Source organism: Chryseobacterium echinoideorum (assembly GCF_007474535.1).
Taxonomy (GTDB): domain Bacteria; phylum Bacteroidota; class Bacteroidia; order Flavobacteriales; family Weeksellaceae; genus Chryseobacterium; species Chryseobacterium echinoideorum.
Genome location: NZ_VKNW01000001.1, coordinates 230685 through 563858, shown reverse-complemented (window position 1 = coordinate 563858; position 333174 = coordinate 230685). Strand labels below are relative to the sequence as shown.

Genomic DNA, 333174 nt, shown 5'->3' with positions numbered 1-333174 from the left:
CCCTGAATAACTGTGAGAAAAATTTAAAAAAAAAGCAAAAAGGAAAAGAAAAGGACATAAAAATACCTCCGGAATGATTCAGAGGTTATTTTTTTTATTATAAAACGGATTAGTATTCAAATAAAATACTTCCCCAGGTAAAGCCGCTTCCAAAAGCAGAAAGCAAAACCAAATCTCCTCTTTTGACCTTTCCCTTTTCGATGGCTTCGCTTAATGCAATAGGAATGGAGGCTGCTGTGGTGTTTCCGTATCTTTGGATATTATTGTAAATTTTGTCATCAGGAAGTCCAAACTTCTGTTGTACAAACTGTGCTATTCTGAGATTTGCCTGATGAGGAATAAACATATCCAAATCGTCAATTGTTTTTCCTGCTTTATCTAAGGCTTCTTTCATGGTTTCCGGAAATCTTGTTACGGCATGTTTGAATACAAAATTGCCATTCATAATAGGATAAACTTCTTTATTGGTCACATTTTCTGGTTCTTTTCGCATTCTATCACTCCATCCGAATTTCGAACCGGGAAATTGCGTGCAAAGCTCATCTGCATATTTTCCTTCCGAATGCATATTCATCGCTAAGATATCTCCTGCATTCTCATCTTCGCTCGCTGAAAGGATAACAGCTCCTGCTCCGTCACCGAAAATTACTGAAACACCTCTGCCTTCATCAGAAAAATCTAATCCAAAAGAGTGAACTTCAGCTCCTACAACCAAAATATTTTTGTAAGCTCCTGACTTGATAAACGCATTGGCTACGCTCATTGCGTATACAAAACCCGAACACTGGTTTCTCACATCTAAAGCTCCTATCGTATCACAACCCAGCATATCTTGGAGCAAAACCCCACATCCCGGAAAATAATAATCGGGAGAAAGTGTCGCAAAAACAATGTAATCTATATCTTTTGCCTTGAGACCAGCGTTTTTCAGAGCTTTTTCAGATGCTTTAAATGCTAAATATGCAGAGGTTTCCTGGGAATCATTTCTATTGAGACGATGTCTTCTTTCTTTAATTCCGGTACGTTCTGTAATCCATTCATCATTGGTATTCATCAATTTTACTAAATCATCATTGGTAACGACATGATCAGGGACATGAAATCCTATTCCTTTTATTGTACTTTTAATCATATAGTTTGTTTAATTTTGACAAATATAAAACTTATTCAATACATCCTATTTTAAAATATCAGTATTTTTACTTTATGCCGATTAACACATTTTACAGAGATTCGAACTGCGAATGGATAGACGTAGAAGCTCCAACTTCCGAAGACATACAGTTTCTTCACGAAAGATATCAGATTAACAATCTTCTTCTGGAAGATACGCTGGATCCCAATCACCTTCCAAAATATGAGGAAGATGGCAATGTAAAGTTTTTTCTTCTGCGGGAAAGTACTGAGCTGGAACGCAAAAATCTTAATACAATAAGTGACATCAGTACTAAAATAGGTATTTTCATTCTTGAAAAAACAATCATAACCGTTCACCGGATGAAAACCAAAAGTATTTCGGAAACCAAAAAGCGACTTTCTGCAGAACAAGAAGATTGCTCTTCTGACAAAATTGCCCTCATGATTGCTTTGCTTATCATGAAAAGTTTTGATGATGAATCTCTGAATTTATTTGAAACAATGGATAATATAGAAAATGAAATTTTTCTGAAAAACACCAATCACACCAACGAAATCAGAAGACTCTACAGACTGAAAAGGAAGTCCGGTCTTAATGCAAGAGTGATGACTATTTCTTCCGATGCTATAGATAAATTCAAATTTCTCGACATTCAGGATGCTGAGTTTGTAGACCTAAAAGACAAACATAAAGACGTTATTGCAGACTTTGATCACCTCAATGCTCAGATTACTAACTTAATTTCTATGTTTTTAGCTCTTTCTGATCAAAAGGCAAATCAGGTAATGAAAGTTCTGGCGATTTACTCTGTTTATTTTTTACCGATTACTTTTATTGCCGGATTATATGGGATGAATTTCGACAATATGCCTGAACTTCACACAAAATCAGGTTATTACATTACTTTAGGCATTATGATTACTATTGTTGTAATAACTTTCATTTATGCCAGGAGAAAACAATGGTAAAAGAAAACCGTCCCAATAAGAGACGGTTTTTGATTTTCAGTGATAATTTAATATACTTTGTTTCTTTCCTGATGGTAAATTCATTAAAACAATGGCTGTAAGAATCAAAACAATTCCGACCCACTGAATTAAAATAACTTTTTCATTTAAAAGAAAGAATGCCATTGTTACAGAAACAGGAAGTTCTAATGAGGAAATAATGCTTCCTAAACCTAAACCCGTATTGGGAAACCCCAGATTGAATAATATTGGCGGAATAATAGTTCCGAATAATGCTAAAATGAAACCATAAGTCCAGAAAATAGATATATTGAAAGGTCTGATATGCTGAGTATTATCTGTAAAATTCAGATAAAATAATTTCAGACTTTCAGAATATAACGGACCTATCTGTGCAAAAAATAAGAAAAGAAAAATAACTACCGAACCACCGCTCAGCATAATCATACTTTTGCGTAAAACAGGCAGATGAGTTGCAATAGTATTGGAAGTAAACATTGTCACAGTAAATGAAACTGCAGCCAGCAATCCCCAAAAAATTCCTTTCCAGTCAAGATTCACTTCTAAATTAATAAGATTGGTTGCTAATACTGTTCCACATAAAACAATTACTGTTGCAAAAATTTTTCTGAAACCGGGTATTTTTTTCATTAAAAAACTTTCTGCTACAACGCTAAACCACACTGACTGCATCAAAAGAACGATAGCCACTGAAACAGCAATATACTGTACCGAAATATAATAGAAAAGACTTGTGCATCCCAGTGAGGTTCCCGCAATAAGTAGACCTTTCATTTCTTTTGCTGATGGCGAAGAAAGTTTCTTTTTTGAAGTGATTGTCTGAACAAAATTGAGAACCAAAAGCCCAATTATTCCTAAAACAAATTGTGAGGTAGTAACTTCTGCTGTCGTATATCCTTCTTTGTAAGACATTTTAACGAAAGTTGCCAACATTCCGTAAACGCTTGCCCCTAATGCCACAAATAAAATTCCTTTAACAATATTCTTCTTCATAATTTTTTAAAAAGCCGGCAAATATACAATAATTTATATTGATAGCTCGCTTTTAAGAAATGAAGCCGAGAGCCTGTTTAAATTTCATATCTGTTTATTATTAAATCAATCTATGATTTATTATTATTTTAATCAACAAAATACATTGAAGTAAATAAATATTGAAAATTATTTTTTAATAATAATTTTTGTTCTGACATCTACTCCAATTCCCTGAACACTTACAATATACACTCCATTTTCTAAATCTTTTGTGGAAACAGGAATTCTTGCATCGGGTGAGAATCTGTCCTCAGAAAGCACCAATTTTCCTGACATATCATACATCTGAACAAATAATTTCCCAATAGTATTTTCTTTCAGATAAATAAAAAACTCGTCTTTAGCAGGATTTGGATAAATTTTGATTAAGCTTCTGTCTATTACAAGATTCGCATTTCCTTCTCTACAGTCTGCCGGAAGAGAAAAATCTTCTACCTGATCATTAATATTGGTTTTACTTCCCGCAGAAGCATTCAGACCTAACCCTCTTTTAGCAAAGGTTTTCCAAATCATACAGCGATCTTCGCCACCCGTTGTAAGCATTTCAGTATTCAGTACTGCATTCCTTCCGTCAATGAATGTAGGATTGCAGGTCTGTAATTTCAAAGCATCTGTTACCAATTGTAAAACTCTTGCACTTCCGCTGTTTTTATTGGCAGTAACATCAGAAGAATAACCATATTTTGAAGCATACTGCCAATGAAGATCCCACAGCATTGATCCCCATACAAATCCTATTCGGTGTACGTTCGGAACAATTTCGCCATCTTCCTCAAATTCCATTCCGTTGGTGTCTGCATACGTGTAATCATTCACAGAAAAATCGGGTGAATACTTTGCAGGTCTAAATCCTAAACCCGCTGCAGATTGCCCACTTGCATAAGATCCTATACTTCTTGGAATGGAAGCATCAGCATTTGGATTGCTGGTCAACATTAATGCAAAAAAATCTGACCATCCCTCTCCCATTTGTTCTTTGCTCTGCTCTTTGGAAAGGCAGGTAAATCCGTTTCCAGTCAACCTGTTGGTAATTCCGTGTCCGTATTCATGGGTGATAATTCCGTTATCAAAACTTCCGTCAGGAGTTACCGCAGTTGCTGGATCACTTTTGAGAGTGACATTTACCGTTAATGAATTATTCAGCTGGGTTTTAATATACTCTCCTTCAGCATTATTAATCAAAACCGAAGGTATGGTGATCGAAGGATCTGTTCCGCCCATTGATGCAGGAAAATTTGTCGCTCCAGGATTATTGTAAATAATAGCAGCCACTGCGCCTGCCTCCTGAGCATTTTTTACTTTCAGAGCAAAAGTACAATTGGTTCCTCCTCCTCTCTCTATCAAACCTATTTTTCCCACTAAAGAATTTGCGGTTAATGGTACACAGCCATCAATCACGTTTGCTAGCACAACATCTCCCGTCACCCCTGTACCATTCAACTGTGATCCAAATTGAGCTGCACTTGCCTGTGGAACACGCGGAATTGCAGAAAGGGGAGCATTATAATAAAAATATCTGTTGACTTTTGACCACAAATACATCTGCATCACAGGTTTATTTCCATCAGAAGGAGTAGTAAAATTAGCATTATTTAATCCTCCTCCGTCTTGAGATTCAGCTAAAAGGTAATCATTTCCGGTGCCGCCTTTTCCAAAATTATTCTGTTGAAAATTTCTTGCAGACTCTGTAAAACCAAACTGATAGAAAATATCATGTACTCTGTTTGTTGTATAAAATAAATTAGTAATTGCTGCATTTTGGTTAAAATCCGGAGTTCCGTTGATTGAAAAAGGAAAATTAAAGCTTAAGGAAGATCCGCCATCCGGAGAATATCCCGGTTGATCTTTATCATTTCTGTCTTCATAAGCATAAACATTATTACCTCTTGTGATCGTAAATTTTTCGGTTCCTGTTGAATGCCAACCTTCAGGAGAAGAAGATAAAAGCCATGGATTTGAAACCTGTACTCTACTGCCAAACGTAGGTGCTTCTATTGGAAGTGGGAAAATATTATAATTTGCATTATCAGCCAGAAATATTTTTGATCGTTTTTTATTTAATTTAGTATTGATAATATCTTGATATGTAAAATCATGAGCGTAAGCATCAATATGAAAATTACATTCTAAAGTAAGGTTTTCCTTTGAAATAATTTCACCCAAATAAGCATCAACTAAAACGTTCCAATATTTTGAATTTTGTGGGTCGTGAAATAAAAATTGATGGCATAATTTTAAGTCAGAACCTGAAAGTACGTATACAAATTTTTGTTTTGCAAAGTTTTTGTAATCAGGTTCTTTATCTGAATCATTTAATATTACATAATCTGCTATTTCTTTTTTGTTAAAAGAAACAGCAATCTTTTCTAATGCATTTTTTTTGGAAACCATTACGATATCAGAAGACATTGTAAAGTTTTTGACAAAATTATCACTAAAATAAGTAACTTTTCTGTCTTTAATAAAAGCAGTTGCTAAAGAATTGTGAATAGGAATGCCTTTGAATATCTGCTGTATTTTAATGACTTCCCCATTCAAAGAATTGGAAAAGTCTGTATTGTCAATTTTAAAATCTGCAAGATCAGTTTTTTTAAAATCATTGATTTTAGTTTTTACTATATAATCTTTTATCAATCTTTCATTTTCCTGCGCAAAAAGCATGATGGAAAAAACAGCAAAAAATGCTGCCAAAAGAGTTTTTAATTTAGATTTTATTAAAAAAGTAATATTATAATCCATGATTAATCGTTTTGATTGATAAATTTACTAACAATTTCTCAATTCCTTTCTTGAAATTTAATATACGATTACATTTTTTTTATGGATTGTTTTTAAAGTCATATAAACAAAAAAACCACTCTTTCGAGTGGTTATATATTAAAAAATGTTTTCAGGATTATTTCCCTCCTTCCATTTTCTTTTTCAATTCTGCTAAAGCATCAATATCTCCAAGAGTTGATCTTTCTTCATTGTTAGAAGAAGATGTATTTCTGTTAGAAGATTCTTTCACATTCTTTTTCTCTTCGTCTCTGAAGATTCCTGTGTGAGAAACTACTACTCTCTTAAATTCTTTGTTGAATTCAATTACTTTGAAATCAGCCTCTTCCCCTTTCTTGATTTTAGATCCGTCTTCTTTCTCTAACAATCTTGATGGGCAGAAAGCTTCAACTTCAGCATCTTCAAATTGTACAGAAGCACCTTTATCGTGTACTTCTACCGCTTTACCAGCGTGTACAGTTCCTTCAGCATATTTAGTTTCGAATTTATCCCAAGGATTTTCAGTCAATTGCTTGTGTCCCAGAGATAATCTTCTAGCCTGGATATCCAATTCAAGAACTACAACATCTAGTTTATCACCTACGTTGCAGAATTCTGAAGGATGTTTGATTTTCTTAGTCCAAGAAAGATCAGAGATATAGATTAATCCGTCAATACCTTCTTCCAATTCTACGAATACACCGAAGTTTGTAAAGTTTCTTACAGTTCCAACGTGTTGAGAACCTACCGGATATTTAGCTTCAATGTTTTCCCATGGATCTTTAGATAATTGTTTCATACCTAAAGAGATTTTTCTGTCTTCTCTGTCTAAAGTCAATACTTCAGCTTCTACTTCATCACCTACTTTTACAAAATCTCCTGCACTTCTCAAGTGAGTAGACCAAGACATTTCAGAAACGTGGATCAATCCTTCTACACCTGGAGCAATTTCTACAAATGCACCATAGTCAGCAAGAACGACTACTTTTCCTTTTACTTTATCTCCAACTTTCATATCAGCAGAAAGAGCATCCCAAGGATGAGCTTCCAATTGCTTCATACCTAATTGGATTCTTGTTTTCTCATCATCGAAGTCAAGGATAACCACTTTCACAGTTTGTCCGTCCTCAAGGATTTCAGATGGGTGGTTCACTCTAGACCAAGAAAGGTCTGTAATGTGGATCAATCCGTCAACACCTCCAAGGTCGATGAATACACCGTAAGAAGTAATATTCTTAACAGTACCTTCAAGAACTTGTCCTTTTTCTAACTGAGCGATGATTTCTTTTTTCTGACCTTCAATATCTGCTTCGATCAATGCTTTGTGAGATACTACTACGTTTTTGAACTCAGGGTTGATTTTCACCACCTTGAACTCCATCGTTTTACCTACGAACTGATCGTAATCTTTAATTGGCTTAACATCAATTTGAGAACCAGGTAAGAATGCTTCGATTCCGTGTACGTCTACGATCATACCACCTTTAGTTCTTGATTTTACAAAACCGTTCACGATTTCACCTGTTTCGTGAAGTTCGTTTACTTTATCCCAAGCTTTCAATGTTCTAGCTTTTCTGTGAGATAATTGTAACTGACCAGTTTTGTCTTCTCTTCTGTCAACCATTACTTCAACCTCATCACCTACGCTTAAACCTTGGTTGTAACGGAATTCGTTAAGAGAAATAACACCTTCAGATTTGAAGTTGATGTCTACGATAGCTTCTTTATCAGTTAATCTTACTACTTTTCCAACTAATACGTCGTTATCGCTTAGGTTGTTTAGAGATCCGTTGTAGATTTCTTCAAGATCGCTTTTTTCTTTTCTTGCGTCTGCATCAAGACCAGATTCGAAAGAATCCCAATCAAATTGTTCCGGTGCTACGTTTTGGTTTAATAAAACCTCTGCTGAATTTGTCTCTTTTGACATTTTCTAAAAATTTGTATTCCTTCTTTTTTAATGGTTTGAATAACTGTGGCGTTAAAAAATACGGAAGTCATTAATTATTAATAATTTACTTTTTACAAACCTTTCCACAAAAAGTGGTGCAAAATTACGATTTTATTTCAGATATACAACAAAGATTATTTTCTTTTTATTTGTAAATTATTCAAAATCATTTCTAATATACGTTCAGAAAATGTGAATGTGGTCCGGAGCTGATTTATTTGAATTGAACTAAAATTAATCCGCAGTTTTGCTTGATTCCTCCAAAAGAAAATTAAGACGTTGCATTTCCTCATCCGAAAGATCTCTCCATTTTCCAACAGGCAGGTCTAATTTAATATTCATAATTCTGATGCGCTTTAGTTTTTTGACTTCAAAACCGAGGTATTCGCACATTCTTCTGATCTGTCTGTTCAAACCCTGTGTCAATACAATACGGAATGTCATATCATCAATTTTTTCTACTTCACATTTTTTGGTAACCGTATTTAAAATAGGAACCCCGTTTCGCATTTTTTCCAGAAACTTAGGATTGATGGGTTTATCAACTCTTACAAGATATTCTTTTTCGTGATTGTTTCTTGCACGGAGAATTTTATTGACGATATCGCCATCTGAAGTAAGAAGAATAAGCCCTTCACTTGGCTTATCCAATCTTCCGATCGGAAAAATTCTTTTGGGGTGATTGATGTAATCTACAATATTATCTTTTTCTCTCTTGGCATCTGTAGTGCAAACTATTCCTACAGGTTTGTTGAATGCAATATAAACATGATTTTCCTTAGGCTCGGAAATGGGTTTGCCATCAACTTCCACAAGATCTTCGTCTGAAATTTTTGTTCCGAGTTCAGGAATTTTTCCGTTGATTTTTATTCTACCTTCTTCCAACAGCTTATCTGCAGCTCTTCTTGAGCAATATCCAACTTCCGAAAGATACTTGTTGATACGCGTTTTTTCCATTATTCTATTCCTTCTACTGTGTAATTTTTGTTACTGAAAACGGTGATTCCGTAGCTTATTCCGATAAATACAGCATTGGATGCTCCCAATTGAAACCTTTCTAAAACCAGACCTCCTTCCTGACTCAATCTTTTTGAATAAGAAACCTGAAGACCCGCTTTTAAACTCCAGAAATCAGAATTTGACACTGCCGATCTATTCAATTGCTTTCCATAAGTAACATCAATAAAGAAGGCTTCATCTCCCGGATTGAAAATAAATTTTGGCTGAATGAGCCAATACATCATGTGAAAATCAGGATCAATATAACTGTATTTCAGACCTGTACCAACTGCAAAATTAGGAAGAAAATGATAACCACCAACCATCGACATTCCGAATGTAATTTTATTGGGAAGATAAGGGGCTAAATATTGTTGGTAATATTGCGAATCTTTATTTTGATTATCCTTCATCCGATTTCCCAGATTGTACCCGACATTTAAGGCTGGGTTTACATAGAAATTCATTTTAGGTCTCTTTGAGCCGTCAACCTGTGAAAATACTGTTATCGAAAACAGTAAATAAGAGATCAATAATAAGTTTTTAATCATAAATTTTCAAATCTATATTCGCTTTCTAAGAAGTCACTTGTGGCATCTTCAATTTTATAATCTCCGATTTTTGTTCTTCTTAATTGGGTAAGATAAGCTCCAACACCCAGCTCCTGTCCGATATCGTGAGCCAAACTTCGGATATAGGTTCCTTTTGAACACCCAACGATAAAGCTGACTAAAGGAAAATTAATGTTAATATCTTTAATATAATAAATCGTCGTTTTTCTGGATTTCATCTCTACCTCCTCTCCTGCTCTAGCCAAATTATAAGCTCTTGCTCCGTCAATTTTAATGGCTGAAAAAACCGGCGGTTTTTGATCTATTTCACCTAAAAACTGATCCAAAACAATTTTTACATTTTCGTCTGTGACATTTGAAATATCCTGATGAAGAATTTCAGGTTTTTCTGTATCATAAGATTCGGTCTGTACACCGATTTTAATTTCTGTCCAGTATTCTTTAGGTGCGTCCTGAATTTCAGGAATTTTTTTGGTGAATTTTCCTGTGCATACAATGAGAAGTCCTGTTGCTCTCGGATCTAAAGTTCCTGCATGACCTATTTTGAATTTTTTAGGAAGATTAAACTCACGCTTCAGTTTGTATTTCATTTTATTGACTGCCTGAAAAGAGGTCCAATCTAAAGGCTTGTCTAATAAAAATATATATCCTGACTGTAATTCTTCGGCTGTCATTGGATGATTTAAGATTTAAAATTCGATACTAAAATTTGGGGTTAATTTAATACTATGAGAATTTTGCAGCCCGGCTTGAACGGAGCTCTTTTTGCCGAAACGAAGCGCAGGCAAAAAAGCGGGAGTGGAAGACGGAAATTGCTGCCCAAATCATTATCGCTAATTTGTTCCGCAATGTATTATTTAAACCAATAAAAATAAATCAGCAAGGCAATCCCTACAAAAATACGATACCATCCCCAAGGTTTGAAACCGTATTTGTTTAAAACTCCGATGAATGCTTTAATGGCGATCAATGCCACCACAAATGCAACAATATTACCTACGATAAAGATGGTAATGTGCTCCTGAGATTCTAAAATCATTTCGTAGCCTTTCATTGGGTTGCCTGTTTCTTTTCCCCAAGTTTTTACAAAAACCGAGTAAACAGTTACCGCCAACATGGTAGGAACTGCTAAAAAGAAAGAAAACTCTGCAGCTGCTTTTCTTGATAAGCCCTGCGTCATTCCGCCAATAATGGAAGCTGCACTTCTACTTGTTCCCGGCATCATTGCAAGACACTGCCAAAAGCCAATTGTGACTGCTTTTTTAATGGAAATTCCTTTTTCGTCATGAATAACGGGATTTTTGAACCATTGATCGGCAAATAAGAGTATCACTCCTCCTAAAACCAAGACCGCAGAAATGGCAATTTGGTTTCCGAGAACAGATTCTATCATATCATCAAAAATATATCCTAAAACCAAAGCGGGAATTACTGCAAAACCAAGTTTGTAATAAAACTGCAGATTTTTCAGATCGAAAAACTTTTTCCAATAGGCTACTACAACAGATAAAATGGCACCAAATTGTATAGAAACCTGAAACATTTTGAGAAACTCATCTTCCTTTAACCCTAATAAACTGGCTGTAAATCCCATGTGGGCAGTAGATGAAATTGGTAAATATTCTGTAAGTCCTTCTATAATGGCAATGATGATTGCTTTTACTAAATCCATTCTTGGTGATTAAATTAAAAGATTAAGAAATTTAGATATTAAGACCTATGCCTTAAATTCTGAACTTCTTAATCTCTGTATAAAATTGTATTTTTATTTTCTTTTTAAGATTGCGTAGACTTCTATCCCGAATCCTATCACAATAAGTAATGGTGCTATTCTTATTCTTCTGATGGAGAAAATATCATCATTCCAAGCATTAGGATCCAGCTTACCATCGACAGTGTTGGCGTCTGGTCCCATCATCAGCAGAAAACCAACTACAATACATGCAATACCGATCAACATCCACTTGAAATTATCTTTTCCGAAATAAAAGTTATTTTCCTTCGGTGCTTCCGTCTCGCTTCCAAAGTCTGTAGCAGAGAATTTATTTGTTTTTTTGCTCATTTTTATGAATAATATAAGTCATCAACATTAGATCTCAGAAACCTCCATGTTGCAACGATTGTACTTAATACCGTTATGAATATTCCGACTCCAAAAACCCCTGCAACGAGCCAGATATACTGATTGGTTTCCTGTACAAAAGGAGTCTTGATAGTTGTTGTAAAGTAGTACCAAATCCCGGACAATGCCATCAATCCGATTACCGCACCCAATAATCCTAAAATAATAGCTTCTTTTATAAATGGTGATAAAATAAATCTCCGCTTAGCTCCCACCAGCTGCATTGTTTTGATAATAAATCTTTTAGAGAAAACTTTAAGACGGATTGAATTATTAATTAAAACAATTGCCAATACCAAAAACAGTACGCAAAAGGCTAATATCCATTTTAAAATTTTATTGAGTTTGTCATAAATCTGCTGTGAATCCGAATCATTTTTTACATCGGTAATTCCAGGAACAGCTTTGATCTGCTGAAGAACACCTATGATTTTAATAGAATCGTTAAATTCCGGTTTTAAAGCAATTTCCACAGAAGCAGGATAAATATCCTCTTCAAATAATGCTTCCGTATCTATACCCAGACTTTTTTTGGCTTCGGCTGTTGCCATTGTTTTTGAGATGTACTTGGTACGCTTTACCGACTCCATTTTCTGGATCTGCAGCACTGCATCAGCTTCCAGCTTAGCTATTTTAGCAGAATCTTTAATATCATAGTTTTCGTCAAAATAAGCATTTACTACAAGCTGCTCCTTAAGATAATCAGAATATTTTTGTGCATTGATCAGAATAAGTCCCATTAATCCCAGTAAAAATAATACTAAAGCAATACTTACTACTACGGTAATATTGCTGGATCTAAGCCTTCTCTTATTAAAGTCATCCACCGATTTAGCCATTAATATTAAAATTTTTGGCTAAATTAGAAAAAAACTTCCGAAATTTGGGACGAATTAAGGAAAATCATTGTTAACGAAATCATAAAAAACTTTGAGTGTAAAAGCAAAAAAACATCTCGGTCAACACTTTTTGACTGACGAGAATATCGCAAGGAAAATTGTAGACGGACTGAGTTTTGAAAACTACAGCAGCATCCTTGAAGTGGGTCCGGGAATGGGAGTTCTCACCAAATATCTTATTGAAAAAGAACAATATCTCTATCTTGCAGAGATTGATACTGAATCTATTGAATATCTTAAAGACAATTATTCTAAAATTACCGAAAAAAGTTTTGTAGGTGATTTTCTGAAATATGATTTTTCTGATTCTGGTCAGGAACAGACTGCAATTATCGGAAACTTCCCCTATAATATTTCTTCTCAGATTTTATTTAAAATAATCGATCATTATGAGCTGATCCCTGAAATGGTTGGAATGTTTCAGAAAGAAGTGGCTGAAAGAACAGCAGCGGTTCCAAGAACTAAAGACTACGGTATCTTATCGGTTTTGATTCAGGCTTATTACGATGTAAAATATCTTTTTACGGTACACGAGAACGTATTCAATCCTCCTCCTAAGGTAAAATCCGGAGTGATTAAATTAACAAGAAACCCAAAAGAAGGACTTGCCGGAAATGAAGTTCTATTTAAACAAATAGTGAAAGCAGGTTTTAACCAAAGAAGAAAAAAACTTTCTAATGCATTGAAGATTCTGACTATTCCTGATGCTTTAAAAACTCATGAATTTTTAGATAAAAGAGCTGAAGAACTCAGTGTTTCAGACTTTATTTTGTTTACCAGACTCTGGAAAGACAATATTTAAAAAACAAAAAAATGCCTCTCAGATTGAAAGGCATTTTTATTTTTCTTAAATTATTTTTTTATTCTCTGTTTTTCAGCATAATCCATCCTGATCTGCTCATTTGAGTTTTAGATTTGCTATACTCAAAGTTGAATTTATACCAGTAAGTTGCAGTAGGCAATTTTTTTCCACCTACAGTTCCGTTCCAGATTGGTGTTTCTTTTGTAAATCTGAATACCTCAACTCCGTATCTGTCATAGATAGATCCATTGAAGTTTTTAAATCCGATTAAAGAGGTTAAATCCAAAACATCATTCACACCATCCTGATTAGGAGTAATGATATTGCTGATCTGCAATGTGAAGAACTCTATGCTTCCGGCACAGCTTGTACCTTTAGAACGAACTCTTACCGTATAATTTGTATTATCTAAAAGGCCTGTAAAGACATTAGAATCCTGCCACAAAACTCCATCCAAAGAATATTCCAGATCTACTGAGATATTATTTATCATAGGGTTTGCCGCAGTTACAGTAAGGGTATTATTTTCGTAGTTCAGATTAGTGATATAAGGAGAAGCTGCTCCGTGAACCTTAACAGTGAACTCATTTTCGCAAATTCCATTTTTTATAATAACTTTATAAATACCTAGTTCTGTAACCGTAATCGTCTGTGTAGTAGCTCCTGTACTCCATAAGTAAGAGTAATTATCTCCGGCTCCTGCATCTAACACTAAACTGTCGCCTATACACATCTCGACATCTTGCAAAGTAGTACTTACTGCAGGAATTACTTCTACTGTAAATCTGGCAGGTTGTAAGGATTTACATCCTTTTGTTCCGATTGCGTACACTTCAAATGTAGTTGTCTGATAAACAGGAACTGTTTGGGTATCACCACTTCCATTAAAATTTACCCATTCATAAGTCACTCCGCCTGATGCTGTAAGTGTAACTGATTCTCCAGCACACACTCTAATTCTGTCTGGAATTAATCCCGCAACAGGAGTAACTTCACGATGTAAAGTAAGCTCTACGAGAACACTACAGAACCCTCCATCTGAAATCACAACATATAAAATCTGTCCGTCGGCTCCATTATAATTGGCTACATTGGTAATGAAAGCATCATTTTTTGCCTGAGCATCAGCTAAGTTTTCATAAAAATGAAAAGTAGCATTAGGTGTCGGACTCATGAGCGGTTTTGCTCCGTTTAAATCAAATGTTGTAATATCGGGAGTGCTGCACAGAAGATATGTTGCATTCTGCCCGAGAGGAGTAGTGCCTCCATTAATTGTAATAGAAGCTTTTCCGGGACAAGGATTTCCAGGAACACTCACTTCAACAGTATAAACCCCTGGTTCTATTGCTGTAATTGTATTGGTAGTAGCTCCAGGAATAGGAGTGGTTCCGTAAAACCACTGAAAAGTCATGATCGGGTCATTTACAGAGGCCGTTAAAACAGTTGGAACTTTATCACAAACATTGATTTCACTTGGTAAGGTCGCCCCTGTATTATCTAATAATTCTACTCCTATGTTGAATGAGCCACCCTCTAGAAATACTGCTGTATCATACGAGGTATCTGCACCATAGGGTCCAAAATCAGCAACAACCATTTTAAAATGATAAGCCTGACCCGGTACTACTGTTGCAGTAGCTGTAAGCGGCACTGTTCTTCCGTAAAAATTGGTTTCAATATTAGCCGTATTATAGCCTCCAAAATAGGTTGGGTTCGCAGCTCCACAAGATCCTGAAATTTCAGGACGTATATTGGTAACACTTACAGGACCTGCTCCTCCAGGAAGAACAGCCATATTTACATAAGGCCCTCCACTTACCGGTCTTAGCAATAATGCAAAAGCATCCGCATAATTACATGGGAAAGAACCAGTATATTCTTCTGACGCTAATAAATAATTAAATTTAATCTGTGAAGTTGTAGGCACAAAATCAAACTCAAGCACAGCAGCATTAGTAAGGGTACCAGAAACACCGATTACTGCTGCAAGATCAGAATCCGTTCCACCAGTATTATTATCACTCAATGTTCCGGTTGCTCCTGTGTTTCCGGCATTTCTAGCAAAACCTGTAGACAGAATAATTCCATCCTTAAAAGGGAAATTGGTAGTTCCTCTGTGAAAATATCCCCAAGACCGGTTGTTGTTGGTAACAGGCAAATTAGGAGTTACAGTTACGTTGGAAACATTGGGAACTAAACACGTATTTGTTCCGGATGATATTAAAACATCTTTCACAAGTTGTAACGGTGAAAACACTGTTTCTGGATATCCCGGTGCATTGACATCAATAAACACCCCTGCTTTTTTTGACATAGCAGAAAGGGTTTTCTTCTGCGGTTTCCTGGACTCAGGAGTTTGAGAATAGTAGTGACTTGTTGTTATCAGTAATAATGAAAAAATTAGTAAAATTCTCCTCATAATAATATTGTTTCATCAAATTTAATTATTTTTTGATAAAACATCATCAATATCTATATTTTTTATAAGAAAAAAGAGTTATTCGATATGAATAACTCTTTCTTTTTATTAATTTCTATTTTTCAATAAAATCCATCCGGATTTTAGCTCAAGTTTTTTACTTGCAGGATTTTCCCATTGTACCCTATACCAGTACGTCGCCGTTGGAAGATTAATTCCTTTCAGAGAACCATTCCATCTTGTGTTTGATTTATCTGCTTTGAAAAGTTCTGCTCCATATCTATCAAAAATAGATGCTGCAAAGTTTTTGTAACCACTTATCCCGCTAAAGTCAATATAATCATTTATTCCATCACTATTCGGAGTAATCGCATTACTGATGACAAAAGTAAAAAACTCTATTGTAGTACTGCATTTAGCTCCCTGAACTCTTACCTGAATATTATAATTGATATTCTTCATCACATTATAAAAAACATTTGATGGCTGCCATGTAACTCCGCCGTCAATTGAGTATTCTAAAACTCCGCCGGCAGGATTGGTTGTAGTGAGAGTTAATACTCCTTCCTTATATACGATATTGCTAAATTGAGGCAGATCAGGATTAATAATTTGTGCCGTAAAAAGTCTTGAACAAGTTCCGTTGCTGATTGTTACAGAATAAGAACCGGGTACGTTCGTTGTAATAGTCTGAGTGGTCTGTCCTGTACTCCACACATAAGTATAGCCTGGTCCTGATCCCGCATCTAAAGTTCCTTCATCTCCTTCACAAACATATACATCTTCTAAAGTTGAGACAATTGCCGGAACCACTTCAATAGTTATCGTTGCAGGAGTATTAGAAACACATCCATTTCCACCCAAAGCAAAAACCTCATAAGTTGTGGTTGTTGTTGGCGAAACAATCTGTGTGTTACCAGTTCCTGTCAATCCTACCCAGTTATAAGTAAAACCGCCACTTGCCGTTAATGTAACAGATTCACCTGCACATATTTTTGATTTTGATGCTGCAACAATTGCAGTAGGAGGTCCTACAATTACTGTAACAGTGGCAGGATTAGCAGATACACATCCATTAGCACCAATTGCTGTAACAGTGTAAGTTGTAGTTGTCGCAGGTGAGACAACCTGGGTATTCCCTGTTCCCGTTAAATTTGACCATACGTAAGAAACTCCGCCAGTAGCCGTAAGTGTTACTGATTCTCCGGGACAAATTTGCGGAACAGATGCTCCTACATTTGCAACCGGAAGCGTTTTATTCTCAACCACAGTAACTGTTGCTGTAAACGTACAGTTTAAGCCAGATGGAGCTGAAATATTTGATACTGTTAAAGTATAAGTACCTCCTGCATTCACTACCGGATTCAAAGAATTTGCTCCTGAAACAATATTTCCACCTGTTGTTGTCCACTGAATTGTAGACCCTGTTGGTATCGTAGAGGAGGATGCATCCAGTGTGACCTGAGGAAGAGTACATGTTATTGTTTGTGGTGCTGCAATAGATAAATTGGTAGGTTGTGTTGTCAATAGCTGTAAAGTAACCACATAGCTGCAACCGCCATTTTTAACTAGCACGTAGATTGTCTGATTTCCTGCACTTTGAAAATTAGTAGTATTTCCGATTGTATTGGCATTACCAGCGTTCGCATCCGACTGATTTAAATAATACGCAAAAGTTGCCGTTGCGGAAGTGGTGATATTACTTTGTGCAGATGTTAAGTCATAAGTAATATTTCCTTGTTGGTAGCATTTTAAAATTGTTGCATTTTGTACTGTAATTGGCTGTGATACTTCGATTGTAATGGTTGCAGGTGCAGTAGAGACACAGCCATTTGCTCCTATAGCTGTTACACTGTAAGTAGTGGTTGTGGCTGGTGTTACCGTTTGTGTATTTCCTGTACCCGGAAGTGTTGTCCAATTATAGGTAACTCCTCCTGTTGCAGTAAGGGTTACAGATTCTCCTTCGCAGATCAATATTTTACTCGCTGTCAAACCAGTTTGTGGTGGTGTACTGTCTCCAACTACCGTTACTGTACCCGTACCTGTACAACCTACATTTCCTGGCTGATAAGTGTTTGAAATTGTTAATGTATACGTTCCCGCAGAATTTACTACAGGATTTAGTGTATCTGCTCCGGAAACAATATTTCCCCCTCCTGCTGCAGTCCATAAAAATGTTGAATTAGCAGGAAAAACAGATCCCGAAGCATCAAGAGTAACCTGAGCATTAGCACACGTTAAAGCTGCAGGTGTGGCAATATTTGCAATAATTTCAGGAGCTTTAATCAGCTGAAGCTGAGCAACACGCGAACAAAAGCCATTTTTAACCAAGACATAAATCGTCTGACCGCCTGCACTTGAAAAAGTAGTAGGCGAATTAATGGTATTCGTATTTCCTGCGTTTGCATCAGATTGATTCAGATAATATGAAAATGTTACTCCGGGGGTTGTGCTTATAGCTGTTTGAGCAGCAGTAAGATTAAAATTTACATTTCCCGATGCATAACAGCTCGTAAGTGTAGCATTCTGAACCGTAGGAGATGTACCTCCAACTACTGTTATAGTAGCTGTTCCGGGACATGAGTTTCCAGGAATCGTTACTTCAACTTTATAAACTCCGGGCTGGGTAGCTGTATAAGAAGCATTGGTTGCTCCTGTAATTGCATTCGGACCTAAAAACCACTGATAAGTTGCCCCCGCAATCTGCGTTGAAGCAGTAAATGTTGTTGGTGCATTGTCGCAGACATTGATAGATGCAGGAAGTTGTACGCCTGCAGGGTCCAAAATTTTCACCCCAATATCAAAAGATCCTGCCTCCAAGAAAACACCGGAATCATACGTAGAATCATCATAATCTGCCAAAACCATCTTAAAATGATAAGTCTCACCAGGTATTACTGTTGCTTTCGCAGTTAAGGGAACGGTACGACCATTAAAATTCGTTTCAATAGCGGCATTATTATATCCTCCAAAATAGGCAGCATTCAAAGCTCCACAGGTAAGAGGCGCTCCGCTAAATTGTGTCGCCGGACGAATATTCTGTACACTTACAGGACCTGCACCGCCCGGTAAAACTGCCAAATTGGTGTAACTGGGATCACCTACTTTTTTTAACAATAAAGCAAAACCATCAACAAACTGACATGGAAAATTACTGTCATATTCTTCTGAAGCAAATAAATATCTGAAACTTACTTCTGTGGAAGTAGGTACAAAATCAAATTCTATATAAGTTGCATCTTCCAGCATATTATTCGGAATATTTAATGCTGTAGCAAGATCTATATCTCCCTGCGTTCCTAATGCGTCACCCAGCTGTGCTGCCTGAAATGTATTACCTGCTTTTCTTGCATGTCCTGTGGTAAGAACAATTCCTTTAGCAAAAGGAAAATTGGTAGTTCCTTTGTTAAAAAAACCCCAACTTCTATTTTGACTGCTTGCCGACAGGTTGGGAGAAACAACTACATTAGAAACATTTGCAGTAGAACAGGTAGAACCACCAGCTATTAAAACATCTTTCACAAGTTGAGAAACACTATATGAAGACTCTACATAACCGGCAGCATTCACATCAATAAATGCTCCTGCTTTCATCGTTTGACTGGAAGCTTTACTCAACTGCTTACCTGAACGCTGCTGTGAAAGAAAAGCTTGATTACCAATTAGCAAAAAAACGAAAATATAGAGTATATTTTTAAATATGTTATTTAACATTTTAGCTATTTTGAACAAAAATACTATTTTTTTAATTAAAATTTAGTTGAAAATCAATTACATTATCGCAATTATAATGTCCGATTATAAATTATCTGAAATGATGATCACAAAAAAAGACCGAAAATATCGGTCTTTCAATTATTAATTATAAGGCTATTCTATATTTTTAAGTAAAATCCAACCTGTTTTTACTGTAAGCTGCTTACTGGCAGGATCTTCAAATGTAATCTGATACCAATATGATGCAGTAGGCAATTTTTTCCCCTGGAAATATCCGTCCCAAAAAGGTCTTGTTTTATCAGCTTTGTAAACTTCTCTGCCGTAACGGTCTGAAACAATTACCTGAAAGTTATTGTAATTACTGATTCCTCTGAAATCAATTTTATCATTTACATTATCTCCGTTAGGCGTAATCACATTTTGCATGATAAAGGTAAAATATTCAAGATAACCTACACAGCTCGTGTTTTTTACTCTAACCCTTATATAGATAATTGTATTATTTGGAATGTTATTAAATAAATTTGAACTTTGCCATGTAACTCCATTATCTGCAGAATATTCTAAAACTCCGCCACCGATATTGGAAGCTGTAATAATTAAAGAACCATTTTGATTGTAATCCACGTTTACAATTTCCGGAATTGTAGCCTGTTTTACTTCTGTGGTAAATCTTTTTGTACATACTCCATTGGTGATGTCTACAAAATATAATCCAGGGCTATCAGCAACAAGCGTCTGACCTGTTGCTCCGTTACTCCAGGTATAAGAATAACCCGGTCCTGCACCTGCATCTAAAGTGGTTCTATCGCCTTCACAAATATATCCGCCTGTTAAATTTGATTTAATTGCAGGCACAACTTCTACAGTAATTACGGCAGGCTGTAAAGACTTACAACCCTGAGCTCCGACTGCATACACAGTATATGTTGTAGTTTGTGTTGGAGAAACTGTTCTTACAGCTCCTGTTCCTGAAAAGCCATCCCATTGATAAGTAACTCCTCCAGATGCAGTGAGTGTTGCAGATTCTCCTGCACAGATGCTGAGTTTTGTACTTACAAGCTGCGCAACCGGAGTATCTTCTTTCCTTAATGTCAAGGTAACCAATCTACTGCAAAAACCTCCATCAGAAACAACTACGTGCAGAACCTGACCATCGCTTCCATTATACAAGGATAAAGCAGCATCCGAAATAAAATTATTGTTCTGAAGCTGCGCATCTGCCTGATTGGTATAAAAACGGAATAATGCACCACTTGCTGTACTGATTAGCGGCTTTGCGTCATTCAAATTAAAACTACTTACGGCAGGAGTTGCACAAAGTTTTAATGTTGCATTTTGTGCAGCCGGCGAAGTACCTCCAACAATGGTAATTTTTGCTTCTACAGGACATGTAGATCCCGGTAATGATACCTGAACTTTATAAACTCCAGGTAATGTTGCTGTATAAGATACACTTGTAGCTCCAGTAATCGGAACATCGTTTCTGAGCCATTGATATGTAGTTCCCGGAACCGCAGAGGTAAGCGCCGTTAAAACCTGGGGTGCATTATCGCAAACATTGATTGTTTCAGGCAAAGGATTTCCCGCACTATCTACAATACTTATTCCTATATCAAAAGATCCTGCCTCTAAAAAAACAGCAGAACCGTATATTGAATCTCTTGCATCTGCAACAACCATCTTTATATGATATGACTGTCCCGGTATCACCGTTGCTTGTGCTGTAAGAGGAGCAGTAATCCCATTGTAGTTGGTTGCATTAGGAGATAGAGAGCCGAAATAGTTTCCATTAATGGGGCCGCAAGAAAAACTTGCCGGTAAAATATTTGTTACCGAAACAGGTCCTGCTCCACCTGGTAAAACAGCCAGATTGGTGTAAGTGGAACCTGGTGTATTTGGCTTTAGCAATAAGGCAAAAGCATCATCATACTGCGTTGGAGGACATGGAAACGAACCTGTATATTCTTCAGAAGCAAAAATATAGTTAAACTTCATCTGTGTACTGGAAGGAATAAAGTCGAACTCTAAAATGGCAGCATTATTAATCGTAGTCGTAGCTCCGATAGCCGCAATAAGATCCGCATCACTTCCTCCTCCATTGCCGTCATTTAAAACACTTGCCTCAGGATTGTTTCCCGCTTTTCTGGCAAAACCTGTTGTCAGAACGATTCCTTGCTGAAAAGGAAAACCAGATGTAGTTTTATTAAAATATCCCCAAAACCTGTCATTCATAGTGACTGGATGATTAGGAGAAACGGTAACATTTGAAATATTGGGAGCACCACAACTGGAGCCAGATCCTACAAGTACATTGGTGACTAATTGAGTAGGGGTAAAAGCACTTTGAGGATAGGACGCAGTATTTACATCTATTAAATCACCTGCTTTTGCAGCAGAAGGATTTACCTTCTTATCATGAATTGATCTTTTCTGGGCATAAGATTTGAACCCAATAAGAAAAAGTAGAAAAAAACTTAATTTAAAGTAATTTTTTAATCTATAATTTAACATTTTGGAATTGTTTGTCCAAAAATACCAATTTTTAATGAATTAACATATTTTTCAATTATTGATAAATAAGTTTTAATTGAATCAAACTTTAATTGAATATCCTATATTTTGAAAATTTCTCAATAAAAATTCATTTAATTTAGATAAAAAAATATTTAATAATCTGAAAGTCAGAATTTAATATCTGTAACAACTGACTTGCTATAGATAGTGAAGAAAAAAAATAAAATTAATCTTTTTTCAGCTCGTCAATTTTATTCTGAAGTTCTGTAATTTTATCTTTCAGAAATTTAATTTCGTTTTTATTACTGCTAACATTGCTTTTCAGGATTACGTTTTTTGCTCGTTCGTTGTGGTCGTCCTCCTCTTCTTCTTCGTTAATCTCTTCAATATCTTCCTGAATATCTTCAATATCCTCGTTGATCCCCTCAATATCCTCACTGATTTCTTCGATATCTTCGCTTATCTCCTCAATATCCTCCTGAATGTCTTCAATGTCTTCCTGAATATCTTCAATCTTCTCATGGCTTTTATTTACTGACATCTGGATAAAAATGGCAAGATAAATAGCTTCCAAAGAAACCACTGTAGTAAGAATCAGAAGCATTTTATCAAACTCAACTATATTGAGTATGGGCAGTAAAAACGATATGATAAAAAACAGAGTATGGGCAATTAAAGAAGGTATAGAACCAATCCACCAGGTAATTCCGTTGGCTATTTTTTCCAGAAATTCTATTTTCTCGTATGACTTTTTCATCAGTTCAATTCATTTTTTGTTTTATAATAAATCTTTAGTCACTCCAAGTCCAAAAAGCGCAAAATCATATTTGGAAGGATCTTTATCATCCAGCTTTCTTACAATTACATCAAGTTCCTCTACTGTTTTCCAGTCATTTTGAGTTCTGGAAATCAGCCCCAACTTTCTGGAAATATTTCCTGTATGAACATCTAAAGGAATAGACAAAAACCGTTGATCTATTTTTTGCCAGATTCCGAAATCTACTCCCCGGTTATCTTTCCTTATCATCCATCTGAGAAACATCATGATTCGTTTGGAAGAAGAATTTTTATAGGGTGAACTTACATGTTTATGCGTTCTGTGTTTTTCTGTTCCCAAAAATTTCTGCCGAAACCGCTCTATGGAATGCTGAAAATTGGTTTCGTTATTATTAATTAAAAATAAATCTTCAAGGCTTTCATTTTCACTGTAAATTTTTTGAAACTGACGGATGAAGTAAATAAAATCCTCACCGTTGAAAGTTCTGTGAATATTTTTATCCTGTAAAAAGATCAAATCACTTTCTGTATGATTCCTCACAAAATCATAAGGAGAATTCCCCATAATATCCAGCATTTTTTCGGCAGATCTTATAATAGACTTTCTGTTTCCCCAAGCTATAGTTGCAGCCAGAAAACCTGCAATTTCTACATCCTGTTTCAAACTGAAACGATGCGGAATCTGTACAGGATCATCCTGAATAAACTCCAGATTGTTGTAAAAGTCTGCCTTTTCGTTCAGAAAATCTTTTAATTCTGAAAAATTCATTTCCATATCAAATTTTCACACACTCCAGTGCTTTAGGAAGATACGTATTAGGGAAAACATTTCTCGCTTCATCAGTAAAAACCGTTAAGTCACCGTAACGATTAGAGAAGTGACCTAAAATCAACTTTCCAACCTCAGCTTTTTTGGCAATCGTAGCCGCTTCCAACGCAGTAGCATGACCTGTGTAATCTGCCATCTCTTTCAAATCATGAAGAAATGTAGACTCATGGTAAAGAACACTGACATTTTTGATAATAGGAACAACAGATTCTAAATATCTGGTGTCGCTGCAAAATGCATAAGAAACCGGTAGTGCAGGATCTGTTGTCAGAATTTCATTTTTCAGAACATATCCGTCACTCAGCACAAAATCTTTTCCGGCTTTCAGATGATGATAATCGCAAGTCTCAATTTCACTGTATTTAGAGACTTCTTCCATATTAATGTGTCTTTCTTTAGGCTTTTCTCTGAACAAATATCCGTTGCAGTAAATTCTGTGGTTCAGCGGAATGGTGTAAACTTCTACCCTATTATCTTCGTAAATTTTTTCCGAATAATCTTTATCCAGCTCATGATAAATCACTTCGAAGCCACGATGGGTTTCAGTGATGGTAAATATTGTTTCCAGCATTTTTTTTATTCCTTTTGGTCCGTACACATGAAGCGGATTTTCTCTTCCCAAAAGTCTGAAAGATGCGATCAATCCTGGCAAACCAAAACAATGGTCGCCGTGAAGATGCGAAATAAAAATATGATTAATCTTCGAAAATCTTGCTTTGGCTTTTCTAAGCTGTACCTGTGTTCCTTCTCCACAATCAATCAGAAAACAGCGTTCTTCCATTTCCAGAAGCTGTGATGTTGGTGATGTATTAATCGTCGGAATAGCAGAATTAAAGCCTAATATCGTTAAATAAGTACTCAAATCAAAAAAATTATTGAAGGCAAATGTACGATAAATGGTTGAGGTTGAAAATTAGCCTGAAATTATGATTGTTTAAATCAATAAAAAAACAACAGCTTTCAAAACACTACAAAGTTTTTGCTAATCTATTCTATTTATTCAAAAATTCCAGAAATAAATCCAGCGCTTTTTTTCTGTGGCTGATTTTGTTTTTATCTTCAGGATTCATCTCGGCAAAAGTCTTTTCATATCCTTCCGGAACAAAAATCGGATCATATCCGAATCCCTTAAAACCTTTATTTTCATTTAAAAGATTTCCATAAACCCTTCCTTCAAAATATCTTGCTCCGTTTTCGTCATAATAGCAAAGAACGGTAATGAAAAAAGCTTTCCTGTTATCAACACCATCCATTTCTCTCAAAACTTTTCCAATATTTTTGGCAAAATCATGATCTCCTGCATAGCGGGCAGAAAAAATTCCCGGTCTTCCGTCTAAAGCTTCTACAGCCAAACCACTGTCATCTCCCAAACTTGGGATTCCTGTTTTATCGAAGCAGTACTTTGCTTTTATTAATGCGTTGGCATGAAAAGAATTACCATCTTCTACAATTTCTTCATGGATATTGTAATCTGTAAGGCTTTTAACCAAAAACCTATCTTCCAGAATCTGCTGAATTTCTTCCTTTTTGTGAATGTTATGTGTGGCTACTAATAATTCCATGCTTGATTGATCATAATATTGAGTGCGGCAAATTTATAACTTTATTAATGTTTTTCGGGTCTGAAAACAGCAATTCTTATCAAAACTTTATCCGATGAAAGTTATAGATGGCTAATCTACATTTTAGTGAATTCAAATAATAAACAATAATAGCAATACTATTATCAATAATTACAAAATATTAACAAATATTAGTTTTGCTACAATTACCAATAGTTATATATTTGTATCATAAAATTGGAAAATGGAATTTCAGGTTAAATTCAAAGTCAACGAAAATTTATATTTAAAAGATCCCGAAAAAAGTGAAATTGGGAAAGCCATTGTAAAATACTCTATCGAACTGATCTATGAAACAGGTTTCGAAAGTTTCACATTTAAAAAACTGGCTCAAAAAATTAGCTCGACAGAAGCTACTGTTTACAGGTATTTTTCTTCTAAGCATAAACTCCTGACTTATATTCTCAACTGGTATTGGTCTTATATAGAATTTATTTCTAACATCAAACTGCAAGAAATAAAAGAACCCTACCAAAGAATTGAAAAAATACTTGAAATTATTACTCATAACAATCAAACTGATGATAAAATTGAAGATTACGACCTCAACAAACTTCACAGTATTGTAATTTCAGAAAGCAGCAAATCTTACCTTGTAAAAGATGTAGACGAAATCAATCAGGAAATGGTTTTCAGTCCGCTGAAAAGTCTTTGCAGTTTTTTGGGTGAAGTGATCATTCAGGCAAAACCAGATTTCCAGTTTCCTAAATCTTTTGCAAGCACACTGCTGGAAACGGCTCATGACCAACAGTTTTTCAGTGAACACCTTCCTAAACTTACCGATAATCATATTGACAGAATAGATCATAAGCGATATGTTCTCAACTATCTAAGATTCATCACCTTTAATTTGATTAAATAATATTGAACAATGGAAACTTCTCCTAAACAACACGGTCACAATCTTTTCAAATATGTCACGAAAGAGAAGAAAGATGTTACAAATATTTATTTCTACGCTATTCTGAACGGTTTAGTGCATCTTAGCGTTCCGCTTGGGATTCAATCAATTGTGAGTTTTGTAATGGGCGCTACTATGGCAACTTCTATCTATATTCTGATAGGATTTGTAGTTTTGGGAACTTGGCTTGTAGGATATTTCAGGCTAAAAGTAATGCAGATTATAGAAAAAATTCAGCAAAAGATTTTTGTTGAATTTTCCATTGCCTTTGCAGAGAAGCTACCGAAAATAAATCTTTCTGCAACAAGAAAATATTATCTTCCTGAGCTGGTCAACCGTTTTTTTGATACCCAAAATCTTCAGAAAGGAATCTCTAAAATATTACTTGAAATCCCGACGGCACTGATTCAGATTTTCTTCGGAATTTTACTATTGTCTTTCTACCATCCGTGGTTTTTGGTTTTTGGCGCACTGGTTGTCATTTGTGTGATTGTAATATTCAGGTATACAATGGAAAGCGGGATTAAATCCAGCATCGAAGAAAGTGATAAAAAATACGAAGTTGCCTCTTGGATAGAAGATATTGCAGCGTCTATCAAGACTTTTAAACTAAATTCTAAAACAGAAATACACCTTGCAGGAACCGACGAAAGAGTGGTAAAATACCTGAATGACCGTACAACACATTTCAAAGTTTTAGTTTTCCAGTACAAAACAATTATTGCTTTTAAAGTTGTCATTACATTGGTAATGCTTGCTATAGGAACCTATCTTTTAGTTAACCAACAGCTGAATATTGGTGCTTTCATTGCAACAGAAATTGTAGTTTTGAGTATTATGATGGCTGTTGAAAAGCTTATTATCAGCCTAGAAAGTTATTATGACGTAATTGCCTCACTGGCAAAACTTCACAAAGTAACCGACTTGCCGGAAGAAACTATGGGAGCCATCAATTTTGAAGAAGAAAATACAGGTTTTGAGATTGAATTTCGAGAGGTGAATTTTGCATTCAATGATTACCAGAAAATTTTAGAAAATATTAATTTTAAAATCTCCGAAAACACTATTAATATTGTTACAGGAGAATTGGGTTCTGGAAAATCGCTCCTACTCAATATGATGACCGGGTTCTACGAACCAAGCTTCGGAACTATCTTGTTTGATAAAATTCCAATCAGGAATATTGATAGAATCTCCCTAAGAAACCAAATCGGAATGTATCTGGAGGATATGACGATTATTAAAGGGACTGTGTACGAAAATATCATTCTTGGCCACAACGAAACTTCTGCTGAAGAAATTTTAGACATTTCTGAAAAAATAGGAATTGAAAACTTCTCTAGCCAGTTCAGCAACGGCTTTTTTACCGACATCAGCGAAACCGATACTGAAATTTCGTTCAGTTCCAAAAAGAAAATTCTGCTTCTGAGAGCAATGGTGGGCGCAAGAAGATTATTAATTCTGGAAGATCCTTTAGACGGAATGAACGATGAATTTAAAACAAAAATGAGACAATATCTTTTAAAACTGAAGGAAACAACTACCGTCATTATTGTTTCGCAAGATGAAAGCCTCATTAATGATGCCGATCAGCATCTTCATATAGAAGAAGGAACGGTGAAAATTTTATTTAATAAACATTAAAATAATGAAACTGCAATCAGTCGACAAAATATACCTTATCAATAAAGAGTCACGGGTAAAAAGATGGTTTCTTTTTATCTTTCTTGGTGGTATTATCGTTTTATTTCTACCATGGACACAAAATATCAAAGTTAAAGGAAATGTAACAACGCTCTACCAAGAGCAGCGTCCGCAACAACTAAACTCACCGATTCCGGGAAGAATCATCAAATGGTATGTAAAAAGCGGAGATTATGTAAAAAAAGGAGACACAATCCTCCAGCTTTCTGAAGTAAAGGAAGATTATCTGGATCCTCTCTTGGTAAAACGAACAGAGCAACAAGTGGAAGCTAAAAAAGGTGTAAGAGATTATTACGAAGCCAAAGTAGGAACTACAAACAACCAGATTGAAGCACTGAACTCTGCAAGAGATCTGAAACTTAGCCAGCTGAAAGTAAAAATAAGCCAGCTGAATAATAAATTGGAAGGCGAAGAAGCAGAACTACAGGCAGCAAAAAATGAACTTCGCATGTCGGAAGATCAGTTTGAAAGACAGAAAAAAATGTATGATGAAGGTTTGGTATCACTTACACAATTTCAGCAAAGAAGTGTTTCTTATCAAAATTCATTGGCAAAAAAAACATCTATTGAAAACAAACTGGCTCAAACACGACAGGAAATTGTAAACGTGAGCATTGAGCAGAATGCTACTATACAGGACTATAATGAAAAACTAAGCAAAACAGAAGGCGACAGATTCCAGAGTATGGGACAAATTGAAGGAAGTGACGGTGATATTGCTAAACTTGAGAATCAGGTTGCCAATTACAGAGCCAGACAAGGTTTGTATTTCGTGATTGCTTCGCAGGACGGTCAGGTTGTACAGATCAATAAAGCAGGAATCGGAGAAATCCTGAAAGACGGTGAAAGTATAGGAGTCATTGTTCCCGAAAATGTAGATTATGCAGTGGAGATTTATATTAAACCCGTTGATTTGCCTTTGATCAAAGAAGGACAGCGTGTAATGTTTATTTTCGATGGTTTTCCGGCAATTGTTTTCTCCGGATGGCCCAACTCAAGCTATGGTACTTTTGCTGGAAAAGTGATTGCCGTTGAAAGTAATATCAGTGCCAATGGCTTATTTAAAGCATTAGTCATTCAGGATAAAAATGAAAAACAATGGCCGCCAAAAATTAAAATGGGAACCGGTGTTCAGGGAATTGCTATTTTGAATGATGTCCCGATCTGGTACGAATTATGGCGAAACATCAACGGATTCCCGCCTGATTATTACGAAGTGAACACAACTGATAAATCTACAGGAAATGAAAAAAGTAAATAATATATTTTCAGCTTTTCTAATTCTGTTTTCTATCCAGTTCTCTTTTGCGCAGGATTCTCTGAAACTCTCGCACCAGGAATTTATGAATATTGTTAAAAATTATCATCCGATGGCTTTCAAGTATCAGCTTCAGAACAGGATTGCCAACGAAGAAATTACCAAGGCAAGAGGAAATTTCGATCCTGTAATTGCCGGAAAGCTTGGGGAGAAAAATATTGACGGTAAAAAATATTATACCCAAAGAAATATTGAACTTGGGATTCCTACATGGTATGGAATTGATATTACTGGGAGCTACAATTATCTGGAAGGCGAAAAGCTCAACAGCAGCGAAACGCCGGGTGGATTATACCAATTCGGAATTACAGTTCCATTAGCTAAAAATCTTTTGTACGATCGAAGAAGAGCCATGCTGGATCAGGCAAAATTCGGATTGAGAATGACAGAAGCGGAACAGACTGTACTCACCAACGAACTTCTTTTAGATGCGGAAAATACCTTTTGGGAATGGGTGAAAAATTATGAAATATATAAGCTCCAAAAATCTGCCGTTCAGATCAACAAAAAACGTCTGGAATTAACAAAAAAAACATACGAATTTGGTGAAAGACCTGCAATTGATACTGTAGAAGCCGCCTCACAGCTGCAAAGTTTTGAACTTCAGGAAAGGGATGCTTTTTTAAACTTTGTAAAAAGTACGCAGGATTTGCAGATGTTTCTTTGGAAAGAAAATCAGGAATTCTATGAAATTTCGCAACTTATTTTTCCGTCATCCAGTCTGGATGAACATTCAGGGTACAGTGATTATGAACTTCTTGTGGAAAATGTAAAATCCAGACAGCTGGAAAATCATGCGTCATTGGAATATTATTTTCAGAAACAAAATATTTTAGAAAGTGAACGAAGACTGAAATGGCAAAGCTTTCTTCCTAAAATTGATTTTACTTACAATTTTTTTAATAAAGAAAATTATAGCCCGGATTATCTTCCTCTTTTTGATAACAACTTTCAATACGGATTGAAGTTGGAAATTCCGGTTTTCATGAGGCAGGCAAGAGCCGATTATCAGATTGCCAAACTAAAGATTTCACAAAACCAGCAGGATTCTCAGATGAAATTCCGTGAAATCAATACCAAAATTGAAACTTATAGAAACGAAGTCAGTAATTATTTTACTCAAATTGATATTTCAACACAGAATCTCAGCAACTATGAGCGGCTATTAAACGCTGAAGAAACTAGATTCAGCAACGGTGAAAGCTCATTATTCCTGATCAATTCAAGAGAAAACAAATTATTGGAAGCCCGTGAAAAAAACCTGGATCTGAAAGCCAAGTTTCTAAAAAGCTACAACAAGCTGAAATGGCTGAACGAGAACTTTTTAAGATAAATTTTCTGAAATAATATTAAACTAAAAAGGCTTTAGCATTTCAATTTTCGCTAAAGCCTTTTGTAATGTATTGTTCTAAGATTATTCATTCACAATTTTATTTTTAATAAATTCAATTGCTTTTTCTACAGCCTTATTAAGATCTGAAGGCAGCTCTGTACTTCCCCATGGTTCTGAAGCTCCAAAAGTGTGATTGGCATTCTCAATTAAAAAAAGTTCGGAATTAGGATTTAAAAAACGGAGATGTTCAGCATTTTTCACACTTACACTATCGTCTTTTGTTCCGTGAATGATCAGAAAATGTGCTTTTGCTGTTTCGGCAGCCCTTTCCACATCAAAGCGAAGCTCATTGGTTTGGTAATCTTCAAAAAACTGATAATAATGAGGCATTTGTTGTTTTGTTCTTCCGTTTTCCACGTAATACACACCATTTTTTTTCCAGTTTTCGAGTGCTTCATCTTTGGGGAAACGTGCAAGAGAATCAACGCTTGCCAATGTAATCAGACCATTTATTCTCGTGTCTTCAGAAGTTTTCACTAAAGAAATTCCACCACCCCTACTGTGACCTATAAGGATAATTTTCTCCGGATTTATCTGAGGTTTTTTGGTAAAATGATCTAAAACAAAACTTAAATCTAAAAGCTCTTTAGAATAATTATTGTTACCAAAGGCTTCAAGATCTTCAAAATTTTCGGGATTCTGAACGGTGGTTCCGTTGTGCGAAAAATTAAATTTTACAAAGTAAAAACCTGCTTCAGCAAATTTTTCAGCCATCAGATCCCATGCTCCCCAATCTTTGTAGCCTTTATATCCATGAACAAAAATGAGCAGCGGTAACTGATGGTCAGCTTTTGGATAAAATGCATCTGCTAGAAAATCTTTTGTTTCTGGATTTGAAAGTATACTATTTTTATCGGTAATAATTTCCATACTGGCTTTTTGAATGTATATAGATTGATTGAAAAGAAAATTTTATGCCATCAGTTGGTCGTCATATCTGTCTTCCATTTGTACCAGTCATCAAGGAAGTAATCCAAAACCACAGGATTATCTATGGTATTGATTTTTGTGGAAACAATACTGATGTCTTTAGGAAGTTCAAATGAATTGATAAAAGCATTTTCGGTAAGGAATTTCAGATTTTCAGGAATTTTCCGGTGTTTTTTTTCATTAAATTCAGTATTTTTTGCAATAGTATATCCCCAATATCCAAAAGACGGCACATACACCTGATACGTTTTGGTATAATCAAAAATAGAATTCACCGTATTTTTAATACAGCTGAAAGCCGTGTTAGAATAATACACTTCACCGGACTGCGTTACAAAAACTCCGTCTGCCTTCAAATTTCTTTTGGCAAGACCAAAAAACTGCTTACTGTAAAGTTTTGCAATGGCATCAACGGAAGGATCGGGCAAATCAGCAATGATAACATCATATTCTTTAATATTGTTTTTCAGAAAAGTAAAAGCATCATCAGCAATAAGATTTACTCTAGGATCCAGAGAAGCTTTATTATTTATCTTCAGAAGATATTTATTTTTTTTTGACAAATTAAACATCATCTGATCAATATCTACCACATCAATATTTTTCACACTCGGGTGTTTCAGAACCTCTCTGCTGGCTAAATTTTCCCCGCCTCCAAGAATTAAAATATTTTTCGGATTATCGTGAATCAGTAACGGAATGTGTACCAGCATTTCATGATAACGGTATTCATCTTTAGAGCTGAATTGTATTGAGCGATTCAAAAAAAGTTTCACATCATCATTGTTTTTTGTAATGACAATTTTCTGATATGGTGTCTGAATATTTTCCACAATCGGACTTTTGTATATTTTTTCTTCCCAAACTTTCAGCATTGATCCCGTTGTAACAACCATTACGATGAGAAAAGCCAACACGAAAACTCCGAAATAAAAAGTTTTGTTTCTTTTTTTTAATAACTTCTGACTCAGCCAAAGTCCCAATATAATATTCACAATCCCAAAAAGAAGCGACGAATAAAACAGTCCTACAAAAGGAAGCAGAAGAAAAGGAAAAATAAGGGTAGCAATCAGCCCTCCAATATAATCCAGCGACAAAAAATTGGAAAGATTATCCTTATACTCCTCACTTTCATTCATAAAAGTAAGAAGCGGAACTTCCATTCCCGTAATCAATCCGATAAAAAACATGATCACCAGACAAAAAGCCTGTAAAACTCCGGGACTTACATTCACAAAGAGAAAATACAGAAGAGGAACCGAAATTCCGCCTATTAAACCCAATACAACCTCAATGAAAACAAAAAAATCCAGTGGTTTTTCTTTAAAAAATTTTGATAAATAAGCCCCAATCCCCATCGAAAACATGTAAACACCAATGAGAATAGAAAACTGCATGACACCGTTACCAAGGAAGTAAGTTGCCGTAGCACTGATGAGTAACTCGTAAATAATTGAGCATAATCCTGCAACAAAAACTGAAAAAGCTAAAATTTTTATTTTTGGTTTCAAAATATTATTTATATTTGATTTTAAACTTATTTCCAAATATGAAGAAAAATTCTTTTACTATTTGTATTTTTTCAAAAAAAAATATTCTCTTCCCAGCAATGGCATTTAGCCTGCTCACTTTACAAAGTTGCGGCGGAGACGGGAGTCCCAGAATTAAAGATGGGGAATCGGTAACAATTAAAGAATCATCAAAAGGTACAGTTACCGAGGTTGAAGAAGTAAAACCAGGTGATGATTTTAAAATTATTGATGAAAAAATCATTGATGACAAAGCGAAATCTACCGCAATCGTACATTATCTCAACGGAAAAACAGACACTCTGTCTCTTCAAAAACTGAAAAGCGAGTCACAGTCCGGCAATCACGCACACTCTGCACTCAGAGGAGTTTTGATGTACTCATTGGCTTCAGCATTTTTCAGCAGAAATCTTGCCAACACCACTCCCAATTCCAGCTATTACAAAAGCGCAGATGCCTACAACAAATCTACCGGTCTGAAAAATGATATGGTAAAAACAGCAACCTCCCGCAGAATAACTACTCCGGGAAGAGCTTCAAGAGGATACGGCGCAGGAAAATCTTTCAGATCTTATGGAGGATAACAGATTTCAGGAAATAAAAAAGATCCGGAAAAAAGATATGCCAGTTCAGCTGCAGTGGTTTGCAGATGAAGATTATCTGTTTGAAGAAGTCTTGGGTCTTCATACTTCTGAAGTGAGCAAATTTACTTTTATCACACAGGAAGCTTACTCAGTTTTTGAAAAAGCAACTGATAAAATTATTCAGGACAGAAATCTGCATCTATTGGATATTCCGCAGTTTTTTCATGGAATTATTGAAAAAACATGGGAGGAAAGAAAAAAACATCCTCTTTTATACGGAAGATTTGACATCAATGGCGGGATTGATGAAAGAAATGCAAAAGTTATCGAATTCAATGCAGATACTTGTTCTACGCTCCCTGAAACCATCTTGTGGCAAAAGCTTCAGCTGGAACAGATCAAATCTCCGATGGGACAGTTTAATAAGCTGGAACGTGATCTTGAAACCACCCTTTCAAATCTCAAGAAAAACATTCCTTACGACAAGCCTTATCTTTTGGCATCTTCATTTGGTCATAAAGAAGACAGGCTCAACTGTGACATAGTTTTGAACGCTGCTTACAAAGCCGGATACGATGTTTTTTATACTGATCTGGAAAAAGTGACATTTTCTGATGAAGGTATTTTCTTTGAAATTGGCGGAGAGTTTCAGCCCGTAGATGTCTGGTTTAAAATGATTCCTTGGGACTGGATGTTTGACGAAGAACCCGAATTGGCAAAACTGTTGATAGAAATTATTGAAAAAGATCTGGCAATTATTCTTAATCCTCCATACACTGCTGTATGGCAGAATAAATTGTTTCTGAATTACATTACCCAGCATTTTCCCAATACTTTTATTGCAGAGACATACGACAACGCATCATTTCTTGCAGGAAAAGATTATGTGGAAAAACCTGTTTACGGAAGAATGGGAGAAAATGTAAGAATTGTCCACAAAAACATTCAGTCTGAGGGTGATTTTGCACAGCAGAAAAAGATTTATCAACGATATTATCCTTTAGATAAGGATCGGGAAAACTACTATTATCAGGCAGGCGTTTTCTATACTTTCCAGCCATCTGCCATTAATTTCAGAGCAGAAAACAAAGAAATTATCACCAATAATTGTGAATTTGTGTCACATTACATTATTTAAAAATTAATAACATGAAAAATATATTCTTAATACTTTTTGCAGCTTTTGCCCTATGTTCTTGCGGAAAAGGAAGTGTAGATCTTGCCATTGACAATCCCACAGATCATTCAATCATTGTAAAAGTAGATACCCTTACAGTGGAAGTTCCTGCAAAAGAAGTAGTATGGGTAGAAATGGGGAAAGGAGAACATCTTATAACTCTGGAAGATGACACCAAAACAAAATATAATTTTACCCAGAATGCCTATTTCCTTAATCCAACCAAAAATGAATATCTGAAAACAGAAGAGTTCTACGGAAGTCCTTCTTATCAGAATAGTTTTGCGCATAAGCTGCCTAATAAAAAAATTGAATTTTACGGAATGCCGCTCGAAGGAAATTTTGATGTAGTGAAAGAACTTATCAACCCTATTTCGTGGGATTACGGTCCGAGAGAAGAGCTGCCTGAAATGATTGAAATGGAAGAGCAATATGAGGTTATGATTAAATTATATGACCTGAATGAGTTTGCCAACTTAATTACCCGTGCATCTGAAGAAGCACAGATCAACGGCGAAGATTCAATATCTTCTGACAGCATCAGTGTAGAACCACCGGTAAGCAAATCCATCAATTAATATGACTTCGGATTATCATACCATCGGATATCACACGATTTGGGATATTTACGGATGTAATATTCAAAAGTCATCTTTTGTTCCAGAAATAAAAATCATTCTCAATAAGGTTGTTGCAGAGTTAAATTTGGGAAAAGTGCAGGAAGCATACAAACAGTTTCAGCCATTTGGTGCAACAGGATTTATCCTGCTGGAAGAAAGCCACATCAGCATTCATACGTGGCCCGAAAAAGAATTTGCTGCGATAGATGTATTTTCCTGTAAACCTTTTGATATGGAAAAGATTAATTCTATTTTAAAAGATTTTTTTGAAACTGACGAGATTAATACTAAAGTCATTACAAGAGGTGAACTCGCCAAAATGAAAATTGGAAACCACAACTAATTATCAATTGTTACAATCAAATATATGAATCACCTGAAAATTCGGGTGATTTTTTTATTACTTATGTCAAAATGGCAGTTTAGAAATCATGGTATTTTTTTTGAGAATCATAAGAAAATTTAAAATCAAATAATTATGACTAAAGGAAATATTAATGTTTCAGTGGAAAATATTTTTCCGTTGATTAAAAAATTTCTTTACAGCGATCACGAAATATTTTTAAGAGAATTAATTTCCAATGCAACAGATGCAACTCTTAAATTAAAACATTTAACCTCAATTGGTGAAGCAAAGGTAGAGTACGGAAATCCTAAAATTGAAGTGAAGATTGATAAAGAAAACAAAAAACTTCACATCATTGATCAGGGAATCGGGATGACCGGAGAAGAGGTGGAAAAATACATCAATCAGGTAGCTTTTTCAGGAGCTGAAGAGTTTTTGGAGAAATATAAAGATTCGGCTAAAGATTCAGGAATTATCGGTCATTTCGGACTTGGTTTCTATTCTGCGTTTATGGTGGCAGAAAAAGTAGAAATTATCTCTAAATCTTACAAAGATGAACTGGCTGTTCACTGGGTTTGTGACGGAAGTCCTGAGTTTACTTTAGAAGAAACAACTGCAAAAACTGACAGAGGAACAGAAATCATCCTTCATATTGCTGAAGATTCTACAGAATTTTTAGAAGAATTCAGAATCCGTGAATTGTTGACAAAATACAACAAATTCATGCCTGTTCCAATTAAATTCGGAACAAAAAAAGAAACCCTTCCTTTACCTGAAGGCGCAGCAGAAGATGCGGTTGCAGAAACTGTTGACGTTGATAATATAATCAACAATCCTACTCCGGCTTGGACAAAAGCTCCAAGTGAACTGAAAGACGAAGATTACAAAGCATTTTATCATGAGCTTTATCCTATGCAGTTTGAAGAGCCTTTGTTTAATATTCACCTCAATGTAGATTATCCTTTCAATCTTACAGGTATTTTATATTTCCCTAAGCTTAGCAATAACCTGAATATCGAAAAAGACAAAATTCAGCTGTACCAAAACCAGGTTTTTGTAACGGATGAAGTAAAGGGTATTGTTCCCGACTTTTTAATGCTGCTTCGCGGAGTGATCGACTCTCCTGATATTCCGTTGAATGTTTCCCGTTCTTATCTTCAGGCAGATGGTGCGGTAAAGAAAATTTCTTCTTACATCACCAAAAAAGTTGCCGATAAGATGGCTTCATTAATCAATGAAAACCGCGAAGATTACGAGAAAAAATGGAATGACATTAAGATCGTTATTGAATACGGAATGATTTCTGAAGAAAAATTCTTCGAAAAATCAGACAAGTTTGCATTATATCCTACTAGTGAAGGCAAATATTTCCTCTGGAACGAACTGGAAGAAAAAATCAAGCCTATCCAAACCGACAAAGACGGCAATCTGGTAATTTTATATGCAACCAACGCAGACGAGCAGCATTCTTACATTCAGTCGGCTAAAGATAAAGGCTACGAAGTATTGCTATTAGACTCACCGATTGTTCCTCACCTTATTCAAAAACTGGAAACGTCTAAAGAGAAAATTCAGTTTGCAAGAGTAGATGCAGATCACATCAATAATTTAATCAAAAAAGATGAACCTGCTATCTCAAAACTCAATGAAACAGAGAAAGAATCTTTAAAGAAAACGGTTGAAGAATCTATCAACGATAAAAAATTTACTGTACAGCTTGAAGATTTAGACAGCACAGATGCTCCTTTCACCATTACTCAGCCTGAGTTTATGCGAAGAATGAAAGATATGCAGGCTACAGGCGGCGGCGGAATGTTCGGAATGGGAGGTTTTCCCGAGATGTACAATCTGGTGGTAAACTCCAATAGTGAATTTGCTTCAAAAATTTTAGCGAATGAAAATGTGGAAGAAAAAAATAATCAGATAAAATACGCTTTGGATCTTGCAAAACTATCGCAGAATTTGCTGAAAGGTAAAGAGCTTACAGATTTTATCCAGAGAAGTTATAAACAGTTATAAAAATAACACCATTATCATCAGCTAGAGCCTCGGCAAATCGAGGCTCTTTTGTTGTTTGTATAAAATTACTGATAAATCCACATCAGAATAGGTTTGCCATGTTTTTGCAGAAGTGCATCAATTTCCTTCATGGCATTATTGGAAACTGTGGGACAACCCCATCCTTCCGGTGAGCCGTTTGGAAAAACTTCTTCATCGCTCATTAGTTCCCAGGAATGGAAAACGATAAATCTTTTCAGCGCATTAGTATTGGAATCCTCCATACCATGCATCAGGTATTTTACATGAATTCCCCAATCGCTGTAACCTCTTCCCGAAAGCTTATATTTACCTAAAGAAGAAAGATGACTGCCATCTTCATTGCTGAATTCAGGTTTGTCTTTTGATTCGTCTCTGCTCCAAGAGTTGATTCCGCAGCCGTGACCCACCAGATAAGTATTGAGTATTTTCTGATTTTTAAAATCCCATACTACAAATCTTTTTACTCCTGAATGAAGGCTCATATCAATCAGAATACAGATTTCAGTACTTAGTTTTTTAGATTTGGCAAATTCTAAAGCCTTGTTTGCTTTATTTTTTGTTTTAACCCAATCAATGGCAGGCTTTTTCAGCTCAATAATATCGCCATCTTTAAAATCTAATTTTTTCTGTGCCTCAATAAGCTGATCTTTCGTACATGATAAAAGAACGAAAGAAAATATGATAATACAATATGACTTTAAGACCATTTATTGGTAATGTAAAAATATTCCGTAATCAGAAGGTGTCCAGAATGCCGCTTTTTGTCCGGCTGCTTTCAGTGCATCATTTGCCCAGGTGTTGCAGGTATTAAGAAAGCTGTATCTGCCTTTAGCATCATAAAAGGCATCATTATCCCCGTAAACCGCATCAGTAGGAATAAGAATATAATTTCCAAGACCGTCTTTATCAAATTTCGCATCCACAAAGTCAACCAGTTTCATATATTGATCATGGCTGATCATTATTTTTTTACAATCATCAGCTTCTGTCATGATACGGTAAAAAGAGCAATGCATTGCAGATTCGCTCATCCAGAACGCTGCCTTGACAGCTGTTGAAAATTTCAGATCTGCCCAAGTCGGTGTATCGAGATAAAAACCTTTATCACCCCATCCTATTCCAACGAACTGATAATCTGTTTTTCCTGATTTGGTATCCGAAAAAGGAATTTTGGAACTCCAGTCATGAATATCATTTTTTACAGGCATCACAATATCAGTATGCACTCCGTTTGTATAAATATAAATCGGAATTTCTTTAGCCTCGCCATCCTCTTTTTCCGAAACTTCGATAAATGGCAGCAAATACCCCAACAGTGCATAAATTAAAATAATTCCAATAAGAAAACCTGCAACCTTCAGCAGGATTATAAGAACCGATTTTATGCTCAAATTTTTAATGTACATAAACAAAATTTAATTTTATTTTTTGTTAAAAGTATTTATTTTAATTGAAAAATTGATTAAATTTAGTTATCAAACGTTCACAAATATGCATAAAAAACCAAAATCTCAGAAAAGGTTTAAAATAAGAGTAAAAACAGCTCCCAAAAGATCACAGAAAAAGCGTTGATTTTTTAATTTTTATTTATTGAAAACCAGCAGATTTTAAATTTTCTCCGGATAATTTCGGAGATAATGAAACGGCATCAATTCTCATTACTTTTTTAGACAGAAAATTACTTTATCAAAAGAAATTATTTTCTATTTTTCTGTTATTAAAATTCTATTTTGAAACCCTAGCATGCTTTTTGTGAAACAACCTTGATTTTACTTTTCATTTATGGATCACTCATTAATTACAATATTCAGCATTATCCTTTTAATATTAGGAATTCTGGGAACTTTTTTACCGGTTTTACCGGGATTGGTACTAAGCCTTGCCGGTCTCTTAATCTATAAATATGGGACAGATTCGGATCTCTCCATCATTTATATCTGGGCATTTGTAATTTTAACCCTTGCTTCAGCAGTTCTGAATTATGTAATTCCGGCAAAGACGAACAGGAAATATGGCGGAACACGTTGGGGAAGTATCGGTTCTGTGATAGGAACCATTGTGGGAATGTTTTTGCCGATTCCGCTTGGTTTTCTGGTAGGAATGTTTGCCGGAGTTTTTGTTGGAGAACTTCTGCACGACAGTAAAGACCTCACCAAAGCCTGGAAATCTACTAAAGGAGCTTTTATCGGATTTCTTTACGGAACAGGATTTAATCTGGTTGTAGGAATTGCTATGTTTTTAGTAGTCTTGCTGGATATTTTTAATATTATATAACTTTAAAAAAAAAATAATAAATTTAGATATGAAAGAAAAAGCAATCTTGCTATTTGCCCTTATCTTATTGGTAAACTGCAGTTCTCAGAAAAATATTGCTCAGACATCCACAAAATCTGAAAAAACTTCGATAGAAAATAAAAACATTATTTATTTCAAAGAAGGGGAAAACAAATTTCTGAAAGAATATCAGATGAATGTAACTTTCAAAGGGATTTCTGAAGACAGCCGTTGTCCGCAGGGAACACAATGCATCTGGTCCGGAGTGGCTGTTGCAGATGTGGAACTAATGAGTACAACAAGTCGTCCGGTAATGATACGACTTTCAACACAGGAAACCTCAGGCAAAGACTACCATAAAGTTCATTATTTTAACGGATATAAAATCTCTCTGATAGAGGTCACTCCCTATCCAACGGAAAAAAGTAACGCAAAATCATTGCCCGGACAATACACAATAGGAATTTCTATTACTAAAGATCCGGAATTACGAGATTCAACTACCACAAGATAGGTTTCTTTCCTTTTGAAACCAAATATTCATTGATTTTTGAAAAAGGTTTGCTCCCATAAAATCCCCTGTGAACAGAAAACGGAGAAGGATGAGCAGACTTTAATATAAAATGTTTAGCCGGATCAATGAGTTCGGCTTTTTTTTGTGCAAAAGCGCCCCACAAAACAAAAACTACGTTTTCCTTTTTATCTGAAATTTCTTTGATGATAAAATCTGTAAATTTTTCCCAGCCTAAATCTTTATGCGAATTGGGAGAATGTGCACGAACCGTTAAAGTGGCATTCAGCAATAAAACCCCCTGTTTTGCCCAATCATCCAGCTCTTTTGAGTTTCTTTCAATTCCCAGATCATTTTTCATTTCAGTAAAAATATTTTTAAGCGAAGGCGGTGCAATCACCTGCTCAGAAACTGAAAAACACAACCCGTTTGCCTGATAATCATTATGATAAGGATCCTGCCCAATGATAACGACTTCAATATCTTCAAAAGGTGTGATTTCCAATGCTCTGAAAATCTGATTTTTTGGCGGAAAAACTTTTGTTGTGGAGTATTCCTGTTTTACTTTTTCCCAAAGGTTGGTAAAGTATTCTGTGTTTTTTATGGGGGCTAAAATTTCTGTCCAGGTCATAAGATTCAATTTGAGAATTTGAAAATGATTGAATTTAAAAATTTATTTAAACGTTGTAATTGATATTTAATTCAAAAGTATCTGGTTTTCTATTTCTAATTTTTTCGTAGAACACATCATTCTTAAAATTTAAGATTAACTTTTCATATAAATTCTCATCATTCTTTAAATCATCTGCCCTCAATTCAATACTTTTACTATAATATGATTCACAACTAACAGAATCAAAATTTAGATCAAATTCTATTTCTATTGTCTCATCTGTGTCATCAGAAAATTTGAAGGAGCGCATAAATGATAAAGTTAAACAATCATTATGATTCCGATGTAGACTAATATATAAAGAATCTGACGAAAGTATAAATATTTCTTGAGGATATAAAGCTAAGAAAAAATCAACTATTTTAACCTCTTTATAATGGCTTACCATCGCATTAAGAGCATTCTCGGCTGTAAAGTCAACTTTAGAAGCAAATAATTCCAGATAATCATTAACAGATTCTATCAAAAAATCAGAGGCTTTATAAAGGTTTGCATACATGATTAGTTTCTCTGCAAACTAAAAACCAAATTATCAGGAAAACCTTCATCAGTTCTTCCCTCTTGCAATATGAAGTTGTGCTTTAAAAGAAGACCTTTCGAGTTTTCGTTGAACTTGTTCGTAAAAGCTAAAATCTCCTGCAAATTTAATTGATTAAAGCCAAATTCTAAAACCGCAGACAAAGCTTCAGACATGATTCCTTTTCTGTGAAAATCAGGTAATAATTCGTAACCGATTTCTCCTGTTTTTCGGTCTTGAGAAAAATTCCAGAGACAGATTGTACCGATCAGATTCTGTTGAGCCTTATAAGATATTCCCCAATTTAAAGATTCATTATTCTGATTTCTTTTTTTGAGCGTTAAAATAAAATCCAGCGCATCGTAATTTGTCTTTGGCGGAATTCTTTGTACAAACCGATTGACAATTTCATTGCTTCTGATCTTTAAAATGTCTTCAACATGGCTTTCGTTGATAGGTTTTAAACTTAGTCTTTCTGTTTCTAATTTCATCAATCAAATATACAGATATTACGATTACTTCAAATGTATTTCGTCTTTCAGAGTTTAAAGAAGCCTATAATAATTTCACAAGAACTTCAGAATCTTTTTTTAATTTTAATACTCATATTAGCAAAATTTGAATTTTTAATTATCAAATTAACTCATTTTCAAATTTTCAAATTAGTTATCTTTGCATTGTGTATATAGATAAAGAAGATTTAGACGAATTGGAATTTCCGCAATTGCTCGCAGAAATTTCTCCCTTTGCATATTCTCCGAAAACAAGAGAAAAAATCCTTCAGCTTCGTCCGATGAAAATAGATGAGGCTGAGCTTTCCCTGAAAAAAACTTCAGAATACCTCTCAAGCTTTGAAAGCTCTAATGCCATTCCGTTTAGTGAATATGAAGATATTGAAAGTGAACTGAAATTGATGCTGATTGAAAATTACCGATTAGAAAACGTTGCTTTCATCAAAATTAAAACACTTACGGAGCAAATCGGTAAACTGCAGAAGTTTTTCCCAACCATGCCCGAAACTTTCCCTACGCTTATTAAGGATGTTTCAGTGCTTGAGTTCAGAAAAGAAATCATTGATAAAGTTGACAAGGTTTTCAACCGTTTTGGTGAAGTAAAAAGTGAAGCATCTCCGATTCTGAAAGGATTGAGAACGGAAATTCAGCATGCTAAAAAAGCCATTACCGAGAATTTCAACAGAGCTTTATTCAATTACGGTCAAAGTGAGTTTTTAGATGATATCCGGGAAACGATTATTGACGACCAAAGAGTTCTGGCTGTAAAATCGGGATTTAAGAAAAGAGTTCAGGGAAGAGTTTTAGGACTTTCAAAAACCGGTTCCATCACTTATATTCAGCCGGAAAGTGTAGTGAATCATTATTTTAAGCTTCGGGAAAGTCAGGAAGAAGAGAAAAAAGAAATTGATAAAATTTTAAGACAGCTTACTGCAGAATTAGCAGAATTCCAACCTCAGCTTTGGAGATATCAGCAATACATTTTTGATCTGGATTTAACGAGAGCCAAGGCAAAATTTGCCCATCTTATCAACGGAATTTTACCCAAAATCAACCGTCATAAAACATTAAGATTAAAAGATGCTTTCCACCCATTATTGTTTCTAAGAAATAAAGCGGAAAATAAAGTCATTTTCCCTCAATCGTTAACGTTCACCGAACACAACAGAATTATCTGTATCTCAGGACCGAATGCGGGCGGAAAATCAATCACCCTGAAAACGGTCGGATTGCTTCAATTAATGATTCAAAGCGGAATTCTGGTTCCTGTACATCCAAAATCGGAAATGTTTTTCTTCGACAAAATCATGACGGATATTGGCGACAATCAATCTATTGAAAACCATCTGTCTACTTACTCATCACGATTAAAAAAAATGGGAGGGATCATCCGCGAAGCAGATGCCGAAACTCTTTTATTGATTGATGAATTTGGTACAGGTTCGGATCCTGAATTGGGCGGTGCTTTGGCAGAAAGCTTTCTGGAGTTTTTTTATGATAAAAAAAGTTTTGCCATCATCACAACGCATTATACCAATATCAAACTGGTTGTAGAGCAGCTACCGAATGCGCAAAACGCAGCCATGCTTTTTAACGAGGAAACGCTGGAACCCATGTACAAACTGGAGGTAGGACAAGCCGGAAGTTCATTTACCTTTGAAGTGGCAGAGAAAAATAAAATCCCAAGATTTATCATTCATTCTGCTAAGAAAAAAGTGGAACATGATATTGTAAATTTAGATAAAACCATTGTAAAGCTTCAACAGGAAAAATATGAAGTTGAAAAACTGAAAACCGATCTTGCGGAAAGAAAAGAATCTGTAGAAGACAAGCGCGACAATCTTCAAAAACTAAACGACCAGCTTCAGCAAAAGTTATTCAACTTTCAGAAACTGTACGAAGAAGAGCACCGTAAATTACAGTTTGGCAACAAGATAGAATCTTTTATAGACAGCTATGTAAAAGGGAAATCCAGAAAGGATGTAGTGAAAGATTTTGTAAAAATTTTGGAACAAGAAAAATTCAGAAAAATTGGTGCTGATAAAGACGAATCTAAAAGACTTCAGATTGTCAAAAGAAAAATCACCCAACAACTGAAAAAAGAAGATGTGATTGAAAAAATTACTGAAACCAACGAAAAGCTTGAGGAAAAACGTAAAACCGATCGCTCTGTCTGGATGAAGATAGGTCAGCGGGTGAGAATAACCGGAAGTACCAGTGTGGGAACGATTGAAAAAATATCTAAAAATAAAGTAGTTGTAAATTACGGCACTTTTAAAACGACGATTGACGGAGACGAATTAGAAAGAATTTAATTACATAAAAAAATTTGCAAATCTAAATTGGAAAACATGAACTCTACATTAAAAGCATTCGACTTGTTAATAATGTAGTATTTCAAAAAATAAAGGCAAAGCTTAAAAGTTAATTTAGCTTTGCCTTTTTATATTAAAATTCAGAACTGCTACAAATCTCCGCCGTGGGTATCAAGCTGACCTTCCCATTTTGAAACAGCTGAAGTTGCCAAAGCATTCCCCAATACATTGGTCATACTTCTTCCCATATCGCAAAAGTGATCAATCGGTAAAATCAATGCAATCCCTTCCGGTGGAATTCCAAACATGGAACAAGTTGCTACAATAATTACCAGACTAGCTCTCGGAACTCCTGCAATTCCTTTTGAAGTAAGCATTAAAACTAAAAGCATGGTCACCTGCTGTCCGATAGACATATCAATCCCGTAAATCTGGGCAATAAAAATAGAAGCAAAAGTCATGTACATCATACTCCCGTCCAGATTGAAAGAATACCCTAATGGCAAAATAAACGAAACAACTCTGTTATTGCAGCCAAATCTTTCCAGCTCTTCTACCAGTTTTGGAAAAACAGCCTCTGAACTTGTCGTAGAAAAAGCAATAAGCAACGGTGATTTTATTCTTCTTAAAAGATCAAAAAGACGGCGTCCTAAAATCATATATCCTACCAAGAGTAAAACCAGCCACAAAATTCCTAAGGCAAAGAAAAAATCCCGCAGATAAATAGCGTAGACTTTAAATATTTCAAAACCATTGGTTGCAACCACCGCCGCAATAGCTCCTAAAACTCCCAAAGGGGCAAACCACATAATGTAACCTACCATTTTCAAAATTCCGTGTGCTATAACATCAAACAATCTAATTACCGGCTGTGCATATTCATCTCCTAAATTAGCTAAAGCTACCCCAAACATAATAGAAAACACAACGATCTGAAGCACTTCATTGGTTGCAAAAGCCTCAAACAAGCTTTTAGGAATAATATGTTTTACAAAATCTTCCAGAGAAAAACCTTTACTGGACCTCACCAATTCTTCTGCAGATGATGCATCCTGAATGGGAAGCTGGGTAACGTGTCCCGGTGCAAGCCAATTGACTAACACCAAACCGATAAAAAGTGATATCAATGAAGCGGAAATAAACCACAGCATCGCTTTTGTACCAACTCTTCCAATCATTTTGATGTCGCTCATTTTTGCGATACCTACAACAAGCGTGGTAAATACAAGCGGAGCAATAATCATTTGCACCAAACGAATAAAGATGGTTCCCAGAAGCTTGATATTTTTAGAAAACGGCTCTGCGCTTTCAGGATAATTAATATGCACCAAACCTCCAATGGCGACACCAATTACTAATGCTACAATAATAGCAACGAATAATTTATTTTGTCCTTTCATATATATAATTCAAGAAAGACAAATATAATGCTTTAATTATTTAAGCCTAAATTTTTATAAAAATTTGCGTGCTCAATAATTAATAAATTAAATCACAGAAAATGAAAAACTTATAGTAATCTTATCAGATATTTTTTAAAATTTTAATCTGTTGGTACAAAATTTATTATTACATTTGATTGTATTTAAAACATTAAATTAAACAATTATGAAAAAAACAATCGCAATATCTGCTTTAGCTTTAGCAGTATCGTTTGGATCTATTTCGTGTAAAAAGAAAGTATCTGATGCTGAATTACAGACTCAGGCAACTACAGTTGTAACAGCAAATCCTGGAGCAAGTGTAGAGGTAAAAGAAGGTGTAGCACACTTAAGCGGAACTTTTGCTTCGCAGGAAGAAAAAGATGCTACCATCAAGTCTTTGAAAGAAATAAAAGGAGTAAAAGATGTTCATGACATGGCTACAGTAGAGGCAGCTCCAATGCCAGTAGAAACAGCTTCTGCCGTAGATCCTATGGTTCAGCAAAAAGTACAGGATGCAGTAAAAGATTTCCCTTCGGTAAAAGTTGAAGTAATTAACGGAGAGTTGACTTTAACCGGAAATGTATCTTCAGTTCAGGCGAGAAAAATTAAAGAATCTGTAGATGCTTTAAAAATCGGAAAGTATAATAATAATTTAGTTGTAAAATAAGAAATCATGAGCACATTACAAGATAAATATTCAAGCGTGGTTTCAGCAGCTCAATCTGCAGGAGTAAGTAATCTTCAGGTTCAGGAGCAGGATGGAATTCTTTACATTTCCGGTGGCGCATCAAATACTGCTGCAAAAGATGCCGTATGGAATGCTTTAGGAGCAATAGATTCTACTTATTCTGCATCAGACATCAATATTGATGTGCAGGTTACAGGTCTTGCAGCAGGAACAAGCCTTACTGTTGCAACTGAAGAGTCTAATCTAAACATCAGACAGGAGCCTTCTACAGATGCAGCCGTTGTAGGAAAAGCGGCAAAGGGAGAAACCATTACTTTGGTTGAACAGACTTCTGATGACTGGTGGAAAGTGAGAACCGCAGACGGAGAAGAAGGCTATGCTTATTCGAGATATTTGAAAGCTTAGTAAGAATAATTCATTTTTAAGAATATAATACCCTGAAAAAACAATTTTTCAGGGTATTTTTTTATTTTAGATTAAAAAAAACTTATTTCCATTTAATATTGCAGCCCATGCTTGGTCTTTGAATTTCTTCCTGAGCTTCACCTAATAAAAGATTTTCAAAAGCAATGATCAAGTCTTCCCCAGTAACGTCTTTATTATTTCCCGGTCTGGAATCATCCATTTGCCCGCGATAAATAAGATCTAATTTTTCATCAAAGAAAAATAAATCTGGAGTGCAAGCTGCATCATAGGCCTTTGCAATAGCTTGGCTTTCATCATATAGATAAGGAAAATCAAATTTTCTTTCGATTTGGAATTCGATCATTTTCTCCGGAGAGTCTGCGGGATATTTTTCAACATCATTTGAGTTGATTGCAATAAACTCAATTCCTCTCTCATTATAATCTTCGTAAAGTTCGGTGAGTTTATCAATAACATGAAGAACAAACGGACAATGATTGCACATGAAAATTATCAATGTTCCTTTTTCTCCTTTTAGATCATCAAGAGATTGAACTTCGTTATTTTTTGAAGGGTTTGGAAGCTCGAAAAAGGGAGCTTTTGTTCCCAGATCTATCATTTTAGAGGGTGTGTTCATAATTTTATATTTTATGTCAAAATTAAAAATTCTGACGGAGAGTTCAAAGATTAGTTAAAAATGTAATAAACTTTATGTTTCTATCTGAAAAACTTCCATTTCGGAATAATTGCCAACATTCCGAATCCTGTAAAAAGAAACAGATTGGTAACATCAGAATATAAAAATGTGGAAAGATAATAGTTATGCATAAAAAAATGAGCAAGAAGCATCAGGGGAAATAATACAATTCCTGCTTTTCGATAAAAAAACATCAATACAATTCCTACAATCATCAAGATATCAACCGAGAAAATCAGATAAAAATACCCTTGAGGGATATTAAGACTTTCATGCTGAAGGTATTCGTCAAAATCTAGTCCGATTCCCATCAATGTAAACACGAGCAAAGAAGCCAGTGCCAGAATAAAACCCCATCCTTTTTTTGGATCTTCATCAAAATAGCTGTATTCTTTATATTCCTTTTCCATAATGCAAAAATAAAGAACTTATGAATGATTTCATAAGTTCTTTGGTATTTATATCGTTTAAAGTTTGACTAAATTGAGATTGCGTTAATCAATCTGTTTTTATCACTAAGGTATTCTTCCATAGAAATCATACTTTCAGTTCTCATTACGTCCTGAATGTCGTCTATCTGATAAATAATTCTCTTAGCATCATTTGTGTTTTTTGCTCTTACTTTACAGAATATATTATATTTTCCGGAAATAACGCTTGCTTCGATAACGTTGGGTATGCTTGATAATTCTTTCAAAACCTCCTGAGTGCGGTTTGATTTTGTTAAAAGAATACCTATAAAAGCCGTGAAGTGATAATCCAATTTACCATAATCAAGGTTGAGAGATGATCCTAAAATAATACCTGCATCTTCCATTTTCTTTACCCTTACGTGAATAGTACCAGCAGAAACGTCCATCTGCTTAGCAATTTCAGTAAAAGGCATTCTTGTATTTTCTACCAGAAAATCAAGAATTTTCTTGTCTATTTCGTCCAGTTGATAGTTCATATTAGTGAAATTATATTTTTCCTAAAAAATCTTTAAATTTTTTACAAAATTAAAAAAAATAATTAAACTAAAAAAATAATATTAAACATTAACAATAATTAACACGGATGATAAAAATCATTAAAAAATTCTAACTATTTAAGCGTTGATTTTAAAGAATCTGTTTTTATGAAGACTGAGTCAGACCGTTTCTTTTTATCTTTTTTCTTCTTTTTAAAGAAAGAATTAAAGCTTTTACTCCAAACGATACCCCCTCCATACGCCTGATTTGCAGAGCCGTTTGTTCCTACAGTCCCAACTCCCATTCCGATATTGGTGGGCTTAGAATAACCTCTTACAACAAGTGTTCCGTCGTTTTTCTTAGATATATCATATTCTATAGATCCTTCACCGGACAAATAATTATTGTTGGCAGTTTCGGTTCTTGTCAAAGGAATCCCCAAACCAGTTTTTACCGTAACTCTCGAAGACAAATCAAAACTAACGCCTGCATTGGCTCTGTCACCAAAATTTGATAACTGATCTCCTCTTACATAATTCAAATCAATCTGAAATTCATTACTCACTGTATTTAATACCGATCCTAATTGTTTCAGGAGCATATTGTATCCTGAAGATTCAGCAACACCAACGGCATCAATATTTACCCCTCCGGAATTGGTTACATTAAAAGAGTTGAGAAGGAGAATAGATCCAAACTGTAATACATTCTCTCCTTCAGTCTGATTGATTCTGGCTGCCAAAGTTTCTTTTACCTGACTGGAAACATCTAGAGCAGTAACATTCAGATCAATTTGAGGATCATTCAGGGTATTGGTAATTTTCGCTTGAAGCAATACACTGATCGGCTGTAGCTGTCCCATATTCAAATACTGACCCGCATTGGAAACCATCCTTACATAGTTTGCCGTAATATCTAAAGCCGGTCTCATTGCATCACCATCCCATCTTATACTGCTGTTTTTCTGAATCTGAAATGTTCTGTTAAGAATCGCTTTGGAAATAAAAGTTCCGCTTTCTACCATATAGGTTCCGTTCATGGCGATATTTCCCTGTCTGCTCATCTGGAATTTCAAATTTCTTGCGGCTCCCTTAACACTTATGTTTCCTGCATCGTCACCCACCAAAACATTTACCGTAGTGCCTTTATCTACATCTACATTAAAATCAATATTCATATTGGCTCCGGTCTTTTTCTTTTCTTCCAAAGTAATAAGACCATCTTTGCCTTCTTTTAAAAAGCGGAGCATTTTAAACTCATCTACATTAGAAGTTGAGCTGGAATTAAATGTGAATGTACTTCCGTTTAATGCTTTCATATTAGGTGTGGAAAGATTAAGTGCTGAAACCGGACCATCCACATACAGGTCGCCCTGTCCGTAAACTCTTCCCCAAAACAAATCATAATCTTTCTGCGTGGTATTAAGCATTAAAAGATTATCTGCCCTCATTACCAGGTTGACTCCCATGGAAGATAAGGTTTCAAACTGAATTGCACCGGAAATTGTTCCCTGCGAATTAGCTCTTCCGTCACGAACCCCAATATTGTTTAAGATTGCAAGACCTCGTGAAAGTGAAATAACTGTATCATCAAAAGAATAATCTACCCCCGTAAATAAAAGCTTTAAGCCAAAATCTTTCAAAGCAATATCACCGCTGTAATCAAGATTTTTTAATGTTCCGTTAATTTTAAGATCTCCTGTAGCCTTACCTCTCAGATTACCAAATATCGACTGTACAAATTGCTGAGTAAACGAAAGATCAAAATCTCTGAGCTCTGTATTAAGATCAATAGTTGGTGATGAAGTATTATTATTTACTGTACCCGTCAAGTGAAGATTATTTCCTCCCAATATTCCGGCAGAAGCTACTTTTACGTCTACATCATATACATTAAGTGAAAATCCGTTAACTGCCGAAATAGTAACATCTCCCATATCATTCCCGTTCATCATAATATTATCTACGGTAAGATCTACCAAAGGCTGCAACGTATTTTGATCCATCTTGATTTTCACATTTCCGTTCGCCAGACCTTTGATATCCATCGGATTTCCTCCTGCCTGCATTTCGAACAATTTTTCAATGGCAAAGTTTTGCACTTCAGCGTCTACATAAAAATCTTTTGCAGATTTGAATGTAGACTCATTGATCATCAGTGAGCTGTCGTCAGAATAAATTTTAAGATTTCTGATTTCAAAATCTGCGGTATTTTTTCTGTAACTAATATAATGATCAAGCTCCGGACTAGTGTCAACAGCCCATTTTGTATTATTAAGCGTTATTTCTGTGGGTTCAAACCTGAAAATATAATCTCCTTCCGAATTGGTAGACTGATTAAAATTAATTGTGTAAGATTTCAGATTTTCCTCTAATTCATCTTGAGGACTTCCATGATTAAAACTTGTAGATATTCTGAGCAAAGATCCATTGTCATTTTTACCTGTAAGAATGAGATCTTTAAAAATATTCTTATTGTATTCTAATCTGTTTATTTTAGCATAAAGCTGCTGATCTGCATTTGCCGTGTTGATTCTCACCATCACACTATCAACCATCGCACTGTCTCTCGTCATCCTGATGCGGTCATCAATTTTATACTCAGGATTTGTTTCCGCTAAAAGTCTGTCTGCTTCGGAAATTTCTTCCTTTTTGGTCATAATGTATTTGAGCGAAGATGCATCTAGGTTTAGAATCAGATTATTAGAATTACCATCATACTCTCCTACTACTTTTGCACCTTGCGGAAGCTTTAGATCGGGAAGAAAATAGGCGATTACACCTTGCTCTACATCAAAATCCATCGTAAAAAGCTGCCCACGGTATAGTTTTCTAGGTTCTGGACCTACCAGAATTTTGCCAAGACCATTTTCTATCATCCCGGCAAGATCAGCAAGATTATATTTTCCTGAAATCTTTCCATTAACTGCTCCCGGCGCATTGACCAAAATTGAGCGGTTGCCGTTTTCAATAAATGTTTTTAGCTGAGCATTGGGAATATAATATTTTTGATCTGCTGTTGCAAAATTCACGTCTGAAGCATCCACATCCAGTGTAAGGTCATTAATGTCTGACATTGCCATTTTACCATTAACCTTACCGCTTACAATCTGGTTACCTGCCTTACCTGAAAAATAATTAATATTCAAATGCCTAATATCAGCATCTACATTAGCTGAAATTCTTGATGTACTGAAATCAATCAAACCATTTATTGTGGCTTTTGCCTGCTCATCGCTTACGGTAATTAAGCCGTTATATTTTTTATGATCTAAAAGACCATTCAGTACCACATTATTGATCTCTTTGTCCATAATTTCAATACTGGAAATCTGAGATTTTGTACTCAGACGCATGGTATTGACATCAAAGCTTTGTCCGTCCAGATTAAATTTACCTGAAATCAATCCTACCGATTTATTTTTAGTAATAACTGAAGTATTCAGATCATTTACCTCTGCATATCCTTTATATTTAGGTAAAGACGAGCTGTAATCTGTTAAAGAAAAATTAGAAATTTTAGCCTGTCCTATTCCTGTCATTAGATTTCCGGAAGATACATACACCTGTTTCGGAGTAACTCTTGCAGCACCATTGTACTTCAGCTTGCCAAAATCATCAGCAAAATTTTTCATTTTTGATGAAACAAATGTAGGCATCATTGCCTTCAGATCTTTATAGGTAAAATCTGTTGAAAGATCATTGGTTTCTATTAAAAAATTGCCTTTCAGCAGATCTTTTGCTTTAAGCTTTTTTGTTGCAATATTGACACTTGGGTTTCGTATCAGGAAATTTTCTAAAGTGAAATTATTTAAAGGTCCCGTCATTTTTCCGCTCGCATTAAACGGTATAAAATTGTCCCAATTGGTAACAAAGTAACTGATATCGTATCCACTCAACTGACTTCCCAGTTTCATATTCATGTCCCAACTCACTTTATCTGTAAAATCTGCCCATGAACCATTATTCAAATTAAATTTAATATCACCCTGAAGAAGTGAATGATCGGTATTGAATGTCAAGTCCCCCAAAGACAGATAATCCTGAGTCATCGAAAAATCTGTAGAAAAAGTTTCAACAAAATGAGATTTTCCCCATCTTTTGGTAATAAACGTAAAATTATCAATGCGCGCATTGACATCAGTTCCGTTAACTCTAACTTTTGGAGAAATTAAATTTACATTATCTGCAGTCAACCATTTTCCAGCTTCACCATGAGAATTTTGATTAACAATGGAAACTTTTGAATTAAGAATCTCCAATCTTGCATTAAGCTGGAAAGGACTTTTTTTCGGATCTCTTTTTTTTCCGCTGTCAAAGAGCTGCGTAAATCTGATGAAATTTGAAATACTATCCCCTTTATATGTGATTACTTTAATATCAGCATTTTTAAGGGTCAGTCTACTGAAGCTTAAAGAATTGTTTTTACCTATATTTGTTGCTAATGAAAACCAGTCAGAATCTGCAATAAATTCTTTTGAGGTAATAAAATCTAAACCTTTATAGTCCTTGATCTTCAAACCTTTGATGGTGACATCTCCAAAAAAGTTAACCTCAACACTTTCGGTAGACATTTCAGCTTTAAAGTCCTTGTTAACAATCTGCAAAGCCTGATCTGCCGCCCATCTTTTTGTTACCGGCAAATTAATAGCTATAAAAATCAGAACAATGAGTGATAATGCAGTCCAGAAAAGTATCAGCAAAAGTTTTGCCCACCAAGAATAGCTGACTACATCTTTTGCAGCCTGCTTTCCGAATTCCTGAGCTGTATCTATTGGGTGGTTTATTGCATCAGAAGCAAACTCAGCAGCTCCTTTTACCGTTTCCTGAACATTATCAACCGTTTTCTGTACCTGATCGCCCAAGTTTTCAGCTACCGATTTTTTGTTCTCATTTTCGTTATTATTCTCTAACTTTGCCATTATTATGAGCGACTCTATAATTTTAGGTATCGAATCATCTTGTGACGACACTTCTGCTGCTATTATCAAAGGAAATTGTATTCTCTCTAATATTGCAGCCAACCAGGAAATCCACAAAGAATATGGCGGCGTGGTTCCCGAGCTTGCTTCCCGCGCGCATCAACAGAATATCATTCCTGTTGTTGAAAAATCGATACTCAAAGCAAATATACAACAAAATGCAATCTCTGCCATAGGCTTTACCAGAGGTCCCGGACTTTTGGGTTCCCTTCTTGTAGGAACGTCTTTTGCCAAATCACTTGCGATGAGTCTGGATGTGCCTTTGATAGAAGTAAATCATCTTCAGGCACATATTTTAGCGCACTTCATCGACGATGCAAATCCTGTGCCGCCCAAATTTCCTTTTTTATGCCTTACCGTAAGCGGCGGACACACAATGATTGTCCTTGTGAAAGATTATTTTGACATGGAAATTATCGGGAAAACGACCGATGATGCAGCCGGTGAAGCATTTGATAAAATTGGAAAAATTTTTAATTTGGATTATCCTGCAGGTCCTATCATTGACCGATTGGCGAAAGAAGGAAATCCTGACACTTTTAAATTCAATAAGCCTAAATTAGAAAATTACGATTATTCTTTTAGCGGAATTAAAACTTCTGTGCTTTATTTTATTCAGAAAGAAGTAAAGAAAAATCCTGATTTCATTAAAGAAAACATCAATGACTTGTGTGCTTCTGTTCAGAAATGTATCATTGAAATTTTGATGAATAAGCTGGAAAAAGCTGCAAAAGATTTAGATATAAAAGAAGTCGCCATCGCAGGCGGAGTTTCTGCCAATTCTGAATTAAGAAAAGTGATGCAGGATAATCATGAAAGATTGGGATGGAATATTTATATCCCAAAATTTGAATATACAACCGACAATGCCGCAATGATTGCGATGGTTGCCCAGCTGAAATTTGAACGTGGCGAATTTACCGATTTGAGAGCTACGGCAACGTCTAAATACGATCTGTAATGAAAATATTATTAGAAGAAAAAGTACTTGGTACACAATCTAAAAAGAATTCAAAATACTATTGGGTTTTAGAAACAGTCACAGGAAAAAATGAGGCTGCCCAAGAGTTTGGTGAGGATAATTTCCAGATGACAAGTTCAGAAACAGGTTTTATTCAGAATATAAAGGAAGAAATTATTGAGAAAATAAATTCTGAAAATGTTTTCAGCTTTGCTTATGAGCCAAAAGAAGGAGATTATTTGTCGATTAAAAACAATTTAAGAAAAAATGAATATCTGAATCTGATTTTTATGAATAATTCATGGATTGAAGAAATTTACATCTGTTCTTATCGCGACTGCGAAGGCGATATTTATACCACGATAAAAACCGGAGTGGCATTCATCAGTGAAAATGAGATATTCTTTTAAATAGGGTTTCAGCCAATCATACCTTATTAAAACTCTACAAGACTTTATATATTTAAACAATGAAACTTTTTTTTGGAGAAATAAATAACGGACAAGCAATCATCAACGAAGAAGAACAGCAGCATATTGTAAAGGTTCTTCGTATGAAAGACGGGGAAGAAATTCATGTAACCAACGGAAAAGGAGATCTTGCTTCAGGGACTTTGTTTATTGAAGGAAAAAAAGCAGGAATTAAAGTTACCGAAATTAAAACTGAAACTCCTGATTTCAGCCCGAAACTTCATATTGCGATTGCACCGACAAAAAATATCGACCGTATTGAATTTTTTGTGGAAAAAGCTGTAGAAATGGGCATTTCTGAAATTACCATTCTTCACACTGAAAAAACGGAAAGAAAGAATATCAATATTGATAAAATCAGGAAACAGGCGATTGCAGCTTCAAAACAAAGTCTGCGGTTTCATTTTCCGGTCATTAATGATTTAATTAAATTACCCGAATTTCTAAAAAACATCAATGCTGAAAATACTTTCGTGGCGCACTGCAACGAAAATTTAGAACGAATTAATTTGAACGAAATTCCAAAATCAGAAAATTATACTTTTCTTATTGGTCCTGAAGGTGATTTTTCGGATAAGGAAATTATGTTTTTAGCAGAGAAAGAAATAAAAGCTGTCTCTCTGGGAAATCAGCGTTTAAGAACCGAAACTGCGGGAGTTTTTGTCACTGCCTGGAATTATCATAAAATGATTTAATAAGCTACATCATTATCTCTCAAATACTTTTCAAAAATCTGCTCACCGCTTCTCATAGAATTTACCGCCCAGCGAATTTTCATTCTCAGGAGTTTTTCTTCATTTAATTTATAATCAATATTCGATTTTATCAGCTTTTGCTTCAGTTCGTACATACAGATTGATGCTGCAACAGAAACATTAAAACTTCTTGTAAAACCATACATCGGAATTGCCAGAGTTTCATCAGCAAAATTTAAAATTTCTTCAGAAACGCCTTCCATTTCGGTTCCGAAAACCAAAGCAATGGGTTCTGTAATTTCATATTCAGGTAAAAATTTTGCATTTTTCTCTAGTGAAACCGCAACCATTTTATAGCCTCTGTCTTTAATTTTCTGAAAAGATTCCATATTCCGGGGAAGTTTTTCGACCTCAACCCATGTATCGGCACCTTTGGTAACCCTTAAATTAGGTTCAAAACTATATTCTTCCTGTAAAGCCACCACTTTATGAAAACCGCATGCTTCAACCGAACGTACAATTGCCGCCGCATTTCTAAACTGATAAATATCTTCAATTACCGGCAGAATAAAATCTGAACTTTCAGGGGCGAAATGCTCAATTTTTCTCAATCTTTCTTCTGTTAAAAACTGCTGTAAATATTCGTAAGTTTTCTCTAAATCTTTCATCTTCTTTCAAATCTTTGCAAATTAACGTAATTTTGAAATTCTAAGAAAAGTTTACATGAAAAGAAAAGTCCTGTTGATATATACCGGCGGAACAATTGGTATGGAAAAAGATTACGAAACCGGAAGTCTCCGAGCGTTTGATTTTGGAAATATTTTTGAAAAAATGCCGGAAATGAAATTGATGGAATGTGAAGTGTTTGTACATCCTTTTGCTAAACCGTTGGATTCATCGGATATGGGACCAGAGGAATGGAAAATAATAGCCAATTATATCTTCAAAAATTATGATCATTACGATGGCTTTTTAGTTTTACATGGTACAGATACGATGTCTTACACTGCTTCTGCACTGAGCTTTATGCTGAAAGGATTAAATAAACCTGTCATTTTAACAGGCTCACAGCTTCCGATTGGAGATTTAAGAACAGATGCAAAAGAAAATCTTCTTACAAGTCTTTATTATGCAAGTTTATATGAAAATGATGAAGCTGTCATTCAGGAAGTGGCGATTTATTTCGAATATAAATTACTTCGCGGAAACCGTACTCTGAAATATTCTGCAGAGTATTTTGATGCATATGCAAGTCCGAACTATCCTATACTAGGACAATCGGGAGTACATCTTAACATTCATAAAGAAAATCTTTTCAGAAGCACAAGTAAAGAAAATTTCCATATTGATGAACATATTTCGGAAGATGTTCTTTTTTGGAGAATTTTTCCGGGAATGAAATTGAATCATTTTAAAGAAATACCTAAAATGAAAGTCCTTATTCTGCAGGTTTTCGGCTCAGGAACAATTTTTAGCAGTCAGAAAACACTGGAAACATTACAGCAGATCAGAAACAACGGAACAGAGATCATTGTTGTGAGCCAATGCATTTCAGGAGGAATATCTTTTGGTAAATATGAAAACAGCAATGTTTTTTCAAAAATCGGAGCCATCAGCGGAAAAGATATGACCGCAGAATCTGCCATTACAAAAGCTATGCACCTGATTGACAATCCTAAATACCAAGGAAGTTTTGCTGAAAATTTTTCCAGAAATCTTTGCGGAGAAATAACTGAATAATTGCAGAATTGAATTGTTTTATTCGATAAAATAGTCTACTTTTGCAGTCTTCAAAATAGAAAGGTGTCCGAGTGGTTGAAGGAGCTACCCTGGAAAGGTAGTATACGGGTAACTGTATCGAGGGTTCGAATCCCTTCCTTTCTGCAGTACAAAGCGTTGATTTTCAACGCTTTTTTTTATTTTATTTATATATTAAAACTGATTTAAACGTAGTTTAAATCAGTAAATACAGAAACAAATCAACAACATTACTTTAGACAAAAAAAGCCGCTTTGCAATACTACAAAACGACTTTAAGGATATTTGATGCGGAAAAACTATTTTTTAATAGCTTTTACAGTATTTATTGATCCGTCTTTGAAATACATGGTAACCAAGTATAATCCTGCATTTAAAGTATGAAGATTAATTCCTTTAGAAGGGTTATCAATTACTTTTAAAACTCTACCCGAAACATCAGTTATTTTAATTGTTTTGATGTTTTCTGTTTCAGAAACAAACAACACATCATTGAAAGGATTTGGATAAATTGATACTTTCTTTTTAGAAGTAACCTCAGAAGTACTTAAAGAATTCTTAGGTTCCCAATAAATATCATCCCAATAATATGCTTTTGCGTCATTGGTATTTCTTATAGCAAGTCTTGCCGTAGCAGGAACTGTAGCAGGAACATCAACAATATAATCCACACCATAAGAGGTGTTTGGAATGCTTAAGCTTTGTATACTTACAAATGTAGATGCATCGGTTGTACTTGTTACATATCCAACCTGCAGGTTCCCTGTTGCCGTTGCCACTCTAGCTTTGAATCGTAATCTGTGAGTGTCGGCATTTATATTGGAAAACTCCGGCAAAACAACTACTGACGGAGTATTGGCTGCAGATGCATACTGGTAAATATTTCTTATTCCTGAAGCAGGACTTGTGGAAGTGATTGTCTGAGAACCGTTTGGTACAATTCTCGCCCAACAGTCAGGTACAATAGACGTTGCAGAGTAAGATTCAAAATCCTCAAAAAGAGAAGTCCCCGGCGCACATGTTGTACGGAAAATTACAGGACCTGCCCATTCACTTTTTTCTGTAGCACTGCACACTGTACGAATCCACAAGTTGTATGTATGATTAGGAACTAAACCTGTTATAATTCCGTTAATTGAATTCGGAGAAAATGTACCGCTTGCCATTGTTGTTGCCGTAGGCGAAACTGTACTTACTGGAGAATAATAATATTCATAGCCGTTTGCAGCTCCCGTTGCCGCAGCTCCCCACGTAACATCTACAGAGTTTTGACTAGCATTTGACGTTGTCATATTAAATGGAGGAGTACATCCAGGCATAGCTTCCCACTTCACATCATCCCAATAATATCCTTTCCCGTCAGCTGTATTTCTTATGGCTAATCTCGCATTGGCAGGAACTGTACTCGGTACATTTACAAAATATTCCGGACCATACGATGTATTTGGAATATTTAAAGATTGAATTAATGTAAAAGTGGAAGCATCCGTAGGATTGGTGACATACCCTACGTTAAGAACTCCGCCAGCTGAGGTCACTCTTGCTTTTAATTTAAGCCAATGTGTACCTGCATTTATATTATTAAATTCTGGTAAAACAACTGTACTTGGAGTTTGAGACGATGAATTGGTCTGATAAACATTTCTTGTTCCCGAAGCCGGACTGGTTGACGATATTGACATGGTTCCGTTCACATAATTTCTAACCCAGCAATCGGGCAAATTTGTTCCGGTAGACATAGAGTCAAAATTTTCAAACATTGCAGCCATTGGACCACATAAAGTTTTAAAATTACCTCCGAAAGACCATGAACTTTGTGCCGAAGAGCCATTACAGTTAGACCTTACCCAGAAATAATAGGTCGTATTGGGTGTCAAGATGCCTGTAGGAACAGATAATCCTGTTACATTGCTCGAAACCGGAGCTGTAGCAGAAGTAGGAATCACAGGACTTGTACTGTAATATACATCATAAGATGCTGCTGTCGTACTTGGTGAAGCCGACCAATTTATTGTGGCACTATTATCAGTTATATTTGTTGAAGGCTGCACCGTTGGAGGAAGACAGTCTGAATAAACATCCGCAGAAAATGCAAAAACATTAGGATATCCCTGAGCAGTAGACGTTTTTGTGACTGTCACACTCTGAATGAGCTTAGCCTGGTTTGCTGCATCAATGGTTAGTAAAGATTGATACAGCCTTGGATTAGTTCCGCTTCCTGACTCTAATACATCATTTGTTCTGTTAATTCTTCCAAATCCCTGAATAGCAAAACCAGAACCATTATACCAATCTGAAATACTGATACCTGTAAAAGTCTGAGAAGTATTATCAGTAAAATTAACAACCACAGAGACAGTAGACGCCCCGCTTCCGCTGGTAGCAAGCATATACAATCTAAATGCAGGTTTTGGTACAGCAAAAGTTAAAGTCCCACTGTCATTTTGATTGGAAAGTTTCAGAGAATTGCTGCTGCTGTAACTTGCCATATTATACATAAGACCTGGTGTAGTTGCCACTTCACTATTGATGATACCATCGACAGGTAATCCATAGGTTAAATCCGGATCAGCAGCGGTGACTTTAAAATCTTTAGAAACAAAAGCAAATGAAACTCCATCTACATCTGAAGATGTAGAAAGCATAGAAGAACCTACTCCATTTGCAATAACATCTGTGTTAAAACCTGATTGTACAGGCATTGGCTGAAAGTTTTGAGCGTACATTAAAGAACCGGCGAATAAAGCCGTAATGCCCAGAACAGAAACTGGTTGAATTCTTTTCATAAAATATCTTATTAGTTTAACGCAAAACTATGAATAAATTTTTAGCAAGCATATAACAAATTAAATTATTTTTAAAAATTAAACAATATCAATAATGTATATATAATATAAAATTGATTACAATAAAAATAAACACACTAAAAGCAAACATTTAACAAACACACAATAATCATTAATGAAATAATAATTAGCCGTTAAAAGTCATCATAAGAGATAAAATAATTTCCTATTTTTGCCATACAAATTTTTAGACAATGCCAAACATTTCAAACAGAGCGCAAAATATGCCGCCCTCACCGGTAAGAAAACTGGTTCCTTTTGCCTTACAGGCAAAACAGAGAGGTACCAAAGTCTACCATCTCAATATTGGTCAGCCAGACATAGAAACACCGGAAACTGCTATTAATGCTCTTAAAAATATTGATTTAAAAGTTTTAGAATATGCTCTTTCCGAGGGTAATATCGAATACAGAAAAGCCCTTACAGAATATTATCATTCTTTAGATTTTACAGATCTTACACCGGACAATTTTATTGTGACCAACGGAGGATCAGAAGCGTTGAATTTTGCCATCTCCACTCTTTGTGATGACGGTGATGAGGTAATCATTCCGGAGCCTTATTATGCTAATTATAACGGCTTCACAAGTACTTTCAATGTCAATGTAGTGGCGATACCTTCTTCTATTGATACCGGCTTTGCACTGCCTCCAATTGAAGAGTTTGAAAAAAAAATCACTCCTAAAACAAGAGCAATTGTCATCTGCAACCCCGGAAATCCAACCGGATATCTTTACACTCGTGAAGAATTACAAAAATTAGCTGAAATTGCTTTGAAATACGACATCGTTGTCATATCTGACGAAGTTTACAGAGAATATGTTTATGATGGAAAACAGCAGATTTCCATGTTTGCATTTCCTGAGTTGAGCGAAAACTGCATTATTATAGATTCAGAATCAAAAAGATATTCTATGTGCGGTGTAAGAATCGGATGCCTGATTACCCGTTCCAAGAAAATACGTGATGCGGCGATGCTTTTCGCTCAGGCAAGATTGAGCCCCGTACTTTTAGGTCAGATTGCAGCAACAGCAGCTCACCAGAATGACGGCGCTTACATCAGATCGGTAAGAGAAGAATATACTCACAGAAGAAATATTCTGGTAGATCTTCTGAACTCAATTCCGGGAGTAATTTGTCCAAAACCAAAAGGCGCATTTTACTGTGTAGCAGAGCTTCCGGTAGATGATACCGAAAAGTTTGCCCAATGGCTGCTGGAAAAATATTCATTAAACAATGAAACCATTATGGTTGCTCCTGCAGGAGGATTTTACAGCAATCCTGAACTTGGAAAAAAACAGGTGAGAATCGCTTACGTTCTTAAAGAAGAAGATTTGATAAAAAGTGCTGAAATCCTTAGAAATGCACTGGAAAAATATAAATTGGATTTTAACATCTAATAGCAAGTCAATGTCAGCAGTAAAAATAAAAATTTGGAAAAGTTTTTTTTCATGGTTTTTACTGCTGATTTTTTTTTCTTGTGAAAATAAAAACACAGAAAAACAAAATACAGAACCGGAAAAAATAGAATCAATCAACATTTCTCATATTGGCGGAAGAAACGGTTTTTACGAAATCATAAAAATCCGCAAAGATTCTATATTTTTTGAAAGCGGAACTTCAAAGCCAGCCCAAAACACAAATTGGAAAAATGCGGTAAATATTTCGTCCTGGGATTCTCTTACCTCTTCATTTAAGCTGAAAAATCTTGACAGCATCCGTAGTTCTCCCAGTATTCAGCATCTTGACGGGATTGATGAAACTTTTATCATCAAAACCAACAAAAAATCTCACATCTACGTCAATGCATACAATGACGTTAATTATTACCAACTGGAAAACTTTAAACAAAAACTGGGAAAAATTCTTTCTCAAAAACAGCAGACAACTGCAAAAACACCTCAACTATAATGCAGGAAAATTTTTCTTTAAAACCCTATAATACTTTCGGAGTTGATGCTAAAGCAAAATATTTTGTTGAGATCAATTCTGTTGACGAATTAAGAGAAACCCTTAAACTTTCCAATACCCAATCTCTCCCGCTCCTGTTTATAGGAGGTGGAAGCAATATTTTGCTGACTAAAGATTTCGACGGAATTGCAGTGAAACTTAATTTAAAAGGAATTTCTGAAAAAATTCTGAATGAAAATGAAGTATTAATCACCGCAAAAGCAGGAGAAAACTGGCACGAATTGGTAGTTTTCTGCCTTGATAAAAATTATGGCGGACTGGAAAATTTATCCCTGATTCCAGGAAATGTCGGAACTTCACCCATGCAGAATATCGGAGCTTACGGAACAGAAATAAAAGATGTTTTTGTTGAATGTAAAGTTTTAAACCGTGAAACTGTTGAAAAAGAAAGATTTGATCTCGAAAAATGTCGTTTTGGTTATAGAGATTCCATTTTCAAACAGGAGGGAAAAGGTAAATATGTTATTTTAGAGGTCACTTTTAAATTAACAACACACAATCACACCGTAAAAACCGAGTACGGAGCTATACAAACAGAACTCAATCATTTAGGAATACAAAACCCAACCATTCAGGATGTTTCCAGAGCGGTCATCAATATCCGTCAAAGCAAATTACCGGATCCTAAACAGATTGGAAATGCCGGAAGTTTTTTCAAAAATCCGACTATTCCTTTAGCTCAGTTTAAAAAACTACAAGAGAAATTTAACAACATTCCGGGATATCCGAGCGGAGATCTTGTAAAAGTCCCGGCTGGCTGGCTCATCGAACAATGCGGCTGGAAAGGAAAACAAATCGGAAACGCAGCTTCCCACAAATTACAGGCTTTGGTGATTGTAAACACAACCGGAAACGCAACCGGACAGGAAATTTTTGATTTTTCCACAGAAATCATTAATTCTGTACATGAAAAATTCGGGATTGAACTGGAAAGGGAGGTGAATATTATTTAAAGATACAAACCTGTATTTTGAGATTTTTACAGGACAATAGCTGTACATTTCTCTGCTTCTGTAAATTCTAATATCAAAAAAGACTGCTTTCAAAAAAGCAGTCTTCCATTTTATTATTGCTTAGTCAAAATAATTTCTTCAGGCAATGATTGAGGAATTTCACTATAATAATATTGACAATCATCCGTAATCATATTACTGCCAAAATACAAATTCCAGTTCAATTTTGTTTTTGTAGAATCGGTGAAACTTATTCTTATGTTTCCCGAAGTTCCACACAGATCATTATCAATATATACCAAAGAATACTTATCATCCGCTTTTCTAAATTTTCCACCCCAGATTTCCGCATTATCATCAGAAAGAAATGTATTGTCAAAAAGCACTACACCATTCGAATCTAAAACTTTAAATTTTGCAATTAAATTATCTTTATAATATTTTAAATTCTCATTATACTTATTAGTAATTTTTTTAAATGTTATAAAAAGAATTTTATTATCCCAAATTCCTTTCCAAGTTCCTTCATAAGCAGGAAGTTCGTTATTGGTGTCTTTAAGATAGGTATTATTCGGAATCTCTGTATAAGTTCTCAAAGGATATATCTGTGCTGTAAGTGAAACTGCTGTGCTAAATAATATAATTAAAAGTATATTCTTCATTACTGCTTGGTCAGAACAATCTCTTCCGGCAAAGGTTGCGGAATCGCTGTGTAAGGACAATCAACAGTTACAATCTCATTACGATAATAGTAGTTCCAGTTTAATTTAGTCTTGGTAAAATCAGTAAAACCTATTTTTATACTCCCAGAAGTATTACAAAGATCAGTATCAACGTAAATTAACGCATACTTATCCCCGTATTTCCTAAAGTTTACTCCTGTAATTTTAGCATTATCATCAGAAAGATAAGTGTTATCAAAAAGGATTAAGCCATTAGAATCTAAAACCTTAAATTTTCCAATTAAGTAATCTTTGTAATATTTAAAATGTGTATCATATTTATTAGTGATTTTTTTGAAAGTAATATAAATAGTTTTATTATCCCATGTTCCTTTCCAAGTGCCTTCATAAGCTGGTAGTTCGTTATCAATATCCTTTTGATATGAATTTTCAGGAAGACTAATTTCTATAGGTCTTAACGAATAAACTTGTGCTGTACATAAAACTGCTGTGCTAAATAATATAATTAAAAGTAAATTTTTCATAATATAATAATGGTTAAATTTTAAGGGCAGGGTGTTGTTTTCATTGGATTATCTTTTCCATTATATTCAAGTTTAGTAGCACTCCCTGTTGTTTTATCAATGCTATAAACTTCCAATCCGTTGATATTAACTTTTTCTTTCATGAATTTATGTGCCCTTAATTAAAAACCTCCAGAAAGGAGGTTTATTTTATTGTTTTGTCAAAACAATATTTTTTGGTAATGGTTGTGGATAATCTTGTGGCGCATAATTATAATAAAAACAATCAGGTTCTATAAAATTCTCATCCTGAGAATAGCTCCATTGAAGTTTTGTTTTGGTAGTATCTGTGAAATTGATAAGTATTACCCCCGACCTCTGACACAAGTCCATATCTACATAAGAAAAGGGATATTTATCATCTGCTTTTCTAAATCTCCCTATTCCTTTAATCTTTGTATTAGTATCAGGCAAATTAGTATTATCAAATAAAATCATTCCAGATACATCTGTTACTTTAAATTTAGCTACTAATATATCTCTATATGCTTTAAAAGTGTCAATATAAAGATGTTCAAGTTTTTTAAAAGTTACATAAATAATTTTATTATTCCAAACTCCTTTCCATGTTCCCTCATAAGCTGGAAGTTCATTATTAGTATCTTTCAAATAGGAATTTTCAGGAATTTCTGTAAAAGTTCTTAACGGATATGTCTGAGCTTGGCAACTTACAGTAATAGTTATAAGTATTATTAAAGATATTTTTTTCATTTTCTTTATTTTTAGATTTAAGGACAAGGTGTTTGTTTTACAGAATTAGGTGAATTAGGATCATATTCTAACTTTACAGCAGATGTCGGAGTTACTCTATACACTTCCAATCCCGGCTTATTGATTTTTTCTTTCATAAATTTAGTGAAAAGTTTTTCTATATCTGATTGTGTTATATTATCCTTATATGAGTATAAATCTTGAAAGGCTTTTGTGTAATCTTCTTTCAATTTTGTTACAGTATCATAATTAAGCGAACCAGGATAATTTGTTCCTGTATACATTAGCATATAGCTTCCTTCGGAAGTTATCGTTATGGAATAGGCATTAGAATAACTGCCTGTATACTGGTTGGCTTGTGATAAAAGTGTATTCAGCAGATATTTAATATCTACAGGTGACGGTACTTTTATAGGATAATTTCCACTGCAGGTTGTATTTGTATGGGTATGCATAAGTCCGGCTAGTCCGGCGTTACTACTTGGCATCACTGTATCTTCATTATTTGTAGAACAAGGTGGCATATCTACCTGAAAATAGGAAGGGGGAATATTGGTTCCTATTGGTGGATACCTCATGATAAAAGCTTTCTCATGATCCAAATCAAAATTTTCAGGCTTGTTCAGCTCATTATATTTTTCTTTAAATTTTGTGTCTTCAAATTTAGCTTTTATTTTACTACAAGGTGTCTGTGGTCTTACAATCGGCTCAGACGGCATTCCTATATAGCATCCCGTTGGGCTTACTAAGCCTACCTGTGTAGGATCTGTAGCGGCAGAGGTGCATTCGTATGGTGGATTTTGCCCTCCTTCTTCCGGGCTTACACCACCTCCGCCTCCGCCTCCGTCAATAGGAATGGGTGTAGGCATGAATGTCTCAGGTTCTTCGCCAAAGCAGTCATAAAGAACGATTGATCCCCAGTAAGCAGCTCCCCATGTTCCTGCATAAGCACATGGTTCGCCAGGCTCGTGAAGACCTTCTTTACATGAAACAGGATAAGAATAATAATGTGGGACACAGATTTGTTTTTGAGTGAGCGAAGAAAGATTGATCCCTGCCAACTCGGTTACCTGCTGTTTATTTTTGTAATCTACATATTCTCTGTTAGCAATCTTGGCTTTGTCTCCTTCAGTAAGATTGAGAACAATATGAAACACCCTGTAGCTTCCGCCTGTATTAGGTGTCATGAGAATATTTTCTACCGGTGCATTGGCAGGTGCGTTGTCACGGATGACGCTGAAGGTATAAGTGTGATAATCGGGACCGTTTTCCATATAGATCACCTCATCGGTATCAATCGTAATTCCGTTTCCGATGTTTACCGATTTACCCTGTACATTAAGTTTTTTCTTCTCTATCGCTGTTTCTGCTTTTTCAAGATCGGGAAGAAGCTGGGTTCTGTGCTTGGCTTGGCTGAGGGAAATTCTTTGGGAAGTCAATCGCAAACCTGCGTTACCGTGGGTTTCTTCCTCATTGTGAAATTCTTCGGTGCGGCAGGAGAACGCCGAGAAACCGACTGCAAGAGTCAGGCAGAGCCTGAGAAATAATTTTTTCTTCATGCTATTTGATGTTTTTTTTAAAGGTTAAATATAAAAATTATTTGGCAATCAAAAACAATTTGATTATCAGTTTTCAAAAATAATCTGTGCAAAATAACTTCACAACAACTATTAGTTATAAAATCAACAACCTTTGGTTGTCATTTTAAAAAATAGTATTTTTAGCGTTTAAAATAAAAAAACATGAGTTTAGAAACTAAACTTCGCAAGCTGAGAGAGCAGAAAGGCTGGTCTCAGATGGATGTTGCCCATCAACTGGATATTTCTCAATCAGCCTATAACAAATGGGAAGCAGGACAGGCAAAACCCACTCTGCAAAATTTAAAAAAAATAGCTGAAATTTTTGAAGTTGACTTCTATGATTTGATTAAAGAGCAAATCCCTAACTTAGATTTATCTAATGCAAAATTTGAAAATTCACCATTTTTTGTTATTGAATCAACACATAATACAATTAGTTATGATTCTCCAGAATTAATTAGTAAAATCCTAGACAACCAACAACAAATGGCAAAATTGATGGAAAGCCAGAGCAAACTGATAGAAACTCTTTTGAAAACTAAAACTTCGAAATAAGCACAAAACCTAACAGATTTTAAAAACCTGTTAGGTTTCGGTTATAATCACTTTACAAAACTATACACAAATATGAAAATCGCCATCATCGGAGCCGGAAATATGGGCTTATCTTTTTCTAAATCATTTCTGAAATATGAACTGATAAAACCTGAAAATCTTCATCTGGTTACAAGAAACATTTCAAAAATCCCAAAAATAAAAGAAGAGTTCCCAAAATCTGAAATATCCGTATGTGAAGAAGTAAAAAATCTGGATGCAGATTTAATTATCATTGCCGTAAAACCTCAGGATTTCTCAAAAGTTTCTGAAAATCTTAATTTTAAACTGAAAGAAAACCAGATGGTTCTTTCCATCATGGCAGGAATTAAGATCGAAAAAATTCAGAAATCATTAAACCATCCTTTAGTAGTAAGAGCAATGCCCAACTCCCCCACTCTCCTCGGAATGGGAATTACCGGCTATACTGCGGCTGAGGGAATTTCTTTCAGTCAATTAATCAACATAGAAAGATTGCTCAACTCTACAGGAAGATCGGTTTATCTCGAAAACGAAGAACTTCTGGACGGTGTTACCGCACTTTCCGGAAGCGGCCCTGCCTATTTTTATTATATTGTTGATGCCATGATCAAAGCAGGGGTAAAAATGGGAATTGATGAAAATCTGTCGAAACTTTTTGTGAAACAAACCATGTTGGGAGCTTATCATCTCATCAATAATTCTGAGAAAAATCTTGAAGAACTGATAAAAGATGTTGCTTCAAAAGGCGGAACGACAGAAGCTGCCCTGAAAACTTTTAATGAAAATCATCTGAAGGATATTTTACTGAACGGAATTTTAAATGCAGAAAAACGCGCAAAAGAATTGAATGGATAATTCATTTTCAGTTTGAAATAAATGGTGCTGAAGCTTACATTATTCCGTTGTGTATTTTGAGAATCTGATTTCAAGTATTTTCCTGATTTGCCATCCTAAAAAAACTCCAAAAGTATTTAAGATAATATCGTCTATTTCAAAAATACCAAGTCTTGTAAAATATTGCAGAGCTTCTACAATCGTAATCGCAGAAATAAAAGAAAAAAGATTGTTTTTCAGATGATTGAGCTTAGGAAAAATCCATCCCAGAAAACCAAAGGGAATAAACATGACCACATTCCCCAAAACTATTTTAATAATATCTGACCAGCGAATTGTATTTTTTATAAAATTCAGCGTGGCAAATATAGGCTCTACTCTTATCAGGTTATCATCATACTGCGTTCTTCCCATTCCTAAAAACATCAGATACAGAAGAAACAGCGTGTAGGGAATAATGATTAATTTATAAATTTTCTTTACCATCAATTACAAAGATATTCATTTCAAAAATAGTAAATTTGTGTATTAAAATTTTTGAATGAAATACCTAATGCTTACGCTGATTTCAGCGATGCTGCTTTCAGTTTCCTGGCCTACTTACGGAATTCCGTTTTTTATATTTATTGCTTTGGTTCCGCTTATGATGATGGAACACGGAATTTCAAAATTTTCAGATTACAAAAGAAAGAGCTGGATAGTTTTTGGGCTTTCCTACTTGTGCTTTGTTATCTGGAATGTAGTGACAACAGGCTGGCTATACGGTTCCAAAAACCCCGACGGAAGCCATTCGATGATGGCCGTTTTATTTCCCGTTTTGGTCAATTCATTTTTATATTCTTTGGTTTTCCAATGCTATCACTGGTACAAAAATGCGCAGGGAACCTATTGGGGACTGGCTTTTTTTGTTGCGATATGGATGTGTTTTGAAAAATTCCACCTCGGTTGGCAATTGACTTGGCCATGGCTGAATTTAGGCAATGTTTTTTCAGATTACCCTAAAATTATTCAATGGTATGATACATTAGGGGCAACGGGAGGAAGTTTTTGGATTTTATTAATCAATGTTTTAATTTTTTACACCATAAGAATCTGGGAAGCAGGACGAAAGAGAAAAAGCTTACTCACCAATTCTTTCATCATTGTTCTTCTTGTGGGTTTTCCTATGATTATTTCTTTAATTAAATATAACCAGTTCAACGAAAAGCCAATCGGTGAAGTCAGCGTTCTTATGCTGCAACCGGATCTGAATCCTTACGGTGAAAAATATTCTAAAGACAGTACTACAATACTGAAAGAACTTTTGGCTCTAGCCGAAAATAATTCAAAAGGAAAAATTGACTATTATATCGCTCCCGAAACCGCCATTCCGGGACGCGGATCTATTTCTGAAACCGCTTTTGAAAAAAGTGAGTTGCTCAACACTATAAAAAGCTTTCTTTCAACACATCCGGAATCCGTTTTCGCTACAGGAATTTCTTCTCATCAGTACTTTTTCAATAAAGAAAACCTACCAAAAGACGCTTATCAAATCAATGACAGAGTTTGGGTAGAAAGCTACAATTCTGCGGTGCAGATCATTCCCAATCAAAAGGTAGAAGTTTATCACAAAGGAAAGCTTGTTCCCGGTGTTGAAATATTCCCTTACATGAATGTTTTAAAGCCACTTTTGGGTGATGCCATGATTAATCTGGGCGGAACTGTAGCATCACTGGGAACAGATAAAGAGCGTATTGCCTTTAATAATCCCTTCAATAAAGGAAAATTAGCTCCTATCATCTGTTACGAAAGTATTTACGGTGAATTTACCACAGAGTATGTAAAAAAAGGCGCTAACTTTCTGGCTATTATGACCAATGATTCTTGGTGGGGCGTTACTGAGGGACACAAACAGCTTCTTTCCTATGCAAAACTCAGAGCTATTGAAACCAGAAGAGAAATTGCACGGTCAGCCAATAGTGGTATTTCGGCTCATATCAATGCGAAAGGAGAAATACTGGAAGATACTTTTTACGGAGATCAAACCGCTTTATTTGCCAAAATAAATCTTTATGAGGGCAAAACATTTTATGTAAGATCAGGAGATTTACTTTCGAGAATTTCCATGTTTTCATTAGGATTTTTATTGTTTTATTTTCTGATTAAGTGGTTTCAGAATAAAACTCAGAAAAAGAAAAATTAAATTATTTTTGATTCTGTAACAAGTGTCTTTACTTGAAAGACCTCAAAGTAAGGGTTATTTTTAAAATATTTCAACAAATTGTGCCGTAATCAAAAATAATTATTACAAAAAATATTAAAGAAAACTTGTCTATCTAATTTTTTCTTTGTTATTTTGCAACCTCAAATATTATACAAATAAGAACATCGAGATATGTCAAGAATTTGCCAGATAACAGGAAAGCGTGCAATGGTTGGTAACAACGTTTCTCACGCTAATAACAAAACGAAGCGTCGTTTTGAAATTAACTTATTGGAGAAGAAATTTTACCTTCCAGAGCAAGATAAGCACGTAACACTAAAAGTTTCTGCTCACGGATTGAGAGTAATTAACAAGATTGGAATCGAGGAAGCTATTGAAAGAGCTACAAGAAACGGATTGATTAAAAAGAACTAAATCATGGCAAAAAAAGGAAACAGAGTTCAAGTAATTCTTGAATGCACAGAGCATAAAGAAAGCGGAATGCCGGGAATGTCCAGATACATTTCTACAAAAAATAAAAAGAACACTACAGAAAGATTGGAATTGAAAAAATACAATCCTGTTCTTAAAAAAGTTACCGTTCACAAAGAAATCAAGTAATTTATAAAACATAATTTACCATGGCAAAGAAAGTAGTAGCAACCCTACAAAGCGGACAGTCAAAAAAAATGACTAAAGTGGTGAAAATGGTGAAGTCATCAAAATCTGATGCTTACGTTTTCGAAGAAAAAGTAATGAATGCAGACGAAGTAGACGCTTATTTGAAAAAATAATCATTTACTTTATTTACAATACAAAACTACTCATATATTGGGTAGTTTTTTTGTTATCTTTGCTTTTAATATGCGGGGTACTGGATGTTTATAATATTATAGTTGTAATTATCCGGTTTCTAAACATCCTGCATCCAACAGTAATTAAATTCCATAATTGATAAGATGAGTTGGTTTAAAAATATTTTCAAAAAAGAAGAAAAAGAAACATTAGACAAAGGTTTGGAAAAATCTAATCAGGGTTTCTTTGAAAAAATGACTAAAGCCGTAGTCGGCAAAAGCAAAGTAGATGACGAAGTTCTTGATGATCTTGAAGAAATACTTATTGCCTCTGACGTAGGAGCATCTACCACCATCAAAATCATAGAAAGAATTGAGGAACGGGTTGCCAGAGATAAATATGTCGGCGTGAATGAGCTGGATAAAATTCTTCGTGAAGAAATCTCCGGTCTTTTGCTGGAAAATCCGCACAAAGGAACAGGCAATATTGACACTTCAAAAAAGCCATACGTTATCATGGTTGTCGGAGTAAACGGAGTAGGCAAAACCACCACTATCGGGAAACTGGCTCACCAGTTTAAGTCTGAAGGTAAAAAAGTGGTTTTAGGAGCAGCAGATACCTTCAGAGCTGCTGCTGTAGACCAGCTTGTGATTTGGAGCGAAAGGGTGGGTGTTACCATTGTAAAACAGGAAATGGGTTCAGATCCTGCCTCTGTTGCTTTTGATACGGTACAAAGCGCAGTTGCCCAAAATGCGGATGCAGTCATCATTGATACCGCAGGAAGACTTCATAATAAAATTAATCTGATGAATGAACTTTCGAAAATCAAAAGAGTAATGCAAAAGGTTATTCCTGATGCTCCCCATGAAATTTTATTGGTTTTAGATGGTTCTACCGGTCAGAATGCTTTTGAACAGGCAAAACAATTTACTGCAGCTACAGAAGTAAATGCTTTAGCTGTAACAAAACTTGACGGAACTGCAAAAGGCGGTGTTGTAATTGGTATTTCAGATCAGTTCCAGATTCCTGTAAAGTATATAGGCGTTGGCGAGAAGATGCAGGACCTTCAGCTTTTTAATGGTACAGAGTTTGTAGATTCGTTCTTCAAGAAGAGATAAATTCTTCTGAGAATAAATTTAAACCAACTTTTTAACATTAAAAATTTAAGCTATGGGAATTTTAACATGGATAATTTTCGGACTTATCGCAGGAGCAATCGCAAAAGCATTACACCCGGGTAAAGATCCGGGAGGATGGATTGTAACAATTATTATTGGTATTTTGGGCGCAATGCTTGGAGGATGGCTCGGCTCACTGATTTTCGGAGTTGATGTATCAGGATTTAACTTTTCAAGTTTTTTGGTTGCTATCGGAGGTTCAGTTTTACTACTGGCAATTTACAGAATGGTTACAAAAAAATAATGTAGGTATTGTATTAGAAAATAGCGCTTTTTATCGGAAAGCATATTAATTTATACAACTGTTTAAAAGTTGAGCAAAAATGCTCAACTTTTTTTATTATCAAAATCTCTCAAATCTGTTTACCACACCTGAAAATCGGAATATTATCAATGATCAAACTGCTTTATAACTTTGAGCTTATTCCATTCTCCCTGATCAAGGTTTATATCTGGATTTATTTATATTTTAAACTAAACAGACGGACTTTTCCTTTTTACTTTTTTTATCATAATTTTAGAAAAATATTTAACAAAAAAACCTCCGAAAAAATCGAAGGTTTATATTTAAAATCAGTAACATCAATTATTACCAACAATTCATTCCTTATATTTCTGTGTTCAGATCCCAGTTTTCAAGATAATCGTGAACATGCTTCAACATCATTCCGCCTAAAGAACCATCAACCACTCTGTGATCATAAGAGTGAGACATGAACATTAAGTTTCTGATTGCTATAACATCTCCATCAGGAGTTTCAAGAACTGCAGGTTTTTTTACAATAGCACCTATTGCTAAAATGGCAACCTGAGGCTGAGGAATAATTGGCGTTCCCATAAGATTTCCAAAACTTCCTACGTTTGAAATCGTGTAAGTAGCTCCTTGAGTATCTTCAGGTTTTAATTTTTTATTTCTTGCTCTGTAAGCCAGGTCATTGATCGCTTTTGCCAATCCTGATAATGAAAGCTGGTCTGCGTTTTTAATGACAGGAACAATAAGATTTCCGTCCGGTAAAGCGGTTGCCATACCGATATTGATGTTTTTCTTTTTGATGATATTTTCACCGTTAATAGAAACATTAATCATAGGAAAATCCTGGATTGCCTTTACAACTGCTCTTACGAAAATAGGCATGAAAGTCAGTTTTTCGCCTTCACGTTTTTCAAAAAGAGATTTGTTTTTGTTTCTCCATTTTACAACATTGGTAACATCAGTTTCTATGAAAGAGGTCACGTGCGGTGCAATCTGCTTGGCTTTCACCATATTTTCAGCAATGATTTTTCTCATTCTGTCCATCGGTATAATCTCATCACCTGCGGCAGCAGTAATAGTAGATGCCGGAGCAGATGGAGTTACAGGCTGAGAAACAGGAGCCGACTGCTGAACAGGCGCAACTTGAGTAGCTGGCTGATTTCCTCTGTTTTTAACGTATGCTAAAATATCTTCTTTGGTAATTCTTCCTTCTAAACCGCTTCCTTTGATGGATTTCAGTTCAGTTTCAGAAATATTTTCCTGCTGCGCAATAGATTTTACCAGTGGAGACAGATAAAGATCTCCCGAAAACTCAGTCGGAGCAGCCGATTTTAATGGTTCTTCAATAGTTTTTAAGGTTTCAGAGTCAGGAGCTAAAGCCGTTTCAGCTTTTACTTCTTCTGCAGATGCATTTCCACCTTCACCTTCAATCTCTAAAATAGCGATGGCTTCACCCACTTTTGCAACCTCATCCTTTTGCTTCAGAATTTTTACGATTTTCCCCGAAACCGGTGTCGGAACGTCTGAATCTACTTTATCTGTTGCAATTTCTACTACCGAATCATCTTCTTTTACCTGATCTCCTTCGTTGAACAACCAGGTGATCACTGTAGCTTCCATCACGCCTTCTCCCATCGAAGGAAGCAATAATTTGTATTCTGCCATTTTTAAATTTTAGATTTTGACAAATATATAAAAAAAATCGGTTTTTTTATGAAATAGATAATTTTAGAAAAATTCGATGTAGATATTTTCGCCAACATTGAGTCCAAAAAGTGTTTTAGCACCATTCTTCTTACTCCCTTTGTAAATAGTGAGTTCCAATTGTCCGCTGTCATTGAAGATAGCTGCAGATTGCCCGTGATATTCCGTTTCTCTTTCCCAGTCTGCGACTACTTCACAATGGCTTGAATAGATTTTTGAAAGACTTAGATTTCTGAATTTGATTGTAAAATTTTCGAAACCTTTTGCTAAAGCTTCAAAAAAATCTCTGCTGACATTTGATATTATATTTCCGAAATTATCAATATACATTACTTCACCGATAATCATTCTCTCATTTTCATTAAAAACAGGTTTAGGAAACAGGAGCTGCCTTGCAGCATCTATTTTTCGCCCAATCACTTCAGGAAGACCGCCGTTTGCCAGATGCACTGCAACAGGAATAAAAACATCTGTGGAAGTAAAGTTGATAATATCATCAAAACGGTTATTCAGGGTAATTTCATAAATAGCTTCCGGTTTAATATCAAAAAAAACAAGGCTTAACAGTCCGTTGTCTGCGGCAATAAAATAAGATCCGTCGGCTTTATACACGATATTTTTTCTTGACTTGTGAAAAAAACTGTCAACCGAAATCACATGAATAGTACCTTTAGGAAAATATTTGTATGCATTTCTTACGATATAAGAAGTCTGAATTAAATTGTGTGCCTGAACGTCATGCGTAATATCAACTGTTATGACTTCGTTGTTTAAGGACAGGATTTTGCCTTTCATTGCTGAAACTCTGTAGTCTATGCGTCCGAAATCTGAAGTGAGGGTAATAATTGACATGAGATATAAAGTGTAGAACTGCAAATTTATTTAAAATAAAAGGAAAGGAATAAAATTTGTGGATAAGAATTTTAACGAAAATCACAAAAAAACTATTAAATTTAAGAACTAAAAAAATATTTGCATGTTTGAATTAACGTACGATTTAGAAGGTATTGATGCAAAAAACTTTTACGGAGTTAATAACCAATATTTCAATTTAATCAAATCCAGCTTCCCTACACTCAAAATTACCGGAAGAGATCATTTTATCTTTGCCATGGGAAATCAGGAGGCTTTAGATATATTCAGAAAAAAACTTGATGATATTGTTTCTTATATTTCACAAAATAATTCTATTGAGCTGAAAGATGTAGAAAATATATTAAACATCAAAGATGAAAACGAGAAACAGCTTGTTTTTGATCAGGATATTATTGTAAAAGGGGTCAACGGAAAAATTATCAAAGCTAAAACTACCAATCTTAAAAAACTCGTTAAAGAAACCGAGAAAAAAGACATGGTTTTTGCCATTGGACCAGCCGGAACCGGTAAAACATATACCAGTGTTGCTTTGGCAGCAAAAGCATTGCGTGATAAGGAAGTCAAAAGAATTATTCTTACCAGACCTGCTGTAGAAGCCGGCGAAAGTCTCGGTTTTTTACCGGGAGACTTAAAAGAAAAACTAGATCCTTACTTGCAGCCTTTATATGATGCCTTGCGTGATATGATTCCGCATGAGAAGCTTGAAGGATTTATAGAAAAGAAAGTGATTGAAGTTGCACCCTTGGCTTTTATGAGAGGACGAACTCTGGATGATGCTTTTGTTATTTTAGATGAGGCACAAAACACCACCCACGCCCAAATGAAAATGTTTCTTACAAGAATGGGAATGAATGCCAAATTTATCATTACAGGAGATCCTACACAGATTGATTTGCCACCCAAACAGCATTCTGGGCTGAAAGAAGCCATGAGAATCCTGAAAGACGTAAAAGAAATAGGTTTTGTCTATCTAACTGAGGAAGATGTAGTGAGACACCCTGTAGTAAAGAAAATTATACTGGCGTACAACGAAGAAGAAAAGAGAAATCGGGAATAAGTTTTGTTAAATACACATAAGTTTTCAAATTTTTAAAAAAATGTTTTGCACTTCTATAAAAAGTGATATATTTGGTGCCTGAAAATTATTATAAAAATTTGAAACTATGAAAAAATTATTACTGGTTGCTGCAGTTGCAGTTGCAGGAGTTACATTAAAAGCTCAGGAATTTAAATTTGGTCCAAAAGCAGGTTATTCTTTATCAATGCTTAAGGCTGAAGGAGATGGAGAATCTTATAAATTTGATTCTAAATCAACATTCTATGTAGGAGCAATGGCTGAATATAAATTCAATGATAAATTTGCTGTACAAGGTGAAGTCTTATATTCTCCTCTTGGTGGAAAACAAGAAGAATCATTTTCTTATACTGATTCTGGAATCACTATTTCAGCAGTTGAAAAAACAAACTGGAAATTTGGTACAGTACAAATACCTGTAAGTGCTAAATATTATGCAACTGAAAATTTAGCATTTGGTTTAGGTCTTAATGTGGGTATCATTACTTCTGCAAAAGTAGAAGCTGAAATAACCGCAACAGGATCTGGATTAGGACAGTCGGCAACACAAACAGAAAGCACTACAGAAGATGTTAAAGACAACATGAACACCTTAAATTTAGCTCCTTTTGTTGGTGCTGAATACACTTTGGAAAATGGGTTATTTTTTGATGCAAGATATAATCTTGGCGTTTCTAATTTAATTAAAAATCCAGAAGGAAACGAGACATTGAAAAATAGTTTTTTCCAAATTGGTGTAGGCTTCAAATTTGGAGGAAACTAATATCTAACACAGAAAAAAGTTAATTTTTAAAATATTATCCCCGATTTAGAATTTCTAAATCGGGGATATTTTTATAATTCAATTGTGAGTCATGCTTTTTTACTGAACAATTCATTAATGATCAATTGTATATTTTTGAAAGTACTGGGAAAAACTTCTCGCTCTATCTCCAATTCATTCTTCCATGCTACTTCAGTAATCCCCTCCTCTATTTGCGGCTTCGATGTGTCTTCTCCATCAAAGTACATTTCAAACCAATGGGTATATTTTAAAACCTGCTCGCCGTTTCTTTCTGTGTAAATATGATAAGTTGTATTGATAAAATCTTTTAGCAGCACATTTCTGAGACCTGTTTCTTCCTCAATTTCTCTCACTGCAGATTCTTCACGCGATTCTCCTTTTTCCATTTTACCTTTTGGAAGATCCCATTTTCCGAGTCTTTTAATAAATAAAATTTCGCCCGAAGGATTATTTACAATTCCACCTGCAGCCTCTATAATTTTGAAAAGTTTTTTAAATGACTCCCAAATTTCATCAATATTTTCTCCGTAAACATTCAGTTCTGATGTAGAAGTATTCTGAAGAAGATCCAACGCAATCTCAAAAGTGGTAAAATTTTCAAATGGAAGGATTTTCTCTAAGTTTTCGGGGTTCTTAGATATTAATAATTTTTTTTCGTTCACAAAAACTTTATACATTTGTAATAATTTAAATACAAAAATAAAAAATGAATTTAGAAGGACGAAAGATTATTGTCAATAAATCATCTAAAGACTTATCTGAACTGCTTAAATCTCCGGAAAATTATAAAGAATTTATGCCGGATGGTCTTCAGAAGTTTGAAACCAGAGAAGACGGCTTTAAATTCGGACTTCAGGGAATGCCGGAAATTGCTTTAAAAATTGACGAAGTTACCGACGAAAAAGCAGTATTAAAATCAGCAAGTTCAAGTCTGGATTTTGCACTGACTGCGACATTGAAACCGCTGAACGAAAATCAGACAGAAGTTCAGATGCTTTTTGAAGGAAAATTCAACCCTTTTATCAAAATGATGGTAGAAAAACCTCTTCAGAATTTTATCAATACTTTAACGGATAAGATTGAAGCTTATAAATAATCTAGAAACCTTCAGCAATGAAGGTTTTTTTATGCCAAAATTCCTGAGCTGTGATCGCAGAAACTTCCTGTAGCAGAAGACAGGATGTTGATTTCGTTTCTATATCTCAAAACTCCCATAAACGCAAAAATTAGCGCTTCTTTGAAATCAATAATTTCTTTTTCAGGAATAACGATTTGAGATGATGTCTTAATTTTAATTCTTTCAATTAAAAAGCTGTTGTACGTTCCACCACCTGTAAAAAGCACTTTTTTAAGTTTATATTTATTAAGAATTTTCGAAATCTGATGTGCAGCATGCTCTGTATATGTTGCTAAAACATCTAAATAATCTTTCTCACAAAACAAAGGGAAAATTTCTGCATTACAGAATTCTATTCCTAAAGATTTAGGATAAGCCAGGGAATAGAAATCTATATTATTGAGTTTTTCCAAAAGAAGATGATCAACAGTACCTTTCTGCGCCAAATTTCCGTTTTCATCAAATTTTTTTCCAGCAATTTGTGCAAATTGATTCAAAACAATATTGACCGGACAAATATCAAAAGCTATTCTAGCGTTATTTATTTTAAATGAAATATTTGAAAATCCACCCAGATTGACACAGGCATCATATTCTGAAAAAAGAAATTCATCTCCAATCGGAACTAAAGGAGCTCCATTTCCGCCCATCAAAACATCCTGAGAACGAAAATCGCAGACAACAGGAAGCCCGGTTTCAAGCTTTATAGCCCGCCCGTCTCCAATCTGCAATGTAAATTTTCTATCGGGCTGATGAAATACGGTATGACCATGTGAAGCAATAAGATCAACTTTTTCTATATTGTTTTTTGAAAAGAATTTTTTCACTTCTTTACCAAGATAAAAACCATATTCCGAATGCAGAGCCAGCAAATTTTGTGACGATAAATGAATTGCATTTCTCAGCTGATTTTCTAAAACTTCGGGATAAGAAACAGTTTCAGCTTTTAAAATAGTGAATTTCCATCCGGAATCTTCTTTCAGGAATTGGGCGAAGCAAATATCAAGACCATCCAGACTTGTTCCGGACATTAAGCCGATTGCATTTATCATCAAATCATGGTTTTGGCTGTGCCATCTTAGCTTTGCTGATGTCAAGATCCCCCGAGTTTTTATAAAAAGTATACTCGGAAAAATCATCTTTGGCTGTCATTCCGTTAGCATGGACGAGTGTAGAACCATCTTCCATCGTTGCATAAACCGTATCTCTGGTATAAATTCTTTTCCTTTTCTGATCCCAGAAAACACTCTGTGTTGCAAATCTTTGTCCGTCACTGGTCAGAATTTTCACGTCGCCTCTTGCTTCGTAAAACTGCTTATATTCAAAAATTTTGGCATATTTAGCCGTAATATTTCCAGGATTCTTGGGTTTCTTTTTGTCGAAAAACTCAATACGCATACCTTTTTTTGCAATGACGTACGGACTGTCTATCAGCTCATATTTTTCAATAATCGGAGCACTTGCCCGAAGTTTTACCATACCGGAATCTCTCTGGATAATTTTAGCATTGTAAATAATCTGCGACGGAAAATTTTTATTATCATTACCGTTCAGCTTCGTCAGATCTTCTTCACAAGAAGTGAACATAAAAAATATAGCACAACTGAAAAGATATGCTATATTTTTAAATGTTTTATCTGAAATGAATTTCATTATTAATTATAAAGAGATTTTCTAAACCATTTATCTGCAAAGTTGAAACCAACTCTTACGTTTACAAAATTCTGATTGATCAGGTTGTCTTTCAGAGTTCCTCTCTTTCCTACTTCAACACCAATTTCCAAACCACTCATTCTGGTAATATTACTGTTTTTGAAAGGGAGTAAAACTCCTGCAGAAATACCAAACTTGTTAATGCTGTTTCCAGCCAATTCAATACTTCCTTTTTCATAGAAGGCTCCGTAACGGTAAACAACTCTTGAAAAATAATTTCTGAAGTTATTGTAATTCGGCAAATACCAACCTCCCGCAGAAATTCTGTAAGAATCTTTAAAGTCAAAAGTATTCCCGAAATAACTGATGGTTTCTCCTTTTTTATAATCAATCTGACCGGAAACAAACCACTGGTTTTCACTGCCATATCCAACTCCTAAAGAAGCCTGTAAAGGCAACAGGTTGTTGGAAGTCGTATTTTTTCTTTCAATAATTGTTTCACCTGCTTTTACATCTACATCAGAATAATAATAAGTACTGTTGATGTATTCATTCGTCATATCACTCGTATTTCCGAATGTAGCCGTAGCTCCCACAGTAAACTTTTTATCTGTTCTTGTATTTAACTTCTGATAACTTGTACCCAAAGTAAAGTTAAAGTTTTTAATACTGTTTTTTGTTTCGTATCCGTTGATTAATTCGGCATTAGAAGAAGTAAACTCATTCAGATCGTAAAGATTTCCGAAATAGTAATTGACACGTGCCCCTACTGCAAATTCAGAGTTAATTTTATATGAAACCGCTGCCTGAGCTGTATTTAATGTTCCGCTTCCTTTAAATCTGTTACCATAGACAGTACCATCTGATAATGTTTCAGCATGGATAATCTCATAGCTTTTTGAGCTGTAAGGCTGATAAAGCAATCCCATTTTTACTTTTGATGAAATAGGAAAAGCTAAAGCAATATTCGATAGATAAGTAGAATGTTTTGTAGATTTTGTATTGTTGTAATCAGTTTTAAAGTAATTATTTTCGTTTGTCGCTTCAAGTTTGATGCTTGTCAGATCAAAATTACTGTTATTTGCTGGGTTTCCGAAGTTAAAATTGCTTGTAAAGTCGCTGATATAAGCGGTAGATATGCCTCCCATGGAAGCAGTTTCAATCGTATTATCATATTTTACATCCCCAATTCCATAAGTTGCGTAAGGAGAGTTGCTTAAACTCTGCGCATTAAGGAAATATCCCACCGAAATGAATGATACTACAAAAATTTTTTTCATTCTAGATTTTTAAAATAATGCGCAAATATCTTAAATATTAATGAATTGTAAAAATTTACTGAGGTTAAAGTTTGTTAAGGGGAATTTTGTTACGAGTTTCTATAATGAATAGTGAATCAGCTTTGCTGTGAATAGTGAATTTCCAAGATTGATTAAATAGAAAATCATTGGATAAATTAACGATTGACTTGCAAAGCAAAATTGACTATTCACAAAATATGCGTTCTAAAAATTCTTATCTTTGAAGCATGAATTGGGAAAAAATTGCCGGACAGGAAAATCTAAAAAAATTACTGAAAGACAGCATTACTGAAAACAGAGTGAGCCATGCCCAGCTTTTCATAGGAAAAGAAGGCTATGGAACACTGCCATTGGTTTTAGCATACGCTAAAGAGATTCTGATGAATGAAAATGAGCATGCCGCATCCAAAGTAGAACATCTTAATCATCTTGATCTGCACTTTAGTTTCCCGGTTTTTACTGAAGGAAAAGCCGCTGTAAGCAAAAACAGATTCGACGACTTCCGCGAAATGATTCTTCAATTTCCGTATGCAAGTTATGACGATTGGTCTGCCCATCTGGAATCTGAAAACAAACAGCTCTTTATTTCTGCTGATGAAATTGACGAGCAAAATCAGAAATTTTCCCTTAAAAGTTTTGAAGGAGGCACTAAAATCCTGATTGTCTGGAGAGCTGACAAGATGAATGTTGCAGCATCCAACAAATTTCTCAAATTTTTAGAGGAGCCGCCTGCAAAAACTCTCATTTTTCTTACGGCAGATTCTACAGATGGCATTCTGCCTACCATTTTGTCCAGAACTCAGATTATTGAAGTTCCGAGAATTTCAGACGAAGATCTTGAGGATTATCTGAAAAAAAACATTGAAGCAACAGACGAAAAAATCAAAGAAATCGTGCATCAGGCACAGGGAAATCTCAATGATGCATTAAGATACTTAAAATCTGAAACTAAAAATCCTGAGTTTGAAAAATTATTTGTTCAGTGGGTTCGGGATGCTTTTATGGTCAAAAAGAAACCAGAATTTCTGAAAAATATTATTTTGTGGGCAAGAGAAATTGCAGGATGGAACAGAGAAAAACAGAAAAACTTTTTAGATTATGCTTCTGAAATTTTTAGGTTGGCGTTGTTGCAAAATTATCAATCTCAAAACCTCGTGTACAAAAAAATTGATGCGAACGGATTTAACTGGGAAGGGTTCTCAAAATTTATCAGCGGAGCTAATATCATCAGTATTTTAGATGAAATCAGCACTGCAGATCTTCACTTGACCCGAAACGGAAATCCCAAAATAGTATGGACGGATTTAGGAATTAAATTATCCAGATATATTCACAAAAACCCTTAAAGCTTTTATCTTTTATATTAATTGACGTTTTCTCTTCTCAGAAAGCGTTTTTTTATTTTTAACAATTCATTAAAAAACAAAATCAATCAATCGTTTGATTTTAACGAAATATAATGTATCTTTGCCCCCGCAAAAACATCAATCTTATGATTTCAAAAGAAGAAAATATTTTATTTGCCGCCGAAAAACTCTTTGCTGAAAAGGGTTTCCCCGGAACTTCAACAAGAGAAATATCAAAAGCTGCGAATGTTAATATCTCAATGATTTCTTATTATTTCGGATCTAAAGAAAAATTATATGAGAAACTTGTAGAATACAGAACCAACGAAGGACAGTTTTTTGCCAAAGACATTTTAGAACGAACAGATATTGACGAAGGGCAAAAAATGATGATTATCGTAGATAAATTTGCAAGCCGTATCCGGGAGCAAAAATGTTTTTACAGAATCATGCAGCGAGAACAGCTTTACACCGAGAATCCTCAAATTGTAAAGTCTTTAAAAGACACCAAAATCAGCTTTCTTAATACCTATTCTAAAATCTTAGAAAGCGGAATCAACAAAGGCATTTTTACTAAAAAACCTCCGATATATCTTCTCCACTCCACGATCAGCGGAACACTTTTCTATGCTTCCAACTCAAAGGAAATGTACAAAGAGTTTCTTCAAAACAACGAAGAAGAAGATTTGTTTGAAAAAAATTACTACGAAGAACTTACCCAACATATCAAACATATTTTAAAAGACCTTTTAGGTTATGAAGAAAATAAATAATTCAGCCATTGCTCTGTTTTTTTTGAGTGCAATGTCTTTTTTCCAGGCACAGGAAGTAAAGCAGCTAAGTCTTGATGAAGCAGTACAGCTTGGAATAATGAACAGCAAAAGTTTAAAAATTGATGCTGCAAAAATAGAAGAAGCTACGGCAGATCTCCTGGAAGCTAAAAACAGACAGCTTCCGGAGCTGAAAGTTTCGGGAAGCTATATGTATCTCCCTCTGAAACCAACAATTGATCTGAAAATCCCCGGAGTTTCTACAGAAGGTGGACCGGAGGTTCATCAGGTTGCATTTGGATCTGCCAATCTGAGTATACCGCTTTACAGTGGCGGAAGAATTAAATACGGCATTCAATCTGCAAAATATCTTGTAGAAGCTTCCAAACTGAATACTGAGAATGATAAAATAGCCATTGCTTATAATGTCGCACAGGCATACAACAATTTGTTCAAAGCCAATCAGGCGATTAAAGTACTAGAAGAAAATCTTAATGCATCACAAAAAAGAGACGAGACTTTTCTGAAGCTTGAAAATAACGGTGTCATTGCCAGAAATGACCGTCTGAAAGCCAATCTTCAGACTTCTAATATTGAGCTCCAGCTTTTAGAAGCTAAAAACAACTACAATATTGCCAATATCAATATGGACTTGCTTTTGGGTCTACCAGAAACTACAGAATTAAAGGTAGATGAAAATTACATTGATGAAATTTCAGATTTAAAACCAGTCAGTTACTACCTTGTTGAAGCACAGCAAAACCGTAAAGATCTGCAATCTCTTGACCAGCAAAAAAAAGCAGCAGAATTGGACACAAAAGCAGCAAAAGCTGAAAACTTGCCTTCAATTGCATTAACAGGAGGTTATGTTGCTGCAGATATACCGAAATTTTTCACAGTTTATAATGCAGTAAATTTTGGTGTGGGTATTTCGTACAACTTATCAAATATCTGGAAAAAGAACTCTTCTTTACAACAGTCGAAGGCGAGAGAAATGCAGCTTTCTGCAACCAATGATTTGCTGAATGACAATATTAAATTAGAAGTCAACAAAGAATATCAAAATTCAGATTATTCAAGAAAAAGAATTGCTGTCTTTGAAAAATCTGCCGAACAGGCCAATGAAAATTACAGAATCACAAAAAATAAATATGACAACGGTCTTGTAACAATGACCGAACTTCTGGATGCCGATGCAGCGCAGATTTCAGCCAATGTAGGGGTAATCAACGCCAAAGCCGATGCAGCTCTTGCTTACAGAAAACTTTTACAAACCACAGGAATATTAACTATCAAATAATAAAAAAAGAATATCATCCAAAATGGAAAATAACAATACAAGCAATACTGAACCTAAAAAGAAAAAAAGTTTAGTCTTCCCCATTATTTTAGCGGCAGTTCTCATTGGAGGCGGTATTTTCGGATACAGATCTTATACATACAGCCAGTATCACGAAGAAACTGATGACGCACAAATTGCCTCGAACATGAATCCTGTAATATCAAAAATTTCAGGATATGTGGCGGAAGTAAAAGTAAAAGACAACCAATTTGTAAAAAAAGGAGACACTCTGGTCATATTGGATAACAAAGATCAACAAATGGCTCTCGAACAGGCTCTTGCAGCTTTAGGAACAGCAAGAAGCAATATTTCATCTGCACAATCCGCAACCAACGCCACTTCACAAAACATCGGTAGTTCTCAAGCAGCTGTAAAAACCGCAAACGCACAAGTTGAAGCTGCCAAAGTTAATGTCTGGAAAACTTCCCAAGACCTGAAAAGATATGAGATTTTAGTCAAAGATCATTCTATCACCCAACAGCAGTACGAACAGGCTTTAGCTGCAAAACAGTCTGCCGATAAACAGCTGCAGGTATTGGTAGATCAAAAAAATCAAATTGCACAGCAGACCAATATTGCATCTTCACAAACTGCAGCAAGCACTCAGCAGATCTCTGTTGCCAATTCGGTAGCAAAACAAAGAGAGGTTGATGTAGAAAATGCAAGACTGAATCTTTCCTACACGATAATTTTAGCTCCAGAAGATGGTTTTGTAGGAAAAGTCCCTATTCAGGCGGGGCAATTTTTGCAGGCAGGTTCGCAGCTTTTTTCACTTGTGAAAAACGATCAGAAATGGGTAGTTGCCAATTTTAAAGAGACTCAGGTTGCAAAAATGGCAGAAGGTCAGAAAGTTCACATCGAAATTGACGCTTTTCCGGGTAAAGATTTTGAGGGCAGAGTAAGTTCTTTTTCTCCTGCAACAGGTTCTACATTTTCTATTCTTCCTCCAGATAATGCAAGCGGAAATTTCGTAAAAGTCGTACAGCGGCTTCCTGTAAAAATTGATTTTGTAAACCTAGACAAAACAATTGTTCAAAAACTGAGAACAGGAATGAATGTGAAAGCAGAAGTTTCTTTAAAATAAATTTTAAATAGCGAATTGCCAGTTTTGCTGAATATCAATTATAATCGAAATGAAAGATTGATATTATCATGAAAACGAAGTAAGAAAAATTGACCCCAAAAAGTTGATTGATCGTTGACAATTCACTTTTTACATTGTAAAAACTATGCAAGATTCATTAGTAGAATACGGAGCACGGCGTGTAATCATTACAATTACCGCCATTTTATGTGCTTTGCTGGAAATTGTAGACTCCACCATCGTGAATGTGGCACTGAATGAGATGAAAGGAAATCTCGGTGCAACACTCTCAGAAGTTGGTTGGGTTATCACAGCGTATGCAATTGGTAACGTCATCGTCGTTCCTATGACGAGCTGGCTTTCTCAGCAGTTTGGTAGACGAAATTACTTCGCAGCTTCCATCATTATATTTACTTTATTTTCGTTTTTGTGCGGCAATGCAACTAATATATGGGAACTGGTTTTCTTCAGACTAATGCAGGGAATTGGAGGTGGAGCTTTGCTTGTTACTTCACAGACCATCATTACCGAGTCTTATCCTGTTGAAAAAAGAAGCATGGCTCAGGCGATTTATGGCTTAGGAGTGATTATTGGTCCTACCTTAGGTCCGCCATTAGGAGGATATATTGTAGACAATTATAGCTGGCCATATATTTTTTATATAAATATTCCGATTGGGATTGCAGCAACCTTGATGACCCTTCAATTTGTAAAGAGTCCGAAATTTTCTGAAAAAAGAAAAGCTTCGGATGTTGACTGGCTCGGAATTATGTTGTTGGCATTAACGGTAGGATCTCTACAGTTTATTTTGGAAAGAGGACACGAAGAAGACTGGTTTGAAAGCGGGATGATCGTAACATTTACAACAACTGCAGTTTTAGGATTTATTTTATTTCTCTGGCGCGAACTTACCTTTAAATATCCGATAGTAGAATTAAGGGTCTTAAAAAACGGAAATCTTAGAATCGGAACCGTAATGTCTTTTGTTTTAGGTTTTGGTTTGTACGGCTCTACCTTTATAGTTCCTTTGTATACTCAGAGTATTTTAGGTTGGACGGCGCTGCAATCCGGAGCTTTAATGATTCCTGCCGCTCTCACAACAGCTTTTATGATGCCGATTATTGGAAGATTATTATCAAAAGGAGCAAAACAGCAGATTTTAGTTTCATTAGGATTACTTATATTTTTTATTTACAGCTTTTGGGGGTATAAAATACTCACTCCCGACACCAGTAAAGATGCATTTTTCTGGATGCTGATTGTGCGAGGAATGGGATTAGGATTACTGTTTATTCCTATAACATCCCTTTCTTTAAGTACATTGAAAGGACAGGAAATCGGACAAGGAGCCGCATTTACGGGAATGATGAGACAATTAGGCGGTTCTTTCGGAATTGCTGCTATTACAACCTTTATTGCTAATGCAAGCCAAAAATACAGGGTAAATCTCATCAGTCATTTAGACTCCAATGATTTTGATGTACAACAGAGGTTGCAAGGGCTAAAAGCCAGTTTTATAGCAAAAGGAATGACTCCTGATGCTGCTATGAACGCTGCTTATAAAATCCTTGACCTTAATGTTACCAAACAGGCAACCGTTCTATCTTATATGGACGTTTTCCTTTATCTCGGTGTAGCGTTTTTAATTTGTATTCCGTTTATTTTATTTATAAGAGAAAGGAAAAGCAAAGAAAAAATAGATTTGAGCGAAGCATTACATTAAACATTAACCTCTGAAAATTTTCGGAGGTTTTTTTGTTTATTTTTTTAATTTTAACTCTCTTAAAGGCATAAAAAAACAGCTTACTAAATAGCAAGCTGTTTGTGTAATCAGTAGACCCACAGGGATTTTCACCATACATTTCATAGAATACCTTAAAATATTAAATTGTCTGTTAATCCGTAATTTATGTTTTTAAAAAACTTTATAAAATTCAATAAACCTACTTGCGTATCATAAAAAGTGGCTGTAAATTTGGCTGTAACTTTTTTCAATATGATTACAATAAAACGTAAGATTACAGTTGATCTTGAGAAGCGAAAGAAGAATGGTGAATTGATTAATGAGAATGTTCCTATTTTCTTCCGGCTTACTTATAATTCCAATCGGCTCAACTTATTTACCGGTTATCGAATTGACAGAAAATTCTGGAATGAAAAATTGTTGGAAGTCAAAACTGGAACACAAAATGGAAACGGAATTCGTGCTGAAGAAATAAACAGCAAAATCGGAAACCTTTTCAGTGAACTGCAATCTTTTTTCATAAAATGCCAGATTGAAGATAGAATTCCCGAAACCGAGGAAGTAAAAACTTATTTTAACCTACTCAAAGATAAGGGCGAAAAAGGTAGAATCAAAAAAGAAAAGACACTTGCCAAAGCAGAAGCTGACCAGAAAACTTTTTTTGATGTCTTTGATGAATTTACTTCATATTCAGGAAAGGTGAACAACTGGACAGATGACACCTACAAAAAATTTGCGGCACTTAAGAATCACCTCATTACATATAATGGAGACCTGTCTTTCTCGGATTTAGATTCCGCTGGAATGACTAAACTGATGTCTTATTTTTTCAACACACTGAAATTAAATAATGTTACCACCAAAAAATATATTAAAAACATCAAATGGTTTTTGCGTTTTGCGGTAAAACACGAGTATTGCGACAACAATTATTTCAAAGATTTTAATCCTAAAATAAAAACCGCCGAAAAGCCGATTATATTTTTATCAGAGGACGAGATCAAGAAAATCAGAGAATATAAAATTCCTTCTTCCAAGCAGTATTTAGAGCGGGTTCGAGATGTACTTTTGTTTACCTGCTTCAGTGGATTACGACATTCCGATGTGCTGAAACTCCGAAAAAGCGATGTGCAAAATGGGAAATTACACATTGTAACCAAGAAAACTTCTGATTCGCTTACAATCGAGTTAAATAATGTCGCGCTGGATATTCTTTCAAAATATGAAAACTATGATCCGGAATCAAGTCTCGCTTTGCCTGTTATCTCCAATCAAAAATATAATGAATTTTTAAAAGAATTGGCGACTCTCGCGAAGATTGATCAGCCAATAAGTCATACCTATTTTATAGGAAATAAAAGGCACGACGATGTGAAGCCGAAATCTGAATTATTTTCTTCGCACATTGGTCGCCGAACTTTCATTTGCCTGTGTATTTCACGCGGCGTCCCAATTCAGGTGATTATGAAATGGACGGGACATTCCGATTATCAATCTATGAAGCCTTACATTGATGTGGTAGATTCTACAAGGGAGGCGCAAATGCAAAAACTAAACTTTGTATGAAAATTTCTGAACATTTAGACTATTTAATAAAGGCAGAATCTGTTTTAGATCATATTAAATCTGATCGTGAAATATCGAAAGATTCAGTTGATTGGCTGCTAAGTTTCTATAAAACTTTGGACGAAGTAAACCTAGGTGGTCTTTTCGATCACGCATCACCCGGACTATTGCATTCAAAATACAAGGAGCAACTGATAAAAGTAAAGCACTTGATGGTTGAGAATCAAATTTATTTTTCAAATGCAAAAATTTATCGGCTTATCGACAGAGAAGCCCGACGTACGGAAAGAATTTTTATCGAACATCAGAAAATATTAAAGGAAGCAAGTGATAATCGACGGGATTTAAACGGAAAACTCGAATCTGCTTGGACGAGATATGCAGATGATGCACCGGAAATGATTATTCTTAGGAAAGATTATGAAGATGCGCGAGCCCTTTATAAAGACGAACAGAAGGTAAGTCAAAATTTGATGAATGACTGGGATGCAGAAAGGAAAAGTTTGGAATACCTGCTGTATTTTGATGCACGGCAAATTGTTTCAAAACTTGAAGAAATCGAGAAAGCTTTGAATAACTTAAATGTCTTTCAAAACAGTTTAAAGAAAATATTGATCGATGAAAACAGTATTCACTTTGTCTATCAAATTTTCGTCAAATTGAAACTAATCGAATATGTAGAATATTCAGATTTCATAAATCAGATAGCAAATAATTTCTTTTCCTTTAAGAAGTTCGCCGGGAAGGATAAATATATCGCCTATGCAATCAACAAAATTTCTACAGAACTAGTTGCTCCGGAATTTGCTCTAAATTGGGAAAAGGAAATGGCGGAATATTTTGAAATAAATGATTTCGAAAAGAAAATAAATCCGAGCGAAGATAATAAGGCCGAACTGCACCTTGAAATTGACGGGATTATTCTTGAGGCTAAAATGAACCAAAATAATATCAAAAATTCTAAAAAGAAATTCTAAAAGTCTCAAAAATCGTCTAATGAAACTTTATGAATTTCAAATGTGAATAGATTACGCCTTTTATTTTGTATTTAATTGAAAATCAGTGCAATTATTTGCGCTGATTTTTTATTTGAATTTTTCAGAATCCGGTTTTGAAGGCAATTTTGCCCCAACAAAACCAATTAAAATGAATACGGACGATTTATTAAAAAAGCCAATATGGCAGATGACGGGCGAAGAGTTTCTATCTCTTTCGAATTTTCAAAATGATAAAAATGACGCGAAAAATCCCAAGGTTTCTCAATCAGACTCACACAAAAAATTCGTTTATGGAATTCGAGGAATAGCAAACCTATTAGACTGCTCAATTGCCACAGCGAACCGAATAAAGAAAAGCGGTGTGATTGATGAAGCAATTTTTCAGCATAACAGAAAAATTGTAGTAGATTCCGAAAAGGCGTTGCACTTGTTTCGAACTTCTGCAGAACATTCTAAAACGGAAATGTGATGAAAGAGAAACAAAACGACTCCAAATACCTCCGCGTCGGCACAACCTACTACAAACTAATTCAAAGACCGCAACTTTCCGGAGGGAAGACCAAGACTTTAACGAAGTGGAACAGGGAGACCATAATCCAGGACCACAGTCGGAAGTTTGCCGACGGTATTCCGAAATACGACGGGTTCTGCTGCATTCCGAACCACCTGGACTACCAGAAAACGGTTGAAAATTTCTATAATATTTACAACGAAATTCCCTTGCAACCTTCCGCAGAACAAATCGGTGTAGAGGAAATTCCGCATACCATTACTTTTTTGAGGCACATTTTCGGCGAACAGATCAAGTTGGGATTGGACTATCTGAAGATCCTGCTGGAAAGTCCAACGCAGATTCTGCCGATCCTCTGCCTCGTCAGCAAGGAAAGGAGCACCGGGAAATCCACATTTTTAAAGTGGCTCAAGGAAATTTTCGGACTCAATATGACCTATATAAAAGGAGATTCCTTCAACAGCCAGTTTAATTCCGACTGGGCGTCGATGCTGTTAATTGCCATTGACGAGGTGTTTTTCGACCGGAAGGAAATCACCGAGCGACTGAAATACCTTTCCACCACCAATAAAGACAAACTTGAAAACAAGGGTAAAGACCGTGAGGAAATCGACTTTTTCGGGAAATTTATCCTCTGTTCCAATAACGAGGACACCTTTATCCAGATTGATGAAAACGAGATCCGCTTCTGGGTTTTGAAGATTACGACTATTAAATCCGAGGACACCGACTTTTTGGAGCGGTTGAAAGAAGAAATACCCAAGTTTTTGAGTTTCTTGGTGAACAGGAAATACTATTCCGAACGGAAGAGCCGGATGTGGTTCTCGCCGGAGGAACTCAGAACCAACGCCCTGAAAAAGTTGGTCTTCAAAAACGCCAATAAACTGGAAAGCAAGATGCTGGAACTGCTTTACGAGTTTTTCGAATCCAACGATGCCGACTCGATAAACATTGTTCCGCAGGATGTCCTGAACCTGCTCGGAAGGATGTTCAAGCAGCATTATTATTCCCGGAACGATGTGCGCCAGATACTGAAGGATAAATGGAAGTTGGAGCCACAGAAAAACGGCCTTTCCTATATCCGCTACGACATTGACTACTCCGGAAACTTCTGCGAGAATGGTTCCGTGGGTCGCTATTTCACAATTTCAAGGGAATTTACCCTCTCCAAATATGTTGATTTGTTGAGTTAACGACCTAACATAATTAAAATCAATACTTTACCCCTTCAACAAAGCATTCAACAAACTTAAAAGCATAGAGAATTTGTTGAGCCTTTGTTGAACTCCAAAATCCAAGTTTGTTGAATTGTTGAGAGTTTGTTGAGCGTATAAAATACACTCGATGAGAAAGTTATACCGTTTCCTCAACAATTCAACAAAAATATAGCCAACGCAAACCTTGCAAAACCAACCTATGAACTGCAAACAATTTAATGACATTCCGCTGGAAGAAGTCCTCCTGAAACTCGGACACCTTCCGACGCGGAGAAATGAAAAGGAAGCCTGGTTTCTGAACCCGTTCGGAACAGAAACAGCGGCCTCCTTCAAAATCGATTTAAGGAAGAACTTATGGTACCTATTTTCAGAAGGGACGGGCGGAACGAATACCGACTTTATGCTGAAATACCTGAAAACCGATATTCCGGAAGTCCTGAAATGGGCGGAAGATCAGAATTTTTCTTCTTTTCACCAGCAAAGGAATTTACCAAGAGATTTAGTGAAATCTCAAAATTTAAAACAAAGACAGAATAAAACTGAAGAGAACCGGAACGGGCACCAAATTATCACAGTTAAAAATATTCAAAATGAAAACTTGAAAGCCTATATGAACCAGCGCGGATTGTCTGCAAAAGTTTATCCGTTTGTAAAGGAAGTGCATTTTAAAATGAACGATAAAAATCTTTACGCGGTCGCATTTGAAAATATTTCCAGAGGTTGGGAACTTCGGAACGCGTTCTATAAAGGCGCTCTTTTTAAAAAGGATATCTCGATAATTAAAAATGAAAATAACTTAAATCAAGTTTCCGTTTTCGAGGGATTTATGGACGCGCTTTCCTTTATCGAAATGAGTGAGAAAGCAACCGGAGATTTACTCGTAATGAACTCGATCGCGCTGTTGACCAAAACAAAACCCCATTTAGAATACTACTCCGAGATCGACTTGTTTTTAGACAACGACAGGGCTGGAAAATTCTGTACCGAATCAATCCTAAAATCATTTCCCGAAGCAAAAGACCGCTCGGAAATTTACAGCCCGCACAAAGATTTGAACGATTTTCTATTGTCAAGAATCGAAAATAATCAGGTCAAAAATTATGAAGAAATTCAATTTGAAGAACCTGAAAAACCAGACGAAATAGAGCCGGAAGAAATTAAACACGAATCCCGCTACCGGAGAAGGTGCTGAATATTCGTGTTAAAAATAACACGAAAAATGATTTCTAAGTAGCTCAAATGAGATACAACCAAACCGATTCAAAACTTTGGGCAAAATAGATACAACCTTTGTCGGCAGAGTCTTAGTGCAAAAAGTACCCAATGTTTACAACAAGCGTGGGCTTGCTGTAAAAATCGGGCTTTTTGGTTTCCTCCTATCGTCGGAAACACTTTTCTGAAAATCTGATCTCAAGACAAAAAATTAAAACCGATAAAAATTAAACACCCACGAAAATAAAATTTAACAATCAAGAAAATCACACCAAACACGATATGGAAAATAACTTTTTAGAGCAGTTCGTCCGGCAGGTTTCAGAGCAGCAAAAGGAGAAGGTTGCCGAAGAAAAAAGAAAGAACCACTTCCGGGAAATCGGCAGGAAGGGCGGCCTAAAAAAGAAGACCGTCAACCAATTTTCTAAGGTCGTCTCCGTCCGTTTTACCGAAAAGGAATTTGAGAAAATCCAGAAAGAGGCGTCACTCTACAACCTCAAAATCTCCAAATATCTGAGGCTGGTTTCTACCGAAAAGGAACTCAAGGTTAACGAGTTTAAAACCGACGCGGTATTGCTGAATTACGGTAACAACTTCATAAGGATCACCAACCTTCTCCGGAACCGGGAGTGGTCGGAATTTGAAAACAAGAAACAGATCCTTGAGGAGATTGAAACTGTCACACAGTTATTGAAAAACTACCTCTACCAAAAACTTCAAGATGAATAATTCTGCAACGACAAGGAGGATCAGTTCGATCGCGATCGAGTATAACGGCAACGACAAGGGAACGGCGGAAAATGTCTACACCAACAACTTACTCGGAAAAACTCCGGAAGAGCATTTCGCAGAAATGAAGTTTATCGCCGAGAGAAACCCGAATGTGAAGAAATGGGCGCTCACCGGATATATCTCGCCACCGAAGGAGGCCGGAGACAGGATGACCAACGAAGAATTGAAGGAACTGGCCTTGAAATCTTTGAAATCCGTCGGGCTTACGGAAAACAACCAAGTTGTTTTGGATGTTCATAATTCCACCAAGCAGAAGCATATCCACTTCATTGTGAATCGGATCGATGTCTATGGCAAATGTACCGTAAAGTCTGCGAATATCGGGAAGCGCTTCGGTGAATCGGTAAGAAGTGTCTGCAAGGAAATGAATTTGAACACCGATGTTGAAATCGGCAGAGTAAAGAAGCAGCGGATGCTTTACGCACTTGAGAACTCCTTGAAAGTCTCTAAAAACTTCGAAGACCTCGTGGACAATATGCGCAGGAGGGGTTATAGGGTGACGCTCTCGGAGAATGTAAAGGATGGTGTTTCGGGAATGCGTATTGTCCGACTGAAGGACATTAACGACCAGACACAACGGCAGTATTCTGCAGGATACAAACTTTCGGAGATTACCTCGAAACTGAAGATTAAGGATATAAAGGCGATTATGAACGAAAACCAGATGAAGAAAGTGCCTTCTTCTTTCACCGGCAAAAGTTTCGAAGGTCAGCCAAATTCCAACGAGAATATTAAAGAGGACACCTCAAAAAATTTAAGCAAAAATATGGGCGAACTGATGCAGGAACTTTTTAAACCGACCTATGCTCCGGCGGACGATGAACTTTTAAGGAGGAAGAAAAGAAAATCTAGATAAAATAAAAACCAACATTAAAAATTACAAAAATGGACAACGAAAACACGACACAGGACGACGCATTGCAACTATTTAACAGGGTGATCGAATCAAACCAGAAAAATATCGAGGAATCCATCGAACTAAGGCATAACCGTGACTATCTGCTACACGTGCACAAGAAGTCGGAACTCACGATGCAGAGGGTGATTACCACGCTTGATAAAGCCGAGGCATTTTGCAGAAAGGAAGATGAAAAGCGACAGGATTTTTTGGAATCGATTCCTTTTAGTATTCAAATTAACCTGTCCGACAAGGCAAATTCGCAGTTGGAGCATTTTGAGAAGAAATCGACATTGGTAAAAATTGTCTTTTTCGGAATGGTCGCGGTACTAATTCTGGCCACTTTCACCGCTGTTTTCAATTTTGTTTTTGCAAAGCAATGGTATTCTGAAAGCACCAAGGCAAAGTCAGAACTCCGACAAGAAATTTTGGACGAGATTAAGAACGACGGAAAAGAAATTTACAAAGTTGAAGAAGTGAAACAGTTACAGCACAATACCGATATGATGAACAAATGGATGCAGAAAAATCCGAAAGACGCCGAGAAGTTTTTGAGATTCAAGGATGGATATGAGAGTAGGTAAAAGACATTACCACTTTTATTTTTTACACCTTTTTAGAATTTTAGCCTAATTTGTAACATTTCTTATTTTATTTTATATTTGAAAAATTGAAAAACAAATAATATGGGCGTAATAAATTTACAGAAAGGACAAAAAATCGATATTGGTCTAACAAAAATGACTATTGGTCTTGGTTGGGATCCAAATGAAGGCACGGGGAATGATTTCGATCTGGATGCGTCGGCGTTTATGATTGACGGAAGAAGACAAATTCCTTCCGAACCTTTTTTTGTGTTTTACGGAAATACAGATTCGCCAGATGCGGCGCTAAAACATACAGGAGACGATCCAACCGGAGGAAATAGTGCAGACGGTGACGATGAAAGTATTTTGGTTGATCTATCTAAAGTAGACCCGAGAATTGAAGAAATTCTTTTTGTAGTTACAATTCACGAGGCGCAGGTCAGAAAACAGAATTTCGGGCAGGTGAGAAATTCTTATATCAGGATCGTGGATGATGCTACAGGTCAGGAAGTTGCAAAATATGAACTTGGCGAAGACTTTTCTATCGAAACAGGCGTAGAATTTGGCCGTCTTTATAAAAGAAATAATGCCTGGAAATTTGAAGCGTCAGGAATTGGCTACAGAGAGGATCTTGCATTTTTCCTTGCGAAATACTACAGCGGACAAATCATTAGTTAATCAAATATTATGGCAATCAACTTACAGAAAGTCACCATTCAGAACAGTGGCGATACGCATTCAATAGACCTTACCAAAGGCGGTTCTTCAAATAAGGAAATTATCATAAACCTAAATTGGTCGCAGGAAAAAAGCAAAGGTTTTATGAGCAAAATGTTCGGCGGAAACCAAGAGGTGGATCTTGATTTGGGCATTTTTTACGAACTGAACAACGGAGAAAAAAAATGTATAGACGGTCTGCAATTTTCCAAAGGAAGAGGCGGAAGCAAAGACCGCGTTACCAACCAAGGTTGCTACACCCAAAAACCGTGGATTTGGCACACCGGAGATGACCGTGGTGCGTCTGCTGGATCCGGAGAAAATATTTTGGTAAATCCTGCAGGTTTGGGAGATATAAAAAGGCTCATTGTATATTGCTTTATCTACAACGGTGCCGCAAAATGGTCTGAAACCAATGCCGTGGTAACCATAAAAGTTCCGGATAACCCGGAGGTAGAGGTAGAAATGGGCAAGCAAAACGATACCAGAAATTTCTGCGCCATTGCTGAAATCAATTTCCTTCCCGGAGCAATGCAGGTGAAAAAATTGGTAACCTTCCACAATCACCACCAAGATTGCGACAGAGCCTATAATTGGGGGTTTGAATGGTCTGCAGGCTCTAAATAAATCTGAAAATGAATTTTGATGTTTCAGAATACGATCATTTTTCATTTGATTTGTGGTTAACGCTCATAAAATCCCACCCCGAATATAAACCCGCGAGAAATCGACTGTTCAAAGAGTTTTTTGAAATAGAAAAATTAGAAAAGCAGGTTTCTGAAACTATCCGGTATTATGATGTGCTCTGCAACAAAATAAGCGAAACCACGGGAAGGCATATTTATTTTGCCGAAATTTATTTACTGATTTTGTCTGCGTTAGGGAAGGATTTAGACCAAATTTCACAACAGCGTTTGGATGAGTTTTATAGCGAAACCAAGTTTCTGTTTGAAAAATTTCCACCACTCTTAATTAGTGAAAAAATTTCAGATTTATTTGAAAAAATAACTTCTGAAAATAAGACAATTAGTATTTTGAGCAACACCGCATTCATACAGGGAACCGAATTGCGCAATTTGTTGGATTACTACAATTTATCGAAATATATTTCATTTGGATTATATTCTGATGAAACCGGACTGTCCAAACCAAATCCGAAACTCTTTGAACTTATGAAGGAATCTGCAAGAAAGGTAAACCCGCGTGAAAATTTGAGGATACTTCACATTGGCGACAACCCGAAGGCAGATTTTCAGGGAGCGGTAAATTCCGGAATAAATGCGTATCTTTTTCAGCCAAATAAAAATTAATGCAAAACCGATACAGTCTACATAAAATTACCGACAGCGAAAACTTTCCGTTTTCTGCCGAAGATTACAGTTACTTTAAATACGGTGATATTACCATTGCAGAAAAGTTTGGCGAGGCTCTTTTTCAGGGATTTATCGCAGAAAACCGCGAACTTATTTTGTCCCAGGAAGAAATTGTGCTTTTCCCAAGTCCCTATTTCGCCATTCCTACCGCGTCGGATTTTTTGTGTAAATATTTTAAAAATTATCTCAACCAATTTTTATTCGAACACGGAAAAAATGCCTGCGTAGAAGCCAAAATACACAGAAACCAGACTTATGTGGAAGATTACGGTCAGATGAATTTTGAGGAGAGAGTGGCGCTCATTTCAAACGACACTTATTATATAGACAAACATTTTATAGACGGCAAATTCTGTATTTTTTTGGACGATATAAAGATTACGGGAAGTCACGAAATTACGGTTCAGCGGATTTTGAAGGAATATAATGTAGATGGCACTTTTTTCTTCGTGTATTTTGCGGAATTAATTAACAAGGAAGTTCACCCAAATATTGAAAACTTTCTGAATTATTTTGCAGTAAAAAATAATGATGATTTACTGAAAATGGTTCTGAAACCACAGTTTCGCTTCAATACCCGTATCGTAAAGAAAATCTTGCTGATGCCGGAAGCGGATTTTGATAAATTTCAACATTCTATTCCGAAAAATATTAAGGAGCAATTGTTTAATTTAGCAATCAGTAATAATTACCACCTCATAACAGAATATTCAGTAAATTTAAAACAACTAAAAAATTAAATATTATGGCAATCAATCTTCAAAAAGGACAGAGAGAAAACATTAACGCACCAAAATTTACCGTTGGTCTTGGTTGGGATACCAATAATTCTTCCACAGGAACGGCATTTGATCTGGATGCGTCCCTTTTTTTACTAAATGACGGCGGAAAACTGGTAAGCGAGAAACATTTTATTTTTTACAACAATACAGAATCACCCGATGGATCCGTAAAGCATTCCGGAGATAATCTGACCGGAGACGGAGACGGTGATGATGAGCAAATCAAGATAGACCTTACGAAAATTGATTCTGCTGTTAAGGAAATTATCGTGGTGGTGACCATTCACGAGGCAGATTCCCGCAACCAAAATTTCGGGCAGGTGCGCAATTCCTTCATAAGGATTTTTAATACAGATACTAACGAGGAAATTCTGAAATACGAACTGGATGAAGATTTCTCAATCGAAACCGCAGTACAGTTCGGCAGAATCTACGAAAGAAACGGCGACTGGAAATTTGAAGCCGTAGGAGCAGGACAGCGCGAAGGATTGGCGAAATTTGTAAATATGTATCAATAACCACATATTATATGGACACCAATATCGAAAATAGCGCAATAGATAAAAGCGGAAATGTAGATATTTCTAAAATTTCCCCGACGGAAGTCAGCAGATATGACAGCCTTGCCAATTCTATTGACGAAGCCAACCCAAATTCCGTGATTAACTTCGGTACGGAACTACAAAATACCTTGGCAAACCAGAGTGACTCCTTTCTGAATAATGTAAGGAAATCTAATTCCGGCGAAGTAGGCGAACTGATTAACAAACTTTTAGTCGAGTTAAATTATGTAGATGTGGATGAACTAGAGGGAAATTCTATGAAGAAATTCCTGAAGAAAATCCCTTTCTTCGGCAAAATGGTGACTTCGGTAGAAACACTTTTTGCAAAATATGATAAAATCACGGCAAATATTTCTGATATTTCCAATAAGGTAAACGCCGGAATCATAAACTCTACCAAAGACAACGCGGTTCTACAGACGATTTTCACTTCAAACATTGAAGCGGTAAAGAAAATTGAGGACTATATTTTGGCGGGAACCCTTCGTTATGAAAAGGTAAAAGAAGAACTGGCAAATATGGAGGCCAATCCTAACAATTACCAAGATTACCAAATTTCTGACAAAAGGGATTTTGCTGCAAGATTAGACCGCAGATTGGCTGATCTAAAGGTGGTTCGCTTTATCATAATGCAGTCTTTACCACAGATCAGGCTCATTCAGAACAATAATGTTTCCATTGCTGAAAAAGCGCAGACAATCCTCACGACCACGCTTCCGGTTTGGAAAAACCAACTGACTTTGGCTGTGGCAATGCACAGACAACAGCAGAATATAGAGGTGCAACAAAAAGTATCTTCCACCACGGAAGAAATTTTGAGGAAAAATGCACAAAGACTGCAACAGAACACCGTAAATGTAGCGCGCGCAAACGAACAGACCATAGTTTCTGCGGAAACTTTGCGGGAAACTACTTCGTCGCTTATCAATACTTTGAACGAGGTGAAGCAAATCCAACAGCAAGGCGAACAAGGACGCAGACAACTGGATACAGAACTGCAAAATCTGGAAAGCACGCTCCGCAAGCAGATACAAAACGGATAATAAAGTTTGGATACCAATGCGGAAATATTACAGAAAGGACGGCGGAGAATTCAGAAACTGAAACTTCTCGGGAATTTTTTTGTAGTTCCGGATTTGGTAAATATCAATATAAAGACAGAAATTATCCAAAATCTTTTTGAAACAAATTCCAGTTTGGACGCCAACAAACTGGAACTGTTTCATATGCAATATTCGGATACACTGATTGCTTTGTTGGAAAAGATCAAAAAGCAGAAGGAACTCGTAATCCTGAATATCATTACCGAGATCAACGAGAACAAAAAGTATATCCAAAAATTTTCTCAAAATCAAAACACTGTTTCAAATTTTGATACCGACAGAAAGTATCATAACGGCTATGTTTCCCAGATTCTATCAGCGTTTTACAAAATAGTAACCGGAAGTTTTGCGACATACCAACTTACGGATGCCAAAAGTTTTTTTGAAACTTACGCCGAATCCTATTTCCGAAGGCAGGCAAAAATAGAATATCTACTCTCTGAAGACCGCGATAAGTTTTACACTTTTAACGAACTGAATGTAGAGAAGAAACTGCTTTCCGTTCTATATCAGTATAATTTCAAAGTGAGATTCAGGTGCGGATATTTAGTTGAAAATCAGATTTTTGAATTATTTTATCTGGCAGATTCTGATTATGAGTTTATCTGGAACCTTCAAACCAATCAGTTTTATTTTCTGCCGGAAATTGCTAAAAACGACCTGAACCGCGAGAAAAACGAGAACAATTCAGAGGATATTTCTGCCGTTTTGGAACGGAGAATCAATGCATTGGAACTTCAAAAGACAAATATTGGTAGAAATCTTCAGCCGGAGGTAACGGAACTTCTTTCAAAATACAAAAACACAATAGAGCAAATGGATTTCTTCACGGAAAACGGCGAAGTAGCAGAAGAAACCAACATTCTGGAATCTATGCTCAACCTGAATTTAAATACAAATATTAACCAAATACAATAATTATTATGGCAATTAACTTACAGAAAGGACAAAGAATCAACCTTCAAAAAGACAACGGCGCGAAACTTCAAAATGTTTGCGTGGGCGTAAACTGGGGCGCAATCGAGAAGAAAGGAATCTTCGGATCCAAAAAAGAAGCCGTGGATTTAGATGCAAGTTGCGCACTCTATGACGGGAATAAAAATCCGGTAGATGTAGTTTATTTCGGTCACCTGCGTTCCAATGACGGTGCGATTCAGCACAGTGGAGATGATTTGGTGGGTGATGTAGGCGGTGATGACGGCTTGGATAACGAGGTAATTACGCTGGATTTTTCAAGATTGGCACCAAGTGTAGAATATGTAGCATTTTTCCTGAACAGTTACCAGGGTCAAGATTTTGGAACCATTCCTTTCGCTTCAATCCGCATTTATGAAGGAACGCCGAACCGTGTAAACGAAGTTTTTGCAACTTATAATATCGCAAAAGGAGAAAACTTTGGTGGACACGTATCTATGGTGATGGGCGTTTTCTACAAGCGCAACGGAGAGTGGAAATTTAATGCGGTGGGGGAGCCTACAAAAGACAGAAAATTGGAAGAAACGGTACAAACTGTTAAAAATAATTATTTGTAAAATGGCTATAAACCTGCAAAAAGGTCAAAAAATTGACTTAAGAAAAGAATCTGGCGAGAAACTGACGAACTTCTGCGTTGGCGTAAACTGGGGTGCGATTGAAACAACAAAACCCGGTTTATTCGGTTTCGGATCAAAAAAAGTTGTAGAAGATGTTGATCTTGATTTGAGTTGCATTATGACCAATGATGCCGGAGCATTGATCGACTACATTTATTCACCGGATTACAATGCCTGGCTCCAAAAAAATAATATGCCTTTAGGGAAATTATCCTCACAAACGGGCGCACTAAAGCACAGCGGAGACGACAGACAGGGCGATGTTGGAGGTGATGATGGTCTGGACAATGAAATTATTGCGGTGAATCTGAATCTTTTACCGCCAAATATCACGAAAATCTTTTTCTTTATCAACATTTATCTGAATCCCGGCCAAAACATTGATTTTTCAAAAGTGCCATATGCAAAAATTAGAATGTATGAAGGCACGCCAACGAGAGTGCAGCAAGTTCATTCTCAATACGATATTGTGACAGACAATTCTTATATTGGAAAAGGTGCACTTATTTTAGGCAAATTATACAATAGAAACGGAGACTGGAAATTTGATGCTATCGGTGATCCAACAAACGACCAAATTTTTGTGCAAACCATTTCTACAATTTTAAAGAAACACGCTAAATAATTAATTATGAGAAGACTACCGGTATATTTATTACTTGACACTTCAGGCTCTATGACGGGCGAACCTATCGAAGCCGTGAAAAACGGTGTGCAGATGATGATGCACTCATTACGCCAAAATCCACAGGCCATAGAAACGGCTTATGTGAGCATTATTACTTTCGATGTCGATGCGAAACAGATTATTCCCCTTACAGATTTGGCTTCGTTTCAAATGGTGGATATCAAAGCGCAGGGAACAACTTCCCTTGGTGCGGCGCTTTCACTTTTGGCCGACAAGATGCAATCCGAAATTACAAAAACCACCACGGAGCAAAAAGGCGACTGGAAACCACTTACCTTCATAATGACGGACGGTGTTCCTACTGATGATTGGCATTCAGGATTAAACAAATTAAAAACTGTAAACAAAGGACTTATCGTGGGCTGCGCCGCCGGACAAGGTGCGGATGATACTGTTTTAAAACAAATTACAGAATCCGTTGTGCGTTTGGACAGTGCTGATTCTGCGAGTATTGAATCATTTTTCAAATGGGTTACTGCGTCTATTTCTACGACTTCCACAAAAGTTGAAGAGTCGGGGATCGATTTGACTAAAATTGAACAACTTCCGCCACCTCCTTCCGAACTGATAATCGTTTCCTAAAAATATGAGCAGACGACTTTTAGCGTATTTCCTTTTAGATACTTCCGGCTCTATGAACGGGGAGCCGATTCACGCACTGAATAACGGATTCGGCGGACTTATAAGTATGCTTCGGTCAGATCCGCAAGCAATGGATTCACTGTATATCAGTGTGATAACTTTTGACAGAGAGGTAAAAAATCTGGTTCCGCTTACGGATATTGCAAGTTATCAGGATATAGAAATTACCTGTCCGGAAAGTGGTCCTACACATACCGGTGAAGCGTTGGAAATGGTTCACAATCTCATTTCGTCCGAAATCGTAAAAGGCTCGTCGGAAAGAAAAGGAGACTGGAAGCCGTTGCTTTTTATTTTTACAGATGGAAAACCCTCTGATTTACAGAAATATAGAGAATGGATTCCGAAAATTAAAGCGTTGGATTTTGGTGTAATCGTAGGTTGCGCGGCGGGACCAAAAGCGGAAGTCTCTTTTTTGCAGGAACTCACCGACGATGTGGTAAAACTGGACACTACCGACAGCAATACACTCACGACATTCTTTAAATGGGTAAGTTCTTCCATTGAAATGGGAAGCAAATCCCAAGGTACCGGTGAAGGTGTGCAACTGCCACCACCGCCAAGCGAACTTAATTTGATAATTTAAAAAAACAAAAAATTATGAGAAGATTACCTATCTATTTTCTTATCGATATTTCAGAATCTATGGTTGGTGAGCCAATTGAGCAGGTTCAGGAAGGTATCGCCACAATTATCAAGGAACTGAAAACCGATCCTTATGCATTAGAAACAGTTTGGGTTTCCATTATCGGTTTTGCCGGTAAAAGTAAGATTATCACGCCTTTGCAGGATATTATTACTTTTTATCCGCCAAAAATTCCGGTCGGGAGCGGCACTTCCCTTTCAAAAGGCTTGTCCGAACTTATGGCGTCTTTCGACCGAGATATTGTGAAAACTACTTTTGAGAAAAAAGGCGACTGGAAGCCTGTCGTTTTTCTTTTCACGGACGGAATTCCTACCGACAATCCGGATTCTGAAATTCAGCGTTGGAATAATAACTACCGCAGCAAATGCAATATGGTTGCGATTTCTATTGGTGATAATACCAACTACAATCTTTTAGGCAAAATTACCGATCAGGTTTTGCTATTCAACAATACCAATGCACAGGCTTACAAAGATTTCTTTAAATGGGTGACCGCGTCTATAAAAGCGACAAGCGAACAGGTAACTAACGAAAATAAGGAAGGAATCAACCTTTCTAAAGCCAATTCCGGCGTGGTGAAAGAGATTGATTTATCCAAAAACCATTCTGTTCCGGATAATAATTTTGTGGTTCTTAATGGGAAATGCTCCAATACCGATAAATCTTATTTGATTAAATTTAAAAAAGACACGGAAGAATCGTCGGTTCCGGGATTTTCCACGCGCTATTACCAAATAGAAGGAGCGTATAAAATTGACGATAATGCCTACCGCGAACTTTCTGAAGGCGGTTCCACCAAACTCAAAATAAATTCTGACGAACTGCGCGGAAACCCGAGTTGCCCTTGCTGTGGCAATAATTACGGATTAGCAACCTGCCAATGCGGGGGAATCCACTGTATTTCCGGACAAGGCGCGAGCAAATGCCCTTGGTGTGGAAACGAAGGTTACTACGGAATTTCCGACGAAAGTTTTGACATAGGAAGAACTTTAGGCTAGTATGGAAGAATTTCTAAAAGTACTTATCGCCGAATTCGGGATTACACAGTCTAAAGCAACGGATAAAGCCATAGAAAAATTGGTGGACAGTAACAAAATCAAGGCTCTTTCCGACCAAATAACAGAAGTTAAACAACAAATAATCAACCTGTTTGTGATTTCAAAAGAAAAAGAAGAATTTAAGGAGAGGCATTTTATTATAGAAAATGCCAATGCCAAAAAAGATTATAACTTCCAACTGAACCTGGAAGACTTTCCCAATATTGCAATCACTGAAATCCGCAACCTGGATTCTCTGGGACTTGAATTTGACCCAAAAGAAGGGAGAATTTTTGGCAAACCAGTAATCGCAGGCTCTACAGATTTGCATATTGTTTTCTTCCATAAACAGGACGAGAATTTGGCAGAAGACATAAAGGTTGTGCCTTTTATTATCAATTCAGACCCTAAAGATCTGTGGAAAAATATCGCGAGCGACCCTGATTCTAAATGGGCAAAACCTGATGATGTTGCAGAAAAAGGGACTTTTCTCGACAAAAAATATGTTGTTGCTTCACGAAGAGGAAGATCGCACGCCCACGAAGGAAAATTCCGGGACGATCATTTTTGCGTAAAATCTTTACCGCAGGGTTGGGCAATTGCTGCCGTGGCAGACGGGGCTGGTTCTGCTTCTTATGCGAGAGAAGGCTCCAAGATTGCAACAGAATTTTTATGTGAACAGTTCAATAATGAGGAACTGATGGTTTCTTTGGACGGTTTGCTTCGAAATTATTTTTCCCCAACAGAAAATAGTCTTGAAATAACACAGGAAACTGAAGTCGAAAATTTAGATGGAGAAAATTCAGACGATGCAAATTCAATTTCCGAAACTGAAAATATCGAGCCTAGAGAACCGGAACCGAGCGAAAAACCTTCGTTAGAAAAATCTGCAAAATCCGGCATTGTCAATACTTTATACAAAGAGGTTTTGAATGTTCACAAAAAACTGAACGAAACCGCACAAGAAAACAGCCTTACTCTCAAAGACCTTAACACCACGCTGATTTTTACTTTGGTAAAGAAATTTGAATTTGGATATGCAGTTTTGTCTTTTGGTGTTGGAGATTGCCCTATAAATATCATTTCCGCAGATAATCAAAATGTTGAACTTCTGAATATGATGGATGTTGGAGATTTTGGCGGAGGAACAAGGTTTATCACAATGCCGGAAATTTTTTCAAATCCAAATATGGGCGCAAGGTTTTCCATTAATAAATATGACGACTTTTCCAAGTTAGTCCTGATGACAGATGGAATTTACGATCCAAAATTCGTAACAGAAAATAAACTGGAAGATTTAAACGCCTGGAATATTTTCCTGGAGGATTTGGACGGAAAAAATGAGGATTTGGCAAAAGTGGATTTCAAAAATGATGAAGATATTGAAAATCAGTTGCTGAAATGGATGGATTTCTGGAATAAAGGCAACCACGACGACCGCACTTTGGCGATAATTTATTAATATTATTGATTATGGCGACAATAAAGGTAAACTCAATAATAGACTCCTCCAAATCCTACGAATATGTGGATGACGGCAACCCGAAAGCAGGCGGTGTAAAAGATGTCTATTTCGCACCGGACAGAAAGTATGTAATTGGTTTTTACAGGCAAAACAAAAATAAACCGCAAACTCCTTTAGAATATCAGCAACAAAAGGAAAGGATTACAAAAATTGCCAAAGATTATCTTATTAATATTCAAAATGGAACGGTGCCAAATTTTTGGCTGGATGAAATTTTCCGCTGGCCAACAGATGTGGTGGAAAAAGACGGTAAATTGGGCGTGGTTGTGCCGATTTACCAAAGCAAATTTTTCTTCGCTAAAGGTTATACTTCCAACGATTCCGTAAAAGGCGGTGAGAAGGTTGGGAAATGGTTTACAACACCCTCTTTTAGAAACAAAAAGTATCCGCTTGCACTGGATAAATCTGAACTTGGCGACTGGTTAAGTTACTTTCAAATTTGTATCAACATTTGTCGCGGTGTAAAAAAAATGCACCAAATGGGATTGGCGCATTCGGATTTGTCCTACAATAATGTTTTGGTGGATCCGGTCACGAAATCCGCCTCCATTATTGATATTGATGGTTTAGTGGTCCCTGGTCTTTTTCCACCCGATGTTATTGGGACGGCAGATTTTATTGCGCCGGAAGTTTTGGCTACAAAACACCTCCCGATTACGGATCCGAGCAGAAAATTACCCAACCAAAAGACTGATCTGCACGCTTTAGCGGTGCTGATTTATATGTATTTACTGCGGCGTCACCCTTTGCGCGGAGGAAAAGTCTGGGATTTGGACTCTGAAAAGGACGAGGTTTTGGCGATGGGAGAAAAAGCAATTTTTGTAGAACACCCGACAGATAATACAAACCGAGTAAAGCCGGATCAATTAAAAAAATGGAACCTGTTTTGGGGCGAGCCTGAAAAACTGCCTTATACTGTCACGGGACCATATTTGAGCGCGTTATTTCGCAGGGCATTTATAGACGGTTTGCAAAATCCGATGCAGAGACCAATCGCTAATGAATGGGAAACCGCACTTCTAAAAACCGTTGATTTAATCCAGCCTTGCAGTAACCTTAATTGTGATGAGAAATGGTATGTTTTTGACAATTCGTCCAAGCCTAAATGTCCGTTTTGCGGAACGCCTCATAAAGGAACGCTTCCTGTTTTAGATCTTTACAGCAAGGTAAACGGCGATGTTTGGAAGCCGGAAAACCACAGGATTATGGTATACCATAACCAGTATCTGTTCAAATGGCATACTTCCAAAAAAATGATCCGCAATGAAAGCCTTACCGCCGAAGATAAAAAACCAGTAGGATATTTCACCTTTCACCAAAATAAATGGGTGTTGGTAAACCAAACTTTGCAGGGAATGAAGGATTTATCTGAAAATAAAGAAATACCTGTAAACTCAATGGTGGAACTCACCGAAGGGAAAAAAATTCTGCTTTCTCTGGAAGAAGGTGGCAGATTAATCTATGTAACTTTAACAAATAAAAATTAATTAAATGGATAACAGTATTATCAATTTGCACCCGGGGCTAATTGTCGGCTTTGCGGTTTTAGTAGTAATTATGCTTCTGCTGGATTTAGGAGTATTTAATAAAAAAGAGCACGAAGTTTCTTCCAAAGAAGCCACAATCTGGACGATTGTATGGATTTCGTTTGCTATGGCTTTTTCCGGGGTCGTGTATTGGGTTTATAACCAGGATGCAGGCGGACACGAAGTCGCAATTGAGAAATTCACACAATTCCAAAGTGCCTATTGGATCGAAAAAGCATTGTCAGTTGATAATCTATTTGTCTTTATTCTCGTTTTTTCGTTTTTCAATGTGCCAAAAATACTACACCACAAGGTATTATTTTGGGGGATTATCGGAGCGTTGGTTTTCAGGGCGATATTCATTTTTGCAGGTGTAGGACTAATAAACCTCACTTATCTCAATCCTTTATTGGAAATGGCAGGAATAGCACCTTTAAAATGGAATATAAATTTGATTCTTACTGGTTTTGGTATTTTTCTTATTTATGCCGGAATTAAATCTTGGATGGAAGCAAGCGGTGGCGATGACGAAGAGGAGCAGGATTTTAGTAATTCTGCCGGTGCTAAACTCGTAAGAAGATTTTACAAAGTGAGCGATAATTTTGACGGAGGAAAATTTTTCACTGTTCAAAACGGAATTAAAATGGCAACCCCACTTCTTACCGTTATTGCGGTAATTGAGTTTACAGATTTGCTGTTTGCGGTAGATTCCATACCGGCTATTTTTGCAATTTCAGATGATCCATTTATTCTTTATACTTCAAATATTTTTGCAATTCTGGGATTAAGGTCGCTCTATTTTCTATTGGCAAATTTTATCCATATGTTCAGCAAACTTCCGTATGGTTTGGCATTTGTGTTAGGCTTTATTGGTGTGAAAATGGTAATCGCACCTTTCTATCATATTTCTTCACCAGTTTCATTGGGAATTGTTGCAGGTATTTTGATAATATCGGTAGTTCTTTCCCTTGTCTTCCCCGAAACCAAAGAAGATATCACTTCTGCGTTGGATGATGACTTAACAGGAACAGACTTATAATAATTTTTAAAGCCTTATCTCTGTAAATCCTACCCACTAATTTTCGTAATTTAAAAAACAGATAATCGGAAATTATCCGATTATCTGTTTTATTTTTTACATTTGTAATGTGAATTTTGAAAGAGAAATATCAGCCTTCCAATCCCAACCGATTCCTCACTCGGTGATGTTGTCGCTGTTGAATGACTACAAAAGACCGAACGACAAAATTCACGAAATGATTCAGAAAAGAGAATTGTTATCTTTAAAAAAAGGCCTGTATATCCTTAATTCCGAACTGCTTCCGGAGCCTTTCGCTGTTGCAAACGCGATATATGGACCGAGTTATATCTCGGCGGAATCGGCACTGTCCTACCGTGAAATTATTCCCGAGAAAGTTTTCAGCATTGTCTCGATGACTATGAAGCCTTCCAAAAATTTCAAAAATCAACTCGGAAATTTTGAGTTTAAAAAAGTCCCGACACCTTATTACGCGTTTGGAATTGAACAGGTTGAATTACGAGAAAGCCAGTTTGCTTTATTGGCGACGGCAGAAAAAGCAATATTGGATAAAGTCGTTACAACGCGGGGAATGATTTTCCGGAGCGTGGAATCGGCCAAAACCTTTATGCTGGAAAATATGCGGATGGATGAAAGCCAACTAAAGGAATTAAACACCGCAGAAATGCAGAGTTGGATTCCTGGAGTGCCAAAAGAGGATTCGCTGAAGTTTTTAATAAAAGCCATTGAAAAATTATGATAAAGGACTGGATCGAGGAATATCAGCCAAAAACCGGAGAAGATTACAAACAGGCATTGCGAGAGATAATGCAGCAACTGGCTTTGGCAGGCTTGTCGAGAGGCGGCTTCTTCTCAAAGGCAGCGTTTTATGGCGGCACGGCTTTGAGGATATTTTACGGGCTGAACCGCTTTTCCGAGGATTTAGACTTTTCTTTGCTAAGCAGAGATGAAGATTTTCATTTGAATAATTACCTGAAGGCAATCGAAGACGAATTTCTGGCTCAGGGAATGAAGGTGAGCATGAAGACGAAAGAAAAATCTGTTCAGTCCGATATTGAATCTGCCTTTTTAAAATCTGAAACTTTGTGGAGCGAACTTATTTTAGAAACGGTTTTGCCACAAATGGGCTTGAAGGAAAGCATTGGTTTAAAAATAAAAATTGAAGTTGATACGAAGCCGCCTTTGGGTTTTGAAACCGAGGAGAAACTACTTTTGAAGCCGTTTTCGTTTTATGTAAAATGTTTTTCAATTGAGAATTTATTTGCCGGGAAAATGCACGCACTGCTTTTGAGGAAATGGGGAAACAATGTGAAAGGCCGCGACTGGTTCGATATGGAATGGTATATCCGAAAAGGCGTGAAACTGAATCTGGAACATTTCAAAATGCGTGCAGTCGACAGCAGAGACTGGGAAAAAGAAACGATGACCGAGGACGAATTTCGCGAACTGTTAAACCAGCGCATAGAAACCGTAAATTTTGAAATCGCAAAAAATGATGTAAGCCGTTTTATTCCCGATCCGAAAGTTTTGGATATTTGGTCGGAAAATTATTTTAAAGATTTAGCGGGATTGTTGAAAGTGAAGTAATTCTGCTGAAAAGGAAACTATAGTATCAAAATTATGAAATTTGAATCTCATACAATATCATTAAATAAAAACAGCCACTTTACTCCAATTATTGGCTGTAAAAGTGGCTGTAAAATTCACAATTCACTGATTATCAAATGAAATTGTAGACCCACAGGGATTCGAACCCCAGATGACTGAACCAAAATCAGTAGTGTTACCGCTACACCATGGGTCTCTGTTTGTTTTGTGGTGCAAATATACAGCGTTTTTGTTTATTTGCAAATACTTTTAAAACTTTTTTTTAAATTTACTCAGAATTTATAAGGCATACAAAGTGAAAATTGACTTCAATAATCTCAAAATTAATCAATTAAATCCCGAAAATAAATTTGAAAAAAAAATCATTTTTTTTTTAGAAGAATGGCTGTCTGACTCAGAAAAAGTCAAAATTCAGACATCCGGCTCTACCGGAATCCCCAAAATTTTCGAAATTGAAAAAAACAGAATGATAAGTTCCGCAAAAATGACCTGCGATTTTTTAAATTTAAAAAAAGAAAACTCAGCTTTGCTGTGCCTCCCCATTGAATATATCTCAGGAAAAATGATGATCGCAAGAAGCTTTGAAAGAAAACTTATGTTGACAATAAAGGAACCTTCCCTAAATCCGCTGCTGGATATAAACGATTTTATAGATTTTTGCGCAATGACTCCTTTGCAGGTAGAGAACTCTTTGAACAGAATTCAATGGATCAAAAATTTAATTATTGGCGGAGCTTCTGTTTCAGAATCACTGAAGAAAAAAATATTTCAAATCTTACTGAAATCTAACTCATCAAACCGAATTTTCGAAACTTACGGAATGTCTGAAACGCTTTCTCATATTGCATTAAAACAAATTTATCCTGTGCAGGAAGAGTTTTTTACAATTTTGGATGGCGTTAAAATCTCTACAGATGAAAGAAAATGCCTTACAATTGCTGCCCCAAAACTCAACCCAGAAGTTCTGCAAACAAATGATATTGTAGAATTAATCAGCGAAAAACAATTCATATTTTTAGGAAGATATGATAACGTCATCAATTCCGGAGGAGTGAAAATTTTTCCTGAAGAACTCGAAAATCTAGTTAAAAAAAATATTGACAGAGATTTGATATTTATCGGAAAGCCAGATGAAAAATTAGGTGAAAAACTGGTTTTGGTAATTGAAGGAAATACAGACAACGAAATTAATCACCATCTTTCTCAGATTAATTACGAAAGTAAATTTCATAGTCCAAAAGAAATTTTATTTTTAGAAAAATTTCCCAGATCAGAAAACGGAAAAGTTTTAAGACGAGAAGTTTTAAAATTAATTTAAAAAAGATATTTCCCATTTAAGCATGAAAAAATTCCAGCACGAGCTTTCTTACAAAACCTCACGAAGCAGCGGAAGCGGCGGGCAAAACGTCAACAAAGTAGAAACTTCTGTAACCGTCATGTGGAAGGTAGAAGATTCTGCCGTTTTTACCGAAATTGAAAAAGAAAGAATTTTTTTCAAGCTTAAAAACAGAATAAATTCCGAAGGCATTTTACAATTCACTGTTTCAGAAAGCAGAACCCAGCTGCAGAATAAAAAAATTGCAGCCGAAAAAATTCAGGAAATTGTACATCTTGCATTGATTATTCCTAAAAAAAGAATTGCTACCAAACCCAGCAAAGGAAAAATTGAAAAACGTCTGGAAAATAAAAAGAAAATTTCCGAGAAAAAAGAAAACAGAAAATTCAGATATTAAATCCCTCTATTTAGATAAAATTTATATTTTTGCAAAAAAAATTTAAGAATGTTTAAAAAACTAATAATTGCCGGAGTTATTTTCGCTCCATTTCTTTTTTCAGCACAGGATACAGAAGTAAAAGTTTCGGAATCTAAGGTTGCAATCATTCCTTCGGTAGGATATGCGTGGAGACTTGCTAAAATGCCTTCAGGAATCTCAAAAGACACAAGAGATTATCTGAAAGGATTGAAAAGCGGTGTGGATGTAGGAGTTTCTGCTTATTATATCATCAAAGGAAATAGTGGTGTCGGATTAAAATATTCAGGATATTTCGCCTCAAGCAACGGAAAAATTACCGTACAGGATATTAATGGGCAAAACATTTCAGGAAACGTAAGTACCAAAGATCAGATCCACTTCATAGGAGCTGCATATATGTTTTCAAATTTCAGTAGCGACACAAAGCACAAACTATTTTATGACGTTGCATTAGGAGTTATTACCTACAATACTACAACAAGCAACATCAAAGGAACAGGCTCAAGTTTAGGTGCTGAAATCAATTTTGCCTACCAATATGCCGTTACCAACAATATATTTATAGGACCAAAAATCGGGATGACCGGCGGAACTTTAAGCAAAATGAAAATGAACGGAACAACAGTAGATTTAGGAGAAGAAAAAGAAGGTTTAACAAGACTTTCTTTGAGCGCAGCCGCTACTTTCCGTTTTTAAATTTTATCTTTGCAAAAAATAAAATAATGAGCAAGCCGATTACCGAGTTTATAGAAAAATATTATCTGCACTTCAATGCAGCTGCTTTGGTAGACGCATCAAAAGGATACGTTGCCCACCTTAAAGACGGCGGAAAAATGATGATTACCCTTGCAGGAGCAATGTCTACAGCAGAATTAGGAAAAATCTTAGCTGAGATGATCCGCCAGGGAAAAGTTGATTTTATTTCCTGCACAGGAGCCAATCTTGAAGAAGATCTGATGAATCTTGTCGCTCATTCTCATTATGAAAGAGTTCCTCATTACAGAGATTTAACAGCTCAGGACGAATGGGATCTTTTAGAAAGAGGTCTAAACAGAGTAACTGACACGTGTATCCCTGAAGAAGAAGCTTTCCGAAGACTACAGAAACATATTGTAGAAATCTGGAAGGATGCCGAAGCTAAAGGTGAAAGATATTTCCCGCATGAATTTATGTATCAAATGATTCTTTCCGGAGTTTTGGAACAGTATTACGAAATTCCAAGAGAAAACTCATGGATGATTGCTGCAGCCGAGAAAAATCTTCCGATTGTAGTTCCGGGATGGGAAGATTCTACCATGGGAAATATTTTTGCTTCTTACTGCATCAAAGGTGAGCTGAAAGCGACCACTATGAAATCAGGAATTGAATATATGACTTACCTCGCAGACTGGTATACCAAAAATTCCGGAGGAAAAGGTGTTGGATTTTTCCAGATCGGTGGTGGAATTGCGGGAGATTTCCCAATCTGTGTAGTTCCTATGCTTTATCAGGATATGGAAATGCATGACATTCCTTTCTGGTCGTATTTCTGTCAGATTTCGGATTCTACAACGTCTTACGGTTCGTATTCTGGAGCTGTTCCTAATGAAAAAATTACATGGGGGAAACTAGATATCACCACACCAAAATTTATTGTTGAAAGTGATGCTACCATTTGTGCTCCATTAATGTTCTCATACATTTTAGAAAATGCATAGACCCAATTAAGTAAATTATTTTACTCAATATATTTAAGGAAGTTACCATTGATTTTTTCAGTGGTAACTTTTTTTTATCGTGATAATAAGCTTAAATTAGCTATAAATTATACACAAATGATTTTAGATTTATTTTTCCCTAACCGCTGTCTGGAATGCAACCGGATTATTGAAAGTGAAGAGCTGGTTTGCCCAGTATGTTTTAGCCAGATTCAATTTACTTATCATGATATTTTATCAGAAAACTCATTAAAAGAAAGGTGTACATTACTTTTTCCATTGGAAAAGGCTTTCGCACTGATGAAATTTGAAAAAGAAAGTCTAAGCCGTAAAATCATTCATGAATTAAAATATAAAAGCAGAGAAAAAGTTGGAAAGATTTTAGCTGAATGGACTTCTGAATATCTGGATTTTAAAGATGAAAAACCAGACTTATTGGTTACCGTTCCACTTCATCCTAAGAAAACGAAAGAAAGAGGATATAATCAGCTTCACCTGTTTACCGAACAGCTTTCTCAGTTATATCAAATTCCTTTTGACCATACTTTAATTAAACGAAATTATTATTCTTCTGCACAGGCGTTAAAAGACAAAAAGCGCCGGTTAGAAAACCAAAATACATTTTCGGTCACCAAAACAGTTGAAGACCAACACATTCTGCTTATTGATGATGTATTTACAACAGGAAACACACTGGCTTCCGTTGCATGGGAAATTTTAAAGAAAGGAAATAATAAAATAAGTGTCTTAGTTATGGCAATGGATATATAATGTCTATGGTTTGAAAGATTGTAGTTAAAGTTTATCGCTGCAACTTTTCACCATAACTCAAATCTCCTGCATCACCTAATCCCGGAGTAATATAACCTTTTGAAGTAAGATCTTCATCAATAGCTCCCACCCAGATGTTAGCATTCGGATACGCTTTTTCGATAGTTTCTACACCTTGTTTTGAGGCAATTGCCGCCACAATATGAAGTTGGGAAGGGTTTCCGTTTGTTAAAAGATCTTTGATTGCTTCAATTAAAGAAGCTCCTGTTGCCAACATCGGATCAGCAACGATTAAAGGTCTTCCTTCGATATTGGGACAGGTTAAATAATCCTGCTTGATGGAAAAATAATCGTTCGCATCGTGCTTTCTATACGCAGCAACGAATCCGCAATCTGCTTTGTCAAGATAATTTAAAATTCCTTCAAACAGAGGAACTCCTGCTCTCAAAATGGTGGTTATTACAGGCTGAACAGCAACTTCTTTCACCTTAATTGTATCTAAAGGAGTCTGAATTTCAATTTCTTTCTGTTCTAAAGTTTTGCTGATCTCAAAAGCAGCAATTTCACCAATTCTTTCCATATTTCGGCGAAATCTCATGCGATCATGCTGAATTTCTACGTTTCTAAGTTCGTTGATCCAAGAATTAACTAAAGAAAATTGTTCTGATAAAACGATAGTGTTCATTATTTTTGAAAAGCTTTTATCTAATATATATTAAATGAAGAATAAAATCCCTCTCAGAAAAATCTGAAAGGGATTAAAAATTTATTTTTGTCTGAAATACACTTCGATAGGAACTCCGGTAAAGCCGAATTCTTTTCTTAGTTGGTTTTCAGTAAATCTTTTATACGGTTCTTTTACATATTGCGGTAAATTACAGAAAAATACAAACTGAGGTGATGGCGTAGGAAGCTGTACACAATATTTTATTTTAATGTATTTTCCTTTATTTGCAGGTGGTGGTGTTGCTTCAAAGATAGGAAGCATCACTTCATTCAGTTTTGAAGTTTTGATTTTCTTTTTGCGATCTTCGTAAACAGTCATTGCTGTTTCTACTACTTTTAAAATTCTTTGCTTCGTTAAAGCTGAAACAAAAAGAATCGGAATATCGCTGAACTGACCGATTTTGTCTTTGATAGATTTTTCAAAGTCTCTTACCGTATTGGTAGTTTTATCTTCAACCAAATCCCATTTATTAACCACAATCACGATACCTTTTCTGTTTTTCTGAGCCAGCCCGAAAATGTTCATATCCTGAGATTCCCATCCCAGAGTAGCATCCACCATAATAATTACCACATCAGAAAATTCAATAGAACGGATGGAACGCATCACGGAATAAAATTCAAGATCTTCCGAAACTTTAGATTTCCTTCTCATTCCGGCAGTATCTACCAATACGAATTCGTGCCCGAATTTGTTATATAAAGTCTGAATACTGTCTCTCGTAGTCCCTGCAACATCGGTTACAATATTGCGGTCTTTATCAAGCAGGGCATTGGTAAGTGTTGATTTTCCTACGTTAGGACGACCTGCAATTGTAATTTTTGGAAGACCTTCAAAAGGGTCTTTGTATTCTGTAGTCGGGAAATCTTTCACCACATCATCTAGCAATTCTCCGGTTCCGCTTCCTGTTGCAGATGACAATGTATAATATTTATCTATTCCAAGCTGATAAAATTCTGTAGCATCCAGCTCTTCTTTAGAAGAATCTACTTTATTAACCACAATATACACCGGCTTGTTTGATCTTCTCAGCATCTCATGTATTTCGTAGTCTGTATCTGTAAGCCCCTCTTCCACATTCAGCATAAAAATAATTGAAGTCGCTTCATCAACGGCAAGCTGCACCTGTTTTGAAATTTCCCCCTGAAATGCATCATCATTATTCACATCATAACCACCAGTATCAATAACGGTAAATTCTACTCCGATCCAATCAGATTTTCCGTAATGACGGTCTCTGGTAACACCTGCTGTAGAATCTACAATAGCTTCTCTCCTTTCTAATAAACGATTAAATAACGTGGATTTTCCGACGTTGGGACGCCCAACAATGGCAACAATATTTGACATAAAATTTGTTTCTTTTAGACAAAAAAATGGATAAAAACCCTTATATAGATTTCCTTAAAATCTTTAAGTGGCTAGTTTCCAAATCTTTTGTCGTTGTAATTAAGAATGGGTTACTTCGTCTTTCGAAGCCCAAAATTTTTTGCAAAGATAAGCCTTTATTATGTACAATTTATAAAAATGCTTTTTGTAATTGAATACCTATGAAAAAACCACTATTTTTTTGTACTTTTAATTGCTTAAATTATTTTTAGGATAAGATTGAAATTCGCTATACGTTTTATTAGCTTCAATTACCATAAATGAAAAAAAAATTCCCTTATGAAAAAAATTCTTGTTGTAATATTGGTTGCTTTCATCATGATTCAGTTTTTCCCGATTGATAAAACTAACAAACCTTTGAATCCCGGAATGGATTTTTTAAAAATAAAAAACACTTCTCCCAAGATTTCAAATTTGATCAGCAATTCTTGTTACGATTGTCATTCGGATGAGACAAAATACCCATGGTACTCCAATATTGCGCCTGTATCATGGTGGCTTAAAAATCATGTGGATGAAGGTAGAAAACATCTTAATTTTTCCATTTTTGCAACTTATGAACCTAAAAGACAAATTCACAAAATGGAAGAATGCGTAGAAATGCTGGAAAAACACGAAATGCCATTAGAATCGTATTACCTCGGACATCAGGATGCTAAAATTACCGATGCCGAAAGACAGGAACTCATACAATATTTCAAAAAAGAAATAGAAGAAACCAAAATTAAAATGAAATAATCTATGCCGGAAAAATGGGAAGAAAAACATATCGTTTTCTACGATGGAGAGTGTGGGTTCTGCAATTTTTGGGTGCAGTGGATTTTGGAGCGCGATAAAAACGATAAGTTTATGTTTGCTTCATTACAATCAGATTTCGGACAGCGATTTTTAAAAGAAAGAGGCTTAAATACAAATGAACTAAGTACATTGTATCTTTGGAAACCTCATCAGTATTATCTCGTGAAATCTAAAGCAGTTCTCAAAATTGCCAATTTACTGGGCGGGGTTTTTAAAATTTCTTCTGTTGCCAATTTATTTCCCAAAATAATCACTGACAGCATTTACGATAAAATCTCAAAAAACAGAATGAAGCTTGCCAGTCAGAAATGTTTTTTACCAGATCAGCACCAGAAAAAGAAATTTATAGAAGTATAAATGAATTCTAGCTTATAAAATTATATTGCCCCACATTCGGGGCAATATTCTTACTTATATTTCATTTATTGATTAAGCGACCAAATCGAATAACTGTTTGGCGGACATTGTATTTTTACCCATTTATCTCCCTGAGTAGTCGGATACCAGTTTGAGTGTCCTGTAAAATCTTTAATCTGCTGATTACTCCAGTTGGTTTGAATCCATCTTTCCTGCCAGTTTGATGAACTGTTGATATAAACAACCAGCCCCGGATTACCATTGTAACCATTACGTCTTGCAATATATTCATCATTATCAGTGTAAAGGATAGAAGTAGTTCCTGTAGCTTTGTTATTGTGAATCCAGATCAGGTTATTCAGTCTTTCTTTATTCAGCCATTCCTCATAGTCTCTATAAAAAATAGTAGGATATCCCTCATGTGTTAAAATATAAGCATACGCCAATATTTTGTTCCAGATAATATCCGTATCGTGATTTGTGACAAATGTCACTGCTTTAAACGGATTTCTTTTCCACATCATATCATCATTCAATACATTCAGGTTTCCGTTATCAAAAGCTTCATCTATTTTATAATATGCTGCAAAATCAAAAACTGAGCTGTTAGCATTATTTGCCCACCACTCTAAAGTATTCACATTAGAATCCCAAAGCTCTCCCACAGAAAATCCTCCGATATTAGAATTCCAGTTGTTAACAACCCAAGGACCGAAACCTTTTACATAGTCGAATCTCCAGCCATCAAACTTCATCACATTTTTATAATACTTTCCTACAGAATCTTCTCTTTCCCATAACCAGTTTTGTACATAAGGATTAGCATGGCACAAATCCGGAAAACCGCCAAAGGCTCCTTCATCATTATTTCCGTAAGAATTTTTATAAAAATCATTGTAATTTCTTTTAAATTTTCCTGAAGCAACACCGGTAAAATCAGTCCATGTATTGGTTCCGGTAAAAGGATTGGCTTCAGACTGACCTCCACTATTGTGATTGAGTACGATATCAGCATACACCTGCATATTTTCCTCATGGGCTTTTGTAATTAGTGCTTCAAGTTCGGAACGTGACCCAAAGCGAGTTTCTACAGTTCCGTTTTGGTTATATTCTCCAAAATCATAGTAGTCTGTAGGATCATATCCCATCGAATAAGCTCCATTTTGTGCTTTCGAAGCGGGTGGAAGCCATACTGCATTAATTCCTGAATTTGACCAGTCGGTTAGTTTTCCTGTTACTGTATTCCACCAGTTTCCACCAGCGGGAACATCCCAATAAAATCCCTGCATTAAAACTCCGCCTCCTGGTCCTGAAGCAAATTTCCCATTAGGACTTCCCCCTGTACTGAAAGGTCTTCCATCGTGATTGGTCACATTTACTATCTTATCATGTACTTCTGTTTGCTGAAGACTTTTATCAACAAGTTCGTCATTTTCACATGAAGAGAGTGAAGCTAGTGCCAATACAGACACTAAAAAGTGTAATTTTCTCATTTTAGTATTTTTTTTGAATTAGTTTATAAAGTACAATTTTAATGAATTATTTTCAATAAATATAATTTTTAATTAAAACATTAATATTTAAAATCAAATAAATTGAATTATTTACATTATGTTAAATAGAAATAATATTTGATATGAATAATTAATATTTCCCCAATAAATTGGTTACAATAAAGTATCTAGTGATATCAATCTATCATAAATTATTTTTTAGTAAAAACTTAAATTAATTTTTTTCGGGTGTTTTTTTATTAATCCATATATTTGCAATACTATGGAATACAATACCCAAAAAACATATCTTAATATGCCGGAATACGGTAGAATTATACAACAGCTGGTTGAGCGTTGCAAAGAAGTTTCAGACAAAAAAGAAAGAAACGAAATGGCAATGGCAATCATTGATTTTATGGGTCAGCGAAACCCACAGCTCCGTGACGAAGAAAATTACAAACATAAACTTTGGGATCATCTTTATATTCTAGCCAATCATGATCTGGATGTAGATTCTCCCTACCCTTTTCCGACAAAAGAAGAACTCGAAGAGAAACCCAAAAGAATGGAATATCCTAAACTTCAGGGTGATTTTAAATTTTACGGAAAAAGTATTCTTCAGCTCATCGAAAAAGCAATTGAACTTGAAGCAGGTGACGAAAAAGAAGCCCTAATCGAAGTAATTGCCAATAATATGAAGAAGTCGTATAATGTTTATAATAAAGAGCACGTTACAGATGATGTGATTTTCCGACATCTAAAAGAGCTTTCACAAAACAGATTAGACCTCACCGGAATTGACAGCCTGGAGAAAAGTAAGATCTACTACGCCAACAATACCAACAGGAATAACAATAATAAAAACTCTAACAACAGAAATCAGCCTGCAAAAAGAAGATTTAATAACAACAATCATAAGAACAGAAGATAAATAATGAGTGGAACATTTCAAATAAGAGGAGGGAAAAGACTGCAAGGTGAAATCACTCCACAAGGAGCGAAAAATGAAGCGCTTCAAATTTTATGTGCAGTTTTACTGACGGATGAAGAGGTAAGAATAAAAAATATTCCGGATATTCATGATGTTAACAGGCTTATTGAAATTTTAGGTGATTTTGGCGTAAAAGTAATCAAAAATGCTCATGGAGATTACACTTTTAAAGCCGATAAGGTCAATTTTGATTATATAAAATCTAACGAATTCAAGAAAGACGGTGCAAAACTAAGAGGATCTATTATGCTGATGGGACCAATGCTTGCTCGTTATGGTGAAGCTTACATGCCAACTCCGGGTGGTGACAAAATCGGAAGAAGAAGATTGGATACGCATTTTCAGGGATTGGTAGAACTGGGTGCAGAATTTAATTATGATGATGAAGAATCTTTCTATTCGTTAAAAGCAAAGGAGCTCAATGGTAAATTTATCCTTCTGGAAGAAGCTTCCGTAACAGGGACTGCCAATATCGTGATGGCAGCAGTTTTAGCTAAAGGAAAAACAAGAATTTACAATGCAGCCTGTGAACCATATCTTCAGCAACTGTGTAAAATGCTGAACAGAATGGGAGCCAATATTTCAGGAATCGGGTCTAATCTGCTTACTGTGGAAGGCGTTACCCATTTGCGTGGCACAGAACATACGATGCTTCCTGATATGGTTGAAATTGGCTCTTGGATTGGTCTTGCTGCCATGACAAAATCTGAAATCACCATTAAAAACGTCAACTGGAATCAACTAGGTGTAATTCCGAATACATTCAGAAAACTGGGAATACAGCTTGAGCAGAGCGGTGATGACATTTATATTCCGGCTCAGGAACATTATAAAATACAGAAATTTATTGACGGATCTATCTTAACGGTATCTGATGCTCCTTGGCCGGGCTTTACACCAGATTTACTTTCTATTATATTAGTAGTGGCAACTCAGGCAAAAGGCAGCCTCTTGGTACATCAGAAAATGTTTGAATCCAGATTATTCTTCGTTGATAAACTTATTGATATGGGTGCACAGATTATTTTATGTGATCCTCACAGAGCTACAGTTATCGGTTTGAATCAGGAAGCACCTTTAAGAGGTACAACCATGGTTTCCCCTGACATCAGAGCCGGAAATGCGTTATTGATCGCTGCTCTTTCTGCCGAAGGAAAATCTATCATTCACAACATTGAGCAAATTGACCGCGGATACGAAAATATCGACGGAAGATTAAAAGCTATCGGTGCAGATATCGAAAGAATCTAGAACCTTTCAATTTTACAGATTTGCTATCATATAAAAAACGTTCAGAATTTATTTTCCGGACGTTTTATTTTATAAAAAAAGCGCCCAATATTATTGGAACGCTTATCAAACTATATGGACTTACATTGATGAATATTTTCGGCAGTTATACTCTACCGTTGTATTTAAAAGCTTGCTTTTATTAAGGAAAAACTCAACCTGTTGAGATTCTTCGTGGGTTGCATAAATACGTAATTGAAATGAACCGAAATTGTTTCCGTCAAGATATTCTACATTTGCATTGAGTAACCTGTAACAAATGCCCATTTTCTGATTTATAGTATACAAAATCTGATCAAATTTCATTTTTCCATTCAGTTCTACTTCCAGAATAAGATCTTTCCTGATACTTTTACTTACTTCAGATTGTGTCTGCACAATTGGGATAATCATCACTATAACATTTTTTAGGTTACACTTCAATTACATTTTTAATCATTAATTCTTTAGCAAAAATATAAAAAATAATTAGTCTACCAAATTAGTAGGATAAATATTTTCAGAAAAAAACAACCACTGAAAATTCAGTGGCTGCCAATTGTTCATAAAGGATTAAAATTATTTAGCAACTTCTGCTTTCATTTCTGCAGATTCATTTTTTGAAGCTTTTTCCCATCCGTCTTCAGGCATTAATGTAGCTATTACCTTTTCTTTAGTTAAATATTTTTTAGCTGCGTTCTGTAAATCTGCCGTTGTAAGATTAGCAAAAGCCGATTCCATATTCAGGAAGGCATATTTATCTCTTCCGTCCAATTGAGGCTGAGCAATCTGACCCAGCCAGAAATTATTTTCTTTCAGTCTTGACTTATAATCATTGAGCTCTCCTTCCTTGTATTTGTTGAGATCTTTTTGTTCAGGTCCTTTTTTAATGATTTTATCCAATTCATCTAATGCAATATTTGTCAATTTATCAGCATTTTCAGGACCACAAGGAAACTGCATGCTGAAAGAATACGATGGATAAGGAATTCTGCCCATCCCACCATTGGCACTCGTTGTATAAACACCTCCTGCTTCTTCTCTCAACTGTTCCGTTAATTTTATTTTTACCACTCCGCCTAAAGCTCTTAGCGCAAGATCTTCTTTTTCATTGTAAGGAGCTTCCCCGGAAAAGGTAATCTGAACCATACTTTTAGGATCCTTTCCTTTTTTGTAGGTCTTATTGATTTCTCCTTTCAGCTGTCTGTATCCGACATCTTTAAATGTCGTACTTGTTCCTTTTGTAGGCAGACTTGCAATATATTGGGTTACTAATTTTTTAAGCTCAGTCTCATCAATATTTCCCACAAAATAGAAATGAAAATTACCGGCATTACCAAATTTTTCTTTATAAATATTGTATGCTTTGTTATAATCAGTATTATCCCAATCTTCTTTTAAAGGAATAATGTTGGTGAATCTTGGGTTTTTCTGGTTCATATACTTCATATGCTCGTTCATGAAATAAAACTGAGGATTTGAAAGCATATTATCCAGGAAAGCAGACTGCTTCGTTCTGAAAGCATTGAAACTTGCCGGATCATTATTAAGACCTGTGAAATAAGCATATAAAAGCTCCATCATTGATGCAAAATCTTTTTTGGTGGATCTTCCTGTGAATCCTTCAAATAAAGTGCTGACTGCAGGATTTACAGAAACCTGCTTTCCTGCCAAATATCTGGTCACATCGTTTTGCGTAAATCCGTTAACACCAGCTTCTGTTAAGGCAGCGAAAGCATGCTGTGTTTTCAAAACATCCGAATCAGAAAGAAGAGAAGTTCCTCCTAAGCTTCTTGCAGAAAACATAATTTCATCATCTTTAAAATCTGTTTTTTTGTAAGTAACTTTTGCTCCGTTGCTTAGGGTGAAGGTCGTAGTTCCTAATTTGCTGTCTGTTTCTGTTTTAGCAATGCTGCCAGTTGATTTGAACGGCTTTACAAGGTTTTTAATACTTTCTTTTTCCTGATAAGGTTCTATTTTTGCCATTTTTAAATCAGAAAATACTTTTAAAACATCTGCTTCAGCAGGATATTTTATCGTTTCTTTTTTAGGACCTGTGATGACAATTACTCTGCTGTCTTCTTTCACATACTTCTTCAAAACATTGTTGGTTTGTTCAAGAGTAATTTTTGGCATTTCTTTTTTGTACTGTTCGTATTCCCAGGCAATACCAGGAATAGATTCTTTTTCTAAAAAATTTCTCACGTATTCACCAATCAGTCTTCCGCTTTCGGTTTTGTCTCTGTTGTTATAAGATTCTTCATATCTTGAAAGTAATTCAGTTTTTGCTCTTTCCAGCTCCGAAGTCGTAAAACCAAATCTATTGGCTCTTTCTACCTCTTCCAGCAAAACTTTCAAAGCTTCCATCTGACCTCCTTCCTTGGTCATAGCATAACCTTGAAATGCCTCCTTGGTTCTTCCCCAAGATCCGCCGTGATAAACATATCCAAAAGTAAAGGGAGGATTATTAGATTCCACCATATCATTATAGCGGTTATTAATCATTGTAGAAACTACATTATCTAAGATACTCTTATTAAAATCCTCCACAGTAAGATCCGGAGTGTAATTTTCAGTGTCTTTCATCACAAACTGAACACTTGAGCTTGTAGCATCAGGATCATTTTCAATAGAAACTAAAGTTTCCTTGTGATTAGGAATTTCAAAAACATTTCGCTTTCTTGGAGACGCCGGATTTTTATATTTACCGAAATTAGCTTTTATTTTCTGTTCAATTTCATCTACATTAATATCGCCTACAATTACTAATGCCATTAGATCCGGACGGTACCAATCTTTATGAAACCTTCTCAGCACATCTGGATTAAATTTTTCTAAGATTTCTTTTTTTCCTATTGGAAGCCTTTTTGCATACGCAGAATTATACATCATTTTGGGCAGCCATTTATCCATCATTCTTTTATCTGCACCTAATCCTAAACGGAGTTCTTCCAAGACCACTCCTCTTTCTTTGTTGATTTCCTTATCGGTAAGAAGTGCATTGAAAGCCCAGTCTTCCATTACTTTAAGGCCTGTATCAAGATTACCCGGTTTATCTAAAGGAACGGGGAGCATATAAACCGTTTCGTCAAAACTGGTATATGCATTAAGATGCTGACCAAATTTAATTCCTATGGATTCCAATGCATCCACCAATTTGTTTCCGGGAAAATTTTTAGTTCCGTTGAAATTCATGTGTTCCATGAAGTGAGCCAACCCTTGCTGATCTTCATCTTCCAAAATAGAACCTGCATCTATAGCAAGACGCATTTCTACTTTTTTTTCAGGCTTTACATTTTTTTTGATATAAAACTTCATTCCGTTGGGAAGAATACCTGTTCTCACAGATGGATCTACCGGTATATTCTGTGCAAAAGCACTAGCCGACATCAATACAATGGCGACTGCAGACAAAAACATTTTTTTCATAGATGATTATTATTAATTTTATGGTTTACTATAACTATTCACTTAACGAAGAAATAATAACAATATTATACTCAAACTGAATATTCAATATTATTGATGGTTATTATTAATGTGTAATGTGATGATTCAATTCAGAAACAGAATGCAATAAAATCGATAAGGTGTTTTTCATCATTTATTAATTTCTGACAAAAATAGAATAATCTTAAACAAAAAAACACTAATTTCTTAGTTAAATATTAGTTAAAACTCCACGATAAATAAAAAAACCGGAACAAATCCGGTTAAATCATATCAAAATATTAATTTTATTTAAAATCTGCATCACTCACTCCTGAATTCAAAGTTACTTTGATGGTTTTAATAGCTACTTTCTGACCTCCTCCTTCTGCTTCTATCAGTTCTGGAAATTTGACACCATCTATAGTAATATAGCTTTTAATAACAGCACTGCTTTGTGCGTTAACTGTTTTATAAAGCAAACCTGTAGAAGTATCAAAATAAAGTTTAGTTCCATTAGAAATTAAAACATTATAATTTTTACCTTCTGAAGATTCTGAAGCAGAAGTAAATTTTGAAGCTTCAAAACCCAATGCATCTATTGTTCTTCCTTTTTTCAGTTCCAAAATCCTGTCTGAAGTAAAATCTACTCTCTGTCCTGTCTGGTTAGAATACCCTTTTTCACCGTCAAATACACTTATAATTTCTCTTCCCATGATGGTCTGTACAGACCTAAATTTATTTCCCATTTTTTTTGTAACTGAATTGATCTCTACACCCTGAGTAGAAATAACATCTTCACTAATGGATGATTTTACAGATTCAAGTTTAGATCTTCCGCCTATAGCTTCAATATATTTATCTATAATCTGTTGTGGAGTAAGCTGATACTTTACTTTTGAAACAGTTATTTCTGATCCCTTAAAGTTTGCATTAACAGTTGAAGAAACCAATACCGCACAGAAAAATGGAATGATCATTTTTTTCATTTTAAAAATTTTAAAAGTAAATATATGAAAATAGTGGATTATAAGGTCAATTCTGATCATCAAAAAGCCTTAAGAATATATCCTAAGGCTTCATAACAATATTAGAATATGGAAATAAGATTAATCTTTAATGAATTTTGTGGTTTTTGAATTTCCGTCCTGATCTATTATTTGTAAAATATAATTTCCTTTTGAAAGGCTGCTTACATTAAGCTGCGGAGTTCTGGAAATATCTTTTTGGGAATATACTTTTTGTCCCGCCATATTAAATACATTAAATTCTACAACATCACGAGCAGATTTTACATACAGATAATCTTTTACCGGATTAGGATAAACTGAGAAAGTATCATCAAATTCTACAGACTTTACACCCAGTGCATCAACTGCATTAATTTTTACATAAGAAAAATTTGCTTGAACAATAGTTCCCGATGATTGTTGCCAGCAAGCACTGAATAAAGTTCCGTATCCTGTAGAAGAAGTTCCGGACGAATGAGTAGAAGCGGAAGTCCCGTCACTTCCTGTATGACGTATTTCAATTAAAAGATTGGTACCCGTATATAAGTATGGAGTATCAAAAACAATATCAAATGTAAAATTATTCGGATTACCTCCTACAGTAAATGATCCCGCCGGAATTACCAAACTTCCTGCACGAACCTGAGTTTGTGTTCCCACCACATTTGCTGCAAAATTAAACTGTCTGTTAACCGGATCTACACTGTCACTCAGATAAATCTGATAATCTGAAAATGTAGTGACGGAGGCTGGCCATGGATTGGATGCAGTTGTTGGTAATCTAAACGAAATCGAAGTAAGATACTTACCAGAAAGTGTGGTAAGCTGCGAATCATCAATAAGCAATTGATTATTTCTTGCACTGTTTGTCAAAGGTCCAATGAAAGCTCCGGTTACAAAATTTTCAGGTACAATTTTAGAAGTTTGAGCATTCACATTTCCTGATATAATTGCAATAATGAAAAAACAAATCAGCAAAGCATTTTGCTTAACTATACAATTGTTTTTTTTGGAATTAAAAATAAGTAAAGGTATAATCATAATATAATTTTTTTATAATCAGGAAGATACAAAAAAAAACAACAATATTATGCAATGCATTAAAATCACTTTCATGTGTAAAAAAACATCCTTGAAACTGGCTTCAGAAAACAAAAAAACCTCCGAAAATTTCGGAGGTTGTGTATTTGAATATAGAAAAATTATTTCTTCAACTCTTCTAAAAACTCATCATGAGAGATCGCTGTTTCTTTTTTTGTAGCTTTTTCAAGAATAACATCTTTCAATTTAGTCATTGCAACTTCAGAAGAAATTTGTCTTACCTGCTCTTGATCTTTCAACATTTCAACAGCATATTTTTGAATTTCTTCGTCTCCTAAATGATGAATTCCGTAGATTGCCAGTTGGTTTTTAACCAATTGCTCTGCTTGAGCCAAAACATCAGCATAATCTAACTGAATTTCGTTTTCACTCATCAGTTTACCTTCGATGATCTGGTATTTCAACTGGTTTTTCTCAGCTGCGAAAATTTCTCTTGCCTGCTCTTCGTTCTGGATATTCTGATTAGAGAATAATAACCATTTTATAAGGAAATCTTCAGGAAGCTTTACTTCTTCTTTTTCAGAAACCTGCTCAAGAATTTTGTTTACAAAATGTACATCTGCATTTTGTTGGAAATATTCATCCAACTCAGATTTTACTTTTTCTTTAAGCTCTTCTTCCGTTTTTATATTTCCTTCACCGTATACTTTATCAAACAATTCCTGATTAAGTTCTGCAAGGTTTAAGCTGTAAAAATCTTTCACTTTTACCTCTACTTCAGCGTGGTGCAAGTGTTCAGCTTCTTCTTTAGAAAATCCTAATTCTTTAGCTAAATTTTCATCACCTGTAAGTGTTTCTTTAGAAACTTTCACAGACCCATCCATTTTCAATGACTTTACTAATTTGAAAGCTGCTTTATTTTCTGCAGTAATTGTAGCCATTTTTGGAGCGTGATTGTGCTCTCCTTCTGCGCCTTCTTCAACTACCTGAGTAATTTCTAAAGAAACATAAGAGTCTTTTGTGATTTTGTCTTGCGGAACCTGCTCTGCAAAACGTTTCTGCATATTTTCAATGCTTTTGTTAATTTCTTTTTCAGAAGCTTCTACTTTGTAGTGTGGTGCTTCATATTTAGAAAGATCGATAGAAAATTCAGGCTCGAAACCTACTTCAAAAGCCACTTCAAGTTTCTCTGCATTATGATTAAAATCATTTACAGGCTGCGGAACCGGCTGACCAACTAATCTCAACTTATTTTCATTGACATAATTGTTCAAAGCATCAGAAACCTGCTTGTTGATCTCTTCAAATGCAATACCTGCTTCATATTGCTTTCTTACCATGCTCAACGGCACTTTTCCTTTTCTGAAACCAGGAACCTGTGCGTTTTTCGCATAGTTAATCAATTGCTTTTCTACTTTATCTTTGTAGTCAGATTTTTCTAATGTAACTGTAAGCAATGCACTTACATCATCATGATTTTGAGCTGTAACGTTCATTATCGATTAAAATTTTAGGTTGCAAAAATATGAATTTTTTATTAAAATAAGTCATTCATTTTGTTATTATCCGTTAAAATACAAAAGACATCAAAAAATGATGCCTTTCAGTAATATTAAATTTGTTTCAAAATATTTTTTAATGAAGATCAATCAATGCATCCACATCAGATTCTCCACCTACTGTACTTCCCAGCTGATTGTCTGCTGAAGGAGAATTCTGATTCACTGAAGTAGGTGCGTGTACAAGTTTTATATTTACTTTTCCGGTTGAAGTTACACTTACAACAGTCCACTGAGTTTTCAGTCCCAGTTTATTCCCATCTGTTCTTTCAACATCATTAGCTGCTCTTTTTACGGTAACATTTGCTTCAGAAAAACCAAATGTAATAAAATGCTCATCTTTTTCTTCAAGAATTTCATTATTCACACTATGGTAATGATCATCATGCTTTACCTGAAAATCCAGTTCAACATTAAATACATCTCCTGCTTCAGCGTGAATATGTTTATCGGCAACTCCGCCGATATAATTAATTGTCTGTACATCTGTTGCATCATTTGCATTAGTCAATGTCACCACCAACTTTTCGATCTCTTCATGCTCGTGAATATCTTCCGGAATATCGGTAGAATCGTTTCTACACGAGAAGACTAAAAGTGCTGCAAAAAGGACCAAAGTAATGTTTAAGAATTTTTTCATTGTAATTAAAATTTAAAATATTAATAATTAAAAGTTGTACTTAAGAGTTATAATAAAGTTTCTGCCGTTTTCTGGCATAAAATATCTGAGTCTGTTGAGATACTCACGGTATTCTGTATTGAAAATATTGTTGATTCTGAAATTGATATTGAAATTTCTAGCGACATCTGCACCTACTGATGCATTAAATAAAGTATAGGCAGAAGGTGTAGAACTCAAATCCAGTTCTTCTCTGAAAAAAGTTCCGTCTTCTATAAAGTCAACGGTCTGATTTCTGATCGGAAAACGATTTTGCTTAAATATATTTACATTTTCCAGTCTGATATAGAAATTATTAGGAATATTCATTTTCCATTCTACAGAGTTTCTCAGATTTGCCGGCATCATCAGAATAAGAGCTTCATTGTTAGACAAATCATCTCCTTTCAGGGCACTGAAACCTGTATTCCATTTCAAATTATCAAGAACATTAAGTTCCGCATCTGCATCAATCCCAAAAATTCTTGCTTTAATCTGCTGATAACTCCATATCGGAAATACCCCTCGATTGGAGTTAACAACTCCTGTAGGAATCTGATTGATAAAATGATCAGAGATCATGATATAAGGAGCTGCTTCTATACGAAGACCTTTCAGCATATTAAAGTTAGACACCAAAGAAAGATTTGCCTGGTAAAGCGTTTCTTTTTTGATTCGCATATCACCTTCCTCTACAATCGCCGCAGAGTGATGCAGTCCGTCTGCAAATAATTCGGCAGGATTGGGAGTTCTGTCGGCTCTTGATAAGTTTAATTTAATTTCAAAATTATCAACAGGTTGATAATCAAAACCTAGATTAGCCGAAAAATTATGATAATCTAAAATAGGTCTTGCCAAAATTCTACTGTCATTTTTCTGAACAAGAAACTCTGGAAAAGCACCTGAAAATCTGGTATTCCAATCAGATTCATCATAATATTTGTAAGCATCATATCTGCTGAAATCATATCGTACTGCTGCTTCTGCATTCAGTTTTGAATTAAATCTGTATTTAAAAACAGAAAATACACCTGCATCATAACGATAGTAATCGGGAATTAAGCGTCTTGCTTTGGTTGCAGGATTGGGATAATTATCCTGAAAGCCTCCGGAAATACCACTTTCTAAACTCCAGTCTGTACGTTCAATAAGATGAACTAAACTTGCCGAATGAGTAATCAATCGCAAATCCATAGAAGGCAGTGCGTTCAAATCTCCTCTTCTGATGTCAAATTCTTTTCTTTGATTTAATTGAAAGGCGTATTGAAAAGTCAGTTTTCCAAAATCTGCAAATCTTTTGTAAGCAGAAACTTTAGCAATATGATGCTCCACTTCCTGTTTGGGACTGCCAATTTCATAACTGAAATCGTCCAGAAAATAAGGTTGTCCTAAATTGATTGCCTTATAAAAATCTGACGGACTTCCCAAATGTGCACCCTTGTAGATTCCAAATTCCTGCCTGATTCCGCTATACGATACATCAAACCCCTGCAAAAAGCTGTGATTTCCAAAAGAGAAATTAAATGAATTAACTTCTGCCCCGGTATTTTGCAACGTATGATGAGGAATATAAAGATCTCCGAGTTTCCTATAGCTTCCGCCTGCTTTTACAAACCATTGATTTTTCCATGATTTTAAAAGATTAGCAGAAACCTCTCCTCCCCTTCCGTTGGAAATCCCGGAAAGTTTTACATTCCCCATCAAAGTATCTTTTTTAGGAATGAGTGCAGGTTCTAAAATCACGACTCCTCCCACTCCTTCGTTACTATATTTCAGGGCAGATGCACCTTTGATGACATCAATATGCTCAAAATCGTTCACATCCACATTGGGAGCATGCTCTACTCCCCATTCTTGTTCCGCCATTTTCACTCCGTTGTTTAGGATGGAAACGCGGCTTCCGTACAAACCATGAATTACCGGTTTTGTAATATTGTTTCCGGTTTTCAAAGCGGTTACGCCAGAGAGCTGCGACAGGAGATTTCCAAGATTTTCGGTAGAATTTCTCTCAATATCGGCTCTGTCAAGCGTTGTCATAATTACAGAACCTTTTGTTTTATGGCTTCCGTGAATTGTTACCGTCTGAATTTCATCTACATGATGTTCCAGTTTTATAGCCAGATGCAAATCTCTGTCAACTCGTATATTTTCAGTATAGTCGTTGCATTCAGGATGCTTGGCAATAAGATTATAATTTCCCGCAGGAATTTTAGTCAGGGAAAACTGACCGTTTTTATCGGTTTTTGCAGAAAAATCTCCTATTAGGATTTCCGCATTTTCCAGCATTGTTTTATCATGGAAATCCTGCACGCTTCCTTTTACAGTATAGGTTTTCTGTGCATTGATATTTGCCAGTCCTGTAAGAACCAACAAAAAACTTACTATCAATTTCATTGTCAATAAATTGAGTTACGTAATTGAACCTTTGATAAACAAAGATCAAAATACAGTTCGTTAAAAAAGTTTGAATTGGATTTTTTCTGTGACAAGCAGCCTGTAAGCAATCAGGTCTAAAGGCTTTACTTTTTGACTTACATCATGAAGATAAGATATTAATCCCTAAAAAATATTGAGGTAAAATAAATTGAAATAAGCAAAACGCTTGTATTTATTAACAGCTAAAAGTTGTTAATTTAAAGCAAAAAAAATCCGAAAAAGATAATTTGAGAATTAAGAAATTGCGGGCGGACCGCGAAGCTGAAAAGAATATTTGGTTTGTGCCCAAATCTTTTCCTGAAGAGTAAAAATTTGTTCTGATTTCTCTGAATGCTGAATAGCTTTGAATGTAAACTCTTCGGGCAGAAGCGTATTTCCAGTCGATATAAAATGACAGGCTAAACAGTCTCCTTTAGATTCTTTAGCATCAGATTTAGTAAGTGTGTTTTCTGACTTTTTAAGATTGAGGGTTTTCAATGTATCAGAAAAGTCGTGCTCATGAAATGTCTGAGAAAACAGCGCAAAAAAATACACGCCAAACATCAGTCTGGAGATGAAATTTTTGAAATGTCTGCTTTTAGTACAAATCATAATACAAAGATAAGCAGAAAAATTATTCTTTACTGCTATTTTTAATTGAATTATTAAACAAATCTAAAAACTTTTCAGTTAATTCTTTATCGGTAAGTATGATTACAACAGTATTTTTAATTTCATTGTCTCTAAAGCTGTCTTTAATTTCGATGCTTTTGTCACTTTTATATAGATCGGCAATTTCTACCCCAAAAATTTCTGCCAAGTTAGGCACCAAACTGCTTTTTACTTCGGCAGCTTCTTCTTCCCACTTTGCATACGTTCTTCTGTCTACATTGAGCAAATCGGCAATTTCTTTTTGCGTTTTGCCCTGGCTTTCCCTTAGTCTTCTGATGGTTGTTCCTACACTCATAATCTGATTTTTCCACAAATGTAATAAATTTTATTTTGGGTAAACAATTGCAGAAAAATGGTAAAATTTTGTACAGATTTATTCTAAAAACAAAAATATCTTAGCACTGTGATAAAAAAATATTTATTAATTTTAAAAACTTAACAATTATGAAAAAGAAATTTTTGATTGGTGCTTTAGGATTGGCATCAGTATTTGCAATGACTTCAGCTACAGATGAAAATGCTGAAAACGGAAGAAAATTCTGGGGGAAAGAAATTGTGGATGTTGTTTCATGTACACCAAGTGGACAAAATCCTGACGGAACCACTACCTATACAGTTACCTATGAAGTTGAATACTATGTATTTTGGGTTGGAGTTAGTACTACAACACAAACTCAAAGCGGAATGTCTGACTGCGGTATACCGAAGGGATGTATTTCTTGTTAATAAAATGAAAAATTTATTTAAAAAAACATTAGTAATGGGAAAAGAACTTTTGTTCTTTTCCCTAATTTTATTAAGCTTTAATAATAAAGCTCAAGTAATACAACGATTTTCTGATGGGAAGTTATTTGATTCAATTACTGTTGTAAACGCTGAAGAAAATGTAATTTTAACGTCTTTAAATTTTAGAACTTTTAATTTTAATAGAGAAAGCAAAGTGTTGTATAACGGAAAACAAATTGATTTCTCCATACAAAATGACACTTTGGTATTTTTTGATAAGGTGAAGGAAATTGAGGCAATAAAGCTTTCGCAGTCTAATTTAAAAGAAAAACAAGAAAAAATAATTAAAAAAAGTAATCATAAAAATTTTTTTTATGTTCTAAATTCCAATTACCCAATGGGGACTTCTATAAATTTTGACACTGAGAAAAAAACTACATATATTAAGTCAGTATACGTTTTTCCAGAACTAAAAAACAAAGAAATATTAAATTCGGGGAAAATGGAAATTCAAATATTACCAAACAAGAATGGTCTTCCTAATGAACAAGAACCGCTCAGCACATTTGAAATTAATACTAAAGAAATAAAAGGGAGAATTTGGGAAATAAAGCTTCCAAAAATTATTAAATATCCTGAAAACGGTTTCTTTATAATTTTCAAGTTTATTCATGCTAAAAATAATGTTTTTGCTCTTAGTCTTAAGACAACAGAACAATCAAATGTTTGGTTATATAATCCAGTACATTATGGGGGTTGGAAAAAAGATGATGATCAAGGTATATTGTACAAACTAAAAATCCTGCAATAATTATTTTGAAAAAGAGTATTCTCTTTTCCGTATTATTCATCAGCAATTTATTATTTTCTCAGAAAATCATAAGGTTTTCTGACAATAAAGAGTTTGACTCGATCATGATTGTTGATTATAATAAAACTGTTCTTCATAAAAACGAAATTGGAAATTATCATTTTTCAGAAAACAGCAGAGTGCTTTATGATAATAAGTTATCTGAATTTGCTATCAGTAATGATACACTTACTTTTTTTGATCACATTGAATAAATAGATGAAGTAAGTATTGATGGCGATAACAAAAAGCAGAAAGTAAGCACAAAGAAAATAAAAATAAATCTTAAAACACAAATGAACAAAACATTAAAAATAATTCTCATCACATTGTTTGCCATATTCGTTATAATAATTGCGGTTATCAAAACATTATCAAACAACAAATATTCAATTAACATCACTAAAAACGACGGCAAAATAAAGATTCCTGTTTCTGAGTATAACTTTGGTGAAATTTCTTATAGAGATTCTGTTGGATATGATTTTAAAATTATGAATGTTGGCGAGACTCCCGTTGTACTAAGCAAAATTTCACAGTCTTGCAATTGCACTTCATTAGAATATAAAAACAATGATATACAACCTGCAGATTTTTTGACGATAAAAGCGAAATTCAAACCAAAAAAAGAAGACATCGGAAGAAACAAAATAACTATTTTCTTAAAAGGAAATTTTGAACAGGAGAATTATATACTTAGCTTGGAGGGCAATGTTACGGAATGAGTAAAAAAAAAGATGAACTGTAAAAAAGTTCATCTTATGTTCCTGAAATTATCCAAGCTGTGTTCCTAAATATTCCCATTCCTGTAAGGCGATATCTAGGTTTTCCTTGGTTTTATTATATTTTTCGAGAGTCTCCTCAGAAGGGTTTTCTTTAGTAAAAGAAGTCTCAAAGTTTTCTATAGCAATTTCAAGCTCAGCAATTTGTTCTTCTACTTTTTTCAGCTTATTCTGAATATTTTTCTGTTCTTTACTTATGATGGTAGATGTATGAGAAGTACCTTCTGATTTTTTTTCCTCATTTTTAAGCTTTACTGCAGCTTTAGCTTCTTCTCCGTGAAGTTTAGCTTTTTCAGCAGAAATTTCTCTGATTGATTCCTTTTGTCGATATTCAAGATATTCGTTGATGTCGCCCAAAAACTCTTTCATCTTCCCATCCCGGAATTCGTAAATTTTATCACAAAGACCTTGCAAAAATTCTCTGTCGTGAGAAATCACAATCAAAGTTCCTTCAAATTTCTGTAAAGCCAGTTTAATAATTTCTTTTGACTGAATATCAAGGTGATTGGTAGGTTCGTCCATAATTAAAGTATTGAACGGACGCAACAACAATTTACAAAGAGCCAAGCGGTTTCTTTCTCCTCCGGAAAGCACTTTCGTTTTCTTGTTCACCGCTTCCCCCTGAAAAAGGAAAGAACCTAATAAATCTCTAACTCTCGGTCTGGTTTCTTCGGTTGCCGCATCTTCTGCTTCTTCCTGTACGGTTTTATTCGGCGTTAAAACCTCCTCCTGATTCTGAGCAAAATATCCTATGTTGACATTATGACCCAAATTCCAGCTCCCTGAATAATCTTTAATGTCACCAGCAAGAATTTTAGCTAAAGTAGTTTTACCCTGTCCGTTTTGTCCGAGAAGCGCAATTCTGTCTCCACGCTGAACCATAAAATCTACATTGTCAAAAATTTTCTTTTCACCGTAAGATTTTCCAAGATTTTCTGCCTCAAAAATAACTTTACCGGGAACTACCGATTGTACAAAACGGATATTAAATTTAGAAACATCTTCATTATCAACCTCAATTCTTTCGATTTTATCTAATTTCTTGATCAATGACTGGGCAAAAGAAGCTTTTGTAGCACTTGCACGGAATTTATTGATATTATCCTCCATCTGCTTGATTTCCGCATCCTGATTCTTTTTTGCCTGAATCAGCTTTTCGCGTCGGTCTTCACGCATGACCAGATATTTGGAATAGTTGGCTTTATAATCATCAACCTTTTTGTTATTGATATCAAAAGTTCTGTTACAAACGGCAGTCATAAACTGTTTGTCGTGACTTACCAAAACAATTGCTCCGGGATAATCTTTCAAAAAGTTTTCCAGCCAGATGATAGATTCCATATCCAGGTGATTGGTAGGCTCATCAAGAAGCATGATATCGTTCTTTTGAAGAAGAAGCTTGGCCAGCTCAATTCTCATTCTCCATCCACCTGAAAATTCGTCTGTAATTTTCTGAAAATCATCTGCTTTAAAACCAAGACCGAAAAGTACTTTTTCCATATCTCCTTCCAGATTGTAGGCATCGTGGTGCATCAGAAGATCATTCAGCTCGGTCATTTTATTGATAAGGTCGGTATAAGAATCACTTTCGTAGTCCGTTCTTACCGTCATCTGATGGTTTACTTCTTCCAATTCATCTTTCCATGCATTGATCTGCTCAAAAGCCTGCATGGTTTCATTCCAGACCGTTCTTCCTTTCACGAAATCAAGATCCTGTTTAAGGAAACCAATCGTAATATTTCCTTCCGGCACAACATTGCCTTCATAAAAGGAAATTTCTCCTGAAAGCATTTTCAAAAGCGTAGATTTTCCCGCTCCGTTTTTTCCAACAAGACCAATTTTATCGTCTTTTTTGATGGTAAAATTGACGTTCTGAAACAAATAATTTCCCGAATGATGTAAACCTAAACCCTGAACCGAAAGCATCTTTTATGAATATTAATGATGAATAAATGTATGTGAATGTTTTCCGGGTGCAAAAGTAAGCAAAATAAAAGAATTGTAAATCAGTAATTTCTTACAGTGACATGAAAACAACTCTGCTGTCTTTCTTTAATGTAATAAATACGCCCCAAATTGGCATAATGTTTCAAAACCTTTTCTAGTGCTGCTTCCAGTTTCGGATTGGTTCGGAGAACATTATTAAACCTTACATAAGAAATATCGAAAGAGTTCCCATAATTATGAGAGCTTATTCCTAATGACGCATTGCTGTTGACTTTTCTTAGCCTGCATTGATCTTCAAGCGTTCTGGTAAGTGATGAAACAGTAAAAGTCTGACCTTTGGTTTCTTTGCTGAATCTTGCTCCAATGTTTTCTAATGTAATTTTAGCTTTTGAAACCAAATAAGCTCTGCTGTATTGCAGCTTTTGTACTCTGAAACCTTTACCGCTTTTTTTAACTGTATGAAATTTACCTTTATTGATATATTTCTGTACATGAGCTGTGCTTTCCAAAACCTTTACATTAAAACTTCGTGAAGCGTCCAAATGAGGCTGATAAAGAAAAGTAGGCTGCACTTTCAATACTTCTTTCAAATCATAACATGAACTTGTTTTCTTTGAAGATTGCGAATAAAATACCTGGTAAAATAACAAAAGAAAAAAATACAGCAGCTTTTTCATTAAAATAATTTCAACTTAAACTTCATTTAATCTGTAAAGTTTTCAAATATAATAAATTTTCAGTTGATAATTCATAGCAGATTTAAACTATGACTTCCATAAAAGTGGAAATTTTAATAAAGTAGAATCGAAAAAATATTTAATTCAAATCAACTTTTTGATACGTTTCCTCGCAATATTCTATTTATTTCTGATGAAAATAAAATCAGATGAACATTATTTTGAAAATATTTTGATAAATACATATTTCAAAATCATAATCTATTATGTTAAAATTATCCACCACCCATGCACACATGATAATAAATAAATTTAATAAAAAACTCATGTTTTTTAAATTTTAAATAAAATATATACCAATTAGAATCATTAAATTCATCAATTAATCATAATTATTAAATAATTAATTTTTGTACATTAGCGATTAATAATTTAAAAAACATTAAAATGATTTCAAAAACATCAAAATTTGTAGCCGAAATGATCGGCACAATGGTACTTGTTCTCATGGGCTGCGGAAGTGCAGTAATTGCTGGAGCAGACGGCACAACAGGGGTAGGACTCCTAGGAATATCTTTTGCATTTGGTTTAAGTGTTGTAGCTATGGCTTATGCTATAGGACATATCTCAGGATGCCACATCAATCCAGCAATTTCGATAGCGATGGTCGCAGCAGGAAGAATGAAGCTAGATGAGGCATTACTTTACATTATTGCACAAATTTTAGGAGCAATAATCGGAGCCGGAGTGCTTTATGTAATTTTTACCAATCATCCCGGTGCGGTAATGGGAGAATGGGCATTGGGCTCTAATGGCTGGGGAACAGGGTATCTGGATGCCTATAATATGACTGCAGCGTTTGTGGCAGAGTTTGTATTTACCTTTATCTTTTTGATGGTTATTTTAGGATCTACCTCAACAAAAAATATCAATGGCGGATTTGCCGGCTTAGCAATAGGATTTTCTCTGGTTCTCATCCATATTGTAGGGATAAAAATAACAGGAGTTTCTGTAAATCCTGCAAGAAGTATTGGCCCTGCAATTTTTGCCGGCGGAGAAGCACTTTCACAGCTTTGGTTATTTGTTGCAGCTCCTGTTTTGGGAGGTATTTCGGCAGCTTTCACTTACAATATACTGATTGAAAAACCTGAACCTACAGTGTAATATATCAATCATTTTCTTAAAAAAACCTGCTTCATGTTTAATTGAAGCAGGTTTTTTTATTTTCTGTTTTTTAAATCAAAAGGATTTTTAAAAATAAGTTCTTCATGTTTTCCTTTGATTTCCATTTTACGGTAAAGAAGATTCAGTGCTATTTTTCTGATGAATAAATCTTTATCTGTAAGCTTCCAGTAAGAGTCATCATGCACTTTTGGTGCTTTACGGATTTCGTAAAATTCTGTTTCCCATGAATCTACATTGTGGTAAAATTCAATGATTCCGCAATGTTGAGGTATTAAAGAATGCTCTATCATTCCCATCGGAAGCAAAAAGCTGAATGAGTTGCAAATATAATCACCACAGCATATTTTGTCATGTTTCAGATATTTTTCTCCTGTGGAATTATTAGTGTAAGATTTTTTAAAATCATTTTTAAAATCACTTTTAGAAAGTTTTATTTCAATTTCATGGCTAAAACCTTCAGAGTTGATGATCAGAATATCTGCTTCCCAATCTGCCTGGAAATGATTGGTAAGCACAATTTCGTTCTCAAAATCACATTGAGAATGAATGAATGCATGAACCAGTTCTTCTATTTTTAACACTGTTTAATTTATATGATACAACCATCAACTTACGAGCAGACTGCATCCGCGAATGTCGGAATGATCTATTCTTCCCAGTACCTGAAATTTATCTTCTGTTATCTTACCTAAATCTTGGGTTGCAATGAATGAACAGGAATGAATATTTGCCAAATCAATAATATTAATTGCTCCTGTTCTTCCCTCCTTTTCATAACTGAAAGGATCTTCTGTATTTCTGATCAAAATTTTCATCCAGCCGGGACATTGGTATTCATTATTCCCCAAAGAATATGCCTGAGAAAGCAGTTCTGTCATAGAATACTCAGAATATATCTTATCGGTTCCAAAACCATGTTGCAGAATTTTCAGCAATTCATCTTTTGTCATTTCTTCCTTTCTTCCTTTCATGCCCCCTGTTTCAATTACAGTGAGAGTCTCAGAATATTGAAGGCTCTGACTGTTTGTTTGACAATAATCCAAAAAATCCAGCAGTGCAAAAGACACTCCGAAAAGAATTACTTTTTTATCTTTCAGCAAGTTTAAGAGACGAAACAAATCTTCATGATTGTACAAAAAATATCCATTTTCATTTTTACCTGACTTCTTCATCAGATAATCTACCATATATATAAGTGAAGAATTTTTGCGTTCCAGATAACTGGGCAAAAGTCCGAGGAAAATAAAATCTTCCGGTTTGCCTATAAATTGCTCAAAACTTTTTACAATACTTTCCTGATAAATACTCTCATCAGCAATATAATGCTTAGAAAGATTCATCATGGTAGTTCCCGAACTTTGAAAATACAGATCAGAACCAATATTTTTATTGAGAACTTTATGATTTTTAAACATTTCTATAGGCAGAAACGGAATCTTATCTAAAGAAACAATACTCTCAGGATCAATATTGAGATAATCTACAAATTTTTTGTAAACTTCTATATGATGATACTGAAATTTAAAAACCGACAAAGAAGCCTCCAAAAAATCCTGTTCGTTTTTTATATTAAATATATTTTTCAACTTAATTCACTGCTTTTATTAAAATTTAATCACTCATTTTGAGTCAATTACATTTTTCAATTAAAAATAATTCACACTTTAAGAAGTAAAAAATTTTTTGGTTAGATATTTTGTGTATATTCGTACCAGAATATGGATTAATAATAAGGGGTTCATAGCCCTTATTAAGAATTACCTCTTTTAGGGGTAATTTTTTATTTTACAGTCTCGAAAGTTTTCAGTTCAAATTCATTTTCAAAAACGCCATAGGTGAAATAAGAAATCCAGTCACCCAAATTGATGTATTTTGAGTTTTTTTCCAATTCTAAAACCATAGGTAGATGGCGATGTCCGTAGATAAAATAATTGATATTTTCTTTTTCAAGCTTCTTCTTAGAATAGATAATTAAGAACTCCTTATCCTCTCCCAAAAACGACTTGTCTTCTTCACCAGAAATCATTTTATTTTTCTGTGACAGATATAAAGCAATTTTCATTGCAATATCCGGATGCAGCCATCTGAAAAACCATTGAGCAACAGGATTGGTGAAAATTTTTTTCATCCTTTTGTAGCCTTTATCTCCTGGTCCTAAACCATCTCCGTGAGCCAGCAAAAACTGCTTTCCGCCCATCTCAAAATACTGCTTTGTGTAGAAAACGGTACAGCCTATCTCATCCTCAAGATAATCTTTCATCCACAAATCGTGATTTCCGACAAAAAAATAAATCTGAATTCCACTATCTTTCAGTTCAGCAATTTTTCCTAAGACACGCACATAACCTTTAGGAATTACGTGATTCCACTCATGCCAGAAATCAAACAAATCACCCATTAGAAACAAAACCTGCGCATCGTTTTTAATTTCGTTCATCCAACGGATAAACTTTTCTTCACGAATTTTACTTTCTTTAGGATTAGGAGCTCCAAAATGCTGATCAGAAGCAAAATATACTTTTTTTCCGGGCTCTAAATGAATGGTTGTTTTAAGCACGACTTAATGTTTAAGATCTTTTCATATTAGTTGTCTTCAGCAAACCATTCTCCGTAGGAGTTTTCGGTTTCGTGAAGTTTAAGATAGGCAAGAGAAATTCCTTCCGGAAGTTTAGATTTTATTTTGGCGGCAATAGCGTATAACATATTTTCACATGTTGGCTGGAAAGTACAGTAAATAACTTTATGACCTTTTTCTTCAAGATCCTCGCCCAATTGTTTATGAGGAGACAATCCGTTGATGAGTACAGCATGATCCCAAACATCTACAATTTCAGATTTTACAATTGTTTTGATATCACCAAAATCTACTACCATACCATTTTTCGGATGATCAAGATCGTTAACAGGCTTTCCTTTTACCGTTACGAAAAGTTTATAGGAATGTCCGTGCATATTTTTACATTTACCATCATAATTGTAGAGAACATGAGCGGTTTCGAATGTAAAAATTTTTGTAATACGTATCATTTTACAAAGATACGTAATTTGTATTTTGATTTTGCAATCTGTAAATCAAACAAAATTTCTTATCTGGTCAATCCAACGAATTAATCAACACAAAATATCGGTAAGCTAATATTCCCTTCTGAATTTTGGTTAATTTCGCAGGATCCTTATCACTAAGCTTTGGCAGAATAGCTTTGTTGATTTTATTTAAAATTTTAAAAACGGATTTCTTCATAAGTAGATTTTTATTGTTCTTTAAAATTATATTCTAAATCATGCTGATTTCATATTTTTATTTTTTCCAACTTAAACTTAAACTTAAAGTAGGCTGAAATAATCTAATCAAATTGTCATAATTTTACTAAGGTTAATTCCTTAAAATGATAATTTTAATCCAAAAATTATGCTATAAATACTATGAACGAAATATTCAAAAAACAGGTATGGGAAATCACAAAACTGATCCCAAAAGGCAGAGTAACAAGCTACGGAGCTATTGCAAAAGCTGTTGGTTTTCCTAACCATTCACGTCACGTAGGAAAAGCGATGGGAGGATGCCCTAAAGATGTTCCAGCACACCGGGTTATTTCGTCATCCGGAACACTTTCAGTTCCCGAATTTCAATTAAGACTGGAAAAAGAGGGTATAAAAATAGAGAATTTCAAAATTAAGAATTTCAAAAATATTTTTTGGAATCCTTTAGAAGAGATTTAATTAAATATTTTCTGGTTAAAACTTCGGCGGTGGCTTTACCGCCGCCGAAGTTTTAACCAATTGAAATCAAAAAACAGAATTGTCCTTAGCTTTTCATCTTCACAAAATAGAAAATCAGCAAAGTCCAGCTTAGGATCATCAATAATCCTCCAAGCGGAGTGACAGGTCCGAGAAATTTCAGGTTCATCCCGAAATAATCCTGCATACTCAATCCATAAATACTGAAAGAGAAAAGCATCGTTCCGAAAATCATCAGCCAGGAAATCCAGTTTTCAGTTTTGGTTTCAAATTTTAAAATGTAGCCTGCAATAAGTAAAAAGAATGCAGCGTACATTTGGTATCTTACACCTGTTTCAAAACTTTCCAGTCTTTCCACAGATAATATTTTCTTTAAAGCGTGTGCTCCGAAAGCGCCCAAAATTACTGATAACATTCCGTAAACAGCTCCGAAGATAAGTGTTATTGTTTTCATTTTATATTAAATTTCGTCATTATGAGCGAAGCAAAGTGAGGTCGAAGAATCTCTATAAATGCAAAATCTTCATTTGTTTACTCCATTGAGATGACATTTTTTTACTTATTTCTTAATTTCTCCAACTCCGAAATCACCTCATGATGGCTCACCGTTTTATCTTTAAAGTAAGTCACAAAATATTGCTTTTCCTCTTCCGTTGCGTTAAACTGATTCAGAATATTGAAAAGGTGCATTTTCATATGTCCTTTCTGGATTCCTGTTGTAACCAAAGAACGTAACGCTCCAAAATTCTGCGCTAATCCGGAAACTGCCAAAATGCTCATCAGCTCCTGCGCAGAAGGTTTTCCAAGCAAAGCCAAAGAAAATTTCACCAAAGGATGAAGATTCGTCAAGCCACCTACAACACCTACAGAAATTGGCAAGTCGATCCAAAATCTGAAAATTCCGTTATCTGTTGTACAATGTGTCAGAGAAGAATATTTACCATTTCTAGCTGCATAAGCGTGTGCACAGGCTTCGGTTGCCCGGAAATCATTTCCAGTGGCAATCACAACTGCATCTACTCCATTCATAATTCCTTTATTGTGCGTTGTTGCTCTGTAAGGTTCAATCTCAGCAATCGTCACCGCACGTTTGAATTTCCACGCAAATTCTTCGTTAGAGATTCCGCTGTCGTCTTTCAAATCCTCAATTTTACAAGAAACTTCGGCTCTTACAATACAGTCAGGCGTGTAGTTGGAGAGAATATTCATCACAATCTGAAGCGAATCCTTTTCTTTCTGAGAAAATTCCGCTTCATTCGCCACTTCTTCTTTGAGGGTTTTACCAAACTGCTCCAGACAGGAATTGATGAAATTGGCTCCCATAGAATCTACGGTGTCGAAACTCGCCTTTAGCTGGAAATAATGTTCCAATTCAGCGGTTTTGTCAATCAATTTAATATCTAGAATTCCGCCGCCTCTTTTTCTCATATTGGCGGTGATGTCTTCTGTTGCTTCGAGTAATTTTTTCTTCAGTTTAAAATTGAAAAAATGAAGCAGTTTGTGCGGTTCTGTCTTCAGAATAAAATGGGTGTGACCCAATTTTTCCGTGTTGATGATTGTGGTCTTAAAACCGCCTTTGTCCAACCAAAACTTTGCTGCTTTGGAAGCAGCTGCCACTACCGAACTTTCCTCCACAGCCATTGGAAGAGCCAATAATTTTCCATTAATCAGGAAATTGGGAGCGATTCCGTAAGGCATATAAAAATTGGAAATCGTGTTTTCAGAAAATTCATCATGAAGTTTCTGTAAATCAGTATTTTCGTTCCAATATTGGTTTAATATATTTTGATATTCTTCGTTTCCTTCAAGATACTCGTTTACAAGCCAATCGATTTTTCCTTGTTTCGTTAATTTAGAAAAACCTTCTACGGGTTTATGATTCATATGGAGTTTTGTTTTTTTCTTAGTAAATCGTATGCAATTGCTTCCGCAATTTCATAACATCAATTTAATGAGCGTAAATATACTAAATTTGTCGCTTTAAAGTGTTGATAACATCTATCGGAAAAGATTGATATTTATCAATTTTGGAACTAAATTTGACCATTTCTAATTCAAATCAAATCCATCAATATGAATTTCGACCGCATCAAAGAAAAACTTGAAATACTTGCAGACGCTGCCAAGTACGATGTTTCGTGTTCTTCAAGCGGTGGCAAACGAAAAAACAACGGCGGTTTGGGCGACAGCTCAGCAAGCGGAATCTGTCATACTTATACCGAAGACGGACGTTGTGTTTCACTTCTCAAAATCCTTTTGACCAATCATTGCATTTACGACTGCATTTACTGTGTTTCAAGAAAGTCAAATGATATCAAACGAGCAGCTTTTACAGTGGATGAAGTCGTTGATCTGACCATCAGTTTTTACAGACGGAATTACATTGAAGGTTTATTTCTGAGTTCTGGAATTTTCAAAGACGCAGATACAACGATGGAACGTTTGGTTCGCGTGGCAAAAAAACTGAGAACCGAACATAAATTTAACGGTTACATTCACTTGAAATCCATTCCGGGAGCGAGTGATGATTTGATGAATGAAGCGGCACTTTATGCCGACAGACTTTCCGTTAATCTTGAAATTCCGACGGAATCTGGTTTGAAATTACTGGCACCGGACAAAAACCGGGAAGATATGCTGCAACCAATGCGAATCGTGCAAAAAGGAATCCAGCAATATAAAGACGAGAAAAAGATCATCCGAAGCGTTCCAAAATTTGCTCCGGCCGGTCAATCGACTCAAATGATTGTCGGCGCAACGAATGAAAACGATTTGCAGATCATTAAAGTAGCCGATCATTTCTACAAAAACTACGGAATGAAACGGGTTTATTATTCGGGTTATATCCCTGTGACTGTGGATAATCGTTTGCCTGCAATCACAGCAGAAGTTCCTGTTTTGCGGGAAAATCGTTTGTATCAATCGGATTGGCTAATGCGTTTTTATGGTTTTAAAGCGGATGAAATTCTGGATTTTAATATGCCTTTTCTGGATTTGGAAGTGGATCCAAAATTAAGCTGGGCGTTGCGACATCTTGACCAGTTTCCCGTTAATCTGCAAACAGCCGATTATAAAATGATTCTCAGAATTCCAGGAATTGGGGTGAAAACTGCGCAAAAAATTGTGAGCGCAAGACAATTTCAGGTTTTGAATATTGATCATCTTAAAAAACTAGGAGCAGCGGTAAACCGCGCCAAATATTTTATTGATTTTACTTATGGAAATCCATTCCTGAAACACTTAACCGATTTGAATTTGAGAAAATTAATTATCGGTGGAAGTCAGTCGAAATTTCAAAATCAGTTTTCTCAGCAGTTAACTTTGTTTTAAGGATTCAATTTCGATCAGCCTGACAATGCAAAAAAAGACGATCTAATTTATTATTCCGAAAAAAATTTTCTACAACTTTATTTTTAATTAATTGTCCAAATTTGCTAAATTTAGACATAATTTGTAATTTCGAAAAAAGATTTATAATGAATGTCAGTTTCACAAAAAAACAAGAAGAATATATTTCAAATCAAATAGAATCCGGAGATTTTCAGAATGCAAGTGAGGTTGTCCGTGATGCTTTGCGGCTTCATGAAGTTTATCGTCATCGGGTTATTCAGGATTTGAAAGCGGAAATAGAAAAAGGTTGGAATAGTGAATTGAGTTCTCGCTCTGTAAAAAATATCATAGAAGCCAAGAAGAAAAAAAATAGTAATGTCTAAAGAATTCTATGCTTTATCAAAAATTGCTGATAAAGATTTGGAAGACATTTTTGATTATACATCTGATGAGTTTGGTTTTGAGCAAGCCGAAAAATACCTTTTGGAAATTGAAGAAATTTTTCAAAATTTGATTTTAAACCTACAATTAGGAAAAAAGCGAGATGAAATCAAAAAAGATTTGTACAGTTTCCCAAAAGATAATTATGTCATTTTCTACAAAATTTTAAATAAGTCTATTAGAATTGTCAGAGTTTTACACGGAAGCAGAGATGTTCCAAAGTATTTTTAATATATGATTCCTTAAATATAAAGACTTTGGCTTCGCTCAGCCTGACAATCCATAGATTAAATAATTAATTACAAATGTCACACTGAGCGGAGTCTTAGTACTCCAATTAAAAGTAAGATGATTACATTATTATACGACGGCAGTTTCGATGGACTTTTCACAGCAATATTTGAAGTTTTTGAATATCGTTATCAAGATGTGGAAATCCGAAGCAGGGAAAGTTTTGTGCAGGAAAATATGTTTGCGGAAATCCATGAGGTTGTCACACATCAGGAGAAATCCGAAAGGGTTCTGAAAAAGCTTGAAGAGAGTATCGGAAAATCGGGGATTAATGATTTGCTGCGGGTTTACCTTTCTGAGAATGATGAATTAGAACAGCTTATTTTATCCGTTGTGAGACAGTCGGTAAAATTCCCGAACGATAACGTCCTGAAAAATTTTGCCAATGATGATATTCTGAAAATAGCCAAAATCTGCAAATCCGTCAGTCGGGAAAGACACAGAATGACAGCTTTCGTAAGATTTGAGAAAATTCAGGATGATATTTATTTCGCAAAAATTGATCCGGATTTCAATGTATTACCATTAATCAGAAAACATTTCAAAGACCGATATGCCGATCAAAAATGGATGATTTATGATTTGAGAAGACATTACGGATTGTTCTATGATTTGGAAAACTGCGATTTTTTTTATCCTGATGAAAAACTAAATCTCAATCAATATCAGGAAAAATTTCACGACGAAGAAAAAAAATACCAAATACTCTGGCAAAGCTATTTCACGAAAACCAATATCAAAGAAAGGAAAAACACTAAACTGCATATTCAGCACGTTCCGAAGCGATATTGGAAATATCTGACGGAGAAATGGTAATTTTCATGGTTCTATAATAAACAATTATTATAGAAGACTAATACTATATATAATGAAAATTTATATAAAACTTCATTAATAAAAATTATATTGTCTCTATTTTTGCTGTAAATAAAAAATTATGCTAAATATCCAAAATTTCGTTTTCAATTTTGCCAGTGAAAATACATATATTGTTTATAATGATAATAAAAATGCATGGCTGATTGATCCGGGAAATATGAATGCAAAAGAAACCCAGTCCCTTGAAAAATTCGTTTTGGATAACGAACTGAAAATTCAAAAAATTCTACTTACCCATGCCCATATTGATCATATTTTAGGACTTCAATGGGCTTTTGACACTTATAAAGTCCCTGTTTATATGCATATAGAAGATAAAGAGGTACTTGATATGTTTCAGATCAGTGGTATGAGATTCGGAATTGATCTTGATCACATCAATGTTGATCTTGAATACATTAAAGAAGGTCAGAAAATTGAACTTGACGGAGAAGTTTTTGCAGTGTATCACGTTCCGGGACATTCACCGGGAAGTGTGGTTTATCATAATGAAAATCAAAAATTTATGATTTCCGGAGATGTTTTATTTGAAGGAAGTATTGGCAGAACAGATTTATATAAAGGAAATTACGAACAGCTGATTGATGGAATTAAATCTAAACTTTTTGTCTTAGATGACGAAACAAAGGTTTTTTCCGGACATGGAAATCCCACCGTTATTGGATTTGAAAAAAAACACAATCCTTTTTTACAATAGGTTCAGTAAAATCAGATATTATTTAATGTTGAAAATTTCTACATTAAATTCCCATTTATCCTTTTCGGCAATCTTAACAGTAATATAAAATTATCTATGAAATATTTTATGAAGATTCATCTTTCCATTCTATTTATTTTTCTTTGGTTTCTTGGCAAATCTCAGACAAAAAACAATCAAATTGATACATTCGTGAAAGATAATTTCACAAAAAAGGAATTTTATATTCCCATGAGAGATGGGGTTAAGCTTTTTACTTCAGTATATATTCCGAAAGATATTTCAAATAAAAACAAGTATCCTTTTTTAATGCAGCGTACTTGTTACAGCATTGCTCCTTACGGTGAAAACGAATACAAAACGAAACTGGGACCCAATCAGTTTCTTATGAAAGACAAATATATTTTTGTTTTTCAAGATGTAAGAGGAAGATACATGAGTGAAGGAAATTTTACCAATATGACTCCACAGGTAGATCGTAAATCTAAAAAAGATGTTGACGAAAGTACAGATACTTACGATACTATAGAATACCTTCTAAAAAACATTAAAGATCATAACGGGAAAGTTGGTCAGTACGGAACATCATATCCTGGTTTTTATACAGCCGTAGGAACTCTTTCTCAGCATCCCGCTTTGGTGGCTTCTTCACCTCAGGCACCAATTTCTGATTTCTGGAATGATGACTTTCTTCATAACGGCAGATTTATGCTGGGATATTTCAGAACTTTTCCTGTATTTGGAGTTCAGAAAACAAAACCAGAAAATAAAGCTTGGTATACCGATTCAATGATTAAAACTTCTTCTGAAGACGGTCTTAAATTTTACAGAGAAATGGGGACTTTAAAAGACGGATACGATAAATATTACAAAAATAATTTCTTTATGACAGAAATTATGAATCACCCCAATTACGATGATTACTGGCAAAAAAGAAATCTTTTACCACATTTAAAAAACATCAGTCATGCTGTAATGACTATTGGAGGATGGTTTGATGCAGAAGATCTTTCCGGACCGCTGAATATCTATAAAACCATTGAAAAAACCAGTCCGAAAGCGAAAAACACTATAGTAATGGGACCTTTTTCGCACGGAGGATGGTCCAGAGAAGAAGGAAAACATTTCCATAATCAGATTTATTTCGGAGACAGCATCGCAACATATTATCAAAAAAATATCGAAACAAAATTTTTCACTCATTATCTGAAAGGAAATACAAAACAAGATGTCGGTTTACCAGAAGCCTTAATGTATGATACCGGAGCGAAAGAATGGCGTGAGTTTTCAGTTTATCCACCAAAAGAATCGAAAAAAATAAAGTTTTATTTGGCTGAGAAAACATTAAAAAGCAAATCAGGAGCAGGATTTTCAGAATATTACAGCGATCCGGAAAACCCTGTCCAAAGCTCAGTCAATCTGAAAGATTTCAATGGCTTTACACCGCGAAATTATATGTCTGAAGATCAAAGATTTGCTATAGGGAGACCCGATGTTCTTACTTTTACTACTGATGTTTTGACAGACGATCTCACTTTTGCCGGAGAAATTATGGCAAAACTCAATATTTCTTCTACTTCAACAGACGCAGACTTTGCAGTGAAACTGATTGATGTATATCCTGAAGATTTTAAACCAACGGAAAAGAAAGAAGGCGTTATTTACGGAAACTACCATCAGATGGTAAGAAGTGAAATTATGCCTGCAAGATTCCGACATTCTCGTGAAAAAGCAGAAGCGCTGATTCCTAACCAAAAAACCGCCGTTAATTTCAGATTACAGGATGTTGTTCATACCTTTAAAAAAGGGCATAAAATCCAGATTCAGATCAGCTCAACATGGTTTCCGTTATTTGCGATAAACCCGCAAAAATTTATGGAAAATCCTAATTTTGCTACCAAAGAAGATTATACAAAGGCTTTTATTAAGATCTTTGAAGACAGCGTGATTGAAGCAGATGTTTTAAAATAAATAATTGATATTAAACATTTTAAGTCAATTAATTTTACTTTTTAAAAAATTGCAAATCCGAAATTTCTTTAAAACACAGTAAGATTAACGAAAAGAAACTAAAAAGAGACTATTGAAAAAATAGTCTCTTTTATTTTAAAGTTGTTTTGTGATAATATTTTTTTTGATATTCCTTTACCGTCTTCCCTTTCCCGTCATGTCTCCATCCCGGAGCATTGAAAATGTAATTAATTCTATCTGAAATCTTTAATCCCGGCTGCCTGAGATCTTTCCAGATTTTACGCCATTCGTATAAAAGAACAGTATCCGGTTTGTTGTCGGGCATTTTAGGATAAATTCCGAATTTTACAGGAGTTTGAGGGTCTTCTTTCTCAAAAGTTCCAAATATTTTATCCCAAACAATCAGGCACATTCCCATATTTCTGTCGAGATATTTTATATTGCAGGCGTGATGAACTCTATGATGTGAAGGCGTCACCAAAATATACTCTAAGATTCCCAAACTTTTTACCGTCTGTGTATGAACCCAAGTTCCGTAAACCTGACCAACAGCATACACCACCATAATATGCCAAGGATTAAAGCCCAGAAATGCTAACGGACAAAAATATAAATACCTGTATAAAGGCTGTAAAACAGGACTTCTAAACCCTGTTGTAAGATTGAAATATTCTGAATTGTGATGAGTAATATGAACCGCCCAAAATGCTCTTGAATGATGATCTACATAATGAAGTACATAGTAGGCAAAATCAGTCACTACAAAACAAATGAGCCAATACCAAATAGTAAATTCCCAAGAAAAAAAACTTCTATTATAAAAGAAAAACATCACTGCCATGGCAAAAACCTTCATTACAAGGTCTAAACCAAAATTCATCAACGCAAGGCAGACACTGGTTGCAGTATCTTTTCTATTGTATAATTTAGCTTCAGAAATATGACTGTAAATCATTTCAGCCAAAATCACAGTGACAAGAATAGGAATTGACCAAGCATAAACACTTTCCAAACCGTCTTCTCCCGTAAAAAAATCTATCATTATTAGCTATTTATACAAATGTAAAATTTTATGGAAATACCGTAAACAATTTTTACTTTTTTAATAAAAATTTAATCAGTGAATCTGGAAAGGCTCAAGCTGTTTCAATATTTTCACAGACTTTGCCAAAATCATATTATTTTGATTGAATGTAGCCTACTGCTCTCTTTGTGCTGAAATAGTATTTATTGTAGAAAACCCAATATTCTCCTGTAATACGATCCTTCTTAAATATCAGATCATTACCGGAAGGTAAAACAGTAACTCCATACGTTTTTCCCTCAAAATGATATTTTTGAGAAGAAACTGTTAAAGTTAAAAGGTCAGGTATTGTGATAAAATTATTTTTCTCCAATTTAAGACGGTTCGTTTTCAAATCCGAACAGATTTCATCAGCAACTGAATGACAAAGTCTGTTTTCAGCAAAAAAGAAAAAAGGAAAACTTAGAAAAAAGAATGCACTCTTTAAGCTGTTTTTCTTTTTAATTTTATCGTAAATAAAGTATATAAATGAAAATATTATGAAAACTACACTAATATAGAACAAGCATAGCCAAAAGAAAGTCATTCCTCTGCAGATTTATTCGCCAATTGTCCGCATGCGGCATCAATATCTCCACCACGGCTTTTTCTTACCACACAGACAATTCCTGCATTTTCCAGCTGACGGATATAGTTTTCTTCTGCCTTCTTGTTACATTGATCGTATTTTCCGTCACCGATAGGGTTATACTGAATTAAATTGACTTTAGATGGAACCTGTCTGCAATATTTAATTAATGCTTTAATATCTTCATCACCATCATTAATGCCCTTCCATACACAATATTCAAAGGTAATAACAGAGCCTGTCAGCTTATACCAATACTGTAAAGCCTCCATGATTTCCGTTAATGGAAATTTATCAGAGAAAGGCATAATTTCATTCCGCTTAGATTCAATGGCTGAATGAAGAGACAACGCTAACTTTACCTTCAGTCCTTCATCTGCCAACATTTTGATCATCTTTGGAATTCCGGAAGTAGAAACGGTAATTCTTCTGGGTGACATTCCCAAACCTTCCGGCTGGGTAATTTTTCTAATGGCTTCCACCACATTTTTGTAATTCATCATCGGCTCACCCATTCCCATGAAAACAATATTGGAAAGCGGTCTGTCGAAATACATTTTGCTCTGACTGTCGATCAAAGCCACCTGATCAACAATTTCGGCCACTTCAAGATTTCTCATTCTTTTGAGTCTTGCTGTAGCACAGAATTCGCAGTTCAAAGAACAACCAACCTGAGAAGACACACATGCTGTAGTTCTGGTTTCTGTCGGAATCAAAACAGATTCCACCAACAATCCATCGTGAAGTTTTACACCGTTTTTTATAGTTCCGTCTGTACTTTTTTGCAGTAAATCGACTGAAACAGGATTAATGGTATATTCCTCAGCAATTTTATCACGAAGCTGTTTGGAAAGATTCGTCATCTCATCAATCGAATGAAGATTTTTACTCCATAACCAGTCATACACCTGTTTCGCACGAAACGGTTTTTCTCCCAAAGAAACAAAGTAATCTTTGAGCTGATCTAGTGATAAAGTTCTGATGTCTTTCATTATGTTGTTGGATGTTGGATGTCAGAAGATGGAAGAAAAATTGGGCGCCGAATTGTAAACTTCCAGCACCCAACTTCCAGCTTCCGTTCTTATAAAATAAGCATTGCGTCTCCGTAAGAGTAGAATTTATATTTTTCTTTTACGGCCTCTTCATAAGCATGCATGATAAAATCTTTTCCTGCAAACGCAGCAATCATCATAATTAAAGTAGATTTTGGCGTATGGAAATTGGTAATCATTGAATTAGCAATTCCAAAATCGTGTGGAGGATAAATAAATTTATTAGTCCAACCCTGGAATGCAGATATTTTTTTATTTGAAGAAACAGAAGTTTCAATAGCTCTCATTGTTGTAGTTCCTACAGCGCAGACTCTTCTGTTTTCCTGTACAGCCCTGTTAATGATTTCAGCATTTTTCTCATCAATAATTACTTCTTCAGATTCCATTTTGTGTTTAGAAAGATCTTCCACCTCAATCGGATTAAATGTTCCCAACCCAACGTGAAGAGTAATTTCAGCAAAATCAACTCCTTTTATTTCCAGTCTCTTCATCAAATGTTTAGAGAAATGCAGACCTGCAGTCGGTGCTGCTACAGCTCCTTCAATTTTTGCATAAATAGTCTGATATCTTTCTGCATCTTCCGGCTCAACTTCTCTTTTGATGTATTTAGGAAGCGGAGTTTCTCCCAACTCTTTCAACTTAGCTCTGAATTCTTCGTAAGAGCCATCAAATAAAAATCTTAAAGTTCTTCCTCTTGAAGTCGTATTATCAATTACCTCAGCTACCAAAGATTCATCTTCGGTAAAGAATAGTTTGTTTCCAATTCTGATTTTTCTCGCCGGATCTACCAAAACGTCCCAAACACGAGTCTCTTTATCTAATTCTCTTAAAAGAAAAACTTCAATCTTTGCTCCAGTCTTTTCTTTGTTTCCGTAAAGACGGGCAGGAAAAACTTTGGTATTATTGAAAATGAACAAATCTTTTTCATCGAAATAATCAACTACATCTTTAAAAAGTTTATGCTCAATGGTTTCTGTTTTTCTGTTTAGAACCATTAATCTGGCTTCATCTCTGTGCTCTGAAGGGTGTTCTGCCAATAATTCGGCAGGAAGGTCGAAATTAAAATCGGATGTCTTCATTTTTTAAATTACGGTTTAAAAATTATGTAAAATTACAGACTGTAATTTTTGGAGGTGCAAATATACGATATTTTGAAGGGGTTTGTCAAGTTTTTGTTTTTGAAGAATAAATGGGGTTTTAAACAAATTCTAATATCCTCTTCCATTCTTCTAATTTTTTTTCAAAAGAAATTGTGTGCAGCGGACTTGTTGACGGAAGTAAATAAAACGGGATGATAGAATCTTTACCAAGCATTTTTTGCAAATTTTTGTAAGATTTGCCTCCGTTACAGAATATTGCTTGAATATTAGGATATTCTTGAAGAAGTTCTGGGATCTGATTGGCTTCCTCGTTCTTAATTTCAGAATCTAAGCTCCCTTTTCTCTCGCAGGAATCTATGACATCCCATAGTGCAATGTGATGTTTCTTTAAAACATTAATTTTTTCAGTATAACCTTCTGTAAACTCTTCATTAAATAATTCGAAAATAATTTTCCAGAATTTGTTTTGAGGATGACCGTAGTATTGCTGTTTTTCTAAAGATTTCACACCGGGAATTGATCCTAGAATTAAAATTTTAGAATCAGCGTTTATAATTGGAGGAAATGATGAGATCCGGTTTTGCATAAATCAAATGAGTATTGTATTGTATAAACAAAAAACGGACTAAAAAGCCCGTTTCTTTCAATTTATTACATCTATTGACACCATCCCGTCAAAAATTTTCCTGAAATTTTTGCCACCAGTGCCTCAATATTATTAATTGATTTTTTGTTTCGGCGAATCTCGTCCCTCAATTTCCAAAGGAGGGGAATTCAGGATGTGAGATTAAAACTTACAATGTTTCTTTCAGCCAGCCAAAAAATTCTCTTTGCCAAACCAAACCGTTTTGAGGATGCAGAACCCAATGGTTTTCGTTAGGGAAATACACAAATTTAGATTTTAAACCCTTCAGTTTTGCTGCCTGAAAAGCTTCCTGCCCCTGTTCATATCCGACTCTGAAATCAATTCCACCCTGAATAATCATAATTGGCTTATTCCATTTATCTACGAAGTTACTTGGGTTAAATTCTGTGTAAGCTTTGGAGAGCGGTTTTTCCCAAGGTGAACCCAAATCCCAGTTGGCAAACCAAAGCTCTTCCGTCGTTAAATACCATGATTTCATATCAAATAACCCATCATGAGCGATGAATGTTTTAAATCTGTTGTTATGAATTCCCGCCAACATAAATACGCTGTAACCACCATAACTCGCTCCTACTGCCGCTACTCTGTCTCCGTCAACATACGGTAAAGTTTTCGCAAAATCCGTTGCTGCCAAATAATCTCTCATTGGTTGTCCGCCCCAGTCTCTGGAGATTTCTTCATTCCATTTTGTTCCCCAACCCGGCATTCCTCTTCTGTTGGGAGCAACAATAATGTAGCCGTTTGCCGCCATTAAAGAAAAATTCCATCTTGTGCTGAAGAACTGTGTTAATGCAGATTGAGGCCCGCCCTGACAATAAACAAGCGTTGGATATTTTTTATTCGGATCAAAATTCGGAGGATAGTGAAACCACACTCCCATTTCTTTTCCGTCGGAAGTTTTTACCATTTTAAGCTCAGATTTTCCCTGAGCTAGTTTTGCGTAAGTATCTCCGTTTGCATCGGTAATCTGCTTCAATTCTCCGTTTTTTAGATTTACGGAATAAATTTCTGAAGCATGATTGATGTCTGTTTTTGAAACCAGCAAAGAAGTTTTCTGGTCAGCAAAAATTTCATTGATGTCAAAATTACCTTTTGTAATCTGCTGAATTTTTGAATTTTTAGGCTCTAAAGAAAATAGTTGTTTAGTACCTCTAAAAGCCGCCGTAAAATAAATTGATTTAGAATCTCCGCTCCAGAATACGTCGCCGGTAACACTCTCATCCCAATTTTTTGTGAGATTTGAAGTTTTACCAGATTTCCAGTCCATCAGTTTGATATCATTTTTATCTGCTTCGTAACCTTCTCTTTCCATACTTTGCCATACCAAAGACTTCCCATCCGGACTAAACTTTGGATTAACATCATATCCTTTATTAGATTCAGTTAAGTTTTTAGTGGTTCCTGAAGCTAAATCGTAAGCAAAAATATCGGTGTTTGTGCTTATTGAGTACTCTTTGCCGCTTTTTGGTTTTGTAACATATAAAAGCTGTGAAGAATCCGGGCTAAAAATAAAATCTTCTGCTCCCCCAAAAGGTCTTTGCGGAGAATCCCACATTTTACCTTCCAGTAAATCTTTTGCCGAATCTACATTAGCAGAAACATCAACCACGAAAACATGATTGTATTTTCCTTCATTAAAATAATCCCAGTGTCTGTGATTCAAATCGGTATAAACTTGTGCTGTGGTTTTTGGAGTATCAGGATATTTGTCTTTTCCCATTACTTTTTCCACCAGAACCTGTTTGCTGAAAGCTATTTTCTTTCCGTCCGGAGAAATAACAATATTATCAGCTTCACCAATGGTATAAAACTCGGTCCATGTTTTTCCGTTATCTTTTGAAAGAAAAATCATCTCTCCTTCCTGAGCGTAAAGCCCGTTTCTATCCCACTGAATCAAAGATTTTTTTCCTAAATTGATTTTCGCCGACTGATGATTAAGAATATTAAAAAAATAATTTTCGTTTTTATTTTTTTCTGTTTTCAAATCGGTTTGTCCGATTTTATAGATAAGCGAAGAATGATCCGGAGAAACTGCCTGAACTCCAACTTTTTTTAAAGTCCAAAGAATCTCGGGTGTCATTACCTGTTGTGCATTCATTACGAAAGGAACTGCTAAAGCCAGCAGACTGTGCTTCAATTTCATATTACATACATTTTTAATACAATTTGAATTTAAAAATTCAAAGATTGCCAAAGTTAATATTTAAAACAAAATTGAGCGAATTTTTAACACATAAGTTTTAACCACAAAAAATCCCTGCAATTGTAGACTGCAGGGAATATTATTTTTCACGAATTTGTTTAGATATAATTTTCAACTAAAAACTAACCAAGCAAAAAAATATCACGAAGTTCTCCATGGTGGAATTCAATACCGTCTTTCGCTAATAAACTGTTAGGCAATATTATTTATTTTTATAACATTCGATTTGTAATTGTATTTAAAATCATCTCTAAGAATTAAATATCCTTTATAATACTCTTGTAAAACTCTATTTCCTCCTACATTTAGGTAATCTTGATTAATACCATTGTAAAATTCAAAGAAATTTTTAATGTCTTTCGCTGAATGTATTACTTCTTCTTCTAAAAGAATCTCAATTGTAATTAATTCCATTTTACTTTTTGAAACTTTCTCTAATTTTTCTCTCTCAAAAATATTTATTAAAACGTCAAAAACTTCCGGTTCTTCAATTACAATAGAATCATAATAATCTTCGCAATTATATTTAATTTTAAATTCGTTTTTTTTAATGTGGTTAATTGAAATTAGGTTTATATCATTAAATATTTTTAATACATCGTAATCGAAACTGACTTGATGAAAATATTTTTCCGAAATTACTTTAATTGCTTTTTTAGTCTCTGTTTGTAGCATTTTTATATAAATTTCATCCTCATGTTCCGGCGCTTGGTGAAAGTGGGTAAAACGAAGCCGAAACTTTCAATTAAAATACAAATTTCTATCGAATCACAAAATGCGAACTAATAGCTTTCTGTCCACTATTGCGAACCCCTTGTTAACAGAAGTACTATTATTTTTTTTCAAAACATTGTGAACCAATCGCACCACCACCATATTCAAGAACAGTGTTATCCTTGTAAAAAATGTATTCACAATTATTGTTATATTCTATTTTTTCTTTCTCGTTAAGAGGCTTGTCGAAAATTTTATACGAATACTTTCCCATTCCGCTTCTTGCAAAACCTATTGTTGTAATTTTTCCATTCTGTATTGAAATACAATTTGCTTCTTTTAGAAGTTTCTTAATTTTATCAAGAGTTTGATTTGTCCATCCAATTGATTTAATTACTTTTTCGAGTTCATTAGAATTTGGTTTCAAATTCCAATTTTGAGATATGACTTTTAAGCCGTCAGTTCTCTGAATATCATCTGTGTTTTCTTTTTCAGTTTTGTCTTTTAATTTGTAGATTTTGATACTTATTTCTTCTGTAACAGTAAAAATTTTGCTTTCTGGTTCAAATTCAATATCCACTATGTAATTTTTAGGAACGAGTTTTTGATATTCGGTTTTCAACCTTTGAATTTCTGCTTTTCTTTGTTCAAAATTTTCTATTAGTTCATTTTTACTGCTTTCAGGCATTGAAATCATAAACAGCAAAAATTCCTTTTCTTGTTCATTTCCACTTTTGTATGTTTTAGTGAAATCTTCACGCATTTCGACAGGTAGTTTTAGAACAGTAGTATTGAACAAAGAATCTTTGTCAATACTTTCTCTAAATTTTATATTTTGAGCGTTTAGATTTATTGCCGAATAAAGTAAAGTTAAAATTAGTGTGATTTGTTTCATAGTATTTCTGCTAATATCCAATTTACGCATTGCGTCAATCTAATTTATATAACATTCGCAAATACAATTTACACTTTCAATGTCATATTACGGATTTAACCATAAGAAAAATTCAAAGCCCTTTGATCTTTAAGCGAAGGGAGCTTTAATTTATATTACCCAAATGCTCTTTTCAGAAGACTCTCCACTTTCGGCTCGCTTCCTCTGAAGTTTTTATACAATTCCATCGGATCTTTGGTTCCGCCGGAGGAAAGAAGAGTCTTATATCTCGCAGCAATTTCAGGATTGAAAATTCCGTTTTCCTTGAAATACTGGAAAGCATCTGCATCCAGAACTTCCGCCCATTTGTAAGAATAATATCCTGCTGAATATCCTCCCTGAAAAATATGCGAAAAGCTCGGGCTCATCGCAGTTTCAGGATTCGCAGAATACAATTGCGTTGCTTTGGTATAATCATCCTCAAACTCTTTCACACTCTTATTCTCCAGCTCTGCAGCTTTGGTGTGATAATTCATGTCCAGTAATCCGAAACCAATCTGTCTCAAGGTCTGATATCCTTCCATAAAGTTTTTTGACTGCTCGATTTTTTCGATTTTTTCGTCTGGTAAAATTTCCCCTGTTTTATAATGTCTGGCAAAAGTTTTCAGGAATTCAGGTTCATAGCAGAAGTTTTCCAGAAATTGAGAAGGCAATTCCACAAAATCCCATTTCACAGAAGTTCCGGAAAGCGTAGGATATTGTGTATTTGCCAGAATTCCGTGAAGAGCATGACCAAATTCATGGAATAAAGTCGTCACTTCCTGAAAAGTCAGTAAACTAGGAGTATCTTTTGTCGGTTTGCTGAAATTACAAACAATAGAGATATGTGGACGTGAATTTCCGCCGTCTTTTTGATACTGGTTTTTGTAGCTCGTCATCCAAGCTCCGGCTCTTTTGCCTTTTCTCGGGAAATAATCTACGTAAAGCAGAGCTTTGTAGCTGGTTGATGACTGTTGATTGTCAGTCTGAGCGGAGTCGAAGACTTCTTTCACCTCATATACTTTTACCTCATCATGATATTTTGGAATGTCATTTCTTTCTTCAAATGTTAATCCGAAGAGTTGTTTTGCCAATCCAAAAACAGCATCCTGAACCTGATTCAACGGAAAGTACGGCTTTAATTCCTCATCATTAAGATCATATTTTGCTTTACGAAGTTTTTCGGCATAAAAAGCATGGTCATAGCCTTGCATTTCTTCAATTCCATCGGCTTTTGCTAAAGATTTTAATTCTTCAATTTCTTTTTCTGCATAAGGTTTTGCTTTGGTTAAAAGTTCGTTCAGAAAATCAATAACTTTTGTTGGTGATTTTGCCATTCTTTCCTCCAAAACGTAATCTGCGTAGTTTTTATAGCCTAATAATTCTGCTTTTTGCTGTTTTAAATTCAACAGTTCTTTAATCAGATCCTGATTATCAAATTCACCGCCATCAAAAGATTTTTTACCGTTTGCCAATGCAATTTCCTTTCTCAATTCACGGTTTTCAGCATACGTCATAAACGGAATGTAGCTTGGATATTGCAAAGTAACTACCCAGCCTTCCAGATTTCTTTCTTTCGCTTCTTCTGCAAATTGTTCAAGAATAGCTTCCGGAATTCCTGATAAATCCTCTTTGTTGGTGATATGTTTAAAATAATTATTGGTGGAAGCCAGAACATTCTTCCCAAACTTTAGTGACTTTAAAGACAAATCCATATTGATTCTCTTTAATTTTTCTTTGTTTTCGTCATTTAACAAAGCGCCGCTTCTCACAAAACCTTTGTACGTTTCATTCAAAAGCATTTTCTGCTCTTCGTTGAGGTTGTATTTTTCCTTTTCGTCATACACTTTTTTAATTTTATTAAAAAGGGCTTCGTTTTGAGAAATTTTTGAAGAATACTCTGTTAAGATTGGTGACACCTCCTGAGCAATCTGTTGTATCTCATCACTTGTTTCTGCCGAATTCAAATTGAAAAATATATTGGAAACCACATCAAGCTGCTCTCCTGAGTATGCCAAAGCTTCGATTACGTTTTCAAAAGTCGGTTCCTCAGGATTGCTTATGATACCATCAATCTCTTCTTCCGATTTCTGAATCAATTCCTTAAAAGCAGGAAGATAATCTTCATTTCTGATCTGATCAAAAGGAGCTGCGTAATATGGTGTGGTAAATTTTTCTGTTAAAATATTCATTGATGTATTTTTAATTGCTGTAAATTTAATTTATGTAATAAAACTCTTAATGCTCAAAAATGATTCCTCAACATCAAGGTATGACAAAAATACTTAATTGTTAATTTTTCTTGTCATAAGAAAAGATTAAATTTTTTCTTAATGTCTAATTTTGATTTTAAATAAAAAGAAATGTCTCAAAATAAAAAAACGATCCAAAAGTACATGGATGCCTTTCAGGAAATCAATCACGAGCAGATTTTAAGCTGTCTTACCGAAGATGTCATTTGGGAAATGCCCGGAGTTTATCTGCATTATGGTAAAAATGAATTTGATAAAGAAATAGAAAATGAAAATTTTACCGGAAAACCCAAAATTACTGTTTTCAGAATGACAGAAGAAAACAATGTCGTAATTACGGAGGGAAATGTAATTGCTAGTTTCAAAAACGGTGACATTTTGAATGCCGATTTTTGTGATGTTTTTGAAATGGAAAACGGACTGATTAAAAAACTGGTTTCTTACTTAATGCCAAAAAATAAAACTTAAATAATAAAAACATGAAGACAATTTTAAAATTTATCGGAATTATAATTCTTCTATTAATTGTTTATGCGATCATTGCAATGCTGGCTTTCGGCAAAATTTATCATTATGAAAAATCGACGACTATTAATGCACCCAAAGAAAAAGTATGGCAGCAGATCAGTTCCATGAGGGCATTCAATCATTGGAATCCGTGGATGAAGCTGGATCCGAATATGAAAATTGTGTATTCGGGAAATGAAGGACAAATTGGGGATAGATACTGTTGGGATAGTAAAAATGATGACGCAGGAGCAGGTTGTCAGGAAATAAAAGAGTTGGTTGAAAATCAAAAGCAGAAAACAGAAATGATTTTCCAAAGACCTTTTGCGGGACAGGCAACTTCAGAAATTATGTTGTCTTCCGAGGGAAACGGAACGAAAGTAACTTGGACAATGGATACAGAACAGGAAACCTGGATGAAAATAATGAGACCGATGATGGATTACCAAATGGGAAAATCTTACGGTGAAGGTTTGCAGAAATTGAAGCAGGTTTCTGAGAAATAACATCAAAGAAACTTTTGATTATCACATTTTTTTTGTTAAGATATCTGAATAAGATAATTAAAATTTATAATTTTTAGTTAAACTTTTAGCGTGTGACAGCATAAAATATATCTTTGAACAAAAATTAAATAATGAGGAAACAATATCTTTTGTTTATGGCATCTTTTCTTTGTTTTTTGTTTGTATCATGTGCATCAAAATTTGGAAAACAGACCAATAAAAATTATATGGAGGGTAATCAAAGTGATATAGATAAAAATGTTCAGCAGCTTGAAAAAAGGCAGAAAGCTGACGAGAAAAAAATTGATGTCTTTGATTATGAGCAGAACAGACCAAAATAAAAATTTTAAAACCGTTTCTTTAGAGGAGCGGTTTTTTGATTTCATTATTTAAAAAAATATTATCTTTATGTAAAGATTACGATACATGGAGAAGACCGTATTTGAGAAAAATAACATAAGGAATTATGTGAAAAACGTCATTGCCGAAAAAATAGAAAAACTTAAAAATTTTATAGAATTTACTCAGGAAGCAAGTCGCGATATTAAAAAAACTCCGAAATACGACAGCATGCGCGAAGAGATGCAGGAAGAGATTTATCAGATGCAGCGTCAGTTAGGAGCTTTAAATGATCTTAAAAGAAATATGGCTAAAGTTCTGAACAATTCCACAGAAAGAGTTCAGTTGGGATCTTTGGTGATTACCAATAAAGCAAGGTTTTATATTTCTGTTTCTTTAGGAGAGTTTTTCTTTGAAGGAGACAGGTTTTATGCGATTTCTTCCGAAAGTCCGATGGCAAAGAAAATGATGGGAATGAAATCCGGTGACGAATTTACCTTAAATAAAATCCATCAGAAAATTATTGAGGTTTTGTAAAGTAAATTTTTAATAAACTTCAATATCTAACATTCTAACTTTAGCATTTTCGCTATTTTTGTTAAATGAATAAAGCAGAAGTTTTAAAAGAAATCATAGAGCAAAGAAGAAGCATTTTTCCGAAAGATTACTCAGATACAGCCATTTCAAAGGAAATTCTCGATGAGATTTTATATTCAGCAACATTAGCTCCCAATCATAAGCGTACCAAACCCTGGCGTTTCAAAATATTCCAGGGAGAAGAAAAAGCAAAACTTGCTTTGGAAATGCAGTCGATTTATAAAATAACGCAGCCCGAACAGCTTTTTTTAGAAAAAAAATACAATGACATAGGCTTTAAAATTAATAAAGCTGATGCCATTGTTTCCATCGTTGTCAATTTCAGCGGAATGGTTCCGGAATGGGAAGAGATTGCCGCTGTTTCCATGGCAGTTCAGAATATGTATCTTACCTGTACAGTCCATCAAGTCGGATGCTATTGGAGTTCGCCAAAGCTCGTTGACCACTTGAAAGAATCTTTAATAATTGAAGAAAACCAAAAATGTCTTGGGCTTTTCTATATGGGAAACTTAGATTAATTCATCTCAACACATAATATTTTGTGACAAATCATCTTAAAAATATTAAATTTGCCAACCAAAAGTAAACAGCTGAAAATTACTAGCTAAAAGCCCTAACTATGACTTCACAAGAAATAAGACAGCAATTTTTAGATTTTTTCAAGAGCAAGGAACACCTGATCGTTCCTTCTGCGCCCATCGTGCTGAAAGATGATCCTACACTGATGTTTTCAAATTCGGGAATGACGCAATTTAAAGATTATTTTTTAGGATATAAAGAGCCTAAAGCCTCAAGAATTGCCGATACGCAGAAATGTCTGAGAGTTTCCGGAAAGCATAATGATCTGGATGATGTGGGTCGTGATACTTACCACCATACCATGTTTGAGATGTTGGGGAACTGGTCTTTTGGTGATTATTTCAAAAAAGAAGCGATTGACTGGGCTTGGGAATTATTGACGGAAGTTTATAAAATTCCGAAGGAAAACCTTTATGTCACCATCTTTGAAGGAGACGAAAAAGAGAAGCTGGAGCGTGATCATGAAGCCTATAATTTCTGGAAAGCACACATTTCTGAAGACAGAATTATTAACGGAAATAAGAAGGATAATTTCTGGGAAATGGGCGCAAGCGGACCTTGTGGACCCTGCTCAGAAATCCATGTTGATCTGAGAAGTGAGGAAGAAAAAGCGAAAATTTCAGGACTTGAATTGGTGAATAATGATCACCCTCAGGTTGTAGAAATATGGAATCTCGTTTTTATGCAGTTCAACAGAAAAGCAGACGGTTCGCTGGAGAATCTTCCTGCAAAACACATCGATACCGGAATGGGATTTGAGCGTCTTTGTATGGCGTTACAACAGAAAGAATCCAATTACGATACGGATGTTTTTACCCCTTTGATTGCTAAAGTTGAGGAACTTTCAGGAAAAAAATATACCGGAATTTTAACCGATGAAAAAGACATTGCCATTCGTGTTGTCGTTGACCATATCAGAGCTGTTTCTTTTGCGATTGCAGACGGGCAGTTGCCTTCTAACGGAGGAGCAGGTTACGTGATCAGAAGAATTTTAAGAAGAGGAATTTCTTACGCTTATAGGTTCTTAGACAGAAAGGAACCTTTCCTTTATCAATTGGTGGCTGTTCTTCAGGAACAAATGGGCAAATTTTTCCCTGAATTGGAAAAGCAGGGAACTTTGGTTACGGAAGTGATTAAAAGTGAGGAGGAATCGTTTCTAAGAACCATTGAAACTGGTTTAATCAGAGTGGAGAAACTGATTCAGCAGACCATTGCTGATGGTAAAAAAGTATTGCCAACCGAAGAAGTTTTCGAATTGTATGATACGTATGGTTTTCCCGATGATTTAACGAGAATTATTGCTGAGGAAAAAGGTTTAACGATTGATGAAGCTGGATTTGAGCAGGCTTTGAACGAACAAAAACAACGTTCAAAAGCAGATTCGGCTCAGAAAGTCTACGACTGGGTAACTTTGGAAGAAAAACCGGAAAACTTTGTGGGTTACGACAAAACGGAGTCTGAAACCTATATCACACGATACAGAAAAGTTGAAAATAAAGACGGAGAATTTTATCAGGTCGTGCTGAGTGAGTCGCCTTTTTATCCTGAAGGTGGTGGACAAATCGGTGATAAAGGCGTTCTTGAAAATGCAGTTGAAAGCTTTGAGGTTTTGGAAACCAAAAAGGAAAACGGATTGATTATTTCTTTAATCAACGGACTTCCGAAAGATGCAGGTGCTGTTTTTTATGCTAAAGTCAATGCAGCTGAAAGAAAAAATTCTCAGTCAAACCATTCAGTAACGCATTTATTACACGAAGCTTTGAGAGACGTTTTAGGAACTCACGTGGAACAGAAAGGTTCTTATGTCGGACCGGATTATCTTCGTTTCGACTTCTCCCATTTCAGCAAAATGACGGAGGAAGAATTGAAGCTGGTTGAAGATAAAGTGAATGCGAAAATCAAGGAAAGTATTGCGTTGCAGGAGTTCAGAAATATCCCAATTCAGGAAGCTTTGGACAGAGGCGCAATGGCTTTGTTTGGCGAAAAATACGGCGACAATGTAAGAATGATTCAGTTCGGAACTTCAATGGAATTGTGCGGAGGAACGCACGTAAAAAATACCAGTGAAATTGGTCATTTCAAAATTGTTTCAGAAAGTTCTGCAGCAGCCGGAATCCGAAGAATTGAAGCCATTTCAGGAGACAAATCCGCTGAATATTTCAAAAACTTAGAAAAACAGATCACCGAGCTTTCTCAGTTATTAAAATCTAAAGAAATTATTAAATCTATCGAGAAATTGATCGAAGAAAACACTTCATTAAAATCTGAAGTAGAAGCCTTCAAAAAAGAGAAAGCAAAAGGCGAAATCGGCGACTGGAAAAATGCTTACGAACAGAAAGGTGACAAACAGCTTCTGGTAAAGAAAACCTCTTTGGATGCCGCTTCGGTAAAAGATATTGTCTTCCAGCTGAAAAGAGAGATCCCGACTTCGGTTACCGTTATTCTTTCTGATGCAGACGGAAAACCGATGATTACGGTGGGCGTTTCCGATGATTTGGCTGCGAATTACCAAGCCGGAACGATTGTAAAAGATTTAGCCAAAGAAATACAAGGCGGTGGCGGCGGAAATCCGGGCTTCGCAACGGCAGGCGGAAAAAATCTTGAGGGTCTGGAAAATGCGTATCAGAAAGCGTTGACTTTGTAGGAGAAGTTGGTAAGAAATTTATATATAATCCCTTTCAGTTTTTGGAAGGGATTTTTGTTCGCAATTATCAAATAGTAATATTGTTTTTGAATCTTTTTACAAATACTTCATAGAAGCTCTCCAATCCAAATTTTGCAAACCCTTGTTATTATTTAAAATAATTCCATTTGTCCGCTTTTATTTAGGTTCATTTCGTTTATAAAATCAGACCATAAGTCTAGATTTGCTTTGAGTTTGTAAGTTTCGTTTACATAATTTAGGTTTTTTTGTAATGCAGATTTCTCAATAGTTTGGGCCAATTTTAAAAGGTCAATACGCATTAGAACTTCTTTGGTAAAAGTTCTTTTTGCATCCGTAAAAGTTATAGATTGCAGAAATTGCCTTGTCTTTTCATAGTTTAAAAGGATCAGGGAATAAATAGCAAACTCCAACTTGTCAAAACCTAACATATAGCAGGTGTCATCAAGCATTACGGGTTTCTCATTCTGTGGTAAAACAAGTGTGAAATGAAATGTTTTATAAAGTCCAGAAATAGCAATTTTGTAAGGTTTAAACGAATAATCACCAACACCAAAAATGGAAAAAGGCGGTTTGTTATTATAAATACTCGATTTTCTCGCATTAAAAAAATGCTGATGCTTGCTTAAATAATGATAAGTTTTCGGGAAATCGTATTTTATGTAATTGGTTTCTTGCCCAACTTTTTTCTGCGTAATAATCGTGTGTTTTCTCGTTTCTTTTATTATTGTATTTTTTAAGTCTGAACTTTTTAAAATACCATAAATCAAATCATGTTCTAATTTAATTTCTTCTTTTAGCCCGTTTACAAAATGTCCATTAACTTTGTCTAATTCCATAATGGAAGAACAATCGTGTTTTATGCCTTGTCGCCACTCAAACTGACATTTTCCGTCAATTTGTTCAGCATTGGTATAGGTTTCAATGTTTGACACAAATTTATCAGACAACCAACCAAAATTCAGTTTCTTTTTTGAATTATTGTAAAAATCGAACTCAGCACAGTTTAAAGACGGACTAGAATTTAATTTGCAATGAAATAAAGATGCTTCAACAGAAACATTAAACTCTTTTTTACTGTCAATACAATGTTTCTCAATTTCAGATATCTTATATTTTTTTGAAAATTGGTCAAAGACAATATTTTTAATAACTGTGCTTTTAACCAACAAAGCAATATTTCCTTTATGATGTTGAAAGCTTTCAATCATCATCAAAGTAATGTATTCTGCAATGTCAAAATTACCTTTTCCTGTTATTGCATCTAATCCATTGTGGTTTTTGAAATTCGTTTTTTTAGGTAGATTAGATGAATTTAAACTCCCTAATTTTGAATTTGTTACCCAAGGTGGATTACCAATAACTAAAATCTCTTTTGTGCCATTTTCTTTGGCAATAGTTTTAAAATTAAAGTCAAAAACGCTACTGTGAATGATTAAAATTTCGGGCTTGTTTTCGGTTGGGCTATTTAGGTAAAAATCAATGATATTGAATTTACTTTCCCAAACATAAGGTTTGTAAATCTCAATACCAAAAGCTTTTTTAACACTATCGAAATGTTTCAATGAAGCAACAATAAAATTGCCTTTTCCACAAGTTGGCTCAATGACAATTTCTGGCGAAACATTTTTTGTTGTCAGATGAAGAGCAACTTTATCCGCTAAATCTGTATTGGTTTGAAAGTCGCCATATTCGCCTCTGTCAGGTTCTGAAACAATATTTTGAGAAATTGAAATAGTTTCTTTGAGTATTTGCAAATCTTCCTCATTATCAAAAAAATTTATAAGGCCGAAGGCTTTATAAATTTTTTGATTAGCCTTTTCAATAGTCACAACATTTTTAAGATTATCATTTAAATAATCCGAAACTTCATGAGTGATATTTGCTTCAAATACTTTCATCATTGTGGTTTATTGTAACTTATAATTTTTTCAATTCCTTGAATATCGTCTGCCAAGGCAACAATTCGTTGATATTGTAGTCGCCATTGTAAAGCATTAGAAATTGTCAAATACCCTTGTTCGGGTGGTGTTTGTAAAATCTGTTCAGCAACTTTTGCTAATGTAATTTCATCCGTAGGAATATTTTTATCTTGCAAATAAGCCATAATATCAGCTTCATTTGCACCATCTTTTACCATTTCACGTAATCGGAAAGTTGTTGTATAATCCGCTGTACGCTCTTTATGTACAAATGAGCAACTTACAAAATTTAAAATTGCCGTTTGTGTTGTAGGGTCGTCTGTTTTGTCGTAAACAAAAACAAGAAGATTGTAACCAAGTCCAAAAATTTTTTGTTTAGCATCTTTGAAAGGGCAAGATGATTGCGGTTGTTTTATAGAAGTGACTTTTATGTCTGTTTGAATGTCGTCTGAAGGCAAGTCTATTCCTCTCGCAGAAGAACCAACTAAAACTTCGTACTTTTCATTTAAGTGTGATTGAAATTTATGTTCAATAAGTGTTCCTACTGCTTTTCCGTCTGTTACACCATAAAGTTCTTTGTGCTGGAATTTAGATTGTTCCACACAAAATAATTGAGCTTCCTCTATTAATTTTTCTATCGTTAATTTCTCTTTTTGTTCCATCCTGTAAATTTACAATTTTGATTTTCTAAAAAACAAAATTATAAATTTATTTACTCAAGCTAATGCTTGCTTATATAAAAGAAAAATCTCCACAAACCCTTAAAATCTCTTAAATAAAATTTAATTTATCAATCATTCGGGAATTGAATAATGCAAAAATAAACGGTATTCAATTGATAGACAGTAGATTTTATATTTAACAAAAGTTTATATTTTATGTTGCGGTTTGTAAGTTTCTATTTGATAGTTTTGTCTCATTAATAAAAACTATATGACAAAACTTTTATCTCCATTATTTTTATTGTTGGGTATAGTAATCTTTGGTCAGAGTAAGATTAAAGTAATCAGCAAAAATGATAAAAAGCCGGTAGAAAATGCAGCCGTTTATTGTGATGATGAGCTTCTGGGCAAAACCAATTACGAAGGTATTATGAACTTTAAAACCAAATGCAAAAAGGTTGAAATTTTAGCCAATAATTTTGAAGACGCAACAGCCGATGTAAAAAAGAACATAGAAGTGATGCTCAAACCTTCGTCTGAAAAGATGAGCAATATCGACAAAATTATCATTGCTGATAAAAGCGATCCCAAAGCACTGAAAATTCTGGACGAATTCAATAAAAGAGAAAAAGAAAATTCTCCCAAATCATTAGATTCTTATCAGTTTAAATCGTACACCAAATTTTCTATTGATGTAGATAAAGATTCTGTAGATATTTTTAAAAATTTCCTTGTCAGCCGAAAAGATTCCCTTTCAAAAGTTGAAAAGAAGCAGGAGTTTAAAAAGAAAAATGAAGAAAAAGATTCTTTGATCGGGGAAGATTTTCTGAATGCGGCTAAAGACAGTCAGATGTTTTTATGGGAAAAAGCGACCGAATATAAATATTCTCAAAAGTTTGGTGATAAAACGAATATCATAGACAACAGGATGTCAGGGTTTAAAAATCCGATCTATGAAGCTTTGGCAATCAATATTTCTAATCTCAACAGAACGCCGAGACAGCTGAGACCCGAAAACAGAAAGCTGTTTAATTTTTATGTCACAGACACGATCCAGATTGACGGACGAGATACTTTCGTGATCAAATTCAAAGAAATTACCGACAAAAAAAGGCAGAACCCGAGAAAATTTAACGGGAAAATCTATATTGACACTCAGACTTTTGCGCTCAAAAAATTTGAAAGCACCAGTAAGAAAATCAATGAGGGAAATATCGTTTCAGTATGGAAACCGATTAACAACAAATGGTTTCTTGCGTATGAAGATATGAAAGTAAAAATGGGTGACCAGACTTTTAATATTTCCAAAAAAGACAGCGTAAAAACCGATACTTTAAAGAAAGGTCAGTATCTAAGCGACAGAAAAAAATACCATCAAAAGACATTCGGAAATTATCTTTACGTCAAAAACCGGTTTTTTGATTACGAAATTAATCCCGAGCAAAAAGCTTCCGAATTTAAAGGATATTCGCTGGAAATGAAAAATTCTGACGGCAGTCTTTTGCAGCAATACAGAACCGACAGTCTTACCGCAAGAGAATCCGCAACCTATACCAACATAGATCATTTTGTAGAAAAACATGAGTTTGAGAAAAAGTTAGGATTTTTAACTCAGCTGGTGCGCGGAAATCTCCGCTATAAAATGATTGATTTTGATCTGACTAAACTTTTCAGCTACGATAAATATCAAGGGCTGCGTTTGGGGGCAGGAGTAAAACTAAATGAGAAATTCAGCAAAACATTTTCTCCGGACGGATATTTCGGATACGGGTTTAAAGATCACCGTTGGAAATACGGTTTGGGGCTTGATGTAAAACTCTCCCAGAAAAGAACTTCGGTTTTCAGAATAGATTATTTGGATGATGTTTTTGCAGCAGGCAGATTCAGCAATACTATGTGGGATATGATGATGAAACTTTCGGATGTCAATCTGGATCTTCACAACGCCAATTTTTACAGAAACCAGAAATGGGGAGCGTCTTATCTGTATGATATTTCCAATTCACTCAGTATGAGAATTGGGGTGAATAAAGAAAAACAGAAAGCGTTATTTGATTATCAGTACAGAGATTTAGGCAACAGTTTCGACAATGTAAGCACTACCCTATCTTTCAAGTATTCTCCGAATGATAAAAACATCATGACGCCAAGCGGAAAATATACGTATGAAAAAAGATTTCCGCAGTTTTATGTAAATTTTGAAAAAGGATATAATGCTTTAGGCGGCGATCTGGATTATCAGAAAATTGATGCGTTAATCGTTCATCAGTTCAGGACTAAATTAGGATATACCAACCTTAAACTTTTCGGAGGAATTTCTTCAGGAACAGCTCCGATCTGGAAAAACTTTGAAATTGCGGGACAAACCGAAAGAGGTTTAGATCATTGGTATTCAAGCATCAGTACCCCATCCAATTTAGGATTTGCCACCATGCCTTCAGGAACTTTCTTTGCCGATAAATTTGTAGCGTTTAAAGTTTCCCAATATCTTCCTTTCAGATTCAGAACATTAGGAAAAAGATATTCTAATATTGAACTGGAATATCAGTCGGCTATCGGAGATTTCAAAAACAGAGGCGATCATCAGTTCGATTTTATACCGCTGGATCACTACTATCAGGAAGTGGGACTGATTTGGAACCGGTTTTTAGGAAGAAATTTCGGAGTGGGCTTTTCGTACCGTTTGGGACATTATCAGACATCAGAATTTAAAGAGAATTTTGGAGTGAAACTACGTTTTAATGTTCTTAACTAAATAATAAAAGACAGAGACTCAGGTTTCTGTCTTTTGTTATATGTGCTTTTCGGAGGATTCAATTGAATGTTGAAATGAAGACAGATAAAGTTTATTCTTGTTTAACATCAGGAAAACTGTAAAAACTAAATTAATGATATTTAACAGGATCTTAGTTTTATTTAAACTTTTATGACAATATAAATATCATTACTTTTGACAAGCATTATTGTATGAAAAAGAACATCTCTGTCATATTTCTGTTAATTTTTATTTTTGGTTATTCGCAATCAAAAATCAGCGTTTTCAATGAAGATGATTATACTCCGATTGCCGATGCAGAGATTTTTTGTAATCATACAGTCTTAGGTAAAACAGATACTAATGGATTTTTGGAGTTTAAGACAAAATGCAGAGATATACAAATCAAAGCCAACGGTTTTTACACAGAAAATATTGCCGTAGAAAAATCAATAAGTGTTTCTCTGATCAGAAATTCATCCAAAATTACGGCAATAGAAACCGTGATACTTCATGATAAAAGCGATCCTGAAGCGCTGGAAATTTTACGAAAAGTAGAAAAGCTTTTCAAGAGTAATTCTCCCGAAAGCTTAGAATCTTATGCCTATAAATCTTACGAAAAATTATCTTTCGATATAGATCAGGACAGTATCGCAGCCTACAGAAATATATTCAGCAGAAATCTCAGTTTTTTCAGAAAAAATAAAAACGGCGATTCTATCAGTGATTTGTCATCAAAGAAAATTCTTTCCCAAAGCAAACTTTTCCTCTGGGAAAGAGCTCAAGAATTTATTTATTCAAAAGAATATGGCGAAAAGATCAATATTCTGGATAATAAAATTTCAGGTCTGAAACAGCCCATTTACGAGCTGATCGCATTGCAAAGCAACAGGAATAAGATTCCGGAACAGATCAAACAGGAAAACCGTGGTTTGTACCGCTTTTTTCTCACAGACAGCATTCAGATTGACGGACGGAAAAATCTGGTGATCAGATTCAGAGAAGCCAATTACAAGAAGCCGATGAAAGGGAGGAAATTCAGCGGAGCTATTTATATAGATGCAGAAACTTTCGGAATAAGAAAAATTGAAAGCACCAGTAAAGAAAAAAATGAAGGTTATATTACCAGCAGCTGGACGTACTTCAATGGAAAATGGTTTTTGGCAGAAGAAAATGTAAAACTCAGGCTCAGCCGTTTGAAACTGGGGCAGGAATACACCAATAACGAAGAAAACAAAGAAGAGAAGAGGAATTTCGGAACGTATGCATTTCTGAGTTCAAAGTATTTCGATTACACTTCTCCTATTGAAGAAAATCCTTTAGATTTTAAAGGATATACTTTTTCTGTGAAAAATACTTCAGGTCATACCTTGCATCTTTACCGCCAGGAACCACTTTCTCTGAGAGAAGAGAATACGTATACAACCATCGACAGTTTAGGAAAAATATATAATATCGACAGAAAAGCCCGCGTTTTGACCGGTTTAATCAACGGTCAGGTTCGTGTAGGAAGCTTTGATTTTGATATTGGTGAAATAGTAAATTACAATTTATCCGAAGGTTTCAGAGTAGGTTTGAAGGGTAAGCTTAATGAAAATTTTAACCCTTATTTTTCCCCGGACTATTATTTTGCCTATGGCTTCAAAGATGACCGATGGAAGTACGGAATTGGTCTTGATATGAAAGCTTCGCTGGAAAAAAATAACTTTTTCAGGATTGAGTATTATGATGATGTCAATTCTTCAGGTGAATTTTACCGCAGACTTTGGACATTCAGAATGAGGATGATGAATTACGGAAACAATATCAATAATGATAAATTTTATCGTTATAAAGGGGTTTCTTTATCTTATCTGAATGATATTAATAATGGTTTGACATTGGCTTTTGCTGCCCGAAGAAATTTTGAAGCGGCTCAGTTTGACTATGATTTCAGAGGAAGAGGTAATGCTTTTGAAAATTTCAATACACTGGTTACTCTTAAATATTCTCCCAACTCCACCAATATTATGACACCACAGGGAAAATCTTTAATTGACCAGAATTATCCCGAGTTGTATTTTAATTATGAGCAAAGCATAAATGTTTTGGGTGGAGATTTCAATTATACTCGTTTTGATGCCCTTTTTGCCCACAATTTCAAAACCAGGCTGGGAAAAACGGGATTGCGGCTATATGGAGGCGCAGTTTTTGGTGAAGCACCTATATGGAAGCATTTTACGATGAACGGATTGGCTTCTCCGAGCCGTGATATTAATTTTAATCTTACCTCGTACTTAGGTTTTGCAACATTAGAAGGCGGGAAATTTTATAATGACCGTTTTATTGCCTATTATCTGACCCACAAAATTCCATGGTATTTTAAAAGTATAGGGCAGAATGTATCCAGTTTTGATTTTGTGATCCGCGGAACCATTGGTGACATGAAACATCCGGAATATCATGATTTCAGATTCAGAAAGCTGGATCATCTTTATCAGGAAGTAGGTCTGGAATGGAGTAATTTTTTATCTTCGTACTTCAACCTCGGTTTTTTTTACCGGGTGGGATATTATACAACCAATAATTTTAAACAGAACTTTGCTGTGCAGTTTAAATTGAAACTTCTGGAGTTTTAAAATTCTCCTCTCGTGGAGGGGTGGCAAAAATTCTAAGAATTTTTAACGGGGTGGTTATAAAATAAATCTATAAATTAAAATTAAATCATGAAAAAAATAGAAATAAAAGCCGAACAGTTTTTTGAATTACTAAGACTTAAAGATACTTCAATGTGGTCTGTATTTGCTCAAATGATTGATGGCGAAGAAAAAGAAATCATTTTTCTGGATGCCGAGGATAAAATTCTTTTCAATTATATACTTCCAGCAAATGCAGAAAAACTGGAAGAAGACAGAAAAGAGTTTTCTAAACAGTTTGCCGATAAGATGGCACGTTTCAACTAGTTGTTGGCAATTCCTGATAAAACCAGTATCATTTGCGGCACTTTTTTTGTGAGAAGAAACCTTTGTAAGTGTGATATTTATGCTTATTAAAACTGGTTTCTATGAAAAACATTTTTACAATCTTATTTTCGTTATTATTCAGTGTCGTTTTTTCGCAGTCTAAAATTGTGGTAAAAAGTTCAATAGATGAGAATGTGGTGTCAGGAGCAGTGGTGAAATGTAATGATCAATGGATTGGGAAAACCGATCAGTCTGGAATTTTAATTTTCAAAACAAAATGTAAGAAAGTAGAAGTTTCTGCACCCGGGTTTTATCAGGACGATGTAGTGGTAGATAAGGTGATGGAAGTTTTTATGACCAGAACCGATGTAAAAACCCGAGAAATTCAGACAGTGGTTCTTCAGGACAAAAGTGATCCGAGAGCATTGGAAATTCTAAGGAAAATTAATGATAATTATAAAGAAAATTCCCCGCAAAGTTTAGATTCATACTCTTATAAATCGTATGAGAAAATATCTCTGGATTTTGACGAAGACAGCATCAAGGCATACAGTAATTATATTGCCAACCGGATAGATTCGTTAAAAAAGCTACCTCAGCAACCCATGAAAAAGCAGGAAGAAAAAGATTCTCTGCAATCGGTCGGTCTGATGAAACTGATGGGCGAAAGTAAAATGTTTCTTTGGGAAAGAGCTCTGGAAAATTTATATTCAAAAAAATACGGCGAAAAAACCATTGTTTTGGATAACAAGATTGCCGGTCTGAAAGAACCGATCTATGAATTAATGGCTTTTCGTTCCAACAGAAATCATATTCCGAAAGAAATAAAAGAAGAAAACAGAAATCTTTACCGCTATTATCTTACAGATTCTATTGAGATTGACGGTCGTGAAAATTATGTGATCCGTTTCCGTGAAGTCAATTATAAACAGCCGATGAATAAAAGAAAATTCAATGGCTACCTATATGTGGATAAAGATACGTATGCACTTAAAAAAATTGAAAGCAACAGTAAAATTAAAAGTGAAGGAAGCATCACCAGTATCTGGAAACCCATCAATAATAAATGGTTTCTGGTAAAAGAAAATTACAAAATTAAATTAGGTGCGGCTTCGTTTGCCAATACCGAAGAGTCCGAAAATAAGACAAAAGAAGAAAAGGAAGCTGAAAAACAGACCAGAAGCCAGTTTGGAACGTATGCTTTTGTAACGGCAGATTATTTTGATTTTAAAACTCCTATCGAAGAGAAAGCTCAGGATTTCAAAGGCTATTCTATGGAAGTCGAAAGCTCCGATGGGAATATTATCAATCAATATAGAACAGAAACTTTAACCAAAAGAGAAGAGACAACATACCTGAAAATCGACAGTCTGAGCAGCAGATACAAACTTGATCAGAAAGCCAAAGCATTAACAGGATTGCTGAAGGGGAAAATCAGACTGGGAATGGTAGATTTTGATCTTGCAAAAATTATCGGGTATAACAAATATGAGCATTTCCGTTTGGGTGCAGGCTTGAAGCTGAACGAAAAATTCAGCAGATATATTTCTCCGGATGCTTATTTTGCTTACGGTATTTATGACAAAAAATTTAAGTTCGGAGCAGGAGTTGATATCCGCACTACCACTGAAAAAAATTCTTTTTTTCGTGCAGAATATTTCAATGATGTAATGGCTGCGGGACGTTTCTCAGAAAATTTGTGGAATTTCAGAATGAGAATCATGAATTCCGGTGTTGCCCTGAATAACGGAATATTTCACGGCTATGAAGGCTTTAAACTAAGCTATGAAAATGATCTTACCAACGGATTGACCCTGAATATCGCCGCCAGAAAAGCGAAAGAAGAGGCTAAGTTTGATTATAATTATAAAGGTTTGGGAAATGAATTTAATGTTACATCATCTATTATCACCCTGAAATATTCTCCCAATTCAAAAAATATCATGACTCCCAATGGTAAATATACTTATGAGCAAAATCTTCCTGAGTTTTATTTTAATTATGAGCAGGGATTCAGATCATTAGAAGGAGATTTTAATTTCAGCAGGCTAGATGCGCTTTTTGTACACAATTTTAAAACCAAATTAGGAACTACAGGATTGCGGGCTTATGGAGGAATTGTGTTTGGAGATGCGCCGTTATGGAAAAATTTTACAATGAACGGATTAGGAAAAGCCAACAGCTCATTCAATTTCAATCTGACTTCCTATCTTGGTTTTGCCACAATGGAAGGCGGTAAATATTACAATGATAAGTTTGTGGGGGCTTATCTCACTCACAGATTACCTTGGTACTTTAAAAGTTTTGGCAAAAATGTTTCAAGTTTCGATTTTATCTATCGCGGAACTATAGGAGATATGAAAAATCCTGAATTTCATCAATTTGACTTTAAAAAACTAGATCATCTTTACAATGAAGTGGGACTTGAGTGGAATAATTTTCTGTCAACACAGTTCAATCTTGGTTTTTTCTACAGAGTAGGACATTACAACACAGCCAAATTTAAAGATAATTTTGCCATTCAGTTTAAACTGAAGTTACTGGGCTTTTAATTGACAGCAATAAATTTAGACATTAGTTTTGACATTTCTTTTTATAACATATTGTTGTATAAATTTTACTAATTTTGTTGTGTTTTCTATATACTATATTTAATAAATATACCATAAGTTTGTAATGTTTAACAAAATAAAATTCATTTGATGAAAAAAACAAAAACAAACTAAAGTATTTATTTACTACAGGAACAGTATGCTTATTAAGTTTTTTAATTAATTGTAGTAATGATGAAACTGTAACAGATAATATAGTTTCAAAAAATGAAATTGTTCACAATTCTTCGCTTAATAAAAGGCAAGTAGCAAAAGATGATTTTTCGAGAATCAATGAAAGCACAAAACTTTTATCAAAAACTATTATTAATCTAGGTGTCAAAGAAATTGAAAAAAATGGAAACTATTTCTATTTAAAAACTTTTCGAACTTTTAAAATACAAGATAAATTTGTAAATTTATCTAAATTTGAATTTGAATATTCGGATAATACATTAAGCTTCAAAAATGATCAATCTTATCAGATTTATTCCGTAGCAAATCAATTTTATATTGAAACTCCAAGTTATAATGGTGCGCTTGAAAATATTACTGCTGAAAGAATTAATAATGATGAAAATCTTTTTTATTTATTGTTATTTTTTGGAGAATTTAGTGATGGTGATAATAAAACAAATTTTGAAACGGTTCAAAATGATCATCAAGAAGAGTATAGTAGTTCTGGAGCAGGATGTTCATTCATGAATACTTATTACTCAGTCGGAATTGGTCTTAATCAATCGGCAGCCAATGCTAATTTTATACATAATCTATGGGAAGATATGTGGGGCGAGTATAGTAGCCATTCTCATTGTTGGAGTTTAGGAAGTCCGGAAAAAAGTAATTTTGCTCATGTATATTATGTTTCACAGGCTTTCTGTTGTACAGGATAATTAAACTAATCAATAAAATATGAAACACTTTTCTGTAATTACACCCAATATAATATTATTAGCAACATTTACATTATTAGTTTTGTATTTGTCCGCAGTATATTTTTTAGTAAGAAATAAATCAGGTTTTATTCCTGTAATTATCCTGATTATTTTTCCTATAGTTGGTCCTCTTGCAATTATCTTAAAGAATTTGACTGATAGGAAATAAGACATTCAAATTAATAAAAAATAAGCCTTACAAATTTTGTAAGGCTTTTAGTGGTATTACTCTTTATTGATTATCTTTTCTAATTGTTCACTCAGTTTTACTGCAGAATTTTCGTCAGTAATTATTAGATTAATGATTATTTTTCCTTTTTGAACACCTACTCCGCCCGTACCTGTTTTATCTTTGTTGTCTATATTGTTTGTTACTTGGATTTTTTGATCAGAATTAAAAAGATCCTGTATTTCTACATCAAAAATTTCTGCAATTTTTGGGATGTATTGGGATTTCACATCAGAAGTTTCATTTTCCCAATTGATGTAGGTAACACGGTCTATTTCTAAACGATCCGCAACTTCTTGTTGGGAAAGTTTCTTTTTAACTCTCATTTTTCTAAGATTTGTTCCTATGCTCATATGTATTATTTAAGTAAATTTATGGTTATTTTATTAAACTTAAAATTTTTTCAAAAATTATCTGTTTTTCAAAAACGCATCAACCGTTTTTTTCGCTTCCGCTACATCGTGAACTCGTAAAATTTTTGCACCTTGTTTTAAAACTTTTAGATGAAGTTTTTGAGTTTCTTCATTGATGTCTAAAGCGGATTTCCCCAATGGTTTATAAATGAAAGATTTTCTCGAAATGCCAACAAGCAAAGGAAACTGTCCGAAACCAAAAAACGGTGTTTCATCTATCATTTTCATCTGGTCTTCAACTTTTTTTCCGAAGCCGAAGCCGGGATCCAGAATAATGTCTTTGATGCCTCTTTCCAGTAATCCCTGAATTTTTTTGGTGAAATATAGATTGATAGTTAATACAATATCATCAAAAATAATTTTTTCGTGCATCGTTTCATAAGTAGGATTTACATGCATCAGTATATAGGGAAGTTGGGTTTCGGAGACAGCATCCAGCATATTTTCGTCAAACTGTCCGCCGGAAATATCATTCACGAGATCTATCCCTTCATCATAACCAAAACGTACAGTCTCAGCATAAAAAGTGTCCAAAGAGATTACAGCTTCCGGAAACTTTTTATTTATTTCAGAAATCACTTTCCCGATTCTTTTTATTTCTTCATTGCTGGTAAGAAATTCTGCTTTTGGTCTGGTAGATTGTGCGCCAATATCAATAATTTCAGCGCCTTCTTTCAATAATTTTTCGGCGTGCAGCAAAGCAGATGTTTCATTATTAAATTTACCGCCATCTGAAAACGAATCAGGAGTAAGATTAAGAATTCCCATGATTTTTGGGGAGCTCAAATCCACCAGTTTTCCATTGCAGTTAATTGAATGAAAATTGGAAGGTAAAAAAGAATGATTATTATGAGACATCAGTTCAGATGATTTTATTAAGCAAAATTAAGCTAAATAAGGTTACCTCTCAACCCGGATTTATTCTTTTGATATTTTTAAATGAATTAATTTTAATTTAAAGATTAATTTTATACCACCCCGTCAAAAATTTCCCTGAAATTTTCGCCACCAGTGCCTCAATATTATTAATTGATTTTTTGTTCGGCGAATCTCGTCCCTCGATTTCCAAAGAAGGGGAATTTTAAAACTCCAAATACTTAGGCTATCAAATTTTTAAATGATCTAACTCTATAACCTAATCTCCTGTCTTGAAAACAAAATTTTGTATCTTTGAAAGATTAAGGAAATGTATGTCAAAAACTTCAGAACAGTTTGGTGAAATTATCTCGGAATGCAGAGATTTATTCAGTAAAAAACTTCAGGATTATGGTGCGGCATGGAGGGTTTTGCGCCCAAGTTCAATTACTGACCAGATTTATATTAAAGTCAATAGAATCCGTACTTTACAGATGACGGATGTGAAAATGATTGATGAAAGCGAGGAAGGAGAATTTGTCGCAATTGTCAATTATTCCATCATCGGACTTATTCAGCTTGAAAAAGGACTTTCGGATGATTTTAATGAAAATAAAGAAGAAATTTTACAACTTTACGACAAGTATGCTTTTGAGGCTCAGTCTTTAATGGAAAAGAAGAATCACGACTACGGTGAGGCGTGGCGTGATATGCGAATTTCTTCTATTACAGATTTAATTTATCAAAAAGTTTTAAGAACCAAGCAGATAGAGGATAATCAAGGAAAAACCCTGGTTTCTGAAGGTCTGGATGCCAATTACTTTGATATGCTGAATTATGCGGTTTTCTGCCTGATTAAATTTTCAGAAAAGACACAAAAATCTGAACCTAAAACAATTTAAAAAATGATAAAAAATTTACTACGCTTTATTATTGCTGTTATCTTCATTCTTTCGGGATTTGTAAAAGCAGTTGATTTGGTTGGTTTTTCTTTCAAAATGGTAGAATATTTTTCACCATCTGTTTTCAATATGCCTTTTCTGGAAAAATTTGCACTTGTTTTCTCCGTAATTGTAGTGGTTTTAGAGCTTTTTCTAGGCTTTATGCTTTTGCTGAAAATGAAGCTCAGATTTACACTCTCTGCATTGATTGCCTTGTGTATTTTCTTCGGATTTCTCACCTTTTATTCAGCCTATTATAACGTAGTAACCGATTGCGGATGTTTTGGTGATGCCATAAAATTTACGCCGTGGGAAAGCTTTATAAAAGATATTGTCCTTTTAGTTGGTTTGATCATTTTATTTATTTTGTATAGAAAAGATTTCGTAAAAAAAGATTCATATGGCGCTTACAGCGAAAAGCCTAAAAATAATAAGTTAAAATCCGTGTTTTTTGGTATTACCGGAATGATGGTTTTTATAATGGCTCAGGGAATTATTAACGAACCAATTATTGACTTCAGAGATTACAAAGTAGGAACCGATTTAAAAGCTGAAAAAGAAAAAATAAGTAAGAACCAATCGGTCTACAAAACTTTTTATTCGATGAAAAACACGAAAACAAATGAAATAATCAGAGTAAATCAGGATGATTATGTGAAAGAATCTAAGTATTGGGAAGATGGTACACCATGGAAAATAGAAGAAGGAAAAAACGAATCGGTTTTGGTAAAAGAAGGTTACAAATCTGAAATAGCGAAATTTAAAATTGAAGATCCTACAGGAATAGATTTGACGCAGGAAATCATCAATGCTCCAAAAGCAATTCTTGTTTTTTCTTATCATCCAAAAGAGGTTTCTACTGAGCTTTTGAATAAAGTAGAAACAAAGGTAAAATCTCAGAAAGCCAGTATGGTTTACGGAGTTTCTACCGATCCTAATACCTTCAAAACGATTAAAAACACGATGATGGATGGTACGGCCATAAAAACTATTGCCAGAAGCAATCCGTTTGTGCTAACTTTGGAAAACGGTAAAATTGTTGACAAGCAACCTGCAAAAAATTACGTAGACTAAAGCAGTTTTTTTATCGCTTGAAAAATATAAAATAGAACATTAAACTAAATAAAAACAATGCATAAATCAAATAAATCAATAGCAGGGTATCACTTATTAATGATTCTTTCTTCTGTAGACGGAGAATTTGCACCGGAAGAAGGAATGATGGTTCAGCGTTATCTCGCTGATGAATTTCCGTTTAAAATGAATTTGGATAATGAACTTGAAGTTATCGCCTTGCTTCAGCCTGAAGAATGGAAAGATCACTTTGAGTTTCACGCACGCTGCTTTCTGGAAGATTCTACACAACAAGAACGCATTAAATTTGCTGAGTTTGCCAAATCTTTAATAAAAGCGGATGAGATAGTAACCGAGGAGGAACATACTTTCTATAAACTCCTGAAAAATCTTTGGAAATTAGATTAAAAAAAAGATTTTTCAATATTCGCAATAAATGATAATGAAAATCTTTGCAAACTTTTGCGTAAAAAAATTTCAATATGATTAAAAGCGGATAATCGTAAAAAGATTAGTTATTTAAAAACAACAATAAAATAAACTATGAGAAGAAAAATAGTTGCAGGAAACTGGAAAATGAACAAAAATATCATTGATGCTCAACAATTGATGATGCAATTATTAAGTTATAAAAATAACAATGCTACCAATTGTGAAGTTTGGATTGCACCACCTTCCTTGTACCTGATGATGGCAAAAGATATTTTTGAAAAAGACGAAATCGGAGTTTTTTCCCAAGACATGAGCGAATATGAAAGTGGAGCTTACACAGGCGAAATTTCTGCAGATATGCTTGAATCTATTGATGCAACCGGCTCTTTGATCGGACATTCTGAAAGAAGACAATATCATTCTGAAACAGATGAAAGCTGCAATAAAAAAGTAAAATTGGCTTTAGATAAAGGTTTAATTCCTGTTTACTGCAATGGGGAAACTTTAGAGCAAAGAAAAGCTGGACAGCATTTTGATGTAGTGAAAACCCAGACCGAAACTGCACTTTTCACCCTTTCAGCAGAAGAAATCAAAAAAGTGGTGATTGCTTATGAACCGGTTTGGGCAATCGGTACAGGCGAAACGGCAACTCCGGAACAGGCACAGGAAATCCATGCACACATCAGAAATAGTATTGCTGAAAAATACGGACCGGAAGTTGCTGAAGAGATTTCTATTCTCTACGGAGGCTCTGTAAAACCGGATAATGCTAAAGAAATTTTCTCTCAACCCGATATTGACGGTGGTCTTATTGGCGGGGCTGCTCTCAAATTTGAAGATTTCTCTAAAATTATTGAGGCTTTTAATTAATCCTAAAATAAAAAATTGCATCAGACAAAAGATGGAAAAGTTTTCTTTGCTTTATTCGCAATTCTTTTGTTTGATGTAATTTACTCTGTTTTATATAATGCTGCTCTCACATATAATTAACTGATCAGTTTCATCACTTCAAGAGCTACTTTCAGAGCCTCGGTTCCGTCTTCCAGAGAAACTTCTACATTTTTATTTTCAGTAATAGCTTTAGCAAAAGAATTCAATTCGTCCAAAATAGCATTATTAGGCTGAATGTTTGGATATTCAAATAAAATCTGATTTTTTTCACCTTCTGCATTTTCAATAATCATATCAAATGGAGTAGGATTTTCGGGTGCTTCTTTCATGCGGATTACTTCAGATTTTTTTTCTAAGAAATCAACAGAAATATAAGCGTCTTTTTGAAAGAAACGGCTTTTTCTCATGGCTTTCATAGAAATTCGGGAAGTAGTAAGATTGGCAACGCAACCGTTTTCAAATTCAATTCTTGCATTGGCAATATCAGGTGTTTTGCTCACTACACATACACCGCTTGCGTGAATGTTTTTCACAGGAGATTTTACCACACTCAGCAAAATATCCAAATCGTGAATCATGAGATCCAAAACCACAGAAACATCGGTGCCGCGCGGATTAAATTCAGCAAGACGGTGAATTTCAATAAACATCGGATTCTGAATGTAATCTTTTGCACCAATAAACGCAGGATTGTATCTTTCAACATGTCCAACCTGAGCTTTGATAGCATTTTTCCTGCAAAGAGACACAATTTCCTGTGCCTGCTCCAAAGTTTGTGTAACCGGTTTTTCGATAAAAAAATGAAGACCTTTTTCGATAGCTTTTAATGCGTAATCGTAATGATAGATTGTTGGTGTTACGATATCCAGCATTTCAATTTCATTCAGAAGATCATCAAAATTTTCAAAATATTTGTAGCCAAGCTCAGTTTCCAGCTTCCTTCCGTTTTCTGCATCCTTATCGTGAAATCCGATCAGTTGATATTCTGTAGACTCTTTCAGAAGTCGTAAATGTATTTTTCCTAAATGTCCGGCGCCTACCAAACCTGCTTTTAACATAGCTTTTCAAATTTTTGTAAATATAATAATTTGTTGTCGGTTGTCGGTTGACAGTTGACAGAAATTTAAAAACCATCCGCTAACATCTATCAACAAATAACAAAATTTCTTATTTTTGTGATATGGTAGATTCATTTGTACACAAGGGTAAAAGAAAGAATTTGATTGAATATCTCAGACGGAAAATCGAGATTTCTGATGAAAATGTTCTTGCTGCAATGAATGCTGTTCCGAGGCATCTTTTTATCGAAAGTATTTTTGAAGATTTCGCATACGAAGATCGCGCTTTTCCTATTTTGGCACACCAGACGATCTCTCATCCTTCAACAGTAGCAGAACAGTCTGAACTTCTACAGCTTAAACCTGGAGAAAAAATCTTGGAAATCGGGACAGGTTGCGGTTATCAAACAGCAGTTTTAATTGCCATGGGAGCTTTAGTTTATACCGTAGAAAGACAAAAAGATTTGTTTGATTTTTCTAAAAATAAACTTCGTGAAATGAATTTTTATCCAAAGTTTCAGAATTTCGGAGATGGTTTTGCTGGTCTTCCAACTTTTGCTCCGTTTGATAAAATTATTGTGACCTGCGGAGCTTCGGTTTTACCTACAGAACTTTTAAAACAACTAAAAGTGGGCGGTAAAATGGTCATTCCTCTCGGACCAACAGATGAACAGGTTTTGTACAGATTTACCAAAATCTCCCCAACAGAAATTGAAAAAGAAGAATTCGGAGCTTATAAATTTGTTCCGATGCTCAATAATACGAATCAGTAGCGATGATAAATCCTGAAATTAATCAATATAACGAAAATCAACAAAATTCAGATAAAGACATTTGCTGTTTTCTTGCGGATTTAATTGGTGATGATCTTCATGAAGCCGAAAGTAAAATATGGCATTCGCATCCGGTCTGGTTTTTAGATGGAAATCCTATTGTTGGCTATAGCAAACAGAAAAATGGAATTCGTCTTATGTTTTGGAGTGGAAAATCTTTTGATGAAGAACAATTGAATATAGAAGGAAATAAATTTCAGGATGCATCACTATTTTACAGCCATTTGAATGAGATTAATAAAGATGACCTTTTGCGCTGGCTTCAGAAATCGAAAGAAATTCAGTGGGATTATAAAAATTTAGTCAAAAGGAAAGGAGAATTAATTCGCTTAAAATAAAAGCTTCTGTGTAATTGGAATCATTTTTGTCTTCATAGTTTTATACCAAAAAAAATAACATTATGGAAGACAACACCAACGAACAAGACAGAAAACTAAAGGAAATGGATTATAATCCCGGAGAAGATATTTTCAACAGAGAAAAGCATATTCCTTTAGATGGAAACGGAAATCCTATTACCAATCCAAATCATGTAAATGATGAAATGCCTTACGGATTGGATGTTCCGGGAGCGGAAGATGATGATAATTTTGAACAGATCACAAGTCATATTCCCGATGAAGAAAACAAATTTTATAGCAGAAGTGACAATGAAGATGATCACGAAGAGATCAACGAAGATGTAATATAAAATTTTATCGTGGAACTTGTTTAAAAAATGAAAACTTTGTATAAAAAGTAACTTAGAAATAAAAATATTGCCCACATTCGTTACTACCAAGTATCTTCTCTGTCGCCATTGCAGAAGGACATAAATTATATATTAATTATTTGAAATTTACAATTGAACAATACCGAATATGAATCATGGTCTTTCAACACGAAAGAATTGCCAAAGAACATTCGGATAAATTTAAAACTCCAAAAAGTAAAATTTTTGGAGTTTTTTTTAAAATAATTCACTCTAACCATCAGAAAAATTAACATTTATTGTAGATCAAAAAAATGATACAACTGTTTAATTTTCAAAACATTACCATGTAAAAGTTTTTAAATTTTTACCACAGTATATTCAATTCATAATCTGATATTAGAAAAATCACTTACAAATGGTTAAATTTGTACATGAATAATCTAATACTGAATTTATATTTTTAACTGAAATTCAGTATTTGATTTATTTAATTATGCCAAAAAGCTGATCAGAATATGAAAATCTCCAATTACGGATTTATCCGTTGTTTAGTCTGCGTTGTGATTTTATTCACCCTTGTGTTTTCATTAGCCGTTGTCTTCTTTTCTAAGGAATCAACATCATATATTATTCTGGCTTTATTTTGTGCCATTATGATCTTTTTAATATGGCGTATTCAAAGTGTAACGTATGAAGTATCAGGAAGCTGTGTAACCATAAGGAAATATCATCCCTTTTCATTTAAGAAGTTTTATCATCCTTATATAGAACTTCCACAATCAAGTATCTGCAATTATAAAGTATCTTCCTATTATGGAATAACGAAACTCACGTTAAAGATTAATACTAGCAGAAAGAAAGATTTCAAAATAACCATTTATCTGCTGGGTTTCAGTAATAGCCAAAACAAAAAAATAAAATCTTCACTGCAGACGATTGTAGCCAGTCATCATTAATAAATTTGTTTGGAAAACTTTAAATATAATTTTAGGGAAAAATAAAATTTGCTCATCCTATTTAAAGAAAATGTAAATACATCACTTTATTTACGACACTCTTACAACATTTTTATTAAAATTTAACTTTAGCTTCAATGTTGGTTTTAAATTTAAATTAAAAAAAACATTATTTTTGCAACAAGAAAATTGGTAGATTGTTGTTTTTATCTGTACATTGGCAACATATACCAAACTATTAAATTTAAAACCACATGAAAAAAATAATTTTACTTTTCACTTTTTGTATAGGATTTTTAGCTTTTTCTCAGATAAAAGTACTCAAAAATGAAGCTTTGGTAGAGATAGGAAAAGATAATTCTGTCGGTCTTTATAAAAAGGAAAATAGATTTACATTCAATTACCAGGATATTAATACCAGTAATCTCAATACATTCAGGTCTTTTTCATTTAATGACCTTAACGGTGACGTGAGTGATCTTTACAAAATGATCAATGATGGCTTTATTGATGAGCCAACAGGAAATATTACTCTGGAACTTCCAAATGATATTATCGAATTACATTTTGAGAAAAACTATGGTCAGCCTACCATGCAGTTTATACAGTACATCAACAAAAATAAGAAGTATGTAGGAAAATCTCAGTTTCTAAACAAAAAGCAGGTAGATAAGATCTTTGGTATCGGTACTTCAAAAGAAAACATGTATAAGAAATCTATTGTAAAGCAGACTCCTGTAAATGCTGTCTCCAACAGTTCTAATAACGCAGTTCAGAATTCAACAACACGTGAATCTGTAAAAACAAAAAAAAACAGAAAATAACTTAAATTGTTATAGTATAATAAGCTCATTCTACCGGAATGAGTTTTTTTATTTATATTTTTGCTAAAATATTTTTTACAATATGTCTCTTCAGGTTATCAATCTAACAAAGAAATTTGGTGAGCAGACTGCTCTTAACAATATTAATATTTCTATTGACAAAAATGAAATCATTGGTCTTCTGGGTCCCAACGGAGCAGGCAAATCTACTTTGATGAAATCTATTGTCGGCGCATTGAAAATTGATGAAGGTGAAATTGTTTTTAATGGAAAAAATATCTCCGATAACGAAATTGAATCTAAGAAAAACATAGGTTTTCTTCCTGAAAACAATCCGCTTTATCTGGAAATGTATGTAAAAGAATATCTGCAATTTGTCGCTGATATTCACAAAATCCCTCACTCCAGAATAGATGAAGTTATTGATCTGGTAGGAATTACCCCTGAAAAATCTAAAAAAATAGGTCAGCTTTCCAAAGGATACAAACAAAGAGTCGGTTTGGCACAGGCTATCATTCATCAGCCTGATTTACTGATTCTGGACGAACCAACCAACGGACTGGATCCTAATCAGATTCTTGAAATACGAAATGTAGTAAAAGAAATTGGAAAAGAAAAGACGGTTTTGCTTTCAACACACATCATGCAGGAAGTTGAGGCACTTTGTACGAGAGTAATCCTCATTCATAAAGGAAATATTATTCAGGATTGTAATATTGAAGAATTTAAAGGTAAATTTACAAGTCTTGAAGAGGCTTTTGCCAACTATACTCAATCTGCAGCAATCGAATAAGAAAAATTTATAAAAAAGCCGGCTTATACATTTATAAGCCGGCTTTTTCATTTTATCATGTTGCTACTCCTTAATTTCTACTTCTATACCTTTGGTATTTGCATTCATCTGCGGAGCATAATAGTTCTGGACTGTCGTAATTCCGTTTGAAAATTTACCCGATGCATTCGCAAAGTAATCATATTCAAATACATATTTTCCTTTCGGCATATACTCAATATAAAAATTGGAAGACGCATCTTTTGTGGATTGGTAATATCCCAAATTGTTTTTCCACTGATATCCCGAAATCACATCCAGCGGCTCGAATCCCGCAGCTCTCATATCTTTGATGTGAATAAATTCCATTGGTCGATCTGTATTCAGAATCATTCTTACCGTTACTTTATCACCAACTTTCAGTGGAGTTTCTGTCGTAATTTCCTGCAACTCTTCACCATTTACCGTTTTGATTTTTTTATACAATTCTTTTGAGACAGAAATATAATTTTCGGAAGATTTTATTTTGTTTAAACTCTCATAGTATTGCCAGAATAATCCTCCCTGAACAATTCCTGCACCCGGTTTTGTAACAGTGACAGTTGCCAAGTCTTTATCTAAAACATCTGTTTTTACAGCAGATTTCACATAACCTGTTGCCTGAGTTTCCGGTTTCAGTTCTTTTCCGCCCCAAATGATGGTTGCTTTGTCGCTTTCTGATGTCACCCATGATTTTCCTGAATTTAAAATCGTAAAAATCACTTCTGCCGTTCCTCTTGAACTTCCCCAAGAACTGACTTCTTTTTGTGTAATCAGCCAGATTTTCATGTTTTCAATAAATTTCTGATCATTCGGTTTCAACTTGTTGAAAGCTTCCAAAGCTCCTGCATGATTCACTACTTTCGAACTGAACCAACCCCAATCGTCCAGATTTTGCTTCCAGTAAACACCCTGAGTTTTTGAATCTACAGAAGTTTCTTTTAAATACTTTAATAATTTATCCGATACATCTTTCAAACCATAATCATTCATCAATAGTGCTGCACGATGCAACCCGAAGAAGGTAAAATCTGTAATTTTTGCAGTTTTTGCTTTCTGCTTCACTAAAGTTTTTAGGGTAGCTCCTTTTCCTTTTAAAGGATAATCTTTCTCCCAGTAATTTCTCGTATCGAGGTAGTCTAAGCTCCAATTTGTCCAGACGTTTTCTTTTTTTACATCATAATATTTATCAATTTCATTGTCTACATATTTCACCAAATTGGCAACCAATTCTTTTTGTTGTGAACTTTGATAATCTTTCATATTTTCTTTTAACCAAGAATTGATTTTTCCTAAATTTTTAAGAATATACAAAGAAGTAGAATATGAACTCGGGTAACCAGAATACCATGAAAAACCACCATCCGGGTTTTGCAGTTTTTTGAAATCGTCCCAATCCTGATTAATCGAATTTTTCATGGTATTGGCATCAAACAGCAAGGCTAATTTTGCCATTTGTTCTGCTTCATTCTTACTTTCCAAAACCCATGGAGTTTCTTCCAGTAAAAGCTGTTTCAATTCCTGATTTTTTTCAAGATTTGAAGTTAGTAATCCTTTATTTTGATATTCTTCAAAAACAGTTTTCAGTTTAGGATTGGCCTTAAAAATTTCAGAAGCCAAAACATCTGCAAACCATTTATTAAAGATAACATCGGCAGAATTATTCTGATCATTTTTCAGACTTGGAAGTGCAAACATGATTTCCCAAATCGGATTCGTTGTCAGTTCCAGCGTATTTGAAACATTGGAAATCGTTGTAGAATTAACATTTTTAAGATTTTCTAAAACAAACGTTTTCGTTTCACCTTCTTTCACAAAAACAGGAACGGCTTCGGTAACCAGCATTCTGTTGGGAAGAACAGCAACAGCTTTTTGTTCACCATCAGAATATTGTCCTGCTTTTGCTACAACTTTCAGAATAATGGAAGAAATATCATTCGGAACTTTTATTTTCCAAGTTATAACTGTATTCCCGTTATCCTCTAATGAAAAAGCTTGTTCATTATTAAAACCTGAAACTGCAGTAATTTTGCTCAAACCAAATTTTTCAGAAACATCTTCATTGGTAAAAGCATCCAAAATTTGTAATTGTGCAAAACCATTGAGTTTTTTCGATGTTAAATTGGACAATTTTGACTGAAGATTCAATTCATCGCCTTCTCTCAAAAATCTTGGATAATTTGGAGTTACCGAAAATTCTTTCTGTGTTATCACTTCCTTTTCCAAAGTTGCCGCTCTCGCATCTTTTGTATGAGCAAGAAACATTAATTTCCATTTGGTTAAAGCTTCGGGAGAAGTAAATTCAAAGTTCACATTTCCTTCGGAATCTGTTTTTAAATCTGGATAAAAGAAAGCGGTTTCGTTGAGGTTTTGCCGAACAGAGATTTTATTTAAAGGCTCATTAGAATTATCATCATCAATTGGTAAACCATCTGGTCCAATCCTCTCATCTGTAACATCGGTAAATTGTTTTATCTCTTCCTCTGTCAATTGTCTTCCTGAATTTAAAATTTCAACCGCCTGATCATCTATTCGCAAAGATTGCAATTTCATTTTTGGAGAACCTGCAACTTTCGGGGCTCTCACTGGAGAAGGAACAGCACTGTTATACACCGAAATTCCAGCAGCTTCTCCTCGCATAGAATTTAAAACACTATAACGATCAAACCAGTTAAATTGAGGAACATCAACATATTTTTCATTATAATATTTCATTCTTTTCTGATAATATTTTTGAGCAAGATTTTCTCTCCTATCATAAGAACTAAAGAACGAGTAAGGTGTATATAACTTCTCCCAATTAAAGCTATTTACAGCAAACTGATCCAAAGACATATCATACATATTGGCTAAAACTTCTGCATTGATCTTCTCTTTTTCATTTCCCGAAATTTTCACCGACCATTTTTCTTTAGAATTTGGCTCAATTTTGTCTCTAAAAGTTACTGTTTCTATTTTTAACGGCTGTTCCGAATCTTTTATTTTTAAATTAATTGTTTGTGTCTGCACATCATTAAATGCCACCACCTGAAACTGAATGTTGAGATTATTTACATTTTTTTCTTTCGGAATATCTACAGCATATTCTAAAATACCGTTTTTAAATTGATGATCCTCAGAAATCGTTTTTCCCGAACCATTTTGAACAAAAATAGTAACCAAAGCATCAGGAATTGCAGAATAAACATAGACTTTTGCTTTCTCGCCTCTTGAAAATTCAGTTTTGGGTTCCAAAACGGTTAAGAATGTTTTCTGATTGGGTTTGAGAGATTTTTTGTCCCAAACACTGAAATTTTGAACAGATTTTATCGTATCTCTTCCTTCAATATTGTATAGCTCAAGTTGATAATACCCTGCTTCCAGTTTTCCGAGGTCGAGAGATTCTTCATTTCGCTTTACTCCGTTTAGAATAACAGAAGAAGATGACCAATTTTTAGTTTCATCATTCTTATCGAATCGATCATGCGGAAACTTTCTGATAAATTCTTCTTTTGAAAACTTCGGTAAGTTCTGAACTTCATTTTTAAAGTTGTCTCTGAAAATCCTGTTTGGAGTTTCAAGTTTTGATAATTTAACCTGATAAGGTTTCTTTAAATTTTGTTCGTTATAATTTTTAGTTTCTACTTTCAGTTTTACGTTTTCGTCTGCAAATACATTATTCAGTTGATCTGCTTTTATGTAATGTGAAACCGAAGAAACTTTAAGATTAGTATTTGCAGACTGCGTCTCGCCATTAATATCGGTGACAGAAGCAGTGATTTGATAATTATCAATCTGAATACCTTCTATTTTTTCATCTTTTTTAAGGTCTAATTTTATGGTAAATTCACCTTTTTCATTGGTTTTAGCTTCTCCAAGAATTGAGTTTTCATTTTCATAATTATTGGGATACCACGGAAAATATCTCCATCTGATATTTTGCTTTCTGATTTCATAATTTACATTGGTATTGCTCAGCGCAACTCCCGAAAACATCATGGCTTTACCTTTCAGTTCGATGGTTTGCCCATACTTATACTCCTTTTTTACAGGCTCAAAAGTCACTTCAAACTTAGGACGTTTGTACTCTTCAACCCTTAAATAAGCAACCCCTAAATATTCCATATCATTATCACCTTTGTCAACAGATAAGGTAAACTGACCATTTAATTTCCCTTTAGGAAGAACAAAACTTCCGTGATAAGATCCAAATTCATTCGTTGTAAATACCTGTGAACTTACTTCTTCGCCATTAAAATCTTTCAGTGTGATTTTTTGCTTTAGATTGGCTACAACACTTTCTTTCTGTTGAGTAAGTTTGGTATTAATTACTTTAAAATAAACAGTTTGTCCGGGTCTGTAGATTGCCCGGTCTAAAAATATCTGTGCTTTTTCTAAATGATCATTTTCATAATTTTTTGCTGCAATATATTGACTTCCGTAAACCTCAAACAACTGATAATCATTGCTTTTTGGCTGATAAACCAAAAAAGTTCTGTAATAATCTTTACTCTCGGTTGCAGGAAACTTAAAAATCCCTTTATCATCAGTTTTTCCATCAACTTTATTAAGTGTTTTGTTCCGAACAAATTCATAAAATGTAAGTCTTTCATTAAGAATAGGCTTACCGTTTTCTGCATTCACCAGTTTCATTTCATTTTGAAGTTGATTTTTTTCGTCTTTGTTTTGATAGATGATTTTATTACCAGAAACTAAAAAATAAAAATTTTGTTGTTGCTTTGATTCTTTATCTTCCAAACCTTCCACTGAATATTCTGCCACATAAATTCCTGACGGAAGCGGTTTTATTTCTAATGAGGTTTTATGAAGCTTATAATCTTTGGGATCATTCAGCTGGAAAACATCTTTTCTTACCAAAGATTTTTTTACTTTTCCAAAAGCCTGATTGTAAGAGTTTTCCGCATATTGTAAAAATGACAAATAATCGTCTTTTATTTCATACAGATCTATTGTAAAGTGAGATACATTTTTAAACTCAGCAACCAGATGAATCGGTAACTGGGGTTGAGTCTGTTGCTCGTATTTCAGACTCAAATAAGGATTTTCAATTTGATTTTCAATATTTTTGATATTATCTAAGAATTCTGACTTTGGATATTGTTTTTTGATAGATTCAGCAAGCTGTAAAGCTTCTTTCTGCTTATTTTCGGCAATTAATCTGTTCATTATTTCTTCTGCAATCAAAACTTTATAATCTCCGTCAATATTTATTTTCATTAAATCCTGAAGCTGCTCCAGCTTGTCTTTGCATGAATTGAAATTACAGTTTTCAACTATTTTCTGATGCATAAAATACAGCTTAGAATTTCCTGTATTCTGAGTAATTAAATCATTAAAAACTGTATTGATTAAGTTTCTGTTTTCCGACAGTTCGTTCTTGGTAAACAAACCATTATCGGATAAAAATTCGGTTTTTCTCAGAGAATACCAATCAAACAAAGTCGGGAAATAATTTATATTTTCAGCCTTAAAAAAAATGTCTTTGTATTTGGATAAAGAAATCTTTTTCATTGCCTGACTTTGCAAATCCAAGTCTTTAAAACTTTTGGAAAGATAATTCTTAAAATCAAGTTTGCTCCATGTTTCAATTTGTGAAACATCCTGAGAATTCATATTGGTTCTTCCGGAAATTTCCCATGAATGCTCATTATAATAATCGAATGTAAACCCCGATAACAAAACTTTGTAAACCAAAAGATCATCTCCTTTCAGACTGTTGCCGGAATTCTGAAGTTTTGCAAAAAATTTTGAAACTGAATCATTTTTATCATCATCAGAAGTTTGATTGACGATACTGAACTCCGCTTTCAGAGAGCGGATCAACTGTGTTGCATTATTTTCTTTCATCGCTTTATTCTGAATTTCCAAAACAATCGGTAAACTAGATTTGTAACCTCCGTTCTGACTGTTTTGCTGAATTTTTTTCCATTGCTGATCATAATAATTTTGCGAAAAAACCTCTGCGAAGCTCATTAAAAGGACGAACAGGAACAAAATCTTGGAATATCTTTGCATAAGTATTATTTTTACTAAATGAATTGCTTAAAAGTACTGAAAAAATCCGTTATAGACAGCCAGCTATACGTCTCTTTAATGGGAACTTTTTTTGCAGTTTTTTTCATGCTTGAGCAAAATACGTTCCGTTATCCCACAGTTTTTCTTATTTTCATCACCTACTTCAGTGGCTATCTCTACACGAAATATCAAAAAACAAAATATTTTTACAAAATTCTCATTCTCAATATTTTGACAGGCATCATTTCTTCCGTTTTAATTATATTTAATCATAATGAAATACGTTTGCTAAAATGGTTGATTATTGTGATTTTAGGACTGCTGTATAATAGTTTTTTTCTTGAAAATTACATACGGAAAATTCCTCTACTTAAAGTATTTTATGTGGGATTAGTATGGGGATTGGTAAATAGCTGGCTTACTTTGCCTGCATTTGATTTCCCAATATTTATGATCAGTTTTTTCTTTATTACAGCATTGGTTTTACCATTTGATATCCGTGATATGAAAAGTGACACTGTACAAACTTTCCCAAAATTGATTGGAGTACAGAATACTAAATATCTCGCTTATGTTTTGGTTTTTATATCCGTCATTTTATCTATTTTTTATCTGAAGTTTCAATATGGACTAAGTCTATTTTTAACTGCAGTTATTACTTTTATTTTCATATACTCTTCTGAAAGCAAACGAAATGATGCTTATTTTTCTTTTGGAGTTGAAACTTGCTCTGTACTTCCTTTTTTATTTTTAATAATATTGGAGTATTTTTGACGAATGATTATCAGGAAACTCTCCCTTTACAATTTCAAAAATCATTCAGAGAAAACGTTTGATCTTTCTCCGCAGATCAACTGCTTTGTGGGAAACAACGGTGTGGGAAAAACCAATATTCTGGATGCTTTGCATTATCTTTCTGTAGGAAAGAGTTTTTTGGGAAATACAGATCTTAATAACATCAAAAAAGATGAAGATTTTTTCTCCATTAATGCAGAAGTTCAAAATGGCAATTCAGAAGACAATATCAAAATTTCCCAACCTAAAGAAGCCAAGAAAATCATCAAAAAAAATGATAAAACATACGACCGTTTAGCAGATCATATCGGTTATCTGCCGAGTGTGATGATTTCGCCTTATGACTCCAACCTCATCTCAGATTCAGGAGAAAGCAGAAGAAAATTTCTGGATGCTATGATCTCGCAGACTGATTCTGAGTATCTTTTTGGCTTAATGCAGTATCAGAAAACCATTCAGCAGAGAAATGCCTTACTCAAATATTTCGCCAAAAACAGAACATGGGATAAAGATTCTTTGGAAATCTATGACGACCCCATCATAAAATCAGGAACACAGATTTATAAAAAGAGAAAAAACTTTGTTGAAAAACTCAATCCGATTGTACAGAGCTTTTATGAAATTATATCCGGCGGGAAAGAAAGTGTTTCTGTGGTTTACGAATCTCATTTGCAGGATGATTCATTTGAAAATTTATTAAAAGAAAGTCTTGATCGCGACAGAATGCTGACGTACACCTCAAAAGGTATTCATAAAGATGATTTGCTTTTTGAAATGGATTCGGTTTTAATCAAAAAAATCGGTTCGCAGGGACAGCAAAAATCATTTCTGATTTCATTAAAGCTAGCACAAATGAGTTTGGTAAAAGAACTCACCGGAAAAACTCCTATTCTTTTACTGGATGATATTTTTGACAAGCTGGATGACATCCGTGTCGCACAGCTGATAAAACTGGTGAATCAGGAAAACTTCGGGCAGATTTTCATCACCGACACACACCGAGAACGTACCGAAAGCGTGGTAAAAAAAATAAATGAGGAAAGTATAATATTTGAAGTATAAAGTCATGAAAAAAAACAAGAAACGTGAATTTCAATCCTCAGAACTGGTAAAATCTTTTGCTAAAATTTATGGATTTGAAGATAAACTGGTGGCTTTTGAAATTAAAGATTTTTTGGAAGATTATCTTGACGAGTCGTTGTTTCAGGAAATTGAAAGTGTAAATCTTGATCAAAAAGTTATTCAGATCAAAATCAATTCACCTTTACTTAAAAATGATTTCAAAATGCGCAGAAGCTTTTATCTGAAAAAATTTCAGGATCAGTTTGGCGAAGACAGATTTACTGATCTTCTGGTTTTGTAGTTTCTTTTATTAGTTTTTTTGCATTTTCATCTAAAACAGAACGAATCGGAAGGAAAAAATTCACGGGACTTTTTCCAAAATACTTAATGATATGAGAAATAATCTTTCTTATTTCTACAGAATTAATTTTTCTTGACCTAAAAGCCAAAATCATCGAAAGCCCAAAACTTACACTGAAATTTGCAAAACCAATAAGAAAAACAGTGGTAACTGCCATTAGAACAGTTTTGAGATCAACATTAAAATCCTTACCATAAATCCCGAGTGCAAGATTCCCTGCTTCAAAACTGATGTGTTTGGTATCAATATGCAACCCTAAAAACGAACCTATAGATGCTGTGATTCCCATTAATACACCAAGCCATACGTAAGACATAATGCCTGCCCAGTTTCTGGCATAGAACAGAGAAAGTCTTTTTGCAAACTGATGCCCAAAAGTATTCGTTATTAAAGGGTTTTTCTCAATCCTCTGTGGAATTCTAAAAAAAACAGTCTTATTCCCTACACTACCAGAGATTATTCCCGATATGAAAAGATAGACTCCCGTAAGCGCACCTTGTGCAATAGCGGATGAAGTGAGAAAATTGAGGTTTTTTAAAAATTTATCCGAATTTTCAGCTGCTAGATTTACTCCTAAAAGAACATCTAACGCATAAATAATAATCATTGCAACAGGAAAGCTCATCAATACATTTCCCATAAAAGCAATAAACTGGCTTCTGAACAGTTTTGAAACCAAATGTGCAAAATCCCAATAGTTTCTTTTGGTATTTTTTACATCAGACAATACTCTCGCCATTGTAGTCGCCGTCATAGACGGCTGCTTTGTAGCCAGCGCAAAACCCATTAAAAAAATCATGATAAACCCCATTACATAATTAAAAGAGAATAAAAACGCATGGTAAAACTCACTGCCCGGCAAGTATGAATAAATCATCTTCAGAATACATAAAGCTCCTACAATAATCCCCCCACCTGCTGCTTTTCGAAGCATTTTAAAATATTCTTTGGAAGAAGACGTAATGTAGCCAGACCCGGTCTCTGCCGTGTGAGAGGTAATAAGATGAGAAATGAGTGTAGTACTGTCATTTACCAGATCACGTATATTATTTTTATGAGATTTGTAAATTAGAATATTAAAAATAAGCTGTTTTGATTTCTTAATAACATCTTGCTCATCATCAATAACCAAAAAATTCAATATTTCAAGAATTCTCCGAACCTGTTGGCGAATTTTAAGCAACGAATGATTAATCTTTCCTGAAATACCATACTTTGAAGAATTTTTAAAAGCAATATTCACAAAATCAAGACACTGCTGAATGTAGATTTTAATCTGTTTATAATGACTGTCTTTTGAGTTGAGCTGATGATCGGGCTTCTGATTAAAATTTTCTGCAAGTGCTTCAAGCTCGTTCTGTAAGGCAAGAAAAGGATTATCAAAATTTCGGTATTCAGGAGCCATCTTAATCACCTCTACTTCGAGAGCCATCCCGGTCACACGCCAGGAAAGAATATTCATCGAAAAAACAAGGTCATTTTTAACTCTGGGTTTTATAATAAAATTATCAATCTGCAGCAGTCTCAGAAAATCATCAAAATCTTCTTCAGGAATATTTTGAAGGTACTCCAAATCCTGTTTGGGTCTGAAACTTACATTATCAATAAGATACCAAACTGTATTTTCATTTTCTACAGGAGGCAAAACTTTATTTAAAATTCTCTTTTTTAGTTCAGGAAAAAAAGCATTTTCAGATAAAATACTTGCTTCCGTTAATGAAAGATTAAAGGGTCTTTCAGAAAAAACTCGGTAAAGATAGTCTCTGAAGTTATCCGCAAAATGTTGATTTTGTTTGAGGAAATTAAGAACATCCGTAAAATCTGCTTTCTTTATTGCCTCCAAAAACTCTGTTAAAGGTTCCAAAGAAGCAGTTTCGTTCTCAAAAGAAAAATACTTTTTAAGAACAGATTTGAAGTTCCCGGTATTTGAACTAAAAAATTTCATTAGTACAAAGATACTATTTCAGGCTTACATTCTTCATCTGTCTCATAATCCAGCTGTGTTTTTTTCTGAGATAGGCAGAAGGATTTTTGGGATCATACTTTTTAGGATTGGGTAAAACAGCTGCAATCCACGCTGCTTCTGATGTTGTAAGATCTTTGGAAGACTTTCCAAAATAATACTTTGAGGCAGCTTCTATACCAAAAACACCCTGCCCCATCTCTATAGAATTGAGGTAACGCTCAAGAATTATATCTTTGCTCCATACTTTTTCTATAATGAAAGTATAAATCGCTTCCAATCCTTTTCTAGCCCAGCTTCTGCCCTGCCAAAGAAATACATTTTTAGCAGTTTGCTGAGAAATTGTGCTTCCGCCTCTTATTTTTTTACCTTTTTCGTTGTATTTCATGGCTTTTTCAATCGCTGTATAATCGAAGCCATTATGCATAAAAAACTTCTGGTCTTCTGAAGCAATGACAGCTTTTTTCACATTATTTCCCATTTCGTCATAGGAAATATAATCACGCTGCAGTTTTCCGTACTTTATTATTCCGCCGATCTGAGTAATGGTAATTGGCGGATTAAAAAATCTTCCCCAAACGATAAAAGCCACATTCAGCAAAAGAACTATAAAAATAAACTTTTTTATTTTTTTCCACATAAGCATAAACTTGCTGCAAAAATATAAAAATACTGCGAGTTACTTCAATTCATGTAAATAAGTAATGGTGTAATCCGGCAGAAGTTCAGGGTGGAGGATTTTGATGTAATCTTTCAAAACCCAATCGCAGCGCACAATTCCCTGTTCAAAAAAATCGTTGGCTTTTTGTTTTTCCTTTCCCGAAACACTGTAGATTTTACCCTGATTAAAAACATCTAACTGCGCATAAAACGGATTGATCGACAGGAGTTCTTTTTTCGAATGGTGATTTCCTGCATTCAGCCAGAACCGGATGTTTTTCGATTTGGCATAAACTTCTTCAAAACTCATGGTTACAGCTTTTGTATCAAGGTTATTTTTTAAAATATACTCGCCATTAGCATCGGAAATAAAATTGGCAAAAGAGGTTTTTCCTCCTGGAAGATACCAAACATCGCCATACATTTCGTTAGCTAAAACTTTGGGTTTTGAATTTGAATTTAGTGCCAGCTTTTTGAGATTATTATAATTCTTTTCTATTTCTTTAAACTTTTCATCTGCAAGTTTCTCCTTGCCCAGAAGTTTTCCAAAAACCTTAATATATGCGGCTTTTTCCAATGGTTTTTCTTCTTTAAATTCATCTAAAAAGATCACCTGAATCCCATTTTTTTTCAAAACCTCATACGCATTTTCAAAATTGGCAATGTAATTAGTAAAAACAGCGTCAGGTTTCAGAGAAATAATTTTTTCAATATCATATTTTTGTTCGCTTCCTACATTCTGAATCTTCTTTTGCTGAACAAGTTTTCTGATTTTTTCGGAGTAAATATATTCCGGACTTGAAACTCCTGTAATCATATTTTCTGCATCCAACTCTGTAATATACCCTGCCATACTTGCATTGAGCAAAATAATTTTTGTGAAAGGCAGCTGATTTTTTTTGATAGAATAACTAAAATTACCTGATGATAATTGTAAAACATCGGTTCCTTCTTGAAATTCGACCAATTTCGATACAGAAACAGGTTTTGAATTTATATTTTTTGTTTCTCTTTTACAGGCAATTAAAGTAAAAATTGTAACGAGAATTAAAAATCTTGCTTTCATCTTTCAAAGAAAAGAAAAAAGTGCTATATTTGCAAACCATTAAAAACGGCCTCGTGGCGCAACTGAATAGCGCATCTGATTACGGCTCAGAAGGTTACAGGTTTGAATCCTGTCGAGGTCACAAGACCGACATTTGAAGATAATTCACTTCTTTGTCGGTTTTTTTTATTTCCTAACTCCTTCTTAATCAAAAAGATACTATTGATAAAACTGTTCACTTTTGTGGTTTGAAAACTTTCTCCATCAAAGATTAACTTTTCAGGATATATCAAACCAACAATTGCCCTCTTGTCAATGGTAGTAGCATTCTGATAACGCTCAGAAATATTTGTAATGCTTTCAATGGCTTGATTGATTCGTTGCTCAGTATTATTATTTTCTCTTGAACTTTTTAAAGTATTTATTTTAAGTTTCAAGTCTTCTATTTCTGATTTATATTTATTTTTGATGCTTCTAAAATCGTCTTCATCTAATTTATCTTCTATAAACATGTCTCTTGCCTTTTCAATTCTCTGCTCAATAGTTGTAAGCTTACTTTTAAGAACTTTTCGCTCGTCGTTGATACCATTTGATGCTGCTGATAAATTTTGCATTAGAATGGTTTTTAATACCTTTTCTGCTCCATTATTAAAACTAAATTTAGATAACTCTTCAACAAACAAATCGTTCACAATTTCGGAGTTATGTCTAAATCCGCAATCAACCGTACAATGATAATAATAGTAATGTTTACTTCTTCCCTTAGCACTACTTGCGGTAAGATTCTTGTTACATTTGGGGCATAGTAATAATCCTCTCAAAGGATAGCGTTCTTCATTTATTATTCTACCTGCTGGTAAGAATGCGTCTTGATTACTTTTTCTAAATAAAATATTCTGAACCTTCATAAACAAATCCTCCGAAATCAAAGCTTCATGCTTTCCCTCAACAATTCTTTCCTCTTCATCATTGTATGCTTTCAAAAGAAGTCTTCCTGTATAAGCAATATTTCTTAAAGCTTCCATAAATGAATTTTTTGTAAGCTTTCTTCCTTCTCTTTTATTCATCTCTTTTAAAACAACGGCGGTGGGCAGATGTCCTTTTGCGACTTGCTTAAAGGCCCATTTTATATTAGATGCTTCTGGTTCTTTTACAGCAACATATTTTCGACCATCTTCCCTACTTCTGTTGATATATCCATAAGGTGCTATTCCCATCATCCGACCCTCCTTAATTGCTCTACGCATTCCATACGTTACATTAAGAGCTCTCCTATCATTTTCAACTTCGGGCGTTGATAAATAAATAGCCAATAACAGCTTATTTTCTGGCACTCGAAGATCAAGCGGTTGTTCAATTGCTTGTGGAGTAATGTTTAGTTTATTCAAGTTGGAGATCATTTGATATGCCTCGCTTGTGTTACGACTGAAGCGATCCCATTTAGTAAATAACAAAAATCTACCTTCTCTAAATCCCCTTAATCTTTTAAGTCCATAAATGTATTTCTTCCATTCGGGTCTTTCAAAGGTTTTAGCTGAGTGATCTTCATATATTACATTTCCAATTGTTATATTTAGTGAATTGCAATGCTTACGGAGACGTTCCTCCTGATCACGCTGAGAATAGCCTTTATCCGCTTGTTCATCGGTTGATACGCGGATATACAAATCAGCAATTTTCATTTTAATGGGATTTAGGTTAAAAAAAGAACTATTCAGCCATTATCAGCTGAATAAAGAAGTAATTATATCACTAAAATACGAAATTAATCTTTATTTAAAAGAAATTCTTTGATCGTTACTTTCGCAAGCGTATGTAATAGTGATAAAATTTCCGAAGTTTCTTCCTCCGAAACAAATATTCCGGAAGACTTGAACATTTTTACAGCTACATCCAAAGGCATTTCCCGAAAATTCATAATCGAATCAGCTTCAAATAAATTTGAGACTTCTACATGTGCAGTTTTCTTAGTTTTCCTTTTAGACATTTACTGGAGAAATTAAATAAGGATAGATGAGCAGAAATACTGATAATTCCATCTATTTTCAATAAAAATCGTAAATAATTAGAAATAAAAATGCCTCCCTTGACTTTGGAAGGCTAATTAAGATTTCTCTGGTATAAAAAAGAATTAAAGAAGAAATGTTTTGTAAAACTATCGCTATCTCCTCTGAAATTTGGATTTATTATCAAGCTCATCAATTTGAAGGTTTAAGCTGTCCGCATTTCGATATTGTTCAGTGCTTGTAGTATCTAATGATTTTCTATAATACAACGAAAATAATATCATATTTTCCTCTGATCTCTCATGCACGTTATCTTTGCTTTCGATCAGCCTCAACTTTTCCACTTTTTCTTTCTTATACTGAACAATTAACTCTTCTTGGATACTTGGAAGTTCTTCTATTTTTTTATCTAATTCAGCAATTTTTTCTTCGGTGCTTTTGGTTTGAACTTCTATTTCTGCAATATTCACTCCCTTTTCAGCTAACAATTGGATTGATTTTTGAACTTCAGCTTTAGTCAAGTCAATAGTTTTCTGATAAGATGGAAGCTGATTTTTCCAATAGTCAGTATTTCCATCAACATTTTTAGAATAGCCCAGGATCCTATTATATGACTCTTCAGCTTTGTTGAACATCTCTTTCACTTTTAAAAAGTCATTATGTTTTCTAAGAACAAAGGCAATATCTGCAAGATGTTTGTTTTTTTCAATTTCAATTCTTTTCTTTAAAAGTTCTATTTCAATGTTGGCTCTGGTTTCAGGATCAGTAATAATGGACGTCTTCAGTTCCTGCGTACTTATATCGGAAATATCCAAGACATTTGCCCCTTTCTTCATTGCTTCTAAATATCTTGCCTGTTTTGATTGTAGCTTTTGAAGCATAAACACATCGATACTATCAGTAGTCAGCATAAAATTAACCCGAACATTTTCGTGTTTGTTTCCTTGTCTCCAAGCACGACCCTCGACCTGTCTTAGAGTTGTAAAATTATATGGGAGAGAAAGCATATATAAATCCGTGGTGTTTTCCTGAAGATTCATTCCTTCCTGAATAGCTTCACTACCAATTATGATTTTAATTTTTCCTGAATTGAAATCATCCTGAATTTTCAATCTGTTAGGCTTAGTAGTTGCCCCCGTAATCACACCTACTTCTTCTGGTTTATAGCCTACTTCGATTACAAGATAATCCTTTAATTTTGAGAATTCTGAGACTGCCAATTCAGAATAAATGATTTGACTAGAATCTGGAATATCATTTTTATTCTGCCTTATCAGATTCATTGTATCAATCAGCTTTGGGGAATTTTCAATAAATTCTTTTACTGAAGGTAATTCTCCATCATAATAGGGCGACAAGTATGGCGAAATTGCTATAAGTCTGGCATTAAGAATATGGGTTAAAATTGCTCCTTTTTGAGTTTCTTCAAAATTTTCTTTCAGTAAATCGTATTGTTCTTGAGTTAAATCATTCTGCTCAATCTTATACTCCTTATTGATTTTGTTAGGACGGATCAATTCTGGGTTATCTTCTTCTCCCTTAATATCAATAAACTCAGATAAGAGCTGTTGAAACAAGGAATTATTTTTAAACCTTCGAACATTGGCTTTGAACTTAACATCTCCTCTCGCATCAATTTCCATATCAGTATCCGCCTCCATAAAGGTTTCAAAGAATGTATTAACATTAAAATAGCCAAACTCTTCCAACCGCTTATTAGCAATCAGTGATAGAATTGAATAATATTCCAGAGGTTTATTTGTAAAAGGCGTTGCGGAAAGTAAAGTAACATTTCTGCCATCATACTTATTCTGTATAAACTGCGAAGCCATCCAGGTATTAATACCGAGTTTGGAAGTCTGTTGATTTTGGCTTCTAAAATCTGAAGCAAATCTTCGATCCTCAATTCTCACTTTTCCTACAATATGATTGGCGTTGTGAACTTCGTCAAAAGTCATATGATCAAAACCAAAATCTTCCCAATCATAGATTTTGCCACGTTTCATTTTCCCCTCCAACTCCTTCTCCTTCTCTAATTCTATCTGAAAATCTCTTTCGCTGATAGAATTCACACTTCTTAATTCGCTTTCGGAGATGTATGAAAATTTTGAAGCTAAATCTTGGGTAATGTTTTCTGAAAAGCCGATATTATTAAAGCCTTCATAAGTAACTATAGTGACTTCTCCATCTCTGTTATCAAATTTGGACAGATCATAATCTTTTCCAAGATTACCAAGCACATTTACTTTTGCATTTGGGATAGTTTCAAAAATTGTTTCTACCCATTGTTTTAAAATACTATGGTTGGGGACAACAATCAGCGGTCTCTTTGCGTTTCCGCGTTCCATCGCTTCGTGCATTGACAATATTCCAGAAAGCGTTTTCCCAAAACCAACTTCGTGAGCTAATAAACCAACTCCTTTTGTTGTCAATCTGCCAATTCCTGCTTTCTGAACTTCAGTTAGCCTAAGTTCTTTTCCTTTGAAATTTTGATAGATTTTGGAAAACAATGGAAACTTCGAATAATCCGGAACGTAAATGCTATTGAAATTTCTATTAAAGTCCTTTACAAAACGTTCCCTTAATTCATCCGACAATTCTTCATGAATAAACTTTTGAAAAAGGTCATTAGCTGCAGCTTTTCGTCTTTCACGAACCAAAGCATTTCGCTCCTTGTCACTTCCTGTAACAGTTTCATTGTCTACAAAACTTTTGACCTCCCAAGCTGAAGAACCCGCAAAGGCATCATTTGATAAACTCCCTACAAAATCTTTAAATTTATCGGCAAGATTATAATCAGCAAGAACAGTTTCTACTAGTTTTGTATTACTATTGTATTTCTCTTTTTCTACCTGACCAAGAGCAAATTTGTGTACAAATTCGTGATTGGGACTAATAGATATGTCATCCAAAGATTTAGGGATTGGCACAATACTGAGAAGCAGATTCATTTGCTTATCATATTGGTCTTCTGTTCCTCCAACAGCATACTTATCAGCAAAGTCTTTTTCCAACTGTTCTAGCTTCGCATAAATATTTCCTTCCGCATAATAAAAATCGTGTACCCATTTTCCGTCAATGAAATTGGCACATTGATAGTGTTTACCATAGTTATTCAATGTTCCGTCATAATTGGTATCCCGAAAAGCTTCAATTTGTTCTTTGGAAATCGATGAACTGTTTTGAAGTGAGGTATTAACAACTTTATCTGACTTGGAAAAAAGATACTTTAAAACCCCTTTTCTAATCTCCGGTTTGGTTTGGATTTTATATTCTGAATCTTTCTTATTATAGGTTTGAATAATCTTCTCGGATTTATCAAAAACATCCTTTAGCTCTTTGAAAGAAAATGAATGAACATCTTTCTGTATTTGTTCTTGTAGCTTGGTATATTTTTCAATTTCTTTGACAACAATCGGAGATTTGAATTTAATTTTCTGAAAAGTTGAAAGAACTTCTTGTATTTTGGCTTGAACTTGATTCAGACCTAATTCAATTTCAAAATTAGTTTCTTTAAGATTAGCGATTGAATTATCCACTTTGGATTCAGACTTCTCGAAAGATAGATCTTCAAACAGATTACCAATTCTTTCTGTTCCTTTTTTAAATTCGAGCTGTTCCAAAATGGCTATAGCATTATCCAAATTACCGTGGACATACTGCTCCAGACGCCCAAAACGATTACTTTTTTCTCGAATTTCTCCCAATATATTTTCAGGGTTCTTTTCAAAATAATCAGAAATATCGTGAGTGATTTTAAGCGATGATTTTTTAAGGATAATAATATCAGTTCCAATCTGAGTTCCGGCAAAAACTCCGGTTGGTAAACGGTATGCCTTTGAAATCTCAGCATTTTCTAATTTCTTCTGCCTGTTCAACCATCCTGAAGGAAGTACCATTGCCAAAATTCCATTTGATTTTAAAGAATCTAAAGATCGTTTGACAAAATAATCTTCGTACTTACTAATTTTGGGCTCTTCACCCAAGCCTTTGTAAAAACCACGATGTTCTCCATAGGGTGGATTCCCAATGACTAAATCATACTTATTAGCATATTCTTTTACTTCAGTCTTTTGTCCTCTTTCATCAATAAACTCAGTTTCGAATGAACGGAGATTTATGACAGCTTCGGGGTGAAAGATTTTAGAAATTTTTGCTGTAGTATCATTTATTTCAAAAGCTGTAACATTGATTTTCGAAGAAAAATCTTTTACAGCGTACAGAAAATTTCCCGTTCCAACGCTTGGCTCTAAAACTGAAATCTCTTTTTGATTGTTGAATTGTTCTTTGATGAGATTGCGAATCGTTTCTACAATCTTGGAATCGGTGTAATATTCATCAAGAATTCCACGCCCTTCCTTAGCAGTACCACCACTTTTATACTGATTACAAATATTTTTTATCTCATCAGTAATCTCAACATTTGGATGTAAAGCTACTTTTTTGTCCTCGGAAACAAAACAAGCTGCAGAAACTACTTCTGCAACTTGTTCATTGGTCAGTTTTTGACCTCTATATTTTGAAACAAGAGAATTTAACTCCTCAATATTCTTGGAGTCATCTACTCTTCTTTCGTTTCTATCGGATACAACTCTCCCGGGTACGATTCCGCCCAAGGAATTTTTTCTTCCTTCATTCTCTTTACGATTGTCAGGTTTTGCTGTGTCAAAGGATTCGCTTCTTCCGTTTCCACTATCGCTCCGCTCTGACTTTTCAAGTCCATTTCCAACATTGTTGCTGCCCAAAGTTTGTCCTCCAGAGTGATCTCCGTTTTGTTCGGATTGGCTTCTTTCGAGAGATTCTCCAGAATTTCGTTGAGAAAATTCGGATCCCAAGTGCTGAGTGTCGGAAATTATTTTTGGTCTAATGCTAACGTCTGCATTTTCTTGATTTTTTGGTTTAACTAAAGTAATATTTTTATTCTGAAGATTCAATTTGTTTTCAAGATATGCGCTCAAGTCTTTATTTCCGGCTTGGGAAATCTCATATAGACTTCGAATATCTTTTACATTTTTCTCTTTAAATTCCATAAGAATTTTAAGCGTAGCTACATCTCCTATTCTATTTCCTTCTAGACAAAGAAATATCTTACCATCAAAATCTTGATAACAATTGAGAAATTTGTTTGTATTAGTTGCAGAATTAAGTGTAATAAGAGTTCTGTTATTGCTCTGATTATTCAGTTTCAATAACTCCAGAAATGATAATTTATCGGCTTCATTTGAAAAAACTATAAGTTCATTCTTACTTCCATTTATAATAGAAATATCATCCGTTAAATTTGAAGAATTTAATGACATACTTAATTGCTATTTCTATTTGTTACAAAGTGGTTAAAATCAAAGAGGTCTTTTGCCTGATCATCCCAATATTTTCGGGGTAAAAGTTGAAGTGTTACAAAAATGTCGCTTTTCTTATTATAAGAATCTATACGCTCCAATCTTCCGTGATAATCATTTTCAACGTGCTTGTAAAAAGAATAAGGTAATATAGTATCGGTAGGATACACATAAAAACGTGTATAATTCCAAGGAGAATTAATCTCAAAACGTTTATACTTTTTATTGAATAATACAGTATCAGACAGATTTCTTCTGTTTCTGTAATTGAGAATCCCATCCTTTGAAAATATAGCACCCTCTTTTTTGTCCCAAATTGATAATGGTTTGTGCTTTTGAGAAACTTCTGAAAATATGATATTATTTTTTGTTTGATCAAACTGATAGCACAGTGAATCGGTTATGTAATAAACTCGCTTATTGATTTCAGGAAAAGAAGAATCGGGAACTAATTCTATCAGTTGATTTTGAGAATAATTTATTTTTGACAAGTGAAAGCTCTCCATTTGATCTAAACCTTTAGAGGCATCGAAATAGACATTGGAAATAAGATCAATTCCTCCTTTTTCAGAAACAATTTCTTTGTGGCAAGAAACTATTGTAAAAAGGAATGCAGTAAGTTGAAGAATTAATTTTTGCTTCATTTCAATAAAATTTAAAAAGCGGTAAATCTTTTTAAGACTTACCGCTTCTGATGAAAAATATAAGTAAGTAAAAACATTATCGTTTGATGCTCTGTTCCCTAACATTCGCCTTTTCGTGCTTATTGTCCTGTTCCAGACCTTCTAAGGGTTTGTTTGTATTAAGCCTGTTCATCTCGTTGTCATAAAGTTTAAGATTTCGGTTCTGAGGATCTAGAACTGCTTTCCCTTCTATAAATTGATCATTTTCAGCGAATTTCACTTTAACGACATTTCCTTTTTCCAAGGATTTTATAACGCTTTCTCTCCATTCGGGTTTGTCAAAGACGAGATTAGATTTTTCAATAATCTTAGCGGTATCTACACCATAGTTTTTATAGAAATTCTGAAATAAGTAATTTCCTTTGTCGGTTTTTGGTTCCTTAAAATTAAATTGAACGAATGCAGGCTCTACTTCATTATTCTTCTTCGGATTCTGAAATTCTATTTTAACACTACGACCTTCCAAAAGATTAATTGCTTCTTTTGCAGTGAATGAACTCTCCTTACTGATGGGAAAATTATGTGAGAGTTCCTCTTTTTTTTCATTGGTTAATTTCGCACTGTAAGAATTAAGGAAAACTCCTCCACTTTCGCTTTTATTGAATTTTAATACAAAGTCAACCTTATTTTCGGGTAAAGTTTTGTCCGATGTGGTTTTAATTTCAAACTCTTGTTTCTTTGAATTAATACCTTTTTCCAAATCTTTGTGTAGTTTTTCATCTTCTCCAAAACCAAGATATTTCATTTGGTCTTTTAGGTATTTTACCTGGTCAAATTCTTTTTGTGTTTCCATAATTTTTGGATTTTGATTGTTAATATTTTTTATGTGTTGTACTGATTTATCAAAAGTTTTAGTGTAATGCTCAAGGGAATTTGGATTTTCTTCACCATAAGCATTGAAAATCAGATCATCTACCATCTTTACGAGTTTTGGTGATTTTTGCAAAGTTTCGTATTTAAAACCTCCGAAATTGGATTCTAACTCTCTTTCCAGTGCACTTATATAGTCTCTTTCAGAATCGTAATAAATTACTTCAGCGGCCTTACCACTTAAGTCAAGGAAAGAGATTTTACCAACTGTTGAATTAGTTTCCTTAGCATAAAATTCATATTTTCTGAAATGATCAGCTTGTTTTTCATCAATTTGTGTGTTAGTCATTCCAAAACTTAAATCAGTTTTATTCTCTAATTCTTTTGCCCAAGAATCTGAAAGAAATTTTTGCTTAGAAGCTTCGTCAAAAATATTTACTTCAGTAAATTCAGTATTATTTTGTATGATTAATAATCTATCATCGGTTCTCTGCTTATCTACAAATCGTATTACTTCGTCTGAACTTTTAAAATTCGTTTTTACAGAAGTATCAGTTTCCAGATTAAAAATTGTATTTACAGTAAAAGCAGATCCTTGAACCATTTGACTTTCTCTGGATTTATAGATTTGCATAAATCTTTTTTCCTGCTCAGAAAATTTTCTTTCGCCATCTCTAAAAAAAATTTCGGGAGCAGTATTTTTGATTTGATTTTCAAAATCCTTGTAAGCTTTGGTTTTTGGAGTAATCACTCTGTCGAACCATGACAATTTCTTCTCCATAATTTCATTTATAAATCTTTCTGAATTTATCTTCTGAAGCCTCTTCTTTTCTCTTGTTCCTCAGATTGTTCTTCCTGTTCGTCCCTTTCTCTGTTAGCGTCTTCATACATATCGCTGTCATTAACATTCAATTGAATATCCGAAGCACCACCTTTTGAAAATTGTTTTTCTGTTGCAGCAATGCGACTTACAGCTCCAATTTCTCTAGAAACAATGTTTACATCATTCGTAATTTGCTTTGCTATTTCAGGGTATTGATCTACTTTATCCTGTAAATAATCTTTTAGTTTTAATAGTTCAATCTTATAGCTGTTCAGCTCTTCAGGGTCTTTTTTATCAGCAATGATCGCAGTAAGCTCTGTTGCATTTTTGATGAAATCAAACTCTACAACTTTTCCTGTTTTAGTGTCGTAGATAAAAGCCTTTTTTTCAAATGAAGGATTATCATTTGAAAGCTCTTTTACATCTGTGTATTGAACTTTATCTTTGCTATTTTCTAAAAGTTTATTCAGACTCTTATCACGTTGAAGAAAGATTACTTTCAGTTTAGTATTATCTTCAGTTAGCTGAAAAGTCGCTCTGTTATTGTCATTGTCAGCGACGATAGTATATCCTTGCAGAAATTTCTGAATATCATCTTCACTAAGTTTTTTGGAAAACGTAAAATCGTCATTGATGATTCCAAAGTTTTTAAGTTCGTCCGTAGGTAAATTGTTATTTTGCATAAATCTTAGAAGTTTAATGTTGGTGATTTGAGTTTCTTCCTTTTTCATAATAGTTGGCAATTAAGTTGTTCGCTTTAATGAGGTCATTCAGAAAATGAATCGGATTAATGTATTTTCCATTTTCGGTAACAGAGAAGTGCAAATGTGCACCTGTAGAATTTCCGGTATTTCCACTTTTTGCAATAATAAATCCCGCCTTTACAAATTCACCAGCTTTGTAGTAGATTTCTGAAAGATGGAGATATGAGGTTACAAAAGAGTCAGAATGTTTGATTTTAATATAGTTGCCACCTCCTCCAGAATCCCAGCCGGATTCTATAACGATTCCGTCTAAAACGGTATAGACATTTTCATAGTTTGCTTTAAAATCAGCTCCATTATGCATTTTAGTAGCTCGAAAAATAGGATGAGCCCGCCATCCGAAAGGAGATGTAACCACAATCTTCCTATTCAACGGCATACTTATTTTTGAGATAAATTCTTCTTCATTAATGAAATCAAACTTTTTAAATGTTTTTTCTACACTTACCTGCCTTTTATTACTCAATTTTTCATAGTATGTTTTTCCTGGAAAACCTGAACTTGCTTCATTTCTCTCTAAACTTGATTTTTTGTAATTAAGCATCATAGATCTTAAGGAGTCAATCTCCTTCTTTAAATCCTTTTTGGTTGGGGCATTGAAAAGCCTTTTAATAGTCTTTTCCTTGACTTCTTCTTTCTTAAAAGCAGATTCTTTTTGAAAGTTTTGATTCTCATTATCAGCTGCCTTCAATTTAATTTCTTTAGAAATGAGTGTATTGAACTGCCCAAAAACCAAGGAATGACAAGCCAAAACAAATCCAGTCAAAAAGTGCTTTCTTTTAAATTTCATTCTATTATTATTTAATATTTTCTTTAACGATAAGCTCCACCTCTCTATTGATTTTTCTGAAGTTCGTCATTAAGACTTCCTCTTTTCGATTTATACCCTTTTTGTCTGTAAATGAATAGTAGTTAGGCATCTCTACATAGTTTTTTTCCTCTTCCTTAATGGCCTTCATATCAAGGTTGATCTTGCCCTTTATCGCAGAGGTTTTATACTCTTCAACATTGTTCTCTTGACCTTGCGCAATCATTCCTACCATTTCACCGGTTTTGAGTGCAGCAATTTTTCCTGCAGGAATCATAAAGTCCATTTTTTCATTAATGCTGATCGATGTTCCTTGCTGAGAAATAGATTGGGAATAAGATTTTTGTTTAATTTTCCCAAACAATTTTTCAAGCCAGTCCAGAGTATTTTTATCTCTTACGGAACCAGAAAGAACATTTCCTACAATTGCAGAAATAGTGTCGGCAACCTCCTTCTTGTAAAACTGCCGAAGCTGTGGAATCTCCTGAAGTCCTAGTAATACTGCTACCTTGTTACTTCTTGCCGTTGCGATCACATTATCAATTTTGTGAATATAGATTGTCGGAAATTCATCACCTACTACTCCACCCGGCAGATTATGTTTGGAATTAATCAAGCGTAAAGTCCTGTTTAATATTGATGAATACAAAGCTGAGTTAATATCCTGCGTACTCGGATCAGAAGCTAAAATCAGAATCGAAGGATTTTTCCTATCCGTTATTTTCAGTTCAACTTCATCTCCAGAAAACACCCAAAAACTTTCCTTAGTTGCCAATCGGGAAAGAAAGATTTTCAAAGTTCCAATTTGCCCTTCTAGTTGGTCAAAAGCTTTGTTATCATAAGCCGTTTTGAATGGTGATAGCAAAGACAAAATTTCTTCATTAGTAAAAAGTGTATCAAAAATCTCTTTATAACTTCGGTTCATAAAGGATAAAATATGAGGCAGGTCTGAATATTTACCATTTTCCAGCGTGGCAAAAAAGTAAATACAAGAAGACAGGAAATTAATTGCGGACTGAGTAAAGAACGCTTCTGAACCTCCTCCTGAACTTGCTCCACCTTTTTGCAATGATGAGACCATCGATTCTGCCATTTCCTGAGCTTCCGCTAAGCTTTGGATATATTTTTTATGAAATGGATTTACCCTTCTTGATTTTTCTACTTCATTCAGATTGATAATATGAAAACTGTAGTTATAATCTGACTCTTTACTCTTCTTTAATAAGTAATGGTAGTAAGCAATCTGCGCCAGATCAGGAAACTTGAAATCGTAAATGCAAAGACAAAAACCTTTAGCAATCATTTGTCGAATGGAAGGATTAATAACCCCAAACGATTTTCCAGAACCAGGTACTCCGATTACAATAGTACCTCGAAAAGGATCTATATTAATATATCCTTTATAAGTTTTGTTATTGTACCTGAAAACATATGGAATATTAATAGAAGTATCTGCATCTACCAACTCTTTGTTTTGATCAAAAGATTCTTCTTCAACATTCCATCGATCCTTCCCCATCTTCTGCTGCATCAATTTTGAAATACTGTCAGCTCCCATTTGAAGAATCACTGCTCCTAAAAAAGAAAGAATTGCATAAATTATTTTATACAGATTAAGTCCTGGAAAAATATTCGGTAACTCTTTATTTCCAGCTTCATTCTGCCAAATCAAGGATGAGAAAATCATCAATAATCCTAGCACCATAGGAGTTCCAATCTCCGTATAGATATTGAGGTCTTTTTTCTTTTTAGCTTTTGTTCCAATGGCAACCAATCCAATCAGAACTACAGTTGCAAATTTTGCATTGATGGGAGGATAGATGAAGCTCATCTTTGAGAAGTTCTTCAATAAATTTGAAACTACAGGTACATCAGCATTCAGATAAAACAGCGAAGCACAATCCAATGCAACCACAGCATAGACCACTTTTTGCAGGAATCCATAGATTTTGATTTGATGTTGTTGCTCTTGCATAGCAGTTTATTATTGTTTTATTTTTATTAATGGAAAGTAGAACTTCCGCCTAGAAAGTATCAGCTTTTAGAATGTCAGAATAGTTCACCTTCATTTCAATGGTTCTTCCCGAAAGCTGTTCCTCAATTAATCTAATCATCATCACCTTAGAATTCGGGTAAGTAAACTTTTTGAACACATAAATGTTTCTGAAATTTTTCTTGAAATGTTTTTGGGGATTTAATTGAAAAAGCGGAGTCATCTCTATGCTCTGGTTGTTCGTAGCTTTATGAATCTTTTTGTCTTCTATGGAAAATTTTAGCGCTTCAATGTCATAACTCAGATTAGAATTATTTTTAAAAGTCATATCAAGAAAAATGTAATCGCTAATGACATAGACATTGTTGAGCTGAAAACTAAGTTTGAGATTTTTCTCTTCTCTGATGGGATTGCTTTCAGATTTCTTCTGAATAATTCCCATTGCAAATCTTCTTAGTTCAAGATTAGAGAAGACCATCTTATCAAATTCAATAGGCTGCATTGCTTCAGGCTGAATATGAATATTAGTAATCGTATTCAAGTTTTCAGAATTTCTATAAACCGCTTTATACTGTGCAATAAAAGACTGTCCCACAACGGTAATAATACCAACTTGATCTCCATTGATAAAGATGTTAGACTTCTTCTTTTTATCTTTTTCCTCAGATCTTTGGCTGTCTGTAATTTTGATTCTTGCAATATTGGTCGTCGGTAAATCCCCTGTCATTTTTTCAGTAGATAGATCAACGTACTGGATAGGTTCTGGAGAAATAATATGCAGGTTGATTCCCTCTGTGATTTCTATTTCAGGCAAATCAGAAATAATTTGATCTTTGTTTGCTGTTTGTGCTTTGAGAGTCGCTGTAAATAGTAAAAGTGTATATAAAAATGATTTCATTGCTTTTAAGGTTTTGTTTGGTTTTGTGAATCTTTCAGTTGTTTTTCGTCAATCAGAAATACATAGGAATTGTACTTCAACTTGGCTTTATTGGTTTTAATCAGGTTAGCAATCGACTTGGAAGTAGATGTGAATAGTTTGGAACCAATGGTGGTAAAAAATCCTTCTCCTCCCATATCCATTTGGGTTCCCTGAACCGAATTACTTCCCATTTCACGGATCATATCCCTAAAAACACTTTGTGGAACATATAAGCCTTTCATACCATCAACATCATAAATTGAAAGATTAATTGGAAAAATGTCTCCTTTTGCAAACACTGAGATGATTTTCAGGTCGACTCGCTGCATTGTAAATCCTGAGATTTGACCATACAAAATGGAACCTTTAGTGATCTTTCTGTTGCCAACAAAGATGTCTTCCAACAATCTGAATCTAATCCTGCATCCTAAAAAACCTTTGTTGTTCTCATCGATAACTGCTTTGATAAAACTGTTTTCCTTGTCTTTATAAATGGCGTTGAAGTCATTATTGATACCTGACTTACTAACATTGAATGTAGAATTAAGGAAGTCGTCCATCTTTTCTTTATTGGCTTTTAACTTTTTTTCAGCCAACAGCTTGCTTTGATACTCGGGATCTCTTGCTTTCTCTAAAGAATCCATCACCAGCATTTGCTGCTTCAGATATTTTACTGGATCTTGCTGTGTATTTTGTTCTTTTGTTTTCGGCTTTTCAGTCTTAATATTATCTTCCGTTTTTCCGTAGGATTTGTCATTCAACATTTTAATAATCTCAGTCGATCTTTTATAGTCCTGATCTTCTTTAGCTTGTTTAGGATTATAGTAGGATGATGGATTTTCATTTGCCTCATATTGAGTTTGTCTAGAATTGACAGCTTTTAAAGAATCAATCCTTCTTTTCTGAGCTAACGACAATTGGTCGTCATAGCTCAGTAAGCTATCCTGTTCCTTGTCCAATCCTCCGAGCATTGTTCTGTTGTCATCTTTTTTGAAGAATGCATCATACGCATCATTTTTGGTCATAATTGAATCCTGCGATTCACCAAGTGATAGGGAAAGCTCCTTTGGCTTTTCCTTGGGCTTATTAACCGTCGTTAACTGAGCACCTACATATGCAAACAGCAAAATGAAAGGCAGTGCAAGGAGCGGCAGAACATATTTCTTTTCTTTAAAGTTGATTTTCTTAATGTCCATTTTTTAAGTGTTGGTATTGGTTAAACAGATATTCTATTCTCAAGCTGTCTTCTTTTCTTAGGTCTTGTCTATCTCTTTTTACTTTTAGTGATTGGAGCTCAGCTACTATTTTCTCCATTTCCTTGTCATTATTGGGTAAAGTATTACGAATGACTGAACTCTTGGAATAAATAACCGGAGGCTTTATTTTGAATGTCATATCTGAAGGAAAGAAGACGCCTTGCACAATTGATATGATGAAGGAAACAGATAAGAAAGCCATCGAATATATAAAGAACCTCTTAGGATTTCTGACTGCCCAGCCAAACCATTTCTGTCCGTTTTTTTTAACAAAAGCATTCATCTTAGTATGAGTTTTTATTTTGGTTGGAAAGTTCTTCGTTATTAATGATTCGCCAGTTTTTAAGAAGTACACCGTGAGGATTGTTAGGGCTTCTTATGATGTCATCAAAAAAACCTTCAGTAAATAATTTTCGGGTAATGACAGAAGATTTTCTGGTTATCATCTGTTTTCCGAAAAATTGAAACTTCTTATTTTCCATATTCAGACTAATGGAATCGGTATGGATACTGACCATTGAACTTGAAGCAACGATCTGATTATAAAATCCCTTTTCTCTTAAGTTGGTGTATTCCTTTTTCCCACTGTCATCAATGAGGTACAAGGATTTTTGGATATTCTCTTTGATGTAAGAATCATCAGGAGCGAGCGTAAAAAATAGTCTGTGGAATAGTTCGATCTGTGCTTTATATTCCACAGGTCTGTTCAGAAGTACATCGGTCTGCTTGGCAAGAACCGGAACTCCATTGTCCAAAATGTAGATTGATTTTCTCGAATCCTGAATCATTCTGTAAGCAAAGAAGAAACCTGCAATGATGATGAAGACAGCAAATGCAATAGCTCCCAATGACACTACCTTATTGATCTTGATTCTCTGTTCGATATTTTTTATAAGCATTTCTTAAATATTTTTAATCTGATTACTTCTTATTTTTCATTGCATCATTTACCCTTCCGGATGCAGAAGCTGAAGCGGCAGATTTCACTGCGGATGCTCCGCCTGTCTTAACCGCTAAAACTGCTGTTTTTGCTCCACTTGCAATTCTGCCTGCTGCACTTTTCATTTTGGTCATCGCTCCAGCTCCCCCCGCAGTTACAATCGTATCTGCAATAGTTGGGGTCATTAGAACTCCGATTCCTGTAACGATATAAGCAACGCAGGTAAAGAGCTGATTATAGATCATTCCTGAATTTGAAACATAGACCATCAAAGCATCTAAATTGGTAATGGTTCCGTTGGTCAAAAGAATATCATATCTCTCTATTTCCATTGTATAGCCTGATGCTATCAGTTGTTGACCGATGTTGATTATGGTATAGGCAACAAATGTGTATAGGTTGATATTGATGAATTTTGAAACCCAGCTATATAAAGAATTTTCAAATCCCGGAATAAGTGACATTCCAACTGCAATAGGACCAAGAATGATTAATATATACGCCCAAATTTTTTGTATAAAGAAGATGAGATAAACACATATTCTCAGAATTGAAAGACAGATAAATTCGATGATTTCTGCCACTAATTTCTGTAGCTGGAATTCCATCCTGATCTGCCATTCCTTTATTGGCTGTAATAATTTGTCAATGCCGTCACTGATATCAAACCACGAATCGTCTGCATCTTTACTCGTGTTATTGATGACTTCCTGCTTGGCATCTTCTTCGGCATTAAGCTTGATGACTGCATCCAATAATTGCTGTTGTTTTTTGAACCTTTCAATTCTCAAATCATTTACCTCAGATTCGATGTCACTAAAGATGGCTATCCCAGGTTCTGCAATGGCTTCAAAAGGTGCCTGAATTAGATTGACAAATCCAGTCCAGTAAATCAGTGTGAATCCAATTAAAATGGGTTTTAACATTGGCATAGCTTCCCATTCACGATCTCCGGCAGCCATCTGCCATCCCATATATCCGAGATGCATTAACGCTCCCAATCCGCCTATGGCTCTTCCAACCAATGCTGAACCTTCTGCACTGTCTTGTACACTATTGTCCACTTTAGTAAACACCTCCATAAACCATTTTTCAAAAGCACCATCACCTTTTAAAAATTGTAAAAGATTACTGTAATCACTGTCGGTCTGGGCAAAGCCCATTACCGGCAATCCTATTGCTAAAAGGCAAAAAAAGTATGTCAATTTTCTATTCATCTCAGTATCTGTGTTTGTATTGCTGCATCACATTTTGAACAATCTGTTTATCTGCAGCAGGTATCCGTTGCGTTGGTAAAGCTGTGGGTAAATGGCTACTCAGTATATTTTTATAATCCAGCAGCAAAGTCGTTTTATTATTATGCTTTCTTAATTCCTGAACAAACTTTCTCCATTTGATAAGCGTTTCGTGATACATTACAAACCGCTTTCCCCTTGGCATATCCATTGAGCGGGACATCGAATACTTATCTTTAATGAGATCAAGTTCTTCCTGCAGTCTCTTCAATGTACCAGTCGTATTGAGTGTTTCATAAGTCTGCTGATCTTTCAGCCTCCATTCAATAAAATTCTGTGGCGTGTCCGGAAATTCTGTGATTGGTTTCAGCATCCCTTTGTAGTACAAAAGCCAGAGAGGGTCAGCATCGACAGTTGCAGAAGTCCAATGGGCAAGATCCTGAACACTTCTCTTAAAAATTGTATCGGAAGCAGCTTTGATCTTCTTAGCTTCTTCTTCCTGAAATTTTAACTGGGCAAATCTTAGATTTTGCTCCCCAGTTGGCTTCAATGGTCTTATATCATCTCCATCTTTATAATCCCTGTTAATTTTAGGAGCCCACATTCCCCAAACTGTTGCATAGGCAAAATTGGTTTGAATACCCAGAAAATATTTTGGATAAGGTCGCCAGTCTCCCCAGCTTTCAAAAGTCATCCTTTTATGCTGTGCAACTATTGCAGGGTCATTCAATCTCTTGACGCTGATTTGTCCGAAAACCTGGACTACAGTCAATAGAAACAGGAAAACATTTCCTTTCTTAATTAAATCTTTCATAGCTTTTATTTTATTAGGAATTTGTATTTTTGGATAATGTCTCCGACAATTGCCCTGTCAACATTTAAGTAATTTCTGAGTACAGGGACTTGGAATAGATATGGGATTTTTTTGGCATTCTCCAATCGTAAAATGATATAAAGAATATTTCCATTAATATTTCTTACCCTCGTAAACACTTTCTCAATCAGCATTTCCCTGTCCATTGCATCCATCAGAAAATCTTTATCTTCATTCAAAATGTCTTGGGTAACTTCTTGCTGTAACTTAATGACCTGTTTGCCTATTTCTATATAATATTTTGAGACTAAAACAGCATATTCCGGATGTTGTGCAGATAGATTCAGCATCTTGTTGGAATTGTTCACAATCGTTCCTAAATACTGATACAGATAGATTAATTTTTTGCTGTGTGTAAGTGCCGAATTGACATTTTTAAGTTGCTGATAGATGTATTCCTGAATCGCAATGATTTGAGTTGTTTTGTTGTTGATATCATCATACAGCTCTTTTTGTTTTTCATAGGAATCCAAAAAAGCCTGCTCACTTGACAGTCGGACACCGTGATTGAGTGTGATCTGTGATAGCAGTTTATCATTGATGACAATCTGCTGGCTTTGTACAAAAATGCTAGATAGCGCAACGACTCCAAGTATTAATATTTTATTGCTCATTTCTTTTATTATTTCATTATTGATTGTGCGAATCTTCGATTTGATTTTAAAAAGATTTGATATTGTTCATAATACTTTCCACAACCTGCTTATCCCTGTTGACGTAGTACTGAAATGCTCTTTTGTTCCGTAAGACCTTTGCTTTGATATCCCTTATCTTTAGGAGCATATGCGTTGAATTTCTACTGATTGCTTTGACTTCTCCCAATGCATAATCAAGCAAAATCTTACGCTCCGATTTTTCCATCTGATTAACAGCTCCGTAAGACAGGATGATTCCTGTGATTAATCGAGTGACCATTTGGAAATCATCAACAAACTGTACTTGCGATGGCAGGACGGTTATAATTGAATATGGCGCAGTGCTGATCTCATTGATAATAGCGGTCTGATTATCAGCAATCTTCGTTATCTCTCGGCTCATAGCAATTCCTGTGGGTACTGCCTGAATAGCGAATGATACAATCCGTAACCTGTCCTGTACTTTGGCGATTTTGTCCTTAAAATCTTTCCACTGCGATTGATTGACAGTTTCCACAGAAGCATTTACAGTCTGCTTCTGTCTCATTTCTTTTTGTCGGTCGTGCTCTTTCACCGCTGCATTGATCTCTAAATCCATCATTGGAAAAGAAACATTTTCCTTTTCCCAAGCAGGTGTAGAACTCCCTCCTGAAGAAGTTAGCACGATATAAATTGGAATAATCAGGATTGGAAAAATCTTCTTCATCTCTCGATTTTTAAAAATTTCGTTTATACTTGTTCATGATATTCTCCACAATCCCTTTATCGGTATTGATATACCCTGCAAATGGATTGATTGAATTCCAAAACCCCAATCGATTGGCTTTTTCTAATCTTAATTTGATTGCCAGAAGCCAAAGCTTCAGATTTTTCACATTTCCTGAAATGTTATGAAGGATTTTATAGCGGTCTCCTGTAGTCGCTAAATTCAGTTCTCCCGATGCAAGAATATCTGTTATATCCGTTACTATTTTCAGACTCTGTTCGTAGGTTTTTTGCGAAGCCTTAGTTCCAAATATGGCATATTGAGGATGCTGTGAAGCCAGTTGTACGACCTGAGCAGAATAATCATAGCATTTGTTCAGCTCAGTGTAGATCTGTTGTACCTGAATTCCATTTTGTAGTGTTCCGGAAACTTCCTTCAAGCCTTTTAATATTTTATTCTGGATATCATTGGCGGCGACCATCTGGGTTCCGACCCAAGTCTGAGCATCTTTTAATTTGGATGTTTCTTCGATGACCTCGTTCTGCTTGGCTTTCAGATTTTCTGAATACAGAATCATTGCAGCCGTTACCGTAGGATCGATGTAGGTATTCTGAGCAAATAAAAAACTACCGAATCCTAGAAATAGAAGACTAAACATTTTCATATTGATAATTTTTAGTGATTAATTCTGAAAAACTGATTTGATGATCTTCAAGCTCTTGTGAAATGACCTTGAAAACATTTTTCCCTTTGTTCTCATTTTTCATCCTGCGGTAATAGAAAACAATCTTTTGATCTAAAGGATTTTGATACAGATTGACCAATGAAACGAGATTTTCAAGGCTGTCTCCAAAAACTTTTAAATCAGAGACAATCTTCATAAGTGCTTCATCATAGCTTCCGTATTTCTGCACATAATACTCTACTGCCGATTTCTCGGGTTTCTCTGTCGTATAGGTTAAGTACTGCTCTATTGAAACTTCGTTACCATAGACTTCTCCCCTAGAACCTCTTTTCAGATAAAACTCCTTAAACCTGCTTCGTCCGGATTTGTTGTTAAGGTTATTGATCGTGAATATTTTGTTCTGTTCGACCTTATTTAATGAAAGCAAAGCTGCAATACGGTCAAAGTTGTCCTTGAATTTGGTCTGGTCAAGAAGAATAAACGTATCCGAATTGTTGATAATGGAATCCTTTACAACTGCATTTCCAATGATGTCGTCCAGCTCCTGCGTTACCACCACTGCTTCTCCCCAAAATTTTCTTACCGTTTTATAGAGATACAAAATATAACCTCCCATCAATTTACTTGCAATAGCCTTCCACGCCTCTTCGATAATAAGAGCTTTTCTTCGGTCTTTTCTGAGCCTCATTTTCTGAATAAAGGTGTCCATAATGATGAGTGTCACAATGGGAAACAGCTTTGGATTATCCTTTACATTGTCAATCTCGAATACGATAAATGATTCATCAAACAAAGTAATGTCTGCAGATTCATTGAGTGTTGTTCCATATCGTCCACCTTTATAAAAATCCCTCAGAACAAATAAAAAAGTTCTCAAGTTGAATTCTCTTTCTGTGATACTGTGTTTCTTATTATTCAGATAAAGAGGAAGAAATTTGTCACAATAATCATAGAAACCATTGAAGGAAAGCTCTTTTGCGTCTAACTTCTCTTCCAGTTCTTTGATTTTTGTGATAATGGCTTTTCTAAATGATTCATCCCAGTTTTCTTCTGTTTTGTCCTTTTTGATTATTTCATTGGATTTTATGAGAATCAACTGCGTTTCATTATAAATTCTTCTTCTCTCTTCATCTCCTAGCGTTTCATAAGCTTCATAGACCGTATAGAATTTTTCATTGTCATAATCAGGATTATTAATGTTTTTATCCGGATGATAGAATTTTAATAGTCTTCTTCCTGCATCTTTGATCTCTTCCGAACTTGCGTTGAAAGCAATTCCTAAAACATCGTAGTAAGTCCGCTGTTCATTAACTTCATTTTCGTACTGAGCATAAATATCTTCTTCGTGAATGTTGTATTTATTTAAATAAAGCATTAATTCTTCTGAAGTTTTATTCTGATACCACTCAGTTCCCGAATTGAAATATTGATGGTAATAGGACATCAGCACATTATCCAATATTGATTTCTGGGCAGATGTCATTGACGCATCAGGACCTTGCCAGATAAGGAAGATCAGATTGGTCAAAAATTCTATTTTTTCAATATTGAATTCTTTCTTATCCATCAAAAAAGGATTCATTGTGATTGGCTTTTCTTCAGTGTATTGAATATATCGTCCGCCTTTGTACTTGCAGGTTCCTGAATAGGAATCTCCAGTATCAACGATAACAACATCATAGTTATAGGTGAGATACTGCTCAATAATATTGTTCATTAAGAAACTCTTGCCTGAACCACTGGGTCCGAGAACAAACTTGTTTCGATTGTTAATTCTGCCAATTTTCATAGGTAGGTCAGCAGGATCTACTTTTAATGGAACTCCTTGTCTGTCTGTAAACCTCAGATAGAAATTGGATTCTTCATTCACCGGGTAACTCTCTTTAAAAAAAAAACACAAGGCCGCTTCGCTTGTCGTCATAAATAGATCGTATTCTCTAAGTTCAGTTGCATTGCCTGGAATAGCAGACCGAAAGAGTTCCAGCTGGTTATAAGCATTCTTAGAAACGATGATTCCTTTCGTGAATAGCTTATTCTCAATGAAGGACTGTATACCCTCCATTTTTTCCAGAGTGTCGGTCGAAAATAACAGGGAAAAATGTGCATTGACAACCAATTGCCCATCGACAGCGATGTTATGCAGAAGTGTTTGTATTTCTTCCGCTATGATAGCATTGGACGGAGAATTATTGGCTGCACCCTCGTGCTTTTTCTTTTTCTTGTCGAGTTCTCTCTGTTGCTGTGCCTGAAGAGGAATTGTAATCACCTGATTATAAATGATGGTTTCGTAATCTTCCAAATCATTGATGAATGTAAAATTATCGACAGCTGTTTCCGATGCTGCTCCATTACCTCCAAGTATGGAATAAGGTTCTATTTCAGAAGGCAGATCAATATTTTCAACATCGACATATGAAATATTCTTGACGAACTTATTTCCTATCTGCAGATATTCATTGTTGCTTTTGATATTATCAAAGCTTGGTAAATCTGAAAACTGCATCGATAATACGCCGGATATATAATGTTCAAAATCCTTTTCAAACAAAAATTGTGGTTCACAGTCATTTTGCTTTAAAAGCATAAATACCTTTTGGCATTTATCACGAAGCTCCTTATAACTCCTGTCAGAGAAATGATAATGCTTCATTTTCTTTTTCAGCTTATCATCCACAATATCTGTGAAAAGAAGTACAGTCTCAATGGTTTTGAAAAGTCGCCCTTCAAAATGTTCTGAGTATTTCTGCTGTAGAAATTGGTTCGACTCTTCAGCAGTGTACTTTTTCTTGGAAAAGAAATCGAGTTTCTGAACGATTCTACCTTCTCCTATAATGGATACAACCTGATTTAAAACCGTATGGAAATTCAGATAATTGTCAGGATCTGCCGAATACTGCTCAACAGGATTTTTTATTTTAACTCCGATAATAGGATTTCCATACTGCCCAAATAAAACATCAAAATCCCACCCAAAATCTCGTCCATAATCATAACCAATAAATGGAATATCAAATGCTTGTTTCTTTGTTTTTGACATAACTATTTAGTGTTTTGTTGTTTAATCGTTTAGGAAAAATCAGAACCTGGTCAATGTTTTTGGTCCTAGCGTACAAGCCATATTTATCCTGTCTTTTGAAAATGAAATAGACACCTCCTCCTGTAACTGCGAGTCCCAAAAGAGAACCCAGCAATCCGAATTTGGATAATATGAGTGCCGCAATGACACCGACTGCAATGACTCCTACTGCGTAAAAGATGTATTTGCCTTTAAGCCCGAAGAATACAAGGGGTTTTTTAAGCCCCTTGTAGAGATAGAACCCCATATTAAGCAAAGAATGCTGTTACGAATTCCGGAACTACCAAAAGGAAAATCATAGCACCTCCGTATCCCAAGATTTCTTTGTTGACATCCTGATCACCATTCGTCCATTTATTATAGACTCTGAGACCGCCAATAAAGCCAACGAGTCCTCCTACTGCTTTAAGAATAAGCTTTATCGGATCCCAATAGTCTTTGATGTCATTGGCTGCATTGGAAATGGCTGTTGCACCACCCTGCGCAAATACAGGAGTAACAGCCAAGAGAAGTACAAAGGCGGTTAATAACTTTTTAACAAGCCGTTGATTTTTAGATTTGTAGTTCATAATAATTAAAGATTTATATTGATAATTGTGTTTATTTACACTTAGAATTAGGCATAAGAGCTATGCTATCCGCCTTTCTCAGACGAATCATATAGAGATTGTAAAATTTTGATTGACCTCTAGATCAGTGATTGATAGACCTTGTATCCGTCAAGACTTGAAATAACCTGAACGTTGGTTTCGGCAAGGTTTATGAAGTTTTTAAACTGTTTATTTAGGGAGTCGAGGTTTGGGGATGAAATATCTTTCTTTTCTTGCTCTTTAATAATTTTTTCCTGTTGGGAATCGCGTGATAAAGTTTCATTTTGTTCCATCTCATATACCTTTTCATGTACTTCGGAAACATTGTAAAAGTCATCAATTTCCTGTTCTGATTCAAACTTCCTTCGGATGTAATCAAGGTCACGGCTATCATTTTGTTGCTCCTCCTGAACCGATGGAACAACCTCCTTTTTATTAAAAGAATTGGGTGTTTTAATGTTTTCCACATCATCAATTCTAACTTCTTGTACTTTATTTGTGTTCTTCTCAGAAAAACCTATGAGTAAGTATTCTTCAGTTTCTTCCTTTTTGCCGGAATAATCTTTTTTCAAAAAAAGATCGTAGACAATATTACCACTATAGTAAAGAAGGTAAACTGCAACAATGCTGATAATTATTTTAATCATTTTGAAATCGGTTTTTATGTTAGTGATTACAATGTAATTTCAAGGCTTTGATTTATATGCTCTATTAATTCAGTGAATGATTTCTGTACAGCATATTTTTGTTCATAAGTCAGTTTCCTGGTATCAAGAGCCTGAAGACAATTTCTTTTAAATACAGGGCTTTTCAATAGAATTCCATATCTACTGATTTCTGCATCCATACCCTCTTGATTTAAATATTTGTAGCCTTTATCAAATTTTGAACGAATGAATACTCGTTCCGCCTGACTTTCTAATAGCCCTAAAAAATTGATAAAAACTAAAGTCGATTTAGCAGAGACATTTGAATATTCAAAAGGAATGACTATAAAATCGCTATATATAAGCAAGTCACTATATTTCACATCCAGAGTTCCTGCAAGATCAAAAATGTTTATCTCTTCACTCTCTTTCAATTCAATCAAAGTCTCAAAATCAGAAAAAGGCTGTTCTTTCTCTTCATCAATAATCTCTACATCATAAAGTTTTGGGATGTCCAATAATTCATCTTCTTTCCACTTATGGTAAAATGACTTTTGAAAATCGAAATCAAAGACATTGACATTTCTCTTTAAGTTTAGAGCAATATAATTGGCGAAAGCAATGGCAAGTGTAGTTTTACCGGTTCCTCCTTTCTGTGTAGCAAATGTGATTATCATTGTTTGAGTTTTACTAATTTTCTTTCCAATATTTAAAAGATCAATGCTTTATCTTTTTTTCTGTCTTCGTCTTTTTCGAAGCTCTTCCTCAGCGGGATACGTTGAAGATCCAGAATATTTCATCAATTCAAAAAACAAGTCATTCATTGCTTTATCAAGGTCATCCCCTGCCTTTCTCTGAACTTCTTGAGAAAGTACACCTGCAGGATTTAAAAATTGTTGATACAGTTTTTCTCCAATTAGCGACTGTAATTCTCCAATGTGATGCAGTCTGGAATGAATAGCGTAATATTTACCATCTTCAGCCTTAAAGATTCCAACATCAGATTTTTTTTGAGTCTTGACATATTCTTTAACATCATTTTTTATCGTAGAGAACAACTCCTTATTTTTTAGTTTTTTATTTCCAAAAAGCATAAAATCCATCACATTACTTTCAGGATATTTGGAGGATAAAAAATCCAGCATTATTTTTTTGATCTCGTCATTAGGAATATTAAAATCTTTTAGGCTTTCAAAAAGTCTTTTATCTATTCTACCAGGAGTAAAGTCAAATAGCTCCTTCATTTTCATAATCTCGCTCCCTTTATAAACAGCTTGCGTCTTATGATCTATCACAGTATAACCAAAAGGCTGATAATTTTCTTTGTGATGAAAAACGATATCTAACCCAAATACATCCCTAAGTTTTTTCTGAAGCTCGCTTTCAAATTCCACTACTGGAAGAATTTCCTCCTTAGCTTTTCTTCTATCTTCAGGAAGCATTGCCTCCTGCCTTCTAAAATCCTCAACTTTAAAGACTTTATTAGAATGAATCTTGCTGTATTTTGCAAAAATTGCTCTTAACTGTCCAATTCTGCTATCATTCTTTTTATCTGTAAAAACCAATGAATCTCCCGATATATTGCGCTGCAAAACGCCGTTCTTTGATATGGCAAGCAAACTGTTATCACTTTTATCTGTCGTTATCTTGTAACCACTTCTTTTGAGTAAAATCTCCAATTGATTAAGAGAACCAAAATTATAGTTAAGCAAATTATTAAGTTCTGCATCTTTATCAATTCCATAAAGTTTCTCAAGTGTTTCAGCTAAAACCTTTTGAGCTTTAAGCTTTTCGTAACTATCGTTTATCTTCCGTCCGGTCTGCTTGTTAACCCTTGTTGAAACGATGTGCACATGATTATTTTCTGTATCGTTATGAAAAACTACTATGAAAGGCTGTTTCTCATACCCCATTCCATTCATAAAATCTTCTGCAATTTTTTTAAGTTCATCTTTCGAATGTTCCTGAAATTTCGTTGAAATTACAGCATGAAACTGAGGTTTTTTAACTTTCTCATTCATTGAGATAGACTTCAAATAATTCCTAACATCTTCCGGTTTACTCTTTTCATTGATAAAAGAAGGAAAATTCTTCATTAACATGAGTTCACCTTTTCCTTTCTCAACTTTTTTATCGTTGTATTGTACACCATGAAAATCTGAACTTGCAGATCCCAATATTTTAACAATCATCGGCAAGGAGTGAATAGATCTTTAGGAATATTTCATTTTGCTGATCTTTCAGAAGTGTAATTTTTTCTAACTGTTTCCTGAAATATTCAAATTCTGATTCAGACATAAACTTTTGAGTATTTACAATTCTTGCGATTTGATTGATGTTAGTCTCAATCTTGACGAAAATATTGTCCTGCTTCTCAATAAAGCCAATAACCTCTCTTCGTTCATCATCCATTATTCTATCCTCAACCGAGTTGATAACTAAACTCGTAAGAGAGATCTTTTTGTCTGAACAGGCTTTTTTCCATTTAGCTTTTTGGATAGGAGAAATTCTTATCTTAATAAAATCCTTCTTCTCTGCCCCTTCTTCCTTTGTCACTCCACCACATTCAAATAATTGATTGGAAAAGTAGTCATGCCTCTGATAGCTCCACTAAATTTTTCTATCTGGTTTTTCCATAAAAGCAAATTAAAATCTACATTCGTCAGTGATACTATTCCCTGTTCCATTCCGAATCCTCCTGTACTAGGATTGCCGCTCACCAAAATATTGTTAATTGATCCGACACTACCATCGGACATAAATCCTAAATCTCGTAATGGCTTAGATAAATTAAGTGATAGATAATTTGAAGTTATTGGAATTGAGCAATTGATGTTAACATCCAAGTACCCAATTGTTCCGATTCGTCTGGCATCAATCTCTCCTGATATTCCAAGACCTGAAGTTCCTAACCTGTAAATTTTTGTTGCCAATGTGTGTTGACGAGGATTTGTTGGAAACGGAAGATAACTACTCCATGAAGTCTGCTCTGTAATAGTATTTGCGATAAGAGTTTCATCCAAAACAATCAGAGCATCATAGAACATAGGTTCTTTATAAATTTGACTCCAGTACTGTCCATTAAAATAGTAATATCCTTCCTCTACAATATGAATAACTTGCCCCGAGAGATTGGTTGCGGGTTGTGTAACATAAACAATGGCTCCTTTCTGTAAAGATGAATAATTTTTATTGGCAAGTTGGTTACCTGTTATTCTTGGTGGAATGAGTCCATCAAAATGATTTTGAACATCTGGTTTACCAACAATTTCCAAAGTAGCATTCGGATTGTCCGTATTGATTCCGACCTGAGCTCTTAGGTTAATGGTTAAACTAAATATTAAAAGATAAAATAATCTGTTCATTGCTTTTTTGATTAATGTTTCTTCTGCAAAGTTGGAGTATAACATTTATCTAAACAATAGATACTAAGCTGCTTGGATTACATAAGAACAATTTGGATAAATCTGGATTGTGAAAAAACTAATAAAGAATAAACTGGATTATTTTGGTATTATAATCTTAGTTTGTTACAAATCGAAAAACAAGTTCCGCCGTTTTTCTCCCTTTTGTCAAAAAGGCAAGTGAGTCATTGGAATCAGAAATTTGCTGAAAATTTGTGGGTACAAAGACACATCTTGCAGAATTAATAGGGTGATTTTTTTAGAGTTCTGAAAAGTGGATTAGTAAGTTAACCTTAATTTAATAAATTACTGACTATTAATGCTGAATTTTGTAAGTCTGATTTTCGTAGTATAAAATAAATACCGTGCGTTATTTTTAATAGGTTAGGTGCAGAACGTTGTAGTATTTTTTACAGGTGGGTGACTAAACCCTACATTATTTTTCACAGGTTGAATGTTGAACCTTGCAGTACTTTTTATAAGTAAGTGATTGAACTCTGCATTATTCTTTACAGGTATTTAATTAAACCTTCCATTATTTTTAATAGGTTCAAGATTAAGCCCTATATTATTTTTTACAGGTTATTGATTGAACCTTGTAGTATTTCTACAGGTTGGTAGGTTGAACCATCTAATTCTTACAAAGACCTTGTTAATCTAAAGGTCAAATTTATCCGCTCTCTCATGGGAGTTGTAGATTTTGCAATCCTGTGCTGCCATTTCCCCTGCAGCTCACCTTTCATAATTAAAAGAGATCCATTAGGAAGTGGTAGACTGTATTTACTTTGATAATTATCAACCTTTCGAAAATCAAAATTTCTTGTTTGACCCAAACTTACGGACGCAATGACTGGTCGATTTCCATATCTGCTTTCTTTGTCTCTGTGCCAAGCTACAGAATCATTCGCATCACGATAATAATTAAGCAAAACTGAATTAAATTCATAATTAAACAATTTTTCAATTTTCTCCTTGATTGCAATCAACTCCGGAGTCCATGAATTAACTCCATATTCTTTTTCTCCTAAATCATAAGCTTTTTCCCCGTCACCATACCATGCGGTCAATCGAGGTGTTAACACTGTCTTATCATACATTTTCTGAGTATTCTGTTTCCACGGAACTGTTTTTAGCAAATGATTTTTAAGAGCATCAGCTTCTTCTATACATAAAAACTGTTCTTTGAAATCTAAAAGCTCTTTTGGAAATTCATAAAAATCTCCGTTGTCGAATAAACTTAACTGGTTCATTATTTCTAAATTTAATTATGTAAAATTTTAGTTCATTTTATGTCTCGGTAACCCAATTTCATGCTCCTGTGGATAAGGTTTTCTAAAAGTCATACTCACATCTTCTTTCAGGTTCCTTACTACTTCTGAAGCTTTTTCCTTATCCATAGAATATCTTGGATCGGCAACCATCGGCATCTTTGCCATTTTGTGAATTGTGATTGTTGGAAAATGGAAGTCTACTTCGACAGTACCAAGCAAAAGATAACACCCTCCGCCCTGAAAAGGATATTGCTCTAAGCAGTTAGGAAAATGTGCTGTGTCAAAATATTCACCTTCAGCATCAATCCAAGTTCCAAAAAACATTGTTCCCCGTTTTGTAGGTACGTGTTTTCGGGAAATTAGATAGGCAAGCATCTTCACTTGTCTTTTATGATGGTTTGTAAGATCTTTTGCCATCACAGTTCCTCTGTATTTGGTCTGAAGTAAATCAAAAGGTGAATATGAAACCGGAAAACCCAAAATCTCAATTTCGTCAAAAGCATCTTCAAAAGGATGTCTACTTATTACAGGTAATTTGTATTCTTTTTGTGGTTCATCTAGTAAAGTAAGATGCCTAAATTCAGGCTTAGTATTGGTCAGGAGAAACCTTGCTTCAATCAAAAGTTCGTGTTTTTGTTTTCCTGTAAACCTAAATGCACCGATAAAAATTAGAGTTTGCACAGTCTCAATTCCAATCGGTATTCTCTTAATGAAGTTTTCCAAGGATTTGTAATCTCCATTATTCTTTCTTTCAATCGGAATAAGTTCTGCCAGTCTTCCTTCAAGGCTTTCAATGTGCATTAAACCCAAATACACGTCTTTATCATATACTGTAGTTTTAAACTCGCTTAGATTCACACAAGGGTTTTCAATGGTTGCTCCCGACATTTTTGCTTCGTGTACATAGACTTCAGTTCTGTAAAAACCTCCACCGTTATTGATGGCGCATACCATGAACTCAATCGGATAATACACTTTCAAATATAAACTCTGATAACTTTCTACCGCATAGGAAGCTGAATGAGCCTTGCAGAAAGAATATCCTGCGAAAGATTCAATCTGTCGGTACACTTCTTTTGAAAGCTGCTCAGGATGTCCAATTTCTTTACATGATTCAAAGAAATGATCTTTCACTTTCTGAAGCGCAGCTAAAGAACGTCCTTTTCCGCTCATCGCTCTTCTCAGAACATCGCCATCAGGTGCAGAAAGCCCTCCAAAGTGGAGAGCGATTTTAATAACATCTTCCTGATAAACCATTATCCCATACGTTTCTCCCAATTCCTTTTCAAATACTTCGTGGAAATATTCAAATTGGGTAGGATTATTATGCCTGAAAATGTATTCTTTCATCATACCACTTTGTGCAACACCCGGACGAATGATGGATGAAGCAGCAACAAGAACTTTGTAATTATCGCATTTAAGCCTTCTTAGCAGCCCACGCATCGCAGGAGATTCGATATAAAAACAACCAATGGTTTTCCCTACGCTCAGAAACTCATTGCATTTTAACTCGTTTTTTGAGATTGTGGTGTCTTTTATATCCACGTCAATTCCTCTTTTCTCTTTTATCAGATCAACAGTATCTTTGATTGTTCCCAGTCCTCTTTGCGAGAGAATGTCAAACTTCTCAAATCCTATTTCTTCTGCAACGTGCATATCAAACTGAACGATAGGAAAGCCTTTCGGTGGCATTTCCAAAGCCGTAAAATTAGTGATGGGTTCTTCTGAAATTAAAATTCCGCATGAGTGCATACTGCGCTGGTTAGGAAATTTCTCTAAAAGCTTTCCGTATTTATGAACCTGTCGAAAAACCGAATTATCATCATGTTCAGAAACGGATTTTGTTGCTAACATATCCAGTTCCTCTTTCGGAAGCCCAAATGCTTTTCCGACTTCCCTGAAAATTGATCTGTATTTAAACTCCACATTAGTCCCACAGAACGCAACATGGTCTTTTCCGTATTTTGAAAAAATGTATTCCAAGATAACATCCCTTGTCTGCCAACTCCAATCAATATCAAAGTCAGGAGGTGTTTTACGGTTCAGATTCAGGAATCTTTCAAAATAAAGGTCAAGTTCGAGAGGGCAAATATCCGTAATACCCAAGCAATAGCTTACAATGGAATTTGCGCCACTTCCTCTCCCTACGTGCATGAATCCCATTTTATTGCTGTACTCAATAATATCCCATGTTATCAGAAAGTAACCACAGAACTTAAGATGGTCAATGACACCTAATTCTTTCTCTACTCTTGCTTTTGCTTCAGCATTATCTTTAGAATATCTTCTTTCCAAACCTTCGTAAGCCAATTGTCTTAAAAGAGCATAATCATTCTCACGGCTGTCAGTAAAATATTTTTTGTTTTTCGGTGTTGAAAAATCAAATTCAAAACCGCAGTTTCCAATCAATTTTGCTGTATTCTCAATAATGATGGAGTGGTTTTCAAAGACTTTTAACAATTTGCTTTTTGAATGAAATGTTTCTGTTTTCTGGCAGTAATCATTCACTTCTAGCTTTGTGATTAAGGTATTGTTATCGATGGCTCTGAGAATCTTGTGCAGCTTGTATTCTTCATTTGTTTTAAAAGTTACAGGTTGCAGAATAACCATCTTATGAACCCATTTTTTTAATTCGGGTTTTATCAGATGGTTGATTTCTTCAGGTCTTACGCCAATATATTCATCATCTGAAAGTTCCAAAGGAATGTTATGCAGAGGGTAAATAATTATGGTGTTATCCAGTTTTGGATTCTCTTTTAGTATATCAATCCCATCACAGTTAAACTCTGTCAACATTCTGTTGATAGAGCCAATAGCCGATTGTTTCTTTGCTAAACAGATGTAAAATTGCTCATTTTCAATTCTCACATCAACGCCTACAATAGGTTTGATGGATTTTTCTTTACACAGCTTGTAGAATTCATAAATTCCCGTGATCGTGTTGATGTCTGTTAAGGCTAAAGTCCTTAATTTATGTTCATGAGCCTGTTGAACCAATTCATTGACAGAAATAGTTCCATAACGTAAGCTGTGATATGAATGACAATTCAGAAACATGATAAAATTATTGTCTTAGTAATCCTGATGCTCTGCCAACGCTTGCAGAGCCAAACCTATTTTTTATATTATCCATCGCCTGATACAGTGAGATAAGTTCTTCCGTATCTTCAAAGAGATTCATCTGATGGCAGCCATGCACTAATCCCGTAAACTTTACTCCAATCAGTCTGATCCTAATTCTTCTTGTATAAAGCTTTTTAAAAAGGTCGAGAACGTATTTAAGAATCGTATGATCTGCGGAGGTATAAGGGATTCTACATTGCTTTGTTTCAGTATCAAAGTTGCTGTAACGGATCTTAACCACAACTACAGAGGTCAGCCATTTTTCCGCCCTCAATTGATAGCAAAGCTTTTCGACCATTCCAGAAAGAATACTTCTAACATTGAGAATGTCGATGGTGTCCTGTGAAAATGTATCTTCAGTGGATATTGATTTTCTTTCAGAATATTGTATCACCGGACTTTCATCGATTCCATTTGCTTTTTTCCACAAATCAGTTCCATTCTTTCCTATCAATCTGTGTAAAACATCAACTGGCATTTCTGAAAGCGTATGAATCGTTCTTACCCCTAATCTCGAAAGAAGCTGAAATGTTACGTTACCGACCATCGGAATTTTTTTAACCGATAATGGATTCAAGAAATTCTGAGTATTTTGTGCCTGTATTTCAAATCTTCCTGTGGGTTTGGATTCTCCTGTTCCAATTTTTGAAACGGTCTTATTGCTTGATAAAGCAAAGCTGATAGGCAATCCTGTATTTTTGGTAACCGCATCTGCAACTTCGTTTGTCCATTTATAACAGCCAAAGAATTTATCCATTCCTGAAAGGTCAATATAGAATTCATCGATGCTTGCCTTTTCCAAAACAGGTACTCGTTCCTGAATCACTTCAGTAACCATGTGAGACATATTGGAATACATTTCCATGTCGCCCTTTATCACTTTTGCTTCAGGGCATAACCGCAGAGCCATTTTAATAGGCATAGCACTTCGTACCCCAAAATATCTTGTTTCATAGGAACATGAAGCCACAACACCACGATCTCCACCTCCGATAATAATGGGCTTGTTATTCAGTTCAGAATTCTTAAGCCTTTCACAAGAGACGAAAAATGTGTCCAAATCCATGTGTACGATTGAGCGATTCATTTGACAAAATTAGATACATATTTTATCAAAATTTGTATATTTGTTGACCTAATTTGTAGCAATGTCAATTTTTTCAGATAACATAAGGTTTTTAAGAGGTAAGAAGAACTTGTCTCAACAGAAAACTGCGGATGCACTTTTTATTACAAGAGGACGATATGCAAAATACGAAGATGGTATTTCAGAACCACCTATTGAGATACTTTTAAGATTGTCAAAATATCATAAAGTCAGCATTGATCTCTTAGTCGGTATAGACATTCAAAAATATCCTTTGGATGAAATTGTAAAGCTTCCTGAAAACAGAATTGTTCTCCCCATCAAAGTTGATAAAACAGGGGAAAACAAAATTGAATTGGTTACGCATAAAGCGAAGATGGGTTACATCAACGGATATGATGACCCTGAATTTATCGAAGGACTTCAGCATATCTCCTTACCGTTTCTTAGAAATGGAAAATACCGAGCATTTCCTGCGGAGGGAGACTCAATGCCACCATACAACGATGGGACTTACTTCATTGGAAAGTTTATTGAGAGCCGAAGTGATTTAAAAGCCGGAAAAACTTACATTTTTGTTACCAAAGAAGGGATTGTTTACAAACGATATTCTGAACAAAACGATAATTCAAGTTTAGTAAAATCAGATGAATCATTCTACAAGTCTTACGAAATTGAATGGTCGGAAGTAAGAGAAATTTGGGAGTTTGCTGCAAGTATAAATACGAAAGAATTGACCGTTGAAAATTTAGAGTTTCAAGAAATCAAAAATATGTTCAACGAAATTAAAACAGGAATACATAACTTAAAAACACAATAAATATGAAAGCAAAAATTTTATTTGTACTCCTCTTTTGTTCAGCAATACTTTTCGCTCAAACAAAAGGCAAAATCATTAAAATCAGTGATGGAGATACCATTACCGTATTGTTAGAAGGAAACATTCAAAAGAAACTTCGTTTAGCTGAAGTGGACTGCCCCGAAAGTGGTCAGCCTTTTGGAAAGAACGCAAAGGATTTCACAAGTCAATCAGTTTTTGTAAAGAAATTACATTTGTGGAAACCGATACAGACCGATATGGTCGTACAATCGCAAAAGTTTATTATGATAACAACAGATATCTTTCGGAAGAACTTATAAAAGCAGGATTTGCCTGGTGGTATCATTACTTCTCTGACAATAAAGAATTAGGTAAGTTACAGGAAGTAGCTAAGACTAAAAAACTTGGCTTGTGGAGTGATTTAAATGCAATTTCTCCGTGGGAGTTCAGAAAAAAGTAAGAGAGTATTTAAATAAAATTTTAGAAAGTTGATCTGTACTATTTTATACATTTAAATCTTTAACCTGTACTTCATTTATCCATAATTAATTCGTGTAAAGAAATTTATATTAAACCTATTGTGCATTTAGCATAAATTAATTTTTATTTTGTTTAAGCTTCTTTTGAATATAAAGAAATTAAGATATTGTATCATTGTAAAAGAAGTGATTTTAGAGGTAATTCTGGTTGCCAATCCTTCAAAAGTTTTTGCTAAATTGATGTGTAGCAAAAATTGCCCGCTTAGTTGTGATATAGCTGTTTCAATCCGTTTTCTAATTTTAGATTTTACTTTTGAAAATGCCACAAATTCATGTTGATTTTTTCGCATTGGAACAGAGAGTTTAATGTTTGAGTAATTGAACAGATCAACCCTTAATTTTTCGCTTATATACCCTCTGTCGCCTATAAGTAAACAGTTTTTGAAATTTTCTTTTACATCCTTCAGATAATTGATGTCATGAACATTGGCCAGAGAAAAATCGAAGGAATGAAAAACACCGTTTTTGTCGCAGACAGCATGTAATTTATAACCAAAATATCGTGTTTTTTGTGCTGCACAATATCCAAATTCCGGGCGGATATTTTCTGTAGAACAAATTCCGCTGCGATTCGCTCTACTTATTTTGCAAATTTCCAATGGGGTTGAATCAACAATAAAAACGTCCGTAAAATCAGAAAACTTTGAACTCAAAACTCTGCGGATTTCTTCTAAATAAGAAAACAATTTTCGCTTTCTTCTGTTATAAACGCTTCTTTCTATTTTTTGTTCCAGTTCTGTTTTTGAAATGTATCTAAACAATTGTAGTTCAGAGTTTATCGACATATATTCTGCAGTAATATTTAATGCTACAAGTTCTAAATCAGAGAGTTTTGGAACTCTGATCTGAGGTTTAGTTTTAATATGACTGCAAGTATTTATCAATTCTTCTAAGATAATTTTGTAGTTTTGAATAAGACTGTCCATATATTTAAATGATTGGTAGTCAAGTAAATATACGGTTTCCAAAGCAAATAAACAATCTTTTCTCGTTTAATTCTTAAATGCACAACAGGTGTAATTAACTTTACCAAACCTGATAGAACGAAAGAAGATATTCTCATTTTATCGCCAGGTTTCCCACCAAGAATCCGGATAGAAAAATTTCTAAATTGATAAAAATATCACCTTACAATAATAACTAAGTTTTCGTCTTGTCCGAATGACACGAGATGAAAACCCTGTTGAACGGAACCTTCGAAAGCTTTTTGCTGGGCTTTTTCAGACATTATGGGGTTATCGTAGAAAGATTTTTTAGAGATACAAGAGGCTTCGAGAAGAGTCTCTTTTTATGTGGGTGATTTTGGTGGTTTTTCTCTGGTTTTAGCGTGTTTTCCTTTACGTTGGGGCATAATTTCCCTTTCCCAAATCCGTTAAAATACAGATTTAGACTCAGATAAATTTTGGCTCATCTCCAAAAACCATGTTGGCGGACCTCGAAGATCGAACGTGGCAATCGTCACAAGATTTCCAACTATAGGCTCGCATTTTCAGTATTTTTCAAAAGATTAAGCCACAAAAAAGGAAGGGCAACTGCTGTTTCTGCACTCTCCCGAAAGCTCGCCGTCATTATTTGGAATATGCTCGTTAAGCGGCAGGGGTACAATCCGCCTTCACGATACCTTTTTCTGGAGGAGAAAAGAAAAATAGCAGCAGCCAAAAGAATACAAAAACCAATCACTAAATTTGGACTGACTAACAAGGATGTTGAATTCAAAATAATTTGATTATCAATAGTAAAGTTTAACGTTGGTCAGAATGCGATTGGCGACCAAGTCCAAATCAACAGTCTGACACTTTACAAATCCATCAGTATTTGATCGACACAATTTCAAATTGCTTTTCCGCCTTGCCCAATTTCAATGTCACGCGATCGCCGACCTTTCTGTCCATAAAGATTTTCGCAATAGGAGAGGTAAACGCTATTTTTCCTTCTGCAACATTTGCCTCATCTACGCCCACGATTTGATAGTGCTGGATTTTGGAATCGGAATCAACTTTAAAGTACACTTCAGCACCGAACCTAACTATATTTTTTGGTTGTTTGGCAAGGTTGACAATTTTCGCAGACGAAATTCGATCGAGTAACAATTGCAATTTCGCATTGATTAAATTTACGGCAATGCGACTTTCATTCTCGTCTGAAATCGAGGTATTGTCACGCTCGTGAATCATTTGATTACGTTCGGCGACTAACTGATCGTATCCGAACTCAGTAACGAAGTTTACCGTACCGGGCGGTAAATCGGCACGGGGCGGAATCATCGGGAATTCCTCCTGATCACCCTCTTTCACAAATCCTCTACTCATATGTTCCGGTTTTACATCTATTCTGTTACACTTAAAATTATTGATACGTGTTAAGTTTGAAAAATTTATCTAATAAAATTAACACTTTTAAGGCTATAAAGTTTGCAAACCTTTTTCGAAAAGCACTTAACTACAAAGCACGCACTGCAGGCAACAGCCGCTTAGCCGCAATTGTTTCATTGTCTGCAATGTAAATATACATTTTTTAAGTAATTTCGCATTCTTCAGACGCAACTTTCTTGGAAAAGCGCAACTGCGCGAAGCCCCGAAAAGATACCTGCCATTTTAAACCAACTCTTGATATGAATGAACTTGAAAAGCTAGTTAGTAATCGCTCCTTAAAAAGACCGGCTTAAGCAATGGTGTTTAAAAACCCGCCTGCAATTCAGGTAAGATTGTACAAAAGTCTTTGGTAGTAATACTTCACACGGCGTTAGTTTTTAATGGCGAGTCTGCGATAAGCAGATATCCCGATCAGAATAATTTCAAAATATGCTCGTTAAGGGGCAAGGGTACAATCCGCCTTCACAATACCTTTTTCTGGACGAGAAAAGAAAAATTCAAAACAATTTGATTATAAATAGTAAAGTTTAACGTTAATCAGAAGCTTAAATTCACACTACCTGTAATTTGTTTCATCTTTTCCCTATTTTGTCATTTGTTTATCAATCCAATCAATATCTTTTTTACTCATTAAAAAATAATCCAGCCATTGAATAAATTTATAGGTAAAATCTTTTTGCAGGACTTTTGAACGAAGAGAATGACCTTCATTTTTATAAAAGAATGCCAAGACCGATTTTCTTTCCTGTCTCAATGCATTAAAAAATGATCTTGTTTCCTCAGGATCTACATTTAGATCCTTTTCTCCGGTCCATAACATCATAGGCCGGCTTACATTCTCAGCAAAGTACAGAGGATTATTATCTATATATTTTTGCTTCAGATCCTTAAACTTCCCTCTAAAATCAAATTGACCGTACTCATATCTTCTAAAATCCGCACCACCATAACTGTAGTTAAATGAATGCGGGACGTGAATTACATCTGATATTGAAGCACCTGATATAAAAGTAGCAAAACGGCTGGTTTGCGTAGAAACAAAATTGGTCTCATAGCCACCAAAAGACTGTCCTGTCAAAGCTACTTTATGGGAATCCACTTGCTTTATTTTAATCAGTTCATCCATCATGTTATTAATACAGAGCAATGCTGATACCCCCGGCCCTTTTTCCCCGTAAGAAATATCGGGAAGTACAACCATATATCCTGACTCCAACAGCATCCGAACATTAAACCCTTTCTGGTTTTTAAAAGTAGGTTTCAAAAACTCAGTTGTCCCTTTCTGCTGCCTTTGATATATATTTAATACAACAGGATATTTTTTTTCCTCATTATAGGATGGCGGTAAGAATAACGTTGCTGTCAGAGTTTCACCTAACGAACCTTTATAATAAATCAATTTCTTCTGTATCTTTTTTACACCTTCATCATTAATATTAGAAGATAGTATCGTTTTTTCCTTTTTACCAATTTGTTGATAAACTATTTTTTGAGGCATATTAAAGTTTTGCTGGAACCATGAATAAGAACCTAATGATTTATTATAAGATAAATTGCTAATTCTGTCCCTGGTTTCGGCTATCATTTTTTTCACCTTCCCATTGTCATACTTAAAATAGCTCTTATTCAAATCACCTTCATCAATACAAAGAATTATTTCCTGATCAGAAGGCACTGAGTTAATTGCCCTAGGAATTGAACTCTGTAATTTGACAGATTTTGCGTTCACTACAGAGATCTCACTGCCCTTCATAATTATTCTTTCAGTTTGTTTACCAGTAATTAAGTTACTTTCCCAAACTTCATTTCCATTAATCCATAAAACCTTGTCCCTTCCCCTAAAATACGGAATCGCAGAAATTAGAATACCCGTAGAATTACTACGTTTTGTTTCAGAATCATAGAGTGACCAATAATTATCATCAGCGGTGAGCACCCATTTTCTATCAGGAGACACATACAGCTTGTCATCAATCATTTTCAAAAAAGAGTACTGAGCATTTCCTGAACTGTAGATAAACAAAGAATCTGGATTTCTTTTATAAGTGTTATCAAGATGATCAACCAATGACAAATCCTTTTTAACTGCAAGAAAATCTCCTTTAGAACCAACTGCAATTTGAGATTCAAAAACAGAGTCCAATTTTTGAACTTTATTTGATTCAGGAAACCATAAAACTTTATCTTCCACCTGTATGTCTTTTATATGATGTCTTAAATCTTTCTCTGCCCCATACCAAATTTCATAAGGTTCGTCCTTTCGAATAACATTTCTTATAAGAGTCAAAAATACAGCCTTTTTATCCGAAGATACATCCATACTCACATAATGATAATTGCTGCTTTGTAAAAAATCAAAGTTCACAGCCTTTTCCAATGGATTTGTATGATGTTTGAAAACATACTTCCCTCCTACTCTTTCAAAAATAAAATACCCTTTCAGACTTTCCGATCCCTTCCAAACTTTCAACAACTCACCCTCAGTTTTCGCAATCAATTCCTTTCCTTTTCCATCCACTTTCCAAATATCGTTTAAGCCATCCTTCACCTCAGATAAGACCAAGGTATTTTCCATAATCAAAAGCCGGTTGACGTGATTGAACGTTTGGAGTTTCTTAAGATTAAAATCATAGACTTCCAACCTTCTGTTCTTACTTTTATTAAAATGAACAACAAACATTTCACTATCACCAACCAATTCGATTTCTTCAACATCGTCAATCAATTCCGAAGACCTGTTTTTTAAATTAACAATCTCGAGCTTACCCTTTGCCAAAAATGCAAACCTCTCATTCCCTATAAAAAAAGACTTGCTTACGGACATTCTATGAATTACTTCTCCTTTCCCATCCGTACTTTTTAAATTGTAGACTGTTGGCTTATCCTCATACATTGTTAACCAGCTAACCCATTTACCATCTTCTGACATCTTCAAAAAATCTAGTTCCTCAGCCTGTCCCACCAGTTTTTCCAAATGTACATTCTCTTTTTGCGCCCAGCTCATTCCTGAAAACAATAATAATAGCAAAACAAAATAATAACGAATGCTATCCATAAAATCCTTCTTATAAAAACTCATTCTAATAACCATTATTTTGTGGATTTAAATTAGGATTAATCAAAAGCTCTTTCTGAGGAATAGGCCAATTAGAATGATATCCCTTCCAACTTGGTTTCACTGTAATCAGTCCTCCAAGTTTCCCCCATCTTTTAAGGTCAAAAAATCTCATTCCATGCTCTACAAAGAACTCTCTTCGCTTCTCCTTCTCCAATTCTTCTCTAAAAGCAGAACCGCTCATAGAAATCAACAATGCAGGCAGACCCGCTCTTTGTCGTGATCTGTTGACAAAAGGAACCGCGTCCTGCACATTACCTGTCTCCGATAATATTTCAGCCAACATAAAATTGACTTCATCCAGCCTTAAAATGATGCTGTATTCATTAGGATTGTTCACTGCTAAATTCTTGTATTTCGAAGAACGGTAATTTACCTGCTGATTAAAAGGAACTGCAGTTATATAATTTTGCATCCTCAGATCATTGGAAGAAAAAGAATTGATCAGATCTGGATTCAGCGCAAAAGTCTGGGGAGCAGTTACAAAATTGTACAACGAAGCTTCTTTTGTAGCGTCATTATTGTTCTTAGGTTTTAGCTGCCAGATCACATGAGTTCCTGTTTTCTGAAAAACCTTCGTAATATCACTCTGAAAGGTAAACTGTGAAGATTGCAAGACTGTATTACAAAGCAATTCAGCTTCATTCCATTTTTTCAGGAGCATTTTCAATTTAGCCAAAACAACATATCCCGTAAATTTATTGGGATAAATACGTTCCACATTTCTGTAAGAAGAAGGTAAAAGATTTACTGCTTCCGACATATCACTTTCAAGCTTAACCAAAAACTGCTCACTGTTCATTCTGGAAAGCTTACTGTTTACCGTATAATCTGTTGTTTCAGTATAGGCAATCTCACCAAAAACCTGATACAGATAAAAATACAACACAGACCTTACAAACAAGGCCTCCCCCCTAATCCTTTCCTTTGATGCAGCACTCAAAGCTTTGGAATTCGTTACACCTTCCATGATACTGTTGGCCGCGTAAATCTGCTGATAAGCATTTGTCCATACTGTATTTACAACCGTATTGGTTTCAATCTGCTGATTATTTGCAAGATCCAAAAGACCATTAGCTCCAGCCGTTGAAACATATTTCAGATCATCAGTATATAATCCCATTAAGGCCCCCATGCCATCACTACCACCAGATATCAAAGAATTATTCCACAACGAAGCATAAAGACCAGCTAAGGCAGCTTCGGCAGTCTGTTCATCTTCAAACACAACCTCTGTCGGAAGCTGATTATTTGGAAAATCCGTCTCAATAAACTTTTCGCAGGATATTTCAGTCATTAAAAGCACCATCAGAAAATACGATGCAATTTTATAGTTTCTATATTTTATGTATTTTATATTTTTTCTCATTTTTCTCAAAAATTTAAAGTTAAGCAAGAGCCAAAGGTTACTTTACAATAAGCATTTCAATTACAAGCATTTCGCACCCATAAAGAAATTCTCAGCACGCATACCCTTGCAAACTGATTAAACAAATACGAATCACTTAATAATTCTAAAAAATAGACAATAGATATTAAATAACTAAACATTAAAAAGTAATTTGAAAACCCATTGAATACGTTTTAAGCGGTGGAAGAAACCCCGTCAATAAAAACTCAGGATCCACTCCAAAATATTTCGTTAAGGTTAAGAGATTCTGTCCCTGTAGATATATAGTCGCTTCACGAATACCAAACTTCTGCACAGGAATAGTGTAATTAAGCTGTACATTCTTCAATCTTATAAAAGAAGCATCCCCAACAGCCGCAGTTGAATTCTGAAACAAAACATGGGAAGCATTCTTCTGCGAGTTTGCCCCCGAACTATAAGGCATGTACATTCCCGAAGGATTAGAAGGAGACCAGACGTTCAAAACTTCCACGGGCTGATTATTCATAGAACCCGGGACAAGCATCTGACGATTATAATTCCAGTTTCTCTGCTTCACAAAATGCCAAAGAAAAGAAGCAGACCACTGACGATACTTAAAATTGTTGTTCCAGCCTCCAAAGAACCGAACACCCAATTTCTCAATCACCTTATTATCATTGGGAGAAGTAATCTTACCATCCTTATCATAATCCGTAAACTGATAAAGTCCAGTAGAAGAATTAACACCCTCAAACTGATACACTTTGACCAAAGTCATTGGATATCCAATCACATACTGGTTAGCATAAGTAGACCCTTCAAGATTCGGAAACTCCAACAGCTTATTCTGGGGTATTGAAATGTTAAATGACGTATCATATTTAAAGGCTCCCCTTAGAACCTGCCCGGAAGCCTCTAATTCCCAGCCTGTATTCTGAACCTTGGCCGGAAGATTCGCCTGAATGGTAGAAAATCCAGTAGTAGCAGGAAGAGGAATTCCAACAAGCTGGTTAGATGAAGTATTATTGTAGTAAGCTGCAGAAAAATTCAGTCTGCTTTTAAAAAGAGAAAACTCCACAGCAGCTTCCTTCTTAAATGTTCTCTCCCAACTAAAATCAGGATTGTATAACCTTGAAGGATTAAGCCCTGTAATATTATTGTAAATATTGGCGGATACCGTATAGGTGTTCAGATACTGATAATCTCCAATCCTGTCATTACCTGTAGAACCGATACTTCCCCTAATCTTTGCAAAAGAAAGCCAGGGAATATTCTTCATCCATTCCTCTTCAGAAATAAGCCATGCTGCCCCTATTGCTCCAAAGTTCCCAAACCTGTTATTAGGACCAAATCTGCTTGACCCATCCCTTCTCCCAGTTACATTAAGAATATACTTCTTTCTGAACTGGTAATTAAACCTACCAAATGCCGCAGTATAATAATATTGATTCCGCACCTGCTCACCAACAACCTTAGTCGTCGCTGCACCAATATTCTCAATCAAAGCATTACTCTGAAACCCATACCCCTGCACAGCCCCCTGATTGGTTTCAGATTTCTGCAACGTTGTCCCAATCAGCAATTCAAAGCGGTGATCATTCAATTCATACTGAGATACCAGCTGAGGTTCCAAAATATAACTGAAAACTGAACTGTTATTTTTAAAAGATGTAGAATTTGCACTCGTTAAACCACCCGCCGGATTGTACATTGTATGAGGCTTTAAAGAATACTCCTCAAAATTCTGATATGTAATACCACCGTTAAACTTTACCGAAAGAAACGGAAAAAGACTGTAGGAAACCTGAGCCCCAGAATTAACAAAATTTGTTGAGTTCAGATAAGTACTCTTAAAAACACCCAAGGGATTCGTAAAAGTATTGTTCTCCCAATTTAAAGAACCATCCGCATTATACAAAGCCGGAGCATTAGGACTTAAAATAAGACTTCTTCGCGTCTGATCATCATTTACAACATTATTATCCTGAAAAGAAAAAGTATTGTTCATACTCACTTCCAGCTTCCTGTCAGGACTTCTGTAAGAAAAATTACCCGTCAGATTATTGGTCCTATACCTAAAATCAGCAGGAAAAACCGTTGTCTGCTCCTGATGTCCATAACTGATCAGATAGGAAGAACCCTCAGAACCACCACTTAAAGACAACTGAACCACAGAATCCTCGGCCGTATTTCCAATCAGCTCCTTCTGCCAATCCGTATACCTCGATTGATTCCATACTCCATTAAAATCATACGCAGCAGCAGGAATATTGGTAATTCCGTCATTCTGAAAAGCCTCAGTTCTGATTTTCATATACTGCTCCGTATTCAGCAAATCAAAACGATTCGCCACACGACTCAAACTATAAGAAGTATTCAACTTCAATTGAACTCCCCCTTTCCGTCCTTTCTTTGTTGTCACAATAATTACCCCATTTGCACCACGACTTCCATAAATCGCAGTTGCATCGGCATCCTTCAACACCTCAAAGCTTTCAATATCATTCGGATTAATTGCATTCAAAGGACTAATAGAAGCCTGCGGAATCACCCCAGCACTGTACATCGACGGTGTCTCAGACAAAACAGGCACCCCATCAATAATATACAAAGGATCATTTCCATCACGCCGAATGCTGTTCTTCCCACGAATCTGAATATCAAACCCACCACCAGGCACGCCCGAATTCAGTGTAATCGAAACCCCAGCCATTCTCCCCTGAGCAGAAGCCAACACATTCGTCACCGGCTGATTCTCAATATCCCTCACCCCAATTCTAGCAATACTTCCAGTCCGCTCCTTATCCCGAACCTTATAATACCCAGCATTCACAATAACCTCCTCAATCTCACTCTCACCACCATTCCGATTCCTACTCCCAGGCCCATCAACACCATTCCCCAACCTCAAAGAATCACCTCCGACACCAGAACCTAAAGAACGCAAAGAATCCACAACCTTTCCCTCTTTCCCTTTGATCAATTTGTCCTGAGCCTTCACTGAACCGCACACAACAGCCAGCATAAGGACACAGCCCATACTTCCTATGTTATAATAGGATTTTTTCATAGTTTTGTAATGTTTTTAAGTAAACTCCTTGATAAGGCTCTTCCCAGCATATTGTAAATTCCACTCCACAATGCTGGAAGAGCTGTTTTTAAAATCTCAATTATATAATTTCAACAATTAAATCCATCATTTAAAACATTACATTCTAAATCTAAGACTTTAGACCTTAAAATTAACAAGTGCTTTTCTTTATTTATTTTCTTACTTATTTCTTTTCTATTCTACTATTAATCTCTTTCCAATTCTTCATCATTCTAGGACTTTGTAAAAGCCTTTTTACGAGCTATAATTCTATTTTCAATTAAATCTTAACCAAAAAAAATTCAACTATCTTACTACAAGAGAAAACACTTCCCAAGTGCCCTTCAGCAAAAAAAAGCAAAAGGATATTTCTTCAGATGACCTCAAGGCACCAGAAAGCATCTGTTAATATGAATGAAAAAATATGTCCCGAAATGTTTTATCAGCTTAAAAAGTAAACCAATAAAGCCGCAATAGGCTGTACCTTCCTACTGTATAGTGTCATGATACTATATCTTAAAGCGAGCTTAGAATAAAATGTAGAATTTAACGGACAGCGAAAAAAAGACGGCATGGAACTCTACATTATCCGATTTGTGGTACTGGCATACCGTGGAACAGACAAGAGAGCCCACGCCTAGGTCGTGAGCTTATACTTATCCTCTTGTTCCTTAAAAGTGCCAGTTTTCAAATCAAGATTCAAAGCAATAGCTTCTATTATATTATGAAGTATCGCAAAGTTACTAATACGTAACTTATTTTACAAATATAGTAATAATTCTCAAATCATGGACTATAGTCCTTAGTTTTTTAACCTCTTTTTAGGTCAATTTGTTCATGCATGATTCCTTAGATCAAATTGAACAATATGTTATCTCTAAAATTAAAGAGATTAGAAAAAGTAAAAGTATTAGCCAAACACAGCTTTCCTTGGCTATTGGTAAGAGTACAACTTTTGTAGCTGACATAGAAGCTCCTTCTAAAAGAGCTAAGTATAACATTATTCATTTAAACTTAATTGCAAAAGCTTTAGGTTGTTCACCTCAAGATTTTCTTCCAGAAAAGCCAATCTTAGAAAAAAAATATGATTTTATTAAAGAAATTGAAAAGTAAGGATTTTATTTCAAAACATTTTTTGAAATAAAATACATGGCTATTATCAAAATTTTACTCTGAAAAATAATAAAATTATAGATAGAGAACCAAATGCTGAAAAATTAGAGATTAGGTCAAGTAATTGAAAACAATCCATTCGTATCATTTTATCCTTCATTTAAATATTTTAATAGTTCATTAGGTTGATTCAAAAGAAAAACATTCTTTTCAAGGTTCTGACGTTGTTCGTCTGTTAGATCGAAGATTAGTATTTGTTCCTGGCCATTTGTAACTGCTTTTATCATTACAATAGACCCTAATTTCAAAACTACATTCGGAGTATCCTTCACGCTCGCCAATAACTGTGCAGCTGCACCTACTTTAAGACCATCAATTTCGGACTGTACTTTTTCAATATGTGCGAGCTCTAAGCTACGTTTTCCTTTCTGGTAGATTTCCTTTACTTCTTCATTCTTGAAAAAATCCTGCACCATTTTAATACCCTTCTTTATCCAAGAGCCCTTTTCAAATGTTCCTTCATCCGTGAGGATGAAACCCAAAGCCTCAGCAAAGGAAGCATAAGCCTCAAATACAGATTCTGCCAGCTGTATATTTACTGTATCAATATAGATGTGACCTTCTACTTGTTCTTTTATTGGCTTTTGCTTCTGACCTTCTTGTAAGGTTCTTTCGAAATCATCACAGAGCTGTGTTAGGATATCTTTCGTTTCACGAATGAAGAAATCTCCTAAGTCTTTATTCTTAAGAGTGAACTTACGATACATCTTTGTGAAGTCTAAGTAGATTTCGTCCTGTGAAAAGGCAGAGCCATCATCATTGATTTTTGCAATAAGACGCTGACCAATTTCATCCTGCTTGATGAATACAAATAGGGAGGTTATTTTCTTCTCAAAATCTGTTATTAGTTCTGCAATAGCTTCTTCTTCCTGATTACGTTTCTCAATGACTTTAAGAATGTTGTACTTGTATTTATTGGGTTGGCCTGGATTGGTCGGGTTTGGATTCTTAGGCTTGTTATCATTTTCCTTCAGATCCTTGGGTGCGATGATTCCGATGCGGTTATCGAAATAGATTTCAACATCATCAATAATCTCATCTTGTTTGTTTATTTGATTATAGAGCATATTGTACTTACGCCAAAAGTCTAACAATAACTTCTCATTATACCTTGGGTCTATGTGGATGACAAACTCGATGAGGTTGAGTATTTTGAAATATCCTAATACTTTTTCTTTGAGCTTTTTGGATTCGTCTTTTTGATTGCGGATGTATTCGTCCAATGCATCTTCCAGAGCGACAATAAGTGATACATTAGGGTTTGAAATGTGGTAATCTTTAAACTTTGGAAAATGAGTTTTAAATATTGAATGTGTATTCAATTCTTTGTACAAGTCTTCCAACTTTTCTTCATCACCTAATGGGTCAAAATCAGATACAACTACATTACTGAAATGCTCAAAGGCTGTTTTAATATTCTTTACATTGACATTCTTGTATGAGAAATCAATTATTTTACAGTCGTTCTTATTCTTAGTGGTTCTGTTGACTCTTGAAATAGTTTGAATAGCATTGATACCTCTAATTTCTTTGTCTAAAAAGAGAGTGTGTAATTTCGGTTCATCAAACCCTGTTTGCAGCTTATCAACCACGATTATTAAGCCATTCTTTTTAATGGCGAAGTTTTGGAGTACTTTTTCTTCGCTCAAGCCTCCATTAAGACCGCTTGCGCTTCGGTGTTCCTGGCTATCTGAATAAACAATGTAGATAGGAGCTTCCTCAAAGCGTTCGTATTTCTTCTCCTTTACAATTTCGGCAAAGTGCTTTTCAATGAAACCTTTGTACTTGATCGCCGCCGGAATAGAAGAAACGGCCAACATTGCCTTGGCTGAACCTCTGATGTTGTGGTAAACAGAGCTCACCAATCGTTGTACAATAAACTTTGATATGGCTTCAATACGCTGTGTATTGAGATAAATTTTCTTTTTACGGATGGCATATTTCTTTCCGTATTCATCTATGCCAGTATCGGTATCATCTGGTATTTCTTCAAAGCCGTAACCCAAATCACTTTCAAAACCCTCCAGTTCGTTGTCAGGAATCTCAAAATACATTTTTGCCGAAACAGGTACTATCCCTTTAATTGGATTAAGGATATATCCATCTTCGATAGCTTCCCGCATGGTGTAGCTATCGAAAGGAATCCAGATTTTCTCAGATTCCGCATATTTATTAAATTCTCCGAAACGGGCTAGCGTATGGTCGCTAGGAGTAGCGGTGAAACCTACGATGAGATTCTTTTTTGTTTGTTTCTGTTGATAATCTTTACTTTGATCGAAGCTGCTTTGTAGTTCGTCAAACACGCTTATCATTTCTTCATGCTGTACACCACTATTACTTCTGTGGATTTCGTCAATCAAAAAAGCAATTCGCATTTTGGTTAGCTTCTTCACTACAGAAGAATCCAGAATCTTATCAACTGAAGTGAACTTTTGTAGGTTTACAATCACTATGCGTTTGTCACTGCTGAGGGCAGTCATGAAACTTTTCTTGTCAGTAGCTTCAATGAACATTCCTTTCTGAATATTCATATTGTGCAGTTTGGAATCTAACTGATTTCGAAGCTGCAACCTGTCCACTACCAACATCACTTTATCATAGACATATTCACCCTCTTTGCGGAGGTCTTTGAGTTGGAGTGCTGTCCAGCCAATGATATTACTTTTTCCAAATCCTGCTGCATACTGCATTAGGAGGGAATAAACGGTTTTGTTATTTTGGTATTTCTGCCTTTTGCCAACCAGTTCTTGCTGTTTCAATCCGTTTTCTAATTTTAGATTTTACTTTCGAAAACGATACAAATTCATGTTGATTTTTTCTCATTGGAACAGAAAGTTTAATGTTTGAGTAATTGAACAGATCAACCCTTAATTTTTCGCTAATATATCCTCTGTCGCCTATCAGTAAACAGTTTTTGAAGTTTTCTTTTATATCCTTCAGATAATTTATGTCATGAACGTTTGCCGGAGAAAAATCGAAGGAATGAAAAACACCGTTTTTGTCGCAGACAGCATGTAATTTATAGCCGAAATATCGTGTTTTTTGTGCAGCACAATATCCAAATTCCGGACGAATATTTTCTGTGGAACAAATTCCACTGCGATTTGCCCTACTTATTTTACATATCTCCAATGGTGTTGAATCAACAACGAAAACATCTGTAAAATCAGAAAACTTTGCACTCAAAACTCTGCGTATTTCTTCTAAGTAGAAAAACAATTTTCGCTTTCTTCTGTTATAAACGCTTCTTTCTATTTTTTGTTCTAATTCTGTTTTTGAAATGTATCTAAACAGTTGTAATTCAGAGTTTATCGACATATATTCTGCTGTAATATTTAAAGCTACAAGTTGTAAATCAGAAAGTTTTGGAACTCTGATCTGAGGTTTAGTCTTAATATGACTGCAAGTATTTATCAATTCTTCTAAAATAATTTTGTAGTTTTGAATAAGATTGTTCATGTATTTAAATGATTGGTAGTCAAATAAATATACGATTTTTGAACCAAATGAACAATCTTTTATTGTTTAATTCCTAAATGCACAACAGGTTTAATAACATTAATATGTTTGAAATTGCTTTAGAATCTTTTATTTAAGACTTTTTGTTCGCTTTTCATTATTAATGTACTTTTTGGTTTGATGCCCATACATTAAAGTTATTATCTTTAATTAAATTATTGCGAAACAGTAAAATCTTTCCTTTCTGGGCCCACACCTTTTATAGTCAGCTTTCTCCAGTGTTTAGGAAGAACAGTTTTGTGTTGTATAATTCCTATTTCTGTAATATCAAGTCCTCCGAAACCGTTGATGAAGGCTTGCAAAATACCACCTGCTCCCGTCATAAAATACGGATTGGAGCTGGATGGTGTTTCTGCCAAAACGCCAAACGGCGGTCTTTGGTTGGGCTGATACGCTTTTTTGAACATCGCATACGCTTTATCCGCATCGCCTAATCTTGCATATTGTACGGAAAAAGCCGAAAATGTCATTGCCGGACCGTGGTCCTTATCCACTTTTGCAGAATAATATTCGAGGTCTTTTTTGATTTGATTGGCATCGGTAATAATTCCCAAAGGGTACGCCAAAAGATTGACATCTGCCTGCTTAATCATCTCGCCTTTATAGCCTTTGTACTCCTGCGTTACACCATTGCTCATTTTGGTAATCACCAGATGATCACTGATGTCTTTCCAGATTTTAGGAGCGGTTTTCCCAACAATTACAGCGGCATTGGCAGCATATTCCAGGGCTTTTTTAGCAGCAGCATTGGTATAGGCATTATCGTCCACACCTTCGGCATATTCATCAGCACCAATCACGTATTTGATAGAATAGCTTCCGTCCTCGTTTCTGCTGGCTCTGGAAGTCCAGAATTCTGCAATTTTCTGCATAACAGGATAAGCTTCTTTGGTTAGCCAGTCTTTGTCCTGGGTCATCAGGTAATAATTCCAGAAAGCTATGCCAATATCTGCCGTAATATGATGTTCAAACTGACCTGTGAGCGCATTAATTGGTGTTGCTTCTTCACCTTTATCATCCGATTCCCAAGGATACATCGCACCTTTGTAGCCGTAAGACATCGCTCTGTTTTCGCCTGCTTTTAGGCGGTCTGTGCGGTAATCAACCATCGATTTGGCAATGCCCTGATTCATAAACAACATCGGCGGATACATCCAGATTTCCGAATCCCAAAAAATATGACCGCTATAAAACGTCCCGGATAATCCCATCGGAGAAATGCTCAACCTCGAATTTTCCAACGCGTTGGAATACAGATTAAACAAAGCCGATCTTGCCACCAGTTGGGCTTCATCATCGCCTTCAATCTCAATATCGCCTTTCCAAAGTTCTTCCCAAAGGGCGTAATGCTCTTTCAGAATACGGTCTGTCCCCAAGTAAGAAACATAGATTACTTCTCTCTCGGACTCACTTTTTGGGTCGTTAAAATCTCGGGAAGTGCAAATAGAACCTACCAATGAAAACTTGACGGTTTCACCTTTTTTCAAATTTCCCTCGATGCTATTTTTAACCTGATCTTCATTTCTGAATGTCAGTTTTTTATGATCGAACAAAAATTCTGACGATGCTACCACTTTATGGGCTTTCTGGGCAGATTGGGCTTCGGCTTGCAGGATCATTTCTTTTCCGCCATCCAGTCCTACATTGGCTTCGATCAATCTTTTATTAACATCGATGTATGAATTGGGAATATCCATCTGATTAAAGCATTGCATCTGAATCTGATCCAGTGCCTTAATCTCAACCTCGATTAATCCGGAATAAGGCAGATTGCGTAAAGCCGTAATCGTATAGCGGACTTCAGCTTTTCCGGGAATGATGAATGATGTGGTATGCGTCGCTTTTTTTAAATCCAAAGAATGCTTCCATTGTTTGATGGAGCTCATCTCTACTTTTTGCTTATCAAGAAACAGTTCAAGATGAAATGGGTTGATGCCCTGCAATGCCTGATTAACACCGGCATCACCAATATCGAAAACGTGATTCAGCATCACGTGTTGCACAGAGAAAGGCTCTTTCCAGGGAACAATCCCTATTTTCCCGCTGGCAATAGGCGCACCGACGTAATTATCCGGATTTTTGGCTTCTATAGTCCACAGCGATTTTTGGCTTTGCGCAAAGCTATTGACCGTTAAAAATAAAACCAAAAAAAGTGTAATCCCGAATCTTTTATTCATATCTCAGTTTTTATTAATTATAATATTGAGCTTTTGTTTGCTTTAATTTTATATTAAAAACGGCTCCGTTTAACCTGACCATCTATCATAAAAAATATCAAAATGTCAACCTAAGCGGAGCCGAAGTAATAATCAATTGATTAAGGTTTTAAACCATTACTAAATTCTTTATAAGACTTTATTACAATGATTTAAGGCCTTTTATTTCTGCTTTATCTTTTACAGGAACAATGCTGACGGCATAACCTCCACCTGCAACAGACACCTGCTCCAGTTTTGATTTTTTAGTTACCACCACTTTGCGGATGTTATAAGCCTGCGTATTTTTCAGGTAATCTGCATCTTTAGCATCAGAATAAATGGTTGCGATATATTGCTTACCGGCATCTAAGAAATCCAGGGAAATTTTTGATGTAAATGGCGTGTAACCTGCTACATTCCCTACAAACCATTTGTCAGAACCTTTAGCTTTTCTGGCAACGGTAATGTATTGTCCCGGTTCTGCTTCCAGGTACTTGCTCTCATCCCAGTCCACAGCTACATCTTTGATAAACTGGAAAGCGTCCGCAAATTTCTCATAGTTTTCAGGGAAATCTGCTGCCATCTGCAATGGGCTGTACATGGTAACATACAGTGCCAATTGGTTGGCGATAGTTGCATTAACGTGGGAACCATTAGTTACATCCATCTGGAAAATCCCTGGCGTGTAATCCATTGGACCACCAATTAATCTGGTGAATGGCAAAATAGTCACGTGGTTTGGATTGTTTCTTTCACCACCGAAAGCCTGATATTCTGTTCCTCTAGCAGACTCATTCCCGATAAGGTTTGGATACGTTCTCGCAATACCTGTTGGGCGAACCGCCTCGTGAGCATTAACCATAATCTTGTAATCCGCAGCTTTTTCTATCGCATATTGATAGTGGTTGTTCGTCCATTGGCTGTAATGTGTTTCGCCTACAGGCAGGATGTTTCCTACATATCCGCTTTTCACAGCATCGTAACCGTATTTGTTCATTAGTTTGTAAGCTGCATCCATATGACGCTCGTAGTTTCTGATAGATCCGGAAGTCTCGTGGTGCATAATCAGTTTTACGCCTTTTAAATGGGCATAGGCATTCAATGCAACAATGTCAAAGTCGGGATAAGGCGTTACAAAATCAAATACATAATCTTTGTCATTACCAAACCAGTCTTCCCAACCGGTATTCCAGCCTTCTACCAAAACAGCATCGAAACCATTTTTAGCAGCAAAATCTATGTGTCTTCTTACGTTGGCATTGTTGGCACCGTGTTTTCCGTTTGGTTTTGCTTTTGTGAAATCGGTAATTCCCAACTGTACGGAAGGATATTCATCGGTATAAGCCCAACTGCTTTTACCGGAAATCATTTCCCACCAAACGCCAACATATTTGGTTGGTTTAATCCAAGATGTATCGGTGATTTTGCTTGGATCATTCAGGTTATAAGTCATTTTGGAAGCCAAAATATTTCGTGCATCATCGCTGACGATAACCGTTCTCCAAGGTGTGTGGCGTGGCGCCTGCATTTTGCCTTTGTCTCCGTGAGAATCCGGTGTTAACCAAGATTCAAAAACCATATTTTTGTCATCAAGGTTCAGGTGCATACAAGAATAGTCGATCAAAGCAGCCTCGTGAAGGTTGATATAAACACCGTCTTTAGTCTTCATCATTAATGAAGTCTGAACACCTGTTGGCGAAAATGAAGTTTGGGAAACATTCCCTTTTTCATAAGATTTTTCCATCAACCCACGGATTTCGGAAAGTTTAGACGTTGTATAGTTATACTCCTGCGTATCGTAATCCCCAGGAATCCAATAAGCCGTGTGGTCGCCCGTCATAGCAAACTGGGTTTTTTCTTCTTTTATCGTAAAGTAAACCAAATTCTTTTGCTGAGGGAACTCATAACGGAAACCCAAACCGTCATCAAACAAACGGAAACGGATATCTACTAAGCGGTCTGTCCCTTTTTGTTTAAGACTGATTAAAATCTCGTTATAATGGTTTCTAATGCTTTTTTCCTCGCCCCAAACCGGTTGCCAGGTTTCATCGAAAGTGGCTGTTTTTGAGCCAACAACTTCAAAATTATTATTTAAAAAATTTCGAGGATCGTTTGCCTGAGCATCTTTGGTTGTAAGGACAAACCCAAGCCTGCTCGGTTTTACAATCTCTTTTCCTTTATAATTCAACTGATAGGAAGGATAGCCACCGTTCTGAACAGAAAAATTCATGACGAATTTTCCGTCTGGCGACTGGAGTTTTTGAGCCGCGACGAGCCCAACGAGAAATAATGCTACAATTAAAAAAAACTTCTTCATTTACTAATTATTAACGTTAATATTTATTTTAGTTCTGTTATCAGGTATTTTGATGAGGAGCTTGCTTCCTTTTTCGTCCCAGCTCCATTGGGTTTTGGTGGTATCTTTTTCGATATCCAGCGCATCAACTGCGAAGAAAGAGATTTCTTTTCCGTTGACCAAAACGCTTTTGGGTTTTTGCTCTGTTAAAATGCTCAAAACAAAATTCCTTTTGTCCGACTGGTGGAAACCTTTGTCCTCCGGCGAGATTTCGATATCGTAACCTGCGGCTTTTGTGGTGCAGACAATGTTGGTTCTCGAGAAAATATCTTTCAGGTAATCCTGGTTTTCGCCATCATCTTCATAAAGGCTGAAACTTGTTTTTTCATCTTCATAATTCGGGAAAATATGAAAGAAAACAGGATAATCTTTTTTCTCGTGGATGTACTGCATCACAGGCATCATTGGGATAATGGATGCTTTTTTTACAAAAATCGGGATTGTATTAAGTGGAGCTTTGTAAGCCACAGTCTGGCCACCGAGATATTCTGTTTTTTTATCATTAAAGTCGATCCACTCGCCATCGGGCAGGTAAACTCTTTTTACACGTTCGCCTTTTTTGAGAACCGGAGCAACCAGTAACTCTTCTCCGAAGATAAACTGATTATCAATCTTTGCCGCTTCTGTATCATTAGGATATTCCATAAACAATCCTCTGGTAATCGGCAGTCCGGTATCGTGCGCTTTACGAGAGTAGGTGTAAAGATAAGGAAACAACTGGTATTTCAGCTCGATGGCAGCTTTTGTATTTTTCTCTGCTACTTCGCCAAACATCCATGGTTCTACAGCATTATCGCCCTCGTGGTGTGCACGGCTTAGCGGACAGAAGACACCAAACTGCATCCATCTTGTATAGAGTTCTGCCATTGCCGGATAGTCTGTAATGTCACCACAATAGCCTGAAATATCGGTCGTCCAGAACGGAATTCCGCCTAATCCGGCAGAGATTCCCACAGCGACCTGATTTTCCATCTGTGCCCAGCCGTCGAGAACATCGTTTCCGTTTCCGCTGTCATTGGTCCAGCCAAATGTATAACGCTGTAAACCTGCATAGGCAGAACGTGTCATCTGGAAAATACGTCTGTTGGGATTGCGTTTTTCAAACTGTTCTTTTACCACTTTGTCCCAGGTTAATCCAAAAACATTATGGATCTCATCATGCATCCCGAGATGGTGCTTCATATTGAGACGGTCTGTATCTTCTTCGTTACTCCAGGCTGGTTCGCCCATATCGGTCCAGAAACCACTGATACCGTCATCCAATGGTTTTTGCTGATATTTGCCCCACCAGTCGGCCACTGCAGGCAGTGTAAAATCAACAACGCCACAATTGCCGCCCCATGGCCAAGGCATTTCGTAAGCTTTATCTGTACGGACATCTTTCACAAAATAGCCTAACTTATTGGCTTCGAGGTATTGTTTGTTATCTTTTTTAGAAATCACGGGATCCTGGGAAACAATCATTTTGAAACCATTCGCTTTCAGTTTTTTGAGCATTCCTTTGGGATCGGTGTAATTGCCTTTTCGCCATTCAAAATCCTGAAGGTTCTGCGTCCAGCCGATATCCTGATAAATAATATCAATCGGGATTTTGCGTTTACGGAATTCTGCCGCCACTTCCAGTGCCTGATTCTCTTTTGTATAAAGTCCACGGCTTTGCGCGAAACCAAGCGCCCATTTTGGAGGCATAATTGGTTGTCCCGTTAATGCAATATATTGCTGCTGAATTTCTTTGTAATCTTTACCATAAATAAAATAATACACGAAAGCGCCATCCGGAGCCTCAAAAGAATAATAGTCCTGCGACTCAGTACCGAATTTGAATTCGGATTTATAGGTGTTATCCAGGAAAATCCCGTAGCGGTAACTGCTCATAAAGAATGGGATGCTCTTGGCAATGGGATCTTCGGTAACGCTGTAGCAAGGCTTGTCGCTGTTCCACATTTTGTAGTTCTTGCCTCTGCGGTTCAGCGTCCCGGTTTTTTCGCCCAGTCCAAAGAACTGCTCATCGTTGCGCAAAACCTTGTAAGCTTTTACGGCTTTTGCATCGGAAACATGTCCCTGATCTTTGAAATCACTGAAAATCAACTTCTGATATTTATCAAAAATCTGAAGCTGCATGGGGTTTTTGTTGATCCGTATACGAAGTTTTGATGTAAAAATCTCGTATGCGGAAGTCTCTTCGTTAACAGTTACCTCACCCATATTTTCAAGCTTATCATTAACGACCGCAAAAGACGGATTGCTTCGGGTGAGCTTTCCGGATTTGTCGTACCATATTTTTACAACAGCATTGCTGTTGATGGTTAAGGATAATTTGGAACCGTCCTTACAATTAAAAATTACCTGATTCCCTTTTTTTGAATAAGACAAAACTTCACTTGCATGAAAAAAAGTCGATGAAAAGCATGTTAAAAAGAAAGCTAATATTATATTTTTCATAAAATCAATGTATTACTATGGCTAAAAAAGCCAATTTTATATTATCCTGATATAATTATAGACTGTTTCAGTTGGTCATTTATATTACAAAAATGCACCACGCAAAAAACATGGCGCATTAAAAAAATATAATATGATGTTAATATCCTGGATTTTGGGTAAGATTTGGATTTCTATCTCTTTCAATCTGCGGTACCGGTAAAAGTAAATGCTTGGTTGTAGCATTGGTTTTACCAATGGAATGAAGAAAGTTGAGTCCGTACTGCCCATTATTTACTCTGATAAGATCAAACCATCTTTGTCCTTCGAAAGCAAGTTCCATTCTTCTTTCGTGAAGCACTTTTTCTCTGAAAGCGGTCTGATTTAGACCTGAAACAGGAGAAAGCCCGGCTCTTGCTCTTACCAAATTAAGAGGAGCTTCTGCCTGAGTAGTTTGCCCAAGTTCATTTAAAGCTTCTGCTTTCATCAGTAAAACTTCGGAATATCTCATTACCGGGAAATTAAGAGGACTGTTATCATAAGATGGGAATGCAGAAAGTGGAACAACAAATTTTCTTACATTAAATCCTGTGAGTGAATAGGTGGCACTGTAATCTTTACCGTCATATTGTGGGCAACCTGTATAAAATATAGATTTTGCCTTTCGTATGTCACCTGCTTCATAACTGTTTACAAATTCTTGTGTAGGCTGATTCCAACCCCATCCGCCACCGACGAAATTAGAACCTCTTGGCCCCATAAATGTACTTGCCCAAGATGCCTGATTTTGGTCGCCCCAGAAATCATATCCTCCATTGGATGCATATTGCACTTCAAATAGAGACTCTATTGAGTTTTCTGTATTTACATTAAAATTATCAGAATAGTCAGAATTAAGAGTGTAACCCATTGTTTCTAGCTGTGTAGTGTAATCTACTGTTTTTTGCCAGTTTCCTAAGGTTAAATATACTTTTGCTAAAGCTCCCATTGCTGCTCCTTTACTTGCTCTTCCTTTGTCTGCATTACTGTATTCAGATTTTAAAGGAAGCATGGCAATCGCTTTTTCTAGGTCAGAGATAATAAGATTATACACTTCTGATTTTGGGGATCTTGCCGGATAGAGGTCACCTTCAGCATTTTGAGGCTCGGTAATTAAAGGAACATCTCCAAAAAATCTGGCGAGAATGAAATAGTAATGAGCTCTTAAAAAATAAGCTTCACCTAATGATCTGTTTTTAATATCTTCACTGATATTAAGAGTAGGAGCAATTTTAATAATAATATTGCTAGAAAGAATTCCTGGCCATGGTCCTCTCCAAAGATCTAGTACACCAGGGTTATCGGTACTTGCTACGAAATTAGCAAGCTGTGTAGTTTCTATCCCATCATCACCGCCTCCAGCTCCTACAATGCTGTTTCCTGCAAAGATGTCACTGGTCCACATCCTCATATTGTAAAGTTTTGGGCGCTGTAGAGGTTGGTAGGCACCATTAACTACCGTTACCAATTCTTCAGCTGTTTGTGGGTAGTTTCCTGTATTAATAGTGTCTGGTTGTACTTTATCTAGAAAATCATCACTACAATTAACCAAGGTAAGGGTAAGAAGTGCAAATATTGCTATTTTTATATTTTTCATTTTTTTTAAATTTTAAAATGCTATGTTTAGTCCTAAAGAAACTGTTCGTGAAATAGGGTAAGTTCCGTTATCAATTCCATTTACTGGAACTTCAGGGTCAAATCCTGAATATTTCGTCCAGGTAAGAAGGTTTTGTGCAGAAAGGAATATTTTTACCATATTCAAATTTTCTCCGAAAACTCCTTTAGGAAGAGTATAACTCAAATTAATGTTTTTGAGTTTAAGGTACGATCCATCTTCAATGTATCTATCACTTACTCTAGAGTTTTGATTGGGATCTCCAAAAATAGGTCTAGGTATAAAATTACTAGTTCCTTCGCCATTCCATCTACCCAATACAGCAGTACTTTGATTTTGAATCACCGACATAGATTCTGTGTACATTCTGTTGGCGTTATAAATGTCATTTCCATAGGATCCTTGTAAGAAAATAGTTAAATCAAAATTCTTATATGTGAATGTATTGTTTAATGAAAATGTAAATTTGGGATTGGGATCTCCGATGAATGTACGATCCTTGTCATTAATAACTCCGTCATTATTTAGGTCTTTGAAACGGATATCTCCCGGAGCTGTACTCGTAGCATAATTAGTTCCCGGTGTTTGTACTGCATGTGCGTTTACTTCAGCTTGATTTTGAAAAATACCATCTGTAACATATCCGTAGAATACGTTCACAGGATAGCCTGCTTGAATAAGCCCTATAGTGCTGTTGAAACCTGTGTTTGATACTAAAATTGGATTTTCACTATTGATAGTTTCTACATTATTTTTATTATAGGAAAAAACAAAATCCGTAGACCATTTAAAGTCTGTTTTCAAAAAGTTTTTAGTTGATAAAGTTACCTCTATACCTTTATTCTGAATTTTACCCGCATTCGTATAAGGTACATAAACATCAGAGTATCCTGAAGTTACAGGTACAGACATGGGCACAAGCATATCGTTGGTATTTTTAATATAACCATCTACGATAAGGCTAATTCTGTTGTTAAACATATCAAGATCAATCCCGGCATTAAACTGTTCTTGCCCTTCCCATTTTACATTCGGGTTAGGAAGCATGGTTGGAAGTACAGCACCTACATAAGTATTGTTGAAGTTATACAGATAGGTATTATAAGATGAAGAGAAACTGTAGTTGCCAATTTCCTGGTTACCGGTTATCCCGTATCCCAATCTAAGTTTTAGATTATTGATGGTTTTTGAATCTTTCAAAAAGTTTTCATTAGAAATTCTCCATGCAAAAGCAGCAGAAGGAAACCATCCCCATCTGTTTTCTTTTCCAAACCTTGATGATCCATCTCTACGGATCGTTGCAGTAAGGTAGTATTTATCTGCAAAACTGTAATTGGCGCGTCCTAAGTATGACATGATTGCCCATTCAGACATATTCCCATGTTGTGTAGGCTGTAATGTACCGTTGTCTATCTGCTGTGTATTGTCACTGGCAAATTTTTGTACAGATGCATTAAGGTACTTAAATTGATTGCTTTGTGAGCTGCTTCCGGCTACCACATTGACGTGATGTTTTCCAAAGGTTTTGTCATAAGTTAGGGTATTGTCCCAAAGTAAGGTGATACTTCTGTTATTTCCCTCATACAAATAAGAGTTTTCCTGAGATTTTACGCCCCATTGATATTTTGGTGACCATGTTCTGTCATCCCAAATATTTACTTCAACACCACCTAATGATTTGAATTTTAAATCTTTCAAAATATCGACTTCTCCATAGATGTTTCCCTGAAGGTTATATCCTTTGGTAGATTTATCTACTAAACTTGCTTTTCCGATTGGGTTATCAATATCACCATACAGCATTGGGTTAGTTCCGGGTCCGGCCCAGTTACCATTTTCATCATAGATTGATCTGGTAGGTAAAGATAACATGGTATTTTTTACATCATATTCTCCCTTTTTCTTTACATCGTGCTGTACTTTTAAACTGTTCCCCAACTTAAGAAAAGGCTTGATCTTTGTATCTCCATTGAGTTGTACGATAAATCGTTCATAGTCAGTGTTTAGTACCATTCCTTTTTGGTTAAAATAACTTGCAGATACGTACAAGTTACTTTTTTCGCTACGATCTCCATATGAAAGAGAGTAACTCGACATAATAGAAGGGCTAAAAAGCGCTTTGAGCCAGTCTGTACCTTTCCCCAAAGAAGCTGGATCTGCAAACTCCGGATTAGTTGAAAGTCCGGCATTTGTAAGCATTTCATTATTGAGCTGTGCATATTGAGAGGCGTCTAAAAATTTTGGCATATTGGCAACGGTTTGTACTGCGGTAAAGGTATCAAAGTTCAGAACTCCTCCTTTTGCTCCTCTTTTGGTTGTAATAATAACTACACCGTTTGCCCCTCTAGAACCATAAATAGCAGTTGAAGAAGCATCCTTTAGGATATTTATTGATTCAACATCGCTCATATTTATCTGATTTAAACCTCCGTTAAGTGGCATACCGTCTACGACAATAAGTGGATCATTATTTTTGATAGTACCGGTTCCACGTATACGAAAAGTAACGTTACTTCCTGGTTCACCAGAATTGATAACGGTAACACCGGAAGCTCTTCCCTGAATCGCCTGCCCTATATCTGCGACAGGCTGATTTGATGCTTTATTCATATTAATTACCGATACCGAACCGGTAAGATCTTTAGCTTTAGCTTTACCATAACCTATAACTACTACTTCCTCTATTTTCTTTTCGCTTAAAGTATCTTTTTCCTGTCCGTAAAGATCTCCCGAAAAGTATAGTGCAGCTATGGCTACTGTAATTTTGAGGTATTTTGAATTCATTTATAAAAGGTTTTATATAGTTGTAATTTTTCTTTTAAAAGCAATATGATTTAATTAAAAAATATTGTTAATTGTATGAATGGACAAAGCAGTTCCTTGTACTTGCAAGAAATATGTTCTCTAATCTGCGAAGAATCTGAGTAAAAAAAGGTGATGAAAATTTTTCTACATTACCTTTTAAAATTCCTTTTTTTCTACCGGAGTGATTTGTAATGCAAAAACGAAAAGTGATGTCAATACAATTTTTATTATACCATTTATTTTTAAAAATGGTAATAGAAAATCGTGAAAATAAATATTGCTTTAGCATAATTGAAATCTGCCATCATTAACAATTGTCAACAATATGTTAACTAAAAGTTAATTGGATGTTGCTAATATATTTCAATTATATATCGTGAAACGAAGACTTTATAGCTAAGGTTGTTTTAGGTAACTTTTTTTTAGTTAATAAATTTATAAAGTGTTTATTTTCATTTATTTAAATTATTTTATCAATTAATAAAAAGTAAATGTTATTGAACAGAAATAGAGCCTATATGCATAATTTTTATTTCAAATTGGTCATTGGAAACCACTGATTTTGCCTTTACTCTACTGCGATAATTATAAATAGTACGTAAAGAATATCTTAGAAAATCAGAAATCTGTTGGGTATCATTTATCCCCAATCTTATTAATGCAAAGATTCTAAGTTCAGTATTAAGAGTGCCAAAACTTAGTTCATATTTTTCTTCCGGTCTGAGTAGCTTATTAACTTCATCCACAAAATTGGGATATATTTTTAAAAAGGCTTGGTCAAAATTTTGATATAACTCATTAAGATCCATCTCATGATTTTTTTTATTATTGAGCATCTCGGAAACTTTTTGAAGCTGACCGCTCAAAAGCCTGTTGGACATTAATTTTTTATATCGGTCAAATTTTTCAAGATAACTGGAACATTGATTGATGAAGAATGCAACATACTCTTCCTTAATGTGGTTGGCTTCATCAAGCTTTGCATTGAGGATTTTGAGATCTGAATTAATTTTTGAGAGCTCATTTTTGGAACTCTTAATGGTTCTAAGATTTTTATATATAAAATATAAAGTGCCTAATAATACCAAAAGTAATAAACTGATAAAGAATATTGAAGTCCAGAGTTTTTTGTTCTGAGTATTGATAGTGTTTAAATAGGTTTCTTCAATAATGGGCTGTACTTTTCCTATCTGTATATTTCTGAAACGGGCATTGTAAAAATTAGCATCTTCTAGTGCAGACTGTATATAAGTATAGGCTCTTTCAGTATCACCTTGTTGGAATAATACAATTGCTAGCTCCTGCAAAGATCTGTTCTCTTTGGTAGAAGATTCTATATCCGAAATTGCAGAGTAGATAAGATATTTTTCCTGAGAAGATATGTTCCCGAGTTTTTGCTCGATTACCGCTTTGCAAAAACTGCCGATTGCATGAAGTCTTGTTCCTGGTTTTGTTACATTCAGAAATCTATCAATATTTTCGTTTGCCACATTCCAATTCCCGTTGATCCTGTTTTTGTGGCTTAAAAAAAGATAATAAAAAGGATCATTTTCTTTCATGGATATATATGCAGAATGATAATATATGGCAAGCTTTTCACGGTATTTTTGTCCATAAATATTGTCATCACCTGTATAATCTATGAGATTAGAATAAAGACATTCATAAGCAGAATTGTAAGGAAAGTGTAGGTCTTTAGGAATATTTTGAGGATCAATATCATCCAAAATTTCTTTAGACTCTACAAAAAGTCCAGTAGTTGAAAGCAATACGGATCTCTGAAGAAGATTTCTATATAACCATTGCTTATTATTGTTTCTTATTGCTATTTCTTTGTTTTTATCAGAATAAAGATAAGCGGAATCGCACTGATATCCCAAATAATGCTCTACTATTTGATGATTTATAGCGTAAATAGTACTGTCATTCGTCGTCTTTAGCAGTTCATTTTTAAGTTTTTTTATACTCTTCTTTTTATTGTTTTCATAATTCTTTTTTTCTTTTATTTTTTCATCCAATGTTTGCAAAAGTTTAACATTTGTACTAATTTTAGTTCTTTTTTCTCTACAAGAAAAAAACAGCAGAACAGTGCATATAATAATAAAAAATCTTTTACCTAATTGATATATCATTATTAATGTTTAATTAAAAGTTATTATAACAGCTATGAATAATTTTGTAAAACAAAAGTATTGTTTTTTATCATAGAAGTTATTATACAATAAATTATATTGTTGAAATGGCAAAAATACATATGATCTTAAAAAAAATATAAGATAATTGTAGTAATCATTGCTAGATATTTATCAGTTTTTTTTTATTGTCTTTTTAAAATAGTAAATGTTATTTTAATTACATTTATAGTATAGTCTAAATTCACTATATTTGATTTATTGCACAATGGAAACATCCTAGTTTCTTCTTAAAAAATTATCCCTAAAGAAAAATATGTATATGTCTATTTTTAAAAAAAACTATAAACCCTGTACTTAATAATTTTTTAATGATTAATATTTGAAATATGAAAAATTGTAAAAGCCTCATCGAAGCAATCAATGATTGAAGAAAACGAGGTTATGAAGAAGATCTTGAAATAAAGGATGGTGAGCTAATAAACCGTGTTTCGTCAAATTTTGTGCTTCATCCAGAGCAGTTTAGTATTGATGAAGTCTATCGGTTTGAACGGGAAACAAAGCCGGATGATAGCGGTGGCATATACGCGATCAGTTCTAAACAGGGAAAAAAAGGAATTTTATTTGATGCTTATGGTGTTTATGCTGAAAATATGCCACCTGACTTAGCTGCGAAATTAAATAGGTCATAGATTTCTCGATGTAAATTGAACCCATTCCAAGATTTTTACATTACAACATAACTATACTATAAAATATCTAATAAGTCAATAAATTAATTTTATAGCAAATTTAACTGTATGATTATTTTAGTCATTTTAATACTGATATTTCTCAATGCTTATTTTTCATTAGCTGAAATTGCCCTGATTGCCGTAAAAGAACACGAACTTAAAAAAGAGATTGATTCAGGGAATATTGCTGCACAAAAGGTTAAAATATTGATTAAAGATCCGGAGTCATTCCTGAGTGTTGTACAGGTGGGCATTACTTTATTGGGGATCATTGAGGGTATCTACGGAGGAAAGTTTGTGGCTGAAATGATTGATCCTTTTGTTTCCAGGCATTTTAATCTCTCTCCTGTGATGTTACGTGTGATAACAACTTGTTTCGGAATAGGTTTAATAACCTATCTTACGATTATCATTGGTGAATTACTTCCAAAATCCATAGCACTTCAGAGTCCTTTAAAAGTATCTTTGTGGGTAGCGCCTTCATTGGTTTTGTTTTCTCGTATCGCATTTCCATTTGTGAAATTGTTAACATTAAATACACGTTTTCTTCTCAACCTTCTAAATATACATAAAGGTGAAAATCAGAAAATTACTGAAAGTGATCTAAAGAATATGCTAAGTATAGCTTATCGTCAGGGAATCCTCAAAGAAGAAGAGCTGGTTTTGCATCAAAATATCTTTACATATGATGAACTTATCGCAGAGCAAATAATGAAACCTGCTGTTATTGTAGAAGTAATATCTTATAGTGCAAGCAGAATAAAGGTGACTGATTTTATAAAACGTAAGCCTTATTCTCATTTTCCTGTACTTGACGAGAAAACAGGCAAAATAACTGGTGTGCTTACAATAAAAGATTTCTTTTTGGAAATTAATATCCCATGGCAGAACCTTATACGTTCTCCTTTTATAATTACACCGGAAACATTGGTTAAGGATATTTTTCTCGCCTTTAAAGAAAAGAATCACGACTTTGGTCTGGTTATGGAAAAACAGACTGAATTTTTAGGTATTATTACGATGCAGGATGTTATGGAAGGTGTTTTCGGAGATATGCCGGAACGTGAAGACTACCATAAATATTTTTATAAGTTAAATGATAATACATGGATCGCAAATAGTTTTATACACCTCCAGAGAATCAGGAGAGAATTATCACTTGAGTGGATGAGAGAATATGAAATGAAATATATTACCATTGCTGAGCTGTTTTCAGGGTTGTTGCATCAATCATTTAAGGTTGGTGATCAGCTAAAGCTTTATAATGTTGTCTTTACGATAATGGAATTGGAGGCTGATTCAATAAAGAAAATAAAAATAGAGTTGTTGCCAGTGCCTTAGAATTTTACTGCATTCTCTAAAAAGTATTATTTGGTTTTTTTTAATTAATAGTGATAAAACACTGATTTTGAATGTTTAATTTATGATAGATTTAAAACCTGTAATTTTTATAGTTACCACATTAATCTGTATTTCGGCAATATCCGGCAAGATAAAAAAAATTCCCTATCCGATCTTGCTTGTTTTTATAGGTTTGCTGCTAGGTTTTATCCCGGGTCTTCCACATATTGAATTGCAACCTGAGATGGTATTTCTCCTTTTTTTACCTCCTTTATTATTTCGGGCTGCATGGAATAGTTCCTGGAAAGATTTTAAAAGGTCAATAAGACCAATATCCAGACTTGCTGTGGGGCTTGTCTTATTTACAACAATATCCGTTGCTGTGATTGCACATTACTTTATTCCGGGAATGAGCTGGCCAGTAGCATTTATCTTAGGAGCAATAGTTTCTCCACCTGATGCTGTTTCTGCCACCAGTATTATTAAGGGAGTTGGGCTTAATAAACGTATTATTACTATTCTGGAAGGCGAAAGTCTTGTGAATGATGCTTCCGCGCTTATTGCTTACAGGTACGCTTTAGCTGCCGCAGTAAGTACCGGATTTGTATTCTGGAAAGCTGGACTTCAGTTTTTATTGGTTGTATCCGGTGGTGTTGCAATTGGTTTCGTATTAGGCTATCTACTTTGTATTATTTTAAAAAGAATACACAACAACTCAATTGTTGAAAGTTCACTTCTCCTGCTTATTCCTTTTGTTTCATATCCTATTGCAGAAAATTTTCAGGTCTCCGGAGTGCTTGCTGTGGTTACGACAGGATTGGTTACCTCTTGGAAATCTTCAGAAGTATTGTCTTACCAAGGACGTACGCAATCTAATTCTATATGGGAAATGATTGTTTTTTTGCTCAACGGTATTATTTTTATTCTTATCGGCTTGCAATTATCTGAATTAATGGATACTACGGAAGGATATAGTACTTCCTCTTTAATTCAGTATGGTTTAATTATCAGCCTTGTCACAATTGTTGCCCGGTTTGTATTTGTAATACCTGCGATGTGGTTTCCATCACTGCTAGAGACCAAATTAGATAAAGAGCAAAGAAAGAATTTTGACTGGAAAAATATACTTGTGATCTCTTGGTCTGGAATGAGAGGAGTACTTTCATTAGCAACTGCAATGGCTCTTCCACTAACCCTTGATGATGGTACACCAATGCATCAACGGAAGGTGATTCTTTTTATCACTTTTGTGGTAATTGTTGTCACATTGGTAGGGCAGGGACTTACTCTCCCTCTTTTGATCAAAGTATTGAAAATAAGCTCTGAGACAGATAATGTAGAAGAAGAAAAAAAATTACGTTTATTAATTAACAGCAGTGCTTTAGATTTTATTAATGATACTTTTAAAAATGGAAAAGAAGATGGGGATAGTATTAATGAGGTTAGAAAACTTTACGAACTGAGAATTGCCTGGTTGACGGGCAGGGATTTTCGTGAAGAGAGACATAGCTCTCAAAATGGGATGGAAGACCTATCATTCCTTGAACAGGTTATTCATGTCCAGCTTATGGTGACAGAGTTTAAGCGCAAAATATTGCTGAAATTATACAGAGAAGGTTCTTATGTATCAGAAAATATCCGAAAGCTGGAAAAGGAAATGGATCTTGATGAATCAAGGCTTCGTAGTCAATTAAAGAATATCATTGATAATTAATTAACATATAATAACTCTTTACATAGTTTTGATAAGTTTAACACATTTAGCTTGATTTAATGATTTGTTGACTAGATTTATGGATTAATTCAAAAAATCAAGCACGTTTCAGTGAACCATAATATGATGGGCTAACTCCTTTGTTATTCTTATAAAAATGTGAAAAATGGCTTTCATCAATAAAGCCAAATTCATCGGCGATTTGTTTTAATGTAAATTGCCCCGACTCTAATCTCTTCTCTATCAGTGATATTTTGTATTGATTTATATATTTTCGATATCCTATCTGAAAATTTCTTTTAAAATAAGCACTAAAGTATGTGGTGGCAATATTAAAATGCAATGCGATACATTTTATTTTTATCATATCCGGTTCATAGATATGCTGATGAATATAAGATATTAATTGTTCTTTTTCAAGTAAATGATCGCTGCAATTGATAGACATATTGATCATTGTCTCCTTTATAATACCGAATAAAGATAATATCTGATAAAAAACTATTGGGGAGGTTGATATGTTTTTTACGGTATTATTATAAATCAGTATATTTTCTATTGTATGTAAAAGTATTGTTTTTGCCTCAAGAGCAAAATTCAATTTTACTTCTTTCAGGATTTTATTACTCATAATGCTTTCAGGGCTGTTGGTCATATAGTCCTGCAGCTTCCAATGATCCTTACTGCTAAAATAATCATCTGTAAACTTAACACATATTATCCGGGTTTTCTCCTCCATTATGAAATTATGCTCGTCTTCGGGTGAAATAACAAAGATATCTCCCGCTGTATAAGAAAGCTGTGTGTGATTTATATGATGTAAACCCATCCCGGAATAAATATATACAAGTTCGTAATAATTTTGACCGTGTGAGGGCAGGTGAAAATCATTTTCTTCAAAGTCCAGAATTTCCAAAGCGTTGAATTGCTTAAATTTTGCCATATGCTTAAGTACTGAATTTAAGTATGCTCAATATTTCTCTTTTTTATCTTTTCAATAATAATGGTAGCAATAAGAGATATAGCTCCTCCGGCAACAGATTCTAAAAAACGCATCAGTCCAAACTGCCAGACAATATCAAAAGCTTTATTATGAGTGCTAAGTCCCACAATAATAACAGTTATACATCCAATTTTTAAAGCGCCCGTCCATTTAAATACCGAAATAAGAATGCAGGTGAAAAATACCGAAATACCGAGGGACAAAAAAAGATTATTGGTAAAATAGATAATAACAGTGGTTAAAAGAGCTCCGATAAATGTACCCAGCAGTCGGTCTTTTATTAAGCTCTTGGCATTTTTGGGAAGATCGTCAAATACAACGATTGCGGATACGGCACACCATAATCCACTTAAATAATCATTTGAAAACCTCAATATCTTATTGATGCCTAGCCCCAAAAAATAAGAGATGAAAATTACTATTGTTAGTAACCCGGCTTTTATGACAATACTCGTGTCAGGATAATATTTAAGATTCTTTGGACTCATAACAGAATTTAGTACGATAAGATGCTGCAAATATACAAATCAATATTGTCTTTATACATGTAATGCGCATTACATCTATAGTAATTTTGTGTCAGAAAATAAAAATTTTAAGATGGTCAATTTTGTAATGATAGCTTTTTGTATAACTACGGGAATGATTTTTCGATATTTCAAGCTTATTCCTCAGGATGCACATAAAGGAATAAATACCTGGATCTTATATCTTGCACTTCCGGCAGTATCCTTTAAATATATTCCCAAGATTGAATGGAGTAGTGAAATGCTGTTTCCTGCAATTTCGCCAGTAATTGTATGGTTTGGAAGCTGGTGTTTTGTAAAGCTATATTCGCATTATAAAAATTACAGTCAGCGCTCCCGCAGCACGCTGGAATTGGCAAGCGGATATAGCAATACCTCCTTTATCGGATTTCCTCTCATTATGGCCTATTTTGGTGAGCAGGATTTAAGCATAGCGATCATTTGCGACCAGGTGATGTTCGTCCTTTTGTCAACAGCAGGAATTATATGCGCCATCAAGGGAAATCGTACTGATACAGAAGGTATCAAGGCCTCAGTTCTGGTAAAAAGACTACTCACCTTTCCTCCATTTATAGGCTGTGTCAGTGCAATTTTGCTCTCCAGGGTAATAGACCTGAGCATAGCGGAACCTTTCTTCGAAAAGCTTGCGGCAACTGTTGGTCCGTTAGCACTGTTTTCCGTTGGTTTGCAACTTAAATTCAAAGGGTGGAAACAGCAGTTTTCTCAAATTTCTATGACCATGCTTTATAAGCTGATGATTGCTCCTGCACTGGTTTTAATTATAGCATTATTGATAGGTATTAAAGGTGATGTAGCTCGTATAAGTATTTTTGAAGCAGCTATGCCGACTTTAATAACATCCAGCATTATTGCTGAGCAGTTCAGGCTAAATTCCAGACTGATCAACCTTATTATTGGCATCAGTATTCTCGTCGGATTTATCACCACTGCCTTTTGGAATATTATTATAGACTTATTGATAGCTTAGTGATCTTTATATTCAAAAAAATATTTTTTTTATACATCTTTTTAGCATGATTATACAAGTCGCCTTTCATAGATTTGGCGTAAATTTAATGTATAAATAATTAACTTTAACAAATTAAATAAAATGGGAAAATTCAGTAACAAAACAATATTTATAACAGGCGCAGGTGGTGGAATAGGGAAAGCTATAGCGTTGGCATTTGCAAAAAAAGGAGCAAATATTGCATTGGTAGATGTTAAAAAAGAATACGTAGATTCCTTAGTTGAAGAAGTTCAAGCGCTCGGGAGTAAAGCATTGGCTTTAGCTGTTGATGTAACAGATTCTCAGTCTGTAAGAGGTGCTGTGAGTGAAACTGTAGCTTTCTTTGGAACTTTAGATATAGCAGTAAATAATGCAGGAGTTGTTGGTATTGGCAGTATAGAAGAGATAGACGAGCAGGAATGGGACAGGGTTCTTTCTGTAAATGCAAAAGGTGTATTTATTTGTACCAAGGCTGTTCTGGAGGTAATGAAGCCCCAAAAAAGCGGAGCAATAATCAATACAGCTTCCATAGCAGGTAAAATGGGAATATATTTATAGAATCAACTCAATTTGATTTCAATTACGGATTTCCATAAAAATTTCATATAAAATTGATTTATTTTTGTGTAGATACTATCTCAAATTACCCCTAACTAATACTCATTATGAACACTGCACAAAAAGCACCTACTTTAAATAAGTTTACCGAAGAATTAGAAAACTTACTAAAAAAAAGAATTGGAGGTTCAGTAAATTTTAGAGGTATCTACTATCAAATATTATATGCATCTTATTTAATACTTAACGAACTCAAAGGAAGTTCCGAAAAATCAATAACAATGGAGGGTATTGAGGATGTTGACTTAAATACCTCTCAAAATATCCTTAATGGTCAACTATATACTCAAGTTAAATCATCTGTAAATAAAATGGATGCCGGAAGTTTTTGGGATTTAGGAGTATTACAAAATTTCGCTGAAACTTTTGAAATTAGTCCTAACAGCAAATTTAAGTTAGTGTATAATATGGAAATTGCTAAAGGAAACCTTCACTCTTTAATGCATAAAAAGGATTTATCTGATTTCTGGCAGACAAAATTCACCACATTAAAATACAACATAAACTATAATGATCTATTATCAAATATCTCATTTGAATATAAAACATCGACAGAATTGTTCAATGATATTCTGATTTCATTATTTAAGGACTGGGGAATAAACAAAGGAACAGAACTTCAATTTTTAAGATCATTATTTTATAATGTCTTTATTTGGTCAAAAAATAGAATTACAGTAACTAATACTGATATTATTGCCCTATTTCAGGATATAAAAGACTCTTACTCTAAAGCACCTGTTAATAATGCTATATTAAATAATTGGATCATCAAAGTTTCATATGATATTACTGAAAGTCATAATACAGAAGATTTTTATGATGGAAAAGCAGCAAGACCCGCTCATATCAAATTAGGATTACCCGTAAAAAGAAAGATTTGGCAAAAAAAAGTTTATGATAGCGTATTTGAATCAGATGTTACTGTAGTTAGATCTTCAAGCGGGCAAGGAAAATCTACCTTGGCGTGGCAAACGGGATATGATCTAAAAGAAAAAAACAATTATTCTATCTATGAATTACGAAGCTGTAAGGACTACAATGAAGCCAATTCCATTGCAGAATTTTTGGAATCCAGAATTCTAATTGGTGAAAAGCCTTTATTAATTATAGATGGATTAAATACTTTAGTAGAATCGTGGTTTGAAATAGTTTCGACAACAAGCGATTTTCCTGTAAAATATCTACTTACGACCAGACAAGAAGATTGGTTTAGATTTGGTGCTGACATTTCACGAATTAACCTAACTACTGTTGATATATCACTATCAATGGCTGAAGCCAGAGAAATGTTTGAAGAATTAAAAAGAAAAAAGAAAATACATCCGGATATTCAAAAATGGCAACCTGTGTGGGAACAGATTCATCCAAAAGGACTACTGATTGAATATACATATCTTCTCACAAGAGGTCAGATGATCGAAGAGCGACTTTCAGCACAAATAAACTATCTAGCAAATTCAGGAGCAAAATTAGAAATATTACGAATGATTTCTCTTGCGGATTGTTTAAATATTAAATTAAAAACAACAAAATTACTTAGTTATGTAAAAACGGAAATAGGATTCGAACAAGACAAAGGTGAGTTATTAAATGAATTGGAAAAAGAATATTTCCTAAATTTTGATAGTCATTTTGTAGAAGGCTTACATCCTGTTCGATCTCAACACCTAAAAGATTTATTGCACAAAAATATATCTGTAGAGGAATCTCTTAAAAACCTGTTTAAGATTATTACTGATGACTATAAACAGGATTTCTTTAATAATATTCCTTTTCTGCTTGATCAAAACTATAAGAACGAATTTTACGAAACATTAGCAGAAATAGTTTCAGAAGACTCATTAGAAAATATTGTAGTCGCTGTTGATGGCATTATGCACGCTGAACCGCATCGATATTTGAATGAAAACAGATTAGAATTTGATGAAGCATATAATATAGGAGGTATAGAGTTATTTTCTGTAACCTCTACTCCTTTCTCTGAACTGAATACCTTGGAGGAAATGTCAAATATTCTTGGTGAGCAAGGAGCTAATTTTAAACGATTATCAGATTTAAAGAAAAGATTACCTAAATATCAATTTGAAAATTCTGATGTGGTCATATTTACAAACGCTTTAAAATTAAATTTGCAAAAACGTTCTTCAGCTATTATTTCTTATAAAGGTCTTGGCTTTTTGGTAAAATGGTTTAGCCATTTAAAAATAGTCTTTAATATTCCGTCAATAAACAACAACAATATCAGTATCGATGAGCTAATAAAAATGGATTTTAGTGAAGCGAAAGAATTGATGTCTTTTTTACAATTAACTGATCCTGTTGAATATAATGATTTCATAATAAAAAATAAAGAGACGCTCTTCAGTTATCTTAAAGTCAATACTAATTCTATTATTATAGAGGACTCTGGGAATAAAATTAATATTAAATATCTTCTATTTGATCAAGATTCAAAACACGCCAATAATTTGAGTGTATCTAGGATTGAGGATATTTTTGAATTCTTTCCATTTTATGAAGAGTATTGCACTGAGGGAATAATGTTCCCGTTTCCTTCTGAAGAAATGACTACTACAGTTAGAGATGATGCACGTAAACGAATGACTCCGGCTTCAATTGGGAATTCTTTTGACATTCATCTCAACCAGATTTGGTATAACGAAATACAGAAAATGTATTTAGACTCTTCTGCTTACAGTTGGCAAGAGAGAATAATAAACATTAGAAAATTAGCTTTGGAATGGGTTAAAATTGTTACACGGATGATTGACGGATTATCAGAAGGCAACAAGAATAAAATTCAAAAAAATGTCACTGAATTACAGCAGAAAGGAGAACTTCTTAACAACACTATAAAGCTTAAGAAAAAATATCCAATTTATAAAAAGTATAATGAAAAAAATAATGCTGTCGAAGGCGAAAAAGAAATAGGCTCGTGGATTAGTTCCCTTACAAATATTAATAGTCAAATATTCAATATTTTCCTACCAAAGAAAGAACAAGACAGAAGATTGGCATTAATTAATTTCAAAGGTGTTTATTTTGACTTAGAAGCACTGCAAAATGCGTTTAGAACTATTGAAAATAAAACAATAGCTTATTTTGACTCGGAGAGCATTTGCTTAGAAGAAAATATACATTATGAAAGACTATATGCTTCAATCTTATATTATTTATCGCAAATACCTTTAGAAGATAAAATGCCTGTTCCAGTTGGGAGAAAGGCTGTTGAAGAATGGTGGATGAAGGCTAAAAACGCTAAACTTGATGACCTCAATCATTCTTTAGCAATAATTGAGGCAAGTTCTGATTTTAAATTCGTTTATCCTAATGGAATAGAAGAAACTGACACCATTACTTATTTGACAATTGGAGTAATCGATTTTAATTTTTCTGATACCCAGAGCTTGGAAAGTTTATTATTCTCATTAGGTATTTTGAGAGATTTGGATTATCAATTTATTACGATTATCAGTGTAAAAGATAATATAGCAGTTAGTGGTTTCAGAATAAATAAAGAACTCATTAATGCTTATGATAACTTAATAACCGGCGCTGAAAATATTGATATCAATTTTCCTGCACTTCCTGTTACAATTGAAGAAAAAACATTAAAAAATTTGCCAGAAGTTTTACTTCCGGAAAAATCTGTTAATGGCGATCTGGGTAAGAAATTTGAAATTTTGATTACGTTATGGAAGTTGTCAGAATTTAAAAGACATCTAAATGAAAATTCCTCTATTGAAATGAAATGGTTGAAAGGTCTTAACCTCGAATCGGAAATTAGAAACAGTTTAAATTCTTTAAACGTCTCATCCAAAAGCTTTACAAAATTCATTGGAAAAGGTTTAGAATCAAATTATACTTACCACGTTGAAGACATATCTCAAGAACTACAACAACAAATTATATCACATATATAATCTTAAATTAACAATTTCATATATGTAAATAATAATGACTTAGCAGTTATAATAAGCCAAGGACATGTGATTCATTACATAAGTACTTACAGCTAAAATATCTTATTTTTCTATCTTGACGTCAATTGATTTGCATTATTGATTAAATGAATGCTCGACCAAATAAAAATAACAAAATTTCTAAAAGAAAATCCGTACTACAATAAATATGTTTGTGCGTCTTTTTGGCTGGAGCTTTCTTTTTTTTTGTACATTTATATAACTAATAACGTTCAATTGCGTGATATCTTAAAAGCTTACAATAATAACACTCTCTACTATATCTTACCCATATAATCCACATTCCAAATCATGATAAAGATGCTGGATATGTAAAAACATAGAGGACATGATATGATTATTGAATTTGGGACAATTAAGTTATCACCAATTATTTACAAAGCACTATTAATGAATACAATCGATTGGGCTAATTATGACTCCAAAGAGTTTGAAAATTTCTGCAATGCACTTTTAGCTTTCGAAGTCGGTAAAAAAGTTAAACCATTTTCTGCACCCGGTAGAGACGGTGGTATTGATGCAAGTTATACAGGTGAGTATGATGGTATGGAAGGTAACTGGCGCTTTCAATTTAAATTTCACAAAGTAGTAAGAAAGCAAGGCTTCCACCAATTGAAACGTGATGTGATTTCTGAAGTTGAAAAATTAAAAGGGGAAGATTTTTTTGTCTTGATGACTAACGTAGAGCTACTACCCCAGGAACTGGCGGAGCTTGAATCTACTTTTGAATCATATGTACACAACAATTCTCTTACAACCAAAATGTTAATATGGGAAGGAGCAAAGCTCCATACCTTGTTCTTAAGACATCCCTTGCTTTCTATATGGATGGATGAAGGATTTGAAACTGCACAACTACAAGAATATCAGGTATTTTTTAGAAAAGGTCTTGAAGCAACAGATTTTGTTCCAAACACATTGTCTAATAATTTTATTGGAAGAAATGCCAGACTCACAGAATTAACTAACTTTCTTGATTCGGACAAAAATATTGCACTTGTTGAAGGCGAAGCTGGAATAGGCAAAACACGCTTAGTAATAGAGTTTTTTAAAAAATATGTGGATAGAAAAACAGAGTGGAAACCTTTGGTTTTAGCAAGTAAAAATATAGATTTTGATCGAATAAAAAACTCACTTTCTTTGAAAGGCAATTTCATTATATTAGTTGATGATGCTCACAGCTATGATAGTAATTCTATTGCAGACCTGAAAAAGCTTGCGGAAATTTCGAAAGGAACAGTAAAGCTTCTATTAACAGCACGCTCTATGGAAGCATCAAAGTCACTTCAGGATATAAGAGAATTTGACCAGGATGATATTTTAAAGGTAAATTTGACTACCCTCGATAGACATGAAACAAAAGCCGCTTTCAAACCATATCTAGAAAAAGGCCCTTATTGGCACCACATCCGTGAATTGATAAACATCTCCTATGGCAGGCCAGTACTTATTGTGGCAATTTTAAGAGCCATATTCAATAATACGAGGATCGAAACTATCCGGCAGAACGATTTTTTAAAATCCTATGTCGCCAATTATTTTGATGAATTTCATTTGGAACTTGGCAAAATGGCAAACATAAGTAAACTTCGCTCCAAACGTCTACTTGAGAATATAGCTCTCATTGAACCATTCAATTTTGACGATCAACATATAATTGAAAAACTTAGTGGTCTTCACGACATAGCACGTCCCGAAATAATTCTTGCTCTTAAATTATTGAAGGATTACGGCTTTGTAAGCGGCAGATATGAGCAAAGCATCAGGCCAGATTACTATAGTGATATAGTTTTAGAGAATATAAACGCTACTGATGCTTCCAATTATATCATGTCGTTCGGCGCTCAATTGGATAATATTATCATAAATCTAAGTAGTGTAGACGAGGGAGATAGTGGGAAGGGCTTGTTATTAAATAATACTCTTAATGAATACGTTGGTTGGATTGCTGTAATAGACGATCCGACAATTACCACTGAAATGAAAATTTCAATAATCGGTCGTATTCTCAATACGGTTGGAAAAATCATATATGTAAAGCCAGAAATTGCTAAGCGTGCCGTTGACCTGTATCTTGACAACATAGTTAAAGAGGGTCATCCGGTAAGGATTGAATTTGAGGCTAATTTAAGGTACCAGAATTATTTTACTGAAGCCCTTGGCAATAAAATAAACAGCATATTATCAAGCCTCCTTTCGTTCTCTGAGTTTTATGGATTTGTATTTGACCAGATTTTTAAACTTTATGAACTCACCAACGATAGTAAAATCTCTGGAATCTATTCATATTCTAAAAAAGATGTAGTTGAAAACTTCAAATTAAAAAGGCAGTTTTATTTTATAAGGCGGTTAAAGCATAGACCAGAAGATAATGTAGCTAATTATTTCCTTATCCGAGAAATTTTGAAACAGATGTTAGTCCTGGACTTTACTGTTTACGAACCTAGTGCTACAGATCGTGATTCCTTATCGATCACAAGATATGCTCTTCCCCGCAGTGAGAGTGTTCAAATGTTTAGGCTGGAGACTATACAGCTATTTATTTATTATTATCAATTATCAGATTTATCTGAATATAAATTAGAAACATTAAAGGCAATATTGGATATTATACGCGGAATTTTCGCTTCTCATAGAAACCCTAAAGCTTATCAAGATAATTCAGAAATAGCGCAAGTACTGGGATTTTTAGAAAATAATGCTGCGGGCTTTGAATTATTGGAGCAAAAGGAGGTATTAGAGAGACTTTCCCATTTCATTAAATGGAATATTTCAGAAGAATTTATCCCGCAAATTACTCGAATTAAAAATCTACTGAAACCAAAAAATTTGGCAGAGCGCTTGTCTCAGCTTTTTAGCAACTCAGTAATATTATCGTTAAAAGGTGACGATATGCGTAACTATATCGCAGAAGAATGCGATAATATTGTGGGTGCTTTCAATGAGCAAGAACTTGCTGTTGCTATGCGAAAATTTCTGGAGCCTCAGCCCTATCCTCCACACTACTTTTGGGAATTTTTGCGAAATCTCCTGCAAAAGCATACACAGTATGCTATTTATTTCCATGACTACCTTTTTAAAATTAAGTCACCCTTGTACTATCAGTATGCTAGTGGAATATTATCGACGCTATATTTCGAAAAAAACCTGCAAGAAAAATATTGGAGCCGTATCAATCAATTGGAAGTTTTGGATACTTGGCAGGCAGATAATGTTATCTTAAATAGTTACGGAAATAGAATCCCAGGAACAGCAATTATATCTGAGAAGGACGCGGATTTAATTATAAAAATTTTTGAAAAGGGACGTTCTGAAAACAATCAGGCGCTTGCGGGCGGACTTCAAACTGTCATTGCATTTAAACATCCACAAACAGAGAATATTATAGGCAGCTACCTTAGAAGAGTGCACCAAAGAGATGCTGAAATATTCTTTATCTGGTTATCTGATAACGGCACAGCATCAAAGGATTTGATTAAAACTATAGTACTAAAACATACAATACGCTTCTACCTCTCCTTTGAAATTGAGCGCATACTAGTTTCCGTATTAAAACATTACGACGTTGAATTAGTGTTTGAATATTTAGTAAGACGTTTCAATTATAAAAAGCAGCTTGTAATCGAAACAAAATCTCTTATGGGTTACGATTTTGTTCCACCAGCAGAACATTCAAATTTATTTGAGGAAGAACCTGCAAAGAATTTACAAATGTTTGAGCTGGCACTTAACTGGTATATAGAACTTGACGCAGATGGAGGGCATCTTTTTTATGCAAAAGATATGCTATCATATATTCAGCCACAACAAGTCATTACAAATGAAGTTTATGCCATTTATGATCGGTTAATTGAAAAATTTAATGATAATTTAAATTCATTAGCACGAATCGCAGATAGCTTATCTATTTTCCACTCGAAGGATTCCAAACTTGTAGCCTTAGTCATTAAAATCTTTGATTTAGTAATTTATTTAAAAGATCAGGATATTGACTTGTTAAGACATACTAGATATGCTCTCTATGATGCAATAACATCTATGGGCGTAAAAACAGGTATTCCGGGTCAGCCATTTCAGGTTGATATCGAGCTCCGTGATTTACTCACGCGAGAAATTACCCAGCTACCGGATTATTTTGAATCAAAGCAATTTCTCAAGGAAATTCTAAAAAACTTAAACAACCAAATTGATCAGATAAGTGATCACGACAACGAAACATGGTAACACCGAATTCATCATCCAAGACAGTTATTTTATCTGAGTTTTCCCGTGAACGCAATGATTTATATTTTTCAGCAAGTAGCCGCATCTCGGACAATCTAACCGATACTATAAATTATGATATACATAAAAATTATAAACTTGAAATAGCATTGATTGATGAGCGTCTTCAGGCAATTACAAACAAGTTTAGGAAATGCGAGATGATATATCATCTTTATTTTGATGAGCTTGATCATGATCTTTTGACATCAACCACAGCGAACCTCCCAATCAGCAGTCATCGCTTTTTTCAAAGTAGCGACGGAGAAATCAAGCAATATTTTGAGGTTGACACACGTGTGCTCTACCAGGAATTGATTGATTATCAGTTTCAAAATATAATTTTATTTACATCCTCTATTTTAGAGAATCTTGTATATCTATCAGAAACCTTAGTAAAAAAAGTTTCCATTCATACAAAGAAAAACAAGCCTCAAAGTATTACTATGGAAAATTTCATTGAACTGCTGGGATACCTTCAACGTTTAAAGTACCGTATTGATACTGATCCTATCTCGTCATGTCTGCAAACACATACTATCTTTCTTACCCGTTATTTACCAACTATAAGTATTTTCAGAAACAGATTCATCCATGGATATGCAAAAAATTTGTTTAGCGATGGCTATGAGTATAAATTAAGCAACGTTGAATTGCCGCTTACATCAGCATCTCCTGATTTAAGTGTCAGTGAGTTTACTAAAAATATAATTGAAAATCTAAAACGACTTATTCCAGAGTTTTTCACAGCAATTACAACCAAAATCAATGCTTCCACAGACCTACCTGCGTAATGTTTAAACCTATTGGGATACTGAAGCCATTAACCCGAAATGATTAATTTTATTACATGATTAGAACACCTATAGATGCATATAGCATCCCAAAATTTGATGATCATGACATTATAAACAGCTATAATTGGTTTATGTCTTTCATTTCTCCCGCAGATTGGTTGAAAAGAAAAACAGAAATCGAAAGGTTGCTGACATACGAAATAAAATCTCAGCCTCCCTTAGAATCTTTAACAAAAGGTACCTTACTTGCAATAAAAAAAGATGTGATTGGCTGGTATCTTTATTTGATACACGTGCTCATCCACGAACCTCAAAAGTATGAGTATTTCCAAGGTGCCAGAGTAATGCCAATTTTCAAACGTATGGGACAAGATTTCGACTTATTGAAGAGTATTACAGGCATTGAAAAACGAGTACGCGAATTGCTAAAAAAAAGAACAGCGGAAGCTGATGTACTGCTTTTTGAATTTTTAGTTGCCCTGCTCTGGAAAAAAAATGGATACGATGTATCCTTTCTTGAAGAAAAAAAGGTGGGAAAAACTCCAGATCTTATAGCAGAAAAAAATGGTGAAGTATGGCATATCGAATGTAAAAGACAATCTAAAACTTCGGAGTACACTTACGCAGAAACGACTAAGCGTCAGACAATGTTGTCACATATCAACCTCGACCTTCTTCAAAGAAATTTATTATTGGATATTACATTTCATGTCGAGCTAAAAAGTCTGCCCGATACTTATCTAAAAGATTTGTTAAGCGGAAAGCTTGACGGTATTAGTTCTGGTCATAAGATTTCAAATGAACAGGTAACTATCGTATTCTCTTATGTTGATTTGCTGGCAGCAAACAAACACCTGGCAAAGTATTCGGTCAAAAATACTTCGCCTCAAATGAACATATTAATTGGGGGGAAAGCCGTTGATAACATGGCTTTTTCCTGTGGAACTAAGGCCATGCATTTTAGACTGGGTGATGGAGAAATAAATAATCTGTACGTGGATAAAATAGCAAACGCATTCGGAGTTTTCTGGACATGCGATGCTGAAGGAACTATTCACGCCAAAGCCAGAGATATTATCAGACAAGTTCATTCAGCTGCTGAACAGTTTGCAAGCGACGAATACGGGTACAACTCGGTCGTACATATAGGTATGGAAACCTTGGATGGCCCTGCTGTAGAACGTGCAAGATTGAAAAAAATTCAGTCTTCTACTGAAAGCATAAATCCGGCAGATCACAAACTAAGTTGGATTTTTTGTCACTTCTTTCAGTCATACTCTACAGTCAGAGAGGATTGGATTTTTGACGAAACAGTGCAGTCCCTGACTCCATATATTGATCCGATCCCACCAATAAACCGTAGACTTCTAGTGGTACCTGAAGATGGAGATACGGCAGATGACATCGTTCATTGGGAGCGTCCTCTACCTGAATAAACGCTTAAAATACAACCGTTGTTTATGATAATCTTGTAAAGGCATGCTTTTAACGTGTTTTTTTTGGCGTGTGCTTGCTGGCTCACAATTTTCGTTGTAAGTTCTCATTTCTCCTGACTTCCCACTGTAATCACTCGCACGGTATCGCAAATTTTCTTTAAAAATTTCTTTTCTTTAAGATAGTATTTTTAGGCTATATCTTTTTTACAAGAAGATGCTGATGTGTTCCCCGATGTTAATAATCATAGATTTGGCATAATAAACCGTAGATAGGAATTATCTATGTAAAAAATTGGTTAGAGAGGACTATCTTCAATTATATCGTCAGCTCCGAAATTGAAACGACTATTAAGAAATTCTTTCAAGGAATTAAAATTAGGAAAACGGCTTTTATTTTCTAAATCCCAATTTTTTAGAATTAACACCATCACATTATTTAGCTGAAATTCAAAGTCGCTGTCACTGAAAAAGTCTAAGTCAAACTCAACATAAACATCTTTCTCATCTGCTTTTCGTAATTCGAAAAAAACCTCGTGAAAAGCTTTTTGAAATTCCTCCTCCGAGTTGTATTCACCTCTTCTCACGAACCCGTTCGTTTTATAATTCAGCATATGATTATACATTGCCAGAACAATTTGCCAGTCTAACCAACCATCATTTCTCCATCTTGTCAAGAAATCATTATATCGTTCATCTCTCTTTATGTGCTCAATGGTCAAATACATTTTTTTAACCATATTTTTATACCTCCCTGCTATAAGATCTAATGATTTGCTTAGTGAATATTTACTACTTAGACTATCCTCCCATGCTAAGGCAGGAGATTGAATAATTTCTGGAATAATTCTTTCGCTACTATAGAACATCCTAGCGGGCTCGACAAAAGTATCCCTGTGAAACAAATCGCGATATAATCTCTGATACAAGTAGCCAGGTAAAGTTTTACCTGCAAGATTTTCCTCACGAAAGAAACGTTCAAATTCTTTTATAAATTCTTCCTCCGGTAACAAGGACAGCTGATCAAGAATAAGCTTAATCGAATGCGTCAAAGCAGAAGCTTGCACCTTGATTTCATCTGGAATTTTCTCTATAATTGCTCTTGTAAATATTTTCCAGGAGTATACTTCATTAGAGGGTAATTGTTCCGGAGCTCTGTAACGATCTGAAAGAATAATTTCTATATTTACCTCACCTTTCAAAAAATGAATATCATTCTTGGAAACCGCAAACTGAAGAAGAATCACTTGTATGGTTGCTGCTAACTCTTCTCCAACACTACTTTCAAGCCATTTATTTTCAAACCTTATAATCCAGACTGTACCTAAGGCCTTAAATTTAATTGTACGCATCTTACCTGCATCATTAACAACTTCATCCAAACATTTATTTTTTATGAAAAGTGTGAACTCCTCAATGGTCATTGCATCAGCAGCTTCTTTTAGGTGTTTAATTTCTGCTATATAGAGTTCATCCATTTCATGTATTTCCTTTTCAATAGCGGATTGTGATTCTGGTACAAGTCTGGGAAGCAGTGACAAAATTGAAGAAATAGTAACAATTGATTTCTGCAACAAACCGTCAGCAGTTGTATCAATTACTGGATCTTTAAACTCTGAACGCGAATTAATATATAACCTAAAAACCTCAAGGCAATTAAACCAATTTCCTTGCTCAAAATCATAGTGCAAGATTAGCCCGAAGCCATCGGATATACGTTTATGTAATTTTACGTTTTCGGTTGCCTGCCAGATTGCACTTAACGCATAAAATTTCGCTGCATAATTATTGCCAGTAGCTGAATACAGCTGTGAAATGGATAAGAGTGTCACAACATAGCCTTCCATAGTACCGTCATTTAGATACAACTCTTTTGCACGATGGAAATAATTTAATGCTCGAAGTATCGATTTAGGCTCTTTCGAATGTAAATATTTATAACCTCGTTGCGAATAAAGTTTTGCGGTCGAAAAATCTCCTTTTAGCTTGTTCACCAAAGGCATTAGTTCATCAGAGAAGTTTTCCAACCTCTCTATGACTTCAAAGTTTGCTTCATAATCTATTAGTAACTTAATATATATATCAATACGGCTTCCTAAGCGAACTATGTCGTAAGTCCGCGCAACCTCAGCAATACTGGCTATTTTTTTGTACTGAGTAAAGATTTCTTCAATAGTTTCGTTATCACCGTTCGTAATTTGCTGTAACAAAAGGGCAGCGTAAAGTTCATGAAAATAGCATAACTGACTTGGATCTTCGGCCGAAGCTAAATTTTCGACAACCAGTTCATATAAGTTTTGTTCCCAACGTTCAATCTCTTCAATTGCGACTTCTAGCTTTTCAAAAGCGACGGCAGCCTTTATAACTCCTAGCAGATTTAAGGCAGCTTCGAGTGACTCGTGATCATTAAAATTATTCATTTCTGAATAATATCCTCTGACCATCTCCTCGTAGCCTGACAAACTGCCAGCTTCCACAGTTAAGCTGTATCCATTAAATTTCAGCCATAAAAGTTCATAAATAGCATTTCGCTTGAAAACAATTGGAGTTTCTGTTAGATTGATATACTTGTTCAGCAATTTTATCCACATGTCGGCGTGGTGAGTCAGATAGTTTGTTGTTTTGCAATAATCAGCCGCATGTAATACCTGATAAAATTCTGCTGCAAGAAAATGTTCTATGTTTTCCACCACACGCCAACTACTAAAATACTCCCCATACCATTTGTCATCTTCATCTCCTGCGGAAAGCAACACTGAATCCAGCAAATGATGGTCAAGTTTTCTTTGCTCTGAATCGCTGTCAATTGACTTTTCAGATATTTTATAATATAAGCTTGCAAAAACACCCTCCCTTGTTGATTTTGCAGAGGAAAACCCTGTAGCCTCTATGTGCATATAAATATCTTCAATCACTCTTTGCACTGCTTGATCTGCACCAATATCTTCAAAATTCCAATGAATTGTTTTTGCAAAATCCTCCCATACACTGTCAGGCAGTTCGCCCACAACAATTTTCGTGTCGGCTAAGTCTTTTGCTAGTTTGGGATCTTTCTCTTTAATGCCAAATGGTTCTACATATTCCAGTACAATCTCTTTAACTTTTGCCGCAGATCTTTTAATCAGGTCAACAGACATTTCATTTTGATTATCTTCCCATTCTTTTAGTAATTCAGCATCATTTCCTTTATATGTGCTGGCAACAGCAGCATTTGTCTCAAAAACGAATTCAATCTCATCAAATTTATACTCGCCTTTAACAAATAGCATAAAAAAATGACTAATAGCCTTTTTCACCTCAACGCTTGAAAATGAAAAGTTTTTTGATGAATATAGCTTCAATTGGATAAATCTTGAGGACCAGTTGTCAAGATTTCTTAAAAAAATATCCTCCTGATAATCACAATAAATTACTTCATTTTTTTTTTCGATATAACTGATAAGCCAGGTCTGAAGGGTCCTTAATTTTTGATATTCATATCCCTTTACAGTTTCCACAGCATCTGTGTCTTTACTAAATATGGAGAGTTTAGATAGATTCATTAGATTTTAGTTTTAGCAAATATAAACCTATTAGTTTATAAAATACGCTATACAATATGCCATAAGGTCATCATCTCCAGTACCTAGCAAGCTTTCTGTGGAAATTTTGGATTACAACGGATAAGTTTCGATTTTGTAAATGTTAGTATTTGGTATATATCCGATACATTAACTACCCATCAAAATTTCTTTAATTCCACCTAAATATCACTTAACACCTTCAAAATATTATCAATATCTGCTAATAAATGATTTGAGGTAAGTCCTGTGTAGTTCACAAACAGCCAAAATGCTCCAATTTAATCCAAATTGGAGTATTTTTTTACTTTTGATTCCAGAATAATCTAGATTAATCTTTTTCACCTATCCAAAGATTCGCAAAACAAATAATATTGCAGACAAATAATATTTATTAAAAAAAAACTGAATTACAAAGTAATTTTTGCAAGCTCTAACATTTATTTACCTTAAAAAAATCCTACATAATCATATTAAAATAAATTATTTTATAATTTATTTTCTAAGATTACCTTTCCCCAACCACTCTTTCATTCCACCCGAAAAATTTTTCACATTCTCAAAACTATTTTTCTTCAGAACCGAATATGCAATAGTCGCTCGATCCCCACTTTGGCAATGAATGACAATTTGCTTATCGCATGAAATTTTGTCAAGATTGTCTTCTAAGATTCCTACGAAAACATTTTCTGCATTTTCGATATGATTGGTTTCGTATTCGGCATTGTTCCGTACATCGATTACCTGAACATCTTCTCTGTTCAGATACGATTTAAATTCCTTAATATTAATAACATCTGCAATCTTCAAATCCAGACCAAGACTTTCCACATTATCAATATAACCCATCATCTGATCCATTCCAATTCTCATTAGTTTTCGGGTAAGGTCTTCTATTTGTTCTTTCTGAGCAACTAAAATAAACGGTTCAGAATAATCTACTAACCATCCCATCCACGTTGAAAAAGAATTATTTCCTTGAATATTGATGCTTTCAGGGAGAAAGCCTTTTGCAAAATCTTCTTTATTTCTGGTATCAATTACTTTTACACCATCATTGTAAGCTTTCATAAATTCTTCTTTAGAAAGTTTTTGATGTTTGGGAACTTCAATGAGTAAAGGTCTTTCCTCTTTATTGAGCTTTTTCATCATTGCGAAATACTTCGGTGGCTCAGGCTAGTCCTCCAACAAATATTCGACAAATCCAGTTTCATTATCTTCGTATTGAAAAGCCCAGTTTCTGATTTTTTCATACCCTACTGTAGAACTTGGAACAGCTCCCAAAGACTTTCCACAGGCTGAACCTACTCCGTGTCCTGGCCAAACTTGAATGAATTCAGGAAGTTTACTGAAATCCAGTACAGAATGATACATTTCTTTCGCTCCTTTTTCCTGAGTTCCCACAATCCCAGCCGCTTTTTCCAACAAGTCAGGTCTTCCGATATCGCCCACGAAAACAAAATCTCCCGTAAAAATCATCACAGGTTCATCTGTTGCTGGATGGTCGGTCAATAAAAAACTAATACTCTCAGGTGTATGTCCCGGTGTGTGAATCACTTCCAAAGTAAGGTTTCCCACTTTGATGGTATCTCCATTTGTTAAGCCGATATGTGGAAATTCATATTGCCAATCTTCACCGCCTTCATTAGAAAGATAGATTTTTGCTCCTGTAACTTCGGCAAGTTCCCTTGAACCTGACAAAAAATCTGCGTGTATATGAGTTTCTGTAATATGCTTGATGCTCAAATTATTTTCTTTGGCAATCTGAAGATAGGTATCGATATCTCTTTTGGCATCAATAACTAATGCTTCGCCTTTTGCCTGACATCCGATTAAATAACTTGCCTGAGCAAGACTTTTATCATAAATATGCTGAAAAAACATAAATTATTTTTTAAGATTAAACTTTAAATTTATTTGACAAATTTCGGAAATACGTAAAAGTCCTACCGCTACTTTTGTTACATAGAGATTTTAATTATGGTAATAAATGAGAATATTCAAATACTAAATCAGTCTCTAAAATGAATGTTGCAAAATTTAATTCAATGAGGTAGTTGTTCTCTGAAATAACCATAGACCCAAGTTCCCATAACTGCACTTAATAAAGTAGCTGTTACTGCTAAGGCACCGGTTCCAATTTGCGCAAAAAGTGGTCCGGGACAAGCTCCCGTAATTGCCCATCCAAATCCGAAAATCAATCCACCATAGATCTGTCCTTTATTAAATTTCTTTGGAGCTATGGAAATTTTTTCACCATCGATAGTTTTGATATTAAATCTTTTGATGATTATTACTGAAATCATTCCGGTAAGAACGGCACTTCCAATCACGCCATACATATGGAACGACTGCAAACGAAACATCTCCTGAATCCTGAACCAGCTGATGATTTCGGCCTTCACAAAAACAATTCCGAATAAAATTCCGACAATCAGATATTTCAAGTTATGATACCATCTCTGCCTCATATTTATTTCGGTACTACAGTTATTATCCTGTTGATCTATATTTTTTTCTTTAGTCATTTTTATTTTAATTTAAAGTGAAAGGATGAGAGGCAAAATAACGTTCGCCATCAAAAAACCTCCTGCCATAAAACAAATGGTTGCGACCAAAGATGGCCATTGAAGATTTGAAAGCCCCATTATTGCGTGTCCGCTTGTACATCCGCCCGCATAACGGGTTCCGAAACCGACCAAGAATCCGCCAACAACCATTACGATAAAACCCCGCAGTGTCATTAAACTTGCAAAATTCATCAGCTGTAATGGAACAAGATTACTGAAATCTGTAATTCCGTAGGTTGAGAGTTCGGCTTTGAGATCTGGATTGATAGTGATTTGCTCCGGATTCATCAAAAATTGCGAAGCGATGATTCCACCCAGTAAAATTCCGAAAACGAAAAATAAATTCCATAGTTCTTTTTTCCAGTCATATTTGAAAAAATTGATGTTTGACGGAATACACGCAGCACAGATATGCCTGAGAGATGAACTAATTCCGAAAGATTTGTTGCCCAATATGAGTAATGTCGGAACGGTAAGACCTATTAATGGACCTGCAACGTACCACGGCCAGGGTTGCTTTATGATTTCTAGCGTATTGTATTATTTTTTTATTTAATTCTTACAGCAATTGCACTTGTAATTTATCATTATTTTAAGAAAAGCTCACGTACAATAATATAAATTCCCATCCCCAATACAAACCATCCGAAAATAGGTTTAAGCTTCCTCCCATCAATTCTTTTGGATATTTGTGCTCCTATAATGATTCCTATAATGGCAATAAATGAGATGGATGTCAATAATTTCCAATCGATATTCATATTGTTCATCGTAGAAAAAAAACCAATAAGCGAGTTTAGAGAAATGATGACCAAAGAAGTTCCGATTGCTACTTTCATAGGGGTCTTAAAAAGATTGACCAAAGCCGGGATAATCATAAATCCTCCCCCTGCACCAACCAAACCCGTCAAAATTCCTACAACCGACCCGTCACCTGCGATTAAAAGTGTATTTCTTCTGGTGGAAATACATTTTTCCATATGTAATTCTGTACTTTTTTGAATCATTTTGTAAGAGGCTAGAATCATTAATCCGGCAAAAATGAGTAACAGAAAAATATCTTTTGTGATAACTAAACTACTGAATCTAACAATCTCATCAGGAATTAATGGAAGGATATATTTTCTCGTCAAAAAAATTGAAATGATGGAAGGAATTCCAAAAAGTAAAACAATTTTAAAATTGACAAAACCCTTTCTAAAATAAGAGATTGAACCTATGACGCTACTTACTCCGACGATGAATAGTGAATATTCTGTTGCCAAAAAAGCATCAATCCCAAAAAGATATACCAAGACGGGTAAAGTGAGAATACTTCCTCCACCTCCTATTAATCCTAAAGAAATACCAATTAAAATTGAAGTGATATATCCAAAAACTTCCATTCATTTACTTATTAGAATACAAAATTGTCAATATTATAAAAGATACACTGCTACTTTTGTTACATAAGGAAGTCTGAAAGTTTTGAACAAAATTTTTAGGGGAATTAGACAATCATTTAGATTGTTTCCAAAAGGATAATTTTATTTCTTCCTAATTTAAGCTTTCCGGAATCTTCAAGCTGTTTAAGCAGCCTGGAAACCACGACACGGGCTGTTCCAAGTTCGTTGGCAAGCTGTTCGTGCGTGATGATTAAAGTATATGCATTCAGAATCTCGGCTTTTTTATGCAGAAGATTAAGAAGCCTTTCATCTACTTTTTTAAAAGCAATGGCATTTATGATATCCAATAATTCCTCAAAGCGTTTATGGTAAAGCCTGAAAATATAATCCAGCCACTCGGGATATTCTTTTATGAATAATGAAACTTTATCCACTGGTAGAAACAGAATTTCGGTATCTTCTTCCACCTCAGCTTTTACAATACTTTTTTCGTTATGCATTCCGCCAAGAAAAGACATAATGCAACTTTCGCCAGCTTTTATATAGTACAGAAGAATCTCTCTCCCATCTTCTTCTGTCCTCATCACTATCATCATCCCTTTCATTACAATCGGAATTGAACGAATGGAAGAATTTTCATCTAAAATAATGTCGCCTTCTTTATAGCTTTTTAGAACTCCATTTTCGTAAAGTTTGTCCACTAGCTCTGATGATGAAATAAATTCAGATTCTAAGATTGATTTTTCCATTTGATTTTACCTTGCGAAATTAATTTCTAATATATGTAGTTTTCTTGACTGAACCAATAACATGTATTTTTATTATCGAATTAAAGATAGACTAATTTTTAATGATTAAAGCTGAACGAAATAAGTTTTAGAAAGTTTTAGTTTAAAACGTATGCAAATACTTAAAAAAAATTCACAGGATAAAATAATATCGTAATATTGCAATATAATAATATCAATTATGGGACTTACTAAAACAGAAATATTCACAGACGAGCAAAATAATCTGGCTTCTCTCTTTAAAATTTTGGCACATCCTGCAAGAATTGCAATCCTCCAATATATTATTAATCAGAAAGCTTGTATCTGTAATGACCTTGTGGATGAATTAGGTCTGGCACAGGCAACTATCTCTCAACATTTGAAAGAATTGAAAAGTATTAGGATTATTCAGGGAACTATCGAGGGAAAATCTGTTTACTATTGTATTGAAGATAAAAAGTGGAAAGAGGTTCAGGGATTGCTTAATCAGTTTTTTGAACAGGATGTAAAAGTTGGGCAATGCTGTTAACAGCTTATTTTGCAATCTATATCATCGTCATATTGCAATATAAAATTAAACAATCTAAATATTAATTATTATGAAGCTATCAAAAATCAAAGAAATCTTACCTACACTGAACAATGTCGAATTTCAGTTAGAGAATGGGAAATTTGTTCCAGAGCATTTCCACATTACAGAAATAGGTGTTATCACAAAGAATTTTATAGACTGTGGTGGCAATACCAGAAATAAAAAGGTTGTCAATTTCCAATTGTGGGATGCGAACGACTTTAAACATAGATTGAAGCCTACAAAACTCCTTGACATCATCTCACTATGCGAAGACAAACTGGGAATCGAAGATTCGGAGATAGAAGTTGAATATCAAAGCGAGACCATTGGTAAATATGATTTGGAATTTAACGGAAATAATTTTGTTCTGAAAAATAAACAAACTGCCTGTCTGGCTAATGAGGCTTGTGGAATTTCAGAAGAAAATCAAATTGTGGAATCATCTGATTCGAATAACACTTGCTGTACTCCCAAGTCAGGTTGTTGCTAAAAAAGACTGCATTATGGAAATCAAACCTATAACCAAAGACAACTTTTCAGAAGTAATCGAAATCTACAATCAAGGCTTGGCGACCAACATAGCCACTTTTCAGAACGATTCCCCACAATGGGAAGAATGGGATAAAGGACATCTCGATTTTTGTAGAATCAGCATTTATGATAGTGACAAGATGCTTGGTTGGGCATCTTTGACACCAGTTTCAAGCAGGTGCGTTTACGCTGGTGTTGCAGAGGTAAGCATTTACATTGCACAAGACGAACGAGGTAAGGGAATTGGGAAAACTCTTTTAGCTGGATTAATTCAACGGAGCGAAGAAAATGGCATATGGACATTGCAGTCTGGTATATTTGCTGAAAATGAAAGCAGTATCAGGCTGCACGAGAAATGCGGATTCCGATTAGTTGGTTATCGAGAAAAGATAGGTAAGAAAAATGGAGTTTGGAAAGATAACGTCCTTATGGAACGTAGAAGCAAAAATATCGGAATAGATTAATAAAGAATAAAACTTAAACAACGACTATGTATTCAGAATTAATAAATACTATAGAACAATTGCAACATCAATGCATTAGTGAGGAAAGGAAAATCACATTGCAGCCATTAATTGATTTTGTACAGCAAAAAATGGATGAAGGAAAAGATATTAATATCAATTTTATTTGTACCCACAATTCACGCAGAAGCCATCTATCACAAATCTGGGCGCAAGCAGGAGCTGCCTATTTCAATATTCCTAATGTACATTGTTATTCGGGAGGTACGGAAGAAACCGCATTATTTCCAAAAGTGGCTGAGACGCTCATTAATCAAGGCTTTAATATCTTCAAAATTGCAGATGGAAATAACCCTGTATATGCTATCAAGTACAATGGTGATTCGTTACCTGTAATTGGATTTTCAAAAAGATATGATAGTGCGTTCAATCCTACATCCGGTTTTGCAGCAATTATGACCTGTTCTCAAGCAGACGGCGGTTGTCCTTTCATTGCTGGAGCAGAGAAAAGAATCCCTATCACATATGAAGATCCTAAAATTTCTGATAACACACCACAGCAGTCGCAAGTATATGCGGAAAGAAGTTTGCAGATCGCTTCTGAAGTGTTCTACGTTTTTTCTATGATTAAAAAATAGTTTTATGCAACTAAAATTTCTTGACCGCTACCTTACCTTGTGGATATTTCTTGCAATGGCAGCTGGGATTAGTTTAGGATATTGCTTTCCTGCAATTTCACAAATCACAAATGCAATGTCAGTAGGAACGACAAATATTCCATTGGCAATTGGTCTTATTTTGATGATGTATCCTCCTTTGGCAAAAGTTGATTATTCACTATTACCTCAAGCCTTCAAAGATAAAAAAGTAATAGGTCTTTCGTTATTTCTCAACTGGTTTGTTGGGACTGTACTGATGTTCGGATTGGCGGTTTTGTTCTTCCGAAATGAACCTGATTATATGACAGGATTGATACTGATAGGCTTGGCGAGATGTATTGCAATGGTCATCGTTTGGAGTGATTTAGCTAAAGCAAACAGAGAGTATACCGCTATGCTGGTTGCATTGAACAGTATTTTCCAAGTTGTTTCTTACAGCTTTTTAGTTTGGTTATTTATCAATGTATTGCCAAGCGAATTAGGGTTAGCCAACTTCAATGTAACTGTATCGCTAAAAGATGTTACAGAAAGTGTATTGATTTATTTAGGTATTCCATTTCTAGCAGGTTTTCTAAGTCGTTATTTTCTTATCAAATCAAAAGGTATAGAATGGTATAACAGAAAGTTTGTTCCAAGAATATCGCCAATCACATTGTATGCTTTACTATTTACCATAGTAATAATGTTTAGTCTGAAAGGAGATAAAATATTAGAACTGCCAATGGATGTGATAAAAGTTGCCGTACCGTTGGTCATCTATTTTGTACTGATGTTTTTTGTCAGCTTCTTTATCAATAAATCTCTAAACATACCCTATGATAAAAATGCTTCAATAGCATTTACAGCCACCGGTAATAACTTCGAATTGGCGATAGCTGTAGCAATAGCTGTTTTTGGCATTCACTCTCCACAAGCTTTTGTGGGTGTTATTGGGCCATTGGTAGAAGTTCCTGTGCTTATCTTATTGGTAAAAGTCAGTTTGTGGTTGAAGAAGAAATATAATAATGATTAAGACTATTTTTTTAAAAATTCAACATAGAGTTGTAAACTTCAGAAATTCTTCTAAATTCAATTTGAACTTTGTATAAATTTAAAGGTTTCTAAATTAATAATTATCAAAAAATAAATTCATAAATTTGTCTAAGTGAAAAATTGGAACAGACATATCACTTTAATTCTATTTGTATTTTTGGGATTTCTATTGACTCCCAACTTAATTTATGCCTGTTCAAAAACTCCAGTTAAAACTGAACATCAGAAAGTTTCTAAAAGTCATCACGAGAAAGCAGAAAAAAAAGACTGTTGTAAAACTAAATCTTGCAAAGACCATCAAGACAATAACGGTTGTAATGGCAAATGCAAAGACAGCTCTTGCAGATGTGGTAACTCCTCATTCAGCTTTTTGATGCCTGCCTATTTCAAATCAAATACTTCTTTTGATGCAATTGAAAAACGTCAATTTGAATTCACGCAATCCTATTATTCTTTAGGACACTGCTCCATTTGGCAACCTCCAAAAATAAGTTAAAATTATTGGTTTAACAGCCATAATTCCGTCTTGTCAAAATCAAATGTGCTTTTGGCTTATCCACTATAAAATCAATTTTAAATTTAATCAGAAATGGATGTGCAAAAATCTATTTCTCAAAATATAAATTCTTATGAAATCAATATCAAAAATATTGATGGCAATCACTGTATTGCTTTCATCAATCAACATCTTCGCTCAAGTTAAAAATGCAAAAACAGAAACCATCAAAATCTATGGCAACTGCGATATGTGTAAATCTAACATAGAGAAAGCAGGAAATCTGAAAAATATAGCCCAGGTAAATTGGAACAAAGACACAAAAATCGCAACTCTGATTTATGATGAAAAGAAAACCAATCATGATGAAATTTTGAAACGTATTGCATTAGCCGGTTATGACAGCGAAAAATTCCTGGCTCCGGATGATGTCTATTCAAAGCTTCCTGAATGCTGCCAATACAAAAGAGAACTAAAACCAACTGTTCTTGTTAAAGATAATGCTATGGATATGAAATCTGAACACAACAATCATAACCATAATGAAATGGTGATGGGACATTCAGCACAACAAAACCAACCCACTTTCAAATCAGTATTTGAAAACTACTTTTCTTTGAAAGATGCTTTGATAAAATCTGATGGAGCGACTGCATCTACTAAAGCTTCAGCATTGACAAAAGCTATTCAAAGTATTGATATGACAAAACTTTCATCTGAAGAACATACCGTTTGGATGAACGTAATGAAAGACCTTGCTTTCGATGCAGAACACATCTCAGACACAAAAGATGCTTCACATCAGAGAGACCATTTCACCTCGCTTTCTGATAACATTTATAAAGTAATGAAAGTTACAAAACAGGATACTCCGGTGTATTATCAAAATTGTCCGATGTTTAACAATGGTAAAGGAGCAAACTGGTTAAGCAAAGAAGAAGCGGTTAAAAATCCATACTACGGTTCGCAGATGTTGAGTTGTGGAAGTACGGTTGAAACTTTAAAATAACCGAAATATGAGTATACTTAGAAATAATATTTCACGGTTCTTACAGGCATTTTTTTTCCTGTTATTTTCACAATCGTTTTTCGCACAGAAAGTCGTACGTTATGAGTTGTTTGTAAAAGATACCTTAGTTAATTATGCAGGTAAGGAAAAAAGAGCCATTGCAGTAAACGGACAAATTCCAATGCCTACACTGACTTTTACAGAAGGTGACATCGCAGAAATCGTTGTTCATAATCAATTGAAAGAAAGTACTTCTCTCCATTGGCACGGTGTGTTTCTCCCCAATAAAGAAGACGGCGTTCCTTGGCTTACACAGAAACCTATAGCACCAGGTGCAACGTACACCTATCGTTTTCCTATCAAACAAAACGGAACGCACTGGTACCACTCGCATTCGGGATTGCAGGAGCAGATTGGGATGTATGGAAACTTTGTGATGAAGAAAAGAAAGGATGACAAAACATTTAGAAAAGAAATAGATGATTTGCCGGAAGTTCCCATTGTTTTAAGCGAATGGACCAACCTCAATCCAAAAAATGTTGACAGAATGCTTCATAATGCGAATGATTGGGCTGCGATTAAAAAAAATGCGACACAATCTTATGCAGAAGCCATTCGTGAGGGTTATTTTAAAACCAAGCTAAAAAACGAATGGAAACGGATGCTGGCAATGGATGTAAGCGATGTTTATTACGACAAAGTATTAATGAATGGTAACAATATTACTGATTTAAAAAACATCGATGGCAAATCTTTGAAAGCAGGCGACAAAGTGAGATTGAGAATATCCAATGGTGGAGCTTCTTCATATTTTTGGTTGCGTTATGCAGGTGGAAAAATTACAGTAGTCGCTAATGACGGCAACGATGTAGAACCTGTAGAAGTTGACAGGTTGATTATCGGTGTTTCTGAAACCTATGATGTGGTCGTTACAATTCCTTCTGACGGCGTGGCTTATGAATTTTTGGCAACAACCGAAGACAGAACGCAGTCTGCAAGTTATTTTGTGGGTAACGGTATCAAACAGTTGATTTCCCCACTTCCCCGTCTCAAATATTTTGAAGGAATGAAAATGATGAACGGTATGATGAAAATGAACGGCGACCTGGATGATATGGGAATGAAAATGAGCCTGAACAAAATGGATATGAACGTTGTAATGTATCCCGAAATTACCGGAAAAACCGGAAAGCAACAAGACCACAGCCAACATACTACGGATATGAAATCCGGAATGAAGATGGACGACGACCAGAATCGTTACAATGCCAATGCTTTGGGAGATATTACAACGCTTAATTATTCAATGTTGCAATCTCCATACAATACTACATTTCCTAAAGATGCGCCTGTAAAGGACTTGAAATTTACCCTTACCGGAAATATGAACCGCTATGTTTGGAGTATGGATAATAAAATCCTTTCTGAGACGGATAAAATTCCTGTGAAGAAAGGTGAAATCTTACGCATTACCATTTACAACAACTCGATGATGCGCCATCCGATGCACCTTCACGGTTTTGATTTCAGGGTAATTAACGGAAAAGGAGAAAAATCGCCCCTTAAAAACGTCTTGGATATTATGCCAATGGAAACCGACACTATTGAATTCCTTGCAAATGAAGAAGGAGACTGGTTTTTCCATTGCCACATTCTGTATCATATGATGTCAGGTATGAACCGTGTTTTTGCAGTCGGTGACTATCAAAATCCAAATTTACCAGACAGAAAACAAGCCTATAATATGTTGCAGAAAGAAAGCAATATGCCTCACTTTATGGCAGAAAATGATTTTGCGACCAACGGAAATGACGGACAGGCAATGTTGCAAAATGCAAGATGGAGCTTGGGTACAGATTGGCGATTGGGTTATAACAGTATGCACGGTTATGAAGTGGAAACTCATTTTGGCAGATACATCGGGAAAATGCAATGGCTGATGCCTTTTATTGGTTTCGACTGGCGATACCGTAAAATGGGAATTGACGAGCAAGAAAAAAACCTGTTTGGGCAAACCAACGAAAAAGATACCCGAAGAGCATTTAGTTTGGGTATTATGTACACTTTGCCGATGCTGGTCAACTTTCAGGCAGAAGTTTATCACGATGGTATTGTAAGATTAACGTTGATGCGTGAGGATATTCCTATTTCTAAAAGGTTGAGAGGAGGATTTATGGTAAATACCGATAAAGAATATATGGGTGAACTCAAATACATCATCAACAAAAACATCGGAATCCGAGCTCATTATGACAGTGATATGGGATGGGGAGCGGGAATATCGCTGGTTTATTAATAATATCACAAATTTTTGGTTAATTATTTGATTTACGATAAATGGAACGGCAAATGTTTCCACTGAAAATATAACAAATAGCAGTTCCATTTGATCAATCATAACATTAAAAAACAGAAGAAAATGGAAAATATGAATTACCAAAAACAAGGTAATGCTGTATATAGAAAGCTTTTTTTCACACTGATAATTTCATTTATCATCATGTATGTCGTCATGTTTTTAAATGTTGACGAAATTGATCATGTTTATATAAGTATAACCCGAACTTACATGGCATTGTTGATGGTGGCTCCGATGGCCGTGTTAATGATGTTGATGATGGGCAATATGTATCATAATAAAAAACTTAATTCCATTATCATTGGTAGTGGAATTACTGTATTTATTGTTGCATTTATTTTTCTACGAAATCAAACTTTCGTCAGCGATAGTCAATATATGAAAGCAATGATTCCGCATCATTCTTCTGCTATTATGACAAGCAAACATGCTGAGATCAAAGATCCAGAAGTGAAGATATTGTCAGAAAACATCATAAAATCTCAGCAAGAAGAGATAAAAAAAATGAAGGAAAAAATCAAAGAACTACAGTAATCCTAATGTATACAAATTTATTAGAAAAACATTATACCAATCGTGTAGGTTGGCTGCGGGCATCAGTTCTTGGGGCAAATGACGGCATCCTATCTGTAACAAGTATTGCCATTGGTGTTGCGGCAGCCAGTTCAGAAAGAAATACGATTATTCTTGCCACATTGGCTGGATTGGTTTCCGGGGCAATGTCTATGGCTGCAGGAGAATATGTTTCTGTCAGTTCGCAGGCTGATACCGAAAAAGCCGACTTGCTGAGAGAAGAGAAAGAGTTAAAAGAAATGCCCAAAATAGAATTAACAGAACTGGAAAAAATATATGAGGGCAGAGGCGTAAGTAAGCAAACAGCCTTGCAAGTGGCAAAAGAATTGACCAATCATAATGCGTTGGAAGCCCACGCCAAAGATGAACTGGGCATTAACGAAATTACACAGGCAAAACCTTTGCAGGCAGCTTTAGCATCCTTTGCTTCTTTTACAGCGGGCGGAATTTTGCCTTTTCTGGTTTCTATATTTGCTCCATTAAAAACATTGGTTTATTATCAATATACTTTGTCTATCGTTTTTTTGATGTTGCTCGGTGCAGTTGCAGCAAAGACAGGAGGTTCAAAAATAATAGTTGCGGTTCTCAGAATGTGCTTTTGGGGAACAATAGCGATGGCTGCAACAGCTTTAGTAGGGCATTTGTTCGGGATAAAAAATATTTAAATAAAAATGAATACAGATAAAACTTCAACACAACATTGGAATACCATTTACCAAAGCAAAAACGAGAATGAAGTAAGCTGGTACCAGGAATATCCGCAGGCTTCCATTGAGTTTATAAAGGAATTAAAATTACCTCTTACAGCTCATATCATTGATATTGGGGGTGGAGAAAGTCGTTTGGTAGATGTTCTTCTGGAAATAGGTTATACCAATATTACCGTTTTGGATATTTCCGAAAGAGCATTGCAAAAGGCCCAAAACAGATTGGGAGAAAAAAGCAAATTGGTACAATGGGTTGTAACCGACATCACTGAATTTAACCCAACTGAAAAATATGATCTGTGGCACGACAGAGCAGTTTTTCATTTTTTAACTGATGAAGAGAATATAATAAAATACACTTCAATTGCTGAAAGGGCAATCAGTCAGGATGGATTTTTGATTATGGGAACATTCTCTGATAAAGGCCCGACCAAATGTAGCGGACTTGAAATAAAGCAGTATACAGACAAATCACTGAAAGATGCTTTTAAGGATTCTTTTAAGCAATTTAGTTTTCAATATATCGACCATTCCACTCCTTTTAATACAGTTCAGAATTTTTTATTTTGTACATTTCAAAGAAAATAAATAGCAGATGTTCGATTTCAGATTGAAAGTATTTTTTACTGTAGCAAAAAGGCTCAACTTCACCAAGGCCTCGGAAGAACTGTACATCACACAGCCTGCCGTTACGAAACATATCAAAGAGATTGAACATTATTTCAAGGTTAAGCTTTTTGACAGAAACGGAACAAAGATTAAACTAACGCCTGCCGGTGAAACTTTGCTTCAGTATGCGGAACAAATGTTTGCCATCTACCAAAATATGGAATTTGACCTCAATGCTTTTACTCAAAATAAATCAGGAACGCTGCGAATTGGCGCAAGTACCACCGCTGCACAGTATCTGTTGCCTCCTATACTGGCTGCATTCCGTCACAAGTTTGATAATGTAAAAGTGCAGTTGGTCACTGGAAATACCGAGCAGGTCGAGGCTGCTTTGGAAAATAAAAATATCGATCTGGGGATTATCGAAGGTAGATCAAGAAATACTATTTTTCGATATATACCTTTTGTTAAGGACGAATTAGTATTAGTTGCCAGATCTGGACATCCTGTAACAAAAAAAATGAATGTAAAACCGGAAGATCTGAACAAATATCATTTTTTGTTGCGTGAACCGGGTTCCGGAACCTTGGAAGTCATTGCGCACGCCCTTAAACAAGCTGGTATAAAAATAAGTGATCTCAACTTGGAGATGCAGTTGGACAGTTCAGAAAGCATCAAAATGTATTTACTCAATTCTGAAGCTTTGGCCTTTCTTTCCATATATTCTATTTTCAAAGAACTTAAAAATAACGAATGTACAGTGGTCGATGTGAAAGGGCTTACTGTCGAGAGGGAATACAATTTCATTCGAACGCAGGGTGAAGGTGAAAGCCTTTCCGATTTATTTATAAAATTCGCACTTAGCTATAACTTTAAGTAATGGCAGATTATTTATTTTGATTTCTTTTTCACTGACGATATGATCAATTTTGTACTATAAAATTAAAGAATCATATTATGCAAGATCATCAAAATAATACAGAAAAAAAGTCTTTACGAAGATTCTTAGAAAAAAGTATTACAGCCAGAGAAGTTATTTTTTTTATACTCGTTGTATTATGCCTCTCTCCTTTTGTATCCCCTCCTATTGCATTGCTTTTGGGACTCATCGTTGCACAGTTCATCGGTCATCCTTATCTGCACCTTAACCACAAGGCAACACATATCCTGTTGCAGGTCTCAGTCGTAGGATTAGGTTTTGGAATGAATGTTACCAGTGCAATGAAAGCAGGCAAGGAAGGAATTGTTTTCACCATAATTTCCATCATAGGAACTCTGGTGATCGGATATTTGATGGGAAAATTTCTTAAAATTGACAAAAAGAGTTCCTATCTCATCTCTGCAGGAACCGCTATTTGCGGAGGCAGCGCCATTGCAGCCATTTCACCTGTTATCAAAGCCGAAGAAAAGCAGATCTCAGTGGCATTGGGTACGGTTTTCATCCTTAACTCAGTTGCACTCTTTATTTTCCCAATGATCGGTCACGCATTGAATTTGTCTCAGACCCAGTTTGGTTTATGGAGTGCCATTGCCATTCACGACACAAGTTCAGTAGTGGGAGCAGCAAGCAAATACGGAACTCAGGCTTTGGAAGTGGCAACTACAGTGAAGTTGGCCCGTGCTTTATGGATCATTCCTGTGGCGTTTTTATCTACATTCCTTTTCAAAAACAAAGGAAATAAAGTGAAAATCCCTTACTTTATAGGTTTATTCGTTTTGGCTATGATCGCCAATACCTATATTCCTTTTGTTCAGAATTTCAGTCATTACCTTACCGGTATTGCCAAAGCAGGGCTAACCTTAACTTTATTTTTAATTGGCTGCGGTCTGAATAGAAAACTCCTGATGAGCGTTGGTTTTAGACCTTTAATTCAGGGCGTTGTACTTTGGGGCATCATTTCTGCTGCTGCATTATGGGCGGTAACTTCTTTTGCCAGTTAAAGATCTATTGCTTAATGTATTTGAACAAATTAATATCATACTTCAATAAACAAGAAATAATATGAAATCACTACCATTTAAAATTTCACTGATACTTTTAAGCTTTACAATAAAAGCATTCGCACAAGTTCCATTCGATGGGGATATTAAAAATAATTCACTTGCGGTTAGCCCTGATGAAAAAATAGCGGTGGCATCTTACAGCGATTCTACAGAAATTAAAATTTATGACCTATCCAAAGCCGAGTTAAAAACCACCATCAAAGGCTTTGTTAATCCCAGAAATATTCTTTTCTCTCCGGATGGAAAGCTAATTTACATTACCGATAGTAGTCTTGGATATCTGATGGTTTATGATTCTGACAATTATCAGCTGATTAAAAAATATCCGGTTGGCTATGGTGCCTTTGGGACTGCTATCTCAAACGATGGAAAACAGCTGTTTATCAACAATGAAGCAGCCAATACGGTAACATTGGTCAATCCAGGAACATCTGAAGTCAAGAATATCATTACGGGCTTCCATCAGCCCAGACAGGGAGTAAAATTTAATCCTGATAACACAAAACTCTATGTGACCAATTTTGGAAACGACCATATCACGATTGTTGATGTTAAAACGCTAAAAATAGAAGGAGAAATGGAGGGCTTCAATAAGATCCGGGCAATCTCGATCAGTAAAGACGGTAAAACCTTATATGCAGCGAACAGTGGAACAAATGAGCTGCTTATGGTGGACATAGCCAGCAAAAACATTATTCATCGTATTCAGGTTGGTAAGGATAATTACGGAGCAAGTCTGTCACCGGACGGAAAACTTGTGCTGAGTGGTAACAAGATTGATAATACTATTTCAGTGGTCGATGTTAAAACCAATAAGAACATCCAAACGATTAAAGGTTTTAAAGAACCAAGACAAGCCATCGTTTTTTCAAAAGACGGGAAGTTCTTTTATGTATTGAACAACGATCTAAGTGTGGATAAGGTCAGTATGGCTAACTATAAGATCGTTCAGTCAATGAAATGATCAGGTGATAATAAATATTAATGTTTGAAATGGCAACAGAAATCTTACTGATCACTGAAGCAAAATCTTCTGATACAAAATCTTTTTACAAATGCAATACACCTTTGTACAGGAGCGTAAAGTCAGCCTTTGAAATGCAATTTGGTAACTTTGAAACTGATATTGATTTTTTAGCATTTTTTGAGGAAATAAAATGCAAAATTGAATATTTGGTGACTGAAGAAATTGACAGAAAGGATATGATAATCAGAAATAAACAACGTTCTGAAAATGTTGACTCGCTTTCGAAAAGATTAAGAACACACCGTCCCAAATGTATTATCATTATAATGAAAGATATTGAAAAATTTGTTTTAATGGCTATAGAAAGAGCAAAATTATCAGAAGTCTTATTTATCAAAAGTGTTCCATTCCCTGCAATGAGTGAAAGGAACAGAATCAATTGTGAGCTTGGAATAGCAGAAATTCTTAAAGACTATGTCTTAGGTCATTGATTTTTATTATCTTTGATTATTCAAAAAAAGGGAATGGTGTCTCCCTTACCCAACCGCCCTAAAAAGCTGATGGCGCCTGATTAAAATTGAATGTTCAACATTTAATCAGGATATATTATGCGTCATTATCAAAAATCTAAAGGGCAGAGATCCCTTATTAGAACAAAAGCATTTTTTAGAGCTTACCCAATCCTTCCCTATGTCATCAAATGGTTATTGATTAGCCTTATTCTTGGATCTTGTATCGGAACTGCGTCCGCATTATTTTTAGAAACATTAGGCTGGGTTACTGATTTTCGGGAAAATCACCTTTGGTTAATTGCCCTTCTTCCCATAGCCGGTTTCGTGATTGGATACATCTATCATCAATTCGGCAAAGAAGTAGAAGCCGGCAACAACCTATTGATCGATACCATTCACGACCCTAAAGAGATTATACCATTTCGTATGGCACCATTTGTTTATCTCGGTACACTCGCGACACATCTTTTTGGAGGATCTGCCGGAAGAGAAGGAACTGCAATACAAATGGCAGGATCTATTGCCGACCAATTTACAAAACCACTAAAACTCGATCCAAATGAAAGAAAAGTTCTGATAATCTCTGCCATTGCCGCAGGTTTTGCTTCTGTATTCGGAACACCGTTGGCTGGAGCGATTTTTGGGTTAGAAGTCTTTTTGATTGGAAGACTTAAATATGATTCGATTTTTCCTGCATTTGCATCGGCAATCATCGCAGACTTGGTCACAAAACTTTGGAAAACCGGGCATACTCATTATCATATTCCGACCATTCCTGATTTTTCTTTTTTAAATGGTCTTTATGCAATTACTGCGGGTATAGCCTTCGGGCTATGTGCTGCTCTTTTCAGCAAAACCATTCATCAAGTAAGCAAAATTTTTAAAGCAAAAATCTCTTATCCTCCATTAAGACCTTTGGTTGGAGGTATTTTAGTTGCAACCGCAGTTTGGGCTTTAGGAACTACAAAATATATTGGGTTAGGAATTCCTACTATTGTTTCGTCTTTTGAACAGCAATTACCTGCCTACGATTTTGCATTAAAAATGATTTTCACCATTGTTACTTTAGCAGCAGGATTTAAAGGTGGTGAGGTTACACCTTTATTTTTTATCGGAGCTGAATTGGGAAATGCATTGGGCTATTTTATTCCGTTACCAACAGGGCTTTTGGCAGGAATGGGCTTTGTAGCGGTTTTTGCAGGTGCCACCAATACACCGTTGGCTTGCAGTATTATGGCAATCGAACTTTTCGGGAGTGATTGCAGCGTTTATGTTGCTATTGCGTGCGTAGTTGCTTATCTATTTTCAGGGCATAACAGTATCTATGGTAGACAGATGATTGGCGAACCTAAACACAACAGGTTTGGAAGTTATACCGGAAAAAGATTAAATGAACTTTAAAACTAAAACAATGCATACAGAAAATTTAGCCATCGTAAAAATATATTTCCGATACGGACAATCAGTAACAGGGCAGAACTTTTGGAGAAGAATTTGGAATAATAATTTAGGAGATTATCTTTTGAAAAAGGCCAAGCAAAGTTCTATCAAGCAAGCCAATATTTTTACTGCAAAAAGCGGATATTTAAGCAGTGGCCGTATTCAATATAATATTTCTGAAATCCCTTCATCTGAAAACCCTGTTTGTTTAGAGTTGATTGATGACTATAATAAATTAAAAATTTTCTTGAATGAAAACGCAGAGCTTTTAAGGGCAACACATTTAATACTTATCAATAATCATAAATTTAATTACGATTCTAACTGAAAATAAGATGAAAGACTTTATATTAAAAATTGACACAGAAATCCTTTTATGGATCAATGGTCATCATACAGATTTTTTGGATCAATTGATGTGGTTTGCAAGCGGAAAACTAAGCTGGATCCCATTTTACCTTTCCATTTTAATCGTTTTAATTTTAAAATATAAAAAACAAAGCTGGTGGCTGATTATCCTCATTTTACCATTGATAACTGTGAGCGACCAATTAGCAGCATCCATTATTCGTCCAATTTTTGAAAGACTAAGACCAAGTCACCAAAAAGGATTGCAAAATCTTCTGCATTATGTCAATGGTTATACAGGCGGTCAATATGGTTTTGTATCTGCACATACTTTAAATGTTTTTTCACTTGCCACTTACCTGAGTATAGTAACTTATAAAAACATACGATGGATGCCATACGTTCTATTTCCTTGGGCATTTTTTGTTTCCTACAGCAGAATTTACCTTGGCGTACACTATCCTAGTGATGTTATAGTTCCGATATTTCTTGGTGTTTTGAATGGTCTATTGTTTTTCTGGATTTTTAGAAAAATGAAGCCTAAGATTTTTAGATATTCAGATATTAAAAATGAGCAGTAGAATTCTTGTTTAATTTGACCCCAAACGGATTAAATCATCGACTAAAGTGTTTGACATACCTGCATCAATGTCACAAATTTAAAATGACATCAACTAAAGACAGTGGGCGCCATTTTTATTTAGGTTAACGATTATAATACAATAATTATGTCGTCTATGATTTATGCTTCTTGATTCTCTATAGGTTTTACTTGAATTTATTCTTAATTACTATAAAAAGATCAAGCAACTGTATAACCGTTCAAATAATATTACTGTAGATTATTATATTGTTTAGAGTGTTTACAACATTCCACAATATAGCCTACAGCTACCAAACAGATAGGTAACTTTAGTTTATAACAAGCAAAATACTGATAAAAGTCAACAATGAAAATTGTTAGTCAAATTCCACTCATCAAAAATGGCGGTTCATCGATTGCCGACGCAAACTTTCAACTTCAAATCCTGGTTTATCAAACGAATGTACACAAAAATGCGGAAGTGACGATAAACATTAGATTTGCCATTGTTTTACCGAACGAATCAGCAGTTTATTTTGAAAGTAAAAATTCATTTCTGAAGATTTGGGCAATAGAAAACACAAGATGAATGCTCTAAATGTTGAAATTTCTGACAATAATTTCACAGAAGTTTTGAAGGCAGATAATTTAAAGGATAAAAGATTGTTCAGAAAAAAGTTTAGAACAAGTTCAAAATTTCTTCTAAATTCGAAATATAAATTAGCTGGCTAAAAACTTAGATTTAATTAAAAAATAATTACTAATGAAAACCCTAATTATAGAAGACGAAACCGAATTGGCGAAAAGTGTTGCAGAATACCTTTCCGAAGAAAACTATCTGTGTGAGTTTGCAGAGACTTTCACTGAAGCAATGTATAAAATAGAAACGTTTCAGTACGATTGTATTATTCTAGACATTATGCTTCCTGACGGCAACGGACTCAAAATTTTGGAAGAATTGAAATCTCAAAATAAACAAGACGGTGTTATCATAGTTTCAGCAAAAAATGCCTTGGATGATAAAATTAAAGGCTTGCAATTGGGTGCAGACGATTATCTCACAAAGCCATTTCATTTGTCCGAATTGATGGCGAGAATTTATTCTATTATTCGTAGGAAGCAATTCAATAATTCTAATGTCATTACTCAAAATGAATTACAAATTGACCTTTTGTCAAAAACAGTTTCCGTTAATAATGAAGTGATTGCATTGACTAAAAAAGAGTTTGATTTGCTGATTTATTTTATCGGAAATAAAAACAAAGTCATTTCAAAAAGTACCTTAGCTGAGCATCTTTCCGGAGATTTTGCAGATATGTTGGATAATCACGACTTTGTGTATGCGCATGTTAAAAATCTGAAGAAAAAGCTAAATGACGCAGGCTGTGAGCCTTATCTGAAAACTGTGTATGGAACAGGCTACAAATGGGAAAATTCTTAACTTACAACTGATTTGAAACCGCTACTTAATAAAACCACAAAACCCTTCATCATTTATGTCCTGATTATTCTGGTCATCAGTATTCCTATATATTATCTTGTAGTAGATGCGGTTTGGAAACACGAACTGGACGAGCATAATGAAATTGTTGCCGAGAAAACATCTTCTCAAATCAACAGTTTAAAATTATCTGAACAAAAATTAATTGAAACTATAAAGCTCTGGAACGATGTACAGCCAACGACCAACATACAGAATGTAAAGAAAAACGACAATTTCAAAGACAGTATTTTCATTGTAGAAAAGCCACACGATTTTCTGGATTTTGAAGATATCGACAGGTTCAGATGTTTGTCCAAGATTATTTATCTCAATCAAAAACCATATCGTTTCAACATAGAAACCAATATCGAAGAATCTCAGGAAACCATTTTTTTCATCTCGGTGACGACGGTTATTCTTTTTATTCTGATTGTCGGCGGATTGTTATTCCTCAACAGAAGACTTTCAAAATCGGTTTGGAAACCTTTTCGAAATACTTTAGATAAATTAAAAACCTTCAATCTAAATCAACAAACTAAGATTGAATTTTCCAAAACCGATGTTTCCGAATTTGATGAACTTAATCAATCATTAAGTAAGTTGATAGAACAAAATATTTCGGTTTACAAAACTCAGAAAGAGTTTACGGAAAACGCTTCTCACGAGTTGCAAACGCCTTTGGCGATTCTGAAAAACAAACTTGATATTCTTTTACAAAATCAAGATTTGACGGAGAAACAATATCAAATTGCAGAAGAAATGAACCGCGCTTTGTCCAGAAGTTCAAGAATCAATAAAAACCTTTTATTATTAGCAAAAATTGAAAATAATCAGTTTGAGAATTCTGAAATACATCTGGACGAATTACTGAATCAAAGTATGGAAATTCTGCAGGAACATTTTGAACAAAAAAATATCTCTGTAAAAACCGAAATTTCTACTGATATAAAAGTGAACGGAAACATTGGGTTAACTGAAGTTTTGATTAATAATTTAATTTTAAATGCTATTCGACATACTCCGATTAACGGTTCAATTTCTATTAAATTAAACAATTCCGTTTTTGAAGTTTCTAATTCCGGAACAGAAAAATTGAATTCAGATTTGCTGTTCAAACGGTTTTCAAGATTCTCGAAAGACAATAACGGAAGCGGACTTGGACTCGCAATTGTGAAAGAAATCTGCAAATCTCAGAATTGGACTGTTGATTACAGATTCGAAAATAATAATCATATTTTCTCGGTAAAACTATAAATTCTAAATTTCTTCTAAATTGAGTTTCATCTTTACACGTTTTTAAACGCGTAAAAAGTAATGATTCTTAAAAAATTTCAAAAAATATTTTCCAGCAGATTTGCTGTATTATTCTCAATTTTAAGTTTATATATTTTATTTGCAACCCTTATCAGAATTGGATTTCTGTTTTGGTCATCGAAAGATTTAGATTTTAATTTGCTCTATATTGCAAGGGCATTTTTCACAGGGTTTTGCTATGATTTTGCGGTTGGAACTTTATTTTTATTATTGTATTCAATTTATCTTTTGGTTTTTCCGAAACGATGGATTGGTTCCAGATTCGATAAGATTTTCACATACGTTTATCTGGCGATTGTACTTCTCGTCATCTATTTCAGTTTGTTGGCGGAGATTCCTTTTTGGGATGAATTTGGAGTGAGATTCAATTTTATTGCGGTTGATTATCTGATCTATACTTACGAAGTTATTTCCAATATCAACGAATCTTATCCGTTGCCATTAATCATTTTTGTATTAGTTGCCTTGATTGTTTTAACATTCGTTTTCCTTCAAAAAAGAAAAATATTCAGGAATACATTTTCAGATAAAAGACCGATTTTCAAACGATTTGTTCTTTTTTCTGTATTGATTCCAGCTTTAATTTTAAGTTTACTATTGAAAAACAAACAGGCGGATTTTACCAATAATTTAGTTTTAAATGAATTAGGAAAAAACGGAACATTTTCATTTTTCACCGCTTTCAAATCCAATGAATTAGACTACGAAACTTTTTACCCGAAAATTGATGATAAAGAAGCGTATTCTGTTCTGAAGAAAAATCTTTTACAGGAAAATCAAACATACAATTCCAACAAATGGGATGACATCTCAAGAAATACCAAATCTGAAAATGAGCAACGCCCGAATGTCATTCTGATTTCGATAGAAAGTTTCAGCGGAGATTTTCTGAAAGCTTTCGGGAACAAAGACAATCTTACTCCAAACTATGATAAATTGGCTAACGAAAGTATTTTCTTTACCAATCTATACGCAACCGGAACCAGAACTGTGCGTGGAATGGAAGCTTTGACTTTGTCTGTTCCGCCGACTCCTGGAAATAGTATCGTGAGAAGACCAGACAATCAGAATTTGTTTTCTGTGGCTACGATTTTTAAAGAGAAAAATTATCAGCCTTATTTTATTTATGGTGGTGACGGTTATTTTGACAATATGAATAATTTTTTCGGAGGACAGGGCTTTGATATTGTAGACAGAAATCGTGGAAATCCTTTGTCAGACGAAATCAAAACACAGCGTTTCAATATTCCGGACAATGAAGTGAGTTTTGAAAATGCGTGGGGAATTTGCGATGAAGATTTATACAAACAATCGATTAAATATGCTGATAAAAGTAGTAAACTCAACAAGCCATTTTTTCAGTTTGTGATGACTACTTCTAATCACAAACCTTACACTTTTCCAGCCGGAAAAATCAACCTTCCGCAAGGCAACAGAAATGGAGCTGTGAAATATACCGATTACGCTTTGGGGAAATTTTTAGCTGATGTTAAAACAAAATCGTGGTTCAAAAACACAGTGTTCGTCATCGTTGCCGACCATTGTGCGAGCAGTGCCGGAAAGTGGGAAATCAATATCGACAAACATCATATTCCTGCCATTATTTATAATCTTCCTCAAAAAGCGGAGAAAATCAATCGTCTGACTTCTCAGATTGATTTGATGCCGACTTTATTCGGATATTTGGGTTGGAATTACACGACAAGTTTGTACGGAAAAGACATTAATCAGACTAAAATTGGCGACGAACGTGCTTTCATCGGAAACTACAGAACTTTAGGAATGTTGAAAGGCAATATTTTCACTCAGATTGATGACAGAAAAAAGGTAAAACAATTTGATGTGAAAAAATCGAATCAATGTTTATCTGAAGTCAAATCTAAAAATTCACAACTGGTTTCTGAGACGATTTCTTATTATCAAACCGCGAGTGAAAGATTTAAAAATGGAAAAATGAAAGCGAAATAGTTTTCTTCAAAATATCTTCTAAATCAGGTTGCACCTTTGTAAAGTAAAATTTATGGTGTAACCTTTTTTTATTAAGACCAAACCACAAAAGTCACAAAAGTTTTATAGTGGATGTAATTTCTAAAAAGTAAAAAAAAGAAATACTAAACTAAGCTTTTTACTTTTTTATTCTTTAAAAGCATTTTTTTCTTTTGTGCCTTTTGTGGTGAAAAATAAAATTCAATCTCTTGTTCTGTAACCTTTTTTATTAGTAAAAATGATTGTTGACGTTATTTTATTGTTCTTCGGAACCATTCTCGCATTCTGGCTGAGTGCGATTTGCGGAGGCGGTGCAAGCCTTATTTTAATCCCAATTTTAAACCTTTTGTTGCCGGCTTCTGTTGTTCCGTTTTCATTGACAATCGGGACGTTTACAAGTTCGGTTTCAAGAATTGCGGTTTTCAAAAAACACATCAACTGGAAGATTTTCTTTTGGTTTGTTCCGTTTTCAATTCCTGCGGTTTTGATGGGCGCTTACCTCATCAAATATATCAATCCTAGTTATCTTCAATTAATTGTCGCTTTTTTCCTCATTGCCAATGTTCCTCAACTTTTCAAAAAAGTAAAGAACGACGAAACCGATGAAAAAGCGTCTCCGAAATATGTTTTGGCAATCATCGGTTTTCTGGCAGGATTTGTTTCCGGAATTACTGGCGCAATTGGATTGTTATTTAATCGATTTTATTTAAAATTCGGATTAAAAAAAGAAGAGATTGTTGCTACTCGTGCGGCGAATGAAGTTTTTCTGCATCTTATCAAGCTTGTCATTTATATTTCTCTGGGATTGTATTCTAATCTTGCTTTATGGCTGGGATTAGCGATTGCTGTGGCAACGATTATTTCATCTTATACGGTCAAATATATCCTTCCTTACCTCAGTGAAAATCTCTTCAGAAAAATCGGTTACGGCGCAATGGTTGTCGCCGGAATTACTTTATTGATTGGGACTTCTGATAAAATCATTCAGCAAGATAAATTGGGCATTACGATTGCAAAAAGTGAATCGATTATCTCGTGGAGGTCGACAGATTTTGTGATTGAATTTGCCTTCGATGACGGTTTGGAAATCGAAAGACCAATTCGTCCCGAAGAATTACCCAATCATCTTAAAACCAAATACGCTGCTCTGAAAAATCATTATGATGTCATTCATCTGGAAAAGGTTTTCACTTTCCGAAATGAACCTTCCTACGAATTCTATTGTTACAAAGACAATCAGCTTACCAAATTTGAAAGTTAATTTAGAATTTATTATATATGAAACTAATATTCTCAAGCATATTAATTATATTATTAAGTTCTAAAAACCTTTTGGCTCAGGACAGTTTAGCTGTAAATAAAGATTCTATTGATAGTGTTTCTATTGCTCATTTACCTTTCGACAAAGCTTATCAATTCAGTTACAAGAAGCTGATTATTCCCACTGTTTTTATAAGTTACGGCGTTGCAACTTTGAAAATTGACAAATTAAAACAGCTCAATTTCTCAACAAGAAATGAAATCAATGAACATAAACCAGACCATATCAGATTGGATAATTACACGCAATTTGCTCCTGCCGTTTTGGTTTATGGATTGAATGCTTTTGGAGTTGAGGGGAAACATAATTTCCGGGACCGAAGCATCATTTACGGAACATCGCTATTATTAGCTTCTGCTGTTGTAATGCCTACAAAACATTTAGTAAAAGAAGAAAGACCAGATCATTCTAATAAGCTATCTTTTCCTTCTGGTCATACGGCATTTGCTTTTGCATCTGCCCAGTTTATGTACCTAGAATATAAGGATACTAATTTCTGGCTGGGCGTTTCCGGTTATTCTTTTGCAGTTTTCACCGGTGTTTACAGAATGTTGAATGACAAACATTGGTTCAGTGATGTGGTTGCTGGCGCAGGAATCGGGATTTTATCTACGGAAGCTTCTTAATGGTTGTATCCAAAAATCAATAAATTATTAACCGGAAAAAATAAAAATTCTTCTACGATGGTTATGCCTTTTTATCAGAATAAAACAGCTGGAATTGGGTTGGTGAAAAATTTTTGATCATATGATTTAAGGCAACTAAATCTTTAAATTTAACATTTAATTTCAAAAAGATTTGATGAGAAGAAGATATTATGATATGTTTCTATTTATCCGAACTTATCAGACATACATATACTATTTTCTGATTTCATTTTTATAACTTAAATATCAATTAACACCTTTAAAATATTATCTATATCTGCTAATAAATGATTTGAGGTAAGTCCTGTTAAGTTCACAAATAGAAAAATAGCGCCAACTCAAGACAGTTAGCGCCTTTTTTATTTACTTAAAATAATTGTTTTTACATTACCATATTATTTAATTATATAATATAGTATTTTTATATAAATATACATTATTACAAAAAAACAATATTCTTTCGATTTAGTACGCTCATATATTTAATAGCTGCTGTTTATTTTTCGAATTAAATTTATTATTTAAATACTTTCAACTCATACGCCATCTTGCTTGTATAATGTGAAAGAAACTTTAGTTTGTCCCATAGTTTTTTTGACATAGGTAAGCAACAAAATTATTGAAGCAAGACATGTTTATCTATTGCTTACTGTAATTGTTAGAATTAACATTATCTTTTAAATTATTAAAAAAAACTCTCTATTATGAAAGTATTGAACTTACAAGGCTGTGATCCTTTGCTCAGTTTGGATTACATAAGGTTTAGCCTATATTTTAATTTTTTTAAATTGTTAATTTTAAATAATTGAGAGGGGTATGATTTGTTTGAATCATCTTTCCCCCTCAATTATTTATATTATAGAATGATTAATTAGGACAAGTCTGCGTACTCATACAATGCCATTTGAAAGTAGAGCCGCCGTCATTTGAGGTATAAATTTTCAGACAATTGTTGGTTTTATCATAAGTCATCATTCCTTCAACAGGATTGGTAATCACTAATGTTGTTCCATCATCTGCAATGGGTTGATTACTTGCGTTAAAGTTTACCCTGTTGATGACTAAACCTTTGGTTTTAGCTTCCAAAACTGTCCACGCACTTTGTCTTACCATAGGCCAATTATCATTTTCTGCACCAGCTCTTCCCAAAGCAGTAATGCCGTGCTTAGTAGGATACGTGTTGCCTGCATCTGTAATTCCTGGTTTGTAGCACGCAGAAGAGCATTGCGAACTCACCGTCCCATTTTGTGAATCGCCTACTTTTTGACCACTTGCTCCCACGATATTAGGAACACCATTAGTATCTACACAAGAGCTACCCGCACAAAGGTTTTGATTAGTTGCGGTAGAGCCCGTTCCAACAGTTATGATTCCTCCTGCGTTTACCAGTTGAGATGTTGTAATATTAGCTCCTCCTTCTATCGCATCAAGACACCCATCATTGTCACTATCTAAATCTAACTGATTAGCGATACCATCGCCATCACTATCACAATCTATTTGGATTCTTGGTCTTATGGTTTCACTTAAAGCTCCACCATTAAGAGCAAGTACAGTATAACCCATTTTAACAATACGTTTTGTTCTATCTACACCAAACAAAGTTAGATCCGCTGAAACTTGAACACCTGTTGTCTCAATAGAATTCGCTCCATTTGTGGAAGAAAGAAGAATTCCATTGGCTGGCGAAATATTAGCTAAACTTAGATTTAAATTACTTAATCTGGTACCATCTTCATAGACAATAAAGAAATGACCGAATTTAGACGAGGTATCCATACCATTTAAAATAAAATCTACCCCATCAGTAGCTAAATATACAGGATTGCTAAAATTAATAGACATTTCTTTACCTACAGCAGTAGCGTTGCCCATATGCCAACCTATAAAATAATCTGTAACAGCAGGGGTTATTGTTGCTGTTGTAGGAACCACATTAGCGCTACTTACAGTAGTAACTGTAGAAGTTTGACCTCCAAAAAAATCTGTAGAAATAGAAGATTTACATATTTCTGCGGTATCCAAAATTCCATCATTATCATCATCCAGATCCTGCCAATCTGGGATACCATCACCATCAGAATCCAAGCATTGACTATTGTTGGTTGCTATTTGAGAGCCTCCAACAGCTTGTCCTGTTCCTGCAATTGTTGGAACTCCCATTGTGGTTGGTGTATTTCCTACAGTATTTCCTAGATTATTTGATACTGGTCCTGCGATACCAATATAACTACCTCCTGTATTTCCTCCAGACATTGATGAGTTAAATAAATTTGCAGAGGTAAAATTTGCAGATCCTTCAATAGCATCTGGACAGCCATCACCGTCTGAATCTAAATCTAAATCATTTGAAATTCCATCTTGATCTGTATCGCAGGTTTTTAATGCAAATAAAGAAAACGCTACGGAATCTCCAGAGTTTATATTTGTACTATTTATAGTAATACTACTTACTAAAGAATCGCCCTGCCCTTTGAGTAAAATTCTTTGATTATCGGTTCCATGGTGAGTCATTACTCCAGTAACAGGATTAAAATTTAAATAAGGAGCTGTTCCAGATAATCCATAAATTATTAGTGATGTAAATTTTCCATTAGGATTTCCACCATTTACTTTAAAACTCACAGAAGAATTTAAACTGCCTCCAGGATCTAGATCAGTTAAATAGAAAGCTATTTCTTTGGCTTTAACCGGCGTACTAAAGGTATAAGTAAAGTTGTTAAAATTACCCGTAACCACATATCGATTTCCCGCACCACTATTATTGATATAATAATAATGTTTACCATCATTAAAGGTACTGTTTGTGGTTTGAGTAGTGGATGTACCTAAATTTACTGTAAGATTAGAATTGGTATCCCCTTTCCAAATACCATTGCTATTTTGAGCTACAAAACCTGTACAATTTTCATCAATATCAAGGATTCCGTCATTGTCTGAATCAAGATCTAACCAATTTGGAACGCCATCATTATCGCTATCTAAACAGTCATTTTTACTGATGTCCTGAGATTGCCCCATTTCTTGTCCGACTGCTCCGACAGTTACAGGAATGCCATTGGTATCTACTGCAATTCCAAAGTTTTGATTAGGACTTTGAGATGAAATATTTCCTGACGCCGTAGTTAATTGGGAAGTTGTAAAATTTCCTGCGCCTTCTATAGCATCTGTACAACTATCTCCATCACTGTCTAAATCTAAATGATTTGAAATCCCGTCGCTATCAGTATCCAGATATATTGGTAATGTACATAAACTGTCAAAACCTACAGAATTATTATTACCTGCTCCACCTGTAGATGCTGTAAATCCGAAATACGCTGAATTTCCTGCTAAAATGGTTTCAATGGCATTTGCTCCGGTTGTAGGAAAAGTATAATTGGTAACCGGAACTCCATCAAATGTATAGGAAAGATTTCTGGTTACAGAATTCCAATTAATTACCACATCGTGCCATAATCCATCATCTACCGTTCCATCTCCCAACTGACCATCTCCTGCCAATTTACCAGCATTAATCCAAGTAGCAGTAGTTCTGATGCTTCCGTGGTCAAAAGAAGGGTCACAATTTGCGCCATTATTTGCATCATTTACACAACTATTAGCAAAAGTATCTAGTTCTAAAGCAATTCCATTGGCAATTCCTCTTGCGCCTAAACCTTGTCCATTTGTGCCAGATGCTGACTGTGCAAGCGGACTATTGTGAAAAACAATGGCAATACCATCTGCACCTGATAATAATGCTTTTGTAGATAGAGTGAAACTTTTCGTAAAATCTACCTTACCATAAGACCAAACCTGCCCGTTTTGTGCGAGACCATTTGTTAATCTATATTGATGTACCGGTCCTGTAGAAGGACTTGCGATTAAGGTAGCATTGTTATTGGCTTTAAAAATTTTGTCTAAAGTAGTGTTGAGACCGTTTTCTACACAGTCTAAAATACCATCATTATCATCATCAAGATCCTGCCAGTCAGGAATACCATCTCCATCAGAGTCTTTGCAGTCTTTAATCATATCTAAAGAATCTCCAATACCTTGTCCACTTGCTCCAACAATTGTAGGAATACCATTAGCATCTACCGCCGTTCCAAAATTAATGTTTGGAGACTGAGTAGTAAGCGTACCTGATGCAGTGGTTAACTGTGAAGTGGTAAAATTACCTGATCCTTCTACCGCATCTGAACAGCCGTCGCCATCACTATCTAAATCCAGATAATTTGGAATTCCATCACCATCAAAATCAGAACAAGAAATAAACTGTACAGATTCAATCGAAATATCATCTGCATTCGTCGAACCCGAGGTAAATCTTATCTGAAACTCTCCACTAGAAGCAAAGGACTGGGGTAATATAATCACTAAATTAGATGGAGTAGAATAAACTCCGGTTGAAGCTATTGATTGCAAAGTAGTAATATTGGTAATTGCTCCATTATTTCCTGTTACTGTTGGGATGCTTCCAGCTACACCAATCCCAGTATCAATAGTTGCATATACGGTTCCATTATATAAAAATTCTGTAATTAGCCTTCCTGTAGCTGCGGCATTATTGGTTGTAAGCCATCTAATATTGTTAATATTAATTGTGCTACCAGAAAATACGCTTGAAACGGTTTGTTTTACAGTAGTTACTACATTATCAGCGTCAAATTGTAATCCTCTTGCATTTAAAGCAAAGAGACCTGTTGTTGTCCAACTTGGAATAGTTGCTCCAGAAGTTGGGAAAACGCCATCTGTGATTTTGTTTGATGATTGGCATTCGCTATTATCCAAAATTCCATCATTATCATCATCAAGGTCGCAAGTGTCTAAAATTCCATCCCCATCAGAATCTGTTGTGTTTGCTGTAATAGTAACAGTAGCAGCCGGACTATAGCAATTATTTAGATTGTCATAATAAAAAGCATAATAAATACCTGCTGTTGCCTGTGTTATTTGTATTCCAGATAATGCAGTTCCAGTATGGGTACTGTTGGCAAACCAAACTAATGAAGAACCAGTAGGAACTATCCCTGTATGTGCAATATTAAGATTAATTGTAGTTGCAGGACACGAAATACTTAAGGGTGTAGTAACTTCCGGTGCAAAAGCACCTGCAGCACAAGCAGTTACTCCAAATCTATTTGTAGTATTATTAGGGCTATTTGCTGTACCTATTGTAAGAGTGAATTCACCATTAATAGTTCCGTCACTAGTTCCACTTGTGGTACTTTCACCTACAGTACCCCAACCTACAGGCAATTCTTTTGCAGGAGCAGGCTGCCCTACTGAACCTTGTGTTTTACTTAATTGAAATTTTATAACATCTCCTTCTATTAAATTTCCTCCCGATGGAAATGTAAAAACCCCTGATATATTAACCAATGCTGTAGCCACCACGTTACCATTTGTATCTATAGCATTTACGTAAAGTGCATTTGCAGTGTTCCAGCTTCCTCCGCCTGTCCCTCCATTGTTTATTCCGCCTGTTAAGCCATTATTGTCAATATAAACGGTACCAGAAACAGAAGGTCTTGCCATTGGCAAAATAGAAATTAAGTTGGCAGATGCCGCTTCTGTTGAAGGATTGGTTGTGGATCTTGTTAATGTAAAACTTGGGTTACCAAATGCGATGGTTCTATAGGCTGTAGTATAGCCAATTCCATCAAGTTCATTTGGGCTCATACTCGCTAAATTGGTTGAGCTTCCTGAAGTATTTGAAACAATATCAGATTGTATGGTAGTCCAACCACTTGAAAATGTGACTTGCTTTTCTTGAGTAATTCCACCTGTTCCAAAAAATACAATATCATTGATTGTATTACCAGTAGGAATTGTAGGGGTAGTTGCGGATAGCGTTAGAATATTAGTGGTGTTGAAATTTCTAACATTTGTCCAGTTTAGTAACGATGGGTTAGGATTTGCATTCGCAAAAACAGCAATATTTACAATGATTTCATCGCCCCCATTTTCAGGTAAATTAATTCCTGTGAAAGTAATTGTAGATGCTCCGGTAGGCAGTCCCATAGCATCTGACACATACCTTACAGGATTCTGGGTAGAAAAGATAGTTGTATTAGGAGATGTAAGTACATCTGTAGTCCAAGGACTAGAAAGATACAATGCCTGAATTCCGTTCACTTGAATAGGAAGGGTATTGCCATCATCGTTGCTTCCGTCTGGAGTAGACAAATAATTACTCGCTAAGGTTGGGCTGTGAACTCTTTCTGCAAAGGCAGTAATAATCATTAACCTATTTTTCCCAGCTGGTATATTTATACTAACCGAAGGTATTCCTGAAGTCCCATTACCGTTAGCTTTATATGTGCCACTTGCAATGAGAGTAGGTGTTTGTGAGTAGCCAAAAATAGAAATAGCTACCACCAATAGCGCTAAAAAATTTTTAAATTTTGAATTCATATTAATTAAGTTTTCACATTGAATTGTTATGTTTTTTGAAGTTATTTCTTGGTCATTACAATAACTTTTTTACCATCTTTTTCGTAGTTGACACTTCTTGGTCACAGGTTATAGAGCTACCTAGAAACTGTGTAGTGCTTACATTTAGCCTTGTTTTGAGAGATTTTGTCCGGAACAGGAAACTTTTGAATGGGAACTCTATTCTAAGAATGAATCATTCTTAATACTCAATAAATTTATGTTTGGGAGATTTTTTCAAGTTTCTGTATCTTCATCTAGTGTTATTAAGTTAGGTTTTATTTAAAGGATTACTAATAAATCTTTTTGATCTTATTTTATATTCATTCGATAAATGATATTTGCGAAATAAATTTTAAATTTCATCAGTTTTTATTTTAATATTTCAACGAAAATAAAATAATTACATATTATTATTAAATAAAAAACCAAATTATTAAGAATAATACACTTTCGCTATTTATATTATTAGCAATAGACAATAACACTATAAACAAAAGATAAAAAACACGCAGTAAATCAATCTTTATTTTCTTTTGAAACGAAGTATCTTCTTTTTAATCTACTTAATGAGGTAGGATGAATTCCTAAATAAGAAGCAAGATCTTTTGATTTCACATTTAAAATTAATTGAGGATTTTTTTGCAAAATTTCTAAATATTTTTCTTCCGGAGATAAGCTTAAAGATGTATAAAAATTACGGTAAATTTCTACCGCTGTTCTTTTCCAGTACATTAGAAGCAAGCTGGCAATATTCGGATATGATATGATTGCTTCTTCTAAATCATCATAATTAAGCAAAAACATACTCGTCTCTTCTAATGTTTCAAAAGTGAGGGATGAAGCGCGATCAAGAGCTAAAGTATCAATTGATCCATAAATTCCATTATTTTGTACAAACCAAACCGTTCTATTATTCTTATTATAAACTCTTATTAATCCTTTTAGAATTATCCCTACCTGTTTTATTTGTTCCCCTCTATGAAGTAATATTTTATCCTTTGGAATGGTGACAAATTGAACCAATTCTAAAAGTTTTTCTCTGTCTCTCGAATCTAAAAAAGTATTTTGATCAAAATATTTATCTGAAAATTCATTTAATGTCATAGTAATTTCGATATGTGATTCCTGAATAATATTTTATAATTGATGACCATTTTGTTTTACCTAAAAATCATTGACGGCTAATCTCAAATATTATTCTTTGGGTTAATTTTAAAAAAGCCTTCAGCTAAAAAAGAAAAAAGAAATCTGAAAGATCTCTAAAAACACAAATGACATTTTTAGACTGAAGGCAACATCGATTACCTTATTTTAAGGCTTCCAAAATGACCAATTTGTACCATTAAAAACCGCTAATTGTCTATTGGTGGTATCATATACCAACATTCCTGCTGTCGGATTTTTGATGTTAAGATGTGGCAAAGCCACTTTTGGCAAAATCATAGCTTTATCCGTATCAGTAAGGACTAAAATTCCGGGAGTAGTATCCGTAGCGCCATTTGCTCCTATTGCTGCTTTTGCATTGGGTAAATCTGATTTAGAATCTTGCAATGCAGTATTGGCATTTCCATTGGCATCTACACTCAAATCGAACCAGGTCCCTGCTTTTTTATACTTTACTTTGTGATCAGACGTGTCGTAAACGATTGTTCCATCTACCACCGTGTTACTTCCTGCATATCCTGTAATAAAAGGAGAAGAATTACTAGTTCCTGTCACCCAAGGAAGTACAATTCCCTTTTTTTCGGTTGTATCTGAACCAAATTCTAAAGAAATTCCCGGATTAGGAGTTACATTATCCGATAGCTTTGTGATTTCTGACTTTCCAATAGCTACCTGAGAAAATGCCATTGTAGAAACTCCAATCAATACTAAAATAGTTGTCTTTTTTTTCATAGCTGTAATTTTATTTTTTTGTTAAGTTTTAATTCTGTTCTTTAATTGAGATTTCCAATGGTGGCAAGATTTTACTGCCACCCGTTTGGAAAACTCCTCTTATATTAAATTGTGTTTATATTAATTAGGGCACGCTTGTGTAGTCATACAATGCCATTGGAAGGTGGAACCACCATTATTTGATGTATACATTTTCAGACAGTTGTTGGTTTTATCATAAACCATCATCCCTTCAACTGGATTAGTAATCACTAATGTTGTCCCATCATCTGCAACAGGTTGGTTGCTCGCATTAAATCTTACTCTGTTGACAACAAGACCCTTTGTTTTTGATTCTAAAACAGACCAAGCACTTTGTCTTACCATCGGCCAATTTTCATTTTCCGTTCCTGCTCTTCCTAAAGAAGTAATGCCGTGCTTAGAATTATAAATATTTCCTAAGTCCAGAACTGCTGGCTTATAGCAGTATGATGACCCAACAGTAACAGCAGTAGTAGGACTGTAACACAAAGCAAGACCATCATAAAAAGATGCATAATAAGTAGTACCAGCAACTATTGCTGTAGAATTTGCCAATTTGTTAGCATCCGTAGCTGGAGTTGTAGAGTGAATCGTAATGACTGTTCCTGCTGGTTGATTGCTAGCAGATAATAAAGCTATTAAGTCTCCTACAGTTGCAGGATTTGAAGTAATATTTGTATTTGCTAAAGCAGGCGATGCTGTACCAGATTGGCAAGTTAAACAACCCCAATAAACATTGTTTGGAAGCTGATAAGAAACTCTTAGACCTGTGCCTGTAGAAAAGAATGCTGGTGTAGCGACAGAAGCTGTGGGATTATTTGCATCTGGTAAATAATATAGTCCATAATCTGTTGGAAAACTAGAAATATATAATCTATTATCCTTTGCTACTTTTAATCCATAGATAGAAGGAAGAGTACTTGCTTGAGTTGATAATCCCGTTGTATTATCATAATACATTAAGGCGTCACCATTTTTGTAGTAAATATAATTTCCATTAGGAGATAAAGCTACTGAATAGCCTAATCGTTTATCAGTATCTGGAACGCCTGTAGAAACAGTAACCTTAACATCCCAAACTCCTAATGCACCAGTGGAAGGATTAAAATTAGCCATTCCCACTTTATTATGTCTAGCAATAAGTACTTTACCCGGAATTCTTGGATCCCACGTAATAAATGAATTTGCAGCAATATTAGCAGCAAGTACCCCTGTAAGATTAGGAACACTAATTGATGAAACTGGAGTTGAATTAAAACCAGAAATTTCTGAATACAAATATGATTTTACATTTTGATCAGCAGTATTCACTAATATCCAATAATCGGTTCCATTAGTATGGGGAATGACTTCTAACGCTTCGTAAATAGAATTAGCTGGTAAAAGAGTGGTAATATTGGTAAGAGTATTGGTCTCTAAATTATATTTTGCGCTTACTAAAGTTCCTGCTGTATCTGCTGTTGCATTACCAAAAATGATAAAATCCCTACCCTTAACTCCTTGAGGATCTGGAATAGCCGCAGCCGCTTCTCCTGCTGAAGCATTGCCTCCAACCAAACCTATAGCAGCAACACCTGTAGATGCTTTATACACTTTATTACCGTCTGTCACGAAAAGTAATTCGTTAGTTACAGGATGTGATACTGCTGTATTTCCTTCGATACCATCAAGAGTTCCTTGCCCCAAAACCCCCACAGCTGGATTATTAACCACCGCTGTGCCAGATTGAAAATCTATTCTGACCTTAGATTGTTGAAATGGCAACCACCAAGTTTGCTGTGCAGCATAAGGGTCTGGTGGACAAACGAAACAAGGATTGATTGTAGCTATAACGGCAGACGATGCAGGGCTATAACAATTATTAATACTATCAAAATAGAAAGCATAATAAGTACCAGCTCCTGCCTGTGTTATTTGTGTTCCAGATAAAGCAGTACCTGTGTGGGTATTGTTGTTAAACCAAACTAAAGAAGATCCTACAGGAATGGTTCCAGTATGTGCGGTATTAAGATCTACATATGTTGCAGGACAGATATTTGTTAAATTTTGTATAGTAGGGGCAGTAGCACCAGCAGAACAAACTTGATTAATACCATATCGTAAACCTGTGATATTAGTTGATCCAATAGTTAAATTGATAATGCCGTCGTGAGTGCCATCATTAGGATAAGGCGATACTCCAGTAGCATTTTCTCCAACTGTTGCCCAGCCAGAAGGAAGTGCCTTTAAAGGAGCTGTGGCTCCAATAGTCCCTGTGTTTTTGCTAAGCTCTAAGCGATAAGTATTTCCTTCTTCCACATAGCCTGTAGGTATGGTAAAAGCCCCCGCTGCGCTTACAGTGGCAGAATATATTAAATTATTACTGCTATTAATTACATTCACATAAGTACCTCCTGCATTAGTACCTGCTCCATTGATGTTTGTAGCGCCATCAGTGTCTTGATATATGTTGCCAGCTATAGATGGTGACGCGAAAGGAATTAAATATAATACCTCTGTATTAAACAAAGCTACTCTTGTACTTGATGCTCTAGAAAGAGTTATAAACGGATCTGTTCCATCTGTAATATAACGGTGAGCTAAAATACTACTAATTCCGTCTTGCTCATTTCCAGAAGTGGCTAAAAAAGCACCATCTGATGATCCTGCAAGATTACTTATTACCTCATTTTGAGTGATATTCCATCCACTTGACAATATTAAAGGAATTTCTTGCGTGACAAACCCGTCAGCAGCATATAAAAAGTGGCTTGCAACTCTTCCGATTGGTGGAATTGGGGCTGGTTTAGTTAGAGTTGTTGAAGAAAGTGTAGTAGCTGGATTATCAGCTCTTCCCCCTATCCAACTAGTACCTTTTACATTTTCGTATAAAGTTACAATTACTTCCATTTCGTCTGCTACAGATTGAGGGGTACGTATAGTGGGAAAAGTGATTGTATTATTTCCTACAGTTAAACCATTTGCCTCACTTAAATAAGACATTTGTGAGAGAGCAGACTGATAAATTTGAGAGCTAGTATCCCTATTGGTTAATCCTCTAAATAAATAGTTAGTTGCTAAAATATTATTTGCTTTAATTTCAGTTAAGTAAGCACTGTTGTTAATATCTATTACATTACCATTTCTAGGATTATGATACCTTTCAGCAAATACCCAAATCATAAGCATCATATTTTTATGTCCTGTTGGCACATTAAAAGTTACAGTTGGTACACCAGAAGCTCCACTTCCTTTCGCAGAATATTTCTGGCTACTGACTAATGTAGGCACAGATAGTTGTGCAAAACTACAGGTCGAAATTGTGACTAGTAGCCAAGTTAAAATTTGTTTTAGTTTAATCATTTGTTAATTTTAAATTTTTTTTCGATTTTAAATTTTTGTTTAGATATTATAGCCTCGTATTCTTTAGTAATGGTGAGAGCTTAAAGTCTGGACATCCATATATACATATTGACATTGGGAGGAATATTTAGTTTTTTCCGAATTCTGTATTTTTTTCCTTCTACTGCTCTTGTGGATATTTTTTTAAACTGTGCAATTTGCTTAGTTTCCAAATTGAGTTTTATGTATGCACAGAACTCAATATCTGAGAACTTCATTGCCGGATTAATTCTTAGCAGCTTCTCACTGAAGTCGGGATAAGCTTCTAAAAAAGCAATATAAAATGAAGTACTATCTTCATTCAATAACCTTAAAAGTGTACTTACCGGAATCCTTCTGCTTTCCGACATTGCAGAAAAAAAATGGTCTTTTTCTATCATTTGTATTTTTTAAATAGGTATACAACTTCCTAAGACAATCATTAAGTTTTTTGATTATCTTATATTTAAGCGATAATTATTTTGTTTATAAATGCTTTTTCTCTGTATAAAAGAAAAAACGTCACTTAGAATAAGCGGGTTGGTGGTCTCACAGAATGTTTGCCAGATAGATGGCAAACTTTAATAATAGGATTAGAGTAACTAAAATTTTGTCTTACTTCAAAATATAGTGTTTTGTCAGTAGTTTTGACTAGAGAGACTATGACTTTTATTAAATACTGACAGTTGCCTGTCGTAAAAACAATTTTCTCTTTTTGATTTTGAGAAATTGAATCTGGGTGATGTGTAGAATAATAATACGCCCGCAATGGCTCTTTTTGAACATAAGGAATTGAGGCTTTATTAGTTACTACTTTTTTAACAGTCTTTTTTTGAGTGGAAGATCTTTTATTCTTTTTTATTGTTTTGATTTCAACATTGCTAAACGCTTCAATATTATAAACAGTAGCATTATCAGAAATAAAAATCTGTGCTTTTTCAGTTTCTATTTCTTTTAAATCCTCACTCTGGACTCTTTCAATATTTACAAAGTCTCCCGACCCAAAAACAATAGCTTCTCCTGATAGAATAATTTTAGAGTCATCGTTACTTTCCGAGGTGCTGATTTTTCCATAGATCGGATTAGCAAAAAACACACATACCAACGCAAAAAATGAAGTCATTTTGAAAAAAATAACCCCAGAAACGCTAAGTAATTTAAAATTTGTTTTTTGCAAACGTGTAATTTTTGTATTGAAAAATAGTGTCTTATTTTTCTAATCGACAAAATTACTTTTCATTTGCAGTTTAGTATAAATTTTGTGTTATCGGTATTTCACGTAAACTACACGATATTTATTTTGTTTTGATTTTCAGAATGTTACATTTGTAAAAAAGATATATATTGGTTATAATTTTAAAAACCAGATATACATATTTTCCTCTGCTGAAATTCCTAATTTTTTCCGAATTCTATATTTTTTCCCTTCTACAGCCCTTACAGATATTTTTTTCATAATTGCAATCTGCTTAGTTTCTAGATTGAGTTTAATGTATGCACAAAATTCTATATCGGATATTTTCATCAAGGGGTTAATGTTAAGAAGCTTTTCACTGAAGTCAGGAAACGCTTCTAGAAAAGTTAAATAAAACGAAGAATCATTTTTTAGTGCAAGACTGATAAGATGATTATATGGATTCGTTTTGACAACCGGGTCTTTTTCAGAAGTTACCTTTATTACGGTTTCTATTTGATTTTTCTTTTTATTGAAATAAAGCTTTCTACCTCCAATTACTATAATTAATAAAGCAACAGCCGACAAGAAATAAAGCAGTGTCCTATTTTGAGAAGAAGTTTCAGTTACTTCTCCTTTATTAGCATATAGTAGAGGCTTCACCTCACTTAATCCTTTGTTTTCTTTGATCTGGATACTATCTTCCAGATTACTAGATTTTTGTAAAAACAGCGCTTGCTTTGCGTAATCTTTTTTCTCTCTATAGATTTCAGCTACTTTAGAATATAATTCTTTTGTCTTAGCCGTATATCCAAGCGCTTCTCCAATTTTTATGGCTTTATTATAGCTTGCTAATGCATTGTCATTTGAAGAACCTTTATAATGCTTAAAATTATATTCCACATCGCCCTTTGCTTCATAATAATCAACTCCCAGATAAGTTACCTCTCCGAATGTCTTAAGCTCTTGTCCTCCTATTTTTAAATATTTTATTGCTTCTTCATACCTTTTTAACAGAATAAGAGAGTTTACCATTAAATTGGTCGAATACAGAACACTTTTTGCACGCTGATGATTATTTTCGATTAATATTGATTCGTTATAAAGTTTTTTTGAAATGGATAATAAAGAATCGGCATAAGAAGATTTCGGAAGTTTCGATTTTTCAAAATTATACCATTGATAGATATAGATTTCGGTTTTCGCTTTTCTTCTTTTTTCTTTATCCTGAATCTTGTAAAGATATCTTTCTGCAAGATTAAGAACTTTTTTTGCCTGAGAATAATTTTTATCCATGAAAAAAATCTTTGCTTCAAGACAATTTGCATAAGTATATTCTTCGTACTGTTGGACCGACAAAGAGAGAGATTTCAGATATTTTAAGTATTGAAGTGCTGATATAAAATCTGAGTATGATGACTTAATTTCTACAATTCTTTTTAATAATCTTATCTGACCTTCTTCATAATCTATTTCTTTGGCTTGATAGTAAAGCTCTGTTAGTTTTACAAGTCCTTCATCATTAAAAAAATTAGAACTCCAGAGAGCAGTGGTTATACTGTCGATTTGCTTTTCTGTTTTTTTTTCCTGAGAATAAAAAAAAACAATATTAAAGATTAATAACAAAAGAGGTATTTTTGTTTTCATTGTTATTCAGTTAAATAGTATAAACAGCATAAATTATATTGACCTTAACAAATATATTAAATACAGGTTTTGCAAAGAAAGTGAAAATAAATAAAGATACTGATAGAAGCCATTCACCGTTTTTTTCTTTTTTCAAGCCTTTTTCCAAATCTTACATTAAATATTTCGATATTTCTTTAGTTATGAGTACAAGACCACAAGAGCTAAATAAATACTTACTATTCGAATATTAATTTCTAAAATTTTCGATTATTAAATTACATTAAACAAAAAGTTTAACAGAATTTGCTTGATAAAATGGAGGAATATAATTCATTTTTAATTTGACTTAATAAAACCAAATCATCGACAAAAGTGTTTGAAGATACGCTCGTCGAGGTCACAAACTGCCAAATAGCGCCAACTGCATACAGTTGGCGCTATTTTTATTTACTTAAAATAATTTTTCTTTTAAGATTACACATCTCAATAAACCTTCATCAACATTCGATCATAAATTTCTATTGCCGAACTTCAAATAAGGTATTTTTCTCAATTCTACACCTATCCGGTTGAACTTCGTTCATCACAAGGGCTGGATAATTTTCTTTCATAGCTTTAATATATCAAATTGAAATTCCTGTTCTCAAATTTCCAATATTGGAATTTTCATATTGCCTTTTAATTGCTTTGAATAAATAAAAAAACAATTTCTAAGCAAATTATTTATTTTCATCAATTCCGCCACCTAATGCTCTGTATAGATCAATATCAGCATTCAGCTTTTCAGCTTTGACGTTGATGTACTCCAAATCATTTTGCAATTTATTATTTTGAGCCGTAATCACCTCAAGATACGTTGCCATTCCACTCTTGTAAAGCTTCATCGCATCGTTGATTCCCTTTTCTAAAATAGAAGTTCGCTGTTCCAGAAGACTCAATCTTTCGCTGCTTCCCTGAGATTTTGCCATGGCATCAGAAACTTCACCGACGGCAGTCATCAATGTTTGTTTAAAAGCAATAACTGCTTTTTCCTGTTCAATTATCGCAGTTTCATAGCCTGTTTTCATTTGTCTTTTATTCAGAAGAGGCATTGCTAAATTGGTAGCCAAAGTTTTTGTAATAGAGCCGGGAAGATCAAACCAGGTATTGATTTTATTTGAATTAACCCCTATTTGTGGTGACACACTTATACTTGGATACATTGCTGCTTTTGCCAATCCTGTTTTTGCATTCAGGCTTACTACATTGAGTTCGGCAGCTTTTAAATCAGGTCTTCGGCTTAATAATTGAGCCGGAATTCCGGAAGACATTTGATGATCAATAATTAACGCATCAAAATTTGCAGCTCTTTCTACAGAACTTGGATATACCCCACAAAGAATACTCAATGCATTTTCCTGAACCGAAATATTTTGCTGAGCCAAGGGAACCAACAACTCAGCCGTTTTCTTTTGAGCTTCTGACTGCTGTATTGTAAGTGAATTAATTTGTCCTGCGTCGTACTGCAACTTCATCATGGAGAGTGTTTTGTCACTCAATTCAATATTTTGCCGGGCAATTTTTAACTGCTCATCCAAACTGATGAGGTTGTAATAAGCTTTAACTACCTCAACAATAATCCTACTTTTCAGTGCATCTCTATTTTGTTTTTGTGCGAAATATTCAGCGGCGGCAGACTCTTTCTGCATTTTTGCTTTACCCCAGATATCAACCTCCCAAGATAATTGCAGATTGGCACTGAAATCATCGAGATATTTCGCACCTGTAAACTGCTCATTAAGTGAACCGTTCAAACTGTTTTTGGAAGCCCAGGTTCTATTGGCTCCTGCATTAAAATCCAGCGTAGGCATCAATGTATTTTTTGCCTGTCTGTAAGCCAGATCAAGTTGTTCGATATTTTTTAAGGCAACATTGATTTCATTATTTTTAGCTAAAGCTTTTTCAATTAAAGCAACCAATTTCGGGTCTTTGAAAAATGTTTTCCACGGCAAAACGATGGTGTCGCCCGTAACCTGAACCTGGTGTTGATAATTTTCAGGGATATTGAGCTCTGGTCTTATATAATCTTTTTGAATAGCACAGGACACCAAAACTGAGGTCACTGCGCCTGCAAAAAGAATTTGTTTGATATTAAATATTTTCATTTGAAATTTGATTTTGTGGTGCGATAGAAGGCTTTTTTGAAGAAATTTTTTCATCTAAATATTGAAAAAACATATACAAGACCGGAATAACAAAAATTCCCAGAACAACGCCGCTCAACATTCCCATTGCCGCACTTACACTGATGGATTTATTTCCTGAAGCCATCCCGCCTGCCGAGAGCATTAAAGGAATCATTCCAACAATAAATGCTAATGAGGTCATAATAATCGGACGCAATCTTGCTTTCGCACCTTCCAAGGCCGATTCAACAATGGATAATCCTGATTTCCTTCTCTGAACAGCAAATTCTACAATCAGAATCGCATTTTTGGCTAAAAGTCCAATGAGCATAATCAGACCGACCTGTACATAAATATTATTGTCCAATCCAATAGCTTTGATTCCTAAGAAAGCACCCACAACTCCGGTTGGGATGGAAAGCATTACTGCCAAAGGAAGAATGTAACTTTCATACTGCCCCGCCAATAAAAGATAAACGAAAAGCAGGCACAACCCGAAAATAGCGATCGTCTGATTTCCTGAGGATTTTTCTTCCAAGCTTAAACCTGTCCATTCATAACTATAATCAGAAGGCAATTTGTCCAAGGTTTTTTCCAGTTTTCCTAATAATTCTCCGTTGCTGACTCCCGGTTTCGGGGTAATCAAAATGTTGAGGGAGTTGTATAGGTTGTATCTTTCAACCGATTCGGGTCCATAGACTTTTTTAAGGGTTACCAAAGTACTTGCAGAAACCATTTCTCCTTTATTATTCTTCACGAAAATATCATTAAAAGCCGTTTCATCCATCCTGAAAATTCCGTCTGCTTTTATATTAACTCTGTAGAATTTTCCAAATCTTGAAAAGTTCTGCGACTGGTCTCCTGAAAAATAGGTCTGAACCGTTCCCAGTAATCCTGAAATACTTACGCCTAATTGTTTTGCCTTGTCTTCGTTCACTTCAAGTTCCAACTGAGGATAATCTGCACGAAACGTTGTGTAAGCAGAGCCTACTTCCGGCAATTGCATTAGCTGTCCGGTCAATTCATCAGCTTTTGCTTTCAGAACCTGTGGATCTCTTCCCATTCTGTCCTGCAAAACAATTTCCGCATCGTTGGTTACGCCATATCCTTCCACCGGAGGCATTCTGAATGTCATAATACTGCCTTCTTTGATCACAGATAATTTGTCGTTGATAAGGTTCATCACCTCATCAATATCCTGAATTTTGCCACGCTCTTTTTTAGGTTTAAGCTTTACAAACCCCATTGCATAAGCAGGACCGGAACCGTTGCTTAAAAGATTAAAACCACTAATCGAGGTATTGGTTTCGACAGCTTCAATACTTTTGAAGATGGTACTGACTCTATCTGTAACTTCGGTAGTTTTTGTCAAACCGGTTCCGGGAGGCATACTTAGAGAATACATCATAAAACCGTCATCTTCCATCGGTACAAAACTTCTTGGAGTACTTATCATTAACCAGGCTGAAAAACCGATAACTCCTGCAACCAAACCTGCTGCAATCCATTTTCTTTTTACCAAAAATCTTAATCCGCCAATATAACGGTTGGTCATATTGTTGAAACCTGCATTGAAAGCCGTTGAAAATCTCTGAGTGAAATTTTTTGACTTTTCCTGATCTTCTCCGGAATGATTATTTTTAAGGAATACAGCACATAAAGCTGGCGTTAAAGTCAATGCATTGACAGCCGAAATAATAATGGCAATCGCTAAAGTATAGGCAAACTGTTTGTAAAATAATCCCGCAGAACCCGACATAAAACCAATCGGAATAAATACTGCAGACATGACCAATGTGATGGAGATTACGGCTCCCGTAATTTCGTGCATTGCTTTATGGGTTGCTTCTTTTCCTGAAAGATGGGTTCCTTCCATATTGCTGTGAACAGCTTCCACAACGACAATCGCATCATCCACGACAATTCCGATGGCTAAAACTAAAGCGAAAAGAGTCAGAACATTAATGGTAAATCCTAAGACCAAAAGGAAAAAGAAGGTACCGATAATCGCAACTGGAACCGCAATCGCAGGAATAATCGTCGATCTGAAGTCCTGAAGAAACAATAAAACAACAATAAAAACTAAGATGAATGCTTCGATCAAAGTAGATTTTACCTGACTCGTTGCTTCATCCAGTTTGTCCTTAGTACTCATCACTTTAGTGAACTTTATACCCGGAGGAAATGATTTTGATAGCTGTTCAATGGTTTTATCGATACCGATTTCAATTTCATTGGCATTGGAACCTGTCGTCTGCAAAATAGCAATAGTTACCGCATTTTGTCCGTTAGAAAGGTTGTCTCCACTATAAGAAATCGACCCGAATTCTACCCTTGCAACATCTTTCAGTCTAATTAATTGGTTACCGCTATTTTTTACGATAATGTTTTCGTATTCTTCAGGCTTGTTCTTTTTTCCTTTGTATCGGATAACGTATTCCAGAGCTGCATTAGATTCTTCGCCTAATTTCCCGGGTGCAGATTCTAAACTGTGGTCGGCAATGGCATTGGAAATATCGGAAGGCTCAAGACCATACGAAGACATTTTCTGAGGATTCAGCCAGATTCTCATCGAATAATCTTTTATACCAAAAACCTGAGCCTGCCCCACTCCTTTCACTCTTTTAACCTGCGGAATCAGATTGATATTGGCATAATTCTGAAGAAAAGTTTCATCATATTTTTTATTATCATCAGTATAGATATTGAAAATCAACACCATACTGTTCTGCTGTTTCGAGGTCGTTAAACCCATTCTCACCACTTCCTGCGGAAGGATCGGTGTAGCCTGCTGTACTCTGTTTTGTACATTGACCGCAGCCTGGTCTGCATTGACACCCTGTTTAAAGATAATGGATATGGAGAACGAACCGTCATTGCTCGCATTTGATTTGATATACACCATATCTTCCACCCCATTGATCTGTTCCTCAAGTGGCGTCACCACCGAACGGATGACCGTCTCACTGTTTCCACCGGGATAAGAACCGGAAACTGTAATCGTAGGTGGAGAAATATCGGGAAAACGGGTTACTGCCAACTGATTCAGCCCGATAATTCCCAATATCACGATGATAAGGGAAATAACAGTAGCCAATACAGGACGGTCTATTATTTTTTTTAACATTTTAAATTTCTTTTTTAAAGGATTAATTATTGTGCTGAAATAATTTTCGGAACGACATCTGCGCCGTCTGTAAGCGCATCAATTCGGTTAACGGCAATCTTGTCACCCGCCTTTATCCCGGATGAAACGAAGTAATCCTGTGGTGTTGTTTCTGAAACTTCAATGGGAATCATCTGTACTTTTTTACCATTGAGTTTATAGACAAAAAACTTATCCTGAATATCTTTTACAGCAGTTTTAGGAACTCTTAAAACAGCATCTACATTCTTGTGAATCAGCACTCTTGCGGTTCCCCCGGCTCTCAAAAGTTTGTCTGGATTTTGAAAAACCGCTTTCATTTGAATGCTTCCTGTAGTTCTGTCGAAATTTCCGCTGGCATTTTCTAGTTTTCCTTTGTAATTGTAAATCGAACCGTCTGCAAGAAGCAGCTCTATGTTTCCTGTGTGATTTTCTGAAGCTGACATTTTACTATACGTGATAAAATCTGCCTCGCTCATTGTGAAATAAACATTCACCAAATTAATATTCGAAAGGGTGGTTAAAGGAGAAGAATCTGAAGGCGAAATCAGATTTCCAATTCTGTTGGGAATTCTTCCAAGAAAACCACTTACTGGAGCTTTAATATAAGTGAAATTGGCATTGATTTTAGACGAGCCTAAAGCGGATCTTGCCTGCGCAACCTGCGCCGATGCCGACTGATAATTTGCCTGAGCCGTTTTAAGCTGCATATCAGAAACCACATTTCCTTGCACCAAAGGTTTTAATTTTTCAACTTCGAGTTTTGCAGTTGCCTGATTTGCCAAAGCGGCTTTCAAAGCAGCATCGCTGTTGTTGACCTGTTCGTTATAAACGGAAGGATTTATTTTAAACAAAGCCTGTCCTTTATTCACATACTGACCTTCTTTTACATAAACGGCGTCAAGATAACCGGTTACCTGCGCTTTAATATCTACATTGTCCTGTCCTTCAATACTTCCGGGATAACCGGTGGAAACATCGGCATTTCCTGATTTTAGCTGTATAAAATCTGTCGGTATCGCTGTCGTCTGCATTTCATTTTCCTGAGAGCTTCCCGAATTGCAGGAATACATCATCACAGCCATGGAAATTGAGAATACCAAATAAACTGTTTTGTATTTCATAATCATTATTTTTACTTATAATCATCTGCAAAATAACCTTATAAAACAGAGGTTTTAATCAACAACTAAAGCGAAACGGAATTATTTGTAGATGAAGCGTAGGATACTGAAAATGAAAAATTTTGTATTTTTTTAAAAGAATAGAACCTGTACTAAAAAACAGAATGCCTCTGTAAACTTTCACAGAGGCATTCATTTTTTAAACGAAGTATAAATTGCTCTTCAGCAATATCTTAATAATCCATCCAGGTTTTAAATATTGAAGCTTTTTCACGGCTTACGATAACGTCTATTTCAGGATGTTTTTTGAGTTCAAGTTTCAGTTTTCCGTTAAAGTGATTGAAAACGTGCTCTACGGAATCAATATGAATAATAAACTGACGGTTAGCTCTGAAAAATACTTTTGGATCAAGTTGTTTTTCGAGCTCTTCCAAAGTTTGGGGAACCGTTTCTATCATTCCTGTTTTAAGCACTGTTTTGCTGACACCGTGTTCTGTATAAAAATATAAAACATCTTCTGTCAAAACCGTTTTATAACCATCACGATGCGCCAGAAGAAAACGCTTTCTGTAGTCTTTAGGTTGAATATAATTAAGCAAACCTTCGATGGCATTGGAATACGAAGGAAAAGTCTCAACTGAGCTTTCATACTTTTTTAAGGCACCTTCAAGCTCTTCTTCTTCGATCGGTTTCAGCAAATAATCAACGCTGTTATACTTAAAAGCTTTTACTGCATATTCATCATAAGCTGTTGTGAAAATGACAGGACTTTTGACTTCGAAGCGATTGAATATTTCAAAACTCAATCCATCTGAAAGACGAATATCCATCATAATGATATCGGGCACATTATTGTTTTCGAGCCAGTTGACAGCTGAAGAAACAGAATCTTCCACAGAAAGAATTTGCGCTGCCGGACGCAGTTTCAGCAACAATCTTTTGAGCCGGTCTGCATTTGGTTTTTCGTCTTCAATGATTAATATTTTATTGATTTTCATATAACGGAATTTTAGCAATAAAATCCTTATCAGTCTTAAGGATAATTGGTTTTTTATCTCCTAAAAATTCAAACCGGCTGATGATATTTTTAATTCCGACATCAGCAGATTCAATTTTATTAACCAATGGGGAAAGTGAGTTTAAAACCACTAAACATTGATCATTTGTTGTATAAACTTGGATTTTTAAAGGATTAGATTTTGAGGTTTGATTATGTTTTAAAGCATTTTCTACCAAAAACTGAAGTGCTAAAGGCGGAATCAAAAACTTTTTGAAATTTTCATTCACAGAAATCTCAAAATGTACTCCTTCACCAATTCTTTTTTGAGTTAAATAAATGTAGGAATTTAAAAATTTCAGTTCTTCCTCAAGTGTAATTGTATCTTTTTTTGAATTGATGAGAAGGTAACGATAAACTTTCGCAAAACTCTCAGAATATTCATACCCCAATTGCTGGTCTTCCAGAATTAATTCCGACAAAACACTGAGATTATTAAATATAAAATGAGGGTCAATCTGTAGCTTTAAAGCCTGAAGTTCGGCTGCCATTGCGGCTCTTTTGTGCTCGGAGGATTTGAGTTTATGCTGGGTAGCTTCCAAAGCGGTTTTTTTCCAGTTATCCAATAGGAAATCTCCTGTATTGATCGCACTTATCAATAACGAAACTACAATATTGGTGGCGATCCATTGCGACATCAAAGTGATTTCTTTCCGGTAATCAGAGGTCGTTGTATCGGTAAAGGTTTCAAAAATAAAATTGATTAGTATAACTAGAAAAATACTTCCAACAACCTGAAGAATAGTTTGAGTAACCAATCTTCTTATACTTCTTTCATTCCACGAAATTATCTTATCGAGATAATAATCTATCAGCAAGCTTACTTCCGCAATGATGATTGAGAAAAATAGAATCCAGAAAAAATCTTCAAGAATATATAATATAGGCTTTTCGATTAATTCTTTGTAATAAAAAGGGTCGATCAAATAAATGAAAGTATAGGAAAACACGAATGCTATTGTCCAGATTAACAATCTTTTTTTTAATCCATACAAAAGTTTTTTCTTTTTGGCAGCCATAGAACAGCACGAGTTTTTATGAATGTAAAGATAAATATTGAATCAGAGAAAAAAAGAAGTTTCTAAAGTGAAGCGGTAAAACATCATTGTGAAACGTTAGATTAGATATTTAAAGTTTCAAATAGCAATTCCGAAAAACAAGTATTAATATTAATTACTCCGAATTCCCAAAATGATTGATTATTTTGTTTTACTGAACTTACCCGTACAAACATCAATAAATATCTGAAGATATGCCATTTTTTTTAATAATTGAGGTAAATGACAAAGCTTATGAGAAAGAAAAACTAATATTTACATGTATTAAATGTGTCTAATTAAAGTAATATAAAGTCAAACAATGACAACTTTAATTTTTGATCATGATATAAAATTTATTTAAAATATTTTCTAGTGATTTCCAACCATCAAGTAAAACTTCAAGTTCATTCACTCAATTCAACAGACTAATTTTTAGGTTTGGAAATCACATAATTCCGATCTCAATAATACAATCAGAGTTTCAAATAGTCACTTATTGTTTCCAGCACACCGAATTCGTCATTA

Annotated in this window: 288 protein-coding genes, 3 tRNA genes, 2 pseudogenes and 1 riboswitch (1 of these 294 cut by a window edge); of the genes and pseudogenes, 147 read left to right on the top strand and 146 right to left on the bottom strand. The window is 34.9% G+C overall.

The features are described from left to right. Positions 1-109: 109 nt before the first annotated feature. Entirely contained in the window at positions 110-1132 is a 1023-nt protein-coding gene (locus FOL89_RS02415; RefSeq protein WP_144281250.1) for a 3-oxoacyl-ACP synthase III family protein, read from the bottom strand. A gap of 74 nt (positions 1133-1206) precedes the next feature. On the opposite strand from FOL89_RS02415, the gene FOL89_RS02410 reads away from it, so the two are divergent. Next, positions 1207-2106 (top strand): magnesium transporter CorA family protein, encoded by a 900-nt coding sequence (locus tag FOL89_RS02410; protein WP_144281249.1) that lies wholly within the window; start codon positions 1207-1209, stop codon positions 2104-2106. A 36-nt stretch (positions 2107-2142) separates the two neighbouring features. On the opposite strand, the gene FOL89_RS02405 is transcribed toward FOL89_RS02410, so the two are convergent. From FOL89_RS02405 to FOL89_RS02365, 9 genes are all read right to left on the bottom strand, one after another. Then, on the bottom strand, positions 2143-3123 hold the full coding sequence (locus FOL89_RS02405; RefSeq protein WP_144281248.1) for an EamA family transporter: 981 nt from the start codon (positions 3121-3123) through the stop codon (positions 2143-2145). 165 nt (positions 3124-3288) lie between these two features. Further along, positions 3289-5901 (bottom strand): T9SS-dependent M36 family metallopeptidase, encoded by a 2613-nt coding sequence (locus FOL89_RS02400; protein WP_144281247.1) that lies wholly within the window; start codon positions 5899-5901, stop codon positions 3289-3291. A gap of 157 nt (positions 5902-6058) precedes the next feature. After that, entirely contained in the window at positions 6059-7846 is a 1788-nt protein-coding gene (rpsA, locus tag FOL89_RS02395) for a 30S ribosomal protein S1 (protein ID WP_144281246.1), read from the bottom strand. 255 nt (positions 7847-8101) lie between these two features. Further along, positions 8102-8824, bottom strand: coding sequence for a 23S rRNA pseudouridine(2604) synthase RluF (gene rluF / locus FOL89_RS02390; protein ID WP_144281245.1), 723 nt, complete (start codon positions 8822-8824; stop codon positions 8102-8104). Further along, positions 8824-9417 carry a hypothetical protein gene (locus FOL89_RS02385; protein ID WP_144281244.1) on the bottom strand — a complete coding sequence of 198 codons (594 nt, stop codon included), beginning with the start codon at positions 9415-9417 and terminating at the stop codon, positions 8824-8826. Before FOL89_RS02385 ends, rluF begins: the two co-directional genes overlap by 1 nt. Next, positions 9414-10112, bottom strand: a complete 699-nt coding sequence (gene truB, locus FOL89_RS02380; protein ID WP_144281243.1) for a tRNA pseudouridine(55) synthase TruB — start codon at positions 10110-10112, stop codon at positions 9414-9416. Before truB ends, FOL89_RS02385 begins: the two co-directional genes overlap by 4 nt. Before the next feature lie 179 nt (positions 10113-10291). Further along, positions 10292-11110: an undecaprenyl-diphosphate phosphatase gene (locus tag FOL89_RS02375; protein ID WP_144281242.1), complete on the bottom strand. Its 819-nt coding sequence runs from the start codon at positions 11108-11110 to the stop codon at positions 10292-10294. A 93-nt stretch (positions 11111-11203) separates the two neighbouring features. Then, positions 11204-11500 (bottom strand): DUF3098 domain-containing protein, encoded by a 297-nt coding sequence (locus FOL89_RS02370; RefSeq protein WP_144281241.1) that lies wholly within the window; start codon positions 11498-11500, stop codon positions 11204-11206. Between the two features lie 2 nt (positions 11501-11502). After that, complete coding sequence (locus FOL89_RS02365) at positions 11503-12399, bottom strand: cell division protein FtsX (protein WP_144281240.1); 897 nt, start codon at positions 12397-12399, stop codon at positions 11503-11505. Positions 12400-12490: 91 nt separating this feature from the next. Between FOL89_RS02365 and rsmA the strand changes: the two genes are divergently transcribed. Continuing rightward, positions 12491-13261 (top strand): 16S rRNA (adenine(1518)-N(6)/adenine(1519)-N(6))-dimethyltransferase RsmA, encoded by a 771-nt coding sequence (gene rsmA, locus FOL89_RS02360; protein ID WP_144281239.1) that lies wholly within the window; start codon positions 12491-12493, stop codon positions 13259-13261. 58 nt (positions 13262-13319) lie between these two features. On the opposite strand, the gene FOL89_RS02355 is transcribed toward rsmA, so the two are convergent. From FOL89_RS02355 to rdgB, 7 genes are all read right to left on the bottom strand, one after another. Then, positions 13320-15575 carry a choice-of-anchor L domain-containing protein gene (locus tag FOL89_RS02355; protein ID WP_228444843.1) on the bottom strand — a complete coding sequence of 752 codons (2256 nt, stop codon included), beginning with the start codon at positions 15573-15575 and terminating at the stop codon, positions 13320-13322. A 213-nt stretch (positions 15576-15788) separates the two neighbouring features. Continuing rightward, positions 15789-19394: a choice-of-anchor L domain-containing protein gene (locus FOL89_RS02350; RefSeq protein ID WP_144281237.1), complete on the bottom strand. Its 3606-nt coding sequence runs from the start codon at positions 19392-19394 to the stop codon at positions 15789-15791. A 156-nt stretch (positions 19395-19550) separates the two neighbouring features. Then, a complete protein-coding gene (locus FOL89_RS02345) occupies positions 19551-21911 on the bottom strand; it encodes a choice-of-anchor L domain-containing protein (protein WP_144281236.1) in 2361 nt (786 codons plus the stop codon). A gap of 229 nt (positions 21912-22140) precedes the next feature. Beyond that, positions 22141-22671 carry a DUF1003 domain-containing protein gene (locus tag FOL89_RS02340; RefSeq protein WP_185146888.1) on the bottom strand — a complete coding sequence of 177 codons (531 nt, stop codon included), beginning with the start codon at positions 22669-22671 and terminating at the stop codon, positions 22141-22143. Positions 22672-22692: 21 nt separating this feature from the next. Next, the gene (locus FOL89_RS02335; protein ID WP_144281234.1) at positions 22693-23460 is read right to left on the bottom strand and encodes a TIGR02757 family protein; all 768 of its coding nucleotides are present in this window, start codon (positions 23458-23460) and stop codon (positions 22693-22695) included. 7 nt (positions 23461-23467) lie between these two features. Next, positions 23468-24382, bottom strand: coding sequence for a ribonuclease Z (locus FOL89_RS02330; RefSeq protein WP_144281233.1), 915 nt, complete (start codon positions 24380-24382; stop codon positions 23468-23470). A 130-nt stretch (positions 24383-24512) separates the two neighbouring features. Then, on the bottom strand, positions 24513-25082 hold the full coding sequence (rdgB, locus tag FOL89_RS02325; protein WP_144281232.1) for an RdgB/HAM1 family non-canonical purine NTP pyrophosphatase: 570 nt from the start codon (positions 25080-25082) through the stop codon (positions 24513-24515). A 244-nt stretch (positions 25083-25326) separates the two neighbouring features. Here rdgB and FOL89_RS02320 point away from each other — a divergent pair, with 244 nt between their 5' ends. The 4 genes from FOL89_RS02320 to FOL89_RS02305 are packed head-to-tail and all read left to right on the top strand — an operon-like array spanning position 25327 to position 30398. Beyond that, positions 25327-26004 carry a TetR/AcrR family transcriptional regulator gene (locus tag FOL89_RS02320; RefSeq protein ID WP_144281231.1) on the top strand — a complete coding sequence of 226 codons (678 nt, stop codon included), beginning with the start codon at positions 25327-25329 and terminating at the stop codon, positions 26002-26004. 9 nt (positions 26005-26013) lie between these two features. Beyond that, complete coding sequence (locus FOL89_RS02315) at positions 26014-27687, top strand: peptidase domain-containing ABC transporter (RefSeq protein WP_144281230.1); 1674 nt, start codon at positions 26014-26016, stop codon at positions 27685-27687. A 4-nt stretch (positions 27688-27691) separates the two neighbouring features. Then, positions 27692-29008 carry an HlyD family secretion protein gene (locus FOL89_RS02310; RefSeq protein ID WP_144281229.1) on the top strand — a complete coding sequence of 439 codons (1317 nt, stop codon included), beginning with the start codon at positions 27692-27694 and terminating at the stop codon, positions 29006-29008. Further along, the gene (locus tag FOL89_RS02305) at positions 28992-30398 is read left to right on the top strand and encodes a TolC family protein (protein ID WP_144281228.1); all 1407 of its coding nucleotides are present in this window, start codon (positions 28992-28994) and stop codon (positions 30396-30398) included. The genes FOL89_RS02310 and FOL89_RS02305 overlap by 17 nt, the downstream gene beginning before the upstream one ends. 81 nt (positions 30399-30479) lie before the next feature. On the opposite strand, the gene FOL89_RS02300 is transcribed toward FOL89_RS02305, so the two are convergent. Together FOL89_RS02300 and FOL89_RS02295 are read right to left on the bottom strand one after the other, a co-directional pair. Next, positions 30480-31328: an alpha/beta hydrolase family protein gene (locus tag FOL89_RS02300; protein WP_144281227.1), complete on the bottom strand. Its 849-nt coding sequence runs from the start codon at positions 31326-31328 to the stop codon at positions 30480-30482. A 50-nt stretch (positions 31329-31378) separates the two neighbouring features. Further along, positions 31379-32899: a polyamine aminopropyltransferase gene (locus FOL89_RS02295; RefSeq protein ID WP_185146887.1), complete on the bottom strand. Its 1521-nt coding sequence runs from the start codon at positions 32897-32899 to the stop codon at positions 31379-31381. Between the two features lie 38 nt (positions 32900-32937). Here FOL89_RS02295 and FOL89_RS02290 point away from each other — a divergent pair, with 38 nt between their 5' ends. From FOL89_RS02290 to htpG, 5 genes are all read left to right on the top strand, one after another. After that, complete coding sequence (locus FOL89_RS02290; RefSeq protein ID WP_144281225.1) at positions 32938-33501, top strand: nuclear transport factor 2 family protein; 564 nt, start codon at positions 32938-32940, stop codon at positions 33499-33501. After that, positions 33491-34639 (top strand): glutathionylspermidine synthase family protein, encoded by a 1149-nt coding sequence (locus FOL89_RS02285; RefSeq protein WP_144281224.1) that lies wholly within the window; start codon positions 33491-33493, stop codon positions 34637-34639. The genes FOL89_RS02290 and FOL89_RS02285 overlap by 11 nt, the downstream gene beginning before the upstream one ends. Before the next feature lie 11 nt (positions 34640-34650). After that, positions 34651-35256 carry a hypothetical protein gene (locus tag FOL89_RS02280; RefSeq protein WP_144281223.1) on the top strand — a complete coding sequence of 202 codons (606 nt, stop codon included), beginning with the start codon at positions 34651-34653 and terminating at the stop codon, positions 35254-35256. Between the two features lies 1 nt (position 35257). Continuing rightward, the gene (speD, locus tag FOL89_RS02275) at positions 35258-35641 is read left to right on the top strand and encodes an adenosylmethionine decarboxylase (RefSeq protein ID WP_144281222.1); all 384 of its coding nucleotides are present in this window, start codon (positions 35258-35260) and stop codon (positions 35639-35641) included. 135 nt (positions 35642-35776) lie between these two features. Then, entirely contained in the window at positions 35777-37663 is a 1887-nt protein-coding gene (gene htpG, locus FOL89_RS02270) for a molecular chaperone HtpG (protein ID WP_144281221.1), read from the top strand. A 65-nt stretch (positions 37664-37728) separates the two neighbouring features. Here the strand turns inward: htpG and FOL89_RS02265 are convergent, their stop codons facing one another. Continuing rightward, positions 37729-38391 (bottom strand): murein L,D-transpeptidase catalytic domain-containing protein, encoded by a 663-nt coding sequence (locus tag FOL89_RS02265; RefSeq protein WP_144281220.1) that lies wholly within the window; start codon positions 38389-38391, stop codon positions 37729-37731. After that, positions 38392-39090, bottom strand: a complete 699-nt coding sequence (locus FOL89_RS02260; protein ID WP_144281219.1) for a TIGR02117 family protein — start codon at positions 39088-39090, stop codon at positions 38392-38394. 376 nt (positions 39091-39466) lie between these two features. Here FOL89_RS02260 and FOL89_RS02255 point away from each other — a divergent pair, with 376 nt between their 5' ends. After that, positions 39467-39958 (top strand): DUF456 domain-containing protein, encoded by a 492-nt coding sequence (locus FOL89_RS02255; protein WP_144281218.1) that lies wholly within the window; start codon positions 39467-39469, stop codon positions 39956-39958. A 28-nt stretch (positions 39959-39986) separates the two neighbouring features. Continuing rightward, positions 39987-40472, top strand: a complete 486-nt coding sequence (locus tag FOL89_RS02250) for a hypothetical protein (protein ID WP_144281217.1) — start codon at positions 39987-39989, stop codon at positions 40470-40472. On the opposite strand, the gene FOL89_RS02245 is transcribed toward FOL89_RS02250, so the two are convergent. From FOL89_RS02245 to FOL89_RS02235, 3 genes are read right to left on the bottom strand one after another with little or no spacing between them, the layout of a single operon-like run. Next, positions 40459-41100, bottom strand: coding sequence for a uracil-DNA glycosylase (locus FOL89_RS02245; RefSeq protein ID WP_144281216.1), 642 nt, complete (start codon positions 41098-41100; stop codon positions 40459-40461). The genes FOL89_RS02250 and FOL89_RS02245 overlap by 14 nt on opposite strands. Positions 41101-41146: 46 nt before the next feature. Further along, entirely contained in the window at positions 41147-41641 is a 495-nt protein-coding gene (locus FOL89_RS02240; RefSeq protein ID WP_144281215.1) for a hypothetical protein, read from the bottom strand. 2 nt (positions 41642-41643) lie between these two features. Then, positions 41644-42150, bottom strand: a complete 507-nt coding sequence (locus FOL89_RS02235) for a GNAT family N-acetyltransferase (RefSeq protein WP_144281214.1) — start codon at positions 42148-42150, stop codon at positions 41644-41646. A gap of 188 nt (positions 42151-42338) precedes the next feature. Here FOL89_RS02235 and FOL89_RS02230 point away from each other — a divergent pair, with 188 nt between their 5' ends. Further along, positions 42339-44486, top strand: a complete 2148-nt coding sequence (locus FOL89_RS02230) for an endonuclease MutS2 (protein WP_144281213.1) — start codon at positions 42339-42341, stop codon at positions 44484-44486. A 149-nt stretch (positions 44487-44635) separates the two neighbouring features. Here FOL89_RS02230 and FOL89_RS02225 read toward each other — a convergent pair whose 3' ends face one another. Beyond that, positions 44636-45886 carry a dicarboxylate/amino acid:cation symporter gene (locus FOL89_RS02225; protein WP_144281212.1) on the bottom strand — a complete coding sequence of 417 codons (1251 nt, stop codon included), beginning with the start codon at positions 45884-45886 and terminating at the stop codon, positions 44636-44638. A gap of 208 nt (positions 45887-46094) precedes the next feature. Here FOL89_RS02225 and FOL89_RS02220 point away from each other — a divergent pair, with 208 nt between their 5' ends. Then, the gene (locus FOL89_RS02220; RefSeq protein ID WP_144281211.1) at positions 46095-46577 is read left to right on the top strand and encodes a BON domain-containing protein; all 483 of its coding nucleotides are present in this window, start codon (positions 46095-46097) and stop codon (positions 46575-46577) included. Positions 46578-46583: 6 nt separating this feature from the next. Further along, complete coding sequence (locus FOL89_RS02215; RefSeq protein WP_144281210.1) at positions 46584-47003, top strand: SH3 domain-containing protein; 420 nt, start codon at positions 46584-46586, stop codon at positions 47001-47003. An 82-nt stretch (positions 47004-47085) separates the two neighbouring features. Here the strand turns inward: FOL89_RS02215 and FOL89_RS02210 are convergent, their stop codons facing one another. From FOL89_RS02210 to FOL89_RS02195, 4 genes are all read right to left on the bottom strand, one after another. Further along, positions 47086-47643, bottom strand: a complete 558-nt coding sequence (locus FOL89_RS02210) for a thioredoxin family protein (RefSeq protein WP_185146890.1) — start codon at positions 47641-47643, stop codon at positions 47086-47088. A 77-nt stretch (positions 47644-47720) separates the two neighbouring features. Beyond that, on the bottom strand, positions 47721-48110 hold the full coding sequence (locus FOL89_RS02205) for a DUF2207 domain-containing protein (RefSeq protein ID WP_144281208.1): 390 nt from the start codon (positions 48108-48110) through the stop codon (positions 47721-47723). A 68-nt stretch (positions 48111-48178) separates the two neighbouring features. Beyond that, positions 48179-48649 carry an Lrp/AsnC family transcriptional regulator gene (locus FOL89_RS02200; protein ID WP_034674082.1) on the bottom strand — a complete coding sequence of 157 codons (471 nt, stop codon included), beginning with the start codon at positions 48647-48649 and terminating at the stop codon, positions 48179-48181. A gap of 134 nt (positions 48650-48783) precedes the next feature. After that, positions 48784-53571 carry a translocation/assembly module TamB domain-containing protein gene (locus FOL89_RS02195; RefSeq protein ID WP_144281207.1) on the bottom strand — a complete coding sequence of 1596 codons (4788 nt, stop codon included), beginning with the start codon at positions 53569-53571 and terminating at the stop codon, positions 48784-48786. A gap of 4 nt (positions 53572-53575) precedes the next feature. Here FOL89_RS02195 and tsaD point away from each other — a divergent pair, with 4 nt between their 5' ends. The 3 genes from tsaD to FOL89_RS02180 are packed head-to-tail and all read left to right on the top strand — an operon-like array spanning position 53576 to position 55757. After that, positions 53576-54592 carry a tRNA (adenosine(37)-N6)-threonylcarbamoyltransferase complex transferase subunit TsaD gene (tsaD, locus tag FOL89_RS02190; RefSeq protein WP_144281206.1) on the top strand — a complete coding sequence of 339 codons (1017 nt, stop codon included), beginning with the start codon at positions 53576-53578 and terminating at the stop codon, positions 54590-54592. Beyond that, on the top strand, positions 54592-55002 hold the full coding sequence (locus tag FOL89_RS02185; protein WP_144281205.1) for a hypothetical protein: 411 nt from the start codon (positions 54592-54594) through the stop codon (positions 55000-55002). The genes tsaD and FOL89_RS02185 overlap by 1 nt, the downstream gene beginning before the upstream one ends. 59 nt (positions 55003-55061) lie before the next feature. Next, complete coding sequence (locus FOL89_RS02180; protein ID WP_144281204.1) at positions 55062-55757, top strand: RsmE family RNA methyltransferase; 696 nt, start codon at positions 55062-55064, stop codon at positions 55755-55757. Here FOL89_RS02180 and FOL89_RS02175 read toward each other — a convergent pair. Further along, complete coding sequence (locus tag FOL89_RS02175; protein WP_144281203.1) at positions 55754-56425, bottom strand: TrmH family RNA methyltransferase; 672 nt, start codon at positions 56423-56425, stop codon at positions 55754-55756. The two genes, FOL89_RS02180 and FOL89_RS02175, sit on opposite strands and share 4 nt — an antisense overlap. A 55-nt stretch (positions 56426-56480) precedes the next feature. On the opposite strand from FOL89_RS02175, the gene FOL89_RS02170 reads away from it, so the two are divergent. Continuing rightward, positions 56481-57497: an asparaginase gene (locus FOL89_RS02170; protein WP_144281202.1), complete on the top strand. Its 1017-nt coding sequence runs from the start codon at positions 56481-56483 to the stop codon at positions 57495-57497. Between the two features lie 57 nt (positions 57498-57554). After that, positions 57555-57641: transfer RNA gene (locus tag FOL89_RS02165), tRNA-Ser, on the top strand. Positions 57642-57814: 173 nt separating this feature from the next. On the opposite strand, the gene FOL89_RS02160 is transcribed toward FOL89_RS02165, so the two are convergent. Beyond that, the gene (locus FOL89_RS02160; protein WP_144281201.1) at positions 57815-60301 is read right to left on the bottom strand and encodes a fibronectin type III domain-containing protein; all 2487 of its coding nucleotides are present in this window, start codon (positions 60299-60301) and stop codon (positions 57815-57817) included. A gap of 254 nt (positions 60302-60555) precedes the next feature. Here FOL89_RS02160 and FOL89_RS02155 point away from each other — a divergent pair, with 254 nt between their 5' ends. From FOL89_RS02155 to murB, 3 genes are read left to right on the top strand one after another with little or no spacing between them, the layout of a single operon-like run. Continuing rightward, on the top strand, positions 60556-61761 hold the full coding sequence (locus tag FOL89_RS02155) for a pyridoxal phosphate-dependent aminotransferase (RefSeq protein WP_144281200.1): 1206 nt from the start codon (positions 60556-60558) through the stop codon (positions 61759-61761). A 10-nt stretch (positions 61762-61771) separates the two neighbouring features. After that, positions 61772-62272 carry a hypothetical protein gene (locus FOL89_RS02150; RefSeq protein ID WP_144281199.1) on the top strand — a complete coding sequence of 167 codons (501 nt, stop codon included), beginning with the start codon at positions 61772-61774 and terminating at the stop codon, positions 62270-62272. Beyond that, on the top strand, positions 62272-63285 hold the full coding sequence (gene murB, locus FOL89_RS02145; protein ID WP_144281198.1) for a UDP-N-acetylmuramate dehydrogenase: 1014 nt from the start codon (positions 62272-62274) through the stop codon (positions 63283-63285). Before FOL89_RS02150 ends, murB begins: the two co-directional genes overlap by 1 nt. A 113-nt stretch (positions 63286-63398) precedes the next feature. Here murB and FOL89_RS02140 read toward each other — a convergent pair whose 3' ends face one another. The 5 genes from FOL89_RS02140 to FOL89_RS02125 are packed head-to-tail and all read right to left on the bottom strand — an operon-like array spanning position 63399 to position 66801. Then, entirely contained in the window at positions 63399-63947 is a 549-nt protein-coding gene (locus tag FOL89_RS02140) for a DUF6705 family protein (RefSeq protein WP_144281197.1), read from the bottom strand. Continuing rightward, complete coding sequence (locus tag FOL89_RS02135; protein WP_144281196.1) at positions 63947-64492, bottom strand: DUF6705 family protein; 546 nt, start codon at positions 64490-64492, stop codon at positions 63947-63949. The genes FOL89_RS02140 and FOL89_RS02135 overlap by 1 nt, the downstream gene beginning before the upstream one ends. A gap of 20 nt (positions 64493-64512) precedes the next feature. Continuing rightward, the gene (locus tag FOL89_RS17755; RefSeq protein WP_262710775.1) at positions 64513-64635 is read right to left on the bottom strand and encodes a hypothetical protein; all 123 of its coding nucleotides are present in this window, start codon (positions 64633-64635) and stop codon (positions 64513-64515) included. 46 nt (positions 64636-64681) lie between these two features. Beyond that, positions 64682-65242, bottom strand: coding sequence for a DUF6705 family protein (locus tag FOL89_RS02130; RefSeq protein ID WP_144281195.1), 561 nt, complete (start codon positions 65240-65242; stop codon positions 64682-64684). A 17-nt stretch (positions 65243-65259) separates the two neighbouring features. After that, positions 65260-66801: a hypothetical protein gene (locus tag FOL89_RS02125; protein WP_144281194.1), complete on the bottom strand. Its 1542-nt coding sequence runs from the start codon at positions 66799-66801 to the stop codon at positions 65260-65262. A gap of 183 nt (positions 66802-66984) precedes the next feature. Between FOL89_RS02125 and FOL89_RS02120 the strand changes: the two genes are divergently transcribed. Next, positions 66985-67377 (top strand): helix-turn-helix domain-containing protein, encoded by a 393-nt coding sequence (locus FOL89_RS02120; RefSeq protein ID WP_144281193.1) that lies wholly within the window; start codon positions 66985-66987, stop codon positions 67375-67377. A gap of 72 nt (positions 67378-67449) precedes the next feature. Continuing rightward, complete coding sequence (gene proC / locus FOL89_RS02115) at positions 67450-68253, top strand: pyrroline-5-carboxylate reductase (protein ID WP_144281192.1); 804 nt, start codon at positions 67450-67452, stop codon at positions 68251-68253. Between the two features lie 39 nt (positions 68254-68292). Here proC and FOL89_RS02110 read toward each other — a convergent pair whose 3' ends face one another. Then, positions 68293-68718 (bottom strand): VanZ family protein, encoded by a 426-nt coding sequence (locus FOL89_RS02110; protein WP_144281191.1) that lies wholly within the window; start codon positions 68716-68718, stop codon positions 68293-68295. Between the two features lie 55 nt (positions 68719-68773). Here FOL89_RS02110 and lnt point away from each other — a divergent pair, with 55 nt between their 5' ends. The 6 genes from lnt (at position 68774) to FOL89_RS02080 (ending at position 72631) form a co-directional block, all read left to right on the top strand. Next, complete coding sequence (gene lnt, locus FOL89_RS02105; protein WP_144281190.1) at positions 68774-70414, top strand: apolipoprotein N-acyltransferase; 1641 nt, start codon at positions 68774-68776, stop codon at positions 70412-70414. 192 nt (positions 70415-70606) lie between these two features. Further along, on the top strand, positions 70607-70849 hold the full coding sequence (rpmB, locus tag FOL89_RS02100; protein ID WP_002976757.1) for a 50S ribosomal protein L28: 243 nt from the start codon (positions 70607-70609) through the stop codon (positions 70847-70849). Positions 70850-70852: 3 nt separating this feature from the next. Next, on the top strand, positions 70853-71035 hold the full coding sequence (gene rpmG, locus FOL89_RS02095) for a 50S ribosomal protein L33 (RefSeq protein ID WP_027379950.1): 183 nt from the start codon (positions 70853-70855) through the stop codon (positions 71033-71035). 20 nt (positions 71036-71055) lie between these two features. Continuing rightward, positions 71056-71208: a DUF4295 family protein gene (locus FOL89_RS02090; protein ID WP_066755245.1), complete on the top strand. Its 153-nt coding sequence runs from the start codon at positions 71056-71058 to the stop codon at positions 71206-71208. A 165-nt stretch (positions 71209-71373) separates the two neighbouring features. Continuing rightward, positions 71374-72327, top strand: coding sequence for a signal recognition particle-docking protein FtsY (gene ftsY, locus FOL89_RS02085; RefSeq protein ID WP_144281189.1), 954 nt, complete (start codon positions 71374-71376; stop codon positions 72325-72327). Positions 72328-72379: 52 nt separating this feature from the next. Continuing rightward, entirely contained in the window at positions 72380-72631 is a 252-nt protein-coding gene (locus FOL89_RS02080; RefSeq protein WP_144281188.1) for a GlsB/YeaQ/YmgE family stress response membrane protein, read from the top strand. 363 nt (positions 72632-72994) lie between these two features. Here FOL89_RS02080 and FOL89_RS02075 read toward each other — a convergent pair whose 3' ends face one another. After that, positions 72995-74305: a dihydrolipoamide acetyltransferase family protein gene (locus FOL89_RS02075; protein WP_144281187.1), complete on the bottom strand. Its 1311-nt coding sequence runs from the start codon at positions 74303-74305 to the stop codon at positions 72995-72997. A 63-nt stretch (positions 74306-74368) separates the two neighbouring features. Next, complete coding sequence (locus tag FOL89_RS02070; protein WP_144281186.1) at positions 74369-75196, bottom strand: SAM hydrolase/SAM-dependent halogenase family protein; 828 nt, start codon at positions 75194-75196, stop codon at positions 74369-74371. Positions 75197-75320: 124 nt separating this feature from the next. Here FOL89_RS02070 and FOL89_RS02065 point away from each other — a divergent pair, with 124 nt between their 5' ends. Together FOL89_RS02065 and FOL89_RS02060 are read left to right on the top strand one after the other, a co-directional pair. Continuing rightward, a complete protein-coding gene (locus FOL89_RS02065; protein ID WP_130913807.1) occupies positions 75321-76277 on the top strand; it encodes a PhoH family protein in 957 nt (318 codons plus the stop codon). A 106-nt stretch (positions 76278-76383) separates the two neighbouring features. Then, positions 76384-77058 (top strand): porin family protein, encoded by a 675-nt coding sequence (locus FOL89_RS02060; RefSeq protein ID WP_144281185.1) that lies wholly within the window; start codon positions 76384-76386, stop codon positions 77056-77058. 89 nt (positions 77059-77147) lie between these two features. Here the strand turns inward: FOL89_RS02060 and FOL89_RS02055 are convergent, their stop codons facing one another. Next, a complete protein-coding gene (locus tag FOL89_RS02055; RefSeq protein ID WP_144281184.1) occupies positions 77148-77756 on the bottom strand; it encodes an NUDIX hydrolase in 609 nt (202 codons plus the stop codon). A 29-nt stretch (positions 77757-77785) separates the two neighbouring features. Here FOL89_RS02055 and FOL89_RS02050 point away from each other — a divergent pair, with 29 nt between their 5' ends. Beyond that, positions 77786-78175, top strand: a complete 390-nt coding sequence (locus FOL89_RS02050; protein ID WP_034674362.1) for a hypothetical protein — start codon at positions 77786-77788, stop codon at positions 78173-78175. Between the two features lie 29 nt (positions 78176-78204). Here the strand turns inward: FOL89_RS02050 and FOL89_RS02045 are convergent, their stop codons facing one another. The 3 genes from FOL89_RS02045 to FOL89_RS02035 are packed head-to-tail and all read right to left on the bottom strand — an operon-like array spanning position 78205 to position 81129. After that, positions 78205-79248, bottom strand: coding sequence for an anhydro-N-acetylmuramic acid kinase (locus FOL89_RS02045; protein WP_144281183.1), 1044 nt, complete (start codon positions 79246-79248; stop codon positions 78205-78207). A gap of 4 nt (positions 79249-79252) precedes the next feature. Next, positions 79253-79849, bottom strand: a complete 597-nt coding sequence (lptC, locus tag FOL89_RS02040) for an LPS export ABC transporter periplasmic protein LptC (protein WP_144281182.1) — start codon at positions 79847-79849, stop codon at positions 79253-79255. A 2-nt stretch (positions 79850-79851) separates the two neighbouring features. Continuing rightward, positions 79852-81129, bottom strand: coding sequence for a hypothetical protein (locus tag FOL89_RS02035; RefSeq protein WP_144281181.1), 1278 nt, complete (start codon positions 81127-81129; stop codon positions 79852-79854). A gap of 248 nt (positions 81130-81377) precedes the next feature. Between FOL89_RS02035 and FOL89_RS02030 the strand changes: the two genes are divergently transcribed. The 30 genes from FOL89_RS02030 to FOL89_RS01885 all read left to right on the top strand — a co-directional run bounded on the left by FOL89_RS02030 (position 81378) and on the right by FOL89_RS01885 (position 110034). Then, entirely contained in the window at positions 81378-82496 is a 1119-nt protein-coding gene (locus FOL89_RS02030) for a DNA polymerase III subunit (protein WP_144281180.1), read from the top strand. 146 nt (positions 82497-82642) lie between these two features. Further along, the gene (locus FOL89_RS02025) at positions 82643-83269 is read left to right on the top strand and encodes a TetR/AcrR family transcriptional regulator (protein ID WP_144281179.1); all 627 of its coding nucleotides are present in this window, start codon (positions 82643-82645) and stop codon (positions 83267-83269) included. Beyond that, the gene (locus tag FOL89_RS02020) at positions 83253-84566 is read left to right on the top strand and encodes a TolC family protein (protein ID WP_144281178.1); all 1314 of its coding nucleotides are present in this window, start codon (positions 83253-83255) and stop codon (positions 84564-84566) included. The genes FOL89_RS02025 and FOL89_RS02020 overlap by 17 nt, the downstream gene beginning before the upstream one ends. A gap of 22 nt (positions 84567-84588) precedes the next feature. Further along, positions 84589-85692 carry an HlyD family secretion protein gene (locus tag FOL89_RS02015; protein ID WP_144281177.1) on the top strand — a complete coding sequence of 368 codons (1104 nt, stop codon included), beginning with the start codon at positions 84589-84591 and terminating at the stop codon, positions 85690-85692. Positions 85693-85837: 145 nt separating this feature from the next. After that, complete coding sequence (locus FOL89_RS02010) at positions 85838-87415, top strand: DHA2 family efflux MFS transporter permease subunit (RefSeq protein WP_144281176.1); 1578 nt, start codon at positions 85838-85840, stop codon at positions 87413-87415. A gap of 273 nt (positions 87416-87688) precedes the next feature. Next, the gene (locus FOL89_RS02005; RefSeq protein WP_144281175.1) at positions 87689-89002 is read left to right on the top strand and encodes a site-specific integrase; all 1314 of its coding nucleotides are present in this window, start codon (positions 87689-87691) and stop codon (positions 89000-89002) included. Further along, positions 88999-89979, top strand: coding sequence for a hypothetical protein (locus FOL89_RS02000; protein WP_144281174.1), 981 nt, complete (start codon positions 88999-89001; stop codon positions 89977-89979). Before FOL89_RS02005 ends, FOL89_RS02000 begins: the two co-directional genes overlap by 4 nt. Before the next feature lie 169 nt (positions 89980-90148). Beyond that, on the top strand, positions 90149-90469 hold the full coding sequence (locus FOL89_RS01995; RefSeq protein WP_144281173.1) for a DUF3853 family protein: 321 nt from the start codon (positions 90149-90151) through the stop codon (positions 90467-90469). Then, positions 90469-91704: a primase-helicase family protein gene (locus tag FOL89_RS01990; RefSeq protein ID WP_144281172.1), complete on the top strand. Its 1236-nt coding sequence runs from the start codon at positions 90469-90471 to the stop codon at positions 91702-91704. The genes FOL89_RS01995 and FOL89_RS01990 overlap by 1 nt, the downstream gene beginning before the upstream one ends. A gap of 223 nt (positions 91705-91927) precedes the next feature. Continuing rightward, positions 91928-92920 (top strand): toprim domain-containing protein, encoded by a 993-nt coding sequence (locus FOL89_RS01985; protein ID WP_144281171.1) that lies wholly within the window; start codon positions 91928-91930, stop codon positions 92918-92920. Between the two features lie 302 nt (positions 92921-93222). Continuing rightward, a complete protein-coding gene (locus FOL89_RS01980; protein WP_144281170.1) occupies positions 93223-93669 on the top strand; it encodes a plasmid mobilization protein in 447 nt (148 codons plus the stop codon). Next, positions 93662-94588, top strand: coding sequence for a relaxase/mobilization nuclease domain-containing protein (locus tag FOL89_RS01975; RefSeq protein WP_144281169.1), 927 nt, complete (start codon positions 93662-93664; stop codon positions 94586-94588). The genes FOL89_RS01980 and FOL89_RS01975 overlap by 8 nt, the downstream gene beginning before the upstream one ends. An 80-nt stretch (positions 94589-94668) precedes the next feature. Continuing rightward, positions 94669-95214 (top strand): hypothetical protein, encoded by a 546-nt coding sequence (locus FOL89_RS01970; RefSeq protein WP_144281168.1) that lies wholly within the window; start codon positions 94669-94671, stop codon positions 95212-95214. Positions 95215-95316: 102 nt separating this feature from the next. Beyond that, a complete protein-coding gene (locus FOL89_RS01965; RefSeq protein WP_144281167.1) occupies positions 95317-95895 on the top strand; it encodes a TerD family protein in 579 nt (192 codons plus the stop codon). 9 nt (positions 95896-95904) lie between these two features. Continuing rightward, the gene (locus tag FOL89_RS01960) at positions 95905-96561 is read left to right on the top strand and encodes a stress protein (RefSeq protein ID WP_144281166.1); all 657 of its coding nucleotides are present in this window, start codon (positions 95905-95907) and stop codon (positions 96559-96561) included. Between the two features lie 8 nt (positions 96562-96569). Next, positions 96570-97244: an HAD family hydrolase gene (locus tag FOL89_RS01955; protein WP_144281165.1), complete on the top strand. Its 675-nt coding sequence runs from the start codon at positions 96570-96572 to the stop codon at positions 97242-97244. Further along, positions 97244-98047 carry a phosphoribosyltransferase family protein gene (locus FOL89_RS01950; protein WP_144281164.1) on the top strand — a complete coding sequence of 268 codons (804 nt, stop codon included), beginning with the start codon at positions 97244-97246 and terminating at the stop codon, positions 98045-98047. Before FOL89_RS01955 ends, FOL89_RS01950 begins: the two co-directional genes overlap by 1 nt. A gap of 5 nt (positions 98048-98052) precedes the next feature. Continuing rightward, on the top strand, positions 98053-98607 hold the full coding sequence (locus tag FOL89_RS01945; protein ID WP_144281163.1) for a TerD family protein: 555 nt from the start codon (positions 98053-98055) through the stop codon (positions 98605-98607). A gap of 11 nt (positions 98608-98618) precedes the next feature. Beyond that, a complete protein-coding gene (locus FOL89_RS01940) occupies positions 98619-99695 on the top strand; it encodes a toxic anion resistance protein (protein WP_144281162.1) in 1077 nt (358 codons plus the stop codon). Between the two features lie 6 nt (positions 99696-99701). Next, a complete protein-coding gene (locus FOL89_RS01935) occupies positions 99702-100673 on the top strand; it encodes a hypothetical protein (RefSeq protein WP_144281161.1) in 972 nt (323 codons plus the stop codon). Positions 100674-100678: 5 nt separating this feature from the next. Continuing rightward, entirely contained in the window at positions 100679-101287 is a 609-nt protein-coding gene (locus tag FOL89_RS01930; RefSeq protein ID WP_144281160.1) for a TerD family protein, read from the top strand. A 1-nt stretch (position 101288) separates the two neighbouring features. Further along, positions 101289-101972: a TerD family protein gene (locus FOL89_RS01925; protein ID WP_144281159.1), complete on the top strand. Its 684-nt coding sequence runs from the start codon at positions 101289-101291 to the stop codon at positions 101970-101972. Between the two features lie 6 nt (positions 101973-101978). Next, positions 101979-102617 carry a vWA domain-containing protein gene (locus FOL89_RS01920; protein WP_144281158.1) on the top strand — a complete coding sequence of 213 codons (639 nt, stop codon included), beginning with the start codon at positions 101979-101981 and terminating at the stop codon, positions 102615-102617. A 4-nt stretch (positions 102618-102621) separates the two neighbouring features. After that, positions 102622-103260, top strand: a complete 639-nt coding sequence (locus tag FOL89_RS01915; protein ID WP_144281157.1) for a vWA domain-containing protein — start codon at positions 102622-102624, stop codon at positions 103258-103260. A gap of 14 nt (positions 103261-103274) precedes the next feature. Continuing rightward, positions 103275-104318, top strand: a complete 1044-nt coding sequence (locus FOL89_RS01910; protein ID WP_144281156.1) for a TerY-C metal binding domain-containing protein — start codon at positions 103275-103277, stop codon at positions 104316-104318. A 1-nt stretch (position 104319) separates the two neighbouring features. Continuing rightward, entirely contained in the window at positions 104320-105819 is a 1500-nt protein-coding gene (locus tag FOL89_RS01905) for a PP2C family serine/threonine-protein phosphatase (RefSeq protein WP_144281155.1), read from the top strand. Positions 105820-105830: 11 nt separating this feature from the next. Beyond that, the gene (locus FOL89_RS01900) at positions 105831-107369 is read left to right on the top strand and encodes a helix-hairpin-helix domain-containing protein (protein ID WP_144281154.1); all 1539 of its coding nucleotides are present in this window, start codon (positions 105831-105833) and stop codon (positions 107367-107369) included. Positions 107370-107373: 4 nt separating this feature from the next. Continuing rightward, positions 107374-108447, top strand: a complete 1074-nt coding sequence (locus FOL89_RS01895; protein ID WP_144281153.1) for a TerC family protein — start codon at positions 107374-107376, stop codon at positions 108445-108447. Positions 108448-108556: 109 nt separating this feature from the next. After that, positions 108557-109186 carry a type IV toxin-antitoxin system AbiEi family antitoxin domain-containing protein gene (locus FOL89_RS01890; RefSeq protein ID WP_144281152.1) on the top strand — a complete coding sequence of 210 codons (630 nt, stop codon included), beginning with the start codon at positions 108557-108559 and terminating at the stop codon, positions 109184-109186. Then, positions 109183-110034, top strand: a complete 852-nt coding sequence (locus FOL89_RS01885; RefSeq protein ID WP_144281151.1) for a nucleotidyl transferase AbiEii/AbiGii toxin family protein — start codon at positions 109183-109185, stop codon at positions 110032-110034. Before FOL89_RS01890 ends, FOL89_RS01885 begins: the two co-directional genes overlap by 4 nt. Before the next feature lie 146 nt (positions 110035-110180). Here the strand turns inward: FOL89_RS01885 and FOL89_RS01880 are convergent. Then, a tRNA-Gln gene (locus FOL89_RS01880) sits at positions 110181-110251 on the bottom strand. Positions 110252-110350: 99 nt separating this feature from the next. Here FOL89_RS01880 and FOL89_RS01875 point away from each other — a divergent pair. The 5 genes from FOL89_RS01875 (at position 110351) to FOL89_RS01855 (ending at position 114277) form a co-directional block, all read left to right on the top strand. Next, a complete protein-coding gene (locus FOL89_RS01875) occupies positions 110351-111373 on the top strand; it encodes an acyl-CoA synthetase family protein (RefSeq protein ID WP_144281150.1) in 1023 nt (340 codons plus the stop codon). A gap of 22 nt (positions 111374-111395) precedes the next feature. Next, the gene (arfB, locus tag FOL89_RS01870) at positions 111396-111788 is read left to right on the top strand and encodes an alternative ribosome rescue aminoacyl-tRNA hydrolase ArfB (protein ID WP_144281149.1); all 393 of its coding nucleotides are present in this window, start codon (positions 111396-111398) and stop codon (positions 111786-111788) included. 48 nt (positions 111789-111836) lie between these two features. Then, a complete protein-coding gene (locus FOL89_RS01865; protein ID WP_144281148.1) occupies positions 111837-112505 on the top strand; it encodes a hypothetical protein in 669 nt (222 codons plus the stop codon). 26 nt (positions 112506-112531) lie between these two features. Then, on the top strand, positions 112532-113506 hold the full coding sequence (locus FOL89_RS01860; protein WP_144281147.1) for a deoxyhypusine synthase family protein: 975 nt from the start codon (positions 112532-112534) through the stop codon (positions 113504-113506). A gap of 117 nt (positions 113507-113623) precedes the next feature. Beyond that, positions 113624-114277, top strand: a complete 654-nt coding sequence (locus FOL89_RS01855) for a ComF family protein (RefSeq protein ID WP_144281146.1) — start codon at positions 113624-113626, stop codon at positions 114275-114277. Positions 114278-114308: 31 nt separating this feature from the next. Here FOL89_RS01855 and upp read toward each other — a convergent pair whose 3' ends face one another. Further along, positions 114309-114962: a uracil phosphoribosyltransferase gene (upp, locus tag FOL89_RS01850; protein ID WP_144281145.1), complete on the bottom strand. Its 654-nt coding sequence runs from the start codon at positions 114960-114962 to the stop codon at positions 114309-114311. An 81-nt stretch (positions 114963-115043) separates the two neighbouring features. Continuing rightward, the gene (gene der / locus FOL89_RS01845) at positions 115044-116354 is read right to left on the bottom strand and encodes a ribosome biogenesis GTPase Der (protein WP_144281144.1); all 1311 of its coding nucleotides are present in this window, start codon (positions 116352-116354) and stop codon (positions 115044-115046) included. A 318-nt stretch (positions 116355-116672) separates the two neighbouring features. Between der and FOL89_RS01840 the strand changes: the two genes are divergently transcribed. Next, positions 116673-117131 (top strand): heme-binding domain-containing protein, encoded by a 459-nt coding sequence (locus FOL89_RS01840; RefSeq protein ID WP_144281143.1) that lies wholly within the window; start codon positions 116673-116675, stop codon positions 117129-117131. A 3-nt stretch (positions 117132-117134) separates the two neighbouring features. Next, entirely contained in the window at positions 117135-117548 is a 414-nt protein-coding gene (locus tag FOL89_RS01835) for a thiol-disulfide oxidoreductase DCC family protein (protein ID WP_144281142.1), read from the top strand. A 65-nt stretch (positions 117549-117613) separates the two neighbouring features. Here FOL89_RS01835 and FOL89_RS01830 read toward each other — a convergent pair whose 3' ends face one another. Beyond that, positions 117614-119041, bottom strand: a complete 1428-nt coding sequence (locus FOL89_RS01830; RefSeq protein WP_144281141.1) for an alpha-amylase — start codon at positions 119039-119041, stop codon at positions 117614-117616. Between the two features lie 283 nt (positions 119042-119324). Here FOL89_RS01830 and FOL89_RS01825 point away from each other — a divergent pair, with 283 nt between their 5' ends. Both FOL89_RS01825 and murA read left to right on the top strand, forming a co-directional pair. After that, the gene (locus FOL89_RS01825) at positions 119325-119975 is read left to right on the top strand and encodes a DUF4290 domain-containing protein (RefSeq protein ID WP_144281140.1); all 651 of its coding nucleotides are present in this window, start codon (positions 119325-119327) and stop codon (positions 119973-119975) included. A 3-nt stretch (positions 119976-119978) separates the two neighbouring features. Then, entirely contained in the window at positions 119979-121286 is a 1308-nt protein-coding gene (murA, locus tag FOL89_RS01820; RefSeq protein WP_144281139.1) for a UDP-N-acetylglucosamine 1-carboxyvinyltransferase, read from the top strand. A 120-nt stretch (positions 121287-121406) separates the two neighbouring features. Here the strand turns inward: murA and FOL89_RS01815 are convergent, their stop codons facing one another. From FOL89_RS01815 to FOL89_RS01775, 9 genes are all read right to left on the bottom strand, one after another. Next, positions 121407-121718: an NIL domain-containing protein gene (locus FOL89_RS01815; RefSeq protein ID WP_144281138.1), complete on the bottom strand. Its 312-nt coding sequence runs from the start codon at positions 121716-121718 to the stop codon at positions 121407-121409. A gap of 165 nt (positions 121719-121883) precedes the next feature. After that, on the bottom strand, positions 121884-124733 hold the full coding sequence (locus tag FOL89_RS01810; RefSeq protein ID WP_144281137.1) for a M16 family metallopeptidase: 2850 nt from the start codon (positions 124731-124733) through the stop codon (positions 121884-121886). A 308-nt stretch (positions 124734-125041) separates the two neighbouring features. Then, positions 125042-125722, bottom strand: coding sequence for a hypothetical protein (locus tag FOL89_RS01805; protein ID WP_144281136.1), 681 nt, complete (start codon positions 125720-125722; stop codon positions 125042-125044). Positions 125723-125842: 120 nt separating this feature from the next. Beyond that, positions 125843-126784, bottom strand: coding sequence for a T9SS type A sorting domain-containing protein (locus FOL89_RS01800; RefSeq protein WP_144281135.1), 942 nt, complete (start codon positions 126782-126784; stop codon positions 125843-125845). Between the two features lie 161 nt (positions 126785-126945). Further along, positions 126946-128280, bottom strand: a complete 1335-nt coding sequence (locus FOL89_RS01795) for a trigger factor (protein ID WP_144281134.1) — start codon at positions 128278-128280, stop codon at positions 126946-126948. 139 nt (positions 128281-128419) lie between these two features. Further along, positions 128420-128983: a hypothetical protein gene (locus tag FOL89_RS01790; protein WP_144281133.1), complete on the bottom strand. Its 564-nt coding sequence runs from the start codon at positions 128981-128983 to the stop codon at positions 128420-128422. Between the two features lie 27 nt (positions 128984-129010). Next, positions 129011-131395: a TonB-dependent receptor gene (locus FOL89_RS01785; RefSeq protein WP_144281132.1), complete on the bottom strand. Its 2385-nt coding sequence runs from the start codon at positions 131393-131395 to the stop codon at positions 129011-129013. A gap of 276 nt (positions 131396-131671) precedes the next feature. After that, positions 131672-132028, bottom strand: a complete 357-nt coding sequence (locus tag FOL89_RS01780) for a hypothetical protein (RefSeq protein ID WP_144281131.1) — start codon at positions 132026-132028, stop codon at positions 131672-131674. A gap of 22 nt (positions 132029-132050) precedes the next feature. Further along, positions 132051-132383 (bottom strand): helix-turn-helix domain-containing protein, encoded by a 333-nt coding sequence (locus FOL89_RS01775; RefSeq protein ID WP_144281130.1) that lies wholly within the window; start codon positions 132381-132383, stop codon positions 132051-132053. Between the two features lie 149 nt (positions 132384-132532). Here FOL89_RS01775 and FOL89_RS01770 point away from each other — a divergent pair, with 149 nt between their 5' ends. The 4 genes from FOL89_RS01770 (at position 132533) to FOL89_RS01755 (ending at position 134389) form a co-directional block, all read left to right on the top strand. Beyond that, positions 132533-132814, top strand: a complete 282-nt coding sequence (locus tag FOL89_RS01770) for a hypothetical protein (protein ID WP_144281129.1) — start codon at positions 132533-132535, stop codon at positions 132812-132814. Between the two features lie 34 nt (positions 132815-132848). Next, positions 132849-133625 (top strand): hypothetical protein, encoded by a 777-nt coding sequence (locus FOL89_RS01765; RefSeq protein ID WP_185146886.1) that lies wholly within the window; start codon positions 132849-132851, stop codon positions 133623-133625. Positions 133626-133630: 5 nt separating this feature from the next. Then, positions 133631-133879: a hypothetical protein gene (locus FOL89_RS01760; RefSeq protein WP_144281127.1), complete on the top strand. Its 249-nt coding sequence runs from the start codon at positions 133631-133633 to the stop codon at positions 133877-133879. Between the two features lie 81 nt (positions 133880-133960). Beyond that, on the top strand, positions 133961-134389 hold the full coding sequence (locus tag FOL89_RS01755; RefSeq protein WP_144281126.1) for a DUF1573 domain-containing protein: 429 nt from the start codon (positions 133961-133963) through the stop codon (positions 134387-134389). 48 nt (positions 134390-134437) lie between these two features. On the opposite strand, the gene FOL89_RS01750 is transcribed toward FOL89_RS01755, so the two are convergent. Both FOL89_RS01750 and FOL89_RS01745 read right to left on the bottom strand, forming a co-directional pair. After that, on the bottom strand, positions 134438-136372 hold the full coding sequence (locus FOL89_RS01750) for an ABC-F family ATP-binding cassette domain-containing protein (RefSeq protein WP_144281125.1): 1935 nt from the start codon (positions 136370-136372) through the stop codon (positions 134438-134440). A gap of 80 nt (positions 136373-136452) precedes the next feature. After that, complete coding sequence (locus tag FOL89_RS01745; protein WP_144281124.1) at positions 136453-137070, bottom strand: DUF5715 family protein; 618 nt, start codon at positions 137068-137070, stop codon at positions 136453-136455. Between the two features lie 447 nt (positions 137071-137517). Between FOL89_RS01745 and aqpZ the strand changes: the two genes are divergently transcribed. Further along, a complete protein-coding gene (gene aqpZ, locus FOL89_RS01740; protein ID WP_144281123.1) occupies positions 137518-138234 on the top strand; it encodes an aquaporin Z in 717 nt (238 codons plus the stop codon). A gap of 56 nt (positions 138235-138290) precedes the next feature. Here aqpZ and FOL89_RS01735 read toward each other — a convergent pair whose 3' ends face one another. From FOL89_RS01735 to FOL89_RS17475, 5 genes are all read right to left on the bottom strand, one after another. Then, a complete protein-coding gene (locus tag FOL89_RS01735; RefSeq protein ID WP_144281122.1) occupies positions 138291-138836 on the bottom strand; it encodes a hypothetical protein in 546 nt (181 codons plus the stop codon). Positions 138837-138860: 24 nt separating this feature from the next. Further along, positions 138861-139841: a LuxE/PaaK family acyltransferase gene (locus FOL89_RS01730; RefSeq protein WP_144281121.1), complete on the bottom strand. Its 981-nt coding sequence runs from the start codon at positions 139839-139841 to the stop codon at positions 138861-138863. A 194-nt stretch (positions 139842-140035) separates the two neighbouring features. After that, positions 140036-140812, bottom strand: a complete 777-nt coding sequence (locus FOL89_RS01725) for a UDP-2,3-diacylglucosamine diphosphatase (protein ID WP_144281120.1) — start codon at positions 140810-140812, stop codon at positions 140036-140038. A gap of 26 nt (positions 140813-140838) precedes the next feature. Beyond that, positions 140839-141282, bottom strand: coding sequence for a 6-carboxytetrahydropterin synthase QueD (gene queD, locus FOL89_RS01720; RefSeq protein WP_144281119.1), 444 nt, complete (start codon positions 141280-141282; stop codon positions 140839-140841). Between the two features lie 67 nt (positions 141283-141349). Beyond that, positions 141350-141496, bottom strand: a complete 147-nt coding sequence (locus FOL89_RS17475) for a hypothetical protein (RefSeq protein WP_185146885.1) — start codon at positions 141494-141496, stop codon at positions 141350-141352. 182 nt (positions 141497-141678) lie between these two features. Here FOL89_RS17475 and FOL89_RS01715 point away from each other — a divergent pair, with 182 nt between their 5' ends. Next, positions 141679-141975 carry an MGMT family protein gene (locus FOL89_RS01715; RefSeq protein WP_144281118.1) on the top strand — a complete coding sequence of 99 codons (297 nt, stop codon included), beginning with the start codon at positions 141679-141681 and terminating at the stop codon, positions 141973-141975. 85 nt (positions 141976-142060) lie between these two features. Here FOL89_RS01715 and FOL89_RS01710 read toward each other — a convergent pair whose 3' ends face one another. Together FOL89_RS01710 and FOL89_RS01705 are read right to left on the bottom strand one after the other, a co-directional pair. Then, positions 142061-142447 carry a DUF423 domain-containing protein gene (locus tag FOL89_RS01710; RefSeq protein ID WP_144281117.1) on the bottom strand — a complete coding sequence of 129 codons (387 nt, stop codon included), beginning with the start codon at positions 142445-142447 and terminating at the stop codon, positions 142061-142063. Positions 142448-142548: 101 nt separating this feature from the next. Beyond that, positions 142549-143877 carry a hydroxymethylglutaryl-CoA reductase, degradative gene (locus tag FOL89_RS01705; RefSeq protein ID WP_144281116.1) on the bottom strand — a complete coding sequence of 443 codons (1329 nt, stop codon included), beginning with the start codon at positions 143875-143877 and terminating at the stop codon, positions 142549-142551. 189 nt (positions 143878-144066) lie between these two features. Here FOL89_RS01705 and FOL89_RS01700 point away from each other — a divergent pair, with 189 nt between their 5' ends. The 6 genes from FOL89_RS01700 (at position 144067) to FOL89_RS01675 (ending at position 149602) form a co-directional block, all read left to right on the top strand. After that, entirely contained in the window at positions 144067-145323 is a 1257-nt protein-coding gene (locus tag FOL89_RS01700) for a putative DNA modification/repair radical SAM protein (protein ID WP_144281115.1), read from the top strand. 146 nt (positions 145324-145469) lie between these two features. Next, positions 145470-145706: a type II toxin-antitoxin system ParD family antitoxin gene (locus FOL89_RS01695; RefSeq protein WP_144281114.1), complete on the top strand. Its 237-nt coding sequence runs from the start codon at positions 145470-145472 to the stop codon at positions 145704-145706. Beyond that, positions 145699-145995, top strand: a complete 297-nt coding sequence (locus FOL89_RS01690; RefSeq protein WP_144281113.1) for a type II toxin-antitoxin system RelE/ParE family toxin — start codon at positions 145699-145701, stop codon at positions 145993-145995. The genes FOL89_RS01695 and FOL89_RS01690 overlap by 8 nt, the downstream gene beginning before the upstream one ends. A 117-nt stretch (positions 145996-146112) precedes the next feature. Then, positions 146113-146871, top strand: coding sequence for a TIGR03915 family putative DNA repair protein (locus tag FOL89_RS01685; protein WP_144281112.1), 759 nt, complete (start codon positions 146113-146115; stop codon positions 146869-146871). A 121-nt stretch (positions 146872-146992) separates the two neighbouring features. Beyond that, a complete protein-coding gene (locus tag FOL89_RS01680) occupies positions 146993-147631 on the top strand; it encodes an MBL fold metallo-hydrolase (RefSeq protein ID WP_144281111.1) in 639 nt (212 codons plus the stop codon). Between the two features lie 108 nt (positions 147632-147739). Next, the gene (locus FOL89_RS01675) at positions 147740-149602 is read left to right on the top strand and encodes a CocE/NonD family hydrolase (RefSeq protein ID WP_144281110.1); all 1863 of its coding nucleotides are present in this window, start codon (positions 147740-147742) and stop codon (positions 149600-149602) included. Positions 149603-149732: 130 nt separating this feature from the next. On the opposite strand, the gene FOL89_RS01670 is transcribed toward FOL89_RS01675, so the two are convergent. The 9 genes from FOL89_RS01670 to FOL89_RS01630 all read right to left on the bottom strand — a co-directional run bounded on the left by FOL89_RS01670 (position 149733) and on the right by FOL89_RS01630 (position 160074). Then, positions 149733-150644, bottom strand: coding sequence for a sterol desaturase family protein (locus tag FOL89_RS01670; protein ID WP_144281109.1), 912 nt, complete (start codon positions 150642-150644; stop codon positions 149733-149735). Positions 150645-150780: 136 nt separating this feature from the next. Next, complete coding sequence (locus tag FOL89_RS01665) at positions 150781-151020, bottom strand: hypothetical protein (protein WP_144281108.1); 240 nt, start codon at positions 151018-151020, stop codon at positions 150781-150783. Between the two features lie 188 nt (positions 151021-151208). Further along, positions 151209-152246, bottom strand: a complete 1038-nt coding sequence (gene rlmN, locus FOL89_RS01660) for a 23S rRNA (adenine(2503)-C(2))-methyltransferase RlmN (protein ID WP_144281107.1) — start codon at positions 152244-152246, stop codon at positions 151209-151211. An 89-nt stretch (positions 152247-152335) separates the two neighbouring features. Beyond that, the gene (gene queA / locus FOL89_RS01655) at positions 152336-153385 is read right to left on the bottom strand and encodes a tRNA preQ1(34) S-adenosylmethionine ribosyltransferase-isomerase QueA (protein WP_144281106.1); all 1050 of its coding nucleotides are present in this window, start codon (positions 153383-153385) and stop codon (positions 152336-152338) included. 118 nt (positions 153386-153503) lie between these two features. After that, positions 153504-153992, bottom strand: coding sequence for a DNA-deoxyinosine glycosylase (locus FOL89_RS01650; RefSeq protein ID WP_144281105.1), 489 nt, complete (start codon positions 153990-153992; stop codon positions 153504-153506). A gap of 208 nt (positions 153993-154200) precedes the next feature. Then, the gene (locus FOL89_RS01645; protein WP_144281104.1) at positions 154201-156195 is read right to left on the bottom strand and encodes a S9 family peptidase; all 1995 of its coding nucleotides are present in this window, start codon (positions 156193-156195) and stop codon (positions 154201-154203) included. Between the two features lie 252 nt (positions 156196-156447). After that, positions 156448-156930 carry a hypothetical protein gene (locus FOL89_RS01640; protein ID WP_144281103.1) on the bottom strand — a complete coding sequence of 161 codons (483 nt, stop codon included), beginning with the start codon at positions 156928-156930 and terminating at the stop codon, positions 156448-156450. A 157-nt stretch (positions 156931-157087) separates the two neighbouring features. Further along, on the bottom strand, positions 157088-157864 hold the full coding sequence (locus FOL89_RS01635) for a hypothetical protein (RefSeq protein ID WP_144281102.1): 777 nt from the start codon (positions 157862-157864) through the stop codon (positions 157088-157090). Between the two features lie 155 nt (positions 157865-158019). After that, positions 158020-160074, bottom strand: coding sequence for a M3 family metallopeptidase (locus FOL89_RS01630; RefSeq protein ID WP_144281101.1), 2055 nt, complete (start codon positions 160072-160074; stop codon positions 158020-158022). Positions 160075-160245: 171 nt separating this feature from the next. Here FOL89_RS01630 and FOL89_RS01625 point away from each other — a divergent pair, with 171 nt between their 5' ends. The 6 genes from FOL89_RS01625 to alaS all read left to right on the top strand — a co-directional run bounded on the left by FOL89_RS01625 (position 160246) and on the right by alaS (position 165306). Continuing rightward, positions 160246-160602, top strand: a complete 357-nt coding sequence (locus tag FOL89_RS01625) for a nuclear transport factor 2 family protein (RefSeq protein ID WP_144281100.1) — start codon at positions 160246-160248, stop codon at positions 160600-160602. Positions 160603-160613: 11 nt separating this feature from the next. Next, complete coding sequence (locus tag FOL89_RS01620; RefSeq protein WP_228444842.1) at positions 160614-161147, top strand: SRPBCC family protein; 534 nt, start codon at positions 160614-160616, stop codon at positions 161145-161147. A 131-nt stretch (positions 161148-161278) separates the two neighbouring features. Next, on the top strand, positions 161279-161488 hold the full coding sequence (locus tag FOL89_RS01615) for a hypothetical protein (protein WP_144281099.1): 210 nt from the start codon (positions 161279-161281) through the stop codon (positions 161486-161488). Positions 161489-161573: 85 nt separating this feature from the next. After that, positions 161574-162023: a GreA/GreB family elongation factor gene (locus tag FOL89_RS01610; protein ID WP_144281098.1), complete on the top strand. Its 450-nt coding sequence runs from the start codon at positions 161574-161576 to the stop codon at positions 162021-162023. A gap of 65 nt (positions 162024-162088) precedes the next feature. Further along, positions 162089-162601 carry a nitroreductase family protein gene (locus FOL89_RS01605; protein WP_144281097.1) on the top strand — a complete coding sequence of 171 codons (513 nt, stop codon included), beginning with the start codon at positions 162089-162091 and terminating at the stop codon, positions 162599-162601. A 101-nt stretch (positions 162602-162702) separates the two neighbouring features. Then, positions 162703-165306, top strand: coding sequence for an alanine--tRNA ligase (gene alaS / locus FOL89_RS01600; RefSeq protein ID WP_144281096.1), 2604 nt, complete (start codon positions 162703-162705; stop codon positions 165304-165306). A gap of 152 nt (positions 165307-165458) precedes the next feature. Here alaS and FOL89_RS01595 read toward each other — a convergent pair whose 3' ends face one another. After that, positions 165459-167228 carry a hypothetical protein gene (locus tag FOL89_RS01595; RefSeq protein WP_144281095.1) on the bottom strand — a complete coding sequence of 590 codons (1770 nt, stop codon included), beginning with the start codon at positions 167226-167228 and terminating at the stop codon, positions 165459-165461. Then, positions 167225-167908 (bottom strand): type II restriction-modification system restriction endonuclease, encoded by a 684-nt coding sequence (locus tag FOL89_RS01590; RefSeq protein WP_144281094.1) that lies wholly within the window; start codon positions 167906-167908, stop codon positions 167225-167227. The genes FOL89_RS01595 and FOL89_RS01590 overlap by 4 nt, the downstream gene beginning before the upstream one ends. Before the next feature lie 271 nt (positions 167909-168179). Between FOL89_RS01590 and FOL89_RS01585 the strand changes: the two genes are divergently transcribed. From FOL89_RS01585 to FOL89_RS01565, 5 genes are all read left to right on the top strand, one after another. Further along, positions 168180-170663, top strand: coding sequence for a DUF5686 family protein (locus tag FOL89_RS01585; RefSeq protein ID WP_144281093.1), 2484 nt, complete (start codon positions 168180-168182; stop codon positions 170661-170663). Between the two features lie 212 nt (positions 170664-170875). After that, the gene (locus FOL89_RS01580; RefSeq protein WP_144281092.1) at positions 170876-173281 is read left to right on the top strand and encodes a hypothetical protein; all 2406 of its coding nucleotides are present in this window, start codon (positions 170876-170878) and stop codon (positions 173279-173281) included. Positions 173282-173368: 87 nt separating this feature from the next. Then, the gene (locus FOL89_RS01575; RefSeq protein ID WP_144281091.1) at positions 173369-173605 is read left to right on the top strand and encodes a hypothetical protein; all 237 of its coding nucleotides are present in this window, start codon (positions 173369-173371) and stop codon (positions 173603-173605) included. A 101-nt stretch (positions 173606-173706) separates the two neighbouring features. Next, on the top strand, positions 173707-176157 hold the full coding sequence (locus FOL89_RS01570) for a DUF5686 family protein (protein WP_144281090.1): 2451 nt from the start codon (positions 173707-173709) through the stop codon (positions 176155-176157). A 740-nt stretch (positions 176158-176897) separates the two neighbouring features. Further along, positions 176898-177089 carry a hypothetical protein gene (locus tag FOL89_RS01565; RefSeq protein WP_144281089.1) on the top strand — a complete coding sequence of 64 codons (192 nt, stop codon included), beginning with the start codon at positions 176898-176900 and terminating at the stop codon, positions 177087-177089. 267 nt (positions 177090-177356) lie between these two features. On the opposite strand, the gene FOL89_RS01560 is transcribed toward FOL89_RS01565, so the two are convergent. Both FOL89_RS01560 and folP read right to left on the bottom strand, forming a co-directional pair. After that, a complete protein-coding gene (locus FOL89_RS01560; RefSeq protein WP_144281088.1) occupies positions 177357-177713 on the bottom strand; it encodes a helix-turn-helix transcriptional regulator in 357 nt (118 codons plus the stop codon). Between the two features lie 57 nt (positions 177714-177770). Continuing rightward, positions 177771-178631 carry a dihydropteroate synthase gene (folP, locus tag FOL89_RS01555; RefSeq protein ID WP_228444841.1) on the bottom strand — a complete coding sequence of 287 codons (861 nt, stop codon included), beginning with the start codon at positions 178629-178631 and terminating at the stop codon, positions 177771-177773. Between the two features lie 332 nt (positions 178632-178963). On the opposite strand from folP, the gene FOL89_RS01550 reads away from it, so the two are divergent. The 4 genes from FOL89_RS01550 (at position 178964) to tpiA (ending at position 181945) form a co-directional block, all read left to right on the top strand. Further along, positions 178964-179530 carry a DUF1599 domain-containing protein gene (locus tag FOL89_RS01550; RefSeq protein ID WP_144281087.1) on the top strand — a complete coding sequence of 189 codons (567 nt, stop codon included), beginning with the start codon at positions 178964-178966 and terminating at the stop codon, positions 179528-179530. Between the two features lie 3 nt (positions 179531-179533). Beyond that, the gene (locus FOL89_RS01545; RefSeq protein WP_144281086.1) at positions 179534-180643 is read left to right on the top strand and encodes a BT_3928 family protein; all 1110 of its coding nucleotides are present in this window, start codon (positions 179534-179536) and stop codon (positions 180641-180643) included. Positions 180644-180700: 57 nt separating this feature from the next. Further along, positions 180701-181051 (top strand): TerB family tellurite resistance protein, encoded by a 351-nt coding sequence (locus FOL89_RS01540; RefSeq protein ID WP_144281085.1) that lies wholly within the window; start codon positions 180701-180703, stop codon positions 181049-181051. A 135-nt stretch (positions 181052-181186) separates the two neighbouring features. Then, positions 181187-181945 (top strand): triose-phosphate isomerase, encoded by a 759-nt coding sequence (tpiA, locus tag FOL89_RS01535; RefSeq protein ID WP_144281084.1) that lies wholly within the window; start codon positions 181187-181189, stop codon positions 181943-181945. A 116-nt stretch (positions 181946-182061) separates the two neighbouring features. On the opposite strand, the gene FOL89_RS01530 is transcribed toward tpiA, so the two are convergent. Continuing rightward, the gene (locus tag FOL89_RS01530; protein ID WP_144281083.1) at positions 182062-183024 is read right to left on the bottom strand and encodes a Gfo/Idh/MocA family protein; all 963 of its coding nucleotides are present in this window, start codon (positions 183022-183024) and stop codon (positions 182062-182064) included. Between the two features lie 122 nt (positions 183025-183146). Between FOL89_RS01530 and FOL89_RS01525 the strand changes: the two genes are divergently transcribed. From FOL89_RS01525 to FOL89_RS01500, 6 genes are all read left to right on the top strand, one after another. Beyond that, positions 183147-183797, top strand: a complete 651-nt coding sequence (locus FOL89_RS01525; RefSeq protein ID WP_144281082.1) for a protein-L-isoaspartate(D-aspartate) O-methyltransferase — start codon at positions 183147-183149, stop codon at positions 183795-183797. 2 nt (positions 183798-183799) lie between these two features. Next, the gene (locus FOL89_RS01520) at positions 183800-184195 is read left to right on the top strand and encodes a DUF1801 domain-containing protein (protein WP_144281081.1); all 396 of its coding nucleotides are present in this window, start codon (positions 183800-183802) and stop codon (positions 184193-184195) included. Between the two features lie 62 nt (positions 184196-184257). Further along, positions 184258-184548: a hypothetical protein gene (locus tag FOL89_RS01515; RefSeq protein WP_144281080.1), complete on the top strand. Its 291-nt coding sequence runs from the start codon at positions 184258-184260 to the stop codon at positions 184546-184548. Between the two features lie 518 nt (positions 184549-185066). Beyond that, a complete protein-coding gene (locus tag FOL89_RS01510) occupies positions 185067-185507 on the top strand; it encodes a hypothetical protein (protein ID WP_144281079.1) in 441 nt (146 codons plus the stop codon). 254 nt (positions 185508-185761) lie between these two features. Further along, complete coding sequence (locus FOL89_RS01505; protein ID WP_144281078.1) at positions 185762-186331, top strand: hypothetical protein; 570 nt, start codon at positions 185762-185764, stop codon at positions 186329-186331. A gap of 82 nt (positions 186332-186413) precedes the next feature. Continuing rightward, positions 186414-187124 carry an ABC transporter ATP-binding protein gene (locus FOL89_RS01500; RefSeq protein WP_144281077.1) on the top strand — a complete coding sequence of 237 codons (711 nt, stop codon included), beginning with the start codon at positions 186414-186416 and terminating at the stop codon, positions 187122-187124. 63 nt (positions 187125-187187) lie between these two features. On the opposite strand, the gene FOL89_RS01495 is transcribed toward FOL89_RS01500, so the two are convergent. After that, positions 187188-193157, bottom strand: coding sequence for an alpha-2-macroglobulin family protein (locus FOL89_RS01495; RefSeq protein WP_144281076.1), 5970 nt, complete (start codon positions 193155-193157; stop codon positions 187188-187190). An 18-nt stretch (positions 193158-193175) separates the two neighbouring features. Here FOL89_RS01495 and FOL89_RS01490 point away from each other — a divergent pair, with 18 nt between their 5' ends. Genes FOL89_RS01490 through FOL89_RS01480 form a run of 3 tightly spaced genes read left to right on the top strand, consistent with a single transcriptional unit; the run spans position 193176 to position 195315 of the window. After that, positions 193176-193931, top strand: coding sequence for a UbiA prenyltransferase family protein (locus tag FOL89_RS01490; RefSeq protein ID WP_144281075.1), 756 nt, complete (start codon positions 193176-193178; stop codon positions 193929-193931). Between the two features lie 3 nt (positions 193932-193934). Beyond that, complete coding sequence (gene recF / locus FOL89_RS01485; RefSeq protein WP_144281074.1) at positions 193935-195014, top strand: DNA replication/repair protein RecF; 1080 nt, start codon at positions 193935-193937, stop codon at positions 195012-195014. 4 nt (positions 195015-195018) lie between these two features. After that, a complete protein-coding gene (locus tag FOL89_RS01480) occupies positions 195019-195315 on the top strand; it encodes a hypothetical protein (protein WP_144281073.1) in 297 nt (98 codons plus the stop codon). Here FOL89_RS01480 and FOL89_RS01475 read toward each other — a convergent pair. The 3 genes from FOL89_RS01475 to FOL89_RS01465 are packed head-to-tail and all read right to left on the bottom strand — an operon-like array spanning position 195293 to position 199064. After that, positions 195293-197320 (bottom strand): recombinase, encoded by a 2028-nt coding sequence (locus FOL89_RS01475; protein ID WP_144281072.1) that lies wholly within the window; start codon positions 197318-197320, stop codon positions 195293-195295. The two genes, FOL89_RS01480 and FOL89_RS01475, sit on opposite strands and share 23 nt — an antisense overlap. Positions 197321-197333: 13 nt before the next feature. Next, on the bottom strand, positions 197334-197978 hold the full coding sequence (mtgA, locus tag FOL89_RS01470) for a monofunctional biosynthetic peptidoglycan transglycosylase (protein ID WP_144281071.1): 645 nt from the start codon (positions 197976-197978) through the stop codon (positions 197334-197336). A 39-nt stretch (positions 197979-198017) separates the two neighbouring features. Further along, the gene (locus tag FOL89_RS01465) at positions 198018-199064 is read right to left on the bottom strand and encodes an ABC transporter substrate-binding protein (protein WP_144281070.1); all 1047 of its coding nucleotides are present in this window, start codon (positions 199062-199064) and stop codon (positions 198018-198020) included. 47 nt (positions 199065-199111) lie between these two features. On the opposite strand from FOL89_RS01465, the gene FOL89_RS01460 reads away from it, so the two are divergent. Next, a tRNA-Arg gene (locus FOL89_RS01460) sits at positions 199112-199185 on the top strand. Here the strand turns inward: FOL89_RS01460 and FOL89_RS01455 are convergent. The 28 genes from FOL89_RS01455 to dinB form a co-directional block, all read right to left on the bottom strand. Beyond that, positions 199151-200725 carry a recombinase family protein gene (locus FOL89_RS01455; RefSeq protein ID WP_144281069.1) on the bottom strand — a complete coding sequence of 525 codons (1575 nt, stop codon included), beginning with the start codon at positions 200723-200725 and terminating at the stop codon, positions 199151-199153. The two genes, FOL89_RS01460 and FOL89_RS01455, sit on opposite strands and share 35 nt — an antisense overlap. Before the next feature lie 83 nt (positions 200726-200808). Further along, on the bottom strand, positions 200809-201030 hold the full coding sequence (locus tag FOL89_RS01450; RefSeq protein WP_144281068.1) for a hypothetical protein: 222 nt from the start codon (positions 201028-201030) through the stop codon (positions 200809-200811). Between the two features lie 174 nt (positions 201031-201204). After that, positions 201205-206349, bottom strand: a complete 5145-nt coding sequence (locus FOL89_RS01445) for an Eco57I restriction-modification methylase domain-containing protein (protein ID WP_144281067.1) — start codon at positions 206347-206349, stop codon at positions 201205-201207. A 2-nt stretch (positions 206350-206351) separates the two neighbouring features. Further along, the gene (locus FOL89_RS01440) at positions 206352-207032 is read right to left on the bottom strand and encodes a hypothetical protein (protein ID WP_144281066.1); all 681 of its coding nucleotides are present in this window, start codon (positions 207030-207032) and stop codon (positions 206352-206354) included. A gap of 76 nt (positions 207033-207108) precedes the next feature. Then, positions 207109-208662, bottom strand: coding sequence for a hypothetical protein (locus FOL89_RS01435; protein ID WP_144281065.1), 1554 nt, complete (start codon positions 208660-208662; stop codon positions 207109-207111). Between the two features lie 26 nt (positions 208663-208688). Further along, the gene (locus FOL89_RS01430) at positions 208689-209435 is read right to left on the bottom strand and encodes a hypothetical protein (RefSeq protein ID WP_144281064.1); all 747 of its coding nucleotides are present in this window, start codon (positions 209433-209435) and stop codon (positions 208689-208691) included. After that, on the bottom strand, positions 209401-210258 hold the full coding sequence (locus FOL89_RS01425) for a M23 family metallopeptidase (protein ID WP_144281063.1): 858 nt from the start codon (positions 210256-210258) through the stop codon (positions 209401-209403). Before FOL89_RS01425 ends, FOL89_RS01430 begins: the two co-directional genes overlap by 35 nt. A gap of 7 nt (positions 210259-210265) precedes the next feature. Further along, on the bottom strand, positions 210266-212251 hold the full coding sequence (locus tag FOL89_RS01420; protein WP_144281062.1) for a type IV secretion system DNA-binding domain-containing protein: 1986 nt from the start codon (positions 212249-212251) through the stop codon (positions 210266-210268). 49 nt (positions 212252-212300) lie between these two features. Next, the gene (locus FOL89_RS01415) at positions 212301-213167 is read right to left on the bottom strand and encodes a DUF4138 domain-containing protein (RefSeq protein WP_144281061.1); all 867 of its coding nucleotides are present in this window, start codon (positions 213165-213167) and stop codon (positions 212301-212303) included. A 5-nt stretch (positions 213168-213172) separates the two neighbouring features. Further along, positions 213173-214384 carry a conjugative transposon protein TraM gene (traM, locus tag FOL89_RS01410; protein ID WP_144281060.1) on the bottom strand — a complete coding sequence of 404 codons (1212 nt, stop codon included), beginning with the start codon at positions 214382-214384 and terminating at the stop codon, positions 213173-213175. Further along, positions 214374-214727 carry a hypothetical protein gene (locus FOL89_RS01405; protein ID WP_144281059.1) on the bottom strand — a complete coding sequence of 118 codons (354 nt, stop codon included), beginning with the start codon at positions 214725-214727 and terminating at the stop codon, positions 214374-214376. Before FOL89_RS01405 ends, traM begins: the two co-directional genes overlap by 11 nt. Before the next feature lies 1 nt (position 214728). Next, positions 214729-215343 carry a conjugative transposon protein TraK gene (traK, locus tag FOL89_RS01400; RefSeq protein WP_144281058.1) on the bottom strand — a complete coding sequence of 205 codons (615 nt, stop codon included), beginning with the start codon at positions 215341-215343 and terminating at the stop codon, positions 214729-214731. Between the two features lie 22 nt (positions 215344-215365). Continuing rightward, positions 215366-216601, bottom strand: a complete 1236-nt coding sequence (locus FOL89_RS01395) for a hypothetical protein (protein WP_144281057.1) — start codon at positions 216599-216601, stop codon at positions 215366-215368. Between the two features lies 1 nt (position 216602). Then, positions 216603-217433, bottom strand: a complete 831-nt coding sequence (locus tag FOL89_RS01390; protein WP_144281056.1) for a hypothetical protein — start codon at positions 217431-217433, stop codon at positions 216603-216605. Positions 217434-217438: 5 nt separating this feature from the next. Beyond that, positions 217439-218107 (bottom strand): hypothetical protein, encoded by a 669-nt coding sequence (locus FOL89_RS01385; protein WP_144281055.1) that lies wholly within the window; start codon positions 218105-218107, stop codon positions 217439-217441. A 46-nt stretch (positions 218108-218153) separates the two neighbouring features. After that, on the bottom strand, positions 218154-218834 hold the full coding sequence (locus FOL89_RS01380) for a hypothetical protein (RefSeq protein WP_144281054.1): 681 nt from the start codon (positions 218832-218834) through the stop codon (positions 218154-218156). A gap of 10 nt (positions 218835-218844) precedes the next feature. Further along, positions 218845-219498, bottom strand: coding sequence for a hypothetical protein (locus FOL89_RS01375; protein ID WP_144281053.1), 654 nt, complete (start codon positions 219496-219498; stop codon positions 218845-218847). Next, positions 219485-222556, bottom strand: coding sequence for a TraG family conjugative transposon ATPase (locus FOL89_RS01370; RefSeq protein ID WP_144281052.1), 3072 nt, complete (start codon positions 222554-222556; stop codon positions 219485-219487). Before FOL89_RS01370 ends, FOL89_RS01375 begins: the two co-directional genes overlap by 14 nt. Continuing rightward, positions 222528-222842 carry a DUF4133 domain-containing protein gene (locus FOL89_RS01365; protein WP_144281051.1) on the bottom strand — a complete coding sequence of 105 codons (315 nt, stop codon included), beginning with the start codon at positions 222840-222842 and terminating at the stop codon, positions 222528-222530. The genes FOL89_RS01370 and FOL89_RS01365 overlap by 29 nt, the downstream gene beginning before the upstream one ends. 1 nt (position 222843) lies before the next feature. Then, entirely contained in the window at positions 222844-223164 is a 321-nt protein-coding gene (locus FOL89_RS01360) for a DUF4134 domain-containing protein (RefSeq protein ID WP_144281050.1), read from the bottom strand. A gap of 119 nt (positions 223165-223283) precedes the next feature. Further along, the gene (locus tag FOL89_RS01355) at positions 223284-223832 is read right to left on the bottom strand and encodes a hypothetical protein (protein ID WP_144281049.1); all 549 of its coding nucleotides are present in this window, start codon (positions 223830-223832) and stop codon (positions 223284-223286) included. A gap of 26 nt (positions 223833-223858) precedes the next feature. Continuing rightward, positions 223859-224509 (bottom strand): ParA family protein, encoded by a 651-nt coding sequence (locus FOL89_RS01350; protein WP_144281048.1) that lies wholly within the window; start codon positions 224507-224509, stop codon positions 223859-223861. 48 nt (positions 224510-224557) lie between these two features. Beyond that, entirely contained in the window at positions 224558-226024 is a 1467-nt protein-coding gene (locus FOL89_RS01345; protein ID WP_144281047.1) for a relaxase/mobilization nuclease domain-containing protein, read from the bottom strand. Then, a complete protein-coding gene (locus FOL89_RS01340) occupies positions 226014-226388 on the bottom strand; it encodes a hypothetical protein (protein WP_144281046.1) in 375 nt (124 codons plus the stop codon). The genes FOL89_RS01345 and FOL89_RS01340 overlap by 11 nt, the downstream gene beginning before the upstream one ends. Then, positions 226385-227197: a hypothetical protein gene (locus FOL89_RS01335; protein WP_185146884.1), complete on the bottom strand. Its 813-nt coding sequence runs from the start codon at positions 227195-227197 to the stop codon at positions 226385-226387. Before FOL89_RS01335 ends, FOL89_RS01340 begins: the two co-directional genes overlap by 4 nt. A 677-nt stretch (positions 227198-227874) precedes the next feature. Then, positions 227875-228486 carry an alpha-ketoglutarate-dependent dioxygenase AlkB family protein gene (locus FOL89_RS01330; protein ID WP_144281044.1) on the bottom strand — a complete coding sequence of 204 codons (612 nt, stop codon included), beginning with the start codon at positions 228484-228486 and terminating at the stop codon, positions 227875-227877. A gap of 27 nt (positions 228487-228513) precedes the next feature. Beyond that, entirely contained in the window at positions 228514-231567 is a 3054-nt protein-coding gene (locus FOL89_RS01325; protein WP_144281043.1) for a DNA polymerase III subunit alpha, read from the bottom strand. Between the two features lie 7 nt (positions 231568-231574). Beyond that, entirely contained in the window at positions 231575-232720 is a 1146-nt protein-coding gene (gene dinB / locus FOL89_RS01320) for a DNA polymerase IV (RefSeq protein WP_144281042.1), read from the bottom strand. 61 nt (positions 232721-232781) lie between these two features. Here dinB and FOL89_RS01315 point away from each other — a divergent pair, with 61 nt between their 5' ends. Both FOL89_RS01315 and FOL89_RS01310 read left to right on the top strand, forming a co-directional pair. Then, positions 232782-233540 carry an XRE family transcriptional regulator gene (locus tag FOL89_RS01315; RefSeq protein WP_144281041.1) on the top strand — a complete coding sequence of 253 codons (759 nt, stop codon included), beginning with the start codon at positions 232782-232784 and terminating at the stop codon, positions 233538-233540. Positions 233541-233542: 2 nt separating this feature from the next. Continuing rightward, positions 233543-234000 (top strand): annotated as a pseudogene (locus FOL89_RS01310) (thermonuclease family protein). 126 nt (positions 234001-234126) lie between these two features. On the opposite strand, the gene FOL89_RS01305 reads toward FOL89_RS01310, so the two are convergent. The 5 genes from FOL89_RS01305 to FOL89_RS01285 all read right to left on the bottom strand — a co-directional run bounded on the left by FOL89_RS01305 (position 234127) and on the right by FOL89_RS01285 (position 244008). Beyond that, the gene (locus FOL89_RS01305; RefSeq protein WP_144281040.1) at positions 234127-235005 is read right to left on the bottom strand and encodes an IS982 family transposase; all 879 of its coding nucleotides are present in this window, start codon (positions 235003-235005) and stop codon (positions 234127-234129) included. Positions 235006-235887: 882 nt separating this feature from the next. Further along, a complete protein-coding gene (locus FOL89_RS01300) occupies positions 235888-236388 on the bottom strand; it encodes a GreA/GreB family elongation factor (protein WP_144281039.1) in 501 nt (166 codons plus the stop codon). Positions 236389-237034: 646 nt separating this feature from the next. Beyond that, the gene (locus FOL89_RS01295) at positions 237035-239425 is read right to left on the bottom strand and encodes an alpha/beta hydrolase family protein (RefSeq protein WP_228444840.1); all 2391 of its coding nucleotides are present in this window, start codon (positions 239423-239425) and stop codon (positions 237035-237037) included. A 106-nt stretch (positions 239426-239531) separates the two neighbouring features. After that, a complete protein-coding gene (locus FOL89_RS01290) occupies positions 239532-240935 on the bottom strand; it encodes a RagB/SusD family nutrient uptake outer membrane protein (RefSeq protein WP_228444839.1) in 1404 nt (467 codons plus the stop codon). 181 nt (positions 240936-241116) lie between these two features. Continuing rightward, positions 241117-244008: a SusC/RagA family TonB-linked outer membrane protein gene (locus FOL89_RS01285; protein ID WP_144281037.1), complete on the bottom strand. Its 2892-nt coding sequence runs from the start codon at positions 244006-244008 to the stop codon at positions 241117-241119. An 858-nt stretch (positions 244009-244866) separates the two neighbouring features. Between FOL89_RS01285 and FOL89_RS01280 the strand changes: the two genes are divergently transcribed. Next, positions 244867-245142, top strand: coding sequence for a helix-turn-helix domain-containing protein (locus tag FOL89_RS01280; protein ID WP_144281036.1), 276 nt, complete (start codon positions 244867-244869; stop codon positions 245140-245142). 149 nt (positions 245143-245291) lie between these two features. On the opposite strand, the gene FOL89_RS01275 is transcribed toward FOL89_RS01280, so the two are convergent. The 8 genes and pseudogenes from FOL89_RS01275 to FOL89_RS01240 form a co-directional block, all read right to left on the bottom strand. Beyond that, on the bottom strand, positions 245292-247892 hold the full coding sequence (locus FOL89_RS01275; protein WP_449384931.1) for a type I restriction enzyme subunit R domain-containing protein: 2601 nt from the start codon (positions 247890-247892) through the stop codon (positions 245292-245294). 58 nt (positions 247893-247950) lie between these two features. Beyond that, a pseudogene (locus FOL89_RS01270) lies at positions 247951-248661 on the bottom strand (IS982 family transposase); the annotation flags it as partial. Positions 248662-248876: 215 nt separating this feature from the next. After that, positions 248877-250898 carry a glycosyl hydrolase family 95 catalytic domain-containing protein gene (locus tag FOL89_RS01265; protein WP_144281034.1) on the bottom strand — a complete coding sequence of 674 codons (2022 nt, stop codon included), beginning with the start codon at positions 250896-250898 and terminating at the stop codon, positions 248877-248879. Between the two features lie 181 nt (positions 250899-251079). Further along, entirely contained in the window at positions 251080-253236 is a 2157-nt protein-coding gene (locus tag FOL89_RS01260) for a glycoside hydrolase family 97 protein (RefSeq protein ID WP_144281033.1), read from the bottom strand. Positions 253237-253239: 3 nt separating this feature from the next. After that, positions 253240-255717, bottom strand: a complete 2478-nt coding sequence (locus FOL89_RS01255; RefSeq protein WP_144281032.1) for a glycoside hydrolase family 31 protein — start codon at positions 255715-255717, stop codon at positions 253240-253242. A gap of 139 nt (positions 255718-255856) precedes the next feature. Continuing rightward, on the bottom strand, positions 255857-257332 hold the full coding sequence (locus tag FOL89_RS01250; protein WP_144281031.1) for a RagB/SusD family nutrient uptake outer membrane protein: 1476 nt from the start codon (positions 257330-257332) through the stop codon (positions 255857-255859). A gap of 12 nt (positions 257333-257344) precedes the next feature. Next, a complete protein-coding gene (locus tag FOL89_RS01245) occupies positions 257345-260134 on the bottom strand; it encodes a SusC/RagA family TonB-linked outer membrane protein (protein WP_144281030.1) in 2790 nt (929 codons plus the stop codon). 515 nt (positions 260135-260649) lie between these two features. Continuing rightward, on the bottom strand, positions 260650-262182 hold the full coding sequence (locus tag FOL89_RS01240) for a DUF6377 domain-containing protein (RefSeq protein ID WP_144281029.1): 1533 nt from the start codon (positions 262180-262182) through the stop codon (positions 260650-260652). Between the two features lie 608 nt (positions 262183-262790). Between FOL89_RS01240 and FOL89_RS17675 the strand changes: the two genes are divergently transcribed. From FOL89_RS17675 to FOL89_RS01225, 3 genes are all read left to right on the top strand, one after another. After that, positions 262791-262979, top strand: coding sequence for a hypothetical protein (locus tag FOL89_RS17675; protein WP_228444837.1), 189 nt, complete (start codon positions 262791-262793; stop codon positions 262977-262979). A 108-nt stretch (positions 262980-263087) separates the two neighbouring features. Further along, positions 263088-264362, top strand: coding sequence for a hemolysin family protein (locus FOL89_RS01230; RefSeq protein WP_144281028.1), 1275 nt, complete (start codon positions 263088-263090; stop codon positions 264360-264362). Positions 264363-264444: 82 nt separating this feature from the next. Then, positions 264445-266076 carry a Na+/H+ antiporter gene (locus FOL89_RS01225; RefSeq protein WP_144281027.1) on the top strand — a complete coding sequence of 544 codons (1632 nt, stop codon included), beginning with the start codon at positions 264445-264447 and terminating at the stop codon, positions 266074-266076. A gap of 97 nt (positions 266077-266173) precedes the next feature. Here FOL89_RS01225 and FOL89_RS01220 read toward each other — a convergent pair whose 3' ends face one another. Further along, entirely contained in the window at positions 266174-267019 is an 846-nt protein-coding gene (locus FOL89_RS01220; protein ID WP_050022038.1) for an AraC family transcriptional regulator, read from the bottom strand. A gap of 17 nt (positions 267020-267036) precedes the next feature. Further along, positions 267037-267567 (bottom strand): FUSC family protein, encoded by a 531-nt coding sequence (locus tag FOL89_RS01215; protein WP_144281026.1) that lies wholly within the window; start codon positions 267565-267567, stop codon positions 267037-267039. A 112-nt stretch (positions 267568-267679) separates the two neighbouring features. Here FOL89_RS01215 and FOL89_RS01210 point away from each other — a divergent pair, with 112 nt between their 5' ends. The 6 genes from FOL89_RS01210 to FOL89_RS01185 all read left to right on the top strand — a co-directional run bounded on the left by FOL89_RS01210 (position 267680) and on the right by FOL89_RS01185 (position 279715). Continuing rightward, on the top strand, positions 267680-268594 hold the full coding sequence (locus tag FOL89_RS01210; protein ID WP_144281025.1) for an AEC family transporter: 915 nt from the start codon (positions 267680-267682) through the stop codon (positions 268592-268594). 123 nt (positions 268595-268717) lie between these two features. Then, a complete protein-coding gene (locus FOL89_RS01205) occupies positions 268718-269173 on the top strand; it encodes an SDR family NAD(P)-dependent oxidoreductase (protein WP_144281024.1) in 456 nt (151 codons plus the stop codon). A 107-nt stretch (positions 269174-269280) separates the two neighbouring features. Next, a complete protein-coding gene (locus FOL89_RS01200; RefSeq protein WP_144281023.1) occupies positions 269281-273159 on the top strand; it encodes a hypothetical protein in 3879 nt (1292 codons plus the stop codon). Positions 273160-273609: 450 nt separating this feature from the next. Continuing rightward, positions 273610-277443: an NACHT domain-containing protein gene (locus tag FOL89_RS01195; RefSeq protein ID WP_144281022.1), complete on the top strand. Its 3834-nt coding sequence runs from the start codon at positions 273610-273612 to the stop codon at positions 277441-277443. After that, positions 277437-278276, top strand: a complete 840-nt coding sequence (locus FOL89_RS01190) for a hypothetical protein (RefSeq protein ID WP_144281021.1) — start codon at positions 277437-277439, stop codon at positions 278274-278276. The genes FOL89_RS01195 and FOL89_RS01190 overlap by 7 nt, the downstream gene beginning before the upstream one ends. Positions 278277-278332: 56 nt before the next feature. Continuing rightward, positions 278333-279715: a PDDEXK family nuclease gene (locus FOL89_RS01185; protein ID WP_144281020.1), complete on the top strand. Its 1383-nt coding sequence runs from the start codon at positions 278333-278335 to the stop codon at positions 279713-279715. Between the two features lie 296 nt (positions 279716-280011). Here FOL89_RS01185 and FOL89_RS01180 read toward each other — a convergent pair whose 3' ends face one another. The 7 genes from FOL89_RS01180 to FOL89_RS01155 all read right to left on the bottom strand — a co-directional run bounded on the left by FOL89_RS01180 (position 280012) and on the right by FOL89_RS01155 (position 287976). After that, positions 280012-283254, bottom strand: coding sequence for a dsDNA nuclease domain-containing protein (locus tag FOL89_RS01180; protein WP_144281019.1), 3243 nt, complete (start codon positions 283252-283254; stop codon positions 280012-280014). Positions 283255-283767: 513 nt separating this feature from the next. Further along, complete coding sequence (locus FOL89_RS17670; protein ID WP_228444836.1) at positions 283768-284424, bottom strand: rhodanese-like domain-containing protein; 657 nt, start codon at positions 284422-284424, stop codon at positions 283768-283770. Between the two features lie 24 nt (positions 284425-284448). Next, a complete protein-coding gene (locus tag FOL89_RS17665; RefSeq protein ID WP_228444835.1) occupies positions 284449-285156 on the bottom strand; it encodes an MBL fold metallo-hydrolase in 708 nt (235 codons plus the stop codon). 161 nt (positions 285157-285317) lie between these two features. Continuing rightward, on the bottom strand, positions 285318-285743 hold the full coding sequence (locus FOL89_RS01170) for a DUF6691 family protein (protein WP_228444844.1): 426 nt from the start codon (positions 285741-285743) through the stop codon (positions 285318-285320). A 69-nt stretch (positions 285744-285812) separates the two neighbouring features. After that, positions 285813-286367 carry a YeeE/YedE family protein gene (locus FOL89_RS01165; protein ID WP_144281017.1) on the bottom strand — a complete coding sequence of 185 codons (555 nt, stop codon included), beginning with the start codon at positions 286365-286367 and terminating at the stop codon, positions 285813-285815. 62 nt (positions 286368-286429) lie between these two features. Continuing rightward, positions 286430-287227 carry a sulfite exporter TauE/SafE family protein gene (locus FOL89_RS01160; protein ID WP_144281016.1) on the bottom strand — a complete coding sequence of 266 codons (798 nt, stop codon included), beginning with the start codon at positions 287225-287227 and terminating at the stop codon, positions 286430-286432. A 116-nt stretch (positions 287228-287343) separates the two neighbouring features. Beyond that, positions 287344-287976, bottom strand: coding sequence for a Crp/Fnr family transcriptional regulator (locus FOL89_RS01155; RefSeq protein ID WP_144281015.1), 633 nt, complete (start codon positions 287974-287976; stop codon positions 287344-287346). A gap of 220 nt (positions 287977-288196) precedes the next feature. On the opposite strand from FOL89_RS01155, the gene FOL89_RS01150 reads away from it, so the two are divergent. From FOL89_RS01150 to FOL89_RS01035, 24 genes are all read left to right on the top strand, one after another. Further along, positions 288197-288526 (top strand): ArsR/SmtB family transcription factor, encoded by a 330-nt coding sequence (locus FOL89_RS01150; RefSeq protein WP_144281014.1) that lies wholly within the window; start codon positions 288197-288199, stop codon positions 288524-288526. Positions 288527-288596: 70 nt separating this feature from the next. Continuing rightward, entirely contained in the window at positions 288597-289061 is a 465-nt protein-coding gene (locus FOL89_RS01145; RefSeq protein WP_144281013.1) for a DUF6428 family protein, read from the top strand. Positions 289062-289074: 13 nt separating this feature from the next. Next, a complete protein-coding gene (locus tag FOL89_RS01140) occupies positions 289075-289566 on the top strand; it encodes a GNAT family N-acetyltransferase (RefSeq protein WP_144281012.1) in 492 nt (163 codons plus the stop codon). A 26-nt stretch (positions 289567-289592) separates the two neighbouring features. Then, positions 289593-290204 carry an arsenate-mycothiol transferase ArsC gene (locus FOL89_RS01135; RefSeq protein WP_144281011.1) on the top strand — a complete coding sequence of 204 codons (612 nt, stop codon included), beginning with the start codon at positions 289593-289595 and terminating at the stop codon, positions 290202-290204. A gap of 4 nt (positions 290205-290208) precedes the next feature. Next, a complete protein-coding gene (gene arsB / locus FOL89_RS01130) occupies positions 290209-291237 on the top strand; it encodes an ACR3 family arsenite efflux transporter (RefSeq protein WP_144281010.1) in 1029 nt (342 codons plus the stop codon). A gap of 208 nt (positions 291238-291445) precedes the next feature. Beyond that, on the top strand, positions 291446-291631 hold the full coding sequence (locus FOL89_RS01125) for a hypothetical protein (RefSeq protein ID WP_144281009.1): 186 nt from the start codon (positions 291446-291448) through the stop codon (positions 291629-291631). A gap of 255 nt (positions 291632-291886) precedes the next feature. After that, complete coding sequence (locus FOL89_RS01120; RefSeq protein ID WP_144281008.1) at positions 291887-292762, top strand: DUF3347 domain-containing protein; 876 nt, start codon at positions 291887-291889, stop codon at positions 292760-292762. Positions 292763-292769: 7 nt separating this feature from the next. Then, on the top strand, positions 292770-295058 hold the full coding sequence (locus tag FOL89_RS01115; RefSeq protein WP_144281007.1) for a multicopper oxidase domain-containing protein: 2289 nt from the start codon (positions 292770-292772) through the stop codon (positions 295056-295058). Positions 295059-295181: 123 nt separating this feature from the next. Further along, complete coding sequence (locus tag FOL89_RS01110) at positions 295182-295655, top strand: DUF305 domain-containing protein (RefSeq protein WP_144281257.1); 474 nt, start codon at positions 295182-295184, stop codon at positions 295653-295655. 5 nt (positions 295656-295660) lie between these two features. Continuing rightward, positions 295661-296359, top strand: a complete 699-nt coding sequence (locus FOL89_RS01105; protein WP_144281006.1) for a VIT1/CCC1 transporter family protein — start codon at positions 295661-295663, stop codon at positions 296357-296359. A 6-nt stretch (positions 296360-296365) separates the two neighbouring features. Continuing rightward, complete coding sequence (locus tag FOL89_RS01100; protein WP_144281005.1) at positions 296366-296989, top strand: class I SAM-dependent methyltransferase; 624 nt, start codon at positions 296366-296368, stop codon at positions 296987-296989. A gap of 7 nt (positions 296990-296996) precedes the next feature. Continuing rightward, positions 296997-297890: a LysR family transcriptional regulator gene (locus FOL89_RS01095; protein WP_144281004.1), complete on the top strand. Its 894-nt coding sequence runs from the start codon at positions 296997-296999 to the stop codon at positions 297888-297890. A 77-nt stretch (positions 297891-297967) separates the two neighbouring features. Continuing rightward, positions 297968-298951 carry a YeiH family protein gene (locus FOL89_RS01090; RefSeq protein ID WP_144281003.1) on the top strand — a complete coding sequence of 328 codons (984 nt, stop codon included), beginning with the start codon at positions 297968-297970 and terminating at the stop codon, positions 298949-298951. 61 nt (positions 298952-299012) lie between these two features. Continuing rightward, positions 299013-299978 (top strand): WD40 repeat domain-containing protein, encoded by a 966-nt coding sequence (locus tag FOL89_RS01085; protein WP_144281002.1) that lies wholly within the window; start codon positions 299013-299015, stop codon positions 299976-299978. Between the two features lie 29 nt (positions 299979-300007). Beyond that, positions 300008-300472: a hypothetical protein gene (locus FOL89_RS01080; protein WP_144281001.1), complete on the top strand. Its 465-nt coding sequence runs from the start codon at positions 300008-300010 to the stop codon at positions 300470-300472. 20 nt (positions 300473-300492) lie between these two features. Then, positions 300493-300558: riboswitch (Fluoride riboswitch) on the top strand. Between the two features lie 31 nt (positions 300559-300589). After that, a complete protein-coding gene (locus FOL89_RS01075) occupies positions 300590-301894 on the top strand; it encodes a voltage-gated chloride channel family protein (RefSeq protein WP_185146882.1) in 1305 nt (434 codons plus the stop codon). A gap of 10 nt (positions 301895-301904) precedes the next feature. Beyond that, a complete protein-coding gene (locus FOL89_RS01070) occupies positions 301905-302261 on the top strand; it encodes a DUF190 domain-containing protein (protein ID WP_185146881.1) in 357 nt (118 codons plus the stop codon). A gap of 7 nt (positions 302262-302268) precedes the next feature. Beyond that, complete coding sequence (locus FOL89_RS01065) at positions 302269-302862, top strand: phosphatase PAP2 family protein (protein ID WP_144280999.1); 594 nt, start codon at positions 302269-302271, stop codon at positions 302860-302862. A gap of 369 nt (positions 302863-303231) precedes the next feature. After that, positions 303232-303453 (top strand): hypothetical protein, encoded by a 222-nt coding sequence (locus FOL89_RS01060; protein WP_144280998.1) that lies wholly within the window; start codon positions 303232-303234, stop codon positions 303451-303453. A gap of 174 nt (positions 303454-303627) precedes the next feature. Further along, entirely contained in the window at positions 303628-304305 is a 678-nt protein-coding gene (locus FOL89_RS01055) for a response regulator transcription factor (protein ID WP_144280997.1), read from the top strand. A 12-nt stretch (positions 304306-304317) separates the two neighbouring features. Next, on the top strand, positions 304318-305601 hold the full coding sequence (locus tag FOL89_RS01050) for a sensor histidine kinase (protein ID WP_144280996.1): 1284 nt from the start codon (positions 304318-304320) through the stop codon (positions 305599-305601). Between the two features lie 60 nt (positions 305602-305661). Continuing rightward, positions 305662-307629 (top strand): LTA synthase family protein, encoded by a 1968-nt coding sequence (locus FOL89_RS01045; protein ID WP_144280995.1) that lies wholly within the window; start codon positions 305662-305664, stop codon positions 307627-307629. A 256-nt stretch (positions 307630-307885) separates the two neighbouring features. After that, entirely contained in the window at positions 307886-308908 is a 1023-nt protein-coding gene (locus FOL89_RS01040; RefSeq protein ID WP_144280994.1) for a sulfite exporter TauE/SafE family protein, read from the top strand. A gap of 17 nt (positions 308909-308925) precedes the next feature. After that, complete coding sequence (locus tag FOL89_RS01035) at positions 308926-309594, top strand: phosphatase PAP2 family protein (RefSeq protein WP_228444834.1); 669 nt, start codon at positions 308926-308928, stop codon at positions 309592-309594. Positions 309595-310482: 888 nt separating this feature from the next. Here the strand turns inward: FOL89_RS01035 and FOL89_RS01030 are convergent. The 13 genes from FOL89_RS01030 to FOL89_RS00970 form a co-directional block, all read right to left on the bottom strand. After that, positions 310483-316017 carry an L-type lectin-domain containing protein gene (locus FOL89_RS01030; RefSeq protein ID WP_144280993.1) on the bottom strand — a complete coding sequence of 1845 codons (5535 nt, stop codon included), beginning with the start codon at positions 316015-316017 and terminating at the stop codon, positions 310483-310485. 537 nt (positions 316018-316554) lie between these two features. Then, positions 316555-317142, bottom strand: coding sequence for a Crp/Fnr family transcriptional regulator (locus FOL89_RS01025; protein WP_144280992.1), 588 nt, complete (start codon positions 317140-317142; stop codon positions 316555-316557). Between the two features lie 207 nt (positions 317143-317349). Continuing rightward, positions 317350-317934: a hypothetical protein gene (locus FOL89_RS01020; RefSeq protein ID WP_144280991.1), complete on the bottom strand. Its 585-nt coding sequence runs from the start codon at positions 317932-317934 to the stop codon at positions 317350-317352. Between the two features lie 120 nt (positions 317935-318054). Next, positions 318055-321297: a hypothetical protein gene (locus FOL89_RS01015; RefSeq protein ID WP_144280990.1), complete on the bottom strand. Its 3243-nt coding sequence runs from the start codon at positions 321295-321297 to the stop codon at positions 318055-318057. Positions 321298-321377: 80 nt separating this feature from the next. Beyond that, entirely contained in the window at positions 321378-321716 is a 339-nt protein-coding gene (locus FOL89_RS01010; protein ID WP_144280989.1) for a helix-turn-helix transcriptional regulator, read from the bottom strand. 125 nt (positions 321717-321841) lie between these two features. Beyond that, positions 321842-322492 (bottom strand): hypothetical protein, encoded by a 651-nt coding sequence (locus tag FOL89_RS01005; RefSeq protein WP_185146880.1) that lies wholly within the window; start codon positions 322490-322492, stop codon positions 321842-321844. Between the two features lie 171 nt (positions 322493-322663). Further along, positions 322664-324136 (bottom strand): helix-turn-helix transcriptional regulator, encoded by a 1473-nt coding sequence (locus tag FOL89_RS01000; RefSeq protein WP_144280987.1) that lies wholly within the window; start codon positions 324134-324136, stop codon positions 322664-322666. Positions 324137-324837: 701 nt separating this feature from the next. Further along, on the bottom strand, positions 324838-326262 hold the full coding sequence (locus FOL89_RS00995) for an efflux transporter outer membrane subunit (RefSeq protein WP_144280986.1): 1425 nt from the start codon (positions 326260-326262) through the stop codon (positions 324838-324840). After that, positions 326249-329410 (bottom strand): efflux RND transporter permease subunit, encoded by a 3162-nt coding sequence (locus tag FOL89_RS00990; protein ID WP_144280985.1) that lies wholly within the window; start codon positions 329408-329410, stop codon positions 326249-326251. Before FOL89_RS00990 ends, FOL89_RS00995 begins: the two co-directional genes overlap by 14 nt. Positions 329411-329436: 26 nt before the next feature. Next, positions 329437-330552, bottom strand: coding sequence for an efflux RND transporter periplasmic adaptor subunit (locus FOL89_RS00985; protein WP_185146879.1), 1116 nt, complete (start codon positions 330550-330552; stop codon positions 329437-329439). Positions 330553-330785: 233 nt separating this feature from the next. Next, on the bottom strand, positions 330786-331550 hold the full coding sequence (locus FOL89_RS00980; RefSeq protein WP_144280983.1) for a LytR/AlgR family response regulator transcription factor: 765 nt from the start codon (positions 331548-331550) through the stop codon (positions 330786-330788). Then, entirely contained in the window at positions 331537-332628 is a 1092-nt protein-coding gene (locus FOL89_RS00975; protein ID WP_144280982.1) for a sensor histidine kinase, read from the bottom strand. The genes FOL89_RS00980 and FOL89_RS00975 overlap by 14 nt, the downstream gene beginning before the upstream one ends. A 494-nt stretch (positions 332629-333122) precedes the next feature. Continuing rightward, positions 333123-333174 carry the final stretch of a Cof-type HAD-IIB family hydrolase gene (locus tag FOL89_RS00970; protein WP_144280981.1) on the bottom strand. 746 nt of this gene lie beyond the right edge of the window, so 52 of the gene's 798 nt are visible here — the last part of the coding sequence; the start codon falls outside the window, past its right edge — the gene reads right to left on this strand; it ends in the stop codon at positions 333123-333125.

What these genes read in the sequence shown, in the direction of transcription:
- FOL89_RS00990 (WP_144280985.1), bottom strand. Translation starts at nt 329,410, where the DNA reads ATGTTAAAAAAAATAATAGACCGTCCTGTATTGGCTACTGTTATTTCC.
- FOL89_RS01865 (WP_144281148.1), top strand. Translation starts at nt 111,837, where the DNA reads ATGTTTAAAAAACTAATAATTGCCGGAGTTATTTTCGCTCCATTTCTT.
- FOL89_RS01065 (WP_144280999.1), top strand. Translation starts at nt 302,269, where the DNA reads ATGAAAGACTTTATATTAAAAATTGACACAGAAATCCTTTTATGGATC.
- FOL89_RS01680 (WP_144281111.1), top strand. Translation starts at nt 146,993, where the DNA reads ATGCTAAATATCCAAAATTTCGTTTTCAATTTTGCCAGTGAAAATACA.
- FOL89_RS02220 (WP_144281211.1), top strand. Translation starts at nt 46,095, where the DNA reads ATGAAAAAAACAATCGCAATATCTGCTTTAGCTTTAGCAGTATCGTTT.
- FOL89_RS01965 (WP_144281167.1), top strand. Translation starts at nt 95,317, where the DNA reads ATGGGCGTAATAAATTTACAGAAAGGACAAAAAATCGATATTGGTCTA.
- FOL89_RS01920 (WP_144281158.1), top strand. Translation starts at nt 101,979, where the DNA reads ATGAGAAGACTACCGGTATATTTATTACTTGACACTTCAGGCTCTATG.
- FOL89_RS02280 (WP_144281223.1), top strand. Translation starts at nt 34,651, where the DNA reads ATGAAAAATATATTCTTAATACTTTTTGCAGCTTTTGCCCTATGTTCT.
- FOL89_RS01575 (WP_144281091.1), top strand. Translation starts at nt 173,369, where the DNA reads ATGAAAAAAATAGAAATAAAAGCCGAACAGTTTTTTGAATTACTAAGA.
- FOL89_RS01180 (WP_144281019.1), bottom strand. Translation starts at nt 283,254, where the DNA reads ATGAATCTATCTAAACTCTCCATATTTAGTAAAGACACAGATGCTGTG.
- FOL89_RS01765 (WP_185146886.1), top strand. Translation starts at nt 132,849, where the DNA reads ATGGGAAAAGAACTTTTGTTCTTTTCCCTAATTTTATTAAGCTTTAAT.
- FOL89_RS02090 (WP_066755245.1), top strand. Translation starts at nt 71,056, where the DNA reads ATGGCAAAGAAAGTAGTAGCAACCCTACAAAGCGGACAGTCAAAAAAA.
- FOL89_RS01185 (WP_144281020.1), top strand. Translation starts at nt 278,333, where the DNA reads ATGATTAGAACACCTATAGATGCATATAGCATCCCAAAATTTGATGAT.
- FOL89_RS01435 (WP_144281065.1), bottom strand. Translation starts at nt 208,662, where the DNA reads ATGGAGAAGAAATTGTCATGGTTCGACAGAGTGATTACTCCAAAAACC.
- FOL89_RS01150 (WP_144281014.1), top strand. Translation starts at nt 288,197, where the DNA reads ATGGGACTTACTAAAACAGAAATATTCACAGACGAGCAAAATAATCTG.
- FOL89_RS01745 (WP_144281124.1), bottom strand. Translation starts at nt 137,070, where the DNA reads ATGAAAAAGCTGCTGTATTTTTTTCTTTTGTTATTTTACCAGGTATTT.
- FOL89_RS01215 (WP_144281026.1), bottom strand. Translation starts at nt 267,567, where the DNA reads ATGAGTCCAAAGAATCTTAAATATTATCCTGACACGAGTATTGTCATA.
- FOL89_RS01025 (WP_144280992.1), bottom strand. Translation starts at nt 317,142, where the DNA reads ATGACATTAAATGAATTTTCAGATAAATATTTTGATCAAAATACTTTT.
- FOL89_RS01085 (WP_144281002.1), top strand. Translation starts at nt 299,013, where the DNA reads ATGAAATCACTACCATTTAAAATTTCACTGATACTTTTAAGCTTTACA.
- FOL89_RS02315 (WP_144281230.1), top strand. Translation starts at nt 26,014, where the DNA reads ATGGAAACTTCTCCTAAACAACACGGTCACAATCTTTTCAAATATGTC.
- FOL89_RS01780 (WP_144281131.1), bottom strand. Translation starts at nt 132,028, where the DNA reads ATGATTTGTACTAAAAGCAGACATTTCAAAAATTTCATCTCCAGACTG.
- FOL89_RS02195 (WP_144281207.1), bottom strand. Translation starts at nt 53,571, where the DNA reads ATGGCAAAGTTAGAGAATAATAACGAAAATGAGAACAAAAAATCGGTA.
- murA (WP_144281139.1), top strand. Translation starts at nt 119,979, where the DNA reads ATGAGTGGAACATTTCAAATAAGAGGAGGGAAAAGACTGCAAGGTGAA.
- FOL89_RS01465 (WP_144281070.1), bottom strand. Translation starts at nt 199,064, where the DNA reads ATGAAAGCAAGATTTTTAATTCTCGTTACAATTTTTACTTTAATTGCC.
- FOL89_RS02180 (WP_144281204.1), top strand. Translation starts at nt 55,062, where the DNA reads ATGAAACTTTTTTTTGGAGAAATAAATAACGGACAAGCAATCATCAAC.
- FOL89_RS01210 (WP_144281025.1), top strand. Translation starts at nt 267,680, where the DNA reads ATGGTCAATTTTGTAATGATAGCTTTTTGTATAACTACGGGAATGATT.
- FOL89_RS02320 (WP_144281231.1), top strand. Translation starts at nt 25,327, where the DNA reads ATGGAATTTCAGGTTAAATTCAAAGTCAACGAAAATTTATATTTAAAA.
- FOL89_RS01570 (WP_144281090.1), top strand. Translation starts at nt 173,707, where the DNA reads ATGAAAAACATTTTTACAATCTTATTTTCGTTATTATTCAGTGTCGTT.
- FOL89_RS01925 (WP_144281159.1), top strand. Translation starts at nt 101,289, where the DNA reads ATGGCTATAAACCTGCAAAAAGGTCAAAAAATTGACTTAAGAAAAGAA.
- FOL89_RS01380 (WP_144281054.1), bottom strand. Translation starts at nt 218,834, where the DNA reads ATGAAGAAGATTTTTCCAATCCTGATTATTCCAATTTATATCGTGCTA.
- FOL89_RS01640 (WP_144281103.1), bottom strand. Translation starts at nt 156,930, where the DNA reads ATGCTACAAACAGAGACTAAAAAAGCAATTAAAGTAATTTCGGAAAAA.
- FOL89_RS01910 (WP_144281156.1), top strand. Translation starts at nt 103,275, where the DNA reads ATGAGAAGATTACCTATCTATTTTCTTATCGATATTTCAGAATCTATG.
- FOL89_RS01285 (WP_144281037.1), bottom strand. Translation starts at nt 244,008, where the DNA reads ATGAAAAAATCCTATTATAACATAGGAAGTATGGGCTGTGTCCTTATG.
- FOL89_RS02265 (WP_144281220.1), bottom strand. Translation starts at nt 38,391, where the DNA reads ATGGTCTTAAAGTCATATTGTATTATCATATTTTCTTTCGTTCTTTTA.
- FOL89_RS01455 (WP_144281069.1), bottom strand. Translation starts at nt 200,725, where the DNA reads ATGAAAATTGCTGATTTGTATATCCGCGTATCAACCGATGAACAAGCG.
- FOL89_RS01275 (WP_449384931.1), bottom strand. Translation starts at nt 247,892, where the DNA reads ATGCAGTATGCAGCAGGATTTGGAAAAAGTAATATCATTGGCTGGACA.
- rpmB (WP_002976757.1), top strand. Translation starts at nt 70,607, where the DNA reads ATGTCAAGAATTTGCCAGATAACAGGAAAGCGTGCAATGGTTGGTAAC.
- FOL89_RS02225 (WP_144281212.1), bottom strand. Translation starts at nt 45,886, where the DNA reads ATGAAAGGACAAAATAAATTATTCGTTGCTATTATTGTAGCATTAGTA.
- FOL89_RS01560 (WP_144281088.1), bottom strand. Translation starts at nt 177,713, where the DNA reads ATGAGCATAGGAACAAATCTTAGAAAAATGAGAGTTAAAAAGAAACTT.
- FOL89_RS02155 (WP_144281200.1), top strand. Translation starts at nt 60,556, where the DNA reads ATGCCAAACATTTCAAACAGAGCGCAAAATATGCCGCCCTCACCGGTA.
- FOL89_RS01355 (WP_144281049.1), bottom strand. Translation starts at nt 223,832, where the DNA reads ATGATTAAAATAATTATCAGCATTGTTGCAGTTTACCTTCTTTACTAT.
- FOL89_RS02130 (WP_144281195.1), bottom strand. Translation starts at nt 65,242, where the DNA reads ATGAAAAAAATATCTTTAATAATACTTATAACTATTACTGTAAGTTGC.
- recF (WP_144281074.1), top strand. Translation starts at nt 193,935, where the DNA reads ATGATTATCAGGAAACTCTCCCTTTACAATTTCAAAAATCATTCAGAG.
- FOL89_RS01490 (WP_144281075.1), top strand. Translation starts at nt 193,176, where the DNA reads ATGAATTGCTTAAAAGTACTGAAAAAATCCGTTATAGACAGCCAGCTA.
- arfB (WP_144281149.1), top strand. Translation starts at nt 111,396, where the DNA reads ATGAAAAAATTCCAGCACGAGCTTTCTTACAAAACCTCACGAAGCAGC.
- FOL89_RS01120 (WP_144281008.1), top strand. Translation starts at nt 291,887, where the DNA reads ATGAAATCAATATCAAAAATATTGATGGCAATCACTGTATTGCTTTCA.
- alaS (WP_144281096.1), top strand. Translation starts at nt 162,703, where the DNA reads ATGACTTCACAAGAAATAAGACAGCAATTTTTAGATTTTTTCAAGAGC.
- FOL89_RS01710 (WP_144281117.1), bottom strand. Translation starts at nt 142,447, where the DNA reads ATGAAAACAATAACACTTATCTTCGGAGCTGTTTACGGAATGTTATCA.
- FOL89_RS01425 (WP_144281063.1), bottom strand. Translation starts at nt 210,258, where the DNA reads ATGAAATTTAAAAGAAAGCACTTTTTGACTGGATTTGTTTTGGCTTGT.
- FOL89_RS01545 (WP_144281086.1), top strand. Translation starts at nt 179,534, where the DNA reads ATGATAAAAAATTTACTACGCTTTATTATTGCTGTTATCTTCATTCTT.
- FOL89_RS01040 (WP_144280994.1), top strand. Translation starts at nt 307,886, where the DNA reads ATGATTGTTGACGTTATTTTATTGTTCTTCGGAACCATTCTCGCATTC.
- FOL89_RS02370 (WP_144281241.1), bottom strand. Translation starts at nt 11,500, where the DNA reads ATGAGCAAAAAAACAAATAAATTCTCTGCTACAGACTTTGGAAGCGAG.
- FOL89_RS02355 (WP_228444843.1), bottom strand. Translation starts at nt 15,575, where the DNA reads ATGTCAAAAAAAGCAGGGGTGTTTATTGATGTCAATGCACCGGGATAT.
- FOL89_RS01330 (WP_144281044.1), bottom strand. Translation starts at nt 228,486, where the DNA reads ATGAACCAGTTAAGTTTATTCGACAACGGAGATTTTTATGAATTTCCA.
- FOL89_RS01550 (WP_144281087.1), top strand. Translation starts at nt 178,964, where the DNA reads ATGTCAAAAACTTCAGAACAGTTTGGTGAAATTATCTCGGAATGCAGA.
- FOL89_RS01280 (WP_144281036.1), top strand. Translation starts at nt 244,867, where the DNA reads ATGCATGATTCCTTAGATCAAATTGAACAATATGTTATCTCTAAAATT.
- FOL89_RS01840 (WP_144281143.1), top strand. Translation starts at nt 116,673, where the DNA reads ATGAAAAAAATTCTTGTTGTAATATTGGTTGCTTTCATCATGATTCAG.
- FOL89_RS01170 (WP_228444844.1), bottom strand. Translation starts at nt 285,743, where the DNA reads ATGAGGCAGAGATGGTATCATAACTTGAAATATCTGATTGTCGGAATT.
- FOL89_RS01620 (WP_228444842.1), top strand. Translation starts at nt 160,614, where the DNA reads ATGAAGACAATTTTAAAATTTATCGGAATTATAATTCTTCTATTAATT.
- FOL89_RS01335 (WP_185146884.1), bottom strand. Translation starts at nt 227,197, where the DNA reads ATGAACAGATTATTTTATCTTTTAATATTTAGTTTAACCATTAACCTA.
- FOL89_RS02285 (WP_144281224.1), top strand. Translation starts at nt 33,491, where the DNA reads ATGGAGGATAACAGATTTCAGGAAATAAAAAAGATCCGGAAAAAAGAT.
- FOL89_RS01365 (WP_144281051.1), bottom strand. Translation starts at nt 222,842, where the DNA reads ATGGGGTTCTATCTCTACAAGGGGCTTAAAAAACCCCTTGTATTCTTC.
- FOL89_RS02290 (WP_144281225.1), top strand. Translation starts at nt 32,938, where the DNA reads ATGAAGAAAAATTCTTTTACTATTTGTATTTTTTCAAAAAAAAATATT.
- arsB (WP_144281010.1), top strand. Translation starts at nt 290,209, where the DNA reads ATGCAACTAAAATTTCTTGACCGCTACCTTACCTTGTGGATATTTCTT.
- FOL89_RS17670 (WP_228444836.1), bottom strand. Translation starts at nt 284,424, where the DNA reads ATGATGAAAAAGCTCAATAAAGAGGAAAGACCTTTACTCATTGAAGTT.
- traM (WP_144281060.1), bottom strand. Translation starts at nt 214,384, where the DNA reads ATGGACATTAAGAAAATCAACTTTAAAGAAAAGAAATATGTTCTGCCG.
- FOL89_RS02170 (WP_144281202.1), top strand. Translation starts at nt 56,481, where the DNA reads ATGAAAAGAAAAGTCCTGTTGATATATACCGGCGGAACAATTGGTATG.
- FOL89_RS02080 (WP_144281188.1), top strand. Translation starts at nt 72,380, where the DNA reads ATGGGAATTTTAACATGGATAATTTTCGGACTTATCGCAGGAGCAATC.
- FOL89_RS01360 (WP_144281050.1), bottom strand. Translation starts at nt 223,164, where the DNA reads ATGAACTACAAATCTAAAAATCAACGGCTTGTTAAAAAGTTATTAACC.
- FOL89_RS01480 (WP_144281073.1), top strand. Translation starts at nt 195,019, where the DNA reads ATGAAAAAAAACAAGAAACGTGAATTTCAATCCTCAGAACTGGTAAAA.
- dinB (WP_144281042.1), bottom strand. Translation starts at nt 232,720, where the DNA reads ATGAATCGCTCAATCGTACACATGGATTTGGACACATTTTTCGTCTCT.
- FOL89_RS01035 (WP_228444834.1), top strand. Translation starts at nt 308,926, where the DNA reads ATGAAACTAATATTCTCAAGCATATTAATTATATTATTAAGTTCTAAA.
- FOL89_RS01105 (WP_144281006.1), top strand. Translation starts at nt 295,661, where the DNA reads ATGTATACAAATTTATTAGAAAAACATTATACCAATCGTGTAGGTTGG.
- FOL89_RS01860 (WP_144281147.1), top strand. Translation starts at nt 112,532, where the DNA reads ATGAGCAAGCCGATTACCGAGTTTATAGAAAAATATTATCTGCACTTC.
- FOL89_RS02245 (WP_144281216.1), bottom strand. Translation starts at nt 41,100, where the DNA reads ATGACCTGGACAGAAATTTTAGCCCCCATAAAAAACACAGAATACTTT.
- FOL89_RS02110 (WP_144281191.1), bottom strand. Translation starts at nt 68,718, where the DNA reads ATGGTAAAGAAAATTTATAAATTAATCATTATTCCCTACACGCTGTTT.
- FOL89_RS02200 (WP_034674082.1), bottom strand. Translation starts at nt 48,649, where the DNA reads ATGAACTATCAACTGGACGAAATAGACAAGAAAATTCTTGATTTTCTG.
- FOL89_RS02335 (WP_144281234.1), bottom strand. Translation starts at nt 23,460, where the DNA reads ATGAATTTTTCAGAATTAAAAGATTTTCTGAACGAAAAGGCAGACTTT.
- FOL89_RS02020 (WP_144281178.1), top strand. Translation starts at nt 83,253, where the DNA reads ATGAAGAAAATAAATAATTCAGCCATTGCTCTGTTTTTTTTGAGTGCA.
- FOL89_RS01100 (WP_144281005.1), top strand. Translation starts at nt 296,366, where the DNA reads ATGAATACAGATAAAACTTCAACACAACATTGGAATACCATTTACCAA.
- FOL89_RS02175 (WP_144281203.1), bottom strand. Translation starts at nt 56,425, where the DNA reads ATGAAAGATTTAGAGAAAACTTACGAATATTTACAGCAGTTTTTAACA.
- FOL89_RS01790 (WP_144281133.1), bottom strand. Translation starts at nt 128,983, where the DNA reads ATGAAAAAATTCTTAAACATTACTTTGGTCCTTTTTGCAGCACTTTTA.
- FOL89_RS01045 (WP_144280995.1), top strand. Translation starts at nt 305,662, where the DNA reads ATGATTCTTAAAAAATTTCAAAAAATATTTTCCAGCAGATTTGCTGTA.
- FOL89_RS01805 (WP_144281136.1), bottom strand. Translation starts at nt 125,722, where the DNA reads ATGAAAAAAATGATCATTCCATTTTTCTGTGCGGTATTGGTTTCTTCA.
- FOL89_RS01350 (WP_144281048.1), bottom strand. Translation starts at nt 224,509, where the DNA reads ATGATAATCACATTTGCTACACAGAAAGGAGGAACCGGTAAAACTACA.
- FOL89_RS01670 (WP_144281109.1), bottom strand. Translation starts at nt 150,644, where the DNA reads ATGATAGATTTTTTTACGGGAGAAGACGGTTTGGAAAGTGTTTATGCT.
- FOL89_RS01895 (WP_144281153.1), top strand. Translation starts at nt 107,374, where the DNA reads ATGGATAACAGTATTATCAATTTGCACCCGGGGCTAATTGTCGGCTTT.
- FOL89_RS01010 (WP_144280989.1), bottom strand. Translation starts at nt 321,716, where the DNA reads ATGATAGAAAAAGACCATTTTTTTTCTGCAATGTCGGAAAGCAGAAGG.
- lptC (WP_144281182.1), bottom strand. Translation starts at nt 79,849, where the DNA reads ATGAAATTCATTTCAGATAAAACATTTAAAAATATAGCATATCTTTTC.
- FOL89_RS01905 (WP_144281155.1), top strand. Translation starts at nt 104,320, where the DNA reads ATGGAAGAATTTCTAAAAGTACTTATCGCCGAATTCGGGATTACACAG.
- FOL89_RS01145 (WP_144281013.1), top strand. Translation starts at nt 288,597, where the DNA reads ATGAAGCTATCAAAAATCAAAGAAATCTTACCTACACTGAACAATGTC.
- FOL89_RS01060 (WP_144280998.1), top strand. Translation starts at nt 303,232, where the DNA reads ATGAAAATTGTTAGTCAAATTCCACTCATCAAAAATGGCGGTTCATCG.
- FOL89_RS01520 (WP_144281081.1), top strand. Translation starts at nt 183,800, where the DNA reads ATGATAAATCCTGAAATTAATCAATATAACGAAAATCAACAAAATTCA.
- FOL89_RS02050 (WP_034674362.1), top strand. Translation starts at nt 77,786, where the DNA reads ATGAATTTAGAAGGACGAAAGATTATTGTCAATAAATCATCTAAAGAC.
- rpsA (WP_144281246.1), bottom strand. Translation starts at nt 7,846, where the DNA reads ATGTCAAAAGAGACAAATTCAGCAGAGGTTTTATTAAACCAAAACGTA.
- FOL89_RS01960 (WP_144281166.1), top strand. Translation starts at nt 95,905, where the DNA reads ATGGCAATCAACTTACAGAAAGTCACCATTCAGAACAGTGGCGATACG.
- proC (WP_144281192.1), top strand. Translation starts at nt 67,450, where the DNA reads ATGAAAATCGCCATCATCGGAGCCGGAAATATGGGCTTATCTTTTTCT.
- FOL89_RS01255 (WP_144281032.1), bottom strand. Translation starts at nt 255,717, where the DNA reads ATGAAAAATATAATATTAGCTTTCTTTTTAACATGCTTTTCATCGACT.
- FOL89_RS01815 (WP_144281138.1), bottom strand. Translation starts at nt 121,718, where the DNA reads ATGATTATCCCAATTGTGCAGACACAATCTGAAGTAAGTAAAAGTATC.
- tsaD (WP_144281206.1), top strand. Translation starts at nt 53,576, where the DNA reads ATGAGCGACTCTATAATTTTAGGTATCGAATCATCTTGTGACGACACT.
- FOL89_RS02060 (WP_144281185.1), top strand. Translation starts at nt 76,384, where the DNA reads ATGAAAAAATTATTACTGGTTGCTGCAGTTGCAGTTGCAGGAGTTACA.
- FOL89_RS01415 (WP_144281061.1), bottom strand. Translation starts at nt 213,167, where the DNA reads ATGAAATCATTTTTATATACACTTTTACTATTTACAGCGACTCTCAAA.
- FOL89_RS01245 (WP_144281030.1), bottom strand. Translation starts at nt 260,134, where the DNA reads ATGAATTCAAAATACCTCAAAATTACAGTAGCCATAGCTGCACTATAC.
- FOL89_RS01785 (WP_144281132.1), bottom strand. Translation starts at nt 131,395, where the DNA reads ATGAAATTGATAGTAAGTTTTTTGTTGGTTCTTACAGGACTGGCAAAT.
- FOL89_RS02035 (WP_144281181.1), bottom strand. Translation starts at nt 81,129, where the DNA reads ATGAAAAAAATTTTTGTAGTATCATTCATTTCGGTGGGATATTTCCTT.
- FOL89_RS01835 (WP_144281142.1), top strand. Translation starts at nt 117,135, where the DNA reads ATGCCGGAAAAATGGGAAGAAAAACATATCGTTTTCTACGATGGAGAG.
- FOL89_RS01290 (WP_228444839.1), bottom strand. Translation starts at nt 240,935, where the DNA reads ATGAGAAAAAATATAAAATACATAAAATATAGAAACTATAAAATTGCA.
- truB (WP_144281243.1), bottom strand. Translation starts at nt 10,112, where the DNA reads ATGACAGCCGAAGAATTACAGTCAGGATATATATTTTTATTAGACAAG.
- mtgA (WP_144281071.1), bottom strand. Translation starts at nt 197,978, where the DNA reads ATGTGGAAAAAAATAAAAAAGTTTATTTTTATAGTTCTTTTGCTGAAT.
- FOL89_RS01225 (WP_144281027.1), top strand. Translation starts at nt 264,445, where the DNA reads ATGATAGATTTAAAACCTGTAATTTTTATAGTTACCACATTAATCTGT.
- folP (WP_228444841.1), bottom strand. Translation starts at nt 178,631, where the DNA reads ATGTCTCATAATAATCATTCTTTTTTACCTTCCAATTTTCATTCAATT.
- FOL89_RS01395 (WP_144281057.1), bottom strand. Translation starts at nt 216,601, where the DNA reads ATGAATAGAAAATTGACATACTTTTTTTGCCTTTTAGCAATAGGATTG.
- FOL89_RS01950 (WP_144281164.1), top strand. Translation starts at nt 97,244, where the DNA reads ATGCAAAACCGATACAGTCTACATAAAATTACCGACAGCGAAAACTTT.
- FOL89_RS01075 (WP_185146882.1), top strand. Translation starts at nt 300,590, where the DNA reads ATGCGTCATTATCAAAAATCTAAAGGGCAGAGATCCCTTATTAGAACA.
- FOL89_RS01810 (WP_144281137.1), bottom strand. Translation starts at nt 124,733, where the DNA reads ATGAAAAAAATGTTTTTGTCTGCAGTCGCCATTGTATTGATGTCGGCT.
- FOL89_RS01985 (WP_144281171.1), top strand. Translation starts at nt 91,928, where the DNA reads ATGAACTGCAAACAATTTAATGACATTCCGCTGGAAGAAGTCCTCCTG.
- FOL89_RS02300 (WP_144281227.1), bottom strand. Translation starts at nt 31,328, where the DNA reads ATGGAAATTATTACCGATAAAAATAGTATACTTTCAAATCCAGAAACA.
- FOL89_RS00980 (WP_144280983.1), bottom strand. Translation starts at nt 331,550, where the DNA reads ATGAAAATCAATAAAATATTAATCATTGAAGACGAAAAACCAAATGCA.
- FOL89_RS01540 (WP_144281085.1), top strand. Translation starts at nt 180,701, where the DNA reads ATGCATAAATCAAATAAATCAATAGCAGGGTATCACTTATTAATGATT.
- FOL89_RS01690 (WP_144281113.1), top strand. Translation starts at nt 145,699, where the DNA reads ATGTCTAAAGAATTCTATGCTTTATCAAAAATTGCTGATAAAGATTTG.
- FOL89_RS02255 (WP_144281218.1), top strand. Translation starts at nt 39,467, where the DNA reads ATGGATCACTCATTAATTACAATATTCAGCATTATCCTTTTAATATTA.
- htpG (WP_144281221.1), top strand. Translation starts at nt 35,777, where the DNA reads ATGACTAAAGGAAATATTAATGTTTCAGTGGAAAATATTTTTCCGTTG.
- FOL89_RS01140 (WP_144281012.1), top strand. Translation starts at nt 289,075, where the DNA reads ATGGAAATCAAACCTATAACCAAAGACAACTTTTCAGAAGTAATCGAA.
- FOL89_RS01405 (WP_144281059.1), bottom strand. Translation starts at nt 214,727, where the DNA reads ATGAATGCTTTTGTTAAAAAAAACGGACAGAAATGGTTTGGCTGGGCA.
- FOL89_RS01445 (WP_144281067.1), bottom strand. Translation starts at nt 206,349, where the DNA reads ATGTCATTAAATTCTTCAAATTTAACGGATGATATTTCTATTATAAAT.
- FOL89_RS01930 (WP_144281160.1), top strand. Translation starts at nt 100,679, where the DNA reads ATGGCAATTAACTTACAGAAAGGACAAAGAATCAACCTTCAAAAAGAC.
- FOL89_RS01685 (WP_144281112.1), top strand. Translation starts at nt 146,113, where the DNA reads ATGATTACATTATTATACGACGGCAGTTTCGATGGACTTTTCACAGCA.
- FOL89_RS01440 (WP_144281066.1), bottom strand. Translation starts at nt 207,032, where the DNA reads ATGAAGCAAAAATTAATTCTTCAACTTACTGCATTCCTTTTTACAATA.
- traK (WP_144281058.1), bottom strand. Translation starts at nt 215,343, where the DNA reads ATGCTTATAAAAAATATCGAACAGAGAATCAAGATCAATAAGGTAGTG.
- speD (WP_144281222.1), top strand. Translation starts at nt 35,258, where the DNA reads ATGACTTCGGATTATCATACCATCGGATATCACACGATTTGGGATATT.
- FOL89_RS01020 (WP_144280991.1), bottom strand. Translation starts at nt 317,934, where the DNA reads ATGAAAAAAAAGACAACTATTTTAGTATTGATTGGAGTTTCTACAATG.
- FOL89_RS01700 (WP_144281115.1), top strand. Translation starts at nt 144,067, where the DNA reads ATGAATTTCGACCGCATCAAAGAAAAACTTGAAATACTTGCAGACGCT.
- FOL89_RS02185 (WP_144281205.1), top strand. Translation starts at nt 54,592, where the DNA reads ATGAAAATATTATTAGAAGAAAAAGTACTTGGTACACAATCTAAAAAG.
- FOL89_RS00995 (WP_144280986.1), bottom strand. Translation starts at nt 326,262, where the DNA reads ATGAAAATATTTAATATCAAACAAATTCTTTTTGCAGGCGCAGTGACC.
- FOL89_RS02415 (WP_144281250.1), bottom strand. Translation starts at nt 1,132, where the DNA reads ATGATTAAAAGTACAATAAAAGGAATAGGATTTCATGTCCCTGATCAT.
- FOL89_RS02260 (WP_144281219.1), bottom strand. Translation starts at nt 39,090, where the DNA reads ATGTACATTAAAAATTTGAGCATAAAATCGGTTCTTATAATCCTGCTG.
- FOL89_RS01635 (WP_144281102.1), bottom strand. Translation starts at nt 157,864, where the DNA reads ATGAAACAAATCACACTAATTTTAACTTTACTTTATTCGGCAATAAAT.
- FOL89_RS01115 (WP_144281007.1), top strand. Translation starts at nt 292,770, where the DNA reads ATGAGTATACTTAGAAATAATATTTCACGGTTCTTACAGGCATTTTTT.
- FOL89_RS01980 (WP_144281170.1), top strand. Translation starts at nt 93,223, where the DNA reads ATGGAAAATAACTTTTTAGAGCAGTTCGTCCGGCAGGTTTCAGAGCAG.
- FOL89_RS02070 (WP_144281186.1), bottom strand. Translation starts at nt 75,196, where the DNA reads ATGTCAATTATTACCCTCACTTCAGATTTCGGACGCATAGACTACAGA.
- FOL89_RS00985 (WP_185146879.1), bottom strand. Translation starts at nt 330,552, where the DNA reads ATGAAATACAAAACAGTTTATTTGGTATTCTCAATTTCCATGGCTGTG.
- FOL89_RS02385 (WP_144281244.1), bottom strand. Translation starts at nt 9,417, where the DNA reads ATGATTAAAAACTTATTATTGATCTCTTATTTACTGTTTTCGATAACA.
- FOL89_RS01230 (WP_144281028.1), top strand. Translation starts at nt 263,088, where the DNA reads ATGATTATTTTAGTCATTTTAATACTGATATTTCTCAATGCTTATTTT.
- FOL89_RS01645 (WP_144281104.1), bottom strand. Translation starts at nt 156,195, where the DNA reads ATGAAATTGAAGCACAGTCTGCTGGCTTTAGCAGTTCCTTTCGTAATG.
- FOL89_RS01525 (WP_144281082.1), top strand. Translation starts at nt 183,147, where the DNA reads ATGGTAGATTCATTTGTACACAAGGGTAAAAGAAAGAATTTGATTGAA.
- FOL89_RS01975 (WP_144281169.1), top strand. Translation starts at nt 93,662, where the DNA reads ATGAATAATTCTGCAACGACAAGGAGGATCAGTTCGATCGCGATCGAG.
- der (WP_144281144.1), bottom strand. Translation starts at nt 116,354, where the DNA reads ATGTCAAATATTGTTGCCATTGTTGGGCGTCCCAACGTCGGAAAATCC.
- FOL89_RS01250 (WP_144281031.1), bottom strand. Translation starts at nt 257,332, where the DNA reads ATGAAAAATATAAAAATAGCAATATTTGCACTTCTTACCCTTACCTTG.
- FOL89_RS02025 (WP_144281179.1), top strand. Translation starts at nt 82,643, where the DNA reads ATGATTTCAAAAGAAGAAAATATTTTATTTGCCGCCGAAAAACTCTTT.
- FOL89_RS01530 (WP_144281083.1), bottom strand. Translation starts at nt 183,024, where the DNA reads ATGTTAAAAGCAGGTTTGGTAGGCGCCGGACATTTAGGAAAAATACAT.
- FOL89_RS01605 (WP_144281097.1), top strand. Translation starts at nt 162,089, where the DNA reads ATGAATAAAGCAGAAGTTTTAAAAGAAATCATAGAGCAAAGAAGAAGC.
- FOL89_RS01755 (WP_144281126.1), top strand. Translation starts at nt 133,961, where the DNA reads ATGAACAAAACATTAAAAATAATTCTCATCACATTGTTTGCCATATTC.
- FOL89_RS01390 (WP_144281056.1), bottom strand. Translation starts at nt 217,433, where the DNA reads ATGAAAGATTTAATTAAGAAAGGAAATGTTTTCCTGTTTCTATTGACT.
- FOL89_RS02410 (WP_144281249.1), top strand. Translation starts at nt 1,207, where the DNA reads ATGCCGATTAACACATTTTACAGAGATTCGAACTGCGAATGGATAGAC.
- rluF (WP_144281245.1), bottom strand. Translation starts at nt 8,824, where the DNA reads ATGGAAAAAACGCGTATCAACAAGTATCTTTCGGAAGTTGGATATTGC.
- FOL89_RS01590 (WP_144281094.1), bottom strand. Translation starts at nt 167,908, where the DNA reads ATGGAACAAAAAGAGAAATTAACGATAGAAAAATTAATAGAGGAAGCT.
- FOL89_RS02375 (WP_144281242.1), bottom strand. Translation starts at nt 11,110, where the DNA reads ATGGATTTAGTAAAAGCAATCATCATTGCCATTATAGAAGGACTTACA.
- FOL89_RS01055 (WP_144280997.1), top strand. Translation starts at nt 303,628, where the DNA reads ATGAAAACCCTAATTATAGAAGACGAAACCGAATTGGCGAAAAGTGTT.
- FOL89_RS01090 (WP_144281003.1), top strand. Translation starts at nt 297,968, where the DNA reads ATGCAAGATCATCAAAATAATACAGAAAAAAAGTCTTTACGAAGATTC.
- ftsY (WP_144281189.1), top strand. Translation starts at nt 71,374, where the DNA reads ATGAGTTGGTTTAAAAATATTTTCAAAAAAGAAGAAAAAGAAACATTA.
- FOL89_RS01775 (WP_144281130.1), bottom strand. Translation starts at nt 132,383, where the DNA reads ATGAGTGTAGGAACAACCATCAGAAGACTAAGGGAAAGCCAGGGCAAA.
- FOL89_RS01945 (WP_144281163.1), top strand. Translation starts at nt 98,053, where the DNA reads ATGGCAATCAATCTTCAAAAAGGACAGAGAGAAAACATTAACGCACCA.
- FOL89_RS01300 (WP_144281039.1), bottom strand. Translation starts at nt 236,388, where the DNA reads ATGAGTAGAGGATTTGTGAAAGAGGGTGATCAGGAGGAATTCCCGATG.
- FOL89_RS02010 (WP_144281176.1), top strand. Translation starts at nt 85,838, where the DNA reads ATGCAAGATTCATTAGTAGAATACGGAGCACGGCGTGTAATCATTACA.
- FOL89_RS02150 (WP_144281199.1), top strand. Translation starts at nt 61,772, where the DNA reads ATGTCAGCAGTAAAAATAAAAATTTGGAAAAGTTTTTTTTCATGGTTT.
- FOL89_RS02345 (WP_144281236.1), bottom strand. Translation starts at nt 21,911, where the DNA reads ATGTTAAATTATAGATTAAAAAATTACTTTAAATTAAGTTTTTTTCTA.
- FOL89_RS01615 (WP_144281099.1), top strand. Translation starts at nt 161,279, where the DNA reads ATGAGGAAACAATATCTTTTGTTTATGGCATCTTTTCTTTGTTTTTTG.
- FOL89_RS02310 (WP_144281229.1), top strand. Translation starts at nt 27,692, where the DNA reads ATGAAACTGCAATCAGTCGACAAAATATACCTTATCAATAAAGAGTCA.
- FOL89_RS01695 (WP_144281114.1), top strand. Translation starts at nt 145,470, where the DNA reads ATGAATGTCAGTTTCACAAAAAAACAAGAAGAATATATTTCAAATCAA.
- FOL89_RS01000 (WP_144280987.1), bottom strand. Translation starts at nt 324,136, where the DNA reads ATGAAAACAAAAATACCTCTTTTGTTATTAATCTTTAATATTGTTTTT.
- FOL89_RS02350 (WP_144281237.1), bottom strand. Translation starts at nt 19,394, where the DNA reads ATGTTAAATAACATATTTAAAAATATACTCTATATTTTCGTTTTTTTG.
- FOL89_RS01265 (WP_144281034.1), bottom strand. Translation starts at nt 250,898, where the DNA reads ATGAATAAAAGATTCGGGATTACACTTTTTTTGGTTTTATTTTTAACG.
- FOL89_RS01160 (WP_144281016.1), bottom strand. Translation starts at nt 287,227, where the DNA reads ATGGAAGTTTTTGGATATATCACTTCAATTTTAATTGGTATTTCTTTA.
- FOL89_RS01315 (WP_144281041.1), top strand. Translation starts at nt 232,782, where the DNA reads ATGTCAATTTTTTCAGATAACATAAGGTTTTTAAGAGGTAAGAAGAAC.
- FOL89_RS02015 (WP_144281177.1), top strand. Translation starts at nt 84,589, where the DNA reads ATGGAAAATAACAATACAAGCAATACTGAACCTAAAAAGAAAAAAAGT.
- FOL89_RS02055 (WP_144281184.1), bottom strand. Translation starts at nt 77,756, where the DNA reads ATGTATAAAGTTTTTGTGAACGAAAAAAAATTATTAATATCTAAGAAC.
- FOL89_RS01080 (WP_144281001.1), top strand. Translation starts at nt 300,008, where the DNA reads ATGGCAACAGAAATCTTACTGATCACTGAAGCAAAATCTTCTGATACA.
- FOL89_RS17755 (WP_262710775.1), bottom strand. Translation starts at nt 64,635, where the DNA reads ATGAAAGAAAAAGTTAATATCAACGGATTGGAAGTTTATAGCATTGAT.
- FOL89_RS02075 (WP_144281187.1), bottom strand. Translation starts at nt 74,305, where the DNA reads ATGGCAGAATACAAATTATTGCTTCCTTCGATGGGAGAAGGCGTGATG.
- FOL89_RS02250 (WP_144281217.1), top strand. Translation starts at nt 39,987, where the DNA reads ATGAAAGAAAAAGCAATCTTGCTATTTGCCCTTATCTTATTGGTAAAC.
- FOL89_RS01110 (WP_144281257.1), top strand. Translation starts at nt 295,182, where the DNA reads ATGGAAAATATGAATTACCAAAAACAAGGTAATGCTGTATATAGAAAG.
- upp (WP_144281145.1), bottom strand. Translation starts at nt 114,962, where the DNA reads ATGAACACTATCGTTTTATCAGAACAATTTTCTTTAGTTAATTCTTGG.
- FOL89_RS02305 (WP_144281228.1), top strand. Translation starts at nt 28,992, where the DNA reads ATGAAAAAAGTAAATAATATATTTTCAGCTTTTCTAATTCTGTTTTCT.
- FOL89_RS01990 (WP_144281172.1), top strand. Translation starts at nt 90,469, where the DNA reads ATGAAAGAGAAACAAAACGACTCCAAATACCTCCGCGTCGGCACAACC.
- FOL89_RS02125 (WP_144281194.1), bottom strand. Translation starts at nt 66,801, where the DNA reads ATGAAGAAAAAATTATTTCTCAGGCTCTGCCTGACTCTTGCAGTCGGT.
- FOL89_RS02140 (WP_144281197.1), bottom strand. Translation starts at nt 63,947, where the DNA reads ATGAAGAATATACTTTTAATTATATTATTTAGCACAGCAGTTTCACTT.
- FOL89_RS02160 (WP_144281201.1), bottom strand. Translation starts at nt 60,301, where the DNA reads ATGAAAAGAATTCAACCAGTTTCTGTTCTGGGCATTACGGCTTTATTC.
- FOL89_RS17475 (WP_185146885.1), bottom strand. Translation starts at nt 141,496, where the DNA reads ATGAAGAAATCCGTTTTTAAAATTTTAAATAAAATCAACAAAGCTATT.
- FOL89_RS01430 (WP_144281064.1), bottom strand. Translation starts at nt 209,435, where the DNA reads ATGAAAAAGGAAGAAACTCAAATCACCAACATTAAACTTCTAAGATTT.
- FOL89_RS01385 (WP_144281055.1), bottom strand. Translation starts at nt 218,107, where the DNA reads ATGAGCAATAAAATATTAATACTTGGAGTCGTTGCGCTATCTAGCATT.
- rlmN (WP_144281107.1), bottom strand. Translation starts at nt 152,246, where the DNA reads ATGAAAGACATCAGAACTTTATCACTAGATCAGCTCAAAGATTACTTT.
- FOL89_RS01015 (WP_144280990.1), bottom strand. Translation starts at nt 321,297, where the DNA reads ATGATTAAACTAAAACAAATTTTAACTTGGCTACTAGTCACAATTTCG.
- FOL89_RS01505 (WP_144281078.1), top strand. Translation starts at nt 185,762, where the DNA reads ATGAAAAAAATAATTTTACTTTTCACTTTTTGTATAGGATTTTTAGCT.
- FOL89_RS01155 (WP_144281015.1), bottom strand. Translation starts at nt 287,976, where the DNA reads ATGGAAAAATCAATCTTAGAATCTGAATTTATTTCATCATCAGAGCTA.
- FOL89_RS01475 (WP_144281072.1), bottom strand. Translation starts at nt 197,320, where the DNA reads ATGAAATTTTTTAGTTCAAATACCGGGAACTTCAAATCTGTTCTTAAA.
- FOL89_RS01915 (WP_144281157.1), top strand. Translation starts at nt 102,622, where the DNA reads ATGAGCAGACGACTTTTAGCGTATTTCCTTTTAGATACTTCCGGCTCT.
- FOL89_RS02065 (WP_130913807.1), top strand. Translation starts at nt 75,321, where the DNA reads ATGTTTGAATTAACGTACGATTTAGAAGGTATTGATGCAAAAAACTTT.
- FOL89_RS01595 (WP_144281095.1), bottom strand. Translation starts at nt 167,228, where the DNA reads ATGATGAAAGTATTTGAAGCAAATATCACTCATGAAGTTTCGGATTAT.
- FOL89_RS01325 (WP_144281043.1), bottom strand. Translation starts at nt 231,567, where the DNA reads ATGTTTCTGAATTGTCATTCATATCACAGCTTACGTTATGGAACTATT.
- FOL89_RS01855 (WP_144281146.1), top strand. Translation starts at nt 113,624, where the DNA reads ATGATTTTAGATTTATTTTTCCCTAACCGCTGTCTGGAATGCAACCGG.
- FOL89_RS02215 (WP_144281210.1), top strand. Translation starts at nt 46,584, where the DNA reads ATGAGCACATTACAAGATAAATATTCAAGCGTGGTTTCAGCAGCTCAA.
- FOL89_RS02340 (WP_185146888.1), bottom strand. Translation starts at nt 22,671, where the DNA reads ATGAAAAAGTCATACGAGAAAATAGAATTTCTGGAAAAAATAGCCAAC.
- FOL89_RS02005 (WP_144281175.1), top strand. Translation starts at nt 87,689, where the DNA reads ATGATTACAATAAAACGTAAGATTACAGTTGATCTTGAGAAGCGAAAG.
- FOL89_RS02365 (WP_144281240.1), bottom strand. Translation starts at nt 12,399, where the DNA reads ATGGCTAAATCGGTGGATGACTTTAATAAGAGAAGGCTTAGATCCAGC.
- FOL89_RS02135 (WP_144281196.1), bottom strand. Translation starts at nt 64,492, where the DNA reads ATGAAAAATTTACTTTTAATTATATTATTTAGCACAGCAGTTTTATGT.
- FOL89_RS01750 (WP_144281125.1), bottom strand. Translation starts at nt 136,372, where the DNA reads ATGCTTTCGGTTCAGGGTTTAGGTTTACATCATTCGGGAAATTATTTG.
- FOL89_RS01510 (WP_144281079.1), top strand. Translation starts at nt 185,067, where the DNA reads ATGAAAATCTCCAATTACGGATTTATCCGTTGTTTAGTCTGCGTTGTG.
- FOL89_RS02240 (WP_144281215.1), bottom strand. Translation starts at nt 41,641, where the DNA reads ATGTATGCAAACCTTTATAAAGCCTCTGATTTTTTGATAGAATCTGTT.
- FOL89_RS02205 (WP_144281208.1), bottom strand. Translation starts at nt 48,110, where the DNA reads ATGGAAAAGGAATATAAAGAATACAGCTATTTTGATGAAGATCCAAAA.
- FOL89_RS00975 (WP_144280982.1), bottom strand. Translation starts at nt 332,628, where the DNA reads ATGGCTGCCAAAAAGAAAAAACTTTTGTATGGATTAAAAAAAAGATTG.
- FOL89_RS01345 (WP_144281047.1), bottom strand. Translation starts at nt 226,024, where the DNA reads ATGATTGTTAAAATATTGGGATCTGCAAGTTCAGATTTTCATGGTGTA.
- FOL89_RS01675 (WP_144281110.1), top strand. Translation starts at nt 147,740, where the DNA reads ATGAAGATTCATCTTTCCATTCTATTTATTTTTCTTTGGTTTCTTGGC.
- FOL89_RS01705 (WP_144281116.1), bottom strand. Translation starts at nt 143,877, where the DNA reads ATGAATCATAAACCCGTAGAAGGTTTTTCTAAATTAACGAAACAAGGA.
- FOL89_RS01095 (WP_144281004.1), top strand. Translation starts at nt 296,997, where the DNA reads ATGTTCGATTTCAGATTGAAAGTATTTTTTACTGTAGCAAAAAGGCTC.
- aqpZ (WP_144281123.1), top strand. Translation starts at nt 137,518, where the DNA reads ATGATTTCAAAAACATCAAAATTTGTAGCCGAAATGATCGGCACAATG.
- FOL89_RS02000 (WP_144281174.1), top strand. Translation starts at nt 88,999, where the DNA reads ATGAAAATTTCTGAACATTTAGACTATTTAATAAAGGCAGAATCTGTT.
- FOL89_RS01450 (WP_144281068.1), bottom strand. Translation starts at nt 201,030, where the DNA reads ATGTCTAAAAGGAAAACTAAGAAAACTGCACATGTAGAAGTCTCAAAT.
- queA (WP_144281106.1), bottom strand. Translation starts at nt 153,385, where the DNA reads ATGAAGACATCCGATTTTAATTTCGACCTTCCTGCCGAATTATTGGCA.
- queD (WP_144281119.1), bottom strand. Translation starts at nt 141,282, where the DNA reads ATGATACGTATTACAAAAATTTTTACATTCGAAACCGCTCATGTTCTC.
- FOL89_RS01585 (WP_144281093.1), top strand. Translation starts at nt 168,180, where the DNA reads ATGACAAAACTTTTATCTCCATTATTTTTATTGTTGGGTATAGTAATC.
- FOL89_RS01885 (WP_144281151.1), top strand. Translation starts at nt 109,183, where the DNA reads ATGATAAAGGACTGGATCGAGGAATATCAGCCAAAAACCGGAGAAGAT.
- FOL89_RS01305 (WP_144281040.1), bottom strand. Translation starts at nt 235,005, where the DNA reads ATGGACAGTCTTATTCAAAACTACAAAATTATCTTAGAAGAATTGATA.
- FOL89_RS01070 (WP_185146881.1), top strand. Translation starts at nt 301,905, where the DNA reads ATGCATACAGAAAATTTAGCCATCGTAAAAATATATTTCCGATACGGA.
- FOL89_RS02030 (WP_144281180.1), top strand. Translation starts at nt 81,378, where the DNA reads ATGAATTGGGAAAAAATTGCCGGACAGGAAAATCTAAAAAAATTACTG.
- FOL89_RS17665 (WP_228444835.1), bottom strand. Translation starts at nt 285,156, where the DNA reads ATGTTTTTTCAGCATATTTATGATAAAAGTCTTGCTCAGGCAAGTTAT.
- FOL89_RS01500 (WP_144281077.1), top strand. Translation starts at nt 186,414, where the DNA reads ATGTCTCTTCAGGTTATCAATCTAACAAAGAAATTTGGTGAGCAGACT.
- FOL89_RS01995 (WP_144281173.1), top strand. Translation starts at nt 90,149, where the DNA reads ATGAATACGGACGATTTATTAAAAAAGCCAATATGGCAGATGACGGGC.
- FOL89_RS01800 (WP_144281135.1), bottom strand. Translation starts at nt 126,784, where the DNA reads ATGATTATACCTTTACTTATTTTTAATTCCAAAAAAAACAATTGTATA.
- FOL89_RS01370 (WP_144281052.1), bottom strand. Translation starts at nt 222,556, where the DNA reads ATGTCAAAAACAAAGAAACAAGCATTTGATATTCCATTTATTGGTTAT.
- FOL89_RS01195 (WP_144281022.1), top strand. Translation starts at nt 273,610, where the DNA reads ATGAATACAATCGATTGGGCTAATTATGACTCCAAAGAGTTTGAAAAT.
- FOL89_RS01565 (WP_144281089.1), top strand. Translation starts at nt 176,898, where the DNA reads ATGAATACTTATTACTCAGTCGGAATTGGTCTTAATCAATCGGCAGCC.
- FOL89_RS01650 (WP_144281105.1), bottom strand. Translation starts at nt 153,992, where the DNA reads ATGCAAAACCGGATCTCATCATTTCCTCCAATTATAAACGCTGATTCT.
- FOL89_RS01940 (WP_144281162.1), top strand. Translation starts at nt 98,619, where the DNA reads ATGGACACCAATATCGAAAATAGCGCAATAGATAAAAGCGGAAATGTA.
- FOL89_RS01260 (WP_144281033.1), bottom strand. Translation starts at nt 253,236, where the DNA reads ATGAAGAAGTTTTTTTTAATTGTAGCATTATTTCTCGTTGGGCTCGTC.
- FOL89_RS01580 (WP_144281092.1), top strand. Translation starts at nt 170,876, where the DNA reads ATGAAAAAGAACATCTCTGTCATATTTCTGTTAATTTTTATTTTTGGT.
- FOL89_RS01135 (WP_144281011.1), top strand. Translation starts at nt 289,593, where the DNA reads ATGTATTCAGAATTAATAAATACTATAGAACAATTGCAACATCAATGC.
- FOL89_RS02045 (WP_144281183.1), bottom strand. Translation starts at nt 79,248, where the DNA reads ATGATAAATGCAATCGGCTTAATGTCCGGAACAAGTCTGGATGGTCTT.
- rpmG (WP_027379950.1), top strand. Translation starts at nt 70,853, where the DNA reads ATGGCAAAAAAAGGAAACAGAGTTCAAGTAATTCTTGAATGCACAGAG.
- FOL89_RS01825 (WP_144281140.1), top strand. Translation starts at nt 119,325, where the DNA reads ATGGAATACAATACCCAAAAAACATATCTTAATATGCCGGAATACGGT.
- FOL89_RS01900 (WP_144281154.1), top strand. Translation starts at nt 105,831, where the DNA reads ATGGCGACAATAAAGGTAAACTCAATAATAGACTCCTCCAAATCCTAC.
- FOL89_RS01830 (WP_144281141.1), bottom strand. Translation starts at nt 119,041, where the DNA reads ATGAGAAAATTACACTTTTTAGTGTCTGTATTGGCACTAGCTTCACTC.
- FOL89_RS01200 (WP_144281023.1), top strand. Translation starts at nt 269,281, where the DNA reads ATGAACACTGCACAAAAAGCACCTACTTTAAATAAGTTTACCGAAGAA.
- FOL89_RS01190 (WP_144281021.1), top strand. Translation starts at nt 277,437, where the DNA reads ATGGTAACACCGAATTCATCATCCAAGACAGTTATTTTATCTGAGTTT.
- FOL89_RS02120 (WP_144281193.1), top strand. Translation starts at nt 66,985, where the DNA reads ATGAGTTTAGAAACTAAACTTCGCAAGCTGAGAGAGCAGAAAGGCTGG.
- FOL89_RS02235 (WP_144281214.1), bottom strand. Translation starts at nt 42,150, where the DNA reads ATGAAATTAGAAACAGAAAGACTAAGTTTAAAACCTATCAACGAAAGC.
- FOL89_RS01715 (WP_144281118.1), top strand. Translation starts at nt 141,679, where the DNA reads ATGAACGAAATATTCAAAAAACAGGTATGGGAAATCACAAAACTGATC.
- FOL89_RS01795 (WP_144281134.1), bottom strand. Translation starts at nt 128,280, where the DNA reads ATGAACGTTACAGCTCAAAATCATGATGATGTAAGTGCATTGCTTACA.
- FOL89_RS01205 (WP_144281024.1), top strand. Translation starts at nt 268,718, where the DNA reads ATGGGAAAATTCAGTAACAAAACAATATTTATAACAGGCGCAGGTGGT.
- FOL89_RS01420 (WP_144281062.1), bottom strand. Translation starts at nt 212,251, where the DNA reads ATGCAAGAGCAACAACATCAAATCAAAATCTATGGATTCCTGCAAAAA.
- FOL89_RS02400 (WP_144281247.1), bottom strand. Translation starts at nt 5,901, where the DNA reads ATGGATTATAATATTACTTTTTTAATAAAATCTAAATTAAAAACTCTT.
- FOL89_RS01495 (WP_144281076.1), bottom strand. Translation starts at nt 193,157, where the DNA reads ATGCAAAGATATTCCAAGATTTTGTTCCTGTTCGTCCTTTTAATGAGC.
- FOL89_RS01625 (WP_144281100.1), top strand. Translation starts at nt 160,246, where the DNA reads ATGTCTCAAAATAAAAAAACGATCCAAAAGTACATGGATGCCTTTCAG.
- FOL89_RS01030 (WP_144280993.1), bottom strand. Translation starts at nt 316,017, where the DNA reads ATGAATTCAAAATTTAAAAATTTTTTAGCGCTATTGGTGGTAGCTATT.
- FOL89_RS01515 (WP_144281080.1), top strand. Translation starts at nt 184,258, where the DNA reads ATGGAAGACAACACCAACGAACAAGACAGAAAACTAAAGGAAATGGAT.
- tpiA (WP_144281084.1), top strand. Translation starts at nt 181,187, where the DNA reads ATGAGAAGAAAAATAGTTGCAGGAAACTGGAAAATGAACAAAAATATC.
- FOL89_RS01770 (WP_144281129.1), top strand. Translation starts at nt 132,533, where the DNA reads ATGAAAAAGAAATTTTTGATTGGTGCTTTAGGATTGGCATCAGTATTT.
- FOL89_RS01125 (WP_144281009.1), top strand. Translation starts at nt 291,446, where the DNA reads ATGCCTGTTCAAAAACTCCAGTTAAAACTGAACATCAGAAAGTTTCTA.
- lnt (WP_144281190.1), top strand. Translation starts at nt 68,774, where the DNA reads ATGAAATACCTAATGCTTACGCTGATTTCAGCGATGCTGCTTTCAGTT.
- FOL89_RS01630 (WP_144281101.1), bottom strand. Translation starts at nt 160,074, where the DNA reads ATGAATATTTTAACAGAAAAATTTACCACACCATATTACGCAGCTCCT.
- FOL89_RS01955 (WP_144281165.1), top strand. Translation starts at nt 96,570, where the DNA reads ATGAATTTTGATGTTTCAGAATACGATCATTTTTCATTTGATTTGTGG.
- FOL89_RS01375 (WP_144281053.1), bottom strand. Translation starts at nt 219,498, where the DNA reads ATGAAAATGTTTAGTCTTCTATTTCTAGGATTCGGTAGTTTTTTATTT.
- rdgB (WP_144281232.1), bottom strand. Translation starts at nt 25,082, where the DNA reads ATGGAATTATTAGTAGCCACACATAACATTCACAAAAAGGAAGAAATT.
- murB (WP_144281198.1), top strand. Translation starts at nt 62,272, where the DNA reads ATGCAGGAAAATTTTTCTTTAAAACCCTATAATACTTTCGGAGTTGAT.
- FOL89_RS01220 (WP_050022038.1), bottom strand. Translation starts at nt 267,019, where the DNA reads ATGGCAAAATTTAAGCAATTCAACGCTTTGGAAATTCTGGACTTTGAA.
- FOL89_RS01610 (WP_144281098.1), top strand. Translation starts at nt 161,574, where the DNA reads ATGGAGAAGACCGTATTTGAGAAAAATAACATAAGGAATTATGTGAAA.